This is a genomic window from Streptosporangium sp. NPDC049248, from assembly GCF_040678965.1.
Taxonomy (GTDB): domain Bacteria; phylum Actinomycetota; class Actinomycetes; order Streptosporangiales; family Streptosporangiaceae; genus Streptosporangium; species Streptosporangium fukuiense.
The window spans coordinates 55871-517243 of record NZ_JBFAQY010000004.1 but is presented as its reverse complement, the minus strand read 5'-3'; the positions used below and the strand labels follow the sequence as shown (position 1 = coordinate 517243).

The following is a 461373-nucleotide window of genomic DNA, read 5'->3' as shown; positions in this document are numbered from 1 at the left end:
CGTTCGCCGGTCGTCGCGATCAAGGCCGCGGTGATGAACCTGATCTCGCTCGGGGCCGCGTTCGGCGCGCTCTCGCTGGTCTTCTCCCTGGGCCTGGGCAGCGGACTGGTCGGCATGGACCCGCCGGTCAATGTGGACGCCTCCTATCTGAGCACGCTCTTCTTCACGGTGCCGATCGACAGCTACATCCCGCTGATGCTGTTCGCGATCCTGTTCGGCCTGTCGATGGACTACGAGGTCTTCCTGCTCACCGCCGTGCGGCAGGCGTACCTGAGGCACGGCGACAACCGCAGGGCGGTGGCCGAGGGGCTGGGGTCGACCGGCCGGGTGATCACTTCCGCCGCTCTGATCATGGTCTCGGTCTTCGTCGCGTTCGTCGCCTACCCCGACCCGATGGTAAAGATCTTCGGTGTCGGCCTGGCGGTGGCCATCGCGGTGGACGCCACGGTCATCAGGGGCCTGCTGGTCCCGGCGACCATGGTCCTGCTCGGCAGGTTCAACTGGTGGTGCCCCGCCTGGCTGGACCGTCTGCTGCCGAACCTCTCCATCGAGGGTCAGGAGGAGGACGAGGAGGACGAGGAGCCGAGCAGGGAACTCGTCGGCGCCGGTCGCGGCTGAGCCGCGGCGGCGGCCGGGGGGATCGTGCACGAGGGCGGCGCGGTCAGTCGAAGACGATGACGCTGCGGGCCACCGCCCCCTCGCGGACGTGCCGGATCGCCTCGTTGATCTCCTCCAGCGGGAGGCGCTCGCTGACCAGGCGGTCGAGGTCGAGACGGCCGCGCAGGTACTGCTCGGCGAGCATGGGCAGGTCCCTGATCGGGGCGGCGTCGCCGCCCTGGGTGCCCATCAGGCGTCTGGAGGCGAACAGCAGGCTCGGCTCGACGCTGAGCGGTTCGCCCTGCGGCGGGCTGCCGACCATCACCGTCGTGCCACCGGGCTGGGTGGAGGCGAGGGCGGCGCCGAGCACGCCGGCCACGCCGGTCACGTCGAAGGCGTAGTCCACGCCGCCCCTGACGATCTCGCCCACCTGCTTGGGCAGGTCGGTGACGAGGATCGTGTGGGTGGCGCCGAACTCCTCGGCCAGCTTCAGCTTCTGTTCGGCCACGTCCGCGGCGACGACGGTGGTGGCCCCGGCCAGCACGGCGCCCTGGACGACGTTCAGCCCGACCCCGCCGCAGCCGACCACCAGCACGCTGGAGCCGGGGGTGACCCGCGCGACGTTCAGCACCGCGCCGACGCCGGTGATCACCCCGCAGGCCAGCAGGCACATGGTGTCGAACGGCGCGTCCTCTGCGATCCTCACGCACATCGCCTCGTTGACCACGGCGTACTCGGCGAACGAGCCGATGCCGATCATCGTCCTGGCGCCGTCGCCGTCCACGGTGATCCGGGTGCCGCCGTCGCGCATCGTGCCCATGATGGCCGCCATCCTGGCGGGGCCGCCGCACAGGTGGAACCGGCCGGCGCCGCAGTTGCGGCAGCGCCCGCAGGCGCCGTTCATCGCGATGATCACATGGTCACCGGGTCTGACGCCGGTCACCCCGGCTCCGGTGCTCTCCACGATCCCGGCGCTCTCGTGGCCGAGTACGAAGGGGAGTCGTCGCACCACCGGGCTCTTGCCGTCCAGCGCCTTGATGTCGGACCCGCAGACGCCGGACGCCTTGATCCGTACCCGTACCTCGCCGGGTCCCGGATCGGCGATCTCGACATCACGTACCTCCAGCGCCGTGCCGAACCCGGTGAGTACGGCCGCACGCATCAACATGTCCGCTCCCGTCGAGCCGAGGGCCCCGTGCGCTCCGCGCGTTGGCCCGGAGCGGCATTATAAGCAAGCAATTGCTTGGTTATCTACCGTGCCGGGACGCCGCCGCCCGCCTCTTCCCGTCTTCCGGGGGGTGTGTGGCCCGTGTGGAGGGTGTGGTGATCTTCCATTGACACCCCCGGATGCCAAATCTACGCTGACGAAACCAAGCGAGCGCTAGGCCAAATTGTGTCGGGCGCGCGCCGCACGGCACGGCACGGCAGGGAGCGACCTATGAGACGGCAGGCAGTGCGACTCATCGGCCTGGTGGCCGCGGCGGCGCTCGCCGCAGGCGGCTGCGCGGCCGAGCAGAAGGCCGCGGGGGGCGGTGGCTCCGAGGGAGCGGCGGGAGTGACCGCCACGACGGTCAAGGTGGGCGGAGTGCTCACCAAGACCAGCGCGAGCGGCTACTCCACCAAGGACGCGGAGATCGGGGCCAGGGCCAGGTTCCAGCGCGCGAACGAGGCCGGTGGCGTGCACGGACGCACCATCGAGTTCATCGGGGCCGAGGACGACAACCAGGACGCGGCCAAGGGCGACGCGGCGGCCAAGAAGCTGGTTCAGAAGGACAGGGTGTTCGCACTGGTCCCCGTGCACGCGCCCAACTTCGGCGGCGCGACCTTCCTGGAGCAGCAGGGCGTGCCGTGGTTCGGCTGGGCCACCGGGCCGCAGTGGTGCGGCACGAAGACGGGCTTCGGCTACAACGGCTGCCTGGCGCCGCAGCCGGGCGCGGGCTCGCAGACCTGGTGGGGCAACCAGATGGCCGAGCTCATCGGCGGCTCGGCGGGCAAGAGCGTCTACGTCCAGACGAGTGACTCCAGCGGCAGCAAGTACGGGGGCAAGACCATCTCGCAGTCCTTCGAGGCCGCCGGCTTCGAGCTGGTCGGCCTCAACTCGGGTCTGCCCGCCGCGGCCCCGCCGCCCGACTGGCTCCCGTACGTCAACAAGATCATGACCTCCGACGACGGCGGGCCGCCGGACCTGGTGGTCTCGATCATCGCCGGCACCAAGTTCAACGTCGGCCTGTACGGCGCGCTGAAGAAGGCGGGCTACAAGGGGCTGATCTCCGACGCGACCAGCTACGACGCCGCGATCCTGGCGGACCCGGCGATCGCCCAGGCGCTCGAAGGCGTGATCGCGGCCCCCATGTTCGAGCCCTTCGAGTCGCAGGCCCCGGAGATCGCGCAGCTCAGGGCGGACGTGGAGAAGGCCGCACCGGGGACCCGGCTCACCCAGCATCTGGCCATCGGCTACTGGGCGGCCGACATCTTCCTCAAGATCCTGGAGCAGACCGGTAAGGAGCTGACCAGGGAGAGATTCCTGGCCGCGGCCAACGGCTCCTTCGACTACGAGAATCCCGGCTTCGGCCGGATCCGCTACCCCAAGGACCACACCGAGCCCAACGGCTGCGGCGCCCTGGTCAAGCTGGAGGGGGGCGCCTTCAAGGTGGCCAAGAACATGAAGTGCTTCGACAACGTCCCGCTGAGATAGCGGGCGCGGGCTTGCCGCTCACGCGTCTGGCGGGCCACGTGAGCGGCGAGCCGGGGGCACCCCCCGCCATCCGGCCGTCGTCCTCTTCGGGGAGCGGCCCCGGCCCGCGCGAAGGCCGGCCTCACCGGTCCCGCAGGCGAACGGGTCACACCCGTGAGCAGTCAGCAACCAGGCGCGAAATTCCGGGGTGAAGGCCCTTATGTCCGAGCTTGTTGGTTACATTCTCAGCGGCCTCGTCACCGGAGCCGTCTTCGCGGTCATGGCCTCGGGGCTGACCCTGTCCTACGCGGCGACGGGCGTGTTCAACTTCGCTCACGGGGCCATCGGGTTCCTGGCCGCGCTGCTGTACTTCGAACTCAACGTGGGTCTCGGGCTGCCCGCCTGGGCGGCCGGGACGGTCGCGGTGGCGCTCTTCGCGCCGCTGCTCGGCTACCTGCTGCACAGGGTCATGTTCCGGGGCCTCGCCCAGGCGGGGGAGACGGCGCAGATCGTCGGGACCATCGGCCTGACGATCGCGCTCCCGGCGCTCGGGCTGCTGGTCGTCGACCTGGTCGCCGAGCCGCTCGGGCTGCCACGTGCCGACGCGACCTCGCTGCCGCGCGGCCTGGGCCCCTACCCGGCGGTCACCTACGCCTTCGGCGGCGTCCATCTCGATTCCGACCAGCTCATCACCTTCGCCTTCGCGGTACTGGCCGCCGCGGGGCTGTGGGTCTTCATGCGGCACACGCCGTACGGCCTGAGGATGCGCGCCTCGGTGGACTGTCGCGGGCTGGCCACCCTGCGCGGGATAGACGTCGACGCCTCCTCGGCCATGGCCTGGACGCTCAGCTCGACACTCGCCGGGCTCGCCGGGGTGCTGGCGGTCTCGACCCTGGGCCTGGACTCCACCGCGTTCACCGTGATGCTGTTCGTCTCGGCGACGGCCGCGGTGTTCGGCCGGCTCAGGTCGATCCCGTGGACGTTCGCGGCCGGGCTCGGGCTCGGCGTGGTGCAGAACCTGGTCGCGGGGTACGCGGACTTCGCCGAGGACGTCACCGGACTGCGCACGGCGGTACCGGTGATCCTGCTGTTCGTCGGGCTGATCCTGCTCAACCGGTCCAGGGACCGCATCGCGGGGTCCGCCGCCGAGGACGCCCCGCCCCCCGACCACCTGGCCGACCTGCCGCCGTGGCGGCGGCGCCTGCCGTGGGCGCTCGGCCTGGTCGCGTTGCTGGCCTGGACCCTCACCCGCCCGGCCGACGACTTCTACGTGAGCGTGGTGGCCCAGGGGCTCGTCCTCGCGCTGATCTTCTGCTCGTTCGTGGTCGTCACCGGCATCGGCGGCATGGTCAACCTCGCGCAGGCGTCCTTCGCCTCGATGGCCGCGCTCACCTGCGGCTGGGCGTTCTCCTCCGGTCTGCCCCTGCCGGTGGCGATCCTGCTGGGGGTACTCGGTGCGACGGCGGTCGGCGTGCTCGTCGCGTTGCCCGCCCTCCGGCTGGGCGGCCGGATCCTCACCCTGGCCACGCTCGCCCTCGCCCTCCTCGCCGACCAGGTGCTCTTCCAGATCGACGAGTTCAGCAACGGCACGATCGGCTGGCCGCTGCCCGCCATCGGACTGGGGCTCGCCGACACCACCGACCCTCGGGTACGGGTCCTGCTGCTGCTGGCCCTGATCGGGCTGGTCGGGCTCCTGGTTCGGAACCTGGAGCGGTCGGCCTCGGGCCGGGCGGTCCTGGCCGTCCGCTCCGCGCCCGCCGCCGCGACCACCTCCGGCATCTCGGCGCCCCGCACCAAGATCATGCTCTTTGCCCTGGCCTCCGGGATCGCGGGGCTGGGCGGAGTGCTGTTCGCGATCTCCAAGGGGTCGGTGACGGCCACCGACCTGCCGGCCTTCTCGGGTTTCGTCTGGCTGGCCGTGGTGGTCCTGCAGGGCGTCCGCAGGATCGGCGGCGCGGTGCTCGGCGGGCTGATCGCCGCGATCTTCCCCGAGCTGCTGGCCGGGTGGCACGTCTCCGCGCACGTCGGGGCGATCCTCTTCGGGGCCGGCGGGATGATCCTGGCCAGGCATCCGGACGGGGTGCTCGCCCAGCTGGGCGAGGCCCGCCACCGCCGCCGCACCCGCGGCGACCGCGCCGCGGCCCTCCGGCGCGAGACACCCGCCCGCGAGGGGGGCGCTCCGGCGGTGAAGGCGACGAACGGGACCGGCCGCCTCACGGTCACCGCGCCGCCGCGGACACCGGCCGTCGAGGACGCGCTGTTCCGGCTGGAGGGCGTGGTCGCCGGGTACGGGGACGTCACGGTGCTGCGCGGGGTGGACCTCGCGGTACGGCCGGGAGAGGTGGTGGCGCTGCTCGGCGCGAACGGCGCGGGCAAGTCCACCACCTGCGCGGTCGCCGCGGGGGATCTCCGGGTGACGGCGGGGCGGGTGGTCCTGGACGGGACCGACGTGACCTCCTGGCCCGCCCACCGCCGCGCGCGGGAAGGCGTGCTGCTCGCACCCGAGGGGCGCGGTGTCTTCCCCGGGCTGACCGTGGACGAGAACCTGCGGACCTGGCTCGCCGATCCCGGTCCCGTCTACGAGCGGCTGCCGCAACTCGCCAGGCGCCGGGGGCTTGCCGCCGGGGCACTCTCCGGTGGCGAACAGCAACTGCTCACCCTGGCTCCCGCCCTGGTCAGGCCGCCTCGGGTACTGATCGCCGACGAACCCTCGCTCGGCCTGGCGCCGCTCGTCGTCGAGCAGCTCTTCGAGGTCTTCGCCGAGCTGCGCGAGCGCGGCGTCGCGCTGCTCCTGGTGGAGGAGAAGGCCACCTCGGTGCTCGAACTCGCCGACACCGTCGCGTTCATGCGCCTGGGCAGGGTCACCTGGACCGGCCCCCGGGCCGAGGTGGACGACGCCAGGCTCACCGCCGCCTATCTGGGGGTGTCGTGACATGGGAGACGGAGTGGTGATGAGCGCGGCGTTGCGGGTCGAGGCCGTATCGGTCTCCTTCGGGGGCGTCCACGCGCTCACCGACGTCTCCTTCGAGGTGCCGGCGGGCCAGGTCTGCGGGGTGATCGGGCCCAACGGGGCGGGTAAGACCACGCTGTTCGACGTGATCTCCGGACTGCGCCGGCCGACCTCGGGCTCCGTCTCGGTGACGGGCCGCGAGAGCACGGGGACTTCGGCGGTGCGGCGGGCGCGTGCCGGGCTGCGCCGCACCTTCCAGCGGACCCAGGTGTTCGGCCGGCTGACCGTGGCGGACAACGTGCTGGCCGCGATGGAGTGGAGAGGCGGGGGAGGCGGGCTCCCTGCCGACCTGGTCGGCTGGCGGGGGCGCCGGAGGCTGGAGCGGGCACGAGGGGAGCGGGTGGACGAGGTACTGGAGCTCTGCGGGCTGAACGGGCTGCGCGACGCCTACGCGGCGGCACTGCCCGCCGGGGCGCGACGCCTGGTCGAGCTGGCCCGCGCCCTCGCGGACGCGCCGTCCCTGCTGCTGCTCGACGAGCCCACGTCCGGTCTCGACGCCGACCAGACCGCTCGCATCGAGGAGGTCATCGGGGCGTTGGAGACGACGATCCTGCTGGTGGAACATGACATGGGATTCGTGATGGGCACCTGCGACCGTCTCGTCGTCCTCGATCTCGGCCACGTCATCGCCTCGGGCGCCCCCGCCGAGATCCGCGAGGATCCCGTGGTCCGTGCCGCCTACCTCGGCTGACAGTGAGGATGCGGATGAACGTCCGGCCGACCGCGGCGCCTTCGACGGGATCCGCCGGCCTCGGCCGGGAGGTGTTCGTCCGCACTCGTCGGGCGCGGCGCGGGTGGGATTCCGGGGTGATCGGGGGCCGCGCGCCGCATCCGGATTCGGCACTCGCCGTTGTGGGCATATACTCACCCATACCTTGATCGCTTACCGGCGCGGGGCCGTCCCGCCCTTTTGCGCGCCGGGAGGGTTCCAGCACGTCGTCGGACGCTCCCGGCGATCTACCAGTGGCTTCCAAGTACTCCCCAAGTGGTCCCCGTCATGCTCTCGCCTCGGGAAGCAAGTTTTGGGGAGAGTACGAAGATGTGGGGAAGAATCAGCGCCGTCGCGGGCCTGGTGCTGGCGAGCACACTGGCACTGCCGGGTACAGCGGTGGCCAAACCCAAAGAGGTCGACGTCCCCGTCGGGACGTGGCTGGCCGCCAGGACGCACCCGTCCGTCCAGCTGACCTCGGTGTCCTACACGGCGGACGTGGCCGTGCCGACGCCCGAGGCGAACCTGGAGGCGATCAGGACCCTGACCCAGCAGGGGATCAACGCCGTGCAGAGCGGCAAGATCTCCTCCGACGAGAACAGCATCTACCGCTGGGTCGTGCAGCAGATGGCCAAGGACCCGGGTCGCTACTTCTCGCCCGGCGGGCAGGAGCGGGTCGTCGAGGCGACGGCGGGCGGGCTGTGCACCGGCTGGTGGGTCACGCCGGACGGCTACATGGTGACCGCGGCGCACTGCGTCGGCCAGGAGGACACCGAGCTGGCCCAGACCTTCGCGGCCCAGGCGCTGACGAAGATCAATGAGAAGGACGCCGCGGACCTGGTCGCCAGCCTCGGCGACATCGCCTCCGACGAGGAGATCCTCCGGACCGCGACGAAGATCTTCCAGGTCTGGAACGCGGACAACATCAAGATCCGCAATGTCCAGAGCTCGCTTTCGCTGCTGCAGAGCCTGCCGGGCGGCGGTGTCGACAAGACCACCAAGACGGTGCCGATCGAGCTGGTCGCCAAGGGCACGGTCTACCCGGGCAAGGACGTCGCGATCCTCAAGGCCAACGGGCAGAACAACCTGCCGACCGTGCCGCTGGGCGAGGACTCGGACGTGCGCGTCGGCGACACCCTCTACATCAGCGGGTTCCCCGGCACCGTGACGCAGACCTCGATCTTCAACCTTGAGTCCAAGCTCGACCCGGCGTTCACCGAGGGCCCCTACAACGCCAGCCGCCAGACCCCCGAGGGGGTGCCGTACATCCAGACCCAGGCGCCCTCCTATCCGGGCAACTCCGGCGGTCCGGTGTTCAGCAAGGACGGCAAGGTCATCGGCATCCTGGTCGGCGGCCTGATCCAGCAGGACGGCGGTTCCACCGAGGGTGAGAGCTTCGTGCTGCCGGTCAGCATCGTCAAGGAGAAGCTGAACGAGAAGAACATCAAGCCGGCCGAGTCGACGACCACGAAGGCCTACAACGAGGCGCTCGACCTGTTCTTCCAGAACAGATATTCCGACGCGCTGCCCAAGTTCCGCGAGGTGCAGGCACTGCAGCCGAACCACCCGTACGTCGCCAAGTACATCAGCGACTCCCAGCAGGCCATCACCGCGGGCAAGGACGAGAGCGGCACCCCGATCCTGCCGTGGCTGCTCTGGGGCGGCGGCGGCCTGGTCGCCGCGTTCGTGATCGGCACGATCGTCGCGGTCGCCAGGGGCAAGCGCCGTAGCGGGGGACCGGCCGCCTTCCCGCCCGCTCCGTACGGGGGGCAGCCCGGCTACCCGGCGCAGTTGCAGGGCGGCCAGCCACCGTACGGCCAGCCGCAGTACGGCCAGCAGGGGCAGCCGTACGGTGCGCCGCAGCAGTACCAGCAGCGGCCGCCCTACCCGCTCCCGGCGGGGCAGGGGGAGACCCGGGCGGTCCGCCCGCAGTCGCCGTACGGCCAGCCGCAGCCCCAGCAGGGGGCTCAGGGACCCGGGGCGAACACCCGGATCGCAGGTCTGGAGGCGGAGCTGGAGCAGCTGCGCCGGAACATGGGGCAGCGCCCGCCCGAGCAGCGCTGAGTACGTCCGCCCGGGTGGAGCCGCATCCCTGGGGAGCGCCGGCGGCGCTCGCCCGGGCGGAATCGGGGTCACCTGCCCGAACGCGCCGGACGGTCGTCCGGCCAACGGCGTCCGGACAACGGCGTCCAGGCGGCGGCGTTCGGACGGGTGACGCCGGGCGATCACCCGAATGCCGCCCTTCGGGCGAGGGGCGGCGTTCGGGTGCCGAGGCCCGGAGCGGACCACCGCTCCGGGCCTTTCGCGGTACGGCCCGCTGTACGCCTACCCAAGCGTGCGCTAGGTTGGTGTAGTGGATCTGGACTTCACTCCCGCGGAGCGGGAATTCCGGGCCGAGGTGCGGGACTGGCTGGCCAGGCATGTCCCGGCCGCCCCGCTGCCCTCGATGGACACGAGGGAGGGCTTCGAGGCGCATCGCGAGTGGGAGCGCCTGCTCGCGGCCGACAGGCTGTCGGTGGTCTCCTGGCCCGTCGAGTACGGCGGGCGGGGGGCGAGCCTGGTCGAGTGGCTGATCTTCGAGGAGGAGTACTGGGCGGCGGGCGCCCCCGGCAGGGTCGGCCAGAACGGCATCTTCCTGCTGGCCCCCACGATCTTCTCGTACGGCACGGCGGAGCAGCGGGAGCGTTTCCTGCCCGCGATGGCCAGGGCCGACGAGGTCTGGGCGCAGGCCTGGTCCGAGCCCGAGGCGGGCAGTGACCTGGCCGCCCTGCGGTCCCGCGCGGAGCGGGTGGAGGGCGGCTGGCGGCTGTACGGGCAGAAGACCTGGAGCTCCCGGGCCTGCTACGCGGGCTGGGGCTTCGGCCTGTTCCGGACCGATCCCGCCTCGGCCAGGCACCGGGGCCTGACCTACTTCATGTTCCCGCTGGCCGATGTCACCGTACGGCCCATCGCCCAGCTCGACGGCGAGCACGGGTTCGCCGAACTGTTCTTCGACGGCGTCGAGGTCCCCGACGACCTGGTGCTCGGTGCCCCCGGCGAGGGCTGGCGGATCGCGATGGCGACCACCTCCTCGGAGCGGGGCCTCACCCTGCGCAGCCCCGGCCGGTTCACGGCCACGGCCGACCGGCTGGTCCGGCTGGCCCGCTCGGGTGGCGTCGATCCCGCCCTGGCCGATCAGGTCGCCCGCGCCTGGCTGGACGCCGAGGCCTACCGCCTGCACACCTTCGGCACCGCCCGCCGTCTGGCGGCCGGGGAGGAGATCGGCTCCGCCTCCAGCATGGGCAAGGTCTTCTGGTCCGAACTGGACGTGCGCATGCACACCCTCGCCCTGCGGCTACTCGGCGAGCGCGGCCTTCTGGACGGCGCTGCCCCCGAGGCCGAGGACGGCGGGCGCTGGCTGGACGGCTTCCTGTTCTCCCTGGCCGGACCGATCTACGCGGGCACCAACGAGATCCAGCGCAACATCATCGCCGAACGCGTCCTGGGGCTTCCACGATGAACTTCGCCTTCACCGATGACCAGCTCGCACTGGCCGCCACGGTCAGGGAGGTACTCGCCGCGCACTGCCCGGCTCGGGCCGCGCGGACGGAGCGGACCCCCGCCTGGTCACGACTCGCCGAGATCGGACTGTTCGGGCTGCTGGTCCCCGAGGAACACGACGGCCTCGGGCTGGGACTCCTCGACGCGGTGCTCGCCTTCGAGGAGACGGGCAGGGTCGCGCTCCCCGGCCCGGTGGCCGAGACGGCGGTGGCGGCCCCCGTGCTGCTGGCCGGCGACCCGGTGCTGGGCAAGCTCGCCGCGGGCTCGCTGCGGGTGAGCGTGCGCATCGGTGACCAGGTCTACTCTCCCGACGCGGACCTGGCGGACCTGCTGGTCGTCGAGCGCGACGGTGTCCCGTACGCGGTGACGCCGGGGCGGGCGCGGCTCACGCCCCAGCCGGGGGTCGATCGGAGCAGAAGGCTGTTCGCGGTGGACTTCGACGCGGAATCCGGTGTGGGGTCCGACGGTGTGACCCGGCTCACGGCCCCGGTGGCCCCCGCGGTCCGCGCGGTCACCGTGGCGGTCGCCGCCCAGCTGGTCGGGGCGGCCAGGCATCTGCTGGAGACGAGCGTCGGCCACGCGCTGACCCGCAGGCAGTTCGGTGTCCGGATCGGGTCCTTCCAGGCGGTCAAGCACCTGCTCGCCGACGTGGCGGTGGCCGTCGAGTTCGCCGCGCCGCTGGTCTACGCCGCGGCCTTCGCGGTGGACAGGGAGCTGCCGACCGCCGGCCGGGACGTCGCCGCGGCCAAGGCCGCCGCGGGAGAGGCCGCCGAGCTGGCCGCCAGGACCGCGCTTCAGGTGCACGGCGCGATCGGCTACACCGAGGAGCTCGACCTGCACCTGTGGCTCGCCCGGGTGTGGTCCCTCTCCGCCGCCTACGGCGGCATCGCTCTGCACCGCTCCCGGCTGAGAGCCGAGATCCTCGGTTCCGCCGGACCGGTGAGGTGGCCGTGAGCAGGGAAGTCCCGGCCGGTCACGGGCGGCGCCGGTCACCCGGGAGCGCGCCTCCCCCGCGGCCACCGAGGGAGGCGTCGTGAGGTTCGGGGTCCCGCTGGGGCTGATCCATCCGGACGCGTGGCGGGACGTCGCGGTCGCCGCCGACGAACTGGGGTTCGAGTCGGTCTGGCTGCCCGAGCACCTGGTGTTCACCACCGACCTGTCGCTGGCCGTCTATCCGGGAACCGACAGGCCTGGCATCTCCCCGGCCACCCCGCTCTTCGACGCCCCCGCCTACCTGTGCTGGCTGGCCGGGCTGACCTCGCGGATACGGCTCGGCACCGCCGTGCACCTCTACGCGCTGCGGCATCCCTTCGCCGCCGCCCGCGCCTTCGCCACCCTGGACAGGGTCTCGGGAGGGCGGGCGATCTGCGGGGTCGGCGCCGGTTGGTACGAGGGGGAGTGGCTGGCGGCCGGGGTGGACTTCGCGACCCGGGGCCCGCGCCTGGACGAGGCGATCGAGGTGACCCGGCGGCTCTGGTCCGAGCCGGTCGTCGCGCACTCGGGACGCTTCTACCACTTCCCCGAGGTCGCGTTCGAGCCCAAACCGGTCCAGGAGCGGCTGCCGATCCTCGCCGGGGGCGAGTCGGGCGCGGCCCTGCGGCGGGCCGCCCGGCTCTGCGACGGCTGGATCAGCATGCCGCACTCCCTGGAGACGATCCGCCCGCAGCTCGACAGGCTCGCCGCGCTCCGCGACGACCGCCCCTTCTCGGTCACCGCGCACGCCTACGAGCTCGGCGGTCCCGCCGAGATCCCGCGCTGGGAGAGGCTCGGCGTGGACCGCATGATCGTCCGCCCCTGGCGACGTAGCCGCGACGCCGTGGCCGCGCTGGCCGCCTTCGCCGCCGACCATCTCTAGACCCATCGGGTCCCTAGGCCGGCACCCCTGTCCTGCGGCGGCGTCCCCGGTAGCCGCTGTGCACCAGGACGTCGCCTGGTTCGGCGGGTGAGGTGAGGGGGCCGGCCAGGGTGGCGGTCCCGCCCTGGCCGCTCCGGGCGCTCCGGACCACGGGGAGAGAGGCGGAGACGGTGGCCGTTCTCGGGCCGGTGGCCAGGTGCGCGGGCATGGTGGAGCGGGCGGGACGGGCGGAGTGGGCCGGGGTGGCCGGGATGGTGGTGGTGATCACGGAGTCGGCCCGGCGGTGGCGGCGGCCCCGCAGCGGGGCGTCCTGCACGAAGGTGGACGACTCCACCACGGGACGCTCGTGCAACCGACGCCTGCCCCGGTAGGGCGCGCTGGAACGGCCGGCGGCGCCGGTCCGGGCGGGGGTAGCGGTCCGCCCTGGGGCGCGGCGGCGGCCCGGAGCCCTGCGGGACGGGGTGACCGGCGCGGTGCGCTCGGCGGCAGGCGCGAGCCGTACCCTCGACTGCTTGGCCCTGGCGTGCGCGATGATCGCCGCCGCGGCGAGCAGCACCGGCGCGAGCACGGCGGGGCTGCCGAGCTCCGGGGGATGCACGGTGAGGTCACGGACGGTGGCGGTCGGCGAGACGGCGAGCGCGCTGGTGTCGGCGGTGGCGGGCTTGGCGTGCTTGCCCGGCGAGGTACGGGGCCGGGCCTGACCGGGCGTTCCGGCGGCCGCCCGGTCACCGTCCGAGGTGTTCGCGGTGCCGCTCTGCCGCGACGCGGCGGCCCCGTCGCCGTTCCCCGATATGGTCCTGCCGTCGTTTCCCGAGGCGGTCTCGCCGCGGCTCCCCGAGGTGGACTCCCGGCCGTTTCCGGCGGTCGGCCCGGTGGCGTGCCCGGGGGTCTGCCCGGTCTTGCCGGGGCCCGCGGACGCCGGGGTCTTTCTCGCGGGGACGGGGACGGGGGCGGGGACCAGGTCGAGCAGGTCGGGCCCCGGATCGATCGCCACCAGGTTTCCCCCGCCGCCGCCCCCACCCCCGCCGCTCGCGGTGGCGGCGGCGGGATCGAGAACCGTCTGCTTCTCGGTGGCCTCCCGGTCCAGCCGGGCCTTGATCTTCTCCGGGTACCCGTAGCCGACGACCTTGCCGGTGTCGCGCTCCTTGCGCTTGGCGATCCCCCCGTCGATGTTGCCCTCGATCGTGTGGATCCTGTTCCCCTCGACCCGGGTGACGATCCCCACGTGGTCGATGCCGTCGATCCTCTTCGAACCGCTCCAGTCGAAGAAGACGATGGCTCCGGGCTTGGGAGTGGTGCCCCAGGCGTCCTGCTGGCGGAACCACCGGGCGTGGTAGACGGTGTAGGCGAACTGGCCGATCCACTCCTCGTAGCCCAGCTCGGCGGCCGCCCAGGAGAGGTACATGTCGCACCAGGGGGCGGCGGTGTAGTCGGCGTCGAACTCGACGGTCCTGCCGTACCAGTCGCCGAACTTGGTGTAGCCGCCGCTCTTCTCGGAGTATCCGAGCTGGCTCTCCAGCAGCTTGATGAACTTCTGCATCTCAGGGGTCATATGAGGTTTCAGGGGGACCCCCGGCGGCCATGCGGGCATGGTCGCTCCGCCTTGCGACCTGGCTGCCGGGAGACGGGGTCGAGCGACGGCGTGTTCACGCGAGCCTCCCGGGGGCGGGCGAGACGCGTGCGGCGGCACCACTGGCCGGTTGTCTTCCGTGACGAGGGAGGTTACCCGGCCTCAAGGATAGGTCACGACAGTCTAAAGCGCGCGCAAAGTCACTCGACGTCGTATACCTAGACAAAAGGCGACGTCAGGGGGCTTTCATGCGATCTTTCGCGGGTAAACCGTCTGGCGAAAAGATCTACGGGGCGTCCGCAACCGGCGCCGGGAGCGCCTGTCTCCGTGCGGATCGGCCCCGTTGACCATCCTCCCTGCCGAGGGCCGACCTCTTTACCATCGGCGAAATGGGTATGGATATGGGTATTTATCCCGATATGACGGGATCGGCGCTGAGGGATGCTCGTCACATCGAAGGCTCAACTGCAACCAATGAAGGATCAAAGGTACGAGCCATGTGTCAGCATCAACCGCGATGTCCTCTCGCAAGCGCCCCCGATCACGAAGCCGCGTCCCTCGTGGCCTTCCACCCCGAGCAGGGGTGGGGTCTGCTCTGCAACGGCGTCGTGGTCTTCGATGACACCGGGGCGCTCCTGCCGGACGGGCGGAGCACCCCCGTCCACGACATGCCCGCTCACCGCGTTCCGATGAGGCAGGCGGCATGAGTCCGGTCCGCGTTCCCACCGACCAGGGACCGGGGACGCCACTCCAGCAGGTCACCCAGCCGTGGCCGGTCGCCTTCGGTGACGACCACGTGTGCGGGCCGCACCCGGTCGAGGTGGCGCCCATGGCCCCCCTCCCCGAGGGGCCGGACGCGAAGGAGACGTCGTTCTCCTTCACGCCCGAGTCGTCGTCCGTGCCCCGGGCCCGCCGGATGACCCGCGCCTGCCTGGCGGACTGGGGCCTGCGGGAGGAGCACAGCACGGTCGCCGAGCTGCTCGTCAGCGAGCTGGTCACCAACGCGCTGCACCACTCGCGGGGGACCATCAGGCTCGCCCTCTCCTTCGAGGACGGCCTGCTGCGCTGCGAGGTCGAGGACGCGGACACGGACCCCTCCCCGATCCGGGTGTACCAGGCGCGCGAGGACGACGAGCGGGGCCGCGGGCTGTACCTGATCGACCTGCTCTCCTGCTGCTGGGGTAGCGACCGCACCTGTGACGGCAAGGCCGTCTGGTTCGAGCTCCCCGCGCACGCCGCCGCCGAGCGCTGACCGCGGGCCCGCCGTACGCGCCGGTCGCCCCCGCCGGGAGCCGAACCCACGTACCACCTCCGAAGAGCGGAGGCCGAGTCCCCCGACTCGCCCTCCGCCCTCCGCCGGAGCCGACGAGATCGCCGCACTCGTCGGCTCCGGCGTCCCCCTCCGCCCGTCAGGTGCCGGGAGGGTGGCTTCCGTCCGTGTCGCGGTTGCGCTCGCCGATCCAGACGGCGATCTGGGCCCGGGAGTGGAAGCCCAGTTTGGTCATGATGTGTTCGATGTGCCCCTCCGCGGTGCGCTGGGCGATCGTCAACGAGGCCGCGATCTCCTTGTTGCTCAGTCCCCGGGCGACGAGCTGGGCGATCTCGGTCTCCCTGCGGGTCAGCGGGGACGGCGACGGCGACGGCTCGGCCCTGCCGGGATGCCTGCCGGGGCGGGTGCCCTCGTCCAGGGCGAAGGCCAGCGCCTCGTCGCAGGGCAGCTTCGCGCCCCGCCTGACGGTCGTGTCGAAGGCCGCCTTCCCGAGGGCCTCACGCGTACGTGCCTCGCACTCGTCGTGGTAGTGCATGAGGTGTCCGAACCCGGACATCGGTGCCCCGACCGCCTGCCAGATCGGCTCCAGGATCCCCAGCAGTACGGCCGCCCGCCGGTGGTCTCCCTCCGCGGCGGCGATCCAGGCCAGCACCTCCAGGTTGACGCCGATGCCCAGCAGATCGTCGAGCGAGCGGTTGAACCTCAGGCTCTCCTTCTCCAGCTCGATCGCGCGCCGGGCGTCGCCCCGGGACCAGACCCCGATGCCGAGCGCCATCATCGCGTAGGCCCGGTGCCAGCCCTCCCCGTGGGCTTCGCAGAGCGCGAGGCACTCCTCGCCCGCGGAGACGGAACTCTCCCAGTCGCCCAGGAAGGAGTGGGCGAGGCAGAGCCGGATGAGCGTCAGGGCCAGGCCCGTCGGGTCGTCGTCGGCCCGGTGACGCGCCGCCGCCTCCCGGTAGAGCTCGATCGCGGCTCCGATGTCCCCCCGGAACATGGCGATCATCCCCGAGTAGAGCGCGACATAGCCCAGGATCGGCTCGTGTCCGGGCCGGTCTCCCAGCGCCCGGGCCTCCTCCAGCATCGCCGCGGCGGCGGTGACGTCGGCCTGGATGATGGCCAGCCAGCTGTCGGACCACAGCGCGCGGCCCCGGATCTCGTCGGGCCCGGTGACGGCCGGCAGGCTCCGGTCCAGCCAGTGGCGTCCCTCGCTGAGATAGTGGCTCGTGATCCAGTGGTAGAGCAGGTCGGTGGCCATGCCCAGGGCGGTGTGGATCCCCTCGGGGTCGGTGAAGCAGTACTCCAGCGCGGTGCGCAGGTTGGCGTGTTCGAGATTCAACCTGCCGAACCAGGCCACCTGGAACGGGCCGAACCGCTGCGCGTACGCCTCCGCGGACAGCCGCCGGTAGTGGTCGCGGTGCAGCCGCCGGAGCGCGGTCTCCTGTCCCAGGTCCACGAGCCGCTCCCGGCCGTACTGCCGGATCGTCTCCAGCAGCCGGTAGCGGGTCACCGAGGGGGTGGCGGGGGAATCCTCCTTGATCAGGACGGACTTGCCCACCAGCCCGATCACCAGGTCGATCACCTCCTCGCGATCGATGCCGTCCCCCGAGCAGACCGCCTCGGCCGCCTCGAGGTCCAGGCCGTCGGCGAACACCGAGACGCGCGCCCACAGCAGCTGCTCCTTCTCCGTGCAGAGGGCGTAGCTCCAGTCGATCAGCGCGCGCAGTGTCTGCTGGCGGGGCAGCGTGGTGGGCGAACCACCGGTGAGCAGCCGGAACCGGTCGTCCAGCCTGGCCAGCAACTCCTCGGGAGAGAGCGCGCGCAACCGCGCGGCCGCCAGCTCGATCGCCAGCGGGATGCCGTCCAGCCTGCGGCAGATCTGCTCCACGGCGGGCCGGTTGGCCTCGGTGACCGTGAAATCCGGTAGGACGGCGCAGGCCCGCTCGGTGAACAGCCGTACCGCCTCGGACTGCGTGGCGGGCTCGGCGGGCAGCCTCGGACGGTCGGAGTCGGGTGCCGGCGGCGGCAACGGCAGCGTCGGCACGGCCAGTGTCTGCTCGGCGGCGATGCCCAGCGCCTGCCGGCTGGTGGTGAGGATCCGCAGGGCGGGGGCCGAGCGCACCAGGATCTCCACCAGCACGGCGCAGTCCCGCAGGAGGTGCTCGCAGTTGTCGAGGATCAGCAGCGCGTGCTTCTTCCTGAGGTGCTCGACGACCACCTCCACCGGAGGGCGGGTCGAGGTGTCCCTGATCGCCAGGGCCTCGCCCACCGATGTGCCGAGCAGTTCGGGGTCCTTCAGCCCGGCGAGCTCGACCAGCCACACCCCGTCGGGAAAGGCCCGCTGGACGTCGGCCGCGACGCGCAGGGCCAGCCGGGTCTTGCCTACGCCGCCGGGGCCGGTGAGGGTCACCACGCGGGCTCTGGACAGCAGGCGCTTGACCTCGGCCACCTCATGCCGACGTCCTACGAAACTGGTCACCTCGGGTGGCAGCCCCGGTGTCCGCCACCGTTTCGGGGTGGCCGGTGCCACCTCATCCATCAGCGCCTCACGCCGGCCTCGGCAGGTGAACCGTCACAGGTTCGGGTCCGACCGGCACCATCCACACTATGCGCAGGGGGGTTCGCCCCCGTACGCGCCGTGACCGTGACCGGATGGGCGCCGGTGGATCAGTAGCCCGCGCCGGTCAGCAGGCCGCCGTCCACCGTGAACTCGCTGCCGGTGCAGTAGCTCGCCCGGTCGGAGGAGAGAAAGGCCACCACGTGGGACACCTCGACAGGCTTGGCGAAACGCTTGATGACCATGGACTTCATGAACGCCTCCGCGTCCACCTTGGCGATGATCTCCGGATCCAGCACCATGGAGGTGTTGATCGCGCCGGGGTGCACGGAGTTCACCCGGATCTTGAACTGGGCGAGTTCGCGGGCCGCGGCCTTGGTCACCCCGCGTACGCCGAACTTGGAGGCGGAGTAGGCGGACATGCCCTCGGCGCCGATGAAGCCCTCGACCGAGGAGATGTTCACGATCGAGCCCCGGCCGGCGGCCCTCATCGGCTCGATGACGGACTTGACGCCGAGCCAGGTGCCCTTGAGGTTGACGTCGAGGACGCGCTCGAACTCCTCCAGCGCCATATCCTCGATCCGACGAAATTTCAGGATTCCGGCGTTGTTGACCAGGACATCGAGCTTGCCGTAGGTGTCGACGGCGGCGCCGACCGCGCGCTCCCAGTCCTCGGGCCTGGTCACGTCCTGGTGGACGAAGAGCGCCCCGGTCTCCTCCGCGAGCGCCTTGCCCTCCTCGTCGAGCACGTCGCCGAAGACGACCCGCGCCCCCTCCTGCAGGAACAGCCGTACATGGGACTCGCCCATGCCCCTGGCGCCACCGGTGACCAGCGCGACCTTGCCGTCCAGAAGACCCATGTCAAGCTCCTCGGATGAAACGTGCGGCGGCGGCGACGGCCACGGCGGCCGCCTCCATCGAGCGGTAGACGGGGATTCCCGCACCGGCGGCGATCGCGCGGACCTCGTCCTCGACCCCGGGCGGCGCGCACTCGCCGTTCCTGGTGACCAGGGTGATCCTGGTTCCCGGCAGGTCCCGCTGCGCCCGGGCGAGGTTGTGCGCGTACGCGTAGAGCGGGTCGGCGGAGGTTCCGAAGGTGAAGAAGCTCTGCACGTTCACGTGCGCCACGACGTCGGGGTACGGCCGGCGCGCCACGATCGCCCCGATGACCTCCCTGACCAGTTCCGGCCGGCCTCGCGGACCCACCGGGACCTCCAGCGGATTGGCCGGAGAGGTACCGGCGGCCCCCGCGCCCAGGGCCTTCAGCACCTCCCGCGTCTCGTCGGGCAGCGCCGCCAGCGCCAGCCCCGCCGCGTCGAGGACGTCCGCCGCCAGCACGCTCGCTCCGCCGCTCGGGCCGATCACCAGTACGGCGGGAAGGCCGTCCCCGTCGCGGCCCGTCCGCGGCCCCCGCGCGGCCCCCGGAAGGGGGGGCCCCGCGACGGGGGGGATGATCCTGGAGGCGTGGGACTGGAAGAAGGACAGGGCGCCGATCAGGTCGTCCTGGCTGCCGACCAGGACGGCGCCGGTCTGGTCGGCCAGGGCCCGCCAGACGCGGCCGTCACCGACCATGCCGCCGGTGTGCGAGGCGGCCGCCCTGCGCCCCTGGCCGCTCCGGCCGCCCACCAGCAGGACGACCGGGAGCCGTCCGCGTACGGCCATCAGGGCCTCGAAGAGGGCGTGGCCGTCCCGGGGGTCCTCCAGGTACATGCCGACGACCGAGGTGTGCTCGTCACCGCCGAGCCAGCCGAGCAACTCGGCGGGGGTCACGTCGGCGGAGTTGCCGACCGTGGCCACGCGGCTGAACGCCAGCCCGCGCCGCTCGCCCACCCTGACCACCTCTCCGGCCAGGCCGCCGCTCTGCGAGATCAGCGCCACGTGACCCGGAGGCCCCGGCTCGCCGCCGATGAAGGTCTGCCCGCCGCGCGGGCTGTAGACGCCCATGCAGTTCGGCCCGAGCAGCCGGGCCCCCGCCTCCCGTGCCGCCCTGACCAGGTCGGTCTCCAGCCCGGCGGCTCCGGCCTCGCCGAACCCGCCGCTCATCACCTGGACGAACGAGACGCCCTTCGCCTGGCGTACGACCTCCGCGCAGCGGTCGGCCGGTACGGCGACCAGCGCGTAGTCGGCGTCCGCCTCCGCGAGGGACGGCACCGTGGGCACACCGTTGATCTCGTCCGCCTCCGGGTGCACCGCGACCAGCGGCACGCCGGTGGCCTTGTAGAACTCCAGGAACATGTTCCCGAAGTTCGGCCTGCTCGCGGACGCGCCCACCACGGCCACCGCCCTGGGCTCGAACAGCGCGGTGAAGTCCTGCCCGGACCCGTCCCGTCCCGGGGTTCCCGGCCCCGGCCCGGTGGGCTCCGCCGTGCCGGGAAGGTAGCGCGCGTCCACCGCGACCACGCCCTCCTCGGTGGCGATCACCGGGTTGAGTTCGAACTCGCCGAGATCCAGCCGTTCCCACAGCCCTTCGGACCCGCCGATCGCGAGCAGCAGCCCGACCAGGGCCTCCGAGTCCACGGCGGGCCGGCCGCGGTGGCCGTGCAGCAGCGGCGCGCCGCGCAGCGAGGCGAGCATCCGCCGGGCGTCGGCCTCGGAGGCGGGGCAGAGGCAGAGCGCGGTGTCGCGCATGACCTCGGTCCACACGCCACCGAGCCCGGCGAGCAGGACGGAGCCGAACCCCGGGTCGCGCACCACGCCGATGATCAGTTCGACCCCCGGCGGAGCCTGCTCCTCCACCAGGAACCCGTCGGGGGCGATGCCCTGGGAGAGGAGTCCGGCCAGCATCTCGGCGGCGGCGGACTCCGCCTCGGCCGGTCCGGACAGCCCCAGCCGTACCGCCCCCGCGTCCGACTTGTGCACCAGACCGGGGCCGTGGGCCTTGAGCACCAGGGGAGGGGTCAGCCCGCGGGCCGCCGCGGCGACCTCGGCGGGGGAGGTGGCCGTGGCGCCTCGGGGCACCGCCACCCCCCACTCCCGCAGCAGGGCCTTGACCTCGTGCTCCGCGAAGTGCGCGGGGGCGGGCTCCCGCGATGTCCCGGAGGGGCCGCCGACGGGTGCGGTCACGCCTCGTCCATCCGGCTCTGGTACCTCTCCCGGATCTCCCGCCTCAGCAGCTTGCCGGGTCCGCCGGAGGCGTCCTGGAAGTGCGGGAGTTCGGCGGCGACGACGACGTGGTCGGGGCGCTGGTGCGCGGGCAGTGTCTCGGCCAGGGCGAGGGCGATCTTGGCCGGGTCGGCCGGGTGGCCCGCCCTGGCCACCACGGCGAGCAGGACCCGCTGCTCGACCGCCTCCTGCCCCTCGGCCTGGGCGGGCACGCCGACCGCCCCGGCCTCCGCCACGCCGTCCAGCGCGACCGCGGCCTCCTCGATCACCGAGGGCTGGGACCAGACGCCGCCCTTGAACACGGACTCCTCGCGGCGGCCGAGCACCGTGAGGTTTCCGTCCTCCGACAGGACGCCCAGGTCGCCGCCGACGTACCACTCGCCGCGCAGCACCTCGGCGGTCTTCTCCGGCAGGCCGTCGTACCCGGTCATCCGGTGCGGCCCGGCGAGGTTGATCTCACCGACCTCGCCGGCCGGCCGGGCGCCCGAGGGGCCGGTGATCCGCACGGCGTTGCCGGTCCGCGCCCTGCCCGAGGAGCCGAGCGGCGTGCTGCCGTCGTCGACCCGGCCGAAGCAGGTGTAGGGGGCCTCCGTCTGACCGTAGTAGCAGTAGACGCCGGCGTCGGGCAGCCGCTCCTTCATCCTGGCCAGCAGCGCCGCGGGGAGCGGCTCGCCGCCCAGCATGATGACCCGCAGGGACGACAGATCGGCGCCCGCGTGGTCGTCGGAGCCCAGCAGCGCCGCGTAGAAGGAGGGGATCTGCGAGACGTGGGTGACCTTCTCCCGGGGGACCACCCTCAGGAAGTTCGCCGGTCCCCAGTCCTGTTCGAGCACCAGCCGCATGCCCGCGTAGAGCGCCGGGCCGACGAGGGCGGGGAAGCCGATGCCCCAGATGATCGCCCCGGTGCCGAGCACCGAGTCCTCGGTGCGCGGCACGTCGAGCCAGATCTGCGCGGTGGCCAGCGACGAGGCGTGCGTGTGGACCACCGCCTTGGGCAGGCCCGTCGTCCCGGAGGTGTAGTAGAGCGCCAGCGGATCGTCCCAGCGGCCGCCGAGGGCGGGCTCGTCCTCGGCGGCGTCCGAGGTGAGCGCGTCCAGGTCCACGGCGTTCTCGCCGGGGCCGCCGACCCTGATCCAGCGGGTGATCTCCGGCAGCCGGGGGCGGATCTCCGCGACGGCTGCCTCCACCGTGGAGTCGTACACGAACGCGGTGGCGCCGGAGTGCGCGACGACCGCGGCCAGGGTGTCGGCGGGCCAGTACGGGTTGAGCGCCGCGGTGACGGCGCCGAGCTTCGCCGCGGCCAGGTAGACCTCGGCCACGTGCAGGGTCTCGTTGAGCAGCGCGGCCACCCGCTGCCCGGGGGCGACTCCGGCCTCCGCCAGCGCGTGGGCGCGCCTGTTGACGAGCCGGTCGAGTTCCGCGTAGGTGAAGCTCTGCTCACCGCAGTAGGTCAGCGCGACCCGGTCGGGGGTGCGCATGGCGTTGGCGGTGAGAATGGCGTGGGCGTAGTTGCCGTACGGGGTGCCTGCCGGGGTCGGGCGCGCCATCTCTGGCCTCCGTTCGGAGCGGGGGATCAGTGTGAGGAGTAGAGGACGAAGACGTTTCCTGACGGGTCGCGCAGTACGGCTCTGATCTCGTGCGGCCCGGCCTCCGGCTCCCGTACGAGCTCGGCTCCGGCCCCCGTCAGCTCGCCGGCGGTCCGTGCGACGTCGTCCACCCGGTACGAGGGCGCGGTGACCTCGCCCGCCACCCGCTCCTCGGCCGCGACCAGCGCGACCGTGGCGCCCCCGCCGTCCAGGGCGGCGAACCGGTCGCCGTCGCGGAACCTGACCGCCAGCCCGAGCGTCCCCGAGTAGAAGGCGATCGCCGTCTCCAGGTCGTCCACGGGGATCAGGACGTTGCCGAGCTTGCTCACGCGGGCCTCCACTGGGGCAGGTCGTCGACGAAGGTCACGCGCACCGGCATGCCGATCCGCACCAGGTCCGGCGGGCACTCCACGACCTGCCCGAACGCCCGTACCCCTTCGGGAAGGTCGATCCAGGCCAGCACGTACGGCTCCCGCCCCCGGAACTCGGGCACGAACGAGCGGTGCACGACCGTGAAGGTGTGCACCGTGCCGTCGCCGGAGACGGGTTCGTAGGGAAGGTCGGTGCCGCCGCAGCCGGGGCACTCGGGGGCGGGCAGGTGCACCCGCCGGGCGCAGGCGGCGCAGCGTTGGACGACCAGCTCGCCGCGACGGCAGGCGTCCCAGTAGGCGAGCGTGTCGCCGGTCATCGATCCGGTCATCGATCGCCAAGCTAGCGCACGCTTGGTTACCTCACAAGATGCCGTCCACGCCGGTTCGCCCGGGGCCGGGCCCGTCCACGGTGGGCCGCTCGGAGTCCTGCGGTCTCTCCGGGGCAGGGTCCGGGGTCGCGCTGGAGGTGGGAGCGCAGGAGGGCAGATCGATCCGGACGGTCCGGGAGGGCATGTCGCCCGCGGGGACCGTACTGACCGTCACCAGCCGGGTGACGCGCTCCCCGCAGCGGGGCAGCTCGGCGAACTCCCCCCGCACCTCCCGCGTGTACTCGGTGGCGCCGGACAGCTCCAGCTCCCGGGTGCCGCCGGTCACCGCGCCGTCGAGCCGCTGGGCGAACCCGAGCCGCACGGTCACCGGCGCGGTGCCCGAGGTCCTGACCAGGAAGCCGACGGTGGTGCCGTCGAAGGCGGTGATGGAGACCGAGGGCGGCGGACACGGCTCGCCGTGGACCTCCTGGGTGCGGACGGCGGTCCCGCCCGAGGAGCGGGGCGAGGTTTCGGCCGTGACCCGGCGGTAGAGGGTCTGCCCGCAGGCCGGAACCGTGAAGGCGTGCGGGACGGTGTGCGAGTAGGCCGCGGACCCGGCGAGGACGGAGGTGCGCGGGGGCGCCTGGACGAGCCGGTCGCGCTCCGGCCCCTCGGCGAACGTGACGGTCACCGCGACGCCCGCCGCGGTGGAGGCGCGGAAGGCGACCGTGGTGCCGTTCGCGTCGATTCCCACGATCCGCAGCCCGCTGACCGTGTGCGCGGGCTCCGGCGGCGTCACCGTCACGGTCGGCGCGGGTGTCGGGGGGCGCGTGGCGGTGGGCGTCGGCGGCCTCGGCGTGGGGGTCGGTGTGGCTTTCGGCGTGGCCTTCGGTGTGGGCTTCGGGGTGGGCTTCGGCCGGGAGGTGGAGGACGCGGGGTCCACGGTCCGGCTCGGCATCGGCGAGGGGAACGTGACGGGGGCCGTGTTCTCCGCGGGGGGCACGGGCCGCCCGACGGCGGCGCTTCGCGAGGGGCTCGGCCCGACGGACGGCTCCGGCGGCTCCGGCGCCCTGCTCCGTCCCGCCGGGGTCTCCTCGGTGACCACCGAACCGGGCGGCGGGGTGAAGATCGTGTCGGCGGAGAGCCGGTCATGCGGCCGGTTGGCCGCGACCACACCGGCGGCCATCGCCACGGTGACCACCCCGAGCCCGGCCAGCGTCCTGGGGCCCAGCCGGGGACGGCGCACCCGCCCCATCCGGCCGAGCACGGTCTGGGCCACCGAGGAACTCGCCCCCGGCGCGGGCTTGGCCAGCGGGAACGCCAGTGCCAGCAGCGTGGCGAGCTCGGCCAGGTGCCGCCGCCCGCGCTGCTCCCACTCCGGCCCGTACGCCGACAGCGCCGCGGTCTCCAGCTCCTCCAGGAACGCCCGCGCACTCTGCGGCCGGTCGTCCGGGTTCTTGGCCATGCCCCGCATGACCAGGGCGCGGACCGAGCCGGGCACCTCCGTCACCGGGATCGGCGCGGTCAGGTGCCCGTGCATCAGCGCCGCGCGGTGATCCGCCAGGTACGGCCTGCGCCCGGTGAGGCACTCGAAGAAGACGCAGGTGGCCGCGTAGACGTCGGTCGCGGCACTCGCCGCGGCTCCCTCCCACTGCTCGGGAGCCATGTAGGCGGGGGTGCCGGCGGTGATGCCGGTCTCCCCGACATGGGCGGCGATGCCGAAGTCCGCCAGCTTGCTGCCGCCGTCGGCCTGGACCAGCACGTTCTCCGGCTTGTAGTCGCGGTGCACGACCCCGGCCGCGTGCGCGAAGGCCAGGCCGAGCAGCGAGCCCTTGAGCACGGTCAGCGCCGCCTCCGGGCTGGTGCTGCCGTGCTCGGCCAGGATCCGCCTGAGCGCGACCCCGTCGACCAGCTCCATCACGATCGCGGCTTCGAGCACGTCCTCGTAGTACTCGTACAGCTGGACCACGTTCGGGTCCTGCAGCTCCACCATGACGCGCGCCTCCGCACGGAAGCGCGCCAGGAAGCGGTGGTCGTCCTTGAGCGTCGCGTTGAGATATTTGATGGCCACGTAGGCACCGGTGGCGGCGTACGTGGCCAGCACCACGCGCCCGCCCCCGCCGACGCCGAGTTCCCGAATCTCGCGGTATCCCGGAACCATCCAGCTCCCTTCCGAGTGCCGTCGACTTGTTCGACGGTCTCACCCATGGGGTTGGTTGTCACGGTTGGTCAACTTTTGCGAAGGGTAACGATCGGGATCGTGCTCGGTGGTCGATCCGGTCGCGTGTTAGGCTCCGATCGTTAACCAAGCAAGCGCTCGGGTTAGTGGAGGTCGCATGGCCGTCGATCTGGGCGCGCTCGCCGCGCCGGACCGCAGCGCGGTGCTGGTGATGGAGATGCAGCGCGGCGTCGCCGGAGATCTCGCGAGGTTCCCGGACCTGGTGGAGGTGTGCGCCCGGCGCGACGTGGTGGCCAACGCCGCCGCGGTCCTGGCCGCGGCCCGTGCGGCCGGGGTGCCGGTGATCCACTGCACCGCGGCCTTCCGCGCCGACCGCGCCGGGTCGCACACCGCGAACAGCCCCTTCATCGCGGCCCTGCTCAAGGACCCCGCGCACATGCTGGAGGGCAGCGGGGCGGTCGAGGTGCTGCCCGGCCTGCGCGACCCCGGCGACCTGGAGTCGCGCCGCCACCACGGCTTCTCGCCCTTCACCGGGACGTCGCTGGACATGACCCTGCGCTCGCTCGGCGTCTCGACGGTCGTCGCCGTGGGGTTCTCCCTCAACCTCGGCATCCCCGGGCTCGCCCTGGAGGCGGTCAACCTCGGCTACCGGGTGGCGGTGGTGACCGACGCCGTGGCGGGAGTCCCCGACGACTACGCGCAGGCGGTGCTGAGGCACACCGTGAGCCTGCTCGCCGCGCGGGTGCGGGCCGCCGACATCGTGGAGGTCTGGAAGTGATCGACGGCCTGAGGCTGGACGGACGCACGGCGGTGGTGACCGGGGGAGCCGGGGCGATCGGCGCCGCGGTCTGCCGCGACCTCGCCGCGCTCGGGGCCGGGGTCGTGGTGGCCGACGTGGACGAGTCCGGCGCCGCGGCGGTCGCCGACGAGCTGAACAGCGAGTCGATCGGCCTGGGCCCCGGGGCCGGGGTGCCGAGGGGGCCGAGGGCCCCGGCCACGGCCCTGCGGGTCGACCTGGCGGACCCGGCGTCCATCGAGGACTTCTGCGGGCGGGCCGGGCCGGTGGACATCCTGGTCAACAACGCCGGGGTGTCGATCGTCGAGCCGTTCGTCACCGGCGACCCCGAAGGCTGGGAGCTGATGTGGCGGGTCAACCTGCGCGCCCCGATGCTGCTCACCCGCCTCCTGCTGCCCGGGATGATCGAGCGCGGCTGGGGCCGCCTGGTCTTCGTCTCCTCGGACGGGGCGCGGGCCGGCTCCGGCGGCGAGGGCGCGTACGCCGCGACCAAGGCGGGACTGTTCGGCCTGGCCAAGACCCTGGCGAGGGAGGCGGCCCGGGGGAACGTCACCTCCAACGTGGTCTGCCCGGGGCCCACCGACACCCCGATGCTCCGCCGGGTGGACGCGGAGAGGCCGGGACTGGTCGACAGGATCGCCAGGGGCATCCCGCTGCGCCGTCTGGGCGCCCCCGAGGACGTCGCCGGGATGGTCGCCTACCTCTGCACCGACAGGGCCGGCTACGTCACGGGCCAGACCCTGTCGGTCAGCGGCGGCGTCACGATGCATTGACACCCCGGACGAGGGGCCGACGGCGGCACCCGGGAACCGGTCCCGCCGACCGGCGGGAGCGTCGCGACACGGCCCTCCCGCCGGGGGCGCCGCCGGAGTCCTCCCCGGAGGCGTCCCCGCGGGGTTCAGCGCGTGGGGCGTCCCTGGGGGAGCGACTCGTAGACGGCCTCGGCCAGGCGGTAGGCGCGGAGGCTGCCGGAGACGGCGCCCGCCATCCTGTTCATCGTGTACGCCATGCCCAGGCCGTGCTCGGCGTCGCCGAGGCCCAGCGACCCGCCGAGACCGGTGTGGCCGAAGGCGGTCTCCGCGCCGCCGGCGGGGGTGAGGAAGGTCATCGCCGGACGCATGTAGCCCAGCCCGAAGGAACTGTCGATGAACATCACCCTGTCCGGGCCGTGCACCCTCCTGCGCGTCGCGTCGCGCAGGGTCTCCGGGCCCACGATCCGCCCGGCCACCAGGTCGCGGTAGAACCCGGCCAGTCCCCGGGCGCTGGTGACGGCGCCCATCGCGGGCCAGCCGGCCCGCAGGACGACCGGATTGTTGGCGCCGCCGGGCAGCCGGTGGATCGGCGGGTTGCCCAGCGCCCGGTTCATCAGGCTGTTCCTGTCGAGCGAGGCCCTGGCCATCTCGTAGACCGGGTCCCCGGGTCCGTGTCCCGGCAACTCCGCCGCCGTGGAGACCGTCGCGGGACCGCCTGCCGCGCCGTCACCGGCCCGCCCGTCCGCCGCGGCCCGCGCGGTGCCGGTGACCTGTCCGGCCTGATCCGCCGCGCCCGCCGGCGCGGATTCGGCGGATGCCGGGGCGGAGGGCCTCGCGCGCTCCCGGGCGGACAGCCGTGCCGCCCGCTCGACCGCGTCGTCACCGGCGCCAACCTGGAGCTCCAGATCGAGCGGCCCGGAGATCTCCGCGGCCACCAGCTCGCCCACGGAGCCGCCCGACACCCTGCGGACCACCTCGCCGACCAGGAACCCGTACGTCAGCGCGTGGTAGCCGTGCGCGGTGCCCGGCTCCCAGATCGGCGCCTGGCCGGCCAGCCGGTCGGCGATGGCGGCCTGGTCGCCGAACTCCTCCACCGGGACCTGCTCCTCGATCACGGGCAGCCCCGCCTGGTGGGTGAGCAGGTGCTCGACGGTGACGCGATCCTTGCCGTGCCGCGCGAACTCCGGCCAGACGTCCGCGACCGGGGCGGCGACGTCGAGCAGCCCGCGCTCGGCCAGCAGCAGCGCGACCGTCGCGGTCACCGCCTTGGTGCACGAGTACGCCAGCACGGGGGTGTCACGCTCCCAGGGCCGCCCGCTGTGGCGGTCGGCGATCCCGCCCCACAGGTCCACGACGGGTTCGCCGTCCAGGAAGACCGCGAACGCCGCGCCCAGTTCCTCGCCGCCGGCGAAGTGCGCGTCGAACACCTCCCGCACCCGGGAGAACCGGGGATCGCAGTGCCCGTACGTGTCCGCCCGACCCTCGATCACACCGTCCGCAGTCATCGTCCGTCCCCGCATCTTTAGAAAGTGAGCACTTGCTTGGTAGCCGAGCCTAACAACTGGGGCCGATTCGGCCCAGGAGACCAGCGTGGCACCCTCAACCTACTGACCCCCGGCACGGTCCTGGCCGCCCTCGCCTCCGCCGTCACCGGCCAGGTGATCAGCCTGGCCATGCCCATCAGGGGCGCCACCTCCTCGCCCGCCCCCACGACGGTCCCGCACCTGCGGGGCCGCCCGCTGCCGCAGCACTTCATGTCCGTGGACGGCGGCGACTACGCGGCCGGCACCCGCCCGATCGGGGCCGGGCTGCGGATGGCCGACGACGCCCTGATGGTCACCCAGCACGGCACCACGACCCATATGGACGCGCTCTGCCACATGTGGGCGGGGGAGGAGCTCTACAACGGGCACCCCGCCGCCAGGGTCAGGTCCTACGGGGCCACCCGCTGCGGCATCGAGACCGCGGGCGGGGTCGTCGCCCGGGGGGTGCTCTTCGACGTCCCCCGCCATCTCGGCCTCGACCACCTGCCGGTGGACTTCCGCGTCTCCGGCGACCTGCTGGCGGAGATCCACGACGATGTGCGCCCCGGCGACGTGGCGGTGGTCCGCACCGGATGGCCGCTGGTCTGGGAGGGCTCACCACAGGACTACTGGGCGGGCCAGCCGGGCCTGTCCGCGGACGGCGGCAGGTGGCTCGCCGCCCGCGACGTCGCCGTGGTCGCCTCGGACAACGCCGCCATCGGGGGCCTCAACGCCCGCCAGCTCGCCGACGAGGACCTGGCGGACGATCTGCACCTGATCCTGCTCTGGCGGCACGGCATCCACTTGGCCGAGATGCTCTCGCTGGAGGAACTGGGCGCGGCCTGCGCCGGCCGCGGCGGCGGGGAGTTCGTCTTCGTCGCGGCCCCGCTGAGGATCGAGGGGGGCACGGGAAGCCCGATCAACCCGCTGGCGATCCTCTGAGGGGGCCGTTTCCCGGGCACCGGGACATTTGTCGTCGAGCATTCCGTACCGATGGATCTGCCCGGTCCGGCCGGCCCTTGACAGCGTGGAGGGCATGACAGGAAAACTGACGGCCGCCCTGGTGGCGGCGGTCCTGCTCTCGGCGTGCGGGGGCGCACCGAGGGCGGGGACGCCGGAGAAGGACGGCGGGAACGGCGGGAACAACGGCGGGAACAACGGCGGGAACACGGTGCGGACCGATGCCGGAGCCGTGCGGGGTACGGTGACCGCCGAACACCGGATCTTCCAGGGCATCCCCTACGCGGCCCCGCCGGTCGGCGAACTGAGGTGGAGTTCTCCCCGGCCGGTCGCCCCCTGGCCGGGAACCAGGGACGCCACCCGGCCGGGCGGCAGGTGCCCCCAGGTCGGGAGCGACTACGCGAAGGTCGCCGGCTCCGACGAGGACTGCCTGTTCCTCAACGTGACGGCGCCGCGCACCCCGGCCCCCTCGGGCGAGGGCAGGCCGGTCATGGTGTGGATCCACGGGGACGGGGCCCTGGGCTCGGGAGACCTCACCGACGTGCGGGCCATGGTCACCAGGGGGGACGTGGTGGTCGTCACGATCAACTACCGGCTCGGGGTGTTCGGCGGGTTCGGCTACCCGGGGCTCGCGGGTTCCGGCACCTACGGGCTGCAGGACCAGCAGGCGGCCCTGCGCTGGGTACGCCGCAACGCCGCCGCGTTCGGCGGGGATCCGGGGAACGTGACGGTGTTCGGCGTCTCGTGGGGCGCGCTGAGCATCGGCGGGCACCTGACCTCGCCGGGGGCCGAAGGGCTGTTCGACCGGGCCGTCCTGCAGAGCGGCGAGGGGATGATGGACATGCTCGCCGGGAGCATGGGCGAGGGCGTGCCCGGCTACCCGGCCTTTGCCTGGCGCACCGCCGGAGAGGTCGAGGAGATGGGCGGGTACGTGGCCCCGATGCTCGGCTGCGAGGACCTCCGGTGTCTGCGCGCCCTGCCGGTGGAGCGGATCCTCAAGGTCCCGCAGATCATGAACATGTTCCAGAGCTACGCGTACGGGAACGAGACGCTGCCCCGGTTGCCGTCCGCGGAACTGCGGGCGGGTCGCGGGCACCCGGTCCCGGTGATCTCCGGGGCGACCCGCGATGAGCATCGGCTCTTCGTCGGCATGCGGTACGACCTGGCGGGCAGGCCGATCACCGCCAGGGGTTACGGCAGGTTGCTGCGCACCGCCTTCGGCGCGGACGCGGCGCGGGTGGCCGCGGAGTACCCGCCCGCCGGGTACGGCTCGCCGTCGCTGGCCTGGGCCGCCGTGATCACCGACAGGATGTGGGCTCGCGCGACCTTCGAGCAGAACAGGCTGCTCAGCCGGAAGGCCCCCCTCTACGCCTACCGGTTCGCCGACCGGCGGGCCCCGATGTTCCTGCCGCTGAGGACGGACTTCCCCTTCGGCGCCTTTCACGCGGCTGACCTGCCGTACCTGTTCGCCGAGCGGAACGTCACACTGACCCCGGCGCAGCGGAGGCTGTCCGACCAGATGATCGCCTACTGGACCAACTTCGCCCGCACCGGCGATCCCAACGGCGCGGGACTGCCCCGCTGGGAGCGTTTCGACGGCGCCGCGCGCGTCCCGTACACCCAGTCACTGGAGCCGGGCGCGGTGTGGCCCGTCGACTACGCCGCCGACCACAACCTCGCCTTCTGGCCGTCACCGTCCTGACCGTCACCGTCCTGACCGGATCAGGCCGGGAGGGCGGCGGGCGGAGCGGTGCCTTCGAGACGGTTCCACGGGTCTGTGCCGGACGTGGCGATTCCCCGTGCGACCTGGGAAACTCTCCTCGCGTCCGGCGCGGGTGCGGCGCGCCCCCGCCGGGCAGGAGTGTGCTCGGTGGGCATTGTCCGCGAGTGGCTAGAGTAGTAGTTGTACTAACATTTGAAATTACTTCCCCGGGGAGAAGCATGAGCCGTCCACAGCGGGGGACCCTCCGTGATGTGCGGAAGGGCAACCGGTCCGTGGTCCTGTGGACGTTGTATTTCGCCAACGAGCTGAGCAGGCACGACCTGGCCCAGGCCACCGGTCTCAGCGCCGCGACGGTCAGCAACGTGATCGGCGGCCTCATCGCGGACGGCATCGTGGTCGAGGCCGGTTCCGTCGACTCCGACGGCGGGCGGCCGCGGATCATGCTCAGGGTCGACCCCTCGTACGGGTACGTGGTCGGGGTGGGGGTCGGGGAGACCCGCGTCCGCGTCGAGCTGTACGACCTGGCGATGCGGGAGCGGGCGAGGAAGGAGTTCGCCCTCGACCCGAGCCACCACGAGCCCGCCGTGGTGGCCCGTCACATCCTCGACGGGCTGGAGGCGGTCCTGTCGGAGGCGGGGGCGGACGAGTCCGAGGTGCTCGGCATGGGGCTGGGCGTCCCGGGTGTCGCCGAGCAGGGGCCGGACCTGCTCATCCACGCCCGCGCGTTCGGCTGGGACGGCGTACCGCTGGGCGCGCTGCTGCGCGAGGGCACCTCGATCCCGGTCTTCGCCGACAACGGGGTCAAGACCACCGGCCAGGCCGAGCTCTGGTTCGGGGCGGGCAAGGGCGCCCAGCACCTGGTCATGACCTTCATCGGCACCGGCGCCGGGGCGAGCGTCATCAACGGCGGCGTCACCTACCGGGGAACGGCGAACGGCGCGGGGGAGTGGGGCCATACGAAGATCGTCCTCGATGGGCGCCCCTGCCGCTGCGGCAGCCAGGGCTGCCTGGAGGCGTACGTCGGCGCCGAGGCGATCCTCGCCGGCGCGGGCAGGGAACTGGGGGACGACGACGAGGAGAGCGTCTTCGCCGCGCTTCTCGCCGACCCGCTGGCCAGGCCCGCGTTCGAGGAGGCCGTCCGCTGTCTCGGGGCGGGGCTGGCCGACCTCATCAACCTGTTCAATCCCGAGCGCGTCATCCTCGGCGGCTGGGCCGGGTCCCTGCTCGGGCGGGAGTTCCTCACCGAGATCCGTGCCGCCGCCGCCAGGTACGCCCTGCCCCTGCCCTTCTCGCAGGCGTCGATCGAGCTGGGCCGGCTCGGCCCCGAGGCGGTCGCCCTGGGCGCGGCCACCCTGGTCGTCGAGGACTTCCTGCTGCGCAGCCACACGGTGCGCCCCGCGGGGCGGGACGAGACCCCGGCTCGGGCGGCCGGGCCCGCGCACGGCTGACCGGTCTCCGCGCCGGGTGCCGCGACCGTCGACCACGCCCGGTACTTTTCCGGCGGCGATCACCGGTCCGCGGACCTGCGGCACCCACCGAGTACGAGCCCACCCGGGGCCCGACGCGGTGTCCCCGGGTTCCCCGGGCCTCTCCCGGGGACGGAGACGCGGGGAACGTCGCCTCAGATCCCGTTCCTGCCGATGACACCGCTGTACCACAGGGCGCTGTCCTTGGGGATGCGGCGTTGGGTGTCGTAGTCGACGCGGACCAGCCCGAACCGCTTCTCGTAGCCGTACGCCCACTCGAAGTTGTCCATCAGCGACCAGGCCAGGTAACCGCGCAGATCGGCTCCCTCGCCGATCGCCCGGTGGGCGGCGAGCAGATGGGTGCGCAGGTAGTCGACGCGCTCGGCGTCGGCCACCCGGCCGTCCTCGGCGGAGTCGTGGTAGGCCGCCCCGTTCTCGGTGATCATCAGCGGGGTGGCGGGATAGTCCCGCGCCAGCCGCACGAGGAGCCTGCGCAGGCCGTCGGCCTCGACGGGCCAGCCCATGGCGGTCACCGGCAGGCCGGGGTCGAGGTGTTCGACGCCTTCGGTGCCGGGGAAGCGGTCCGAGGAGGGCGTGCCCACCTTCGCCGCGACGAGGGTCGGCGCGTAGTAGTTGACTCCCAGCAGGTCGATCGGGGCGCCGATCAGCTCCTCGTCGCCGTCGGCGATGTGCTCCAGAGTGGTGAAGCGGGCCATGTGCTCCAGCATGTCGGCGGGGTAGCGGCCGTTGAGGATCGGGTCGAGGAAGATCCGGTTGTGCAGGCCGTCGACGAGCCCGGCCGCCGCGACGTCGTGCCGGTCCTGCGGGTCGCGGGGGGACACCGGGGTGAGGTTGACCGTGATCGAGATCTCCCGGGCTCCCGCCGCGCGCAGGGCGCGGGCCGCCAGACCGTGGCCGAGCAGCAGGTGGTGCGCCGCACGGAAGGCCGCGTCCGGCTCGGTCCTGCCGGGCGCCTGATCGCCGGTGGCGTACCCGAGGAAGGCCGAGCACCACGGCTCGTTGAGCGTGGTCCAGGTCCTGACCCGGTCTCCGAGCCGGTCGTACACCGCTCCGGTGTACTCGGCGAAGTGGTGGGCGGTCTCCCGCACGGTCCAGCCACCCCGGTCCTCCAGGCACTGTGGCAGGTCCCAGTGGTACAGGGTGACCATGGGCGCGATGCCGGCGGCCAGCAGGGTGTCCGTCAGCCGGTCGTAGAAGTCCAGGCCGAGGGGATTGACCGGCCCCGTGCCGTCGGGCCTGATCCGGGGCCAGGAGACGGAGAAGCGGTAGGTGTCGATGCCGAGGTCCCGCATGAGGGCCACGTCGTCGGCGTAGCGGTGGTAGTGGTCGCAGGCGATGTCGCCGGTCTGCCCGAGGTGCACCCGGCCGGGGGTCCTGGCGAAGGTGTCCCAGATGGAGGGGGTGCGGCCGTCCTCCGCGGCGGCGCCCTCGATCTGGTAGGCCGCGGTGGCGACCCCCCAGCGGAAACCGGGGGGGAACAGGGCCAGGCCGGTGCCGGTCCGGTCGTCGATCTGGGTCATCCTTTGACTGCTCCTTGCGTGGTCACGCGGATGGGGCGCCTGTCGGGCGGCGTCGGGTCGACGATCGACGGCAGGGGTGCCGTTCCACCCTCCCGCGCTCTTCGGGCGCCCGAGGGGAGTGGTGGCCGCTCAACTTTGAATCTTAATTCATAATGAAATTTAAGTGGAAAAGCTCCGTCCGCGTCAAGACGGAGTCGCCGAGTCGTGCCGGAACGGCCGACGAGAGCCGGCTCCGGGGAGCCGGCTCTCGTCGCGGACCGCGCGGGACCGTCAGGTGCCGGGGTAGCCGCCCCCGCCGTGGGCGGCGTCGAGGGCGTCGTAGTCGGGGGTGAAGCCTTTCTTGGGAATGGCCGCCACGAAGTCCACCTGCCGTGGCTTCTTGTACGAGGCGAGGCCGCCCCGCACATGCTCGACGAGTTCCTCGGCGGAGGCGTCGGCCCCGTCCCGGAGGACCACGACGGCCTTCACCGCCTGCCGCCACCGCTCGTCGGGGACACCGATGACCGCGGCGTCGGCGACGGCGGGATGGGTTTTCAGCACCCGCTCGACCTCGGCCGGGTAGATGTTCTCGTTGCCGGACTTGATCATGCGGAGCCGGGGGCCGATGAAGGTGATCGTGCCGTCGGCCTCGCGGCGGCCGAGGTCGCCGGTGTGGTGCCAGCCCCCGCGGCTCTTCGCCTCATTGAGCTCAGGTCTGTTGAAATATCCGGAAAAAAGGGACTTGCCGCGGGCGCAGATCTCGCCCACCTCTCCCGCGGGCACCTCGTCGCCGTCAGGGGCGAGGATGCGCACCTGGACCAGCGGTGACGGCCGTCCGGCGAACCCCGAGGCACCCGGGGCGAGACCCAGGAAGGTCAGCATCCCTGCCACCTCCGTCTGCCCGTAGCCGCCCATCTTCGACCGGCACCAGGGGGAGTCGTCCACGCTCGTCATGGCGTCCCACTCGGCCGAGTGGGAGACGAAGCGGAGCGACGTCAGGTCGTACTTGCCGCCCTCGTTGGCCTTCACCACCGCGTCGATCATCTGCCCGAACAGGAACGCCTGGGTGACCTTCTCCGCGTCGACGAGGCGGCAGACCTCCTCGGCGTCGAAAGCCGGCGTGAACACGTTCGTCCCGCCGATCTGGAGTGTGGCCAGGCAGAACATCATCGTGCCCACGTGGAACAGCGGGCCGCTGTTCAGGAAGGTGAAGCCCGGCTCCATCTGCCGCACCACCAGCAGCGAGGTGCTGTGCGCGACCAGGGCGGCGCTGCTGAGCAGCGCCGCGTTGGGGCGGCCGTCGAAGGCGGCGGTGTAGAGCGCGAGCACCGGCGCAGTGTCGTCGGCGTCGTCGGCGTCGTCGGCGTCGTCGGCGTCGTCGGCGCCGTCGGCGAACCCGTCCGGCACGGCGTCCGGGGACCCGCCGGCCAGGAACGCCTCGTAGCCCGCCCCCGCGAGGATCCAGTCCTCGCCGCTCAGCGGGGCGGCGACCTCGGACTCCTCCCAGACGACGACCTTCGGAGCGAGGTCGGAAAGGACGAAGGAGAGCTCTTCGGCCGACTGCCGCCAGTTGGCCGGGCAGAGGATCGCGCCGAGCCTGGACGAGGCGAGCAGCAGTTCGAGCACCGCGTGGTCGTTCCTGCCCAGCCAGAGCACCCGCTCCCCGGCCGTCACGCCCCGCGCGGCCAGCGCGCCCGCCAGGCGGGTGACCCGCGCGTCCAGTTCGGGATAGGTGAGCCGCAGCTCGCCGTCCACCACCGCGGTCACCCCGGGGCGGCTGCGGGCGTGTTCGGCGAGGACGTCGGACAGGGTCAACTGGTGGATCATCGCGCCTCCTGGTGGGGGTGGCGTACGGCCCGCGCCCTCCCGCCTCGGCCGGTGCGAGCCGTACGGGGACGGATCATTTGAAGGCCGGCATGACCTCGGCGGCGAAGAACCGCATGACCTTCTTCATCTTCTCCAGTGGCATCGGCCTGGTGCTGCCGAAGTCACAGAGCAGGTTGGCGAATCCGGCGTCCCGCAGCAGCCGGATCTGGCCGATCACCCGCTCGGGGTCGCCGATGACCTCCAGCTGCTCCCAGCGGAAGTCGTTGGAGACCGAGCCGCCCTTGAGGTAGCGGTCCTGGTAGTACTCGAAGCCCTGTGCGGCCTTGCCGGTCCTGGGGTCGATCGGGGCGCTCTTCTCGTTGAAGATCCGGCTTCGGTCGAACCCCGCCTCGAACCTGGCCTGGTCCTCGCGGGCCGCCTCCGCCGTGGCGGCGACGTAGACGCTGCGCGCGACCACCAGCTCGTGCCTGGTCACGTCGTGCCCGGCCAGTTCCGCGGTCGTCCGCCAGGTCTCCGCCGCCTTGACCACCTTGCGGAACGGCGCCGCCGGGTCGGCCAGGATGGGCAGGCCGCGCTCGGCGTACATGGTCACGGTCTCCGGGGACACGGCGGCCACATGGATCGGCGGGGACGGGGTCTGGAGCGGCCGGGGGACGAGTTCGACCTCGGTGCCGGTCCGGTAGAACTTGCCCTCGTGCCGGAAGGCGGGGCTGCCCCAGAGGCCGAGGACGACCTCCAGCGCCTCGTTGAACCGGTCGCGGGCCTCGGCCAGGTCGATGCCGAAGCCCTCGAACTCGAAGCTCTGGTAGCCGCGCCCGATGCCCAGCTCCAGCCGCCCGCCGGAGAGCACGTCCACCATGGCCGCCTCCTCGGCGACGTGGATCGGGTTGTGCAGCGGCAGCACCACGATGCCGGTGCCCAGCCGGAGCCGCTCGGTGCGCGCGGCCATGTTGGCCAGCATGGTGAACAGGTTCGGGACCACTCCGTAGTCGCGGAAGTGGTGCTCGGCCAGCCGTACGCCGTGGAAGCCCAGCTCCTCGGCCAGCTCGACCAGTTCGAGATGGTAGTCGTAGACATCCTTGAAGCTCTGGCCGTCGAACCGGTGGAAGAGATGGAAGGTCGAGAACTTCATCGGCTTGTCCCCTGGCGGTCGTCTCCGGCTGTCCCGTTCCGCGGTCTCGGTCGCGGCAGGCCGCGCGAAACCAAGCGCTCGCTTGGGAAGCGTACCAGTTCTCCGCCTCCGGGGAAGTGCCGCGCCCGCCAGGAAACGACGGCCACGGGGTCGGGTAGTTTTCCGGGGTGACTGTCCTTCTGCCCGGTGTGGCGCTCACCGACCACGTGTTCACCGTTCCCCTCGACCACGCCGACCCCGGTGGCGAGACGATCGAGGTCTTCGCCCGGGAGGCGGTGGACCCGGCCAGGCGGCGGGATGACCTGCCGTGGCTGCTCTTCCTGCAGGGCGGTCCCGGCGGCAAGTCGCCGCGCCCGACCGCCGCGGAGGGGTGGCTGGGGCAGGCGCTGAAGACCCATCGCGTCCTCCTGCTCGACCAGCGGGGGACCGGCCGCAGCACCCCCGTCACCGCGAAGACGGTGCGCGGCACGGACGCCGAGCTCGCCGCCCGCCTCGGGCACTTCCGCGCCGACTCGATCGTGGCCGACGCCGAGCTGATCCGGCGAGAGCTCGCCGGTGACCGGCCGTGGGAGACCCTCGGCCAGAGCTACGGTGGCTTCATCACGCTGACCTACCTCTCGCTGGCCCCCGAGGGCCTGGCGACCTGCTACGTGACCGGCGGCCTGGCCGGGCTCGACGCCACCGCCGACGACGTCTACTCCCGCACCTACCCGCGGGTCCTGGACAAGGTGCGCCGCTACTTCGCCCGTTACCCGCAGGACTCGGGCCGCCTGGACGCGATAGCCGCCCACCTGCGCCTGCACGAGGTCTCGCTCCCCGACGGCGACGTGCTGACCGTACGCCGCCTGCAGACCCTCGGCATGTGCCTGGGGATGAGCGACGGCGCCGAATACCTGCACTGGTTGCTGGAGGAGGCCTGGACCGGCGGCAGGCTCTCCGACCTCTTCCGGTACGAGGTCATGATGGCCACCGGTTTCGTCGGCAACCCGCTCTACGCGGTCCTGCACGAGTCGATCTACGCCCAGGGCGCCGCCACGGACTGGGCCGCGCACCGGCTGCTGCCCGAGGAGTTCCACGAGGACGCGGGACCGACGCTCCCCACCGGGGAGATGATCTACCCCTGGATGTTCGACGAGATCGCCGCGCTCCGCCCCTTCAGGGGCGCCGCCGAGATCCTCGCCACCGTCTCCGGCTGGCCCGCCCTCTACGACCCGGCCCGGCTGGCCGCCAACCGGGTCCCGGTGGTCGCCGCCGTCTACTACGACGACATGTACGTCGATGAGGGGCTGTCCATGCGCACCGCGCGCGCGGTGGGCAACGTGCGGACCTGGGTGACCAACGAGTGGGAGCACGACGGCGTCCGGGTCTCCGGCGGCAAGGTCCTCGCCCGCCTGATGGACATCGCGGGCGGCGTCCACGGCTCCTGAGGCCCGGCGACCCCGGCGCCCGGCGGTGCCGGATCAGGCCGGGACGGACGTCTCGGTGACGGGGAGGCGCACCTGGAAGCGGGTGTCGCCGGGCTTCGACTCCACGCGCAGGTCGCCGCCGTGACGACCGGCGACGATGCGGAAGGAGATGTCCAGGCCGAGCCCGGTGCCCTCGCCCACCGACTTCGTGGTGAAGAACGGCTCGAAGATCCGCTCGCGCAGGGCCTCGGGGACGCCGGGGCCGGTGTCGCAGATCTCGATCAGCGCGATCGTGTCGTGTTCGAGGCGGGTGCGGACGGTCAGGACACCGCTGCCGGTCATCGCGTCCAGCGCGTTGTGGATCAGGTTGGTCCACACCTGGTTGAGTTCCCCCGCGTAGGCGGGGATGGGCGGCAGCCCGGGGTCGTAGTCGGTGGCGATGGTGATCCCCGGCGGGATCTTGCCGCGGAACATGGTGAGGGTGCTGTCGAGCAGCTCCCGCACGTCCACCGTCTGGTAGGGCGCCCGGTCCATCTGGGAGTACTGCTTGGCGGAGGCGATCAGCGAGGAGATCCGCTCGGTCGCGTCCGTCACCTCGTTCAGCATCTGGGAGATCTCGGTGGCCTCCGACAGCCAGTGCATCGCCGCGTCCAGGTGCCGGTCGCCGATCGCCTCACGGACGGCGTCGAGCCTGCCGACCTCGAACCCGGCCGCCACCAGCGCCGGCGCGATCTCCCAGGCGTCCGAGACCCCGGCCTCCTCCAGCGCCTCGGACAGCTCGTCCTCGGCGTCGGAGGTCTCCAGCGGCGAGCGGGGCGGCGCCTTCGAGGTGCTGTCGGCGCACGCCTCCTGCAGGTCGACCAACTCGCGCAGCCGCTCGGGCTCGATGCCCTCCTCCGCCAGTGCGGCCAGCCGCCTGCGCGAACTCCGTACCTTCACCCGCAGGTCGTCCACGGCCCGTACCGCCGCCGCGGCCGGGTTGTTGAGCTCGTGGGTGAGCCCGGCGGTGATCGTGCCGAGCGCGGTCAGCCGCTGCCGCCGGTCGATGAGCTCCCGCTGCGCCAGCCCGCCCAGGCGGGCCCCGTCCAGCAGATGCACCGCCATCGGGAACCACTCGGCCATGATCATGCCGTACTTCCTGGCCGGGAGCATGAACATGCGGGTCGGTTTGGTGGCGCGCAGCGAGTGGGCGTAGGTGGCCGGGGCGCGGTCGCCCAGGTAGGCCAGGACCGCGCCGGCGTAGACGCCGGGCTGCGAGGTCGGGGTCATCGTGACCGGTCCGGCGGGGGTCTCGGTGACCATCATCACCTCGCCGTCGATGAGCACGGCGAAGCAGTCGGCCGGATCACCCTGCCTGACGATCGGCTCGCCCGCTCCGTACTCCTCCTCGGTCCCGTGTTCGGCGAGCCAGCGGAGCTTGTCCTCGTCGAGCCTCTCGAAGAGGAACAGCCCGCGGAGCACATCCGTGTCGATCATGTGACCTCCTTGCCGATCAGGTCTTCTCCAGGTAGCGGTGGACGAGGGCCACGGCCATCGCGCCCTCGCCGACCGCGGAGGCGACCCGCTTGATCGAGTCGGCCCGGACGTCGCCGGCGGCGAACACCCCGGGAACGTTCGTCTCCAGGTGGTACGGCTCCCGCCGGAGCGGCCAGTTGCGCGGCCTGCTCTCGTCGGCGGTCAGGTCGGGGCCGGTCAGCACGAAGCCCCTGGCGTCGCGCTCGACGGTCTCGCCGAGCCAGTCGGTGAACGGCTCGGCGCCGATGAAGACGAACAGCCACTCGGCCCCGACCGTGCGCTCGCCGTCCGGGCCCTTCAGCGTGATCCGCTCCAGGTGCCCCTCGCCCTCGGCGCCGACCACCTCGGTCTCGGTGAGCACCTCGATGTTCGGGATCTGCGAGATCTGCTCGATCAGGTAGTGCGACATGGTCCGCTCCAGCCCGTCGCCCCTGACGACCAGGTGGACCTTGCTGGCGTACCCCGACAGGTAGACCGCGCCCTGCCCGGCGGAGTTGGCGGCGCCGACGATGTAGACCTCGCGGTCGGCGCACTCGGGTGCCTCGGTCACGGCCGCGCCGTAGTAGCAGCCGGAGCCGATGAAGTCGTCGAGGCCGGGGGCGTCGAGCCGCCGGTAGGAGACGCCGGTGGCCAGGATGACGGTGTGCGCCGCGATCGTGCCGCCGTCGGCGAAGCCGACCACCCGGGCCTGCCCCTTGACCTCAAGGCTGGTGACCGTGCGGGCGGTGAGCAGCTCGGCGCCGAATTTCAGGGCCTGGCGCCTGGCCCGGTCGGCGAGTTGCGCGCCGGAGACGCCGTCGGGAAAGCCCAGGTAGTTCTCGATCCTGGAGCTCTGGCCCGCCTGCCCGCCCGAGGCGTGCTGCTCGACCATCACCGTGCGCAGTCCCTCGGAGGCGCCGTAGACCGCGGCGCCCAGCCCGCCGGGGCCGCCCCCGATCACGATCAGGTCGTAGAAGTCGGTGGCCGGCGCGGTGGACAGCCCGACGGCCTGGGCCAGCTCGGACAGGCTCGGCGCGCTGAGTTTCGCGCCGTCGCCGGTGACGACCAGCGGCACCCTGGCCGGACCCGTGTCGGCCTTCTCCCCGGCCGCCGCGAGCAGCTCGGCGCCCTCGGGGGAGTCGTCCAGCATCCAGCGGTAGGGCACCTGGTTGCGCGACAGGAAGTCCCTGACCTCGTACGAGGGAGCCGACCAGCGCGCGCCCACCACCCGCAGCTCGTCGGACTCGCGCCGGTCGGTGCGCTGCCAGGCGTCGAGCTGGGCGTCCAGCACCGGGTAGAACTTCTCCTCCGGCGGATCCCACGGCTTGAGCAGGTAGTGGTCGAGGTCGACCACGTTGATCGCCTGGATCGCGGCCTCGGTGTCGGCGTAGGCGGTCAGCAGCACGCGGCGGGCGTACGGGTACAGGTCCATGGCCTGTTCCAGGAACTCCACGCCGTTCATCTGGGGCATCCGGTAGTCGGCGAGAATCGCCGCGACGTCGTCGCCGCGGAGCCGAAGTTCGCGGACGCTCTCGATGCCCTGGGCAGCGGTGTCGGCCCGGACGATCCGGTAGGAATGGCCATAGCGGCGCCGCAGGTCGCGCGCGACGGAGCGGGATACCCCCGGATCGTCGTCGACCGTCATGATGACCGGTTTATCCATCTGCTGTCTTCCCCCAAGATAGCGGCCCTCGATATGGGGATAATCCCTCCGAAGGATGTCATATTCGTGTTAAAGCAACCGTCCATCGGGCGTGGAATCGGGAGCGCCGGGCATCCCGGCGGCGTGTAGCAGCGCGGTGGCGCAGCCGTGTCCGGTGAGGAAGCGCCTGAGCTCGGGGTCGCCGGCACAGAGCTCGCGCATGTTCTCGTGACCGATCCGGTCGGCGATGATCTGCAGGGCGATGTCCTGCCTGACGTACTGGACGGCCATCGCGACGACGGCCGGGTCCTCGGTGTAGACGCCCCACACGGTGCCGCCGGAGAAGCCGCCGACCAGGGTCTCCCGCCGGTCGCCGGTGACGACCAGCAGCCGGTGGTCCTGGCCCGCCTGCCCCTCCTGCTCCTCGGCGGTCGCGCACGGGGAGGGGAAACGGTGCTCGTAGAAGCCGCCGACCGGCTTCCGCGCCGATCCGAAGTGCACCACCGCGGTCTCGACCCCGCGCTCGACGGCCCGCCCGACCAGCGGGGAGAGCCGCTCCATCTCCTCGGGCCAGATCGACAGGAACAGGTCGGTGCGCGCCTCGGCCACCACGTCCTCGGCCCGCGCGAGCAGTGCCTCCGAGCCCTTGAGGCTGTGGATCAGGTGGGCCCTGGGGGACGCCACGATCACGGGCAGCGAGACCTCCAGCGACTCGATCGAGTCGTCGAACTCCCGGCGCATGCGTTCCAGCAGGGAGCGCGGTGGCAGCGGCAGGTAGTCGACGGTGTCGTCGGCGCCACGCAACTCGTAGGCCGCGCTCTTGGCCACCAGCTTGCCCAGGGTCGCGTAGACCATGCTGCGTGGCACGCCTGAACGCTTGGCGACCTCGTAGCCGTTGAGAGGCTTGCCGGCACCGACCAGGGTGACGTACGCCTTGGCCTCGTAGCCCGACATCCCCAAACGCTGTAATTGCTCCACTACGTCCTGCATCGCAGTTATGGTACGGCGCAAGCTACCCCTTTAGCGCTGTCCTAAAGCAGCTGTTTCGTGGGATTTTCGTCACGCACCCGGGTTGGCGGCCATCGGGTTTACCCGGCCGGTGAATCGCCTCCCCGTTTGTGGTTCCCACGTTCGAGACGGTCGCGGGCTTGGCGCCCGCCTGTACCGGCAGGGCGGGGCGAGAGGCCGTTCCCGCCGGGGTGGTAGGGGCGCGGAACCGGACGACGGACCGACCCGAGGGGCGGTATGCCGACATTTTGCTTTTATTTGGGGTTTGATATTTCGGTCCACCGGCGCCGGCCACCGTGCGGTCGCCGCCGGGGAAAGCGGAAGGCCGCGGACGCCCCCGGCAGGACGTTCGCGGCCTTCGCGTTCTTCGGTCGGGATCAGACCTGCTCGGCCTTCTCCAGAGCGGAACAGCAGGTGTTCACGATGAGGCGGGTCACCAGGTAAGGGTCGACGTTGGCGTTCGGACGCCGGTCCTCGATGTAGCCCTTCTTCTCCACCTCGACCTGCCAGGGGATGCGGACCGAGGCGCCGCGGTCGGAGACGCCGTAGCTGAACTCGTTCCAGGGGGCGGTCTCGTGGAGGCCGGTGAGACGGTCCTCGATGCCGGCGCCGTAGTACTTGACGTGCTCCAGGGCGTTCGCCGCGAGGGCCTCGCAGGCGGTGATGATCGGGTCGTAGCCCTCGCGCATCGCCTTGGTGGAGAAGTTGGTGTGCGCGCCCGCGCCGTTCCAGTCACCCTTCACCGGCTTGGCGTCCAGGGTGGCGGCGATGTTGAAGTCCTCGGCGGTGCGGTAGAGCAGCCAGCGGGCGATCCACATGTGGTCGGAGACCTCCAGGGGACCGGCCGGGCCGATCTGGAACTCCCACTGTCCGGGCATGACCTCGGCGTTGATGCCGGAGATGGCCAGGCCCGCCTCGATGCAGTAGTCGAGGTGCTTCTCGACGATCTCGCGGCCGAAGACCTCGTCGGCGCCGACGCCGCAGTAGTAACCACCCTGCGGAGCGGGGAAACCGCCGAGCGGGAAGCCGAGCGGACGACCCTCCTTGAAGAAGGTGTACTCCTGCTCGATGCCGAACCACGACTCCTGGGCGGCGTACCTCTCCGCGACCTCGGCGAGGGCCGCGCGGGTGTTGCTGGCGTGCGGGGTCATATCGGGGTTGAGCACCTCGCACAGCACCAGCACGTTGCCGCCGCCGCGGATCGGGTCCGGGCAGGTGAACACCGGCTTGAGCACGCGGTCCGAGGAGGAACCGTCGGCCTGGTTGGTGCTGGATCCGTCGAAGCCCCAGATCGGGAGTTCGGCACCGTCCGCCATGACCTTGGTCTTTGAGCGGAGCTTGGCGGTCGGCTCGGTACCGTCGATCCAGATGTATTCGGCCTTGAAGGTCATCGGCGGAGTCCTTGAGGGTGGAGGTGTCTGCTGCCACCAAAGACTCGCAAGTCGCGATTTCGCAGCTGTTGCCCGTATGTGAACAGAGTGTTACCCGGCTTCATCCGGGCAGGCAGCGGCCGCCCCGAAAACCGCACATGCCGCTCTCTGCCCCTGTGAGCTGCCCTTTTGTCGGATGATCGGCGCGATGTGGCCGTCCACCGCGTGGGAGACGGCGTGCCGCGGAACGGCGGGCGGAGGTCGAGGGCGGCCGGCCCTTCGCCCCCGGGCCGGTCCGTCGTCCAGTTAACCGAGCAAGCGCTTGCCTAAGAGCGAGGGCCGCGTTACCGTGACGGGCGATGGCCGAGATCCGCCCGCGTCCACGACGTCCCGGCGGTCCACGGACGTCGTCCGCCGGGACGGATCGCGCCCCGTCTCGGCGGGCGACCCGATCTGTCAGGAGTCGGATGCGAGGTAGGGCGGCCGTCGCGGGCCTCGGGATGACGGCCCTGACGCGGGCCTCGGGCAGGACCGAGCTGGAACTCGCCGTCGAGGCGTCCCGCGCCGCGCTGGCCGACGCCGGCCTGGCGGCCGGGCAGGTCGACGCGGTCCTCAGCTACCACATGAACGACTCGGTCCCCGTGGTCGGTGTCGCGAGGGCACTGGGGATCGAAAGGCTGGGCTGGCACAACGACATCTCCGGCGGCGGCACCCAGGCGGCGTCCATCCTCGGCGACGCGGCGATGCTCATCGCCTGCGGCGTCGCGAGCAGCGTGCTGGTCTACCGGGCGCTGAACGGCCGCTCGGGCAGGCGCATGAACACCGTCTCCACCGGCCCGCAGGAGCGCTTCACGATCCCGTACGGCATGGCGGGACCGATCCCGATGTTCGCCCTGGCGGCGCAGCGCTACCTGCACGAGACCGGCCTGGGAGAGGAGCATCTGCACGCGGTGGTCGCCCAGTCGCGCGACAACGCCGCGGCCAACCCGCGTGCCCTGCGGCGCGATCCGCTCTCATTGGAGGAGTACCTGGCCAGGCCGTACGTCTGCGCACCGCTGCGGACCGTCGACTGCTGCCAGGAGACGGACGGCGCCTGTGCGCTGGTGATCCGTGACGCGCGGCTCGCCCCTGAGGCTCCCCGGATCCACGCCGTGGTCAGAGGAGGAGGGCCGGGCTGCTCGTCCATGGACCGTTCGCCCGACGTCACCGCGGTCTTCTCCGCCCATGTCGCGGCCCCCCTGTGGGAGACGTCGGGCATGCGGCCCCGGGACGTGGACGTCGCCCTGCTCTACGACGCCTACTCCTGGCTGGTGCCCCGGCAACTGGAGGACTTCGGCCTGGCCCGCCGGGCCGAGCTGGGCGAGTTCCTCCTCGCCCGCCGCCACGCCCGGGTCAATCCGCACGGCGGCCTGCTGTCGGAGGGGTACGTGCACGGGCTGAACAACGTGGCACAGGCGGTGAGGGAGCTCAGGGCGGGTCGCGAGACCGCGCTGGTGACCGGGTTCGGCGGCAGCTACGGCAGCGCGGCCCTGCTGGTCCGTCCCGGCTGAGGCCGCGACGCGCGCGGGGGGTGGGCGAGCGCCGGCCACGCCGGGGCGGCCACTCGGCGGGGCGCGGCGGGCGCGGGGCCGGACGGGCTCAGCTGGACTCGTCCCAGTCGTCCTCCCGAGACCTGGCGAGCTCGGCCTCCATCTCCTCCAGATCCCGCATGAACCCCTGGAACCCCCTCGGGCCCAGGCGGCGCCAGACGAGCAGCTGCAGGGAGCGCGTCTCCTCGTCCAGCGTCGGCTCCTCGTGGCGCGGCGCCCGCGTCTCCTGGGCCTGCCGGTCCGCGGCCTGGAGCTCCTCGACCGTGAAGCGGACTCCGTGCTCGCGTTCGAGCAGCCGGAGGTGCGGGTCGTTGCGCAGTCTCTGGTCCCGGGCGCGCCGGGCGCGCCGGGCGGCCAGCTCGTCGTGGACGTGCGCACCGGAAACCTGATGCGGCGTGTCGGCCGGACGTGGAGTCATCGTGGGGTTCGCCTCCGTCGGGCGGCTCCTTTTCTGGAACCTTTGCCATGAACGACGCTCGAAAGGCGGCGGAGGTTGTCGGAACTTCTCCACGGGCTCCGGAGCCACCGGTGTCACGCCCTCCACTATGCCCCCGATGGTCTTGACGTGGCCCCGAGTTGAGAATAATTTTCACCCAGATGATTCTTGATGAAAGGAATGCTTGTGGCCGCAGGTGCGCTCGGACGCATCCAGACCGAGACGCCCGCGCTGCCGGAGGCACTGCGCCGGGTGGGGGAGGCGATCCTGGCCGACCCCGCGGAGGCGGCACGATCCACGATCATCACGCTGGCCGAGCGGAGCGGCAGCTCGCCCGCCACGGTCACCCGTTTCTGCAGGGTGTTCGGTTTCGCGGGGTACGCCGGGCTACGGGTCGCGCTGGCCACCGAGACCGGCCGTGCGGCGCAGGCCAACTGGGACATGGGGGTGGGCCACGAGATCGGCCCCACCGACCCGCTCGACGCGGCGATCGGCGTGATGGCCGCCGCCGACTCGCGGCTCATCCAGGAGACCGCGGCCCAACTCGACGCGGGCACCGTCGCCAAGGTCGCCGAGGCCATCGTCGCGGCCCGCCGCGTCCTCATCTTCGGGGTCTCCACCAGCGGGGCGGTGGCCGGGATGATGGGCGGGCGGTTGCGCCGCATCCGGGTCCCCTGCTGGAGCCACGCCGACGCGCACGAGGCGCTCGCCGACGCGGCGCTGCTCGGCGAGGGCGACGTCGCCATCGGCATCTCCCACCAGGGCCGCACCCGCGAGGTGCTGGAGTCCCTCGGCGAGGCCGGGGACCGGGGCGCGCTGACCGTCGCGGTCACCTCCTTCGCCCGTTCCCCACTGGCGGAGTTGTCGGAGCTGGTGCTGACCACCGCCAGCCGCGAGACCACCTTCCGGCTGGGCGGCCTGGCCGCCGTCCACTCCCAGCTCTTCGTCCTCGACACCGTCTACGTCGCGGTCGCGCAGCGCACCTACGAGCAGACCAACGAGGCGTTCGAGCTGACGATCCGGGCTCTGGAGAGCCACCGCGTGGAGAGGAACTGAGTGTGGACATCAATATCGGGGCCGCCGAGTACGTCCATGAGGTGAAGGCCCTGGTGGACGAGGTCTCCCGGAGCCAGGAGAGCGCGGTACGGGACGCGGCCGCGTTGATGGTCACCTCCCTGCTCGACGGCGGAGTGATCCAGGCGTTCGGCTCCGGGCACTCCGAGGCGATCGCCATGGAGATCGCCGGGCGCGCGGGCGGCCTGGTGCCCAGCAACCGTCTGGCCCTGCGTGACGTCGTCCTGTACGGAGACGCCCCGGTCGGCACCCTCCTCGGCGCTCCCGGCGAGCTGGAGCGAGACCCGTCGGTCGCCCGGCGGATCTACGACCTGGCGCCCGTCCGGCCGCAGGACGTGTTCGTGCTGATCTCCAGCTCCGGGGTGAACGGCTCGGTGGTCGAGCTGGCCTCGATCGTCAAGGAGCGGGGGCACGGCCTGATCGCCCTGACCTCCGTACGGCACAGCACCGAGATGACCTCGCGCCACCCCTCGGGCCGCAAGCTGCTCGACCTCGCCGACGTGGTGCTCGACAACCGCGCCCCGTACGGCGACGCGGTACTCCCGCTCCCGGACGGCGGCACGTTCGGGGCGGTCTCCACGATCACCTCGGCGCTGCTGGCCCAGATGGTCGTGGCCGAGGTGGTGCGCACGCTCGTCGAGGCGGGCCACACTCCGCCGATCTACCGCTCCGCCAACGTGACCGGCGGAGACGAGCACAACCGTGTTCTCGAGAACCGCTACGCCGGAAGGATCCGGCGAGGTGCCTGACCACTGCCTGCCACTTCCAGGCCACCCCCAGGAGGAAGCATGACCCAGCTATCCAGGCGCGAGCTCCTGCGCAGCGCGGCCCTGGCCGGCCTCGCCCTGCCCGCCCTGTCCGCGTGCGCCACACCCGCGAGCAACGGCGGCGCCGCGTCCTCGGCACCCGCTCCCGGGGCCACCAGCGCGGCCAACCCGCTCGGCTTCGCCGAGGACAGGCCCCTGGAGATCTGGATCTTCGACGGCGGTTTCGGCGACGGCTACGCCAAGGACGTCCACGAGAAGCTGCTCCAGGCCAAGCACCCCAAACTGGAGATCAAGCACAACGCGACCAAGGAGATCGCCAAGACCCTCCAGCCGCGTTTCGCCGGCGGGAACCCGCCGGAGTTCATCAACAACTCCGGCGCCAACGCGATGGACTTCGGCGCCCTGGTCCAGGACGGTCAGCTCGCCGACCTCACGCCGCTGTACGACGCGCCCAGCTGGGACGACCCTGCGGTCAAGGTACGCGACACGATCGACCCGAACGCGATCGAGCTGGGCAAGTACGACGGCACGCCCTACGTCCTCAACTACGCCACCACCGTCTGGGGCATCTGGTACTCGCAGAAGCTCTTCGAGGCCGAGGGCTGGCAGGTCCCCAAGACCTGGGCCGACTTCCTGGCCCTGTGCGAGACCATCAAGAAGGCGGGCAAGATCGCGCCCTTCACCTACGCCGGCAAGCACCCCTTCTACATCTACGAGACCATCCTCACGCTCGCCGCGAAGATCGGCGGCAAGGACGTGCTGAAGAACATCGACAACCTCGAGGACGGCGCCTGGAAGGCCGAGCCGGTCAAGCAGGCCGCGACGGCCTTCGCCGAGCTCGGGTCGAAGTACCTGCTCCAGGGCACCGCGGGACTCGACCACGTGCAGACCCAGACGGCGCACAACAAGGGCCAGGTCGCCATGTTGCCCTGCGGCTCCTGGCTGGAGAACGAGCAGAAGGACTCCACCCCGGCCGACTTCGGCTACGCGATGTTCCCGCTGCCCGACTTCGGCTCCTCGGACGCCCTGCCGTACGGCACCCTGCACGCCCGGCCCGGCGAGGAGTACGTCGTCTCGGCGAAGTCGGCCAACCCCAACGCGGGCCTGGAGTACATGCGCGCCATGCTCTCCAAGGAGGGCGCGGGCAAGTTCATGGAGCTGGTCTCCACGCTCACCGTCGTCAAGGGCGCGGGGGAGGGCAACACGCTCAAGCCCGGTCTCAAGAGCGCCGCGGCCGCGCTGAACGCGGCCGGCGACAACGCCGTCTGGTTCCTGTTCCGCAAGTGGTACGTCGAGCTGCACGACGAGGTGGCCGCCGCGACCGGGCAGCTCATGGCCGGCAAGCTGACCGTCGACGCGTGGGCGGACCGGGCGCAGCAGAAGGCCGACGCGATCAAGAAGGACACCTCGGTGAAGAAGTTCAGCCGCTGACGTCCGCCCCCGTCCGACAGCGGGGGACGCCGGCACCGACCACCCCCTAGGCAGGAGATCGCGTTGAGGTCCACGGTTCACCGGCCCGCCCGGCGGCGCGCCGATCACCGAACGGCGAGTCGCTCATGAACCACGGCCGGACACGGTTCGTCGCGGGATTCCTGGTGATCCCGGTGGCCCTCTACGTGATCTACGTGATCGCGCCCTACGCGCAGGCCTTCTACATCGCGTTCACCGACTGGCGCGGGGTGAACGCGAGCCCGCGGCTGGTGGGCCTGGAGAACTTCCAGCGCCTCGGAGCCGACAACGTGTTCTGGAAGGCCGTCGGCCACAACCTCATCCTGCTGGTCCTGATGCCGATCCTGACCCTGGGGATCGCGCTCTTCTTCGCCTTCCTGCTCAACGCGGGCGGGCGGGGCGGCACCGGGGGCATCTGGGGGTCGAAGTTCTACCGGGTGGTGTTCTTCTTCCCCCAGGTGCTGGCCGTAGCCGTGGTCGCCGTACTGTTCCAGCAGGTCTTCAGGCCCGACCGCAGCGGGATGCTCAACGCGCCGCTCATCGCCCTGGGGTTCGAGCCGATCGGCTTCCTGTCGGACACCAGGGTCGCGTTCTGGTCGATCCTCGCCGTGCTGGTCTGGCAGGCCGTCGGCTTCTACGTCGTGCTCTTCTCCGCCGGCATCTCCTCCATCCCCCGCGACCTGTTCGAGGCGGCGGCGATCGACGGCGCGGGAGGGATACAGCTGTTCCTGCGGGTCACGCTGCCGCTGCTCTGGGACACCATCCAGGTCGGCTGGGTCTACCTCGGCATCGCCGCGCTGGACGTCTTCGCCATCGTGTGGGTGATGACGGCGGAGCACGGCGGTCCTGACCACTCCACGACCGTGATGGCGGCGGAGATCTACCGCACCGCCTTCCAGTACTTCAAGTTCGGCTACGCCTCCGCGATGGGCGTGGTGCTGTTCTTCTTCACCATCGGGTTCGCGACACTGGCCCTGCGCCTGTCGCGACGTGAGCGGATCGAGTTCTAGTGGCGGACGCCGTGATTCCCCGGAGCCGGGCCTGGGCCCGCGAGGAGCGCAGGAGGCGGCTCGGCCCCCTGTCGGCCCTGACGCACATCGCACTGCTGGTCTGGACGGTCCTGGTCGTCGTGCCGATCGTGTGGACCTTCCTCGCCTCGGTGAAGAGCGAGGACGAGATCTTCGGCGACGCCTGGTCGCTGCCTGCCTCCCTCCGCTTCGACAACTGGGCTCGTGCCTGGGAGCAGGCGCACATCGGCCAGTACATGATCAACAGCATCGTGGTGGTGGCCTTCGGCACCTTCGGCACCATGCTGTTCGGCTCGATGGCCGCGTACGTGCTGGCCCGCTACCGCTTTCGCGGCAACCGGGCGATCTATCTGCTGTTCGTCTCCGGCCTGGCCTTCCCGGTCTACCTGGCGCTGACCCCGCTGTTCTTCGTCGTGCAGAACATGGGGACGGTCCCGCTGATCGGCCGGTTCATCGGCCTGAACACGCACGGCGGGCTGGTGCTGGTGTACATCGCCTACTCGCTGCCCTTCACGGTCTTCTTCCTCGCCGCGTTCTTCAGGACGCTGCCGGGCGCGGTGGCCGAGGCGGCCTTCGTGGACGGGGCCTCGCACGCCCGGGTCTTCTTCCGGATCATGCTCCCGATGGCCAAGCCGGGCATCGTCAGCGTGACCATCTTCAACGTGCTCGGCCAGTGGAACCAGTACCAGCTGCCTCTGGTGCTGCTCACCTCGGACAGGGACAAATGGGTGCTCACCCAGGGCATCGCCGACATCTCCACGGCGGCCGGCTACGACGCCGACTGGTCGGCCCTGTTCGCCGCGCTGAGCATGGCCATCCTGCCGATGATGATCGTCTACACGCTCTTCCAGAGCCAGATCCAGAAGGGCCTCACCGCGGGCGCCCTCAAATAGCGCCCACCGGGGTCCCGGCGCCACTCCACCTCGACACTCTCGAATGACGAGAGTCGTCGTCAGCCATACGAGAACGCGGGCTCCCGAGTTCGTACCCGTATCCCATCCGAGAGATCGCGAACGGGCCGACGGTCACCGTGGGGGTTTGGAGGGAGATCGGCGGCGCGGTGGGACGCGAGTCAGCGCACCGGGAGGTTCTTCAGGGCCTCGCGGCGGCTCAGGCCGCTGATGCCGGTGTGGTCGACATAGCGGACGACCTCGTCGGGGTTGGTCTTGGCGTACTCGCGCAGGGCCCAGCCGATCGCCTTGCGGGCGAAGAAGTCGTTGTCCGACAGGCTCGGCTCGATGCAGGCGTACAGCAGGCCGGTGTCGGTGGCGGCCTTGAAGCGGTTCTGGGAGAGGATGGCCGTCCGGCGCTTCCACAGGTCGGTGCCGCGGGCCCAGCGGAGCACGAGGGGGCGCATGGTGTCGGGGAAGGCCGCGAGCAGGCCGCCGACGCGGTGGACGGCGAGATCGTCGACGTAGTCCCACCAGGCTCCGGTGACGATCATCTCCTCGTACATCGGCAGCGCGTCGAGCGTCTGGAAGCCCCGGTAGAGACGGAAGCCGGTCAGTTCGATCGCCGCGTAGCGCTCCTCGCGGTACTCGGCCCCGTGCCACAGGGCCAGCGTCGCCTCCCGCCAGGCGGGCGCCGTCTCCATGTAGTACTCGGTGAACACCCGCTTCAGCGCCGCGCGGCGAGGTGCGGCCTGCACCCCGAGGAAGGGCATCTCCGACTTCATGTAGGCCCGCATGACCGGGGCCTTGGCGGAGTCGGCCACCTCGGTGAGTGCCATGCGCACGGCCTTCTGCAGTATCTCCACGCTCGCCCACCACTTCCGTTCGCTTCGCGGACGGCTTGATTCTCACAGGCCGGGTCGCTCTCCGCGCGGGGTTCCGCTCACGCGTCAGGCCTTCTGGCTGCTCCGCTCGCCGGTCGCCAGGCCGTCGAACAGGACGGTGATGTAGTGCTCGGCGAGACCCGCGGTGTTGAGGCGTCCTCCCGGGCGGAACCAGCGCACCGCCACCCAGATGGTGTCGCGGATCATGCGATAGGTGAGCTTGGGATCGACGTCGGCGCGGAACAGGCCGGCGGCCTGGCCGAGCTTGATCTGCCCGACCCACATCCGCTCGACCTCGTCCTCGGCCTTGACCAGGTAGTCGAAGCGGTCACCGGGGAGCGACTGCAGGTAGTTCCAGTCGTTCTGCATGACGGTGATCGCCGCGCGGTGGGGCTCCAGAGTGCTGAACCCGATGCGCACCATCTCTGAGAGGATCGTGCGGGCGTCGCCGTCCTGCTCCAGGGCGGCGCGGTAGCGGCCGACGAGGTCGTCGAGGAAGGTGGTCAGCACCTCGTCGACGATCGTCTCCTTGGAGTCGAAGTGGTGGTAGAGGCTTCCGGAGAGGATGCCGGCCTCTTCGGCGATCTCCCGGACGGTGGTCGCCTGGAAGCCCTTGCGGGCGAAGAGTTCGGCGGCGAGTTTGACGAGATGGTCGCGGCGCTCTGACGCGGGGCCGGATGCGGCCGCGCGCTTGGTTCCGCCCTGGCGCTTGACCGGGGTCGTGGTCGCGCCGCCGGAGTTCTTTCGCGTGTTCACCCCACCATTATGAGCCCTTGCGCAATCGCTTGTTCACCGAAACGCGCCAGCTCATCCCGGCCCCTCTTTGTAACCAAGCGCTTGCTACCCTTGTCGTCAGGTGAAGACCGAAGGGATCAAGCAATGACCGAGGCATACATCGTCGGCGCGGTCCGTACCCCGGTGGGCCGCAGGAACGGCGGTCTCGCCGACGCGCACCCCGCCGACCTGGGCGCCCACGCCATCCGCGAACTCGTCGGGCGCACCGGCGTGGACCCCGAGGCCGTGGACGACGTCGTGTTCGGGTGCGTCGACACCGTCGGCCCGCAGGCCGGCGACATCGCCCGCACCTGCTGGCTGGCCGCCCATCTGCCCGAGGGGGTGCCCGGCGTCACCGTCGACCGCCAGTGCGGCTCCTCCCAGCAGGCACTCCACTTCGCCGCCCAGGCGGTGCTGTCGGGTACCGCCGACCTGATCGTCGCCGGCGGTGTGCAGAACATGAGCCGGGTCCCGATCGGCTATGCCATGACCGCCGGGCAGGCGCTTGGTTTCGACAGCCCGTTCGCGGGCTCCAAGGGCTGGCAGGCCCGGTACGGCGGACAGGAGGTGTCGCAGTTCCGAGGCGCCGAAATGATCGCCGAAAAATGGGATATATCGCGACTTGAGATGGAGGAGTTCGCGTACGAGTCCCACCGGCGGGCACTCGGCGCGATCGACGGGGGTCGCTTCGCCGCCGAGATCGTCCCTTACGAGGGCGTCTCCGTCGACGAGGGCCCGCGTCGTGACACCAGTCTGGAGCGGATGGCCGGGCTCAAGACCCTGGTCGAGGGGGGAAGGCTCACCGCCGCGCTCTCCTCGCAGATCTCCGACGGCGCGGCCGCGCTTCTCGTCGCCTCCGAGCGGGCGGTCAAGGCCCATGGGCTGACCCCGCGCGCCCGGATACACCACATCTCCGCCCGCGGCGACGACCCCGTCATGATGCTCTCCGCGCCGATCCCCGCCACCGCGTACGCCCTGCGCAGGGCGGGTATGACGATCGGCGACATCGACGCCGTCGAGATCAACGAGGCGTTCGCCCCCGTCGTGCTGGCCTGGCTGAAGGAGACCGGCGCCGACCCCGGCCGGGTCAATCCCAACGGCGGTGCCATCGCCCTCGGCCACCCGCTCGGCGCGACCGGCGCCCGGCTGATGACCTCGCTCCTGCACGAGCTGGAGCGGACCGGCGGCCGGTACGGGCTGCAGACGATGTGCGAGGGCGGCGGCCAGGCCAACGTCACGATCATCGAAAGGCTCTAGAGCCGGCGGTTCGTCAAGGCGGGGCGTAGCGGTCGAGGGGCCGCTGCGGTGCTGCGGAACAAGCGGTCACGCATGGAGTTCGCCGCTCGCCGGGGCAGTGGAGACGAGGGCGTGGAGCGCGGCCGAGTCGGCGGCGCCGAGCACGCGGTCGCCGATCGCGAGCACACCCTTCACCACCTCCGGCGGAGCCGTGGCGGCCATCCGCCGGACGAGCCCGGTCCGGGTCGGTCGGTCGAGGGACGGCAACATCAGTTCCAGGCTGATCATCTGGATCTCCGGCGTCATCTCGGCCATGAACGCCGCCCGTGCCGCCGCGATCTCCTCGTCGGTGCAGCGGGCCCAGATGCGTGGCATCACCACGGTCTCCTCCTCGTGCAGGTGCGGGAGGTAGGCCGCGGTGAACCTGGCCAGGTCGCGGTAGAAGGCGAGGCCGGCCACCGGATCGGGCTTGACGACGAGCGCGTCGAAGCTCTCGGCCAGGTAATGCTCCAGCTCCTCCAGGTCCGTGTGCTGCTCGGCGATCGCGTCGGTGGCCTGGTGCTCGTACGGGTCCAGGACGCGCAGGATGTGCCGGTCCTCGTGTTCGGTGTGCGAACGCAGCAGCGCCAGCAGGGGCTGCCAGCGCGCCGCCAACCGCTCGACGTCGTCGTCGTCGGCCCAGTCGGTGGCGCCCGCCAGCATCGTGACCTCGAACAGGCCCCGGCGCAGTGCCTTGTGAATGTGGGTGAACAGGTCGTCCCGTTCCATGTTCGGCTCCTTCAGATCGAATGCTGAAAAGGCTAGGAAGGGGCCGCCGGGCAGCGGTATCCCATAAACATGGGGGTGGTGAGGAGGCCATGTACGGGCGATCCTTTGAACATGGACCTGCACGAAGGGCTGCGCCGGATCGCGGTGCGGGGTGGTGACCTCACCGAGGTGCGCACGGAACTCGACCGGTTGTTGCGCCGGGTCGTCGGGTACGACATCGCGGCGATCTCGACGGTCGACCCGGCCACCCTGCTGTGGACGAGCTGCTTCGTCACCGGGATCGGGCACGAAGGCGGCGCGGACCGCGAGCGCATCATCTTCGATCTCGAGTTCCGCGACGCGGACCTCAACGGCTATACCCGGCTGGCCAACGCCGCCGTGCCCGTCGCGGGGTTGCACCAGGCCACCGGCGGCCGGCTCTCCGAGGCGGCGCGATATGAACCGCTGCTGCGTGAGCTCGGGATCTGCGACGAGGCCCGGGTGATGTTGCGGTCCCGCAACGGTTGCTGGGGGTCGCTGACGCTCTACCGGTGCACGCCGTCGCCGCCGTTCGGGGCGGCCGAGCTCGCGGCGTTGACCGGGGCGGTCTCCCCCATCGCGGACCTGTTCCGGCTGACCCTGCTCCGTGCCGCCCTGGACGTCGCCGAGGGCATCGAAGATCCTCCGGGGATGTTGCTCGTACGCTCCGGTGGCGAGGTCGAGACGCTCAGCACCCAGGCGCGCACGTGGCTGGAGGCCATCGACGATCGGGGTCGCATACCGAGTGTGGTCAGGTCCGTCGTGGCCGCCGCCCAGGCCGGGAACGGTCCGGCCACTGCCGCGCTGCCGGCCCGGGGCGGACGGTGGGTGGTGCTGCACGGCTCGCCGATCGAGGGGTCGGCGGACCGGGTGGCCCTCATCATCGAGGGTGCCCGTCCCGCCGTGCTCGGTCAGATCATCGCCAGGGCCTACGACCTGACCTCGCGCGAGCGTGAGGTGACGGCGTTGGCCGCGCAGGGGCGCAGCACCCGCCAGATGGCCGCCGCGCTCGGCATCTCGCCGTTCACGGTGCAGGACCATCTGAAGGCGGTCTTCGCCAAGACGGGAACCCACAGCCGGGGTGAGCTGGTGGCCTCACTGCATACCCGCCACTACGCTCCGCGCGTGGCGGCGGGGGCGGCTCCGAGCCCGTACGGCTGGTACCTCGATGACGAATGTTCCATCTAGTAGGACTTGGTTACTTACACCACGCGTCCGACGTCGCCGACGACCCCGGAGCCGTCGGCGAATCCGCGCTCCCCATGCGGGTTCTCGGCACACCGCCCCGGGTGAGTGGCCGGACCCTCGATTCGCTTTCCGTGCCACGCTCCTCACTCCTGGCTCCGGCCCGCGAGCCTTTACTCGAAGACCAATGGTCAGCCCACTAGCAATTAGGAAACTTTCCTATTAGATTTGCGCCAAGCCGCCGTGGGAGCGCTTTCCCCGGAGGTTCTGGACAACGTGGGGTCTGCGCGCCTTCGGCATGGGACGCCGGCCGGTCGTCAGGCGAGGAGTGGTGAATGAAGCGCGGCCCAGAGCTGCTCCGTCTGGCGGAGACCGTCGTCCTTCCCGGTTTCGAGGGCAAGACCCCGCCCGACTGGGTGCGGCGCCGACTCGGTGAAGGGCTGGCCGGGGTGGTGCTCTTCTCCAGGAACATCGCCACCCCCACCCAGGTCGCCGACCTCACCGCCGCGCTCCGCGAGGAGAACCCCCAGGTCCTCGTCGGCATCGACGAGGAGTCGGGCGAGGTCACCCGCCTGGAGGCGGCCGGCGGGAGCACCCGGCCGGGCAACTTCGCCCTCGGCGTGGTCGACGACACCGGCCTCACCGAGGAGATCGCCGCCGACCTCGGCCGTGACCTGGCCCTGGCGGGCGTCAACCTCAACTTCGCCCCCTCGGCGGATGTGAACTCCAACCCCGACAACCCGGTCATCGGCCTGCGCTCCTTCGGCGCGGACCCCGATCTCGTCGCCAGGCACACCGCGGCCTGGATCCGGGGCATGCAGTCGGCGGGCGTGGCGGCCTGCGCCAAGCACTTCCCCGGCCACGGCGACACCTCGGTCGACTCCCACCACGGCGTGCCGCTGGTCGCCGCCACCGCGGGGGAGCTGCGCGACGTGGCGCTGCGGCCCTTCCGCGCGGCCGTCGAGCAGGGGGTGCGCACGGTCATGACCGGCCACCTGCTCGTCTCCGCCCTGGACCCCGTGATGGCCGCCACGCTCAGCCGCCGGGTCCTGCACGACCTGCTCAGGGCCGAGCTGGGTTTCGAAGGCGTCATCGTCACCGACGGCATCGAGATGACCGCGGTCTCCGGCCCGTACGGCATCGGCGGCGCCTCCGCCCTCGCCGTCGCCGCGGGCGCCGACGCGATCTGCGTGGGCGGCGAGCACGCCGGAGAGGAGACCGCGATCGCGATCAGAAACGCGATCGCGGACGCCGTGATCGAGGGCAGGCTCCCCGAGGAACGGCTGGCCGACGCCGCCCGCCGCGTCCGCGAGCTCGCCCTCTGGACCGTGACCGCCCACCGGGACACGCCCGCGCGCGCCGCCTCCGGCGGCTCCGGCGACGCGTCGATCGGCCTGGCCGCGGCCCGGCGCGCGCTGCGGGTCACCCGCCGCTCCGCGACCGCGTCCTTCCCCCTGTCCGCCCCGCCGCACGTCGCCGAACTCGCCCCCGAGATGAACCTCGCCATCGAGAAGGACACCCCCTGGGGCGTCGGCGAGCCGCTCGGCAAGCTCCTCCCCGGCACCACGGTGACCCGGCTGGAGGCCTCCACCGCCACCGGGAGCGCCATCGAGGCCGTACTCGCCACCGCGGCCGGACGCCCCCTGGTCATCGTCGTCCGCGACGCGCACCGCCACCCCTGGCAGACCGACGCGCTCCGGCACCTGCTGGCCGCCCGCTCCGACGCCGTCGTGGTGGAGATGGGCCTGCCCGGACGCTCCGACCTCGGCGCCGTGCACGTCGCCACCCACGGATCCGCCCGCGTCTGCGGCCAGGCGGCCGCCGAACTCCTCGCCGGGGACGAGAGCGCGACCTGATCGGCGGCGCGTCCCGGCGTCGACGTACGGGGCGGGCGGCGCGGTGATTCTGTCGGGGCGGACTGCTTGAATCGCCGGATGGATGTGGCACGGTTGCTGGCGGACCAGCGGGAGATCAACGGGGTCGATCTGGCGAAGCTCTCGCTCGGCGATCACCTGGCCGACGAGGGGCCCTACGTCTTCAAGGAGTGCGACCTCACCGGCGCCGACTTCAGCGGGGCGTCGCTCGTGGGGGCCTCGTTCGAGGGATGCGCGCTGGAGCGGGCCGACTTCCGCCGTACGGATCTGGACGGGGCGCGTTTCTCCGGCGGCGGGGGAGCGGGGCTCAGGTTCGCGAACGCCGAGCTCGTCGACGCGGCCTTCACCGACGTCGACCTGTCCGGTGCGAACTTCGGGCGGGCACTGCTCACCGACGTCGTCTTCACCGGCTGCCGCATGATCGGCGCGGTGCTGACCGGCTGCCGGGGCATCGGCTACCGGTTCGACGGCTCCAACCTGATGCTGGCCGACCTGATCGGCTGCTCGTTCCGAGGCGCACACCTGCGGGGCACCCGCCTCGACGAGGCCAACCTGTCGAGCTGCGACTTCACCAACGCCGTGTTCGAGGACTGCCGCATGATCGGTGCCCGCACCGTCGACACGGTCTTCACCATGGCCGACCTGCGCGGCCTGGACCTCGGCGAGGTCGACGACACCCGGCTCCGCTCGCTGCGCGGAGCGATCATCAGCCCGTCCCAGGCCGCCCTGATCCTCGCCTCCCGAGGGCTGACCGTGAACTGACCCGATCCGGGCTCACTTCGGCGGGGGCACGCTCCTGCCCGACCGGTCCAGACGGTCCAAGCGGTCCAGTACGGCGTGCGCCTCCCACATGATCCGGCCGATCAGCTCCGCGCAGGACGGCAGGTCGTCGATCAGCCCGACGACCTGCCCGGAGGCCATGACGCCGAGGTCCGCGCGCCCGTCCACCATGGCGGCCCGCAGCAGCATCGGGGTGTTGGCCGCCTGGAGCACCTGGGCCCAGGTCAGGTCCCGGCCGTGCCGCATCCGGCGGCCCTCGCGGATCATCGCCGCCCACGACATGCCGGACAGCCGCTTGAACCTGGCCCCGTTGGCCACCGCGCGGAGCAGCCGCAGGCGCGAGCGTTCCAGCGAGTCGACGAACGGAGTGCGCAGCACGCGGTGCGGAACGCCGTCCACCCGCGTGGTGACCACCGTCTCGGCGGTGCCGAGGTAGACCTTCTTCACCTCGTCGCCGACCGTGGAGTCCGAGGTCAGCAGGAAACGGGTGCCCATCGCGACCCCGCAGGCGCCGTACGACAGGGCGGCGACCAGCCCGCGCCCGTCGCAGAACCCGCCCGCCGCGATCACCGGGATGTCCACCGCGTCCACGACCTGGGGGAGCAGCACGGTGGTGGGGACGGCCCCGGTGTGCCCGCCGCCCTCACCGCCCTGCACGATCACCGCGTCCACGCCCCAGGCGGCGACCTTCTCGGCGTGCCGGCGCGCGCCGACCGAGGGGATCGTCAGCACCCCGGCGTCCTTCAGCCGGGCGATCAGCTCGCGCTTGGGGGCCAGCGCGAACGACGCGACCCGTACGCCTTCGCGGATCATGACGTCGATCCGCTCGCGGGCGTCGTCGGCGTCGGAGCGGATGTTCACCCCGAAGGGCGCGTCGGTGCGCTCCTTGACCGACCGGATCGCGGCGGTCATCTGCTCGATGGGCATGGTGGCCGCCGCGATGACGCCCAGACCTCCGGCGGCGGAGGTGGCGGCGGCCAGCCGGGCCCCGGCCACGTAGCCCATGCCGGTCTGTACGACGGGATGGCGGCAGCCGACCATCTCGGTGAGCCGTGTCACCAGCCCCGGCGGCTCCTCCGCCGGTGCGGACGCGCCGGTCGCGGCTCCCGGCGGGCCCGGGACGGGGTGCGAGGTCATGAAGGTTCTCCTGGCGGGCGGCCGGAGCCGGGACGCGGGGGGCGAGGTCCCCGGTTCCGGCGGTGGGGAGGAGGTCAGGCGGGGATCTCGCGGTCGCGGAGTGAGCCGGGGTCGAGGACCTCGCGCAGGACGCGGAGTTCCTCGCCGGTCGGCTGCCGGGTCTCGGGGACGTCGCCGGTGACGACCAGCGGGAAGCCGGTCGCCGCCACGACCTCGTCCACGGTGACGCCCGGGTGGACCGAGGCCAGGCGCATCGAGTGGTCGGGGCTCTGGAAGTCCAGCACCGCCAGGTCGGTGACCACCCGGCGCAGGTCGTGGTGGCGGTGGGCGCTCGGCCCCGCCTCGGCCGCGCGGTCGTGGCCGACGCCGCTGACCATGTCCACCCGCGGTACGAACACCCGGGTCGAGTGGCGGGGGATCCAGTAGCTGGTCGGGCAGCACACGGTGTTGCCCGGCACCCCGCGCACACCCAGGAGCTGGGACCTGGGCCGGGACCAGTCGCCGATGCAGGAGATGTTGCTGTTGCCGTACCGGTCGATCTGACTGGCTCCCAGCATGACGTGCCGCCTGCCGTTGAGTACCAGCCACAGGTGGTCCCTGAACGGCAGCCATCCCTCGACGACCTGTGGGCTCTGTCCCAGCGGTGGTACGTCGCCGGTCAGCAGGCACACCCCGTCGTGCGTGACGAGGTCGGGTTCGAAGGTGAGCCGGGCCAGCCGGGCGGCCAGCACGGTGATCGCGCCGCCGATGCCCGCGGCCAGGATCTCCCCGTCCCCCCTGAACGCCTCGGCACAGGCGACGACGCACACCTCGGCCCGCGTGGCGACGGTCACCGTCATGACTCCTCCCGGAACCGGCGTACGGCTTCCTGGTAGGCGGCCTCGTCCCCGGACAGGTAGCGGCCGGTGAAGGCCCGCCACGTCTCGGGGCCGGTGGCGGCGCTCGCGTACGCCTTCTGGAACGCCTCGTCGCGGCCGTAGTCGGGCTCGCAGGTGGTGAAGTGGGCGCCGCCGGGGGTCTCCACCACACCGGTCACCATGGACCGGCTGATCAGCAGCGACTGGACCGGCCCCTCCTTGAGCAGGTCGGCGGTGTCCACCACGCGCTCGCAGGAGACGTAGCAGCGCTCGGCCGCCTTGGCGTAGAGGTCGTCGAAGTAGGGGTCGGGGCCGAGATACTGGGCGTTGCCGCGGGAGTCGGCCCGGTTGAGGTGGACGAGCGCGACGTCCAGGGTCAGCGCGGGGACGGCGACCAGCTCCTCGCCTCCGGCATAGGGCGACCGCACGGTCCGCAGTTCGGGGTTGACCCGCATCACATCCGAGCCGAGCCCGGCGCGGGTCGGCAGGAACGGCAGCCGGTGCGCCGCCGCGAGCAGGCCGAACATGAACATGCTCTCGTCGTACTCGGTGAACTCCACGGTCCCGGTCTGCCTGGCGGTCCGGAAGTGCGGTTCGAGGGGGATCGAGTCGAGCGACACGAACGGGGCGACCACCCGGGCGACCTTGCCGTACGCGCACAGCAGGCCGACGTCGGCCCCGCCGTACGAGACGACCGTCAGGTCCTCCAGGGAGGACCGGCAGATCGCCCGGACCAGTGCCATCGGCTTGCGACGCGACCCCCAGCCGCCGATCCCGATCGTCATGCCGCTGCGCAACGACCCGACGACCTCCTCGACCGACATCACTTTGCTCACCGGTCGCCCACCACCCCTTCGCTCGCTCCGCGGATCGTTCCGCCCCGCAACCGTCTGCCGCGCTCTCCGCTCACCGACCGCCCACCTCCTCCGAGCCGTTGTTCCTCGCGATGAACGCGTCGCGGTGCCGGTCGCCGGAGCCCATCAGGTTGAGCTCGAAGGTGAAGCCCTGCTCGAACCGGTAGCTGCGCCTGACATCGACCGGGTCGATGCCGTTCAGCGACTCCTTGGCCCGCCGGATGACGTAGGGGTCCTTTCCGGCGATCTGGGCGGCGACCTCGAAGGCGGTCTCGCGCAGCCGGTCGCGGGGCACGACCTCCAGCACCGAGCCGAAGGCGTGCAGTTCGGCGGCGGTGACGGTGCGGCACGTGTAGACCATGGCCCGCATCAGATGCTGGGGGACCAGCCTGGCCAGGTGGGTGGCCGCGCCGAGCGCGCCCCGGTCCACCTCGGGCAGGCCGAAGTAGGCGTCGTCGGAGGCCACCACGATGTCGGCGTTGCCCGCCAGCCCGACCCCGCCACCGAGGCAGAAGCCGTGCACGGCGGCGATCACCGGGACCTCGCACTCGTAGACCGCCGCGAACGCCGCGAAGCACCCCCGGTTGGCGCCGACCAGCGCGGCGTGCCCGGCGGTGGCCTGCATCTCCTTGACGTCCACCCCGGCGTTGAACCCTCGTCCCTCGGCGCGCAGCACCACGACGCGGGTCTCGGGCGCGTGCCCGGCCTCCTGGACGGCCTCGGCCAGCTCGAACCAGCCGGAGACGGGTAACGCGTTGACCGGCGGCACGTCCACTACGACCTCGGCGACCGCTCCGCCGCCGTGCAGGGTGATTCTCATCGCGCCTCACTGTTCGCACCTAACGCTTGCTTGGTACGGTAGCACGCGACGGCCGGACACAGGAGTGCGCCCGGCGGCTGCCGCCGGGCGTCCTTCCGAGGGCGGTCCACCTGTGACGGCGGCCGCTCACCCGGGTGACCGCTTCGAGAACGAGGGTGCGGAGGCGAGCGCCGTGAACGCTGAGGGCGATGTGGACGGCGCGACGGGTTCCCCTGGCGAGGTGGACGCCGAGGCTCGTGGAAGCGACGGAGCACCTGGCCGGGTCCGCTATGACCACACCGGATCGGTCGTGCTGGTGACCGGGGGCACCAGGGGGCTCGGCGCGGGCATCGCCGACGCGTTCCTGGCCGCCGGGGCGGAGGTGGTCGTGTGCGCCCGCAGGAAGCCGGAGACCCTGCCCGATGGACTCGCGTTCGTCGCGGCCGACGTGCGCGACGCGGCGGACGTGGACCGGCTGGTCACCGAGGTCGAGGAGCGGTACGGGAGGCTCGACACGGTGGTCAACAACGCCGGAGGCTCACCGCAGGCGCTCCTGGCCGGAACCTCCCCCCGGCTGCACGCCCGCGTCGTGGAACTCAACCTGATCGCCCCGCTGCTGGTCGCGCAGCGCGCCCACCCCCTGCTCGCCGCCTCCGGCGGCTCGGTCGTGATGATCGGCAGCTCCAGCGGTACCCGCCCCTCCCCGGGCACCTCCGCGTACGGCGCGGCCAAGGCGGGCCTGCACCACCTGGCCGCCTGCCTCGCCGCCGAGTGGGCGCCGCGGGTGCGGGTCAACACGGTGGTCGTCGGCCTCGCCGAGACGGAGGACTCGGCGGACCACTACGGCGGCCCCGACGGGGTCGCGCGGATGGGCGCCGCCGTTCCCGCGGGCCGGATGGCCCTTCCCTCGGACGTGGCCGGGGTGTGCCTGTGGCTGGCGGTCCCCGGCTACGTGACCGGCGCGGAGATCCTCGTGCACGGCGGCGGGGAGATCCCCGCCTGGCGCCGGATCGCGTCTGGACACGACGGGTGAACAGCCGGGAAACTCTGCATGATCACGATGAAAGGAGCCCTGGCATGGGCGGGATCTGTGACGGGCGCGTGGTGATCGTGACCGGTGCCGGGCGCGGCATCGGCAGGGAGCACGCCCTGGAGTTCGCCCGGCAGGGGGCCAGGGTCGTGGTCAACGACCTCGGCACCGGCCGCGAGGGCGGCGGGCGCTCCGGCGACCCGGCCCTGCGGGTAGTCGAGGAGATCCGCGCCCTGGGCGGCCGGGCCATCGCCAACAGCGACGACGTCACCGACTGGGACGGCGCGGACCGGCTGGTCAAGACGGCGCTGAGCGCCTTCGGGCGGCTGGACGTCCTGGTGAACAACGCCGGTTTCGTCCGCGACCGGATGCTGGTCTCGATGACCGAGCAGGAGTGGGACGACGTGATCCGGGTCCACCTCAAGGGCCACTTCCTGCCGCTCCGGCACGCGGGCGCGCACTGGCGGGAGCTGTCGAAGGCGGGCGAACCCGTGGACGCCCGAGTGATCAACACCTCCTCCGGCGCGGGACTGCTCGGCAGCGTCGCCCAGGGCAACTACTCCGCGGCCAAGGCCGGCATCGTCGCGCTCACCCAGGTCGCCGCCGCCGAACTCGGCCGCTACGGCGTCACGGTGAACGCGATCGCCCCGGCCGCCCGCACCCGGATGACCGAGGAGGTCTTCGCCACCATGATGGCCAGACCCGAGAACGGCTTCGACGCCATGCACCCGGCCAACATCGCCCCCCTGGTGACCTGGCTCGGCTCGGCCGCCTCCGGCCATGTCACCGGCCGCGTCTTCGAGGTGGAGGGCGGCGTCGTCTCCCTCGCCGACGGCTGGCGGCACGGCCCCCGCGTCGACCGGGGGGCCCGCTGGAACCCCGCCGACATCGGCGACGCGGTCGCCGAACTCCTCACCGAGGCCGCCGACCCCGAGCCGGTCTACGGGGTGTAGCCACCGGGCCACGGCCTTTGACGAGGGACGAGCACTCAACTCATGTCCTCCGGACCGAGCAGCCCGAGGCGGAGTGCCGCGCGCTCGTAGACGTCCATCTGGGCGCGTGGGCCGACGGCCAGCACCTGAATCACCGGAAGTACACCTGGACGGGGAGCGGGAAGTTCGCGATAGACGATGCGCCAGCGTGCGAGCCTGGGGATCTCGTCGAAGTAGAGGCGGCGACACCCGGTGAGGTCGGGTTCGGCCGTACCGATGAGTTCCGTGCCGCGTTCGTCGCCATAGACAAGGTTGTCAGCTTCTCGGTCGTTTACGGCCGAGAAGCTGACGAGCTCCCGACTTCGGAGGTCAGCTCATGTCGTCGAGCGGCGTCTCGCGGAACGTGTGGCGCTTCGCATCAGGTGAATGCGTAGACTCAAGATCGACTGAGTCGCACGAACGGGGAACCGCAGTGATCGATCGTCTGGCGCGTGCCGTGGTCGCTTTCCTGGTGTTACCGGCCCTCGGGGCGTGCTCCGCGCCAACCGTGAACCCGCTGCTGAAGAACCCGGCTCAGTGGCCACTGGTCAAGTTGAAGGGCCTGACCGACCACCCGAAATCACTGCCTGATGAGGCGGAGCGGGCACTGGCGCAGATCACGGTCGGCTCTTACGACCTGATCGCGTGGATCCACTCCTCCGGCCTGTGCGGGCTGTCCGGCTCCGACTGGAGCACGTACGTCGACTTGACCAAGTCTGAGGGGCACCCGGGGCGGGAAGAGGGGTTTTCCGGGCCGGTGGAGCCCGCGGTGGGTAGTTCCAGCGAGGGCAAGGTCAGTCTGTTCTGCACCCCCACCAGGATGTTGATCAGGGTCGAGGGGGAGACGTCGAAGCCCTTCGTCTCCGGCGACGCGGTCGCGCAGCTCGTCAACGGCGGGCTCGACGCCGTTGTCGGCTCGCGGGAGGCTCAGCAGGAGTCGCTGCCCGGCGCGACCGTGACTCGGGGGGGATAAAACCCGGAATGCGGGAGAAAAGACACCGCGGGCGGGAGATTCTCGCGGTCCGGTACCGCAAGAATGTGGCACCTGCTCCGACTCCATGGTGAACGGCGCCTTCGGGGGCCGCCCGACCACTGAAGGAGACGACACGTGAAGTTCTTGCTGATCATGCACAACAACCCGCGGATCTGGGACGCGCTGACCGAGGAGGAGCGCAACGAGGTGATGAGCGGCCACGGCCCGTTCATGGAGAGCATCAGGAAGTCCGGGGAGATGATCAGCACCACCGCGCTGGCCGACCCGTCGCAGAGCGCCGTGGTCAGGGTCCGAGGCGGCGTCCCGGCGGTGACCGACGGACCCTACCTTGAGGCCAAGGAGTACCTCGGCGGCTACTACCTGGTGGAGTGCGACAGCAGGGAGCGCGCCCTGGAGTTGGCCGCGCTCATCCCGGACGCAGGCATCGAGGGCCTGGGCGTCGAGGTGCGGCCGGTGCTCTTCTCGGGCACGGCCGACGACTGAGCACGCGGTGAAGTTCCTGCTGAGTCTCTACCTGAGCGCCGCGGCCCTGCCCGGGGAGGGGCTCGACCATGAGGAGTTCCTGACCGCGGCCGGGCAGGCAGGGGAACTGATCAGCGCCCACCTGTTCGCCGATCCGTCCCTCAGCGCCGTCGTACGGGCTCGGGAGGGTGTGCCGACCGTGACCGAGGGCCCGTACCTGCGGACCCCCGATCATGTCGCCGTCCAGTACGTGATCGACTGCGAGAGCCGGGAACGCGCCCTGGACCTGGCCGCCCTGATATCGGGCGGTCAGGCCGGCGGCGTGGAGGTACGGCCGCTGATGGACTCGGCCGGGATGGAGATGTGAGCACGACCGAACACCTCGGGGACCTGTTGCGCGAACTGGCGCCGCAGGTCCTCGGCGTGCTCCTGCGCCGCTACGGCGGGTTCGAGGAGTGCGAGGACGCGGTCCAGGAGGCGCTGCTCGCCGCGGCGACGCAGTGGCCCGGACAGTGGCCCGACGGCGGGGTTCCGGACAGCCCGCGTGCCTGGCTGGTCACCGTCGCCTCCCGCCGCCTGGTCGACCAGGTACGCAGCGAGCAGGCGCGCCGCCGCCGGGAGGTCACCGCGGCGGTGCGGGAGGCGCCGGACGCCGACCTCGCGCCGGCGCCCGGCGAGGAAGGCCCTGGTGGCCGGGACGACACGCTCGCGCTGCTGTTCCTGTGCTGTCATCCGGCGCTGACGCCCGCCTCTCAGGTGGCGCTCACGCTGCGCGCCGTCGGCGGGCTCACCACCGCCGAGGTGGCGCGGGCGTTCCTCGTGCCGGAGGCCACCATGGCGCCGCGGATCAGCCGCGCCAAGCAGCGGATCAAAGCCGTCGGCGCGTCGTTCGAGATGCCGGGCGCCCAGGAGCGGGCCGAACGGCTGGGCGCCCTGCTGCACGTGCTCTACCTGATCTTCAACGAGGGCTACACCGCCGGCTCCGGACCCGACCTGCACCGCGGCGACCTCACCACGGAGGCGATCCGGCTCACCCGGACGGTGCACCGGTCCTTGCCGGAGGACGGGGAGGTCGCCGGACTGCTGGCACTGATGCTGTTGACCGACGCCCGCCGTGCGGCCCGCACCGGCCCGGACGGCGCCCTCGTTCCGCTGGCCGAGCAGGACCGGAACCGGTGGGACGCCGCCCTGATCGAAGAGGGTTCGGCGCTGGTCACCGGCGCCATGTCCGTCTCCCCCCTCGGCCCCTACCAGCTTCAGGCGGCGATCGCCGCGCTGCACGTCCAGGCGCGGCGGGCCGAGGAGACCGACTGGGAACAGATCCGCCTCCTGTACGCGATCCTCGGCCGGATCGCGCCGAACCCGATGGTCACCCTCAATCACGCCGTCGCGGTCGCGATGACCCGCGGGCCACAGGCCGGACTCGAACTGCTGGAAAGCCTGGACGGCGATCCCCGGATCGCCCGCCACCACCGTCTCCACGCCGTGCGCGCCCACCTCCAGGAGCTGGCGGGCGAGTACGCCGCCGCACGGGAGAACTACCGGCTGGCGGCCCGGCGTACCACGAGCCTCCCCGAACAGCGCTACCTGCGAGACAGGGCGGAAAGGCTGGAGCGATAGCAACCGGCGAGAACGCGCCCGGTGTCCGCCCGTACCGATGTCAAGAAGCTCCCGACCGCTCCGACTGACCGGTGAGACATCGAGAGAACAGGGAGTTTCGGATATGCGAGTCAACCGGGCATGGCTGGGACTGGTCATCCTCATACTGCCGACATTGCTCGTCGCGATAGACACGACGGCGTTGCTCCTCGCGCTCCCACAGCTGGCTGCCGATCTGGGTGCCACCAACGTCCAGCAGCTGTGGATCAGTGACAGCTACGGATTCATGGTGGCCGGTTTCGTCATCACGATGGGTACGCTCGGCGACCGGATCGGCCGCCGACGGCTGCTGATGATCGGCGGGGCGGCGTTCGCGGTGCTGTCGGTCGTGGCCGCCTTCGCGACCAGCCCGCTGATGCTGATCGTCGCGCGTGCGCTGCTGGGTGTCGCCGGCGCGACCCTGGCGCCGTCCACACTCGCCTTGATCACCAACATGTTCCGCGACGAACGGCGGCGCGGGCAGGCCATCGCGATCTGGGCGACCTGCCAGTTCACCGGCGGCGCGCTCGGACCCGTACTCGCCGGATTCCTGCTCCAGCACTTCTGGTGGGGATCGGTGTTCCTGGTCGCCGTGCCGGCGATGGCGTTGCTGCTGCTCGCCGGGCCGGTCCTGCTGCCGGAGTTCCGCAGCGACCAGGCCGGCCGGCTGGACCTGGCCAGCGTCGGGCTGTCGCTCGTGGCGGTGTTTTTGATGGTCTACGGCTTCAAGCAGCTGACCGTCGAGAGCGTGCCGGTCGTGCCGGCGGTGGCCCTCGTCGCCGGCGCAGCCATCGGATTCCTGTTCGTACGCCGGCAACTGCGGCTGGAGACGCCGCTGCTGGACCTGCGGCTGCTCCGCAACCGCCCGCTCACGGCCGTACTCCTCGGGCTGACCTTCGCCGGCATCGCCATGGCCGGTACGGGTCTGCTGGTGACCCAGTACCTGCAGAGCGTGCTGGGCTTCTCGCCGTTCGCGTCGGCGGTGCTGTTCGCACCGATGGGCCTGGGCGTGGCGGTCGGCACCATGGTCGCGCCGGCACTGGCCCGGCGGATGAAGCAGACGACCGCGATCGCCGGGGGGCTGGTGGGGTCGGCGCTGGGCAGCCTGCTGCTGGTCGGCGTCGACGGTGCGTATGCCCTGCCGCTGGTGATGATCGGCATCACCGTGCTGGCCCTGGGCGCCGGCCCGCTGTTCGCGTTGGGCACCGGGCTGGTCGTCGGATCCGTACCACCGGAACGCGCCGGCTCGGCGGCGTCGATGTCGGAGACCGGCAACTACCTCGGCGGCTCGCTCGGCCTCGCGCTGCTCGGTGTGGTGGCCGCGGTGGTCTACCGCAGCCGGATGGACGGCACGTCCGACTCGCTGGCCGGCGCGGTCGCCGCCAGCCGGAACCTTCCCGCCGGCCAGGGGGCGGAACTGCTGCACACCGCGCGGGAGGCGTTCACCGCCGGCCTGCACGTGACCGGTGTCGTCGCCGCGGTCCTCTTCGCCGGGCTGGCCGTACTGATCCTGACCATGCGCCCGGCGACCCGCACCACCCCGGCCGCACTCCCCGACTACGAGGCGACTCGCCCGTAGCACCCCGCCGAGGCTGAGGGCCATCATGGACAAGCCCGACCTACCACGCGACCCCGGCTACCGCCTCGACGACTGACCGCGATGATATGGACAAGCGCCTCCCGGTGGAGTCCGGCCCGGCGGCTGACGGCGCCGAACGCTCCTCACCGAGGCCTGAATCACCGGGAGGAAAGGGGATCGTGTCCTGACGGGTGACCGATCGCGAGCCGGAACCATACGACCCCGCCCACCTCGTCGTCGTGATCGGCGCCCCAGGCGCGGGCCAGGCGGTCCACCCAGCTCAGGCCGCGCCCGCTGAGGCTGTCGTCGTCGGTCGTCCGGATCGCGGGCACGCTGGTCGCCGAGCCGTCGTCGATCACCTCGACCTGGATCAGGCCGCCGCCCAGCCCCACGCGGACCGTGATCAGCCCGTCCGGCCCGGCCGAGTCGCTGTGCAGGATGGCGTTGGTGACCACCTCGCTGACCAGCAGTTCGAGCGTTTCCAGCGTCTCGGTGGCGGTCGGGTGGCCGTCCAGGATTCCCAGCACCCACCTGCGGGCGGCCCCCGCCGACTGCGCGACGCCGGGAAAGTCCCGTTGCCCCACGATCCGAAGCCCGTCCCACCGCTTGATCGCCGCCTCCGTCGCGCCGGGGCCGCCCTGCTCCCGCGTGCTCACGCGGCCACCGCCGATGCGATCATGTCGGCCGCGTTGTCGGCCTCGGCCCAGATCCAGTCGCGCCGCCAGGTCACCGACCACCAGGGACGCCAGACGAAGACCCAGCCGCAGGCGCGACGGGTGACCTGGATCCGGACCCGAACCCCGGTGGGAGACATGATCTCCAGCACCGGTGCCCCGCCGACGGGAACGACCACCGAGGTGGCCACCCCAAGAACCCGCAGGTCCCAGCCGAGTCGTACCAGGTGGATGTACTGCACTTGTTGTGGATCACGCACGTCCATGGCTCGGCTCCCGAGTTCGCTGACATACGGCAGGTTCCACGGGTGTGATCGTCAGCGTGGTGGCGCTGCGAGATCGCAGGTGTAGCCGCCCTGGGGCTCTCACCTGGGGCGTGGCCCGATCCACGCTTGGTGCACCGCCATCATGTGGGCAGCTCGAAGGAACTGGCAATACGATTGGCAATATTGACAACATGAATGTCAGAAAGGATCTTCGGTCTTGCTTGCCCGCCACCCTCGGTGACGGCAGACTGAAGCGATCTCAACACAGGGGGAATCACTGTGAGCGCCGAGCAACCGGCCACCATACGAACCCGCAGACTCGCGGGTGAGTTGCGACGCCTACGCGAGGTGACAGGTCTCACCGGCGACCAGGCGGCCAGACAACTGGGCTGGGACCCCTCCAAGCTCAGCCGCTACGAAACCGCCCGCAGACGCGTCCAGCCCAAGGATCTGCAGGTACTTCTCGACCTCTACGCGGTCCCTGATGACAGACGACAGGCCCTCATCGATCTGGCACGCAACGCACGCCTCAAAGGATGGTGGGACGCCTACGGCGACACCCTGCCCACCGAACTCGCCTCCTACATCGCCCTCGAAGCCGAAGCCGCGTCAATTCGCGGCTTCTCCGCGCAGATCATCCCCGGGATGCTCCAAACAGATGAGTACGCGCGCTCCGTCATCCGCGCCGGACTCATGGACCTTCTGCCCCGAGGCGAAGTCGAACGCCGCGTGGAGGCACGCAAGACCCGCCAGCAACTCCTCAGCCGAGCAGCATCCCCTCTCAACTACTGGATCATCCTGAGCGAAGCCGCCCTGCGAAACAGGGTCGGCTCTCCCGAGGACATGCGAGCCCAGTGCCATCACCTGATGAAACTGAGCCGAACCGCGAACGTCACCGTTCAGGTCCTGCCCTTCACCTCCGGCACCCATCCCGCAACGGCGGGAACCTTCTCCATCCTCAGCTTCCCGGCCCGCTACGACGATGACGTCGTGTACGTCGAGACGCTCACCAGCAACCTCTGGGTAGAAGACGAAAGGGACGTTCACCGCTATACACTTGCATTTGATCACCTTCGCGCGACCGCATACGAGGTCGAGGAGTCTTTCTCCTTCATCGCCGCCGTGGCCGACGAACTGTGATCGTCGATTCAATGGAAGGAGTCACCGGATGCCCGAGCACCCTCACGCCGTATGGCGAACCAGCAGCCTGAGCGCCAACGGCGCCGACTGCGTCCAGGTCGCCGTCGTCAACGGCTCCGACAGCCACAAGAACCACGCGAGCCGACTCTTCCTTGTTCGCGACTCCAAAAACCCGGACGGTGGGGTCCTGACTTTCACTCCCGGAGAATGGCATGCTTTTCTCGATGGAGTGAGAGACGACAAATTCAGCGATCTGTCCTGACCTGCCAACCAGGGGCGACATCGATGTTTCACCGAAGGCCGTACCTGATCTCTTACATGGCGATGAACTATGAATAAGATCGATCTGCCGGATGTGGCCTGGTACAAGAGCAGTCAGAGTGACGGGCAAAACAACTGTGTCGAAGTAGCCATGTTGGCCCAGAGATACGTCGCTGTGCGTGATAGCAAGGACAAGAACGGCCCTGCCCTGATTTTTGCCGCAGGTCAGTGGGAAACCTTTATCGGTAGTGTTAAGGGTGGATTTTTCGGCCTGGATTGAAAATGGGCGCATCTCTGTCGTGGCCAACGGGCTGTGGTCGTCAACTCGATGGAAGGAGTCACGGGATGGCAACCCCTATGCACCCTCACATCGTGTGGCGAACCAGCAACCTGAGCGCCAATGGCGCCGACTGCGTCCAGGCCGCCGTCGTCAATGGCTCTGATAACCACGGCGTCGACGATGCCCACCCCGATCGTCAGCAGGCGGCGACGCGATAAGCGGAATGCGGAGTCAGGTGCCGACACCCCTTTGACCAGAGAAGTGATGGTTGAGAACCATCATTTCCGTCTTCGTGCTCGGACGGCCATGACCATAAAGACGACAGCCGCCGTCAGAGACGTCACTAACACTGGATTGACGTAGGCCGGCACCAGATCGCTCGTCGTTCCATCTTCCCAATGACAGAGATGCCGGAGTGGGAACCACGTCCAGGAAACAGATGGGGAGCCCAAAGGCTTGCTATTGCAGTGCTCACTGAGTGGGAAAAGTGTCACGAGTTCACCATTCCAGAGCCCATGCGCATAGACGGTGCCAGCCACAAGCAGAGACATACACGACATGGCGGCCCAGCGGCGATAACTCACAGATCATGCCCCGTTACCATGCTGCGGCGATTGAATGCGTGCACCCTCTTCGTTCGCCATCGTCATTCGAGAATCTCGGTGGCGTTGGCGTATCGCGTTTCCATCAAATTCTGTAGCCTTTGAAGCAAGTCTCGATTCTTTATGATGATCGCGTTTTGAGCATCGACATAAGCGGCCCGCCTGACACCGCTGTAGTTCACCTGCAGTCGGCACTGCTCATCGGCAACAGCAGTCTTGATCTCTAGCGTGCTCACGGTACGGCGGCCGCGACCGGAGTATCCCGCCTGCCAAAGCGGGTCACTTTGAGCCTCGAACGGCTCCTTGTAAGAGAATCCCTTGCTCTTCATGCAGTCACTCCACCGCACTGCGGCCTCGGCGATCCGCTTATCCTTAAAACCTGTTACAGCTGCGTCCTCCATCAGAGAATGCAGCCTTTTGAAGTCGTATTCCTTGACAAGCTTGGTTCCGTCCAGGCCGGTTGCTCCAGCGTTTAGCGCCCGCTCGGCTTCGCCCGCACAACCCATCTTGGGAATTTTAATCCCATTGACCCTAGAAGCACCGATCCCTGAATGGGCGGCATCCTGCTCGGCCGGGATCACGAACATGCGAAGCCCATCAAGAGCTGCAAACTCTTCAGCATCTTGATCTTTCGGCCCGAGGTAGCCGTAATGCGCGACGTCTTTCTCGCCCAGCCAACCCAGGTAGGCGGCATTCTTTGGATAACGTATAGGCGTTACATCATGCTTCGGCATCGTGAATCCAAACTTCTTTAGACAGGATCCCAGAACCTTGAAGCGAGCTTCCTGTACATACGCGCGCCGGACATTGTCCAAATCATAAACATCCATCGGCAACACAAAATCCTTCACCGAACCAAAAGGAGGGTAATTGCTTTGGGTCACCCCTTGCTTGTCGTTCCATATGTCGAGGTTGAGCGCAGAACAGCCACTCAGAAGAAAAACGGCCAATGTCGAGAAAGGTAGAAATCTCCTTGTTTTCAATGAATCTCTTATCATGAAGCCCCATTTTAAAAAACATGGCACTGGACACTCGTGTCCAGTGCCATGAATCGTCACCGGACGAGATGGCCACGTCGGCCATACGCGCTCTGGTCGCCTTACCTTGACTCCGTACGAGGTCAGGTTCTGCGGTGATTCGCGCATCCGCTTGGGTGAGCAGATCACCGATCGATGAACGACCGGTTGTCGGACAAGACCATCACGCTCTTGGGTGTCCTCATGGAGGCCACCGTAGTCTCACCAACTGCCTTCATTGGGAGAAAAGAGAATTATCGTGGGATTTCCTGCTCCGAGCGACCTGGACGTCATCTACCTGGAGAACATGTCCAGTGGTCTGTATCTGGAGGATGCCACTGACGTCCGGCGCTACGTCGCGGTGTTCGACTACCTCAGAGCAGCGGCACTCAGCCCGGCGGATACGGCGGTTATGCTGATGAACGCATCAAACAACCTGATGTGAGTGTCCAGCGGAAGGGCCACGTGATGTCCGACCCGGTAGACCTGACCGCCACCTGGCGGAAGAGTACGTTCAGCGGAGCCAACGGAGACTGCGTCGAAGTCGCGAACCTGGGCGATGCGGTAGCCGTCCGGGACTCCAAGGACCCCGAGGGGCCCAGGCTCGTCTTTGCCCGTAACACCTGGGCGGCATTCGTGGCAGGTCTGAAAAACGGCGCGTAGACCGCGGCACCGCCAGTCCTCCAGGGCCCCGCAGGAGGACAGGCTGAGGTTCGTGCGTCACACGGTCTGCGCGGGCGGGAGGCATCAGCCGGCGGTGACCCTGCTGTACTCGTAGAAGGTGCGGCCGTTCTCGTCCCCCTGGTGCTGGCGGCCGGTCATGACCAGAGGGGCGAACGCCTGCGAGGAGTGGTTGCTCTCCGTCATGGCCGCGGTCCACTTCCGGGAGGTGAGCCGCACCTGGCTTCCGCGCCAGTGCAGCGTGCCGGCGAGGTACCACGTCAGACCGTTCTCGTCACCGTTGTGCTTCCTGCCGATGAGGACCTGATCGGCAGGGGCGGCGAAGTACGAGTTGCTCTCCTTCATGCCGTAGCTCCAGTTTCCGGTCTGCACGGTGACCGCTTCACCGTCGATGCGGATCTGGCCGCACCGGTATCTGGTCCAGCCGTCCTCGTCCCCCCAGTGAGCACGGTCGATCAGCACCTCTCCGGCCGGGCAGACGAAGGTGCTGTCCGGCTCCCTGAGGGTGACGGCGGCTCCGAAGACGGTCTCGATCGTCGGAGCCGCAGCCGCGGGTGCCGGGACCAGAGTGACCAGGACGGCCGCCGCCATCGCGACGGTCAGGGCCTTCTTGTACATTTCCATGTCCTCCGGTTCGCGTTCCGCTTTGTCCGATATGCACTGAGAGCGCATGCGCCGACAGCTCACGCCATCGGGTCTGGGGACAAGATTGCGGGCGGCACTGGAGATCGTCTTGGGGCTGACTTGCGGGTTTCTGGGAGCGATCCGGCTTCCGATCCCTACGGCATCGACCCTGCGCTGTGTCGGAGAGACACGCGTCAGCTACGGTGATCAGCCCTGAGAGGTCGTCGCGAGAGCTTCAGCGCCGGAGAGATCACTGGGCGGTCGGAGAGTGAGCGACTACGGTCTGCACCCGGTACGGCGGGGCAGAAGGCGCGGAGGTGGGTGGGTGTTCCGGCCGGCGTATAAAAGCCCGCGACCATCGCGCCCGAGCAGGCCGGAGGCCTGAACCACCGGAGAGCGACTGAGACGGCCGGCCGGAGCACCCACCCGCCGGAGCGCGTACATCGGATCCGCGATCAAGGGGCTCTTCGATCTTGAGGGGAAGTGCCCGGGCGTGGCCTGACGGCGTGACCCCGCGACACCGGCCGTTGATCAAAGGACGGTCGCGGTGCTGCGTTCCTCAGTGGGTGTGCGAACGCTGGAGGGCTGCGGTCGTGCCGTCGATCAGGGCGCGGAGGCCGTGGTCGAAGGCTTCCTCGCCCACGGAGCTGCCGCCCTCGCGGAGCGCCCGGAGCAGGGTGGCGTCCATGCCGGCGTCCAGCAGGGCCGCCACAGCCGCGAGTCGCTGTGACGGGTCGTCGGAGCTCTCCTGGCGCTCGGCCTGCTCTCGGAGGACGAAACCGTTGATGTAGCTGGTGCAGCCACCGATGGTGTGCAGGGCGAGGGCGGGGGAGAACCCGCAGTCGACCAGGGCGGTGAGCTCCTCGTCGAACAGCCTGATCGTGGCCGGGCTGAGGCTCGCCGCGTTGGCGACCAGGCGGGCGCCGTCGCGGTGGGCGAGCAGCGAGGCGCGGTAGGCGTGAGCGCGGCGGGTGAGCCAGGACTGCCAGGTTTCGCCGGCGTGGGGCGGTCCCATTCCGGCGGCCAGGATGATCGCGTCGGCCATGCCGTCGAGAAGTTCCTGCTTGGTGCGGATGTGCCAGTAGAGCGCGGGGGACCGCACATCGAGCTCGGTGGCGAGGCGGCGCACGGTCAGCCCGTCCAGCCCGACCTGGTCGAGCAGGCGGAGTGCGGCTTCGATCAGAGTGTCCCTGCTGAGCGCCGGGCGCTTGGTCTCACTCACCATTGACACCTTAGCAGTGCTAAGCCAAGCTCTTCCTTAGCGCTGCTAAGGAGATAGGGAATGCGACTGACCAGGGCTTTACTGGCGTGCGGTGCCCTCGCCGGCCCGCTGTTCATCGTCCTGGTGCTGATCCAGGACTACACCCGTCCCGGCATCGACCCCCGGCGACAGCCGCTCAGCCTGCTGAGCCTGGGAGACCTGGGCTGGATCCAGATCGGCAACTTCGTGCTCACCGGCGTTCTCTATGTCGCGTTCGCCGTGGGGATGCGACGCGTGCTGGGTTCCGGCCGTGGCGGGACGTGGGGGCCACTGCTGATCGGCACCTTCGGACTCGGTCTGGTGACCGTGGGAATCTTCCGTACCAGCCCCGGGTGGGGCTATCCGCAAGGGGCGCCGGCCGGTCTGCCGACCGACATCGGTGTGAGCTACGTGGTGCACGGCGTCGGCTTCGCGGTGCTGTTCGCCTCGCTCATCGCGGCCTGCTCCGTCTTCGCCCGGCGCTTCGCCGCGCTTGGCGAGCGGCGATGGGCGGTCGTCTGTGCCGTGGTCGGGGTGGCGCTGCCAACGATCTACGTGCTGTCCGGGGTGCTGTCGGAGCGCGGTGAGAACTCGCAGCCGCTGAGTCTCCTGCTCCGTCTCATGGCGGTGGTGGGCTGGGGGTGGGCTTCCCTTCTCGCGGTACGACTACGCCGCGAAACGTGCCCCGCCCGCTGCTCGGCTGGTGAGAGCACGACCCGCGGAACCGGCCGGCGGTCGAAAACACGGCTATAGGTAAGGTGCCTTATGTCTAATTGATGCTGACATAAAGGGATGCCTCATGGGTGCTTCTGCGGCGTACGTGACCTTCGCGGATCCGGACAAGCTCGATGACGAGAAGGGACTCGCCGTCGCGGCCTGGGCCGAGGTGGGAATCACCGGCCACATCGTGCGCTGGGACGACCCCGAGGTCGACTGGGCCGCGTTCGACGCCGTCGTGGTCCGCACCACCTGGGACTATGTGACGAGGCGGGCGGAGTTCCTCGACTGGGCCCGGCAGGTGGAGTCCGTCACCCGGCTGCTCAACCCGGCCGCCGTGCTGGAACGCAACACCGACAAGGTCTACCTGCGTGACCTGAAGGCGCCGATCATCCCCACCTCGTGGGTCGCGCCGGGCGAGGCCGCGAACCTTCCGGTCCTCGACGAGTACGTGGTCAAGCCGTCGATCTCGGCCGGAGCCCGCGACACGATCAGGACCGCGGACCGCGAACAGGCCGAGGAGCACGCCGCCAAGCTGGCCGCCAACGGCCGGACCGCGATGATCCAGCCGTACCTGGACATGGTCGAGGGCGAGGGGGAGACCTCGATGCTCTACTTCGGCGGCAGGTTCAGCCACGCCGTCCGGCGCAGCCCGATGCTGACCGAGAGCGCCACCAAGCCGGGACAGGGCGACGGCCACGGGGAGTTCCGCACTCCCGACCCCGACCAGTTCGCGCTGGCCGAGCAGGTGCTTGGCGAGTTTCCCGAACTGCTCTGCGCCCGGGTGGACCTGGTCCGGCTGGCCGACGGCAGCCCGGCGCTCATCGAGATCGAGCTCACCGAGCCTTACCTGTTCCTGCACTACGCGCCCGACGCCGCCGCCAACCTGGCGAATGCCCTGGCCAAGGTGATCTGAAAGCCCGCGGAGAACAGGCCCGTGGAAGCACACCGGAAACGGCGCGCGCCCCGCGAAGGGACGCGCGCCGTGCCGGGTTACTGCGGCAGTACCACCGCGAGCGGCGAGACCCCCGCGTCGCGCAGCGCCCCGGGGAGCTTCCGCGCCCAGAGGTGCTCGTGCGTGTCGAGACCCTCGGGGTTGGCCACGACGAACCGGACCGCGCCGCCGGTGGCGGCCTGCTCGGTCCAGGTGGCCCCGAAGCCGTTCAGCGCCGCGGCGGCCTTGTCCCGGTCGGACGCGGGAACCGTGACGCGGATCGGCGACTCGTGCTCCGGGATGGCCGCGGCTGCCCGCGAGGCGTCCGGGGCCGGGGCGAGCGACCGCGCCCGCGCCGAGGCGGACGGCAGGTCGGCGGTGATCGCGTTGGCGACGATCTTCGCCGTGCCGTCGCTGAAGGCACGGAAGTTCGGCTCGGCGGCGAACAGCACCGCGTGGCCGCCTCCCACCGGCTCGTCGACCACCGCCGCCGTTCCGGCGAGTTCCTCGGCGCCCAGCGCGAAACCGGACAGGAACCAGTCGGGCGAGTCGGCGGCCGGGTAGGAGGTCACCACGTGCGAGGGGTTCGAGGCCCGCATGACCAGGTCGTACGCGTAGAACTGCATGACGCTCGACCCGACGTCCTTGCTCAGCGGACCCTGGGCCACGTTCGTCCGGAGGAGCGAGCCGGGGATGTCCGAGGTCGGCTCGGTCAGCGTCACGCTGGAGACACCGGCCAGGGCGGCCAGTCGGGCACCGCCCGCCCAGCCCACGTAGCGCCCGCCGCCGCCGACCCAGTCGCGCAGCGCCGCGCGCCCGGCCTCACCGAGGGCGTTGTTGGCCGAGCCGGCCGAACCGTCCGGCACGAGCAGCACGTCCAGCCCGCCCAGCTTGCCCGCGGCGACGTCGGCCGGCGTGAGCACCTGGTAGGTCAGCTTCCAGTCGCGGTCCAGGCGGTGGCGGAGCCAGCCTGAGGACTCGGCCGCGTTCTGCGCGGTGCCACCGGACAGCTGCAGGACTCCGATCTTGCGGGAGGTGGTGACCTTGACCGAGGGGGCGTCCACCGCCCGCACCGGCGTCGCGACGGGCAGCAGCACCTGGCCCGAGGAGCCGCCGGAGACGTTGCCGAGCAGCGGCAGGCTCCACGCGGTCACGTCGTAGAAGTAGGGGAACGGGGTGTAGGTGTCCTCGTTCAGCATGGCCTGGACCCAGTGCTTCTGCGCCTGGGCCAGCGGGATCCAGTAGGTGCCCTTGGGCAGCGTGGTCTTCGCCTCGGGCCTGCCGTACGCCTTGAAGTCCTTGACCGTCAGCGGCGTGGCCAGTTTGAACACCTGGACGTCCATCCGCTGGAGCCGCCGCACGACGAGGTCGGTCTCCGCCTTCTTGGCCGGGTCGTCGGCGCGCAGGAAGTAGTGGCGCACCTTCCGGTCGGGCACCTGGGTGATGACCTCGTGGCCCGGGTTGTAGACCTGGTTCGGCTCCAGGTGGCCTTCGAGCCCCTGCTTGAGGGCGTCGGCGTACATGCCGTGCCAGGTGGTGAGGATCTCGGTCTTCTTGGCCGCCGCCGCCGAGAGCGAGACCCACTGGGTGAGCCACTGCTCGAAGGTCCGGGCCGCGATCGGCGAGGCGTTCCCCTTCTCGAAGGTCATGCCCGCCGCGTTGAACCCGCCTGCCGGGACCGTGTCGCCGTAGCCCATGTAGAACAGGTCGTATACGCTGCGGTTGAAGAACGGGATCCCGCGCTTGGTGAACTCGCCGATCATCGCGGCGCCGTAGGTGTTGTTGACCCAGTCGACCGTCGGCTCGGCGATGTCGTGGTAGATCGGGTCGGCGTTCGGCGGGAAGAAGTACTCGGTGCCGCCCATCTCGTGGGCGTCGATGAAGAGCTGCGGCGGGTACTTCCGCATCAGCTCGATCTTGCCGTCGGTCTCCGGCTGGGTCCGCGCGAACCAGTCGCGGTTCATGTCGAAGGCGTAGGCGTTCCGCCTGGTGTCGGCCTCGCGGCCGTCGGGGTTCTGCGTCGGCAGGATCACCACGACGGCGTTGTCCAGGATTCGCCTGGCCGCGCAGTCGTCCCGCCCGGCCAGGTCGTAAAGGGTCTTCAGCGCCGCGTCGGTGCCGCTCTCCTCGCCGCCGTGCACGTTTCCGGCGACCCACAGGATCGCGGGCGTGTTCCTGGCGAGGACCTTCGCCGCGGGGGCGGGAGTGAGGGGGTTGCGCAGCAGCTTGATGGAGTTCTCGATCGCGCGCAGCTTCCGGATGTTCTGCGGGGTGCCGACGATCGCGTACTTCAGCGGACGTCCCTGGGCGGTGGTGGCCAGGGTGCCGGAGACGACCCGGTCGCTGGCCGCGTCGATCGCGGTCAGCAGCGTGTCGGACTCGGCCGAGGTGACCTCCCGCTCGCCAAGGTCGAAGCCGAGGACACTCTTCGGCGTCGGCACCTTGCCGTGGTAGACGGCGGGAGTCTGGGTGGCGTCACAGGTGGTCACGGGTGGTGCGGCCGGAGTGGGGTCCGCCTGGGCGGCACCGGCTGGGAGGGCGATGGCGACGGCCAGAACGGCCGGCGCCACCACCTTGAAGCGCTTCTGCATGAAGTAAAGCTGTCACCTGTGAGAAATGACAGCAAGAGGTAAAATTTTACACTTGCGTTACGAATGGTGCTTTTGGGGCAAAGTGTGATCGAAGGAGTGGATGATCCGGTCGTGGGTGAAGAGTCCGGGAGCTATGCGTGGCCGGAGATGCCGCCGTCCACCGGGATCACGGTCCCGGTGAGGTAGGCGCCGGCGCGTGAGGACAGGAAGATCGCGGTGCCCGCCATGTCGTCGGGGCGGCCGATCCTGCCCAGCGGGACGTGGGAGGCGACCGCCGCGCGCATCGTCTCGTCCTGGAGCGCGAAGGCCATCATCTTCGACTCGAACGGCCCGGGGGCGATCGCGTTGACCGTGATCGACTCCTTGGCGAGCCGCTGGGACAGGTGCCGGGTGAGCATGTGCACCGCCGCCTTGGCCGCGGAGTAGGCGTAGTTCTCCATCGAGGGCACCCGGATGCCGTCCACCGAGCCGATGTTGATCACTCTGGCCGGGTCCTCGGGGCTCGCGGCGGCACGGAGCAGCGGCAGGAAGCGCTGGGTCAGGTAGAACACGCCCTTGACGTTGATCCCCCAGAGCTTGTCGAACGCCTGCTCGGGGTACTCCTCCAGCGGCGCGCCCCAGGTCGCCCCGGCATTGTTGACCAGCACGTCCAGCCGGGACTCCCGCTCCGCGACCGCCTCGAACAGGGTGGACACCCCGTCCTCGGTGGACAGGTCGGCCGGTACGGCCGTGCATCCCAGCTCCGCGGCGGTCTTCTCGACCTCGGCCGCCTTTCTGGAGGAGATGTAGACCGTGGCTCCCGCGTCGACGAACCCGGCCGCGATCATCCGGCCGATTCCCCTGGAGCCGCCGGTGACGACGACGATCTTGCCTTTCACCGAGAACAGAGTCATGTTCTGTAGCATGCCGCACCCCCGACCGCCTCGTCCATACCGAGCGGTCGGTCCAACATTTCGCGAAATATCACCTTTTGCGCTCATAAGCACTTTTGTGTCGACCTGTAGCGGAGAGCCTGAAAAATAATGTCGACAAACAAAACGAGAATGAAACAATTTTCCACCACGCGTTGACACGCGCCGTTTATATGGTGTGCCTTCGTTGTCAATAGATCACCGATCCGAAGGTGGGGCACACCATGGTCAGAACGGGGACGCGCCTGGCGGCGCTGAGCCTGGCGCTGTCGATGGCGACACTTCTCGTGGCACACGCATCACCCTCTGCCGCGAAAGCGTCCCAGACCTCCCAGGGGACGGCCGTGCGGTCACCCCAGACCGAGAAGAGGATCGTCCGGCTGGGCGCGACGCAGAGCATGGACTCGATGAACCCGTTCCTGGCGGTCCGGGTGGTCTCCACGTCGATCCACCGCTGGATGTACGGCTTCCTCACGGTGCCCGACTCCAAGACCCTGAAGCCCAGCCCCGACCTCGCCGAGTCGTGGCAGACCTCACCGGACAAGCTGACCTGGACCTTCACCATGCGTGCCGGAGCCACCTGGTCGGACGGCAAGCCCGTCACCGCCCAGGACGCCGCGTGGACCTTCAACAAGATCATGACGGATGACGGAGCCAAGACGGCCAACGGCCCCGCCGTCGAGAACTTCGACACCGTGACCGCCTCCGACGACCGGACCCTGGTCATCAAGACCAAGAAGCCCCAGGCCTCGATGCTGGAGCTGCCGATCCCGATCATGCCCAAGCACGTCTGGGAGAGCGTCCCGGACATCGGCACCTACGAGAACGAGACCTACCCCGCCGTCGGCAGCGGCCCCTACATCGCCGTCGAGCACAAGAAGAACGGCTATGTGAAGCTCAAGGCCAATCCGTCGTACTGGCGCGGCGCCCCCGGCATCGACGAGCTGCACGTCATCTTCTACGAGAACCCCGAGGCGGCGATCGCCGGCCTGAAGAAGGGCGACATCGACTGGATCGGCCGTCTGCAGGGCCCGCAGTTCGAGGCCCTCGCGGGCGATGCGAACATCACGCAGTGGAACACCCAGGGCCGCCGGGCCGCCTACCTGCAGTTCAACCCGGGCGCCGCGACGGCCGGCGGCGAGCCGATCGGTGACGGGCACCCCGCGCTGAAGGACGTCAGGGTGCGCCAGGCCATCCATCACGCGATCGACAAGAAGACCCTCGTCGAGCAGGCGCAGAACGGTCTCGCCGTACCGGCGGACGGCTCGATCGTCCCGCCGATGTACCAGGAGTTCTTCTGGAAGGCCGAGGGCGACAAAGCCGTCACCTTCGACCTGGCGGAGGCCAACCGCATCCTCGACGAGGCCGGCTACGCCAAGGGCGCGGACGGCGTCCGCACCATGCCCGACGGCAAGCGCAGGCTGGAGATGCGCTTCAGCATCCACACCGACGAGCCCGTCGAGGACAAGATCGCCCAGTTCCTCACCGGCTGGCTGAAGGACATCGGCATCCAGCTCACCACCCGCAGGCTCGACTCCAACAAGTTCACCGAGGAGACGGGCAGTACGGCGCTCTACGACATCGCGATCAGCGGCTGGTCGGTGAACCCGGACCCGGAGGAGATCCTGGCCACCCACCTGTGCAGCCGCAGGCCCACCGCGAGCGGGCAGGGCGGCGGCACCGAGTCGTTCTTCTGCGACAAGGAGTTCGAGCGGCTCTACCAGGCGCAGCTGGCCGAACTCGACCGGCCGGCCCGGGTCGCGCTGATCAAGCAGATGCAGGAGCGGCTCTACACCGAGGCCCCCGTCGTCGCGATCTACTACCCCAACAACCTGGAGGGTTACCGCAAGGACCGGATCGCATCCATCACCCCGATCCCCGAGGACAAGGGCATCCTGTACGGCGGGAGCAGCTACTGGCCGGTCTACTCGCTGCGTGCGGTGGAGCGCGCCGCCGCCCCGGCCGGGAGCGGTTCGGGAAGCGGCACCGTGGTGGCCGTCGCGGTGGCCGTCGTGGTGGTCCTCGGCGCCGGAGGCTTCCTCCTGATGCGGCGCCGCCGCGCCTCCGCCGACGACCGCGAGTAGCGGCCGATGCTCACATCGCCGCAACAGGTGAGGGACGACACCGAGGAGGGCGGTGCCCGCCGGGCCGTGGCGCGCTACGCGCTGGTCAAGCTCGGCGGGGCACTGCTCAGCATCGGACTGGTGATCGTCGCCACGTTCTTCCTGTTCCGCCTGATCCCCGGCGACCCCACCATCGCCTACACCCGCGACGTGCCGGTGACCCCGGAACAGCTCGCCCTGCTCAGGCGGCAGATGGGCCTGGACCGGCCGCTGGGCGCGCAGTTCCTGGACTTCGTGGTCCGGACCCTGCGGCTGGACCTGGGCACCTCGTACGAGTACCGCAGACCGGTCGCCGAGCTCATCGGCGAGCGGGTGGGACCGACGTTGCTGCTGGTGGGCACCGGGCTGGCCGTCGCGGTCGGCCTGGGCATGTGGCAGGGCACCAGGGCCGCCTGGCACCACGGCGGCCGCTTCGACCGCCTCTCCACCGGGACCGCGCTGACCCTGTGGTCGGTGCCGACCTTCTGGCTGGGGCTGCTGCTGCTCATGGTCCTCGCCGCGGGGGTAGGCCCGATACCCGGCCTGTTCCCCACCCGGGGCATCCAGGACGTCGACGCCCCCGGCGGGCCGCTCTACCTGCTGCACGTCGCCCACCACCTGGTGCTGCCCTGCCTCACCCTGGTCGCCGTCGTCTACGCGCAGTACCTGCTGGTCATGCGCTCCTCGCTGCTGGAGGAGATCGGCCAGGACTACGTGACCACCGCCCGCGCCAAGGGCCTGCGCGACGACGACGTCCGGCGCCGCCACGCGGTGCCGAACGCGCTGCTGCCGACGGTGACCCTGGTCTTCATGCAGATCGGGTTCGTGGTCGGCGGCGCGGTCTCGGTGGAGTTCGTCTACTCCTGGCCCGGTCTCGGGCTGCTGTTCGTCGAGGCGATCAGGGGACCCGACTACGCCGTCATGCAGGGCACCTTCATGCTCGTCTGCGTCGCGGTGATCGTCATGAACACGCTGGCCGACGTGGTCTACCACATCCTGGACCCGAGGGTGAGGTCGGCTTGAGCACGACGGCCCGTACCCGCCGCCGCGCCGCTCTGACGCGGTTCCGCCGCCGGTACGCCAGGCAGCGGGCCGGGCTGTACGGGGCGGCGATCCTGCTGGTCGTCGTCCTGGCGGCCCTGCTCACACCGTTGCTCACCGACCCGTCGGGGATGGACGTGACGAAGGCGACGGGCGCCAGGATGGCACCGCCGAGCATGGACTTCCCGCTCGGCACCGACGAGTCCGGCCGCTCGGTTCTGCTCATGCTGCTGTGGGGCGCGCGGGTCTCGCTGCTCATCGGGTTCATGTCGGCACTGCTCAGCATGGTGATCGGCACGGTGTTCGGCATCGCGGCCGGGCACTTCCGGGGCTGGGTCGCCGCCGTGCTGATGCGCGTCACCGACTGGTTCCTGGTGCTGCCCGCGCTGGTCCTGGCCATGGTGCTCGCGGCCATCCTCGGCGGTGGCCCGTCCACGATCATCGTGGCGATCGGGGTGACCTCCTGGGCGTCCACGGCGAGGCTGATCCGGGCGCAGACGCTGGCGGTCGAGGCCAGGCCGTACATCGAGAGGTCCAGGGCACTGGGCGCGGGACACTGGCACGTCATGACCCGGCACGTGCTGCCGAACGTCGCCCCGCTGGTCCTGGCCAACACCACGCTCATGGTGGCCAGCGCCATCGTCACCGAGTCGACCCTCGCCTTCCTCGGCGCGGGTTCCGGCCAGGTCTCGTGGGGCACCATGCTGCGCGGCTCCTACGACTGGGGCGCGGCCACCTCGGGAGCCTGGTGGTACGTGCTGCCGCCCGGCCTGTGCATCATCGCGGTGGTCCTGGCGTTCACCCTCTGCGGGCGTGCCCTGGAGACCGTACTCAACCCGCGGCTGGGAGGAGCCTCGTGACCCTGCTCGAACTGCGCGACCTGGCGGTGACCTACCGGAGCACGGCCGGGGACGTGCCCGCCGTGCGGGGCGTCTCGCTCGGCCTGGAGGCCGGCGAGGCGCTCGGCGTGGCGGGGGAGTCGGGGTCGGGCAAGTCGACGCTGGCCATGTCGCTGCTGCGGCTGCTGCCCAGGGACGCGTCGGTGTCCGGGGAGATCCTGCTGGACGGCGAGGACGTCCTGACGATGAGCTGGGGGCGGTTGCGCGCGGTCCGGTGGGCCTCGGCCTCGCTGGTCTTCCAGGGAGCCCAGCACGCGCTGAACCCGGTGCGCCGGATCGGCGACCAGATCGCCGAGCCGCTGCGGGTGCACGGCATGGCCACCGGGGCCGAGGCCCGGCGCAGGGTGGCGGAACTGCTGGAACAGGTCGGCCTGCCGGCCTGGCGGGCGCGCGGCTACCCGCACGAGCTCTCCGGCGGCCAGCGCCAGCGCGTGATGATCGCCATGGCGCTCGCCTGCTCACCCCGCCTGATCGTCGCCGACGAGCCGACCACCGCGCTGGACGTGATGATCCAGGCACAGGTGCTCTCGCTGATCCGCTCGCTCATCGCCGAGCACGGGATCGGCCTCGTCATGATCTCCCACGACCTGTCGGTCCTGGCGTCGACGTGCGACCGGCTGGCGGTCATGTACGCGGGCCGGGTGGTCGAGTCCGGCCCCTCGCGCGAGGTCTTCGCGGGCGGGCGGCACCCCTACAGCAGGGCGTTGGCCGAGGCGTTCCCCACCGTCGGGGACCCCGCCTCCAGGATGGCGCCCAGGGGACTGGGCGGTGATCCGCCCGACCCCGCGCACCTGCCCGCCGGGTGCTCCTTCCACCCCCGCTGCCCGGTCTCGCTCGTCTCGTGCGCGTCGGAGCCGGTCGAGCTGCGGGCCGTGGGAGACGGTACCGAAGCACCGCACACCGCCGCGTGCGTGCACGTCAGCGAGGAGAGCCGATGACCCTGCTCGAAGCACGGGACGTGCGGGTGGAGTTCGCCTCGCGGGGGCGCCGCGCCCGCGCGGTGGACGGGGTGAACCTCGCCGTGGGCGAGGGGGAGATCGTCGCGCTGGTCGGCGAGTCCGGCTGCGGCAAGACGACGCTGGCCAGGACCCTGCTCGGCCTGGAGCGGCCCACCTCGGGATCGGTCCGCTACGGCGGCGTCCCGCTGGCCTACTCGTCGCGCGCCCTGCGGGCCCACCGCCGCGAGGTGCAGCTCGTGCTCCAGGACCCCACCGGATCGCTCAACCCCCGGCACACCGTCTACGAGGCGGTGGCCGAGGGGCCGCGCATCCACCGCCTGCCCGGCGAGGGCGCCCTGGTCGCCGAGGCCCTGTCGAGGGCCGGGCTGCGTCCTCCCGAACGGTTCTTCGACCGGCACCCGCACGAGCTGTCCGGTGGCCAGCGCCAGCGCGTCGTCATCGCCGGAGCCCTCGCGCTGGAGCCCAGGGTGCTGGTCGCCGACGAGCCGGTGGCCTCGCTGGACGCGTCGGTACGCGGCGAGATCCTCGCCCTGCTGCTCCGCCTCCGCGCCGAGCTGGGCCTGTCGGCCCTGGTCGTCACCCACGACCTCGGGCTGGCCTGGAACATCGCCGACCGGGTCGCGGTGATGTATCTCGGCAGGATCGTCGAGTCGGGGCCGGTGGAGCGGATCCTCACCTCGCCGTCGCACCCGTACACCCGGGCACTGCTGTCGGTCCTGCCGGAGTCGCCCTCGCCGGTGGTGCTGGGCGGAGAGCCGCCGGACCCCACCCGGATCCCGGCCGGCTGCCGCTTCCACCCGCGCTGCCAGGTGCTGGCCTCGGGCGCGGCGGCCGAGGCGGGGGTCGACGGGCTGTGCGCGTCCGGGGAACTGCCGGTCCTGCCCTCCTCGGCCGAGGCCCAGGTCGCCTGCCACCACGCCTCCGCCTCCGCCCGGCGCGAGGCGAGGACGGAGGCGGAGCGGCTGTGAGGCGGAGAGGGACCGCGCCCAGGCGCGGTCCCTCAACGGCGTGCCCGGAGAACGGTTCCGGAACCCGCCTCAGAGGCCGGGGAGGAGGCCGTTCCTGAACAGGTCGACGAAGAGCCCGTGATCGGCCCTGGCCCGCGCCCCGTAGGCGTGCGCGAAGTCGACCAGGGTGCGGGTGAAGCCCTCGACGTCGCCGCCGATCACGGCCACGATCGCGTCCTCGGTGGAGAAGTCGACCAGGTCGTGGCTGGACTCGTCGTCGGCCACCGAGTGCATCCTGGCCACCGCCCGGCCCAGGTCGCGAATCACCGAGGCGAGCTCGTCCGGCTCGTTGACGTCGCCCCAGTCCAGGTCGGCGGTGTAGGGGGAGACCTCGGCGACCATCTGGCCGACGCCGTTCAGCGTGGTGTAGCCGAGCCACGGGTCGGCGTACGCCTGCAGGGCCCGCTGCGACTCGGCGGTGCGGTGGCCCTGGTGCTTGAAGTAGCCGTGCACCTTCTCGTCCGTCACGTACCGCGCCACGGCCGGTACCTGGGCCTGCTTCATGTAGAGGATGACGTCGTTCTCCAGGGCCTGGGTGTGGCCCTCGAGCAGCATGTTGTACGAGGGCAGCCCGGCCGAGCCGATCCCGATGCCGGTGCGGAGCGCGAAGTCCTTGATCTTGTGCTCGACCGCCGAGACGGCGGGCAGGGTCGTCAGGTAGTCCTGGAAGGCCGCCTCCACCAGCCGCCGGGTCTCCTCGTCTACCGGGTAGCGGCCGTCCATGACGGCGAACCTGCGGTCGAAGTTCTCGACGGTGGTCTCCAACTCCAGCAGCGCCACCCGGGTGTTCAGCCGGGCGTGCTGCAGCACCCGGTGCAGCACGCCGGTGGTGGTCTCCAGGGTCAGCGAACCGATCGCGTCGTCCCCGCCCTCCGAGATGCCGGTTAGCTCGGCGTGGTAGGCGCCGGCGAACTCGGTCACCAGGGCGCCGATGACGTCGTCGGACAGCGCCTTGGCGTACCCGATGAGCGCGATGCTGGCGGAGAGGCGCCGCAGGTCCCAGATGTACGGTCCGACGTAGGCCTCGTCGAAGTCGTTGACGTTGAAGACCAGCACGCCGGAGGCGTTCATGTAGGTGCCGAAGTTCTCGGCGTGCAGGTCGCCGTGGATCCAGACCCGCCTGGTCTGGTCGTCCAGGAAGGCGTCGTCGGCGAACTCGCCGGTCATGTCCGCGTAGAACAGGCAGGCGCTGCCCCGGTAGAAGGCGAACGGCGAGGCGGCCATCTTCCGGAACTTGCGCCGGAAGGCGGCGGGGTCGCGCTTCATGGAGTCGCCGAACTCGGTGATCAGGACGTCGAGAATGTGCGCCGAGCGCCCATCGATGGTCATGGTCCGCACGCTAGGGCGTACGACCGAAACTCCGCCAGTTCCCCAAGATTACAGATCTGGAACGCACCAACGGCCGGGTGCGGCTCGCACGGCGTGGCGGGTGTCGACAACCGCACCGCACGATCATAGGTTCGACGATGAGATGAGGTCCGCGAGGGGAGTGGAGACCGGCATGGCGGTGCTGGCGGGCAAGGCGGCGGTGGTCACCGGAGGGTCGCGGGGCATCGGCCGGGCGATCGTGGAACGCCTCGCCCGCGACGGGGCGGACGTGCTCTTCGGCTACGCGAGCGACACCGGCGCCGCGGCCGAGGTCGAGCGGACGGTCAAGGAGGCGGGTGGGAGCGCCCGCGCCGTCCAGGCCGACCTGGCGGAGCCGGGCGCCGCCGAGCGGCTGATGGAGACCGCCGAGGAGCTTCTCGGCGGCCTCGACATCCTGGTCAACAACGCCGCGCTGAGCTTCACCCCGACCCCCATCGCGGAGACCACCGAGGAGTCGTACGACCGCGCCATGGCGGTCAACGCCAAGGCCGCCTTCCTGACCATCCGGTACGCCGCCAGGCACATGCGCGACGGCGGGCGCATCGTCAACATCTCCACTCTCAACACCGTCCGCCCGGCACCGGGCATCGCCCCCTACGCGGCGAGCAAGGGCGCGCTCGAACAGCTGACCGCCGTCACGGCCCGCGAGCTCGGCGGCCGGGGCATCACCGTCAACACGGTCTCGCCCGGTGCCACGGACACCGATCTGCTGCGCGGCACCAACCCCGCGGCGGCCCTGGCCCAGGTCGCGGGCATGACCTCGCTCGGCCGCCTCGGCGAGCCCTCGGACATCGCCGACGTCGTGGCCTTCCTGGCGGGCCCGGACGGCCGCTGGCTCACCGGCCAGAACCTCCGCGCCGACGGCGGCCTCGGCTGAGGACGTAGGCGAGCGCCTCCCACCCGGTCGAGACCACTGCCGGCGGCCGGACCTTCCCGTGCCGTGTCGTGCCTCGCGGCCGGCCGTCGCGCCGCCGGGTTGTTCCGCCTGATCGTCCGACCGCCCCTGCCCGCGGCCGGTGGCCTGACCTGACAGGCCTTCCGTTCCTGGGCGTCCGAGCGGGCGGCCGCACGGTCCGAGCCGGGCGAGAGGCGTTGTTTTAGGCCTTGTCGACCTGGGGCGCCGGAGTTACGATCCGCGTAATTATTAGGAAACTTTCCTAAATGGAAAGGTGTTCACGTGCGCCGATTAGCCTCCGCGCTGCTGGTTCTCGCTCTGGCAGCCACTTTCGCCGCCCTCTCGTCCCCCGCCTCGGCCGCCGCCCGGCTCACCGCGGCCTTCATCCTCACCGGCACCCAGGGCAAGTTCGTGGTGAGCAACCCCGGCACCACTCCGGTCACCGGCTGGTCGATCACCTTCGACCTGCCCGCGGGCATCACGGTCGGCGGCGCTCAGAACGCCACCACCACGCAGAACGGGACGCGGGTCAAGCTGACCCCCGCCTTCTACATCAACACGGTGCGGGCGAACGGCGACACCGAGCCGTACAGCCCCACCTTCACCCTCAGCGCGGCGGCCCAGCCGGTGAGCTGCACGATCAACGGCGCCAACTGCGACGGCAGCGGCGACCCACCCCCGCCGGACGCGCCGGTCACCGCCACCTACTCCGGTAGCGGGACGCAGGGCAGGTTCGTGGTCGCCAACAACACGGACGCCGCGCTCAACGGCTGGTCGATCACCTTCGACCTGCCCGCCGGAGTCACCGCGAGCGGCGCCCAGAACGGATCACTGAGTCAGAGCGGGCGCCAGGTCACGCTGAGCCCGGCCCACTACAACACGACGGTGGCGGCACGCGGTACCACCGAGCCGTACAGCCCCGCGTTCACGCTCAGCAGCGCGTCCGCCGAGCCGGAGAACTGCAGGATCAACGACATCAGGTGCGACGGCGCCGCCGACACGCCGCCCGGCGCGCCCGGGAACCTGCGTTCGCCGGTCAAGACCACCAGAACCGTCTCGCTGGCCTGGGACGCCGCGACCCCCGGAAGCCTCCCGATCTCCGGCTACCAGGTCTACCGGGGCGCCGACCTCGCCGCGACGGTCACCGGGACGAGCACCACCGTCACCGGCCTGACCTCGAACACCGAGTACACGTTCACCGTGAAGACCAGGGACCGGAAGGGAACCCTCTCCCCGGCGAGCGCCGCGCTGAAGGTGACCACCAACAACGCCGGTGACGACACCCAGCCGCCGACCGTGCCCGCGAACCTGCGCGTCACCGGCAAGAGCTCCTCCGGCGTCTCGCTCGCGTGGGACGCCTCGACCGACAACAGGGGCATCGCCGGGTACGAGGTCTACACCGGCGCGACCCTGGCCACGACGGTGACCGGCACCTCGGCCACGGTCGCCGGGCTCTCGCCGTCCACCGAGTACACCTTCACCGTCAAGGCCCGCGACGTGTACGACAACACGTCGGCGGCGAGCGACGCGGTGAAGGCGAGCACCGACGACATCATCGGCAGCGGATACGCCAGGATCGGCTACTTCGTCCAATGGGGCATCTACGGCCGCCAGTACTTCGTGCGCAACCTCGACACGACCGGCGCCGCCGCGAAGCTGACCCACCTCAACTACGCCTTCGGCAACATCGACCCGGTGAACCTGACCTGCCTGCAGGGCGTCACCAAGGGCACCACCGGCAACCCGCAGGACCCGAGCCAGGGCGACGGCGCCGGTGACGCGGACGCCGACTACGGAAGGCCGATGAGCGCGGCGCAGTCGGTGGACGGCGTCGCCGACACCGGCTGGGAGAAGCTGCGCGGCAACTACAACCAGCTCCGCAAGCTCAAGGCGAAGTATCCGAACCTCAAGGTGCTGATCTCACTCGGCGGCTGGACCTACTCCAAGTACTTCTCCGACGTGGCGGCCACCGACGCGGCCAGGAAGAAGTTCGTGAGCTCCTGCATCGACACCTACATCAAGGGAAACCTGCCGCTCTACAACGCCGCGGGCGGCCCCGGCAGCGCCGCCGGGATCTTCGACGGCATCGACCTCGACTGGGAGTGGCCGGGCTCGGAGGGCCACGCGGGCAACCACATCGGCCCGAACGACAAGGCGAACAACACGCTGCTGATCGCCGAGTTCCGCAAGCAGCTCGACGCCCTGACCCAGGAGACCGGCAAGCGCTACCAGCTCACCGCGTTCACCCCTGCCGACCCGGCGAAGGTCGCCGCGGGCTGGGACCTGCCGGAGATCGCCAAGTCCCTGGACATCTTCAACATCCAGGGCTACGACTTCCACGGGGCGGGCAGCGACAACTCCTGGGAGCCCAACCGGGCCGGCCACCAGGGCAACCTGTACACCGACACCGAGGACCCGTACCCGTTCAAGTTCAGCGTGGAGAACGCGGTCGACGTCTACCTGCGGGCCGGGGTGAACCCGCGCAAGCTCACCATCGGACTCGCCTACTACGGCCGGGGCTGGCAGGGCGTCGCCGACGGAGGCCGGTCCGGGGAGTGGCAGTCGGCCACCGGCGCGGCACCGGGCCAGTTCCAGGACGAGGCGGGCACCCGAGGGTACGCCAACCTGCTGGCCGGCGTGCCGGGATGCGCTGTCAAGCACGACGAGCAGTCGGTCTCGACCTACTGTTTCACCGGCAACGGTGGCCAGTGGTGGACTTTCGACGACGCCTGGTCCATCGGTAAGAAGACCGCGTGGCTGCGGAGCAAGAACCTGCTCGGCGCGATGATCTGGGAGATGTCCGGAGACCCCGGCACCCTGACCACCGCCCTGGACGCGGGCCTGCGGTAACCGTTTCGGCGGCGTTCCCAGGGGGACCATTCCGGAGGATCGTCTTCGCGGCGTCCGATGTCGCGAAGGCGGTCCTCCCCGGTGCCCCGAACCCGTGTCGCGGTGCACCCCGGACTGACTCTCGGCCGGAAGCCTGAGCTGCCAGAGCGGCCCCGACGAATTCGACATGACGGATAGGGGGCGATCCAGAACGGGGAGTGGCCGTTAAAATCTGAAGCCGAACAGTCCGCCGTCCGGCTGGTCGGTCAGATGAGGCTCGATGATGTGAGGAATCGCGTCGAACCCCACTGAAACCGCCTTGTTCAAATCGTCGGAGTTCATGGCGACGATGTATTGCATCCGCTCGGTCTCGGTAACCTCGGCCGCCAGTTGAAGGGCTCGTGCCGCCTGACGTTCGTCCACACCGTCGTACAGATGGCTGTCGTGAACGAGGAAGTCCGGACCCCGGCCGGCACGGTGGGCGATGACGGCGGCGGTCAGGTCAAAGCAGAAGATCACCATGTTGTGGATCCCCCTGCTTCCGTCATCCTCGATCCTGGGCTCGATCTGCATTCGCTGCCTACCCGGGCTAAAGGCCAGGTAGGGATTTTTTCCGTCGCCGTACAGGCGCCGAGCGTATGTGTTGAAGAGGCTGTTTGCCTCGCGGGTGGCGAAATTCCGATCTTCGAGGTCGGTCACCATCTCCTGTTCGAGCTCAAGGCGTTTCACCTCGATTTCTCGCCGACTGGCTTCGAGTGCCTGCGCGGCTTGGAAACGGTGCCGGAGAGACTCAAGGTGAGCCTGCTCGCGAGCCAGGGCGTATTGTAGGGCATTAAGCGCGTCAAGTGCGCCCCCTGAGTTCAGCGTGCGCAGCAGGGCAGCCTGTCGTTCGCCGAGTCGCGCGCGCGTCCGAGCGCGCTCCTCCAGGAGTTGGCGGAGCCGGGATATCTCCTCGTGTAGTTGCTTCTCGCGGTTCCGGACCACCGTCTCGTGGAAGGCGCGCACATCGTCGAATCGACGGCGGACCTCCTGGCCGAGAATCAGGTTCAACTGCTTGTAGGCCGCCTCCAGATATCGGTCCTCTGGTTCGGCCACCTCGTCCACGGACTGTTCCATGTCCTGGAGGTTGCGCCGGTCGACCGCGTCGGATGCCCGGAGTGACCGGATACGCCGATCGAGCTCGTCGGCCTCCTGGCGAATTTTTTCGTATTCCGGAACAACCTGAAAATCTGCGATCTGGCGGCCGAGCTCATTTACCCGCTGTTCTATGGCGCCGATTTCCCCCCGGATCTCGGCGGAACGGCCCACGATTTTCCCCCAAACGGGGTCTTTTGCGGCCTCGACGAGTTTCTTTCTCATCGTCTCCTGGTTGGACAGGAGGCGATACCGTGCGGCCAGGGCAACGTCCAGGCCGAAGAGATGGCACAGGTTGACCATCGCGTCATGGGGTGACTGCTGCGCGAACGTCCTGGTGGGTTCGAGGAACCCCCCGGCGTCGACCCGGCGAATCGCGAATGACAACAGTGTTCGACCGCTGGCCTCTGCTCCGTCGGCGGTAAGACCGTAAAGATCCCGCTCTATCGCCCACTGCCAGTCTTTTGTCGACACCTCGGTAGCATGTTCGAATAAGCCGTCGAAGGTCTTTCGGGTTATGTCCGGATCGAGCACCACTCTGTTCGGTCGCGTCGTTGAGCGCGTCACCGTCAGTGGCTTCGATCGACCTGGCCAGTCCAGTTTCAGGGTGAATGTATGCTCACGAAGCTTCTCGTTCGCCCAGACGGCATCGGCATCATTGCGGGCACCCAGCAGAAAATGCAGCAACTCGACCATGCTCGACTTACCGGCGCCGTTGCGGCTGTCGGTGTCAGTGGAGGCGTCGGTGCGTTCGGCGACCACGAGGTTCAGGCCGGGGCCAAAGCGAATCGTTCGGAACCTGCGGTCGTCGCAGATCAGGTCATGCAGCATTGTCACGAGCCTGGAAGATCAGTATGTCCTGTTCGAGCTCGACCAGGCCCAAGGCGTAGAGCAGGTCGAGCGCGAGGGCGAACCACCAGAACGTCACGGGTGCACGGTGGTTGTTGTCCTCGCGCCAGGTCAACAGGCGCTGCCATGCCTGGGTGACGGTCACCGGCTGACGATCGGTGGCCATGACGATCTGAGCCCCTACCGCCAGCAGAGCGCGTTGAGGAGCGACTCCCTTGGTCGGCACGATCACGTGGCGACTCCCATCTCGGTCTCCGGGATCCAACCCGGGGGCGGCACCTTGAAGATCTCACACTCACCGAAGAAGTACATCAGGACAACGAGCGCGTTCAATTCCAGGGGGGATTGTTGAGATGCGTTGCCGAGGACGTGTCGCTCAAGCTGCCAGAGGATGTCGTCGGAGTCTTCGCACGTCTGGGCGATCATCTCGTAGTGCTCGCGAAAGCCCGCCGCGACCTCGTCCCGTTCGTTGGGATCTAGCCTGCTCCGGTAGTAGTCCTCCACGTGGTTGACGTAGGACAGAGCAAGCTTCATGCGGTGTCGAATATCCCAGGAGAACCCGTTGTATTCCATTTTCGTGAGCGGAGGCCTGGGGATGGCAGGCAGGTCTTCGAGGGGGCGCCGGTAGATGGTGAGGTGGTCCAGGAGCGGAATCAGCTCTTCGAGCACGATGCCGACAATCACCGGCTCTGCGGGGAAGGGGCCAAGGAAGTCCTCGACCTGCCACTTTTCCATCTTGCAGAACTCGGTATAGAAGTGACGCCGAGAGAAGTTCTCGAAAGAGAGTTCGGGGTGATCATCGTGTGCGGTCATCAGTAGCGAGGTCAGCTTGGGGTGGATGCCTCTGCGGTCGTTGTGTACGAAAACGAAGGTGTCGAACTCGCCCTTGCGCTTCGTGATGGCCTTGTCGAGGTCGCTCCGGAACTTGCGGGCGACCGCCGAGGGAACAACGGTCTGGGGCGCGTAACATGCGTACAGCTTCTTTCCGACAAGGAGAAGGCCGTCCGCCCCCTGGTCTCCATGACATCCGGCGGTTCGGACATCAAGGAATCCAGGGTTTGAAATAGACATGACGCCATGGAAGAAATCCTCGAACCCTTCGCCGTGAAGTTCGTCGAGCTTCACATTGAGCATGAAGCGAATCGATGAACGCTCCCATATCTCCAAGTGCTCCTCCGCGTACCTCGTCCGGACGGGCCCGTCGGGTTCGAACTCGATGAGCCTGAAGGAGAATAGTCCGAGTAGGTCGGGAACGTGAAGGGAATGCAATCTTTGGGGTGTGGAGATCCAAGGTGCGAAAATCTCGTTCTACCGATTTGATGGCATGTGTCGTGGTATCTGCGAATTTGGGCCACCCGGTGGTTTCCGCTTCGCGCCTCGCTGGTCGCCGGGGCGCACACCGGTAAGCAGGGCAGTGCCCCTAGCCTCGTTTTCCGCACGCGCCGCGTCGTTGCCGGTCAGCAGCTATATCCGATCCAGTTCCGTGGGTAATCATCCCAGGTCGACCAGGGTCACGTGCGGAATGCAGGCCTAGCTCTTCGCTAAGGGTGCCGGTTGGAGACCGAGACGACCTCGCCGGTCATGTAGGTGGAGTACTCGCTGGCCAGGAAGACGATCACGTTGGCCACCTCCCACGGTTCCGCCGAGCGGCCGAAGGCCTCGCGGGAGGTCAGTTCGGTGAGCAGCTCGTCGGTGGTGACCTTGGCCAGGAAGGGGTGCATGACCAGCGAGGGGGCCACCGCGTTGACCCGGATGCCGTGCGGGGCGGCCTCCAGGGCGGCGCACCTGGTCAGGGCCATCACCCCGGCCTTGGCGGCCGCGTAGTGCGACTGCCCCTCCTGGGCGCGCCAGCCGATCACCGAGGAGTTGTTGACGATCACCCCGGAGCCCCGGGGGACCATCCGCCGCAGGGCGGCCCTGGTACAGCGCATCGTGCCGGTGAGGGTCACCCCCAGGACGGCGTCCCACTGCTCGTCGGTCATCTCCACCAGCCGCGCCGTACCGCCCAGGCCCGCGTTGTTGACCACCACGTCCACCCGCCCGTGCGCCTCGGTCACCGCGTCGAACATGGCGCCCACCTCGGCCTCGGAGGTGACGTCGCAGGGCACCGCGAGCGGCTTGACCCCGCTCAGCTCGGCCAGTGCCTCGGCGGCCTCGCCGAGGCGCCGCTCGTGCCGGTCGGAGACGACCACGGTCGCGCCCTCCTCGGCGCAGCGCCTGGCGGTGGCGTACCCGATGCCCGTCCCGGCCGCCGCCGTGACCAGGACGACCTTTCCGTCGAGCAGGCCGTGGGCGCGGGGGTAGGGGGGAGGTGTCGCCATACGGGCTCCGTTCCGGTGGTCGTGTCTCAGCCCTTGGGCAGACCCAGGGTGCGCTCGGCGATGATGTTGCGCTGGATCTCGCTGGATCCGGCGTAGATGGTGTCGGCGCGGCTGAACAGGTAGAGCCGCTGCAGCGCGTTGAGGTCGTACGGCGGGGCGTCGGCGACCAGGCCCGCGCGCCCCTGGACGGCCTGGGCCAGCTCGCCCAGCCGCCGGTGCCACTCCGACCAGTACAGCTTGCCGATCGACACCTCGGGTCCCGGCTCGCCCGCCGACAGCGAGGTCATGGTGCGCAACGCGTTGAGCCGCATGACGTCCAGCTCCAGCCAGGAGCGCACCAGCCGGTCTCGGAGCACCGGGTCCTCGGCGGCTCCGGTGCGCCTGGCGGTGGCCACCACCTCCGCGAACTCCCGCTGGAAGCCGATCTGCTGGCCCAGGGTGGAGGCGCCGCGCTCGTAGCCGAGGGTGGCCATCGCGATCCGCCAGCCCTCGCCGGGGGCGCCCAGGATGTTGCCCGCAGCGGTGCGGGCGCCGTCGAGGAAGACCTCGTTGAACTCGCTGGTGCCGGTCATCTGGAGGATGGGCCGCACCTCGATCCCCGGCTGGTCCATCGGGACCAGCAGGTAGGACAGGCCGCGGTGGCGTGCCGAACCGGGCTCGGTCCTGGCGAGCACGAAGCACCAGTCGGCCACGTGGGCCAGCGAGGTCCACACCTTCTGGCCGGTGATGACCCACTCGCCGTCGTCCAGGCGCGCCCGCGTCTGGACGCCCGCCAGGTCGGAGCCCGCCTCAGGCTCCGAGTAGCCCTGGCACCACAGCTCCTCGCCACGCTGGATGGGCGGCAGGAAGCGCCGCCGCTGCTCCTCGGTGCCGTGCTCCAGGATGGTCGGCCCGATCAGTCCCTCGCCGATGTGCCCGACCCGCGCCGGGGCGGCGGCGCGGGCGTACTCCTCGTGGAAGGCGACCTGGTCCTCCAGGGTGGCGTCCCGGCCTCCGTACTCTCCGGGCCAGCCCAGGCAGGTCCACCCGGCCTCGCCCAGCCGCCGCTCCCAGGCGAGCCGGACCTCGTGCCCCTCGTGCTCGCGGCCGGGCCCGCCCAGTCCACGGGCGTGCGCGAACTCGCCCGTGAGGTTCTCCTCCAGCCAGGAGCGTGCCTCCTCGCGCAGGGTCATGGGGTGCCTCCAGGCATCAGGCGTGGAAACGGCCGTAGCCGCCCCTGAAGAAGAGCAGCGGGCCGCCGTCGCCGTGGACACCGAGCCGGTGGACCCTGGCGACGACGATGACGTGGTCGCCGGCGGGGTGCTCCGCCTCGATCGAGCAGTCGATCCAGGCCAGGCTCTCCTCGATCACCGGGTTGCCGCCCGGGGAGACCGTCCAGTCGAGCCCGGCGAACTTGTCGCCGCCCCGGCCGGCGAGCGCGGCGCAGACCGGTTGCTGGTGCTCGGCGAGCACGTTGATCGTCTGGGTTCCGGCGGCGCGCAGGCGCGGCCAGCTCGTGCTGCTGTGGGCCACGCAGAAGGCCACCAGCGGCGGGTCCAGCGACACCGAGGTGAAGGAGTTGGCAGCCAGGCCGCACGGCTCGCCGGTGTCGGGGTCGATGGAGGTGATGGCCACCACGCCGGTGGCGAAGTGGCCGAGAACGGAGCGGAACCACCGGCCGTCCACGGCCCCGTTGCTCTCGGCTCCGCTGGACGGGCCCTGCGAAAGGCCACTCTGCATGGCGACTCCGTTGGCGGTGGTGCCGCACCCGGCCAAGGTGGCGCGGGGGTGGCCGGCGGTCTCCAGCAGCCGGGCCGCGTGAGTGGTCATGGTGCTACTCGCCTCCTCAATCGCGCCCGATCGGCCTCCGAGGGGGGTTCGGCGGCGGACGACGTCCTCCGCCGTCTGGCGCCATCTTACCAAGCGCTTGCTTGGATTGTAGGGGAGTGCCGGAAAAAGTCCCCGGCGGCCGTCCGGCCCGGGTCCGTCGTTGACATCCGTGATCGGCCCGGCCTAGCCTCTGGCCAAGCGCTTGCTTGTGATCGGAGGGTGGTACGTGGGTGGTTTCCGGGACCGCACGGCCGTCGCGGGCGTCGGGTACACCCGGTTCTCCAAGGACTCCGGGGTCAGCACCCTCACCCTGGCCTGCGAGGCCGTTCTGGCGGCCCTGGACGACGCGGGCCTGACCGCCGACGACGTCGACGGCATCGCCACCCACCGGGTCGGCGACTCCGCCGCGCCCTGCCTGGTCGGTCCCGCGCTCGGCATCCACGAGCCCTCCTGGTACCTCGACCAGTTCGGCGGCGGCAGCGTCTCCCACTCGGTGGTCGGCCAGGCGGCGCTCGCGGTCGCGGCGGGCGTCGCCGAGACCGTCGTCTGCTACCGGGCGATCAACGCGCGCTCGGAGTTCCGGATGGGCGGCACCGGCCGGGGGCTGCCGGTCAGTCCCGAGGTCCAGTACCAGGCGCCGTACGGCTACTTCGCGCCGCCACAGCAGTACGCGATGTTCGCCCGCGCCCACATGTCGAGGTACGGCACCCGTCCCGAGCACTTCGGCGCGCTGGCGGTCGTCCAGCGCGCCAACGCGGCCAAGAACCCCCGGGCGCTCATGCGCACCCCGATCACCCTGGACGACTACCTGGCGAGCCGGTGGATCGCCGAGCCGTTCCGGCTGCTCGACTGCTGCCTGGAGACCGACGGCGCCTGCGCGCTCGTCGTCACGAGCGCCGAGCGGGCCGCCGACCTGCGCAGGCCGCCGGTGCTCATCTCCGCCGCCGCGTGGGGAGGCGGCGACTCCTTCCTGTCCGGCGGCCGGGCGGACACCACGGTGACCAGCGCGGCCGAACTGGCCCCGCGCCTGTACCGCCAGGCGGGCATCGGGCCCGCCGACGTCGACGTGGCCGAGATCTACGACTGCTTCACCTACTCGGTGATCGTGCAACTGGAGGACTACGGCTTCTGCGCCAAGGGCGAGGGCGGCCCGTACGTCGCCTCGGGTGCCGTCGCGCCGGGTGGTGAGCTGCCGGTGAACACCCACGGCGGGTTCCTGTCGGAAGGGTACGTGCACGGCGTCAACCACATCGCCGAGGCCGTCTCACAGCTGAGGGGGGACGCGGGGGACAGGCAGGTGGCAGGGGCCGAGGTGGCGCTCTCCACGGCCCAGCCCGGCTACATCCTGCCCGCCACCTCGGCGCTGATCCTGCGGAAGGGGTGAGGGGTGCGTCCGGTTGCCGATCGCGACTCGGCGGAGTGGTGGAGGCGGACCGCCGGCGGGGAGTTCGTGCTCCAGCGGTGCGACTCCTGCGCCACGCCGCGCTTCCCCGCCCGCGCCTACTGTCACCGCTGCAGGACCCGCGAGTGGCACTGGGAGCCCGTCGCCCCGGCCGGCCGCGTCGAGAGCTGGATCGTCAGCCACCAGCCCTTCCTGGCCGGGGTGAGCGAGCCGTACACGGTGGTGATGGTGCGGCTGGACGAGGCGCCCGAATGCGTCATGTACGGCAACTGGTGCGGTGCGGAGCCGCCGGTCGCCGGCCTGCCCGTCCGGGCGTGCTTCAGAAAGGTGGACGAGGAGCTGTCGCTGATCGACTGGCGCCCGCTCGGCTGAGGCGCGTTCGCGGTGGGTCCCCTCATCAGGGCCGCGGCACGGGCGCGCCCCGGCGGGCCCCGTTCCCGCCGGTCGCGCTCCGGAGATGGGGAGCGCGCCCTGGCGGGCGTGGGGGACCCGCCAGGACGCGTTCCGCTCCGGCGCGACGGCGGAGGACCCCGGCGAGGGGTGGGGTCCTTCGCCGGCTAGTCGCGCTCGGAGTCTGTGTCGGCGAAGGCGCGGACCTGGTGGTCCGCCTCCTCCTCCGCGAGGTCGTCGTCAGGCGTGGGCCGCCGGTAGTGCTGCGAGATGAGGCGGGCCGCCCCAGCCGGGTCGTCGGCCGGATGCGAGGACTCAACGCCGTCCTCGTTCCAGATGAAGAACCCGTTCTTGCACCAAACGGTTAGATCGGTCAGCACCGAGAGCACGGACATCCCGCTTCCGTTGCTCTGGTAGGTGTGGGTGAACCCCTGGCGGTGCAACGCGTAGCGCAGCAGACGCGTCGCCTCGCGGGGGTCGCGCCAGGGCGGGTACGGCGCGTCCACACGGACCGACAGCACAGGCCTCCACCCCTTCGCTGGCCTTTCGATGGATTTGTACCAACGATTGGATGATGCGGGTCTTGGGAGGTTGGGTCAAGGGGCTGTTCCCCGCTAGAACCAGATCGTCTAGTTTTGTTGGCACAAAGGGGACTTAATGGCGCGGTCAACGCTGTATCAACTGGTGGCCTCCGATCTGAGGAGGACCATCTACTCCGGTGCGCTCGGACCGGGGGATCAGCTGCCGACCGAGGCGGAGCTCATGCTCGTGCACCAGGTGAGCCGGAACACCGTGCGGCTGGCTCTCGGCGAGCTCGTGAACGAGGGCCTGGTCACCCGCACCCCCCGCAGGGGCACCGTCGTGCGGGAGCGCCGTCCGCTGCTCATGTACCCCCAGCGCGAGCTGCAGCCGCGGGGCGAGGAGACCCTGGAGGCCTTCGCCTGGGCCGTCTCGCAGGAGGGGCGCGCGCCGAGCCAGGAGATCGAGGTCTCGATCGTGCAACCGGCCGAGGAGATCGCCAGCAGGCTGGAGCTCTCGGACGACGAGCTCGCCGTGGTCCGCCGCAGGCTGCGCTTCGTGGACGGCCAGCCGTACAACACCAACGACTCCTACTTCCCGCTGGCCCTGGTCGCCGACTCCGAGATCACCCGTCCCGGCGACATCAGGCGCGGGGCCAACAAGGTCCTTGAGGAGCTCGGCCACCGCCAGGTGCGGATGGTGGACGACATCTGGGCGCGGATGCCCAACAGCGCGGAGACCGAGCGGCTCCAGCTCCAGCTCGGCACGCCGGTCGTCGTCTACGTCCGGGTCGGTTACGACGCGGAGGACGTCCCCGTGCGCGTGGCGGTGTCGGTGCTGCCCGCGGACAAGCACCTGATCAGGTACGAGCTGGAAAGCCGTTGACATCTCGGTAACCGCCCTGACGGGCCGGCCTCCACTCCGTCCGCGCCGCGGACGCCCGGCGGGCCGCGCCTTCGGGGCGGCCGTTCCTCTGCCGCCCGGCGGTTTTCCGGCCGGGTGTTCTCTCACCCCGGCCGTCTCGCCCGAGGCCCTCCGGCTCGCGGCCCTCCCGCCCGCGCCGCTCACCCCGACCGGCGTCTCCCCGCCGCTCGCCCCCAGCCCCTAGGCGCCCGCCTAGCCCGACATGGGTGCCGTGCGCCACCAGGCGAACACGCTCCGTGTCAACTCGCGTACCGAACGCAACGAAGGGATGAACCATGCACTCGAACACCGCCAGTCCCACCACCGTGCGCCCGTTCACGCTGCGCAGGGCCACGGACGGTGATCTCGACGGGGTGCTCGCGCTCCTCGCCGAAACCGCCGGATGGCTGAACCGCCGCGGTGTGCGGCAGTGGCCCGCCGCCGGCTTCCCCGCCGGGCGCATCACCCCGCTGATCGACGAGGGCGTCATGTACCTGCTGGACGGGGAGGACGGGCCTGCCGCGACCCTCGCCCTGGACGCCCACGCCGACCCCGAGTTCTGGGCTCCGGGAGACGACCCGGGCTCGGCGCTCTACGTCCACAAGCTGGCCGTGGCGCGTGCCCACGCCGGCCGGGGGCTGGGAGAGGCGCTGCTCGACTGGGCGGGCCTGCGGGTCCTGGCCCTGGGGAGAAGATGGCTCAGGCTTGACTGCTCCAAGGACAACTCGCGGCTCCAGGACTACTATCGGGGACAGCGTTTCGCGCACCTCCGCACGGTCGACCTGTCGCATCGCGCCTCCGGCGCCCTGTTCCAGCGGCCGGGGGGCCTGCGCGTCCACGCGTCCGGTCTCGCGCTGTCCGTCCCCGAGCATGTCTGAACCACGGCGATCCCAGGGCAAACCCATCCGATAGCCTCCATTCATGACCGGATCCTTGCTTGAGGTGATCACGCTTGACGTGCGTGATGCCGTCGCGGCCGAAGCCGGTGGCGCCGATCGCCTGGAGGTCGTCGCCGACATGGCCGTAGGCGGGCTCACCCCGGCCGCGGAGACGGTCGCGGCGATCTCCAAGGAGTGCGCGCTGCCGCAGATGGTGATGCTGCGTGGCGAGGCCTCGTTCCTGGCCAGGCCCGAGTCGCTGAAGGCCCTGAGCCGCGAGGCCAGGGCACTCGCCGACGCGGGCGCGGCCGGTTTCGTGTTCGGGTTCCTCGACCGGGCGGGGGCGGTCGACCTGGCCGCCACCGAGGCGCTCATCCACGCGGTCGCACCGCTGCCCTGGACCTTTCACCGGGCGGTGGACCACGCGGCCGACACCCAGGCGAGCTGGCGTGCCGTCCGCCTGCTGCCCAATCTCGCCACCGTGCTCACCTCGGGTGCGCCCGGTGGCGTGGCGGACGGGCTGCCGCTGCTCAAGACCCGGTGCGAGGCGGGCGACGGTCCGCTGATCATGGCCGGGGGCGGGCTGAGGCCCGGCCACGTCGGGGCGCTGATGGAGTACGGCGTGCGGGCCTTCCACGTCGGCAGCGCCGTGCGGGCGTCCTGGTCGGAACCGGTCGACGAGCGCCGGGTCCGCCAGTGGCGGGCCCTGATCGACTGAGGCGCACCAGGTCTCGCGGTGATCGGCCGGGAGTGCCGGGAGCCGGCGACCGAGGTCAGGCCGGTGGAGCCGGGTCGGCGCCCAGGGCCAGGTCGGCGCGGCGCAGGGCGGCGGTCATGGTCTTGATCGTGGCGGGCTCGTCCATCACGCCCTCGCCCGCCTCGCGCCGCTCCTGCCAGGCGCGCACCCGGTGGGTGTACTCCCGGTAACGGGACAGGTGGAAGGCGTAGACCGTCGCGTACCGGCTGACCAGGTGTGACGGGTGCATGTCCCAGCCCTGGTAGAAGCCGTGGCCCAGGGAGTGCCCGACCAGCTCCGCGTGGCGCCGCCACAGCTCCTGCACGGCACGCCGGTCATCCGAGGCAGGGGAGGCCGCCAGCGAACCGTCCGACAGTTCCACGCCGGTCCCGGCGAAGACCGTCCGCATGACGTTCCTGGCGTGATCGCAGACGGGATGGTCCAGCCGCTGCTCGTGCGGGGGCAGGGCGCAGCTCGCCGTGTAGTCGAAGACGCCGAAGTGCGCCGCGGCCAGCCTGCCCCGCAGGGAGGCGACCAGACCGGAGTCGAGGAACAGCACCGTCTGCGGCGCCTCGACCTGGATCTCGAACCGGAGCGCGCCCTCGTCGAGGCCCAGCCCGTCCTCCAGTGCCCGCAGGCAGTCGGCGAACTGGTGAAGGTAGGCCCTCATCAGCACCTTCGGGAAGGTGACCACGAATCCCCCGGGCAGTCGCCCGACCCGCTCGACCACACCGGTGAGAAAGCCGTCCAGCGTCCTGAGGGAGCGGACCGGGTCGCCGTCGGCGAACGACTTCACCCGTAGACCCCAGCGGCGGGGGAGCGTTCCGGCCGCGTGCATGGCCGCGATCGCCTCGGCGGCGGCGGAGGTGTGACCGTCCTCCTCCGCGGGGCGCTGCCCGTACCCGTCCTCGAAGTCGACGCGCAGGTCCTCGACGGGCTCCGCACCGAGCTTGGCGGCCACCCGGCCGTGGACGGCGTCGGCGAGGTCCCCGCCCACGCCGAGGATCGCGGCCAGCTCGCGTTGCGGCAGGTGTCGCCGCATCAGCTCCAGCGCGGCGTCACCCCAGGCCCGCACCGTCCCGGCGTCGAACCGGTCCGCGGGGACGTAGACCGTGTGCACCGGCTGCCAACCGACCGGCCCGTACGGGTACAGCGCCGACTGCTCGAGGTGGACCCGCTCGAAGCCCGGGATCAGGGCGGACGGGTCGGCGAGCGTGACGCGCATGCTGGTGCTCCTCTGCGGACGTGTCGCTGTGGACGTGCCGTTTCGAACGCACCTTAGCCGCAGCCGTTCGCCGCCGGTCACCCCCGTCACCGTCGCCCCGAACCGATCAGTGGTCTCAGCCGGTCCCAACCGGATCACAAGTCACCATGGTTAAACTTTGCCGTCGAAGTTCGATCACTCGGCGATGGGATGACATGAACAGACTCAAGGGACTCTCCGCGCTGGCCGGGTCCCTGCTGGCCGTACTGCTGATGACGCAGGCGGCTCCGGCCGCCGCGGCGGCCGCGCCCGCGAAGCCCAAGGTGGCCGTGGCGGTGAAGGCGGGTCCGGCCAAGCACACCGGTAAGTGCCCGGTGACCGTCGGCTTCACGGCGAAGATCAAGGTGAGCGCGCCCACCGTGGTGGCCTACCGCTGGCTCAGGGGCGACGGCTCCTCCAGTGCCGTGAAGACCGTCAAGGTGAGCGGGACGAAGACCCTGAAGGATCGCGCCACCTTCCGCGGCGACCTGAAGGGCTGGCAGGCGCTCCAGGTGCTGAGCCCGCGCAAGGTCGTCTCCAAGAAGGCGAACTTCGTGATCTCCTGCGCGCCGCAGAACGGCGGCGGCGACGGCGGTGACGGTGACGGTGGCGACGGCGGCGTCGACCCGCAGGGCCCGGCGGAGGGGCAGGGCCCCGACGCCTCGGGTGGCGAGCAGAGCGGCGAATAGCGTTCTGGCCGCGGCCGCGCCCCGGTCCTCCGGGCGCGGCCGCGGCCGCGTCATTGACGGCCGCAGGCGGTGAGCATGGCGGCGAGACCGAGGAGTTTCACCCGCTCGCCCCGGTCGAGGGACCTGGCCAGTGTCGCCTCGGCGGCCTCGATTTCCAGCCAGTGCTCGTAGGTGATCGGCGAGATGCCCCGGGAGGCGAGAAGCTCGTCCGGGTCCGTACGGTGTACCGGATCGCGGTCGGCGAGATCGGCGAGGAGGGTGCGGACCGTCTCGGCGGCGTCGGACTTGTTGGTGCCGATCACACCACTGGGACCACGCTTGAGCCAGCCCGCCACGTACTCGCGGTCGCGGACCCGGCCGGCCTCGTTCGGCACGGTCATGGTGGCCTCGGAGAAGGGAACGCCGGGCAGCGGCACGCTCTGGTAGCCGACCGAGCGCAGCACCATGCCGACCGGGAGGGTCTCGAACTCGCCGGTACCGACCACCCGGCCGTCCAGCAGCCGGGTTCGCTCCAGCTTGAGCGCCTCCACCCGTCCCTCGCCGAGGATCTCCACCGGACGCATCCAGAACCGCACGTCCAGCCGCCGGGGACGGCCCGTCAGGCCGCGGGCCGCCCAGCTCTGCAGGACCTCGACGTTGCCCCTGATCTGCCGGGACGCCGTCGAGACGTCCGCTGCGCTCTCCTCGGGCCGCACCCGCACGTCCGCGTTGGCCAGCTCGCCCAGCTCCCTGAGCTCCTTCAGGGTGAACTTGGCGTGCTCGGGCCCCCTGCGGCCGATCATGTGGATGGCCTTCACCTCGCTGGCGGCCAGCCGGTCGAGCACCTCCTGCGGCACGTCGGTGGCGCGCAGCTCGTCGGCGGTCTTGGCCAGGACGCGCACCACGTCGACCGCCACGTTCCCCACGCCGACCACCGCGACCTCGGGGCTGTCGAGGACGAAGCGGTCACCGGGCATGTCGGGATGGCCGCAGTACCAGTTGACGAAGTCGGTGGCGGCCACGCTGCCCGGCAGGTCCTCGCCGGGGATGCCCATCCGCCGGTCCACCATCGCGCCGGTGCAGTAGACCACGGCGTCGTAGCAGTCGAGCAGATCGGTGACGCCGATGTCCTTGCCGAACTCGACACCGCCGAGGAACCGCACGTCCGGAAGCTCCAGCACACCGCGCAGGTAGCCCGCTATCGACTTGATCGAGGTGTGGTCGGGGGCGACCCCGTAGCGCACCAGCCCGTACGGGGTCGGCAGCCGCTCCAGCACGTCCACCCGCAGGGGCACGGTGGCCTGTTTCCGCAGGGCCTCGGCCGTGTAGATCCCGGCGGGCCCCGACCCCACGATCGCGACTCTCAGCGACACATCGCCTCCCAGGGTGCTGGCGCTCATGACGCGATTCTCCATTACCGGTGCCCGCCGGGCCAGTCTCGGCGGTCCGTTGTGATCGAACCGGTCATCCGGCACGGGGCACCCGGCGGATACGTTTCCAATATCTCCGAACATTCCCTGCGCACACGGTGTTCCCGGTGTTCCCGGCGGGCCCGGTCTCCCGCGGGAGCACGTGCCCCGGAGGTTCTCCGCATTCCCCGGGAAACTCCCCGCGAGGACGTGCCGCCGAGACGCCCGCTCCCGTGCGCCGGACCCGTCCCCGGGGCCTGCTCGCACGCTGTCTACGGGGTCGTCCGCGCGCGCAGGGCGCGTTTGTCTATCTTCCCGTTGCCGGTGACGGGAAGGGCGTCGACCACGATCACCCGCCTGGGCACCTTGTAGTTGGACATGTTGTCGCGGGCCCAGGAGATGACCTTCTCCGGCTCGACGGCCGCCCCCTGCCTCGGGACCACGAACGCCCAGCCGACCTCGCCCATCCGCTCGTCGGGCACCGCGACCACCGCGGCCTGGTCCAGGGAACCCTCCCGCAGCAGGAGTCCCTCCACCTCGGCGGGGGAGACGTTGAACCCCCCGGCGATGAACAGTTCCTTCTTGCGGTCCACGATCGCGAGGTCGCCGCGGGCGTCGAGGGCGCCGATGTCGCCGGTGTGCAGCCAGCCGTCCCTGATCACCTCGGCCGTTCTCTCCGGCTCGCCCCAGTAGCCGCGCATGACCCCGTACCCGCGGACGAGGACCTCGCCGCGCTCGCCGCGCGGTACCTCCCGGCCGTCGTCGTCGACGATCCGCACCTCCATGCCCGGCACCGGGCGGCCCGTGCTGCCCGCGATGACCTCGACGGGGTCGTCGGCCCTGGTCATGGAGACGACCGTGCCCTCCATCAACCCGTACGCGTTGATCATGCGTTCCAGGCCGATCCGCTCCAGCAGCCTGCGTATCAGCTCGGCGGGGACGGAGGCCGCACCGCAGATCGCCACGCGCACCGAGTGCTCGCCGATCTCGGTCTCCTCCAGCAGTCGGTGGAACAGCGTCGGAGGCCCGGCCAGGATCGTGACCCCGCCGTCGCGGATCAGGGCGGCCAGCCGGTCGGGGCCGAACGTGGCGATCGGCATCATCGTGGCCCTGCGCATGACCGAGGCCAGCAGCCCGGCGTTGAGCCCGAAGCCGTGCGCGAACGGGGCGATCACCGGGTAGCGGTCGCCGGGGCCGAGCGTCACGATCTCCGCCCAGTCCCAGTAGCCGCGCAGCATCCGGCCGTGTTCGAGCATCACGCCCTTGGGCGTGCCCGTGGTGCCCGAGGTGGAGATGATCTCGCACAGGTCGTCAGGTCGTACGGCCAGCGCGCGCTCCTCGGCCTCGGCGCGCCCGATGAGGGAGCCGGCGACGAGCACCTGCGAGGGCTGCGCCGAGCCGGGCCGCTCCAGTCCCTCGGGCACGATCGAGTGCCGCAGGTCCGGCAGGCCGGCGAAGGGCAGGCCGCCGCCCGTCTCACCGGCGGCCTCGGCCAGCAGGTCGGCCGGCACGGCGCCGTCGTGACCGTGCCCGGTGATCAGCACGCTCGCCCCGGTCGAGCGGAGCGTCGCGGCGGCCTCGATGCCCTTGTAGCGCGACGACAGCGGCACGAGCACCGCGCCGGCGTCCCAGACGCCGAACGCGGCGATCACCCAGTGCGCGTCGTTCGGGCCCCAGACGGCGACCCGGTCGCCCGGCAGCACGTCCAGTGCGATCAGGCCCCTGGCGACCTCGCCCGCCCGGTCGCGCAGCTCGGCGAGGGTCAGCCGGACCGTCCCGTCGTCCACGACGACGTCCGAGGGATGATCGTCGGCCAGGGCGCGGAGCATGCGGGGAATCGTCCGCCAGTCGGGTACTTCCATAGCGGTCGCGCCTTTCGTGGATCAGCGGGCGATGGCTGTGCGATCCCTGCCCAGGTGGTGGCCTCGCGTGTCGTTCACCACGCCGGGGGAGACCGTCTCCGAGATCCGGTCGGAGATCTCGACGGCGATCGTGACCGGGGTGAGCGCCTTGAGCGACTGCTGCAGGCGCGACCTCCACATGGGATTCCCGACCAGGCTCTCCCGCTTGAAGGTCACGGTCAGGACCGCGGCGTCGAGCGTGCCCTGCCGCGAGACGCCCAGCTCCCAGCCGGAGACTCCGTCGATCTTGTTGAGCGCCCGCTGGATCCGGTTCAGCGACACCCACACCCCGCGTACCAGCACGTGGTCGCCGACCGTGTGCTCGGGGGCGGGGATCGCCTCACCGCCGGAGACCCGGACCACCTGGCCGGTGCGCACCGCCTCCCCGGCCCGCGCGCCGGCGACGACCAGCTCGGCCGGCCCCGAGGCGTACGGCGGTGCCTGCAGCTCGTCCTTCTCCAACGGGGCCAGGCCCACCGAGCCGGGCACGAGCAGGGTCAGCGGCGCCGACTCCGAGGACCGCCAGCCCAGCGGCACCGCGGTGAACGGCGAGCAGTAGACCTCCGTCACCCGGGCCCCGAACTCCGTCGCCAGATGCGCCATCGTGCGGCGCGAGGCGATCTCCCCGGTCAGCACGACGTGCCGCAGGCCCAGGTCCAGCGGGTCCAGCAGGAACTCCAGGTGCAGCCGGGCCAGCAGGTCCATCGCGCCGGTCGGTGTGATCACCAGGGTGGTCGCGCCCAGCGACTCCAGCGCGTGGTGCAGCCTGAGCCTGCCCCGGGGGCCGACGGAGGCGCCCGCCGCCGCGACCTCGGCGGCGGCGCGCGCCCACTGCGGGCCCGCCAGCTCGCCGTCGCCCGACAGCGCCGCCACCACCCGGTCCCGCCCGTCCACGCCCGCCGCCCGCAGTGCGGCGGCGTAGGCGGCGGTCAGCTCGCCCACCTCGCCCGCGGGGGTCACGCTGCCGGCGTCGGCGGAGACCAGCAGCAGCCCGGACGCGCTACGGCCACCGGCGGCGAGGTCGTCCCTGGTCAGCCATACGGAGGGCGCGCCGAGCGGGACGGTTCCCACGGGCGCCGCGTTCGAGGCGGGCGCGGCACCGTCGTCGCGGGCCGCCGGGTTCGTCGTCAATTGATCACCTCGGTCATGAAAAGCCGCATCGACTCGCAGACGTGCTCGTGGGAGAGGCCGCCCACCTGTGCCTGCAGGATCAGGTCGGTGGCTCCGGCCTCGGCGATGCGGGCCGTGGCCTTCCGGGAGCCCTCCACGTCGTCCACCACGACCATGTGGTGCTCGCGGAGCGTGGCCATGGCCTCATCGGGGGGCATGCCGGCCGCGAGCTGACCCAGGACCTTGTGGGTGGCGTGCCGGGCGTCGTAGTAGTCGGGAGGGGTGACCAGGTTGACCTGGCGCCGGATGTACCACAGGACCGGGTCGGAGGCGATCTCGAACGCCCGTTCCTTGGTGCCGCCGACGAACCACGGGATCATCAGCGCGACCCGCCGGCTGTCGGGGTCGAAGCCGTTGTCGGCCAGGCACTGCCGGTAGCTCGCGATGTCCTCGGCGACGTCGTCGAGGCCCTTGAGCATCGTCATGCCCAGCAGGTTGTAACCGTGCCTGGCCGCGGCCAGGTAGCCCTCCAGGGAGGTGGACGCCACCCACACGGGAGGGTGCGGCACCTGGGCAGGCCGGGGGTAGACGGAGACGTCGGGGATCTCGAAGAACTCGTTGGACCGGCTGATCGGCTCGCCGTCGGCGTTCCAGATGGCGAGGGTGGCCTCCAGCGAGTCCTCCCAGATCTGCCGCGACTTCTCGAAGGGCTTCTGGAACGCCTGGTACTCCAGCGGAGACGCGCCCCGTCCGGTGCCGAACTCCACCCGGCCGCCGGAGATGACGTCGAGGGTCGCGACGCGCTCGGCGGTCCTGATGGGCGACTGGAAGGGCAGCAGCACCACGCCCAGGCCGAGGTGGATCCGCTCGGTGCGCTGGGAGACGGCGGCCAGCACGAGGTCGGGGGCCGACGAGTGGGAGAAGCCCCGGGTGAAGTGGTGCTCGACGAACCACGCGGTGTCGAACCCCAGCCGGTCTCCGAGGACCACCTGGTCGATCACGTTGCGGAACGCCTGCTGTTCGACCTCCCGGGAGCGTCCGCGGACCTCCAGCTCGTAGCCCAGGCTGATCCTTAGGGACGTCATCCACGCCTCCGTTGTGTGTCCATCCGACCCCCGGCCGAGGCCCCTCACTTAACCAAGCGCTCGCTTGGCGAGATTACCAGCATGCCGGGACCTCAACAAGCCGACGCGTGAGGCGCCCTCCCTACAGGCCCGCGGCGGCGGCCAGGCGGGCGCGGTGCGCCTGCGGGGTGCCGAGGAGCTGGGCGTCCGAGGTGGCCCGCTTGAAGTAGCGATGGGCCGGATGCTCCCAGGTGACGCCGGTGCCGCCGTGCACCTGGATGTTCTCGCCCGCGGCGGCCAGGTAGGCCTCCGTGCAGTAGGAGCCCGCGACGGCGGCCCGGACGGGAAGTTCCTCCAGCGGGGCGCGCGCGGCGGCCAGGGCGGCCGAGCGGGCCGACTCGACCAGCAGGAGCACGTCGGCGAGCTTGTGCTTGACCGCCTGGAAGGAGCCGATCGGGCGGCCGAACTGGTGGCGCCGTCTCGCGTGGGCCACCGCGGTCTCCAGGCAGCGGTCCGCCCCGCCCACCTGCTCGGCGGCCAGTGCGGCGACCGCCAGGTCGCGGACCCGCTCGTGCGCCGCGCCGGAGCCGATCCGGACGGCGGGGACGGCGTCGAAGGCGAACGCGGTGAGCGGGCGGGTCTGGTCCAGGGTGGGCAACGGCGTGCGAGAGGAGGGGGCGGCCTCGAAGAGCGCGCCGCCCGCGTAGGCCAGCACCAGCTCGCCGTCCAGGGCGTACCGGGCGACCCCGGTCAGCCGGTCGCCGTCCAGCGCCAGCTCGGCGTCGCCGGGGAGCAGCACGGTCGCGGTGACGGTGCCTTCGGCGATCCCGGGGAGCAACCTGGCCATGGCCGCCCGGTCGCCGGCGGCCTTGATCGCCTCCACGGCCAGCACCGCGGTCTGCAGGTAGGGGTGGGGCGACAGGGCGCGGCCGATCTCCTCGCACACGACGGCCGCCTCGGCCATGCCGCAGCCCGCGCCGCCGTACTCCTCGGGGACCGCCAGGCCGGCCACGCCCAGCTCGGCGGCGAACCGGACCCAGGGGGCGTCCGGGTGCCGGGCGAGGAAGGAGCGGACCGCGTCGCGGAGCTCCAGCCGCTCTTCGGAAAGGGGTGGGGAAACGCTCGCGAAAAGACTCACGGCAACAGCATAACCAAGCGCTCGCTTGCCTCGCGAAGTTTGCCTCCCCCTGGGTGTTAGCGCAGGTCAGATATACTGCCGGTGGCCACGAGTACATGTGATCGGGGGATCGGTGGCTTTGGTAGAACGCAACTACACGCTTGACTTCGTTGCGGGGGACCGACGGGATCGCGCCATTCTCCGGCACATGGTCCTCTCGCTCTTCGTGGGGATGCTGCTGGGTGGCGTCGGAGCGCTGTCGGCCTACGGGCCCGGCCTGCCCAACGCGATCTACAACCCGTACGCGTACGTCCTCCTCGCCGTCGTCGTGGGCCGGACCGCGGCCGGTTTCGGCTGGGCGGTGCTCTCCAGCGTGCTCGCCGCGTTCGGAGTGCTGCTCTCGACGCTGAGCGCCACTCTCTTCGAACCGGGGGACTGGCTCACCGGCCTTGGCGACGACGGCGCCACGATGAATCTCACGGTCGTCAATCTCGTGACGATCGGGGTTCTCTCCTACCTCACCAAGCGCCCCGACCGCTGGGGAGGTCTCGCGGCCGGAGGGGCGGTCGGGCTGGCCCTGTTCGAAGGCATCGACAAGTTGATGCCCGGCCCCGAGTTCGTGCCGGGCTTCTGGCCATGGGGAGCGGCGGTCATGCTCGTGCTCGCGGTGGGAATGCTGATCTCACTGGCCCGCAGGCGTGACCGGATCTGCGCCGCGCTGATCGCGCTGGCCCTCGGGGCCTTCCACTTCGTCTTCTTCACCACCGGAATCTAAAGCGGTCGATGGCAGACAATCGGCTTGCCGGACTCGATAGCCTGTAGAGCATCGATCCCCACTAGCTAGGAGTAGCCGTGCTGCTGCGCATGTCGTCGCTGTTTCTTCGAACGCTGAGGGACGACCCGGCAGACGCGGAAGTCCCGAGCCACAAGCTGCTCGTCCGCGCCGGTTACGTCCGCCGCGTCGCCCCCGGCGTCTACTCCTGGCTCCCCCTCGGCAAGACGGTCCTGGAGAACGTCACGCGCGTGGTGCGTGAGGAGATGAACCGCATGGGCGGCCAGGAGGTGCTCTTCCCCGCGCTCCTGCCCCGTGAGTACTACGACGCGACCGGCCGCTGGACCGAGTACGGGGACACGCTCTTCCGCCTCAAGGACCGCAAGGGTGCCGACTACCTGCTCGGTCCCACCCACGAGGAGATGTTCACCGACATGGTCAAGGGGGAGTACTCCTCCTACAAGGACTATCCGGTGACCCTCTACCAGATCCAGACGAAATATCGGGACGAGGCCAGGCCCCGGGCCGGCATCCTGCGCGGGCGCGAGTTCGTCATGAAGGACTCCTACTCCTTCGACCTCGACGACGAGGGTCTCAAGCACTCCTACGAGCGCCACCGCGAGACCTACATCAAGACCTTCGACAGGCTCGGCATCGCCTACAAGATCTGTTTCGCCACGTCAGGCGCGATGGGCGGGTCGGCCTCCGAGGAGTTCCTGGCCCCCGCGGCCACCGGCGAGGACACCTTCGTGGCCTGCCACGACTGCGGCTACGCGGCCAACGCGGAGGCCGTCGTCACCCCCGCCCCGGCCACCGAGGGCGCCGGCGAGCGCCCCGCCATGCGGGTGCTCGACACCCCCGACACCCCGACCATCGAGTCGCTGGTCAACCACGTCAACGAGCACCACGGCCTGGGCATCACCGCCGCCCAGACGCTCAAGAACATCGTGGTCAAGGTGACCGTCCCGGGCTCCGGCAAGACCGAGACCCTGGTCGTCGGCGTGCCCGGCGACCGCGAGGTCGACTTCAAGCGGCTGGAGGCGTCCCTGGCCCCCGGCGAGCCCGCCATCTTCGAGGCCGAGGACTTCGCCAGGCACCCCGGCCTGGTCCGCGGCTACATCGGCCCGCAGGTCCTGCGGGATCTCGGCATCCGCTATCTCGTCGACCCCCGCGTGGTCGACGGCACCGCCTGGGTGACCGGTGCCAACGAGCCGGGCAAACACGCCGCGGACGTCGTCGCGGGCCGCGACTTCGTCGCCGACGGCACGATCGAGGCCGCCGAGGTCCGCGCGGGCGACGCCTGCCCGGTCTGCGGCTCCGGCCTCTCCATCGACCGCGGCATCGAGATCGGCCACATCTTCCAGCTCGGCCGCAAGTACGCCGACGCCGCGAAGCTCGACGCCCTCGGCCCCGACGGCAAGCCGATCCGCATCACCATGGGCTCCTACGGCGTCGGCGTCTCCCGCGCCGTGGCCGTGCTGGCCGAGCAGCGGCACGACGAACTCGGCCTGCGGTGGCCCCGCGAGATCGCCCCGGCCGACGTCCACATCGTGGGCACCGGCAAGGACGGCCAGATCGAGGCCGCTGTGGAGATCGCCGAGGAACTGGAGGGGCGCGGCCTGCGCGTCCTGGTGGACGACCGCCCCGGTGTCTCGCCGGGCGTGAAGTTCAAGGACGCCGAGCTGCTCGGCATGCCGACGATCCTGATCGTCGGCCGGGGTCTCGCCCAGGGCGTCGTGGAGCTGCGTGACCGCGCCACCGGCACCAAGGAGGAGATCCCGCTCGCCGAGGCGGTCGACCGCGTCGTCGCTGCCTGCCGGGAGTGACCCCGCGGGCCCGTCCCGCGTCACCGCGCATGTGAAGGAGCGGCCCACCCGCGCGGGTGGGCCGCTCCTTCGTGTCCGTGGTCCCGTCTCAGCGGTGACGGTAACGGGAACTCCGGCCGATCGTCCTGCCCACGTGGAATCCGCCGGGCAGGTTGACGGTCACGTGTTTGCGGCCGTCGGGAGTTCTCGCGATATGGAATCTGCGATTACCGAAGCCGTGGCCGACCCCTCGTGGAGACAGGTCGATCCGGAAGGGACCGATTTTGATCGACTTTCTGTATCCCCAGCCCATTGTTCTCTCCCCGAACCTCGTGCCGTGTCAGGAGAACGACCGGCGTTCGCGTACGGTTCCCGGGAAACACCCGTCAGCGACGCGCACCGCCGCCGATCGTCTTGCGCCAGTGGAATCCGCCGGGCAGGTTGACGCTCAGCGTGCGGCGCCCATCTGCCGTCTTGGTGACTCTGAAGGCGCGGTTTCCCCAGCTGTGACCCACTCCACTCCGCGAAAGGTTAAGACGGAACGGACCGAACTTCATGGATTTCCGGTATCCCCAGCCCATTGCTCCTCCTCAGGCGTGTTTCACGGAGATTCAGCTACCCGGCAGGCACCGTACAAACATGCTCGAAAGCGGGTTTGAATCTCATTTCACGAACGCCGGGGCCGTAATCAGGCGTCGATACCGCGCTGACCAGCTCGTCACTCCGGGAAACGGGAAAGCGGCCATCGGTGAAAGTCAATCGGTGGCGGTCGCCGGAGGGGAGACGGTGGGTGAGGAGCCCGGGGAGGCGGCGGGCGCGGGCGGCATGCCGGGGAAGGTGTCGATCTCCGGGCGCAGGCTGTAGGAGCGGGTGACGCACTCCTGCATGGCCAGCGCGGCCATCTTGCGCAGCGCAGTGTCGGCGGAGGCCGTCAGCTCCAGGTAGGTGCCGGTCACCCTCCGCTCGACCAGCACGGCCAGCTCCACCGCCTGCGCCGCCGTGGACGGCGTGACCGGGAGCTCGTAGACCGCCGCCGGCTCGGCCGGGGTGCCGCCCATCTTGATGATCATGGCGCGGAGCTGGTCACGGCGGGCGCGGTGGGCGTTGTAGGCCGCCGTCATCTCGGTGCGCAGCCTCCCCGTGCTCCTGGCTCCGATGACTCCGTACGCGTACACGGCGGCGTGCTCGGCCGCCAGCGCCGCTTCGAGTCCCCGGTCGGCCCTCACAGTGATCTCGACAGGGCCAGGGCGTGCGCGGCCTCGCAGGCGCCGATGGACGCGATCAGCTGGGCCAGCGGGGGCGAGGCCCCCTCGACCTGCCGGGCACGGAGCGCGGCCGCCCTGCGCTCCAGATCGTGAAGGGCCCGCACCGACACCTTGCCGCCCGCGGACGCGCCGCCGGAGAGCGAAGGCGAAGGGGTGGGTGTCGCGGAGGCGGAGGCGGAGGCGGCGGGCGGGAGGCGGCGGCGGAGCTCGGCCAGATGGGCCTCGTGCCGCCGCCTGAAGGGCACGAGCCTGGCCGAGGAGGCCGAGGCGTACAGGGCCACTGTCCGCTCCTTGCCCGCGATCAGCTCCCGCAGGAGCACGGTCTCGGGATCGGGACGCTCGGCCACCGGAGGCACCCGTTCCTCGGCGGCGCAGCCCGCGGCGGCCACGGCCGCCGCCCCGAGAGCGCCGCCCCGCAACAGGGCGCGCCGGGAGACGGAACGCACGGACGACCTCCGGTTCTGTGTCGGCAGCTGACGCACCTAGCATCGTACGGGCTTGGAATAATGGCACCCACCTCGCTTCTCGGACGGCTCCGCCACACCGAGTGGCGCTGTTTCCACGCCCTGGTGTGGATAGGCTGGTTAATCGCATGGGCGAGGTCCGCCCGGCTGAGATCGTGACAATGGGAGGTCGGCATGGGCAACGCCACATCCCGCGACCGCCTGATGAAGCTTCTGGAACCTGTCGTCGGAGCCGAGGGGCTCGACTTGGAGGACGTCACGGTCACCCCCGCGGGCAAGAGGCGGCTGCTGCGTGTCGTCGTCGACCGTGACGGCGGCGTGAGCCTCGACGACGTCGCGGAGGTCAGCCACGCGGTCTCCGCGACGCTGGACGCCGACGACGCGATGGGAGGCGCCCCGTACGTGCTGGAGGTCTCCTCCCCGGGGGTGGACCGCCCGCTCACCGAGCCGCGCCACTGGCGCCGCGCGGTACGGAGGCTGGTCAAGGCCGACCTGAGGGACGGCACCGCCGTGGAGGGCCGGATCGTCGCCACCGACGAGACCGGCGTGGAGCTGGACGTCGACGGCGCGCCGCGCCGCATCGACTATGAGGACCTGACCCGAGGACGGGTTCAGGTGGAATTCCGCCGGCTCGACGACGCCGAAGACGACGGCGAAGACGGCGACGAGGGCTAAGGGGGAGCCTCGTGGACATCGACATGAGCGTCCTGCGCAGCCTGGAGCGGGAGAAGGACATCTCCTTCGACCTGGTCGTCAAGGCGATCGAGGACGCGCTGCTGATCGCATATTTCCGGAGCGAGGGCGCGGCGGCCAAGGCGCGCGCCGAGCTCGACCGCAAGTCCGGGCACGTGACCATCTTCGCCGCCGAACTCGACTCCGAGAGCGGGGAGGTGCTCAGGGAGTTCGACGACACCCCGGGCAACTTCAGCCGCATCGCCGCGACCACCGCCAAGCAGGTCATCCTGCAGCAGCTCCGTGACGCCGAGGACGAGATCAACTTCGGGGAGTTCGCCAGCCGCGAGGGCGAGCTGGTGGCCGGCGTCATCCAGCAGGGCAAGGACCCGAGGGTGGTCCTGGTCGACCTCGGCAAGATCGAGGCGGTGCTGCCGCACAGCGAGCAGGTCCCGGGTGAGGAGTACGTCCACGGCGAGCGGATCCGCTGTTACGTGGTCCAGGTCAAGAAGGGGCACAAGGGCCCCTCGGTGACCCTGTCGCGCACCCACCCCGGGCTGGTGAAGAAGCTCTTCGCGCTGGAGGTGCCGGAGATCGCCGACGGTACGGTGGAGATCGCCGCCATCGCCCGCGAGGCCGGTCACCGCACCAAGCTCGCGGTCAGGTCGCGGCGGCCGGGGGTGAACGCCAAGGGCGCCTGCATCGGTCCGATGGGCTCGCGTGTGCGCAACGTGATGACCGAGTTGCACGGTGAGAAGATCGACATCATCGACTGGTCGGAGGACCCCGCGGAGTTCGTGGGGAATGCCCTGTCACCGGCGCGTGTTTCCCATGTAGAGGTGATCGATTCCGACGGCCGTGCCGCGCGGGTGACCGTGCCGGACTACCAGCTCTCCCTCGCCATCGGCAAGGAGGGGCAGAACGCCCGGCTGGCCAATCGCCTCACCGGCTGGCGCATCGACATCCGCCCCGACACCCAACCGGGGGACGCGGCAGGTTCCGCAGATGCGTCCACACGGTAAGCTGGAATATGGTGGCCAGGCTGCCCCACTGAGAACGTGTGTGGGGTGCCGGGTTCGCACGGTTTCCTCCGAGCTGCTCCGCCTGGTGGTGGTCGAGGGCGTCATAGTCCCCGACCTGCGAAGACGGCTCCAGGGGCGTGGTGCTTCACTGCATCCAACCCTGAGCTGTCTCGAACTCGCAGAGCGTCGCCGAGCGTTTCCGCGTGCGTTTCGCGTTGCGGTTCCGCTCGACCTGTCGCGGCTGCGTGGCCACCTGGAAGAGCAACAGGCTGAAAGGATCGGGTGAAATGGTTACCGACTGTCATGTAGGACGCCGATTTGATGGGCTGGTCAGATAGCTATGAGCGCCTGATGAGCATGCGGCGATGAGTACGTCAACGTAACGACGGTCCGGCGGCACCGCCTCCCGGGCCGAGACAAGGGAGTGCAGTGGCGAAGGTCCGGGTATACGAGCTCGCCAAGGAGTTCGGTGTGGAGAGCAAGGTCGTCATGGCCAAGCTCCAGGAGATGGGCGAGTTCGTGCGTTCGGCGTCCTCGACTATCGAAGCACCGGTAGTCCGCAGGCTCACGGAAGCGCTGGGCGGCCCCAGTAAGGGTTCGTCCGACAGGGGCAGAGGCCCCAGGCCGCCTCAGGCGGCACCTCGGCCGGGTGACGGCCAGCCGAACGGCGTCTCCTCGGCGCCGACATCCATCCCCAAGCCGGGACCGGCCCCTCGGCCGGGACCGCGACCGGGTCCCGTACCGGCTCGCCCCGCGGCGCCCGCGCCGCAGGCCCCGCCGGTCGTTTCCCGGCCGGAGCCCCAGCAGGCGCAGCCTCCGCAGCCGCCGCGGCAGCAGCCGCCGCAGGTGCAGCCGCCGCGCTTCGAGGCGCCCCGCAGCGACAGCGGCCGCCCGGCGGCCTCCGGTCCCAAGCCGGGCCCGCGGCCCGCTCCGCGCCCCGGTCCGGCGGCGCGCCCCGAGGCACGTCCGGAGGGTCGTCCCTCGGGCGGCCCCGGCGGAGCGCCCTCGGGTCCCAGGCCCGGTGCCGGCGCGGGTGCGCCCAAGCCGGGTCCGCGTCCGGGCCCGCGTGGTCCGCGCCCCGGTAACAACCCGTTCTCGTCGAACGCCAGCGGCATGGGCCAGGCCCGTCCGCCGCGTCCCGGCGGTCCCGGCGGTCCCGGCGGTCCCGGTGGCCCCGGCCGCGACGGCGGCCCCGGCGACAGGGGGCCGCGCCCAGGTCCGCGTGAGGATCGCGGTCCCCGCGAGGGTCGCGACAACGCCGGTCCCCGTCCGCCCGGCGCCCGTTCCGGTCCGCCCGGTGCGGCCGGCCCGCGTCCGGGTCCCGGCGCGGGTGGCCCGCGTCCCGGTGGCGGTGCGGGTGGCCCCGGCGGTCCGCGTCCCGGTGGTCCGCGACCCAGCCCGATGATGATGCCGCAGGGCCGGCCCGCCGGTCCCGGTGGCGGCGCGGGCCGTCCCGGTGGCGGCGCCGGTGCCGGTCGTCCCGGTGGCGGTGCCGGTCGTCCCGGTGGCGGCGGCGGTCGTCCCGGTGGCGGCGGCGGTTTCGCCGGCCGTCCGGGTGGCGGTGGCGGCGCTGGTCGTCCCGGCACCGGAACCGGTGGTCCCGGTGGCGGTGGCGGCGGTTTCGCCGGCCGTCCCGGTGGCGGTGGCCGTGGCCGCGGTGGAGGCACCGCGGGCGCGTTCGGCCGTCCCGGCGGACGTCCGACCCGCGGTCGCAAGTCCAAGCGCCAGCGGCGTCAAGAGTTCGACAACATGCAGGCCCCGGCGATCGGCGGCGTGCAGGCTCCTCGCGGCAACGGGCAGACGATCCGCCTGTCGCGTGGCGCCTCCCTGTCGGACTTCGCCGACAAGATCGGCGCGATCCCGGCGTCCCTGGTGCAGATCATGCTGCACCTGGGCGAGATGGTGACCGCCACGCAGTCGGTCAACGAGGAGACGCTCCAGCTTCTGGCCGCCGAGCTCGACTACAACCTGCTTGTGGTCAGCCCGGAGGAGGAGGACCGCGAGCTCCTGGAGACCTTCGACATCGAGTTCGGCGAGGACGAGGGCGACGAGTCCGACCTGGTCGCGCGCCCGCCGGTGGTGACCGTCATGGGTCACGTCGACCACGGTAAGACCAAGCTGCTCGACGCCATCCGCAACACCAACGAGGTGGCGCAGGAGGCGGGTGGCATCACCCAGCACATCGGTGCCTACCAGATCGCCGCCGAGCACGAGGGCGAGGACCGGAAGATCACCTTCATCGACACCCCGGGTCACGAGGCGTTCACCGCCATGCGTGCCCGAGGTGCCAAGGTGACCGACATCGCCGTCCTGGTCGTCGCGGCCGACGACGGTGTGAAGCCGCAGACCATCGAGGCGCTCAACCACGCCCAGGCGGCCGACGTGCCGATCGTCGTCGCGGTGAACAAGGTCGACAAGGAGGGGGCGGACCCGAGCAAGGTGCGCGCCCAGCTCACCGAGTACGGCCTGGTCGCCGAGGAGTACGGCGGCACCACGATGTTCGTCGACATCTCCGCCAAGAACGGGACCGGCATCGAGAACCTGCTCGAGGCCATCCTGCTCACCGCGGACGCCGAGCTCGACCTGCGGGCCAACGACACGATGGACGCGCAGGGCGTCGCCATCGAGGCACACCTCGACAAGGGCCGTGGTCCGGTCGCGACCGTGCTGGTCCAGCGCGGCACGCTCCGGGTCGGCGACTCGATCGTCTGTGGCGAGGCCTTCGGCCGCGTCCGGGCGATGCTCGACGACAAGGGCGAGGCGATCCAGGAGGCCGACCCGTCCCGTCCGGTGGCGGTCCTCGGTCTGACCGCGGTGCCGGGTGCCGGTGACAACTTCATCGTCGTCACCGACGACCGGATGGCACGCCAGATCGCCCAGCAGCGCGCGGCGCGCAAGCGCATCGCGGACATGGCCAAGTCCGGCCGTCGCCGTACCCTCGAAGAGCTCTTCAGCGAGATGGAGAAGGGCCAGGTCGACGAGCTCAAGCTCATCATCAAGGGTGACGTCTCCGGTTCCGTCGAGGCTCTGGAAGATGCGCTGCTCAAGATCGACGTCGGTGACGAGGTGCGCCTGCGGGTGCTCCACCGGGCCGTCGGTGCGATCACCGAGTACGACGTCAACCTGGCGGTCGCCGACGACAACGCGGTCATCATCGGCTTCAACGTGCGTCCCGAGGTCAGGGCGCGCGACCTGGCCGAGCGCGAGGGCGTCGACATCCGCTACTACTCGGTCATCTACCAGGCGATCGAGGAGATCGAGGCGGCCCTCAAGGGCATGCTCAAGCCGGAGTTCGAAGAGGTCCAGATGGGCACCGCGGAAGTCCGCGAGGTCTTCAAGGTGCCGAAGATCGGCAACATCGCCGGTGCTCTGGTCCGCTCGGGCACGATCGTCCGCAACAGCAAGGCCCGTCTCATCCGCGGCGGGGTCGTCATCTCCGACAACCTCACCGTCTCCTCGCTGCGTCGCTTCAAGGACGACGCGACCGAGGTGCGCGAAGGGTTCGAGTGCGGTATCGGTGTCGGCTACAGCGACATCAAGATCGATGACGTCATCGAGACCTTCGAGATGCGGGAGAAGCCGCGCGCCTGATGCCAGGACAAGGCGACAGGGCCGTCCCGCCGGCCGCCCCCTCCGGGGCGGCCGGCGGGCGGTCGGCCTCTGAGGTGGCACAGTGACGATCGTGGCGGGTGATCCACTATGTATGTAGGTGCCCTGACATTGGACATCCTGCTCGGCGAGGTCCACTCGCTGAAGCAGAAGCGCTCGGTGGTGCGTCCCATCGTCGCCGAGGTGCAGCGACGGTTCCCGGGCGTGGCCGTGGCGGAGACCGGTCATCTCGACCTGCACCGCCGTACCGAGATCGGGATCGCGGTCGTCTCCGCCACCGCGGCCAACTGCGGTGCGGTGCTGGACGACTGCGAGCGGCTGATCGCCTTCCGCCCGGAGATCGAGTTGCTGTCCGCCAGACACCGGCTCTACAACGAGGACGAAGACTAGGTGTGGAGACGGCCGGCGGCGGAGGCACCCCTCCCGCTCCGGCCGTTCCCACAAGAAGGGGGGAGCTATGGACGCCGCACGAGCACGCAAGATCGCCGACCGGATCCAGCAGGTCGTGGCGGAGATGCTGGAGCGCCGGATCAAGGACCCCAGGCTGGGGTTCGTGACCGTGACGGACACGCGGATCACCAACGACCTGAGCGACGCCACGGTGTTCTACACCGTTTTCGGCTCCGAGGCGGAGCGGGCCGACTCCGCCCTGGCGCTGGAGAGCGCCAAGGGGCTCATCCGTTCGGAGGTGGGCCGCCAGACGGGTCTGCGGCACACGCCGACGCTGACGTTCACCCACGACCCGCTCCCGGACACCGCCCGTCACCTGGAGGACCTGCTCGCCGAGGCGAAGGCCAGGGACGTGGAGATCGCCAAGCGGGCCGAGGGGGCCCTGCACGCGGGGGACGCCGACCCCTACCGCAAGCCCGAGGACAGGGACCACGATTTCGAGGACGAAGAGGACGAATCCTCGGAGCGTGCGGGACGCTCCGCGACGTGACGCCCGATCCGCGTGACGACGGCCCGGTCTCCGGTCAGGACTGGGACCGGGCCGTCGAGCTCATCTCGGCCGCGGACGAGGTCGCGCTGGCCTGTCATGTCTCGCCTGACGGTGACGCGCTCGGTTCCACGCTGGCCGTCGGGCTCGCGCTGCGCGCGGCGGGCAAGCGGGTCACCGCGTCCTTCGGTGACCGGAGTTTCCAGGTGCCCAGGCTGCTCCGCTTCCTGCCGGGGCAGGACCTGCTGACCGACCCCGCGCACTATCCCGCGGTGCCCGCGGTGATGGTCACCTTCGACGTCCCCACCGTCGAGCGCCTTGGCACGCTGGCCGGAAACGCGGTCAGGGCACGAGAGCTGATCGTGCTGGACCACCACCCGTCCAACACCGGGTTCGGCACGCTCAACCTGATCGATCCCGCCGCCGCCGCCACCGCCGTGCTCGCCGAGGAGTTGATCCGCAGGCTCGGCCTGCCGATCGACGCGGCCATCGCGACCTGCCTGTACGTCGGGCTCGTCACCGACACCGGCTCGTTCCGGCACTCCTCCACCACCCCGCGGGCGCACGCCATGGCCGCCCGGCTGGTGGCATGCGGGCCTGACCCCGAGCAGATCGCCCGCGAGCTGTGGGACCGCTCCCCGTTCGGCTACCTGAAGGTGCTCGGTGCCGCGCTGGAGCGGGTTCGGCTGGAGCCCGAGGTGGGCGGTGGCCTGGTCTGGACGTTCGTCACCCGGGCCGACCGGGCCGCGCACGGGCTGCCGTACGACGAGGTGGAGGGGATCATCGACGTGGTCCGGCGCACCAACGAGGCGGACGTCGCCGCGATCCTCAAGGAGGACGACGAGGGTGCCTGGCAGGTCTCGACGCGCTCCAAGGGCGGGGTGGACGTCTCGCGCGTCTGTGCCGAACTGGGCGGCGGCGGGCACGCCAAGGCGGCGGGTTTCACCTCCCACCTGCCCGTCGAGGAGACGATCGCCAGTCTCCGGGCACTGCTGTAGAACTCCCCTGACACGTCTGTCAAAGGAATCCCATTGAGCACGGCTCGCGCCAAGCGCACCCCGCCGCCGAGCGGGCTGATCATCGTCGACAAGCCCGCCGAGTGGACCTCGCACGATGTCGTGGCCAAGCTCCGCGGCATCGCGGGCACCCGCAAGGTCGGCCACGCGGGCACCCTCGACCCGATGGCCACCGGGGTGCTGGTGGTCGGCGTCGAGAAGGCCACCCGGCTGCTCGGCCACCTCGCGCTCACCGAGAAGGGCTACGACGCCACGATCCGCCTCGGCCAGACCACCAACACCGACGACGCCGAGGGGGAGATCATCGCTACGGCGTCGGCGGCGGGTGTCGCCGAGGAGGACGTCCGCAAGGGGGTCGCCGCACTGACCGGTCCGATCATGCAGATCCCGCCGCAGGTCAGCGCCATCAAGGTGAACGGCGAACGAGCCTACAAGCGAGCCAGGGCGGGGGAGGAGGTCGCGCTCAAGCCGCGCCCGGTGACCGTGTCGGGTTTCGAGATCACCGCGGTGCGACGGCACGGTGACCTCGTCGACGTCGATGCCTCGGTCTCCTGCTCCAGCGGCACCTACATCCGCGCGCTCGCCCGCGACCTGGGCGCCGGCCTGGGCGTCGGAGGCCACCTGACCGCCCTGCGCCGTACCCGGGTGGGCCCCTACGACCTGTCGGCGGCCCACACCCTGGAGGGGCTCGCCGCCGAGTGCGTGATCCTGCCGATGGCCGACGCCGTCGCGGCGGCCTTTCCCCGCCGGGATGTGACCGCGGCGGAGGCGGGCTCCGTCGCGCACGGTGGCCGGCTTCCCGCGCTGGGCATGGGGGAGGGGCCCATCGGGGTGTTCGGCCCCGACGGCACGCTGGTGGCGCTGGTGGAGGAGCACGGCAAGATCGCCAAGTCCCTGGCGGTGTTCGTCCCCTGACGGCCGTACCGTGGTGGGTGCGCCTTCGACCGACGTCAGGGGGCGCGCCGACGCCAAGGGGCTCCCCGATTGGGGAGAAGGTCCAAGAGCATGGCAGGCTTTAGGGGTCGATCCGCTACAAGGGGAAGAGGCTGCGGTGCGAGGCTGGCACGGATTGGACGACGTGCCCGAGGACTGGGGCAGGTCCGTCGTCACGATCGGCGTCTTCGACGGCGTTCACCGCGGGCATCAGCAGATGGTGGCTAGAGCCGTCGCGATGGCCGCAGATCTTGGTGTGCCCTCGGTGGTGGTGACCTTCGACCCGCATCCGGAGGAGGTGGTGCGGCCCGGCACGCACCCTCCGAGGCTGACGACGGCCAGGCACCGCACCGAGCTTCTGGCCGGGCTGGGGGTCGACGCGGTGTGCGTCCTGCCGTTCACCCTGGAGTTCTCCCGGATGAGCCCCGACGAGTTCGTGCAGACCGTGCTCGTCGACCGGCTGCACGCCGCCGGGGTCGTGGTGGGGGAGAACTTCCGCTTCGGCCACAAGGCCTCCGGTGACGTGGAGACGCTGCGCACCCTCGGCGAGAAGTACGACTTCGTGGCCGAGGCGGTCCCGCTGGTCAGCGACGGTGAGACGATCTCCTCCACGCTGATCCGCGAGCAGATCGCCTCCGGTGACATGGAGGCGGTCAGGCTGACGCTCGGCCGCCCGCACCGGGTCGAGGGCGTGGTGGTCCGCGGCTACCAACGCGGCCGGCAGCTCGGTTTCCCGACGGCCAACCTGGAGTCGCCGGAGTTCACCGCGATCCCCGCCGACGGTGTCTACGCCGGCTGGCTGCAGGGCGTCGAGACCGGCAACCTGCCCGCCGTGTACGGGGGCGAGCGCTGGCCCGCGGCGATCTCCGTGGGTACCAATCCGACCTTCGAGGGCGTGCCCCGCACCGTCGAGGCGTACGCGCTCGACCGTGACGACCTCGACCTCTACGGCGCGCATGTGGCCGTCGACTTCGGGCCGAGGCTCCGCGGCAACACCAGGTTCGACTCGATCGAGGCGCTCATCGAGCAGATCCACGCGGACGTGGACGAGGTGCGGCGCCTGACAGGCTGATCTCCTCCCGCGCCGGTCCCCGTCCCACAAGGCCGTCACCGTCCCTGCGGGGCCCCTTCGAGGGGCGGTTCCCGGGAACCGGGACCATGCTGCTCCCGCATGATGTGCGGGGGCTGCGAGGCCGATGGTAGCCTGGCATGTCAGCTCTGTAATCGGTGTTCTCGTGATCCCGATGCTGATCTCGCCACGGCGACTGTAGGCACGCACGGTCGTTCGGGGAGCCGGAATTGCGCGTGCCCGTAGAGGTTCAAGGAGAGAAGTGTCGCTCGACACCGCCGCAAAGAAGCAGATCATCGGTGACTACGCCAAGGGTGAGACCGACACCGGTTCCCCCGAGGTGCAGATCGCGCTGCTGAGCAAGCGCATCAGCGAGCTCACCGAGCACCTGAAGGTGCACAAGCACGACCACCACAGCCGTCGCGGTCTGCTGCTGCTCGTCGGCCGCCGCCGCCGGCTGCTGAAGTACCTGCAGAGCAAGGACATCGCGCGCTACCGTTCGCTCATCGAGCGGCTCGGCCTGCGCCGATAGAGTCATGAGGGAGCGGCCCGCGTGCCGCTCCCTCATCTCATATGGCTCGGTGTCGGCGCGTCGCGCCATGAAGACACCGTTCCAGTGAGCAAACTGAATAGCCGAGACAGTGCCCCGCGTCCGCAAGCAAGCGCGCCCCACGGCGTCGGAGGGCCGGTCCTCGGTAGTGGCCCCCGGTCATCTTGGCACAAGCCATACGGAACCGGGCGCTTCGATCGAAGACCGGCGCTGCACCTACGGGGAGCCGGCAACACGACGAACCAGGCGCGCACGTGCGTCTGGCCGGACGCGGGCGACCGACCCACAAGGAGGTCCCCCGTGGAGGGTGTCCACAGCAGCGAAGCCGTTATAGACAACGGTTCATTCGGCACGCGTACCATCCGGTTCGAGACCGGGCGGCTCGCACGCCAGGCGGCGGGTTCCGCCGTCGTCTACCTCGATGACGATACGATGGTCCTCTCCGCGACCACCGCGTCCAAGAATCCCAAGGAGAACCTCGACTTCTTCCCTCTCACGGTGGACGTCGAGGAGCGGATGTACGCCGCGGGCCGCATTCCCGGCTCGTTCTTCCGGCGTGAGGGCCGTCCCTCCGAGGACGCCATCCTCACCTGCCGCCTGATCGACCGGCCGCTGCGCCCCTCGTTCGTCAAGGGCCTGCGCAACGAGATCCAGGTGGTCGCCACCATCATGGCGCTCCACCCCGAACACCTGTACGACGTCATCGCGATCAACGCCGCGTCCCTCTCCACCCAGCTGGCGGGGCTGCCCTTCTCCGGCCCGATCGGCGGCGTCCGCGTCGCGCTGATCGAGGGCCAGTGGGTCGCCTTCCCGACCAACTCCGAGCTGGCGAACGCCACCTTCGACATGGTGGTCGCGGGCCGCGTGCTCGACGACGGCGACGTCGCGATCATGATGGTCGAGGCCGAGTCCACCCGCGACACGCTCAAGCTCGTCGCCGAGGGGGCCACGGCGCCGACCGAGGAGACCGTGGCGCAGGGCCTGGAGGCCTCCAAGCCGTTCATCAAGGTGCTCTGCGAGGCGCAGGCCAAGGTCGCGAAGGTCGCCGCCAAGGAGACCGCCGAGTACCCGCTCTTCCTCGACTACCAGGACGACGTCCTGGAGGCCGTGACCGGCGCGATCAAGAGCGAGCTCGCCGCCGCGCTGACCATCGCGGGCAAGCAGGAGCGCGAGACCGAGCTCGACCGGGTCAAGGCCCTGGCGATGGAGAAGGTCGGACCCGACTTCGAGGGCCGCGAGAAGGAGATCAGCGCCGCCTTCAGGTCGCTGACCAAGAAGCTCATGCGCGAGCGCGTCATCGCCGAGGGCGTCCGTATCGACGGCCGTGGCGTCAAGGACATCAGGCAGCTCAGCGCCGAGGTCCACGTCGTGCCCCGGGTGCACGGTTCGGCCCTGTTCGAGCGCGGTGAGACCCAGATCCTGGGCATCACCACCCTCAACATGCTGCGCATGGAGCAGATGATCGACACGCTCAACCCCGAGCGCACCAAGCGCTACATGCACAACTACAACTTCCCGCCCTACTCCACCGGCGAGACCGGCCGGGTGGGTTCTCCCAAGCGGCGCGAGATCGGCCACGGCGCGCTCGCCGAGCGGGCGCTGCTGCCCGTCCTGCCGCTGCGCGAGGAGTTCCCCTACGCGATCCGTCAGGTCTCCGAGGCGCTGGGTTCCAACGGCTCGACCTCCATGGGCTCGGTCTGCGCCTCGACGATGGCGCTGCTCGACGCGGGTGTCCCGCTCAAGGGCATCGTCGCGGGCATCGCGATGGGGCTCATCAACGAGGGCGACCAGTACGTCACGCTGACCGACATCCTCGGGGCCGAGGACGCCATGGGCGACATGGACTTCAAGGTCGCCGGCACCAAGGACGTCATCACCGCGCTCCAGCTCGACACCAAGCTGGACGGCATCCCGGCCTCCGTGCTGGCGGCCGCGCTGAAGCAGGCCAAGGGCGCCCGCCTGGCCATCATCGACGTGATGCAGGAGGCCATCGACTCCCCGGCGGAGATGAACGTCACGGCCCCGCGCATCATCACGATCAAGATTCCGGTGGACAAGATCGGAGAGGTCATCGGCCCGAAGGGCAAGATGATCAACCAGATCCAGGACGACACCGGCGCCGAGATCACCCTCGAGGACGACGGAACCATCTACATCGGCGCCACCGACGGCCCGTCCGCCGAGGCGGCCAGGTCGGCGATCAACGCCATCGCGAACCCGCACATGCCGGAGGTCGGAGAGCGCTACCTGGGCACGGTCGTCAAGATCGCCGCCTTCGGCGCCTTCGTCTCCCTCATGCCGGGCAAGGACGGCCTCCTGCACGTCTCCCAGATCCGCAAGCTGCACGGTGGCAAGCGCATCGAGAACGTCGAGGACGTCATGAACGTCGGTGAGAAGATCCAGGTGGAGATCGCCGAGATCGACTCGCGCGGCAAGCTCTCCCTGGTGCCCGTCGAGGTCATCGAGAAGGAGGCCGCGGCCAAGGCCGAGGCCGGCGACTCCGACACCTCCGCGGCCCCGCAGGCCGAGGCGCCCGCCGACGACCGGCCGCGCGAGGAGCGGCCCCGCCGCACCCGTACCCGCAGCAGCGGCAGCCGTGGCGGAGGGGAAGACCGCAACTCGTGATCACCACCACTCTGCACCCCGGTAAGGACGGCGCCGGGGTGGTGAAGCGCACCGTCCTCCCCGGTGGGCTCCGGGTGGTGACCGAGTCCATGCCGACCGTGCGTTCCGTCGCGGTCGGCATGTGGGTCGGCATCGGATCGAGAGACGAGTCCCCCCGGCACATGGGCTCCTCCCACTTCCTTGAGCACCTGCTGTTCAAGGGGACTCCCACGCGGGACGCGCTGGAGATCTCCGCGGCCATCGAGGGCATCGGCGGCGAGATCAACGCCTTCACCGCCAAGGAGTACACCTGCTACTACGCGCGGGTCCTCGATGAGGACCTGCGGGTGGCGATCGACGTGCTCGCCGATGTGGTGACCTCCTCGCTCATCACCCCCGAGGACGTCGAGGCCGAGCGGGGCGTGATCCTGGAGGAGATCGCCATGCACGACGACGACCCCTCCGACGTGGTGCACGAGCAGTTCTCCGCCGAGCTGTACGGCGACACGCCCGTCGGCAGGCCGATCCTCGGCACCGTCGAGTCGATCACCGCGGTCACCCGCGACCGGATCGCCGAGTACTACCGGCGCTACTACCTGCCCACCCACACCGTGGTGTCGGTGGCGGGCAACATCGACCACGAGCGGGTCGTGGCCCTGGTCGCCGCGGCCTACGAGCGGGCGGGGGCCCTGGGCGGGGACGCCTCGCCGGTTCTCCCGCGCCTGTCGGGGCCCGGTGTCGAGGCCCGCTCGGGTATCCGGGTGGTGCACCGGCCGACCGAGCAGGCCAACCTGGTCCTCGGTACGACCGCGCTGACCCGCACCGACGATCGCCGCTTCGCGCTCGGCGTGCTCAACGCGGCGCTCGGCGGCGGCATGTCGTCGCGGCTGTTCCAGGAGATCAGGGAGAAGAGGGGGCTCGCCTACTCGGCCTACTCCTACACCTCCGCCCTCGCCGACACCGGCCAGTTCGGCATCTACGTCGGCTGCCTGCCGTCGAAGATCGACGACGTGCTGAAGATCTGCCGCGAGGAGGTGCTCCGCGTGATCGCCGACGGCATCACCGAGGAGGAGATCGTCCGGGGCAAGGGGCAGATGCGCGGTGGTCTCGTGCTCGGCCTGGAGGACACCGGCTCCCGGATGTCCAGGATCGGCAAGGGCGAGCTGGTCTTCGACGAGCTGCTCTCGGTCGACGACCTGCTCGGCAGGATCGACGCGGTGACCCCTGAGGAGATCACCGCGGTCGCCGCGGACGTCCTCAACCGCCCGATGTCCCTCGCGGTCATCGGCCCCTACGACGAGGACAGGGACTTCAGCGAGGTTCTGGCCGGCTGACGACCCCGTCTGCGAGCGGCCCCGGCGTTTCCCACGCCGGGGCCGCCCGCGTCTCCGAGACCGCTCCCCGGCCCCCGTACGGCCCGTCCGGCGCGGGGGGCGGACGGTGGTCCGCGACGGCCCGGCGGGCCCGCACGGTATAGCCTTGGGGCCGTGATCAGGGTTGGAGTTCTCGGCGCCCGAGGGCGCGTCGGTGTCGAAGTGTGCAGGGCCGTCGAGGCGGCGGACGATCTGGAGCTGGTCGCGGCGGTCGACCAGGGCGACCCGATCGAGGAACTGGAGCGCGCCGAGGTGGTGGTCGACTTCACCCACCCCGACGTCGTCATGGACAACCTCAAGTGGTGCATCTCTCACGGCGTCCACCCGGTGGTCGGCACCACGGGCTTCGACGCCGGGCGGCTGGCGACGGTCAGGGGCTGGCTGGACGCCAACCCGGGCGTCAACGCGCTGATCGCCCCCAACTTCGGCATCGCGGCGGTGCTCATGATGCACTTCGCCCAGCGGGCCGCCCGCTACTTCGAGTCCGCCGAGATCGTCGAGCTGCACCACCCCAACAAGGCGGACGCACCCTCGGGCACCGCCCGCCACACCGCCGAGCTGATCGCCGAGGCCCGGCGTAAGGCCGGTTCCGCGCCGATGCCCGACGCCACCAGCACGGAGCTGGACGGGGCCCGCGGCGCCGACGTCGACGGGGTGCGGGTGCACGCGGTACGGCTGGCCGGGCTCATCGCCCACCAGGAGGTCATCCTGGGCGGCGCCGGCGAGATCCTGACCATCCGTCACGACACGATGAACCGCTCGTCGTTCACCCCCGGCGTGCTCCTGGGCGTGCGCCGGGTCCGCGAGCTCCCCGGCCTGACCGTCGGGCTGGAGCCCCTGCTCGACCTCTGACGGCTGCGAGACGGTCCGTCGTTCCGGTGAGGTCCCTCCGGGACCTCACCGGAACCCCTGCGCGGGAGCCGTTCGTTGCGTGACCATGACGGAATCCAAGCTTTCCTGCCCGCTCTGCCATGGCACCGAGTTCCAGAAGGAGAAGGGCAGGCTCGACAGCCGCTGGGGCGTCACCTCCCACCGGGTAACGCTTATGATCTGCGCACGGTGCCGCTATATCCTCCAGTTCTATGACAAGCATTCGATCTTCGACTTCGACTGAGGTCCGCTGGGCGCGGTCGGAGGAGTTGTCCGGGCTGGCGGCGGTGGAACTCGCGGCCGACGGGCTGTTCGCCGAGGTCGGGATCACCTTCCCGCCGGGGACCACGATGATCGAGGAGACCGAGGACCCCGGCCGGGTGCTCGTCGCGGGTGACCCGCCGATCGGGTTCGCCATGGTCGGCCTGGTCGACGGGCAGCTCCACCTCGACCAGCTCGCCGTCCATCCCGGCCACGGGCGCAGGGGAGTCGGCGGGCGCCTGCTGGAGGCCGTCTGTGACCACGCGGTCTCGGCCGGTCTGGCCGCCGTGACGCTGACGACCTACCGCGACGTGTCCTGGAACGCTCCCTGGTACGCCCGGCACGGCTTCGCCGTGCTCGACCCCGCCGAGTGGGGTCCGGAGCTGGTGGAGCTGGTGCGCCACGAGCGGGAGTCGGGCATCGAGATCGCTCCCCGCGTCGTGATGCGCCGCGTCCTCTGAGCCGCCCGCCGCCCCTCCGGCAGAAGCGGGGAGGCGTCCCAGGGTGGGTCAGAGCGCCAGGCCGATGGTCAGCAGCAGCCCGTACCCGAGCTGGAAGCGGCCCGTCTGTTGGAGCGTCGCGATGAGCGCCGGGCCCGTGGCGCCCGCCCGGACCGCCTTCACCGGGGCGACGGCGAGCGGGGCGGCGAGCAGCGCCAGCGCCGCGAACGGCTGCCAGGGCGCCAGCGCGGGGGCGATCAGCAGGGGCAGGACCAGGCAGAGGGTGTAGAGGACGCGGGTGCGGCGATCGCCGAGCACCACGGCCATGGTGCGCTTGCCCGCCGGGCCGTCGGTCACGATGTCGCGCAGGTTGTTGACCACGAGCATCGCGCAGGCCAGCAGGCCCGCCGGGACGGCCGCCGCCACCGCGAGCGGGGGCAGGTACTCGAGCTGGACGTACGTGGTGCCCGCCACGGCCACCAGACCGAAGAAGACGAACACCGAGATCTCGCCGAGCGCGCGGTAGCCGTACGGTTTGGAGCCGCCGGTGTAGAACCAGGCGGCGGCGATCGCCGCGGCGCCGACCAGCAGCAGCCACCACGCCCCGGTGGCCACGACGAGCACCAGTCCCACCAGCGCGGCGGCGAGGAAGCAGGCGAGGGCCGCGGCGAGGACCTGGCGGGGCGGCGCGGCACCCGAGCCGACCAGGCGCATCGGGCCGACCCGGCCCTCGTCGGTGCCGCGCACCCCGTCGCTGTAGTCGTTGGCGTAGTTGACGCCCACCTGGAGGGCGAGAGCCACGAACAGGGCCAGCAGGGCCCGCCACCACACCCCTCCGCCGTATCCGATCGCGACTCCGGTGCCGATGGCGACGGGGACGACGGCGGCGGGAAGGGTGCGTGGACGTGCTCCGGCGATCCACTGGCTCGGGGTGGCCATGGGGGTGCGGTGTTCCTCTCCGGCTCTAGCTGATGTCGGTCGCCAGGCGGATCATCCGCACCGTACGGCCCATGTCGATGACCCGTTCGGCTCCGTCGGCACCCCAACCGGCGGACTCCAGGAAGCCGAGTACCGCGTAGTTGTCGGCGAACACCCAGGTCACGATGGTGTGGTAGCCGTCGTCGCGGAGGTAGTCGACGGTGGCGTTGAGCAGCCGGCTACCGTGACCGCGCCGGACGTGGTCGGGGTCGATGAGGAAGGTGAGCATCTCGCCGGCGATGGTCGGGTCGAGGTCGGGGTCCTCTGCCGGGGCGTGCGAGGCCAGGCCCGCGACCTTCTCGGCGCCCTGCATCGCCGCCATGGCCTCGATGCCGCCGGGGCCGAGCGCGGGGAAGGCGTCGGTGTCGAGGACCACCTGCTCCACGGCCACCAGCACGCGGTGCCGGGAGCTGGGTGGCGAGGTGATCGCGTCGTCCCACTGCTGCCGCCACATGTTCTCGGCCGCTGGACCGGTCATCTGCTCCAGCGGTCCTTCGGGAAGGAAATCCCGGTAGCCGTACTTCCAGGCGCGGATCTGGGTGCTCGTCACCGCGGCGACATCCTCGTGCCGAGCCGCCCGCACGCCTACGTCTGCCATCTCGGCCCGCTCCTTCTCTGCCGTCTGCCGTCGCCTCGGAACGCGCTGTCTCGCGGATCTCATGCCACGCGAGCGGGCATCAGGCGGGTGGATCCGTGAGTCAGGCTCTTACACCGTATCGGGGAATCCGACTCAGAGATGACGTGAACCCGGCTCCGTCTGCCGACGGGCCCGATATGCCCTTGTCTTTGTGCGGTTGCCGCAGACCCTCATGGAGCACCACGAGCGTGAACGGTTCTTGGAGGAGTCGACGAATGCCCACTGGCAGGTGCTCTCGGCGCAGACCTTCAGGCGCGGCCACATCCCGCACGCGTGGGTGCTCATCACGGCGGCGGCGATCTCGGCCAGCCCGCCGAGCGCTCCCGTCACGACCGGTTCGAGCACCGGACCGTCGGCGGTCAGGGCGACCCGGAGCGGGAGGGCGGGGAACGCCCGCGGCAGCCCGGCCCCGGGCTCGTGGTCGTTCTCACCGCCGGGACGGTCACGGTCGTGCCGGAGCGCCGCGCGGAGACCCTCGCGAAGGCCTGCGGCCGTCGCCAGGTCCGTCTCGTCGGCCACCTCTCCCGGCCGGATCAGGCCCCGCCCGCCGAGCCAGGCGGCCAGCGCCGCGGGGGTGGGAATCGAGTCGGCGTCGCTCTCGACGTCGTAGGTGTTGACGAAGTCGATCACCAGGTCGGCGGGATTGCCCATGTCTTCACTCCTCTCCGCAACCACTGTACGCCGTTAGGGGGTTGTGATTCCCGGGTGGTGTCTCGAAAAGCGGTACCGCGTGTTCGGGGAGGGCCGCAGGCGCGAGTCGCACCGTGGGAGCAATCATGATCATGGGAGTGTGGAGAGGCCGGAGACGGCCGCTTCCCGGTCGAGGGTGAGTTCACGGCCACCCGTCGTCCTGGTGTCTCCCGCGGGGCGAAAGGTCAGGAGGCGTCCAGGGCGGTGGCCAGTCTGCGAACGCCCTCGACCAGCTCGGCCGTGTGGGCGGCCGCCGAGTGGGTCACCCTGATGCGGGGGCCGGGAGGCTCGGCCGGGTAGTAGATGCGCCCTGGGCTCACCAGGGCGCCCGCCCTCTTGGCCGCCTCCACCACGGCGTCCTCGTCCGCCTCGTCGGGCAGCCGCACCCACATGTGCAGGCCGCCGCGGGGGACGAGGTGGATCTCGGCGGTGGGCATGTGGGCGGTCAGCGCGGCGGCGAGGGTGTTCCTGCGGAGCGTCAGCTCGGTGTTCAGCGCGGTCAGGTGGCGTCGCCAGGAGGGCGAGCTGACGAACTCCAGGGCGGTCTCCTGGAGCGGCCTGGCCACGAAGAACGACTCCACGAGCTGGTTCGCCCTCAGGCGCCGGGCGGCGGGGCCGCGGGCGACGACCCCGGCGAGGCGCATGCTGGGAGACAGGACCTTGGTCAGGGAGTTGATGTGCACGACCGTGCCGTGGGCGTCCAGCGCGACCATCGGCGGCGGTACGGGGACCGTGGTGAAGTAACGGGCGTAGTCATCCTCGATCACGAACGCTCCGGCGGCGCGGGCGATCGCCAGCACCTGCTCGCGCCGTTCGAGGGTCAGGGTCGCGCCGGTGGGGTTGTGCAGGGTCGGCTGGCAGAGGAAGACCCGCGCGCCGGTCATGGCGAACGCCTCCGCGAGGAGTTCGGGCCGGACCCCGCCACGGTCCATGGGAACGGCCGTCGCGCGAAGACCGGCCGCCCGCGCCGCGGCCAGCGCGCCCGGATAGGTGGGGGTCTCGACGAGGACGGGGGTCTGGGGGGCGGCGAGGGAGCGGAGGGCGTGGGTGAGCGCCGCCTGCCCGCCGCTGACGACGAGGACGTCCGAAGGGGTGACGTCGCCGCCCAGCTCCTGGGCGAACCACCTGCGCAGCTCCGCGGAGCCGGTCAGCGGTGGCATCTCCCAGACGTCGAGGCGGCGGAGCGCGCGGGAGGCGGCGGCCGACAGGGCCCTGGAGGGGCGCAGAGCCGGGTTGAGGTAGCCGCCGGTGAGCGGGATGACCCCGTCCGGCGGAGGGGTCAGCAGGCCGTTGACCTCGCTGTCGTCCACCACCCGGTCGCCGAGCGCCACCGTCTGCCAGGACATGTCGGCGCTGTCGGCGCCGTGGGCGACCACCGGGGCGACGTAGGCGCCGCTACCGGGCTTCGTGATCACCCGTCCCTCGGCGGAGAGCCTGCCGATCGCGCGCGACACGGTCACCGGGCTCACGTTGTGTAACCGGACCAGCTCACGGCTCGACGGTAGCCTGTCGCCCGGACGGAGCCGGTCGATCTCCTCGCGGAGCGTGGCGGCCAATCGGGCAATACTGCTATCGTCATTCATGAGGGATAATAGTAGCGCTATCGTCTCGGATCGAGTAGCGGTCGACGGCATCGGCGGAGCGGCCGGAGCGGCCGGAGCCCTGGAAACGGTGCCGCCCGAATCGCGGGGCACGGCGTGGCGGGGGACCCTGCTGGCGGGGCTGGGGGTGCTGGCGTTCTCCGGGTCGTTTCCCGCGACGGTCTTCGCGATGGAGGGCTTCGACCCCTACCTGGTGGCGGTCGGGCGGGCCGCCGTCGCGGCGGTCGCGGCGGCCGCGTTCCTGTTCGCCGCCGGGGTGCCGCTGCTGCCCCCCAGGTCCCGAATCCGGTCCTACCTCGTCATCGTGGCGGGTGTGGTGTTCGGCTTCCCCGTCTTCAGTGGCCTGGCGCTCGACGCCGGGGCCTCCACCTCGCACGCCGCCGTGGTGATCGGGTTGCTGCCGGCGGCCACCGCCGCCTGCGCCGTGTTGAGGGCGGGGGAGCGGCCCAGGGCGCTGTTCTGGATCTCCTGTGGTCTCGGTGCCGTGGCGATCACGGCCTTCACCCTCAGCATGGGGGGCGGTCACATCGCCGGCGCCGACGTGCTGCTCGTCGGCGCGCTGCTGTCGGCCGCCGTCGGCTACACCGAGGGCGGGCGGCTGGCCCGGGAGACCCCCGGCTGGCGGGTCATCTCCCACACCCTCGTCCTCGCCGCCCCGCTGACCGTGCCGATCACGGTGACGCTGGCGCTGACCACCGACGTGCGGCCCGGCGCCGCGTCGCTGGCCGGGTTCGCGTACGTCGGCCTGATCTCGATGTTCCTCGGCTTCATCCCCTGGTACGCGGGCCTGGCCATGGGCGGGATCGCCCGCGCCGGGCAGACCCAGCTCGCCCAGCCGCTGCTGACGCTGCTCTGGGCCTGGTCGCTGCTCGACGAGTCGTTCGGCCCGGTCACGATCGCGGCGGCACTGGTGGTCCTCGCCTGCGTGGCCCTGACGCAGCGATCCCGCTCCTGAGAACCGGGGCGGGCGGGGCCCTGTTGTGCCGTCGGTGATTCACCGGAGAATGGGGGCGGCACAGCGGCTTCCGCTCTGGCCGGGTACGAGGATCCCGGCGGTGCGAGCGGAGGTCCTCCGACGGCGTAGGGAGACGACCCGTGGGCATGAACCTCGCGGTGGGAGACATGGTCGAGGACTTCGAGCTTCTCGACGAGACGGGCACGCCAAGGCGGCTCGGTGAGTTTCTGGCCAAGGGGCCGGTGGTGCTCTTCTTCTACCCGGCGGCCATGACGTCGGGATGCACGGCCGAGAGCTGCCACTTCCGCGACCTGGCGGCGGACTTCGCCGCCGTGGGGGCGACCAGGATCGGAATCAGCCGTGACGGGGTCGACCGGCAGGCGAGGTTCGCCCAGGCCAACCAGCTGGGCTTTCCGCTGCTGTCCGACCCGGACGGCGCGGTCGCCCGGCGCCTCGGCGCCCGCCGCACCGTCGGGGTGGGGCCCTTCCTCACCCGCCGGATGACCTTCGTCATCGGCGAGGACCACCGCCTGCTGGAAGCGATCCACAGTGAGACCCATATGGAGGCCCATGCGGACCGCGCCCTGGAGGTGCTGCGTTCCCGTCCCCGCCCCTGACCTCTCGGCCATCCGGGCGAAAGGCGCGGGCAGGGCGGTGGCCGAGGTCTCTCAGGGGTGCAGGGGGTGGGAGTAGACCAGGCGGAAGCGATCGCCGGGGATGATGATGTCACTGGTCTCCACCGGGCGGTCTCCGGCCCAGTGGGTGCGCTCGACGTGCAGGACGTTGACGCCCGCGGGCAGGGCGAGGGCGTCGCTCTCCGCGGGCTGCGGCACGCGGGTGTGGACCTGCTCGACGACCTCAGTGATCTTGACGCCGAAGGCGGACAGGCGGGCGATCAGGCTGCGCGGGTTCTCCTCGGTGACAGGCTCGCCGAACTCGGCGGGCTCGTAGGAGGTGGTCAGCTGGATCGGCTTGCCGTCGCCGCGGAAGACGTAGCGGGTGCGGGTCAGCGGGGCGGATTCGTCCAGCCGGAGGCGGTGGGCGATGTCGGGGGTGGCGTCGGCGGGCTCGGCCCGCCAGTCCCAGGTGGCCCGGGTGCCCTGCGACTGGATGTCGGCCGCGAAGGGGGCGTGGTGGTCGTGGAAGCGCCAGCGGTGCAGCGGGAGCAGCGCCGGCTGTTCCCGCACGTAGTGACCCGAGCCGACGCGGCCGACGATCAGGCCTTCGGCGGTGAGCACCCGCAGCGCATGCCTGGCGGCGGTCTCGCCCACGCCGTACTTCCTGGTCAGCTGGGCGCGAGAGGGGATCGGGGCGCCGGGGGGAAGGGAGCCGTCGACGATCTGGCGCCGGATGTCGGCGACGACGCGCAGGTAGACAGGATCGGAGCTTGCCACGTGTCCATCCCTGGGTTCTGGGGCGTTGTCCCATCCTGTCGTATTCGATGCGCAACGCAGGGTGATGGTGGAGATTTGGAACTCCAACTTTGCGTGCCGCTCCCAGAAGTGCCCAAAAATATCTCAGAGACCGTGTAACGCCCGCGTAAGGAGCGCCGATTCAACGGTAGAGGTCGTCGATGTGTGTACCCCCGAGCACATATCGGCGGCCTCTTTTCCTTCAAGGAATTCCCCGTCGCCGCCGAAGCGGACAAAAGTATCGTTAACCATGTAACCGGATGTGAAGTCCTGGATGTCGTCGTCGGCCCCTGATCACCCCAGGTCATCCCCGGGTCGATGTGCACGGTTCCGGCCGCGTGGCGGGCCCGGAGCCCCGTGACGAGTGCGGATCGGAGTCCCCCGCCGCGGCGTCGTATATCCGCGTGTACGGTGTGCAGCGGGCACCTTGGGGAGATGCTCACTCTTGGGCCCATCGGTGGACGGAGGTTAGGCGGGGTGGCGGGGTCCACCGTTTCAGCGGATCCAGGTAGCGTTCGGTCTATGGCAGCGCCAACTGGAACCTACGACGCCCCCTTCGGCCGCATGCTGACCGCCATGGTCACGCCGTTCACGAGTGACGGAGCGGTCGACTACGAGACAGCGCGTCGTCTGGCCACCTATCTGGTGGACGAGCAGCGCAACGACGGCCTTGTCGTGAGCGGCACGACGGGAGAGTCCCCGACGACCACGGACGAGGAGAAGGAGCGCCTGCTGCGCGCCGTCGTCGAGGCGGTCGGCGACCGGGCCACGGTCGTCGCCGGAGCCGGCACCAACGACACGCACCACAGTGTCGAACTGGCCCGAGCCGCCGAGCGCGCCGGGGCCCACGGTCTCCTGCTGGTGACGCCGTACTACAGCAAGCCCCCCCAGGAGGGGATCTACCGTCACTTCTGTACAGTGGCAGACGCCACGGCCCTGCCGGCCATGCTCTACGACATCCCAGGTCGCAGTGGTGTGCCGATCCAGCGGGAGACGCTGACGCGGCTCGCCGGGCACGAGCGGATCGTCGCGGTGAAGGACGCCAAGGCCGACCTGTTCGAGGGCTCGCAGGTCATCGCGTCCACCGGCCTCGCCTACTACTCGGGTGACGACACGCTCAACCTGCCGTGGCTGTCGGTGGGGGCCGTGGGATGTGTCAGCGTGATCGGCCACGTCGCGGGCGCGGAGATCGCCGCGATGATCGAGACGTACCGCTCCGGGGACGTGGCGGGTGCGCTCGCCGTCCACCGCCGGCTGCTCCCCGTGGTCTCCGGGATCATGATGCAGGCCGGTGGCGCGATCATGGCGAAGGCGGCGTTGAGCCTGGTGGGGCAGCCCGCGGGACCGACGCGGCCGCCTCTGGTGGAGGCGACCGATGAGCAGCTCGCCAGGCTGCGCGAAGACTTGATCACGGGCGGTGTGAAGCTGTCCGACGAAGTTGTGACATGAGAGTGACGACCGCGGCCCTCACCGGCCGCATACGGGAGGAACGAGAGTTTGCGAGAAAGAAGACACACTGGTCCGCTTGGGGGCGGGGTGCTCGGCGAGAGAGTGGTCCTGCTGTCCACGGGGGCCTTTGTCGCATGTGAGACCGCTGAGAGAGGTGTGGCCCGATGAGTCACCCCCACCCTGAACTCGGGCCGCCGCCCATGCTGCCCGAAGGCGCCCTGCGCATCGTCGCTCTGGGCGGCCTCGGTGAGATCGGCCGCAACATGGCCGTGTTCGAGTACGAGGGCCGTCTGCTGATCGTCGACTGCGGGGTGCTGTTCCCCGAGCCCGACCAGCCCGGCATCGACCTGATCCTGCCCGACTTCGAGTACATCCGGGGCCGCCTGGACGACGTCGAGGCCGTGATCCTGACCCATGCGCACGAGGACCACATCGGTGCCGTGCCGTACCTGCTGCGCGAGCGCCGCGACATCCCGGTCGTGGGATCGAAGCTGACGCTGGCGCTGATCGAGGCCAAGCTCACCGAGCACCGCATCCAGCCGGTCAAGCGCGAGGTCGTGGAGGGCGAGCGGCACAGGTTCGGGCCGTTCGAGTGCGAGTTCCTCGCCGTCAACCACTCCATCCCGGACGCGCTGGCCGTCGCGATCAGGACACCCGCGGGCATCGTCCTGCACACCGGTGACTTCAGGATGGACCAGTTGCCCAGCGACGGGCGGCTGACCGACCTGGGCGGGTTCGCCAGGCTCGGCGCGGAGGGCGTCGACCTGCTGATGTCCGACTCGACCAACGCCGAGGTACCGGGCTTCGTCACCAGTGAGCGGGAGATCGCGCCGGTCATCGACGAGGTCGTCCGTACGGCGGGCAAGCGCGTGATCGTGGCGAGCTTCGCCTCCCACATCCACCGTGTCCAGCAGGTCATCGACGCGGCTGAGAAGCACGGTCGCAAGGTCGCGCTGGTCGGTCGCTCGATGGTGCGCAACATGGGCGTCGCCCGTGACCTGGGCTACCTGAGGGTCTCGCCGGGGCTGATCGTCGACTCCAAGGAGATCGAGGGCTGGCCGCCGGAGGACGTGGTGCTGATCTGCACCGGATCCCAGGGCGAGCCGATGGCGGCGCTGTCGCGGATGGCCAACCGCGATCACCCGATCCGGATCGCCGAGGGCGACACGGTTCTCCTGGCGTCCTCGCTGGTGCCGGGTAACGAGACCGCGGTCAACAACGTGATCAACGGCCTGTCCCGCTGGGGCGCCCGCGTGGTGCACAAGGGCAACGCGAAGGTGCACGTCTCCGGGCATGCCGCCGCGGGCGAGCTGCTGTACGTGCTCAACCTGACGCGGCCGTCCAACTTCATGCCGGTGCACGGCGAGTGGCGCCACCTGCGGGCGCACGCCAAGCTCGCCGCGCTGACCGGGGTGCCGGACGACCACATCGTGATCGCCGAGGACGGCGTCGTGGTGGACCTGGTCGACGGCCGGGCCAAGATCGTGGGCGCGGTTCCCGCCGGTTACGTCTACGTGGACGGCACCTCGGTGGGCGACGTCACCGACTTCGCGTTGAAGGACCGCCGCATCCTGGGCGAGGAGGGCTTCATCTCCATCGTCATCGTGGTGGACACCGCCACCGGCAAGCTCGCCGGGGGCCCGGAGATCCACGCCAGGGGGTCCGGCATCGACCCGGCCATGTTCGACGACATCCTGCCGCAGGTGGAGCGGGCGCTGCAGGAGAACGCGGCCGACGGGGTGGTGGACATCCAGCAGGTCCGCCGCGTGGTCCGCAGGACCGTGGGGCGCTGGGTGAGCGACACCTACCGCCGCCGCCCGATGATCGTTCCGGTCGTCATCGAGGTCTGATCCTCACCTCCGTACGGCGGCCGCACCGGTCGTCGTACGGACGCGGGTGCCATCCCTTCCGCCGGTCGAGGCGGGCCGGCGGACGCCGCGCGGGAAGCAGGCCCCGCCCGCCGTCCTCCCGGCGTTCCTCGGCGGCTCGGTGAAGTCGCGGTCACGCACCCTCCGGCGGTCGCCGGACCGGAGACGGACGGCCGCGAGGGGGTGCCCGCCGTCAGGCGGATCGCCGTCCGTGTCACGCCGGTCATGTTTCGCCTCTCGTCCGTTCAGCGGTGGTCCGATACACGTGGGATCCGGGCCGGGTGGGGAAGGTTCCGGCTCCGGAGGGGACCGTTTTCCGGGCGCCGGTGGTGGGCGCGGAGAGGGGCGCCGTTGTATGCTCACATTGTTCTATGTAGCAGCTTGTAATTCCGTGTAATAGAACAATGGAGGGTCGATGGAGGTACGGCACGCCACGGCACCCGACCAGATCACCGGGATGACGACCGACTGGCTGCGCCGCCGGTTCCTGGTGGAGCGGCTCTTCGTACCCGGGGAGGTCCGCCTGCTCTACTCCCATGAGGACCGGATCGTGGTCGGCGGAGCCCTGCCCGGAGACGAGCCGCTGAGGTTGCACTGCCCCGATCCGCTCAGGTCCGCGTACTTCCTGGAGCGCCGCGAACTCGGCGTGGTCAACGTGGGCGAGCCCGGCACGGTGACCGTGGACGGCACCGCGTACCCGCTGGCCCACGGGGAGTGCCTCTACGCCGGCCGGGGGGCCCGCGAGGTGGGCTTCGAGGGGGGCGCGTTCTACCTGGTCTCCACCCCCGCGCACGCGACCTTCCCGACGGCCGCCGCGACCACGCGGGACGCCGAGCCGGTGCGGCTGGGCGGCCGGGACGGTTCCAACGACCGGACGATCTACAAGTACATCCACGCCAAGGGCATCCAGAGCTGCCAGCTCGTGCTCGGCGTGACGGTGCTCGAACCCGGCAGCATGTGGAACACCATGCCCTGCCACACCCACGAGCGCAGGACCGAGGTCTACCTCTACTTCGATCTGCCGCAGGGCGAACGGGTGATCCACCTGATGGGGCGCCCGGAGGAGACGCGCAACCTGGTGGTCGCGGACCGGCAGGCGGTCATCTCCCCGTCCTGGTCGGTGCACTGTGGCTTCGGCACGAGGAGCTACTCCTTCGTCTGGGCCATGGGCGGGGAGAACCAGGCCTTCGAGGACATGGAGCAGGTCGAGATCGGCGAGCTGCGCTGATGTTCTCGCTGGAGGGCAGGACCGCGCTCGTCACCGGCGCGCGGACCGGGATCGGGCGGGCCCTCGCGGTGGGCCTGGCGGCGGCGGGGGCCGACATCGTGCTGCACGGCCGAGACGACGACCTGGACGAGGTGGAGGCCGAGGTCCGCAAGACCGGCAGGCGGGCCTCCCGGTGGATCCTCGACCTGTCGGACCCCGGAGCCGTAGGCGCGGCGGCCGGGCGCCTGGGGCCGGTCGACGTGCTGGTCAACAACGCGGGGATCATCCGCAGGGCCCCGGCCGCCGAGCATCCCTACGGGTCCTTTCGCGAGGTGCTCGACGTCAACCTGGACGCGGTCTTCCTGCTCAGCCAGGTCGTCGGGAAGCGGATGCTCGCCAGGGGCTCCGGGAAGATCATCATGATCGCCTCCATGCTGTCCTTCCAGGGAGGCGTCAACGTCGTGGGCTACACCGCGGCGAAGCACGGTGTCGCCGGGCTCACCAGGGCGCTGGCCTGCGAGTGGGCGGGCTCGGGGGTGCAGGTCAACGCGATAGCCCCCGGCTACATCAGGACCGGCAACACCGAGCGGCTCTGGGACGATCCCGTGCGGGAGGCGGAGATCAGGACGCGCATCCCCGCCGGGCGCTGGGGCGCCCCCGAGGATCTCGTGGGTGCCGCGGTCTTCCTGGCGTCCGGCGCCTCCGACTACGTCAACGGGCACCTGCTGGCGGTCGACGGAGGCTGGTTGGCGCGCTGACCAGTAGGCTCATGATCGTGGTCAGGGAAGGCAGTTCCATCGACAAGGCGCTGGCGGTGCTGGAGGCGATCGCCGAGCACCACCGCGTGACCGACATAGCCGCCGCTACGGGCGTGTCCAAGTCAACGGTCCATCGCATCCTCCAGTCGCTCGTCGAGTGGGGGTTCGCGCGGGCCGACGGCCGCGGGGGCTACGAGCCGGGTCCCCGGATCCTCACGCTGGCCGGCCGGGTCATGAACCGCTTCGACCCGGCCCGTCAGGCCTCCGGCGCGCTCAACGCCCTGCACGAGCGGATCGGCTACACCACGCACTTCGCCATCCGCAGCGGGGACGAGGCGGTCTACGTCGACAAGCTGGAGGGGCGCAGGCCCTACCAGATGCCCTCCCGGATCGGCATGAGCCTGCGCCTGCACTGCACCGCGATCGGCAAGGCGGTCCTGGCCCAGCTCGGCGCCGACGAGGTCCGCGCGATCTGCGCCCGTACCGGCATGCCCACCCCGACCGCCAACACGCTGGCGACGCCGGAGGAACTGCTGGCCGACCTGGCGTTGGTACGGTCCCGCGGGTACGCGATCGACGACGAGGAGAACCTGCCCGGCGTCCTCTGCGTGGGGGCCCCGGTCTTCGACCACACCGGTCAGGTGCTCGGCGGCATCTCCATCTCCGCCCTGGCGATGGACATGAGCCGCGAGGACGTCGAGCAGTTCGCGCCCGAGGTCGTCTCCGCCGCCCGCGAGGTCTCCGCGGCCCTCGGTGCCCCCGGCGCGCCGGTGCCCAACGGCTGACCGCGCCGCGCCCGCGTCACCCCTCCGTCCCGCCTGCCCGATACGGCCATGCCCACTTCTTGTTCTATGTAGTGAAATCTGATCTCATGTTATGCAACATCATGAGCCCGGAGGTCAGCATGCCGAACATCACCGTCGAACTCCTGTCCGGCAGGACCCTCGACCAGCGCCGCGAGTTCGTGGCCGCGCTGACCGAGGCGGCCGTGGACATCCTGAAGGCGCGCCGCGAGGCGGTGCGTGTCGTCTTCACCGAGATCGAGAAGTCCGACGTGGCCAACGGCGGCGTTCTGGAGTCCGACAAGTAGTCCGGACCCTCGAAAGCACCGCCGGCTCCCCCGTGCCCTCTCGGGGGCGGGGGAGCCGGCCGGTGGGCGGGCGGGGTCGGAGGAGCCGCCGCGCCCGGGGGTGGTCGCGGGGCCGTCAGCGGGCCGAGTCGGCCCGCTCCGGCTCGGGATCGGTGGACAGCGAGTCGACGAGCGCGTCGCGGTCCCCGCGGTTCTCCGGCTTCAGCAGCCCGATGGCCACGTACAGGATCAGCGAGGTGACCAGCGGCAGGCCGACGACCACGGCCGTGTCCTTGGACTCGACGATCCACTTGACGTACGCCCAGACGCCCAGGCCGGCGGCCCAGGAGGCGATGGCCGCGGTCGGGCCGCTCCGCCGGAACCACGGCAGCATGCCCAGCATCAGCGGGATCGAGATCGGCCCCATCGTCGCCGCGACCAGGTCAACGACGATCTTCAACACGACGCCCTGGCCCTCGGTCAGGATCGCGATCGCCATGCTGACCAGCACGAAGGTGAAGGTGGTGACCCGGGCGAAGGTCAGCTCGGCCCGCTCCGACAGCTCGCGCACCCTGCGGACGATCACCGGGGCGATGTCCCTGGTGATGACGGAGGAGATCACGTTGGCGTCGGAGGCGACCATGGCCATGGTGTGCGAGAAGAAGCCCGCGAGCACCAGGCCGATCACACCCTGCGGCAGCAGGGTCTGCGCCAGCCGCACGTAGGCCTCCTCGGCGTTGGCCAGGCCGGGCACGATGAGCGGCGCGGCGAACATCGGGATGAACAGGACCAGCGGCCAGACGAGCCAGAGCACGCTCGACAGCAGTGCCGAACGCCTGGCCGCCGAACCGGAGGGGGAGGCCATGTAGCGCTGGGCCAGGTTCCACATGCCGCCGTTGTACTCGAAGGTCTTGATGAAGAGCAGCGCGAGGAAGAACGTCATGGTGTACGGCCCGGCGAACGGGTCGCCGTGGCCGGGCGGCAGCTTCTCCCACATGGTCCACAGCGTGGCGACGCCGTCCAGGTGGGCCATGATCGCGACGAACATGGCGATCCCCGCGACCCCCTGGATGACGAACTGCCCGAAGTCGGTCAGCACGTCCGCCCAGAGCCCTCCCGCGGTGATGTAGACCATCGTGACGGCCCCGGTGACCAGGATGCCCCACTGGATCGGGATGCCCGCGAAGCCCCTGAGCAGAATGGCGATCGCCACCCATTTGGCGGCGATGTCCACGACCTTCAGCAGCGCGCCGCTGTAGGCCAGCACCTGCTGGGTGGGCAGGTTGTAACGCCGGGCGAGGTACTCCAGCGGGGAGACCACGCCGTGCTTGGAACGGAGCCGGTTCCAGCGGGCCGCCCAGACGAAGGCGCCGATGCCGACGCCGATTCCGATCGTCAGCGCCCACCAGACGTACATCGCGAGCCCGTAGTCGTAGGCGACGGCCGCGAACGCCACGAACATGATCGCGCTGTATCCCGACATGTGGTGGGAGATGCCTGACAGCCACCAGGGGATGCGGCCTCCCGCGGTGAAGAAGTCGATCACGTTTCTGATGCGGCTCTTCGACCACACGCCGATGCCGACCATGACAAGGAAGTACGCGCCCAGAACGGACCAGTCGAGTGCGGACATGTGTCTCCTCCCAACGCCCTGTTGGTGAGGAGGTTCTACTACATGAAACACAATGTCAATACATAGAATGGAATGCGCTTTCCTAGGGATTAATGGGATCTTTAGTGCTCTTCATCACTGTTCACGAGATATCAGCCGATTTTGTGAAAGATTGGGGAGAGGGTGCCCTTCCGGCGAGTCGGCGAGCAATCCACCACCCGTCTCGTTAACCTCCCTAGCATGGCCACCCGTACGTCTAAAGGCTCCTCAGGAAAGCCCCCCGGCAAGGGCTCCCCCGGTCGTTCGGGCGCCTCCCAGGCCCGTACGGCCCCCGCTCGGCGGACGTCCGCCAACCGGGGGAGGGGAGCGGGTGCGGCCCGCAGGCCGGCCTCGCCGCAGCACGACCCGATCAGCTGGGTGCTCACCATGATCGGCAAGCTGTTCATGGGCATCTGGATGCTCCTCGCGGGAGGCATCGGCAGCGCCGCGCGGGCCCTGGGGCAGAACGCGCGCGAACTCGACCCCGTCCACCGCCGCGACGGGCTGGGCCTGGCGGTGTTCGCCGGGGCGATCGTGCTGGCGGCCATGACCTGGCGGGAGAACACCGGCACGGTCTCCACGGTGGTCGACGAGGTCATGCGCGCCGTCTTCGGATCGCTGACCTGGCTGGTCCCGATCCTGCTCGTGCTGCTGGCCTGGCGGCTGCTGCGGCACCCCGACCAGAACGCCGACACCGGCCGGATGATCATCGGGTGGTCCGCCCTCACCATCGGTGTGCTCGGCGTCGTGCACGTCGTTCACGACACGCCGTACCCCTCGGGGGGCGGCTCGGACGGCATGGACAAGGTGGCGGCCGCCGGAGGCATGATCGGCTTCATCGTCTCGGCGCCCCCGGCGAGCATCCTGCCCCCCTTCATCACCATCCCGCTGCTGCTGATCCTGTCGGGCTTCGGCATTCTGGTGATCACCGCCACCCCTGTGCACCGGGTTCCCGAGCGGCTGGCCGAGATCAGGCACATGCTCTTCAACCGGGACCTGCCCACCGCGCCGCGGGCGTCCAAAAAGCGGTCTCCCGCCCGCAAGAAGCCGGACCCCGGCGGGACCGAGCCGGGCGACCACGTCAAGCCCTACGACACGCCCGTGGTCGCCGAGTCGCCGGGAGGGCTCGGAGACCACTCCCCGGAGATCGTGCCCGGCCTGGTGGACGAGGCCGAACCCGCGCAGGTCAGGGCCGACACGTCCGAGCCTCCCGCTCCGACCCCGGCACCGCGCAAGGTCGAGCAGCTCGTCCTGTCCCCGCAGGCGGGCCCCTACACCCTGCCCGAGTCGCAGCTCCTGCGCCCCGGCACCGCCCCCAAGCCGCAGACGAAGGCCAACACGGTGGTCGTCAACGCGCTGACCAGCGTGCTGGAGCAGTTCGCCATCGACGCCCAGGTGATCGGCTTCACCCGGGGGCCGACGGTGACGCGCTACGAGATCGAACTCGGCCCGGCGGTGAAGGTCGAGAAGGTCACCGCGCTCACCAAGAACATCGCCTACGCGGTCAAGTCGGCCGACGTCCGGATCCTGTCTCCGATCCCCGGCAAGTCGGCGATCGGCGTCGAGATCCCCAACACCGACAAGGACCTCGTCTCCCTGGGCGACATCCTGCGCTCCCCGGTGGCCCAGGCGGACCACCACCCGATGATCGTCGGGCTGGGCAAGGACGTCGAGGGGCGCACGATAGTGGCCAACCTCGCCAAGATGCCGCACCTGCTCATCGCGGGTGCCACCGGTGCCGGAAAGTCGGTCTGCGTCAACGGCCTGATCACCTCGATCCTGATGCGGGCCACCCCCGACGAGGTCCGCATGGTCCTGGTCGATCCCAAGCGGGTCGAGCTCAGCGTCTACGAGGGCATCCCGCACCTCATCACGCCGATCATCACCAACCCCAAGAAGGCCGCCGAGGCCCTGGAATGGGTGGTCGGGGAGATGGACCGCCGCTACGACGACCTGGCCGCCAGCGGCTTCCGGCACGTCGACGACTTCAACAAGGCGGTGCGCACGGGCAAGCTGGTGCCGCCACCGGGCAGCGAGCGGGTCTACCAGCCCTACCCCTACCTGCTGGTGATCGTCGACGAGCTCGCCGACCTGATGATGGTCGCCCCGCGCGACGTCGAGGACTCCATCGTCCGCATCACCCAGCTCGCCCGCGCGGCCGGCATCCACCTGGTCATCGCGACCCAGCGCCCCTCGGTGGACGTGGTCACCGGGCTGATCAAGGCCAATGTCCCCTCCCGGCTGGCCTTCGCCACCTCCTCGCTGGCCGACTCCCGGGTCATCCTGGACCAGCCGGGCGCGGAGAAGCTCGTCGGTCAGGGCGACTCGCTCTTCCTGCCGATGGGCGCCAGCAAGCCCATGCGACTGCAGAACGCGTTCGTCTCCGAGAAGGAGATCGGCGAGATCGTCGGGCACTGCAAGGCCCAGATGACCGTCGAGTACCGCGAAGACGTGGCCGCCGCGACGACCTCCAAGAAGGAGATCGACGAGGACATCGGCGACGACCTCGACCTGCTGATCCAGGCGGCCGAGCTCATCGTGACCACCCAGTTCGGCTCGACCTCGATGCTCCAGCGCAAGCTCAGGGTGGGCTTCGCCAAGGCGGGCCGGCTGATGGACCTGCTGGAGAGCAGGAACGTCGTCGGGCCCAGCGAGGGGTCGAAGGCCCGGGAGGTCATGGTCAAGCCCGACGAGCTTCCCGGTCTGCTGGCCGACCTGCGTGGAGGATGACACACCGGGAGGGAACGGACCCCCCGCCGCACACCTTCCGTCCGGTTACTGATTGAATGGGAACCGCTACGCAACGTCGGGGGCTGGGGGGCGTGCGCCATGGGCATTGGAAGCGATCTGGCGGATTCCAGGCGGTCTATGGGGATGACCGTTGGGCAGTTGAGCGCGCGGACACGCATCCGCGAGGTGCTCATCCAGGCGATCGAGAGGAACGACTTCTCCCAGTGCGGAGGTGACTTCTACGCGCGGGGACATATAAGGAACATCGCCAAGGTCGTCGGGCTCGATCCGGAGACGCTGGTGCACCGCTACGACGAGCAACACGGGGGTGTCCCGCTGCCGGTGCGGGCGTCCAGCGTCTTCCAGGCCGACATGCCGTTGAAGATCCGTGAGCGTCGCTCGCCCAACTGGACGACGGCCATGGCGGTGGCGCTGGGCATCGTGGTCATCTTCGGAGTGGTACGGACCATGGGCGGGGGCGACACGCCCATAGCGGACGTCCACCCCGCGCCGGTGCCGGCCGCGCTGCCGCCGCCGGTCGGCGGCGTTCCCGGCTCACCGGGCCGGGCGGCGTCCCTGGCCGAGAAGAAGCGCAAGGACATGGTCGTCCTCCAGGTCAGGGCGGAGCGCACCTCCTGGCTGGACGTGGAGGACGCGGGCGGCAAGAGGCTCTTCTCCGGAACCCTCAAGGAGGGCAAGACCTCGACCTGGAAGGCGAAGGACAGGATGAGGGTCACCTTCGGCGACGGAGGGGCGTTCACCCTGAAGGTGAACGGCAAGAGCCTGGGCGCCCCGGGGAGTCCGGGGCAGATCGTCAACCGCTCCTACGAGGCCCCCGCCGCCAAGGAGCGCTGAGGTGGCGACCGGGAGTTCCGCCGGGGCCGCGGTGACGGCTCCGGCCGGGCCCGGGGGTCACCCGGCCGGGTGAACGTCCCTGGTCGGCGCGGTGCTCCTCGCCTTCCGGACCCCCGTCCTCACGGCGGGACACCCGGGGCGGACGGGGATGCGGCGGTGCTGGAGTGGGGGAGGTGCATCGGGTAGTGGCCAACTCCCGATACCGTAGTGTTCACCATGTCATCCCGCCGAACCGCATCGCTGATCACACTTGGTTGCGCACGCAACGAGGTCGACTCCGAAGAGCTCGCCGCTCGTCTTGAGGCTGCCGGTTGGCAGCTGGGCGACGACGATCCCGACGTCGTCGTCGTCAACACGTGCGGCTTCATCGACTCAGCGAAAAAGGACTCCATCGACACGCTGCTCGCCGCGGCCGACTCCGGGGCCAAGGTGGTCGCCGCGGGTTGCATGGCGGAGCGGTACGGTGACCAGCTCGCCGAGGCGCTGCCCGAGGCCGCGGCGGTCATCTCCTTCGACGACTACACCGAGATCGGCACCCGCCTCGACGACGTGCTGGCGGGCAGGCCGCTCGTCCCGCACAGCCCCCGTGACCGCAGGACCCTGCTGCCCATCTCCCCGGTGGAGCGTGCCGCCGCCCCCAAGACCGCCATTCCCGGCCACGGCGAGCTGCCCGAGGGCCTGGCACCCGCCAGCGGTCCCCGGCCGCTCCGCAAGCGCCTGGGCGAAGGGCCGGTGGCCTCGCTGAAGCTGGCCTCCGGCTGTGACCGGCGCTGCACCTTCTGCGCCATCCCCGCCTTCCGCGGGGCGTACGTCTCGCGCCGCTCCGAGGAACTCCTCGGCGAGGCCGCCTGGCTGGCCGAGCAGGGCGTCAAGGAGCTGGTGCTGGTCAGCGAGAACTCCACCTCCTACGGCAAGGACCTGGGCGACCTGCGGGCGCTGGAGAAGCTGCTGCCCTCGCTCGCCGCGACCGAGGGCATCAAACGGGTGCGCGTCAGCTACCTGCAGCCCGCCGAGCTCCGCCCGGGGCTGCTGGAGATCATCTCCTCGACGGAGGGGGTGGCCCCCTACTTCGACCTGTCCTTCCAGCACGCCAGCGGTCCCGTGCTCCGCCGGATGCGCCGCTTCGGTGACCCCGCGCGCTTCCTCGACCTCCTGGAGTCGATCCGCGCGCACGCTCCCGAGGCGGGCGTGCGCTCCAACTTCATCGTGGGCTTCCCCGGCGAGACCGAGGAGGAGTTCGGCGAGCTGGTGGGCTTCCTGGAGAAGGCCAGGCTCGACGTGATCGGCATCTTCGGTTACTCCGACGAGGAGGGCACCGAGGCGGCCTCGCTCCCGGGCAAGCTCGACCAGGAGATCGTCGACGCCAGGGTGTCCGCGCTCACCGAGCTGGCCGAGGAGCTCATGGCCCAGCGGGCCGAGGAGCGGATCGGCACCGAGGTCGACGTCCTGATCGAGGAGGACCTGGGCGACGGCGGATACGAGGGCCGCGCCGCCCACCAGGGGCCCGAGGTCGACGGCTCGGTGACGGTCCAGGGCATCGGACTGGTCCCCGGCCAGATCGTCCGGGCCGTCGTGGTCGACTCGGAGGGGGTCGACCTGATCGCCCGTATCAAGGCGGCCCCATGAACGCGCCACCGGGCCGGGAGAGCGTATGACCAACACGCCAGAGACCGGCACCGACTCGACAGCGGCACCCGCGCGCCCCAAGGTGAGCGCCTGGAACATCGCCAATGTCGTGACGGTGATACGACTGGCGATGGTTCCGTTCTTCGCGGCCTGCCTCTTCCTGCCGGGATCCGGCTGGAGGGTCGCCGCGCTGGTGGTCTTCATGGTGGCCTCGCTCACCGACCTGCTCGACGGCGAGCTGGCTCGCCGCTACGGCCTGATCACCGATTTCGGGAAGATCGCCGATCCGATCGCCGACAAGGCCCTCATCGGTGCCGCACTGATCAGCCTGTCGGTGCTGGGGGAGCTGCCCTGGTGGGTCACCGTCGTGATCCTGGGCAGGGAGCTGGGCGTCACCGCGCTGAGGTTCGCGGTCATCCGGCACGGCGTCATCCCGGCCAGTTACGGTGGGAAGGTGAAGACCGTCCTGCAGATCACTGCGATCGTCTCCTACATCTGGCCGGGCGTGCCCGACCCGGTCCGCTGGGTCGTCATGGGAGCGGCGGCCGTCGTCACCGTCGGCACCGGCCTTGACTACGTGATCCGGGCGATCAAGCTCAGGCAGGTCGCGAAGCGGGCGCGGGCCGTATGAACCACCGCCTGCTCGCGACCACCACGGTCCTCTCCCTCCTCATCCGCAGGGGCGAGACGGTGGCGGTGGCCGAGTCACTGACCGCCGGGTTGATCGGTGCGGCCCTCACGGAGCCGCCGGGAGCCTCCGCGGCCTTCCTGGGAGGGGTCATCTCCTACTCCACCGAGCTCAAGCGGCGGCTGCTGAACGTTCCCGCGGACCTGCTCGACCGTGAGGGCGCCGTGCACCCGCGGGTCGCCGCCGCCATGGCGACCGGGGTGCGCCTGCTGGCCGGCTCCACCTACGGTCTGGCCGTCACCGGTGTGGCCGGTCCCGAACCACAGGATGGTAAAACGGTCGGTACGGTTCATCTGGCCGTTAGCGGTCCGGACGGACGGGTATGGCACCGGGACCCGCAACTCGCGGGAACTCGTGAGCAGATCCGGGAATCGACGGTGAATGAGGCCGTAGACCTTCTTCGAGGTGTGCTGGAGGCGAACGTGGGGGAACATTCCGGGTGATTACCGCGTTACGTCCCCAGCGAACATGCTCACCATGGTCTGCCGCGGCGTCGGTGGATACAGGTACGGTGGAACTGTGAGTGAGGTAAAGGTCAAGCGATGATGACGGCGAGGAGTATGTACCAAGGGTCGCGTTCGAAGAACGGGCGGCACGAACCGATAGCGCGGAGTGTCGCGAAGGCATCCGCGCCGGGGAGGGAGCGACAGATGGTCCTGCTGCGTCAGCTGCTCGGTGACGTGCTGCGGCGGCTGAGGGTGCGGCAGAGTCGCACCCTGCGTGAGGTGTCCACACTGGCTCGGGTTTCTCTTGGCTACTTGTCCGAGGTGGAGCGTGGCCAGAAGGAGGCCTCTTCAGAGCTGCTCGCGTCGATTTGCGGTGCCCTGGGCGTGCCGCTTTCACAGGTTCTCCGTGAGGTCTCCGACCAGTTCGCGTTGGCCGAACTCCAGCACGCCCCGGTGCTGGCGGGCGATGTCCCCGAGCGGGAGCGTCTGCCGATTCCCGAGACCGTGCCCGACTCCGTCTTTCCCGAGGTCAACGACATGGTCGCCGCCTAGCCGGTCGGTTCTTCCGGCTGGCAGTGACGGCACCAGACGATCAGCCGTTCCTGCGGCTGTGCGCCCATCTCCCCGCGACTGATCCGATGCCCGCAGCGCAGGCAAGGCCGCCCGGCCCTGCCGTAGACCCAGGTGCCCCGTCCCGGACGGGGGTCGCCCGTCGTGGTCCTGTTCGGGCGCTCCTTGTTCGCGTCCATCAACCGTCGCGCTAGCGAAACGATCGCCTCCAGATCCTTTACCGCACCCACCGGTCGCCACGGCCACACCCCGGTGAGAAAAAGCGTCTCGGCGCGATAGATGGTGCCGATTCCCGCCAGGTTGCGCTGATCGAGCAGCGCGACCCCGATGCTCGTCTCAGGCCGCCGGGCCAGCCGCCGTACGGCTTCGGCCTCGTCCCAGTCACCTCCGAGCAGGTCGGGTCCGAGATGCCCGACGAGTCGTTCCTCCTCCTCGGCGCGTACCAGGTCGACCATGCCCAGCCGGACCCCCACCGCCTGCCACTCCGCGTTGGCCAGCACCAGGCGGACGACGTCGCCCCGGGGCAGTCCTCCCCGCCCCGAGGGCGAGATCTGCCAGCTCCCGTCCATCCTCAGATGGGTGTGGACGGTCAGGCCGCCTTCGACGCGGGTGAGCAGGTGCTTGCCGCGTGAGACGGTCTCCAGCACCGCACGCCCGGTGAGATCGGCCGTGGAGTGGCGCGGCACCCGGAAGTCCGAGCGGATCAGCGTCCGCCCGTCGAGTGCCCGGCCGAGGCGCAGTGCGGCCTGGTGGACGACATCACCCTCGGGCACGGCACCCGCCGGGAGACACGTGCCGGCCGCGGGCGGGCGGTACCGGCACGATCACGGGGGATGTCGCGGGCGGCACGGTCAGTCCCAGGCCGCGGGGTCGGCTGACAGGCTGCGAACCCGCTCGGGCAGGGCCCCGGTGGCCACGTTCTCAAGCGTGACCTCCTCCAGGATCGCCCGCTCACTGGCGCGCAGTGCGATCCAGACCTGCTGCAGCGACTCGGCGGGACCCCGGTAGCCGACGTGCTCGGGCCGTTCCCCCCTGACGTTGGCGAGCGGGCCGTCAACGGCACGGATCACATCGGCCAGGCTGATCTCGGCGGGCGGGCGGGCCAGCACGTAGCCCCCCTCGGGACCGCGCTGGCCGCGGACCAGCCCGGCGCGGCGCATTTGGAGCAGGATGTTCTCAAGATACTTGGGAGGCATGTCCTGCTCTTTGGCCAGCTCCCCTACCGTGGTGGGGCCGTCACCTGCGGCGGCGAGTTCGGCGGCGGCACGGAGGGCATAGTCGACACGAGCGGATAGGCGCATGTAACCGATTATCCCGCCTGCTATTGGTTACTTACGCGCGAGGGGCACCGAGACGTCGAAGGACGTCCGTCGCCCTCGGTGAGGACGGGGCCGTAAGGCGACGCGCCGGTGGGTGCCGGGGCGTGCACGACGTAGCGGTGGGGGGCCATCGCGGCGGTGCGGCCCGGCAGCAGGGCGAGGCAGGCCGCGTGGATCTCCTCGGCGGTTCCCGAGGTGACGTGGCAGGTCAGGAGCCCGTCCGGGGTGTGTGTCACGAGATGAGGTCCTCCCTGGACCGCCTCACCGACGAGCCGCTCCACCGCGCGGAGGCTCACCCAGCAGGAGTCGGTGTAGATCCAGTCCGCATCACGCTCGATAGGCGAAATTCCCGATATATTCGTAATGTCGCAAGCTTGGACGTCCCCGTCTCCGGCCGCGATCAGGAGCCGGGCGAGCCCGGTCCCGAAGCCCTCCGCCTGCTCCCGGTTCATCACTCGCGGATCGATCCAGAGCGTCAGGTCCACCACCTCCGTCAGCTGGTTGGCCCAGAGTGCGAGGTGTGCGGGAAGCGAGGCCTCCGGTAGCCAGTCGCACTCGACCTCGGCGGCGGGCGCCGGTTCCGGCGCGGAGCCGATGACACCGCTCATGTCGTTGAAGACGCAGTCACGGGCGAAGTTCACACCCCGCTCGGCGTTGACCGCCTCGATCACCTCCCAGAGCGCCGTGGAGTCGAAACGGCTGTGCTGGTATCCGGAGAGGGAGGCGCCGCGGAAGCGGCGGACGGCCTCGTCGAAGGTGCGGACGTCCAGCTCCGCGGTGATCAGCGCGTCCTGGGCCAGCGGCCCGACGTAGTCACGCAGCTCGGGCCGTACCCGGTTGCTCGCCAGCGACGCGATCACGCAGGTCCGCTGTGTGTTCCACAGGCCGATCAGGACGCCCAGCGCGGCGAGTGTGATCGCCGAGCGGCTGGCCCCCGTGCGGCTCGCGACGGCTTCCAGCGCCTTGGCCGCCGGCGCCGAGCGGACCCGCAACCGGGGCCGGATCGCGTCGGCGTCGGCGGTCTCGTCGACCGTGAACATCGACTGCGGTGCCCGCCGCAGGCCGTCCTCCCAGTGCCGCAGCGCCGCCTCGGTCCGGCGCAGGGCCACCGGGGTGCCCTCGGCGGTCGCGAGGTCCAGCGGCTGCATCGGGTACGGCGCCGGTACGGCGACTCCCCGGATCAGGCGCTCCCACTCCCGCATGAGGATGGCCAGGCCGATGGCGTCGACCGAGGTGTGGGGCAGGACGAACACCACCAGGCGAGGCTCCCCGTCCTCGGTGATCACGGCGACCCTGATCGGAAGCTCGCCCTCCAGATCGAATCGGGTGCCCTGCATCCGCAGGCCCACATCCTCGGCGACCTCGTCCGCGAGGCCGGTCCCGGCGCCGTGCACCTCGACGGGCAGCGAGCCGGAACCGGCCACGACCTGGACGCCGGAGTGGATGGTGGCCCGCAGTCCCTCGTGCCGGGAGAGCAGCCGTCCGATCGCCTCGGCGACGGCGGGCAGGGACCTCCTCCCGGGGACGCGCTTGGTGACGCGGAAGTTCATGTGCAGCGGTGGGTCGCGGAGCACGCAACGCGCCATGTTGGCCTGGCCCATGGTCACGGGCCCCCGCCGGGCCTGTGGCCCCGTGTAGTCGGCCGTGATCCTCGGGACGGTATCCATGTCGAGACCTGCCTCGTCACCGGTCGGCAAGGGGCTTACTGAAAAGAATCTTTACCATTTCTGGGAGTGTTCCACGCACCGTGTCGACGTCGCAAGCCCTTGATTTTCTGGATTCGCGGTGGTTCGCCACGCCTGGGCGGCGGTGCGCGGGCGGCGTGCGAAAACCGGAGAGGCCCGTCCTGGAGGACGTGACCGCGAACGGGGGTGCGGCGCGGCGGGGGCCCTCGCGGCACCTCCGCCGGGCCTCCGCCGGGCTAAACTATCGGGAAGTCTTATTAATGAATAGAACCGTTATTCTTGCTTGAATGTAATTGCGACAGGGAAACGGCGAACAAGAGAGCATGCGTATGGAGCGACGTCCTGGCGTGCCCAGGCTATTGAGGGAGATCAACGACAGGGCCGCCCTGGAGTTGTTGCTCGCCTCCGGGCCGCTGACACGGGGGCAGATCGGGGAGCTCACGGGTCTTTCCAAGGTGACGGCCTCCCAGACGCTCGCCCGCCTGGAAGGCCGTGGCCTGGTGGAGGTGGCGGGGGAGCAGGCGGGGGGACGCGGGCCTAATGCCGCGCTTTATGGGATTATTTCCTCCTCGGCCTATGTGGCGGGCCTGGATGTCGGCCCGGAATTCGTCACGACCGCCATCGCGGATATCCATGGGGAGATCATCGCCGAAGTGCGGGTGGCGCCGAACGGGCATGAGGATCCGGTCGCCCTCGTGCACAGCGGGGTGGTCAAGGCCTGCCGGTCCGCCAAGGTCGCGCTCTCCAAGCTGCGCGCGGTCGTCATCGGCACTCCGGGCGTGGTCGACCCCCGCACCGGCGACGTGCGGTTCTCCTTCGACCTGCCGGGCTGGCACGAGGGCATCCACGAGGCGCTCGCCCGTGACCTGCGCCGCGACGTCAGGATAGAGAACGACGTGAACCTCGTCGCCATCGCCGAGCGCACCCTGGGCGCCGCCCGGGAGGTCGACGACTTCGTGCTCCTGTGGGTGGGCCGCGGCATCGGCCTCGGTGTCGTGCTCGGCGGGCGGCTGCACCGCGGCCGGTCCGGCAGCGCGGGCGAGATCGGCTATCTGCCGGTGCCCGGCGTGCCGCTGGCCGAGGACGTGCGGGCCGTGCCGGGCAGGCTGCCGTCGCTCGCCGGTGGCCTGCAGTCCCTGGTCAGCGCCGAGGCGGTCGCCGAACTCGCCGCGACGTACGGTTTCGAGGGGGAGAGCGCCGCCGAGTGCGTCGCGGCGGCGGTCGCGGCGGGGGAGCGGGGAGAGCCTCTGATCGACGACATCGCCGGGCGGCTGGCGCTGGGCGTGGCGTCGGTGTGCGTCGTGCTCGACCCCGGGCTCGTGGTGCTCGCCGGCGAGGTCAGCAGGGCCGGAGGTGACGCGCTCACCTTCAGGATCGAGGAGGCGGTGGCCAGGAGCTGCCCGGTCCGGCCGCAGGTGGTGGCCAGCGAGGTGACCGGCAACCCGGTGCTGCGCGGGGCCGTCATCGCGGCTCTGGAACAGGCCCGGGAAGAGATCTTCGCCTCCTGAGACGGGTTTTGTGGATCTTCACCCGCGCTGCGGACCGGCCGGACGGACGTCCCGCGAGGCGGAGGAGGAGCTCATGACGGAGTCGCGGGCGACGACAACGCCGCAGAACGCGCTCTAGTCCCGCGGCCGGTGGTGGCCCGCCAGGATTTCGGCGGCGGCCCGGCCCGAGGCGGCGGTCGCACCGTGGGTGGTGATGTGCGTGGCACCGGGGGTGGCCGGACCCGGCAGGCCCATCTCCACCACGATCGCGTCGGGGCGGCGTGACAGCAGGGCGCCCAGGCGGTCCGCGACCCAGGCGTGCCGGTGGGCGTCGCGGACCACGACCACCAGCGGGCGCCCGGCGGCGGGAGGCGGGAGCGCGTCTTCGGCGCCGAGCCGGAGAGCCGTCGTGCCCGGCAGCAGTGCGGCCAGCGGCGAGGCGACACCCCACGGGGTGGCACGGTCGACGGCGATGTTCGTCTCGGAGACGAGTTCGATCACCTGCGGCGCCGAGGGCAGCGGGAGCCCGTCGCCGCGGACCCGCAGGGCCCGCCTGGCCGCGGCGAGGCCGGCGGGTCCGCCGTCCGGGGCCGCCGCCCCGGCCGTCCGGCGCCGCGCGGCGGACCAGGCGGCCAGGCTGCGAACCCGGGAGGCGGCCTCGGCCAGGCGTTCCTCGGGAAGGGTGCCGTCGGCCACCGCGGTCATGATGGCGTTGCGGATGAAGCCGACCACTCCGGGCCCCTTGCGCTCACCGCCCACACAGATCGCGTCGGCTCCGGCGGCGAGGGCGCGGACCGCCGCCCCGGTCACGCCGTACCGCCCGGCGACCGAGGGCATCTCCACGCCGTCCGTCACGATCAGCCCGTCGAAGCCGAGTTCCTCCCTGAGCAGCCCGACCAGGATGCGGCCGCTCATGGTGGCGGGAGAGTCGGGGTCGTAGGCGGGGACGAGCAGGTGGCCGGTCATCACGGCCCGTACCCCGGCCTCGATGACGGCCCGGTAGGGCGGGAGCGTGGTGGCCGCGAGTTCCTCGGCCGAATAGGCGACGGTCGGCAGGTCGTGGTGCGAGTCGACGGCGGTGGCGCCGTGACCGGGGAAGTGCTTGGCGCAGCCGGCCACCCCGGCGGACTGGAGGCCGGTGACCCAGGCGCGGGCGTGCCGGGCGACCAGCCAGGGGTCGGTGCCGAACGCGCGGGTGCCGACGACGGGGTTGTCCAGGTCGGAGTTGACGTCGACCACGGGGGCGTAGTTGAGGTCGATGCCCGCGGCGGCCATGTCCAGCCCGACCTCCCGGGCGATGAGCTCGGTCAGCTCGGGGTCGTCCACCGCGCCGAGTGCGAGGTTGCCGGGGCGCGAGCTGCCGGTGAGCGCCTCCAGCCGGGTGACGTCGCCCGCCTCCTCGTCGGTGGCGATCACCACGTCGGGGTTCTCCGCGCGCAGCGCGGCGGTCAGTGTTCTGACCTGCTCGCCGTCCACGAGGTTCCGGGAGTAGAGCGCGACCCCGCCGAGCCCTTCGGCGAGCCGCCTCCGCAGCCAGTCGGGCGCCTCCACGCCCACGAATCCGGGTTGCAGCACGGTGTCGGCAAGCCGGGCCAGTTCGGGGCTCGCACCATTGGGCCCGCCCGTCCGGCCGCCACGAACGATCATCAACGCCTCCGGCTCGGTTCGTCACACGTCGCTTGTCTCAGGCGTACCACATGTGTAGCATTCAGGATGCATAAATAAACAAGAAACTTTCCTAATAATTTTCTACCGGGCGTGACCCGCGCCCCGGTGCCCACCCGAGGAGAGATCACCTGCGAGGGAGCAGGACAGGATGGCGCACACCCCCTTCGACCTGCGGGGAATCCCGTTGGCGCTGCACCTGAACGGCCCCGTCGACACCCCGGCGCTGCTGGGCGCGTGCGCCGCCGTGGCCGGCAGGCACCCGGTGCTCGGCCGGGTCAGGGTCACCCGTACGGAGTCGACCCCCGAGGGCTACCCCGGGGTCGCGACGGCCGAGGCCACCCGCCCGTTCGACCTGGAGCGCGGTCCGCTCGCCCGGTTCACGCTCGTCAGGGTGGGGCACGAGCGCGTCCGGCTGCTCTTCACCGCGCACGCGCGGGTGTTCGACGCCGGTTCGAAGGACCTCCTGGTCCGCGACCTGGCCGACGCCTACTTCTCGCGTGCGCCCCTTCCACCGCCGGACGGTACGCCGTCCGCGACATGGGACCCGGCGCCGCCCGACGGTGCCGAGGAGTTCTGGAGGAGGCGCGAGCGCGAGCCCGTCGAACCGGTCCTGCCCGGCCTGCGCACCGTCCCGCACGGCACCGGTCCCGGTGAGATCGTCGAGATGGTGCTCGGCGCCGCGGAGTCCGGCGCCCTCACCGAGGCCGCCGCGACTCTCGGCGCGACCAGGTTCGAGCTGCTCCTGGCGGCGGTGGGCGTGCTGCTGCGGGGCTACGGCACCGTCGTCTCGCCGCTCGCCCTCGACCTCGGGACCCGCACCTGCCGGACGCGCGAGCGCATCGGGCCGTTCGTCGCGCGGGTGCCGTTCGCCCCGCATCCCGGCCCCGACGAGGAGTTCCCCGCCTACCTGCGTACGGTCCGGGCCGAGCTCCACGCCATGTACCGGTTCCGGCACGCGCCGCCGGAGCCGCCCGCCGCACCGGTGCTGTTCAGCTACCGCAGGAGGGCGGCCGTCCCGGAGTTCCCCGGTATCGGGGCGGGGGTGGAGTGGACCGTCTTCAACGGGGTGGCCCACGGCGCGCTGCACGTCCAGGCCGTGGACGCGGCGCGGAGTCTCACCCTCGGCCTCCGTTTCAACCCCGCCGTGATCGGTCACGACGATGTGTCCCGGATCGCGGGTCACCTGCGCGCGCTGCTGCGCGCCCTCGCCGTGGAACCCGGCGCGAGGGTCTCGGAACTGCTGGAGCCTTCCCGCCCCGGGCCATCCTAGGGCCCGGGACGGGCGCTCAGACGCCGAGGAGCTCGGCGGCGGCCTGCGCGTTGGCGCGGGCGGCGCCGTAGGTGGCCACGTAGGTCACGCCCTCGGGGCGCCAGATCGGCAGGCCCATCTCGACCACCGTGGTGTCGGGGCGGGCGGCCAGCAGCGCGGAGATCACCGACTTGCTGGCCTCGTAGCGATGGGCGTCCTTGACGACGACGATCAGGGAGCGGCCCGAGGCGCGTTCCAGGATGCCCGGCACGTCGGCGGCCTCCGGTTTGACCCGCAGCACCTCCGCCCGCGGCAGCAGCGGCGTGAAACCCCACGGCACGTCGCCGACCGCGATGGTCGGCGGGGTGTCCACCTCCACCACCAGCGGGTCGACCGGGGGAGGCGCCGAGCCGGTGAGGCTGACCGCGCGGCGGGCGGCGGTGAGGCCGATCACGTCCCGCTCGGCCTCACCCGTGCGGGGCGTGCCGAACCAGGCGCGCAGGGCGGAGGTCCGCTCGGCGGCCTCCTCCAGGCGGGACGTGGGCAGCCGCCCGTCCAGTACGGCGGCGACGATCTCGTCCAGGATCCGGCGGACGTCGTCCTCGGTGGGGATCGGGCCGAGGCAGAGCAGATCGGCTCCGGCGGCGAGGGAGAGCACCGAGCCGCCTGCCAGGCCGTAGGTGTCGGTGACGGCCCGCATGTCGAGGGCATCGGTGACGATCACACCGTCGTAGCCCAGCTCGCCGCGGAGCAGACCGGTCAGGGTGGCGGGGGAGAGCGTCGCGGGAAGCCCGCCGGTGACGGCGGGGACCCGCACGTGCGCGGTCATGATGGACCTGGTTCCGGCCTCGATCGCGGCGCGGAAGGGCACGAGTTCGCGCTCGCGCAGCAGTTCGGCGGAGGCGTCGACGAGCGGGACCTCCAGATGGGAGTCCTGCCGGGTCGCGCCGTGGCCCGGGAAGTGCTTGACACAGGCGGCCACACCGGCCGACTGCAGGCCGTGTACGGCGGCGACGGTGTGCCGGGCGACGAGCGCGGCCTGGGCCCCGAACGAGCGGGTGCCGATCACCGGGTTGTCCTCGGCGGTGTTGACGTCCGCGGACGGGGCCATGTCCAGGTTGACGCCGCACCGGGCCAGGTCGTCGCCGATGGACCGGTAGACCCGCCGGGTGAGCTCGACGTCGTCCACGGCGCCGAGGGCGGCGTTGCCGGGATACGGGCTGCCGACGTGGTAGGCGAGCCTGGTGACGTCGCCCCCCTCCTCGTCCAGCGAGATGACCGGGTCGCTTGTCTCACGCAGCCGGGAGGTGAGGGCGGACAGTTGCGCGGCGTCGGCGACGTTGAAGCCGAAGAGCGTGACGCCGCCGAGACCGTTCGCCAGCTCCCGCAGGACCCACTCGGGTGCCTCGGTGCCCTGGAACGCGGCGAGCAGAGTGCCGGCCGCGAGACGACGCAGCCCCTGATCGCCGCGATCCGCGATGAGCTCAGACATGGCGGTAGGTGTTCCTTACCTGAGATGTAGGGGGAGCGGACATGGAACAGGCAGGGCTGGTACGGCTCGCGCCTTGTGGGTGCGAGCCGTACCAGCACCGATGGGGGATCAGCCCTTGACGGCGCCAGCGACGAGTCCGGAGACCATCCGCCGCTGCACCAGGAGAAAGAAGACGATGACCGGGATGGTCATCAGGGTGGAGGCGGCCATGATGCCGCCCCAGTCCACCGACCGCTGGCTGACGAAGTAGCGCAGCGCCACCGGCATGGTGTAGCTGCCCTGGTCGCCGATGAGCGTCAGCGCGAACACGAACTCGTTCCACGCGGTGATGAACGAGAAGATGCTCGTCGCGACGAGGCCGGGGGCCACCAGCGGGAACAGCACCCGCCAGAAGGTGCTGAACCGGCTCGCGCCGTCGATCCAGGCGGCCTCCTCCAGCTCCTTGGGAACCGCCGCGACGAAGGTGCGCAGCATCCAGATGGCGAACGGCAGCGTCATCGCGACGTTCACCACGATGAGGCCGAGGAGCTGGTCGTACAGCCCGGCCCGCCTGACCATCATGAACAGCGGGATGAGCAGTGCCTCGCCGGGGACCATCTGCACGATGAGCAGCAGGATCAGGAACGAGGTGCGCCCGCGGAAGCGGAAGCGGGCCACCGCGGTCGCCGCCAGCAGCGAGAAGACCGCGCCGATGAGCACGGTGCCGAGGGCCACGATGGAGCTGTTGAGCAGGTAACGCCAGATGGAGTGGCCGGCGACGCCCTCGGTGAAGACCCGCCGCACGTGTTCGAGGGTGGGATCGGTGGGGAAGGGGATGAAGTCCGTCGTGAAGATCTGCTCGCTGCTCTTGAAGGCGGTGCTCACCATCCAGTAGACGGGGAAGACCGCGAACAGGAACACCAGGACGGCCGCGGTGTTCAGGCCGATGGTGCCGAGTCGCTTACGCCGCCGGAGAGCTCCCTGCGGCCCGCGCCTGCCGTACGTCGTCATCGCACGTCCTCCGTCTTCACGATCTGGCGGACGTAGAAGAAGGTGATGAAGAGCAGGATCAGCGTCAGCACCACCGCGATGGCCGCGCCCATGCCCATCTTGGGCGGTGCGCTGAAGGCCTGGGTGAAGGCGAACAGCGACAGGTTGAACGCCTCCCGGTTGGAGGTGCCGCCCGCCAGCACGAACAGCTGGGTGAAGACCTTGAAGTCCCAGATCACCGAGAGCACGGTGAGCACCGCGAAGACCGGCTTCAGCAGCGGGAAGGTGATCTTCCAGAAGATCCGCCATGCGGAGGCGCCGTCCACCCTGGCCGCCTCGTACAGCTCCTTGGAGATGCTCTTCAGCCCGGCCAGCACCGAGACCGCGATGAACGGGAACGACGCCCAGACCACCGCGATGATCAGCACCAGGTAGATGGTGAACGCGTCGTTCAGCCACGGCTCGCCGGTCCAGTCGGAGCGGCCGAACAGCAGGGAGGAGAGCCAGTCGGGCAGCGCGTTGAGCGCCCAGTTGATGACGCCCGACTCCGCGTCGAACAGCCAGCGCCAGATGATCGCGGTGGCGATCTGCGGGGTGGCCCAGGCGGCCATGATGCCGATGATCAGGAAGGTCGACATCTTCTTGCCCAGCTTGTGCAGGAGCAGGCCGACCAGCGTGCCCAGCAGCAGGGTGAGCGCCACCGTGACGACGGCGAAGACCACCGTGTTGCGCAGCGAGGTCCAGAACAACTCGGACTCGATGAGCTTCTGGTAGTTCTCCAGGCCGACGGACTCGGCCGGTACTCCCCGGATCTGCCGCAGTCCCACGTTCTGGAAGGACATGACGACCATCTGGAAGAGCGGGTAGAGCAGCAGGCCCGCGATGACGATCAGGCCGGGGACGAGCAGCGCGTAGGGGACCACCCGGACGGGCAGCCCGCTGGACCTGCGCGGGGGCTTGGCGCCTCGGTGCCCCCGCGCCGGGACGGAGGGGGAGCCCCCGTCCCGGGCGATGGTTGAGGTGTTCGCCATGACTACTGGTTCAGGATCTCTTCGAGTTCCTTGTTGGCGTCGGCCAGCGCGGTGTCGACGTCCTTCTTACCCTCGATGACCGAGCGGGCCGCGCTCTGCAGGACCGCCTTGGTGTCGTTGGCCTCGGCCCAGTTGGTGTCGTTCGGGAAGCCCTTGGCGACCTTGAAGGTCTCGGCGAACGGCGCCTGCACCGGGTCGGACGCGTACTCGGTCAGGGCCTCCGGGTAGAGCGGCAGCAGGCCGCCCTCCTTGGCGTAGCGGGTGCCGAACTCCTTGCCGGCGGCCAGCTTGACGTACTCGGCGGACAGTTCGAGGTTCTTGGTGTCCTTCCAGATGGCGATGTCGTTGCCGCCCTGGAAGGCCGGGGCCGGGCCGCTGCCGTCCTTGGCCGGGAGCGAGAAGAAGGCCATCTTCGAGTCGTCGACCTTGCCGCCGCTCTGCTCCTTGATCGTGGTGATGTCCCAGCCGCCGGTCACGTACATGCCGACCTTGCTGTTGGCGAAGCGGGTCGCGATGTCCACCGAGTTCTGGGTCAGCGCGGACTTGCGCGAGACGCCGTGCTTGGTGACCAGGTCGGTGTAGTACTGGAAGCCCTCCTTGAACCCGGGCTCGGTCAGCTTGCCGACCCACTTGCCGCCCTCGAACGCGGCGAAGTCGCCGCCGGCCGACCAGACGAACGGGGAGAGCGACATGTTGGCGTCGGAGCCGCCGTTGAAGGCGAAGCCGTCGACGTCCTTGCCCTTCTCGGCGACGATCTTCTTGCCCGCCGCGACGAGTTCCTCCCAGGTCTTGGGCACCTCGATCTTCAGGTCCTCGAACCAGTCCTTGCGGTAGAGGACGGCGCGGGTGCCGCCACCCCACGGGGCGGCGTAGATCTTGCCGTCCACCGTCTCGTAGCCCCACAGGTTCTGCGGGATCTGCTGGAAGTCGGGGTTCGCCTTGACGATCTCGGTGATGTCGGTCAGCGCGTCCTGCGCCACCCAGGCGGCGACCTGGTCGTTGCCGAACTCGGTGACGTCGGGGCCCTCGCCGCCGGCGAGCGCGGCGGTCCACTTGGCCTGCGCGTCGGGCCACGGCACCCACTGGAGCTTGACCTCGGCGCCGGTGGTCTCCTTGAACTTGGCGTTCAGGTCGCCCATGAGCTTGTCCTGCTTCTCGTCCGGAGCGCCGAGGCGCCAGACGGTCAGGGTCTGACCTGCGAACTTGGGGCCGGACGCGGCGGGTGCCGACGCGTCGGAGCCGGCGGCCGGGGTGGCGGGCTCGTTGCTGCCACACGCGGCGAGACCCAGGGCGAGGGCGGCCGTGGTGGCCGTCGTGGTGGCGATTCTCGCGAACTTCACTGGAGTTCTCCCTTTCAGGCTTTCGCCGGAGTTTGCACTCATCTGTTATGGCCGGGGCCCCCGCGACCCGTTGCACTCACTGGGAGCTGTCGGAACTGTCGCAACCCGCGGTTCCGATCACTTGCCTGCGGGCTGGCTAGGGTTAAACTAACAAGAAACTTTCTTAAAAGAAACGATCGTTAGCGGATCGTGACGGGGAGGACGGCCTTGTCCACACGCCCGGGAACACCCCGGCTGCTGCGCCAGCTCAACGACCGCGCGGCGCTGGAGCTCCTGCTGTCCAGCGGCCCGCTGACCCGGGCTGAGCTGGGAGAACACACCGGGCTCTCCAAGGTGACCGCGGGTCAGCTGCTCGCCAGGCTCCAGGAGCGAGACCTTGTCGCGGTGGTCGGCGAGCAGGCCGGCGGGCGCGGCCCCAACGCCGCGCTCTACGGGGTGGTGCCCTCCTGCGCGTACGTGGCCGGGCTTGACGTGCTCCCCGACCGGATCAGTGCCGGGATCGCCGACATCACCGGCACACTCGTCGCCGAGGTCTCGGCCGACCCCAGCGGGCACGACGACCCGGTACGGCTGGTGCGCGGTGCGGTCGGCCAGGCGTGCGGGGCCGCGGGCATCGCCGCGGACCGGCTCCGCGCCTTCGTGATCGGCACCCGGGGCGTCGTCGACCCCGGCACCGGCGACGTGCGCTTCTCCTTCGACCTGCCCTCCTGGCACAACGGCGTGCTCGCCGAGCTCCGTCGCGACCTCGGCGTCCCGGTGACGATCGAGAACGACGTGAACCTGGCCGCGCTGGCCGAGCGCGCGCACGGCGCGGCGCTGGGCGTCGACGACTTCGTGCTCGTCTGGGCCGGGGTCGGCCAGGGGCTCGGCGTCATGCTGGGCGGGCGGCTGCACCGCGGTTTCACCGGCGGCGCGGGTGAGATCGGCTGGCTTCCCGTCCCGGGCGAGCCGCTCCCCACCGACGTGAGCGAACCCCAGTCGGGCTCGTTCCAGCGCCTGGTCGGCGGCGACGCCGTGGCCGGGCTCGCGAGCGCCTACGGCATCGGTTCCGTCACCGAGGCGACTCCGGTGGGGGAACGTGTCCGCACGGCCGTCGCGGCGGGCGCCGAGGCGTTCCTGGACGAATTGGCCGGACGGCTGGCGGTCGGCGTCGCCGCGGTCGCCGTGGTCCTGGACCCTGGGTTGATCGTGCTCAGCGGCGACGTCGGCAGGGCGGGAGGGGACGCGCTCGCCGCCAGGGTGCAGGATGCCGTGGCCCGGGTCTGCCCGAGCCAGCCCAGGGTCGTGGTCTCGCGGGTCAGGGGCAACCCCGTACTGCGCGGCGCGCTGGTGTCGGCGTTGCAGCAGGCTCGGGAGCAGGTGTTCTCCGACACCGTCTGATGTCACCGTCTGACGTCCTTCCACCCGGAGGACGCCGGCGGCCGACTGAGCTCCGCTCTGCCGGGAAGGCCGAAGTTGACGATCCGCCGACCAGGCCGTGCCCTCCTTCTGGAGAACCGGGTCTCCAGCCGACGGGTGTTTGGTGAAGAATTGCCGTCATGCGTGACATCGTGCTGATCTCCGACGCCAGAGTCGCCTCGATCCCCGTCGAGGAGTCCGGTGAACCCTTGATCGACGTGCGGGGGCGGTTGGAGACGGACCGGCGCCTCGCCGACGCCGAGGGGGCCTTCGCCCACCTGCGGCTCGGGCTGCTGGACCGGCTGGAGAAGGCGCAGGCGCAGCTTCCTGGGGGATACCGGCTGCTGGTCGTGGAGGGCTACCGGCCACCGGCGACCCAGAAAAAGATCTTCGATGACTACTCGGCGGAGTTGCGGGCGACATTTCCGGAAATGTCGCCCGCGGAGCTCCGGAGCGCGGCGAGCCGCTACGTCTCGCCCGTCGAGATCGCCCCGCACACCGCGGGAGCGGCGGTCGATCTGACCCTGTCCGCCGAGGACGGGACCGAGCTCGACATGGGCACCCCGCTCAACGCCACCCCCGAGCAGAGCGGCGGCGCCTGCTACACCGAGGCCCCGGGCCTGTCCGCCGAGGCCCGTCACCACCGCAGGATCCTCGGTACGGCCCTGGAGACGGCCGGCCTGGTCAACTACCCCACCGAGTGGTGGCACTGGTCCTACGGCGACCGCTACTGGGCCATGACCACCGGCGCCCCCTGCGCCGTCTACGGCCCGGTCTCCGTCTGACGGTCGAAAGGTCCCGCGCGCCGGTGAGGCGCGCCCTACGCGCCCCTTCCGCGGCGGAAGAGGCTACCGGTCCGGCAGGGGCGACCGCCAGCGCAGGTGCCCGCCAGGGGCGGTGCCGATCAGGCGGCCGGCGTGGGCGGTGAGCGTGGTGCTCCCGTCGGCGGGGCAGAGGTCGGCCCACTCGCCGGGGCCCGGCAGCGGCAGCCGGGTGCGGACCCGACCGGCGAGGTCGACGGCGTAGAAGCGGCCGTTCATGGCGGTCATGGCCACCGCGCCCGGGAGTTCGCCCATGTTCTCGTCGGCCGGGATCCACTCCGCGGCGTCCGGGGGCAGGTGCCACAGCCCACCGGCGGTGGTGACGGCCCACAGGTCGCCGTCCACCAGGGCCAGCCCCACCCCGCCCGGCGGGGCGTCGCCGAGGGTGACCCATGGGGCCCTCGTGCCCGGGTCGCGGTAGACGAGACGCCCGTCGCCGGTCAGCCCGTACAGGCCGACGGGCCTGGTGCCGGACGCCTCGCGCGGGGTGGCCATGGCCACGACGCCGCCGCCCGAGTCGATGCGGCGCCAGCGCAGGTTCTGGCCGCCGACGTCCCTGCGGTACAGCGCGTCGTCGGTGCCCACCCCGTACAGCCGCGAGTCGCACGCGGTCAGCGCGCGGATCGAGCCACCGGAGCCGATCACCTCCCAGCCGGAGACGCGGCGGGAGAGCCGGTCGAGCACGTTGCGGGTGATCCGCTCCACCGCCGGGTCGTGCAGGGTGTTTCCCCAGTTCACGGTGGAGGCGGTGAACACGGTCCCGGCGCCGAGGCCGAAGACGCCCATGGTGGCCATGCCGCCCTGGCCGTACCGGTGCCAGTGCCGCAGGTCGGCGGTGGCCAGGATGACGAAGGAGGGCGGGGTGCCGTCCCGCCCGGTGGCCACCGGCACGCCGTCCACCTCGGTGAAGTCGCAGGCATCGGTCTCGTAGCCGATGGCGCCCCTGCCGAAGGTGTCGCCCTCGCCCAGCTTGGTGCCCTCGAACACCCAGTGTTCGGGGAAGCGGACCGTGTAGGACTCCTCGTGCATGAGCCGCATGTACGGACCCCAGGTCCCCGCGCCGTGCCGGAAGCTGACCCCGGTCAGGCCGTTCTCGGGACGGTTCACCGGCGCGCTGGACCACTCGACGGTGGTGAGGGCGGGATTCACCGTGGCCATCGGATCGGCGACCGCGTCGCGGTAGCAGACCATGGTGCGCCCGTCGTCCTCCAGCCGGAACTGCCACCAGCAGGTGTTGCCGGAGAAGACGGCCAGGTTTCCGCCCCGGCCGACGAACTCCTCGACGCTGTCGCGCATCCCCGCCGACCAGTACTCGTCGTGCCCGCTGACCATCAGCAGCCGGTAGCCGGCCAGCAGTTCGCACCCGGAGTGCAGGTCCAGGGCGGAGCAGTAGTCGACGTCGTATCCGGCGGGGCCCAGCCAGCGGATCATGCCCTCCTCCCAGCGCTCGGGCGGCGGCCCGCCGCCCGGCCGGTCGAAGGAGACGCGCGAGGCCCGGGTGGCCTGCTCGGTCCAGTAGATGGACTCGCCGGGAATGCCCGCCCGGTTGTAGGCCTGCCAGGTCGGGAACGGGATCGACAGCAGGATCGGCGAGCCGGCCCTGGCGGCCCGTACCACGAAGTAGACCTCGCAGACACCCTCGTCGGCGGTGAAGATCGCGCGGTAGAGCGAGCTGGGCCAGCCGGCGGAGACGTCGAGCGTCCAGGACGGGCCGGTGAACCCCCCTTCGAGCACCGCCAGGCCCGTGGCCACGTCCTCGATCAGCACCGAGCCGCACAGCGGGGCCCGGGAGGCGCGGGCGAGGTGGAAGCGGAGTGAGCCGCCCTGGACGCAGGACGTCGACTCGGCGTAGGCGTGGACCGTCATCGGGCTCCGGTTCCGGGCAGGAGGCCGGGCGGTGGGCGCCGGCCGGGGTGGGCGTGGACCGTCGTCGGGCACCTCCGGCGGGGAGCGTCCGGGTTCCGGTCCGGGAGAGGAGTCAACCGACGGGCTCCAGCACCTCGCGGAACGCGGCCTCGACCAGCAGGGACTCCAGATCGAGGAGATAGCGTTCCATCGCGGGGCGGGACAGGTGGCGGGTGTCGGCGGTGAGCGAGACGCCCAGCCCGCCGGGCTCGCCGGTCACGTGCAGGCAGAACCGGCAGTTGAGTTTCTCCTGGCTGAGCGGCCAGCCGAGGGTCGTCTCCGCCAGCGCGTCCCGCACGGTCCGCTCGTCGGGGGAGGCGTCCACCTGGTCGGCGAAGCGCATGTCGTTGAAACAGCAGTACGGGTGGATCGGCGTGCCCCGCTCCCGGCTGACCCGCTCGGTGATCCCGTCCCGCTCGGCGGGGTCGTGGTAGGCGGATCGGTAGGCACGCAGCGCGGCGGGCCTGGCCGCGCGCAGCAGCCCGGTGAAGTCGCCCCGGCGCAGGTCCAGCACGAACAGGCCCTCCTGGGAGAGCGTGGTGACGGCGCCGGCCGTGTCGCCGCGGAAGCGGTTGCCCACGATCGGCAGCATCGCGCACACGTCGTGGCCGCTCACCTTCCCGGCGAGTACGGACGCGGCGGCCAGCAGGACCGTCGAGGTGCTCGTGCCGCGCACGGCGGCGATCCGCCGCACCGCCAGGTCCATCGCCCGCGAGACGAGTCGCGCCCGCCAGATCGGCGGATCCGCGGGTGCCTGCTCGCGCCGGTCGAACATGGTCGGCGGGATGCGCCGGTACTCGCTCTCCCAGTGCTCGGCGGCGATCCTCGCGACCTTCAGACCTCGCTCGGAGCCCTGCCAGCGGGCCAGATCCAGCGGTGAGGGCGGGGGCGGGCCCGGCAGGGAGCCGCGCAGCAGGAGCAGCCGCAGATCCGTGACCGCCACCTCGGCCCCGAGGCCGTCGGCGGCCAGATGGCAGAAGACGAGCACGATGTGGGTGACCTCGCCGCGCTCGACGACGAGCCCGATCCGCAGCGGCCACTCGTTCCGGTAGTCGAAGGCGGTCTGTGCCAGCGCGTCCCGCAGCCGCTCGGGGTCGCCCTCGGAGACGGTGACCGGGACGGCCCCGCCGGTCTCCAGCACCTGCCACGGCTCCGGGCCGCCGCTGTCTCCGTACCCGCGAGCGTCCGGGGTACCGTACGGGGGCTCGCCCAGCCTGGTGCGCAGCGACTCGTGCCGTTCCACCAGCGCGCGCAGCACCTCGGCGGCCCGCGCCACGGTGAGCGGTCCGGCCCGCCGGGGCACGGCGAGCACCCGGCCGAAGTTGAAGTAGTGGTCGTCCGGCGCCGTCCTTTGGATCGTGTCCCAGATGGCGCGCTGCCCCCAGGTCAGCGGTGCCGTCCCCGACCGGCTCCCCGAGAACCGGATGTCCATGTGCTCCCCCTGCTGTTAGGAGTCGGAGGTCAGGAGTGCGAGCGCCGTACCTCGTCGATGTGGCGTTCCAGCGCGCCCAGGTCGTCCAGCAGGTCGAGCCCGTCGTCCGACAGGTCGATCTCCACTCCGAACTCGGCCTCCACCGCGTCGATCAGCCGCATCTGCGCCAGGGAGGTGACCCCCAGCGCGGACAGCGGGACCGTGGCGCTCAGTGCCTCCCCGGCCGTGACCGCACCGTCGGACGCCGAGGCCACCATCGCCGCCAGCCGTTCCCTGACCATGACGGTCTCCTCTCGTACGCTCCCCGGCACCACTCGGTCGGACATCTTCAGGACCTCCGCGCGCTGAGCGGGCGCAGGTCGGTCCAGACCCGGTCGATGTGGGCGAGGCAGTCCTCCCTGGTACCCCGGGCGCCCTCGTGCCGCCAGCCGTCCGGCAGGTCCCGGCCGTCCGGCCAGATCGAGTACTGCTCCTCGTGGTTGACCACGACGTGGTAGTCCATCTCAGCTCCCGGTCTCCATGAGGCGCGCGGCCTCCTCGTCGGACAGTTCGGCCAGTTCGGCGACGAGCAGTTCCTCCACCGCCGCCGCGAGGTCGGCCACGGTGCTCCGCGCGAACAGGGTGCGGATCGGCACGTCCACCTCGACGGCGGCACGGAGCCTGGCGACGGCGCGGGTGGCCAGCAGCGAGTGGCCGCCCAGCGCGAAGAAGTCGTCGAAGGCGCCGACCTCCTTGATGCCCAGCACCTCGCCGAAGATCTCGGCCACCAGTTCCTCGGCGTCGCCGCGCGGGGCGGTTCTCGTCCGTGGGCCGGCCTCGGGCGCGGGCAGCGCGGCCCGGTCGAGCTTGCCGTTCCCGGTCAGCGGCAGGGTCGTGAGGTTCACCCAGAGCGTGGGGACCATGTGGGCGGGCAGCGCCCCGGCCAGGTATCCGGCCAGTTCCTCGCCGCCGGCCGTGCCGACGACGTAGCCGACCAGGGTCTCCCGGCGCACCGCCACCGCGGCCTGGCCGACACCGGGGTGGGTCAGCAGCCACGCCTCGATCTCGCCGGGCTCGATCCGGAAGCCGCGGACCTTGACCTGGTCGTCGAGGCGGCCGAGGAACTCCAGCCGCCCGTCGGACCGCCAGCGCGCCAGGTCGCCGGTCCGGTAGATCCGTTCTCCGCGCAGGACGGGGAAGCGCTCGGTGGTGAGGCCCGGCCTGGCGAGGTAGCCGGTGGCCACCCCGGCCCCGCCGACGCAGAGCTCACCGGGGGCTCCCGGCGGGACCTCCTGGCCGGCGGCGTCCAGGAGCAGGACCGAGGTGTCGGCGATCGGGACGCCGATGGGCGGCCGTCCCGGGGAGCCGTCCAGCTCGGCGGCGGTGGCGATGATCGTCGCCTCGGTCGGGCCATAGGTGTTGACCAGCCGTGTCCGGTCGCCGAAGCGCCGGCGCCAGCGGGCCACGGCCGCCTCGTGCACCTGCTCGCCGCCGAGGATCACCAGGCGCAGGGTCGGCGGCCAGGCGATCTCGTCGATGTCGTCGACCAGCGCGTGCCAGTAGGCCGTGGGCAGGTCGAGCACGGTGACCTGGTCGAGGTGGTCGGGCAGGGTGACGCCGCCCTCGGGCAGCAGCTCCAGCCGGGCCCCGGCGGCCAGCGCCGGGTAGATCTCCTCGGCGTGGGTGTCGAAGCTCAGCGAGGCGAACTGGACCATCCGGTCGCCCGGACCCAGCCCGTACGCCTCGCGCATCCATGCGACGCGGGCGGCCAGGTTGCGGTGCGAGACCACGACCCCCTTCGGCGTTCCGGTGGACCCGGAGGTGTAGATCACGTAGGCGGCCCCGCCGTCCGGTGCCGCCGGATCGGCGGGCCGGCCGGCCTCCGGAGCGGGGGGCCGGTCGTCCAGCTGGACGACCGGGGTGGTGGGGGGCAGCCGGTCGCGCAGGGCCGCCGAGGTGAGGACGAGGCGGGTGGCGCTGTCGTCCAGCATGAAGGCGAGCCGTTCGGCGGGGTGGTCCGGGTCCAGCGGCAGATAGGCCGCCCCGGCCCGCCAGACCGCGAGCAGGGCCGCGACGGCGTCGGGCGATCTGTCCAGGCAGACGCCGACCACATCGCCACCGGTGACGCCGTGCCCCCGCAGCAGCGCGGCCAGCTCGTCGGCGCGGGCGTCCAGCCCGGCGTAGCCGAGCGTGGCACCTCCGCAGCCGATCGCGACCGCGTCCGGCGTGTCGCGTACGGTCGCCGCGAACAGGTCGGGCACCGAGGCGGCGGTGGGCCGCACCGGGCCGCGGGAGAGGCGCAGGAGCAGGGCGTCGTCGTCCTCGGTGCGCAGCGGCAGCTCCGAGACGCGGTCGCCGGACGCGCCGGGCAGCGCGGTGAGCAGCAGGTGGAACCGTGCGGCCATGGCCTCGACCGTGGCCCGGTCGAAGAGCTCGGCGTCGTAGGCGAAGCTGAGCATGAGCTCGTGCTCGTCCTGCCATGCCTCCAGCATCAGCTCCAGCTTGGCCTGCCGCATGCCGTGCTCGAACACCGTGGCGGTCAGCCCGCCGAAGGCGTCGCGGGCCTGCCCGGAGTCCTGCGTGTGCAGGATGAGCATGGTCTGGAACAGCGGTGTGCGGGTGAGGTCGCGCTCGCCCCCCAGGGCCCGCACCAGCTCCTCGAACGGCACGCCGCGGTGCGAGAAGGCGTCCAGGACACCGGTCCTGGTCTCCCGGAGCAGGTCCGAGAAGACGGGGTCGGCCGACAGGTCGCCGCGCATGACCAGGGTGTCGCTGAGATAGCCGACGACCGGTTCGAGCTCGACCCGGTCCCGGCCGGCGGTGGCCGTACCGACGAGGATGTCGCTCCGGCCGCTGTGCCGGGACAGCAGAACCTGGTAGGCGGCGAGCAGGACCATGAACATGGTGGCGCCGTGCTCCCTGCCCAGCCAGGCCAGGGCGGCGGCCTCGGCCTCGTCCAGCCGGACGGTGACCACCTCGCCGCGCCTGGCGGCCCCGGCGGTGCGCGGCCGGTCGACCGGCAGGTCCAGCGGGGTGGGGCCGGCGAGCCTGTCCCGCCAGTAGCCGAGCAGGCCGCCGAGGTCGCGCTCGCGCTGCCAGCGGGCGACGTCGCCGAACTGGAGCGGGACCGGGGGCAGGGCGGTGTCGCCGGAGTACAGGCGTGACACCTCGTCGAAGACGAGGTTGAGCGACCAGCCGTCGCCGAGGATGTGGTGGAGCACGACGCACAGGACGTGGTCGTCCTCGGCGATCCGGATCAGCGCGACGCGCAGGGGCGGCCTGGCGGCCAGCTCGAAGGGCGCGTTGGTCAGCGCCGAGACCAGTTCCTGTGCCTCGGCCTCGTCCGCGGCGTTCGTCTCGTCGAGGGCCACGGGACCCGGTGGATCGATGACCACGACCGGCACGCCGTCCACCTCGGGGAAACGGGTGCGCAGGCTCTCGTGGCGGGCGACCGCGCCCGCCAGGGCGCGGGCCAGGGCGTCCCGGTCCAGCGGCCCGCGCAGCCGCCTGACCAGGCACATGTTGTACGACGCGTCGTCTCGGTCGAGCCGGTTGAGGAACCAGAGCCGTTCCTGGCCGAAGGAGAGCGGCGGAGCGGTTCCCTCGGGCCTCGGGCGCGGCCCGTCGCTCTCGCGGGCCGCGACGCCGAGGCCGGACCCCGCTTTCGCGACCGGGACGCCGGGGTCGGGCAGCAGTTCCGCCAGCCCGGCGACCGTCGGCCGGGTGAACACCTCGCGGACGGGAATCTCCGTTCCGGACAGCGCCGCCAGCCGTGAGGTGACCATGGTGGCCAGCAGCGAGTGCCCGCCCAGGGTGAAGAAGTCGTCGTGCGCCCCGACCTTCGCCGTCCCGAGCACCTCGGCGAAGACCTGGGCGACCATCCGCTCGGCGGGGGTGCGGGGGGCGGTCGTGTCCCGTGCGGGCGTCCCGTCCACCTCGGGAAGCGCGTTGCGGTCGACCTTCCCGTTGGGGGTCAGCGGCAACGCCTCCACCTCGACGAACACGCTGGGCACCAGGTAGCCGGGCAGCTCGCGCGCGGCGTGCTCCCCGAGACCGTGGAGCGCTCCGCGGCCGTCCGCTCCTGGCCGCGCGGGCGATGGCGCGGCGGGCACGGTGAAGGCCACCAGCCGGTCCCCGCGCACCGCGACGACCGTCTGCCGCACGCCGGGGTGGGTGTCGAGCACCGCCTCGATCTCGCCGAGTTCGACGCGGTGACCCCGCAGCTTGACCTGGTCGTCGGTACGGCCGAGGAACTCCAGGGTGCCGTCGTTGCGGAGACGGACGCGGTCTCCCGTCCGGTAGTGCCGCGAGCCGCCGGGGGCGGGGACGAAGCGCTCCGCGGTCAGGGCCGGGCGGCCCAGATAGCCGGTGGCCACCCCCGTGCCGCCGATGAGCAGCTCTCCGGCCACCCCGATCGGGCACGGTTCGCCGGCGGGGTCGGTGACCTGGACGACGGTGTTGGCGATCGGGCGGCCGATGACGATCTCGCCGGGATGTTCTGGAACGTCCCAGGCGGTGGACCAGACGGTGGTCTCGGTCGGGCCGTAGACGTTGACGAGCCGGTCGAGGCGCGGGCGGAGCTCGCGGGCGAGCCGGGGCGCGAGCGGCTCACCGCCGGTCAGGCCCACCACGCGCGGCAGGTCCCCGGTGAGCAGGACCCGCCAGCCCGATGGGGTGGCCTGGACGTGGGTCACGCCCTCGTCCCTGATCAGGCGCGCGAGCCGCGAGCCGTCACGGGCCGTCTCCGCGTCGGCGACGACCACCCGGCCACCGGTCACCAGCGGCAGGTAGAGCTCCAGGGCGGAGATGTCGAACGACAGCGAGGTCAGCGCCAGCCACACGTCCCGGGGCTCGGAGCGCAGCAGCGCGCGCATCGCCAGCAGGAGGTTGGTCAGCGCCCGGTGGGGCACCGTCACCCCCTTCGGCCGCCCGGTGGACCCGGAGGTGTAGAGCACGTACGCGGTGTCGCCGGGGCGTGGTCGCGTGATCACAGCAGGGGGCACAGCGGGGGTCACAGCGGGGGTCACAGCAGGGGGCGTGGTGGGGGCCGCGGTCGCCGGGGGAAGGTCGTCGAGGCCGGTCAGGACCAGCGCGGCCGCGGAGTCCTCGATCACGTACGTGACGCGGGCCTCGGGGTAGTCGGGGTCGACGGGCAGGTAGGCCGCGCCGCTCATCGCCACGCCCAGCAGGGCGACGAGCATGTCGACGCCGCGTTCCATCCGGACCGCGACCAGCGAGCCAGGCCCGATCCCGGCCGCGCCCAGCCGCCCGGCGAACTCCGCCGCCCGCCCGGCCAGTTCCGCGTACGTGAGTTCCTCCGCTCCGGATCCGCCCGCCGGCGCGGTGCCGGCGGGCACGGCCCGTACCGCGATCGCGCCCGGGGTCGCCGCGGCCTGTTCGAGCAGCAGGTCGACCAGCGTGATCTCGGGCGTTTCGGTCCCGGTGTCGTTCCACTCCGCCAGCAGGGCGAGCTCGGCGTCCGGCAGCATCCGCAGCGAGCTCACCGGCGAGCCGGGGGCGGCCACCACGGCCGCGAGCAGTTCCTGGAAGCGGGCGACCAGCCGTGCCACGCTCTCGCGGTCGAACAGCTCGGTGCTGTAGATGACGGTGCCGTACAGGTGGCCGTCGTCGCCGGGGGAGAGGTCCATGGACAGATCGAGCCGGGCACGGGACCAGCCGTTGGGGAAGGGCGTGGCGTCGAGGCCGGGCAGGGGCTCGGCCCACTCGCCGTGGGTGTGGAAGGCGAACATGGTCTGGAACAGCGGCGTGCGGCTGAGATCACGTTCCAGGTCGAGGTCCGCCACCAGGCGCTCGAAGGGGATCTCCTGCCGCGAGAGCCCGTCCAGCACCATCCTGCGGGTGCGTCTGAGCAGGTCGTCGAAGGTGGGGTCGCCGGACAGGTCGCAGCGGAGGGCCAGCGTGGTCGCGAGGAAACCGATCATGGTCTCCAGTTCGGTGCTGCCGCGACCGGCCGAGGGGGTGCCCACGCAGAAGTCGCGCTGGCCGGTGTGCCGGTGGAGCAGGACCTGGTAGGCCGCCAGCAGCACCATGAACGGCGTGCACCGGGCACGCCGGGCGAGGGCGCCGATCGAGGCGGCCACATCGGCCTCGATCCGGAAGTCGACCTCGGCGCCCTCGCCGGTCCGCCGGGCGGGGCGCGGCCGGTCGGTCGGCAGTTCCAGGGCGGGCACCCCGGCGAGCCGCTCGGTCCACCAGCGGAGTTCGGAGTCCGCGGGGCGCAGGTCGCGCGCGTACTCGCCGTACTGCAGGGGAAGCTCGGGCAGCGGCGCGCCGCCCCGGCTGCCGTAGTGGACGGCGACCTCGGAGCGGAGCACGTTCAGCGACCAGCCGTCGCCGTTGATGTGGTGCAGGACGACGCAGAGCACGTGCTCCTCGGGGCCGAGCTCGATCAGCGAGACCCGGAACGGCGGCGCGGCGGTCAAGTCGAAGGCCGTGTTGGTGAGGGCGGAGACCAGCGCGGCGGCCTCCCGCGCGTCCCGGGCCGCCAGCCGCTCGACGGCTACCGGCGAGGGCGGGTCGACGATCGCCAGGGGCTTCCCGTCCACCTCGCGGAACCTGGTCCGCAGGCTCTCGTGCCGGGTGGCCACGGCGGTGAACGCGGCCTCCAGGGCGGCCCTGTCAAGGCGACCTTTCAACCTGTAAACATAGGATGTGTTGTAGGTCGAGTCGCCTGGGTCGAGCCGGTGCAGAAACCAGAGCCGCTGCTGGCCGGGTGACAGGGGGTACTCCGTCACCGGCCGGCCGGTTGGAACGGTCTCTGATTGGAACACGCAGGGCTCCTTTTTTGGCCGCGGGCCCGGTCGCTCACGCAATCGCGCTGGAAATTGGTACGCAAAAGGCCCACTCCGCGCATATTTACCCAGTTGGGCGGGCCTCGGGAAAGGTCACTTTCTGGAAAGAAACCTTTCAGTTAGTTCTGGGTGGTCAGTGTTACATCTCCACTCCGAGGGCGCAAGGCCCACTCTCGCGAGGGTTTCGTCCCTCCGGTGAACCTCCGCCAAAGGTCTTGCAAGGCTGTGGCGATCATGTAAGACTGGCGCTCGATTTTGAATAGTAAAGATTCTTTCCTGTATTGCTCTCAATGGCCACTCGCCCTGATTGCATATACATCCGATCTTTAGTGGGAGGTTCACCCGGTGAACCTGACCGTCCCCCAACTGCTCAGAGACCGGGCGCTCGCCGACCCCGACGGGATCGCGCTGATCGTGCACGACTCGGCCCGGCTCACCTATCACCAGTGGCACGAGCGGTCCCTCGCGCTCGCGAACGGCCTGCTCGCGCGCGGTGTCACCTCGGGTGACCGGGTGGGCCTGGTGTTCGGGGCCGCCGACTGGACGGACTACGCCGTGGCGTTCTGCGGGGTCCTGGCGGCCGGGGCGGTGGCCGTACCGCTCTCCGACCGCCTCGCCCCCGATGACCTGCGTCTCATGCTGGCCGGCTGCCGTGCGACCGGGATCGTCCACGCGACCGGCCACACCGCCGGCCTCGCCGTGCCCGAGGCCGGCTGGAGCGCGACCGTCGACCGCCTGAGCGCCGAAACGTCCTATGAGAAAGCCGACCTCGCGGCACCGGAGCCGGGAGATCTCGCCCAGATCCTCTACACCTCCGGCACCACGGGCCGCCCCAAAGGAGTCTCGGCCACCCATGCCAACCTGACCTACGGCTGCGGTTCCGGACGCCGCCCGTTCGCGCACTCCCGGCATCTCGTGCACGCCTTCCCGATCGGCACCAACGCCGGGCAGACGATGCTGATCAACGCGCTCGACGCCCGGCCGGCCGTCGTGACGCTGCCGCGCTTCACTCCCGGCCGCTTCGCGTCGCTGATCGAGTCCTACCGGGCGGGGACGGTCTTCCTGGTCCCCGCGATGGCCATCGAGCTGATCAACGCGAGAGTGGCCGAACGGCACGACCTGTCCAGTGTGCTGCTGCTCGGCTCGGCCGCCGCGCCACTGCCCTCGGCCGTCGCCCAAGCGCTGACCACGGCCTTCCCCAGTGCGACGATCGCCAACTACTACACCTCGACCGAGGCGGCCCCGGCTCAGACGATCATGATGTTCGACCCGGAGCGGCCGGGAAGCGTCGGCCGTGCCATCGCCGGAGGACGGGTCAGGATCGCCACCGCGACGGGCGAGCCGCTGGCGCGGGGGGAGACCGGAGAGGTCTGGATGCGATCCCCCGCGGTACCGCGCGCCTACTACGGCGACCCCGGCAGCGAGACCTTCCGCGACGGCTGGGTGCGGATGGGCGACCTCGGCTACCTCGACGCCGACGGCTATCTCTACCTCGTCGACCGGGAGGGCGACGTGGTGAAGTCCGGGGCCTTCAAGGTCTCCACGATCCACGTCGAGGAGGTCGTCCACCGGCACCCGGCGGTGATCGAGGCGGCCGCGTTCGGGGTTCCGCACCCGGTGCTCGGAAGCGTCGTCACCGTCGCCCTCGCCACCTCGGAGCCCCTCGCGCCGGAGGAACTGCGGATCTTCCTCAAGGACCGGCTGGCCCCGCACGAGTTGCCCGCGCACGTCGTCACCGTCGGCGCCCTGCCGCGCAACGCCGGCGGCAAGGTCGACAAGAAGGCGCTGCGCCGGACGATGGGGAGCGTGTGATGTCCGGGTCCGAGGTCACGTTCACCCAGCAGGGGATGTGGGTGACCGAGCAGGCCGCGGGCGGCGGCACCGCCTACCACATGCCGTTGATCGTTCATCTCCGCGGCGCCCTGGACACCGGCGCGCTGCTGGCGGCCTGCGCCGCGGTGGTCGACCGGCACCCGGCGCTGGGCGGCGTGGTGGCGGAGGTGGACGACGAACTGCGGCTCGTGCCCGGCGCCGAGGTTCCGGTACGCCGGGCGGCGGCCTTCCCCGCTGATCCCCCGAACGACGTCCCGGGAGGTTCCCCGGGGAGCCCGGACCATGGGCCGGGCGTGCGCGCGTCGGTGCGGGAGGAGATCATGCGCGCCTTCGACCTGGAGAAGGGCCCGCTGGCCCGCTTCACCCTGTTCGAGACCGGCCCTGAGCGGCACCTGCTGCTCTTCGTCGCCCATCACCTGATCTTCGACGGGCAGTCCAAGGACATCCTGGTGCGTGACCTGGCCGCCTTCCACAACGGCGAGCCGCCGCCCCCGCTGCCCGGGATCGACCACGGCAGGGCCGAGCGCGACCGGGTGGCCGCCATGCTTCCCGCCGCGCGCGAGTTCTGGAAGCCCCGCTGGCGAGATCCGGGCGAGACCGTCGTGCTCGGCCGGGCGCTGAGGTCCCGGCGGGCGGGCGAGGGACGGGTGCTCCGGTTCACCCTCGGCCCACAGGTCCCCTCGGTGCCCGGCCTGACCCGGTTCGAGGCGCTGCTGGCCGCGCTGCACGCGCGGCTCCTCGGCTACGGCAACGCCTCGGTGACCACCGCCGTCGACCTGTCCACCCGGCCCGAACAGGCCGTCGGCCACATCGGCCTGTTCGTCAACGAGCTCCCGGTCGCCTCCACCCCGTCCGGGCGGCAGACCTTCCGCGAGTTCGCGACCGCGCTCCGCGCCGAACTGCGCGAGGTCTACCGGTTCCGCCAGGTGCCGCTCTCCCGGGCGCTGCCCCGCATCCGGCCGCACGCCGCGCTGGTGCCCGTCTCCGTCAGCTACCGTGTCCGCCGCGACGCCGACCCGGTCTTCACCGGCCTCGACACGTCCGTGGAGTGGACGGTCTTCAACCACGGGGTACGCGGCGCGCTGCACCTGCAGTGCGTGGACGGCCCCGGCGGGCTGGAGATCAGCCTGCGCCACGACCCCGAGACGGTGCCCGACGCCGCCAGGGTGGCCGAGGACCTGCGCCTCCTGCTGGAACGCGCCACCGATGACCCCGACCTGCCACTGCACGAACTTCTGGAGAACGAATGGGTTCCGTCACCACGCTGACCGACCAGGTGCGCGAGATCTGGGAGGAGGTCCTGGGCATCTCGCCGATCGAGGACGACGACGACATCTTCGACCTGGGCGGTCATTCGCTGACCATCACTCAGATCATCGCCCGGATGCGCAAGCGCCTGGACATCGAGGTCTCCCTGGACGACTTCTTCGACAATCCGACGATCGCCGGGATCACCGGGATCGCGAGCTCCCTCGGCGATGACTGAGACCCTCGACGGGCTCCGTCTCTCCCGCCTGGCCGACGACGACCTGGAGCTCCTGCTGCTGGTCAGGCATTTCGAGCTCAAGCTCCTGGAGCTGTACGGCAGGGGTGAGCTGGGCGGCACCACCCACACCTGCCTCGGCCAGGAGTACGTCCCGGTCGCGCTCCGCCCCCTGCTCGGCCCGGCCGACCATGTCTTCAGCAACCACCGGGGCCACGGCCACTACCTGGCCAGGTTCCGCGACCCGCACGGCCTGCTCGCCGAGATCATGGGCAGGCGGGGCGCGGTCTGCGGAGGCGTCGGCGGCAGCCAGCACATCCACCGCGACCGCTACCTGTCCACCGGGGTGCAGGGCGAGAGCATGCCGGTCGCCGCCGGTGTCGCGCTCCATCTCAAGCGCGCCGAGCCGGGGGCCCTGGCCTGCGTCCACATCGGCGACGGCACCTGGGGCGAGGGAGCGGTCTACGAGGCGCTGAACCTCGCCGCGCTCTGGCGGCTCCCGCTGCTCGTCGTGGTGGAGAACAACGGCATCGCCCAGTCCACCCCGACCGCGTCGCAGATGGCGGGCACGGTGGCCGGGCGGGCGGCGGCCTTCGGCATCCCGCACCTGCAGGTCGTCTCCACGGACGTCAACGAGATCCGCCTCACGCTGGAGGAGGAGGTGGCGCGGGTGCGCGAGGCGGGGCCGCTGGTGGTCGAGTTCGTCACCCACCGCCTCGGGCCGCACAGCAAGGGCGACGACGTGCGCCCGGCCGACGCCGTACGGGCCGCCAGGGACAGCGACTGGTACGGCCGCTACGCCCACCACCATCCCGAGCAGTTCCACCGGATCGACGGCGCGGTCAGGGCCGAGGTCCAGGCCGTCGCCGACGAGGTCGCGGCGCGCCCGCTCTCCCGCTGGGAGGCACCGTGCGCGTAGCGGAGAACCTCAACGCGGCACTGCACGGGCTGCTGGACGACGACCCCACCGCCTACGTCCTCGGCGAGGACATCCTCGATCCGTACGGAGGCGCCTTCAAGGTCACCAAGGGCCTGTCCAGCCGCTTTCCCGGACGCGTGATCGGCACTCCGATCAGCGAGGGCGCGCTGACCGGCGTCGCGGCGGGTCTGGCGCTGACCGGCAACACGGCCGTGGCCGAGATCATGTTCGGCGACTTCGTGACGCTCGCCTTCGACCAGCTCTGCAACTTCGCCGCCAAGTCGGTGTCGATGTACGGCGGGCGGCTGCCGCTGCGGATGGTGGTGCGCTGCCCGACCGGCGGCGGCCGGGGCTACGGCCCGACGCACAGCCAGAGCCTGCAGAAGCACTTCGTCGGCATGCCAGGGCTGTCGCTGTACGAGATGTCACCCTTCCATGACAACCGCGCGGTGCTCGCGGCGATGCTGGAACGGTGCGAGCCGTGCGTGTTCTTCGAGGACAAGATCCTCTACACCCGGCCGATGGGCCGGGTGGATCCGCCGTTCCTCCTCCGCCGCGACGGAGACCTGGCCGTGGTGGACATCCGCGACTCCACAGAGCGCCCCGACTGCGTGGTCATCGCCCCCGGCGGGATGGCCCACCGGGTACTGGCCGCGATGCGCTCCCTGCTGGTGGAACAGGAGATCTGCACCCGGCTGCTGGTGCCCTCCCGCCTCTATCCGCTGGACGCCGACGCGCTCCTGCCGCACCTCGCGGACGTCGTCGTGGTCGCGGAGGAGAGCACCGCCGGGGGTACCTGGGGCAGTGAGGTGGCCCACCTGCTGCACGCCCGCGTCTGGGAGCGCCTGCGCGGTCCCGTCCGCCTCGTCCACTCGCGGGCCGCCGTGATCCCCACCGCCGCGCACCTGGAGAACGAGGTCCTGGTCGGGGAGTCCACGATCCACCGTGCCGTACGGGAGGCCCTGCGTGGCTGACATCCGCGTCCCCAAGCTCAACAACAACGACACCGAGTACCTGATCGTCGAGTGGCTCGTCGAGGACGGCGGGCCCGTCGTCGCGGGGGAGGCGGTCGCCGTGCTGGAGACCTCCAAGGCCGCCGACGAGCTGGAGGCGGAGGAGTCCGGCCACCTCTACCACGCCGCCGCTCTCAACACCTGGATCGCTCCCGGCGCGCTCCTCGCCCGCGTCACCGCCGAGGCCGTCCCCCCGGAGGGTCCCGCTCCCGTTCCGTCCGGTGCCGAGCCGGCGCTCCGGCCGCTCGTCACCGATCCCGCCCGCGCCGCCATGGAGGAGCTCGGGGTCTCCGACTCCGACGTCGCGTCCCTGGGCCTGGCCGTCGTCCGCCGGGCCGACGTGGTGGCCCTGGCCGCCCGCAGTACCGGGGCGGCGACCGGCACCGTGCGGGCGGACGCGCCGGGACCCGGTAAGGACCCGGACAAGGCCAACGGGCGACAGGCGGGCACCCACCGCCTGTCGCGGGTGCAGCGCGCCGTCGCGCGCGCCGTCACCGTCTCGCACGCCGCGATCCCCGCCGCGTACACGGTCGTGAGGTTCGAGGTGGGCCCGCTGCTGGCGCGGACCGGGGAGCTGAGCAGACAGGTCCGCAGGCCGGTCGGCCTGGCGGAGCTGTTCGTACAGGCCGTGGCGGCGCTGCACCCCGCCTTCCCGCTCTTCTTCGCCTCGATCGACGGGGACGAGGCACGGCTGGCCGACGCGCCGCGCGTCGGCGTCACGTTCGATCTGGGCGAGGGCCTGTACGTGCCGGTCGTCCGCGACACCGGGTCGCTGCGGGAGATCGCCGAGGCGCTCATGCGCTACCGGCTCGCCGCGGCCGAGGGGGACTTCCGCGAGAAGGACCTCACCGGCGCCAACATCGCCGTCACCCTGCACACCGACGCCGACGTCGTCCTCGCGATCCCGCTCGTCTTCCCCGGCACCGTCTGCGCCCTCGCGATCACCTCGCCGCAGTCCGAGCCGGTACTCGCCGAGGACGGCACGGTGACCGTGCGAACCGTCGCCAACATCGGCCTCGCCTACGACCATCGACTGATCAACGGCCGGGACGCCGCGCTCTTCCTTGCGGCCCTCAGAACGGAGCTGCGGGCTTGAGCGAGACAACGCTGTCGGACGCGAAGAAGGCACTGCTCGCGAGAAGGCTCCGGAACCGGGGGGAGTCGCGGACCGTCGTCGCCCGCGCTCAGGGAACCGTCCCGCCCCTGTCCCACGCGCAGGAGCGCCTGTGGTTCCTGGAGCAGTACCGCCCCGGCACCACCACCTACACGGTCCCCGTCGCGGTGCGCCTGCGCGGGAAGCTGGACGCCGACGCGCTGCGCCGGGCGCTGGACGAGATCGTCGCGCGCCACGAGGCCCTGCGGATGCGGTTCCTCACCACCGAGGACGGCACCCCCGAGCTCGTCGTCGACGAGCCGGGCCCCGCCGAGCTGCGTGTCACCGAGGCGGCCGACGCGGACGCCGCGATCGAGCTGCTCGACGCCGAGCTCGCCGTCCCGTTCGACCTGGAGCGCGGCCCGCTCTTCCGAGCGGTGCTGGTCCTCCTGGCGCCCGACGACCACGTGCTCCTGCTCGCCGCCCACCACACGGTCATCGACGGCTGGTCGAGCGACCTGCTCATCCGCGAGCTGCTCGCCCTGCACGACGGTGAGACCCCGCCGCCCGCGCCGGTCGGCTACGGCGACTACGCCCGCTGGCAGCGGGGCCGGGACCACCGCCGCGAGCTCGGTCACTGGCGCGACCGGCTCGCCGGGTTGCCCGCACTCGAACTGCCCACCGACCGGCCGCGTCCCGCCGAGCAGTGCCACGAGGGAGCCGCGCTCGACGTCCGGGTGGACGCCGACCTCACCCGGCGGCTGGCCGAGCTGGGCGCCGCGTCCGGCGCCACGCCGTACATGACGTTGCTGGCCGCCTTCCAGGTGCTGCTGGCCCGCTACTCGGGGCAGGCGGACTTCGCCGTCGGCTCCCCGGTCGCCGGACGCGGGCTGCCCGAGCTGGACGGTGTCGTCGGCATGTTCGTCAACACCCTGGTCCTCCGCGCCGACCTGGCGGACGACCCGCCGTTCACCACCTTCCTGGCCCGTACCCGGGAGAGCGCGCTGGACGCCTTCGCACATCAGGAGCTCCCGTTCGACCAGCTGGTCAGCGAGCTGAACGTGGTCCGCGACGTCAGCCGCTCGCCGCTCGCGCAGGTCATGTTCGCGCTGCAGAACTTCAAGGCGGGCCAGGAGGACGGGCGTCTCTCCTACCTCACCCTCCCGGCCAGGACGACCCGGTTCGACCTCGGCCTCTACCTGTTCGAGAGCCCGGACGGGCTGGTCGGTCACCTCTCCTACAGCACCGCGCTGTTCGACCCCGAGACCGTGGAGCTGCTGGCGGCGCGGTTCGAGACGCTACTGCGCTCGATCGTGGCGGATCCCGGTGCGCGGGTGGGCGAGCTCTCGCTGCTCGGCGAGGACGAGCGGGACCTGGTCCTGGGCTTCGGGGCCGGTCCCGCGCTCCGGCCGTCCGGCCACGACCTGCTCCACGACCTCCTCACCGCGCAGGCCGCGCTGACCCCCGGCGCGACGGCGGTGGTCCACGACGGCTCGCCGGCCTCGGGTACGGCGTCCGTGACGTCCGGGGGCCGCGGCGGCTCGCTGACCTACGCCGAGCTCGACGAGCGCTCCACCCGGATCGCCGCCCTGCTGAGGAACCGCCACGGCGTGGGCCCGGACAGCAGGGTCGGTGTCCTCCTGGAGCAGTCCACGGATCTCGCGGCGGCGGTCATCGGCGTGCTGAAGGCCGGTGGCGCGTACCTGCCCCTCGACCCCAAGCAGCCCCGCGACCGCCTGGCGTACATGCTCGCCGACGCCGGGGTCGTCGCCGTCCTCACCGCCTCCGCCCTGTGCGACCTGGTCCCCGATCTCCCCGGGGCGCCGGTGATCCGCCTGGACTCCGAGGCGCTGGACGAGACCGGGTTCGAGCCTCCCGGAGTCTCGCCGGACCACCTGGCGTACGTGATCTACACCTCGGGGACCACCGGGCGGCCGAAGGGCGTCGGGGTGCAGCACCGGCAGGTGCTCAACTACCTCACCGGGGTCAGGGAACGTTTCGAGGTCGAACCCGCCTCGGTCCACACGCTGCTGCAGTCGCTCTCGTTCGACTTCGGGGTGACGATCCTCTACCTGTCGATCATGACCGGCGGTGAGCTGCACCTGGCCGACCCGCAGGCCCCGGCCGAGGAGCTCGCCGGGCAGCTGAGCCGCACCGACTATTTGAAGATGACCCCCTCCCACCTCGCCTCGCTGCTCGCCGCGGTGGACGACCCCGCAGAGCTGCTCCCGCGCAGGCTCCTCGTCCTCGGCGGCGAGGCCTCGGGGTGGAGCTGGGCCCGCGGGCTGGCCGCGCACACCACGGTGGTCAACCACTACGGCCCCACCGAGGCCACGGTCGGCGTCTCCACCCACGCCGTCACCGGCGAAAAGGAGCGGGCGCAGAACCTGCCGATCGGCAGACCGCTGCCCGGCGCCCGGGTCTACGTGCTGGACGAGCACCTGCGGCCGGTCCCGCCGGGCATGACCGGCGAGATCTACCTCGGCGGTGACCGGCTCGCCCGCGGATACCTCGGCCGCCCCGGGCTGACGGCCGACAGGTTCCTGCCCGACCCGTACGGCGAATCCGGCGCCCGGATGTACCGGACGGGCGATCTGGGCCGCTGGCTGCCCTCGGGTGACCTGTGCTTCCTCGGCCGCCGAGACCTGCAGGTCAAGGTCAGGGGCTACCGGGTGGAGCTGCCGGAGATCGAGTCGGTACTCGCCGACCAGCCGGGGATCGCCCACGCCGTCGTCGAGCTGCGCGCGGACCGGCTGGTCGGGTACGTCGTCGCGGCGACCGCCGGCGACCGGAGCAGCGTCAGCGAGCTGCGGGCGAGGCTCGGCGAGCGGCTCCCCGAGTACATGATCCCCGGCCGGTTCGTCTGGTTGGACGAGCTGCCGCTGAAGTCGCACGGCAAGGTCGACCGGGCAAGGCTGCCGGAACCCGACGAGGCGCGACCCGACCAGGAGGCCGGGTTCGTCCCGCCGGGAACGCCGCTCGAAGAGGCGATCGCAGCGGTATGGGCGAAGGTGCTGGGACTCGTCCAGGTCGGCGTGCTGGACGACTTCTTCGACCTGGGCGGGCACTCGCTGCTCGCCGCGCAGGTGGTCGCCCGCCTCAGAAAGACCCTCCCGGAAGGCGGGCGCCAGGTCACCATCCTGGACCTGTTCAAGAACCGGACGGTCCGCGAGCTCGCCCGGCTCGTCGAGACGGCCGACGACGGCCCGCGCATGCTCCTGCACCGGCTCACCCCGGCCCGCGCGGCCACCTCGACCCTGGTCTGCGTGCCGTACGGCGGTGGCAGCGCGGCCATCTACCAGCCGCTGGCCGACGCGCTGCCGGCGAACTGGGCACTGCACGCGGTCGCCGTCCCCGGCCAGGAGATGGGGCTGATCGAGGAGACCCGGCCGGTGGAGGAGGTCGCGCTGGGTTGTGTGGCGGAGATTCTCCGGGACGTCCGGGGGCCGCTCGCGCTGTACGGGCACTGCGGGCTCGGCGTCATGCTGACCGTGGAGATCGCCCGTCACCTGGAGGCGGCGGGCCGCCAGGTCGAGGCGATCTACCTCGGTGGCATCTTCCCCTTCGCACGTCCCGACTCGCTGCTGGCCCGGCTGTCGAACCTGACCGACCGCCTCCGCAGCGACCAGGTCTGGGCCAACGCCCTGCAGGCCGCCGGTCTCGACGTGGAGGACCTGGAACGCGACCAGCTCAAACTGATGATCGACAACCGCCGCAAGGGCACCAGGGAGGCGGAGCGCTACTTCACCCGCCTCTTCACCGACGGCGTCGAACCGCTCAGGGCGCCGATCATCTCCGTGGCGGGCGACCGCGATCCGGCCACCGAGTTCTACCAGGAACGCTACCGCGAGTGGCACCTGCTGACCGGCTCCACGGCCGTGGTCGTTCTCGACGAGGCTGGGCACTTTTTCCTGAAATATCGGGCGGCGGAGCTCGCGGCCATCGTCACCGGCACCCACGGGGCCATCGCCTCCGGCGACACGGCGAAGCTGGGCCGCACCGACAGGTCCACCTGGTGGCTCGACGGTGTCTCCGTCCAGGACGCCCGCGCTCGTGACACATCGGCCGGGGCCGCCCACGCCGACCCGGCCCTCGTCCGAGCCGTCACCGTCCCGGCCGGTCCGGTGAAGGACGCGGAGAGCGGAACCGGTCAGGACCCCGGCGAGCGGTCCGTACCCGCCGGAGCCGTCGTCCGGGCCGGGCGGACCCCGGCCGTGCCCGCTCTCGCCGGTCCCGGCACGGGTGGCGTGCCACCGGCGGCCGGGCCCCCCGGAACGGCGGTCTCCCCGGTGAGGCCCGGCCCCCAGCCGAGCATGAGGCGGTTCGCCACCGTGGCCGCGGGCCAGCTCGTCTCGATCGTCGGGTCTTCGCTGACCGAGTTCGCCGTACCGCTGTGGATCTACATCACCACCGGCTCGCTCGCCAGGTTCGCCCTGTTCTCAGTCCTCGCACTGGTCCCGGGCATGCTGGTCTCCCCGCTGGCCGGTGCCCTCGTCGACCGTTACGACCGGCGCCGGGTCATGCTCGCCGGAGACATCGGCGCCTTCGGCACCCAGCTGGCACTCGGCGTCCTGCTGTGGACCGGCAACCTCCAGGTCTGGCACATCTACCCGCTTCTGGTGCTGCTGTCCGTGGCGCTGACCTTCCAGCGCCTCGCGTACAACTCGGCGGTACCGCAACTGGTCCCCAAGCGTTTCCTCGGCCACGCCAACGGGGTGGTCCAGATGGTCACCGGCACCGCACAGCTGGTCGTCCCGCTGCTCGCGGTCGGCCTGATGGCGGTGATCGGCCTGGAGGGCATCCTCGTCCTGGACGTCGTCTCCTACGTCTTCGCGATCGGGGTGCTGCTCTTCGTGCGCTTCCCGAAGGCCATGGCGTGGAAGCGCAGGGAGTCGCTGGTCGCCGAGATGGTCGAGGGCTGGCGGTTCTCCTGGGGCAACCGGGGCTTCCGCGGCATGCTGTTCTTCTTCGCGGTGCTGAACATCTTCCTGTCCCCGCTCTTCCTGCTCATCTCACCGCTGGTCCTGGGCTTCGCCACGCTGGAGGACGTCGGCAGGATCTCCTTCTTCGGAGGCCTCGGTGTCTTCCTCGGTGGCCTGACCATGACCGTCTGGGGAGGCCCAAGGCGGCGGCGGCTGCGCGGCGTCATGCTCTCCACCCTCGTACTGGGCGCCTTCTGCCTGGTCACCGGCCTGCAGCAGAACCTGATCCTGATAGGGATCGGTGCCTTCGGGATGTCGTTCTGGCTGACCATGCTCAACGGCGTCTACGCCACGATCATCCAGGTCAAGGTGCCGCAACGGTTCCACGGCCGCGTCATCGCGCTCAACACGCTCATCGCCTGGTCCACGCTGCCGATCGGGTTCGGTCTGGTCGCGCCGTACGGCAGTGCCCTGTTCGAGCCGCTGCTCGCGCCAGGCGGGCCGCTGGCCGGAACCGTCGGCCTCGTGCTCGGCACCGGCGAGGGCCGGGGCGTCGGACTGATGTACGTGCTGTTCGCGGTCGCCATCGCGGTCACGGCGCTGGTCGCGATGCGGACCCGCACGCTGTCCAGGTTCGACACCGACGTCCCCGACGCGCTCCCGGACGATCTGGTCGGCTTCCAGACCATCCGGAGGCGTCAGGAGCGCGAGCGCGACGAGCCGACCACCGAGGTGATCTCAACCCGGAGTTGACATCCTCTCCACGCCTGAAGGCGGGGGTCCCCACGCCGAAAGGAACACGATGACCCCGTCCTGACCGGCGGAACCCCGGAACACCGGCCCCCTCCGGGAGGAGGCCGGGAGAACAGGTGAAGAGAGCACGGACGGGGCGCGCTCGACGGCCGCGCCCCGTCCTCTCACGTCTGTCCGGCTACACGCGGCGTCAGGGACGGTACGCCCAGCCACCGGGGGCGAAGTCCTCCCAGTGGTAGAAGTCCCAGTAGTAACCACCGTTGACCTGCGCGAGCTGGCTCTCGTCCAATTCGGTGCCGATCTCGGACAGCGCGGACAGCTCAGGCTTGGCCTTGGCCATCGTTGTTTCCCCTTTCAATCTGACAACGTGGCCAATGTCCCAACCTCCGGTTGCGAACCAGTGGTGGGCGACTGCAATCGCCTCGCCGAGTACGCGCGTCAACACGGGCGGGACCGGATGACAGGTCATGGGCACGCGCGTCGAGGCGGAGCCGGACCGGACGACAGGTCACGGCGCGCTACGCCCGCAGGCGCAGCCCTCTCGGGGTCGGGTGGAACCCGGCGGACTCCAGGGCGGCGGCCAGGGGGGAGTCGTTGACGGCGGTGCCGTCCGCGCGCTCGACGGTCAGCTTGCCGAGGGCGCCGTCGCGTACGGCGAGCGCGAGGGCGTCGACGGCGGGCCGGAGGCGGTCGTCTCCGGAGAAGGAGAGCAGGCTCTTGCCGCCGCGCTCGACATAGAGGATCAGGTGCCCGTCGACGAGCACGACCAGGGATCCGGCCTTCCTGCCCGGTTTGTGGGTCACCTCGCCAGGGTGGGCGGGCCACGGCAGGGCCGCCCCGTACGGGTTGGCCGGGTCGGTCGCCGCCAGCACCACCGCTCGGCGGCCGCTCTCCCCCGTGCCCTCGGGCTTCCGGGAGCTCCACGGGTCGGGCACCGGTGCCGCGCTCGGCGGTGCGGCGAGTGAGACGGACATGGCGCGCATCCGGTCGACGGCACCGGGAAGGGCGAACTGGGCGCCGCCCAGCCCCTCCACGAAGTAGCCCCTGCGGCACCGGCCGCCCTCCTCGAAGGCGCGAAGCACCTGGTAGACGGCGGCGAACCCGCCCGGCAGCCGTTCGGCGGTCACCGCGCCCCTGGTCACCACGCCGTACCGCTCCAGCAGCACCTCGGCCTGGGCGTGGGCGCGCTGGGTGGCGTCCTCGGCGGGGGCGGGCAGCGTCCACCAGCGCCCGCCCACCGTGGGCGGGCCGCTCCGGCTCGGCAGCACCGCCCGCCGACGCCGGGTCGGCGCCGGGCGATGCGCGGGGCGTCCCGTCCCGAGCGTGGCCCGCAGCGGCGCCAGCGTGTCACCGGTGATCCGGCCCGACCACACCAGGTCCCACACGGCGGCGGACAGGGCACGGTCGTCCGGGACCGAACCGGCCAGAAGAACGCCGGCCCGGCTCGCCAGCTCGCGGAAGAAGAGCGCGCCCCCGCCGCCCAGCACCTCCAGCACCGCCCCGTGCACCGGGGTCAGCGTGATGTCGGCGGGATCGGGCATCAGCAGCGGCGCGGTGTCGGCGAAGTAGAGCGACACCCAGCCGTCGCCACCCGGCAGGGACCCCTGTCCCGCCCAGATCACCTCGCCGGAGGCCGTCAGCTCGTCCAGCAGCGACGGGTCGTATCCGGGCACCCGCGAGGGCAGGATCAGCGTCTCCAGTGCCGAAGCGGGCACCGCCGAGCCCTGCAGCTGCTCGATCGCGCTCACCAGTGCGTCGATCGGCGGCCTGCCCCGCCGCGGGGAGTCGGTGATGCCGTGCCAGGCGGGGGCGAAGACGGCCAGAGTCTCCGCGGAGACCGGCTCCACCTCCTTGCGGAGCCTGGCCAGGGATCTGCGGCGCAGCATCCGCAGCACTCCGGCGTCGCACCACTCCTCGCCCCGGCCACCCGGCCTGAACTCCCCGCTCACCACCCGCCCGGAGGCCGCCAGGCGGCGCAACGCGTCGGTGACGACCGCGGTGCCGAGGCCGAACCTGGCCGCGGCCGTGCTCGCGGGGAAGGGGGCGCGGGTGTGGGCGTGCCTGGCGAGCAGGTCGCCCAGCGGATCGTCCACCGGTTCCAGGAACACATGCGGCACCCCCACCGGCAGCGGCACGCCGAGCGCGTCGCGCAGCCGGGCGGCGTCCTCGATCGCCGCCCACCGCTCCTGCCCGGCCACCCGAACCCTGATCGCCCGCCGGGAGCCCTCCAGCATGGCCAGCCACGCCGGGTCACCCTCGCGCACGCTCACGTCCTCGGCCACCAGGGGGCCGTGGGAGCGGAGCAGGTCGGCCAGATCCTCGGCGTCGCGCAGCGGCCGGTCCAGCCGGGCCAGCTCCCGCTCGGTGTCGGCGATCACATCGGGGTCGAGCAGCTCGCGCAGGTCGGCCTGGCCCAGCAGCTCGGCCAGCAGACTCGTGTCGAGCGCGAGAGCCTGGGCGCGGCGCTCGGCCAGCGGAGCGTCCCCCTCGTACATGAACGCGCCGATGTAGTTGAACAGCAGCGACGCCGCGAACGGTGACGCCTTCCCGGTCTCCACCTCCACCAGCCGGACCCGCCGCGCCTCGATGTCGCGCATCAGCCGGACCAGTCCCGGAACGTCGAACACGTCCTGAAGACACTCGCGCATCGTCTCCAGCACCACGGGGAACGACGCGTAGCGGCCGGCCACGTTCAGCAGGTGCGACGCGCGCTGCCGCTGCTGCCAGAGCGGCGACCGCCTGCCCGGCACGCGGCGGGGCAGCAGCAGGGACCGCCCCGCGCACTCGCGGAACCGCGCCGCGAACAGCGCCGAGCCGCCGAGTTCCTCGGTGACGATCCGCTCGATCTCGTCCGGGTCGAAGGCGGCGACGTCGGACGGAGGTTCCGCGAGCGTGTCGGGGATGCGCAGCACGATCCCGTCGTCGGAGTGCACGGCCTGCACCTCGACGCCGTGGCGCTCCCGCAGCCGCCGCCCGATCGCCAGCGCCCACGGCGCGTGCACCCGTGCTCCGTACGGAGAGTGCAGCACCACCCGCCAGTCGCCCAGCTCGTCATGGAACCGCTCGACCAGCAACGTCCGGTCGTCCGGCACATAACCGGTCGCCTGCCGCTGCTCGGCCAGGTAGGCGAGCAGGTTGGCCGCGGCGAACCCGTCCAGCCCCGCGGCCCTGATCCTCTCCAGCGCCCCGTCCCGTGCCGCGTTTCCGGCCTCGGCGTCTTCCGTCCCGGAGCTCCCCGCTCCTGCCTTCGCCTTTCCCGCCTCCGGGCCTCCCGTCCCTGAGCCCGGTGTCTCCGGGCGCGCTGTCCCCGTGCTTCCCGTCCGTGCGTTCCCCGCCGTCGAGCTCGGCGTCGTTCGGGCTCCCGCCCCCGCGTCCCTTGGCCGCGCGCTCTCCGCGGCACCGTCTCCCGCCTCGGCGTCCGCGCCCGCCGCGGACATCTGGCGGAGGAACGCGCCGATGGCCCTCCCCAGCTCCGCCGGGCGCCCCGCGGTGTCGCCGTGCCAGAACGGGAGCTTTCCCGGCTGTCCTGGCGCCGGAGTGACCAGCACCCGGTCAGCAGTGATCTCCTCGATCCGCCAGGAGGTCGCACCCAGCACGAACACGTCACCGGCCCGCGACTCGTAGACCATCTCCTCGTCCAGCTCGCCCACCCGGGAGGACTTCTCCCCGACCAGGAACACACCGAACAACCCCCGGTCGGGGATCGTGCCACCGTTGGTGACCGCCAGCCGCTGGGCTCCGGGACGGCCCCGCAGGGTGCCGGCCACCCGATCCCAGACGATGCGCGGTCGCAGCTCGGCGAACTCCTCGCTCGGGTAACGCCCGGCGAGCATGTCGAGGGTCGCCTCCAGCGCGCTTCTGGGCAGCGTCCGGTAGGGGGCGGCTCGCCGTACGACCTCCTCCAGCTCGTCCACTGTCCACTCGTCCAGCGCGGTCATCGCCACGATCTGCTGGGCGAGGACGTCGAGAGGATTGCGCGGATAGCGCAGTTCCTCGATCTCCCCGCTTCTCATCCGTTCGGCCACCACGGCCGTCTGGACCAGGTCACCCCGGTACTTGGGAAAGATCACACCACGTGAGACGGCTCCCACCTGGTGACCGGCCCTGCCGATCCGCTGCAGGCCGCTGGCCACGCTCGGCGGTGCCCCCACGCAGGCCACCAGGTCCACCGCACCCATGTCGATGCCGAGTTCCAGGCTGGAGGTCGCGACCACGGCGGGCAGTCGCCCGGACTTGAGCGCCTCCTCGATCTGGGAACGCTCCTCCTTCGACACCGACCCGTGGTGGGCCCGTACGATCTCCGGGACGACCCCCTTGGCCGAACCGGCCTGCGCCATCATGGCCGCCGGGGTGGAGAGGGAGGCGGGAGGCTCGGGGAGGCTCTCGGCCCGGTGCGCGGGATCCGCCTCCGTGCCCGCCCCGGACCGCTCCGTCTCGACGGCCCGCCGCTCCCAGGCCAGCTCGTTGAGGCGGGTGCAGAGCCGTTCGGCCAGCCGTCGTGAGTTGGCGAACACGATCGTGGAGCTGTGCCCCCCGATCAGGTCGAACAGCCGCTCCTCCACATGCGGCCAGATCGACCGCTTGGCCGGGGACTCGGTCGGCCACCGGTCGTCGTCGAGGGCGGGGGAGACGGGCGGCGTGTCGAGCTCCGTCATGTCCTCGATCGGGACGACCACCTCGACCTCGATCTCCTTACCCGCGGGCGGCTGGACCACGGTCGCCGGACGGGACCCGCCCAGGAAGGCGGCGACCTCGCTCACCGGCCGTACGGTCGCCGACAGGCCGACGCGCTGCGCGGGCCGGGCCAGGAGGGCGTCGAGCCGCTCCAGACTGAGTGCCAGGTGCGCGCCGCGCTTGGTGGCGGCCACCGCGTGCACCTCGTCGACGATGACCGTCTCCACGCCGCGCAGTGCCTCGCGGGCCTGACTGGTGAGCAGCAGGAACAGCGACTCGGGGGTGGTGATCAGAATGTCGGACGGCCTGGCCGCGAACCGGCGCCGCTCCTCGGGCGAGGTGTCGCCCGAGCGGATCGCCACCGAGATCTCCGGCACCGGCAGGCCGAGCCTTCTCGCGGTCTGCCTCAGCCCGGCCAGCGGCGCCCGGAGGTTGCGCTCGATGTCGACGGCCAGAGCCTTGAGCGGCGACACGTAAAGGACCCGGCACGGCCTCGGCGGCTCCTCGTCCCGTCGGGAACGGCTCCGCCTCCCCCCGGCGCCCGTGCCGCCCGTCACGTCCGGGCCGGTGGCGCCCGCCGGGACGTCCGTGATCGTGGTGGTGTTCCGGGCGCTTCCGGGGAACCCGGCGTCCCCCGAAGGGGTGGCGTTTCCGGGAGGCCCGACGGCCGAGCGCCCGGCCGCCAGCCGGTCGAGCGACCACAGAAAGGCGGCCAGCGTCTTGCCGGAGCCGGTGGGGGCGACCACCAGGGTGTTGTCACCCCGGGCGATCGCCGCCCACGCCCCCTCCTGTGCCGCGGTCGGCGCGGCGAAGGCCCCGGTGAACCAGTCCCTGGTCATCCGGGTGAAGTGCCCCAGCGCCCCGTCCGCGCCCGCCGTCTCGCTCATCGCGCACCCCCTCCTCCCGGCTCGGCCGACCAACCGGGCCACCGCCCATACTGCACGGCGCCACCGACAGAACCCGTCACCGCCTGCCGGCTCATCACCTGCGGATACGTGATCCACCGGTGCCACGGCCAGATCACCGGGCCTGTACGCCGGACACGTTCGAGGGGGCGTCGCCGGCACGGCCCGCCCCAGGAGTAGGTTGGCTCCTGTCGCCACTGGCATGCTTTGGCGAACACGGGACGCATTGAGTGGTGAGCTGACGATGAGCATCGACTACCAGGCCATCGAGGCGAAACGCGAGCGGATCAAGGCGGAGCACCTCAGGGAGAACCGTCCGCCGAGCAGCGCGAGGGGACTGCACCACTTCGCGCTGATCTCCTCGGACGTCGAGGCGACGATCAGGTTCTACCAGGACCTCCTGGAGTTCCCCCTCACGGAGATCTTCGAGAACCGCGACTACCAGGGGTCGAACCACTTCTTCTTCGACATCGGCAACGGCAACCTCCTCGCCTTCTTCGACTTCCCGGGGCTGGACCTCGGTCCCTACCGGGAGGTCCTCGGCGGGCTCCACCACGTCGCCGTCTCCGTGGACCCCTCCACCTGGGAGCGCCTGCGCGGCAAGCTGGCGGCGGCGGGCGTGCCGCACCAGGTGGAGAGCGGTACCTCCATCTACTTCACCGACCCGGACGGGGCGCGGGTGGAACTGCTCGCCGACCCCCTCGGCGAGATGTACGGCTCCCGCGTGCTCTGACGGGCCGCCGCCTCTCAGCCGGTCGCTCCCGGCGGGGTTCCCGCGGGCGTGCGAACCCCGCCCCCGCGTCTCCCTCTCACCCGGACCGGGCGACCGGCACGCCGCCGGCCCGCGGCGTGCCGGTCGCGGGCCGCGGCACGCCGGGGTGGTCTCATACTTGGGGCATGCGCCTGTCGGATTTCTGGAAACGGATGAAGCTGCACTTCGGCGACCAGTACGCCGAGTCGTGGGCCCATGACTACGTCATCGCCGACCTCGGCGGCCGGACCGTGATCCAGGCGCTGGCCGAGGGGGTCGGGGCGAAGGAGGTCTGGCATGCCGTGTGCGGGGTGACCGACGTCTCTCCCCGGCTCCGCTGAGGGGCGGGCCGGGGGTCAGGAGGGTTCCGCGGGCGGAGCGAGAAGTCTCTCCACCGAGCCGGCCGCGAGCGCGGGGTCGTCGGCACTCTCCTCGCCGTCCGGCGACCACAGAAACAGCCAGCCGTCCTTGACGGGGGTGGCGAAGACGATGGTCTGCCGGCCGCTGTCCGGATGCCATACCCACAGCACCGGAGCGGCGCCTCCGAGGGTGCGGCTCACCAGCCCTCGTTGTCGCAGTTCGGCGGCCAGGGAGTCGAGATGGGCTAGGCGTTGCTGCGTGAACGTGTTGGGCACGTCGGGCACCTCGGGTCGTTTCCCCTCAGGATCACCCCAGGTCAGCCTGGTTACAACAGGCTCAGGACAATTCTCGGAAATGTCGCCTCCCGGATGGGTCCGCGCTCCTCGCCACCATGGCCCCGCGTCTGTGGCCGACCCCGTACGGGAGAGTCCCGCGGTGGATCACGGTTCCTGGAAACGTGATGCCAACGGGCCGCGATCGAACAGTCGTTCGGCTATATTGAACGGGCCGTCACTCCTGGCGTGCCCTCCCGAAATTGTCGGCGGCACCCCGTAGCTTTCTGGCAACCGATCCAACCCGCGACCCTCCAGGGGGGCTCCCATGGCAGCTAACGACCGCGAGAAGGCGCTCGAGACCGCCCTCGCTCAGATCGAGCGGCAGTTCGGCAAGGGCTCCATCATGCGCCTGGGCGACGAGACCCGGGCGCCCATCGAGGTGGTCCCCACCGGCTCCATCGCGCTCGACGTGGCGCTCGGCATCGGGGGCTTCCCGCGCGGCCGCATCATCGAGGTCTACGGTCCCGAGTCCTCGGGAAAGACCACGATCGCCCTGCACGCGGTGGCCAACGCCCAGCGTGGCGGCGGCATCGCCGCGTTCATCGACGCCGAGCACGCGCTCGACCCCGAGTACGCCCAGAAGCTGGGCGTCGACACCGACGCGCTGCTCGTCTCCCAGCCGGACACCGGTGAGCAGGCGCTGGAGATCGCCGACATGCTGATCCGGTCCGGCGCCGTCGACCTGCTGGTCATCGACTCGGTCGCGGCCCTGGTGCCCAAGGCCGAGATCGAGGGCGAGATGGGCGACAGCCACGTCGGCCTCCAGGCACGCCTGATGTCCCAGGCGCTGCGCAAGGTCGCGGGCGCGCTCAACAACACCGGCACCACCGCGATCTTCATCAACCAGCTCCGCGAGAAGATCGGCGTCATGTTCGGCTCGCCCGAGACCACGACCGGTGGAAAGGCGCTGAAGTTCTACGCCTCGGTCCGTCTCGACATCCGCCGTATCGAGACGCTGAAGGACGGCACCGAGGCGGTCGGCAACCGCACCCGGGTGAAGGTCGTCAAGAACAAGATGGCCCCGCCCTTCCGGGTGGCCGACTTCGACATCCTCTACGGTGTCGGCATCTCCCGCGAGGGCGGCCTGATCGACATGGGCGTGGAGCACGGCTTCGTCCGCAAGTCCGGAGCCTGGTACACCTACGAGGGCGACCAGCTCGGCCAGGGCAAGGAGAACGCGCGAAACTTCCTCAAGAACCACCCGGACATGGCGAACGAGATCGAGAAGAAGATCAAGGAGAAGCTCGGCGTCGGCCCGCGCGTCGACAGCCCGGCCACCCCGCCGCCTGCCGCTCCGGCGACCGCCGCGCCCGGCCGTGGTTCCGGTCCGGCGACCGCCGCGTCCGGTCGCGGTTCCAAGGCGGCCACTCCCAAGCCGGGTGACGCCTGATTCGGGCTGATCGATGATGACGGGAGCCGACCTTGGTCCGCCCGGTGAGGGCGGGCCGAGAGACTGGGGTGCCTGGCCCGACGAGCCCCGGGGCGGCTCGCCGGGCAGAAGCGGGCGAGGGCGCGGGCGCGGCGATGCTCTCCCCGCCTCCGAGGGAGAGGGCGCAGGTCCCACCGCCGACGAGCCGCGAAGCCGGCGGGGACGTGGCTCCCGGCGTGGTGGGCGACGCTCCGGGGTCGGTTCTTCGGGCACCCATCCCGATGGCCTCCTTCCTGGCGGGCCGGCCGAGGGAGCTCCCGCGAGCCGGGGGGCCGGGACCGATCCGCAAGCGGTGGCGCGGGCGATCTGCCTGCGGCTGCTGACGATGGCGCCGCGCACCCGAGCTCAGCTCGCGGAGGCGTTGCACAAGCGTGAGGTGCCCCAGGAGGCGGCGGACGCCGTGCTGGAGCGCTTCTCCGAGGTCGGGCTCATCGACGATGAGGCGTTCGCCGCGGCATGGGTGAGCTCTCGCCATGCCGGGCGGGGGCTTGCCAGAAAGGCCCTTGCCTCCGAGCTCCGGCACCGGGGGGTGGACGAGGAGACCGTGAAGGACGCGGTGGAGCAGCTCGACCCCGAGCAGGAGGCGGAGACCGCCCGTCGCCTTGTGCGGCGCAAGCTCTCCTCGACCCGCGGTCTGGACCCTGCGGTCAGGACCCGCAGGTTGGCCGGCATGCTCGCTCGAAAGGGATACGGTCCTGGCCTGGCGTTTCGCGTTATCCGCGAAGTGCTGGAGGATGATGAGGCAGAAACAGCGCCATTCATGGAAGATTCGGGCTATCCCCTCGACTAGCTCAAAGCAGCCTGACGCCAGGTCTTTGCTTGCTCGTTACCTCTCTGACGCTTAATCTCAACGGCAGTGAGGAGTTACTCCGCGCAGTGCGGATTGTCATAGCGGTGTATACGGACAAACAGGCTTGGCGGATGAGGGCGGGAGAGCGGGCCGGCGGGAAAAGCCGGTGAGTGATCCCTCTGGGTTCACTTCTGTCCCGGCAGCGCCGTCTCTTGGGCTTTCCGTGCCGTGCGTGTGACCCCTCGCGTGCTTGATATTTGCGACGCGAGGAAGGTGAGGCGCGCATGGATCCGGTCGTGGTCGTCATATTGGCAGTGGCGGTTGTGGCTCTTGCCGTGATGACGGCCGTGCTGGTCGTGTTGCTGCGTCACATCGGAGGAGCCGGGCCGAAGGGCCTCACCCCGGAGCAGGAGGCCGAGGTTTCGGCCCAGCTGGAGGAGGCCAGGCGTGAGGCCGCCGGTATCCGGGCGAAGGCCCAGGACGACGCCGGAGAGCTCCTGCGCAAATCGGAGGCGGCGGTCGAGGCGGCGGCCGAGATGCGCAAGGAGGTCGAGGCCGAGGGCAAGGTGCTGAAATACGAGCTCAAGGAACTCCGGGCGGACCTCGAACGCAGGGAGAACCGGCTGGCCGAGCGGGAGCAGCGCCTCGACGATGAGGCCAGGCGCCAGGCTGACCGGGCCCGCAAGCTCGCCGAGACGGAGACCGAGCTGGCCGATCGCCGCGAGGATCTCGAACGGGTGGCCGAGGAGCGCAAGGCCATCCTGGAGCGGGTGTCCGGGCTCACCGGCGACCAGGCCAGAGCCGAGCTGGTCCGGGAGATCGAGAACCAGGCCAAACGCGAGGCAGCCCTGATCGTCAGGGAGATCGAGAGCGAGGCGCGCAAGGAGGGCGAGAAGCGCGCCACCAAGATCGTTACATTGGCGGTCCAGCGGGTGGCCACCGAGCAGACCGCCGAGTCCGTCGTGAGCGTCCTGCACCTGCCGGGTGACGAGATGAAGGGGCGCATCATCGGCCGCGAGGGCCGTAACATCCGTGCCTTCGAGTCGACCACCGGAGTCAACCTGATCATCGATGACACGCCGGAAGCCGTGTTGCTGTCATGCTTCGACCCGGTCCGCCGCGAGACCGCCCGGCTGACCCTGGAGAAACTCGTCCTCGACGGCCGTATCCATCCGCAGCGCATCGAGGAGGCCCACGAGCGCAGCAAGGCCGAGGTTCAGGAGCTGTGCGTGCGGGCGGGGGAGGACGCCCTGGTGGAGCTCGGCATCACCGACATGCACCCTGAGCTGGTCACCCTCCTCGGCCAGCTCCGCTACCGCACCTCCTACGGTCAGAACGTGCTCGGCCACCTCATCGAGTCCGCCCACATCGCCGGCATCATGGCGGCCGAGCTGCGGCTCGACACGACGCTGCTCAAGCGCTGCACGCTCCTGCACGACATCGGCAAGGCCCTCACCCACGAGGTCGAGGGCAGCCACGCGCTCATCGGCGCCGAGATCGCCAGGCGGTACGGCGAGCACGAGGACGTGGTCCACGCCATCGAGGCCCACCACAACGAGGTAGAGGTCAAGACCGTCGAGGCCGTCCTCACCCAGGCCGCCGACGCGATCAGCGGCGGCCGTCCGGGCGCGCGCCGAGAGTCGCTGGAGGCCTACGTCAAGCGACTGGAGCGCCTGGAGGAGATCGCCACCTCCTACGAGGGGGTCGAGAAGGTCTTCGCCATGCAGGCGGGCCGTGAGATCAGGGTCATGGTCAAGCCGGGCTCGGTCGACGACATCCAGGCTCAGGTGATCGCCCGCGACGTCGCCAAGCAGATCGAGGAGGAGCTCACCTACCCCGGCCAGATCCGCATCACGGTCGTCCGTGAGTCCCGGGCCACCGAGTTCGCCCGCTGACGCCCGGCACTCGAAAGGTCGCCCGCCGGCCGGACGCTCGCGCCGGGGGCGGGAAGCCGCGGGTGAGCGTTCAGACGTGGAAGATCTGCTGATAGAAGGCGAGTTCGGTGGCCAGTGCCGCGCTGCGGGTCTCGGCGCGGCGGAAGCCGTGGGCCTCGCCCTCGAACGTGAGATAGGTGCAGGGAATGCCACGCTCGGCGAGAGCGTCGACGAAGGCCTGTGACTGCTCGGGGGGGACCACGGGGTCGGAGAGGCCCTGCAGGAGCAGCATCGGGCAGCTCACCCCCGCCACCTGGCCGAGAGGCTCGCGCGAGGCGTACAGAACGGGATCTTCCGGTCCGATCAGCCATTCGATGTAGCGCGACTCGAAGTCGTGGGTGGTCGCGCTGAACGTGGCGAGCGAGCTCACACCGTAGTAGGAGACGCCTCCGGCGAACACGTCGGACGTACAACAGGACGCCATGACCGTCCAGCCGCCCGCGCTGCCGCCCCGGATCGCGATCCGTGCCGGGTCGGCCAGCCCTTCCGCGGCCAGCCATTCGGCCGTGGCGATCGAGTCCTCGACGTCGACCACACCCCACTGGCCGCGCAGCCGCTCGCGGTAGGCGCGGCCGTAGCCGGTGGAACCGCCGTAGTTGACGTCGATCACCCCGATGCCCCTGCTGGTGAAGAACGCCTTCTCCAGGTCGAGTGCTCCGGCGCTGTGCCCGGTCGGCCCGCCGTGCACGAACACGACGTACGGCGGAGGGCCCTCGCCGCGTGCCAGGGGGTTGGACGGCGGATAGAGGAACGCGTGCACCTCGCGTCCGAACCGGCTCTCGAACTCCACGGTTCTGGGGAGCGGCAGGTAGGCGGTGTCGGGCAGCTCGTTGATGTCCCTGCGCAGCTCCTGCGCGCTGCCGGTCAACGTGTCGACCCGGACGATCGAGCGGGGCAGCGCCGGGCCGTACCCGATGCCGACCAGGGCGTGCCCGTCGGTGGCCAGCACCGGATCCCAGCCGTCGTAGGGCACGTCCAGGTCGCTCAGCAGGCCGCTGTCCGGGTCGAAGACGCCCAGCCGCAGGCCGCCCAGCCCGTGCAGGACCGCGAGGCTGCCGTCGGCCATCGGCGCGTACGGTGTCGCGCCGAGCTGCCACAGCGGGCCCGCGAACTCCTCCTCCATCGGGTAGAGGGCCCGGGTCGCGGTGCCGTATATCCCGACCAGGTAGAGATTCCACCAGCCCGACCAGTCGGAGATCGCGTAAAGGTGTCGCTCGTCACGCCACCGCGGGGCGAGCACCGACTCGGAGATGCCCCCCTTGACCTTCCAGGAGGTGCCGTCGGCCAGCCGGCAGACCCGCAGCTCGGTGCCGTTCCACGGCATCTGGGGATGGTTCCAGCAGATGAAGGCCAGGTGCTCGCCGTCGGGGGAGACGGTGGGGGAGGCGTAGAAATCATGCCCGCTGATCCGCTCACGGGGCTCGGCCCCGCCGGAGGGGGGGCCGGAGAGAGGGATCGACACGATCGACCGGCTCACCTCGCCGTCGGCGTGCCGCTCCCTGACGCACCAGATCTGACCGTCGTGGACGAGGAGGTCCGCGTAGCGCAGGGCGGTGGGGTGCTCGGGCTCGGGGGTGAGCGGCCGGGGCTCGCCGCCGGTGGGCAGCAGGTAGAGCCGCTGGTCTGTGAAGTTCGTGAACACCAGGCCCTCGCCGGGCACCACCGCGTACGACCGCCCGCCGTACTCGTGGACCCTGGTCCTGGCGCTCCACGGCGCGCTCAGCAGATCGTGCTGCGTGCCGTCCGCGCTCTGGTGCACGATGGTGGTCCGCCCGCCCTCGGCGGGACGGTCCTCGGTCCACCAGACCTCCCCGCCGAGCACTGTCGGGAACCCGAGGCGCAGCCCGGAGCGGGCGACGTCGGAAGTGGAGATCGGCGAGGGCCAGGTGGCGTACGGCAGGATGGCCTGCTCGGGGGACATGGCGCAATCCTGCCCGATAACCCGCTCCGTGTCGCCGGTATCACGCTCGCGTCACCAGAGATATGCCGCCGACGGTCGGCACGAGCCGCAGGATCGGGGGGAATGAGGGGGTAGAGGTGGTTGATCCGACCTCTTCCACAGGCCGGGTTTCACCGGCTACGGGAGCCTCGCCTGCCTCGGAGCGCCCGGCCAACCGGTCCGGGGCCCGGCATGGGAGGAGGGCGGCCACCGGACCCGGTGACCGCCCTCGACCGCTGTGCTTCCTACGGTGCCGGATTTCCCAGGCCGCCCTCGACCGCGGTCGGTGAGTCGGGTCGGGCGATCGGCTGGGCCGCCGTCTTCCTGCTGCGACGGCTCCGCATCTCCAGCCAGGTGGCGATGGTGCCCACCATCACGTTGATGATGATGTAGATGATCGCGATGACGATCACCGCGGGAATGATGTTGTTGAAGTTGGAGGGCAGCACGCGCGCCCCCGCGTTGAGCAGGTCCTCGAACGACACGATGAAGCCCAGGGCGGTGTCCTTCAGCAGCACCACCAACTGCGCGACGATCGCCGGCATCATCACGGTGACCGCCTGCGGCAGCAGGATCATCCGCATCACCTGACCGGGACGCAGGCCGACCGCCAGCGCGGCCTCGCTCTGCCCTCGGGGGATCGACAGGATGCCCGCCCGTACGATCTCCGCCAGCACCGAGCCGTTGTACAGGACCAGGCCGACGACCACCGCGGCGAACGGCGTCACGGTGAGCCCGAAGACCGCGCTCCCGCCGAACATCACCGCGAAGATCATGATCAGCAACGGGATCGCCCTGAAGAACTCGACCACCGCGCCCGCCGCGAGGCGGATCCAGGCCCGTTCCGAGAGCCGGCCGATGCCGAAGACGAAGCCGAACGGCACCGCGATCACGGCGGCGACCGCGGCCGCGCTGAGCGTGTTCAGCAGGCCGGGCAGGATCAGGTTGAGCCACACGTCGCCGCGCAGGAACGGCGTCCACATCTCGGCGCTGAGCTGGTTCTTCTCGTCGAGCTTGGTCACCATCACGTACACCGCGAACAGCGTGGCGGCGATGACCAGCACGGTGAGCACGTTGTTGCGGATCCTGGCCTTGGGGCCGGGAATGTCGTACAGGACGCTGACGCGCTCGGAGCTGTCGGCGCGCCCGCGCGCCGGGCGCCGGGTGCGCTCCGTGGTCACCGCGGTCATCGGACCACCGCCAGACGCTTGGCCAGCCAGCCGAACAGCAGTCCGGTGGGCAGGGTCAGGATCAGGAAGCCCAGCGCGAACCCGGCGAAGATCTGCACGACCGCGTCGCCGTGCGCCTCGAAGAGCGTCTTCATCGTCAGGGAAGCCTCTCCGACCCCGATGGCGGCGGCGATCGTGGTGTTCTTGGTCAGCGCGATCAGGATGCTGCCCAGCGGGGCGATCACCGCGCGGAACGCCTGGGGCAGCACGATCAGTCTCAGGTTCTGACCGAAGGTGAGCCCGATGGCGCGGGCCGCCTCGGCCTGGCCGACCGGCACCGTGTTGATCCCGGCCCGGATCGCCTCACAGACGAACGCCGCGGTGTAGGCGGACAGGCCGATGATGGAGAGCCACATGTAGTTGGTGGACAGGCTCGGGGAGAACGAGACGTCCAGGACCAGTCCGAGGCCCAGCCCGCAGAACACGATCACCAGGGTCAGCGGGGTGTTCCGCAGGACGTTCACGTACGTCGTGCCGATTCCGCGCAGCACAGGCAGCGGGCTGACCCGCATCCCCGCGAGGATCGTCCCGAGCACCAGCGCCACCAGCCCGCTGGCGAGGGTGAGCCGGATCGTCAACCAGAAAGCTTCCAGAATGACCCGGAATTCTTCGGAGAGTGCCTGCACTCGTTCCTCCAGTGGTCACCGGCCGAGGCGTCCGCGCGCCCCGGCCGAGGTGTGACCGGTCAGTAGCGATCGACAGCCGGCGGGGTGGTGAAGAACTTCCCGAACTCACCGAAGTTGGCGTCGACGGCCTTCTTCCAGCTGCCGTCCTTGAACATCTTCTCCACCGCCGCGTTGACCTTCTCGCGGGTCTCCTTGTCCTCCAGCTTCAGGCCGATGCCGTACTTCTCCTCGGAGAAGGGCTGGCCGACGAGGCGGAACTTGCCGGGGGACTGGGCGGCGAAGCCGGCCAGGATCGTCGCGTCCGTGGAGATCGCGTCGACCTGCTTGTTCTCCAGCAGCGGCAGGCAGGCGCCGTAGCCCTGCTGCTCGGTGAGGAAGCCGCTCTTCCACTCGTCGCCGAACTTCTCGACCAGGCGCGCGGGAGAGGACGAGCCCTGGGCGCCGCAGACCTTCTTGGTCTTGAGGTCCTCGACACTGTTGATCGTGGTGTCGTCCGCCCGGGTCAGGATGTCCTGGCCGGTGACCAGGTACGGACCGGCGAAGGAGACCTTCTTCTTGCGGTCGTCGGTGATCGAGTAGGTCGCGATCACCGCGTTGACCTGGCCCTGCTGGATGAAGGACTCACGGTTGGCCGAGATGGCCTCCTTGAACTCAATCTTGTCGTCGGCGTAGCCGAGCTCCTTGGCGACATACCTGGCCACGTCGACGTCGAACCCCTTGAAGGAGCCGTCGGGCTGCTTCTGCCCGAGCCCGGGCTGGTCGACCTTGATACCCACAACGAACTTGTCGCTTCCACTGCCGCCGTCACCGCACGCGGTCAGGCCGGCCATCGCCGCGGCGGCTGCGATCACCACGGCTCCAATACGACGTACACGCATTCTTGCTACCTCGTCTTTCGTCAGGGATGAGCAGAGCCGTCAGTGAGTGAGGATCTTGGAAAGGAAGTCCCTGGCCCGGTCGGTCCGGGCGTTGGTGAAGAACTCCTCTGGGGTGTTCTCCTCCACGACCTGGCCCTCGGCCATGAAGACCACGCGGTCGGCCGCGCGGCGGGCGAAGCCCATCTCGTGGGTGACGACCATCATCGTCATGCCCTCCTGGGCAAGGCTGATCATGACGTCGAGCACCTCCTGGACCATCTCGGGATCCAGCGCCGAGGTCGGCTCGTCGAACAGGATCATCTTCGGGTCCATGGCCAGGGCGCGGGCGATGGCCACGCGCTGCTGCTGGCCTCCGGAGAGCTGCGCGGGGTATTTCGACGCCTGCGCGCCGATGCCCACCCGCTCCAGCAGCTCCATGCCCCGCCGCTCGGCGTCGGCCTTGGCGATGCCGCGGACCTTGATCGGCCCGAGCGTGACGTTCTCCAGGATCGTCTTGTGGGCGAACAGGTTGAAGGACTGGAACACCATCCCGACCTCGGACCTGAGCTTGGCCAGAGCCTTGCCCTCGACGGCGAGCGGCTGGGAGTCGAAGGTGATCGTCCCCTGGTCGATCGCCTCCAGCCGGTTGATCGTCCGGCAGAGGGTCGACTTGCCGCCGCCCGAGGGGCCGATGACGACGAGGACCTCGCCACGGGAGATCGTCAGATTGATGTCCCGAAGGACGTGCAGGCTGCCGAAGTGCTTGTTGACGCCTTCGAGCACCACCAAAGGAGTCTTGTCCCCGTTCTCCGTCATGGAGGACAACGTAATTCTGTAAAGGGCACCCCGCGCTAACCCTGCGGTACCGATCAGATCACGGCCCACTTACCTCTTGGTCATCAACGCGGAGTGACCCGCCCGTCACGCCGGGGTCGACGGCTTCCGGGCCGTACTCGAAGGTCCGGCGAGCGCCTACCCTTGTCTTGAGATGACTGCCACCGTGGAGAGCGCCCGCACGTACGAGGTCCGTACCTATGGGTGCCAGATGAACGTGCACGACTCCGAGCGCCTGTCTGGTCTGCTGGAAGACGCCGGATACGTTCCGGCCGCCCAGGGGGAGACGGCCGACGTGGTCGTGTTCAACACCTGTGCCGTACGGGAGAACGCCGACAACAAGCTCTACGGCAATCTCGGGCACCTGCGTCCTTCGAAGATCGGCAATCCCGGCATGCAGATCGCCGTGGGCGGCTGCCTGGCGCAGAAGGACCAGGGAGAGATCGTCCGCAGGGCACCCTGGGTGGACGTGGTGTTCGGCACCCACAACATCGGCTCGCTGCCGGTGCTGCTCGAGCGCGCGCGCGTCCAGCAGGAGGCCCAGGTCGAGATCAAGGAATCCCTGGAGACCTTCCCGAGCACGTTGCCGACCAAGCGCGAGTCCGCCTACGCCGCCTGGGTATCGGTCTCCGTGGGCTGCAACAACACCTGCACGTTCTGTATCGTGCCCGCCCTGCGCGGCAAGGAGAAGGACCGCCGCCCCGGCGACATCCTCAACGAGGTCCGCACCCTGGTCGACCAGGGCGTGCTGGAGATCACCCTCCTCGGCCAGAACGTCAACACCTACGGTGTGGAGTTCGGAGACAGGCTTGCCTTCGGCAAGCTGCTGCGGGCCTGCGGCGAGGTCGAGGGGCTGGAGCGGGTCCGCTTCACCAGCCCGCACCCGGCGGCGTTCACCGACGACGTCATCGTGGCCATGGCCGAGACGCCCAATGTGATGCACCAGCTCCACATGCCGCTGCAGTCGGGCTCCGACCGGATCCTCAAGGCGATGCGCCGCTCCTACCGGGCCGAGCGCTACCTCGGCATCATCGAGCGGGTCCGCGCCGCCATGCCCGACGCGGCCATCTCCACGGACATCATCGTGGGCTTCCCCGGCGAGACCGAGGAGGACTTCCAGGGCACCCTCGACGTGGTGCGCGAGTCGCGGTTCGCCAACGCCTTCACCTTCCAGTACTCCATCAGGCCGGGCACCCCTGCCGCCACCATGGACCACCAGATCCCCAAGGAGGTCGTGCAGGAGCGCTACGAGCGACTCGTCGCCCTGCAGACCGAGATCTCCTGGGCGGAGAACAAGAAGCAGGTCGGCCGGACCCTCGACGTGCTGGTGGCCGAGGGCGAGGGCCGCAAGGACGAGGCGACCAGGCGCATGTCGGGGCGGGCCCCCGACAACCGCCTGGTGCACTTCACCCCGGGGGCAGAGGTCCCGCGCCCCGGCGACGTGGTGAGCGCCGAGGTCACCTACGCGGCGCCGCACCACCTGGTGGCCGACGGCCCCGCGCTGAGGCTCCGCCGTACCCGCGCGGGCGATGCCTGGGAGGCCCGCCAGGGCGCTCCGGCGGGCTCCGGCTCCGGCTCCGGTGTCATGCTCGGCATGCCCTCGATCGGCCGCCCGGCCCCGCTTCCGGACACCTCGGGCTGCTCCGTCTCCTGAGGTCCCGCGGGAGGCTTCGGGTACGCCTCCGCTGAGATTTTTTCGGCTCGTTCCTCCCCGGGACGCCCCATTCGGAGGTGGCCGTCCCGGGGGCGTGCGCTCATGATCGAATAGTTGGAATCCCCTGCGGGAGCGGGGATTCCGGTGCCGCCACCTTCTCTGCCAGGGCATATGCCCACGATGACACTACGCGTCCTCTAAGAGACGATATTTCGTGATTCATTTGTGATTGGTGTGCGAGCATTTCCCCATTGTGGCTACTGTGGTTCGGCACCCTTCGGAAACCGAGGAGGTTTCCCCCCGAGAACCGCAGGGAGTTTTCCCCATGCATGTCCCTTCTTCTCCGGGCAGTACCGGAGAAACAGAGATCCTCACCGGTCCCGCCGGTGAGCCCGGCAAGCCACGCAGGTCCCGCAGGTCACAGCGGAGAAGCGGCCCGGCCATAGCCGTCTTCTCCGTCCTCGCCGCCGCCCTCCTGGGCGGGGGCGCCGTCTTCGCCTTCGTGAACGGCGACCAGGACGACCCTGGAGCACCGCCGCCGAAGGCGCCGGAGAGCGCCCAGGAGGCCGCTCAGAATCCCGAGCCCGACCAGAACGCGCCGCAGGAGGAGAAGCAGAAACCGGAGAAGAAGACGGACACCGCCTCCGGCGGCGGTGACACCTCCACCGGAGGTACGGGTAGCGACGCGGGCACGGGCGCCGACCGGACGAGCCGGAGCGAGCCGGGAGCCGATTCGGCCGCGGGGAAACCCTCGGCGAACAAGCCGTCGCCACAGCAGAGCGGTCCCCAGAAGCCGCAGGAGGTTCCGGACGACCCCCGCGCCGACGGTGCCACCGGCTACGTGCACCCCCAAGGCCCGAGCGGCGGTTGACAGCCGTACCTCCTTTTCGGTGATGAGCGGGACGCCGGGGCGCGCCGAGAGGATCACCGTGCCCCGGCGCTCTTCTCCGGGGCGGTTCCCGGGAGGACTCGGTTAGTCTGGCCGGGTGCTTGTCGCCGCGGCCGTGTGCCCGCATCCCCCGCTGCTGCTCCCCGAACTGGCCGGGGCGGCGGCTGTGGAACTCGACGACCTCAGGGCGGCCTGCGCGGCCGCGCTCGGCGCGTTGCGCGATGCCGGCGCCGACACGATCGTGGTGGTCGGCGGCGCGGACCGGACCGCCACGTACGGCGCGGACGCCGCGGGAGGTCTCGCTCCCTGGGGCGTCGACGTGCGAAGCGGCGAGGGGGAGCCCGTCCTGCCGCTGTCGCTGTCGGTCGGCCGCTGGCTCCTCGACCGGGAGCACCTGACCGCCTCGGCGTTCCACGCGATCTCCTTCGACGCGCCCCCGGCGGAGTGCGCGGCCCTGGGCGAGCGGCTGGCGGCCACGGCCGGTCGCGTGGCGATGCTCGTCATGGCCGACGGCTCGGCCTGCCTCACCGAGAAGTCCCCCGGTTATCTGGACTCGCGCGCCGAGCCGTACAACAGGGCGATCGCCCTGGCGCTGGCCCGCGCCGAGATCCCGCCGCTCGACCCCGGAGAGGCCGCCGAACTGTGGGTCGCCGGCCGTGCGGCCCTGCAGGTCCTGGGCGGCTGCGGCGGCACCCTGCGCGGAGAGCTCCTCTATGACGACGCGCCCTACGGTGTCGGCTACTTCGCCGCCCGCTGGACGGAACGGACGGCCTCGCCGACGGACTGACGCGCGAGATGGCAGTGAACAGGTGGACCGCAGTGGTCACGGCGACGGATGGGTGCCGGGCCCGAGGTGACGGGGATACGAGGTCGATGGTGGGAACCGTGGCGTTCGGGAGTGTCGCGACGCAGTTGGGGGACATGGTCGTCGCGGTGACCGAGGAGGGCGTGGCGAACGTGGGCTGGGGTGATCCGGTGGCGTTCAGGACCCGCGCGCTTGAGCGGCTGAGGCTGGACGAGGTGAACGATCCCGCCAGGACGGCCGGGGTGGTCGCCGAGCTGGGCGACTACTACGCGGGCAGACTGAAGGTCTTCGGCGTGCCGGTGGACTGGCGGCTGACCTCGCCGGTGCAGCGCAGGGTGCTCGGCACACTGTACGAAACGGTGCCGTATGGCAAGGCGGTGACCTACGGAGAGCTGGCGGCCCGGAGCGGGACGGGCGTCCCGGCACGGGCCATCGGGTCGATCATGGGAGCCAACCCGATCCCCGTCATCGTGCCGTGCCACCGGGTGGTCGCCGGAAACGGCCTCGGCGGGTTCAGCGGGGGCGAGGGCGTGGAGTCGAAGCGGTGGCTGCTGACCCTGGAGGGCTATCTGCAGCCGACGCTCGACTGGGACTGACCGGGATCGGGATCCGCTCCATCTCGCGGCCGGTGCCTACGGGCCGTAGCGCGGAGGTGTGTCGGGCCGGCCGCTCTGACCGGGATCGGGCACGGCACCGCCCTGGTCGGTGCCGGGCGTCGTGCCCGGCTGGTTGTCGATCTTGTCGGCCATCTCCCTGGCCTTCTGCGCGGCGGTGCTGATCTGCTGGTCGTGCTTCCCTCCGGTCTTCTCCCTGGCGATCTGCTCGGCCTTGTCGATGCCCTTCTTGACGAGCTCCTCGGTCTTGGCATCGCCGCCCAGCATGTTCTTGACCTTGTCGAAGATGGACATGATGTGTCCCCCAATCCCGATGCACGGGATGCATCGCCTCTCCCCCATACCCAGCGAGTTGGCAGAATTACCCCGTGCCTCAGCTACCCGTCATAGCCGTCGTCGGCCCGACCGCCGGCGGAAAGTCCGATCTGGCCGTGGATCTCGCCCTCGAACTGGGGGGCGAGGTGATAAACACCGACTCGATGCAGCTTTACCAAGGCATGGACATCGGGACGGCGAAACTCTCCATGGGGGAGCGGCGGGGGGTTCCCCACCACCTGCTGGACGTCTGGGACGTGACCAGAACCGCCAGCGTGGCCGAGTACCAGTCGCTGGTCCGGCCGCTGATCGACAACCTGCGGGCCAAGGAGGTGGTGCCGATCCTGGTGGGCGGGTCCGGGCTGTACGTGCGGGCCGCCCTGGACGACCTGGAGTTCCCCGGTACCGACCCGCGGGTCCGTGCCCTGCTGGAGGCCGAGCTCGACCTGCACGGCCCCGCCCCGCTGTACGAGCGGCTCCGCGAGCGCGACCCCAAGGCGGCCGAGACGATCCTGCCGAGCAACGGCCGCAGGATCGTCCGCGCACTGGAGGTCATCGAGATCTCCGGGCGGCCGTTCTCGGCCACGATGCCGTCGTACGACGCCGTCTACGACAGCGTTCAGCTGGGGGTGGAGGTGCCGAGGGCGGTGCTGGACGCCCGGGTCGAGGCGCGGGTCGAGCGCATGTGGCGGGCCGGGCTGGTGGACGAGGTCAGGGAACTCGCCGCGCATGGGCTCGCCGAAGGCCGTACGGCCAGTCGTGCCCTCGGGTACGCGCAGGTGCTGCGCTTCCTCGGCGGCGAGTGCACCGAGGAGGAGGCGAAGGAGGAGACGGTACGGGCGACGCGCAGGTTCGTCCGCCGTCAGGAGTCGTGGTTCCGCCGCGACCCCCGGGTGATCTGGCTCCCCCAGCAGGAACCCGACCTGCTGGGACGGGCGCTCGCTGCGATTCGCGGCTGACCGCTCTGACCTCCCCGGCCGGGCGGGACCGGGAACCGCACCGAACCGGCCCGATTTGCTCTGACGCGCCGGTCGGCGATCCGGCGGTTCCCAGGCCGACGTGCCGGAGGACGGGGCCGTTCCCCGGGGCGCCGGGGCGGACACGGGCCTGGATAGAGTTGGGGCATGCGATTCGCGAAGGGGCACGGCACCGAGAACGACTTCGTCATCCTTCCCGACCCGGACGGTGAGCTGGAGTTGTCCGCGACACTCGTGGCGGCGGTGTGCGACCGGCGCGCCGGGATCGGTGCGGACGGCGTGCTGCGGGTGACGCGGACGAAGCTCAGCCCGGAGGTGTCCGGCCAGGCCGGCGAGGCCGAATGGTTCATGGACTACCGCAATGCCGACGGCGGCATCGCCGAGATGTGCGGCAACGGGGTGCGGGTCTTCGCCCGTTACCTGGTCGAGGAGGGGCTCGCCGCGCCCGGGGAGTTCGGCATCGCGACACGCGGGGGGATCAGGCGCGTACGGCTGGCGGAGACGGGTGACGTGACCGTCGACATGGGGCCGCCCCGGGTGCTGGGGTCGAGCCGCGCGATCGTCGCGGGCCACGAGTACGAAGGCGTCCACGTCGACATGGGAAACCCCCACCTGGCCTGCGTCATCGGCGACCCGGTGGCCCAGCTCGACCTGAGCCACCAGCCCGCGTTCGACCCCGAGGTGTTCCCCTCCGGGGTCAACATCGAGCTGCTCAATCCGGTGGGTCCGCGCCGGGTCGTCATGCGGGTCTTCGAGCGCGGGTCCGGTGAGACGCGCTCCTGCGGCACCGGCGCGGTCGCCTCGGCCGTGGCCGCCGCGCGGCTGGCCGGTGAGACCGGTGGCACCTGGGCGGTCGAGGTGCTCGGCGGCACCGTCACCGTCACCCTGGACGAGCGGACCAGCTACCTGGCGGGGCCCGCCGTCCTGGTCGCGTCCGGTGAGATCACGCTCTGACCCGCGCGGCACCGTCGCGGGCGTGCCGGGTCCGGTGAGACCAGGCCCCGGACGGGACGAGCGGGTCCTTCGCGATCCGTGCGGCACCGTCGCGGGTGTGCCGGGTCCGGTGCGGTCACGTTCCGAGCCGTGCGGGGGGGAGCCGTAACGCCGCCCCTCTGGACCGTGCGGGATCGCCAAGTCGTTTGGGGCATGCTTCCCGACCTGGCAGACTGACGTCTCATGGACGTGGACATCTGGGCCTGGGTGGGCGACACCCAGCGGCAACTGCACGAAGCAGGTAACACCGGTCTGGCTATGGTGATCGGAGATGTGCCCGCGCAGGCGCTGGAAGGCCGATACGCGCAGCTCGACGTGCTCGCGCCCGCGATCGCGCAGCAGGCGGAGAACCTGCAGATGCCCTGGCTGGAGTTCTACGCCCGCTACTGGCATCTGATCGGCCGTATCGGCGACCGCGCGCAGGGGGCGGTCGCGATCGCCGACGCCGAGGCACTGGTCGAGTTCACCAGGCGCGAGGACGTTCGCGAATGCCCGGCCGCGCCCGGTGCCGTCGTGGCGCTGGCCCTAGCCCAGGCGAACGCCGACGGCCCCGGTTACGCCGCCGAGCGGCTGGCCGCGCTCTCGGCACTGGAGGTCGAGCCCGGCTCGCTGGCCTTCGCCTCCGTCGCCGAGCACTATGTCGCGGCGCTTCTCGACGCGGGGCGTGTCGAGGAGGCCGTCTCCCACGCGGAGACCGCCGTGGCGGCGCTGGGCGGTGCGGGCCGTGAGGCGAGCTGGGAACTGGGGGCGGCCTCGGCCCGCGCGCTGCTCGTCGCGGGCCGCGCCGAGGACGCGCTCACCGCGCTCGACGCCGCGGCCGGTTTCAAGCCGGACGACCCGGTGGCCAAGGGGTATCGCGAGGGAGTGCTCCGTGCGCTCGTGCTCGCGACCCTCGATCGCGTGCAGGAGTCCGTCGACGCCCTGCCCGATCTCGACGTGGTCGGCGAGCACCCCCGCGCCTGGGTGGAGTGGTCGTACGCCGTTCGCGCGCTCGCCGGGTCGGCGCAGATCACCAACACCTGGCAGCTGGGCCGGGTGCTCAAGCAGTGGATCGACTACTTCGCGATGATGGGCGGCTACCGCGCCCGGGTGGAACTGGCGCTCGTCGCAGGGCAACTGGCGGTCGCCCGTCAGGGAATCTGGCAGGCGCGTCTGCTGGCCGACCTGGCGGAGTCGGCGGCGGGAGAGCTCAGGAACTCAGGTGACGTCGCCGAGCGGATCGCCGCGCTGCGCACCGCCGCCGACGAGGCCAGCGCGCTTCCCGCTCCGGGGCCCGAGGCCGAGCTGGTCGGCTACTTCGACGCCGCCGACGGCTTCAACGCCGACCCGGAGCGCTGGGTGGGCTGGCTGACCCCGCTGTCCGGCCACGATGTGGAGGCCACCCGGCGCCACACCACCACGCTGGGCTTCCTCGGCTATCCGGCGAGGGGCGCCGACATCTACTGGACCATGCTGGTCGAGTCCGGCGACATCGAGAGCGCCGACCCGCAGGACTCCTTGTACCTCAGCAGCCTGCTGATCGAGGCACGTCAGGACGAGCGCCTGGAGCAGCTGGCCGAGCGGCTGCCCACCGCGCAGCGCCACATGGCCCTGGGGCGCCTGCACACCGCGCGGGAGCGCTGGGAGCAGGCGGCGGCCGAGGGGGAGGCGGCGGTCGCCGCCGGCGGCGGTATCGACGCGGCCAGGCTGTGGTCGGCCGCGGTGCAGCAGCTCGGCGACAACGCCAAGGGCGCGGGCATCCTGCGCGATCTCCTCGACTCCGAGGAGATCGAGCAGCAGGACCTGTGGAGGATGGTCGTCATGGCGACGGCCGCCGAAGACTGGGAGACCGTCCGGCTGGGTGCCGCCAGGATCGGGATTCCACTGCAGTCGAGCGAGGGACCGATCGAGGAGGAGATGGGCCTGGTGCGCATCATCCTCCCCGCCCCCGACGGCAGCCAGCGTCAGGTGTTGAGCGTGCGCACGGGCCCCGCGACGGCGCGCCTGGCCATTCCCCAGCCTCCCGGCATGGAGTACAACGCCGGTGACCTGGTCGTCTTCGAGCCGCAGTTGCTGGAGCCGATTCCGGAGAACGCCGAGGAGCAGGAGAAGTTCGTCCCGCCGTTCGCCGCGGTGAGCATGCTCCGCCCCGGTGGTTACACCAGCTGGTTCTTCGACGGTGCCGCGCCCAGCCAGGCCGACTGGACGGAGTTCAACGAGGTCATGGCCGAGCGCGGCTGGCCGATGTGGGTCTACAGCGACGACAACTACACCGTGACCCACCCGACCACGGGTGAGCCGCTGCCCGGCGTGTTCGGCTGGATCGCGGTCCCGCCGGACATCAGCCCGGTCGAGATCGACGCGCTCCTGGACGACGCCACCGAACGCTGGGTGCACCCGCTGGCCTGGCTCGACCTGGCCAAGGCCGTCGATGTCGAGGTGGAGCGGCACGAGCGGATCACCAAGGAGTACGGACTGTAGGACGGATCGCCGCGGGTCGCTCTCGAAGCCCGCGGCGCCGCTCGGAGCCTTGAGCCAGGAAAACCGCACCGCCCGTGAGGAGGCCCCTCACGGGCGGTTCTTTTCCTGGTCATTAGAATCTGATTCGGCATATGGGGTGGACTGGGGAGGATCAAATGCTGGACCGATTCCGGCTGGACGGCAAGGTCGCGATTGTCACCGGCGCGTCCTCGGGGCTCGGCGTCGCGTTCGCCAGGGGTCTGGCCGAGGCGGGTGCGGACATCGTGATCGGCGCTCGTAGGAAGGACCGCCTTGAGGAGACCCGCGCCCTGGTCGAGGAGACCGGCAGGCGGTGCGTGGCCCTCGCCACCGACGTGGCCAAGCCAGAGGACTGCCAGGCCCTGGCCGAAGCCGCGGTCGCCGAACTGGGTGCGGTGGACATTCTGATCAACAACGCGGGTGTGGGCACCGCGGTCCCGGCGCTGAGGGAGACGCCCGAGCAGTTCCGGCAGGTGGTGGAGATCAACCTGTACGGCACCTACTGGATGGCGCAGGCCTGCGCCAGGGTCATGAAGCCCGGCTCCTCGATCGTCAATGTCGGTAGCATCCTGGGCGAGACGACCGCCGGGCTGCCGCAGGCCGCCTACAGCGCGTCCAAGGCGGGGGTCGTCGGCCTCACCCGTGACCTCGCCCAGCAGTGGACGAGACGTCGCGGCATCCGGGTCAACTGCGTCGAGCCGGGTTTCTTCGCCTCGGAGATGACCGATCAGTACGCGGAGGGCTACATGGCCTGGCAGCTTGAGCACCGGGTGCTGATGAACCGTCCCGGAGATCCGGCCGAACTCGTCGCGGCGGCGATCTTCCTCGCCTCGGACGCCGCCTCGTACGTCACCGGTGCGGTGATCCCGGTCGACGGCGGGATCCTGATCACCTGACCGGGACGGTCGCGGAGACCTTCTCCCCGGAGCCCGGACGGGCGGGCGCGCGGGGAGAAGAAAGGGGGGCGGGGGGGTCAGTAGCGCCAGTCGACGGCGTCGACGCTGTCATTGGTCTCGGGGGGCTCTTCGAAGGAGTAGCCCGGATACAGCGTGCGCTCCTCCCCCTCGTAGTCGATCAGCAGGACGTAGTAGCCGGTGTTGTTGATCCACGACGAGACGTTGTTCGCGGCGGTGGAGGAGCCGCCCACGCCGCCCGGCATCGGCACGTTGTTCAGATCGGTCGGGTAGCCCGCGGGGATGCTGTATCCCGGCCCGTTGAAGCCGTGGTCACGGTAGAGGCAGAGGCTGTTGAAGGGGCAGCTCGCGTTCTCCGCGAGCTGGACCACCCTCGGCGGCTGGTTGGAGGCCTGCTGCGCGGCCGCCGCGGTGGAGCCGGTGGAGGCCAGGAGCAGGGCGGCCGCGGTGCTGAACAGTCCTGTCGCGGTCCGTGCGAGGTGGGGATGACGCGATGAGATCTCACCCATGCGAATCCTCTTCGTGGTTTTTCGCTCACCCATTGTGAGCACTCTTGGCCATTAGAGCACCGTTACTTTAGGTAGTCGATAGTCGCGTTGAGTAAAAATTTCGAGGCGTGCTTCCGGTAGGGCGGTGTTCGCAATGTATTTGTGCAGGTCAGATGTAAGACGTGGTTAAGGTGCGGATTGACGCACCGAAAAGCCTTCCGGTCTCCCAGAGACCGCTTGAGGCTTTTAGGATTGAAGGAGGTATCTGGAATAATTTGCCGCTTCAGAGGTAGTGAACGCGCGGGAGAGGTGGCATAGTGCGGGCTGCGCTGGCACGAGGGATGGTCATCGCGACGATCGCGTTCACGGTGGTGGGCTGCGGCCCGATTCCGGACGGTCTGGACGACGGTACGAAGTCCTCCGGCGGCGGGCAGTCCGCGTCCGAGGCGCTCCAGGACCTGAAGAAGCTAGAGGTCAAGGGCCGCGCCTCGATGACCGGTTTCGACCGTGACGAGTTCGGGTCCGCGTGGTCGGACGTCGACAAGAACGGCTGTGACACCCGCAACGACATTCTCATCCGCGACCTGAAGGATGTGACCTTCAAGGAGGGCGGCAAGAAGTGCATCGTCCAGTCCGGCGTTCTCGACGATCCCTACAGTGGCAAGACCATCAAGTTCGAGCGTGGGACACGGACCAGTTCGGCGGTGCAGATCGACCATGTGATCGCGCTCGCCGACGCCTGGCAGAAGGGCGCCCAGGCGTGGACCGAGACCAAACGCAAGGAACTGGCCAACGACCCGCTGAACCTGCTGGCCGTCGACGGGCCGCTGAACAGCCAGAAGGGCGCCGGTGACGCGGCGACCTGGCTCCCGCCGCGTCACGCTTACCGATGCCCCTACGTCGAGCGCCAGATCAAGGTGAAGGTCAAGTACGGCCTGTGGGTGACCTCCGCGGAGAAGGACGCCATGCAGGCCGTACTCAAGGCCTGCTGATCAGTCGTCGTACTCGCGCTTCAACTTGATGATCTTTCCTGTCCTCGCCGACACGTAGACGTCGTACTCCCAGGCGCCCTTGCGCAGCTCGATCTTCCAGGCGCGCTGGCCGTGCTCCCACTCGCGCTCGACCTTGGTCACCCGCGCGCCGGGGACGCGCTTCTTGGCGATCTGTACGGCCTTGCGAGCGGAGATGTCCGCCGCGGTCGTGTCGGCGGCGGCGGTGGTGGTGATCGCCGTGCTGCCCGTCTGGTGCGCGGCGAGGGCGACGCCGCTCCCAGCGGTCAGCAGGGCGGCGGTTGCGAGGGTTCCGACGGTGATTCTGGTGATTCGCTTCATGGGTCAAGATTTGCGGAGATTTTGATAGGGGCATGCTAAGAGATCGTTAAGCGAGGGAAACCGGTTCTCGGATCTCACCCCTGGGCGGGCCGGATCGGGCTTCCCGGCTGTCCGGGATGTTCCCTGAGCCGTTCCCCGAACGCGGCCGGACGCCCGTGGAGGACCCGGTGCTCGTGCACGACGAGCCCCGCCGGAAAGGCGGGAACGTCTCCGCGGCGACCCGCTGAGTCTCTCAGGCGGAGGCCGAGGATCCTCAGGGCGTGGCGGCGGGCAGGAACAGGATCACGCCCGCCCCGCCCGCGGCAGAGGTCCGCAGGGACAGCGAGCCACCCGCCGACTCGGCGGTGCGGCGGGCGATGTCGAGGCCGAGGCCGGTCGACCCGGCCCCGCTCTCACCGCGCTGCAGCGGGTCGGAGGTGGCGAAGCCGGGGCCTGCGTCGGCGACGGTCAGCAGCACGCCGCCCTCGGCCGGCTCCAACCGTACGGAGAACGAGACCCCCTCGGGCGTGTGCGCGAACACGTTGCCGAGCAGCGCGTCCACGCAGGCGGCCAGCTCGTCCGCAGGGACGGAGACCGGCAACGGGCCGGGGGCCAGGTCGAGGGTGAAGTGCCGCGCCTGATCCTCGGCGAGCACCGACCAGAACGCGACCCGGGCCGCGGTCACCGCCGCCGCGTCGCACTCGGCCCGGTCCCGCACCCGCCGTCTGGCCTCGTTGATCACCGAGGTGACGGCGCGTTCCAGGGCGTCCACCCGGGCCTCGATCCTGGCCGACTCCTCAGGGTCGGTCAGGGACTCGGCCTCCAGCCTCAGCCCGGTCAGCGGGGTGCGCAGCCGGTGTGACAGGTCGGCGGCGCTCTCCCGCTCCTCCGCCAGCAGGCCGGTGATGCGCTCGGCCAGATGGTTGAGGGCGATGCCGACCGCGTGCACCTCGACGGGGCCGTCGGGCACGGTTCTGGCGGACAGGTCGCCCGCGGCGAGCCGGTGTGAGACCCCCGCCAGCGCGGTGATCGGCCTGATCACCGCGCGGGCCAGCCGGTCGCCGACCAGCACGCCCAGCCCGACCAAAGCCAGGCCGAGCGCCGCCAGTCCGGCCCAGACCTGGGGCACCCCCCTGGTCAGCCGGTCGTCGTCCAGGAACACCCGGACCACCGCGGTGCCCCCGGGCGCCCCCTGGACCGAGACCAGGATCTCCCTGCCGCCGGGGGCGGCGGCGGTGACACTGCGACCGAGGAAGGCCAGCTCCACAGCGGTGGAGCGCGGGGCCGGGGCACCGATCAGCCGGCCGTCGGAGAGGAAGACGGTGACCGGGTGCGAGGTCTGTTCCGTGGTGAGCCGCAGGGTCTCGGCGTCCACGGCGCCGACCGCGACGGCCACCGACTCGGCCTCGCTCTCGGCCTCGCTGACCGCCCCGCTCACCGCCACCGTGCGGACCAGGAGCGCCAGCGGGACCATCAGCGCGATCAGTACCAGGGAGGTGGTCGCCGCGACCAGCAGGGTCAGCCAGCGCCTCATGCCGGGGCGGCCAGTCGCACGCCGACGCCCCGGACGGTCTGCAGGTAGCGGGGCTCCTGGGAGGTCTCGCCCAGCTTGCGGCGGAGCCACGACAGGTGGACGTCCACGGTCTTGTCGGCTCCGCCGTAGGGGATCTGCCAGACGTGGGTGAGCAGTTCCCGCTTGGTGACCACCTCGCCGGGGCGGGCGGCCAGGTAGTGGAGCAGGTCGAACTCCCGGGGACTCAGATCCAGCGGCGCCCCGTCCAGGGTCGCCTCCCGGGTACGCGGGTCGATCCGCAGGCCCCCGACGGTGACCGAGCTGTCGGCGCGGTTCTCGCCGGCCACCCGCCGGAGCACCGCCCGGATCCGGGCGTCGAGCTGGGTCGCGCTGAACGGCTTGACCACGTAGTCGTCGGCGCCCGCGTCCAGCAATCTGACCATCTCCGCGTCCCCGTCCCGCGCGGTCGCCACGATCACCGGGACCCGGCTCACCGCCCGGAGCATCCGAAGGAGGTCCAGCCCGTCCATGTCGGGCAGGCCGAGATCGAGTACCACCAGGTCGGGGCGTTCCTCAACGGCCAGCCGGAGGCCGTCGAGAGCGGCGGGAGCGGACGACACGGCGTGACCGCGGTCGCGCAGGCCCCGGGTGAGGGAGGTGCGGATCGCGGCGTCGTCCTCGATGAGCAGTACGTTCGACATTTGCCGCCACGTTAGCCTCCTTCCACACCACGTCAAAAGCGGGTTATCGGCCCCTTAACCTTGCCTTATCGTTTCAGGTGGCACAGTGAACGCATGCGCAAGCGTCTTCCCCTGGTCGTGGCCGGATGGCTGGTCACCGGACTCCTCGCGACCGGAGCGGGGGTGGCGGTGATCGACCATATCAGCGAGCCGCTGACGACCGCCGGGCTCCGGCCCCTCTCCGCGGCCGAGGTCGACGAGGCTCTCGTCCTCGCCTCGTCGCTCCCCGGCGCTCCCTCCACCGCTCCGACGGTGGTCGGCGGGGCCGGGAGCACCCCGAGCCCCGCTCCGACGGCTTCCGCCACACCCGCCGCGGACACCGGCAAGAGCCGGGTGATCGCCACGATGGGCGGGAGGGTCATCGCCCGATGCGAGAACGGCCTGGTCACGCTCCGCTCGTGGAGCCCGGCCCAGGGTTTCCAGGTCGACGACGTCGAGCGCGGACCCGACGCCCGGGCCCGTGTCGAGTTCGAGTCGGAGGAGACCGAGGTCAAGGTCGAGGTGCACTGCTCGGCCGACGGACTGCCCGTCCACCGCGTCCACACCTGATCGGCCGAGTCGGGGAGCCCCCGCCCCGAGTGGAGCGACATGCCGCCCCGGTGTGCCGAGTCGCCGGTGGCTTCACCAGCCATGATCCGGAAGCGGTCGCCTCCCGTCACGCCCGCTCGTGGGGACGAGCGGCTCACACCGTGCCGTCCGCCTGGGCGGACGTGGCCGGACCCAGTTCGGCGCCGAAGTCGCGCGCGATTCTGCGCATCCCCTCGGTGAGGTCCCGCCGGTCGAGCGCGGAGATCCGCTCGGCGGGCCCGGAGACCGACAACGCGGCGACGGTCCGCGCCCCGTCGTGTACGCCCACCGCCAGGCAGTGCACGCCGATCTCCTCCTCGCCCAGGTCCATCGCGTACCCGTGCTCGCGCACCCGCTCAAGCTCGGCGAGCATCCCCTGCAGGTCGGTGATCGTGTTGGCGGTCCGCCGGGGCATGCCGGTGCGCTTGACCAGCGACGCCACCTCGGTGTCCGGCCGGTCGGCCATCAGTACCTTTCCCACCGCCGTGCTGTGCGGCAGCACCCGCCTGCCGACCTCGGCGAACATCCGCAGCCGCCGCGGCGAGAGCGCCTGGGCGACGTAGACCACGAAGTCCCCCTCCAGCACCGCCAGGTTGGCCGTCTCGCCCCACAGTTCGACCATCTTCGTCAGGTGGGGCTGCGCCCACACGCCGACCATGCGATCGGCCACCCCGCCGAGCCGTACCAGCGCGCCGCCCAGGGCGTAGCGGCGGTCGGACTCCTGGCGCACGTAGCCCCGCGCGAGCAGGGTGCGCAACAGCCGGTGGATCGTCCCGTAGGGCAGGCCGGTCCTGGCCGCGATCTCGGAGAGCCCCGCCTCCCCGCCCTGCTCGGCCAGCGCCTCCAGCACGTCCAGTGCCCGGTCGACCGACTGCACAGCGCTCATGTGACCTCCTCGCCGGGCGACCCCGGATCCTTGCCTGTCCCGTGGCCGCCGGACGGCTCGTTCACGGCACCTCCGTGAGCCCGCGCAGCGAGGCGTCGAGGACCTGGGCGGTGTGCGCCACGGGGATGGGCGCGTCTCCCCGGCGGCGGATCGCCGAGGCGATCTGCATGGTGCAGCCGGGGTTGGCCGAGACCAGCAGGTCGGCGCCGGTGGCCAGCACCCGCTCCGCCTTGCGGTCACCGAGATCCCTGGCGGCCTGGGGCTGGAACAGGTTATAGGTTCCCGCGGAGCCGCAGCAGATCGCCGACTCGGCGATCTCCTTCAGCACCAGGCCGGGCACGCCTTCCAGGAGCCTGCGAGGCTCGGACCTTATCCCCTGCGCGTGGGCCAGGTGGCAGGCGTCGTGGTAGGCCACGGTGAGCGGCAACGGGTGCCGTTCGGCCACCGGCCCGAGCGCGGCGAGATACTCGGCCAGGTCGGCGACTCTGATCGCCCGTGCCCTGTCGGCCCACTCGCCTCCCTCGGCTTCGAGGATCTCCGCGTAGTCCTTCATCGTCGATCCGCAGCCGGCGGCGTTGACCACGATCGTGTCGACGCCCGCCCGCTCGAAGGTGGAGATCGTCCGCTTCGCGAATCGCAGGGCCTGCCTCTCCTGGCCCGAGTGCAGTGACAACGCCCCGCAGCAGCCCTGCGACGGCGGGATCACCACGTCGCAGCCCTCCATCGAGAGCACCCGGGCCGTGGCCGCGTTCACCTGAGGGAAGAACTCGCCCTGCACGCAACCGGTGAGCATCCCGACCGTCGCCCTGCGCGGCCCCCGCGCCGGGAGCACGCGCGGCAACTCCTCCCTGGCGGCGGCCGGAGGAGCGAGGTCGGCCATCGCGGCCAGGGACGGGTTGATCCGCTCCAGCCTCGGGGCGATCGCGCGGCGCAGTCCGGCACTGAGCCGCAGCGGCAGTCGCATCGCCCGTAGTCGCCGGGGGTAGGGGAACAGCTGGAAGACCAGCGCCCGCAGCGCCCGGTCATCGGGCTTCCGCACGTGTACCTGCTCCACCTCGGCGCGGGTCTGCTCGATCAGCCGGTCGTACCTCACCCCGGACGGGCAGGCGGACACGCACGACATGCACCCCAGGCACGCGTCGAAGTGCCCGGCCATCTCAGGTGTCAGCGGTGTGCCCTCGACGTGCTGCTTCATCAGATGGATCCGGCCGCGGGGGGAGTCCATCTCCTCGCCCCACAGGACGTATGTCGGGCATGAGGGCAGGCAGAAGCCGCAGTGCACACAGTCATTGATCAGCTTCGGGTCCATGTCAGATCCCTCCCGCGAACCGGCCGGGGGACATCCTCCGGTCGGGGTCGAACCGTTCCTTGATCCGCCGCATCAGCGGCAGCGCGCCCGACGGGCCCCAGCGATCCACCCGGCGGGCGATCTCGGGAGGCGCGGTGAGCACGGTCAGTCCGCCGCCGAGCCTGCGGAGGTCGTCGCGCAGGCCCGCCACGAACTCGGCGAAGGCCGCCTCGTCGACGTCCGCGGGCAGGGCGACCCGCAGGACCGCCGAGGCCACCGAGCCGCGTACCCGCGCGGGCAGCCCGCGCGCGGCGACCGCCCGCAGTGCCAGGTGCGCGGCGGCGGGCGGGACCCGCAACTCCAGCAGTACGTCCGCACCGGGCGGTACCGCCCACCAGGCGGGCGCCTCCGCGGTGATCAGCGCGCTCCCGTACCCGTCCATGAGCCGGCGCACGGTCTCCGCCCGGGCACCTGCGGCCACCCCTTCGACGAGTGCGGACACGGTGGGCGGGCCCAGCAGGTCCGGCCAGTCCAGCTCGATCGCGCTCGGCTCGGCCAGGGCGGCCGCGAGCTCGGTGACCAGCTCGGTCGTTCCGTGGCCGGCGCCGGCCAGGGAAGCCGGCTCCACGGTGATCCAGCGGCGGTCGGCCGGGATCGGGTGGAGACGGAAGGTGGCCTCCGTGATGACACCGAGCGTGCCGTACGAACCGGTGAAGAGCTTGCCCAGGTCGTAGCCCGCGACGTTCTTGACGACGCTGCCGCCCGAGGAGGCGATCGTGCCGTCGGCCAGCACGACCGTGATGCCGATCAGCAGGTCGCGGGCGGTGCCGTAGCGGAACCTGCGGGGGCCGGCGACCGCGGTGGCGAGCATGCCGCCGACCGTGCCGGCGCGCGGGGCGCCGTCCAGGGCCAGTTCCTGCCCGAACCGCGAGAGCGTGGAGTCGAGGACGTCGAGGGAAAGCCCGGCGCTGACCCGCGCCACGAGGTCGCCGGCGGAGTGCTCGACCGCCGATCCGTCGCCGAGGAGCAGGCGGCGGGTGTCGATCAGCAGGTCACACCGCTCGGGGGGATTTCCCCAGCCCAGCTTCGTGCCGCCTCCTGCCGGGACCACGGCCAGGTCGTGCGCGGCCGAGACACGCATCAGCGCGGCGACCTCATCGGTGTTCTCGGGCAGGGCCACCCAGCGGGGGAGGATCCCACCCGCTGTCCTGTCGGGTGTCGCCGGGCGGACCGTCACACCCGTCTCGTGCAGTGCCTCCATCAGAAGTGCTCCGCCTGTCCGGACGCGACCAGCGGGTGCACGCCCTTGCGGACCCCGGGGACCTCGCCGCACAGCCGCGGGGTCGGGAAGATCTTGCCCGGGTTCGACAGGCCGCGGGGGTCGAAGGCGCAGCGCACCAACTGCATGGTGTTGAGGTCGTCGTCGGAGAACATTTTTGGCATATATCGGGATTTGTCCACTCCGACGCCGTGCTCACCGGTGATGGAACCGCCGTGCTCGATGCACAGGTCGAGGATCCTTCCCGAGACGATCTCCGCCCGCTCGCCCGCGCCCGGCTCCGCGTCGTCGAACAGCACCAGCGGGTGCAGGTTGCCGTCACCGGCGTGGAAGACGTTCGCGACCCTGATCCCGTACTCGCGGGAGAGCCCGTCGATCCTCGCCAGCACCTCGGGCAGCGCGGTCCGCGGCACGACGCCGTCCTGGACGATGTAGGCGGGGCTGATCCGGCCCACCGCGGCGAACGCCGACTTGCGGCCACGCCAGATGGCCGCCCGCTCCACCGGGTCGTCGGCGACCCGTATCTCGAACGCGTCGTTCTCCCGGCAGATCCGCGTCACCTCGCCGAACTGGTGCGCGACCTCCTCCGCCGGGCCGTCCAGCTCCACGATGAGCACCGCGCCGGCCCCCTCGGGGTAGGCGCACGCCACGGCCGCCTCGGCCGCCTCGACGGCCAGGGCGTCCATCATCTCGATCGCGGCCGGCACGATGCCGCCGCCGATGATCGCCGAGACCGCCCGCCCGCCCCGCTCGATGTCCTCGAACGCCGCCAGCAGCGTCGTCACGGCCTCAGGAAGCCGGCTCAGCCGTACGACGACCTTGGTCGCGATGCCGAGCGTGCCCTCCGAGCCGACGAACGCGCCCAGCAGGTCGTAGCCGGAATCGACGTCGGTGAGTTCGACGATGTCGCCGTCCGGGGTGACGATCTCCAGGCCGACCACGTGGTTGACCGTGAAGCCGTACTTCAGGCAGTGCGCGCCGCCCGAGTTCTCCGCCACGTTGCCGCCGATCGTGCAGACCTGCTGGCTGGAGGGGTCGGGGGCGTAGTAGTAGCCCAGGTCGCGGACGGCCTCGGTGATCGCCAGATTGGTGACCCCCGGCTCCACGGTCGCCCGCCGGTTCGGCACGTCGACGGAGAGGATTCGCCGCATCTTCGAGGTCACCACCAGCACCCCGTCGCTCCTGGGCAGAGCCCCGCCGGACAGACCCGTCCCGGCGCCCCTGGCCACGAACGGCAGACCGTGCTCGTTGCAGATCCGCACCACGGCCGCGATCTGCTCGGCGCTCTCCGGAAGCACCACGACGCCGGGAGTGGCTCGGTGGTGGGTCAGCCCGTCACATTCGTAGGTGCGCAGCCGTACGGGGTCGGTGATCACCGACCCGGGGCCGAGGAGTTCCTCGAACCTGCGGGCCGACTCGTCCAGTGTCTTTGTCGGCATCGTTCCTCCTGCGATGTGACCGAGGGCCCGGCGACGACAGGGACGCCGTTGCTGTCGCCCACCGGCCTACATCAGCCGATTAACGACATAACCCTCATCTTGCATTCTCGCTCAGTGCGGGGGCGCCGGCGTTTCTACCGTGCCTGGGGCCCTCGTCCAGCAGGCCGGCGAACTCCCGCTGGACGGACCGGCAGTCGGGGGCCGGCGAGGTACGGGCCGGGCCGGGCGGGGAGTGGCGGATGCGGAGGTGGAGCCGGCCTTTGATCATCGTGATCAGGACGCCCCTGGCCCACCCCTCGTCCGCGGTCTTTCGCGCGTAGAACTCCCTCGTCGCCCGGTTGTCCAGCATGTCCAGCAGGACGATGTGGTGGCCCCACGGGATCGGCCGCCCGGTCTGCGGGACGGAGTCCGGCCAGGCCGCCGCGAACGCCCTCATGTAGAGGAGGTTGGTCCGCGAGTAGCCCATGGCCTCGGGGAAGGCGCCGCGCAGGTCGATCGAGAGCCGGGGCACCGCCTTCCTGCCCCAGTCGTCGTCCGTCTGCCGTTCGAGGATGTGGCGGCCGATCCGCCAGTACTGCCGGATCAGCTCGGCATCGGTGGTGAGCAGGGCCACCCGTCCCCGGCTGCCGGTGATCTCGCGCTTGACGGCGTCGAGCAGCGACCCGTAGTCGCCCCGACCGGCTTCCTCGCCGTTCCTGTCATCACTCATGCACGCAAAGTATCCACTCGGCCCGGCCTCCGCATCCGCCGCCGGTGACCGCCTGGAGTGAGGAATCCTCGTCAGGGGATGAGGATTCCTCACCGTCGGGCCGGTCATGTCATGGCATACGCGCATAGGCAGGGAGAGTAAGGAACTCCGCGAAGTCGTCGTCCAGGGCGACCTCCTTGAACAGCGCGGTCGCCTGGTCGTAGAGGGCCTCGTCGTATCCGGGCTCTTCCTTGATCTTGGCGAGTTCCTCGTCGATGATCTGCTCGACCAGTTCCCTGGTCACCGGGGCGCCGGTGTCGGCGAGCTTGATGTCGTTGTGGATCCACTGCCAGATCTGGGAGCGGGAGATCTCGGCGGTCGCCGCGTCCTCCATCAGGTTGTGGATCGCGACCGCGCCCAGCCCGCCCATCCAGGCGGCCAGGTAGCGCAGTGCCACGTCCACGTTGTTGCGCAGCCCCGCCTCGGTGATGTCACCGGGAGTCTTGGCGACCGCGAGCAGGTCGGCGGCGGAGACGGAGACGTCCTCGCGCAGGCGGTCGAGCTGGTTCGGCCGCGATCCGAGGACGGCGTCGAAGACCTCGCGGCAGATCGGTACCAGGTCGGGGTGGGCGACCCACGAACCGTCGAAGCCGTCGCCGGACTCGCGGGTCTTGTCGGCGGTGACCTTCTCCAGGGCGATCTTGTTGACCTCGGGGTCGCGGCGGGAGGGGATGAACGCGGCCATCCCGCCGATGGCGTGGGCCCCGCGCCGGTGGCAGGTGCTGACCAGGAGCTCGGTGTAGGCGCGCATGAACGGGGCGGTCATCGTCACCGCGTTCCGCTCGGGCAACAGGAACTCGCGGCCGCGGGTGCGGAACTTCTTGATCACGCTGAAGAGGTAGTCCCAGCGGCCCGCGTTGAGGCCGGCGGAGTGGTCGCGGAGCTCGTAGAGGATCTCCTCCATCTCGAACGCGGCCGGGTAGGTCTCGATGAGCACCGTCGCCCGGATCGTGCCCTGGGCGATGTCGAGCAGTTCCTGGGCCCGGACGAAGACGTCGTTCCAGAGGCGGGCCTCCAGGTGCGACTCCATCTTCGGCAGGTAGAAGTACGGGCCCTTGCCCTTGGCGATCTGCCGCTGAGCCGAGTGGAAGAAGTAGAGCCCGAAGTCGACGAGGGAGGCGGAGAACGGCGTCCCGTCGAGGGTGAGGTGCTTCTCCTCCAGGTGCCATCCGCGGGGGCGGACCACGATGGTGGCCAGCTCGGAGTCGGGCTTGAGGGTGTAGCTCTTCTCCCCGACGGAGAAGTCGATGGTCCGGTCAAGCGCGTCGCGGAGATTGAGCTGGCCGTTGACGGTGTTTTCCCAGGTGGGGGCGTTGGCGTCTTCGAAGTCGGCCAGCCAGACCTTGGCGCCGGAGTTCAGTGCGTTGATCGTCATCTTCCGGTCGACCGGGCCGGTGATCTCCACGCGGCGGTCTTCCAGGCCGGGCGCGGGCGGGGCGACGTGCCACTCGGACTCGCGCACGTGCCTGGTCTCGGGCAGGAAGTCGAGGGTGCCGCCCGCCGACAGCTCCGCCTGACGGTCCTGGCGGGCCTGGAGCAGTTCCAGGCGCCGGTCGTTGAACTCGCGCTGGAGGGTGGCCACGAAGGCCAGTGCCTCCGGGGTGAGGATCTCGTCAAAGCGGTCCTGGCCGGGGCCACTGATCTCAACGCCGTCCATGAGCCCTCTTTCCGTATCGTGGAAAATTGTTTCTGAACTGTGGAATAGACGCTACTTGACGGCCGGTTCCCGGTCAAAGGCAGGGTCCCCCTCAGGGCTCGCTCGGGGAATTCCCCGATGATCTGGGGGATGTAGTGGGAGACAGTTGGATCAGCGCCTCCCGGTAGAGGGAGAGGACGGACAAGTCATGAATGGGAAGTGGAGACTTCCCGGAAAGTCGAGGATCGGGCGCATGAAGAGGAACACGATCGTCGCCGGTGGGCTGTTGGGGGCGGTTTTCATGCTCTCGGGATGCGAGTTCGCCCTGGACTTCCGCGACCGGCAGCAGGACGTCGTCTCCTACGACGTCACCGGCAGGGTGACGGCCCTGGACGTCGCCACGGGCTCGGGCGACATCGTGGTCACCGAGTCGGACCGGCAGGCCGTCCACGTGACCGAGACCATCCACTGGCGCGGCGGCGACAGGCCCACCACCCAGCACCCGGTGGACGGTGGCACGCTCACCCTGCGGCACCGCTGCGACGGGCCGAGCTGCTCGGTCGACTACAAGGTCGAGATCCCGCCGGGTCTGACGGCCAAGCTCGACACCGGTTCCGGCACCATCACGCTGCGCGGGCTGACCGGGGGAGTACACGCCGAGAGCGGCTCCGGCGACGTCGAGGCGGGAAACCTGGGGTCCAAGCAGTTCACCGCCGACACCGGCTCCGGCGAGGTCGAGGCGAAATTCACGGTCATGCCCGACAGGGTGGAGATCGAGACCGGTTCCGGCGACGTGGCCGCCTACCTTCCCAAGGGCAGCTACGACGTGACCACCGAGACCGGTTCCGGCGACGAGACCGTGGAGGTGGTCAGGGACCCCTCGGCGCCGCACAAGATCACGCTGAGGACCGGTTCCGGCGACGCCCGGGTCCTGCTCTCCTGAACCGGCGGGCACCGACACCGGCCCCGCGCCGCCCGGCGGACGGAGCGGTGATAACCAGGTGATGACGGAGCGGTTCCCGTGGCACCATCGGGGGGAAGAGACCCGGGGTGTTCGGGCGTTCACTCATATGAGAAGAACGCATACGGACCCACCATCTGAATGGAGCGACGACATAGACACTCGTGAGCCGCTGGACATCGATCGATTCGACGACCTGCTCGACACCGGCGAGATGGATCTGGCCGAGCGCCAGGCGCTGCGCCGGGTGGCGGGCCTCTCCACGGAGCTGGAAGACGTCACCGAGGTCGAATACCGCCAGCTGCGACTTGAGCGGGTCGTCCTGGTCGGCGTCTGGACCTCCGGTACGGCGATCGACGCCGAAAACTCCCTCCTGGAGCTCAAGCTCCTCGCCGAGACCGCGGGTTCACAGGTGCTGGAGGGATTGATCCAGCGCCGCCAGAAGCCCGACACGGCGACCTACATCGGTTCGGGCAAGGCGCAGGAGCTCGCCGACATCGTCTCCGCCACCGGTGCCGACACCGTGGTGTGCGACGGTGAGCTGAGCCCCGGCCAGCTTCGCCAGCTCGAGGAGACGGTAAAGGTCAAGGTCATCGACCGGACCATGCTGATCCTCGACATCTTCGCCCAGCACGCCAAGAGCCGCGAGGGTAAGGCCCAGGTCGAGCTCGCGCAGCTCAACTACCTCCTGCCGCGCCTGCGAGGCTGGGGTGGCAACCTGTCCCGCCAGGTCGGTGGGCGCGCCGCGGGCGGTGTCGGCATGGGCGGTCGCGGTCCCGGTGAGACCAAGATCGAACTGGACCGCCGCCGAATCCGTGAGCGGATGGCCAAGCTACGCCGCCAGATCGGCGGGATGACCACCGCCCGCGAGACCAAGCGGGCCCGACGCCTGCAGCGCGAGGTCCCCGCCGTGGCCATCGCCGGATACACCAACGCGGGCAAGTCCTCGCTGCTGAACCGGCTGACCGGCGCCGGAGTGCTGGTCGAGGACGCCCTGTTCGCCACGCTCGACCCGACGGTCCGCAGGGCGCACACGCCCGACGGCCGCCTGTTCACGCTGGCCGACACGGTCGGGTTCGTCCGGCACCTGCCGCACCAGCTCGTCGAGGCGTTCCGCTCCACGCTTGAGGAGGTCGGCGATGCCGACCTGATCCTGCACGTGGTCGACGGCTCGCACCCCGACCCCGAGTCGCAGCTCGCCGCGGTACGTGAGGTGTTCGCCGACATCGAGGGCGTCCGCGACATCCCGGAGATCGTGGTCATCAACAAGGCCGACGCCGCCGACCCGGTGGTGCTGGCCCAGCTGACCGCGCGGGAGAAGCACACGGTCGTGGTCTCGGCCCGCACGGGCGCCGGGATCGACGAGCTGAGGGCCGTGATCGAGCGGGAACTGCCCCGGTTCGACCAGGAGGTCAGGCTTCTGGTGCCGTACGAGCGCGGCGACCTGATCTCCAGGGCGCACGGGGAGGGCGAGGTCCTCGGCATCGAGCACACCGAGGACGGCACGGTGCTGCACGCCAGGGTTCTGCCCGGCCTCTTCGCCGAGCTGGAGAAGACCGCCAAGCCGGTCGAGACCGTCTGATCGGTTCCTTCCGCCGTACCGCCTCCCGAGGCGGTACGGCGGCGTCCTTACTTACCTCTCGCGGCGGAACATGACCAGCGCCACGTCGTCCTCCCTGGCGCCGAACCTCTCGATCAGCCGGTCGCAGAAGGCCTCCAGATCCTCCTCCACCTCCTCGGCCAGGTGCTGTACGATCTCCAGGCTCTCGTCGAGCAGCTTGTCGCGGTCCTCGATGAGTCCGTCGGTGAACATCAGCACCGAGCCTCCCTCCGGTACGTTCACCCGGTCGACCCGGTAGCTCTCCTCGGCCACGCCCAGCAGGAGATTGCCCATGCGGTGGTAGTGGGCCCGGCCGTCGGCGATGAGAAGAGGCGGGATGTGCCCCGCGTTGGCGACCTCCATCTCCCCGGTCACCGGGTCGAGCAGGAGCAGGCAGACGGTGGCCGTCATACCCGGGTGGTAGCGCCGCAGCACGTCGTTGAGCAGGGCCATCGACGTGCCGAGATCCGAGGTGCCGATGATGGAGGCGCGCAGCGCGTGGCGCAGTTCCGCCATGACGGTGGCGGCCAGCAGCGAGTGTCCCTGGACGTCGCCGATGGCGATGAGCACCCGCTCGCCCAGCCGCAGGACCTCGTAGAAGTCTCCACCGACCTCGACGTTGTCGACCGCCGGCTGGTAACGCCAGCTGATCGTGAGCCCGGGGACCTCGGGAATCCGCGCCGGCAGCAGGCTGCGCTGCAGGGTGATGGCGATCGCGTGCTCCTCGGCGTACGCCCGGAGCGCGTCCACGGCGAGGGCGAGGGCCTGGCCGAGCTGGCGCAGCACGTTGGACTCGTCGGCGTCGAGCGGCGGGACCCCGTCCACCCCGAGGTAGACGGGAGGCCTGCCCAGCTTGGTGCGGCAGACCACGACCGAGGCGTCGCCGCTGATCTTCGTGTCGGGCAGCATCCCCGTCCACTTGGCGGTGGGGACCGTGAAAACTTGGGTTCCCGCGGCATCGCCCAGGGACATCGCGCCCAGCCTGGTCAGCGTCTCCGGCGTCGCGATCTTGGCGACGGCGGCGTTCTCCAGAGGTACGACGGTGAACCTGCGGATCCGGCCATCGGGAAGCAGCGCGAGCGTGCTCCCCCGCCGCTCCAGGATTCGGGAGGCCCCCTCGACGGCCGTGCTGAGGAGCTCGTCGAAGGTCTCGGCGGAGTTCATCGAGAGCGTGACCTCGGTGAGAGCGGCGAGCCGCCGGGCCATCAGTTCGGCGCGCTGCCGGGCGCGGTAGTAGCGCAGCGTGGCCTCGACCGTCGCGGCGAACTCGTCAGGCTCGACCGGCTCGGCCAGGTAGGCGTCGGCTCCACGTTCGAGCCCCTGGGCGCGGTCGGCCGGGGTGATCGCCGCTCCGGAGATCTGGATGACCGGTATCGACGACGTCGCCGCATCGGCCTTGATCTGCTCGCAGACCTCGTAGCCGCTGATGTCGGGCAGTCGTACGTCGAGGACGACCAGGTCCGGCTGGAGCTCTCTGACCTTGGTGAGCGCCTCCAGGCCGCCGGTGGCCTGCACGACCTGGTGACCCGAGCGGCGCAGCCAGCTCGACAGGATGTACAGCTTGGTCGGGGTGTCGTCCACGACCAGCACCGTCGCTCCGCCGCTACCCATGGGCGTGTCCCAGAGCGCTTCCGATCGCCTCCAGCAGGGTGTCACGGCGGAGCCCCTGCTTGGAGATCACCATGTGTGCTCCTTCCGGGGCCTGCCGCGACGTGGCGACGGTCACGATGATCACCGGTATCCCGCGCAGCCGCTCGTCGTCGGCCATCCGCGACATCAGTGCGGTGCCGTCGAGACGGGGCATCAGCAGGTCCACCAACGCGAGGTCGGGCGGGTTCGCGGACATCGCCTCCAGCGCGCTCAGCCCGTCGGAGGCCTCGTCGATGTGTGTGGCGAAGCCGGTGAGCATCCGTCGTACCGTGGCGCGGAACTCCGTGTCGTCGTCCACGATCAGCAGCCGGTCGATCACCGGAGCCTCGTCGTTCCGGTAGGGCAGTCTCAAGGTGGCCGTGGTTCCGGATCCCACCGTGCTGGTCAGCTGCAGTCCGCCGCCCAGGGCCTCGGCCAGCCTGCGGGCGTACGGCAGGCCGAGGCCGGTCCCCTTGGTCCGCGCCTGGATCTTCCCCGGCACCTGGAAGAACTCCTCGAAGACGCGTTCCAGGTGCTCCTCGGGCACGCCTATCCCCGTGTCGGTCACGGTGAAGACCAGGTCGTGGGTGGCGGCGTCGATGCTCACCGCCAGCTTGACCTCGCCCCGCTCGGTGAACTTCAGCCCGTTGGAGAGCAGGTTCCGCAGGATCCGGGTGAGCATCACCTCGTCCACCATCATCTCCAGCGGTGTCTGCGGGATCTCCACCGTGAGCGTCACCTCGTCGTTGCCGCTGGTGGGGCGGAGCGTCAGGCGCAGTCGTTCCGCCAGCGCCACCAGGTCGACCATGGAGAGCTGCGGATCGAGCCGCCCGGCTTCGGCCTTCGCCATGTCGAGCAGCTCGCTCACCAGCGCCAGAAGCGTCTGCGCAGAGGAGCCGATGAGGTTCACCTGGTGGAGCTGCTCGACGGCCAGGGGCTCCCCGCCGGGGCCCACCAGGAGGCGGACCAGGCCGATGATCGAGTTGAGCGGGGTGCGCAGCTCGTGGCTGACCGTGGCCCAGAACCTGTTCTTCGCGTCGCTCGCCGCCCGGAGCTGCGCGGACTTCTCATCCAGCTCGGCGTAGAGCGCCACGACGCCGCGGTTGGTCTCCTCCAGTTCCTCCGAGAGCTGGTTGTAGAGTGCCAGCACTCCCTGGTTGGTCTCCTGCAACTCGGTGTTGAGCTGCAGGACCTCCTCCAGGGTCTCGGCGAGCTCGCGGTTCTGCAGGCGCAGCTCGTCGAGGGCGGTGGTGGGCGTCGCGGTGGCGAGTACGGCGCGTATCTCCTCTGCCGAGCGCCTCGGCTCGCGGCCCTGCGGGAGCCGTTTGACCATGCTTATTCTTCCCTCGGCGGGATCGAGCTCGATGAGGTCGACGAGACGCCCCGCCAGCATCACGCCGCCCGACGGGCTGAAACCGGTCTTCGCCGAGAAGTCAAAGGTGACGAGCAGGGCATCCCGCTCCAGCCGGAAGGCGACAGAGGCTTCGATCTCGGCGTCGAGAAGTTCTCTGCCGATCTCGCTCAGCGCGGTGGCCACCCGGATCTGGTCCTGGGCCTCCAACCCGACGCTCTCCGCCACCTCGCGGCCGAGCCTGCGCATGGCGAAGACGTCCTGGTCGCCCTGGACGTCGACCCTGATCAGCTCGTCCCCGGTCATGCGCCCGGCCTGACGGCGACCACGCAGGCGTCGTCCCTGCGGGTGCCGGCGTCGCGCAGCAGCGTGCCGGCGACGACGGAGGGGAGGCGCGTGACGAGCCCGGGGTAGGAGGTGATGTCCCAGCGCTCGGACAGTCCGTCGGAGTGGAGCAGGACGACGCTGTGCCGTGGCACGGTGTACTCGTACTGGCGAAGGGTCCTGGCCTTGTGGCCGGCGATGCCCGGCACCGAGATCATCCCCTGACGGCCGTCGCCGTGGGCGATCCACGCGGAGATGTTACCGAGGCCGGCGAAGCTCACCGTGCCCGCGGCACCGTCGATCCGGGCCACGGCGACGGCGCCGCCCCTGGTGTGGCTCAGGCCGGTGTGGATGCGCTCCAGGACGGTGACCGGTGCGAGGTCCGCGTGCCGCAGGAACAGGCGCACCGCCTCTCGGGAGGCGTGGGCGGCGGCGGGGCCGTGCCCGAGCCCGTCGCAGAGCATCACGGTCATCGCGGCGCCGGTCTCGGTGACCACGAAGGCGTCGCCGCAGACGGGTTCCTCACCGATCGGGCGGGTCAGGCCGCTCACCTGGGACCGAGGCAGCGGAGCGCCCTGCGCGACGAAGTACATGCCGAGCACGGTTCCCCGGCCGGGCACGGAGTGAACCTCGTATCCGCTGGCCATCCGGGCGATGCCCCCCAGCCCGATGCCGAGCGTGCCCGCCGTGGAGTAGCCGTCGCGCAGGGCGCGGGAGACATCGTGCATCCCCGGCCCCCGGTCGATCGCGAGGACCTCGACCGCCGAGTCCAGTTCGGGATGCGGCCGGATCAGCATGACCCCCTCGACCGCGTGCTTCACCAGGTTCGACGCGGCCTCGCTCACCGCCACGGCGACCCGCCCGGTGTCCTCCTCGCCGAATCCCCGGATCTCGGCGAGTGCCACGGCGGTACGGCGGAGCGCGCCGATCGCACTGGCGTCCTCGGCGCGCACCCAGACGTCGGGCTGCGAGCGGATCAGCGTGCCCATTTCGTCACCGTGATCAGCGTGCCCTCGCCAGGGGTCGATTCCAGGGCGAATTCGTCGACCAGACGGCGGGAGCCGCTGAGGCCGAGACCGAGGCCGTTACCCGTGGTCCACCCGTCGGTCAGCGCCTGCTCGATGTCCGGGATGCCGGGCCCGTTGTCGCTGAAGGTCATCCGCAGGCCCCGCCGTACACCCTTGTGCACGACCTCGACCCGCACCTGTCCTCCTCCGGCGTAGACCAGGGCGTTGCGGGCCAGCTCGCTGGCCGCGGTCACCACCTTGGTCTGGTCGACCAGGGACAGGCCCACGTTCACGGCGACGGTCCTGACGCGCTGGCGGACCAGCACGACGTCGCCGTTGACGTTGATGGGCAACTCCTCTGCGCTTGTCACCAGGCGGCCGCAGAGGTCTGGGAGCTTTCGGTCTGGTTCAGCAGCGCGACGCCCTTCTCCAGATTGAGCGCCGTGCGCACGCCACCGAGGGAGAGGCCGAGCTCGACGAGGGTGATCGCCACCGCCGGGCGCATGCCGACGACGATCGTCTCGGCGTCGAGCATGCGGGAGATCGCCGCGATGGTGGCCAGCATCCGGCCGATGAAGGAGTCGACGATCTCCACGGCGGTGATGTCGATGATCACTCCTCGCGCGCCGGTCGCGACCACCTTCTCAGAGAGGTCCTCCTGGAGCGCGAGCACGCTCATGTCCTGCAGGTCGATCTGGATGGAGACGATCAGGATGTCGCCGAGTTTGAGGATGGGCACGCGTTCCATCAGGCCTCCACCGTCCGTACGGCGATACGGGACTGCCCGCCGTTGACGACCTTGACGCCGCTCGCCCGCAACGTGTGGGCCAGCGCGTCGGCGAGCGTGGCCTTGGTCACGATGTCGCCGAACTCGATGCCGAGGGTGACGATGGTGTGGGCGATCTGCGGGCGGATGCCGGAGATCACGCACTCGGCGCCCATCAGCCGGGCCGCCACCACGGTCTTGAGCAGGTGCTGCGCGACCTCGGTGTCCACGGCCGGCACCCCGGTGATGTCGATGACCGCGTGCTCGGAGCCGGTGTCGACGAGTGTCTGCAGCAGCTTCTCCATGACGACCTGTGTCCTGGCCGAGTCGAGCGTGCCGACCAGCGGCACCGCGACGATGCCTTCCCAGAGCTTGACCACCGGGGTGGACAGCTCCAGTAGCTGCTCCGCCTGGTCAATGATGATCTTCTCCCTGGCCGCCGCGTAGCTCTCCACGGTGAAGAGCCCGAGGTCGTCGATTACCCGGGAGAACCAGATGAAACCTCGCAGGGCATCGGGGGAGCCGTCCTCCTCGGCCATCTCGTAGAGCGCCTCCTTCAGGCCGAACACCACGATCGCGGTCTCAGTCGGGGTGAACCCTTGGCGGGCGCGGTCGCGGGACAGTTCGGCGAGGAGGCCGCGCAGGTCGCTGAGGTCGCCGGAGCCTTCGAACGACTGACGCAGCGCCTGGTAGAGATCACGTAGCTGGTCGGCCAACCCTCCGCGATCCACCTGGCTGCCGGTGGCGGAGAGGGCGATCTCAAGCCAGCGCTTGAGGACGCGGTCCTCGTGCTCCTGGAGAAGTGCTTCGATGCGACGCCGGCCGGCGTCCGCGGGGACAGACAAGGCAACTCCTATGCGTGTGACCTGGGGACAACTCGCAAGAAAGGCTACCCGGAGTGTCCTGCCCATGGCCTTTTCCGGGATTTGACGGGTGGATTACGGCCGGGAGCCGGGATGTCGAGCCGTCGCCCCCAGGCGCTCTCACGGTGACGCGACGGCCCGTCGCCGAGGTGGAGGCGGTCAAGGATCACGGTCCGAGCCTCCCGATTATCAGCCTAGGTTGATCGCGAATCGCGTTTCAACGACGGGGCTTGCGCTGGACGGCTCCCTGAGATGCACTGTGATTGCGAAAGCGTACAAAAGCCGCGAAAGCCGCAGTGGTCGGCCGGGGTTTAGATTGCTACCATAAGGCAAATCTAGCGAGATGTTATGACGCAAGTTGCTCTGGTGACTACTGTTACGGACGATGAAGAAGTAGTCTGAGCTGTGGAAAGGTGCTCAACGTCACGCGTGACCGCCGAGCCGGCGGGCGAGGTGCGGTCGCGGTGAGGCGGCGTTCTTCCCAATTAGCCTGTACAGCGGGCTGACTTGTGAAATAACGTAACTGAACTGAAATCGCCCGATCATGATCTCGGCGATACTGTCGCCGCACAACAGATACGCGGATGAGAGCAGGAGACCCCCGATGCCGTCCGGAGTCACAGCGGGCTTGAAGGGCACGGTGCCCGGCAGTGTCAGGGGCGACTCGTCCCGTCCGGGTGTGGTCCTCCTCCAAGCGTCTTCCCCTGAACACAAGGCGGTGATGCGATGACGGTCCGCCTTCTGACCAATATCGGCCGGCTCTGGACCGGAAACGATGTGTTCAGCAACGCGGCGATCCTCGTTCACAACGACAGGATCGCCTGGGTCGGCCGAGCCGCGGACCTGCCGCAGAGCGTGCCCGGCGTCGTCGACGACATCGTCGACGTCGACCACGTCGAGAACCTGGGCGGCGCGCTGGTCACCCCCGGCCTGATCGACGCGCACACCCACCCGGTCTACGCGGGCAACCGCTACGCCGAGATGGCGATGCGCTCCGGCGGTTCCACCCCCTCCGCGATCACCGCGGCGGGCGGCGGCATCGGTTCCACCGTGACGGTCACCCGGGGCACCGATCCCTGGACGCTCTGCAACGGTGTCCGTGAGCGGCTCCGGGACTGGCTGCTCAGCGGCACCACCACCATCGAGGCCAAGACCGGCTACCACCTCACCCGCGACGGCGAACTCGCCGACGTGCGGCTCCTGCGCGAGCTGGAGAAGGAGCCGATGATGCCGCGGGTGCACGTGACCTTCATGGCCGCGCACGTCGTCCCGCCCGAATACTTCGGCCGCCAGCGTGACTACGTCGAGGCCGTGGGCTCCTGGTGCGCCGACGCCGCGGCGGCGGGGGCCGACAGCGTCGACGTCTACTGCGACGAGGGGCACTTCACCGCGGAGGAGGCCCGCTGGGTCCTGGCCTCCGGGCGCAACGTCGGCCTGCAGCCCCGCGTGCACGCCGGCGCGTACACCCGCAGGGGCGCCGTCCAGCTCGCCGCCGAACTCGGCTGCGCCTCCGCCGACCTGCTTCACCACACCACCGACGAGGACATCGCGATCCTGGCCCGCTACGGAGTCCCCGCCGTGGTCTGCCCCGGAACCGCCCTCCAGCGTGGCAGCCTGCCTCCCGTCCGCCGGATGCTCGCCCAGGGGGTCACCGTGGCCCTCGGCAGTGATCACAACCCGGGCCACTGCGGCATCACCTCGATGTCACTGGTCATCAGCCTCGCGGTGGCGGCCTTCGGCATGAGCGTCGGCGACGCTCTTCGCGCCGCCACCCTCGGCGGTGCCACGGTCCTGGGGGCTTCCGACCGCGGTGTTCTCGCCCCGGGTCGCCTCGCCGACATCGTCCAGTGGGACGCCGACCACGAGGGTGCCTTCGCCTGGGCCTTCGGCCTCAAGCCCCGCCGGGTCTGGCGTGGAGGCACTCCGGTCCAGTAGGTCCGATGTCCGTGACTCCGGCCTTCTTCGTCTGATCTTCTCCGAGTAACCTCTGGACATGTCGCCATCGGTCGCCGTCGTCACCGACTCCACCGCCTACCTTCCGGGAGAGCGGGTCTCCCGCCTGGGCATCATCGTGGTACCGCTCCAGGTGGTCGTGGGAGGCAGGTCGCTCGACGACAGGGCGCTGGACGACGTGCCCGGGGAGCGGGCTCCGGTGACGACCTCCAGGCCCACCCCGCGGCGTTTCGCGGATGCCTACGACCAGGCGGCGGCCCGGGGCGCGACCGGCATCGTCTCCGTCCACCTGTCGGCGGAGATGTCCGGCACGGTCGAGGCCGCCCGCGTGGGAGCCGAGGGTTCACCGGTTCCGGTCGACGTCATCGACAGCAGGTCCATCGGCATGGGCCTGGGATTCCCGGTCCTCGCCGCCGCGGGTGCCGCCGCCGCGGGCGCGACCCGGACGGAGGTGGCGGATGCCGCCCGCCGCCGCGCGGAGTCGATCCGCAGCTTCTTCTATGTCGACACCCTGGAGTACCTGCGCAGGGGAGGCCGGATCGGTGCGGCTGCGACCCTCCTCGGCTCGGCATTGATGATCAAACCGATCCTGCACATTCGTGACGGCGCGATCGTTCCTCTGGAGAAGGTCCGTACGGCGAGCCGGGCCATCGCCCGTCTCGAGGATCTCGCGGTCGAGGCCGCGGGCACCGCCCCGGTGGAGGTCGCCGTCCAGCATCTCGGAGCCACGGCCCGTGCCGAGGCGCTGGCGGCGCGCCTGCCCCGGCGCATCCCCGCACTCGTCGAGGTCACAGTCGTCGAGGTCGGTTCGGTCATCGGCGCCCACGTCGGCCCCGGGATGCTCGGTATCACCGTCTCCTTCCCGCCCTCCTGACACCCGTGGCCGGGTCGCCGTCCACAACCTGACCGCGCGGTCGGCCGGATATCCACAGAACGGTGTTCGGCGAGGATGTTCCCGGTGCCGCCCCGTAGCGTCCTGCGGGTGCGGACCACAGGCCAGAACATCGAGCGGTTCCGGGCCGAGTCGCGGCTGCGGATCCTGACAGGGCGTGGATCACCTGCCGCCGTGCCCCTCCCGCGCGGGTCGGCCGACCTGCTCGCCCTGCCGCGGCCCAACGATCGGCTCTCACCGTTCCGGCCGGCAAGCCCTGCCGATCCGGGAGATCCGCTCCCTCACGGGGAGGACGAGGCCGCTCCGCCCTGTTCGGCGGGGGATGCGTGGGCCGGTGGGCGGGACCGGCCGCGGGATGTCGCCTCCCTCGACGGTCCCGCCGCGCGTGTGCGTTCCATGCCGTCTCCCCCGGCCTTCGAGGCGCTGCGCAAGGTCGTGGCCGCACAGGGACAGGATCTCGGTCCGGGCAGGCCGGGGTTGCGCCTCCTGCTGCTCGTCGCCCTGACGGCCGCCGTCGCCGGCGGCGTGTACGCCTGGAGATCCCAGCCGGAGCCCGAGCCGCTGGCCCCGCCGGCGCCGATCTCCGGGACTCCGCTGCCGGAGCCTGGCAATGCCGCACGGCCCCGGCCCGTGCCGGCCACCGAGCTGACGGTTCACGTGACCGGAAAGGTCCGCCGCCCCGGGGTGATCACGTTGCCCGGAGGTTCCCGGGTCGCCGACGCGGTCCGGGCCGCCGGGGGCGTTCGGGGGGCGGCCGCCACGGGGTCTCTCAACCTGGCGCGCAGGCTCGTCGACGGCGAGCAGATCGTCGTCGGCTCGGCCGGCCCCGCCGTCGCGGTGGCACCCGCCCCGGTGGATCCGGCGGACCCCGCCACCGCCGTCGTCGACCTCAACACGGCCACGATCGAGCAGCTCGAAGGGCTGCCGGGCGTGGGTGAGGTGCTCGCCCGGCGCATCACCGAGTACCGCGCCGCCCATGGCGGCTTCCGCGCCGTTGAGCAACTCCGCGACGTGAGCGGCATAGGCGACCGTAAGTACGCCGAGATGCGCGACAGGGTCCGGGTGTGATCCGCAGGTCGGGGAGGGCGGTCGGGATGCGAGCCGGCTCGGTCGTCGAGGCCGGGCGCGCCGGGGCCACCGAGAGCCCTGATGGTTCCGGTGCTCCCGGGAAGGCCGGTGGTGTCAGGGATTCCGGAAAGGGGCGGGGCGCGCATGCCGCGCATCTGCTCCTGCCCGCGGCGGCATCGTGGGTGATCGCCCTGGTCCTGCTGGGCTGTCCGGCGGCGACGGGTGCCGTGGTGGCCGGTCTCACGGCCGTGGGTGCCCTGGCCGTGGCTGTTCTGGTCCGGGCGGGGAGGACGGCGGGCCGGCGTAACGCGGTGATCGCGGTCCTGGGGTGCGCGGCCGCGGTGGCCGGGTCGGTGGCCTTCCGGGTGCACGCGGCCGGTACGGGACCGGTCGCCGAGCTGGCCGGAAGGCATGCCTCGGCGGTTGCGGAGGCGGTGGTGACCGACGACCCCCGGGAGGTGGCCCGGCGTGGCGGGCCGTTCCGGCGGGAGAGCTTCGTGGTGCCCGCCCGGGTCGAATCGGTCGGGACGGGAGCGGACAGGGTGAGGCTGCGGGCTCCGGTGCTGCTTTTCGTCTCCGGCGCGGAGTGGCGTTCGCTGCTGCCCAGCCAGCGGGTCGAGGTCAGCGGGCGCTTCGGCCCGGCGGACCCCGGTGAGCTGCTCGCGGCGGTGGTGCTGGTCAGAGGGGCGCCGCGCGTCCTGAGCGGACCCTCCTGGGAGCAACGCGCGGCCGGAGCGCTCAGATCGGGGCTGAGGAAGGCGGCCGAGGTGTTGCCACCGGCGCAGCGCGGGCTGCTGCCCGGCCTGGTGGTCGGTGACGTGTCCCGGATGGACGACCAGGTCAGAGCCGATTTCAAGGCGGCCGGCCTCAGCCACCTGCTCGCCGTCTCCGGGGCCAACCTCGCCGTCGTGGCCGGTGCGGCGGTCGCGATGGCCAGGACGGCCGGTCTGCCACTCGCGGCGCGGGCGGTGCTGGCGATCTCGGCCATGGTCGCCTTCTCGATCGTCGCCCGTCCCTCGCCCAGTGTGCTCAGGGCTCTCCTGATGGGCGGGGTCGCCGCCGTGGCACTCGGTACGGGCCGCTCGCGCGACGGCGTCGCGGCTCTGTCTGCGACGGTTCTGGGACTGATCTTCTTTGTCCCCGACCTCGCCCGCTCCTACGGCTTCGCCCTGTCGGTCTTCGCCACCGCGGGCATTCTGGTCCTCGCACCGCGCTGGCGCGACCGGCTCTCGGCCCGAATGCCCCGATGGGCCGCGGAGGCGATCGCCGTGGCCGCCGCCGCCCAGGCCGCCGTCACCCCCGTCCTGGTCCTCATGTCCGGGCAGCTCGCACCGGTGGCGATCCCGGCCAACCTGCTCGCGGGCCCGGCCGTGGCCCCGGCCACCCTGCTCGGCTTCGTGGTGGCGCTGGTCGCCCCCCTGCACCTGGGGCTCGCTCAGCTGCTGGTCCGGCCGGCGGGTCTGGCCACCGGATGGATCATCGAGGTGGCCGGGCACACCGCCGGGCTCCCGTTGGGCGTGCTCCCGTGGCCGGGCGGCGTCACCGGGCTGCTCCTGCTGGCCGCTGCCGTCCCGCTCGCCGTGCTGGTGCTGCGGCACCGGAGGATACGCCTGATCGCCCTGGCGGCCGTCGCCGGCCTGGTTCTCGCCGTGACGGTGGCCGCGCCGATCGTGGCTCGCTGGCCGCCTCGCGGATGGTTGCTGGTGGCCTGCGATGTCGGCCAGGGAGACGCGCTGCTGGTCGCGGCAGGGCCCGGGCGAGCCGTGGTGGTGGACGCGGGGCCCGATCCTGTCCGGGTGGACCGCTGTCTGCGTTCCATGGGAGTCGGGGAGGTGCCGCTGGTCATCCTCACCCATCCGCACCTCGACCATGTGGGAGGGCTCGACGGTGTCTTCCGTGGGCGGGCGGTGGGAGCGGTGCTGGTGACCCCGCGCGGCACCGGAGACGACGCCGGGGAGCATGAGGGGGTGAGGCTGAGCGAGGATCTCGCCCGCCGCCGTGTGGTCGAGTGGGTGGCGAGTCCGGGGGCGAGCTGGCGGTTCGGGCCCTCCGAGCTGACGGTCATCGGCCCGGTGACCGAGGTGTCCCCGACCGGCGCGGGGAAGGGGGCGGCCGTCAACAACGCCAGCGTCGTGGTGCATGTTCGCTGGGCCGCGGGGTCGGCTCTGCTCAGCGGCGACATCGAGACCGAGGCCCAGGCGGAGCTGCTCCGCAGGGGCCTGCCGCGCGCCGAGATCCTCAAGGTTCCGCATCACGGATCCGGCAGGTACGACCCGGCCTTCTTCGCCGCGATGGGTGCTCGTGCCGCCCTCATCAGTGTGGGGGCGGACAACGACTACGGCCATCCCGCGGCGTCGACCCTGGCCACGCTGTACCGGCTCGGTGTGCGCGTCCACCGGACGGACCTGTCGGGAGACCTCGCCGTGGTGGACAGCGGGGGAGCCCTGTCCGTCATTCCCCGAAGGAGCGCCCCGGCCGGAGGGGCTCCGGTACGGGACTAGGACGTGACCTTGGCCGGGCGGCGGAACTCGGTGTCCACGTCGGCGGCGTAGACCGACCGGCTGCAGCGCGCGCAACGGTACATGATCGGGCCCTCGTCGAGGGACGTTCCGCAGCGCGGGCAGGCGTGGCGGCGAATGGTGGAGTTCGTCATGGTTTTCACCTCCTGTGAGGTTCCCAGGGTGCCTCATGGCACCTGCATTCCGATTGCGAACGACTTGCCGATGCTCCTCTCGTCACCGGGACGTGGCATGCTGCTCGGCATGGCGGCAACCGATCCGGCACCTGTGATCCTGATACTCGGCGACGAGGAACTGCTGGCCGACCGCGCGGTGAGTGAGGTGACCTCGGCGGCCAGGGCGGCCGACCCGACCGCCGAGGTGCACGATCTCCCCGGCGCGAAGATGGAGCCCGGGGAGCTCACCCGTATGACGTCGCCCTCGCTGTTCGGCGACAGGTCCGTGGTGGTCGTCCGCTCGGCCCAGGACCTCGGCAAGGACGTCATCGCCGAAGTCGTCTCCTATGCGGCTCATCCGGCCGAGGAGACCGTGCTGATCCTCGTCCATCCGGGGGGCGTCAAGGGGAAGGCGCTGGTCGACGGGGTCAAGAAAGCCGGGGCGCAGGTGGTCTCGGTCACCAAAATGACCAAACCGGCTGAGCGGCTGGCGTTCGTCAAGGCAGAGCTGAAACGGGCCGGGCGCACCATCGGGGCGGACGCCGCCGCCGCGCTCCTCGACGCCGTGGGCAACGACCTGCGCGAGCTCGCCGCCGCCTGCAGCCAGCTCGCCTTCGACACCCCCGGCAAGGCGATCGACGAGGCCGCAGTGGCGCGCTACCACCGGGGCAGGGCCGAGGTCAGCGGGTTCACCGTGGCCGACTCGGCAGTCGAGGGGCGCCTGGGCGAAGCCCTGGAACAACTGCGCTGGGCCCTGGCGACCGGTACGGCACCGGTCCTGCTGGTGAGCGCGCTCGCCGGGGGCCTGCGCTCGCTGGCGAAGGTGGGCGGTGCGCCCCGCAACCTGAGGGGCGGTCAACTCGCCGGCCGGCTCGGCATGCCGCCCTGGAAGATCGAACGGGTTCAGCGGCAGCTGAACGGCTGGGGGCCCGACGGCCTCGCCCGCGCGATCCAGGCCGTCGCCACCGCCGACGCTCAGGTGAAGGGCGGCGGCGCCGACCCCGCGTACGCGCTGGAGCACATGGTCCAGACCGTGGTCGCCAGCCGCACCGGACGCTAGCTCGGCATCACGGTTGTCCCCAGCGGCACGGGCGGTTGAAACGCAAGAACGCCGCACCCCGTGCGGGGGCGGCGTCCGCGAAACCTGGAACTACTTGGCGACCGTCGACAGGGCGGCGGCGCGCTGGGCGATCGCCGACTTGCGGTTGGCGGCCTGGTTCTTGTGGATGACGCCCTTGCTGGCAGCCTTGTCCAGCTGACGGGCGGCGGCGCGCTGGAGCACAGCGGCCTGCTCGACGTCACCCTGGTCGGCGGCCTCGCGGAACTTGCGGATGGCCGTCTTCAGGGAAGACTTGACAGCCTTGTTACGCAGCCGGGCCTTCTCGTTCTGCCGGTTGCGCTTGATCTGGGACTTGATGTTCGCCACGAAGAAGCCTCGGTGAATGTCGTTGGATGGGGCGCGCGGGCAGAGAGGGCGCGCCACACGCAGTTGACTAGGCTACCAACTGCCGAGGTCGTCACTCAAATCGACAGGCCGGGCAGAGGGATGCCCGATCAGTTTAGCGGGTGATTTTGATCGCTCGGACCGTAATCCTCATGGCTTGAACCAGAACTTGTCGTACTCGGCCCAGTCCTCCTTGGTGGCGGCGAAGTCGACGTAGATCGCCAGCCCGAACCGCTCACGGCGCTTGCCGTACGAGGTCAGCGCCAGCCGGGCACCCCTGGCCGCGTTCTCGACGCTCTCGGCCTCGTCGGCCCAGGGGGCGGCGTGGTCGTGATAGGCCGGGGCGCCGATCAGCACCGTCTTCTCCTCGGGGACGAGTTCCAGCGCCAGCGTGCTCTGCCGCACGACGTGGCCGCCGTAGACGGCGGGGAAGGGGAGGTAGGAGTCGTAGGTCATGATCGCTACCTGGTCGGTAAGGTTCGCCACCTGGCGGAAGTAGTCGGACGACCAGTATTTGTCGTGACCGAGGGCGGCGCGTGCGGCCGGGCGGACGAGCGGGAACGGCTCGATCTGCGGGGTCGACGTGGAGAGCAGGCCGTCGCCCACGATCACGCGGGTCCGGGTCAGCAGGTCGAGGAACTCGGTGTCGCCGTCGCCGATCGGCTCGAAGTTGTAGTGCACGCCGTCGAAGCCGAGCGCCATGATCGCGCGTGCGCCGTCCAGCACACGCTGCCTGGAGGCCGCGTCGTCGAGGTCGAGGGTGCCGTCGACCTTCTGGCCGAGCCAGGCCGAGATCCTGACCTTCGGCAACTCCTCGCGCCACCACTTCAGAAGATCGACAGCCCGGGGATATCTCTCGATGGGCAACGTCCCGTCGCGGTCGAACGGTCCCGAGTGGAGGTAGACGTCCTTGATGCCGGTCTTGCGGAGCCTGGCGGCGAGCGTCCGCACGTCGTCGTGGGTCTTCCTGCCGTCCACCCACGCGTGGCCGAGCCACAGGGCGTCGTGGCCGGTCGTCTTCGCCCACGGGGCGGGTGTCCCGGTAAACTGCAGGGTGAGGGTGGCCACGGCCAACCCTGGAAGCGCAAGGAGCAGGGCCGCCACCGCAGCGAGAAAACGCAGGCCGAGTCGTGTTCTGGTCCGGGCAATCACCCGGACATGTCACCATGGAAGGCGGCTGGCATGCCAGCCGTGTGATCGTCATCAATCTGTTGAAACGGACCCCGGTGCGCATTCAGCCTGGCCAGACCGACCCCGCGGTGCTCCGCAACTTCTGCATCATCGCGCATATCGACCATGGCAAGTCGACGTTGGCCGACCGCATGCTGCAGATCACCGGAGTGGTCGACGACCGTTCCATGCGCGCTCAGTATCTCGATCGGATGGACATCGAGCGCGAGCGCGGCATCACGATCAAGTCGCAGGCGGTCAGACTGCCGTGGCGGGTCGGCGAGACCGACTACGTCCTCAACATGATCGACACTCCCGGGCACGTCGACTTCACCTATGAGGTCTCCCGGTCGCTCCAGGCGTGTGAGGGCGCGATCCTGCTGGTCGACGCCGCGCAGGGGATCGAGGCGCAGACCCTGGCCAACCTCTACCTGGCCATGAACAACGACATGACGATCATCCCGGTGCTCAACAAGATCGACCTGCCCGCCGCCCAGCCGGAGAAGTACGCCGCGGAGATCGCCCACCTCATCGGCTGTGACCCGGAGGACGTGCTGAGGGTCTCCGGCAAGACCGGTGTGGGCGTTCGCGAGCTCCTGGACCACGTGGTCGAGAACATCCCGGCCCCGGTCGGCGACGCCGACGCGCCCGCCCGCGCGCTGATCTTCGACTCGGTCTACGACACCTACCGAGGTGTGATCACCTACGTCCGGGTCATGGACGGGCACCTGGGCAAGCGTGAGCGCATCCTGATGATGTCCACCGGCGCGGCCCACGAGACGCTGGAGATCGGCGTCATCTCGCCCGAGCCGAAGATCGCCGACCAGGGGCTGGGCGTCGGCGAGGTGGGCTATCTGATCACCGGTGTGAAGGACGTCCGCCAGTCGCGGGTCGGTGACACGGTGACCTCCGTGTCGAGGCCGGCCGCCGAGGCGCTCAGCGGATACCAGCACCCCAAGCCCATGGTCTTCTCGGGCCTGTACCCCATCGACGGTGACGACTACCCCGAGCTCCGCGAGGCGTTGGACAAGCTCCAGCTCAACGACGCGGCCCTGGTCTACGAGCCGGAGACCTCCGCCGCCCTGGGCTTCGGCTTCCGCTGCGGCTTCCTCGGCCTGCTCCACATGGAGATCGTCCGCGAGCGGCTGGAGCGCGAGTTCAACCTCTCGCTCATCTCCACCGCGCCCAACGTGGTCTATCGAGTGATCATGGAGGACGGCAAGGAGGTCGTCGTCACCAACCCCTCGGAGTTCCCCACCGGTAAGGTGGACAAGGTCTTCGAACCGATGGTGAAGTCGACGGTGCTCGTTCCGTCGGAGTTCATCGGCGCCATCATGGAGCTCTGCCAGAACCGCCGGGGCAACCTGCAGGGCATGGACTACCTGTCCGAGGACCGCGTCGAGATCCGCTACACGATGCCGCTCGGCGAGATCATCTTCGACTTCTTCGACCAGCTCAAGTCCCGTACGCGCGGCTACGCCTCGCTGGACTACGAGCCCTCGGGCGAGCAGGAGTCCGACCTGGTCAAGGTCGACATCCTGCTCCAGGGCGAGGCCGTGGACGCCTTCAGCGCCATCGTTCACCGGGAGAAGTCCTACGCCTACGGCGTCGAGATGGCCAAGAAACTGCGCGAGCTGATCCCCAGGCAGCAGTTCGAGGTGCCGATCCAGGCGGCCATCGGCGCCCGGGTCATCGCCCGTGAGAACATCCGTGCCATCCGCAAGGACGTCCTCGCCAAGTGCTACGGCGGCGACATCTCCCGCAAGCGCAAGCTGCTGGAGAAGCAGAAGGAGGGCAAGAAGCGGATGAAGATGGTCGGCCGCGTCGAGGTGCCCCAGGAGGCGTTCGTCGCCGCGCTGTCCACCGAGTCCTCCGCGGACAAGTCCAAGAAGTAGAGGACGTCGAGGGCCCGGCCAGGCTTGGCACCGGGTAGGAAGAATCGGTGGATATCGGTTCGCCTTCCGGTTGAGGGCTCCGATACCGTCCGGTCATGCAGATTGCCTCGGTGAACGTGGGCCGTGCCGTCGACGCGGAGTGGGCCGGTCGTCTCAAGCGCACCGCGATAGACAAGACCCCCGCGGACGGCCGGGTCAGGGCCTCGGAGAGCGGTCTGGCCGGGGACGAGAGGGCAGATCTGGAGCACCACGGCTCTTCCGATCAGGCGCTCTACGCCTATGCGCGGGAGGACTACGACTGGTGGCGGGCCGAGCTGGGCCGGGAGCTGCGCGACGGCATGTTCGGGGAGAACCTCACGACGGTGGGGCTCGACGTCAACGGGGCCAAGATCGGGGAGCGCTGGCGGATGGGCACGGTGCTGGCCGAGGTGACCGGCCCGAGGGTGCCGTGCTCGGTGTTCCGCGGTTGGATCGGGGAGCCGGGCTGGCTCAAGACCTTCACCCGGGCCGGGCGGGTCGGCGCCTACCTGCGGGTGGTCGAGCCGGGCGAGCTGGGCCGGGGCGACGCCGTCGAGATCGTCTCGCGTCCCGAAGGCAGCGTCACGGTCACCGAGTCCTTCCGTGCCTACCACGGTGACAGAGACCTGCTGCGCCGCCTGCTCGCCCATCCGGGGCACCCCGAGGAGTGGGACAGGGTCGCTGAGCGGGTGCTGGGCCGCGTGCGCGGTTAGGCGTCCGGGGACGAACGCGCGGGCGGGGCCGCAGATGACCCAGATCCTGCGGCCCCGACCGGTATGAGAGGGTCGCTCAGCGCAGGATCCTGTAGAGCGCCGAGGTGAGCGACGCCGAGGTGTCGTCCTGGTCGATGGACCACATCATCGAGCCGCCGAGGCCCTTCAGGCGGATGTAGGCCGCCTTCTGGGCCAGCGTGGCCGGGTCGTCGTAGGACCAGAACTCGTTGCCGTCGTAGAGCCACACGGTTCCGGTCAGCAGGTCGCGGTAGCGCTTGCCCGGCTTGTTCACCAGGATCTTGTAGTCCTCGCTTCCGGCGGCGAAGGTGCCCGGCGCGGGACCGGTGGCGGTGCCGTACAGGCCGTTCCTGCCCCCGGTGACGCCGGTCCAGCCCTGACCGTACGCGGGCACGCCCACCACGATCTTCTTGGCCGGGGCGCCGCGCGTCAGGTAGTCGCGGACCGTCTGGTCCACGCTGTACTTCACCGGGTTGGGGTCGCGCCGGTCGTTGAACAGGTTGCCGTTGTGGCCGGTGACGTTCTCCCACGAGCCGTGCAGGTCATAGCCCTGGATCGTGGCGAAGGTGAGCTGCTTGAAGACGTCGCGGACCTCGAAGCCCGCGTCGATCTTCGCGGCGGCGGCGGGCAGGAAGGCGGTCAGCTCGGTGCGCCGGTCGAACTCGTTCATCTGGCGGCGCAGTTCGGCGACGAACAGGGTGAAGTTCCGCTTGTCCTCGGGACGGATGATGTTGCCCTCGTTGCCGGAGGAGCCCGGCCACTCCCAGTCGAGGTCGATGCCGTCGAACACGCCCGCTCCGGTGCCGGGGGCGGTGCCGGGCAGGTTGCCCCTGAGCCACAGGTCGATGCAGGAGGAGGCCAGTCTGGCGCGCCCGGAGGGGGTCAGCACCGCGTCGGAGAAGTATTTCGAGCCGGTCCAGCCGCCCAGGGAGATCAACGTCTTGAGGCCGGGGTGCTTGGCCTTGAGCTTCTTCAGCTGGTTCAGGTTGCCGTTCAGCGCCTGGCCCTCGGCGTCGCCGACGCCGTCCACGCTCTGCTCGGCGGCCACCGGGCGCTGCCAGTCGGCCCACGGGTCGGCGGAGTAGCAGTCGCCCTCGGCGTTGACGAAGCCGAAGGCGTAGTTGATGTGGGTCAGCTTGGCGGCGGCGCCGCTGCTCTCCATGTCCTTGACGTGGTAGTCGCGGCCGTAGACGCCCCACTGGATGAAGTAGGCGACCCGCTTGAAGCGGTCACCGTTCCCTGAGGGGGCCTGGGCCTGGGCCGGGGCCGGTAAGGCCACCGCCGCGAGACCCGCGGCGAGGGCTGCCGCGATCATGTTCCGGAGGAGTCTCTGCACGGGCTTCTCCACTGCTCGGAATAGTAACTTATAGGAAACTTTCCTTTAAGTTTTCCCGGATCGTAGACCTGTGCGATCTGTCCGTCAACGGTACGCGGCGGTTTGACCGGTGAGCGGCCGGCCTTCCACAGCCGGGGCGACGTCCCGGGCATCGCATGGGGAGCGGCAGACTTGGGGCGTGCCATCCACACTTCCCGACGGGGATCCCGTACCCGCCTCGGGCGAACTCCCCGAGAGCGCGCTCGCCGGACTCGGCGAGCGGCCCTTCGGCTTCTACGTCCACGTGCCCTTCTGCGTGACCCGGTGCGGTTACTGCGATTTCAACACCTACACGGCCTCGGAACTCGGTCCCGGCGCCGCGCAGCGGGACTACGCGGACACCGCCGTCGACGAGGTGCGGCGGGCGCGGGCCAACCTCGGCGCCGCGCGCCTCCCGGTCGAGACCGTGTTCTTCGGCGGGGGCACCCCGACCCTGCTACCGGCCGGAGACCTGGTACGGATCCTGGGGGCGATCGAGGAGGAGTTCGGGCTCGCTCCCGGCGCCGAGGTGACCACCGAGGCCAACCCCGAGTCGGTGGACCCCACCTACCTGGCGGAGCTTCGCGAGGGCGGGTTCAACCGGATGAGCTTCGGGATGCAGAGTGCCCGCGAGCACGTGCTCGCGGTGCTGGACCGTCGCCACACTCCCGGACGCCCGGCGCGGGCCGTACGGGAGGCGAGGCAGGCGGGGTTCGAGCACGTCAACCTTGACCTGATCTACAGCACGCCAGGGGAGAGCGACGACGACTGGCGTGCTTCGCTGGCCGCGGCGATCGAGGCGGGACCCGACCATGTCTCCGCGTACTCGCTGATCGTCGAGGACGGGACGAAGCTGGCCGCCAGGATCAGGCGGGGCGAGCTCCCGATGCCCGACGACGACGTGGCCGCCGACCGTTACCTGATCGCCGACACCATGCTGGCCGAGGCGGGGTTCGAGTGGTACGAGGTGTCCAACTGGGCGACCTCCGAGGCCGGGCGATGCCGGCACAACCTGCTCTACTGGACCGGCGGAGACTGGTGGGGCGTCGGTCCGGGGGCGCACAGCCACGTCGGCGGTACCCGCTGGTGGAACGTCAAGCACCCCGCCGCCTACGCCCGGCGACTGGCCGCGGGCACCTCGCCCGCCCAGGCGCGAGAGGTGCTGGGGTCCGGGGACAGGGCGGTGGAGCGGCTGATGCTGGAGCTGCGACTCGCCCAGGGGTTCCCGCTCGGGGAGCTCGACCGCCCCCGGGTGGTCGCCCGCGCGCTGGCCGACGGACTGCTGGAGACGGAACCGTTCAAGGCGGGCCGGGCTGTGCTCACCCTGCGCGGCCGCCTGCTGGCCGACGCACTGGTCCGCGACCTCACCTGAGTTCCGGCCCGGGTCAGCTGACGAAGCGGATGCTCATCGGATAGCGGTGGTTCTCCCCCCGGTTGGCCGCCACCGCGGCGATGACCATCATGATGATCGACCCGATCCAGAGGAGGAGCATCAGCACGAAGCCGATGAGCACCAACGCCAGGATCATGCAGACGAAGTAGGCGATCAACACCGTGAGCTGGAAGTTGAGGGCCTCGGCGGCCTGGTCCCGCACGTAGGGTGACTCGTCCTTCTTGGCGAGGTAGAGCACCAGCGGGCCGACGAAGCTGGTCAGCAGACCCAGCAGGTGGGCGAGCATCGCCATGGTGGTGTCGTCGCTGCCGGGCCGCGGGCCGTAGGTCCCCGGCGGCGCCTGGTAGCCGTACCCCACCGGGCCGTACCCGCCGTACCGGGCGTAACCATCCTGGTAGCCGCTCTGGTAGCGGTAACCGCTCGGGTCGTACGGGGGAGTGGGATGGCCCTGGCCCGACTGCCGGTAGCCCTGGCCGGGCGGCGGGGCGCTCTGGCCGGGCATGGTGTGGCCGGGCGTCGTGTAGCCGGGCGTCGTGTAGCCGGGCGTCGTGTGGCCGGGCGGAGGATCGCCGATGCGCTCCGTCCGGTCCTCGCCCGGTGAATCCCCAAGGTTCTCGCTCATGGCCCCTCCTGATGGGTTGACGGCCTAGCCATCCTCGCCGGGAACCGTGACGAAGTCGATCAGCTCTTCGACCGGACCGAGCAGCTCGGGCTCCAGGTCGGCATATGTCGTGACCGATCCGAGGATGCGGCGCCACGCGTCGCCGGGTTCCGTCTTCCAGCCCAGCGCGGCGATGACGCCCTCCTTCCAGGGCACGCCGCGCGGCACCGACGGCCAGGAGGAGATCTTGAGCGTGTGCGGCTTGACCGCCTGCCAGACGTCCACGAACGGGTGCCCGACGATCAGCACGTGCGGAGAGGAGATCCGCGCGGCGATCCGGCTCTCCTTGGAACCGGGGACCAGGTGGTCGACGAGCACACCCAGGCGGCGGCCGGGGCCCGGGCCGAACTCCTCGACGATGGCGGGCAGGTGATCGACCCCCTCCAGGTACTCCACCACCACACCCTCGACCCTCAGGTCGTGGCCCCAGACCTTCTCCACGAGCGCGGCGTCGTGCACACCCTCGACGTATATCCGGCTCTCCCTGGCCACCTGGGCCCGCAGGCCCTCCACCGCGATGGAGCCCGACGCGCTCCGCCTGGGGCCACGTGGCGCGGCGGCCGGGCGCACGAGCGTCACCGTCCTGCCCTCCAGGAGGAACGCGGCGGGCTCCAGCGGGAATACCCGCCGACGGCCGAAGCGGTCCTCCAGGGTGACGGCCTCCTTGTCGCAGGCCACCACGGCACCGCAGAAGCCGCCGTCGGCGTCCTCGACGACCAGGTCGAGCTCGGCGGGAATCCGGGGGATCTCCCCTCTGCGGGGGCGCCGCCAGTCTCCCGCCAGAACGTCACGCTCGTACATCACCGACCGCCCACCGTCTCTCGCAAGGGATCACGTGGGACGCTAGCAAACGCCGCGGTCACCTGCCGTAGGGCCCCGGTGCTCCCCACTGCCCCGCCGAGGCGGCGGCCCGGCGCTTGCGGGCGTTGCTCCGCTTCACCAGTACGACGATCGTCACGACGATGGCCAGCAGGATCCCGATGCCGGGCACCGCGAACAGGGCGATCACCCCGCCGACCAGTGATCCGGCGGCGAGTTCCCGGCCCACGCCGAACGTGGTGCCCTCCGCCGGGTCGGCGGTGCAGTTGACCTGGTAGTCGCCCGCCTGCTCCACGCCGATCTGCAGGCCCATCTCCCAGACGACGCCGTCGGAACCCGACACGGTCTGCTGGACGAGCGGCTTCTGCAGGCTGGGCGTGCCGGTGCCGCCGGTCAGCGTGCACTCGAAATTGGTGGGTCCACTGGTGGAGACATAGATGGCGGGCTTGTCGGCCGGGTCGAGCGTGACCGTCGTGTTTTCGCCGGGGGCGAACGTCTTCGTCGGCGCCGCGCTGGTGACCGCGCCCAGCACGCCACCTGCGAAACCGCCGATGCCGACGATGATGCTGACCAGGGCGAGCAGCCACACCCCGACGATCCATCCGATACCGGGCTTGATCTTCCCGCTGGGGGGCGGGCTCTGCGGGGCGCCGTAGCCGGGAGGTGCGTAACCGTAGGAGGGACCGTTCTGGTGGGGCTGCTGACCATACGGCTGCTGGGGGGAGCCGTAACCGGGGCCGCGGGAGGCGTCGCCCGGAAAAGAACCAAAATCATTGGACATGTACGAATTGTGGCGGTAACCGGTTGAAACGCGATAGCAGTTGACTTGCCAATGGCTTGGCGTCATCATCCGCACCTCTTGCTTATCGCGCCTTCCGTACGGGGGCCGTACACTTGGCACTCGGGAACACAGAGTGCCAGACCTCGTGTTTCCCATCTGAACGCAGGCAGGGAGGTGACCACGTTGGTCGACGACCGGAAGCTCGCCGTGCTTCGCGCCATCGTCGAGGACTACGTGTCCACCAACGAGCCGGTGGGTTCGAAGGCTCTCGCGGATCGGCACAGTCTGGGAGTGTCCCCGGCGACGATCCGTAACGACATGGCGGTGCTGGAGGAGCAGGGCTACATCGCCCAGCCTCACACCAGCGCCGGTCGGGTGCCCACGGACAAGGGCTACCGGCTCTTCGTTGATCGGCTCTCGCAGGTGAAACCCCTGTCGAGCGCGGAGCGCAAGGCCATCGAGAGCTTTCTCGCGGGTGCGGTGGACATCGACGACGTCGTCATGCGGACGGTGCGGCTGCTTGCCCAGCTCACCCGGCAGGTCGCCGTGGTGCAGTATCCGACACTGACCAACTCGACGGTCCGGCACGTCGAGCTGGTGCCGCTGAGCGAGCGCCGGCTGATGTTCGTGCTCATCACCAACACCGGCCGGGTGGAGCAGCGTGTGGTCGAGCTGCCCGACGTCGTGGACGAGCAGCGGGTGGCCCATCTGCGAGCGATGCTCAACACCTCCCTTGACGGGTGCGGGCTCACCAGCGTTCCCGACAAGGTCGCCGACCTGCCGGAGCGGCTGCCCGCCGAGGATCGGCCGCTCGCGGCCACGATCCTGTCCGTGCTGCTGGAGTCCCTGGTGGACAGGCACGATGAGAAGATCGTTTTTGCCGGGGCCGCCAACCTCGCGGGAGCCGACTTCACGGTCGGGCTCCGCGATGTGCTGGAGGCACTGGAAGAGCAGGTCGTGCTCATGCGACTGCTCGGTGAGACCTCCGACCTGTCGGCGCTGACCGTGCGGATCGGCTCGGAGAACCCCTACACCGGACTCCAGGGCACGTCGATCGTCGCCGCCGGATACGGTTCTGGGGACAAGCAACTGGCCCGGCTAGGTGTGCTGGGCCCGACGCGGATGGACTACCCGGTCACGATGGGCGCGGTGCGCGCGGTGGCACGCTACGTCAGCCAGATCCTGGCTGCATCATAAGAGGTCAACGAAAAGTGGCTAAGAGCGACTACTACGGCACCCTCGGGGTGCGCCGTGACGCCAGTGCGGAAGAGATCAAGAAGGCGTACCGACGTCTGGCGCGCGAACTGCATCCTGACGTCAACCCCGACCCCGAGACTCAGGAGCGCTTCAAGGAGATCACACAGGCCTACGAGGTCCTGTCCGACTCCAGCAAGCGGCAGATGTACGACATGGGGGCCGACCCGTTCGCCTCGGGCGGCGCGGGGGCCGGTGGCTTCGGTGCCGGCTTCCCGTTCAGCGACATCATGGACGCCTTCTTCGGCGCGGCCGGTGGCGGCGGCGGGCGTGGACCCCGCTCGCGTGCCCGTCGCGGACGCAACGCCACCATCCGGGTCGAGCTCGACCTGCGCGAGTCGGGCTTCGGCACGACCCGCGAGCTGGTCGTCGACACCGCGGTGGTCTGCGAGGTCTGCACGGGGTCGGGCGCCGCCGCAGGCACCCACCCCGACACCTGTGACATGTGTCATGGCCGGGGTGAGGTATCCCAGGTCACCCGCTCCTTCCTCGGTCAGGTCATGACCTCACGGCCCTGCCCGCAGTGTGGCGGCTTCGGGTCGATCATCCGCAACCCCTGCCAGGAGTGCTCCGGTGACGGCAGGGTCCGTACCCGGCGGACCATCAAGGTCCGCATCCCCGCCGGGGTGGAGGACGGTACTCACATCCAGCTCGCCGGAGAGGGCGAGATCGGTCCAGGCGGCGGCCCGCCCGGCGACCTGTTCCTGGAGATCGTCGAGCGCCCCCACGAGATCTTCGAGCGGCGCGGCGACGACCTGCACTGCACGGTGCAGATCCCGATGACCGCGGCCGCGCTCGGCACCATCCTGACCATGGAGACGCTCGACGGAGCCGAGGAGCTGGACATCCGTCCCGGTACGCAGTCGGGGCAGACGATCCCGCTCTACGGCCGCGGTGTGCAGCGTCTGAACGAGACCGGCCGTGGCGATCTGCTGATCCACGTGAACGTGGAGACCCCCTCCCGTCTCGACGCGACACAGGAGGAGCTGCTGAGGGAGCTCGCCAAGCTCCGCGGCGAGGAGCGCCCGCCCGGCAAGTTCGCCCCCGGGCAGCAGAGTTTCTTCTCCCGGCTGCGGGACGCCTTCAATGGCCGCTGACCCGGACCGTCCCCGCGCACGTCGCGGCGGCAGGGGCCGTTCCGGGGCGGCCCGCTCCGACGGCTCATGACCGTTCCGGTCTTCCTGGCCGAACCCGCCGACCTGGCCAGGCCGGAGTTCGTCTTCGGCGGCCCCGAAGGGCGCCACGCGGCGGCCGTACGGCGGCTGCGGGCCGGGGAGCGGCTCGACCTGACGGACGGGGCGGGCTCCGTCGCCGAGTGCGTGGTGATCGAGGCGGGCAGGGATTCGCTCCGGGTCCAGGTACTGCGCCGTCACGAGGTGCCCGTGCCGTCTCCGCGTCTGGTCGTGGTCCAGGGGCTGCCCAAGGGCGACCGGGGCGAGCTGGCCGTGGAGATGATGACCGAGGCGGGGGTGGACGTGATCGTTCCCTGGGCCGCGGCCAGGTGTGTCACCCAGTGGAAGGGCGAGCGGGCGGCCAAGGCGCTGGCCCGCTGGCGCTCCACGGCGCGTGAGGCGGGCAAGCAGTCACGTCGCTTCCGCCTGCCCGAGGTGACCGGGCTCGCGTCCACCGCCGGGGTCGCCGCCCTGCTGTCGGCGGCGGCGCTCGGCGTCGTGCTGCACGAGGAGGCCGCCTCCCCGTTGTCCGGTCTGCCGCTCCCGGCGGGCGGCGACATCGTCGTGGTGGTCGGCCCGGAGGGCGGGGTGTCGCAGGAGGAGATCGCCGTTTTCCGCGAGGCCAAGGCGGTACCGGCGCTGCTCGGGCCGACGGTGCTGCGCACCTCGACGGCCGGGGTCGTCGCGGCGGCGGTGCTCCAGACACGCAGCGGCCGCTGGTGACCCCTGGCCGGCGGCCCTGAGCCCTGTGCCCTCCGTCTGCCGGGCCGGCGCCGGCACGTCGCGGCTCCTCCTCTTCGGGAGGGGCCGTCCGGCCGATCCTCGGCACGCCGGGGTCGGCCGGACAGGAGGGTCTAGCCGCTGACCGGGGTCGGCGCGGGGATGCTCGCCTCCGTCGGCATCGGGGGCGACGCGTCATCCGACGGCCCGCACTCGTCGGCCGAGCACGGGCTCTCCGAGGGAGCCGACGGTCTCGTCTTCGTCGGCGTGGGGGTCGCCTCGGCCTCCTCGCACTGCTTGGAGATCCCGCTGGGGTCGACCGGCGGGTCGTCGAGGGGGGTGGGGCAGGTGGGCGTCGGCGTCGGCCTGTGAGTCGACGGTGCCGGGGTCGCCCTGGAGGTCGGCCTCGTGCTGGGCGTGGTGCTCCTGGACGGCGTGGGCGTCGGCGGGAGCGTGGGGCTGCCCGCCTCCGACCTGCCGACGGCGGGGAGCTGGGCGGGGCCGGACGACGGCTGGGGCGGAGCCGGGGGCCTTGAGGTGGCTGATCCGTCCGGAGGGGGAGTGGACTCGGTGAAGTTGACCGTGCCGGTGCTCACCTGGGGGATCACCTGTTCGCGGAACTGGGGGACCACCATGACGATGGTCGCCGCGACCAGGAGCGCACCGGCGACGGAGGCCCCGGTCCGCCACCACGTCAGCCAGCGGAACCCGCGTCGCTCGATGCGGGCACGAATTATCTCCAGCCCGTCGGGGGAGGGAACGACCGAGTTCGCCTCCGCGCTGAGCGCACGGCGGAGCAGCTCGCCGTACTCATCCGGGGAGTCGGTCATGACAGTTGCTCCAGTGAGGTTCGTAGGGCGGCCATGCCGCGAGCGGTGTGGCTCTTGACCGCGCCTTTGCTGATGCCCATCGCGTGGGCGATCTGCGCCTCGGACAGGTCTCCGTAGTAGCGCAGGACCAGGGCCTCCCGCTGGCGCGCGGGCAGCCCGCGGAGCGCCTCGATGACGGCGGACCGCTCGAACTCGCCGATCGCCCCGTTCTCGGCGCTCGGCGCGTCGGGCATGCCCTTGGGCGCGTACTTCTCGACGACCGCCCGGTGCCGAAGCACCGAACGTGATCGGTTCACGACCGACTGCCGCAGGTAGGCCAGTGCCTTGTCGGTGTCGCGCAGGCGGCGCCAGGCGCCGTGGATGGCGACGAACGCGTCCTGCACGACCTCCTCCGCGGTCGCCATGTCGCGAACGAGCAGTACGGCGAGACGGACAAGAGACCGATAGTGCGCGCTGTAGAGCGCGGTAACGGCCATGTCGGCATCCCATCCGACGGGCGCCGCCCCGAGCGATCTGTCTGCCACGAGGGTCTCGGTGGTCACATCAGTGGGACGCTCGGCCTTCCCAGAGGGTTTACGCTCTTCCGGTTCATTAAGGGGCATGACCCAGTCGTGTCCTCGCCAGGCGGCCGTATGGTGCTGTGCGCAAAGGCTGTCTTGGTTGAAGTTTTGCACAACCACCATATCCGGGCGGATCTTTGTTTGCTGGCGGGAACCATCACCGATTCGCAACGTCCTCGGCGGTAAGGTGCCTGCATGGTGAGCGAAGCCGACTGCCTGTTCTGCAAGATCGTGGCCGGGGAGATCCCCGCGGAGATCGTCTATGAGACCGATCGCACGCTGGCCTTCCGCGACGTCAACCCCCAGGCGCCGACCCATGTGCTGGTGGTCCCCAGGGAGCACCATCGGGACGCCGCGGCGCTGGCGGCCGCCGACCAGGGGCTGGCCGACGAGGTGCTCAAGACCGCGCACGCGGTCGCCAGTCAGGAGGGAGTCGCGGAATCGGGTTACCGGCTGGTGTTCAACACCGGACCCGAGGCCGGTCAGACCGTCTTCCACGTGCACGGACACGTGATCGGGGGGCGGGGCCTGAAGTGGCCGCCCGGCTGAAAACCGGCAAGCGCGATCCTGGCGATCACGGATACGATGGCGTTGAAGTTCCACGCCTATATCTGGAGGCGAACAGGCCGTAAGGCCAGCTCATGTCCGAGACAAACGATTCCAGCAGAACGTCGCCGAGATCCAGGGGTTCCAGCCGGACTCAGGCGAAGGTGGTGATTCCGGACGATCAGTCGATGGTCAGCCTGCTGGGCTCGCGCGATGAGCTGTTGCGCGTCATCGAGGGCGCCTTCCGCGCCGACATCCACGTCCGGGGCAACGAGATCACCGTCACCGGCAGCCCGGAGGAGAGCAGCACCGTGGTGCGGCTCTTCGAGGAGATGTCCGAACTCGTCCGCGGAGGCGCGCAGCTCACGGTCGACGCGGTCGAGCGCAGCATCGCCATGTTGCGGATGACCTCCGAACGTCCCGCCGAGGTGCTCTCGCTGGACATCATCTCCTCGCGGGGCCGGACCATCCGCCCGAAGACCGTGAACCAGAAGCGGTACGTCGACGCGATCGACAAGTTCACCGTCGTCTTCGGCATCGGCCCGGCCGGCACGGGCAAGACCTACCTCGCGATGGCGAAGGCCGTGAAGGCCCTCCAGGAGAAGAAGGTCAACCGGATCATCCTCACCCGCCCCGCGGTCGAGGCGGGCGAGCGGCTGGGCTTCCTGCCGGGCACGCTCTACGAGAAGATCGATCCTTACCTGCGCCCGCTCTACGACGCGCTGCACGACATGCTCGATCCCGAGTCGATCCCCCGGCTGATGGCCGCGGGCACGATCGAGGTGGCCCCTCTCGCCTACATGCGGGGCCGCACCCTCAACGACGCCTACATCATCCTGGACGAGGCGCAGAACACCTCGCCGGAGCAGATGAAGATGTTCCTGACGCGGCTGGGGTTCAACTCGAAGATCGTCGTCACCGGTGACGTCACCCAGGTCGACCTGCCGAACGGCACGCAGAGCGGTCTGCGGGTCGTCCAGGACATCCTCGAAGGCATCTCTGACATCCACTTCAGCCGTCTGACCAGCGCCGACGTGGTGCGCCACAAGCTGGTGGGCGACATCGTGGACGCGTACGGGCGCTATGACGAGACGCAGCGCCAGAGCGCGCCGCAGCAGATCAAGGGCATGGTCAAGCAGCGTCCCCGGGAGAGGACATGAGCGCGGGACGACTCCGGCGCGGGGCGCGGGCCGGGTCGCTCGGCACGTGGGAGACAGGGGGGGAGCTGTGAGCGTCGAGGTCAACAACGAGTCCGGTGTCGAGATCGACGAGGGACTCATCGTCTCGCTGGCCGGGCATGTGCTGGAGCGGATGGGCATCAACCCGCTCGCCGAGCTGTCGATCCTGGTCGTCGACGAGGAGACCATGTCGGTTCTGCACGAACGGTGGATGGGGGAGCCGGGTCCCACGGACGTGCTCGCCTTCCCGATGGACGAGCTGCGGCCGGGTCCGGGCGCGGGGGCGCGGCAGGAGGGTGACTCACCCACCGACCCGGCGCTCCTCGGTGACGTGGTGCTCTGCCCGCAGGTGGCCGCCAAGCAGGGGGCCGAGGCCGGGCACGGCACCGAGGCCGAGCTGGAGTTGCTGTGCACGCACGGCATCCTCCACCTGCTCGGCTACGACCACGCGGAGCCTGAGGAGCACAAGGAGATGTTCGGCCTTCAGGGCGAGCTTCTGGAGTCGTGGCAGGAGGTGCGCCCCCAGCGGTGAACCTCGCCAACGGGTGGTTGTTCTCCGCCGTCGTCCTCGTCGTGGTCGGCGGGTTGATCGCCAGCGCGGAGACGGCTCTGACCCGCATCTCAAGGGTTCGCGCGGAGGAGTTCGTCCGTGACGGCCGCCGGGGCGCGGTGCGTCTGCAGGCCATCGTCGCCGACCCGCCGCGCTACCTGAACCTCCTGCTCCTGCTCCGGCTGAGCTGCGAGCTGATCGCCACGGTGATCGGTACGCTGCTCTTCATCGACTGGCTCGGTGACCAGGGCTGGGCCTACGCCGCGGCGGCGGCGGTCATGATCGTCATCAGCTACGTGATCGTCGGAGTCTCCCCGCGCACGCTGGGCCGCCAGCACGCCGAGCCCATCGCGCTCGCCAGCGCCCCCGTGGTGTACGGCCTGACCCGGATCTTCGGCCCCCTGCCCAAGCTGCTCATCCTGCTCGGCAACGCGGTGACGCCGGGCAAGGGCTTTCGCGAGGGCCCCTTCACCTCCGAGGCCGAGCTGCGGGACCTGGTCGATCTGGCCGAGGAGCGCCGGGTCATCGAGCCCGACGAGCGGGAGATGATCCATTCGGTCTTCGAGCTCGGCGACACCCTGGTCCGCGAGGTCATGGTGCCCCGCACCGACATGGTGTTCATCGAGCGCGGCAAGACGCTGAGCCAGGCCATGTCCCTCGCGCTGCGCAGCGGTTTCTCCAGGATTCCGGTGGTCGGCGAGAACGAGGACGACGTCATCGGCATCGCCTACCTCAAGGACATCGCGCGCCGGGTGCAGGACACCGGTGACGACGGGCGCGCCGAGCCGGTGGAGTCCATCATGCGCCCGGCCACCTACGTGCCGGAGAGCAAGCCGATCGACCAGCTGCTGCGTGAGATGCAGGCCCGCCAGATCCACCAGGCCATCGTCATCGACGAGTACGGTGGCACGGCCGGTCTGGTCACCATCGAGGACATCCTGGAGGAGATCGTCGGTGAGATCACCGACGAGTACGACCAGGAGGTCCCCAGGGTGGAGCCGCTTGAGGGCGGCGCGGTGCGGGTGACCGCCAGGCTCCCGGTGGACGATCTGGAAGACCTGTTCGGCATCGAGCTGGAGGTCGACGACGTCGAGACCGTCGGAGGGCTGCTGGCGCACGCGCTGGGCCGGGTGCCGATCGCCGGTTCCCAGGCGGTGGTGGAGGGTCTCAGCCTGACGGCCGAGAGCCTCGCCGGGCGTCGCAACCGGATCGGCACGGTCCTCGTCACCAGGATCGCCCCCGTGGAGCCCGACTCGGTTTCGGCCTTCCCCGACCAGTGACGGGCCGGGGCGGTGGATTCGCCCCAAGTCGTCCGCAAGTGCTCTGCAAGCGGTACGGGCGATGCTTCTCGTACGGCACCTGGTCGCGCGGGAGCCGGTGGGAGATCTCCGCGTCCGGAGGGGTTCGCGGCGCGAGGGTCGGCCCACGGGGGAGAAGAGTTCACGCGGGCTTCGTGGCTGTCCTGCGTCACTCGCTTAGGGGTGTTCTCGACCGTGAAATACGGTTGAGGGCACCCTTAGGCGTTTCTTAATGATTGCCGCTTTTGCCGACGGGGAAGAAAGCGAGTCGGCGGGGACGAGACGCCTCGCACATGACATCGGGGGGATGCTCATGACGCGGGGGATGAATATTGTCGTTTTTGCGGTGTTATGTGGATTTATCGCGGGCGGCGCAGCCGGATGCGGTGGCGGAGCGGGGCCCGGCGACGCGATGGACGGCGCCGCGGAGCTGAACCGGCTGCGGGGAGTGCTCGACGAGGCGCGAGCGCTGCCCGACGGGTTCTCGGCCCGTCCGCGTGACGGCTGGCGCGCCCCGTTCCAGCCGGTGAACGAGGACTGCCGGCTCGTTCTCGACACCGCGGGAGGCAGGCCGCCGCAGCGGGCACTGGGGGCGCGGGCGGCCGTGACCTACCAGGGTGACGGGGTCGGGGAGCTGGCCGGGTTCGGTCTGGCCTCCTACCACGGTGACGACGCCGAACTTCACTTCAACGAGCTCACGCAGGCACTGAGCGGCTGTCCGGTCGCACGCGCCCAGGTGGCGGGCCGCGGCACCGCTCTTCGGGTATCCCCCCTGAACCTGACAGGGGTCGGTGACGAGGTGCAGGCCAGGCGGCTGAACGGCAGGCTGAACGGGTATCCGTACGAGATGCACCTGGTGTTCGCCCTCAGCGGCCACACCCTGATCTCACTGGTGCACGCCGGTGTCAGGGACGTCGACGTCGAGCGCACCCGTGAGCTCGCCCGCCTGCTGGTCGACGAGGTCGCAGCCTGAGCGGGGCCGCACCTGTGTTTTTTTGGTGCCGGGGCCGCACCGGTGTCGTCCTTGGCACCGGGAGCTGAATACCCTTGTGCTGTGAGTGACGCGACCCTCGATCCCGAGGACAAGAAGATCATCGTGCTGGCCCGGTCCACCCGTGCACGCAACGGAGCCGCCGAGGGCGCGGCCGTACGGGACGAGACGGGCCGGACCTACTCGGCGACCAATGTGGCGCTGCCGTCGCTGACCCTGTCGGCGATCCAGGTCGCCGTGGCGATGGCGGTGTCCGGTGGAGCGGAGTCGCTGGAGGCGGCCGCGCTGGTCACCGCGGGTGCGGGGCCCTCCGACGACGACCGGCGGGCGGTCCGCGACCTGGGTGCCGAGACCCTGCTGGTGGCCGGTCCTGACGGGACACCGCGTCAGAGCTGAGTCCGGTATCGGCGACAATGGTTGACGTGAGTTCCTCAGCTGCTGATTTCCATGCCGGTTTCGCCTGCTTCGTCGGCCGGCCCAACGTCGGCAAGTCCACGCTGATGAACGCGTTGGTCGGCACGAAGGTGGCGATCACCTCCTCCAAGCCACAGACGACCCGCCGGGCCATCCGTGGCATCGTGCACCGCCCCGACTCCCAGCTCGTCATCGTCGACACGCCGGGCCTGCACCGGCCCCGCACGCTCCTGGGTGAGCGGCTGGACAGCCTGGTGCTCTCCACCCTCACCGAGGTCGACGTGATCGGCTTCTGCGTGCCCGCCAACGAGCCCATCGGCAAGGGTGACCGGTTCATCGCCGAGAAGCTCGCGGGCGTCAAGAAGACCCCGGTGGTCGCCGTGGTGACCAAGTGCGACCTGGCGGCCCGCGAGCAGATCGCCGCGCAGCTGCTCGCGGTCTCCCAGCTCGCCGAGTTCGATGACATCGTGCCGGTCTCCGCGCAGTCGGGTGAGCAGCTCGACGTGCTGGCCGACGTGCTGGTCCAGCGCCTGCCGCAGAGCCCGCCGCTGTACGAGGGAGGACAGCTCACCGACGAGCCCGAGCAGGTGCTGGTCGGCGAGCTGATCCGGGAGGCGGCCCTGGAGGGGGTGCGTGACGAGTTGCCGCACTCGATCGCGGTGGTCGTCGACGAGATGCTGCCCAGACAGGGGCGTGACGACCTTCTCGACATCTACGCTCACATGTTCGTCGAGCGTCCGTCCCAGAAGGCCATCGTGATCGGGCACAGGGGCTCCCGGCTGAAGGACGTCGGCAGCCGCGCCCGCCGGCAGATCGAGGCGCTCCTCGGCACCCGCGTCTACCTCGACCTGCGCATCAGCGTCGCCAAGGACTGGCAGCGAGATCCCAAGCAGCTCCGCCGCCTGGGTTTCTACGACTGACGGGTCCCGGCGGGGGCGTGCGGCCGGGCTCCGGCAACCGCGGCCGTGCTTCTCAGCGGCGGCCGGTGACGGCTTCCTCCCCGTGCCCGAGCCGTCGTCGCAGCTCGACGGCGTCCCGGCCGAGCGCGGAGACCAGGGTGGCCGGCCCGGCCAGGGGCAGGACGGCCCAGCCCTGGCCGACCACCGTCTCCGGTGCCCGGCCGGTGACCAGGACGCTGCCCACGCAACGGGCGTCGCCGTAGACCGCGGGACTGTCGTCGATCTCCGCGTCGCCCACCACGAACTCCTGCCGGAGCAGCGGGCCCCCTCCGAGAACGGCGTCGAAGCGCGAGTGGCAGCGTCCGGGGCGCTCGCCGTACCGGCCGAAGACGATCTCCTCGCGCCAGCGCACCCGTGCGTCCTCGGCCAGGTCGAGCCGGACGACCATGCGATGCAGGCAGCCCGCCGCGAGCACCGTCGGCTCCGGCGCGAACCTGAGCGAGGCGCCCGCGCCGACCCGGGCCGTGATCGTCATCAGTGACTCGGCCCCGGCGGGGCCGGGCAGCACCAGGGTGCTCGCGACCGACCGCACCTCCAGTTCGGTTCCCGGCGCCACCTCGATGTCGAGGGCCAGGTCGTCACCGCCCAGCGGAGCCGCCGCGGTGGACACCAGGTGCACCCGGCCGGGCGCGGTCGCCCGCAGCGTGAGCGGTGGGCCGGAACGCATCGTGGCGAGGACGGTCCGGCCGGCCGCGTCCCGCCGGGTGGCGATCGCCGCCCGCGCCCTCATCGCCCGCCGACCTGCCCGCTCCGGCCGTGGTACGGACTCCGCCGGCGCCGGAGCGGGCAGGACGGGCGCGGGGACCGGGTTGGTGAGGGACATGACTCAGGCGTGGGAGTGCTCGTGGGTCCAGGACTCGACGAGCCCGGTGACCCATTCGGAGACCGCGTACGCTCGTGGATCCTCCCTGATCGAGGTGAAAAGCACGGGTTTGCCGTCCCGGACGGCCGCCGCGTCGCGTGACATGACCGTGAGGTCCGCGCCGACCATCGTGGCCAGATCGGTCTTGTTGATCACGAGCAGGTCGGCCGTCGTCACGCCGGGGCCGCCCTTGCGCGGGACCTTGTCGCCGCCGGACACGTCCAGCACGAAGATCTGCCGATCGGCCAGGCCCCTGCTGAAGGTGGCGGTGAGGTTGTCCCCGCCGCTCTCCACGATCACCAGGTCGAGCGGGCCGAACCGCTCCTCCAGGGTCTCCACCGCGTCGAGGTTGGCCGCGATGTCGTCCCGGATAGCGGTGTGCGGGCAGCACCCGGTCTGCACGGCGACGATCCGCTCCGGGTCGAGCACGCCCGCTCTGCGCAGGAAGTCGGCGTCCTCGGTGGTGTAGATGTCGTTGGTGACCACGCCCAGGTGCATGAACGGGCCGAGCGTCCGGCACAGCGCCGCGGTCAGCGCGGTCTTGCCGCTGCCGACGGGGCCTCCGATGCCCAGGCGTAACGCCCGGCCGCCAGGGTCGGCCGCGTGGTGGTGGTCGTCGTGGTTGGCGCCCATGTGGGTCACCGTCCTTCCAGGTGGTCGTCAGGAGACGAAAAGCCGCATATCTGCACGAATATGGTGTTCGGCGAGCAGGTCGAGCGCGGGGGAGGCGTGCGCGGGCAGTGCCTCCCAGCAGGCCTCCCAGCGGGCCTCCCCGCCGGTGGGGACGGTGGCCGCGGCCCTTTCCACGGCCGGGGCGAGATCGGCGAGCAGTCGGTGGACGGCGACGGGGTCGAGGCCGAGCAGCCGTACCGCCGCCGTGGCGGGTCCGGTGACGGAGGTGTAGGCCGCCGCCAGGGCGGCCTCGGCGGGGGAGCATCCCGCCACGGCCGCCACCGCGCCGAGCGCGAGGGGGTGGTGGGCGCCCTGGGGCAGGGCCCCGGCCAGCGTGTCGAGCACCGGGGAGGGCCAGATCCTCCGCGAGGTCCGTAGCAGCAGCCTGCCCTGGGTGCGGCTCGCCTCCCGCTGGGCGGGCGAGGAGATCCTGGCGTCCGCCTCCGCGTCCAGCCGCGTCCACTCCGAGCGGCCGGTCGCCGCGGCGGGAGACGCGCCGAGATCGCAGGCCGCGGCGGCGAGGGCGGCCGTCACCAGGCCCGCGGTGGCCAGTCGGCCCCGCAGAAAGGCGGCGAGGCCGGCAAGGTCGCGGATCGCGCCGATCCTGACCGCCTCCTCGGCGCCACCGGAGTGGCCGTGCCCCCCCGCGGGCAGCCGGGAGTCGGCCAGTAGCAGCAGCGCGGCGTTCAACTGGGGCTCCCTTCGGCCGGGCGGGGGTCAGAACAGGAAGTAGCGCTGGGTCATGGGCAGGGTCTCGGCGGGGGCGGGTTCGATCAGGTCGCCGTCGACGCTGACCGCGAAGGTGTCGGGGTCGACGTCGATCCTGGGCATGGCGTCGTTCAGCGGCATGCTCTCCTTGCCCCTGCGGCGGACGTCGGCCACCGGCAGCAGGCGCCTGCGGACGGCCAGCCGGTCGGCGAGGCCGTCCTCGATCGCCTGCGGGGCGACGAAGTGGACGGACGTGGCTGCGGCGGTGACCGGGGCGGCACCGAACATCGGGCGCGGCATGACCGGCTGCGGGGTCGGGATGGAGGCGTTCGCGTCGCCCATCTGGGCGTAGGCGATGACACCGCCCTTGACCACCAGGTTCGGTTTGATACCGAAGAAGGCCGGGTCCCACAGGACCAGGTCGGCCAGCTTGCCGGTCTCCACCGAGCCGACCTCGCCGTCCAAACCGTGGGCCACGGCCGGGCAGATCGTGTACTTGGCGACGTAGCGTCGGGCCCGGTGGTTGTCGGCGGGGCCGTCACCCGGCAGAGCCCCCCGGCGGCGCTTCATCACGTGCGCGGTCTGCCAGGTCCGGATGATCGTCTCGCCCACCCGGCCCATCGCCTGAGAGTCCGAGCCGATCATCGAGATCGCGCCCATGTCGTGCAGGATGTCCTCGGCCGCCATCGTGGACGGCCGGATCCGGGACTCGGCGAACGCCAGGTCCTCGGGGATGGACGGGTTGAGGTGGTGGCAGACCATCAGCATGTCGAGGTGCTCGTCGAGCGTGTTGACGGTGTGCGGGCGGGTCGGGTTGGTCGAGGACGGCAGGATGTTGCCGTAGGAGGCGACCCGGATGATGTCGGGTGCGTGCCCGCCGCCGGCTCCCTCGGTGTGGTAGGCGTGGATCATCCGGTCGCCGATCGCCGCCAGCGTCGACTCCACGAACCCGGCCTCGTTGAGGGTGTCGGTGTGGATCGTGACCTGGGTGCCAGTGGCATCGGCCACCGACAGGCAGGCGTCGATGGCGGCCGGGGTGGTGCCCCAGTCCTCGTGCAGCTTGAAACCTGAGGCCCCGGCGCGGAGTTGTTCCAGCAGCCCCTCGCGGCTGACCGTGTTGCCCTTGCCGAGCAGCGCGACGTTGATCGGGTAGGAGTCGAGAGACTCCAGCATCCGGGCGAGGTACCAGGTGCCGGTGACGGTGGTGGCCTTGGTGCCCTCGGCGGGTCCGGTGCCGCCGCCCACGATGGTCGTCACCCCGGCGGCGAGGGCCTCGTCGAGGATCTGCGGGCAGATCAGATGGACATGGGAGTCGATCGCCCCGGCGGTCAGGATCTTCCCGTTGCCCGCCAGGATCTCGGTCGAGGGGCCGATCACCAGGTCCGGATGGACTCCGTCCATGGTGTCGGGGTTTCCGGCCTTGCCGATCGCCACGATGCGGCCGTCCCTGACGCCGATGTCCGCCTTGACCACGCCCCAGTGGTCGAGGATCACCGCACCGGTGATCACCAGGTCGGGCGCACCCTCGGCCCTGGTGGTCCTGGCCTGGCCCATCGACTCCCTGATGACCTTGCCACCGCCGAAGACCGCCTCGTCGCCCGCTCCAGCGGGGCCCGTCGACAGGTCCTCGGTGACCTCGATGAGCAGGTCGGTGTCCGCCAGCCTGATCCGATCCCCGACGGTGGGGCCGTAGAGCGCGGCGTAGCGGGATCGTTCAATGAACACCGGGACTCCCGTCGAGAGGTCCGGCCCATTCGGGACGGAGACCGGGGACGATCCGCAGCCCGCCGATCGGCACGAGGGTCACGTCGCGCTCCACACCGGGTTCGAACCGCACCGCCGTACCCGCGGGGACGTCGAGCCGGGTGCCCCAGGCCGCCTGGCGGTCGAACTCCAGGCCGGGGTTGCACGCGGAGAAGTGGTAGTGCGAGCCGACCTGGATCGGCCGGTCCGCGGTGTTGACGACGCGGACGGTGACGCGCTCGCGGCCCGGGTTGAGCGGGATGGGCGTGTCGCCGTACAGGATCTCGCCGGGTGTCATCGGCGCTCACCGCTCCTTGTGGTCACGGGATCGGCTGGTGGACGGTGACGAGCTTGGTGCCGTCGGGGAAGGTGGCCTCGATCTGCACGGACGACAGCATCTCGGGCACCCCCTCCATGACGTCGTCGCGGGAGAGTACCTTGCGCCCCGCCTCCATCAGCTCGGCGACGGTCCGCCCGTCCCTGGCCCCCTCCATGAGGAAGGACGCGATGATCGCGGTGGCCTCGGGGTGGTTGAGCCGGAGGCCACGTGACCTGCGGTCGCGGGCGAGACCGGCGGCGACGTGGATGAGCAGGCGTTCCTGCTCGTGTGGTGTGAGCCGCATGCCCGGACCATAGGAACCGGCGGTTTCGGTGACGTTGCGCGTTGATGTCATGCCTGTTTCCAGAGGACGTGAGCTGCGCGAAAGAGGAGGAACCGTCCATCGGCGCTCCTTCCTTGCGGGCCCGCCGAGGCGTTCTGAAGTTAATATCACGAAATTTGTTGATTTATCAGGACAAATATTCGGGGGTTATTCGCGGCGCCGCGTCCTGTCACGGCGGTGATATCCCGGTAAGGCGCAATTAACAACCGCGAACTAGGCGGGAAACCTCACTCAGTCACCTTGGCGGCAGATAGATCGGTGCGGGGGCCGTACCGGCAAGGAGGAAAGTCATTGAGGAAGACAGCATGGTGCTCCGCGGTGGCCGTCGCGGCACTGGTCGCGACGCTGACCGCCTGCGGCGGTGAAGCCCCTGCGAACAAGGACGCGGCCGCCGCGAGCGGCGGTGAGGGGGACATCAAGGTCGGCATCCTGCACTCGCTGAGCGGCACCATGGCCATCAGCGAGGTGACCGTCAGGGACGCGGAACTGCTCGCCATCGAGGAGATCAACGCCGCCGGGGGAGTGCTCGGCAAGAAGCTGGTCCCGGTAGTGGAGGACGGCGCGTCCGACTGGCCCACCTTCGCGGAGAAGGCCACCAAGCTCATCCGCCAGGACAAGGTCGCCACCACCTTCGGTGGGTGGACCTCCGCCAGCCGCAAGGCGATGCTGCCGGTCTTCGAGCGGAGCAAGGCCCTGCTGTGGTACCCGGTGCAGTACGAGGGCCTGGAGAGCTCGCCGTACATCTTCTACACCGGCGCCACCACCAACCAGCAGATCATCCCCGGCCTCGACTATCTCAAGGAACAGGGCAAGAAGAAGATCTTCCTGGTCGGCAGCGACTACGTCTTCCCCCGGACCGCCAACAAGATCATCAAGGCGTACGCGGCGGCGAACGACATGGAGATCCTCGGCGAGGAGTACACCCCGCTCGGCCACACCGAGTACAGCACGCTGACCAACAAGGTCCTCCAGGCCAAGCCGGACGCCGTCTTCAACACCCTCAACGGTGACAGCAACGTCGCCTTCTTCAAGCAGCTCAGCAGCGCCGGGGTCACCGCGGAGAAGATGCCCGTGCTGTCGGTGAGCGTCGCCGAGGAGGAGGTCAAGGGCATCGGCGTCGACAACATCGCCGGCCACCCCGTCGCCTGGAACTACTACCAGACCACCGACAATGCGGCCAACGAGAAGTTCGTCGCCGCGTTCAAGGCCAAGTACGGCGCGGACAAGGTGACCTCCGACCCGATGGAGGCCGGGTACAACGCCGTCTACCTCTGGGCCGAGGCGGTCAAGAAGGCCGGCAGCGTCGAGGTCGAGGCGGTCAGGAAGGCGGCGGGCGGCATCGCGCTGGACCGTCCCGAGGGCCTCGTCACCATCGACGGTGAGAACCAGCACATGTACAAGACGGCCAGGATCGGGGTGATCCAGCCCGACGGTCTCATCAAGGAGGTCTGGAACTCCGGTGAGCCGATCAAGCCCGACCCCTACCTCAAGGGCTACCCCTGGGCGAGTGGCCTGGCCACCGGCTGACCCCCCAAGACCGGCTCCGGACCGGGCCGTGACCAGATCACGGAAAGTACCGTGGCGCGCCCACGACGCGGCGTGGCCCGGCTCCGGAGCCACACACTCGTAGGAAGGGGACCTTCGGTGGAGGCCTTTCTCAACCAGCTCCCGATCGGCCTGTCCATCGGGGCCGTGCTGCTTCTCATCGCCCTCGGGCTGACGTTCACGTTCGGCCAGATGGGCGTGATCAACATGGCCCACGGCGAGTTCATCATGGCCGGGGCGTACACCGCCTACCTGCTCCAGGACCTCACCGGCCGGATGGCGGTGATCGTGGCCCTGCCCGTCGCCTTCCTGGTCGCCGGGCTGATGGGGCTCATCCTGGAACGGGCCGCGATCCGGCACTTCTACGGCCGCCCGCTCGACACCCTGCTGCTCACCTGGGGCGTCAGCCTCGTGCTCCAGCAACTCGCCCGCGACCTGTTCGGGGCGCCCAACGTGCAGGTCCAGGCACCCACCTGGCTACAGGGCGGCATCGCGTCCCTGCCGTACAACCGGCTGTTCATCTTCGGCCTGGCCGTCGCCACGGTCATCGGCATCTGGGCCTACATGAACCGCACCGGCGCCGGCCGCCGGATGCAGGCCGTGATGCAGAACCGGCAGCTGGCCGCGGTCAGCGGCATCAACACCGCCCGCGTGGACCAGCGCACCTTCTTCATCGGCTCAGGGCTGGCCGGGGTCGCCGGGGTGGCCCTCACCCTCATCGGCCCCGTCGGACCCGCACTCGGCACCTACTACATCGTCGACGCCTTCCTGGTGGTCGTCGCCGGAGGCCTCGGCCAGCTGCGCGGCGCCGTCATCGCCGCCGCGGGCCTCGGCCTGCTCAACTCCTACGCCGAGTTCTGGAGCGACGCCAGCCTGGCGAAGGTCATCGTGTTCGCCGCGATCATCGCCTTCCTTCAGTTCCGCCCGCAGGGCCTGTTCGTACTCCGATCGAGGGCGCTAACGTGAATCTCACCCGCCTCAAGGGGCCGGGGCTCTTCGCGGCGGTGGCCGTGCTCGCCCTGGTCGTCGCACCGCTGGTGCTGGAACCCTTCCGCCTCGGCCTGCTGGCCAAGTACCTCTGCTTCGCGATCATCGCCCTGGGCATCGGCCTGGCCTGGGGGCAGGGCGGCATGCTCGTCCTCGGCCAGGGCGTGTTCTTCGGGCTCGGCGGCTACGCGATGGGCATGCACCTGAAGCTGGTGGACGCCCAGGGAGACCTGCCCGACTTCATGATCTGGAGTGGGGTCGAGCAGTTGCCCGCGCTCTGGAAACCGTTCGCCAACCCGGTGTTCGCGCTGGCCATGGTGGTACTCGGGCCGATGCTGATCGCCACCGTACTGGGCCTGCTGGTGTTCCGCCAGCGGGTGCGCGGCGCGTACTTCGCGATCCTCACCCAGGCGCTCGCCGCCGCGTTCGTCATCCTGCTCGTCGGCCGGCAGGGCCTGACCGGCGGCACCAACGGGCTGACCAACTTCTTCGACCTGTTCGGCCAGGACCTGGCCGCGGACTCCACCCAGCGCGGGCTCTACTTCGTGGTCGCGGTCGTCACCGGGCTGCTCTACCTCGGTGCCCGCCAGCTGGTGGGCAGCCGCTTCGGGCGGCTGCTCGTCGCGATCAGGGACGGCGAGGACCGCGTCAGGTTCCTCGGCTACGACCCGGCCAGGGTGAAGACCGTCGTCTTCGCGATCTCAGCGGGCATGGCCGGGCTGGCGGGTGCCCTGTTCGTGCCGGTGGTCGGCATCATCTCGCCCGCGCTGCTGGGGGTGGTCCCCTCGCTCGAACTGGTCGTCGCGGTCGCGGTGGGCGGCAGGTTCGCCCTCGCCGGGGCCGTCCTCGGCGCGGTCGTCATGGGGTACGCCAAGACCTCCTTCAGCGAGCAGTTCGCCGACGGCTGGCTCTACCTGCAGGGCGCGCTGTTCATCCTCGTGATGACCCTGGCCCCCAAGGGGATCCTCGGCCTGGCGGCGTCGGCCCGCGACGCCCTGGCCCGGCGGTCGAAGCGCCCCACGACCCCGGAATCCCCGCCCACGGACGACGCCCCCGGCAGGAGAGTCATGGAGGAGGTCGGATGAGCCCGATCATCGAGGTACGCGGGCTGTCGGTGGTCTTCGACGGCTTCCGCGCCATCGACGGCATCGACCTGACCGTCGAGGAGGGGGAACTGCGCTTCCTGATCGGCCCCAACGGGGCGGGGAAGACCACGCTCATCGACGTCATCACCGGCCTCACCCGCCCCACCGCCGGCGAGATCGTCTTCGCCGGCCGCAGCCTGGCCGGCCTGCGCGAGCACAGCATCGTCAGGCTCGGTGTCGGGCGCACCTTCCAGACCTCGGTGGTCTTCGAGGAGCTCACGGTCCTGGAGAACCTCGACCTGGCGGCCTCCTTCCGGCGCCCGCTCTGGTCGCTGGCCCGGCGCAGGCGCGGGATCTCCGAGGCCGTCGCCGACGCACTGGAGACCACGGGGCTGCGGGAGCTGGCCGACCGGCCCGCGGGGGTGCTCTCCCATGGGCAGCGGCAGTGGCTGGAGATCGGCATGCTGCTCACCCAGAGCCCCAAGCTGCTCCTGCTGGACGAGCCGGTGGCCGGGATGTCGAAGGACGAGCGGGAACGGACCGGTGAGCTGCTGACGTCCGTGGCCGACGACCACACGGTGATCGTGATCGAACATGACATGGAGTTCCTGCGCAGGTACGCCTCGCAGGTCACCGTCCTGCACGAGGGCAAGGTGCTGATCGAGGGCTCGGTGGACCAGGTCCGCGACGACCCGCGCGTGCAGGAGGTCTATCTCGGAAGGAAGCGCGGCGATGCTGTCAGTACAGGATCTTGACGCCGGGTACGGCAGGGCCCGGGTGCTGTTCGGGGTCTCCCTGCGGGTGGAGCCAGGGCAGCTGGTGTGCGTGATGGGCCGCAACGGGGTGGGTAAGACCACCCTGCTCAACACCGTGATGGGCGTGCTGCCCGCCACCGCGGGCTCGGTCACCTTCGAGGGCCGGGACGTGACGCGCCTGCCGCCGCACGAGCGGGTACGGCTCGGCATGGCGTACGTCCCCCAGGGGCACGAGACCTTCCCTCAGCTCAGCGTGCTCGGCAACCTTCAGGTCACGCTGGAGGCCTCCGGCGGCCCGCAGGAGGCGCTGGAGGAGGCGCTGGAGACCTTCCCCCGCCTGAAGCCGCTGCTCAAGCGGCGTGCCGGATTCCTGTCCGGCGGACAGCAGCAGCAGCTCGCGATCGCCCGCGCGCTCGTCACCCGACCCAGGCTGCTCATCCTGGACGAGCCCACCGAGGGCATCCAGCCCTCGATCATCATCGAGATCGAGGAGGCGATCGAGCGGCTGCACGCCTCCGGCCTGTCGCTCCTGCTGGTCGAACAGTATCTGGACCTGGCGCTCCGTCTCGCCGACCGTTTTCTCATCCTCGACGCCGGGCACGTCGCCCATTCGGGAGCGGTGGAGGAATTACACGGAGAGGAAATTCACCGCCTTCTTGCCGTGTGAGCCGCACTATTCCATATCAAGAAGGTGGTATTTGATCTCTTCTTGATGAAGAACCTCCCGCTGCGGGCGATGGCGACATAACCTACCCAGCAAAAAGGGAGTCCGGGGGTGTCATGACGGAGGAACCTGCGGACGGGGGGACGCGAGCGGAGGGGGCGCCGGGCCCTTCCGGGAATCACGGTCGCTCCGACCGGCGACCCGGCCGCGAGGCCGGCAGGCCGGTCGACGACGAGCGCGAGGGACGATCCGGCGGCGAGACCGGCGGATCGCCCGGTGACGAGCGTGACCGGTGGTCCGACGATCGACATGACCGTGAGCGGCGCCTCGACGGCCGACAGGAGCGGTACGGTCATGAGCGCCGGTTCGACGAGCGGTACGAGCATGACCGGTGGGACGACGACAGGTACGGCCGTGACCCGCGGCCCGAGGATGCGCGGCCTTTCGAGGACGCCTACCCCGGGGCGCGGATCGATCCGCCGGGGACGCCCGCCAGGCGTGGGTTCCGCCGGTTCCGGCTGACGGCCTGGATCGCGCTGGTCGTCGCCGCGGTCGTGGTCGGGGTGTCCGTCGCGTGGGTGAACGGGCCGCCCACCGAGGCCGAGCTACGGGAGAAGGCGGGACTCCTCAGCAAGGACAGGCTCCGGATCGGCGTGAAGGACGACACCCCGGGCATCGCCCTGAGGTCGAAGGACGGGAGCGGCTTCGAGGGCTTCGACATCGACATCGCCTACATGATCGCGGCGGATCTGGGCTTCCGGCGCGACCAGGTCGAGTTCATGTCCATCGAGACCGAGGACAGGGCGCGCATGCAGGCCCGGAACGGGAACGGGGAATTCGTCAGGGTCGACCTCGTGGTGGCGACCTTCAGCGTGACGCCCGACCGCAGGGCGGACCCCTCCGTCGGCTTCTCCACGCCCTACCTCTTCACCGAGCAGTCGGTGGTGACCAGATCCGACTACGAGGACGAACACGTCGCCTCCCTGGGGCAGCTTGAGGGCAAGAAGGTCTGCTCACTCGGGACCTCGACCTCCCTGGTCGAGTTGAGCAAGGCGATAAAGGGCAACCCCATCGCCGAGGGCCTGATCAGCAAATGCGTGGAGCGTCTCCGGAGGGGCGACATCGACGCGGTGACCACCGACGCGGCACTCCTGGCCGGGTTCGTCACGCAGGACAGGAACCTGCGCCACCACGACATCGCGCTGGAGAAGACGGAGATGTGGGCTGTCAACGCGGGGCGCAACGCCGCGCTGCGCACCCTGGTCGACCTCGCGCTCTACCGTTCCTACGCCGATCCGCAGAACCAGCGCTGGGAGGAGGCGTACAAGACCCACATCGAGCCGCTGCTGAGGACCAACCCGGGAGTGAACGTGGCCCAGGCGGAGCAGCCGTGCGCGCTTCCCCCGCCGGTGCGCCGCTGGCCGTGGGAGCGGACCCTCCCCCTCCAGGATTGTCCCTCCGCGCCTTGAAGACCGACAGGCGGGTCAGGGACGCGCCGAGGAACCAGGAGTGGTTCCTCACACTGCTGCCGGTGTTCCCGATCGTCCTGCTGGTGATGCGGCTGTGGTACGCCAGCAGGCAGGACACCCAGACGCTGCTCCTGCTCGTGCAGACCATCAGCCCGCTGGGCATGCTGAGCGCGATCCTGCTGACCACGGTGTGGGTGCTGCCCGTCGTCGTCGTCGGCGGCCGGCTCCTCGGCACCCTCTACTGGATCAGCACGGGCCGTTCCTCATGGCTGGTGCGGGCGGCCCGGCGGCTGCCCGGCTGGGTCGCGGGCCTGGCCGTCGTGGTGGGCGTGGGCACCTGGCAGCTGCGCTTCCTGCCCACGCTGATGATGCTGTCGCTCGCGCTGGCGGGCCTGACCGTGCGCGAGCGGTACCCGGCCCACGAGGAGTTGCGGACCACGTTCTGCTACGCGCTGCCGCTGATCGCCGCGGTGCTGTCGTACGTGCTGCTGTGGCCTGCCGTCGTCACCGCGTTCGCCGAGCGGGATGTGGCGACCGCGATCCTGCTGACGCTCCCCCCGGTGTGCGTGCCGCTGCTGACCGGCCCGGTGCCCGCGGCGTCGGCCAGGGTGCTGACCCACGGCATCGCGATCGCGATGGCGGTGTTCACCCCGTTCCTGGTCGGCGCGGTCGTGATGAGGGCGCCGATCCTCCCGCTGATCGCCCTGGAGATCACCGAGGAGGACTCCTCCGAGGTGCTCGTGGGCTACATGGTCGCCAGTGACGACCTGATGACCACGGTCCTGCACCGCGACGGTGCGGTGAGCTTCATCTCCAACGAGCGGCTGCGGTCGAAGGTGCTCTGCCCCGACCCCGGCGAGGTGCCCAGGACATGGGCGAACCTGCACGGCTGGTACGTCGAACAGAGTGTGATCTCCTGGCTCGCCCCGGTCTCGCGGCGGACCCCGGCCGATTCACGCTGCGAGGGCCGCCCGGCCGCGGAGCCCGCTCCCGTCTCCCCGTCCCCGTCCCCGTCCCCGACTCCGACAGGGGCCTTGGGAGCGGGCGGTCACTGACGGTAGTCCTCGACCTCGTCGATCGGGCGGGGCGCGGCGGAGTCGGGGTCCTCACCGAACTCGCGGCGTGCCCGGCGCTGCCTGAGCAGGTCCCATGCCTGGTCGAGAGCCTCCTCCAGCTGCTGGATCCGGTTGTTCTCCTCATGCGAGGAGATCGAGTGCGAAGTCAGTCTCTTTCGGAGCTCGCGCTCCTCGGCGATGAGCTCGTTGATGTGGGCGAGGATGTCGATGTCCTTCATGGCGGTTCCCCCCGTCAGAGTTCTCCTCTGGTGACCGTACCGTCGGAAGCCGAGCCGGTGGCGCCGGTGTGGTTCGCGTCGCGCGCCTTCCTCGGACGGCGTCCCGGAGATCTTCGAGTTCCGCCATGTGAGACCTGGGCTCGGGCATTCGAAGCCGTCTGGTAGCGTGCAATGCATGCTGCGCGGGCTGCTTCTTAGCTGCCGCGACGAGGGCCTGTAAAGGCCGGCTCCCTCGTCGCGGAGCGAGCCATGCGTGTCGGCCACGATTGTTTTTCCAGTCGAGGAGCCCTTGCATGTATCCGCAGCAGCAGCCCAGCCCCATGCCGTTCAAGCGCTACGAGTCCTTCGAGCCGATTCGGCTGACCGACCGGACCTGGCCGGACAAGGTCATCGAGCGGGCACCCCGGTGGTGTGCCGTCGACCTGCGTGACGGCAACCAGGCGCTGATCGACCCCATGGACCCCCACCGCAAGCTCAAGATGTTCGAGCTGCTGGTGAAGATGGGCTACAAGGAGATCGAGGTGGGCTTCCCCGCCGCCTCCCAGACCGACTTCGACTTCGTACGGCAGATCATCGAAGAGGGGCTGATCCCCGACGACGTGGTCATCCAGGTCCTGACCCAGGCCAGGCCCGAGCTGATCGAGCGGACCTTCGAGTCGGTGCGCGGGGCCAAGCAGGCGATCATCCACCTGTACAACTCCACCTCCACCCTCCAGCGCAGGGTCGTCTTCGGTCAGGACCGCGAGGGCATCACCGCGATCGCGGTCGAGGGCGCCAAGCTCTGCAAGAAGCTGGCCGCCGAGATGGACGACACGGAGATCTACTTCCAGTACTCCCCGGAGTCCTTCACCGGCACCGAGCTGGAGTACGCGGTGGAGGTCTGCGACGCCGTCAACGACGTGTGGCAGCCCACCCCCGACCGCAAGGTCATCGTCAACCTGCCCGCCACCGTCGAGATGTCCACGCCCAACATCTACGCCGACCAGATCGAGTGGATGCACCGCAACCTGGCCTATCGCGACTCGATCGTGCTCTCCCTGCACCCCCACAATGACCGGGGCACCGCCGTCGCCGCCGCCGAACTGGGCTACCTGGCCGGGGCGGACCGGATCGAAGGCTGCCTGTTCGGCAACGGCGAGCGCACCGGCAACGTCTGCCTGGTCACGCTGGGCATGAACCTGTTCTCGCAGGGCATCGACCCGGAGGTCGACATCTCCGACATCGATGAGATCCGCCGGATCACCGAGTACTGCACCCAGCTGCCCGTCCACCCGCGCCACCCGTGGGGCGGCGAGCTGGTCTACACCGCCTTCTCCGGATCTCACCAGGACGCCATCAAGAAGGGCTTCGAGCACCTGGAGCGCGACGCGGCCGCCGCGGGCGTCCCGGTCGGGGAGTTCACCTGGGCGGTCCCCTACCTGCCGATCGACCCCAAGGACATCGGCCGCACGTACGAGGCGGTCATCAGGGTCAACAGCCAGTCGGGCAAGGGCGGGGTCGCCTACATCATGAAGGCCGACCACCAGCTGGACCTGCCGCGCCGCCTGCAGATCGAGTTCTCCCGCGTCGTCCAGAGCCGTGCCGACGCCCTCGGCGGCGAGGTGAGCCCGGCCCAGATGTTCGAGATCTTCACCGACGAGTACCTGCCGAACGAGGCCGGCCGGTGGGGACGGCTGGGCCTGCTGGCCCACCGCACCGTCTCCCAGGGCGACGAGAAGGACGCGATCAGCGCCGACCTGCGGATCGACGGGGAGATCCGGGAGATCGAGGGTGTCGGCAACGGCCCCATCTCCGCCTTCTGCGAGGCCCTGGCCAGGGTCGGCGTCGAGGTTCGCGTCCTGGACTACGCCGAGCACGCCATGAGCGCCGGCACCGACGCCAAGGCCGCCTCCTACATCGAGTGCGAGATCGCCGGTCAGGCCCTGTGGGGTGTCGGCATCGACGCCAACACCACCGCCGCCGCGCTCAAGGCCGTCATCTCCGCGGTCAACCGCGCCAACCGCTAGCCCCCGGCACGACCCGCCGGGGCGACGCGCCCGACAACGACCCACAAGGTCACCTGTCGTCCACTCGACCGCGCCTCCCGCGTGACCCGCGGACGCGCGGTCGAGTCGTCTCGGCGGGTGGCCGAGGCCGTGGGGAGACCGGTCGTCCTGGCACTATATGCTTTACAAGTAAAACACTTGCTAACCACATGAACGGGGATCATGAAGGAACGGCCGGGGCGGCGACTGCCGCTGAGGGGGGTGTTCCGGCTCGGCCGGTTCGGCGACATCTGGCACAAGCACGCGCTCAGCGCGGTCATCGCGCTGGCGATCCCCGACCTGATCCTTCTCGCCGTGGGCCGGCTGGATCTGGCGGTCTACACCTCCGCCGGAGCGATGTGCGCCCTGTACGGGCACGGCCTGCCGTACGCGGCGCGGGCGCGCGGCCTGATCTGGGTGGCGCTGGGCATGATCGGCGGAGTGGGGGTGGCGCTCGTCGCGTCCGGCCTCACCCGGTCCACCACGATCCTGATCATCGTGTCCGCGATGCTGGCCGCCCTGCACAAGGTGGTCTGCGACGCCACCCGGATCGGCCCGCCCGGGAATCTGATCTTCACCTTCATGGCTGCGACCTGCGCCTTCATCCCCCAGCGGCTCACTGAGGTGCCCTTCCACCTGGCGCTCGCCGCACTGGGCGCCATCCTTGCCGCTCTGGTCTGCATGGCCCCGGCGCTCGTCCGGCCCGAGGGGCCCCAGCGGATCGTCGTCGCCCGCGCGCTGGAGGCGGTCGCGCGACTCCCGCACGCGGCCTCCACCGGCGGCACCCCGACCCCCCGGGTCCGCCACGACGCCGCCGCGGCGGTGAACGCCGCCTGGCGCACTCTCCTGCCGGTGCCCGCGAGCCCGAACCGCGGCGCGCTGGAGCGCCTGCTGGTACACGCCGAGGAGACCCTCGCGACAGGTTTCACCACCGAGGCCGCCCGGCTGACGGGCTGGGCCACCGACCTGCGCCGGAACCGGCCGCTGCCCCGCACGAGCCGCACCGAGGACGAGGCCGCCGAGCTGACCGGCATCGCGATGGAACGGGCCGTCCGGAGCCGCGAGCCGAGCGTGCTGCGGGCGTTCCATCCGGCCTCCGCGCTGTTCCCGATCGGGGTCAGGGTCGCCGTCGGCTCCGCGCTGGCCGGGTTGACCTCGATGGCACTGGGGGTCGGTCACCCCTACTGGGCGGTCGTGATGGCCGCCTCTGTCTTCCAGGCCAACGCCATGCTGTCCTGGCAACGGGCGCTGCAGCGCGCCCTCGGCAGCGTGTTCGGACTTCTCGTCTTCGCCCTGCTGCTGCCGATCAGCCGCACCGGGCAGCTCGCGCTGGTGTTGCTGGTGCTGTTCCTCCAGTTCTGCACCGAGGCGTTGATCACCCGTAACTACTGGCTCGGCACGGTGTGCGTGACCCCGATGGCCCTCCTGCTGACCGAGTTCTCCGGATACCAGCCCGCCGGGCAGCTGATCGCCGACCGCTGGCTGGACACCTGCGTGGGCGTCGCGGCGGGACTGCTCGGCTGCCTGCTGGTGACCAACCGCCGTACCGCCGGCCGGATCGACGCCGCCCTGCACCGGGTGGCCGTCACCCGGGCCGGGGCGGGACATCTGCTGGCGAGCGGCTCGGCGGGGCCCGGCGACATCTCCCGGGCCCGAGGTCTGCTCGCCGCCGCCCTGGTGGAACTCCGGGAGGCCGCCGAGGTCGCGGCCGGCGAGTGGTGGCAACGTGTGCTGCCGGCGGAACGGATCGCCCACGCCGAGCAGGAGGGCCACCGTACGCTCACGCGCCTGAGGGGACCCGTCCGGGATAGAGTCGCCTCAAAGTCGATCAACGGGTGAGGGAAGCGGGGGCGTGGAGGACATCGTCGCGCAGGTGATGCGCCAGTGGCGCGGTGTCCACCCGGGACTGGACACCGCGCCGATGGCCGTGATCGGCCGCCTCAACCGCTGTTCCCTGTTGATCCAGCAGGCCGCCGATGCGCCGCTGCGCGAGCACGGCCTGACCCGGTCGGAGTTCGACATCCTCGGCGCGCTGCGGCGGCTGGATCGGGAGCTCACCCCCAGCCAGATCGCCAGGGAGACCTTCGCCTCCGGCGCCGCCGTCACCAAGCGGTTGCGGTTCCTGGAGGAGCGCGGACTGGTGGCCCGCCGCCCCGACGACCGGGACGGGCGGGTGTCCCACCTCTCACTCACCGGGCAGGGCCGTACGCTCATCGACCAGATGCTCCCCGAGCAGGTCGACTACGACGCGTCGCTGCTGGCCGGCCTGGCCGTGGAGCGGCAGCGGGAGCTGGCGGAACTCCTCGGCGAGCTGCTCCTCCTGCTGGAGGGGCGGCTGGGCGTCCGTTCGCTCTGACCGTGTGCTCCTCCGCCCGCGGCGGCGACCGGCGGTACGAACCGGATGTGCCCGGCAGCCGAGCACTTTCCAAACTGGTGAATTCATAGCATTCCACGGCGAGTCGCTCCGAGGTGCCCCATCGTTAGCGACATAGCATTTTTGCAGCTCAGGGTGTAATTCGCTCCCCCCGAACAAACCGAAAGCGACATTTTCGGCTATGTACGAAATTCGTATTTATCGGGGGAATTCATGCGATGTATCTTCGGCCTGGCCACCGCCGGGCTCGTCCTTCTCAGCGGCACGACGGCCGCCGCGGACGTGCTGCCGCAACCGCCGGGCCGCGGGCCCGATCCGGCCGTGGGCCGGCCGATCGCCGATCCGCCTCCGTGGCCGCCGCGACCGATGCCTCCGGGACCCGGATCGATCACGCTGCCCCCGCGACCGCCGATGCCTCCGGGACCGATGCCTCCGGGGCCTGGGCCGCTGCCTCCGGGGCCCGGGTCGATGATTCCACCCCCGAGACCTCCGCTCCCGCCGGGGCCTTCGCTCCCGTGGCCGCCCGGCACGTGGGGTCAGCCGATTCCGCCGCGCCCGACCCCGCCTCCGCCGTGGCCGACTCCGTGGCCGCCGCGCCCGTTCCCGCCAAGGCCGACCGGATGGCCGCTTCCGCCGTGGCCGACTCCGTGGCCGCCGCGCCCGATTCCACCGCGCCCGATTCCGCCGTGGCCCGTGACGGTGGGCGTACCACTGGGCAGGGATCTCTCACTGACCGTCGCGGGCAGGGCGGGCACCCGTAGCGTCCAGCTCAGCTGCTCGCCGGTCTTCGGGACGCACCCGCGCGCGGCGGACGCGTGCGCGGCGCTCTACCCGGCGCAGGGCGACCCGGCCCGGGTCAGCCCGACATGGATGGGGTGCGCGCGGGTGTACGACCCCACGACGGCGAGTGCGACCGGCACCTGGGACGGCCAGTACATCCAGTACCGGCGGACCTTCAGTAACGCGTGCGACATGCACGCCGCGACAGGTGCGGTCTTCGATTTCTAGGGCCTGACCCTCGCGAGGCCGGGGGCGGTGAGCATCCCCCGTCGGCGCCCGTCATGAAACGGCGGCCTGATCGCCGGTGAGGGTGCTCACCGCCCCCCGGCACATCGGCTCCTGCGGTGGCGGGGCATTCCGCCACCGCAGGAGTCTGAAATACCCTTGGGGCGGCGATGCCGTCGTCGCGTCCTCGCGGGGCCGCCGGCCGTGGGCCGTGCCCCCGCCCGGCCACCCGTGCGCGGCGCGCATCCGCCGCGTACGGCCTGGCGCGAGGCGTAGAGAGGGCACGACTTGACCGGACGGCTGCTGAACTGGGCGGGCAACATCACCTACGGCGCCGCGCGGTTCCACCGCCCCGGCAGCATGGAGCAGCTCCAGGAACTGGTCGCCGGTAGCGACGCCGTCCGGGCACTCGGCACCCGGCACTCCTTCAACGAGATCGCCGACCGCCCCGGCGGTGATCTCGTCTCGCTGGAGGATCTGCCGGGCGGGCCCGAACTCGACCCGGCACGCGGCACGGTCACGGTCGGCGCCGGGGTGCGTTACGGCGAGCTGAGCCGTCATCTGCACGGTGCGGGCTACGCGCTGCACAATCTCGGCTCGCTGCCGCACATCTCGGTCGCCGGTGCCTGCGCCACGGCCACGCACGGCTCGGGCGACGCCAACGGCAACCTGGCGACCGCGGTCTCCGGCCTCGAACTGGTCACCGCCGACGGTGAGGTCACCTTCCTCAGCCGGGATCGGGACGGCGACCGCTTCGCGGGGGCGGTCGTCGCGCTCGGCGCGCTGGGTGTCGTCACCAGGGTCGTCCTCGACGTCGTCCCGGCCTTCGAGATGCGGCAGCACGTCTACGAGAACCTGCCCTGGGCGCGCCTTGAGGAGCACTTCGAGGAGATCACCTCGGCCGGGTACAGCGTGAGCATGTTCACCGGATGGAACGGCCCGGTGATCGACCAGGTGTGGGTGAAGCGGCGCGACGGCGAGCCCGGCCCGTGGGAGCCGGCGGCGCGCTGGCTGGACGCCACGGCCGCCCCGGCCGACCGGCACCCGCTGCCGGGGCTGTCCGCCGTCAACTGCACCGCGCAGCTGGGGGTGCCCGGCCCCTGGTACGACCGGCTGCCGCACTTTCGCCTGGACTTCACCCCGAGCAGCGGGGAGGAGCTCCAGTCGGAGTATCTGTTCCCGCGCCGCCACGCCCTGGCCGTGCTCCGCGCGCTGGACGGGGTCAGGGACGTCGTGTCCCCCGTCCTGCAGGTGTCGGAGATCCGCACCGTCGCGGCGGACGAGTTGTGGCTGAGTCCCTCCTACCGCCAGGACGTCGTCGCGGTCCACTTCACCTGGAAGAAGGACTGGCCCGCGGTACGCCGGGTGCTCACCGTGATCGAGGACCTGCTGGAGCCCTTCGAGGCCCGCCCTCACTGGGGCAAACTCTTCCTGATGGGCCCTGAGCGCCTGGCGTCCCGGTACGATCGGCTACCGGACTTCCGGCGGCTGGCCGCCGACCTCGACCCCACGGGCAAGTTCCGCAACCCGTTCGTCAACGATCGTCTCTTCGCGGACGGTGCCACCTCATCGGTGTCGAGGTGACGGTCTGTCCGCCGGCCGGTCGCCTCGCCGAACGGGGCACGCCGGCGCTGCCCCTGCTCTGCGGCGCTGCCGGGTAGCGCCGACGTCGGACTGCGCCTCGCCCCCTGACCGGTTCGTCACTTCCTGGAGACGAGGCCGCGGGTGATGGCCTCCTCGCGGAGGCGTTTCAGCGGGATCGCTGTGCCGTTGCGGTCGATGCGCCAGACGTCCCAGCCGGCGCACGCCTTGCTCCCCGCGGCCGCCGCCCCGGCGGCGGACAGGGAGTGGTATGCCTGGTCCGTCGCCGCCAGCCTGATCCTGCCGTCCTCCTCGATCGTGGCGTGGTGGACCTCGCCTCTGACCGTACGGAAGATCTTGGTGTTCGCCGCTATCAGTCCGTGATCGATCAGGTCGATGACCTCGACGCCGTAGTGGCGGCGGCCGGAGAGCGGCTCGGGGGGAGGCGGGAGGGGGATCACCGGGAGACGGAAACCGAGTCTGGCCGGGTTCCAGATCTCCTCGCAGAGCAGCCGGTAGAGGTGCTGGCGCTCCTCGATCTCCCGCACACCGAATTCGGGGCAGGGCCGGAACGCCTTGTCGAGCCCCGAGTCCTTGAGGTAGTGGGTGAACGGGGTGTTGCGCACGCGGCTCTTGGGATGCAGGGAGGCGGCGAGTCGGTTCTCCGCGTAGTAGTGCTCGATCTTCTTGGCGTAGGGGTCGTCACGGAAGCTCGCGTTGACCGACTTGGGCAGGAGCAACAGGGCGCCGAGGCGGTTGCGCCGGATGTAGAACTCCGCGGTGGTCTTGACGGCGTCCCGGTACCGTTCGAAGCGGTTGGCCCAGATGTGCTCGATCTCGTAGTCGCGCCGTCCCCGCAGGAAGTCGTACTCGTGCTGTCCGCCCTCGCAGGCGCGCTGGACGTGGGCGGTCATCCGGGAGAGCAGGTAGCGGACCACGCGGCGGTTGTTGGCCCGCAGCCCGAAGGAGGCCAGTTCGCGGAAGTCGTGGTCGAGCAGGGAGGTCTCCCGGCCGAGGACCGTGGCGACGTCATCGACGGTCCGGCAGATCCGCAGGACGGGAATCAACCGGTGGATGATCTCGTCGAGGTCGCGGCGCTGCACGGGAAGGTTGTTGACGCACCTGCGCACGTAGAGGAGGTCGAGGAAGGACGCGACCATCGAGGTCTTCCGGGTGAACGTCTCGTCGGAGTCGTCGGGGGAGACGACGGAGAGCAGGAGGGTGAACTGGCTGTCGATGCCGTTGTAGCCGTTGAAGTAGACGGCGGCCAGGGCGGGGCTGAACTCCCGGCAGGCGCGGAGCAGTTCGCAGTAGCGTTTCGACACGTCCGTGAGCCTCCGCACGAACTTTTCGGCCTCTGCCGGGCGGCCGAGGCCCAGCTGGACGTCGTTGCGCAGGATCCACTCGTGGACGGCCCGCCCGATCTCGACGGCGTCCTCGGAGTCCTTGTCGAGGTGCGCGTACTGCGCCAGCAGGAACGAGCGGACGTACGCGCTGGGTGTGTTGGCCTCGGGGGAATCGGTCTCGGCGGTGGTGAGCCGGGCCAGCATGTCGGCCCACTCCCTGCCCAGGCCCTCGCGTGCCTGCTCGCCGATCCGCCGGAAGAGGTGGCCCTTGAGCAGGTCCACGTGGCTCAGCCGGAGCCCCCGGTCGTTCATCGACACGAAGATCTCGCGGCCGTTCTCCTGGTCGAGGGCCCGGATGCCGACCAGGCAGACCCGGTCCAGCAGCCACCGGACGAAGGGCACCAGGGCCTCGCCGCGCAACTTCTCGGGGAACTCCCCGTCGATCTCCCTGCTCCGGTCGTGCAGGTTGCGCACCGAGACGTGCGCGTCGTCGGGCAGGGTGAACCCCTTGAGACCGTTCCAATCGGTGACCAGGGAGTTGAGCAACTGTGCGCGGGACAGTTCCTCGGAGCTGCCGACCTTGAAGCTCCGCCTGCCGTGCCGCGCCGTGTAGGTGAGCCCTTCCAGCTCGTCGACGTTGATCAACATCTCCTGGTCGAGCAGCAGTTGCCGGAGATAGATCAGTACGAGGTGGAGGGTGGTGACGCGCTGCTGGCCGTCGACGAGGAAGGTGCGGCCGTCGCTCTCGTGGTAGACGTAGGGGCCCAGGAAGTACGGGGCGTAGCGGCCGGCCTCCTCCTGGTCGTGCAGGGGGTTCCACTGGCTGAGGAAGCGCTGACTGAGGTCGTCGATCAGCGTGCTGACCTCGTGCCGGGTCCAGGTGTACTCCCGCTGGTAGTAGTCCAGTGCGAAGGAGTTCCGCTCGAAGAGGGCACGAACCGTCACGCCCTCGCCGTGAATGGGACTTTCCACCATGAAGTCGGCAGCGCCTCTCGCTGGGGGCGACTCACTCAAGAGCCGATTATTCTCATTTATCACTTTGAACCGGCGAGCGTTACCGACCGCCGCGAAGTCGTGACCTGGATCTCCGAAAGGGGCGGGCCCGAAGGGGCCTCGCGCTGTGACGGCCGCCCCTTCGGAGGCCGAGTGTCAGGCGGGTAGGCCGAGCATGGCCGCGTGGCAGCGCATGGTGTGGTCGAAGGCCGGGGTGCGGTCCATGATCGTGTTGTTGAACTGGCCGAACAACTCGAAGCTGATCCAGCCGAACAGGCCGGTCCAGGCGATCAGGCCGCGGACGATCACGTCGTCGGGAACGTCGGGCATCAGCTCGCGCACGCGTGCGGCGTCCTCGCGGAAGGACGGCGGGACGGGCGGGTGGTCGCCGGGCGGCTTCAGGGCTCCGGCCCGGTGGGCGTCGGAGACGATCCGGCCGTAGACGACGGTGTCGCGGATCGCGGCGGGGACGGTGTCCTGCGGGGCCTGGTAGCCGGGGACGGGGGAGCCGTACAGCAGGGCGTACTCGTGCGGGTGGACCAGCGCCCAGTCCCGTACGGCGTGGCAGACCGCCATCCACCTGCCCGCGTGGTCGGTGTGCGGGACGGCCGCCTCGGCGTTCTCCACGGCCTCGCCGAGGGCGTTGTAGCCGTCGATGATCAGGGCCGTGAGCAGGTCGTCCTTGGAGGGGAAGTAGCGGTAGATCGCGGAGGAGGCCATGCCCAGCTCGCGGGCGACCGCGCGCAGGGACAGGCCGCTCGCGCCGTCGACGGCCAGCTGCCGGCGGGCGACGTCGGTGATCTCGCGGGTCAGCTCGGCCCTGACCCTCTCGCGTGCGGTGCGGCTCGAACTCATGCCGCGACCATATCAGAGCACTGAAAAGAAACGAGAGCACTGCTCTTGACGAGCGGCGCTCTTTAGCGAGAGCATTGCTCTCAGAACGGAACGGCAATCTCTGAGGAGCCTCCATGATCCCCCTGGCCAGGAACGCCAACCTGCTCGTCACGTTCCTGCTGGAGCTGGGCGTGCTGGCCTCGGTCGGCTACTGGGGTTTCGTCACCGGCTCGAACTGGCCGGTGAGGCTGCTCCTCGGCCTCGGTGGCCCGGCGCTGTTCATCGTGGCCTGGGCGATCTTCGGCGCGCCCAACGGCGCGATGATCCCGCTCACCGGTCTCGCCCGCGCCGTCCTGGAGGTGCTCTGGTTCGGCGGCGGCGCCGCGGCGCTGGTCATGGCCGGCCGCGTCGTACCCGGGATCGCCTTCGCCGCCGTCTTCGTCGTCAACGCCGCGCTGCGGCTCATCTGGAACCAGTGAAGGAAGAACCATCATGGCCAAGCACGTCATCGCGGGAGCCGGTCAGGTCGGCTCCGAGGTCGCCCGGTTGCTGGCCGGGCAGGGACACGAGGTGGTCCTGGTCAGCCGTTCGGGTTCGGGGCCCGAACTGCCGGGCATCCGCAGGGTCGCCGCCGACGCGGGCGACCGCGCGGGACTGACCGCCCTGACCGAGGGCGCCGCCGTCCTCTACAACTGCGTCAATCCGCCCTACCACCGGTGGGCGCGCGACTGGCCGCCGCTCGCCGCGTCGCTGCTGGGCGCCGCCGAGGACACCGGCGCCGGATACGTCATCCTCGGCAACCTCTACGTCTACGCCGCGCCCACCAGGCCGATGCGGGAGAGTGACCCGCTGACCCCGCCCAGCGCCAAGGGCGAGGTGCGGGTCCGGATGTGGCAGGAGGCCCTGGCCGCGCACCGGGCGGGCCGGGTCAGGGTGACCGAGGTGCGCGGGTCCGACTACTTCGGCCCCGGCTGCCTGGACCAGTCGCACCTGGGGGAGAGGCTCGTCCCCAGACTGCTGGCGGGCCGGACCGTCCGCGTCATCGGTGACCCCGCGCAGCCGCACAGCTGGACGTATGTGCCCGATGTCGCGCGGGCCCTGATCGCGGCGGGCGAGGGCGACCGGGCCTGGGGCCGCGCCTGGCACGTCCCGACGAACGAGCCGATGGCGGTGCGCGAGGTCGCCACGCGGCTGTGCGCGCTCGCCGGGATCCCCGACCCGGGGGTCAAGGCCATGCCCCACTGGCTGGTACGCGCCGCCGGGACCTTCTCCCCGATGCTCGGCGAGCTGGAGGAACTGCGCTACCAGTTCGTCCGGCCCTTCGTCCTGGACTCGGATGACTTCCAGGCGGCCTTCGGCATCGCACCGACCCCGATGGACGAGGCACTGACCGCGACGATCGCATGGTGGCGCGACCGCCTGGCCGCGGCGGCGTAGCGACACGGGTCGCATGCCGTACGGCGCGGGGCGCGACGTACGCGCCGGAAAGCACGCGCCGTAGGCTCTCGGCATGAAGATCGCTGTCATCGGCCTCGGGGACATCGCGCAGAAGGCGTACCTGCCCGTCCTCGGCGCGACCCCCGGCCTCGACCTGCACCTGTGCACTCGCGACCGGGCCACACTCGACCGGCTGGGCGACGCCTACCGGGTCGAACGCCGGCTCTCCTCGGTGGACGAGGTGCTCGGCGCGGGGGTCGAGGCGGCCTTCGTGCATGTCGCGACGGAGGCGCACAGAGGGGTCGTCGAGCCGCTGCTGCGAGCCGGCGTCCACGTCTACCTGGACAAGCCGATCGCCTACACCCTCGCCGAGGCCGAGCGCCTGGTGCGGCTCGCGCGGGAGAGCGAGCGGTCGCTGCTCGTCGGTTTCAACCGCCGCAGGGCGCCGTCCTACGCCGCTCTGCGCGATCTTCCCCGCGACCTGGTGGTGATGCAGAAGCACCGTGCGCGCCTTCCGGACAACCCGCGGACCGTCGTCTACGACGATTTCATTCACGTCGTGGACACGCTCAGGTTCCTGGTGCCGGGCGAGGTCGAGCACACCGTCGTCCGCACCCGGGTCAGGGAGGGGCTGCTGGAGCACGTGACGCTGGAGCTCTCCGGGGACGGCTTCACCGCCTTCGGGATCATGAACAGGGTGGGCGGCCTGGCGGAGGAGAGCGTGGAGGTCATGGGCGGCGGGGCCAAGCGCCGGGTGGTCAACATGGCCGACGTGACCGACCACACCGGCGCCGAGACCCTGACCAGGCGGGGCGACTGGACCCCGGTCTCCCGGCAGCGGGGCATCGAGCAGGTCTGCCTGGAGTTCCTCGACGCGGTCCGCTCCGGCGGCGTCCTCGACGCCGGCGACGCCCTGGCCACCCATGCGATCTGCGAGGACATCGTCACCGCCGCGGCCCGGTAGCGTGCGACGGGACGCGACCTCGGGATCAGAGCCCGCGCGAGCGGTGCGCCTCGGCGACCCGGCCGACGCCGATCACATGGGCGGCCTGGCGCAGGGTGATCCCGCACTCGGCCGAGACCGCCGCGACCGTGTCGAACGCGTTCTCCACGAGGCCGCGGAGCCTGGCGTCCACCTCGCGAGCGCTCCAGGAGCGAGCCTGTGCCTCCTGCAGCCACTCCAGGTAGGAGACGATCACACCGCCCGCGTTGGCCAGGATGTCGGGGACCACCGTGACGCCCGCGTCGGCGAGGATCCGGTCCGCCTCGGGCGTGGTGGGGCAGCTGGCGCCCTCCACGATCAGGCCGGCTCTGATCCGGGGGGCGTTCTCCTCGGTGATCGCTCCCTCCAGAGCCGCGGGAACGAGCACGTCCACGTCGAGTTCCAGCAGGTCGTCGTGGGACAGCGGGTCCGCCTCGGGGTATCCGCGCACCCCACCGGTCTCCTTCGACCACGCCCGCAGACCGTCGACGTCCAGGCCCGAACGGTTGACCACGGCCCCGGTGCTGTCGGAGACCGCGACCACGAGAGCGCCCGCGTCGGCGAGGTGGCGCGCGGCGGGGGCGCCGACCTTGCCGAAGCCCTGGACCGCGACGGTACGGCCCCCGGGGGAGCCGCGCATCGCCCTGAGCGCGGCGAACCGCACGCCGCGTGAGGTGGCCTCCGCCCGCTCCGGCGCGCCGCCGCAGGCCGCCGATCCGCCGGTCATCACGCCGGGCACCGGGTAGCCCGCGTTCACCGAGTAGGTGTCCATGATCCAGGCCATGGTCCGCCTGTCGGTGCCGACCTCGGGGGCCGGGACGTCCCGCTCGGGGCCGACGATCGGCAGCACCTCGTTGACGTAGCGGCGGGTGACCCGCTCCAGCTCCCGGGCGCTCAGCGAGGCGGGGTCCACCGAGACGCCGCCCTGGGCGCCTCCGTACGGGATGCCGGCCAGCGCGCACTTCCACGTCATCCCCATGGCCAGCGCGGTGACCTCGTGTACGTCGGTGCGAGGGTGGAAACGGATGCCGCCCTTCGCCGGGCCACGGGTGATGTTGTGCTGCACCCGGAAACCCTGTACGACGTCCATCCGGCCGTCCTCACGGCGGACCGGGACCGACACGGTGAGCGAGCGGCGGGGAGTGGCGAGCACGGCGCGCAGGCTGTCGTCCAGGTTCAGCCGGTCGGCCGCCTGGTCGAGCTGGAAGAGCGCGGAGTCGAGGGCCTGCCGGCCTGGGCTGACGGGAGCGGTGGTGGCCGGCGTCGTCGACGGCACCGTGAGCGTCCTCAAGGGAAACCTCCGTACGGAGCACATGGTCACGATCAGAGTAGGTGTGGTTTTTTGCCTGCGGGGACGGGCAGTGTTTCGTTCTCGTGACCGCTCCGAGGCCCGGTCGCGTCACCGCGACCGGATGGTGCGTTGTTATCTGCCCGCGTCTCTGGGCAATCTGGGGGGAAGGTAAGGATCTGGTGGGCTTCCAGTAAGGATTCCTGCCGTCGTGCGGTGACTGAGGGGATGAAGGTGCCGGAACTTGTAGTCGGACCGATGCTGCGTTACGTCGACGAGACGAGCGCGTCGGTATGGCTGGAGACGAGCGAGCCGTGCGAGGTGACGGTCGAGGTCGATGGCGTGAGCTCGCAGGCCAGGACGTTCACGGTGCACGGTCACCACTACGCGATCGTTGACGTGGCGGGTGGCGGGACCTACCGGGTACGCCTGGGTGCCGAGACCGTGTGGCCGTTGCCCGGCCAGCCGCCCAGCCGCATCCGCCTGCTCGGCCCCGACGGGCCGGACCGGGTGATGTTCGGCTCCTGCCGGACCAGCGTGCCGCACGACACCCTGCACACGATCTCCCACGGGGTGGACATGCTGCGCGCGTACGGCTGCACCCTGATGGAGACGCCCGAGGATCGCTGGCCCGACCTGCTGCTGCTCCTCGGCGACCAGGTCTACGCCGACGAGCCCTCCGCCGAGATGCTGGAGTTCATCGGAAACCGCAGGGACAGCGAGCCGAAGAAGGAGATCGCCGACTTCGAGGAGTACGCCGAGCTGTACCGCCTGGCGTGGACCGACCCGGAGATCCGCTGGATCCTCTCCACGGTGCCCACCGCGATGATCTTTGACGACCACGACCTGCGCGACGATTTCAACACCTCCAGCACCTGGCGCGAGCAGATGGAGCACGTCCCGTGGTGGCGGCACCGGGTGATCTCCGGAATCGGCGCCTACTGGGTCTACCAGCACCTGGGCAACATGTCGCCGGCGGAGCGCGCCGCCGACGAGCTGCTCAGCAAGGTCTGCGCGGCCGAGGCCGACGGCGCGGAGGTCCTCGACGCCTTCGCCGACCACGCCTACGACGTACCCGCCGACAGCCGGTGGAGCTACGCCCGCGACCTCGGCGACACCCGTCTGATCATGCTCGACTCCCGCTGTTCCCGCCAGCTCACCCCCGGCGACCGGCGCATGATCGACCCGGTGGAGTGGGAGTGGCTCACCGAGCAGCTCCGCAGGGACGGCGCGAAGCGCTACGTGATCGGCTCCTCGGTGCCGTTCCTGCTCCCCGCGGGCATCCATCACATCCAGAACTGGAACGAGGCGCTGGCGCAGGGGGCCTGGGGCGCCAGGGTGGCCCGCTGGTCGGAGGCGTTGCGCCAGGGGCTGGACCTGGAGCACTGGGCGGCCTTCCGGCGCTCCTTCGAGGACCTGTCCAGGCTGCTGGCCGGGCTGGGCAGGCCGGTGATCGTACTCTCCGGAGACGTGCACTACTCCTACGTCTCGAAGGCGCGCGGACTCCCCATCTACCAGCTGGTCTGCTCGCCGATCCGCAACCCGCTGAGTCGCACACTCCGCCTGGCCAACATCGTCGCCCAGTTCGGCGTCGCCAGCCTGATCGGACGCTCCCTGTCCCGCCTGGCCAAGATCCCCAAGGCGCCCTTCAAGTGGCGGATCACCAACGGCCCGTGGTTCTCCAACGCGGTGGCGGTGCTCTCCCTGGACACCGCCCCGACGTCCGTCCGCTGGGAGACCGCCACCGGAACCGACATCTCGGAGATCGCCACGGTGGAGCTGGAGGGGATCTAAAAAGGCCGGCGGCTCACTCCGCCAGCTCGGCGAGGACGGCGCCGAGCTGGTCGATCGCCCAGACGAGGTCCTCCTCGGAGATGACGATCGGCGGGGCGAGACGGACCGTCGAGCCGTGAGTGTCCTTAGCCAGGACGCCATGGGCCATCAGCGCCTTGGAGACCTCACGCCCGCTGGCCAGGGACGGGTCGATGTCGACGCCCGCCCACAGGCCGCGGCCGCGGACGGTGACCACGCCCTGGCCGATCAGGCCGCGCAGCCTCTCGTGCATGACCTCGCCGAGCTCCCTGGCCCGCGCCTGGTACTCGCCGGTGCCGAGCATCTCGATGACCGCGTTCGCGACCGCGCAGGCGAGGGGGTTGCCGCCGAAGGTGGAGCCGTGCTGCCCCGGCCTGATCACACCGAGCACATCCTCGTTCGCGGTGATCGCCGAGACCGGTACGACGCCGCCGCCCAGGGCCTTGCCCAGCACGTAGATGTCGGGGACGACGCCCTCGTGGTCGCAGGCGAAGGTGTCGCCGGTGCGGCCCAGACCCGACTGGATCTCGTCGGCGATCATCAGGATGTTCTCCGCGGTGCACAGCTCGCGGACCTCGGTGAGGTACCCGTCCGGCGGGACCAGCACGCCGGCCTCGCCCTGGATGGGCTCCAGCAGCACCGCGACGGTGTTGGCGTCGATGACCTCGTGGATCGCCTCGACGGAGCCGTACTTCACGACCTTGAAGCCGGGGGTGTACGGGCCGAAGCCGTCGTGGGCGTCGGGGTCGGTGGAGAAGCTGACGATCGTGGTGGTGCGGCCGTGGAAGTTGTCCTCCATCACGATGATGTTGGCCTGCTCGGCGGCCACCCCCTTGACCTCGTAGCCCCACTTGCGGGCCACCTTGATCGCGGTCTCCACGGCCTCGGCGCCGGTGTTCATCGGCAGGACCATGTCCTTGCCGGTGAGGTCGCCCAGCCCGGCGGCGAAGGTGGCGAACTGGTCGTGGAAGAAGGCCCGGCTGGTCAGGGTGAGCCTGGACAGCTGCTCCTGGGCCGCTGCGATGATCTTCGGATTGCCGTGCCCGAAGTTCAGCGAGGAGTAGCCGGACAGGCAGTCCAGGAAGCGCCTGCCCTCCACGTCGACCACCCAGGCACCCTGCGCCTCGGATATCACGACGGGCAGGGGATGGTAGTTGTGAGCGCTGCGGCGCTCGCTCAGCTCGATGAAGTCGTCCGTGCTGGTCATTCGGTATCCGCCCCTCCTAGGTCCGTGGCCGTTTCGCCCGGCACTATCCCCTGATCTCCAGCGTGCAGCACTTCGGACCGCCCCCGGCCTTGCGGAGCTCCGACAGGTCCACGGGGATGACCTCGAAGCCCCGGCGCTTGAGCTCCAGTTGGAGGTCGGCGGCCTCGATGTTGATCACCACGTTGGTGCCGTCGCTGACCGCGTTGAGGCCCAGCACGGAGGCGTCGCCCTCACTCGCGATGATGGCGTCGGGGAAGAGGGCGCGGAGCACCTCCTGGCTTCCAGGAGAGAAAGCCCCTGGGAAGTATGCCACGTTATGTCCGTTCAGCGGGAAGAGGGCGGTGTCCAGGTGGTAGAACCGCGGATCCACCAGCTGCAGGGTGACCACCGGCCGGCCGAGGAACTCCTGGGCCTCCTTGTGGGCGAAGATGTCGGTGCGGAAGCCGGTGCCGGCCAGCACCAGGTGGTCGAGGGTGAGGAAGTCCCCCTCGCCCTCGTTGGTGAAGGTCGCCTCCTGGGCCCGCTCGTAGCCGTTGTCGACGAACCAATCCAGGTAGGCGGGTCCCTCGGCCGCCCGCTGCGGGTGGGTGAACCGCGCGCCGTACACGCGGCCGCCGACCACCAGCGCCCCGTTGGCGGCGAAGACCATGTCCGGCAGGCCCTCCACCGGGTCGATGAGGCTGACGCGGTGGCCGAGCTCCTGGTAGGCGCTCCTGAGCGTCTCCCACTGGCTGATCGCCACCTCGCGGTCGGCACCGGCCTCGGGGTGCATCCACGGGTTGATCGCGTACTCAACCGCGAAGTGGTCAGGCCGACACATGAGGTAGTGCCTCGTCATGAATAACCCCGTATCGAAGGTCGTGGTGAAATGCCGGCCCAGTGGCGGCGACATCAGCCTAGGAAACGGTGTTCTCGCAGGCCAAGAGCTTGCCCTTGCGTTCTGGCGCAGGTTTCTTGCGCGCTTCAGGCGATGAACGGTGATTCGTTGTGCGGGGCGATGAACGGTTCGCCGCGCGAGGTCATCAGCGGCGCCTCGATCAGCCGGGAGAGCACGATGGAGCTCTTGGTCCGCACCACGAACGGCTCCGAGGCGATGCGCTCGATCACCCTCTCCACGTGCCGCACATCGGTGGCCCTGATGTGCAGCAGCGCGTCGGCCTCGCCGGTGATGGTGCACGCCGAGACCACCTCGGGATGGCGGCCGATGGCCACTCCGATCTCCGACGGTGAGGTCTTTCCCGCGCAGAACAGCTCCACGTAGGCCTCGGTGGTCCAGCCGAGCGCCGCGGGCTCCACCCTGGCGGTGAACCCGGTGATGGCGCCGGTCTCGCGCAGCCGGTCCACCCGGCGTTTCACCGCCGACGCCGACAGGCCCACCCGCTGTCCTATCTCCGCGTAGGTGGCTCGGGCGTCCTCGACGAGCGCCCCGATGATGTCGCGATCCAGCCTGTCCAGTTCCACGCTGACCTGTATATCGCTTCGGGTCCGTCCGGGTTCACGGCGAGCGGTCCGTCCGCGCTCGCGGTCGGCGGTCCGCCCGCGCTCGCGGCGGCCGGGGGCGCCCCCGACGTCCCCCCGGCGCCCCAGGTGCCCTCGTGTCGGCACGTGGCGGCACAATGGGCGCCCCGTGGTGAATCCGTGTCGTCGTGCGCCCGGTCGTCTGTCCGGTCATGTCAACGAAATGCCGCCGGACAGACGAGCTGTCCGGCGGCATCCGCGATGGGGGAGATCTCGGGTCAGGTCTGCTCGGCCTCGCCGGTGGCCTGCTCCTGGGCCTCCTCGGGAGAGGCCTCCAGGTCGTCGCCCGCCTGGGCGAGCGCCGTCTGCTTGTCCAGGCCGACCCAGCTCGTCACGCTCTCGACGGCGAACAGCACACCGAGGTAGAGGGTGAGCGCGGCCAGCACCCAGGTCAGCACGCCCAGCGCGGCGCCGGCGCCGATCAGCAGCAGCCTGAGCTCCCAGCCCAGGCCGGCGCGGAAGACCCAGGGGGCCGGCCAGATGCTCTGCCGCGTCCGGTACACCGTGTCGTAGGTGTGGTAGCCGATCACGTAGATCAGCACGTACAGCAGCCACTTGGGCGCGTCGGCCGCCAGGCCGATCAGGATGATCGTGAGGAACTCGGTACCGCGGATCAGCGGCGGCGCCAGCCAGTCGAGCTTGCCGAGATGGTCACGAGCCGCGGTGGGCAGCACCAGGACGATCATGATCAGCACCGGGACGAGCAGGATCGGCCCGTCCACCAGCATCCCGGTCACCGCCATCGCGATGATCGCCAGCAGTGCGGCGAGCGTGGCGGGCACCGGGGGCAGCCCGGGGCCGACCTTGTCACGCAGCAGCGTCACCAGCGGGCCGTCGTCGCGGTAGGCGAGCAGCCGCGCGGTCTGGACGCGCAGCCGCTCCTCGTACGGGTCCGGAGCGGGGATGGTCTGTGGCTGGGTGATCATGCGAAAGACCTCATCAGGCGTCCGGTGAGCGAGTAGGCGGCGCCGACGCCACCCCAGATGATCAGTGTCAGGAAGGTGATCCTGGCGTCGAACAGGGCGCCGACGATCGCGATGACGGCGAAGCGCTCACCGATGGGGAACACGATCATCTTGCGGGCCCAGTGCACGGCCCGGAACCTACCGGCCCTGCCCCACATCTTCAGCAGGTTGCGGATCCCACCGGTCTTGGCCGCCCTGCGCTCCTCCAGCGCCTGGCGAAGACCGGTGTCCGCGCTGACCGACAGCGGCACCGAGGGCAGCGGCGACGGGGGCTTGCGCCGGTTCGCCGCGCCGTAGGAGAAGTCGAGCAGGTGCCTGATGGACTGCACACCGAGCGCGATCAGCGCCAGCGTCCACACGTCGCCGACACCCGAGACCGCCGCGCCGACCGCCAGACCGGCGAAGACCACGTACTCCTTGAACCGGTCGAAGGTCGCGTCCAGCCATGCCCCGAGCACGCCGAACTTGCGGGCGTACCGCGCCACCTGGCCGTCCACGCAGTCGAACACGAACGCGAAGTAGATCAGCACACCGCCCGCGACCATCCCGGCCCGCTCGCCGGTGGCGAAGCACAGCGCCGCGGCCACGCCCAGCGCGATCGAGATCAGCGTGACCTGGTTGGGGGTCAGCCCCCGCCTGGCCGCCCAGCGGGCGATGAACCGGGAGTAGGTGCTGACGAAGTAGGTGGTGAAGAAACCGTCGGCGCCCTTCACCGCGTTGTTCAGCCTGGCCCGGTCCTCGTTGAAGGTGGCCATCTCGGCCAGCGCCTCGGTGGCCTGCCCGGCGGTGGACACCCGGCGGTAGAACAGGTCCCGGCGGCCGCGGACGCCGACCGAGACGCCCTTGCGGACCAGTCCCAGGACCAGCAACTGGACCAGGTCGTCGTCGGGACCCAGCAGGTGGGCCAGGTCGGCCAGTTCGCGGGCGGCCTCGGCGAGGACGGGCGCGTGCTTGTGGTGCAGGTGCAGCGGGCCGAGCAGGACCGCGTTGGGCCTGGTCACCCCGTGGAAGGCCGAGCCCACCGAGATCACGCGGGACTTGCGGGCACGTACCCGGACGGGCAGGCCCTCCAGCGTCCGGTCGCCGATCTCCGGCAGCGCCTCCTCGATCGGGACGTCGGGGACGATAGCGTCGCCGTTCTCGTCCTCCTCCCGGGGCTCCCTGACGATCAGCGCGAGCGCTCCGCGCTTCGACTTGGTGATCTGGTAGATCAGCTCGTCGTGGATCAGCGAGTTGGCGGGCAGGATGAGCAGGTTCTCGGTGGCGTCCTCGACCGCGTCGGCCAGGGCGCGCAGATCGCCGGCCAGGTCGGAGGTCTCGACGAGCCTGCCGGGGAAACCGCGGTAGGCGGCGGCCTCGCTCGATCGGGCGATCGTCACCGGCTCGGAGTCGAGCGAGGCGAGCTGGCCGTGCAGCTTACCGATCACCGTGGGGCAGCCGGCGAGCGCGGGCAGGGTCAACGCGGCGGGCGGCGTCGCCTGGCCGGTAGCGGCATCGGGGCCGGGCGATGAGCCCAGCAGGACCACGCGGGGCATGGCACCCTTTCGTGCGGAGACGGGTGTGAGGCGGTGTAGCGGAGGATACGTTGCGTCGGAGGCCAAAGTTTAGTGAGTTTTGGGTGAACAACACGCACCAGTGATCTATCCGTGTCGTTTGATCATGGTTGCACCTCTGCCAAGTGAACCGTCCCACGCCCCCACCACACTGTCACTACACTGTGCGGGTGAGTCTGTACCGTGATGACGGCATCGTGCTGCGCACCCACAAGCTGGGCGAGGCCGATCGCATCGTCACGGTCCTGACCCGGCGGATGGGCAAGATCCGGGGGGTCGCCAAGGGCGTCCGGCGCACCACATCACGATTTGGCAGCCGGCTCGAACCGTTCACCCATGTCGATCTCCAGCTGCACACCGGCCGCACCCTCGACGTGATCACCCAGGCCGAGACCATCCAGCCGTACGGCCGGCCGCTCGTCGCGGACTATCCGCGCTACACGGCGGGAACCGCGATGCTGGAGACCGCCGACCGTCTGATCATGGGAGAGAAGGAACCGGCCCTCCGCCAGTTCCTGCTGCTGGTCGGCGGCCTGCGCACGCTCGGTTCCGGCGCCCACGAGGCCAGGCTCGTGCTGGACGCCTACTTCCTGCGCTCTCTGGCGGTCGCCGGTTACGCCCCCGCCCTGGAGGCCTGCGCCCGCTGCAAGGCGGTCTCGGTGCGGGCCTTCGCCATCGTGGCCGGCGGCGTGGTGTGCGGAGCCTGCCGTCCCGCGGGCGCGGCGGTCCCCGAGGGGGAGACCCTGGCCCTGATGGTCGCGCTGCTCAAGGGGGACTGGCCCACCGCCGACGCCTCGGGGGCCAGGCACCGGGCCGAGTGCAGCGGCCTGGTCGCCGCGTACCTCCAGTGGCACCTCGAACACGGCATACGCTCTCTTCGACACGTAGAAAGGGAGCTCGCCACGTGAACGTCCGCCCGCCCGTCCCGCACCCCTCCGGCGCAACCCCGCCCGCGATCCCGCGCGACCTCGTGCCGCGGCACGTGGCGATCGTGATGGACGGCAACGGCCGGTGGGCCAAGCAGCGTGGCCTGCCCCGTACCGAGGGGCACAAGGCGGGCGAGGCGTCGCTCTTCGACGTGATCGAGGGCGCGATCGAGCTCGGCATCCCCTACCTGTCCGCCTACGCCTTCTCCACGGAGAACTGGAAGCGATCCCCCGACGAGGTCCGCTTCCTGATGGGTTTCAACCGCGACGTGATCCGCCGCCGCAGGGATCAGCTCCACGCGATGGGCGTGCGGGTCCGCTGGGCGGGCCGCCCCGGACGGCTGTGGCGGAGCGTCATCCAGGAGTTGCGCGACGCCGAGCGGATGACCGAGGGCAACTCCACGCTGACCCTGCAGTTCTGCGTCAACTACGGCGGTCGTGCCGAGATCGTGGACGCCGCGCTGCGCCTGGCGCAGGACATCGCCGAGGGGAAGGTCAAGCCGGGCCGGGTGAAGGAGGAGACCTTCGCCCGCTACCTGGACGAGCCGCAGATCCCCGACGTCGACCTGTTCGTGCGCTCCTCCGGCGAGCAGCGCATCTCCAACTTCCTGATCTGGCAGACGGCGTACGCCGAGATGGTCTTCCTCAACCGCCTCTGGCCCGACTTCGATCGCCGTGATCTGTGGGAGGCCTGCGAGACGTACGCCAAGCGCGACAGGAGGTACGGCGGAGCCGTGCCGAACGTGGTCGCGGAATAACGCGTGCCCCGGGCGCCCTCGACGTGCCGGGAGGCGCGCCCGGCCGGACGCGGAGAGTGACGTCAGGCCCGGCGACGCGCGCGGTAGGCGGCCACGTGCATCCGGTTCCCGCAGGTGCGGCTGTCACAGTAGACCCGCGAGCGGTTGCGGGACTCGTCCACGAAGACATGGTCGCAGTCCGGCGCCGAGCAGGTGCGCAGGCGCTCCCACTCGTCCTCGACGAGCAGGTGGGCCAGGGCGACCCCGATGTCGGCCGCCAGGTGCTCGTGGAGTGAGGCGTCCGGCGCGAAGTAGTGGACGTGCAGGGGGTGGCCGTCGTGCTCCGCCAGGCGCGGGGTGATGCGGGTCCCGCTCAGCAGGGTGTTCAGCCGGATGACCGCGGTGGGCTGGTCCGGGGCGGTGAAGACCTTGTGGAAGGCCTCGCGCAGGGCGCGCACCTGGGCCAGGTCGGCGGCGTCCAGTTCGCCGATCCCGCTGACCTCCCAGCGTGCCACGAAGTCGCCGAGTTCCCGCAGGTCGGTGAGAGTGTCCTCGCCTCCGGTGGAGGGGGAGGTGTTGACCAGGTCGACCGCGGTGGCGAGTGAGTGCACCATGTCATGTCCGAATGGCATGTTGACTCCTGTAGAAAGCGGTTACCGCGTGGGCTCGCGGTGGCTTGCCGTGTCGGAAGCGTATCTCTCCGGTGGGCCTTCGTGTCTTCTCTCTCGCACTCACATCGCGATGGCACGCCATGTGAGCGCCCGGCGGGCGTGCTCTTCGGTGGCGGTGCGTCCGCCGGGCGCCTCGCCGCGTTCGCCGTGCCGTCCGGTGCGGGGCCCCGCGCGCGGATCGGCCGTCCGGGACCCGGCCCGCCGGGGATCCCGGCGGGCTCAGGCGCGACTCGGCGTACGGGCCGGTTTGGCGGCTGTGGAGCAGGCGGCGCAGGTTCCGAAGATCTCCAGGGTGTGGGTGATCTCGGTGAACCCGTGCTCGGAGCCGATGGCCTCGGCCCAGCGCTCCACCGCGGGTCCGGCCACCTCCACCGTACGGCCGCAGGTGCGGCAGACCAGGTGGTGATGGTGGTCGCCGCTGGCGCACGCCCGGTAGACCGACTCGCCGTCGTCGGTTCTCAGCACGTCGACGTGACCGGTGTCGGCGAGCGCCTGGAGCGCCCGGTAGACGGTGGTCAGTCCGATCTTGGCGCCTTCCGCGCGCATCTCCGCGTAGACGTCCTGCGCGCTGCGGAAACCCTCGCTCTGACGGAGGACCGCGTGGACGGCATCACGCCTGTTGCTCATGGGGTGGACTCCTGAGGTCGACTTCGGCGTATGAATCTACCGAGCCCGAGGGCGAGGACGAACCCCGTGAGAGCAACGATCACGATGACCGCGCCCGGCGGGACCTCGACGTAGAAGGATGAGGTCAGGCCGCCGACCGTGGAGATCATCCCGAAAAGCATGGAAAGCAGCATCGTGCTCGTGAAACCCCGGGTGAGCTGCTGGCTGGTCGCCACCGGCACCACCATCAGCGCGCTGACCAGAAGCAGTCCCACCACGCGCATGGCGATGACCACGGTCAGCGCGGCGGTCACGGCGATCAGCAGGCTGAGGAAGCGGACCGGCAGGCCGCTGGCCCTGGCGACCTCCTCGTCCTGGCAGAGCACGTAGAGCTCCCGCCCGAAGACGACCAGCACGCCGAGGACCGCCGTCGCCAGCAGACCGATCACCCACACGTCCTCGACGGGGACGCTGCTGATCGAGCCGAACAGGTAGGACGTCAAGGTGGCGTTGCTGCCGCCCGGGGCCAGCGAGATGAGCAGCACGCCCCCGGCGATGCCGCCGTAGAACAGCAGCGCGAGCGCCACGTCACCGCTGGTCCTGCCGCGCGCGCGGACCAGTTCGATGGCCACGGCGCCGAGCACGGAGACCAGCACGGCGGTCAGCACCGGGGCGGTCCCGGTCAGGAAGCCCAGGGCCACGCCGGTCAGCGCGACGTGCCCGATGCCGTCACCCAGCAGGGCCAGGCGGCGCTGGACCATGAACGTGCCGATGGCGGGCGCGACCAGGCCGACCAGGAGGGCGGCGATCAGCGCCCGCCGCATGAAGTCGAACTGCAGAAGCTCGATCACGACGTGGGTCTCCAGTCGAGCGGGCTCACCGGCTCCTCCTCGGCGTGCGGGTGCACATGGTCGTGGCCGGGCAGCGCGTGGGTGCCGACGGCGTGGGGCGGCGGGCCGTCGTGGCAGACGTATCCGTCCCGCAGGACCACCGCCCGGGTGATCAGAGGTTCCAGCGGGCCGAGCTCGTGCGCGACCAGCAGGACCGTCTTGCCCTGCTCCACGAGCACGGACAGGGTCTCGGCGAGGAGCCGCTGGCTCCCGGAGTCGACGCCGGCGGTGGGTTCGTCCATGACGAAGGTGTCGGGTTCCCCGGCGAGGGCGCGGGCGATCAGCACCCGCTGCTGCTGGCCGCCGGACAGGGCCTGCACCGGGTCGAGGGCGCGGTGGGCCAGGCCGACGGCGGCCAGCGCCCGGCCTGTCGCCTCCCGGTCGGCCGCGCTGGTCGGCCGCAGGCGCCGCTGCCTGGCGATCCGCCCCGAGGCGACGACCTCGCGGATCGTGGTCGGCACCCCGCCGCCCACCGAGAGCCGCTGGGGTACGTAGCCGATCCGCCACCACTCGCGGAACCGGGCGGGGGGCCTGCCGTACAGCAGGGTCTCGCCGCCGGACAGGGGGATGAGGCCGAGCAGGGCGCGAATGAGGGTGGACTTCCCCGACCCGTTCGCGCCGAGCACGGCCACCGCCTCACCGGGCTCGACGGACAGGTCGATCCCGCGGAGCACCGGGCGGTGGTCCAGGTTGACCCGGCCGCCGCTCATGGTGAAAACCGTTTTGCTGGATGTCACGTGTGGGCCTTACGAGCAGCTGAGCGCAGATTGGAGGACCTCAAGGTTCCGGCGCATGGCAGACGGGTAGTCGCCGTTCGCCGGCTGGCTTTCGACCGGGTCGAGGACCGCGGTCTTCGCACCGACCTCCTGGGCGAGAACCTCGGCGACCTTGGGGCTGACGAGGGTCTCGGTGAAAATCGTAGTCACTTTCTCCTGCTTGGCCACTTTTGCCACTTCAGCGAGGCGGGCAGGGGAGGGCTCGGCCTCGGGATCGATTCCGCTGATGCCGATCTGGTGGAGCCCGTAGCGGTTGGCGAGATAGCCGAACGCGGCGTGGCTGGTGACGATCGCGCGTGAGGAGCAGGTGGCCAGGCCCTTGGCCAGCTCGCCGTCCAGGGCGGTGAGGCCGGCCGCGGCTTCGGCGGCCCGCTCCCGGTAGCCCTGCGCGTGCGCGGGGTCGGCGGTGGCGAGCCTCTCGCCGAGCCGGGTGGCGACCGTCGCGAAGCGGGCCGGGTCGAGCCAGAGGTGGGGGTCGTAGTCGATCTCCTCGTGGCCGTGCTCCTCCTCGCCTTCGTGGCCCTCCTCCCCGGCCGCGGGCAGGGTCGGGACCGAGGAGGCCACCTCGAAGCCCCGGTCGGCGGCGTGCTGTTCGACCGCCTCGTCCACGGCGGGCTGGATGCCCTTGATGTAGACGACGAGCTTCGTCTCCTGCAGCCCGGCCACCTGGAGCGGGGACAGCTCCAGGTCGTGTGGCTCGACGCCGGGCTTGGTCAGGCCGGTGACCGTCACGTCGGGGCCGCCGACCTGCTCGGCGAGCCACTGCAGGGGATACATGGCCGCGGTGACGACGGGCTTCCCCGCCGCGGAGACGCCTGACGCCCCCCCGGGCGATTCGCCGGCCGAGCTGGTTTCGGCGCCGCAGGCGGCGGTGGCGGCCGTGGCGAGAAGGGCGGCGGCCGCGACCAGGCTCGCGTTACGTATACGGATACGTCGGGAGGACTCGGACATCATGTCATCCAGTATGCGCGCAAATGAAAATGGTTGTCAAAGTCGCCTGCGGGCTCGATGATCGCCGGCCCGGCGGACGGGGGCTTCGCGTCGGCCCGGCCATCCCCGGCATGGCGGCTTCACACGCCGGGTGCCCGCGACGTACGGGCACCGCGAAGCCGGGGAGCGCGGTGCGTGTGGCGAGGGCCGGGCGGCGTCAGAAGGCGCCGAAGCGGTCGGCGGCGAGCAGGACCAGGAAGGTGAGCAGCGCGACGCGCAGCAGGCGGCCCCCGGTCCCCAGGGACGGCCACGACATGTAGGCGAGCCAGCCGACGAACCCGATCACCGGAAGCACGGCGACGCCACCCCAGAAGGAGGACACCGCGAAGCCGGTCATCAGGAGGATCACCAGCACCACCGGGGCGATCCAGCGGGGGAGCTGGAACAGGAAGACGAGCGGGGCCGCGCTGCGCCGCTCGGCCTTGCGTCGCAGCCCGGTCGCCCCCGGCGTGAAGAACTGCTCGCCCGCGGGCAGCGGACGCCCGCCTCGCGGGCGCCGGGGCTGTGCCAGCGGATGTGCGGGGCGTTTCCCGTGCTTGTCGGCCACAGGCCGAGCCTAACGCCACAGCCCCCGCCGCGACACGCCCCGATGCCCGGTACGGACACCGCGGCTCGCGCCCCGGCCGGTACGGGGCCGGAGGCGGGCTCTGGCATGCTGGGCGGATGCTCGCTCTCATCCGTTATTCGGTGCCGCCCGGCCAGACCGAGGAGTTCCTGGCCCGGGCCCACGAGATCGTCGACACGCTGGCCGGGCAGCCCGGTTACCTGCGCGGCAGGGTGTCGAGATCGGTGGACGAGCCGGAGCTGTGGGCGCTGGTCAGCGAGTGGGAGGGCGCCGGGTTCTACCGCAGGGCGCTGGGCGCGGCGCGGATGGCGATGTATCCGCTGATGACGCTCATGATCAACGAGCCGAGCGCGTTCGAGGACGTCGACCGTCCCTGAGATTCCGCGGAAGCTTTGCCGGTGTGAGGCGGGCGTCATGGTTTATCCGCACGTCCCGCAGGTCCGTCTCCCCTAAGCTGGATGTTCAATCAATTCCTCGCCGACCTCCAGCCGGATGGAGATTTTCCCTTATGGCACGCCGTACGGACATCATGGACACCATCGTCAGCCTCGCCAAGCGGCGCGGTCTTGTGTATCCCTCCAGCGAGATCTACGGCGGCCTGCGCGCGTCGTGGGACTACGGTCCACTGGGCGTGGAGCTCAAGAACAACGTGAAGCGGCAGTGGTGGAAGACCGTGGTGCAGGGCCGTGACGACGTGGTCGGTCTCGACTCCTGTGTGATTCTGGCCCGCGAGGTGTGGCAGGCCAGCGGCCACGTGGACACCTTCACCGACCCGCTGACCGAGTGCCAGGCGTGTCACAAGCGCTACCGCGCCGACCACCTCGAAGAGGCGTACACCGAAAAACACGGGAAGGAGCCCGTCAACGGCCTGGCCGACATCACCTGCCCCAACTGCGGCAACAAGGGCTCCTTCACCCAGCCCAAGCAGTTCAGCGGCCTGCTGAAGACCTACCTCGGCGCGGTCGAGGACGAGTCGGGCCTGGCCTACCTGCGGCCGGAGACCGCCCAGGGCATCTTCATCAACTACCTCAACGTGCAGCAGTCGGCGCGCAGGAAGATCCCGTTCGGTATCGGCCAGATCGGCAAGTCGTTCCGCAACGAGATCACCCCGGGCAACTTCATCTTCCGTACCCGTGAGTTCGAGCAGATGGAGATGGAGTTCTTCGTCAAGCCGGGCAGCGACGAGGAGTGGCACCAGTACTGGATCGACGAGCGTTTCCGCTGGTACACCGACCTGGGCATCAACCCGGAGAACCTGCGCGTCTACGAGCACCCGCAGGAGAAGCTGTCGCACTACTCCAAGCGGACCGTCGACATCGAGTACCGCTTCAACTTCACCGGCAGTGAGTGGGGCGAGCTGGAGGGCATCGCCAACCGTACGGACTTCGACCTGACCGCGCACGGCAAGGCCTCCGGCACCGACCTCAGCTTCTTCGAGCAGGACACCGGCGAGCGCTACGTCCCGTACGTGATCGAGCCGGCCGCCGGTGTCGACCGCGCCACGCTCACCTTCCTGATCGACGCCTACACCGAGGACGAGGCGCCCAACGCCAAGGGCGTCATGGAGAAGCGCACGGTCATGCGGCTCGACCACCGGCTCGCGCCGGTCAAGGTCGCGGTGCTCCCGCTGTCGCGCAACGCCGACCTGTCGCCCAAGGCCAAGGACCTGGCCGCCCAGCTCCGCCGCCGGTGGAACGTCGAGTTCGACGACGCGGGCGCGATCGGCCGCCGCTACCGCCGCCAGGACGAGATCGGCACGCCGTTCTGCATCACCGTCGACTTCGACACTCTCGACGACCAGGCGGTGACCATCCGCGAGCGTGACTCGATGGCCCAGAAGCGGGTGGCCCTCGACCAGGTCGAGTCCTACCTCCGCCAGCACCTCAACGACTGAGGAAAGGCCCGCCCCGCGACGACACGGGAGCGCCGGGGGGCGGGGACGGCGGTGGCAGCCGGGTTTCGGGCCGTGCACGATCTAGGTTCGTACCATGCGACTGCTCGTTGTCGAGGATGAGAGAGACCTGGTCGAAGCCCTGCGGGTGGGGTTCGTCCGGGCTGGTTACGCGGTCTGCGTCGCCCGGGACACGACGCAGGCCGCCGAGAGGCTGCAGGCCGACCCGTACGACGTGGTCCTGCTCGACCTCGACCTGTCCGGCCGTGACGGCTTCGAGCTGTGCCGAGCGTTGCGGAGGACCGCCCACGGCCGGACCGCGCGGATCATCATGGTGACCGCGCGGGACCGGCTGGACGACCGGCTTCTCGGGCTGGCCGAGGGGCCCGACGACTATCTGGTCAAACCGTTCGCCTTCCCCGAACTGCTGGCCAGGGTGCGCGCGCTGCCGCACCGGGAGCAGGGCGACGACACCGCGATCCTGCAGGTGGGGGACCTGCGGCTGGACATCTCCAGGGCCGAGGCCCGGGCGCGGGGACGGGAGCTGGGGCTCACCCCGAAGGAGTTCGGCGTGCTGCGCCACCTGATGGCCCGCTGCGGGCAGGTGGTCTCGGCGGAGGAACTGCTCGAGCACGTCTGGGGTGAGCACGCCGACCCCTTCACCAACACCGTGCGGGTGACGGTGGGCAATCTGCGGCGCAAGCTCGGCGCCGAGGGTGTGATCGAGACCGTGATCAGTAGGGGGTACCGGCTGCGGGAGGGCTCCTGAGGCCGTTCCCCGCGGCCGGCGAAAAGCCCGAGCCGTATCCTGCCGTGCGATGTCCGGCCGGTCGTCGAGCCCGCCGTGAACGGCGTTGAATACCAGGAAGATTGGTTACCTGAATTGGTATAAACCAATTCCCAAAGTGATCAATAACCTTGCGTATTTGGCCCAGATTTGAATTGGATTAGACCGGTTCACCCGCCTTGAGCTGGGAAAATGCAGTGTTGCCTGATGGGTGCCGTTTCATCGCCTTGTTCGTCGGTAGAGTCCGCAGGGAGGCGGAACCAGACGCCGGTTTTGAAGTCGAAGAAGGAGCAACCGTGCCCAAGTACGTTTACGACTTCACCGAGGGCAACAAAGATCTCAAAGGTCTGCTCGGAGGTAAGGGGGCAAACCTCGCCGAGATGACCAATCTCGGACTGCCGGTTCCCCCCGGCTTCACCATCACCACCGAGGCCTGCCAGAACTTCCTGCGGGACGGGGTCGTTCCCGAGGGAATGCGGGAGGAGGTCTCCGCGCACCTGGCCGCGCTGGAGGCCAGGATGGGGCGCCGGCTGGGCCAGGCCGATGACCCGCTCCTGGTGAGCGTGCGCTCGGGGGCCGCGTTCTCCATGCCCGGCATGATGGAGACCGTTCTCAACATCGGTCTGAACGACGAATCGGTCCACGGGCTGGCCAAGCAGGCGAGTGGCAACGAGCGTTTCGCCTGGGACTCCTACCGGCGCCTCATCCAGATGTTCGGCAAGACCGTCCAGGGCATCGACGGCGAGCTTTTCGACGAGGCTCTGGAGGAGCTCAAGGACGGCCGCCACGACCTGGAACTGGAGGCGGCCGACTTCCGGCGCCTGGTCGCGACCTACAAGGACATCGTCCGTGCCCAGACCGGCGAGGACTTCCCCGCGGACCCCCACCGGCAGATGAGCATGGCGGTGGAGGCCGTGTTCAAGTCGTGGAACGCCCCGCGAGCCGTCCTCTACCGCCGTCAGGAACGTATCCCCGCCGACCTGGGCACGGCGGTCAGCGTCTGTTCGATGGTCTTCGGCAACTGCGGCATGGACTCCGGGACCGGGGTGGCCTTCACCCGCGACCCCGGCTCGGGGCAGCAGGGCGTCTACGGCGACTACCTGCAGAACGCCCAGGGCGAGGACGTGGTCGCGGGCATCCGCAACACCATGCCGCTGCAGGAGTTGGAGAGCCTCGACAAGGCCGTCTACGACGAGCTCATGCGGATCATGGAGACGCTGGAAAACCACTACCGGGACCTGTGCGACATCGAGTTCACCGTCGAGCGCGGCAAGCTCTGGATGCTCCAGACCCGGGTGGGCAAGCGGACCGCGGGCGCGGCCTTCCGCATCGCCGTGCAGCTCGCCGACCAGGGGTTGATCAGCCTCGACGAGGCCGTGACCAGGGTGACCGGTGACCAGCTCGCCCAGCTCATGTTCCCCCGCTTCGCCGACTCCGGCGGCGAGGTGATCGCCAAGGGGATGAACGCCTCGCCGGGCGCGGCCGTCGGCAAGGCCGTCTTCTCCACCGAGCGGGCCGTCGAGCTCGCCGCGCGGGGAGAGGCGGTCATCCTGGTCCGCAGGGAGACCAACCCCGACGACCTGGCCGGGATGATCGCCGCCCAGGGCGTCCTGACAAGCCGCGGCGGCAAGACCTCGCACGCCGCCGTGGTCGCCAGGGGCATGGGCAAGACCTGTGTCTGCGGGGCCGAGGAACTGGATGTCTCGGTCAAGGAGCGCAGGTTCACCACGCCTTCCGGCGTCGTGGTCTCCGAGGGTGACGTCATCTCCATCGACGGCACCAGCGGGACCGTCTACCTCGGTGAGGTGCCCGTGGTCCCCTCCCCGGTCGTGGAGTACTTCGAGGGTACGGGCGAGGCGGACGACGAGCTCGTCGGCGCCGTGCACCGGATCATGTCCCACGCCGACGAGGTACGCCGGATGGCCGTGCGCGCCAACGCCGACAACGCCGAGGACTCCGCCAGGGCGCGCAGGTTCGGTGCCCAGGGCATCGGGCTCTGCCGTACCGAGCACATGTTCCTCGGCGAGCGCCGCTGCCTGGTCGAGGACCTGGTGCTGGCCACCTCCGACGAGGAGCGTGAGCGGGCGCTGGCCGCGCTGGAGCCGCTGCAGAGGGCGGACTTCACGGGGATCTTCCAGGCGATGGAGGGGCTGCCCGTCACGATCCGCCTGATCGACCCGCCGCTCCACGAGTTCCTGCCCGACTTCACCGAGCTTTCGGTGAAGGTCGCCCTCGCGGGCGACGGGGCGGAGAAGAAGGACCGCGAGCTGCTGGCCGCGCTCAAGCGGCTCCACGAGCAGAACCCGATGCTGGGCCTGCGCGGTGTCCGGCTCGGCCTGGTCATCCCCGGCGTGTTCGCCATGCAGGTCCGGGCGATCGCGGCGGCGGCCAAGGCCGTGCCCGGCAGCCGCGCGGAGATCATGATTCCGCTCGTGGCCGCGGTCCAGGAGTTGGAGCACGTCAGGGACGAGGCACGGCAGATCCTTGCCGAGGCCGGGGTCGAGGCACTGATCGGCACGATGATCGAGGTGCCGCGCGCGGCGCTGACCGCCGGCCAGATCGCCGAGGCCGCCCAGTTCTTCTCCTTCGGTACCAACGACCTGACCCAGATGACCTGGGGTTTCTCCCGTGACGACGTCGAGGCCGCGTTCTTCTCCAAGTACCTCGAACTTGGCATCTTCGGTGTCTCCCCGTTCGAGACCCTGGACCGTGACGGCGTCGGCAGGCTCGTCACCATCGCCGCGGAGCAGGGCCGCAAGGCCAGGCCCGACCTGAAGCTGGGGATCTGCGGCGAGCACGGCGGAGACCCTGACTCGATCCACTTCTGCCACCAGGTGGGTCTGGACTACGTGTCCTGCTCGCCGTTCCGTGTCCCGGTCGCCCGGCTGGAGGCCGCTCGCGCCACCCTGGCGGGCGCCGGATCCGACACCCGCTGACCTTCGGTTCTCATCCGGACTTCGCGGGTGTGCCGCCTCCGGTACCGCGGGAGGCGACACCCGCGGAACCGGGCTCCGTGGCCGTCCCACCTCACCGGGGCGGCCGCGGGGGCCGGTAGGAGCCGGGGCGAAGGTCACGGACCCCGGTAACCAGGTGTTTTCTCGCCGTTCCGCATAGTGCGCTCCTTTCGCGGATAAAATCACTGCACTTATGCATGGCTATGACGAACACGACCAGGTCAGGTGGGTGCCGGAACCGCCCGGCAACCCCGGTAGGAACCCGTTCGGGCGTGATCGGGCGCGCGTGCTGCACAGCGCCGGGCTGCGGCGGCTCGCCGCCAAGACCCAGGTCGTCGGCCCGGGAGAGACCTTCGGCAGCGGCCAGCACATCCCCCGCACCCGCCTGACCCACTCCCTGGAGTGCGCGCAGATCGGCCGGGAGATGGGCGAGGCGCTGGGCCGGAACCCCGACCTGGTGGAGACCGCCTGCCTGGCCCATGACCTCGGCCACCCGCCGTTCGGCCACAACGGGGAGACGGCGCTCAACGAACTCGCCGCCGGGTGCGGCGGCTTCGAGGGCAACGCGCAGAGCCTGCGCCTGCTGACCAGGCTGGAGGCCAAGGTGGTCACCGAGGACGGTCGTAGCGCGGGCCTCAACCTCACCCGCGCCGCTCTGGACGCGGCGATCAAATACCCCTGGACCAGGGAGAGGGGTGCCAAGTACTGCGTCTACGACGATGACCTGCCGGTCTTCGAGTGGATCAGGGAGGGCGCACCCGAGGGACAGGTCAGCTTCGAAGCCCAGATCATGGACTGGGCCGACGACGTCGCCTACTCCGTGCACGACCTGGAGGACGCCCTCCACTCGGGCAACGTGGTGCCGGCGGCGATGCGCGACCCGGCGGAGCGCCGTGAGGTCTGCGCGACCACCCGCGAGTGGTACGCCCCCGACGCGGAGACCGGCGAACTGGAGGACCTCTTCGGGCGCCTGATCGCCCAGCCGCTCTGGCCCCGCCACTTCGACCGCTCGCTCACCGACCTCGCCGCGATCAAGGGGCTCACCAGCTCGCTCATCGGCCACTTCTGCAGGTCCGCCGAGGTGGCCACCCGCGAGGCGTACGGCCCGGCCGCCGGGCGCTACAGCGCCGACCTGATCGTGCCCAGGGCCACCCGGCTGGAGTGCGCATTGCTGAAGGGGGTCACCGCCCACTATGTGATGGCCAGCGACGCGCACAACGCCAACCAGGCCAGGCAGCGCGAGCTGATCCACGACCTGGCCCACCAGATCATGCTGGGTGCCCCCGGCACCCTGGAACCGGCTTTCAGGCCCGCCTTCACCAGGGCGGCGGGGAACGCCGATCGGCTCCGCGTGGTCATCGACCAGATCGCCTCGCTCACCGACACCTCAGCGGTCGCCTGGCACCGCCACCTGGCGGGCCGCTGACCCGCTGTCGCGCTCAGCCGCCGCCCAGCGTGATCTGCTCCTGCTCCTCGGGCTTTTCCGGCTTCTTGGTGGGCTTCTTCGTCGGCACCGGCTTCGACGCGCAGAGGGTGACGCACCTGGGAGCCGCCCCGGTCCGGTTCATCACGGCCCGCATCTCGTCGGCCGGAGAGAGCGTGGGGTTGCCCTTCAGCCAGGCGTTCAGATAGTCCCACGGCTCGACCATGCCCCGGCGGACCCACCACAGCGAGGGATCGGTCTTCCAGGAGATCGCGAAATAGAGGTTGCTGGCCGTGGAGCGGGCATTGCCCGAGTTGCCGATCTGGCCCAGGACCTGGCCGGCGCTGACGCGCAGCCCCGGCCTGACCTCCAGGGCGACCTTGTCCAGGTGGCCGCCCAGGTAGCGCACGCCGTCGTCGCCGATGACCGTGACGAAGCGCCCCTCCCGGTCGGCGCCGCGATCGGTGGACGGCTTCCAGCGGTTCTTGACGTTGACCTCGTCGACCACGCCGTTCACCGGCGAGACGAAGGAGCAGCCCTTGGCCGCCCAGATGGTGGTCTTGGGCAGCACCAGAAGCCTGCTCTGGTAGTTGGTCGAGCAGCCCTTCACCGGGAAGACATAGGTGTGTTTGGAAACCTTCGGCGGCGGAACCCGCACCGGGGGGTCGGCCTTGGGACGGTCGACCGCCGTCTGCGGGGCGGGGGTCGGCGTGGCCTCGGGCATGGTCGCGGTGGCCGAGGCCGGTGCCCCGGCGACGGCCTCGGACTCGAAACTCGGAGCCGCCGTGCCGATGCCCGCCACCCCACCCGGCGACGCGCAGGCTCCGGTGACGAGCACCGCACCTGCCACAGCGGCCAATCGTGCTATATGCCCCGATCGCATGATCTCCACCCGCGTACATTATCGAGAATCCGCCTTTACCTTTGTAACCGACGTCATGGTTGGTCACGACCGCTTCGGGAAAGTCATCGTTCCTCCTGTCCCTCCCGCCCCGGCGGCACCGCCGCCACCTGTCCGGAGGCGGACCGGACCGACCGCTCCGACCTGTCGGGGGGCCGGACTAGACTCGCGGCGTGGCAGGCCGGATCAGTGACGAGGACATCGCGCTCGTACGGGAGCGCTCACCGATCGCCGACATCGTGGGCGAGCACATCCAGCTCCGCAACGCGGGCGGCGGCAACCTGAAAGGGCTCTGCCCCTTTCACGAGGAGAAGAGCCCGTCGTTCAACGTGACCCCCACCCGGGGTTACTGGTACTGCTTCGGCTGCGCCGAGGGCGGTGACGTCATCACCTTCGTCCGGCGCCTGGAGCACCTGTCGTTCGGCGAGGCGGTCGAGCGGCTGGCCGGCCGGGCGGGCATCCAGCTCCGCTACGAGCAGGGCGGATACGTCCCGGGACGCGAGCAGGGCGAGCGCACCCGCCTGATCGAGGCCCATCGGGCGGCGGCCGAGTTCTACGCCTCGAAGCTGGCCGCACCCGACGCCGCGATCGGGCGCAGGTTCCTGTCGGAGCGCGGGTTCGAGCGGGTCGACGCCGAGCGTTTCGGTGTCGGGTACGCCCCGGCCGAGTGGGAGGCGCTCTCTCGGCACCTGATGGCCAGAGGGTTCACCAGCGCGGAGCTGATCAAGGGAGGGCTGGCCAAGGAGGGGCGGCGCGGCCCGATCGACCGCTTCCGGGGACGGCTGGTCTGGCCCATCCGCGACATAACCGGGGACGTCATTGGTTTCGGCGCGCGGAAGCTGAACGACGCCGAAGACGGGCCGAAGTATTTGAACACCCCAGAAAGCCCTCTCTACAAGAAGAGTGAGGTTCTCTACGGTGTCGACCTGGCCAAGCGCGAGATCTCCAAGCGCTCCCAGGCCGTGATCGTCGAGGGCTACACCGACGTGATGGCCTGCCACCTGTCGGGCGTGCCGACGGCGGTGGCCACCTGCGGCACCGCGTTCGGCGAGGAGCACATCAAGGTGCTCCGGCGGCTGCTGCTCGACCACACGGGCTCCCAGGGCGAGGTGGTCTTCACCTTCGACGGCGACTCCGCCGGGCAGAAGGCGGCGCTGCGCGCCTTCGCCGACGAGCAGAAGTTCGCCACCCAGACCTTCGTGGCGGTGCAGTCGGACGGGCTCGACCCGTGTGACCTGCGCATCAGGCACGGCGAGGCGGCCGTGCGCGACCTGATCGCCAGCAGGGAGCCGCTGTTCGCCTTCGCCATTCGCAGCGCGATCTCCCGCTACGACGCGAGCACCAACGAGGGGCGGCTCGCCGGGCTCGACGCCGCGGCGCCCATCGTGGCCCGGATCAAGGACCAGGGGCTGCGCAAGCTGTACGCGGTGAGTCTGGACCGCTGGCTCGGTTTCAACGACGAGAGCTTCGTGCTGGACCGGATCATGGAGGTGTCCCTGCGGGCACAGCCGGGCCCCCGTCAGAAGGCCAGGCCGAGGAAGGTCGCGGACCTGACCGATCCCACGGTCAGGACCGAGGCCGAGATTCTCAAACTGGCGGTGCAGCGTCCCGCGCTGCTCGGCCCGGAGTTCGACGTGATGGGCGGAGAGGCGTTCACCCTTCCCGAGCATCTCGCCCTCTACAGGCTCATCGCCGACGCGGGCGGCACGGCGGCGGCCGGAGCCGGCGGGCGAGAGTGGGTGGACCGGTTGCTGAACGGCGTGAGCGACTCGCTGAGAGGGCTCCTGACCCGTTTCGCGGTCGAGGAGATCCGCGCCGACCTGACGAGCGAGGAGCGGTACGCGGTGGGGCTGCTGGTGGCACTCGAACTGACCACCGTCACCCGCGTGCTCGATCAGCTCAAATCACGCATGGAGCGGACCAATCCCGTCGAGGAGCCGGAGGAGTACAAGCGGCTCTACGCGGAACTGGTCGCGCTCGAACAGCAGCGACGCGTGCTGAGGGAACGCGCCGCCGCGAGCTGATCGCGTAATTGGCTTTAATATCCGCGAGGCGATTCCACCAAACCCGAATAAGGTCTCAATTCGATAATGATCGCGGCCTTACCTTCGGTGACAAAAATAGGTCTGCCATTTAGGGGACCCAATACAGCAGACTGTCTCCCGTGGGTGCATCGGTGCTGCCAAGTGGGCCGCCATCGGTAGACCAGGTGGCCGACCTCGTCACGAAGGGAAGGGAGCGCGGAAGCGTCACGGTCGATGACGTGGCCGCCGCTCTCGACAAGTCCGAGCTGCCGTCCGACGCGCTTGAACGCGTCGTCCGCATGCTCGCCGAGCACGGAGTGGAGGTCCTCGAGCCTCAGAGCGACGAGGAACCCGCCCGGTCCGATGAGGAGGATATCGGGAAAAGGGCTCCTACCAGCGATCTCGTCCGGATCTACCTGCGGGAGATCGGCCGGGTGCCCCTGCTCACGGCCGAGGAGGAGGTGGAGCTCGCCAAGTCCATCGAGGCGGGCCTGTTCGCCGAGGACAAGCTGACCAGCGTCGTCTCACGTCTGGTCTTCCCGGAGTTCAAGGAGCTCGCCTGGCAGGGCACACGGGCCAAGCAGCGGCTGATCGAGGCCAATCTGCGGCTGGTCGTGTCAATCGCCAAAAGATATGTGGGGCGCGGCATGCTGTTCCTGGATCTCATCCAGGAGGGCAACCTCGGGCTCATCCGGGCGGTCGAGAAATTCGACTACACCAAGGGTTACAAGTTCTCCACATATGCCACCTGGTGGATTCGACAGGCGATCACCAGGGCCATCGCGGACCAGGCGCGCACCATTCGGATTCCGGTGCACATGGTCGAGACGATCAACAAGCTGGTGCGTGTCCAGCGTCAGCTCCACCAGGACCTCGGCCGCGAGCCCGCGCCCGAGGAGATCGCCCTGGAGATGGACCTGCCGATCGACAGGGTGATCGAGATCCAGCGGATCGCCCAGGAGCCGGTCTCGCTCCAGTCGCCGATCGGTGAGGAGGACTCCGACCTCGGTGACTTCATCGAGGACGCGGACGCGGTGGTCCCGATGGAGGCGGCGGCCTTCATCATGTTGCAGGACCAGCTCGACGACATCCTCGCGACGCTCTCGGACCGTGAACAGCGCATCATCCAGCTGCGCTTCGGGCTCGCGGACGGCCACCCCCGGACGCTGGAGGAGGTCGGCAGGGAGTTCGGCGTGACGCGCGAGCGCATCCGTCAGATCGAGTCGAAGACCCTCGCCAAGCTACGCCACCCGACGAGGGCGCAGATGCTCCGCGACTACCTCGACTGAGGAGCCGTACGGCGCGGGCCCCGGGAAGCTGGCTTCCCGGGGCCCGCGCCGTTTCACGGCCCTTTTTCCCGCGTCCGGAAAGGCGGGCTGTTCTCCCGGCCGATACAGGCGCAGACTGGGCGGATGGAGTCGCGAGCGGCGGTCGACGATGCCGCGCTCGGGCGCGAGGCGTGGTCCGTGCTCGACGCGAACTCGACGGGTGCCGCGACCGTGCCCGCGCCGGGCCTCTATCCGCACCAGTGGAACTGGGACTCCACCTTCGTCGCGATCGGCCTGGCCCGCTGGGACACCCGCAGGGCCGGAACCGAACTGCTCAGCCTGCTGGCGGGGCAGTGGCACACCGGGATGGTGCCGCACATCGTCTTCCAGCCCGCCCACGAGGAGGTCTACTTCCCCGGCCCGGCCATCTGGCGCTCGACGGAGCACCGGGCCGCTCCCCACGGCGTGTGCACCTCCGGGCTGACCCAGCCGCCGCTGCAGGCGCTGGCCCTGTGGTGGGTGTGGCGGCACGCGGCCGACCGCGACACGGCCGCGGCCCTCGTACGGCGGATCTACCCGATGCTGGTCGCCCAGCACGGCTACCTCACCACGTCCAGGGACCTGGGCGGGGGAGGGCTGGCTGCGATCGTGCATCCATGGGAGTCGGGGATGGACGACAGCCCCGTCTGGGACGCCCCGCTGGAGGCGCTGCCCCCGGTCCGCCGCGCCTACCGGCGCGAGGAGCCCTCCCAGTGGCAACCCGACAGCCACCACGACCGCTACATGGCGCTGGTCCTGGGCTACCGGGACTCCGGCTACGACCCGGCCTACCTGAGAGACGAGCACCCGTTCGCGGTCGAGGACCCGATGTTCAACGGGATCTGGCTCGCCTCCTGCCAGGCGCTCGCCGAGCTGGCGCCGGTGGCCGGCGCGGACGCGGGTCCGCACCGGGAGGCGGCGGAGCGGATCCGCGCCGCGCTGCTGGACCGGCTCTGGGCCGACGGCGCCTTCCGCGTCCGTGACCTGCGCGCGGGGCGGCTCAGTTCCATTCGTACGGTCGGCTCCTTCGGGCCGATGCTCGACGCGGGGCTGCCGGCCGACAGGGTCGCGGAGCTGGTGGTGACGTTGGAGTCGGCGAGCTTCATGGGAGCCGCGGGATACCCGGTGCCGAGTTGTGAGATCCGCGCTCCGCAGTTCGACCGGTCCTGCTACTGGCGCGGGCCGTCCTGGGTGAACACCAACTGGCTGCTGCGGCGGGCGGCGGCGGTGCACGGCCTGGCGGGGTTGGTGCGGGTGCTGGGCTCGCAGACCCTGCGCCTCGTACGGCAGGCGGGTTTCCGCGAGTGCTTCGACCCCTTCGACGGCAGCGGACGAGGCAGCCGGGACTTCTCCTGGTCGGCCGCGCTCACCCTCGACCTGCTCGCGGATACCGTGGAGTGTTGAGGTACGGCCATCGCCGGACACGACACCGAACCATGCGGGGCCGCGCCGCGCCTGTCCACGCCGTGAGGATTCACATGAAGCTCTTCCGCCGCCTGCCCGCCGAGGTCCGCGAGGCCATCGATCCCGGTGACCGGGTGCTCACCTATGCCGAGGGCCCGGACGGTTACGTGATCGCCGCGGACAGGGCACTTTACCTGGGCGGCGAGCGCCTGCCCTGGTTCTGTGTGGACCGCGGCGCCTGGGACGAGGAGGGTCTGACCGTCGTCACCACCGGCGGGCGGTCGTACCGGGCGCTGCTGCCCGAGCCCGGCCGGATCCCCGAGGCCGTGCGGGAGCGGGTGACCGCCTCGATCGTGGTCAACCACTATGTCCCGCTGGACGCGCGAGGGGGAGTGCGGCTGGTGGCGAGGAAGGCCGACGCAGACCGGCTGGTCTGGGAGTTCGTCTTCGACGCGGGTCTTGACCCGGACGACGCCGGGCTGCGCGCCCTCGCGGAGCAGGCGCTTGAGGAGACCCGCAGGAGTTTCGGCGTCTGAGCCGCGGCCCGAGGGGGCCGGACACGCGAAAGGCCCCTGAAGGGGCCTCTCGCGGGATTCTCGGGTGCCGACAGGGCGGCACCCGCGAGATCAGTAGGGCGTGTCGGTCCGCTGTTTCTCCGGCCAGCCGGTGCCCGTGTCGTCGTGCTCGTCGTGCCAGCCGTTCGCCGACTGCAGGAAGGGCAGCCGGTTTCTGGCCGCGTCGCTCACCTTGGTCCTCGCCACGCCGGTGGCCTTGGAGACCTTTGCGCCCATCAGGCCGGCCGTCTCCTGCACGGTGGGGTTGTCGATGACCCGCTGGGCCATCCTCTTGATCTGCTCGTAACGCTCCCGACCGGCGCGGCTCCCCAGGATGTAGCCGGCCGCGAAGCCGATCCCGAACATCAACCGATAACGCATGTCCACCTCCACAAGCATGTTCCGCAGGTCCCTGTCCTGTGATCACCTGCGGATAGCCATTCGTCTCGCACCTACCCCGGACTATCGATGCGACACACACCCATGGAGTGCGCTAATCTATTCCTGCGCCGCAAGGAACGGGGACACCCGATCCGACCAGCGCAAAGCGCAATCCCGTGTAGCTCAATCGGCAGAGCAGCCGGCTGTTAACCGGCAGGTTATAGGTTCGAGTCCTATCGCGGGAGCCGAAACCGGAGCCCCGGAAGCCCAGCTTCCGGGGCTTTTGGCATCTCATACCCCGGTTTGGTGGCCTGTTCATGCCCCGATTCAGCGGACAAACCACGGTGAATCACAGAAAATGAGTGAGGCCCTGCCCGGTGTCGCCGCGATCGCGGTGATGAGCCGGCGCGCGGTCGCCGCGGACCAACAGTGATCGCAGCGGGGAAGGGCCGCCGCGTTCAGGGCACCACGCCGCCCGGAACGGCAGTCGTGCCCGTGAGCCACAATGGGTGGTTTTTCTGTGCTGACCTGGCGAAGGTCCCGGCGTGCGCCGGATCCGTTCCACGAGGCCCCCAAGGTCCCCGAGGTGCCTCCAGCCGACGTGATGGCGGCGGCCGAGGACTACCTGAGGCTGTTTCACGCGGAGAATCCCGGCGCGGGGGTCCTGCGGGAGCGCCTGCGCGAGATCCGGCAGGAGATCGCCGACACGGGAACGTACACGCACACCAGCGGTGAGCTGGTCTTCGGCGCCAGGGTGGCCTGGCGCAACAGCGGCAGATGCATCGGGCGGCTGTACTGGCGCTCGCTGCGGGTGCGCGACCGGCGGCATGTCACCACGGCCGAGGGCGTCGCCGTCGAGTGTGTGAACCACCTGCGGGACGCGGCGCCCGGCCGCCGGATCCGCCCGACGATCACCGTCTTCCCCCAGGACCGGCCGGGGGCGCCGGGACCGCGGATCTGGAACGAGCAGCTCATCCGGTACGCCGGGTACGCGACGGCGGACGGTTCGGTCGTCGGGGATCCCCGCTACGTCGGCTTCACCGCGATGCTGCGCGAGCTGGGCTGGTCCGGCGGTCCCGGAAGCCCCTTCGACGTCCTCCCACTGGCGGTCTCGGTCGGGAGCGGGCCGCCGCTGCTGTCCACGATTCCCGGCGACGCCGTGCTGGAGGTCGCGCTTTCGCACCCCCGTCACCCGTGGTTCGAGCAGCTGGGGCTGCGCTGGCACGCGGTACCGGTCATCTCGAACATGTGCCTGGAGATCGGCGGCGTCTGCTATCGGGCGGCGCCGTTCAACGGCTGGTACATGGGCACCGAGATCGGCGCCCGCAACCTGGCCGACGCCGACCGCTACGACCTGATGCCGTTGATCGCCCGGCGTCTGGGCCTGAACACCGGCACCGACCGCTCGCTCTGGCGGGACCGGGCGCTGGTGGAGTTGAACGTGGCGGTCCTGCACTCCTTCGAGCGGGCGGGGGTGACGATGACGGACCACCACACCGAGGCCAGGCACTTCCTGATCCACCTGGAGCGCGAGGAGCGGGCAGGACGGGTCTGCCCCGCGGACTGGACCTGGATCGTGCCGCCCATGTCGGCCTCGGCCACGCCGGTCTTCCACCGCTACTACGAGGACAGGCGGCTGTCGCCGAACTTCGTCCACCACGCCGACTCCCTGGAGCGTGCGCTCGGCCACCGGACCGCGACGGGAGGTTGACTCGGGGAAGACGTACCGGCGCCGCACCCGCGGTGACCCGCCGCGTGGTGGGGCGCGGCCCGGCCCGCTCCCGCGGGCCTCCCTCTCCCCGGTCCGCTCGCACCTGCTGACACCGGGAAGGGAAAAGGTGTAGAACGATATTCTGTAGCTCTCCGGGTGGGGAGCTCCTGTGCGGGAGCGCCCCGGGGGCTTCCGGGAGGGAGATGCGATGGTCGACCTGGTGCTGCCGTCGATCGAGCGGGGCGTGCTGACGCTGACGTTCAACCGGCCGGACCGGCTCAACGCCTGGACCGACGAGATGGGCCGCCGCTACTTCGACCAGCTGGCCGAGGCGGAGAAGAACCCCGAGGTCCGGGTGATCGTGGTCACCGGTGCGGGAAAGGGCTTCTGCGCCGGGGCGGACTTCCGGACGCTCACCGCCATCCAGGACGGCTCGTACGCGGGGGAGCCCGACCGGCGCCCCAACACCTTCCCGACCACGATCCGTAAGCCGATCATCGCCGCGGTCAACGGCGCCTGCGCCGGGCTCGGCATGGTCCACGCCCTGGTCTGCGACCTGGTCTTCACCGCCGCCGAGGCCAAGTGGACCACCGCCTTCGCCCGGCGCGGCCTGGTCGCGGAGTACGGCCTGTCGTGGATCCTGCCCCGCCTGGCCGGGCAGGCCAGGGCCATGGACCTGCTGCTCTCCGGGCGCACCTTCACCGGAGCCGAGGCCTGCGAGCTGGGCCTGGCCAACCGGGCGGTGCCGGGAGAGCGGCTGATCGAGGAGACCCTGGCCTACGCCCGCGAGCTGGCGACGTACAGCTCTCCGGCCTCGATGGCCGTGATCAAGCGTCAGATCTGGGGCGACTGGCAGCAGACCCTGGAGGCGTCGGAGTCGGCCGCGGCACGCCTGATGGTCGACTCCTTCACCCGGCCGGACTTCGCCGAGGGGGTCGCCAGCTTCGTCGAGCGCCGCGCCCCCGGCTTCCCGCCGCTGTAGTCACGCCGTAGTCGCTCCGGCGCTCTCAGCTGACCAGGGCGAGCCAGCGCGGAGCGGTGTCGAAGGGGGCCGTGCGGGCGGTGACGGCCTCCATCAGCCAGGCGGCCGAGGCGCGGGCGCTCCGGACGACCTCGGGCGGGTAGGCGTACCTGACCCGGTGCTCCTCGAACTCGTCCTCGTCGTCCAGGAAGACCCGGCAGGCGCGGCCCTTAGCCGGGTTGCGGCGCGTCCGGATCACGTCGAGGTCCAGGTCGACCATGGTGACCTCGCCGTCGCTCCACCGTGGCACGGTGGAGATGTCGCAGTAGATCTCGTGTTTGTGCGGGGCGGAGTTGAAGGCGGCGGTCCACCAGGCGTCGCGGGGGAAGAGCATCACGAAGGCATGCGGGGAGGCCACCTCGGGTCCGTGGCCCTTGCGGCCGACGGAGTTGGCCGCGCAGCCGGTCCACACCCCGTGCTCGTCCTCGCCGAGCAGGAGACCGCTGTGGTGCCAGTGCAGTGACCCGTCGTATTTGCGGTAGACCACCTTCACCGTCTCATAGGACATTCCCCAACATTAAGCCTTGACAGAGATCTATGTATTTCCTACCTTCTAAATAGGTTAAGAGTGTCAGTGCGAAGCCCCGGCTGGCTGACCGGCAACCCTCGCACCGCGGCGGGGTGCCCCCGGGGGAGACCTGGCGGCACGGTCGGCGTGCCGCAAGCGCGGACCCCCTCACCGGGGTCACCGAGACATGTCCGGGAGTGCCACATGTCGAAGACCAGCACACTGAACTGCGCGAGCCCCGTCGACCCCGACACCCACGGCCACTACCGGCCGCACCGCAGAGCCGCCGCATGAGCGCCTCGATCGCCGTCGTCGGTGCCGGCCCGACGGGCACCTGCCTGGTGGAACGCATCTGCGCCAACGCCGCCGACCTGCTCGGCTGGCCCTCGCTCGACGTTCACGTGATCGACCCCCACCCGCCGGGCGGCGGCCGCGTCTGGCGCCGTGACCAGCCCGAGCTGCTCTGGATGAACTCCGCGGCCGCCGACGTGACGCTCTTCACCGACGAGTCGGTGCGCTGTGAGGGGCCGATCCGTCCAGGCCCCACGCTGGCCGAGTGGCTCGGCGGGGACCCGGGCACCTTCGCCTCCCGCCCGGCGCAGAACGGCTACCTCTCCCACGTCTTCAGGCACGCGGTGGAGACCGCCCCGCGCGGGGTCAGGGTGCACGTGCATCCGGCCCGCGCCGTCGACCTCGCCGACATCCCCGACGGCCAGGCGGTACGGCTGGAGGACGGCCGGACGATCGAGGTCGACGCGGTGATCCTGGCCCAGGGGCACGGCGACGTGACCCCGAACGGGGAGGAACGGGCGCTGGCCGACCTGGCCGTGCGCGGCGGGCTGCGCTACCTGCCCACCGGATACGCGGCCGACCTCGACCTGGACGGCATCCCCGCCGGAGAGCCGGTGATCGTGCGGGGGATGGGGCTGGCCTTCGTCGACCTGATGGTGCTGCTCACCTCGGGCCGGGGCGGCCGGTTCGTCCGCGAGTACGACGGGGAACTGGTCTACCTGCCCGGCGGGCGGGAGCCCCTGCTGCACGTGGGATCACGGCGCGGCGTGCCGTACCACTCCAAGACCGGCTACCCCTTCGGGGGCGCACGCCCGCCGGTGCCGCGCTTCCTCACCCGCGAGGCGCTGGGCGAGGGCCCGTGGAACTTCCGCCGGGACGTGTGGCCGCTGGTCGCCAAGGAGCTCGCCTTCGCGTACTACCACGAGCTCCTCACCGCCCACCCCGAGCGCGCCAGGCTGGACTGGGCGGCGTTCGCGGAGGCGTTCGCCGACGAGGAGTGGCGCAGCCCGGGCATCCGCAAGCTGATCCGTACGGCCGTGCCCCGGCACCTGGACCGGCTCGACCTCGACCGGCTCGACCGGCCGCTGGCGGGCATCAGGTTCGGCGACCGGGCGGGGCTGCAGAAGTGGATGCACGGCTACCTCGCGGCCGACCTGGAGCGGCGCGCCGACCCGGCGCACAGCGCCGACCACGCCCTGATCCTCGGGCTGATCTCCGTCTACGGCGTCCTGGCCGAGCTGGGCGTCTCCGACCCGTGGTTCCACGGGTTCTTCAGCTACATCGCCAGCGGCCCGCCCGGCCCCCGTCTTGAGGAGTTGCGCGCCCTGGCCAGGGCGGGGGTGGTCACCTTCCTCGGCGCCGACCTCAAGGTCGACCACCACGACGGGCGCTGGCGGGCGCAGAGCCCCACCGTGCCCGGCGGCGTGACGGCCACGACCCTCGTCGAGGCCAGGCTGCCCGCGCCCAGCGTGAGCCGGGCCACCGACCCGCTCATCGGCGCGCTCCGCGACCGGGGCGAGCTCGACGAGAAGTCGGGGCTGGTGAACGTGCGGGCCGCGGACCGCCGCCTGGTCGACAGGTCCGGCACCCCGCACTCGCGCAGGTTCGCCTTCGGTCCCTGGGTCGTCGGCGGCCAGGCCACCGGCGGCTTCGCCAGACCCCGCCTCAACGCCCCGCTCTTCCGCCACGCCGACGCCCTCGCCCGGATCGTCCTGTCCGAGGCGGTCGGCACCCAGATAAGAAGGCACGTCGCATGAACCGCCAGGTCTCGAAGGAGAAGAGAGTGAAGTTGCGATGGGGCGCCCTGACCCTCGCCGGGGTGCTGGCGCTGGCGGCGTGCGGAGCCGAGAGCGGGGCCCCGGCCGTGGCGGCCGGCGGCGACGGAGGGTCGCTCGTCTGGGCCGTCGAGACGCAGCCGATCACCTTCAACCCGCACCAGTGGGGCCAGAACAAGGCGCGCCTGCTGGTCCACAACCAGTTCGACGCGTTGATCGCCCGAGGCGCGAACGGCGATTTCCTGCCGTGGCTGGCCACCTCCTGGCAGGTCTCCAAGGACGGCCTGACCTACACCTTCGAGCTCCGCGACGACGTGACCTTTCACGACGGTGAGAGGTTCGACGCCGCCTCGGTGAAGGCCAACCTCGACCAGCTCGTCTCGCCCGGCTACAACGCGGCGGTCAGCGCCATCCAGCTGCGCAACTTCGACCACGCCGAGGTGAGCGCCCCGTACACCCTGAAGGTCACGCTGAAGGCCCCGGACGGACTGTTCCTGGACTTCCTCTCCTCCCCGCTCGCCGGCCAGGTCTCCCCGAAGTCGCTGAAGAACGCCAAGGACCTCAAGGCGGGCGGGGTCGACGTGGTCGGCACCGGGCCGTTCATCCTCGACCGGTTCACTCCCGGCCAGGAGGTCCACTACCGGCGCAACCCGAACTACGACTGGCCGCCCGCCGGCGCCGCCCACCAGGGGCCGGCACACCTGGCCGAGGTCACCTACCGCTTCCTGCCCGAGGCGGCGGTGCGGGTCGGCGCGCTCACCTCCGGGCAGGTACAGGTGATCGAGGGCGTGCCCGCCACCGAGATCGGCCTCATCAAGGGCGACCCGGAGCTGACGCTGGAGACCAGCCTCAACTCCGGCAGCGCGTTCTCCTACTACTTCAACGTCTCCCGCCCCCCGTTCGACGACAAGCGGGTCCGTGAGGCGTTCCGCGACGCCGTCGACGTGGACGCCGTGCTCGACTCCGTCTACCGGGGCACCGCCAAGCGAGCCTGGAGCGTCATCGGCCAGGGCAGCCCGCGGTTCTACGACCCCTCGCTGGAGAACACCTTCGGCAACGACCCGGCGCGGGCCAACAGGCTGCTCGACGAGGCCGGCTGGAACGGACGTGACGCCGAGGGCTACCGGGTCAAGGACGGCAGGCGGCTGACGGTCCGCACGGTCAGCGCCGCGCCGTTCGTCCGCGACCGCCGTGACGTCCTCGCCCAGGCCGTCCAGGCGGCGGTCAAGCGACACGCGGGTATCGACTTCCAGATCAAGCTCGTGGACCAGGGCACCGCGCAGCAGGCCGCCGACGAGAACGAGTACGAGATCTTCGAGAACTCGCGCGGCGACACCGACGTCGGGGCGGCGCTCAACCTGATCCTGCCGAAGGGCGCGGCGATCAACCGTACGAGGTACGAGAGCGCGGAGCTGGACAGGCTGCTCACCGACGCGTCGGCGACCTCCGACCTCGCCGAGCGCAAGGAGCTCTACGCCAAGGTGCAGAAGATCGTGGTCACGGACGAGGCACTGCTGCTCCCGCTGTACGTGCCCGCCGACCAGATCGCCTACGGCGCGGGTGTCACCGGCATCACCTTCGAGCCGGTCTCCGGCACCCCCAACAGTGCCTACGACGTCCGGATCGGGACATGAGCACCCTCACACTCACCCGGCGGCGGGGGCTGGCCGCCGCCGGGTGGCTCGGCCCGGTGGCCAGGCGGCTCGGAGCGGGCGTCGCCGTGCTCTGGGCCGCCGCCACCGCGGCCTACCTCGCGCTGATGCTCGCCCCCGGAGACACGATCGACGTGCTGATCGGCGACGGCCTCGACACCCCCGAGCGGCGGGCGCAGATCATCGCCGAGTGGGGACTGGACCGCTCACCGCTCCAGCAGTACGGCGACTACCTGCTCCGCCTCCTCCAGGGCGACCTGGGCCACTCCTACGTCCTGCAGCGCGGTGTGGGGGAGATCCTGGCCTCCCAGATCTGGCCGACGGTCCAGCTGGCGCTCACCGCCGCGGCCTTCGGGGTGCTGCTCGCCCTGGTGCTCGCCCTGGCCACCGCCGGGCGCCGGTCCTGGCTCGGCGGTCTGGTCGGGCTCTCCGAACTGGCCGTCGTCTCGGTGCCGCCGTTCCTCGTCGGCATCCTGCTGCTCGCCGTCTTCTCCTTCACCCTCGGCTGGTTCCCCGTCTCCGGGGACCGGGGGTTCGTCTCGCTCGTACTGCCGGGACTGGCGCTCGGCCTGCAGATCGCGGGGGTGCTCGGGCAGGTGCTCCGCGAGGGCCTGGAACGCGCGCTGGAGGAGCCGTTCGCGGTGACCGCGCGCTCGCGCGGCATCACCGAGTGGCGGCTCGTCGCCGGGCACGCTCTGCGGCACGCGCTGCTCCCCGCCGTCACCCTCACCGGCTGGTTCACCGGCGCCCTGCTCGGCGGCGCGATCATCGTGGAGGCCGTGTTCGGCCGCCCCGGGCTCGGCCAGGTCACCGTCGGCGCGGTGAACAGCAAGGACCTGCCCCTGGTGATGGCGGTCGTGCTGATCTCCGCCCTCGTCTACGTGACGGCCAGCACGATCGTCGACCTCGCCTACCTCGCGATCGACCCCCGCCTGAGGAGGAGCAGATGAAGATGCCGATGCTGCCCCGGCCGCCGTACCGTCCGGGGAGGAGCCGATGACGACGGTCGCCGAGATTCCCGGTGTCGTGACCGCGGCCCCCGTTCCGGTGCGGCGCAGGTACGCCTTCAGGGTGCCGTCGGCGGTGCCGCTGCTGTTCCTGGCGGTGGCCGCGGTCGCCGCCGTCGCGCCCGGCCTGTTGACCGGCGTCGACCCGCTGGCCGCCGACCCGCTGCACGCGCTCGCCGGGCCGAGCGCCGAGCACTGGTTCGGCACCGACCACCTCGGCCGTGACGTGCTGTCGCGCGTCGTCCACGGCGCCGGGCACTCGTTGAGCATCGGCGCCGCGGCCATCGGCCTCGCAGCCGGGGCGGGTGCCCTGCTGGGTGTCCTGGCCGGACTGTCCCCCCGCTACCTCGACGAGCTGCTCGGCCGCCTGTTCGACGTGGTGGCCACCTTTCCGGAACTGCTGCTCGCCCTGCTGGTCATCGCCGTCACCGGTCCGGGAACCGGCAACGTGATCCTCGCGATCGGCATCGCGCAGATCCCCAACTACGCCCGGGTGATCCGTGCCCAGACGTTCGTGGTGCGCCGCTCCGGCTACGTGGAGCAGGCGGTCACCTTCGGCCTGGCCAGGCCGGTGCTGGTCGCGCGCCATGTGCTGCCCAACGTGCTGGGTCCGCTGCCGGTGCTCGCCACGATCGGCATGGGCACCGCCATCATCGCCACCTCCGGTCTCAGTTTCCTCGGCATGGGGCCGCAGCCGCCCAGCCCCGAGTGGGGCTCGATGCTGTCGGAGGCCCGTGACTACCTGCGCGTCGCCTGGTGGACCGTGCTCTTCCCCGGGCTCTCCGTCACCCTGACCGTCATCAGCCTGACGCTCGTCGGGCGCCGCCTGCAGCGCCGTTTCGAAGGGAGAGACCGATGAGCCTCATCGACATCGAGGACCTGCGGGTCGGCTTCCCCGGGGCCGGGGTGGAGGCCGTACGGGGGGTGAGCCTGTCGATCGAGGCCGGCGAGTGCGTGGCGATCGTCGGGGAGTCGGGTTCGGGCAAGAGCGTCACGGCCAGGACACTGGTCGGGCTGACCGGCCCCGGCGCCTCGGTCACCGCCTCCCGGTTCACGGTCGACGGCCGGGACGCGCTCGGGTTCGGCGCCCGGGACTGGCGGCGGCTGCGCGGCCGGTTCGCCGGGTTGGTGCTCCAGGACGCGCTGACCTCGCTGGACCCGCTCCGCACCGTCGGCGACGAGATCGCCGAGGTGCTCGCCACCCACGATGTCGTACCTCGCGCGGCCAGGAGGGAAAGGGTGATCGAGCTGCTGGACGCGGTCGGGGTGCCGGAACCGGAGGTGCGCGCCCGGCAGTACGCCCACCAGCTGTCCGGGGGGCTGCGCCAGCGGGCCCTGATCGCCTCCGCCATCGCCGCCGACCCACCACTGATCATCGCCGACGAGCCGACGACGGCGCTCGACGTCACCGTACAGGCCCAGATCCTGCGCCTGCTCGCCGCCCGCAAGGCCACCGGGACCGCACTGCTCATGATCAGTCACGACCTCGCCGTGGTCTCCGCCATCGCCGACCGGGTACTGGTCATGAAGGACGGGGTGATCGTCGAGGAGGGGGAGACGGGGCGGGTGCTGGCGCTGCCCCGGCACGACTACACCAGGCTGCTGCTCGCGGCCGTACCCTCCGCGATCTCGCGTGGCACCCGGCTGTCCGCCATCGCCGCCGGGGGCGTCGCGCTGCGCACCCCGCTGCCGGAGCGGACCGTGGACCACGCCGCGCCGATTCTGGAGGCCTCGGGGCTCTCCGCCGCGTACGGCTCGCGCACCGTGGTCGACGACGTGTCCTTCGAGGTCTTTCCCGGCGAGACGCTCGGCATCGTGGGGGAGTCCGGTTCCGGCAAGACCACGGTGGCCCGGCTCGTCCTCGGCCTGCTCGAACCCACCTCGGGAGAGGTGCTGCTGGGAGGTGAGCCCTGGTCGGGCATCCCCGAGCGCGGACGACGCACCCGCAGGTCCCGGATCCAGGTGATCTCCCAGAACCCGCTCGGGTCGTTCGACCCCCGCTACACGGTGGGCCGCCTGGTCGCCGAACCGCTCCGCGGCGCCTCCTCCGGGAGCGGATCCCACCGCGGGGCCTCTTTCGGGAGCGGTTCCCGTCGCGGGGCCCCGGCCTCGTGGCGGAAGGACCGGGTGGCCGAGTTGCTCGACCGGGTCGGGCTACCGGCCGATGTCGCGGGACACCATCCCCGGCGCCTGTCGGGCGGCCAGCGCCAGCGGGTGGCCATCGCCAGGGCGCTGGCCACCCGCCCCGACGTGCTCGTCTGCGACGAACCGGTCTCCGCGCTGGACGTGTCGATCCAGGCACAGGTCCTCGATCTGCTCGCGGAGATCCAGGCGGCGGACGGGACCGCGATGATCTTCATCTCGCACGACCTGGGGGTGGTCCACCACGTCGCGGACCGGGTGCTGGTCATGCGCGCCGGGTGGGTCGTGGAGGAGGGGTACGTGGACGAGGTGTTCTTCCTGCCCCAGCACGACTACACCCGCGAGTTGCTCGGCGCGGTGCCCAAGCTGGTCTCCGCCGGACCCTGACCAAGGCCGCGGACGTCGGGCAGGAGCAGCACGCCCAGGCAGGAGACGGCCAGCAGCGCCGCCGCCCCGTAGAGGGTGGTCGCCGCGCCCGTCACGCCGGCCAACGGTCCGGCCAGGGCCATGCCGAGGGGCGTCAGCCCGAGGGAGAGCAGCCAGTCGTACGCGGACACCCGGGAGATCGCCTCGGTGGGGATGTGTTCCTGCACGGCCGTCTCCCAGAGCGGGGACATGAACGCCAGGCCACCGGTCGCCAGCCCGTAGGCCACCGCGACGGCGAGCGCGGGCGCGCCGGCGGCGAGCAGGACCAGAGGGAGTGCGCCGAGCGCGAGCGCGATGTTGGCCACCACCAGGGGGCGCCGGGGCCTCGCCCGGAGTGCCAGCAGTGCGCCGCAGAGGGCGCCGACCGTGCCGCCCTGCACGATCGTGCCCCAGGCGAGTTCGCCGCCGAGGCCCGTGACGGCGATCACCGGCCCGATCGTGATCAGGGCGCAGCGGGCCAGGTTCCACAGTGAGTGGCCGATGAGGTTCGTCCAGTACCACCGGTGGCCGCGCAGCAGCGCCCAGCCCTCGGCGAGCTGCCTGGCGAACCGCTCGTGCGGCACCGGCGGGATCGGCCCGAGCCGGAGGCGGCCGAGCAGCACCGCGCTGGCGGCGAAGGTCGCGGCGTCCAGCAGCAACGCCCAGCCGGGTCCGGCGGTCAGCGCGAGGGCGGTGGCGATTCCGGGGCCGAGCAGTATGGACCCGCGCTGGGCGATCGCCATGAGCGCGTTGGCCCCTGGGAGGTGCTCGGCCGCCACGGTGGCGGGCACCAGACCGGTCGTGGCGGGCCGGAAGAACGCGGAACCGGCACCGGAGATCGCGGCCAGCACCGCCAGGTGGACGATGTCGACGGTGCCGGTGACCAGCTCGACGCCCATGGCGGCGTGGGCGAGGCCGCAGACCACGTCCGCGCCGATCATCACGCGACGGCGTGGCAGCCGGTCGGCCCAGACGCCGCCGGGCAGCATCAGCGTCACCATGGCGATCGACTGGGCGGCCAGCACCACCCCGAGGTCGGTGACCGAGCCGGTCGCGGTGACGATCGCCAGCGCGAGGGCCACCGAGGTGACGGAGTCGCCGAGGCTCGACAGGGTCTGGCCGGCCCACAGCAGGCGGAAGCGGGGGTCCCGTAAGGGGGCCCAGGAGTCTCGCAGGGGGGTCATGGGAGCGAAATTACTACGAAACCAAAATATATGCATCCGTATAAATGAAGGATCGGCGGAGCGCCGCGTGATGCCGGGGAGGCATCGGTGCACCGGCCCGCCAGGGCCGCCGGGGCCGAGCCCGGTCGCCGCGGCGAGGACCGCGTTACCCTGTGGGCATGTCAGAGCCTGACTCCGTCGATCGGCACATCACGCACTGGTCCAGGGAGCTGTCCGACCTCGACCCGCAGATCGAGGGGATCTTCACCCGGATGCAGATGATCGTGCGGCTGCTCAGGCGCAACAAGGACAGGTGGCTGGCCGCCGGAGGACTCAAGCACTGGGAGTTCCAGGTCCTGCACCACCTGGTCGCGGCCGGGCCGCCCTACCGGGCGACTCCGTCGCTGCTGGCCGAGTGGCTCGACACCCACCCGGCCACGATGACCAACCGGCTCGACCGGCTGGAGCAGGCCGGATACGTCGACCGCGTGCACGACCCCGGCGACCGCCGCCGCCTGCTCGTCGCGCTGACCCCGGCCGGGCGCGCGATCTGGCAGGAGCGGATGGACGACGGCGGCCTGGAGGAGCAGGCCCTGCTCGCCCCGCTCGACCCCGGCGACCGTGAGCTCCTCGACGACCTGCTGCGCCGGATGGTCCGCGCGGCGGAGGCGGACGGACCGCCGCTCATGCCCGACTGGCCGTCAGGCCCGGACGCGGAAAACCGCATGTCGAAACGGGGAACGGGTGGTTAGCATGAGAGCATGACCTTCCTGGTGATGCTCTTCCCCGCAGCCGGGGTCACCTGACGTCTTCTTGAGGCCCTGAAACGGGGCCTCGATCTGTTTTCGGGCTCCAGCGGAGGTTCCGATGTCCCGAATCCTGCTCACCACGACCATCCCGTACGTCAACGCCCGTCCCCACCTGGGCTTCGCCCTGGAGCTCGTTCAGGTGGACGTGCTCGCCAGGCACCACCGCCTGCTCGGCGACGAGGTCAGGTTCCAGACGGGCACCGACGACAACTCGCTCAAGAACGTGCGGGCCGCCGAGGCCGAGGGGATCGCCGTACGGGATCTCGTCGACCGCAACGCCGCCGAGTTCGCCCGGCTGGCGGGACCGCTCTCGCTCTCCTACGACGACTTCATCCGGACCAGCGCCGACCCCCGGCACCGGCCCGGCGTCGAGCGGTTCTGGCGGGCCTGCTCCGCCGACCTGTACCGCAGGCACTACGAGGGCCTCTACTGCGTCGGCTGCGAGCAGTTCTACCCGTCCGACGAGCAGTGCCCCGAGCACGACGCCCCGCTCCAGCGGGTGTCCGAGGAGAACTGGTTCTTCCGCCTGTCCCGCTACCGCGACGAGCTATACGGCCTGATCGACAGCGGCCGCATTCGCGTCGAGCCCGCCGAGCGCCGCAACGAGATCCTGGCCTTCATCGCCGCGGGGTTGTCCGACTTCAGCGTCTCCCGTTCCCAGGCGCGGGCGCGCGGCTGGGGCATCCCGGTGCCGGGCGATCCCGGACAGGTGATCTACGTGTGGTGGGACGCGCTCGGCAACTACCTGACCGCGCTGGACTACGCGAAAGGAGAGCACGACGACTGGTGGTCCGGCGCCGACCGGCGGATCCATGTGCTCGGCAAGGGCGTCCTGCGCTTCCACGCGGTCTACTGGCCGGCGATGCTGCTCTCGGCGGGGGAGGTGCCGCCGACGGACATCCTGGTCCACGACTACCTGACCGTGGACGGCCGGAAGATCAGCAAATCGGCCCTCTCCGGCGGTCCCGGCCACTCCGGTGACGGCCCTACGGGAACAGAGCTCTCGGCCGTCGACCCGATCGGGCTCGTCGAGGCCTACGGCGTGGACGCGGTCAGGTGGTGGCTGCTGCGCGAGGTGCCCAGGGTCGGCGACGTCGACTTCACCGCGAGGCGGCTCATCGCCCGCCACGACGGCGAGCTGGCCGACGGGCTGGGCAACCTCGTCAACCGGGTGGTCAGCATGGTCCACCGCTACCGGGGCGGGATCGTGCCCGAGGAGCGTGAGACGGCTCTGGACGAGGTCAGAGGCAAGGCCCGAGGCGCGGTGCACGAGGCCCTGGAGGCGTTCGACTTCCGCGCGGCCACCGCCGCCGTCTACGCGGTCGCCGAGGAGGCCAACCGGTACGTCAACCGCACCGAGCCGTGGCGCCTCGCCCGCGAGGGCTCGCCCCGGCTCGACGCGGTCCTCGGCACCCTGGTCGCCACCTGCCGGGAACTGGCGGACCTGCTGGCCCCCTTCCTCCCGGACGCCTCGGCGCGGATCGCCGGCCAGTGCCGGGGAGAGCGGCTCGCCGACCCGGTCCCGCTCTTCCCGCACCACCGCCCCCGGGGCCCCGCCCCGGCCCGCGTGGAACAGCGGCTGATGTCATCCGTACCCTCGCCGCACTCGGACACCGTTCCCGCGAGGAGGTCCGGCGGGTGAGGCGGGTCGCTCAGATCAGTCGCCGGGCTCCCGCCGCCGGGGGCGCCGGATAGATCTCCGGTGCGGCCCAGCCGTGTTCGGCGTAGGCACGGGTGACGGCCTCCCGCACGGACTCCACCCGCTCGTCGGTGACCAGTGCGATCGCCGAGCCGCCGAACCCGCCGCCGGTCATCCGGGCCCCCCGGGCACCGCCCCTGACCGCCGACTCCACGGCCACGTCCAGCTCGGCGCAGGACACCTCGAACTGATCGCGCAGCGACAGGTGGGAGGCGTTCAGCAGGGCGCCGATCTCCCGTACCGCCCCGGCCCGCAGCAGCCCGATCACCGCCTCGACCCGGTGGTTCTCCGTCACCACGTGCTGGGTGCGCCTGCGCTCGTCGCCGCTCAGCCTGGCGAGGGCGCCACCCAGGTCGGTGATGTCGCGCAGCGCGTCCAGGCCCAGGTGCTTCGCGGCGTTCTCGCAGTCACGGCGGCGGCGGGCGTACTGCCCGTCGGGGAGCTCGTGGCGCACCCCGGTGTTGATGATGAGCAACTGGAGGCCGTGGCTCGCCAGGTCGAACGGGATGTTCCTGGTGCTGAGGCTCCGGCAGTCCATGAACAGGGCCTTTCCCTCCTCCGCGAGGGCCGAGGCCGCCTGGTCCATGATCCCGCACGGCATGCCCACGAAGTCGTTCTCGGCCTTCTGCGCGGCCAGTGCGACCTCCATCTTGGTGAGGCCGAGCTCGTACAGCTCGTTCAGCGCGATACCGACGACCACCTCAAGTGCCGCGCTCGACGACAGCCCCGCCCCCTGGGGCACGTCCCCGTCGATCACCACATCCGCGCCTCCGACCTGGTGCCCGGCCCCGCGGAGCACCCAGAACATCCCGGCCACGTAGCGGGTCCAGCCCTCGGCCTGGTCGGGCGTCGCGAGCGTGACCGGCTCGTCCACCTGCAACGACCGCAGCCGGATCACCCCGTCCTCGCGCGGCGAGACCGCCGCGGTCACCCCCCACGGCACCGCGAACGGCAGCACGAATCCGTCGTTGTAGTCGGTATGCTCCCCGATCAGGTTGACCCGCCCCGGCGCGTGCCACACCCCGGCGGGCTCCGTTCCGTACGACTCCCGGAAAGCTTCAACAACGCGCATGATCCAACACTCCTCAACAGGGTTCACCGTCAGGGTAGCGAGTCCCCCGGAGCCGGGTTCCGCCAAAGGTCACATCTTGAACCCGTCCCGCCCGGCAAGTGTGCGAACAGCGCCCACGTTTGGTTGAATGCCGCAGTACGGTGTGCACGAGGGGCGGTAGCTCAGCCGGTTAGAGCAGGGGACTCATAATCCCTGGGTCGCGGGTTCGAGTCCCGCCCGCCCTACCCCTGGTGATCACCCGAAAAGCGCCCCTGACCTGCGTGTTCGCGGTCGAGGGCGCTTTTGTCATGTCCGGCTGTCCATGGCTGTCACCGATCGTTCGCGGCTGGCCGCGCCGAATACGTGCCGACCGCGCGGCCCCGGTGTACGCGGTGGAAACCGTGGACGATCACGGCCTGCCTGCTCGCGGCGACGGCCGGGCCGAAACCGGTGTGGGCCGGCCGGATGACCGGCCGGCCCACACGTTCTGTGGTTAACGGGTCAGCCGCTGATACGGATGACGCCGTTCACCGGTGATGGCTTGCCGCTGTTGTCGTAGATCAGTTCACCCTTCTTCTTCCATACCTTGATCGTCAACTGGTCGGTGCGGTCGGCCGGTTTGCCGGAGTCGACCGCGGTGATCTCATAGGTCACCTCGATGGTGCCGTTGACCTTCCCGTTTCCGCGCAGGACAGCGGTACTGCCGTCGGCGACCAGCGCTGTGGCCGAGGTGCCGCGCATCTTGAATCCGGGGGCGTTGAAGGTCAGGCCGGTGGTGGGCTTGGTGGCCTTGCCCGGATAGCGGGCCGAGAGGGTGAAGGTGGCGCTGCCCTCCTTGCCGCAGACACCCTCCAGCCGACAGGAACCGGCGGGCACCTCGATGCTGCCGTCACCGGCCACGGCCGTGGCCGGGTCGTAGACCTCGATGTAGACCTGCTCCCCGTCGACCGTGTCGGCAGTGGCACGGCCACCGTGGTTGTCGGTCACGGTCAGCGAGATCGGGTAACGGCCGGGCTTGGTGAACACGTGCGACCCGGTGACCATGCCCGTGCTCTTACTTGCCTTCTTGCCCGCGTTCTTGCCCGTGCTCTTGGCGGGGCCGGCCAGGGCCGCGGGCACCGGCGTGCCGCCGACGCTCCAGACAGCGGTGTGGACATCGGCGCCACCCGGATCGGTGAAGGTGGCGTTCAGCTTGACCTCGGCCCCCACTGCCACGGCCGTGACCGGCTGCTCGAAGGTCACCTCGGGGACGGCGTTGGTGACGTTCACGGTGACCTGGGCGCTGCCCGCGGCGCCCTTGTCGTCGGTGACCGTCAGCACGACCGTGTACTCCCCGGCCGACTGATACACGTGCTGGAGCTTGATCTGCCCCGCGGTCAGAGTCAGCGGCTGCGGCCCCGCCCCGTCCCCGTAGTCCACCATGTAGGTCCAGGCGGTGGAGTCGGGATCGGTGAACGAGCCCGGCGTGCTCCAGACGCTGCCCGCCTCGACGGGGTACGTCGTCTCATCCACCGTGACCCGGGGAGCCTGGTTTGGCGTCGACTCGGTGACCACGGTGGCGGTGAACGTCGCCGTGGACGAAAGGCCGCCGTCGTCACGGACCGTCACCGTGACCGGGTAGGTCCCGGTGGCGCCCCAGGTGTGCTCCAGCGCGATCTCCTGACCGGTGACGGTCACCGGCGTGACGCCCGAACCGTCGCCGTAGTCGACGGTCGCCGTCCACGAGGTGGAACCGGGGTCGGAGAACGATACGACGCGCTGGAACTTCTTCCCGGTCGCGATCTCGACGTCCGGCCCGGCCGTCACCACCGGCGCCGTGTTCGGCGCCTCCTCCTCGATGACATACGGCACGCCGGCCGCCCCGAGGGCGCCACCGCTGTCGTAGACCATCACCATCGCGGTGCCGGTGCGCGGGGCGGTGAACGTGCGGGTCACTTCGACGGTGCCGCCACCGGGCCGCTGGGTCACCACGGCCTCCACCGGGGGCCCGTCTCCCCACGCCACCTTCGCGGTGTGGGTGTCCTCGGCGTCGGCGTCGGTGAAGGGGATCTTCAGGGTGAACGGCTTGCCCACCGTGGCCTTCAACGGCTCCGCGGGGACCTCGACGACCGGTTCGGCGTTGGTCTTGAGGACGCCGCGACCGGCCAATGTCATCGTGTAGACGACCTCGGTGCCCTCCTCCTCGGGGGCCTCCTCGGTTCCCGAGGTTTCCCCGGTGCCCGAGGCGCCTGCGCCGGGCAGGGGGAAGGGGTCTTCGGGATATCCGGTGTCGGGACGGTCGGAGTCACCGGGCATGGTGACGGTGGTGAAGGTCAGCTTCCCAGCCGCGTCCCCTTCCTTGTCCGGGGTGAAGGTCACATCAACAGAGCACTTGGCGCCCACCGCCAGCTCGACCGGGCAGTGCTCGCCCCGCCCGAACGGGCCCTCGGCCGTGATCGTCTTGATCTGCATCGGCTCGCTGCCCCGGTTGGTCAGCGTCGCCTTGATCGGCTGGCTGGTCGATCCGACCTGTACCGGATCCGTCCAGAGGATCCCGGCCTTGTCCAGCCAGGGCCGGACCGTCGCCGTCGCCGTCGCGCTGTTGTCGTCCGGCTTGGGGTCGGTCACCTCCAGGCTGTAGCCGTGGGCACCGGCCTGGAGTTCGGTCCCGTCGGCGGCATCCGCCGGCACCGTGGCACTCACCTTCACCGTGGCCGACCAGCCAGGCTCCAACACCTTGACCGTGTTACGGTGCCCACCCTTGATCGGCGTGCACAGACCCCGGTAGGTCTCACACGTGCTAGCACCGGCAGTGTTGGGGACGGCCACATCCAGCCGCACATCGGTCGCGGCATCCGGCCCCTTGTTGGTCACGGTGGCCGTCCAGGTCACCGTCGACCCCGGCCCCGGCTCGGCCGGCGACACGCTGTGCGTGACCTCCAGATCCGCCCGGGCGGGACTGGGAGTCAGCAGCAACGACCGCTCCTGCTGGACGAACCCGTCCCCGTCCGGCGAGCGGTCACGCACAAACCCCTGTACCAGGATCTGCCCCGAGGAATTGACATTCCGTACGTTCCACATGCCCGCACACGGCGAGGTCGTCTTCAAGGCGTCCTCCGGGCACCACGGCCGAGACAGCTTGTCCGTCAGCGGATACCGCGTGCCGTCCACCCACATCACCAGCGACCGGTTCGAGTCGAGGAACTTGCCCGGCTCGAAACCGACGATCACCCCGTTGTCATTGACCGCGTTCGCCTCACCCGAACCCAGATCGACCGGCTTGCCGTCCTTCCACACCATGGCGCGCTTGATCGTCTTGTTCTCGGAGCTGCCGCACCGCAACGTGCCGACCACCAGACCGGTGTTGTTCAGATCGCTCGCCTTGCCACCGGTCACGGCGCATCCCTCGACCGTGCCCGGGAGCCTGGTCAGCACACCGTCGGCGTAGACCGCCGGCGCCGTGTCCCTGGGAAGACCGTTGGTATCCCGGCTGAGCGTGTACGCACCCGCGATCGCACCAGCGGCGTTGATATGCGGGGTAGAGTCCTGCATGGTCTCGGGTATGTAGCCGACGCCTGTATCGAACTCGGCAGGCAGCGCGACCGCGGCCCCCCCGTACCACGTCACGTAATCGAGCAGACCGGCATTGCCGAACACCTCGCCGTTGTCGTTCAACGCGATGGCGACGGCGTTCGATCTCGACGAGCTGTAGCCCGGTTGCAGATCGGTGATGGAACCGTCGTCGGACCAGACCACGGCGTGCCGGGTGTTGCGGCCGTTCACCGAGGCCACGGCCGAGCCGGACACATCCCCGGCCTCGTTGATGCCCAAGGCGCCGGTCTCGCACCTGACCGCGTCGTCGCTACAGGCCAGGCCGCTCAGCTCGGTGGCCTTGCCGTCCTGCCAGCGCACCGCGCGCCACTTGCCATCCTTGCCGTACACCCTGCCCGCGACCTGGCCGCGGTCGTTGAGCCCCCACGCCTCGGTCCTGGAGGGATCCTGGCCGGGCAGCGTGCCGAGCTCGGTCACCTTGAAGGTGCCGAACCGCGCCGTCACGGTGTGCGCCCGGTCCATCGTCAGTGTCAGCGCACCCGGACCCCGCACCTCACCATCGACCTCCCAACCGATCGGGACACGCCCGGCCTCGGGAGTCGCGGTCACCTTCACCTTGCTCCCGGCCCGGTAGGTCGCCTGGTCCGGCGACGCCGACACCGAACCACCGGGCTCGGCCGACAGCGACAGCTCGAACTCGCGCAGGTCCGGCTTCTTCACCTCGACCAGCGACTGCGCGGTGCGCGGCCCCTTGGCGGTGTCGGCCTTCACCACGATGGAGTACACATCATCGGGAAGCGCATCGGACCTGGCGCCGTACACACCGTCACCGGCCGCACCGTCATCGCTGTCGCCGTCGTCCTTCAACGCCAGCTCGTGACGCGCACCGTCCTTACCGATCGCGACGGCCCGCACCGGCACACCGGTGACCGGGTGACTCTCGTCGGTCACCTCGGCGACCACCCGCACCCGGCCGTCATCAGAGGCGTCGGCCTTGACCACCGACACCTGGACCGGGTTCTCGGCGACCCAGGCACCCAGATCGGCCGTCACCGGCTCAGCCGCCGTGTTCGTGACCTCCAGCTTCCACGCGCCCGCCTGCGGGGCGCCCACACGCAACCCCTGGATCGGCTGCTTGGCCTCATCACTGCCCGCCGCGTACTGCGCCACCGCCTTGCCGGACGGATCCCGCAGCAGCAACCCGGTCGTCGACGGCAGGACAGCCGTGACACCGAACGCCGAACCCTGCGGCACCTCCAGCGGCACGGCCACCGTCTTCCCCGGCTCCACCGAGGTCGACGGCGTGGCGAACAGCGAAACCGGGTCCGTGCCGCCATCGGCGGAGGCCCCGGCCTTCAGGGTCGTCTTGGCGTCCGATTCGGTAGCCGCCTCCTTCTGCAGCTCAAGGAGATCCTCGTCCTCGGGCGAACCCGGCTCCGTTGCCAGCCGCGGCTTGACATAGGAATCGAAGTCCGACTGGGACCCGGTCATCAACGTGTGAATCGTGCCGGTTGTCGGCATGTCGTTGTAGTACCGCGCGCTCCACTGCGGCACGATCATGTCACCGTCGGGGAACGTCGTGGAGCCTGTGACGCTGGGCAGGGTGCAGGGCACGGGCCGGCCCACACCCACCAGGTTCGAGGGCGCCACGTCCTTGAGATTGACATACATCTCGTTCAAGACGTCTTGCACGTATGGTGTGGTGTTCTCTCGCGTGGCCGGCCAGTAAGGAACCCCCAGGGGGCTCCACGCGTACAGCGAAACGATCACGTCCGCGCACGGGGTCCCCCTGTTCGGGGTGCCCATCTGCATCATCCGGTTGATCACCGGTCTCTTGTCCGGCGTTTTCGGCATGCCGTCCTGGATGTATCCCCGGGTGATCAGCCCGCCCATCGAATGCGCGATGACATCGACGCGAAACGCGCCGGTTTCCGTGCGCACGTTTTCGACGTACTTTGCCAGTTCGGCGACGTTCTCGGAGAAATCCTTGGTGCGCTTGTACGGCTCCGGCAGATTACCGGTGCTAAGAGTGCCGCCGTCGCTGCCGAATGCGCCGTCACCGACCGCGTACACCTTCAGCTTGGTGTGCATCCCGGTCAGAATCGACTTGGTGGAGTCCCATGAACTCTTCGCGTCGGACTTCCAGCCATGCACCAGGACAACGGGCTTCGGCAGGACATTGAAGCTTTTCTCCTGAAAACTCTGGGTAGATCTGTCGACCTTCAGGGACGCCTTCAGATAGCGTTCTATTTTTGGTGCCTTTTTTTCCCAGGCAATCCCCGAGGTCGACCAGTGGTAGGAGACGGTGGCCGTTTCCTTCGGGGCGAGCTTAATCTCGATCGCCTTACCGATCGGCGTGGTGGCGCTCTCGCCGCTCTCAACCCCATGGCCGAAGCTGAGCTTCGCATCCAAGGAGAAAGAGCTGGGGTTGCTCACCTTTGCCGTGATGCGCACCTGATTGCCGTCGGTCACGCTATCGGCCGGGACCCACTCATTGGACGGGTACTTCTGCGTCTCAAGAGTGAGCGATTCGATGGCGGGGTTCCCGCCCAGATCGAGCAGGTAGAGGTGGTAGTTAACCCCCGGATCCTCTGACCCGGCATAGCCGACCAGGACGACCTGGTTATGGTCGTTGATGGCGACGGCATACTTGAAGTGTGTCTCCTCCGACAGGAAGCTCAGGTCGATGGACGCACCGTTGTAAAAGAGAGCCGCCTGACTCTGGTCGTTTTCGTTGAACAGCACCCCGACGCCGACGCCGCTGTTGTTGATCGCGAACATCCTGCCCCCGGCGGAGGCGTACTGCACATGGGGTTTGCCTTGCGCGTCCCAGATGACGGGGAGAGCGCTACGGGGAATGCCGTCCTCTATCTTTGTCGCCCAGCCGGCTACCTCGCCTCTGTCGTTGACATCGTAGGCCGTGGTAGGCCAATCCTGGTAATACAGCATGTCCCGCTCGAGATTTACGGGTTCACCAGGCTTGGTCCGGAAGGCGTTCGCCGACCATATGTCAGCTTTTTTGTTGAGGTAACCGACGACCGAACCCTTGTTGTTCATCCCCTCTGCCTGGAATATCGGCAGGTCAGGTGGTTCCAGTCTGAGCTTCGAGCCATCGGAGTCTACTATCGATTCCGCATGCAGAATCTGCTCCTTATTGTTTACCGCCACCACGCCATAAAGGCGTTTGTCTCCTTTCTTGACCGTACCGTCTTTGTAAGAGAATTCGAGGTTGGGAGAGTCTCCCCGCCTCTCCTTCTTGTACCAGCCGAGCACCTTGCCGTCGCTGTTCACGGCCTCGGCGTAGCTGGGGAGATCCTTGTTGCCGAGGAGCGTGCTGACGTCGGTTCTCGTCCCGTCAGGTGAGATGACGATGGCCTTCTGACTGATGCCAAGCCCGGAAGGCGAACCAAGGTTCGCGACGACCCGGCCAGAGTTGTCGATTCCTGCGACACTCCAGCGCCAGCTGCCCCAGTGGGCGTCGAGGCTGCCCAGATCGGTGATCTTGAATGACTCATCCGCAATCGCCGTCTTCGGGTCCGGAGTCGGCGCCGAGGCCAGCGCGGGCAAGGGCATGGCGAGAGCGCCGCCGACCAGTGCGGCGATCACAGGGAGCGCTATCCGCCGAACGGAAGCGGGATTGAATAACTTGAGCAAAGATAGCTCCGAAACTATGGCCGTACCCGACAGGTATGGCCAGGGGGGTGTTGAGTACACGACGCGTAGCGAATCGAATACTCGATAACGACATGATCGCGGCCGGTGCCGGAGCACTCAGCCGTCTTGACAGGAAAAACGGTTTCCCTAACCGCGTACAGGTTCAACCGGACTCGGCCCGCCGGCTTGTGTCGCTCTGCTTTGCGCACCCGAGACGACAAAGACCAGACGGACGGTTCCAGCTCTACGTGCGCCCTCGGCGCGAACACGGTTCGGAACTTCGTGACAGGTGTTCTCCTGATATAGGGACAGGTTGATTCAACGCTGATCATGAGCGGCCGGACTTGTGAGTGACATGTGAAACCTTGTGGCCCGTGGACACCGCCGCACATCGCACATGACCAGGCCCGGGGCGGGCCGGGCCCGGTCCGAGGACCTACCCGGTGGTTGTCCGAGCTTTCGGCGATTCCAGGCCGGGTGTTCGCGGGCCTCGTCGTCGTTTTCGAGGCTCGTGGGGGTCCAGCTCAGCCGTTGACGTAGAGGACGCCGGTCATCGGCGCGGGTTCACCGCTGTTGTCGTAGATCCGCACCTTGACCATCGGGTGGTCGATGCGGTCGGCTGCTCTGCCCGCGTCCACCGCGATGATCTCGTACGTGTCCTGGACGGTGCCGTTGACCTTCCCGTGCCCGCGCAGGCCCGCGTGTGCCCGCCTTCCGCAGGTGCTGTCCGGTAGGTCCAGGAAAGTGAGTCGGGGGAATCGAGGTGGGTGAAGTCGGGGTGCTGGGTGAAGGGGCTCACACCGACGACCGCGCTTCACGGGTCCGTGGTTCCGCACATCCGAAGCGGATGATGTCCGGGATCCACCTACGGCGAAAGATACGCCGACGACTTGTGAACAACTTGCGATGACTTGCCGGAGCATCACCAGCCCCCGGAGGGGCAATGGGAACCGCGCCCGGCCGGAGATCCGGGCGGTACGAAACCCCTCGACCGTATTGCTGGATCCTCCCCGCCGGAGCAGGCCACGGGGAGGTCCGTGCTGTCCCGCGAAGGTGGTCGCGGGGGCTCCGGCCTGGGAGATCGGCTCTGTGATCAACTCTTGGTAAAGAAGTCGAGGGGAGTGTGAGCAGGCCAACACCCCTCTTGACCAAAACTATAAGGATTCTGTAGAAAACTCGGTAAACCTGGTTGGGGAGGAGCTCGAACATGCGACATCGACGGATCGGCGCCCTGGCCGCGGCGGTTCTGGTGCCGGTGATCATCGCGATCCCGGGGACCGCGACCGCCGAGGCGGTCGGGGCCTCCGCGTGCGAGGCGACGTACCGGGAGGTCAACTCCTGGTCCTACCGGGAGGACGGGGCCTGGGTGACCGACAACATGGTCGAGATATCGATCAAGAACACCGGCGCCTCGACCATCGACGAGTGGCGACTGAACTGGACGTGGCCGGGCAACCAGAAGGTCACCGTCTATCTGGCCGGCCGGATAGACCAGTCAGGGGCCGATGTCACCGTGCACAGCAACGGGTCATGGAATCCCGTGAAGCCGAACGCCGAGGTCCGGCAGACCTTCATCCAACGGGGAGCTTCCGCCGTCCCTGCCCCGGTCGTGACCTGCACCCCCGTCCAGTAGCACCTCGGGTACGGACGGACCTCGATGGGAAGAGAGCCGTCCGCCACCTCACCTTCCCCCGTGGAGACGGACGGCATCGTCCCCCAAGACGGGCCGGCGGGGTCAGGCGACCTTCGCGGCGGGAGCCTTCCAAGATCTTCAGCGCACTTCTATCCGCCTGCCGCGGGCAACGCGTACACGTTGCCGTTCGCGCTGCCGACGTACACGAGGCCACCTGTCACCACAGGTCTGGTTTCGATGGTGCCGCCGGTTTGGAAGCCCCATCGCACCGTGCCGGTGATGGCGTCGAGCGCGTGAAGCGTTCCCCCGTTGTGCCCGACGTGAACGGTCCCGCCTGCCGCCACGGGGCCGGAGGTGAGACCCCTGCCCAACGGGAAGCTCCATCGCGCCGCGCCGGTGGTGGCGTCGAGCGCGTACAGCCTGCTGTCGGCGCCGCCGGTGTACACGAGTCCCCGGGCCACCGCGACGGCCCACGTGAAGCCGGGCTTGTCGCCCTCGGCCTGGAAACTCCACCGCCGAGTGCCGGAGCCGGCGTCCAATGCGTAGGTTGTGCCGTTCTTGTCGCCGAGGTACACGGCCCCGCCGGCCACCACCGGACGGAAATGGACCGGACCGTCGACCCTTGAACTCCATCGGACTTTCCCGGAGGAGCCTTCCAGCGCGTGCACCTCGCCATCGGTGCTCGCGGCATAGACGACCGCGCCGGCTCGCACCAGATGAGTGTGGTCTTGTCCTCCGCCGGCCCGGAAACGCCACTTCTCTGCTCCCGAGGTGGCGTCCAGTGCGTACACCGTGCCATGGTCGCTGCCGACCTGGACGACTTCGCCGACCAGCACGGGATCGGGGTTGAGGACGTCGCCCACCGGCTGGAAGCTCCACAGCCTCCTGCCGGAGGCACCGTTCAGCGCGAGGACCTCGGCGTTCATCGAAAAGGGGGACTTCCTGGTCCAGACGTAGAGGCGGCCGCCCGCGACCACGAGGTCGCCGATCACATCGATCCTGCGGCTCCACCTCATGCGGCCGGTGGCGGCGTCCAGCGCGACCAGCCTGCCGGAGGTGTTCGCCGCGAACACGGTGCCATCCGCCACCACATGATCGAACAGCAGGGAACCGCCCGTCTGGAAGCGCCACCGCATCGCGCCGGTGGCGGCCTCCAGCGCGTACACCGTGCCATCGCCGCTGGTGGCGTAGACGACACCGTCGACCACCACCGGCTCGGCATGGACGACCGCGTCGGTCGGATAATTCCAGCCGCTCTCACGCGCGGGGCCGGGAGGGCGGACGCCTGGCCGATAACGTGCGAGCAGGTTGCCGTGCAGCGATGGGGAGATGAGCCGCACCGCCTGTCGGGAGAGCGAGCTCAGCCGGACGATGACGGGGCCCACGTTGATGATCGTCGCGCCGTAGAACCCGTTCGTCTCGGCCACGGTATAGGAGAGGAAGCCTGGGCTCTCCGTGGTGGGATCGAAGGCGTTGGCCTCTTTGATGGCGCCGACCTCGGCGGTGAAGAGCTTTCGCGCGCCGGCGTTCGACGAGGACACCCAATCGACGGAGAGCGAGACGACGGTGCCGTCGTCAGTGGGCGGTATCCAGTCGCATCTCCCCGGCTTCGGCGGTGCCGTTCCCGCAGGATCGTCCGCTCTGGGAACCGCGCGGTAGCCGTCAGCGAGGACGGACAGATCATGGCCGGTAAGCAAGGCGCAGGCATCCGGCCAGGCGCTCGCCGGGACACCGCCGAAGCGGGTGGGCTCGCGGGAAAGCCCGTAGCTCAGCTTGTACGCGGTGATCCGGCCGTCATCGGGGACATCGCTGTGCACGAAGGCCATGCCCCGGATCGACCCGACAAGGGACACACGATGGTAAGGCAGGTCGAGCGGCAATCCGCCGAGCCGTCCGGTGCCGGGGTCGACGGAGAACAGGTAGGCGGGCAACGGCCATCCGTTATCCGGGAGGGCCCCGCGGTGGCCGGCCGCCGCGGAGTACGAGCCGGCGAGCAAGGGCGGGCTCCAGCGGCTCGGGTTCGTGACCCCGGTAGCTTCCGGGCCGGTGGACAGCAGGCGGCCGTCCGCCCCATAGAAGAAATCATCGTTCCCCACCGAGGCGCGAACGTACCCCTGCGCATTGGCCGTAGCGCGAATCGGGGTGTTTTCGCCCGGCGGTGAGGAGAACGGTGACAGCAGGCGCGTCCAATCGTGCCGCAGTGTGCGCGGATCCATCGAGGTGAGCCGCAGCGTGTTTCCCGCGCAGGAGCTGAGCAGCGCCACCGATCGGGCGGTTGCCGCACCCCACAGGCGGCAGCCTCGCGGATACGTCACCCGCGCCGTGGTCGCCCCGGTCCGGAGATCAAGGGCCCGGATGTCGAGAGGTTCGGCCGACCGCTCCAACACCACGATGCCGCGCTCGGTCACCATGATTCGCGGGCCCCGGTACGCGCCGACGCCTTCCGTCCGGGGCTGATGAGCGGAGACGGCGATCGTGCGCCGCCACAGCGCGGCGCCGGTGGTCAGGTCATGGCCGTCCAAGGCGTGGTCGATGATGTCCGGTGTCCCTCTCGACACGACCAGCGTGTCCGCCGCGATCCACACGCCGGTGATGGGCGCGGTGAGAGCCGGGTCGGCGGGGACGGTACGCCGGAGCTCACCGGTGCGCGGATCGTGGATCCGCACGGTGCCCTGGCGCGTCGCCACGGCGACCGCGTGGTCGGACACGGCGTAGCGCGGAGTCTCGAAGGACGACTCGCCGGTGTCGGTGTCCGTAGGCACCGACCACGCCGCACGCCACTCGACAGGCACGAGCGGGAGGCGCGGAGCGGACGCAGCCGGGCAGGCCACCAGGACCACCGCGAGCAGGACCACTGCCGTGCGGCGACGCCCGCGCACGGTCAGCATCCCTTGGTCTTTTGGATCTTCCGCTCGATCACGCATGCCTGGCCACGAGGGATCGGCTGCCAGACACGGAGCGGGGAGAGGGTGTAGTAGGCGCGGTAGGCGTCGGCAGTGCCGGTCACCCGGAACGGGTTCTTGTCCGGCCCCTCGATCGTGATCTGCTCGGTTCGGTCCTCCGCGAGCACGGTGACCAGGAGATCGAACTCGTAGTACGCCGCCGTGCCCTTGATCGACATGGAGAGCGTGACCCGCTCGTCCCGTTTCAGGTCTATCTGCTTCTTCCTGAAGTACGAGGTGTCCGGGTCCTTGGCGGTGGCAAAGCGGGGAGCCGGCTCATCGAGATCGGCGGAGAGTTCGATGGTGTCGACCTCTCCGCCGGAGGTGTAGAGCAGCACCGCGCCGTCCGAGACCGGCTTGCGGTCGAGGACGCGCGGCTTGATGTCGACGATGCGCAGGCTGCTGCGGTTCCCGATGAGGACGACGGTGACGTCCGCCTTTTCGAGGGGGGCCCGGTGATGGCGCGCCATGACGGCGTCATGGCGCGAGCCGGACGCGCTGCTCAGCAGAACCGCTCGCTCTCCGGGATCGGTCACCGGCTCCCTCAGGGCGGTGTCCTGCGTGGAGTAGTCGACGGCCACGTGGCCGACCTTGATCGGAGGCTCCCCGCTGATCCGGTCGACCGCGTCGGGTCCGCGTGCGTTGAACCAGGCGGTGAACACGACACCGATCACCGCGATGATCACAGCGCTGAGGATTCCCGCCAGCCACGTCCGCGTGGCTTTCCATCGCCCGGACCCGGCCGGCTCAGCCTCCTCGGCCCGAGGGGCGGGAGCCGCATTGGCTCGGCCGGATTTGGCACGCCTGTTCTGGCGCGCTTTGACCATGGGACGTCCCCTATCAACAGCGAACGGCAGCTGGCTCCCCCTCGCTATAGCTATACACTCATGCGGCTGCGCGATGTTGAGCTATTTGGGAATCTCTCCTGCGAGAGGCATGGTTCTGGAGGGCCTCGCGACGGCTCAGGCTCGCAACGCCATTTGCCTTTATGTGCCGGACGACCTCGCCGGGATTGGTCTTGGCGTATTCATGCAAAGCCCGCCCGATCGCCTCGTGGGCGAAAAGGTCTTTGTTCGACAGGCGTCGGCTCGATGTACGCCTTCAGGCCAGAGAGACGAGTTCACTCTCAGCGCTCTTGAGTTCCTGCCGGGCAGGGTAGAGCAGGTTGGGATCGGCCGGGGAAACCGCCTTCTCGAAACAGGGCACGAACGGCTCCGAATATCCGCGGCCTTGTTGACGGAGTCAAGGACGACCTGTTCCCGCCGGACGGGCTCTCTTCCGATCGGCTGGTAACGGAGAAGGACGCGGTTCTGCCCTGGGTCTCGGCCCGGACCGGCCTCCCGGTCTGGAAGGAGGATTCCTCCGGGCCGAGATCGGGTCAGTGGTCGAAGTCTCCGGTCTTGATGCCGTGGATGAAGGTGGCCCATCCGGTGGGGGTGAGGAGTAGTTTGGGGCCGTCTGGGTCTTTGCTGTCGCGGATGGCGATGGCTTCGGGCAGGTTGGCGGCCACCTCGACACACTGGCCGCCGTTGTCCGAGGAACGTGATGATTTCCGCCAGATGGCAGCGCTCAGGTCCATTCGTGTTTCACTTCCTGGGTCTTCTTGAGGGGTGCGTGCTGACGTTCCCTGGCCGAGACCGGTTCAGTGGTCGAAGTCTCCGGTCTTGATGCCGTGGATGAAGGTGGCCCATCCGGTGGGGGTGAGGAGTAGTTTGGGGCCGTCCGGGTCCTTGCTGTCGCGGACCGCGATGACTTCGGGCAGGTTGGCGGCCACCTCGACACACTGGCCGCCGTTGTCCGAGGAACGTGATGATTTCCGCCAGATGGCAGCGCTCAGGTCCATTCCCGTTTCACTTCCTCGATTTTTTTGAGGGATATGTGCTCAGGATAAGCCCATAGCCGTATCGCCTCATAGCGCTTCCAAATGGAAGCCACAAGATCTTGGTTGTTCGTGATGTGTCCCTGAGCAGGTGAGTCTGAATGGACAACGTCCGGTTCCCCGTTCGGAAGCTCGGCGATCATGAAGGCTCCCGCCAGGCCCGCCACGCACTCCGAATCGACGACCTGGATGGAGATGGCGGACCGATGCGCGGCCTCCAGTAGATGACCAAATTGCTCTTGCATCAACTCGGGGTTACCGATCCGACGATGCAGCACACCCTCATCGATAAGAGCGAGGAGCGTGGGTGCATCTTCCTGATCAAGGATCCGTTGCCGCTGCATGCGGGCTTCGACACGCTGCTCCAGTTCTTCGGACGTGATTTGGGGCCCTCGGCTGAAGAGATACCTGGCGTATGCCTCCGTCTGGAGCAGGCCGGGCACCAGGAGGGGATCCCAGGAGCGGATGACGAGAGCTCTGGGTTCGATCTCTTCGGCCCAGTTCCAGAACCAGGCTGGTCCTCCGGGCTGGGCGATGATGTGCTCGCGTATCCCCGTGAAGGAGATGCCGTTGGCCTTCCCATAGAGCTGGTCCAGTCTCTCGGCGTCGGACTTGGACGGCGTCCGGCTGGCGCTCTCCAGGCGGCTGATCTGGGTCTGGGTGCAGCCGAGGCGTCTGGCCACGGCGGTCTGTGAAAGCTGAGCGGCCTCCCGTAGGCGACGCATCTCGGCACCGAACCGTACTCGGGGGGATCCAGGGTCGAGAGACGGCGCGTTTTCCATCACATTTCCTCTCGAATTAGGAAAAACGGACTTAATGTCCAGTCGGTGATATCGAACCCGGTCCGGGTAGACCAACGGCTGTCATCATCAGCTCTAGCCTGGACTGCCGATCCGCTAGCAGGCCAACTGCCGGTAAGACAGTCTAGGCACAGAAATTCTCTTCACGAAAGCACAAGAAAGAAAGTGGTTGATCACCTTCTTGGCCAGAGGAAGGTCGGACCGCACATGAATAAGACAGCACTCTCTCGCGCTCCGGTCGAGAACATCGGAAATCACTCGAAAAGGAGGTCCGTGACGGCAGACGGCCTTTTGGTTGGCCAAATCGCGGCTCTGGTCGGCGAGAACGTCCCTCCGCCGGGGCCACCGGCGGCCGGAACGTGCGGATCGTCTCGAAGTCGCCCTTTGCTGCGGATGGGCATGTGAAGGGTGTGGCGAAGGCGGGCCGGGTGAGTGAAGATTGATACGTCCCGGCGTCAACCCCTCCGGAGGTACTGAATGCGCGTCGCCCGGTTGCTGGCCGCTAGCTTGGCGCTGGCGATGCTGACCTCGGGATGCACTTCCGAGCCCTCCCTGGGAGAAGCGGCAGCGGAGCTACAAAAGGACACCCAACGCCTGGAAACCGACGACGTCTTCAAGAATCCACTCAAAAAGCTGCGCTTTCTTCAGCGTCCGGACAAGGATATTCCCTGTGCCAAGGACGGTTTTAGGCGTGTGCTGCGAGTAACGGCCGATTACCAACGTGGCAAGGAAGAATCGTTGGACTCCCATCTGGACGGAGCTCAGAGGCTTATGGAGAACACTCTTTCCCAGATCTTGGGCTACAGGATGGAATATGACATCAGCCAGGTGGATGCTCCGGAAGGACGGTTCATCTATGGCAGTAAGGAGATAGGGATCACCGTGAACGTGTATGTGGCACCAGAAGCGCCTACCTGGCGACTGCATGCGCAAACCGCTTGCCTGGCGCGCTGAGAGAGTCGGCCGCGTCAGTCCCGAGCTTGGACCTTCAGTAGGTTCTCGGCCAGGTCGCTGGTCTGGACTCGCGAGGAGCTTTCAATCTTTTCGTCGAGCTTATCGTTGCCGTCCATCCAGTCCTCATAAGCAGCCAGCTTCTGCTGGAGCACCTGCTCCCATCTCTTGTTGCCGATGGCTTCACGCTTGGCCTCGGCCACGAACTCGTCGTACGTCTTGAGGGTACTGGTGGTCGCATTAATAAGCTCTTTAGGAGGCTCGCTTGCTGGGTAGCCGCCGCTGTGGAGAAGGGATGCCATGTCGTACTTCAGTCGCTTGGCGAGATCGGACCGCTCCTTTTTGGCTGCGTCGACCTGTGTCTCGAAGCTGTCGGCCCATGCGTCCGACGCGGAGCTGACGATGTACGCCTGAGTGATCCCCCATCCGAGTTCGGCGACCGGACCCGCGATGGGAATCTCACCTAGAAGAAAGCCGGCGGTGTTCTTGGTGAAATCACGGGCCAAGTCGGCGACGGCGTCTTCTTCACCGAGCACGTCTACCGTCGTCCTGAATGCGATGCTGCCGAAGTCGCCAAACATCATCGAGATATCACGGAAGTGATTGTTATCACTCTGTGCGTCCAGACGGGCGGCGGCCAGCAAGGTGTCATGGCGAAACCGTGCCACCGTCGACTTGAACGCGTCGGCGACCTTGTCCTCGCCGACGAAGGTCTTCATGAATTGAGAGGTATCGACGGGATTGAGATAGAACGCGGGGGTCACCCCGGGGAAGGCTTCCCAATGCTTGGGGATCTGCATGCTGGAGGCGCGGTCGGCAGCCTTGTCGAAACGTCCGCCCGAGACCAGCTCGTGGACATACGAATTCGCGATCACGCCCATAGAGTCCTTGGCGACCGCTGGTAGGGCAGTGCCGAAGGAGCCTGCAACCTTTATTACGTCCAGGGCGAAGGCGGCGGCCTCCGGACTGTGCTGCCCGGGTTTCTCGGTCGTGGCCTCGCTGCCCGCCTCCGCGACCCGGCCGAAGGCGTCGGCCACCTGATCCCCGGTGCCCACCTCCTTGGCGTAGTCGAGGAACAGCTTCATCTTGTCGGTTCGGTTCAGCGTGACCTCGGCCCCGCCCATCCTGGCGAACACGTCCCGTACCGCCGTGCCGTCCCCGGCGAGCACCTCCAATCCCATGGCGACCAGGTCGGAAGGCAGGCCGTACGCCTTCGTCTCGGCAGGCCCGCCGGCACGCCAGTCCTGCCGGGGCTTCTTCGCGAAGTCGTCCAGGACCAGCGCACGGGTCGCCGCGCTACGTACGGACGAGGGGGCATTGGCGCCTTTGAGCAGCGCGAGCCGGTTCCACGCGGCGGCCCTGTTATCGGCTGGTTTCACCAGGTCGGCTCTGACCTGGGCGAAGGCCGGGACGAGGGCGGGGGCGTTCAGGGCCGCGCCGAGAACCTTGCTGAAGGTGGCCAGGTCTTGTTTGGCGGTCTTACTGCCGGTGTTCGCGATGAGATTGGGCAGGCTGTCCCGGACCTTTGGGGACAGCAGGGCGAAGAAGGCGGCGGCGGCCTGGGGGTTGGCGGCGAGTTCGGCGACCTCGTCGATGTGCTCGTGGATGAGCCTGGCCTGCGACTCGCCGTGGAAGTTCACCAGGATGTTCTCGCCGTACATCCTGGCCAGGCCCTGGGCGATGTCAAAGTCCTTCAGCTCGTCGGGGAGCCGGATGAGCCCCGGTCCGCCCGCCGCGATCGAGGCCGCGCCGCCAGTGCCCCCCGCCCCGCCCAGCTCCGGGGCGCCGTTGCCCAAAGTTTTGATCAGGTCGATCCGGCCGTGCAGCATGGAGACCTGCCTCCCGCCCCAGTCGGCGATGTCGACGATCTCCCGGAGTGCGGGGGTGCCGATCCCGTACCGGCCGAGCTTCTCCTCGAACTCCCTGCTGAACGCGGTCAGCCGGTCGGCGGCGCCGCGCAGGGAGGTGGCCAGCGCACCCATCTGTTCGGGGTCGATTCCGCAGAACTCGGCGGTCGGTGCCATGGAACGTTCCCCCTCATGGTCATGACGGTCACGTGCGTCCGGCCAGCTCCCGGCGCATGGCGTCCGCCTCCGCCTCGGTCACCAGCGGGGGAGAGCGGCGCAGCTCTTCCTCGACCGCGTCCACCACGTTCTGGGCGATCCGTCCGAGCCGTTGATGCCGGTCTTCCAGCTCGGTGGTCCAGGCGGTGGCCGTCGGCCCTGTCCATACCCGCCCCGACCGCATCGCCGAGGAGGCGTGCTGGTATGCCTGCCGCACCTCGTGAGCCCGGTATTCGGCTTCGACCAGCAATTGCCTCAGCCGTTCGCGCCGGGGATTGGGCACCATTCGCTCGGCCACGCCACCCCCGTCCTTTTCATGACCCCGTGATGAAGGAAAAAGTCGCATACCAGAGTAGGTATTGATCGTCTGAATCGGCAAGTCCGGTACCCGGCCGGTATCGCGCTTCCGCTGGTGGAGCCATGACCACCCGCGCGGGCGAAACCGATATTTCGGTCATTCCCTCTCACGCTGGAGCGACTACTCCCCCCAACACCGTCGGAGTAACGGATGACGCTGTTCGAAAAGCACATCGACGCGATAGAAATCGCCGTCAAGACCGCGTACTGGATGTGTTTCGCCGCCGGTTTCACGCTGCTCTTCGCCGGTCACGTGACCGTGCTCATGGCCATCGCGATCGGCACCATGTGGCTGTCCCGTGCCACCCTGCGTCATATCAAGAAGACGCGGACACGCTGGGACGACGCGACCGCCGAAGAACTGGAACTACGGCGTGAGCAGCAGCACGCGCATCGTGAACGAGAGCTGCGCCTCCAGATCCGGCGACTACAGCGGCCGGAGGGGCGTGGCGACGGCCCGTGAGTCCCGTCTCCCGCCTTTCGGGGAGCGCCTGTGGAATGTCCCCGGCATGTGAGATGACGAGGCCCGGATCCGACGCGAGCCTGAGGAGCCGAGTAAGGCGGCCGGGTTCCACCGAACCACCGGTGACAGCGCCGCGAGTGTCAGGCCCTGTTTCACGACATGCTCTCCAAGGCGTCGCGGGTGTCCATGAGGGCGAAGCCGAGCAGGTTCAGGCCCCGCCAGGTGGTGGCGGAGGCGGCGCGTTCGTCGTCGGCGGTCAGGCCGATGCCCCAGATCCGGTCGACGGGGCTGGCCTCGACCAGCACGCGGGCCCGGGTGCCGAGTAGGAAGTCCCTCAGCTCGGGGTGTTCGCCGAACTTGGCGATGTTGCCGCGTACCACGATCTCGTAGCGGTGCTCGTCCCACACGGCGCCGTCGAAATCGCGGACCTCGCGGCCGAGTCTCTTCGCCTCGCCGGGGTGTTCGGCGGCGAGGACCCGCGCCGCGGTCTCGTCGTCGCCGAACAGCCACGCCTTGTGCGCCATCATGTAGTGCTCGGCGGACCGGAAGAGGTGCCCCTCCGTGGTGAAGGCGACCTCCCACCACTGGCTGAGGCATCCGGCGCCGACCCCGCCGTCACGTGGCGGCCGGTGGCCCCAGAAGAACAGGTAACGCAGCCGCTCGCCGTCCTGCTCGGCGGTGACGGCTTCGGCGACCGAGCGGGGAAGTCTGCTGAGATCGGACACCGGTACACCGTGTCATGGTCGGCCACCGTCCTGCCAGCGGATAATCGTTCTGGCCGGACGGCGAGATGACACTGATTACTTCTCAGAAAAAAGACGTCTCAGGAGGCGGGTGGTGGTGCGCTTCCGTTGTGGAACGGGTTCTCGGGCAGACGCTCTGGCGTGACGAGCAACCGGATCACGCCGGCCTTCACCTGCCACGCGTGCCAGACGATCCAGCCGCGTCCGACCCGGTCCGCGGGTAGCGGTTCGAAGGACAGGCCGCCCGTCTCCTCATCCGTCCGGATGAGGCTGAACACCGCGGTCAGCTCGCGCTTGCGCGCCTCGGCCAGCATGTCGTGCACGGAGCGGCCGTCTCTCAGCCGGACCCCGGCGAACATCTCACCCGGGGCCAGGGCCGCGTCGAAATTCGCGTACTCCTCTCCCGGCCTCGCCTGGCGTCCCAGCCTGACATTCACCCCGCTGGCGAAACCGGCGGGGATCCGCATCACCATGACGCAGTGGCTGCTCCGTCCCGGATGGCATCCCCTGGGCGCCGTCTCCACCGAGAGGGCGACACCCCCGAATCGGGGGCCGGAGGGGTCTGGTGTGCCCCGCGGGTCGGGGTCGGGAGAGTCCTTGCCGGTGATGACCATCCCCAGGGTCTTTCCCACCGCGTCCGGCGAGACGGGCACCGGGCGCAGATCGACGTTCAGGCCGACCGCGTGGAACGCCTCGGTGTACCTGTCGTAGTCGGCGAACGGATCCTTGATGCGGGCGACGTACTGGTCACCTTCCCGGTGGATCTCCACCGCGGAGTTGGCGTAGGAGGTGGCCGCGCCACCCCCGTCCTCCAGCAGGCTCGGACCCACGACGATGCCCGCCGCGAGCACGACCGCGGCGGCCAGGACCGGCACGAGACGACGGGGCCGGCGCCGGAGGAGACCGGGTCGACCGGCACGTCCCGGCTCCCGGACCGTGATCGAGGCCAGCAGCGCCCGTGCCCCCGCACCGGACGCGTGGCCGTCCGGCTGTCCGGGTTCGATCCGGGACAGCGGCCTCAGCAGCTCACTGATCTCATCGGCGTTCCTCACAGCGACCTCCCCGCCGGAACCATCCGGCTTTCCGTGGTGGACCGGACACCGGCTTCGTCGAGCGCGCGGGAGAAACGCCTGCGGGCACGGTGCAGCCTGACGCGTACGGCGTTGCGTGACAGACCCAGCATCGTGGCGATCTCCTCGCGTCCCAGTCCCTCCCAGGCGACCAGCGAGAGGAGCTCACGGTCGTCGTCGGACAGGCTCCCGAACACCTGGGCGATCACGCTCAGCTCGACGCCGTTGTCGGGTGAACTCCCGTAGAGGTCGGCCATCTCGGTGTCGAGCTCGACGCTGCGCCGCCGACGCCGGTCCGCGCTCCGGCGGTGGCCGGCCAGCACCTTGCGCGCCACGCCGTACAGCCAGAGCCTGGCCTCCTGCCCCGGTGGCAGCTCGCTCACCCGGCGCCAGGCGATGGTGAAGGTCTCCGCCACGACGTCCGCCGCGTCCTGCGGCGAGTCACAGCGGCGCACGGCGTAGGCCGTGATCTGGTGGTATGTCTCCCGGTAGACGGCCTCGAATCTGGCCAGCCAGTCGTCATCCATGGGCGCTTCCCAAGGCAGGTCTCCTTCGTGGGTACGAAAAGTGGACACTCCCTACATGGCGCGGACGGTCCCATCATTTCGCGCGGATTCCAGAAATCTGATGAACGCGCTCGTCGGCGAGAACCGGCTGACGGTGGAGCAGTTCATTCCAGTCGTGCGGTGAGGTTTCGGAACCCACTGTTCAGATCGGTCACAGCTCGTGATCCTCCCGTCGTGGAGTACCGTCCGGTTGTGACCGATGATCCGCTGGAGTCGCTGCGCCGGCTCTGTCTCGCGCTCCCCGAGAGCATCGAACGAATCAGCCACGGCGGGCCGGCCTGGTTCGTCCGAGGCAAGAAGATGTTCGTGACGTACACCGACCGTAACCACGACGACCGGACCACCTGCTGGTGCGCCGCTCCGCCCGGTGTCCAGGAGGCGCTGCTGGCCGAGGACCCCCAGCGTTTCTTCCGGCCGCCGTACGTCGGTCATCGTGGCTGGCTGGGGGTCTATCTCGACGTTCCCCAGGACTGGACCGAGCTCGCCGAGATCGTCACCGACGCCTACCGAACCGTCGCGCCCAAGCACCTGGTCGCCCGCCTGGAGTGAGCGCGGCCTGGGCGATCACGCACGGGCGCTTCCCACGGCAGGTCTCCTTCGTGGGTACGAGAAGTGGGCACTCCCTACGTGGCGCGGGCGGTTCCGTCGTTTCGCGCGTCTGGCGGACGCACGGGCGCGGACGTCGACAGCGGACGTCGACAATGGGGCATGCCTTTCACGTTGAGCCATACCGCCGCGATCCTGCCGCTGCGGCGACGGTTGCCCCCCTCGGCGTTGGCGGTCGGTGCGATGGTGCCCGATCTGCCGTACTACCTGCCGTTGCCCTTCTCCTCGAACACCACCCACGGCTGGCCGGGTGGGTTGCTGGTGGCCCTGCCGGTCGGAGTCGCGGTGCTCGTGGTGTTCCAGTTGCTGCTCCGCGCGCCGTTGACGGCGCTGGCCCCGGAAGGGGTACGTGACCGGCTGCCCGATCGGGCGCCCCTCGGGAACGGGGTCGCGGTGTCGGCCGCGCTGCTGATCGGGATCGCCACGCACCTGGTGTGGGACGGGTTCACCCAGGTGGGCGGTTTCGCCGTGGTGCACTGGCCGGCGATGCGCGTCTCGGTCGTCGGGGCGCACCGGGTGTTCAACGTGGTGATGTACGTCAGCTCGCTGGGCGGGCTGGTGGTCCTGGCCGGTTGGTTCGCGCTGTGGTACCGGCGTGCCGCCGTCACGCCGGGGCGCCTGCCCGGGGTGCCGGGACGGGTGCGCGGGTGGGTGCTGGCCGCCGGGGTGGGCGCCGCGGTCCTCGGCGCGGCCGTGCTGGGGAGCGGCGACCGTGCCGCGGTGAGCCTGTACGACCTGGTGCGCTGTGTGATTCTGGGCGGGGTCGGTGGGTTCGGCGTGGTACTGGTCGGCTACACGGCCGGGTGGCACGCGTGGTCGGTGCTGCGCTCCCATCGGGGCATGCCGACATGAAGCGGGGTCAGATCCGAGGGACCAGGCGCGTCCATGAAGCGAGGTCAGGCCTGAGGGTCCAGGCGCGTCCTGACCGCTTCGAGCACCTGGCTCTTCGACGGGTTCACCATCGCCTTCCCGGCCACGGTCACGGTCGGTACCGTCTCGTTCCCGTCCGCGACCGAGCGGACGAACGCCGCCGCCTCGGGATCTCCCCAGATGTTGACCTCGCTGTAGCGCAGCCGGGTGAAACGCAGGCGGGTGCGCAGCCGCATGCAGTACCTGCAACCGGGCCGCCAGTAGACGACCACGCCCTGGTGGTCGGCGTCCTGGTACGACGTGGCCCGGCCTCGGTGAGGCAGGTTCGTGACGACCAGCACCACGAACACGATGATGAGGACGAAGGTTGTGGGGGACATGGGAGCAGTATCTCAAGTCCCCCCGATCTCACCTCCGGCAGACGGGTGGTGGTCAGCCGATGAGGAGGGGAGCCAGCAGCCGCAGCTGTTCCAGTTGCCGATCGAGTGTCCGGGCAAGGGGTTGCACGGCGACGTGGTCGGCGCCGGCCGGGTAGTGGGCGCGGACACGTTCGGCGACGGTCTCCGCGTCCCCCGTGGGCACGATCGCGTCGACGAGCGCGTCACTGCCGCCCTCCTCGAAGTCCGCGTCGGAGAAACCCAGGTCACGCAGGTTGTTCAGGTAGTTGGGCAGGGCCAGGTACAGGGCCATGTAGTGGCGCGCGGTGGCCCGGGCACGCTCGGAGTCGGTGTCGACCACCACTGCCTGCTCTGGAGCGAGGACGGGGTCGGGGCCGAGGATCCTTCGGGCCTTGGCGGTGTGTTCGGGGGTGACGAAGTAGGGATGAGCTCCCTGGGCACGGGTCGCGGCCAGCTCCAGCATCTTCGGGCGCAGCGCGGCCAGCAACCTCGGCGCCTCCTCCGTCAGTGGGAAGCCGAAGACGGTGGCGTCCATGGTGTCCAGGTAGGCGCGCATGGCGGACACCGGTCTGCTGTAGTCGTGCCCGCGACTCGTGACCAGCGGAGCATGGCTCACGCCCAGGCCCAGTACGAAGCGCTCCGGCCACGCGTCGATGAGGGTTCTGGCCCCGTTGGCGGCGGCGGTCGCGTCTCGTCCGTAGATGTTGGCGATGCCGGTGGCCAGGATCAGGCGCTCGGTGGCGCACAGCAGCACCGCGGCGTTGGCCAGGGCCTCCTTGCTGTTCGGGGTCTCGCCGAACCACAGCGTGGAGTAGCCGAGCCGTTCGATCGCGGTGGCCGCGCGCCGCGCCTCGGCCGCGGGTGCCGTCGAGATCGACCCCAGCCACACACCGGTGCCGCCGAGGCGCCGCTTGAGCGCGGGCAGATCCACAGGGGGCGGTGCCGTGCGTTCGGACATCTTCAAGTTCCTTCCCGGACTCCTGCCGAGATCGACAGAGGATCCTCAGGTTGACCGAACGCCACGGAGCCGAGGGCTCCGGGCTGCCGGGTTCGGTGGCCCGGTCTCCGTCACCAGGGTCCAGGGGGCTCTGTACCCGGTGGCGGATCAGGGAATCGGCCGCCGACCTGCGATGGTGGATGCTCGCGGGCGGCCGGGCCGGGTTACCTTGGGGGAGATGGAAGAGAACCGGGCCCGGCGGGTGGTCGACGCGTTGCGTGACCGTGGCATCAACGCTCAACTGGCAAGAGGCGGCTATCAGATGGGGGTCCGGGTCCTGTTGCCCGACGGCCGCGAGGCCGACTGGGACACCGACGGTACGGCGGGGCTCGAAGCGCTGGTGATGCGGAACGGGATGCTGGTCGGTTTCGTGCCGGTGATCGAGGGGTCCGAGGACTTCGACGAGCAGCAGGTGGTCGACGCCATCGCGCGGACCGACTACGACCAGCCCATCGCCAGGCAGCGCGCGGTGGCCCCGCCCCCGGCCGAGCCGCTGCCCCGGGTGGGCGGCGTCTTCCGCCGTTTCCTGGACGGCTTCCGCTACCGGTGACGGGGGCATGGTTTCCGGCTGTCCCCCGGCGAGCGGCACGACCCGCCCTGTCATCGCGACCGCGGACACGTCGGCGGGCGTCCGGAGCTCGTGGGTCCCCGGTGGCCCACGCCCATGATCGGAGCGAACCGATCGCGACGACTTTCGTTCAAGTATGAACATCTCTGATTTTTCGTGAATAGTCCGATTGTGCTTTTTCTTACTGCTGCCAGAATTTCTCGTTCTTTGGTTTTTTTGTTGCTTCGCGACGGGTATTTCGGCCACGGAAGTAGGTCGTCCTATGAATGGAGCAAATAATGGCCATAGACGCTATTGCCCGCAAATCGGACCACTGGTTCAAGCTGGTCGACGTCAACGGAGACGGCAGGATCCAGCACAGTGACCTGCAGGCTCTGGCGGACAGGACCCTCAAGCACTTCGGCTACGAGAAGGGATCCGCCAAGGGACGCCGCCTCACGGAGGCGTACGACCGGGCCTGGGTGTCCATGGCCGAGGCCATGGACGCCGACAGGGACGAGGAGATCTCCAAGGAGGAGTTCCGCTCCTACATGGAGAACAACGCCAAGAAGGAGAACGCCGAGAAGCTCCTTCGCCCGGTGACCGATGCCGAGTTCGCGGCGGCCGACGTCGACGACGACGGACTTCTGTCCCCATCCGAGTACGCGAAGTTGCTGCAGGCCTGGGGGCTGTCCAGCAGCGAGGCGGAGAAGGGGGCGGGCAATATCGACACCAACCGCGACGGCCAGATCAGCAGCGAGGAATACTTCAGGGCCTGCCGCGACTTCTTCGTCGGCGAGCTCACCTCCCGTACCGGCCAGGTCTTCGGTCAGGTGAAATAGCCGGGGTGACGAGGGTGGCGGTCGCGCGGTCGGCGACCGCCACCTTTTTCGCGCGGTCCTTTTCCGGCGACTGCCGGGTGCGGCGTCACCGGGTGACGGGCAGTGTCTCCACGCGGCGGATCAGCAGATCCGAGCGCCACGGCAGCTCGTCGTCCGAGACGGCGAGGCGCATCGGCGGGCCCTCCGACAGCGAGGAGATCGCGACCCCTATCAGCATGCGCACCAGGGGCGCCCCCATGCAGTGGTGCGTTCCGTACCCGAAGGACAGGTGCGGGTTGGCGCCGCGGTGGAAGTCGAGCTCGCCCGGGTCGGCGAACACCGACGGATCGCGGTTGCCCGAGGGAAGGGCGGGGAGCACCTGCTCTCCGGCGCGCACCAGCGTGCCGCCCACCTCCACGTCCTCGGTGGCGTAGCGGGCGAAGGTGACGTGCGAGGGGAACGGCGCGTAGCGGATGAGTTCGTCGACGGCCGCCGGGATGAGACCGGGATCCGCGCGCAGCTCCTCCAGCTTCCCGGGTGAGGTGAGCAGGAGATAGAAGGCGTTCGTCAGCTGTGTCGAGACGTTGTCGACCGCCAGCAGGATGTCGTTGACCAGTTCCTTGATCTCCGCTTCGGCGAGCCCCCCGTCCTCGGCGGGAGCGCCGTCGGGACCCTCCTCGTCCAGGGCGTGGGCGAGGACGCTGACGAGGTCGTCTCTTGGCTCCGCGCGCCGGGCGGCGATGAGCCGGTCGGTGTAGCGGGAGATCTCCTCGACCCTGGCCTCCACGACGTCGGCCGCCAGCGCGGTGCTCGCGAACCCCTCGAACCAGTTCAGGAAGATCGCGAGATCCTGCTTGGGAATCCCGATCAGCGGGCACAGCACCTCCACGACCAGCGGCTTGATGTAGTCGCCGACCAGGTCGTACGGGGGAGGCGTGCCCGCGAACCCGGCCATGAGCGTAACGGAACGCCGCTCGGCGATCGATCGGAGCAGGTGGATCCGCTCGGTGTTGAACCTGAGCCCGCCCGCCAGCACCCGCCGTAGCCGGGTCTGCTGCGGCGGGTCGGTGTTGAGGATGCTGTCCTGGAGCGGGAGGGCGGTGAGGCGCGCCTCGTCGCCGCCGGTGGGGGGCGTCCGGACGAAACGGCGGTCGCGCAGCACCGAACGCATGTCGTGGTAGCGGGTCACCAGCCAGGCGTCGTCACCGTAGGGCGGGCGGACCCTGGTCAGCCCCGGCCGCTCGCGGCACCGCGTGTATTCGGAGTCGACGTCGAGACGGATGGGCTTGCCGAAAGGGTAGTCGACGGGCTCGGGAATGATGTCCACGGTCTCTCCGGTGAATGACTCGGTTCGCTGGCTTGGGTTCAAGTCCGGAATCGGCCACCGCGCCGGACCTCGGCGTCGCCGTTGACACCCGTCAGCCTGAGTCGGTTATCCGTTTTGTGGGCAATGGTGCCGTCGGTTGGTTCACCATCCGCGGAGGCGGCCCGGCTTCCGTAGCGGGGTTACCCGTGGGGCGGGAAAGGCAAAACCAAGAAAGACGGATCCCCCCTTTGTCGATAAATGGTTTTATGGCGAAAGGGGGGCGTGCCGGTACCGCCGTTCGTGTAAGTGTTGACCCGAGTGGGTGGGAAACCGATATTCGAGGTCGTCGACTGTGCCGACCCCCACTGCTACTGTTTCGCTCGGCCGGGGAATTGATTCGATCGGCAATTTAAGCTTATTGGTGCCGGTTCGGGAGGTTTCTCATTTCTGGTCTGAATGGTGAGGACTCCGAACTCCGGGTGGACGCGGGAAACGTCAGAACGGCTCCCTCGGAGATCGAGTCGACCTACAACGAGATCGCCGCACTGGTGGGCGAGACGGCGGGGCCCGACCGGCACTACGGCTTCTGGGCGGGGCCCGACGACGACACCACGATCTCCGAGGCCACGGAGCGGATGACCGACTTCGTGCTGGCCCGGCTGGACGTGGGGCCCGGCTCACAGGTGCTGGACGTGGGCTGCGGCAACGGCCGTCCGGCGGTGCGCCTGGCCCGGACATTCGGGGCACGGGTCGTCGCGATCGACATCGACCGGCAGGCGCTGCGCAACGGGGCCGAGCACGCCGCGGCGCACGGGATGGCGGAGATGGTGGACTTCCGGCGCGTCGACGCGCTGGACCTGCCGTTCGCCACCGCCTCGTTCGACGCGGTGCTGGCCTTCGAGGTCACCCCGCACTTCGACATCGCCGATCTCTACCGGGGCATCGCCAGGGTGCTGCGTCCGCGGGGGCGCCTGGTGGTCGAGACGCCCTACCCGCGGGTTCCGATGACGGAGGAGATCCGCGGGCGCATCGGCCCCTATCTGGCCATGCTGAACGCCGTGTCGCTCGACACGCCCGAGGACCACCTGTCGGCGGCGCGGGAGGCGGGGATGGCGATCACCGAACTCGTCGACATCACGGAGAACGTGCGCGGTTCCTTCCCCCGGCTCGTACGGGCGCTCCGGAGGCGGCTTGAGACCGGGGCCGGCGCCGAGCGACTGCTCGACACCTTCGCAGCCTGGGCGGACGCCACCGAGGTCGGTGGAGTGGTCATGACCTTCAACAGGATGGAGCACTGACATGGCGGACATGACAGTCATCGGAACCGGCGTGATCGGTTCCGCGGTGGTGCGGGCCTGCGCCGACTCCGGCCTTGAGGTCTCGGTCTGGAACCGCACGCCCGAGCGGTCGGAGAGGCTCGCGGGAAGGAACGTCCACGTCCACGAGAAGGCGGCCGCCGCGATCGAGGCATCCCCGATCGTGCTGTTCTGCCTGCTCAACTACGAGGTCACCCACCGGGTCCTGGACGAGGCCGCGGCCGATCTCTCCGGCAGGCTCGTCGTGCAGAACGCCAGCGGCGTCCCCGACGACGTCACCCCGCTGCGAGCGCGGGTCGAGGCCGCGGGAGGCAGATACCTGGAGGCGGCGATCCTCAACTATCCGGACGCCATCGGCACCGAGGACTGCTTCACCGTCTACGGCGGGGCGGCCGAGGACTTCAAGGAACTGGCGAATGTGACCGAGGCGCTCTCCGGCAAGCAGGTGCGTCTGGGCTCCGACCCCGGTTACGCGAAGGCCTACCACGTCGTGTCCAGCGCCTTCTACTACGCGTTCGTCAACGGCTTCCTGGAGTGCTCGGCCATCGCGGAGAGCCTGGGCGTCCCCCTCAACGACTTCGCCGAATCCGTGCCGCTCTACGACCCCGGTTTCCAGAACACGATCGGCGTCGGCCTCGGTCTCATCGCGCGCCGCGACTACACCTTCGAGCAGGCTCCGCTGACCTCGCACCTGGACGTCCTCAACAACCTGACCGGCATCGCGGAGCGGGCCGGGATCGACCAGTCCTACCTGGGCGTGATGCGCGAGCGCGTGCTGAAGGCGATGGAGCAGGGCTACCGGCGCGAGCACGTGGCGGTGCTCACCGAACAGTTCCGCAGCCGCCGAGCGGCCGTCCATAACCGCTGAGGGGAAACATGCACGGGTTTGAACCGGTCGGCGGCGCGGCCGGTGCCGACCGTCTCTTCGAGAGATGGGCCGAGGTCGCGCCCGAGCGTGACGCCCTCGTCCACCCGGGCGGGCGGATGACGTACGCGGAGCTGCGCGAGCACGCCACGGTCCTGGCCGGTGAGCTCATGGCGGCGGGGGTGCGGGCGGGCGACACGGTGGGGGTGCTGATGGAGCGCTCCTTCCTGCTGCCCGCCGTGGTCCTGGCCATCTGGAAGGCCGGTGGCGCCTACGTGCCCCTGCCGCCGTCGCACCCGGTGGGACGGAACGCGCTGGTGCTGTCCGACACCGGCACCCGGATCGTCGTCGCCGACCGGGACCCGGAGGAACTGCTGCCGGGATGTGGCCTGCGCTCCGTACGGCCGGGCCTCGAAAGGCCGGAGCCCGCCACGGGATCGGCGAGGGGAGGCGCCGCACCGGTGACCCGGGCCGACAGCCTCGCCTACGTGCTCTACACCTCCGGATCGACCGGTACGCCCAAGGGTGTGCTGGTGGACCACGGCGGCGTGACCAACCTGGCGGAGGGGCTGCGGCTGCTCTTCGGCGACCTCGAAGGGGCCCGCGTCCTGCAGTTCGCGCCGTTCACGTTCGACGCCTGGGTCTGGGAGTTCGCGATGAGCCTGCTCAACGGCGCGACCCTGTGCGTCCCCGAGGCCGGGGTGTCGCTGTACGGCCGCGAGCTGAGCCGCGTCCTGTGCGAGCTGGACATCACCCACCTGTCCGGCGCTCCGTCGCTGCTGGCCACCCTGCCCGAGGACGTCCCGGTGCCGGTGACCACCCTCACCTCGGGCGGCGAGGCGCTGCCGGAGTTCCTGGTGGAGCGGTGGGCGCCCAGGGTGCGCCTGTTCAACGCCTACGGTCCGACGGAGGCCACCGTGTCCGCGACGGCGGGGCGCTGCCGGCCGGGGGCGGGCAGGCCGTCCGTCGGACGCCCGCTGGCCGGGGTCGAGGTCCACATCCTCGACGCGGCGGGTGACCCGGTCGCGGAGGGGGAGACCGGCGAACTGTACGTCGGAGGACGCGGTGTGGCGCGGGGATACCTGAAGCGGCCCGACCTGACGCGCGAGAGGTTCGTCCCCGACAGGTTCGCGGGGCGCCCGGGCGCGCGCCTTTACCGTACCGGCGATCTCGCCCGGCGGCTGGGAGGGGGAGAGATCGACTTCGTGGGGCGGATCGACGAACAGCTCAACGTCCGGGGATACCGGATCGAACCCGGCGAGGTCGAGGCGGCCCTGATGCGCCACCCGCGCGTCACCGGAGCGGTGGTGACCACCACCGGTGAGGAGACCGGAACCGCCAGGCTCACCGCGTACACGCAGCTCTCGCGGGGACCGGAGGTTCCCGCCGGTGAACTGCGCGAGCTGCTCGCCGGCCGGCTCCCCCCGTACATGATCCCGTCGCTCTTCGTGACACTGGACCGGCTCCCGCTGACCCCCCACGGCAAGGTCGACCGCGCGGCGCTGCCGAGCCCGGCGGGCGGCCGGCCGCGGCACGGCCACGCGGTGTCCTCGCGCCCGGGAGAGCGGGAGGTGGCCGAGATGGTGGGGCTGCTGCTGGGACTCGACGAGGTCGGCGCGGAGGAGAACTTCTTCGAGCTGGGCGGGACCTCGGTCGACCTCGTCACCCTCCAGGCCGACATCCACGAACGCCGGGGGGTCCTGCTCCCCGTCGCCGACCTCATCGCGGCCCCCGACGTGCGGTCGCTCGCGGCACTTCTCGACACGCGCGCCGGGGATCGTGACCGGTCCGGGCGAGACCTCGCGACGGCCGCCGCGAACAGGAGGAACCTGCTCGCCGGAAGCCGGTCACTGGAGGAACGCCGCTGGAAAGGACGACAGAGTTGAAACCGACGAACGCGGACGGCGCCGACATCGCGGGTGTCGGCGTCTCGGGTGCCGACATCGCGGTCGTCGGCATCGCCTGCCGCTTTCCCGGCGCGCGCGACGCCGCCGAATACTGGCGCCTCATCGCCGAGGGCCGCCGGGGCATCTCCGAGCTCACCCCGGACGAGCTGCGGGAGGGCGGGGCGAGCGAGGCGCGCCTCGCCGATCCCGAACTCGTTCCCGCCGGTGGCATCCTCTGGGACGCCGACCGGTTCGACGCCGCCTTCTTCGGCTACTCGGCGCGCGAGGCGGCCCTCATGGACCCGCAGCAACGCATGTTCCTCGAAGCCGCCTGGCACGCCCTGGACGATGCCGGCCACGCGCCTGACCGCTTCCCCGGCAGCATCGGCGTCTACGCGGGGCAGACCCTCGGCACGCACCGGGACAGGGACCGCGGAGCCTTCCTCGGCACCTCCGCGGACCTCCTGGCGGCCGCCGACGACAAGGACTTCCTCTCCACCCGGGCCTCCTACAAGCTCGGCCTGACCGGGCCGAGCATCACCGTGCAGGCAGCCTGCTCCACCTCGCTCGTCGCGATCCACCTCGCCTGCCGGGCGCTCATCACCCACGACTGTGACATGGCCCTGGCCGGCGGGGTCTCCTGGACGCCGCTGCGCAGGCAGGGCTACCTGCACCAGGAGGGCGGCGTCTGGTCCGCCGACGGCCATGTCCGGTCCTTCGACCGGGACGCGTCGGGGTTCGTCCCCGCGGACGGCCTCGGGATCGTGGTGCTGCGCAGGCTCGGGGACGCTCTGGCCGACGGCGACCGCGTCTACGCGGTGGTCACCGGAAGCGCGGTCACCAACGACGGTTCGGACAAGCTCAGCTACGCGGCACCCGGTGTCCGCGGCCAGCAGGCCGCGGTGGAGGCCGCGCTCGCGGTCTCCGGCGTCGACCCGGACACCGTCGGCTACGTCGAGGCCCACGGAACGGCCACGGCGCTCGGAGACGCGGTGGAGGTCACCGCGCTGACCCGGGCCTACCGGGCGGCGGGGGCGACCGGGCGTGGATACTGCCGGCTGGGCTCGGTGAAATCGAACATCGGGCACACCGACGCGGCAGCCGGAGTGGCCGGTTTCATCAAGGCCGCGCTGATGGTCCGGCACGGCCGGATCCCGCCCAGCCCCGTCGTCTCGCCGCACCCCAACCCTGAGATCGACTTCGAGACGAGCCCGTTCCGCCTCGCGGCGGAGCAGGAGGACTGGCCGCTCACGGATGTTCCCCGCCGGGCGGCCGTCAGCTCCTTCGGCATCGGCGGCACCAACGCCCACGTGATCCTTGAGGAGCCGCCGCCGTGCCCGCCCACCGCCCCGGCCCCTCCGTGGCAGCTCGTCGCGCTGTCCGCGCGTGACGAGACGGCCCTCGCCGAGATGGCCGGAGCCTGCGCGGACGCCCTCTGCGACGTCTCCGATCCCGAGTTCGCCGACCTCGCCCGTACCCTCGCGGCCGGCCGCCGTCATCTCCCCTTCCGGTACGCCGGAGTCTTCCGCGACCGCTCCCACGCCGTGGCGGAGCTGCGCGGGCGCGCGACCTGCGAAACCGCCTCCGCCGTCCGCGCGGGCAACGCCGACGTGGTGTTCATGTTCCCCGGCGGAGGCACGCGGTATCCCGGGATGGGGCGCGAGCTCTACCACGAGGAGCCGGTCTTCCGCGCGGCCGTGGACGAGTGCCTGGAGCTGCTGCCGGACCGCTCCGCCGCCGGGCGGTTGGGCGCCCTGTGGACGGACGAGCCCGGCGCGACGCCGGTCCCCGTCCCGGACGGGGAGAGCGATCCCGCCCTGGCGCTGCCCGCCGTGTTCGTCATGGAGATCGCGCTCGCCCGGCTCCTCATGTCACGGGGGGTGATCCCCGCCCTGCTGATGGGGCACAGCCTCGGTGAGTACGCGGCGGCCTGCGTCGCGGGTGTCATGTCGCTGCGCGACGCCCTCGCCGTCGTGTCCAAACGCGGCGAGCTGCTGGCCTCGCTGCGCGACGGGGCGATGCTGGCGGTTCCGGCCTCCGAACGGGAGGTCGAGCCCTTCCTCGGAGAGGGGGTGTGCCTGTCGGTGGTCAACGGCCCGGCGTCCTGCGTGCTCGCCGGCCCCGCCGCCTACATCGCAGAGGTCAGGGAGCTGCTGGACCGGCGCGGGATCACCGGCCGCCTCCTGCCGCTCGGCACCGCCGCGCATTCGGCCCTGGTCGACCCCGTACTCGGGGAGTTCCGCGGCTTCATGGCCGGAATCGAGCTGCGTGCCCCCTCGACGCGCCTGGTCTCAGGCGTGACGGGGACCGGCGACGCCGACTTCGCCGACCCCGAGTACTGGGTCAACCATCTGAGGGCGACGGTCAGGTTCGACGCCGCGCTCGGCCACGTCCTGGCCGACGGGCCGAAGATCCTCGTCGAGGTGGGTCCCGGTACGACGCTGAGCACGCCGGCCCGGGCGAGGGCGGGCACGGACTCCGTGGTCGTCAACGTCACCCGCCATCCGCTGGAGGAGCGGGCCGACCGGGAGGTCCTGCTCCGCGCGCTGGGCCGGTTGTGGGAGGCGGGCGTCGAGGTCGACCTGCCCTCGCTCTGGCCGGAACGGCGGCTCCGGCTGCCCTCGGTGCCCTACCCCTTCGCGCCCACCGTCATCCGCCCGCCGGACCCGGCGCGCGGCGCGGAGCCCGCCGCCTTCTCCGGTGCGGAACGCTCACCCGGCGGCCTGTACGGGGTCACCTGGAAACGCGCCGTGGAGGTGCCGGCGGATCCGGGGCCGGAGGTGCGGGAGCACCGCTGGATCGTGCTCTCCGACTCGTCGTCCCTCGCCGAGGCGATCGTCGCGAAGCTGGCGGAGTACGGGGCCACCACGGTGGTCGTCACCCCGGGGCGGGCGTTCCAGCGCGCGGCCCCGGACCGGATCACGATCGACCCCGGGTGCGGGGAGGACTACGAAAGGCTCCTGAAGACGGTGGAGGCCGACGCGGCCGGACCGGCGCGGATCGTCTGCCTCTGGGGAGCGTCACCGCTCTCGCGGACCTGCCCGCCGCTGGGCCACGTCGTCGGCCTGGCCCGTGCCCTGAGCGGCCGGCCGCGGGCCGATCTCTCCCTGGTCACCAGGGGGGCCCTGGAGATCACCGGGAGCGAGCGGCTCGACCCGCGCGAGGCCCTCACGATCGGAGCCGCGGGGCCGCTCCGCCACGAGCTGGCCGACGTGCGCATCCGGCTCGTGGACCTGGATCCCGGTGACGGAAAGGAGCACGGAACCCGAGCCGCGGAACTCCTCGCCGAGCTCTGCCGCCCCTCACCCGAAAACCCGGGCGAGGACCCGATCGGCCTGCGGGCAGGACACCGCTGGCTGCGCCACTTCGAGCCGCTGCGGGTGACACCGGGAACGGGCCCCCGGATACGCCGGGGCGGGACCTACGTGATCACCGGGGGGACGAGCGGGATCGGGCTCCGGCTGGCCGGGCACCTGGCGGACACGTACTCGGCCCGGCTCGTCCTGATCGGGCGCGGAGCGTCCGGGGAGTCCCCGCCGCGCGGTGGCGAGGCGACGACCCTCCTTGCGGGCCGAGGAGACGAGGTCCTGGTACGCGGCGCGGACGTCGCCGACGCCCGGCGCCTCAGGGAGGTTCTCGACGAGACGCGGTCGCGGTTCGGCGAGATCCACGGAGTGATCCACGCCGCCGGTGTGCCGGGGGGCGGCATGGCGGAGTTCCTGACCGAGGACGACGTCGCCGCCGCGCTGCGGGCCAAGACCGAGGGGACCTCCACCCTGGTCTCCGCCCTCCGGGAGGTCGGCGCGCTTCCCGACTTCGTCGCGCTGTTCTCCTCGCTGGCCTCGTTCTCCGGGGTTCCCGGGCTCACCTGCTACGGGGCGGCCAACGCCTTCCTCGACACGTTCGCCCTCTGCGCGCGGCGGGACGGCCTGCCGGTGCTGTCGATCAACTGGGACCGCTGGAACGGGGTGGGAATGGCCCGTGACATGGAACGGCGCCACCGCGAGCTCACCGGTGAGGGGCTGAGCGGCGGGTTGAGCCCCGAGGAGGGAGTCGCGGCCTTCGAGAGGTGCCTGGCGGCCCTTCCCCTGGGACAGGTGGTCGTCTCCTCCCGGCCGCCGGAGGGCGCGGGGCAGGCCGCGCGGCGCCCCGCCGTGCCCGCCGCCCGGTCACGGCCTCCTCGCCCGCGCCACCCCGCCGCGCCACCCGCCGGCGGCACCGACGAGTGGAGCCCCCGCGAGCTGGAGCTGCTGGCCGTCTGGCAGGACGTGCTCGGCGTCGAGGTGATCGGGAGGCGCGACGACTTCTTCCTCCTGGGCGGTCACTCACTGAGCGCGCTGCAGGTGGTCCAGCGCTGCAAGGAGCGATTCGGGGTCCAGCTTCCGGTCAAGGCGCTGTTCGTCGCTCCGACGATCGAGGGCCTGGCGAAGGCACTCGCCGTGGCCCGGGCGGACGGCGAGGGAGAGGCCGGGGCGGGTGGTCCGCGCCCGGTTCTCGAAAGGAGCGATCTATCATGACCGAGACGATCCCCGCCGATCAGTGCATGTGGCTGCGCCGGCGGCAGGTGCTCGCCGAGCCTCGGCTGCGCCTGGTCTGCTTTCCCCACGCCGGGGGGTCGCCGAGTTTCTACCGGGGATGGCAGGACCATCTGCCCGAGGACGTCGAGCTGTCCGCCGTGTGCTACCCGGGCAGGCAGAACCGCATCAACGAGCGGCCGATCGACCGGATGGAGCCTCTCGTCGACCAGGTCTGCCGGGTGCTCCTCTCCCTGCTCGACCGCCCGTTCGCCCTGTTCGGGCACAGCATGGGCGCCGTGGTCGCCTACGAGGTCGCGGTCAGGCTCGCCGTGGAGCACGGGATCTCCCCGGTGTCGCTGCTGGTGTCCGCGCACGCGCCGCCGCACCTGTGCGCGAGCGACGCGCGGCGGATTCCCATCGGCGACGACCAACTCGCCGAGCAGGCCGCGGCCGCGGATCCGGCGCTGCTGCGCTTCCCCGAGCTGATGGACCTGGCGATGATCGCGCTGCGGGCGGACCACGACCTGCTGCACGCCTACCGGCCCGCCTCGACCCCGAGGATCGCCGCTCCGATCACCGCCTACCTGGGGACGGACGACCGGCGGGTGAGCCACGACGAGATGCGCGCCTGGAACCGCGTCGCGGCCGCGGGGTTCGAGCTGCTGACCTTCCCGGGGGACCACTTCTACCCGGTGGGCGCGGAGGCGGCCCTCGTCACCGACATCGTGACCCGCCTCGGCGACACCGGTGTGCGGCGACTCTCCTCCTCCCCGCACGCGTGACAACCGTGATCGACGACAGCCCGCCGGTGCCGCTCTTCGTCCGCCGCTCCAGCGTCTGCCCCCTCGACCCGGCCGAGGAGTTCGCCCGGTTGCGGGCCGAGGAGCCGGTGGTCCGGGTCACCCTCTCGACCGGGGCGAGCGCGTGGCTGGTCACCCGCTACGCCGACGCCCGCCGCGTGGTCGCGGACCAGTGGCGATTCAGCTCCAGGGCGGCGGTCGACGGCCCGATCCCGCCGCCGGAGCCGCCGGGAGGGTTCCCGCCGCCGCGTCCCGGCTTCTTCTCGACGTACGCCCCCCGCGAGCACGCGCGCCTCCGGCGGATGCTCAACGCGGAGTTCGGTGCCCGCCGGCTGCGGGCGCTGCGCCCGCGTGTCGAGGCCGTGGCCGACGAGCGGATGGCGGCGATGCGCCGTTCCGGGCGCGGCGCCGACCTGATCGCGGACTTCGCGCTCCCGGTCCCGGCGCGGATCTTCCTCGAACTCCTCGGGATCCCCGAGCCAGACCGGGAGGGGTTGCGGCGCAACGCCGACGTCCTCCTCGACTTCGCCCCGAGGCCGATGGAGCAGGCGGTCGCCTTCGCCGAGCTGGACACCTACCTGAGCGCGTTCGTCTCCCGGTGCCGCCGTGATCCCGGCGACGGCCTTGTCGGCAGGCTGATCTCGTCGTACGGCGCGGAGCTCTCCGACGTCGAGCTGGCCGGGATCGCCGCCCAGTTGCTGCTCGCGGGGTACGCGACGACGGCCGGCACGATCGGGCTGGGAGCCCTGCTCCTGCTGCGCCACCCGGACCAGGCCGCGGCGTTGCGCGACGGTTCGGCGGATGTGGACCGCGCGGTCGAGGAGATGCTCCGCCACCTGTCGGTGGTCTCCTTCGGCAAGGTCTTCACCGCCGAGGAGGACGTCACGGTCGGCGGCCAGGAGATCCGGGCGGGGGAGTACGTCCTGTGCTCCCTGCCGTCGGCCAATCGCGACGCCGTCCTGGGGCCCGACGCCGACCGCTTCGACATCACCCGCGAGCCGCTGCCCCATCTCGCCTTCGGGCACGGCGCCCGTTACTGCCTGGGCGCCGAGCTGGCCAGGCTGGAACTACGGGTCTGCGTTCCCCGCCTGCTGAACCGCTTCCCCGGCCTGCGGCTGGAGGTCCCGTTCGAGGAGCTCCGGTTCACCCCGATGAACGCGGCCTACAGCCTCGAATCACTGCCGGTGTCCTGGTGACCGGCGAGCCAGATCGGTGTACGGAGGAAAGATGCCCAGCACGCCCTGTCCCACCACGGGTTCCTACGACTACCTGGCCTCGCTGACGGAGAAGGTCGGCGGGCTCGACCTGCACTACGGCTACTGGTCGGGGCCCGACGACGACACGCCGATCGAGGAGGCCACCGACCGGCTGACCGGGGTCGTGGTCGACCGCCTGGACGCGCGGGCCGGTGAGCTGGTGCTGGACGTGGGCTGTGGGAACGGGCGTCCCGCGGTGACGGTGGCGGAACGCACCGGGGCGCGGGTGACGGCGATCGACGTCGACGAGCGGGCGCTGGAACGAGGGAGGGCGTGGGCGCGCGAACGGGGCGTGGAACCGCTGGTCTCCTTCGAACGGTGCGACGCGCTGGCCATGCCCTACCCCGACGGCGCGTTCGACGCGGTGCTGGTCTTCGAGTCGACGCCGCACTTCGCGCCGGAGCCGCTCTTCGCCGAGCTCGTCCGGGTGCTGCGGCCCGGTGGCCGGTTGGTGGTGGAGGCCCCGTGCCTGCAGGTTCCCGTCACCGGCGAGCTGCGGCCTCGGCTGGCGGCGTACTTCGAGATGTTCCAGGTCCACTCCATCGAGCAGGCCGGGACGTATGTGGAGATCCTGCGCGCCGCCGGTCTCGGCGTCGACGCCGTCGAGGACCTCACCGAGTACACCGAACCGTTCTACCGGCGGATCCTGGAGCGGCTCGACACCCATCGCGCGGAGCTGGCGGCCGAGTACGGCGCGGGGACCGTGGCCTGGATCCGCGACGGCATCGCCGACTGGGCCACGATCCCCTCGGGCAGCGTTCTGATCACCGCCCGAGGGCCGGACCGTCCCGCCTCAGCGGACGGGGTCGAAGTCCCGTAGGGCCGCGGGCTGCTTTCCGGTGGTGATCTGCTCGGCCAGCATGCGACCGGTGACCGGCCCGTGGGTGAACCCCCACATGCCGTGGCCGCCGGCGACGTACCTGCCGGGGGCGCGGGTGGCGCCGATCAGCGGCCTGCCGTCGGGGGTGACGGGGCGCGGGCCGACCCAGGTGTCGGTGCGCTCCTCCCAGGAGACGCCGCTGAGCAGCGGCCGGGCGGACGCGATGATCGCGTCGACGCGCCTCTGGTACAGCGGGGCGTCGGCGTCCCGGAACTCCATCGTGCCGGCGACGCGCAGCTTGCCCTGGTAGGGCGTGCAGGCCACCCGCACGGCGGGCAGGTAGATCGGCCCGGGTACGGGCTCGTCCGTCGGCACGGTGAACGAGTAGCCGCGTCCGGCGCGTACCGGCACCCGGACGCCCCAGGAGGCGCCGAGCTGGTTCAGCCACGCGCCGGTGGCCAGCACGACGGCGTCGGCGCTGACGGAGTCCCCGTCAGCCGACCGGACGGCGATCCCGCCGGAGTGGGAGTAGACGTCGATCACCCGGAAGCCGGACCGGATGGTGGCGCCCCGGGCGACGACGGAGCGGGCGAGCGACCGGGTGAACTCCCCGGGGTCGACGTAGCGCTGCCCGTCCAGCCGGATCCCGGCCCGCGCGCGCGAGGAGAGCTGCGGCGCCTGCCTGCCGAGGTCGTCACCCTCGAACGCGCTGTACTTGATCTCCAGGCCGGACTCGTTGATGCGCCGAAGCTCGTGCAGGAGCGCCACCGCCTGCCGCGGGGTCTCGAAGGCGGCCATGATCGGGGCCTCGACCGTGGGGGCCTCGACGCCGTTCGCGGTGAGCACGTCGAACGCCTCCAGGCACTCCTCGTTGAACGGGAGGTTGGCCCGTACGGCACGGCCCCAGGACTTCCAGCTGCAGTTCGCGGCGAACCGGGTGAGGAACGACAGCAGCGCCGGGTCGGGGGTGGCCGGGATGTGCAGCGGGGCGCTCGGGTCGAGCAGGGAGCGCAGGCCGTAGCGGAGGACGCCGGGCTCGTTCAGCGGGATGGCCAGCCCGGGGGAGAGCCAGCCCGCGTTGCCCCACGACGCGCCCGCGGCCACGTCGTCCCGGTCCACGACCGTGACCTCCACGCCGCGCTCCTGCAGGAACCACGCGGTGGACAACCCCACCACGCCGGCGCCGATCACCACTGCCGTACGCGGCCCACCGTCGATGCCCATGACCATTTTCTCCACTCTGATATTCATTGCCTCTTTCGAGGATCGCTGGCCTGGCCGGAGAGTGGTGTGTGCATTTCGGACAAGCGCAATGGTGTGTTTTGTCGTGCGAGAACAAGCGCCGGGGGCTGGGCCCCGGATCCGGCGCCCACCGCGGTTCCCTCCTCCGCTCCGCGGGGCACCGGCCGGACGGTGCCCCGCCGCGGGTCTAGGTCCGGCCGACCGCCAGCGCGATGATCATCGCCAGCCGCTTCTCCGGCAGTTCGAGCTGGAGGTTCGTGATCTCGGCCATCTTCCGCAGCCGGTAGCGGACCGTGTTCGGGTGGACACTGAGGCGGCCGGCGGCGACGGCCAGGTCGCCCTGCGCCTCCAGCCACGCGCGCAACGTCGCGATGTACTGGGTGCCGTGCTCGGAGTCATGCCGGGTCAGCTCGGCGACCGGCCCGCGGGCGGGGGTACGCCCCGCCGAGGCGGCGGCCCGGAGGCGTTGCAGCAGGATCTCGTCCCACGCCTCGTCGTAGACGACCGCCGGGGCACCGGCGGGCCGCATCGCCCGGAGGGCGAGGCTCTCGTCGGCCTCCTGCCTGCTCGCGGCCAGCTGGGCGGGTCCCGCCGGGCCGCCGACACCGGCGAGCACGGTGACCCGCCGCGGCAGGACGTTCGCGATCGCGGCGAGCCAGTCCAGGGCGGGCGTGGCATCGTTGTCACAGGGCAGCACCGTGTACAGGGTGTTGCCGAACAGTGCGCTCCGTCCTGCTCGCGACCAGCCGAAACCGGTGGTCGCGCGTTCGAAGGCCAGCAGGATCGCGGCATGCCGCTCCTCGGCGATGTGCGCCTGGAGCGCGATCACCCGGAACCGCTCCCGGGGCAGGCCGAGCCTGCTGATCACCGCGGCCGTGTCGGCGGTCCCCTCCAGCAGCTGGATGACGAGATCGGACTCCACCTGACGCTCCAGGTCCGCACTGACCCGGGAGCGCAGCAGGTGCAGCGCGACCGCCCGCGCCCCGTCCTCCAGGATGGTCCGGCGCGTGTCGGACAGCGGGCTCTCGCACTCGACCCAGATCGATCCCAGCAACTCGCGCCCCGCCCGCACCGCGACCACCATGCGGCCTCTGAGACCGTGTGCCGGTGAGGGGTCGACGAACAGCGGCTCGTCGGAGGTCGCCAGATGGGCGAAGACGCCCTCCCGCTCGAACAGCCGGCGCATGGCGTCCGGCACCCGCCTGCCCAGGATCGTCTCCAGCCGGGCCGGATCGGCGGTCTGCTGCGAGCCGGAGTAGGCCAGGACCCGCGACATCTGGTCCTCGATCGTCACCGCGTAGCCGAGTTCGGCCGCGAGCGTGTCCGCGAAGGCCAGCAGATCGTTCGGCCCCCGCCCGGTCTGGCTGCCTTCGAGCACCAGGCCGTACACCACGCCGAGGAGCTGGCTCCAGGACACCGCCGGTTCGACGAGCAGCACGGCGATCCCGTCGGCGAGGGCCTGTTCCAGCGTGCCCTCGTCGAGGGGAGGGTTCCCGTGCACCAGCACCGTGACGGCCCGCGCCGCCCGTGCCAGGCGTACGGCGTCGGACGCCGACTCCACGCCCACCGCCAGGAACACGTCACCGGTCGCGGGGCGGGTGTCGGTCGGATCATGTACCACCACGCTGCGCAGCTCGACGTCCCGCGACGCCGGAGCGCAGCAGAGCCGAGCCCCGTAGCCGCCGAGAACGTTCACCAACCGGTCCAGCTTCAACATCTACGCGACCTCTGCATGCTCTCTGCCGTGCCCGCCTGCCGGCGGGCTTGTGGCATGAACACCGTTCTAGCAGTTCGACGGTACGGCGATCCGGTGGGAACCGCCGAGGGCGGGGTCCGTCGGTGCCTGGTCCGGCGGTGAAATTTTCACCGGGCGGCTGGCGGGCCGGGGTGAGTCCGTCCAGGTGGCCCGGTGAGTGCCGGGCCGGCAGGCCGGTGGGGAGGTGGAGGTCCCTTGGCCCGCGGGGGGCCGCATTCTATGGTGCGAGGTGTGGGAGCGCTCCCACGATGGCCGGCGCAAGCCGTCCGACCCGCTTTTCCGGAAGACCTCCCCGAAGGGGCCCGATGTGCGCACCTCCCTCCTGACCGATCGGCTCGGCCGGCCGGGCCGCCGTCTCCGCGCCGGGCTCGCCGCGCTGCTGCTGGCGGCCGGGATGTCCGTCCCGGCGACGGCGACGGCGGCCGTGAATCCCTACCAGGATCCCGGCCTGCCGGTGGCGACCAGGGTCGCCGACCTCCTCTCGCGGATGACGCTGGACGAGAAGATCGGCCAGATGACCCAGGCGGAACGCGGCTCGGTCGGCAACTCCGACGTCACCACCTACCGGCTCGGCTCGGTGCTGTCCGGCGGCGGTTCGGCGCCCTCGCCCAACAACGCCACCTCCTGGGCGAACATGTACGACGGCTACCAGAACGCCGCCCTCGCGACGCCGCTGGGCATCCCCATGATCTACGGCGTGGACGCGGTGCACGGCCACAACAACGTGGTCGGTGCGACGATCTTCCCGCACAACATCGGGCTCGGTGCCACCCGGGATCCCGCCCTGGTGCAGCAGATCGGCCGGGCGGTCGCCGAGGAGGTCACCGGGACGGGTGTCGACTGGAACTTCGCCCCCTGCGTCTGCGTCGCGCGCAACGACCGGTGGGGCCGCACCTACGAGTCCTTCGGGGAACTGCCGGAGATCCCTTCGTCGATGACGAGCTTCATCACGGGCACGCAGGGCGCGACGCTGAACGGGCCGGCCTCGGTACTGGCCACCGCCAAGCACTATGTCGGCGACGGAGGCACCGTGAACGGCGTCGACCAGGGCGACGCGCAGCTGACCGAGACCGAGCTGCGGGCGGTCCACCTGCCGCCGTTCAGGGCCGCGGTGGAGCGCGGGGTGGGGTCGGTGATGGTCTCGTTCAGCAGCTGGAACGGCAGCAGACTGCACGGGAACCGGTATCTGGTCACCTCGGTGCTCAAGGACGAACTGGGCTTCACCGGCTTCGTCGTCTCCGACTGGAACGGCGTCGACCAGATCGACGGCGCCCTCGGGCTCTCCGCCGTCGACGTGCGAACCGCGATCAACGCCGGCATCGACATGGTGATGGAGCCCGAGGCCTGGCGGCAGTTCATCGACCTGCTCCGCGCCGAGGTGCAGGCGGGGCGGGTGCCGCTGTCCCGCGTCGACGACGCCACGAGGCGCATCCTGACCAAGAAGTTCGAGCTGGGACTCTTCGAGCGGCCACTGGCCGACCGGACCTACACCTCGACCGTGGGCAGCGGCGCGCATCGCGCCCTGGCCCGCCAGGCGGTGGCGAGGTCACAGGTGGTGCTGAAGAACGGCGGGAACATCCTGCCGCTGGCCACCGGCGGCGGCAAGATCTTCGTCGCGGGCAGGAGCGCCGACAACATCGGCCACCAGAGCGGCGGCTGGACGATCTCCTGGCAGGGCTCGTCGGGGAACATCACCCCCGGCACCACCATCCTGCAGGGGATCCGCGACACCGTCGGTTCCGCCACGACGGTGACCTACAACCAGAACGGCAGCGGCATCGACTCCTCCTACCGGGCGGCGATCGCGGTGGTGGGCGAGACTCCGTACGCGGAAGGTCAGGGAGACCGCACCGGGGCCATGGGGCTGGACGGCGCGGACCTGAACACCATCAACACGCTGCGCGCCTCCGGGGTGCCGGTGATCGTGGTCCTGGTCTCCGGCCGCCCGCTGGACATATCCTCCCAGCTCTCCGGGTGGAACGCGCTGGTGGCCTCCTGGCTGCCGGGCACCGAGGGGCAGGGCGTCGCCGACGTGCTCTTCGGCCTCACCCAGCCCACCGGCAGGCTCCCGGTGACCTGGATGAACAGCGCCGGCCAGCAGCCGATCAACGACGGGGACGGCAAGACCCCGCTCTTCCCCTACGGATACGGGCTGACCTACGAGTCCGCCGCGGACACCAGCCCGCCGACGGCGCCGGGCACCCCGACGGTGTCGAACGTGACCTCGTCGTCGGTGAACCTGACGTGGACGGCGTCCAGCGACAACGTCGGCGTGACGGGTTACGACGTGGTGCGGGTGCAGGGCACGACCGAGACCACGGTGGCGACACCGACGACCAACTCGGCATCCGTCACCGGGCTGGCGGCGAGTACCGCCCACACGTTCGCGGTGTACGCGCGTGACGCGGCGGGCAACCGCTCGGCCCGCTCGGCCGCGGTGACCGCGACCACGGGTGGCGGTGGCGGCGAAAACGGCACCTGCAAGGTCACCTACACGGTCAACGACTGGGGAGGTGGCTTCAGCGCCAACCTGACCATCGCCAACACCGGCACCTCGGCCGTCAACGGCTGGACGCTGCGGTTCGCCTTCCCCGGCGACCAGAAGGTCACCCTGCCCGCCTGGTCGGCGACCTGGTCGCAGTCGGGCACCGCCGTCGCCGCGACGAACCTGTCATGGAACGCGAACATCGCGCCCAACGCCTCGACCGGCATCGGGTTCAACGGCACCTACACCGGTGCCAACCCCAGGCCGACCGAGTTCACCCTGAACGGCGCACCCTGCACGGTGGGCTGACCCGCACCTCCCCGCGGCCGACCGGCGGACCCACGCGGCCGAACGCGTGGGTCCGCCGGCCCCGGTCACTTCCCGGTGGTCGCCTCGATCCTCACCGCCACCCCGCCCTGGAGCATCACCTTGGCGTTCAGGGGCTTTCGCGCGTTGAGCGCCCTCTCCAGCTGTGCCGCGGTGCACCTGTGCGGGACCTTGCCCGTGTCGCAGATCGTCCCCCGCGCGTCGAGCACCACCGCGTCCGGGCTGAGCATGACCGACTGCACATCGCCGTCACCGGTCTGCACGGTGATCCAGCCCGGCTGTCCCAGACTCGTGCCGAGTGGTCCGAGCAGGTAGACGGCCGGTCCGGTGTCCCCGGCGCCGTCGCCCTGCTCGTCCCTCCCGGGCTCGGCGGGGGGGTCGGTCGAGTCTGCCGGAGGCGAGGGCTCCGCGGTGACGGTGACGGTGACGGCAGGGGCGGGGGTGCTCTCGGATCCGGTGGGAGAGGCGGAGACGGCCGGAGCGGTGGAGGAGGCGGACGAGCCGTCCTCCGCCGAACAGGCGGAAAGGCCGGCGGCGAACGCGGCCACCAGCAGGATGTGTGTCATCTTCAACGACCTACTCATAAGCCGCAACACTCCCACGGAGTCCGGCACAACAACGAACCAGCCGAGATGTTCCCGATCAAGGTGATCAGCCGGTGCCTGCCGCTCGGTGTGTACCGCCGAAGGCGCGGCCGGTACGCCGAGGGTGAGCGGTGGGCGCGGCGGTGCGGCCGGCCCTGGGGTGCTGCGCAAGGAACTCGGCCGCTACGGCGAGGCCGAGACCCACTACCGCGGAGCGCCGGCCTGCCTGGAGCGGCACGAGGTGGAGCGCCTGGCGAGGTCCGGGCGGTGAACCCGTGCCCCGCCGGGGCGCGCTCACGGCCGGGGACGGTGCACCGGAAGGTCGAACCAGACACCGGTTCCGATCTGCCCGGTGCCGCACAGCCGGGTCCAGCGCGCCCCGCAGCGCCCGGAGGTGTACTCCTCGACGATCCGCAGGCCCCGTCCGCCGAGTGACAGCTCGTCCACGTGGCCGGGGAGCGTGAACGGGCGGCGCAGCAGGCGCTCGATCAGCGGGACCCCGCCGCCGGCGTCGGCGACCTCGGCCCTGATCGGCAGCTCGCGGTCGTGCAGGACACGCAGCTCGTAGGGGCCGGGGGCGTAACTGCCGGCGTTCGTGGCGAGCTCGGTCACCACGACCTCCAGGTCGGCGACGTCGTCGGGGGCGAAGGGCGGCCGGGACAGCAGGTCGTGCAGCAGCTTGCGGGCCCGGCGGGCGGCGTTGCCCGGGGGGAGACACCAGGCGGTCACTCGAAAGCGTCCGCGGTGCCTGCCGCGCACGCCGACCTCCAGAGCTGGAGCGTGCTCGGTGAGCATCGTTGCTCCTATCGAGTAGGACACCAGGGCCGCGGGATCGCGCTCGCTGGTCTGAATCCCCCATCCTGAGGGACAAGGCCGATATACGGAGAGTCGCAGGACCAATACTGTCCGCAGATCGGTCGGGTGATAGGTCGAGCCGATCACCTTGGGTGATCGGTCGCACCGATACGGCTCCGGCGACGTCGTATCGCCGGTTACCTTGGCGGCAAGGGAACTCGGCCGTGGGAAGAGCGGATGAACGTCAGCAACGTGAACGCGCGGGAAGTCGACCCCGCACTCTGGGAACGCCCACAGATGCGACAGGCTCTGGCCGCCCGCGACATGGCCACCGTGTACCGGTTACTGCAGCGGATCGGCGTCTCGCAACGTCACATCGCCGCCCTCACCGCGCAGTCCCAGTCGGAGATATCCGAGATCCTCAAGGGCCGCCAGGTGATGGCGTACGACGTGCTGGGCCGGATCGCCGACGGTCTGGGCATTCCCCGTGGCTACATGGGTTTGGCCTACGACGCCTCCTGCACCACACCGGTCCCGGCGGCGGCCGATCAGCGCGACGACTCCAACGAGGACGAGCAGGTGCGCCGCCTGCTCGCGCACGCCGCGCAGGTGACCATCGGCGCGGCGTCCGGGAACGCGGAGGAGTGGATCGAGCCGGTCACGCCCACGGAGACCCCCGTCCCGCACCGTATCGGCATGGCCGACGTCGAGCAGATCGAGACGGTGACCCGCACGCTGCGCGCCCTGGACTACCGGCACGGGGGCGGGGTCTGCCGCGACGCGGTGGTGGCACAGCTGGCCTGGTCGCAGCGGCTGCTCCGGGCCTCGTGCCCGGAGTCGGTCACCCTCCGCCTGCACCAGGCACTGGCCGACCAGCACAACCTCGCGGGCTGGACCTCCTTCGACGTCGGCCTGTACGGCTCGGCCAGAAGCCACCTGGCCCGCGCGCTCGAACAGGCCAAACACGCGAGGAACTCCTCGCTGGCGGCCAACGTCCTGTACCGGATGGGCCGCGTCCACCTGCACTGCGACCGCATCCTTGACGCGCTGCGGTTCTTCCAGCTCGGACAGATCTGCGCGCAGGACGCCAGCTGCGAGCGGACCGTGGCGATGCTCTTCGCCAACGAGGCGTGGGCCTACGCCCTGCTGGGCGACAGCGATCTCGCGCTCAAATCGATCAACCGGGCGGCCGACGAGCTGGCTCGCGCCCGTGACCGCGAGTCCCCGGCCTGGGTGAGCTTCTTCGGCGCCGCCGACCTCGACGCCACGAGCGGCATGGTGCACGCCGACCTCGCCGAGACCCACCTCGACACCCACCTCGGCATCGCCGAACGCTTCCTCACCGACGCGCTCGGGCAGCGCGACCCGAGCATGGCCAGGAGCAGGGCCTTCGAGCTGACCGCTCTGGCGACGGTGCAGCTCAGAGCCGGTGACATGACCGCCGGGATCGCCAACGGCAACGAGGCGGTCACCCTGGCGACCGAGATCCGCTCGATGCGGATCACCGACCGTCTCGCGCCGCTGCAGGCGGTCGCCATGATGCGGGCGCACGCCGGTGACGCCCAGGACCTCGCCCGGCGCATCTCGGTGGTGCGTGCGGCATGACGATGACCACCGACCACGCCGCAGAGCACGCCGCCGGTCAGGCAGGCGGTCTCACCCGCGATCGGCTCCACTCGCTGCTGGCAGCCGTCTGTGACCGGGCCGGGCTCGCGTCCGGTGACGCCGAGCTGATCAAGTTCACCAACAACGCGGTCTTCCGCCTGCGCCGGGCGCCCGTCGTGGTGCGCATCGCCGGATCCTCGGCCGCCCGCTCGCGGGTGCCGACCGTGGTGCGGGTCGCCCGCTGGCTGGCCGACCACGACTTCCCCGCGGTACGGCTCCTGCCGGGCTGCGAGCAGCCGCTCCAGGTGGAGGGCCACCTGGTCACGCTGTGGAAGCACGTCCCCGAGGTGGGCCCGCGCCCCGGCGGCGGCGAGCTGGCCATCCTGCTCAGACGCCTGCACAGGTTGCCGGACCCGCCGGTGGACCTGCCGGAGTGGGCCCCGATGGCCGAGGTCCGTCAGCGGCTCGCCGAACCGGAGGACCTGTCCGCGGGCGACCACGCCTTCCTGCTGGACGAGTGCGACGAGGTCGAGGAGCGGCTCGCCGCGCTCGACTACGCGCTCCCCGCCGGGGTCATCCACGGTGACGTGTTCATGGGCAACGTCATCGCCGGGCCCAGGGGGCCGGTGCTGTGCGACTTCGACAGCACCGGGACAGGCCCGCGCGAGTGGGACCTCGCCCCGGTGGCGGTCGGCCGCCTGCGGATGGACTACCCGGCCGACGAGCACACGTCGCTCGCCGAGGGCTACGGCTTCGACGTCACCCGCTGGCGCGGTTTCCCGGTGCTGCGCCGCCTCCGCGAGCTGAAGCTGGTCACCAGCGTCCTGCCCGTGCTGCGCAGCAACCCGGGTATCCGGTCGCAGTGGGAACACCGCATGCGCAGTTTCAAGGCCCGCGACCAGACGGTCAGGTGGCAGCCGTACCGGTGATCGAGCCGGGCGGATCACCGGCGGCTGGTGTCGTACGGCGGCTGCACGGGTACCCAGCCTAGGGGGAAAGCCCAGGTGAGGGCAGTGGTCGGCGGGGGAGGGGTGGGGCGATGCCGCTGAGGCGGCCCGGTCACACCGGGCGGGGAAGCCGCGATCTGGAGGTCAACCCGATCTTCAGCCGGGAGCCGCTCCGGGTTCCGCGCTACGCCATGCCCGACGGGGAGATGGAGCCGGAGACGGCCTACCAGCTGGTGCACGACGAGCTGATGCTGGACGGCAACGCGCGGCTGAACCTGGCGACGTTCGTCACCACCTGGGCGGAGCCGCAGGCGCGGCGGCTGATGGCCGAGTGCGCCGAGAAGAACATGATCGACAAGGATGAGTATCCGCAGACCGCGGAGCTGGAGATCCGGTGCGTGGACATGCTCGCCCGGCTCTGGCACGCCGAGGACCCCCACCGCGCGGTGGGCTGTTCGACGGCCGGGTCGAGCGAGGCGGCGATGCTGGGCGGTCTGGCGCTCAAGCGGCGCTGGCGGCACCGGCGCCAGGCGGAGGGGCGCCCGGCCGGGAGGCCCAACCTGGTGATGGGCGTCAACGTGCAGATCTGCTGGGAGAAGTTCGCCGACTACTTCGACGTCGAGCCCCGGTACGTGCCGATGGAGGGCGACCGGTACCACCTGAGCCCGGAGACCGCCGTCGAGCTGTGCGACGAGAACACCATCGGGGTGGTGGCCATCCTGGGCTCCACCTACGACGGCAGCTACGAGCCCATCGCCGACATCGCCGCGGCCCTGGACGACCTGCGGGCCCGTACCGGACTCGACGTGCCGATCCACGTGGACGGCGCCTCCGGCGCGATGATCGCGCCCTTCCTCGACCCCGACCTGCACTGGGATTTCCGGGTGCCGAGGGTGGCGTCGATCAACACCTCCGGGCACAAGTTCGGGCTGGTGATGCCGGGGGTGGGCTGGGTGCTGTGGCGTGACTCCGAGGCGCTCCCCGACGACCTGGTCTTTCACGTCAACTACCTCGGCGGGGACATGCCGACCTTCGCGCTGAACTTCTCCCGCCCCGGTGCCCAGGTGGTCGCGCAGTACTACAACTTCCTGAGGCTGGGTTTCGACGGCTACCGCCGGGTCCAGCAGACCTGCCGGGACGTGGCGACCCGGCTGTCCGGGGAGATCGCCAGGCTGGGCCGGTTCGAGCTGGTCACCGACGGCGGCCAGGCTCCGGTGTTCGCCTTCCGGGTACGGGAGGGAATCGACAACTTCACGGTCTTCGACGTCTCCGCCGCGCTGCGCGAGCGCGGCTGGCTGGTGCCCGCCTACACCTTTCCGAAGAACCGCACGGACCTGGCGGTGCTGCGCGTCGTCGTCCGTAACGGTTTCAGCAACGACCTGGCCGACCTGTTGCTGCAGGACCTGCGCCGGGTCCTGCCCCGCCTTTCCGACCAGGACCGGCCGCGTCACACCGCCGAGGACGCCGGTGGTTTCGCGCACGGCGCCGGGGCCGTGCGGTCCCGGCACCACGGCTGACGGCGCCGGGCCGGGTACGGGCCGGAGCGGAGACGACGGAGAAGGAGAACCTTGGGATGTGCCGTCTGTTCGGCCTGAGCAGCACCCCTGAACGTACGCGTGCCACCTTCTGGCTGCTGGACGCCCCGGACAGCCTGAGTCGCCAGAGCCACCGCGACCCCGACGGGACCGGGCTGGGCTACTTCGACGCCGACGGCACCCCGCACATGCACAAGGCCCCCATCGCCGCCTACGAGGACCGGTGCTTCGCCGAGGAGGCCAAGGAGGTGGAGTCCAGCACCTTTCTGGCGCACATCCGCTTCGCCTCCACCGGCGACCTGGAGGTGCGCAACACGCACCCCTTCCTGCAGGACGGGCGGCTCTTCGCGCACAACGGGGTGATCGAGGGCCTGGACGACCTCGACGCGGAACTGGGGAAGGACCGGGAACTGGTCCGGGGGGACACCGACTCGGAGCGCTTCTTCGCGCTGATCACCCGTGAGACCAGGGCGCACGGCGGCGACGTCGCCGCCGGCATCGAGAGCGCCGCGCGCTGGGTCGCCAGGAACCTGCCCGTCTACGCCCTCAACCTGGTCCTCACCACGCCGCGGGACCTGTGGGCGCTGCGCTATCCCGACACCCACCGGCTTTACGTGCTCCGGCGTGCCGCCGGCGGGCAGCATGGCGTCCGGCACCTCGACCACAGCGGCAGCAACGACCGGATGCGCGTCCGCTCCCGCGACCTGGCGGGCGTCTCCGCGTCCGTGGTCGCCAGCGAACGCATGGACGACCATCCCCAGTGGCACCTGATGGAGCCCGGCGAGCTGTTCCACATCGGACCGGACCTCAGCCCCACCCGCCGGGTCGTGCTGCCGGAGGAGCCGGCCCACCGGCTGGGCCTCGCCGACCTGCGCCCGGAGGCCGCGGCCTCACAGCAGGCGACCTGAGAACGGGTTCCCAGGTCGCGACATCGAGCCGCACCCGGAGGCGAGGCCGACTTCCGCGCGGTCCACAAGGCGTACCCGGCCTCCTGGTCCGTGCCATCGCCCGGTGGGTCCGGCGGCTGAGCGAGGCAGGATGCCGCCGGCCGGGTGAGCCGGGGCATCAAGCCTGCAGTCAGCCCGGAGCCGACGGTCTCAGGGGGCCGATCGCTGGTCGACCGTCATGTCCCGGCCGGCCGTGTAGGCGTCCCTGCCCGCGTGGATGTTCTGCACGAGGGGCGCCGGAACCGGATGGTCGCGCGCCCATCCCTCCAGTTCGGCGGCGAACTCCTCGTCTCGCCGCGCGTACCAGGACAGTGCCTCGGCCAGCGACCTGACCCGGCCCTCGTCGCCGGGCTCTTCGATCGCCTGGTCCAGTGTCTCCGTGGAGCGCTCGTCGGAGCCGAAGATCGAGCGGATCCTCGCGCGGATCCGCTCGATCACCTCCAGGGCCATCTGTTCGCCCACAGTCGTGACCGCGCCGCCAGCGGCCATGAGGGCAACGGCGGACGACACCGCGGCTATGTCCATTAGAAACCGTCCCTATGCCGACGACTGTGGGATCAGACTAGGGCGAAGACGGCCGGAACAGAATCCCTGAAATCCGCATCTGTCTCGGCTATCCCAGCCTGGCGACGACCCCGGCGAACGCCTCATAGGCATCGGCCGTAATTACAAAATAGGAAATACCATATATTTCGCGATATTCCTGGAGGGAGTCCACCAGCCGCTCGGTGTCGCCCAGCAACAGGTGGGGTGAGCGCAGCGCTTCGGCGACCGGCAACCCGGTGAGCGGGCCGAGTCCCTCGGCCGCCGCTTCCGCGTCCGAGGTCACCGCCGTGTAGTAGACCCGGACGCTGAGTTCCAGCGCGTCGAACCGGGATCCGGCCGCAGCCCGGATCCACTCCACCTTGGCGGCGGTGGCCGCCCCGGTCATGGTCGCCGCGCTGGAGGCGTCCGAACGGCTCGACGCCAGGTTGGCGTTCAGGCCGACGATGTCGGCCTCGCGCGCGGCCAGCGACAGGATCGCCCGCCCGCCGCCGCCCACCATCAGCGGCGGCCGCGGCCGCTGCGCCGGCCGCGGTAGTCCGGCCACCTCGTCGAGGGTGTAGTGGCGGCCGGAGAAGCTGAACGACTCGTGCTCCAACAGACCTTTGACGACGGCGATCGCCTCGGCCAGCCGGTCCACCCGGGTGGGCGGGGCGGGCAGCTCGACCCCGATCCGGTCGTGCTCGGCGCGGTTCCACCCCGCCCCGAGGCCGAGCTCCAGCCGCCCCTCCGACAGCAGGTCGACGGTGGCCGCCTCCTTCGCCAGCAACGCCGGATGGCGGAACTCGTTGGCGAGCATGTGCGAGCCGACCCTCAGCGTCGTCGTGGCGTCGGCCGCCGCCAGCATCGCCGGAACCGGTGCGAGCTGGTCGCTGAGATGGTCGATGACGAGCAGCGTCCGGTAGCCGAGGTCCTCGACCGCGCGGGCGGTGTCCCGCCAGCGGGCCGCGTTCCGGGCACCCTCCGTCTCCACCCCAAAACGGAATGGCCGAATTTCCGCCACGGCATCTCCGTAAATGTCATCCGGTGGTAGAACCGGATTTTTCCTTGTCATTCTCCGACTTTCTCCTCTAATAAGAGCAGAGCCTTCAGATATTCGCCATGACGGTGCAGCCCCACTCACGCGAGGCAGACATGCCGGTCCCCCCTGTCAGATGCGCCGTTGTCGGCTGCGGGAACGTCTCCGCCAAATATCTGAGGACCCTGACCCGGGCGCCGATCATCGACATCGTCGCCTGCTGCGATTCGATCCCCGAGCGGGCCCGGCGGCTGGCCGCGTCCTGTGCGCGGGCCGTGCCGGCCTCCCTGCCTGAGACGCTGCGGGACGCCTCGATCGAGCTGGTGATCAACCTGACCCCGCCGCGGTGGCACGCCGGGATCACCCGTCAGGCGCTGGAGGCGGGCAAGTCCGTCTACACGGAGAAACCACTCGCCGCCTCGGCCACGGAGCTGGACGAACTGCTGGCCACGGCCCCGGTGGACGGCGCGCTGCTGGGCGGCGCGCCCGACACCGCACTCGGGGCCGCCGCCCAGGCCGCCCGCCGCGCGATCGACGGGGGCCTGATCGGACACCCGCTGGGCGCGGCGGCGGCACTCCTGACCCCTGGACACGAACGGAGCTGTCCCACCCCCGAGGTCTTCTACCGGCCCGGCGCGGGACCGCTGCTGGACATGGGCGTCTACTACCTGAGCATGCTGGTCGGGCTGCTCGGCCCGGTGCGCGACGTCGTCGGCACACATCGCCGGCCCTCACCGTTGCGGTCGATCGACACCGGGCCGCGCGCCGGGGAGACCTTCCTCGCGGACGTGCCGACCCACCTGGCAGCCCTCCTGGAGTTCGAGACCGGGGCCGTCGCCACCCTGACGGCGAGTTTCGAGGTGTGGGGAACCCGGATCCCGCACTTGGAGATCTTCGGAACGGAGGGGACCCTCGCGATCCCCGACCCGAACTTCTACACCGGCAAGGTCCGGCTGAGAACGGCCCGATCACCGAGATGGACGACCGTGTCCTATCCGGCGGACGCGCCGCAAGGACGTGGGATCGGGGTCATCGACATGGCGCACGCCCTGCGGGGCCTGACCGAACAGCGGCTTACCGGCGAACTCGTCGGACACGTGATGGAGACCATGCTGGCCATCGAGACCCCTGAGACCTCCCCGGTGCGGCTGAGGGCCCGGTGCGACCGTCCCGCGCCGCTGGGCGCCGCCCCGTACGCCACCGGTTGCTGGTGGTGCGATCGGTGCGGTGATCCGTGAACGCGGCGCTGTGGTCGCTCGGTCTCTCCCTTGCGCTGCTCGGGCTGAGCCTGATCAACTGGCCGGTGCGGGCCGTCTGCCCCGATGGCCGGCGCTACCTGAGGGCGGGATCCGGGCGGCCGGTCGCGTTGCCGTTCATGCTGCGCTGGCTGTTGCCCGCGCTGTGCGGGGACTCCCCACGCCGATGGCGCTGGTGCACGACCACGCACCTGGTGGCGCTGCCGCCGCTGGTCACCGTGTGGATGGAGCCCTGGATCCCCGACGCGCGCCTGCGGGTGATCGGTGGCCTGCTGGTATGCGGCATGCCGGGAATCTGGCGGATCCAGCTCCGCTGGCCGGTGCTCGTCGATGGCACGGCCCTCGCCTGGGCACTCGGCTCGGCGATTCTCCTCCAGCGCGGGCTCTGGTTCCCGGCCCTGCTGGCGGCCCTCGTCGCCGGGTGCGTCAAGGAGTCGGCTCCGCTGTTCGCCGCCTGTTTCGCCTGGCACTGGCTGCCGTTGGCCGGTCTTGCCGCCCCGTTGATCCGCCGGCTGACCGGCACCGTCGGCGAGGACCACTTCGGGCAGTCCGAGCTGATGCGAAACCCCTGGCGGGCGGGCAGCCTCTACCACGCCGGAAGGTGGTTCGACCCGCTGGCGATGCTGACCCCCTGGGGGGCCGGGCTGCTCGCGCTGCTCGTCACCGACGTGCGCGTCGTGCCCATGCTCGTCGTCACCGTGATCTTCGCCTACGCCCAGCTGCTCGTCGCCACGGACACGGCGCGGCTGTACCAGTGGGCGGCCCCGCCGGTGGCGCTGGGCGCCGCCTCGGTGATGCCCGACCGCTGGGCGATCGCGATCCTCCTCGTCCACCTGTGCAACCCGTGGGCCGGCAGTGCCGAGACCTAACGCGAGACCTAACGAAGGAGAAGGTATGACGGGTGTCGTGGGGTTCGGCGGCTCCATTCACGACTTCGCCACCTGGCTGATCACCGAGGACGGCGGCAGCATCGCGATCGAGGACGAGCGGCTCAGCCGGGTCCGCTACGCGCTGCTGGACCCCGACCCCTGCCGGGCCTCCCTCGCCTACTGCCTGGACGCGGCAGGCCTGAGGGCCGAGGACATCCGGGCCTTCGCCGCGAACGACATGCTCACCCAGCTGCGCGGCTGGGAGCCCGAGATCTCGATCCGCTGGGTCAACCACCACCGGTCGCACGCCGCGAGCACCTTCTTCACCAGTCCTTTCGAGGAGGCCGTGGTGCTGGTCGTGGACGGAGCGGGAAGCGTCGTCGGACCGGGCGCCGGGGACCGGCACGAGCGGGAGACGACCACCTGGATGCTGGGCCGGGGCAACGAGCTCACCCAGCTCGGCCAGGTGGTGGGGGCCAAGCGGGGCGCCGCGTCGTCCAACGACCTGGCGGCGCTGATGTCCAACTCGCTCGGTGATCTCTACCGAGCGGTCACCGAGGGGATCGGCTTCGCCTTCATGCAGGCCGGCAAGGCGATGGCCCTCGCACCCTACGGTGACGACCGGTTCACCGGCGAGCTCATGGAAACCGTCGAGCTGTTGCCGGACGGACGCTTCACCATCACGCTGGAGGGACCGTACGGTGTGGTCGAGCGGATCCGCCGGATCCGCGCGGACCGGGTGTCCGGCGGGTTCGAGATCGACGCGAGCATCGCCTTCGCCGGTCAGTGGGTCCTGGAGCAGGTCCTGCTGCACGTGCTGGCCCACGCCTGGCGGGTGACCGGCTGCCCCAACCTGTGCCTGGCCGGGGGAGTCGCGCTGAACTGCGCGTTCAACGGAAAGATCATAAAGAACACCCCGTTCGAACGGGTTCATGTGGTCTACGCCCCCGGCGACGACGGAACGGCGCTCGGCGCGGCGATCCTCGCCGCACTCGAACTCGACCCGCCGACATCGACCGCGCGCTTCCCGGTCGGTCCGTACCGGGGGCGGACCTACGGCACGGAGGAGATCGACGACCAGGTCCTGCGTCGCACGGCCGAGCTGCTCGACTGGGGCGGGGTGGTCGGCTGGTTCGAAGGGCGCGCGGAGTTCGGACCGCGCGCGCTCGGCCACCGCAGCATCCTCGCCGACCCCCGGCGCGCCGACGTGGCACGGCGGATCAACAGCCGCGTCAAACAGCGCGAGTGGTTCCGGCCGCTCGCCCCGGTGGTCCTCGCGGAGGCGGCCGGGGACTACTTCGAGGCCGACTGCGCCTCCCCCTGGATGCAGTTCGCCTGGCCCATCCGGCCGGAGCACAGAAAGACGCTCGCCGGCGTGTGCCATGTGGACGGCACGGCCCGGGTCCAGACGCTGGACCCGGAGGACAACCCGTCGCTCGGCCGGCTGCTGGCGGAGTTCGCCGGCCTCGGCGCGCCCCCGGTGCTTCTGAACACCTCGCTCAACATTCGCGGTGAGCCGATCGTCGAGACCCCGGCCGAGGCGATGGCGGTGTTCCGGGAGGCCGATCTCGACGCCATGGTGGTGAACGGAACCCTGTTCGAACGCCGGCCGCACTGACGGCGGGCCGTGCCGAGGTCAGGGGACGGCGCGGTCGTCCGCCGGCTCGATGAGCCGGCCGGTCACCGGATCCATCGCGGGCAGTCTGCCGAAGAGCGTCAGCCGCCGCCGTACGCTCCCGGCGGTCCGTTCCAGGCGGGTGGCCACCGTGTCGAGGTCATGGAAGACGTCAAAAGCGCGTACCAGCGCCGCGTCCTCGGCGTCGTTCCAGGGCCGCTCCAGCACGCCGCCGGTATCGGTCCCGGGTGGGTCCGCCGCGAGTGCCGCGGCCACGGCCCCGAGCGGCTCCGCGAGTTCGGCGGCCGTCACCGGCCCGGTGTCCGGACGCAGGTGAACGGTGATCCGCCAGTCGCCGTAGCGCGCTTCGAGGACATGTACTCCGTCGCGGCGGGAAACGTTGGTGACAATCGCCTTCATCATCGGGCTCCCCTCGGGGATAATCCTCGTGTCACTCTGGACTCCTTCCCGATGCGGCAGGTGCGATGCCCGAGATGCACGCCGGACGCGACCTCTACGTCGCCGGACGAGACCTGATCATCCATCAGCATCTGGACCAGCCGTTCACCATCACCGCGGGGCTCTACCAGCTCCCTGCCGACCTCGCGGACTTCACCGGGCGTGAGGAGGCATTGGAGACCCTGCGCTCCTGGCTCGCCGGAGCCGAGGACACGGTGGTGCTGAGTGCGATCTCGGGCATGGGCGGGGTCGGCAAGACCACCCTCGCGATACGGCTGGCGCACCGGCTCCGGGACCTCTTCCCCGACGGCCAGTTGTACGTGAACCTCCGGGGCGCGGAAGCCGAGTCCCTTGACCCCTCGGACGTCCTCGCCGGATTCCTGCGCGCGTTCGGCGTGCAGGGCCCGGCGATCCCGCCGGGGACGGCCGAACGCGCCGCCTTCTACCGGGGGCTGCTGGACGGCAGGCGGGTGCTCGTCGTTCTCGACAACGCCGCGTCCGCCGCCCAGCTCCGGCCGCTGCTGCCCGGCATGCCCGGTTGCGCGGCACTGATCACGAGCCGCCAGCGCCTTCCCACGCTGGAGGGTGCCCGGGGCTTCGACCTGGACGTGCTGACGCACGAGGCGGCGCTCGAACTGCTGAGGAAGATCGTTGGTCCGGTTCGGGTCGATGCCGAGGCGGAGGCCGCCGAGCGGCTGGTGCGGCTCTGCGGCCACCTCCCGCTCGCGGTCCGGATCACCGGGGCCAGACTGGCGGTCCGGCCGCACTGGCGGCTGGCCCGGATGCTCATCCGGCTCGAAAACGAGCACCACCGCCTCGAAGAGCTGAAAGTCGGTGACCTCAGCGTGCGCGCCTCGTTCTCCCTGAGCTATGCGGCCCTGACCGAGGAGGAGCAGTCGGCCTTCCGGCTGCTCGGGCTGGTCAGGGCACCCGACTTCGCCCCCTGGGTACTGGCGGCGGCGCTCGACTCCGACCTGGCGGTCGCGGAGGAGCTCATCGAGCGGCTGGCCGACGTCCAGCTCCTGGAGGCGGTCGGCGAGGACGCGGTGGGGCAGCTCCGCTTCCGCTTCCACGACCTGCTGCGTTCGTTCGCCCAGGAGCGGCTGCGTGACCACGGCTCCGCGGACGAGGCCATGGAACGCGTACTCGGCGGGTATCTGGCGCTGTCCAAACGCGCCCTCCACCTGATGTCGCCGAACAGCAAACGAGACGCCCTGGCGCCCCGGGCGAGGCTCTGGCTGCCCCGCGACCTCGACGCCGACCTCCTGGTCGGTCCCCGGCCGATGGACTGGTTCGTCACCGAGGAGGCGGGCATCGTCGCCGCCGTCGGGCAGGCCTACGAACACCGGCTGTGGGACCTGACCTGGGAACTCGCCGATCCGCTGCACTACCATTTCCGGGTGCTCGCCCGCTGGGCCGAATGGGTGGCGACCCACGAACTGGCGCTGGAGGCGGCGAGGCTGGCGGGCAACCGGCGGGGCGAGGCGTGCATCCTGCGCAACCTCGGGAACGTCTACCGGGACCAGGGCCGCCCGGCCCGGGCCATCGCCTGCTACGAGGCGGGCCTGGCAATCGCGACGGATCTGGACAGCACGCTGCTGAGCGCCTTCATGCTCAACGGGATGGGGGAGGTCTGCCTGGATCGCGGCCGGATGGTCGAGGCGGCCGCCTACTTCGAACGGGCACTGCCGGCCTGGGCCGGGATCGACGACCTGACCGGAGTGGCGTACACCCACACCCATCTCGCGATGAGCTACCTCCAGCTGGGGCGGCTCGACGAGGCCCTGGCCCAGGCGGAGCGGTCGCTGGTCATGCAACGTGAGTTCCACGACCGCAGTGGGGAGAGCTACGCGCTGACCGCGATCGGGGACGTCCAGCGGGTGCGCGGACGCGCTGAGGCGGCCGCCGGGCTATACGGGCAGGTGCTGGAGATCGCGCGCGAGCAGGGCGCGAAGCTGTCCGAGTCCGACGCGCTGATCAGGCTCGGCTGGGCGCACCGTGACCGGGGCGAGGTCGGCGAGGCCGAGGCGGCGTTCGCGCGGGCGCTGCCGCCGTACATCGAGTACGGGCATCGGCGCGGCGAGGCCGAGGCCACCGCGGGGCTGGGCGCCGTCGCGGCCGACGCGGGCCGCTTCGCCGAGGCGGTCACCCGGCTCGACCAGGCGTTGCGGATCGCGGCCGAAGCCGACGACGCGCTGGCGCAGGCCCGGATCCTCACCCTGCTGGGGGACACCTGGGCGGAGGCGGGCGACACCGGGGTCGCCGCCGAGCACCGGCGGCTGGCCGCCGACCGGTTCCACGAGGTGGGTTCGCCCCGCGAGGCGGAGCTCAGGAAGCCGATCTCAGGGAACTGATCTCAGGGAGTCGGTCTCAGCTCTCCAGCAGAACGCTCGCCTGCATGTAGTTCGCGTTGTAGCCGAGATAGCGGAAGCCCAGGTCCCGCTCGGCGAGGAACTCACGGAACGCCCTGAGCTCTCCCTCCTCGGCCTCAAGGTAGTTCCAGTACTCGTCGAACTGGATGACCGTCCCGGGCCCGAGACGGTCTCCGAGGAGGTCGAACGCGGTGCGCGTCGAGGAGTACAGATCGCAGTCGACATGGACGAAGCCGACCCGGCAGGCCAGCTCCTGCAGGGCCCTCGGGATCGACTCGTGGAACCAGCCCTCGTGCACCCGGATGTCCGGCAGGTCCAGGTGGGGCCTGGCGAACCGGTAGTCGTGCTTCCTCGCCTCACCTCCCCAGTCCTCGGGCAACCCTTCGAACGAATCGAACCCGTGCAGCGTCACGGCGAGTCCGGCTCGTGCGGCGACGGCCCTGATCTGCAGGGCGCTCTCCGCGCTGCCGAATCCGAGCTCCACCCAGCACCCCAGCGCCGGGTCCACGGCACGGATGCTGGCCTCCAGCAGGCTGGGCTGGTCGTAGAAGACCGGCACCCCGGAGAATTCCCGAGCCTCGAACTCGGCCGCCCTGATCGCGTTGGCGACCTGCCGCCGGAAGGCGGCCGAGTGCGGTACCTCCTGACCGCTGTTGCGCGGCCTGCCGTCGGTCATCCGAGCCGGTCCTCCCCCACCAGGGCCAGGGCCCTGACCAGACCTGCCGACCGGGACGCGGCAGCGATCAGCGCGGGCCAGCGCTCCAGCAGGAAACAGTAGTCGGCGAATCCGTCCGCGACCTCCGTGACATGACGGTGGACCTCGTCGAGCGCGGCCGTACCGATCGCGTTCAGCCGTGCCGCGACATCGCCATCGGTCTCCGCCGCTGCGGCCAGGTGCGCCGCGCCGAACTCCGCGGCGATGCCGGGGAGCGATGGAGCCTGCCGGGCGACCGCCTGCTGTGCCGCCGTACCGAACCGTTTCGCGTCGACCTCTCCCGGCGGGCGCCAGAAGTCCTCGGGACGCGCGGCCACCCGCGCGGCAAGCTCGCTCCAGATCCGCCAGAACAGCAGGTAACGCAGGTCCCGCACCGCATAGCGGACCGCGGCCGAGAAGTCGGAGCGCCCGCGCCGGGTCTCACCGTAGCGGTGGTGGACCTTCCGAGAGTGGAACAACACCGGGTACCCGACGGCCAGCAGCAGATTCCGCTGGATGAAGTCCGATCCCAGCATCTCGGTGAGCGGCATCTCCGGCACCGTACGGAAGATCTCCTTGACACAGGAGACGCCCATCTCCACGCTTCCGGGCCGGTCGGCGGTGACGAAATCGGAGTCGTAGGCGCGGGCCGGTTCGTCGACCAGGTACTCGCGGAGCAGCTCGTCGATCTCCCGATCGCTCAGGCCGGGTTTGATCTCACGCTCGATACGGCGCACGAACTCCGGTCCCGCCGACAGCAGGTCGCGCCGGTCCAGTGGCGGATCTCCCACGTAGGTGCTGGCGACGAAATACACCCCCGGTCCGGTCAGCGCGCGCAGTTCCAGTTCTCCAGGGAACGCGAGGACCTCCCCGCGCGGCGTCGGGTGCGTGTCGGAGTCCCGGCGCAGCAGCACCTGGGCGTCGAGTGCCACCGCGACCAACGCCGCGATGTTCGGCCCCGCGCCGTACGAGACCCCCTGGGGGATCAGGAGCCTTTCCAGCAGATCCCGATCCGCCGGTTCATCGGCCGCGGCTTCCACCAGCGCCCGTACGTAGGTTCGCCGCCCCTCCGGGGTCAGATGAAAGGCCCGTACGGACCGTTCGGCGCTGAGCCGCCCGAGCAACTCGGCATGTTCGGAGATCCAGTCGGCCGGAAACGACTCGACGAGCAGGAAGGGGATCTCCTCCCCGTACTCGCGGGAGAGGAACAGGCTCTCGTCCATATACGAGACGATGGCCTCGGGACAGCGACGGTGCGTGGGAACGTAGAGCAACCGTTTCGGCATGCCACAGCCTCACTGGGAAACTCGCGATCAGCACACTCCCGAACTGTAAGATGCCTCGACATTCCTGTCCATGCTCCGTACGTCCGAGAGATCTCCTGTGTTCGGGAGAGCCCGTACGTCTGGGGATCAGGAGAGGCCGCCGGCGACGGCCGCGGTTCCGGGTCCCTCAGCGAGGGGCGGACGGCTTCGCGCAGGACGAGCGCAGGACGAGTTGGGCGCCCACCCGGTAGGCTCGGCCTGCCCGCCCGGTCCGTACCGGAGCCGTTGACCGGTCGGCCCGTTCGATCTGCTGGAGCAGCAGGTTCATGGCGAGATCTCCGAGTTCGCCGGCCCCGTTGTCGACGACGGTGATGGGCGGCTGCCACCAGCGCAGCCAGGGGATGTCCTCGTAGCAGATCAGCGAGAGCTGCTCGGGAATGACGATGCCGGCACCGACGAGGGTGGGCAGCATGCCGAACACGGCCTCGTGGTTCGCGGCGAACAGCGCCGTCATCTCCGGGTTGCGGCGCAGCAGCCGCTCCGTCGCCTCGGCGCCGAAGGCGGAGTCGAACGGTCCGCGTTCGACGAGTGACTCGTCGACCTGATGGCCGCGTTCCCTCAGTGCCTGCTCGTAGCCGGCGAACCGCTCCAGGCCGGAGTTGGCGCTCAGCAGGCCGCCGATGAAGCCGATCCGCTCGTGACCCAGGTCGAGCAGGTGTGAGGTGGCCGCGTGGGCGCCCTCGCGGTCGGAGGCGAGCACCGACGGCGCGGCGCTCTCGGCGGCGGCGCGGATGACGTTGACGACCCCGATGCCCTCGGCGAGCAGCGCGTTGGCCATGGCCGTGTTCCTGCCCGTGCCTATCATGATCAGCCCGTCCACCCCGTGCGCGGCGAGGGTCCGGAGGAAGGACTCCTCCCGCCGCGGGTCCGCGTCGGTGATGCAGAGCATCACCTGGTAGCCCTCGGCCGCGGCGCGACGCTGCACGACCTCGGCGATGGTGTGGAAGGACGCGTTGATGAGGTTGTTCAGCACCAGTCCCACGACGTGAGACTGCTTGGAACGCAGTGCGCTGGCCGCGCGGTTGGGGCGGTAGCCCATCCGGTCCGCGACCTCCTTCACCGCCACCCGGGTCTCCGGGGCGATCAGCGGTGAGCCGCTCAGTGCGCGGGAAGCCGTGCTGCGTGACACCCCGGCCGCGGCGGCGACGTCCTTCAGCGTGATCGCCATCGTCCTTCTTTCTGGGATCGATCCCATCCGGGGGAAAATTTTGCCACAAGATCGTGAACTCTTGGTGAGGTGTCGGGAAATTTACCCAGGTTAAAAACATATTTCAGCCTTGACCTGAATCTCCCGAGTGCTGCAACCTAATGCAAGCGATCCCAAAAAATGACTACAACATTGATCTCCGGGGGTTCCATGGACCGCGACGACGTCACCTGGCACGGCTACTGGCCGGCTGCGCCCACCCCTTTCACCAGCGAAGGCGAGCTGGACGAGGACGCGTGGCGTGCGCTGCTCCGGCTCTACGCCGCCCAGGGCGTGCACGGGGTCCTGGTCAACGGGAGCACCGGCGAGTGGTTCAGCCAGAGCGTGGCCGAACGCCGCCGGGTCGCCGAGATCGCGGTGTCCGAGCTCTCCGGCAGGGTCCCGGTGATCGTCGGCGTCACGGCCTACACCGCCGCGGAGGCGATCGGGTTCGCGCGACACGCCGCCGAGGCGGGCGCGGACGGCGTGCTCGCCACGCCCCCGCCGTACGTGCACCCGGGGCCTGAGGACATCCTCGCCTTCTACCGGCAGGTCAGCTCCGCGACGGAGCTGCCGTTCATGGTCTACAACTGGCCGCGCGGGGTGGCCGTCGACATCTCCGCCCATCCCGGGCTGATGTCCGGACTGGCCGACCTGGACAACGTGGTGGCCATCAAGGACAGCACCGGTGACTGGCTGCGGATGCTCGGCACCGTGGAGGAGGTCGGCGACCGGGTTCGGGTGTTCGGCAGCTTCCTGCACCGGCGGGGCCTCGCCGTGCTGCTGGAACTGGGCGGGGACGGGAACATCGACGGCGGCGGCATGGGCGCCCCGTTCGCCGTCCCCTACTACGAGGCGGTCGCGGCGGGGGACCGCGAGGCGGCGCGCGGCTGGGTCGACCGGTACGCGGGGCTCTCCTCCCGGCTGATCAACCCCGACTACAGCGGCGTGTACGGCGCGCCCATCGCCCAGCTCAAGGCCGCCATGGCGATGCTCGGCCAGCCGGGCGGGCACGTCCGCCCGCCGCTCCTGCCGATCACGGACCCGGAGAGGCTCGACGCGATCGGCGCCGTGCTGAAGGAGTCCGGCCTGGTCGAAGCCCTTTCCGGGGACAACGCGGACACCGTCTCGGGGCGGGCCGGGCGATGACGACGGCGCAGGGCCGCACCGGCCGGCATGCCGGGCCGAGCCGGGCCCCGCAAACGGAGATCGTCGTCGACGGCGACCCGGTGCGGGCCGTCGACGGCATCAGCCTCGCCGCGGTCCTCGTCGGCGAGCGGCGGTGGAGCCTGCGGCGCAATCCGGCGGGCGGCGACCCGCGCGGCCCGTTCTGCGGGATGGGCGTGTGTTTCGAGTGCGAGGTGACCGTGGACGGCCGTCCGGGGGTCCGCGCCTGCATCACCAGGATCTATGCCGGCATGCGGGTCGAGACGGCCGCAGAGGGAGAGGCTCCGCATGACCGCTGAGCGCAGCGCGGCCACGTACGGCGAGGTCGTCGAACGGGATGTCGTGATCGTCGGCGGCGGTCCCGCGGGGCTCAGCGCCGCGGCCCGGCTCGCCTCCGCCGGCCTGGCCGTGACGATCCTCGACGAGCAGCCGGAACTGGGCGGGCAGTACTACCGGCGGCCCGCGCCCGCGGTGGCGAGGCACTGGGGCGACCACCGGCCCGAGGGCGGTCGGCTGATCGCCCAGGTGCGCGCGGCCGGCGTCGAGTGCCGTACCGGCCATCTGGTCTGGGGCGTGGACGACGACGGGCGCACGCTGCTCGCCTCCGACGACGCCGAGCATCCGGTGCGGTTGCGCGCCCGCCATCTCGTGCTGGCGACCGGCGCCTTCGAGCGGGTGTTCCCCTTCCCCGGCTGGCAGCTTCCCGGAGTGACCACCCCGGGCTTCGCCCAGCACCTGGCCGCGAGCGACCACACCACCATCGGGGACCGGGTGATCCTGGCCGGTTCGGGGCCGTTCCTGCTGCCGGTCGCCTGCTCGCTGATCGAACTCGGCGTGCGCGTGGCGGGCATCGCCGAGGCGGGCAGGCCGTACCGGCCGAGCCTGCGGGCGCTGGGCACGCTCGGCCACACCGCGCGACTGCGCGAGCTGGCCTCCTACGCCGCGCGGCTGGCCCGCGCCCGGGTGCCGATCTGGCAGGAGACCGTCGTGCTCCGCGCAGACGGCCGCGACCGGGTCTCCTCGGTGACCCTCGCCGCCGCGGCCAGGCCCACGCGTCCGGTCCGCACCGTCGAGGTGGACGCGCTCTGCGTCGGGTACGGCTTCCGTCCCCAGACCGACCTGGCCCGCATGCTGGGCTGCGAGGTGCGGATCGACGTGGCCAGCGGGGACGCGGTGCCGGTGACCGACGCGGCGGGACGCGCCTCCCGGGCCGATGTGTACGTGGTGGGCGAGGCGGCGGGAATCGGCGGGGTGCACGCGGCGAAGGCCAGAGGGCTCGCCGCCGCGCACGACATCCTGGCCCGCGAGGCCCGCGTGGCCGTACCGGTGTCCGAGGCCCGGCGGGTGGCGTCGGCCAGGCGCCGCCTGGAACGTTTCACCGCGCTGACCGACTCCCTCTACCCCGGCCCGGCGGCGCTGCTCGCCACGCTGGCGCCCGCACTGCCCGCCGACACCATGGTCTGCCGGTGCGAGGCGGTCCGCGCGGAGGAGATCCGCACCACCGCCGCGGGAAGCGCCGACGGCGACCTCAACGCCACCAAAGCCTGGACCCGCGCGGGAATGGGCCCCTGCCAGGGCCGGGAGTGCGGATTCGCGGTCGCCGGACTGGTCCGGTCCGTCATGCCCCGCCGGGGCGCGGGCGACGGTGAGTCCCGGGTGGAGGTCTTCCCCTCCCGGTTGCCGGTGCGCCCCGTCCCTCTCGCCACGCTGCTGGAGCTGGCCGGACCGGAATCGCAGAAAGGCGACGCATGAGCACGCGGACCGCGGACGCGGTGATCGTGGGAGCCGGGGTGCTCGGCGCCTCGGTGGCCAGCCACCTGGCCCGCAGCGGCCATCGGGTGCTCGTACTCGAACGCGGCGCCCCCGGCAGGGAGGGCTCGGGAACCACCGCCGGCAACCTGCACATGCAGGCAGTGCACACCAAGCGCCCCGGTCAGGCGGTACCGCTGGACAGCGCGCGGTTCCTGCCGCTGCAGCGCGCCGCGAGCGACCGGTGGGAGACGCTGGAGGAGGAGCTGGAAACCTCGGTGGAGGTCCGCCGCACCGGTGGTTTCACCATCGCCGAGACCGAGGAGCAGTACCAGGAACTGCGCGACAAGCACGGCTGGGAGGCCGCCGCCGGGATCCACACCGAGATCCTCGACGGAGACGCCGCGCGGGCCGCGCTGCCCCTGCTCGGACCGACGGTGGCCGCCGCCACCTGGTGTGACCTGGACGGCTACGCCAACCCGCTGAAGGTCACCCCCGCCTACCTGGACTCGGCGGCCAGGCACGGCGGCCGGACCGTGGCGTTCGCGCCGGTCCGGCGGATCACCCGCAACGGCGACGGCTGGCGGGTGGTCGCCGGGCGCGGCGCCGCCGAGCGGGTGGTGGACACCCCCGTGGTGGTCGACGTCGCGGGGCCCTGGCTGGGGGAGATCGCCGCCCTGGCCGGGATCACGCTGCGGATGACACCGGTGGCGATCCAGATGCACGCCACCGTGCGCTCCTCGGCCACCATGTCCCACCTGGTCCAGCACATCGGCGAGGGACTGTCGGTGAAGCAGGTCGCCGCGGGCAACCTGCTGATCGGCGGCGGCTGGCCGGCCCTGAGCATGGACCTGGCCGGCCGGAGCGACACCAGCCTGGACAGCCTGGTGGGCAACGTCGCGCTGGCGGTCCGGGTGTTGCCGTTCATCCGGGACCTGCGGCTGCTGCGGATGTGGGCCGGGCCGCTCGCGGCCACGCCCGACGAGATGCCGGTGATCGGCGAGGTACCCGGCGCCCCCGGGTTCTACGTGGCCGGAGGCACCTACGCCTTCACCTTCGCCCCGCTGTGGGGGGAGACGCTGCGCTGCCTGATCGAGGGGAAGCCGCCGCCGGTCGACGTCTCCGACCTCGGTCCCGGCCGGCTGATGGAGCGGTGGGGTCAGCAAGACAACGGCCCAGAGCAGGAAAACCACCAGGACAGAAGGAGTAAGCGGTGCTGACATCACCTCGGCTGCGGCCCACGTCGGAGCCCGAGACCCTCTGGTTGACCGGTGGGCACGTCGTGGACGTCCGATCAGGACGGATCCGCAGGAACGCCAACGTGCTCGTCGCGGCCGGCCGGATCGAGAAGATCACGGCGGACGCCCCGCCCCCGGGAGCACGGACCGTCGAGCTGGGCGGCAGGTACCTGATGCCCGGCCTGATCTCGGTGCACACCCACCTGTCGGTGCTCTACCCCTTCTCCGCCACCGACGAGACGGAGAACCCGGGGCTGACCGCGCTGCGCGCGCTGTCCCGGGCACAGGACGCCCTCGTCGCGGGGGTCACCACGATCCGCTGCGTGCACGAGCAGAACCGCGCCGACCTGCTGGTGCGCACCGCCGCGGACCAGGGCTGGGTGGCCGCGCCGCGGATCGTCGGAGCGGGCCGGGCCATCTCCACCACCGGTGGCCACGGCAAGGGCGCCGACTGCTCCTACGCCGACGGGCACGACGGCTTCCTGCGCGCGGCCAGGCAGGAACTGGACGCGGGCGCCGACCTGCTCAAGATCTTCATCACCGGTGGCATCGCCCACCAGGGCGAGTCGTTCACCGGCGCGCAGATGACCGCCGAGGAGATGCGGGCCGTGGTCCGCGCCGCCGAGGAGCACGGCAGTTACGTGACCGCGCACGCCGGCGCCGGCTCGGCGATCCGCGAGGCGCTCGCCGCCGGAGTCCGCGGCTACGAGCACGCCTACGACCTGGACGACGACACGGCCAAGCTGATGGCGGACCGGCGGGTGTTCCTCACCCCGACCCTGTGCGTCACCCGCTGCCCCGACTGGATGGCCGAGCACAGCTTCACGCCCTGGCAGATCGAGCGGGCGGTGGAGGTCGGCCCCGGCCACCTGGCCAGCATCCGGCGGGCGGTCGCGGCCGGCATCGCCGACCCGGACGACCCCGGCGCGCCGGGCATCACCATGCTCGCCGGCACCGACTACCCGCCGGGCGAGCCCATCGAGGACACCGTCGTGGCGGTCCGCGAGATGGAGTTCCTCACCGACGCGGGCCTCAGCCCCCTCCAGGCGGTACGGGCCGGCACCTCCGAGGCCGCGCGCCTGGTCGGGCTGGCCGGCCAGGCCGGTGCCGTCGAGGAGGGTTACCTCGCCGACCTGGTCGTCACCGAGCGCGATCCGCTGAGCGACGTCTCCGCGCTGCGCCGGATCCCCTTCGTCATGCAGGCCGGCCGGATCGTCCGTGACGATCTGCCGGCCGTCCCCGCCCCGCAGCAGGTCCCTGGAGGTGCCCTGTGAATTCCCCCGACACTCCGGCCGGCCGTACCCGCTTCGCCGTGGACATCGGTGGCACGTTCGTCGACGCGATCGCCTACGACGAGGAGACCGGGCAGATCCGGCTGCACAAGGCCTCGACCACTCCCGGTGCCCCCGAGCAGGGCGTCCTGGACGCGGTGGGCGGCCTCGCCACCCGGCTGGACGGGGTGGAGGCGTTCGTGCACGGCACCACGCTCGGCCTGAACGCGATCCTGCAGCGCCGCGGCGCGGACCTCGGCATCATCACCAACGAGGGCTTCAGGGACCTGCTGGAGATCGCCCGCGCCAACGTCCCCGGCCAGCACATGTACGACTTCTCCTACGCCCCGCCGCCGCCACTGGTGCCGCGCCGCCGGCGGGTCGGCGTGCCCGGCCGGATCGACGCGCAGGGCGACGTGGTGCAGGACCTGGACGAGGACGCCGTGCGCGAGGCCGGCCGGATCCTGGTCGAGGAGCAGGGACTGGCCTCACTGGCCATCTGCTTCCTGCACTCCTACGCCAACCCCGAGCACGAGCGGCGGGCCGCGCGCATCCTGCGCGAGCTCTACCCGGACGTGTCGATCTCGGTCTCCACCGACATCACCCGCGAGTACCGCGAGTACGAGCGGACCAGCACCGTCACCCTGGACGCCTACATCCGGCCGGTGCTGAGCGACTACATCGGCACCCTGGAGGCCAGGCTGACCGAGGCGGGGCTCACCCACCCGCTGCACATCATGCGCTCGGGCGGCGGTGCGATGACCGCGGAACTGGCCCGCCGCGCCCCGCTGATGACCGTGCTGTCCGGCCCCGCCGGGGGAGTGGTGGGCGCCTCCTTCCTGGCTCGCGAGCAGAACCTGCCCAAGGTGATCTCCTTCGACGTCGGCGGCACCAGCGTGGACTGCTGCGTCATCGAGGACGGCGAGCCGGGCGAGGTGCACGAGGCGGGCATCGACGGCTTCCCGCTGCTCATCCCGATCTTCGACATCCGTACCGTGGGCGCGGGCGGCGGCTCGATCGCCTGGATCGACGAGGGGCTGCTCAAGGTCGGCCCGCACAGCGCCGGCGCCGTGCCGGGGCCGGTGGCCTACGGCGCGGGCGGCACCGAGCCGACCGTCACCGACGCCTCGCTGGCACTCGGCTACCTGGACCCCGCCGCGTTCCTCGGCGGCGACATGACCATCGACGCGGACGCGGCCCGCGCCGCGATCGACGTCAAGCTGGCCGGCCCGCTCGGGGTGACCGTGCCGCAGGCCGCCGCCAGCGTGCTGCGGGTGCTGCTGGCCCGGATGGTCGGCGCGCTGCGCGAGATCACCGTGGAGCGGGCGCTGGACCCGCGCGAGTTCGCGCTGCTGGCCATCGGCGGCGCCGGACCGCTGCTCGGCCCGATGCTCGCCAGGGAGATGGGCATCGCCACCACGATCGTCCCGCAGGTGCCCGCCGCGTTCTCCGCCTTCGGCATGCTGATGTCCGACCTGGAGTACGAGTTCGCCGCCACCGTGCTGCGCTCCCTCAGCGACGACAGCCTGGCCGTCCTGGAGAGCGAGTTCGCCGACCTGGAGGCACAGGGCGACGAGGTGCTGTCCGCGCAGGGCATCAAGCCGGAGGACCGCACCCTGATCCGCAGGCTGGACATCCGCTACCACGGCCAGGAGCACAGCCTCGGCATCGACCTGCAACCCGGCGACACCGCCGCGAGCGTGCTGGCCCGGTTCAACGCCCAGCACGAGGCGCGCTACGGCCACGCGATGGCCGACACCGGGCAGATCCTCACCCTGCGGGTGCGGGCGGTGGGACGGCTGGCCAAGCCGGCGCTGCGCGAGCTGGCGCCCGCCGGACCCGGCGGGCCCGAGGCGGTCGGCGAGCGGCCCGCCTTCGACGTCGCCACCGGCGAGACCGCCGTGTTCCCGGTCTACGACCGGACCACCCTGGCGCCCGGCCACGAGGTGAGCGGCCCGGCGATCGTCGAGGAGGGCACCTCGACGACGGTGATCTTCGGTGATCAGCGGCTCACCGTCGACACCTATGGACAGCTGCTGGTGACCGGTACCGGAGGAACCCTGTGAACAGCCCTGAGCGCCTGGACGGCGCGACCGTCGAGGTGATCCGCAACTACCTGGTCTCGGTGGGCGAGCAGATGCGCCGCACCCTGGTGCGGGCGGCCTTCAACCCGGTGATCTACGAGGTGCTCGACTTCGGCATCTCGATCTACAACGCCGACCTGGACCTGACCGCCGAGGCCGCCGGGATCACCTCGTTCCTCGGGGCCAACGACCACGCCATCGTCAAGGGCGTGGAGTACGTCGGCCGGGAGAACTTCGCGCCCGGCGACGTCTACCTGCTGAACTACCCGTACTGGAGCGGCGCGCACTCCTACGACGCGATGCTCTTCGCGCCGGTCTTCCGCGACGGGCACGAGGGCCCCGCGGCCTACCTCGCGGTGCGCGCGCACTGGATGGACCTCGGTGCCAAGTCCCCGGGCTACGTCCTGGACTCCACCGACATGCACCAGGAAGGCCTCATCTTCCCCGGCACCAAGATCGTGAGTCGCGGCGAGGTGGTCCGCGACATCGTCGAGCTCATCCGGTTCAACTCCCGGCTGCCCGACCTGACCATCGGCGACTTCCACGCCCAGCTCGCCGCCCTGCGCACCGGCGAGAACCGGCTGGCGCAGGTCTGGGAGAAGTTCGGCGGCGAGACCGTCGACCAGGCCATCAGGCAGGTCATCGAGCACGGTGAGCGGGTCGCCCGCAAGGCCCTGGCCGCGCTGCCCAACGGCACCTGGACGGCCTTCGACTACTGCGACGACGACGGCATCACCGAGGACCTGATCCGGATGGAGGTCAAGGTCACCATCGACGGCGACCGGATGGAGGTCGACTTCAACGGCTCCGACGGCGCGGTGGCCGGCCCGGTCAACCTGCCGATCGGCTCCACCGAGAGCCTGGGCAAGGCCATCTTCAAGGAGCTGACCACGCCCAGGGAGCCCTCCAACGCCGGGCACTACCGGGCATTGGAGATCAAAGCCGATCCCGGCAACTTCTTCCACGCCGTCTACCCGGCCGCGACCTTCACCCAGTGGAGCGCCATCGTCGCGTTCGAACTGATCCACAAGGCGCTGGCCCAGGTGATGGACTCGATCCCGGCCTCCTCCGGTGGCGACGAGCCGGGCTTCATGGCGCTCGGCCACGACCCGCGCACCGGCGCGGACTTCGTGATCAGCAACAACGAGGGCATCGGCTGGGGCGCGCGCAAGGACCGCGACGGCGCGAACGCCCAGCAGCACCCCTCCCAGAGCGTCGTCAGGAACACCCCCGTCGAGGTGCTGGAGCACAAGTCCACCGTGTTCCACGAGCGGCTGGAGCTGATTCCCGACTCCGGCGGCGCCGGCCGGTTCCGCGGCGGCGTCGGCGTGCTCAGGCAGGTCCGCTACCTCGCCGACGGCGAGGTGCTGTCGATGAAGAAGAAGAGCAAGACCCGGCCCTGGGCGCTGGACGGCGGCCAGGAGCCCGAGCCCAGCGAGATGGTGCTGTGGCCGGACACCGACCGGGCCAAGCGGGTCGGCATGTACCGGGCCGCCATGAAGACCGGCGACCGGTTCGTGAACCGGACCGCCGGAGGCGGCGGCTACGGCGACCCTCTCGACCGCGACCCGGCCGCGGTGGTGGCCGACGTGCTCAACGGCTACGTCAGCGCCGAGGCCGCGGAGCAGTCCTATGGCGTGATCGTGGACGGCGACGGCTGGCGGCCCACGCCGGCCAGGGCCGCCCGACTCAAGAGCGAAGGGTAGACGACAGTGCACCGACCCCCCGCCACCCCGGTGGCACGTGGCCGCAAGGGCACGCTGGGCCTGACCTCAGTCCTGCTCGTCGGCGCGCTGGCCCTCGCGGCCTGCGGCCAGAGCACCTCGGGCGCCTCCGGCGGCTCCGACGTCCGCAAGCAGACACTGATCATCGCGGAGAACGAGCCGCCGGCCACCTTCGACCCGGTCCAGGCCGACAACTCGACCGTCGACGAGGTGTCCATCCCCGCCTACGACACCCTGGTCAAGTACGGTAAGGGCGGCGTGCTCGCCCCCGCCGTGGCCACCGAGTGGACGTTCTCCAAGGACGGCAAGACCCTCGACCTGACGCTCCGCGACGACGTGACCTTCCACGACGGCACCAAGCTGACCGCCGCCGACGTGAAGTACACGATGGACCGGATCAGCAAACTGCAGATGGGCGTCGCGTCGCTGCTGACCGCCTACGACTCCGCCGAGGTCGTCGACGACACCCATCTGACGATCAGGCTGAAGCAGTCCTACGCGCCGTTCCTGGGTGCGCTGTCGCGGGTCTACCTGCTCAACTCCAAGCTCGTCCAGGCCAACGCGGGCTCCGACGACGGCCGCCAGTGGCTGGCGGCCAACGGCGCGGGATCCGGGCCGTACAAGCTGGCCGGGTACACCCCCAACCAGGAGGCCAAGTTCACCCGGCACGACGGCTACTGGGGCGGCTTCACCAACCAGGCCAAGGACGTGGTGATCCGCTACCTGCCGCAGGCGACGACCCAGAAGACCGCGCTGAGCAACGGTGACGTGGACATCGCGATGGACATCGACCCCAACGACTGGGCCGGTCTCGAAAGCGCCGGCCACGTGGTGGACAAGGCCGACACCAACGTGCAGCTCTACACCTTCTTCAAGATGAAGGACTCGCCGACGGCCGACAAGGCGCTGCGCGAGGCCATCACCTACGCCTACGACTACGACCAGCACCAGTCGGCCATCCTCAAGGGCGCGGGCAAGAAGGCCGCCGGCGTGCTGGCGGGCACCATGGCCTGCGCCGACCCCACGGTCGCGCAGGCGGGCTACGACCTGGAGAAGGCCAAGAGCGTCCTGGACGCCGCCGGTCTGAAGAACGTCACGCTGACCATGAGCTACCTCAAGGCCACCGCCGAGATGGAGCAGGCGGCCACGCTGCTCCAGTCCAACCTCGCCAAGATCGGCGTGAAGGTCGAACTGTCGGCGGTCACCTACCCGCAGTACGTCGAGATGCTCAAGAGCAACGCGACCACGCCCGACCTCGGCATGATCTACGGCTTCCCGCCCTACCCGGACCCGGACTCGGTGCTGTACCTGCAGTTCGACTCGAAGTTCATCAACAACGGGCAGAACAGCGGCGGCTACCACAACCCGAAGGTCGACAAGCTGGTCGAGGACGCTCAGAAGCTGACGGACATCGAGGCCCGCTGCGCCCTCTACAAGGAGGCCCAGCAGACCATCGCGGCCGACCACCCCTCGATCAACATGTCCAACCCGCAGTACGTGACGGTTCACCGCAAGGGGCTCACCGGCTACGCCTATGACCCCGCGCACCACCAGACCGTGGACGTCTACCAGGTGCAGGTCGGCTGACCCGCCGGGCTCGGCGCGGACCGCCGCGCCGAGCCCGCCCATCATCGGAGATCACCACTGAGGGGAGGTACCCCATGGCTCGTTTTCTGCTACGGCGGCTCGTGACCAGCGTCGTCGTTCTGGCAGGCCTGGCCGTCGTCACCTTTCTGATGACCCAGGTACTGCCCGGCGACCCGGCCAGGACCGCCGCGGGGCGTAACGCGACCGCCGAACAGGTGGCACAGGTACGGATCCAGCTCGGCCTCGACCAGCCTCTGTGGCAGCAGTTCACGGGGTATCTGGACCGGCTGCTCCACGGCGACCTGGGCATCTCGGTGTTCACCCAGCGGCCGGTGCTCGACGACATCGCGGCCATGCTGCCCTCCTCGGTGGAACTCGTGCTCGCCGCGATGGCGATCAACATCGTGGTGGCGGTACCGCTGGGCGTGTACGCCGCCTACCGCCGAGGCCGGTCGGCCGACATCGCGGCCCGGCTCATCGCCCTGCTGGGCGCGGCGGTCCCGGTCTTCTGGCTGGGCCTCATGCTTCAGCTCGTCTTCGCCGCGGAACTCAGGCTGCTGCCGCTGACCGGCCAGCTCGCCTTCGGCCAGGACGTGCCGAGGATCACCGGGATGACCTCGCTGGACGCGCTGCTCGGCGGGAACCTGGCCGCCTTCGGCGACGCCCTGCAACACCTGATACTTCCCGCCCTGACGCTGGCCGCCTCGTTCGTCGCGGTGGTGGCCCGCACGGTGCGCTCCTCAATGATCACCACGCTGGACTCCGACTACATCACGCTGGCCCGGGCGACCGGCGCCTCGGAGTTCCGTGTGGTGGTACGACACGGCCTGCGCAACGCCATGGTCCCGGCCAGCACGATTCTCGGCATGCAACTCGGCTGGATGCTCGGCTCCACGGTCCTGGTGGAATCCATCTTCGGCAGGACGGGCATCGGCGCCCACGCGGTCGCCGCCGTCCTGCAGAGCGACCTCTACACCGTGATCGGCACGGTTCTCGTGATCGGAGTGGTCTTCGTGGTGGCGAACATCGCCGTGGACCTGGTCCAGCTCTGGCTCAACCCACGGCTGCGCAGGACGAAGCGCCGCACGGGCGAGCCGGCCGCACCCGCCCTCGCGGAGGTGAACGCGTGAGCGCCGGCGCCACGGCGCACGCCGGCACGCGCCGCCGCGTCCTGCCCCGCGTCCCGATCGTCGAGCGCGCCGCGGTGACGGTGGCCGTGGCGATGGTGCTCCTCGCCGTCGTCGGGCCGTTGATCGCGCCACACGACCCCTACGCGGTCGACCTGTCCAAGGCCCTGCTGTCCCCCTCGGGTGACCACTGGTTCGGCACCGACGCCAGCGGCCGTGACGTGCTCAGCCGGGTGCTGTCCGGCGCGCGGGTCACCCTGCCCGCCACGATGATCGTGATCGTCGCCGCGGCGCTGATCGGGACCGTGGTCGGCACGGTCGCCGCCCTCGGCGGGAAGGTCGTCGACGAGGTGCTGATGCGGATCACCGACATCGGCCTCTCGCTCCCGTCGATCATCCTGGCCCTCGGCCTGGCCGCCGCGCTCGGCTCCGGCCTGCAGTCCGCGGTGATCGCCCTCTCCCTCACCTGGTGGCCCGGCTACGCGCGGCTGGTGCGCACGCTGGTCCGCGACGTCAAGGACGCCGAGTACGTCGACGCGGCCAGGATGCTCGGCGTCTCCAGGACCCGTCTCGTCTTCCGGCACATCCTGCCCAACGCGCTGAACACCCTGTACGTGCAGACCACGCTGGACGTCGCCGCGGTGATGCTGGTCATCTCCGGCCTGTCCTTCGTCGGCGTCGGCGCGCAGGTGCCGTCCGCCGAATGGGGGGCGATGATCGCCGCGGCGGCCAACAACCTCACCAACGGCTGGTGGGCGGTGGCCTTCCCCGGCCTGGCCATCATGCTGACCGCGATCTCCTTCAACCTGCTGGGCGACTGGTTGCGGGTGCGCAACGACCCGACGATCCGCGAGGGGGCCGGCCGATGACGGACACACCACTGCTCGCCGTACGAGATCTGCGGGCGAGTTTTCCCGGGCCCGAGGGGCCGATCGAGGTCGTGCACGGCGTCGACCTGGAGCTGGCCCGCGGCGAGAAGGTCGCGCTGGTCGGCGAGTCCGGCTCCGGCAAGTCGGTCACCGCGCGAGCCGTGCTGCGGCTGGACGCCGGCGCCACGCTGACCGGGCGGATCGAGCTGGACGGCACCGACCTGCTGACGCTGCCGCCGCGCCGGATGCGCGAGATCCGCGGTTCGGGGGTCGGCCTGGTCTTCCAGGACCCGCTGGCCTCGCTCAACCCGGTGATGACGATCGGCTGGCAGATCACGCAGCCGCTGGTCATCCGAGGGGTGTCCAAGAAGGTCGCCAGGCGGCGCGGCGTCGAGTTGCTCTCCCGGCTGGGCGTGCGCGACGCCGAGCGGCGTTTCGACGACTACCCTCACCAGTTCTCCGGCGGGATGCGGCAGCGGGTGGTGATCGCCATCGCGATCATCGCGGAACCCGCGCTGCTCATCGCCGACGAGCCGACCACCGCACTCGACGTGCGGGTCCAGGCGCAGGTGCTGCGGCTGCTGCACGAGCTGGCCGACGAGCGGGACATGGCGGTCCTGCTGATCACCCACGACCTGGGCATCGTGGCCGGGTTCGCCGAACGGGTGGTGGTGATGCGCCACGGCCTGGCGGTGGAGAGCGGCCCGGTCGAGGAGATCTACGCCCGGCCCCGCCACCCCTACACCAGGGCGCTGCTCGCGGCCGTGCCCCGGATCGGGGGCGACCTGTCCAGGCCGCTGGCCACCATCGGCTCCGCGGTGGAGACGGCCGAGGAAGGGACGGTGAGCCCGTCATGAGCGAGCCCCTGCTGCGGGTGCGGAACCTGGTCAAGTCGTTCGAGGGCAGGCGTGTGCTGGACGACGTCTCCTTCGACATGATGCCGGGCGAGGTGCTCGGCCTGGTCGGGGAGTCGGGCTCCGGCAAGTCCACCACCGCGCGGTGCGTGGCGCGGCTGACCGAACCCGACTCAGGCCGGGTGGAACTCGGCGGGCGCGACGTGCTGGCGGCCGGCCGCGGGGAGCTGCGCTCCCTCCGCCGCGAGATGCAGATGGTGTTCCAGGACCCGTACTCGTCGCTGAACCCCCGGATGACCGTGGCCCAGTTGCTCGAGGAGCCGCTCGCCGTGCACGGTCTCGAACCGGACCGGCGCCGGCGCAGGGAGCGCGCGGCGGCCCTGCTGGAGACGGTGAGCATGTCCGCCGAGCACCTGGACCGCTACCCCAGGTCGTTCTCCGGCGGGCAGCGCCAGCGCATCGCCATCGCCCGGGCCCTGGCGGTCGAGCCCCGGCTGCTCATCTGCGACGAGCCGATCTCCTCCCTGGACGTCTCGGTCCAGGCCCAGGTGCTCAACCTGCTCCGGGACCTGCGGCTGCGGCTGAACCTGTCGATCCTGTTCATCGCGCACGATCTGGCGGTCGTCTACTACCTCTGCGACCGGATCGCGGTCATGGAGCAGGGACGGCTCGCTGAGATCGGCACCCGGGAGCAGGTGTACGGGGCGCCGGAGCACCCCTACACCCGGTCGCTGCTGGCGGCCGTCCCGATCCCCGACCCCGCCGCCGAGCGTGCCCGTCGCGCGGCCGAACCCCAGTACTGAAGGAGGGCCCGTGGAGAATCTGCGGATGTTCGTCAACGGCCAGGCGATGTCGGGCGGCAGCCTGAACACCGCGCTGAGCGGCGCGGTGTTCGTCGGCCCCGTCGAGACCGCCCCCCGCTACCGGTTCTACTCGGTGCGCGACGAGTTCCCCGGTCTGTACCCGGTGACCTCCGACGGGCACGCCGTGCCCGGCGAACTGTACGAGGTGAGCTACCGGATCCTGCGCGAGCACCTGTTGCCGAACGAGCCCGAGGAACTGGAGCTGAGCGTGATCGAGCTCTCCGACGGCAGCGGATCGCTGTCCATGCGGATGCGCGACGGGTCGCTGACCCTGCCGGGGGTCACCGACATCAGCACGGCCGGTGGCTGGCGCGCCTATCTCGCGTCCGGCCGGACGCAGGGCGCGATCGGATGAGGGACGCCGAGCTGGTGGTGCGGGGCGGCACGGTGGTCGAGGCGGGCTGGTCCGCCCCCGCCGACGTGTTCGTGGCCGGCGGCGTCGTCGTCGCCCTGGCCGAGCCGGGCACACCCGCGCCGGGCGGCGCGACCGAGGTCGACGCGACCGGGCGGCTGGTCATGCCGGGCGGGGTGGACCCGCACTGCCACGTCGGCTTCACCTCCGGCGACTTCACCTCGCTCGACGACTACACCAGGTGCACGACGGCCGCGGTGTTCGGCGGCACCACCACGATCGTGGACTTCGCCATCCCACGGCCCGGCCAGGCACCTGCCGACGCGGCGTACGCCCAGCGGGCCAAGGCCGATCGGGGACTGTGCGACAGTGCCCTGCACGCCTGCGTCGTGGAGTGGGACGAGACCGTGCCCGACCAGCTCGGCGCGCTGGTCGCGGACGGCATGCCCACGGTGAAGATGTTCACCACCTACCGCGGCGAGACCATGGCGGGCGAGGACACCATCCTGCGGACCATGAGGACGCTGCGCGACCTGGGCGGCATGGTGGTGATCCACTGCGAGGCCAACCACATCATCGAGGACACCCAGGAGCGGTGCGCGGCGAGCGGCAGGATCGGCGCCGAGCACATGGCCGCGACCCGTCCCGAACTGGCCGAGACCGCCTCGGTGGCCGAGGTGCTGGCCATCGCCGAGTCGCTGACGGCACCGGTCTACTTCGTGCACCAGTCCACCGCCGAGGCGGTCGAGCTGGTGGCGGCGGCCAGGCGGCGCGGCGTGCCGGCGTTCACCGAATCGGTCGCCCACCACCTGGTGCTGGACGACGGCAACTACGACGGCCCCGCCCCGGAGCGGTTCGTCTGCTGCCCGCCGCTCCGCTCCCGCCAGGCCGTCGACGCGCTGGGACGCCACCTGTTCACCGGGGAGATCACCACGATCGGCAGCGACCACTGCTGCTACGACGTGGCGCAGAAGGAGTCGCGGCGCACCGACGTGCGGGCCATGCCCAACGGCCTGCCCGGGGTGGAGACCCGGCTACCGGTGATCTTCTCCGAGTACGTCGCCGGGGCCGGGCTGCCCGCCACCCGGTTCGTCGAGCTGACCGCCGCCAATCCGGCCAGGACCAACGGCCTGTACCCGCGCAAGGGCACGCTGATGCCGGGCTCGGACGCCGACATCGCGATCTGGGATCCGGCCGCCCGGTGGCGGGTGAGCGCCGGCGACCTGCACATGGCGACGGACTACACGCCGTACGAGGGCATGACCCTGACCGGCAGGCCGCGGACCGTCCTGGTCGGCGGCCGGGTGGTGGTCCACGACGGCGTCCTGGTCGACCCCGTCCCCCGCGGCCGGCACCTGTCCGCCGGGCCGATCTCGCTCACCCCGGCACTGGGGCGCACGGCCCCGTGACGACATCGCCCCGGCCGGCGGCCGGGGCGATCTCACCCTCCCCGCTACTCGGGCTTGGCGCCCACCAGGGCGACGGAGTTGCCGAAGACCTGCTCACCGCGGCCCATCTCGGCGTGCACGCGGGGGAGGTCGGTGAACTCCACGACGCGCCCCAGGCACGGGTCGATCTTTCCGGCGATGACCAGGTCGTTGTAGGCGACGGCCTGCGCGTCGTTGGTGCCGTGGCTGCCCTGGAAACGCTTCTGCCGGGTCCAGTGGTAACGCAGGTCCACCATGGCGTCGAAGCCCGTGGTGCCGGCGCAGATGACCACCATGCCGCCGGGCTCGCAGACCATGATGCTGGTCGGCACGGTGGCGGCGCCCGGGTGCTCGAAGACGATCGCCGGGTCCTTCCGCTCGCCGACGATCTCCCAGATCTTCTTGCCGAAGGCGCGCGCCTGGCCCAGCCACTCCTTCTGGCCCGCCTTGTCGTCGACCAGCGGCGGGATTCCCCAGTGGCTGTAGTCGCCGCGCTTGATGTAGCCGATCGCGCCCTTGGCCAGGGCGTACTCGCCGCGCTCGTCGTCGGAGACCACCGCGACCGGCTTGGCGCCGGCCAGGTTGACGAGCTGGATGGCCTGCGTGCCGAGACCGCCGGAGCCGCCCCAGACCAGGACCACGTCGCCCTCCTGCACGGTGTTCCCCTCGAAACCGTGCAGCATCCGGTAGGCGGTCGTGCCGACCAGGGTGGGCGCCGCGGCCTCGGCCCAGGAGAGGTGGCCGGCCTTGGGCAGCACCTGGTGGGCCTGCGCCCGGGCGAACTGCGCGAAGGACCCGAAGTTCGTGTCGTAGCCCCAGATCCGGGCGGACGGGGCCACCATCTGGTCCTTGCCCCGGAGGATCCAGGGGTCGTTCTCGTCCCAGTAACCGGGGTGCACGATGACCTCGTCGCCGACGGCCACATTGGAGACCTCGGAGCCCACGGCGTAGACGATGCCGGACGCGTCGGAGCCGCCGATGTGGAAGTCGTAGGGCTCACCGGCGCGCTGGCGCAGCCCGATGACGTCGACGGGGTAACCGCGGGCCGCCCACACGTTGTTGTAGTTGACCCCGGCCGCCATGACGGCGACGAGGACCTCGCTGGGGCCGAGCGGCGGGACCTCGATGTCCGTCTCGACCTGGAATGCCTTCTCCGGGTCGCCGAACCGGTCCTGCCGTACGACCAGCGCGGTCATCGTCTTCGGAACCTCGCCGATCGGCGGCAGTTCTCCCAGCGGGACCGCCCTGTCGGTCGTGCTGACCGATTCGCGCTTCATCTCGGACATGCGTATTCCTTCGTACGTTGAAATCGAGAACTACGGGCCGGGTGACCCGTCAGGCCTGCTCCGCCGCCTCGTCGGCGAGGGTCAGCACCTTGTCGAGGACGTCCACCGCGAAGTCGATCTCCTCGCCGGTGATCACGAGGGGCGGGGTCAGCCGGAGCACGTTGTTGTTCGCCGACAGGTACAGCCCCTGCTTCTTCGCCGCGGCCACCACGGCCGTCATCGGTGCGGCGGCCGCCCCGGTGGCGTTGAACGGGACCAGCGGCTCGCGCGTCCCACGGTCGGAGACCAGTTCGAGTCCGTAGAAAAGGCCGCGGCCCCGGATGTCGCCGATGCTCACGTGCCTGTCGGCCAGCCGGTCCAGGCCGAGGCCGAGGCGCTCGCCCATCTCACGGGTGTTGGCCAGGATGTTCTCGTCCTGCATGGCCTTGATCGACGCCACGCCGGAGGCGCAGGCCAGCGGATGGCCCGCGTAGGTCAGCCCGCCCCAGAACTTGTTGACCATCAGCCAGTCGGAGATCCGCTGGTTCACGACCATCGCGCCGAGCGGGACGTAACCGGAGTTGAGGCCCTTGGCCGTGATCAGGATGTCGGGGGTGACGTCCCAGTGGTTGCAGGCGAACCATTCCCCGGTGCGGCCGAAGCCCGCCATCACCTCATCGAAGATGAGGATGATTCCGTACTTGTCACACACCTCGCGGATGGACCGTAGATAGCCCTCGGGCGGGTAGATGAGCCCGTTCGTCCCGGTGACGGTCTCCAGGACGACCGCGGCGACGGTGTCCGGGTTCTCGTACTGCAGGATCTCCTCAAGGTGCGGACCGCCGGAGCAGACGGGGCACGGGTCGGGGTGGCCCACCGGGCAGCGGTAGGTGTAGGGGTCGAACATGCGCACCACGCCGAAGGAACTGGGCTCGGCGGCCCAGCGCCGCGGGTCGCCGGTGAGCGCCATGGCGCCCGCCGTGGCCCCGTGGTACGAACGGTAACGGGCGACGATCTTGTGTCGCCCGGTGACGTGCCTGGCCAGCCGGACGGCGTTCTCGTTGGCCGCCGCGCCGCCGGTGGTGAAGAAGGTCATCTTCAGGTCGCCGGGGGTCAGTCCGGCGATCAGCTCGGCGAGCTCGGCGCGTGACCGCTCGGCGTAGTTGGGACCGATGTAGCACATCCGGTCCGCCTGCTCCTTGATCGCCTCGACGATCCTGGGGTGCTGGTGTCCCAGGTTCATGTTGACGAGCTGCGACTGGAAGTCCAGGTACCTGTTGCCGTCGTAGTCCCAGAACCAGGAGCCCTCACCGCCGGCGATGGGGGCGGCGTTGACGCTCCCCTGCGTCGACCAGGAGTGGATGACGTACTCCCGGTCGGCGGCCCTGATGCGGTCGGCGGTCCACTCGTTCGTGTCCACGACCCTGTCCGTGATGGTCATTCTCGCCTACTGTCCTGCGGTTTCCGCACCGAAGACCGCCAGCCGCGCGAGCGGGCGACCGGCGCTCGCCGCGACGCAGCCCACCAGGATCTCGCCGGGCAGCGGTGCGCCGGGGACCTGCAAGGTGACCGTCTGGTGGTGTGAACGGGTCTTCGAGTCGGTCTTGTGCTTGAGGGGCACGTCGATGGGGGCTCCGGGCAGGCCGACCTTCTCGGCGGCGGGCAGGAGTTCCGTCCCGCCCGCGGCGTTGCGGAAGACGTTGCCGAAACGCAGGTTGTGGATGAGCGCGGAGCCGTGCTCCACCTCGCCCGCGACGCCGACCAGCGCCACCTTTCCGAAGGCCTCGACCTCGGTACCGAGGAGCTCGACACAGGCCGGTCCCACCAGCTCGCCGATCTGCTCGCCGACCTCGTCCGCCAGCGTGACCAGGTCTTCGACGTACCCGCTGCCGTAGGGGTTCTCGATGACAATGCCGACGAAGGCCACCCGGTGCACGGGGTCGACCTCACGGCCGTTCTCAAGGTGGGTCTCTTCCAGGTGCCGGATGGTCTTTCTGACCTTGATGCTCATGTTCTCCCCTTTAATGGTTCATCTATTGAACCAGCGGTTCAGATGGTACGCAAGTGGTGCCGTGGCCTGTCAAGGGTTGACCGCCGGTCCCCTCGCGCGCCGCCGCGAACCCGCGGCGGCGCGCGAGGGGTGTGCGAACGTCAGCCCAGCTTGATGACCGTGCTCTTGTTCTCGGTGTAGTGCTGCATGACGTCGTAGCCCATCTCGCGGCCCCAGCCGGACTCCTTGAAGCCGCCGAAGGGCAACGCCGGGTCGAAGACGCCGTAGCAGTTGACCCAGACCACTCCCGCGCGCAGCGCGCGGCTCATCGAGTGCGCCCGGGAGATGTTCTGGGTCCAGACACCGGCCGCGAGACCGTACGGCGAGTCGTTGGCGACATCCACCAGGTCGTCGACCTCGCGGAACGGCGTGGCCACCACGACGGGGCCGAAGATCTCCTCGCGGACGATCCGCATGTCCGGGGTCACGTCGGTGAAGACGGTGGGCTGGAGGTAGAAGCCCCGGTCGCCGACCGTTTCGCCGCCGCTCAGCACGGTCGCGCCCTGCTCGACACCGGAACGCAGGTAGCCGGTGACGCGCTCCAGGTGCTCCTTGCTGACCAGCGGCCCGACCTGCGTCTCCGGATCGAACCCGTCGCCGATCCGCATCGACGCGCCGATCGCCGCCACCCGCGCGACCACCTCGTCGAAGACGGACTCCTCGACGTACAGCCGCGAGCCGGCCACGCACTGCTCGCCCATGTTGGAGAAGATCGCCGCCGCGGCTCCCGCCGAGGCGGCCTCGAGGTCGGCGTCGGCGAAGACGATGTTGGGGCTCTTGCCGCCGAGTTCGAGCGTCACCCGCTTGAAGTTGCCGAGCGACGCGGTGGCGATCGCCCGTCCGGTCTGGGTGGAACCGGTGAACGACACCTTGTCCACCAGCGGGTGCTCCGCGAGGGCGGCTCCCGCCGAGGGACCGTAGCCGGGCACGACGTTGAGCACCCCTTCGGGAAGCCCGGCCTCGATCGCGAGCCGGGCCAGCCGCAGTGCGCTCAGCGGTGTCGCCTCGGCGGGCTTCAGCACGCAGGTGTTACCGGCCGCCAGGGCCGGGCCCACCTTCCACGCCGCGTTCGACAGCGGGTAGTTCCAGGGGACGATGAGGGCGCAGACGCCGAGAGCCTCCCGCTGGGTGAAGGCGTGGTAGTCCCCGGGTGTGGAGAGCGGGATCGTCGCGCCGGTGACCTTGGTGGCCCACCCGGAGAAGTAGTGGAACGCCTTGACGGAGCCCCGCACGTCGATCATCTGGGACTGGGCGTAGGGCTTGCCGTTCTCCAGTGTGGTGAGCCGGGCGAGTTCCTCCCCGTCCCGCTGGATGAGGTCGCCGAGCCGCCAGAGGATCTGCGCCCGCTCGCCTGGCTTCATCCTCGGCCACGGCCCGGAGTCGAACGCCTTCCTGGCCGCCAGGACGGCACGGTCCACGTCGCTCTCGCGCGCCTCCTGCACCGAGACGAACACCTCGCCCGTCGCCGGGTTCACGACGGGGATCCGGCCGCCCGCCTCGGACTCCTCCCACTTCCCGTCGATGAACAGAAGCGTGTGCTCGATGGGCTTCTGCTGGGCTTCGGTGTCGGGGGTCGCGGCCATCACTGTCCTTTTCGTGCGGATCGTACGGTGGTTGGGAAGACTGTCAGTGCTCGTGCAGGATGACGCCGCGGATGTTCACTCCGGCGTGCAGGTCGTCGTAGGCCTCGTTGATCTGCTCAAGGCGGTACGTGCGGGTCACCAGCTCGTCGAGCTTGAGCCGGCCGGCGGAGTGCATCCCCAGCAGCCGCGGGATGTCGGCGACCGGGTTGCAGTTGCCGAACAGGGAGCCGGTCAGCGTCTTGGTCCGGTTGGAGAAGTCGCGGGGGTTCACCGCGATGTGCTTGTCGGTGGAGCCGAGGGAGGCGACGACGCAGGTGCCGGCCTTGCCGGTCAGGTCGAAGGCCTGGCCGATGATGTCGCCGTTGACCCGTCCCACCGTGATGACGGAGACGTCGACGCCCCGCCCGCCGGTGATCTCCTCGATCCGCGGCCGGGCGTCGTCGAGGGAGGCGAAGGTGTCGGTCGCGCCGAAGGTGGGAGCCTGGCTCCGCGCGAACTCCGAGGGGTCGACAACGATGACGTGGTCGGCGCCGGCGTGCCTGGCACCCTGGACCACGTTCATGCCGACCCCGCCGGCGCCGAGGACGAGGACCGCGTCACCCGGCCGGACGTCTCCGGCGTTGACCGCCGCGCCCCAGCCCGTGAGCACGCCGCAGGAGACCAGGCACGCGGCGGTGAAGTCCGTCGAGTCGGGCACGGCGACCGTCTGGCTCTCGTGGCAGACCAGGTAGTTCGCGAAGGTCCCCAGACTGCTGGTGGCGGTGACCCCGTGGCCGTCCGCGAGCTGGAAGCGCAGGGTGCCGTCCATCGCGTATCCCGGCCGCACGCCGGCCGTGCTCTCGCAGAGGTAGGACCTGCCCGCGGCGCAGTAGCGGCACGAACCGCAGACGGGCACGAACAGCGTCGCCACCCGGTCGCCGACCTTCACCCGGGTGACACCGACGCCGACCTTCTCCACGATGCCGGCCCCCTCGTGCCCGCCGACCTGAGGCAACTCGGCGCGGATGTCCCCGCGCACGACGTGGTCGTCGGAGTGGCAGATCCCGGTGGCCATGACCTTGACGAGTACCTCGCCGGGGCCGGGGTCGCCCACCTGGAGATCCTCCACGCTCCACTTCTCCCCGACACCGTGGATTACCGCTCCCCGCGCCTTGACCATCGTTTCGCCCACCTCGCCAGCTACGAATATTCGGTTCACTCAGCAAACCATTGTTTCAAAATCGTCCTCTGTTGCATAATGCCATGTCAAGGGCCTCGGGAGAATGTGAGCGGGAACGCAGTGCCCCGCCGAGCGGGGTGGTGAAGGCGCCCGGACGGTGTCTGGAGGCGGGAGCCATCGGTCGCGGCCCCCGGTGGATGGGGGTGCGCCGGAGTCGGCGGGAGATCCGGGCGGTGGAGGCGCCGATCGTCGCTCGGAGGTCCGGCGGGGGCGGCCTCGTCACGGCGGGAAGCCGGCGGGCCGGGCGCGTGTTCCCGCGGATCACCGGCACGTTCTGCCGGCGCGGGGCCGACGGGCCCCGGCGCGACGGAGCCTACCCGGTGCCGGTCGATGCCCTCGCGGTGTCACAGGGTGTCATGAAATGTCGCGGAGTGTTGTGCGATGTCCGCACAATGTGGATCGGCCGTCGCCGGACCGGTCGGTCCGGCGACGGCCGATCGACTCAGTAGAGCGGCAGTCCGCTGGCCATCTGCAGGTCGGTGACGCTGAGCAGGTCGCTGAGGCGCTTCGACGTCTGGAGCAGGTACGGCGCCGTCGTGTCCACCCACTCCTTGGTGAGGCGGAAGGTGGGGCCGCCGATCCACACGGCGTACGGGTACTTGTCGCGGACCCGGACCGGCGCCGCTATCGATGCGGCGCCCTGCTCCAGCTCGTCGACGGTGTAGGCGTAACCGTGCTCCCGGATGACATCGAGGCTCTTGAGGAACTCGTCGAAGTCGCCGAGGTGGTCCGGCGCGTGCTCCTCGAACTCCTGCGCGTAGTCGTCGACGACCGTCTGGCGGTCCAGCGCCGCGAGCAGCACCTTGCCGGTGGAGGTCGCCCACACGGGCTGGGTCCGCGGGACGGGCTTGGGGGTCTGGCCGATGAGCCGCGGGCCCGGCATCTGGGCCACCACCATCACGTTGGGTGGGAGGAGCACGTCGAAGCCGCAGGTCTCCTGCGTCTGCGCGGCCAGCTCGGTCAGGACCTGCCGCATGTTGCGGTAGGCGCCGTCGTTGTCCAGCAGCCCGCCGACGAGCGACAGGAGCCCCAGGGAGACCCGGTATCGGCGGTTGTCGGGGTCGAGCGTCAACCAGCTCTCGCGCTCCAGCACGTTGAGGACGCGATAGCAGGTGGCCTTCGGAATCCCTGACTCCCGGGCCACCTCGCTGAGCCCGACTCCCTCGGGGTGCGCGGCGACGGCACGGAGCACCGAGATGGTGCGGCGTACCAGGCCTGACTCACTCGCCGCCATTCTTCCTCCGGAGAGATTTGCTTGTTCGGCCGAACCCTAGCGGGAAATCCCGAGCAATGCTCAACATCTTTCTGCTCGCCAGAAACAGTGGCATTTGTCTGATTTGTTCCGAATGTTCAAGTTTCGGGGTATGGCCCTCTTCGTGCAAGCGTGACGAGATTATCGTTGAGGATGCGGATGCTGCCAAGCGCGCACCGGGCCTCCGCGGATCTCTCCATCGTCGCACCGGTGCGGGGGCCGCCGAAATGCAGACGTCCTGAACCGAGGACGGGCACCTGAACGCCGGCATCGGTGAGTGAGGGCGGAGCCTTTGACGATCTTTCCGTGAACCGGAACGCGCACGCGTTCCGGCACGGGCGTCAGCGCAGAGTCGGGTCGAAGGTGTCACGGAAACCGTCACCGACCAGGTTGAGCGCCAATACCGTCAGCAGGATGGCCATGCCGGGAAAGATGCTGATGTGCGGGGCGGAGGCGACGTACTGCCGGCCGTCGGCGAGCATGGCGCCCCACTCCGGGCTGGGCGGCTGCGCCCCGAGACCCAGGAAGCTGAGCGAGGACACGCTCACGATGGCGAGCGCGAGACCCACCGTGGTGATGACGATGATGGGCGCGCTGATGTTGGGCAGCACGTGCTTGAACGCGATGCGGAAACCGCGGACCCCCGAGGCGTGGGCGGCCTCCACGTACTCCTTGCCCACCACCTCCATCGTGGCGCCGCGCACCACGCGGGCGTACTGCGGGATGTAGGTGATGCCGACGGCGATCGCCGCGTTGCGCAGGCTCGGGCCGGCCACCGCCACGATCAGGATCGCGAGCAGGAAGTAGGGAAAGGAGAGCACCAGGTCCACGCTGCGCATCAGCAGGCTGTCGGCGACGCCGCCCCGGTAGCCGGCGACGATGCCGATGGCGGTGCCGACCACCCCGCTGAGAACGATCACTCCGATGGCGGCGAGCAGGGTCGCGCGCGCGCCGAGCATGATGCGGCTCAGGATGTCGCGCCCGAACGCGTCCCGGCCCAGCCACGCTCCGGCGTTGGGCCCCTCCCTGCGCAGGCTGAGGTTCTGCGCGGTGGGATCGTGTGGAGCGATCCAGGGGGCGAGTACGGCGATGAGGATGATCACAGCGAGGATGACCAGGCCGATGAGCGCCGCACGGTTGCGGGCGAACATCGTCCAGGTCTCCTTCCAGGCGCTGCGCTCCTGGACGGCCCCTTGGGCGCTCTGCGCCGTGGCTACTGCCGCACTCATACTCAGACTCCTCGCTGCCGGGGGTCGGCCCACTTGTAGAGCATGTCGACCAGCAGGTTGATCAGGACGAAGACGACGGTTCCGAGGAGGACCGCACCGCGCACCACCGGATAGTCACGTCCTTCGATGGCCGTGACGATCAGGCGGCCGATTCCGGGGATGCCGAAGACCGTCTCGGTGAGCACGGCGCCGCCGATCAGTCCGCCGAACTGAAGGCCGATCACCGTCATCACCGGCACCAGGGCGTTCTTCAGGGCGTACTTCATGACCACGGTGCGTTCGGGCAGCCCGGCGGCCCGCGCGGTGCGGACGTAGTCGCTGCTCATCACCTCGAGCATGCTGGACCGGGTCAGCCGCGCGATGACGGCGAGCGGGTAGGTGCTGAGCGCGATGGCCGGCAGCACCAGGTGGCCGTAGGTCCCCCAGCCGAAGGCGGGGAAGATCGGCCACTTCACCGCGAAGCCGATGATCATCAGGATGGCCAGCCAGAACACCGGGAGCGACACCATGGCCAGCACCCCGACGCGGGTGACGGTGTCGATGAACGTGTACTGCTTGACGGCGGCGACGATGCCCACCGTCACACCGACGAGCACGGCCAGGATCATGGCCGTCAGCGCGAGCGTGGCGCTCACTCCGGTGGTGCGCGCGAGCTCGAAGGCGACCTCGCGCCCGCTCCGGTAGGAGACGCCGAGGTCTCCCTGTACGGCCTCCGTGATGAAGGAGAAGTACTGCAGGAACAACGGCCGATCGAGTCCGAGTTCGGCACGGAGTTCGGCGACCGCCTGTGGCGAGGCGTTTTGGCCGAGCAGCAGGGTGACCGGGTCACCGGGGGCCATCTCCAGGGCCACGAAGATGACGAACGAGATGACAAGTAGCAGCGGCACCAGCTGCAACAGCCGTCTGCCTACATAAGACAACATTTCCTCGCATCTCCTCATTTAGGCCGCGGAGAAGCTCCCCCGGTGACCTTCGAGCGGGGGGTTACTTCTTGACGGTGACGCCCGACAGGTCCCAAAGACTGGCCATCGTGGTGTGGAACCCCTGGACCTCGGCACGCGTCGCGTAGAAGTTGGTCGAGTAGTGGATGGGAACCACCACGACGTCCTCCTCCACGATCTTGCGCTGGATCTCGTTCATCAGGGCCTCGCGCTCCGGCGTCCTGATGGGCAGGAGGGCGAGCTCGTCGATCTCCTTGTCGGCGCCCGAGTAGCCCGCCATGTTGTTCACCGCACCGGAGCGGAAGACGCGGGTCAGCATGTCGGCGGGGTCGCCGGCGGCCACACCCCAGCCCAGCCAGTACATCTGGGTCTTGTGCTCAAGCAGCGAGGTGAACCACGTCCCGGACTCCTGGACCTTCAGGTTGGCGGTGACCCCGATCTCCTTGAGCTGGGACTTGATGACCTCGGCCACCTCCTTGTCCTTGAGGTAGTAGCTGGCCGGCAGGACCAGGTCGAGCGTCAGGTCGCCTGCTCCGGCCTCGGCCATGAGCTTCTTGGCGCCCTCGAGGTCGTGGTCGATGTTGATCGGGTCGGCGGCGGCCGTGACAAGCGCCGGCGGGAGCAGCCCGTTGGTCGCCGGGGTACCCACGCCTTCGAGGACGTTCTTGACGATGCCTTCCTTGTCGATCGCCATCGCGATCGCCCGGCGGACCTTGACGTCGGGAACCTGCTTGAGCTCGAAACCGAGGAAGATCGGCTGCGCCTTGGGCTCGATGAGCTCGTTGATGTCCGGGGACTCCTTGATGAGGGAGAGCTCGGAGGGAGGCGGGTTCTCGATGACGTCGACGTCGCCGGACTGGAGCGCGGCCAGACGGGTGCTCGCCTCGGGGATCGGGACGATCTCCACGGTCTTGACCTGTGACTTCTCGCCCCAGTAGCCCTCGTTGCGCTCCAGGACCATGCGCTCGTCAGGGTTCCAGCTCTTGAGGGTGTACGGCCCGGTGCCGACAGGGTTGGCCGACAGGTTCTTCTCGTTCTCCTTGATCGCCTTCGCACTGATGATGCCCGCGACGGGGACGGAGAGGTTGTTGAGCAGGCTGGAGAAGGGCTTGCTGAGGATCAGCTTGACCTGCTTGTCGCCGACGAGCTCCACCGACTTGATCACGCCGAGGTAGCCCTTGCCCTGCGGGGCCTTCATCGCGCGTTCCAGGTTGGTCTTGACGACCTCGGGGGTGAGGTCCGTGCCGTCGGTGAACGTGATCCCGTCGCGGATGGTGAAGGTCCACTCGGTGTCGGAGTTCTGCTCCCACGAGGTGGCCAGCCCAGGGATGGGCTTGCCGTTCGGGTCGAGCTTGACCAGGCGCTCGTAAATCAGGTCGAGGCGGATGAAGTCCGCGGTGAGGGAGAAGTTCGGCGGATCGAGGCTCTGGGCGTCGGAGGCCATGCCGACTCGCAGCGTCGCGTCCTCGGCCGCCACGGGGGCGCTCTCCTCGGCGCCTCCCGAGCTCAGGCCGCAACCCGCCAGGGTGAGGGAGGTGAGCATGGCCAACGCCGCGGCACTGCGGCGCGGCCATGTTTTCCCGGGGTGTTTCATGAAGTTACGTCCCTCTCTCTTTCGCTGTCCTCGGACGTAGTGTTCGGCCCCCGAAACCGATGCCGGCGCCTGACGCCGGCGGTGTCCTGCCAGGCAGGTGTGTGGGTGTCACGCCTCGCGGTAGGGCGCGTCGCGCGCCTCAAGGAACGCCTTGAGACCGTGTTCGGCGCGGATCGCGCGCAGGTTGTCCCGCTCGGGAACGCCGGTGGAGTCCAGGACCAGGGTGTCGGCGAAGCGGTGCCCCATCTGCAGCCCCCGGAAGCCCTGCATGTCCTGCATCATCCGGACCGAGCGCTTGACGGTCTGGAGCGTCAGCAGCGGGGCGTTGACGATGCGCTGGGCGAGCCGGAGCGCCGCCGCGTCGACCTCGTCGTCCGGCACGACGGTGTTGACCAGGCCGAGGCGGTGGGCCTCCTGCGCGTCCACGCTGTCGCCGGTGAGGTACATGTGGTTCATCAGCTTGAAGTGCGTGAGCCACGGGAGCAGCAGCAGCGGGGACAGGGTGCCGTGGCGGATCTCGGGCTCGCCGAACGAGGCGTTCTCCCCGCACACGGTCAGATCACCGATGAGCGCCAGGTTGCAGCCGGCGGCGAGCGCGACTCCCTTGACCGCGGTGATCACCACCCGGTCCATGTACCAGAGCTTCTCCAGCATCTTCGCGTTACGCTGGGCGATGTAGTCCGTCTCCACGGTGTTCGCCGGGGACGGGTCGTTGACAAGGTCGATACCTGAGGAGAAGGCCCGGTTGCCTTCCGCGCCGAGGACGACGGCCTTGATGGTGCGGTCCGCCTCGATCTCGTCGATCGCCGCACTCAGCTCGTTGACGGTCTGGGCGCGGAGGGCGTTCAGGGCCTTCGGCCTTGCCAGTGTCAGTATCGCGACCTGACCGTCACGTTCCAGACGCACGTCTTCGTAGGACACTCGCTCTCCAACCCCTGAGGTATCGGTCCGCTGTGTGGACCATCGATTTGAGTAGTGGACCCGAGGTGGCCTTGAGGTGTCAAGAGAAAACGGGCAAGTTCATATGGGTGAAACGGACAGGCAACAATAGGAGGGAAGCCTCCGGAGGGTCTTGGGGTGCGTGAACCCCCGATGGCTCCGGCGGCGCGCGGCCCGATTTTCCGGCCGATCCGGCGCCGGAGCCGGGGTCTCCCGGCTGGATCGGCCGCCGATCCGCGGATCGGCGGTCACGTCGATCGAGTGACCCATGTCATAGCCGTCGAGGTCATTCGAGTCCCCGGCGGCGGGTTTCCTGGCCGTGGGTGTCGGACCCGGGCATTGACAGAGACTGTACCCTCGTCAAAAATGAACTGGCAGTTCGCTCAGTGAACCAGTTGACGGGTGTGGCCGAGGGCCGGGATCGCTGTCACCGCATGTCCGACCATGAAGAGAGGTTTCGTGCACTTCGATGTTGCTGTCACGGGTGGACTGCTTGTCGACCCGGACTGGGGAACGCTGGCGGGCAGTCTGGGGATCAAGGACGGGCGGATCGCCGCCGTCCTGGCCCCCGGTGAGCGACTCTCCGCGGACGAGGAGATCGACGCCACCGGGCTGGTCGTCATGCCGGGTGTCATCGACCCGCACACGCACCTCGGCTACGCGCAGTCCTTCGAGGCCGACCTGGAGACCGAGACCCGATCGGCGGCCCTCGGCGGCGTCACCACGGTGATGAGCTTCTACCGTCAGTACAAGGGCGCGGAGCCGGCGCCGTACGACGAGCTTCCCGAGCTGATCGCCTCGGTCGACGAGAAGTCCACCGTCGACGTGGCGCTGCACTTCGGCATGCTCGCCGAGTCCCAGGTGCGGCAGATACCGAAGTACGCGGACGCCGGCGTCAGGTCGCACAAGTTCTACATGGCCTACCGGGGCGCGGACGGAGCCACCGTCGGGATGGTGAACGAGTGCGACGACGGGCTGCTGCTGGAGGGCCTGCGCCTGCTCGGCGAGTCCGGCGGCGTGGCCTGCGTGCACGCGGAGAACACCGACATCGTCAACCGGACCATGCGGCAGGTGCGCGAGTCCGGGGCCACCGGGCTGCGAGCCTGGTCCGACGCCCGGCCGGCGTTCGCCGAGGCGGAGAACATCCAGCGGGTGGCCTTCTTCGCCGAACGGGTGGACGCCACCGTCTACCTGGTGCACATCGGATCGAGCGAGAGCCTTGAGGCGGCCAAGCGGGTCAGGGGCACCGGCGGCAAGGTCTGGGTGGAGACCTGCCCGCACTACCTCACCCACACCTACGACAGCGAGGTGGGATCGCTTGCCAAGATCAACCCGCCGGTGCGCACGGCGGAGGACGTCGAGGCGATGTGGCGCGGACTGATCGACGGTGACGTCGACACCGTCGGCACGGACCACTGCGCCGTGCCGCTTGAGCGCAAGCAGGGCGACATCTGGTCCGCCGCGGCGGGATTCCCGGGCATGGCGACGACGCTTCCGGTACTCCTCTCCGAGGGGCACCACAGGCGGGGGATGAGCCTGCAGCGCATCGCGCAGGTCCTGTCCGGCAACGCCGCCTCGATCTTCGGCATGCCGGCCAAGGGCAACCTGCGGGTGGGGGCCGACGCCGACCTCGTGCTGTGCGACCTCGACGCGGAGCGCGTCGTCGACCACGAGACCCTGGGCGGCTCGTCGGCGTACAGCATCCTCGACGGGCGGACGCTGCGCGGGTGGCCGGTGCGCACGCTGCTGCGCGGCAGGACCGTGGCCGTCGACGGGGAGGTCGTCGGCGAGCCGGGTGGCCGGTTCCTGGCGCGGTAGAGACCGGAAAACAGCGACAACCACTGAAGTCAACCCGTATCACCGGGTCTGACCTGCGGATTATCGGTAATGAGTGAGAAGGGCTGAACCCCAATGAAGGCAAAAGTGCTGCTGGTCCAGAACGGACCGGCGACCGTTGACACCGAGAAGAACGTCGAGGAGAACCTCGCCCTGGTCGCCGAGGCCACGAAGGACTACTCGCCGGACTTCGTGGTGTTCAGCGAGCTGTCCAACACGCAGTACTTCTGCGGCTACAACACCCCCGAGCACTTCAAGCTCGCCGAGCCGATCGACGGGCCGTCGGTCAGGCGTTTCCAGGAGCTGGCCAAGCGGCTCGGCAGCTATGTGCTCTTCCCCTTCTACGAGAAGGGCGAGGTCAAGGGCGAGTTCTACAACAGCGTGGCGGTCATCGGCCGCGACGGCGAACTGATCCCCGGCGACCTGCCCGACGGCCGCCAGGTGAAGGTCTACCGCAAGAACCACATCCCCGACCAGTGGAGCTACAGCCCCGGCCTCAACGAGCGCTACTACTTCAAGGAGGGGCCGGGCCTGGCGACCTTCAGGACCGAGTTCGGCAAGATCTCCATCCTGATCTGCTACGAGCGCTCCTTCCCCGAGGCGTGGCGGGTGCTCGCACTGCAGGGCTCGAAGATCATGTTCGTCCCGGTGGCGGCGTGGGGCCCGAACCGCGCCGACTCCTGGGGCGGAGAGCTGCGCACCGCGGCCATCCAGAACGGCCTGTTCGTCGTCGCCTCCAACAAGGGCGGCGTGGAGAACACCGAGGGCCCGCGTCACTTCTTCGGCGCCAGCCGGATCATCAGCCCGCTGGGCGAGGAACTGACCGCCGCGCCGGCCGGTGAGGGCCCGCACATCCTCAAGGCCGAGCTCGACCTGGACGAGATCGACCAGCACGGGGTCCGCTACACGTTCTTCCGCGACCGCCGTCCCGAGCTCTACGGCTCGCTCAGCGACGACATCGCGCGCGGTGTCCTGTAAGTCGGTGGCCGCCCACTCGGAGATAGGAAAAACACCATGGACGTAGGCGTCTTCCTCGGGTCGCAGTACGCGCCCCAGCAGGACATCTACTCGGCCTTCCAGGGCCTGGTCGAGCAGACGCGGTTGATCAGGGACACCGGCTACGACGCCGTCTGGCTGGGCCAGCACTTCCTGAGCGCCCCCGACCAGTACCTCCAGACGACGCCGATGCTCGCGCGTCTGGCGGCGGAGGCGGGTGACATGAGGCTGGGCACGAACCTGCTGCTGCTGCCCCTGCTGAACCCCGTCGACATCGCCGAGCAGTACGCGACGATGGACGTGATCACCGGCGGCAGGCTCATCCTGGGCGTCGGCCTGGGGTACCGCGACGAGGAGTTCAACGCCTTCCAGATCAACAAGAAGCACCGGGTGGGCCGCCTGGTGGAAGGCGTGGAGATCCTCAAGCGGCTGTGGACCGAGGAGAACGTGTCGTTCGAGGGCAAGCACTTCACCCTCGACAACGTGACGATCAGTCCGCGCCCGATCCAGAAGCCCCGCCCGCAGATCTGGTTCGGCGCCACCGCCGACCCCGCGATCAAGCGCGCCGCCCTGCAGGGTGACGCGTGGATCGCGACGTCGATGACGGAGTGGGGGGAGATGAAGCAGCAGGTCGACCTCTTCCACCAGACCAGGAAGGAGGCGGGCCTGCCGGAGAAGGTGGAGTTCGCCAAGTGTGTGGAACTCTTCGTCGGCGACGACAAGGAGTCCGCGCTCAGGGAGGCCGAGCCGTTCATCGGCGCGAAGTACAAGGCGTACTACAGCTGGGGCATGGGCGACAACGTTCCCGGCAACAGCGGCGCGAACAGCAGTGACTTCGCCGACCTGGCCAGGAACCGGTTCATCATCGGCGGCGTCGACGACGTGATCCAGGACTGCCTGCACCACCGCGACACGCTGGGCGTGACGCACCTGATCGTCCGGCTGAACTTCCCCGGGATGCCGATGGAGCTGGTCCGGCGCAACATCGAGCGGTTCGGCAGGGAGGTCATTCCGGCCATCCGCTGACCTGGGCCCTCCGGTCGCTCTGTCACGGCGCTTTCCTGCGGTCGTCGCAACACGCTGATCTGTTGCCGGCGGCAGCCGGCCTGGCGAGGGCATGGGTTTCCGTGTCACCTCATGGTGTGGGAACGCGGAAACCCATGGCCCTGAACCGGGGGACCGGCCGGCGTGGGCGCGTTCGGATCCCCAGCCTAGAAACGGTCCGCGTGCTCGTCCGCCCACTGTGTGAACGTACGTGCCGGACGGCCGGTCACCCGGGTGACCGTGTCGTCCACGGTCTTGGAGGAGTCACCGGACGCGGCGTACCAGCCGACGACATACTCGGCGTCCGCCCGGGACACTCCGGTGGCCAGCAGCCTGTCGACCGCCTGTTCGTGCGTTATCGGCTCGAAGGCGATGTCGCGGCGGAGCGTCCGGGACAGGATCGCGATCCGCTCACTCGGGGTCAGCGCTTCGGGTCCGGTGAGGTTGTAGGACTGTCCCGCGTGGCCGTCATCGAGCAGCGCGACGGCTGCCACGGCCCCGATGTCGGCCTCGTGCACCAGCGCGCTGGGAAAGTCGTACGGTTCGCGGACCACTCCTTCGGCTCGGATCGATTCGGCCCAGCCCAACGTGTTGGACATGAACTCCTGTGCTTCCAGACGTGTCCATTCCACGCCTGAGTCCGCCACCGCCTGCTCGACCGGGCCCACCCAGCCGCCCCACAGCACGGTGAGGCGCTGAACGCCCGCGGCGACCGCCCGCTGGACCAGCTCGGGCCCGACCTCGGCAAGTCCGTTCGTCACCGTGATATGCAGCCGGTCGACGCCGTGGAGTGCGGTGTCCAACTTCTCTGGTGTGTTGTGCGTGCCGGCCACCAGCTCCACCTCGGCCGGAAACCTTCCCACGTTCGCCGCCGGGTCTCGCGTCAGGGCCCGAACCCGCTCTCCTCGGCGGACCAGTTCTGCCACAACGTGCCGGCCGGTGTTCCCGGTGGCACCTGTCACCAAGGTCGTCATAGTCGAGTTCCTTAGGTCGTCTTGCTCGGATGGGTCGCCGACGAGCCTAGAAACTCAACCGCAGTTGAGGTCAAAAGTCCGGCACGATAACGCGATCACCGGTGTTTCCCCAGGTCGCGGTGGTCGATGTCCATCCTCATGCCGGCCTCGGACGCCGCGCTCCGCTCGTTTGGGGATGGTGGCACGAGTCTTGCCGACACCCCGATTCCCGCACTCGGCCTCCTCGAAGGCCGACAGGCCAACAGCCTCGCGCATCAACGGAGATCTCGCCGCGCGGACCTCCGGTGGTCCTAGGTCCAAGGTCCCGGGTCATGCCGACCGGGCGTCCGATGCCGCGGACCGCGGCGAGCGGCATAGTCGTGCCGAGGACAGCGCGGAACACGCAGGGAGGGGAGGGGCGATGACCGGACCTGACGGACCGAGCCCGGGCGCCGCCCACCCCAGTGCCCTCAAGGGGTGTGCCAACAAATGTCCGCCGGTTCCGGTGCAGCCATGACAGGCCACCGAACCACATACGGACGAAAGGCACACCCATGTCCACAGCTCAGTCCCCGGCCCGCGGCCGACGGCCGGGATGGAGCCTCGCGCTGCTCGCGCTCGGGCACCTGATCATCAGCCTCGACTTCACCATCATCTATGTTGCCCTGCCCGACATCGCGACCGATGTCGGCTTCACGCCGCACACCCTGCAGTGGGTGGTCACCGCGTACGTCGTCCTCTATGGAGGCTTCCTGCTGTTCGGCGGCCGGCTGTCCGACCTGGTGGGACGCCGGCGGATGTTCGTGCTCGGCATGGCGCTGTACGGCGTGGCCTCCGTGCTGGGCGGCCTGGCCACGGCGCCGGCGGTGCTGCTCACCGCGCGTGCCTTGCAGGGCCTCGCCGGCGCGGTGCTGTTCCCCGCGGTGCTCGCCCTGGTCAACACCGCCTTCGCCGAGGGCAGGGAGCGCAACCGTGCGCTGACGGTCTGGGCCATGGCCGGCGCCGGCGGGCTCACGGCGGGCGCGCTGGCCGGCGGGGTGCTCACCCAGGCCCTGGGCTGGCAGGCCGTGTTCTACGTCAACGTCCCGCTGGCCGCCGCGGGTGCCGCCGCCGCCTTCGCCCTGTTGCCCCCCGACGGCCGCGTCAGCAGAGGAAGCGTCGACGTGCTCGGAACCCTGACCGGTACCGCGGGCGTCACCCTGTTGATCTTCGCGGTCGCGCACGGCTCCGAGGTCGGCTGGGCACGGGCCGAGGTGATCGCCGCGACCGTTCTCGCGGTGGTTCTGCTGGCCACGTTCCTACGCGTCCAGGCCCGGGGCCGGACGCCGCTGATGCCGCTGCGGCTGTTCCGCAACCGCGCGCTCAGCGGAGCGGTCGTGGTCATCCTCGTCTTCGGGCTGACGATGCAGGCCGTGCCGTACTTCCTGACCCTGTACTTCCAGGACGTCCTCGGCTTCAGCGCCCTGGAGACCGGGCTGGCGTTCCTTGGCCCGACCCTGTCGATCACGGCGGGAAACCTCCTCAGCGAGCGACTGGTCCACCGCTTCGGCACCCGGAGCACACTGATCACCGGCATCGTCGTCAACGCCGTGGGCGCCGCGTTCCTGGCCCCCGGCATGCACACGGACGGATCCTTCCTCACCGTCCTGGCCGGGATCGTCGTCATCGGCCTGGGCATGGGCATCACCTACGAGGCCATGTGGATCGCCGCGGGCACCGGCGTCTCGGCGGGCGAACAGGGTCTGGCCTCCGGGGTGGCCTCCACCGCGCTGCAGGTGGGAACCGCCGCGGGTCTGGCGGTTCTGGTGGCCGTCGCCAACCACGACATCGAAGGGCTGTCCGGACAGGCCCTGCGCGCCGCCTCCGCCGAGGGAATGCGCGCCGCCGTCTACGTCCTGGGCGCCGTCATGCTGACGGCCGTCCTGGCCGCCCTCAGGCTTCCCGGCCCGCGTGCCCGGGTCGCCGCCGCCTCCCAGCCCGTCCCCGACCCGGACGCCGCCGACCTGCGTCCCGCCGGCTGACAGCGTCCGCGGCTCCGGTCGCGGCGAATCTCCCGGCCGATGGCCGAGGGCGCGCGGCCCGGCCCGCGCGCGATCTCCCGCACCCGGTCGGCGATGTGGATCCGCTCGTCCTCCCGCAGACGGCGGGAGATGTCAGAAGGGGGCTCCGCCGGTCGTCCGACCGGCGGAGCCCCCTTCTGCCTCGCCCTGTTCGGCACCGAGCCGTTCCGCCGTCGCTTCCCGGCCCGGTGGTCGATCCCGGCGATCCGACACGCTCCGATGCGGCCGGAGTGTCGGTCAGCTCGCCTGGTCGTTGATGAGCAGGCAGTCGACCGCGGCGACTCCCTCTCCCTCGGGCAGCACCAGCAGCGGGTTCACCTCGGCGGCGGCCAGACCGGGCAGCGAGGCCGCCATCTCGGAGAAGCTCACCGCCGCCTGGACCAGCGCGGCACGGTCGTAGGCCGGGCCGCCCCGGTAGCCCGCGAGCAGCCTGCCGAGCACGCTCGCGTCGAGGAGTTCCTCGACGTCCCGCGCGGTGACGGGCACCGGGCGGGACGCCGCCTGGCCCATGAGCTCGGCGAGGATCCCGCCGGGGGCGATGGAGAGCACGAGCCCGACCTGCGGGTCGTCGACGACCCCCATCAGGCACTCCAGCTTCTGGCCGCCCACCATCCGCTGCACGAGGATCCCGGTGATCCGTGCCCCGGGCAGGTGGCTCTCGACAGAGGCGAGCATCGCCTCGGCGGCGGCCTTGGCCTCTTCGGGGGTGGTGACGCCGAGGACGACGCCTCCCGCCTCCGTCTTGTGCGCGATGTCGGGGGACTCGACCTTGAGCACCACGGGTGTGCCGACGCGCTCGACCAGGGCCGCGACCTCGTCGACGCCCGCCGCGACGCCGAAGGGCGCGACCGGGACGCCGGCGGACACCAGCGCCTCCATCGCGTCGGCGCCGGAGGCGACGGCGTGCGGCGAGGGCCAGCCGCCGAGCCTCTCGACCTCGGGCCGCGCGGCGAGGGTGAACCTCGGCCAGTCGAGCCACGAGGTGAGCGCGTGCACGCCGGGGCGCAGCCCCATCACGACCGGCACACCGGCCGCCGACAGCGTGGCGTGGATGACCGGGTCGAGCGGCCCCGCGGTCATGGTCAGCAGCACCACCGGGGTCTCGACGTCGCGGGCGACCTCGGCCAGGATCTCCGCCTGCCTGCGGTAGAGCGCCTCCTGGCCGGGGCCGGAGAGACCGACGTTCATCGCGAACACGACCGCGCCGATCTGCGGCTGGTCGGCGACCAGCCGCAGGGAACGGAGCAGGAGCGTCGGGTCCTCGACGGCGGAGCCGGTGACGTCGAGCGGGTTGTTGACCGCGGCGAAGCCGGGCAGCAGTTCGGTCAGCAGGTCGACGGCGGCGGGTTCGAACGCGGGCAGTGAGAGGCCGGAGGCCTCCGCGGCGTCGGCCATCAAACCGCTCGCGCCTCCGGAGATCGACAGCACGCCGACGCCGGTGGCCGCCGAACTTCCGCGACGCAGGTGCGAGAAGAGCAGCACCGTCTCGCGGAACTCGTCGAGGTCGGAGACGCGGATGGCCCCGACCGAGGCGAGCAGGCCGTCGAGCGCCGCGGCGCCGCCGGAGATGGCGCCGGTGTGGGCCATGGCGGCCTGGCGGCCGAGGTCGGACCGGCCGCTGGAGACGACGACGACCGCCTTACCCCTCTCGCGGGCCAGGCGGCAGGCCGCGGCGAACTTCGGAGCGTCCCGGAGCCCTTCGAGGAAGACGCCGATCACCTCGGTCGACTCGTCCTCGGCGTACCAGGCCACGTAGTCCGAGACCGTCGCCGACACCTCGTTGCCGGTGGTGATGAGCGCGGAGGCGGCGAGCCCCCGGCCCATCGCGGAGTCGGTGACGGCGTGCGAGAGCGCGCCGGACTGCAGGATCAGTGCGACGTTGCCCAGGGGCAGCGGATCGACGATCCGCCCGGAGTACGCCGCCGCGCCGCTCGCCAGGTCCGCGGTTCCGTAGCAGTTGGGGCCGCAGGCCACCATGTCGTACTTGTCAAGCAGGCGGCGCAGTTCCGCGGCGCGCTCGGAGCCGACACTTCCCTCGCCGAAACCGCTGCCGATCAGCACCGCCGCGCGGATGCCGCGCTCGCCGGCGTCCCTGACGGCCGCCAGCGCGGAGTCGGCGCCCACCGCGACGACGATGAGGTCGACGCCGTCGGGAAGCTCGCGCACGGAGGGTACGCACGGAACGCCGAGCACGTCGGCGTACTTCGGGTTGACGACGTGCAGGGCGCCCTCGAAACCGAACCTGCGCAGGTTCTCGAGGACCCGGGTGCCCCGGTTGAGTCGTGGTGAGGCGCCCACCACCGCGATGGAACGCGGGCGCAGGAGCGGTTGAAGGTTGCGGAAGCCCGAATCAGGCACGGTTTGTCACCATCCGGTCACGGAGACGGACGTTGGCTTGCGAGAGAACATCCCTGGAGGGCGGATCGGGAGATTCGAGTGATTCTCACCACAAGCCGACGACTCTGCCCCTGGTATCAGTAACATAAGGGGACGAATTTGATCCAGTGGTTTACCTACTGAACCACTTGCTTAGTGTAGCAAGGGCCAAACCGCCTCAGGAGACGCCATGACAGTCAACGATGGCCAAGGCGACATCGTTCTTGATATCCGGAACCTGCGTACCCGGATCGAAACCTTGAGAGGCGTCGTCCATCCCGTCAACGACGTCTCCTTGCAGTGCTTCCGTGGTCGCACTCTCGCGGTGGTCGGCGAGTCTGGATCCGGAAAAAGCATGACATTTCTATCCGTACTTGGGCTACTGCCCCCCGGCGGGTCGATCGAGTCCGGGACGGTGAGCTACCTCGGCCAGGAGTACACCCTTGAGGGTAAGAGCCGGTTGAGCCAGTTGCGCGGCAAGTCGATCGGGATGATCTTCCAGGACGCCCTGGCCGGTCTCAATCCCTCCTTCACCATCGGGCAGCAGATCGGCGACGTGGTGCGCCACCACGAGAAGACCTCCCGGGCCGAGGCCAGGCGGCGGGCGATCGAGACCCTCGGGCTGGTCGGCATCCCGAACCCCCGCGAGCGCGTCGACTACTATCCGCACCAGCTCTCCGGGGGAATGCGCCAGCGAGTGATGATCGCGATGGGGGTCGCGCTCCGGCCCCAGGTGCTCGTCGCCGACGAGCCGACCACGGCGCTCGACGTCACGGTCCAGGCCCAGATCATGGAGTTGCTGGACGGGCTCCGCCGGGAGCTCGGCATGTCGCTCGTGATCATCACACACGACCTCGGCGTCGTCGCGCGCTATGCCGAGGAGGTCGCGGTGATGTACGGGGGCCGCGTCGTCGAGCACGGCAGTGTCCGTCAGGTGCTCAAGAACACGGTCCATCCGTACACCGAGGCGCTGCTCCGGTCCAGCCCCCGGCCCGACGCCCACGTCGCGGAGCTCGACCCGATCCCCGGCCAGCCCCCGAACCTGCTGGCCGTCCCCACCGGCTGCAGCTTCCATCCGCGCTGTCACCGCCGCGACGACCGCGAGCTCTGCGCCACCGACATCCCGCGCCTGCGCGCGCTGACCCCGACCAGCCAGTTGACCGCCTGCCATCGCGCCGAGGAGATGGCACTGCAGGATGTGAGTGTGTGATGGCCGCTGAGATCGCGGAGCCCGCGGACAGCCCGGGTCCCTTCGTCGCCGGACCCGACGCCGTTCTCCGGGTGGAGAGGCTCTCCAAGCACTTCGGGAAGAAGAAGCGGTTCGGCGGCTCGTCCAACATGGTCAGGGCGGTGGACGAGGTCTCCTTCGACCTCGCCCGCGGCGAGACGCTCGGCCTCGTCGGCGAGTCCGGGTGTGGCAAGACGACGCTGAGCCGGATGATCCTGCGGCTGATCGAGCCCACCGGCGGCCGGGTGCTCCTGGACGGCGAGGACGTCACCAAGCTGGCGGGGCGCAGACTCCGCGAGTTCCACCAGCGGGTCCAGGTGGTCTTCCAGGATCCGTACGCGTCGTTGGACCCGCGCCAGCGGGTGGCGGCCAGCGTCGCCGAACCGCTCACCAACTCCGGCATGTCCAAGCAGGAGAAGCTCGACACGGTGCACGGGATGCTGGAGCGGATGGGTCTCCAGCGTGCCCAGGCCAAGCTGTTCCCGCACCAGTTCTCCGGCGGTCAGCGCCAGCGCATCGGCATCGCCCGCGCGCTCTCGGTCACCCCCCAGGTGCTGCTCCTCGACGAACCGGTGTCGGCGCTGGACGTCTCGATCCAGGCGCAGGTCCTCAAACTCCTGCAGGACCTGCGTCAGGAGTACGGCCTCAGCTACATCCTCATCTCGCACGACCTCTCCGTCGTACGGCACGTGAGCGACCGGGTCATGGTGATGTACCTGGGGCGGATCGTGGAGATCGCCGCCAAGGACGACATCTACACCTCGCCGCACCACCCGTACACCGCCTCACTGCTGTCGGCGGCGCCGGTGCCCGACCCCGATGTGGAGCGTTCCCGCGAGCGCATCCAGCTGCCCGGTGACCCGCCGAACCCGGCGAACCCTCCCTCGGGATGCACCTTCCACCAGCGCTGCTTCCACGCCGAACTGCTCGCCCAGAAGCTCCCCGCCGGCGAGGTCCACGAGCTGGACGGCGGGCGCAAGGTCCCTCGCGCCTGCGTCCGGCAGGCGCCGGCCCTGACCCTCAAGGCCGACGACGAGCACTGGTCGGCCTGCCACTTCCCGCTGGAGCGGGAGCAGGCCGCGACGATCATCGCCTGAGTCTCCGTTCCCGAACACGTCCGCGCTTCCGATCGGTGAGCCTCTCCCGGTCGGGGTGTCGGCGTGCCCCGGGGCCGCCGCCGGCGGCCCTCCCCGGATACAAGAAGTTAACCGCCGCCCCGTTGACAGTGCCGCTGTCGACCCGTTGAATGAACCGCAGATTCACTCAGTGAACCGCCACCACCATGGGAAGTCATGAACGCACAACAGCCAGCACGCAGCAGGGTCGTCATCATCGGTGGCGGCATCGTCGGGACAAGTGTCGCCTTTCACCTGGCCAAACTGGGTCTGACCGATGTCGTCCTGCTTGAGCAGGGCAGCCTGTCGTGTGGCACCACGTGGCACGCCGCCGGACTGGTGGGCCAGCTGCGCGCGACGAACGAGATGACCAAGCTGATCAAGTACTCCACCGAGCTCTACGCGACGCTGGAGGAGGAGACCGGGCTCGGCACCGGCTGGAAGCAGTCGGGCAGCCTCTCGGTCGCCCGCTCGCCCGAACGGATGACCTCGCTGAAGCGGACCGCGGCGACCGCGCAGGCGTTCGGCGTCGAGGCGCACGTGATCAGCCCCGCCGAGGCCGGCGAGAAGTGGCCCATGATGCGGACCGACGACCTGGTCGGTGCGGTCTGGCTGCCCGGGGACGGCAAGGCCAACCCCACCGACATGACGCAGGCCCTCGCCCGCGGCGCCCGCAACCGGGGCGCGAAGGTGCTGGAGAACACCAAGGTCATCGGGATCGACGTGGTCGACGGCCGGGTCACCGGGGTGCGCACCGAGGCCGGCACGATCGAGTGCGAGATCCTCGTCAACTGCGCCGGCCAGTGGGCGGCGCAGGTCGGGGCGATGGCCGGGACGACCGTCCCGCTGCACTCGGTCGAGCACTTCTACGTGGTCACCGAATGGATGGAGGGCATCACCAGCGATCTGCCGGTGATGCGCGACCAGGACGGCTACATCTACTTCAAGGAAGAGGTCGGCGGCCTGGTGATGGGCGGGTTCGAACCCGACGCCAAGCCGTGGGTCGGCCCGCACGACATCCCCGACCCGTTCGTCTTCCAGTTGCTCGACGAGGACTGGGAACAGTTCGCCGTCCTGATGGAGAACGCGATCATCCGCGTCCCCGCGCTGGAGACCACCGGGATCAAGAAGTTCTACAACGGGCCGGAGAGCTTCACCCCCGACAACAACTTCATCATGGGGCAGACCCCCGAGATCCCCAACATGTACGTGCTGGCCGGGTTCAACTCCACCGGAATCGCCTCGGCGGGCGGCGCGGGCCTGGCCCTGGCCGAGTGGATCATCGAAGGCGAGTGCACCCGCGACCTCTGGCCGGTCGACGTACGGCGCTTCGCGAAGTTCAACGGCAACGAGACCTGGCTGCGGGAGCGGACCAAGGAGACGCTGGGCCTGCACTACGCGATCCCCTGGCCCAACCGCGAACTGGAGACCGGCCGGCCGCTGCGCCGTTCCCCCGTCCACCACCTGCTGGAGGCCGCGGGCGCGGTCATGGGCAGCAGGATGGGCTGGGAGCGGCCGAACTGGTTCGCCCCCGAGGGGGTGTCCAAGGAGGTGGAGTACTCCTTCGGTCACCAGAACTGGCGCCCGCAGGTCAACGCGGAGGTCGAGGGGACCCGCAACGGGGTGGCCCTGCTCGACCAGACGGCGTTCTCGAAGTTCCTCATCAAGGGGCCCGACGCCGAGGAGACGCTCCAGTACCTGTGCACCGCCAACATGGCGGTCAAGCCGGGCACCACCGTCTACACCGGCATCCTCAACGACCGCGGCGGCTACGAGTCCGACGTGACGATCACCAGGCTCGCCCGTGACGAGTACCTGCTGGTGACCGGCTCGGCGCAGACCACCCGTGACCACCACTTCATCACCGTGAACCTGCCCGCGGGCTGCCGGACCCAGGTCGTCGACGTGACCTCGTCGTACGCGGTGCTCGGAATCATGGGACCGAAGTCTCGCGAACTGCTCAACCGGCTCACCAAGGCGGACCTGTCGAGCGAGCGGTTCCCCTTCTACACCAGCCAGGAGATCGAGCTGGGGCCGGTGCCCTGCCGCGCCACCCGGGTCAGCTACGTCGGTGAGCTGGGCTGGGAGCTCTACATCCCCACCGAGTACACGGTGACCGCCTACGAACACCTCACCGACGCCGGTGCGGACCTGGGCCTCCTGCCGATCGGCCACTACGCGATCGACGCGATGCGCATCGAGAAGGGCTACCGGGCCTGGGGCCGTGAGCTCACGCCCGACCGGACGCCGGTCGAGGCCGGCATGTCGTTCGCGTGCAAGCTCAACACCGACATCGCGTTCCGCGGACGTGAGGCCGTCGAGAAGCAGAAGCAGCACGGCGTCACCAGCCGCATGGTGTCGGTGACCGTCGACGACGCCGGAACGGCGCTGTGGGGAGGCGAGCTCATCCTCCGCAACGGCGAGCCGGCCGGGTTCGTCAGCTCGGCGGCCTTCGGGCCGACGCTGGGCAAGGGTGTCGGGCTGGCGTACATCGAGCGCGAGCACGACCTCGTCGACGCCGAGTACATCAACGCGGGGACCTACCAGCTGGACGTGGCCGGGGACATCCTCGAGGCGAGCGTGAGCCTGCGCGCCCCGTTCGACCCGACCGGTTCGAGGCTGAAGGCATGAGCCAGGAAGAGACGCACATGGAAAGCGGCAAGAAGTCCATCGTCATCACGCTGTCGTGCACCGACCGGCCCGGCATCGTGCACGCCGTCATCGACTTCTTCTTCCGGCGCGACTGCGACATCGCGGAGAGCCAGCAGTTCGGCGACCCGGACTCGGGACTGTTCTTCATGCGGGTCCACCTGCGGACCGGTCCGGCCACGCCGTCGGTCGCGGAGCTGGAGAACGAGTTCGGCCCGGTGGCCGAACGGTTCCAGATGCACTACAGAATCCACGACCTCGGCGTCAAGCCGCGGCTGCTGCTCATGGTCTCCAAGTTCGACCACTGCCTCAACGACCTGCTGTACCGCTGGCGGTCCGGGCAGTTGCCGGTCGAGATTCCGGCCATCGTGTCGAACCACCCCGACCTCGCGCCGCTCGCCGAATGGCACGGGATCCCGTTCCACCACGTGCCGGTCACCAAGGAGACCAAGCCCGCCGCCGAGCAGCGGCTGCTCGAACTGGTCGAGGAGAACCAGGTCGACCTGGTGGTGCTGGCCCGGTACATGCAGATCCTCTCCGAGGACCTGTGCAAGGAACTGGACGGGAGGGCGATCAACATCCACCACTCGTTCCTGCCGAGTTTCAAGGGGGCCAACCCCTACGGCCAGGCGCACGAGCGCGGTGTCAAGCTGGTCGGCGCGACCGCGCACTACGTGACCTCGGACCTCGACGAGGGCCCGATCATCGAGCAGGACGTCGCCCGGGTCGACCACTCGGCGTCGGTGGAGGACCTGGTCGCGCTGGGCAGGGAGACCGAGTGCCGCACCCTGGCCAGGGCCGTCCAGTGGCATGTGCAGCAGCGGGTGCTGCTCAACGGTCACCGTACGGTCGTCTTCACCTGACCGTCGCCGGAGTGCGCCGGGGCCCGGTCGGCGAAACCCAGGTCGGGGTCCCAGCGTAGGGAGACGTGGCCGCCGGGAGTGCGGACGCTCAGCCGTCCGCCGGACCGGGTGACCTCGGGGTCGGCGGTGCCGGGCACGATCAGGGTGAGTACCGACTCGGCGGGCGGGGACAGGACCGTCGTCGCCTCGGCCTGCCTGAGGTGGCCGAGGGCGATCGTCTCGGTCCGCACGGTCTGCCCGCCGAGCGGCCGGCCCGAGGGCGTCGCGAGTTGGAGCAGCGTCACCCACCACTCCCCGTCGGCCAGGACCACCTGGCCGTCACGGTTGGCGACCACCGTGAGCGAGGGGGCGAAGTGCCACAGGTTGCGCAGCGCCGACCCCGCCGGGACCGAGTCCAGCACGGCCATCAGGTCGGCGCCGTGGCCGACCAGGACCGACCGCGTACGGCCGACGCCGTACGCGGTGTCGGTGAACCGGTAGCACTGCCGCGCCTGGGTGACGGACGAGCCCACCAGGCGCGTCGCCGTCCCCTCGCGGAGGTCCGCGCCCACCACGACGGGCACGTTGTGCGCCTCGGGGGAGATCGTCCACCTCCGGTAGGCGGTCCGCTCGTAGGAGTGGAAACCCGCCTCCACCAGGATGTCCCGGCCGTGGGCGTGGTAGGTGACGCCCAGATGGTCCTCATGGCCGTGCAGCCGGCGGCCGGCACCGAACCTGATCGAATAAAAGGCCGACCTCGGGTCGTCCCATGCCGTCCTGCCGAAGACGTAACCGTCGTCGAACACCCGCACGGTGTCCTCCCCGTGCCGGAAACCGCTCGGGCGCGTGTCGGCCGGGCTGTCGCCGATCGGCACCAGGCGGCCGTCGGGCTGGGTGGCGTGGCTGACGTAGGTCTCCAGCGAGTCGCGCCGCGCGACGAGCCCCGCGGGGACCTCGGCCCCGGACGCCCTGATCGCCTCGATCGCGACGCCCAGCCGCCGGTGGACGTATATCCCGTACCGCGGAGCCTGCTCGTGCAGCACGCCCTGCGCGTCGATGGCGAGTTCCGCCGAGTCGGTCATCCGCCGGACGGCCAGGTCCTTCCACCGCTCCTGGCCGAGACGGCAGCCGACCGTCAGCAGCGCGATGTCCTGGTCCAGGCCGTGGTTGTGACCCCGCCGGTAGAGCGCGGGATCGGACAGGATCTCGGCGTGCTCGACCAGGCTCTCCGACAGCCAGTCGTCGCGCACGTGCGCGCTGAGGCAGACCAGGACCGGGGCGCGTAGCGCGACCGGGTGCTCGGCCCAGGCCCAGGGACTGATGCCGGTCGCGCCGCGGGGATTGGCGCGCGCCCAGTCCTCGGCGATCCGGGTGGCGCGGTCGAGGTACTCCGCCTCGCCGGAGCGCTCGTACTCGGCGATCAGCCCGCCCACCCACCGCAGCGCGTGCAGGTTCAGCGTCCAGGAGCGGTTCCGGTGCGGGTCGGTCCGCCAGTCGATGTCGGTGCCCAGGTCGACGGGGGGCAGGCCGACGAGCCTGACCAGGCCCGCCATGACCTCGGACACCTTGATCGCGGGAAACAGGTCGGCGGGGCAGATGACCGGTCCTTCGCTCGTCGCGAGCGAGGGCGCCTCGGGACGATTCCTGATCAGGTCGAGCGCCTTACGGGCATGCCAAAACAAGCGATTGCTCCAAACAGTGTCTCGGGCGGCCCACCCGCGCACCCGCGAAGGGGCGGCGAGGGCGAACGGGCCGTCAGCGTGCGGGGGCAGGTCCCCCGGGTGGGCTAGGGAAGTTCGGGAACGGCGGGCCGGTCATCGGTCCAGCCCGCCTCCAGGACCAGCTCGACCTCATCGCCCCTGACCCCCGGCCGGCCGGTGACCGTGGAGGAGAGCACCCGGGAGCTGTCCGGATCGATGATCAGTGTCCGCCGCACGGCCGCGCCGCTCCGCGCCCCGGGAGGCTGAACGGTGAAGGAGAACCCGGCCCCCACCCGGCCCCGCTCGTCCGTGGCGCTGCCCAGATACCGGATGTTCGGCAGCTCGGCCAGCGCACGGTAGGCGGCCGCGCGCACGTCCGGCGGCGACGGCTTGCTCCACAGCAGGCCGCTGAGCGCGTCCGCGACGACACCGTCGACGGTGCCGGCCGGAACGTCGCTCACCGCCTCGGTGACCCACTCCTTCAGCGCGGCGGGGGCGACCGGGAGCCTCTGGAGCTGCTCGAAGGTCATCTCATGACCGGCCATGCTGAAGGGCACCTTGCCGGTGATGGCCCGCAGCTCGCCCTTCTCCGGCGAGGTGGAGAGCACCTCTCCCTGGCTCGACCACTCGGTGGGGGAGCCGTCGCGACGCCAGGCCTCCTCGTCGGCCGCGCTTCCCGGGCGCGCCCCCAGCGCCCGGGAGGCGGACCAGACCCGGCCGTCCCTGGCGACCCACTGTTCGGTGAGCCGTGACTCCACCACCCAGTAACGGTTCGCCCCCCTGCCCAGCCGCTCCGGGTACGTCCGCCGGTGCAGTTTCCTGACGCGCCAGTAGGCGTTCGCCGCCGCGGGGTCCGACTCGGCGGTGGTCGCCGCCGCGAGCAGGACCGACCGCCCGGAGATCGTCGCGACCCGGTTCGGCGCCCCCGCCTCCCCGGTCATGCCGGGAACCGCGACCGCCACGGTCACCGCCGCTGTCACGGCGGCGGCCGCGAGGCCGGCCACGGCCGCGGTCCATGACAGCCGCCACCGTCGCCTCCTGGGCTCGTCGGTCAGCAACCCGCGCACCCTGGCCTTGAGGAGCGGATCGAGCCGCGGCTCGCCGTACAGCTCGCGGACCGTCTTCAGCTCATCCACGATCGGCCTCCTCGGACTCCAGCATCGGGTTGGTCTCGCCCAGCGTGGCGCGCAGCTTCCTCCTGGCCCGGTTCAGCCGTGACCCGACAGTCCCGTACGGGATGCCCAGGGCGGTGGCGACCTCCTCGTGGCTCAGCCCGGCCAGGGCGACGAGGAGCAGGACGTCGCGATCTCGCTGGTGTAGTCCGGCCAGGGCCGCCGCGAGACTCGGCCGCAGGCTTTCCGCGCTGACCCGCACGGCGACGTGCTCCTCGTGCCCCGGGGTGTCCGGGTCGGGGCCGTGGCGCCCGAGCGCGCGCAACGTTCGCACCTCGACGCGGCGGTGCCTGCCGATGAGATTGGTGGCGATGCCGTACAGCCAGGCCCGCACGCCGGCCCGCGACGGGTCGTACTGCGCCCGCTTGCGGAACGCGGTGAGGAACGTCTCCGCGACGATGTCCTCCGCGGCGTCGGCGCCGAGCCGCTGGGCGACGTAGCGATGGATCTCGCCGAAGTAGGTGTCGAAGATCGCGCTGAACCGCTCGGACTCGGCGAGGGAGAGCCGGACGACGTGGGCGTCCTCCGCCGGATGGGCGGCCCAGGACATCGCGGTCACGATGGTCTTCCCGTCATGTGCAATCCTTCGAACGCGAACGGCGGTCCCTCTCTATCGCCCGATCCGCCGATTCGCTTTCACGGTCGCGAAGCCCACCTAGCGCGCCGCCGGAACGCGGTGCCGGTGAACGTCCCCGGCCGGTCCGCTCCCGGCGCCCGCCGTGGGCCTCCTTTCCGGACTTCTCTCCGGTGTCCACGTGTCGCGCCCGGCGCGGTGAACCCCGCGGGCCGGACGCCGGATCCGCGTCGCGGTGCGCGGGGCAGGAGGTCCGCCGGACAGTGGAGCGACGATAGGCCATGAGGAGGACGACGCGCGCCGCGTCGTCGCCTAGCGTTCCCGGCCTCGCCCCGCCGGTCCAGACGCGGGCCGGAACGCAAGGGAAGATCTCATGCCGTCGCTCTCCAATCCACTCGGCTTCCGCAGATGGGCCGCGGGGGTGTGCCTCATCGTCGCGCCGCTCCTCTACATCGCGGGCGCCGTCGTCGACCCGGCCCTGCGGCAGGGCGGTGACACCACCGGCGTGTACGGCAGGTATCCGGAGCAGGTCTCGGTCAGCGCCTCGCTGCTGCACTGGAGCTGGGTGCTGATGATCCCGGGAATCATCGGGATGATCCACCTCATCCGGCACCGGGGAGTCGTCTTCGGCCATCTCGCCGGTGGTCTCGCGCTGCTCGGCGTGGTGAACTTCTCCGGGCTGATGCTCGGGGACTTCTTCTACTCCCGGCTCGAACGCGCCCTGCCGCCCGCCCAGGGCGAGATGCTCGCCGAGCAGGCGTTCGCCGACCCCGGTGCCACCTTCGGGTTCCAGATCCCGGGCTTCCTCGGGCTGCTCGGCCTGTTCCTGCTCGGACTGGCCCTGGCCTACGCCGGCCACGGGCCGTGGTGGGCGCCCTTCGCGATCATCGCGGGCGTCTTCGGAACCCTGGTCTTCCCGATCGGCACGGCCGTGGGCGGCCTGCTCTACCTGGCCGGTTCCGGGGTGATCGGGCTGCGGATGCTGCGGATGACCGACGCGGAGTGGGCCGGGCGGGAAGCGGATCAGCCGGTCGCCGCCGGGGTGCCCAGCGGGAACCGGGCGACCACCCGGTAACCGCCGCCGGGGACGGGACCGGCGGACAGCTCGCCGCCGTGCAACGCGGCCCGCTCGCGCATCCCGATCAGACCGTGCCCGCCAGGGCGCCGCCCGTCCGAGCGGCGCCCGCCTCCTGTGCCGTCGTCGGTGATCTCCACATCCAGCCCGGTCGGGCCGTGCGCGATGACGACGTCGGCACTGGCGGCGGGGGAGTGCTTCAGCACGTTGGTCAGAGCCTCCTGGATCACCCGGTAGACGGAGAGCGCGAGTCCCGGCGGCAGGGCACGCGGCTCGCCGGTGATCCGGAGGCGGACGTCCAACCCGGCCTCCCTGACCTGCGCGACCAGCTCGTCCAGCCGCTCCAGGCCCGGCTGGGAGGCGCCGGGGTCCGGATCGCCGGTCCTGCGGAGCACCCCCAGCATGAGCTGGAGCTCCTCGACCGCCTCGCGGCCGGCCTTCTCGACCCCGAGCAGCATGTCGCGCTCCCGCCTGTGCTCCTCGCCGAGCCGCATCCGCACCCCGCCGGTGTGCAGGGTCATCACGCTCACGTTGTGCGAGACGATGTCGTGGAGCTCCCTGGCGATCCGGGCCCGTTCCTCCGCCACCGCCTGCCGGGCCCGCTCCTCGCGCTCCACCTCAAGGCGGATGGCGCGTTCCGCCAGCCGCAACGTCCGGTCGATCTGGCGACGCAGCAGGATGCCGCTCCCGTACGCCACCCCCATGAAGACGGCGCTGATCATGAATTCGGCGAGGTCGTTGCGCTGGAACGTCTGCAGGCCGGCGTACGCCACCAGTACGCACGCCAGCCCCGCGAGCCCGCGGCGGCTCCGCAGCTCCGCGGCGCTGGCCACGGTGTGGACCAGGATGAGCGTCGAGTAGAAGTGCCAGGCGGCGTAGTAGCCGTCGCCCGCCACCGCCCGTACGGCCAGGCCGATCGAGATCAGTGCGAGGAGCAGGGCGGTGGGGAACCTGCGCCGGAGCAGCAGCAGCGTCCCGGCGACGACCGCCCCCACCGCCAGCGGCACCGGATCGCTGATCTGGCCGGGCTGGGAGCCCTGGCGGCCGAAGGACTCGACGAGGCCGGTGATCACCACGGCGAGGGAGAGAAGGAGATCCAGCCAGGTCGGCCGCCAGTCGCCGAGCGCTCTCCTCAGCACGACCGGTCCCGCTGTCCGGGCCGCACGACCCCGGCCTCGTAGGCGAACACGACGGCCTGGATCCGGTCGCGCAGGCCGAGCTTGTGCAGCACCCGGGCGACGTGGGTCCTGATGGTCGCGTCGCCCACCTGGAGCCTCCTGGCGATTTCGGGGTTGGACAGCCCCCGGGCGAGCAGACGCAACACCTCCAGCTCACGCGAGGTGAGCGTGGCCAGCTCGGGCGGTGCGACCGGCCTGTGGTGCGCGGTGAACGAGGCGATCACCCGCATGGCGGCCGCCGGGTCGATGAGCGCGTCGCCGGCCGCCGCCACCCGTACCGCCTCGATGAGCTGCTCGGGGGGCGAGGTCTTGAGCAGGAAGCCGTTCACTCCGGCGCGGAGTGAGGCGTGCAGGTTCTCGTCGGTGTCGAAGGTGGTCAGCATGACGATCCTGGGCGGATGCGGGTCCGAGAGCAGTCGCCGGGCGGCGCCCAGGCCGTCCAGCCGGGGCATCGCGATGTCCATCAGCAGCACGTCCGGTCGCAGTCGCCGGGTCACCGAGAGGGCTTCCAGCCCGTCGACGGCCTCCCCGACGACCTCGATGTCCGCGGCGCTCTCCGCGACGAATCGCAGCCCGGTGCGGATCATGGCCTGGTCGTCCGCGATGACCAGCCTGATCCTCGCGAGACCGTCCGTCCTACCAGGCATGCGTAGCAGGTTACCGAGATCGACCGCCTGCGGACCACCCCGGCCGGGGCGCCGTGGCCGACCGGGCATCCGCCGGGTGGCGGAGCGGGGGTCCGTCACACGGCGGACGGCCGGGTTCGACCTGATACCGGAGCCGAGACCGCGGCGGGCCGACGGCGCGCGGCGGCCACTCGCGGACCGCGCCGAAAGCCGGGTGGAACGGCACCGGCCCTGGTTTTCGGGACACCCGGTCGCCGCCCTGAGATTCATCTCAGATTCGATTGTTGTTCATTTAGGTGTTATGCCACGGTCCTTCTTATGATCAACCGCTATGAAGACTGACGCTGGGAACAATCTCCGCAACCGGCTGCTGGGCTCGACCGTGTCGCTGGGCCTGGGTGCCGGAGTCGTTGCCTGGCTCTCGCCGGAGGGAACGGGCGGGGCCGGTCCGGCGAAGGTCGTGGAAGGCGCCTCGGCCTCCGGGTACCGATCGGTGACCGAGGCGGTGGCGAACGCGCCCTGGTGGGCGAGCACGGCGATGGAGATCGCCACCGACGGCACCCTCGTGCTCCTCGGGCTGATCCTCGTCGGAGTGTGGTGGACCGCCCTGCGCCGGGGGGACGTACGTGGTGTCGCCGGAACCGTCATGATCGGCGTGGGCACCGTCGCCGCCTATGCGATCAGCGAGACGGTGAAGCTGATGGTGACCGAGGAACGCCCCTGCCGGGTGGTGCCGGGAGCCGCGGCGGCGATCGCGGAGTGCCCGGAGGTGGGGGACTGGTCGTTTCCCAGCAACCACGCCACCCTGGCCGCCGGGCTCGCGGTCGGGCTGGCCCTGCTCCGTCCCCGCCTCGCCGCGCTGACCCTGCCGCTGGCCGCGGTGGCGGCGCTGCTCCGGGTGATGGTGGGAGTCCACTACCCGCACGACGTGCTCGCCGGTGTGATTCTCGCCGCAGGCGTGGTGGTGGCGGTGCTGCTCGCGCTCACGCCGCCGGCGGTGCGGCTGGTGTCGCCGCTGGTCGAGCGCCTGGGCCGGAACGACTCCGACCCCGAGGGCCGGTACGGTCGCCGTCCGGTCGCCGCCGCGGGCCGGCACCGGGCCGGCCCCTCCCTCCAGCACGGGCGGCCGATGGGGGACCTGCCCGCCGAGCCGCATCACTTCGATCCTTTCCGGGCCGACCTGTCGCAGGCGTCGGACAACGGCCGGCACAGCGGACGCTTTTGATCCGAGGCCGAAGGAGCCGTTGCGCGACGTTGAACATCCGTTTCCGGGGGGCGCGAAAGGCCGGCACTACGCTGGGAACGGTGGTCGCGCGGGGATTCGCCGACCCCTCCCGCGCGCTCCCGCGCGGCGGGCGGACTCGAACCGAGTTCCGCGGGCGACCACACGGACCGACGGGGAAGGCTCCGATGGACGAGGCCGGGCTGCAGCGGCTCGTGGACCAGGTCGTGCTCGACATGGGGGCCGCGTTCGGAGCGGCGACGGTCGTGCTCGGAGACCGGCTGGGCCTGTGGAAGGCGATGGTGGGTGCGGGCCCGCTCAGCCCCGGTGACCTGGCCTGGCGCACCGGCACCAACGAGCGGCTCGTCGCCGAATGGCTCGCGGCCCAGGCATGTGCCGGATACGTCCGCTACCGGGACGGCACCTACACGCTGACCGACGAGCAGGCGAGGGTGTTCGCCGACGAGACCAGCCCGGTGTTCATGACCGGGCTCGCCGAACTGATCTCCTCCGTCTACCGCGACGAGGCCGGGATCGCGGCGGCCTACCGAGGTGCCGGGGAGCTGGCCTGGCCCGACCACGACCGGGCGCTGTTCAACGGCACCGAGCGGTTCTTCCGCCCCGGATACGCCGCCCACCTGCGAGACAGCTGGATTCCCGCACTCTCGGACGCCGAGGGGAAACTGACCGCCGGGACCCTGGTGGCGGATGTCGGCTGCGGGCACGGCGCCTCGACCATCGTGCTGGCGGAGGCGTACCCGAACTCGCGCTTCACCGGCTTCGACGCGCACCTGCCCTCGATCGTGCGGGCCCGCGAGCTGGCACTGCAGGCCGGGGTCACGGACCGGGTGAGCTTCGAGACGGCCTACGCCGACGACTACCCGGGGGCCGGCTACGGCCTGGTCTGCCTGTTCGACTGCCTGCACGACATGGGCGATCCCGTTGCCGCGCTGCGACACGTGCACTCCACCCTGACGCCCGACGGCACCGTGTTGCTGGTCGAGCCGTTCGCGCACGGGCGACTGCCGGACGACCTCAACCCGGTGGGCCGGCTCTTCTTCAACGCCTCGGCCACCATCTGCGTACCCAACGCGCTCGCCCAGGGCGGCACCGAGGCCCTGGGCGCGCAGGCCGGGCGGGAACGGCTCTTCGAGGTGGCCCGGCAGGCGGGTTTCACCCGGACCCGCCAGGCGACCGCCACCCCGTTCAACCTGGTACTGGAGCTGAAACCGTAGCGGGGTGCGTCATCGGCCGGACAAGTCGATGACCACGCCGCTCCGCTGTCCGCGACGGCATGGGAATCCGGGCCACCCCTTTCAGGGCGATCATGCGGTGGAGCCGGTCCCGCCCTGGCTGAAGTACCAGAGCCAGATGATGCACAGGTTGCTGACCGCGATGCGGCTTTGTTCCCTGCCGGCGAGGTCGCCCTGACGCAGGCTGTCCAGCAGGGCGCGGCCCAGCGCGTCGAGGCCGCGGCTGTCGGAGCCGGTGGCGGCGAGCGAGATGTCGAGCAGGTACCGGTTGTAGGCGGAGCCCAGGCCCATGTTCGCGCCCCTACGGTAGATCCACTCGCAGGACTGGCGCAGAGGCGTACGGTGGGTTGGAGCCGAGGCGGTGACCTCCGTGAACACCGGTGTGCCTTTGATCTGCGAGGGGGCCGTCACCCCGTTCACCTGAAGCCAGGTGTGCCCGCCCGCCAGGACGAGTACCAGGGTGACGGCCAGCACGCCCGCGGCCCCGAGCGCGGTCGCGCCCGATCGGCGAGCCGGCCGGAAGTCCTGGACGTCGGTTGCCCCACCCGCCGGGGCCCGCACGGGTTTCCGCCGGGTGGTGCGTAGCAGCGCACCGATGCCCGAGCCCGCCAGCGTGCCCACCGTCCCCGCGGTCAGAGCCATCGCGCCGTGCAGAAGGGCCAGCGCGCCCAGGTAACCGGCGAGCGAGTTCGGTGTGCACAGCGGAGCCGATCGGCCACAGAGGATGATCGTCGCTCTGACCGTGAACACCAGGGGCAGGGTCATCCCTACCAGGTAGGAGGTCAGCAGACCGTACACCGGGCCGAGTCCTGATCGGTTGGAGCGGCTGACCACCAGCGCGGTCGCGAATCCGGCGACCAGTGCCGAGGTTCCCGTCGCGATCACGGCCGACCACCCCTCGGCATGCGCCTCGCCCGCGAACGCGGGGGCGAGCGGCAGTAGGAGGCGAGTGAGCCAGGCATTCAGTCCCTCTGGCAGGAGGAGAGCGCCACCTGTCGTCAGTATCACCACGCAGCCGACAGGGACCACTACCGCGCCACGCGGAACCACGGAAAGGGGGTGCTTCTCCAGGGGCCGGCGGAGCCGTGCGGAAAGTGGCAGCAACAACGCCAGGACGAGCGCCATCAGCGTGCTGAGGTCCGCCAGGCCGCTGACCGTCTGGTAGACCAGCTGAAGGAACGGCAGGCTGATCTCGGCGGGCAGGCCACCGGCCGCCGCGTACCAGTTCGCGAACAGCGTGCCGAACAGCAGGCCGCCCACCGGGACGGCTGCGGCCAGTGGTAGCCGGGGCCGTGCGGAGACGCCGAGCCAGGCGGTCGCGGTGACGGCGTTCCATCGGCAGAACGCGATACAGATCACCATCAGCAGGAGCGCCGCCACCACTCCCAGGCGGATGTCTCTGACCAGCAGTTGGGCGAGGTTGCCGTCGATGGTGAACAGCAGGCTCAGCAGCCCGATGTACAGCCCGGCCGCCAGAGCCATGCCCGAACCGATCCCGCCGGGCACCGGGAGTCCCGACTCCCGAGCTCGCAGGACGCCCCGCCAGAGGGAGGTTCCCGCCACCGCCGCGACCAGCGGCCCCTGGATCGTTCCAGCCAGCAGATACGCGTTGCGCCCCTCGTCACCGAGCAGATCCGTCGCGAAGACGGTCAGGTAGGGAAAGGTCAGCGCCGAGGTGACCCCGGTCAGAAACATGTCCAGGAGGTTGGGGCGCAGCAACCAGGCCGGATCGTCGACCACGCGTTTCCTGGACTGGACGGTGGGGTGCCACAGGAGCGTCCGTCGCCACGATCGGACCCACCGGGAATCCGCTCTCGCCAGGTCGACGGCATTGGGTGGGAAGGCGGGATCTTCGGCTGCCAGGTTGGCCTCGGCCGCTCGAACATCGGCATAGTGCTCGCGCACCCTGGCGATGGCGACCGTGGTCAGGAAGGCGATGGTCAGGGTCAGCAGCAGTGGGATCGCGCGTCCCGGTAGCTCACGGAGCGGCCCGGTCATGACGAACACCAACATCACGGTCACCGCGAGTGCGAATGTCCACCAACTGGCCAGGGTCAGGCCGGTGATGTTCAGGTCGCGGTTGCGGACATGGGCGAGCTCGTGGCGCATCACCGCGTTGAGTTCCGGCTCCGACTCCGGATACCTGCGGATGAGCCCGAAGCTGAGCCGTACCCGGCGCGAGCCGAACCGGCCGAAGGCGCGCCCGCTGTCCCCGTCGTCATGAGGGTTGACGAGTATCGTGACGCGGCCCTGGAGCCCGGCCTCGGCGATCAGCCGCTCGACCCTTGCCGAGGCTTCCGGATAGGCGGCGACGGGCAGTGGCAACAGGTGCTGCCTGCGGGAGGTGATCGCGGGCGCGGCATTGTGCAGCAGAACCACGACCAGCAGGAAGAGCGCGATGACCACCACGTCGAACAGCGCGTTCCAGAGATGAGCGTCCCTGTCACACGTCAGGTAGGTGGAGACCACCTGGGCGGCCCGGCCGGTCACGGCCTGCCGATCCGCCGCGACGGCGCACTCCAACTGCATCGGGCCTATTCGGCTGACGGGACTGGCGAGGTAGATGGCGGTTAACGCCGAAAGTCCGATCAGCAGGACGAAACGGGTGGTGGTAGCCGTGGGCAGCGTGAAAGGAGTCGCTGTCACTTCGGGTGTTTCCAGCCCTTGACGATGGTTTCGGCGAGTCGGACGGCATTCTCGGGGGTTACCCCATGTTCGGCCGCCGCCTGGATGGCCAGCTCGCGCAGGCGCTCCTCGTCGTCGGCGGCGGGAAGCTCGGTGTCCGTCCCTTCCTTGGCGAACCGGCCTTTCAGGGCCGACCATGCCGACTGCCCGGCCGCCTTGGTCAGGTCCTTGCCCACATCCGTGATCACGGCCATGGCCAGGGTGGTGAGAAACGGAACGGCGACCGACCATCCCGAGGCGTTGGGCTCGTTGGACGGTTTCCCCGCACGCCGGGCGGCCTTTGGATTGTCCAGGTACGCCTGGGACAGGAAATCAAAGTCCTTGAGCTCGCCGGGAGCGAGTTCGGCGACGACGTCACGGGCCAGCTCAACGACGGTCTGTGGCACGATGCCTCCACACTGAAAGTGATCTGGGCCCCGATGTCACGAATTCTAGCCAGCCATGGATCGTTTTTCAGGCGGCAATACATGCCACAAATGAATTGACGCTGAAATATCCTATTTTGGGATTCAATGCACTTTATGTGTACTGATGGCGTTCCTGTCGTAGCGATGCTGGAACCGGCGGCCCGCCCTCGTCGTGGAGATCGAGTGCTCCCGAGGCTCGGCCAGGCCGCCCGATGGACTGGTGACAGCCTCCGGCCGGCCAGACATCTCGTGTCTCTTCCGCCGGTCCCGCGGATCAGGACACCCGGGACGGGCTGGCGGTCCAGGTGTCGCAGGCGGCGGGGGAGAGCGCGCGGTAGCCGCGTTCGAACCAGCGGACCCGGTTGGCGCCGCTGCCGTGGGTGCGGCGCTCGCCCTCGTCACCGCTGGCGCGGAGCTTCTCGGACAGTGCCTTCCAGTCCTGATCGGTACGGGGCAGCGAGTCCCGTACGCTGCCCAGGAACACCCCCGACAGGCAGTCGGCCTGGAGTTCGTAGCGGCGGCCGAGTTCGGCCTGGCGGGTGTGGTCGGAGCGGACGCGCCTCTCGTAGTGGTCCCTGACGCCGGTGAGGCTCTGCAGGTGGTGGCCGTACTCGTGGGCCGCCACCTTGAAGGGGTACAGATCGGTGCGGTCCTCGATCCAGGAATCGGTGAGCGGGAACACCAGCGTGGCCCGTTTCGTGCAGTAGAAGGCGTCCGCGCCTTGGGGCCAGGGTATGCCGCAGACGCGCCGCGCGGGTTCGGGGTAGAGGCGGACCGTGGGCGCGCGGAACCGCAGCCCGGACCGAGCGAAATGGGCGGACCACGAGGTGTTCAGACACTTCATGACCGCGGTGAGGTACTCGCCCGGCTGTGGGATGCCTCTGTCGATGAGCGGCGGCTCCGGGCACGAGGTGGCCGCCAGCCTGCCGGACTTCAGCAACGAGGGCTTGGGCGCGGCGGCCTGCGCGACTCCGGCGGGCAGGACGGCAAGACACGCGGCGACCAGCGGGACCCAACGCCGGAGAGGTCGCCGGGAACCGGCGCGGAACGGGAGGAGGCGCATGACCGGACAGCTTAGAACTCCCGGCGCCTCTGCCACGCACCCGGCTCGCGCCGGCCCGGGTGGCGATCGGCGGATCAGCGTGTCGGGGCGCCGTCCCACCCTCGCGCCGCCGGGCCCGCGTCATCCGCGGCCTGGCGGGCGTTCCCCGGCGGCACGCCGAAGGTCCGTTTGAACGCCCGGCAGAACGCCGCCTCGGACTGGTAGCCGAAGCGGCGGGCGACCGCCGAGAGCGGCTCCGGTGTCCGTCGAAGGTGCATGCGGGCCAGCTGCATGCGCCAGTGGGTGAGATAGCGCATGGCGGATTCACCGACCAGGTCGGTGAAGCGCGCCGAGAAGGCCGAGCGGGACATGCCGACCTCCTGCGCGAGCGCGGCGACGCTCCACTGCCGTTCGGGCGCGCGGTGGATCAACGTGAGCGCCCGCCCCACCTGCTCGTCGCGCAGGGCGGCCAGCCAGCCCTGATTCGCCTCGGGCGCCGAGTCGAGCCAGGAACGGATCGCCTGGATGACGAGGATGTCGGCGAGCCGGGTGATGACGGTCTCGCCGCCTGGTCGCAGGGCGAGAGCCTCGCGGGAGATGAGCCGGAGCGTGCTGTTGAGCCAGTTGGCGGCGTCGTCGTCCCAGGCGTCGATGTGCAGCACCTCGGGAAGTTGCGCGACGAGACGCTGGGCCGCCACATGGTCGAAGCGCACGACACCGTAGGTGGCGTGCGTGAGGTCCCCGCCGCCACCGTGACGCATGATCTCGTAACACTCGCTGACCTGCTCGACCGGTATGTCGAAGAGCGGTTCGGTATCGGCGTCGGGACCGCTCCGCAACCGGTGCGGGGTGCCGTGCGGGATCAGGGTGAGACTGCCCTGCCGGAGCAGGAGCGGTCCGGCTCCGTCGATCTCCAGCAGGCAGCGGCCCGCGGTGACGACCAGCAACGTCATCGACCCGTCGAGCGCCGGTACGTCGACCCCCCACGGCGCGGTGAGTTCGGCACGGCAGTAGAGGGTGCCGGTCAGCCGGAGCAGGTGCAGGGTCTCGCCCAGCAGGTCGGCGGGCGCGGGGAACGGGCGAGGGGCACTCGGCATGGCCGTCATGGTGTCACCGCTCTCGGCCAACCGTCCACGAAGATAGACGAGCTGCAAAGAAAAGCGGACTTTTTTCCATTGTTAGTCCAGAGATGCCGCACAAGACTGGACTCATCGGCAACCAAAGGAGCATCAGGAGCATGCGGCGACCCCACACCCTCGTCATCGGCTCGACCGGCAAGACCGGCCGGCGAATCGTGCAACGGCTCGCCGAGCGCGGCCACCCGGTCAGGGGCGGCTCGCGCCACCTCGACCCGCCCTTCGACTGGGAGCGGCCCGACACCTGGCCCCAGGCGCTGCGCGGCGCCGAATCCGTCTACGTCTCCTACTTCCCCGACCTCGCCGCGCCCGGCGCACCGGCCGCGATCGAGGAGCTGACCGCGTGCGCGGCCGACGCGGGCGCCCAGCGGCTGGTGCTGCTCTCCGGCAGGGGCGAGCCCAACGCGCAGCGCTGCGAGCGGATCGTCGGCGAGTCCGGCCTGAACCACACGCTCATCCGGACGAGCTGGTTCTCGCAGAACTTCAGTGAGGGCCACCTGCGGGATTCGGTGCTCGGCGGCGTGATCGCGCTGCCGGCCGGCGAGGTCGCGGAACCGTTCGTCGACGTCGACGACATCGCCGACGTCGCGGTCGCCGCCCTCACCGACGACCGCCACTCTGGACGGCTCTACGAGCTCACCGGGCCGCGCCTGCTGACCTTCCACGAGGCCGCGGCCGAGATCGCGAAGGCCGCGGACCGGCAGGTCGAGTACGTCGCCATCTCATCGGAGGTGTTTCACGCCACCCTGGAGCGGAGCGTCGGTCTCGGCTACGCCGACCTGCTCACGGACCTGTGCGAAGAGGTGTTCGACGGACGCAACGCCTCGACGGCCCACGGCGTGCGAGAGGCACTCGGCCGCGAGCCCCGCGACTTCGCCGACTTCTGCCGTACGGCCGCGGCTTCCGGGGCGTGGAGATGACGAGCCCGCCGTACCCGCCGGAGGGAGCGGTGAAGACGCGGAACGCGAGACCGGTGAGACTCATCCTGCTGGTGTCCGGTGTGGTGGCGGTCGGGATCGGCGCGGCGACGCTGTTCGCGCCCGCGGCCTTCCACGGCGCCAACGGCATCGAACTCGGGAGCGACGCCGGCCTGCTCAGCGAGACCCGGGCCGCGGGCGGCGCGCTGCTGGCGGCCGGTGCGCTGATCCTGCTCGGCGCGTTCGTCGCGCGGCTGGCCTTCACCGCCACGGTCGTCGGTGCCGCGACCTACCTCGCCTACGGCCTGTCCCGCCTGCTGAGCATCGCACTGGACGGGATACCGGCGAGCGGGCTGGTGCTCGCGGCCGCGCTGGAGCTGATCATCGGGCTGGCCTGCGCCTTCGCCCTGGTGCGGGATCGCCGCCAGGGCGGGCGAGAGACCCCGGCTTGAGCGGTCAGTGGCGGGACAGGGCGCGGGTGATGCCGGTGGCGATGGTGGTGACCAGCACCCAGCCCGCGATCACCAGCCCGTAGGCGACCCACTGGCCGCCGCCGGCGGGCTGGTACGCCTTCTCCTGCCCGAAGTCGATGATCGGAAGCAGCAGATCCAGCGCGTAGAACAGCGCGTTGAAAGCGGGACCCTTGCCGGGTTCGGCACGGGGCGGGTTGTGCACGGCGAACACGACGGCACCGGTGACGAGCAGGGCCAGAAACCACAGGGCGGCGCGGACGGGGCGGTAACCGTACCCGACCGTGACGTCCTGCAGCCACCCCCAGGCCCGCGCGTACAACGGGAGCGCGGCGCGCTGCCGCCGCTGCTTGACCAGCAGCACGGTACGGGCGTCGACGTCCTGCCCCAGCCGCCGGTAGGTGGCGGCGAGCTGCTCGTACGGCTGCGGCACGTACCCGTCGGGATCGTCCCGCAGCCAGGCCAGGCGCCGGGCGGCGGGCAGCCTCGGATCCAGGGCCTCGTAGCCGAGGCCGTCCTGGCGGCGCGGCGACCAGGTGGCGGGGTCGTCGCGGATGACCCCGATCTGGGCGTGCCGCAGGTCGACGACGCCCTCGGGCGCCAGCTTGGGGCGCAGGTACAGCTCGCGGGCCTGCAACTGCCAGGCGGCCAGGGCGCGGCCGCCCGGCGCGGACAGGGTCGCGTCGTTGAGATACAGGTGCCTGCCGACGTGGGTTCCGATCAGGGTGAGCTCGCCTTCGGCGACGAAGCCGCGCCCGCACTCCAGGCCGCCGCCGATGCTCGCCCCGGCGAGGTCGAGCGCCCGGCCACCCGGGTTGCTCAGCCGGGCGCCGCTGAAGTCGGCGGACGTCCCGACGCGCGCGTCGGCGAGACGGACCGCACCGTCGGCCCGGAACCCCTTGGTGCACGACAGCCCGCCGCCGACGTTCACCCCGTCGGCGTCGAGCACGACCTCGCCGGGCGCGGACAGGTTCGTGCCGGTCAGGTTCAGCGACCCCGAGATGCGCGCCTGGGAGAGATCCACCCGCCCCTCGGTGCTGAGCTCCTCCGCGTCGAAGCTCCCCTCGACCTGTAGCTCCGCGGCCTGGAGCGCGTCACCGCCGGGACGGATCAGGCGGGCGCCGCTCAGGTTGAGCTCCCGGTCGACCCGCGAGTTGGCCAGCCGTACGGTGCCCGTCGCGGTGAACTCGGCGCCCAGGTACAGGCCGCCTTCGGCGGTGACCCGGGAACCGCGGAAGGCCATCTGACCGGGATGGTCGATCGTGGTTCCGGTGAAGCCGAACGGCCCGCTCACCCGGGCGTTGCGCAGGCTGACCATCCCGGTGACCGTCATCCACCGGCAGAGGACGTTGCCGTCGGCGATCAGTCCGTCCAGGTTCAGTGCGCTCCGGCCGGAGGCCGCCAGACGGGCATGATCCAGAATCACGGTGCCGCTCACCTTGACGTTGGAGAACCCGACCTGGTCCGTGGCGTCGAGCCCGATCGCGGCGATGCCCCGCCCTGCCTGGAGCCGGTCGCAGTCGATGGCCGTGCTCCGCGCGTGGCTCAGCATGAGGCTTCCGGCGAGCTGGGCTCCGCGCAGTTCCACCGGGCCGGTGAACACGCATCCCTCCAGCAGCAGATGCCCGTCGATCTGCGCGTTGGAACCGTACAGGCCCGGAAGGTGGGAGCCGTTGAAGCTCAGCTGCGGGCAGCGAGTCCAGTGCAGGCTGGGTTTCTCCACGAAGAAACAGGACAGGAACCGGGCGGAGTGGCGGAGGGTGGAGTAGGCCAGGTTCACCCACTCGGTGATCCGGGCCCCCTTGATCCGGAGCGCCGGGATCCGGTGCGACCGGGGCGGCTCCTCGCTCATCAGCAGGACGGCGATCACCCTGGCCCGGATCGTCCGCCCCTCGTCCCAGGCCGCCCCCGCCGCCGGGTCGTCCTCCTCCGGTCTCCCGGTACTGAAGTCGACCTCCTCCCCAAGCGGAAACGCCTCCCACACCCGGCGCTCAGCATCGGACAAGTCCTCGACCCGCACATCGCCCCCTTTACGCAAACACTGCCATCTTTTGATCGTTTGCGTCCAGAGAGTCGAGGCAGGACGCGCGCCGGCTCGTGCGGCCGGGAGAACATCGGCCAGTGGCCGGTGTTCATCTCGACCAGCCGCCAGTGCTCGCCGTTCAGCAGCCTGGCCACTCGGGCGGCCCACCTGGTAACGGGTGTTCGCGGTCACGTTGGACGCGGCAGGGGTGCCCGGGATGCCCGGCACGGTGGTGTCGGCGGAGGCGCCGACGGGCGGGGTCTGCTTGATATGAAATATCCAGATGGTGGCGGTTTTGCTGTCGGAGGAAACGGGGCCGCCCGAGGCGGGGGAGGCGGATGATCCTCTATCCAGGGCCTTCGCTCACGGGCAGTCGAACTCTTCGTTGGCCGTGAACCAGATCTTCTGGTTCTTCCCGTTCGGGAGCAGGCCACACGCCAGCCTCTGCTGCTGCGTGCCGTCCGGCAGCGGTTCGAGAACGTAGATGGGCCTGTTCGGCGGGTACTTGTTGCCGCTGTCGAGGTTGAGGGTTCCGGTCGCGCCCAGATGTCCTTCGATGCCGGGGTCGTTGAGCCTGGCCTGCACCTCATGGGACTCGACCGTCTTCGGGCTCCCCAGATAAACCGCGTCGACGGCCTCGGACATGACGTTGAGCGCGTCATAACCACCGGCGGCATCACTGTCCGGGGTAATTTTCAACTTATTGAACACATTGCCGAAATTTTCTATGAATTTTTGGGAGGAGAAGGGCAGTGGTGTCGTTTCCAAGTCCAGGAAACCCGTGTAGAAAAGCCTGACGAAGGGGTAGTTCTTTTTCAGGATGTGAGGTTCCTCGATGAAGTCCTTCGGCATGGTCTCCGACAGAATGTTGAGCGGCGGGACGATTCCCCCGGTCTCGCACTCGCTGGACCTCTGCAGGGCGGCGAACAGATTCGGTATCAACGCGGACCGGCCCGTGTAGACGACCAGCCCCTGCGGCTTCTCCGCCGCCCGGCAGATTCTCGCGGCCACATCGCCCGGCTGCTGTTTGGGGTCGTTCTCGTCGTAGGCGACGTGTTCGACCGCGCCCGGACCGTACTGTTCCGTGAATTTCTCCATGAGGTCGACACTGAAGGATTCGTCCGCGGGGTCGTAGACGACAACGGCCTTCCGATAGCCGTCGGCGTTCTGCGAGGTGTGGGAGGGAACCCGGATCTGGTCGGAGTGCCGGGAGAACTCGACCATGATCTGCGCGATCCGGCTGTTCGGCGGAGAGACCTGAAAGTAGTTGCGTGACTTGTGGTCTTCGACCATGTTGCTTCCGGTGACGGAACTGGCTATCACCGGGATGTCCTCGGCGCCCAGTTCCCTGACCGCGGCGAGGGACTCCTCGCGGCTCTGAGTGATGCCGACGACGCCCACGATCCGGTCTTCGGCCGCACGACCGATGATCTTTGCGGCGACGTTCGGATCATCGGGACTGTCCGGTCTCAGTGCCCCGTACGCGAAACGTTCGCCGGGGTTGGCGATGAGCAACTTGAGTTGCATCCGGCTCTGCAGGCCCGCCTGCTTCTTCTGCGTGTTCAACCAGTTCTGTGCGGCGATCACCCCGCGCAGGGTCTGCAGGCCGTTGGGGGGAAGGTTGCCCGCTCTGGCGCTGAGCGGGGCGAAGAAGACCACGGAGCGGTAGGGGAGGTCGGGGTCCAGGCGCCTGTTCTGCTCATCGACGATCTTCTCCAGCGCGCGTAGTTCCTCATCCCGGCCCGGAGCGGCGAGACTGCACTCCTGGCCGTCGGTGACCCCCACGATCTCGCCGGTCTCCACCCGCTCGCACGAGTTCTGCTGCCAAGGCCGGAGGTAGTACAGGGTCGTTCCCGCGACGAGCACCAGCACCAGCGGCAGCAGGGCCGGACGTACGTAGTCCGCGAAGCTGTTCGGCCGCACCATGACCCGGGACGGAGGCGCCAGAGCGTTCGCGGCCGCACCGTCGTCGTCCTCCGGCGAGAGCGTCACCACGTAGACGCCCTCGGTCACCGGGCCCTGCGGCTCGGACCGGTAGAGATCGCCGACCAGGTCCGCGACGGCGGACGGGTGCTGCGGGTCGGAGCCGACCGGAACGGCGTAGGACGGCACCGGGCCGGTCAGGGCGCCCAGGATCATCAGGGGCGCGGAGTCCTGGGCCCTGACCACGTGGGCATAGGTGTCGAGGAATTGGCGGCCGGGGGTGCCCGGGGCGCCGACCTCGCGGAGCAGGACCACGAACGACCACTGCCGCCGCAGGCGATAGATCCACAGCCGCGAGGGCCGGGAGGCCCTCTCAAGATCACGGAGCAGGGCCATCACCAGGATCCGCTGGGTCAGCACCGGGTCCTGCCGGTACCGGCCCTCGGCGGAGAGATCCAGGGCCGCCGTCAGGAAGTCCCCGCCGGCGCCGGGTATCTGAGGCCCCACCCAGCGCAGGCCACGACTGCCCCGGAGCCAGAGGCCGTAGATCCACGCGGGTAAGCCGAACACGAAGAAGCTGAAGACGGTGCGGACCAGGCCGACCAGGCCCTCCTGGCCCAGGGTCCCGGCCAGTTGTGCCAGGGTCGCCAGCCATTTCCTCCGGCGGATGAGCTCCAGATAGAGGCCGTCGCGGAGCTGACCGCGCTTCGCGCCGATCGTGCCGTCCCCCGCCGACGTCCGCAGTACCGCCCGGCAGGTGTGGAACCGTGGCAGCTTGAGCTCACCGCCGTTTCCCCGGGGAAGATTGCGCGCCAACTGGTGGACGAGGTCGTCGAGTAGGTCGATATGCGGCTCGGCGTCCCGCAGGCGGGTGTCGTCGATGAGGGCGTACGGGACGAGGGCTCGCCTCGCGCCGTCGCGGGTCTCGCAGAGCCGCTCCTGGTAGTCGACGATCGCCCGCACGGCCGCGTCGTCCGCGGGGTCGGCCTCGATCTCACGCCTGAGCAGGATCACCGGCAGCCTCCGATTATCGGGCCGGTGGCCCGCGAAGGTGTCGAATTTGCCGATCAGGTAGTGGATCCCCAGCGGGAGCGCCACATCCGTCTCCTTTGATGAAACCTGTCCCTTGGGATATATCAATGGATCGAGTCAAACCGTACTTGAGTCCCCCGGGTAATGGTGTCAATTTTCAATTGAACTAACAACATGTAGTTTCTCCGCAGATTTACGGCTTCGTATGATGCTAGTAGTTGGGGTATTTTTCCTAGAAAGTGGTATCTCATACCACGACGTCCTGTCGTACCGAATCCGAAGGCCCAACGTGACCCGTGATCACGCTTCTGGCCTGCGGCGACAGACGCCCCTGGGCAATGGAGAGCTGACAGGGGGCGGTCCCTTTCGCGGTCACTGCCGGGCCAGGGCGCGGGAGATGGCGATGGTGGCGAACAGCACCCAGCCCGCGATCAATCGCCGGACGAACCCCCGCCTGTCCTGCTGCGCTGGGGGGATCAGCTCGACGTGCGGCCGGTCTACCTCTCCACCGACCTGGACGGCGTGAGTGATCAGCGGGTGGCGTCGTACGTTGCCAAGTACGCGACCAAGAGGGCCGAATCCGCGGGAACGGTGGACCGTCGCATCCGTGACGCCGGAGAGGTCGCCCGGCTGGCCGTGACCGAACACGCCCGGCGCATGATCTTCACCTGCTTCGCCCTGAACCGCCTGCCTCAATACCGGCTGCTCCCGCTGCGGCAGTGGGCTCACATGCTGGGCTGCCCGTGGCCACTTTTCCACGAAGTCGCGCTACTACTCCACGACTCTCGGCGACCGACGCCGGACCCGTGCCGACTACCGCGCCGCGCAAGCCCGGATGCTCCTCGGCCTGCCCGACCCCGTCGAAGGGAACACGCTCACCCTGTCGGAGTGGCGTTACGCCGGAAGCAGCCACCGGAACGGCGAACCCTTCTGGGCTGAACTGGCTCGGCAACGCATCGCCACTGCCCGCATGACCGCTCGTGAACGGGCGGAATCATCTGCTTCGACTTTCAACGTGATCCCGTCACGCGGAGGGCGGCGCTTCGGGAGAAAGCATGGATTGCAGGTGTTCGCGCGCCTGCCGTATCTCCGGGGTGGCGTTCCATTTGAGGGATGCTCGGAGTATTTCGTGGACCCGTTTGTTGACTCTGGCCGAAGCGATGAACGGGAGTGATCGAGCCAGCTCGTTCATTCGGTCGGCTGCGAAAGACGGGTCGGAGGCTCTTAGAGCCGTTTGGATCTGCCGTCCCAGATATTGAGCCCTAAAGAGCGGCGACCACTGCCCGATCGTGCTGGCCGCTTCGTTGAGCAGCGTTCCGGCTTCCTGGTATTCACGAAGGTGGCTCAGTCCTATACCGACATCGCCCGACAAGGCGGCTTCTCCGAAGGGGGAAAGCCCACCGACGTTGAGCGCGCGATTAAGCGCGTCTCGGGACGCTGCTCCCTGCTCGGGTATGAGCGCCAGAGAACGCCCAAGCCTCATGTTCAAGGAGGCTTGCTGACTGCTGGTGATGTCCGGGACCTGTAGTCCTCGCTGAGCGTAGGTGACTCCTCGGGCGTGATCGCCTCGGTAGAGACTGACCCGGCTCAGGCTGTCGTACGCGCGGGCCTGGCTCTTGAAGTCCTGGGCTCGCAGTGCGAGGTCAAGCGCGATTCCGCCGGTCCGGTCGGCTTGGGCCAGCTTCCCGGCGTCATACAGAACGAGGGTGACCTGGTACATAAGCTCGGAAACCGCTTTTTGCAGGGACCGCTCGTTGACGTTTTTCAATACCCGATCGACGTGCTGCATGTGGCTTGACGCACGCGACATAAGCGGAATTCCGCCAAGCTCATACCGGCTGCGAGCAAGTGACGTGGCCAACGCATTCACATAGTTGGCGTCCTGGTAGGAATTCGCGCCGGTAGAGGGAACGAAGATAACGGATGCGGCAGCTGCCAGAAATTCCCTGCGTTCCACAGACTCCTCCACTTTGGGTGATATGCGTATTTCCCGGCCTACGCGTGCCAGTAGGCTGACGGCCTTGGCCATGCCGGTGTCCTTCTGACCTCGGGACACCTCGGAGACCCATGCCTGGGAAACGCCCAGTTCACGGGCGAGATCGGTCTGGGTCCATCCTCTTTGCTCCATGATCGCTTTAAGGGCTTCTGGGAAATTCCGCACATCCACCGAATGAGCGTATCGTTGTGAGCGATCTTTCCCTAGTGCTCCTATCGCTGTAAGCGATGCCCCCGCTGGTGCTCTCAAAAACAGGTCTGAACCATGAGGCTCCCAAAGAGCGCACGCCTGTGAGAGGAAAGCCGGGTGTTATGAGAGTGACGAAAGCCGAAACAGAGGGGCAGAACGAAAACCAGCGTGGCGATGAGTACGGCGAGACGATCACCGACGCCACAGCGGAAAGCCAGGACGAGGCTTTGGCCGTCGTGCAACGGCTTCTCACCGAGCGGGGCATCCGTTCCCACCGCCACAACACGATCAGCCTCGGGCTCTACGGCAGCCACCTGGACCTCCCCACCTGGCCTAACCGGCCTGACTCCCGGACATGGATGAAGCGGCATCCGCCCGAACTGGCGGTGATCGGTCCTCAGGGCTGGCGCGATGCCACGGTGACCGTGGGCTCTCGCTCGGGCTGCTACCTGGTGTCCATCCGCAACGGTCCTGATCTTCAGGCTGTCGGGCAGGAACAGCCGGAAAAGGTGGTTGACCTGATCCTGGCCGCTCGTGGGACGTGATCGTGTACGGCTGGGTCATCCTGGGCGATGCGGCCACGAAGCGAGTCAACGGCCAAGAGATCATCATCACTGCTGGGAAGTCGGGTGACCTCGGGGCGGCCATCAGGGCTTGGGAGGACGGCGAACGTCACCGGATGGTTTACGAACTGGGAAACCTCGGCCGCCTGGTCGATGATGCGATGACCCGCCTACAGCTCCGACAGTCACAAAAGCGCACAGTGAAAACCGCTGACGTCAACTCCTGCGAACCATGCGCGGGAGCGGAGACGGCCGGCGCCAATGCGAAGCACCCCAAAGGGGCCGCGTAGCGGTTGGGGCCGGTGGTCGCAGCGGGCGCAACTTCCAAGCTGACCTGGGATGAATCCTGATCAGCCTGGGCAGCTGCATATCCGGGACCGTTGAACGTGGGCGGCCGATGGGGTGAGGCAAGACGGGGAATTAGTAGTTGCTGTTCACGTCGCCATGGTCACCCGGTGGCAAGCCCCGACGAAGGAGGGGCGCGGCAGTCGATCGCCCCGACTCTCGTCGATGGGATCCGGAGTCGGCGATCGTCAGGGCTCAACCCATTCGATCGTCTTTGGATAGGAGCCGGACGAATGATCTTTTAAGCGTGTAAATCCTGCGATGCTATAAATTACACATGCATAGATCGCTGGCAGGCGTGGTGGTGCTCACAGGAATGTTGCTCGCCCTCGTAGGCGCAACCATGGCGGTGCTGTTTGGAGTCGGCGCGTCATCGAGGGTTGTGGATCCCCTGTCCTCGCCACCGACTTCGGTCGCGAATACGGGTGCGGTGACAGAGATCCTGGACGATAACGCGGATGAAGATGAGGAAGAACCTGAGAAGCGCCTGGCCGCCGGGAGGGCGTGGCCGCTCAAGATAAGCCAAGCCACCCGCGACAAGTTGGCCACCGCGAGCCGCACCGCCGCTGGCCCCTCCGCAAAGTCTGCCAGGGTGGCCACCGGGGGAGTTGTCTACTACGGCGTGGTCTACGGCGAAAGCGAGGAGACCGACACCTACTACGTGGTCGCGTCGCTGAGCGAACTGCACTTCTGGGCACGTGAGGGCCGCGGCGAGTGGCGCTTCCGAGGTGACTACAACGCGCGGGTCTGCGCGCCGCCCGTACCCACCTCGTTGTATGCCGCGTGGGGATTGAATTTTTCGACACGGGCCCCGGGTGAATATGAACTTTGCCGCGAATGATGCAGACAGCGCAAGCCCTGTCCTTCTAGCCGCTAGAGGCTGGTCAGAGCGCCCTGTGAGCTTTTAGGGCTAGCTATGTCGGTAAGTTCAAGCGCTGGATGTTCGTGATCGCCAGAGCTGGCGCAATGTGAAGCGTTCCGTGGGAGCCGCGTAGCGGTTGGTCCGGTCAGTCGCAGCTCGATCCGTGGGCGGCGGTGCGATCCCACTGCGGCGGTCGATGGTCGAGTGTGGCGACCCGGCGGTGCGGTGGGCGGCGGGGTCCGGCCGTTCGCGCCGGGCGGGCGCGGGTTGATCATCTCCAGTGCCGGGACGTCCTGGACGTCGTGGGCCATCGCGAAGTACCGGTCCAGGCCGGTCAGGTGCCGGTAACGGTCGGGCACCGCGTCGACCAGGACACCGGTGTCGAGCACCTGGTCGTACTCGCCGGGATCTGCCAGGGCTGGCCCACCCCCGCCGACCTGTCGGGCAACCCTGTTCACGGCGCCCTCAGCGGCCCCTGCCCTGCGTCCTCTACCCCCGGTTCCAGCTGTCGCTCTTCATCCTGACCACAGCCTCCCGGCGACCCACATCTCAAGATCCTGCGGCGGCGAGGGCCTTTTCGAAGGAGGTGTAGGCGTCCGGGGTGAACAGGACGAACCGCAGGTCGGTGACCTGAGCCGGAATGGTGCGTACGGTGCCGAGCGCGATGCGGGCGGCGTCGTCGATCGGCCAGCCGTAGACGCCGGTGGATATCGCGGGAAAGGCGACGCTGGTCGCGCCCAGCTCGTCGGCGACCCGGAGGGACTCGCGGTAGCAGGAGACCAGCAGGTGCGAGCGGTCCTCGGCGGCGGAGAAGACGGGGCCGACGGTGTGGATGACCCAGCGGGCCGGCAGGTCGCCCGCGACGGTGGCCACCGCCTGGCCGGTCGGCAGCCCCTTGCCGTAGTGCGAGGCC

Annotated in this window: 400 protein-coding genes, 2 tRNA genes, 2 pseudogenes and 1 riboswitch (2 of these 405 only partly in view); of the genes and pseudogenes, 224 read left to right on the top strand and 180 right to left on the bottom strand. The window is 70.4% G+C overall.

The features are described from left to right. Positions 1-618, top strand: partial view of an MMPL family transporter gene (locus tag AB0K21_RS11555; protein ID WP_343966494.1) — the 3' end only. It extends 1617 nt beyond the left edge of the window; the window shows 618 of its 2235 coding nt (coding positions 1618-2235); the start codon falls outside the window, past its left edge; it ends in the stop codon at positions 616-618. A 43-nt stretch (positions 619-661) separates the two neighbouring features. On the opposite strand, the gene AB0K21_RS11550 is transcribed toward AB0K21_RS11555, so the two are convergent. After that, positions 662-1765, bottom strand: a complete 1104-nt coding sequence (locus tag AB0K21_RS11550) for an alcohol dehydrogenase catalytic domain-containing protein (protein WP_343966492.1) — start codon at positions 1763-1765, stop codon at positions 662-664. 270 nt (positions 1766-2035) lie between these two features. Between AB0K21_RS11550 and AB0K21_RS11545 the strand changes: the two genes are divergently transcribed. From AB0K21_RS11545 to AB0K21_RS11515, 7 genes are all read left to right on the top strand, one after another. After that, positions 2036-3292 (top strand): ABC transporter substrate-binding protein, encoded by a 1257-nt coding sequence (locus AB0K21_RS11545; protein ID WP_343966489.1) that lies wholly within the window; start codon positions 2036-2038, stop codon positions 3290-3292. Positions 3293-3491: 199 nt separating this feature from the next. Then, positions 3492-6203, top strand: coding sequence for an ATP-binding cassette domain-containing protein (locus tag AB0K21_RS11540; protein ID WP_364149376.1), 2712 nt, complete (start codon positions 3492-3494; stop codon positions 6201-6203). A 1-nt stretch (position 6204) separates the two neighbouring features. Further along, positions 6205-6972: an ABC transporter ATP-binding protein gene (locus tag AB0K21_RS11535; RefSeq protein WP_343966484.1), complete on the top strand. Its 768-nt coding sequence runs from the start codon at positions 6205-6207 to the stop codon at positions 6970-6972. A gap of 348 nt (positions 6973-7320) precedes the next feature. Further along, positions 7321-9054, top strand: a complete 1734-nt coding sequence (locus tag AB0K21_RS11530) for a serine protease (RefSeq protein ID WP_364149374.1) — start codon at positions 7321-7323, stop codon at positions 9052-9054. Positions 9055-9343: 289 nt separating this feature from the next. Beyond that, positions 9344-10489: an acyl-CoA dehydrogenase family protein gene (locus AB0K21_RS11525; RefSeq protein ID WP_343966477.1), complete on the top strand. Its 1146-nt coding sequence runs from the start codon at positions 9344-9346 to the stop codon at positions 10487-10489. Further along, positions 10486-11484 carry an acyl-CoA dehydrogenase family protein gene (locus tag AB0K21_RS11520; protein WP_343966474.1) on the top strand — a complete coding sequence of 333 codons (999 nt, stop codon included), beginning with the start codon at positions 10486-10488 and terminating at the stop codon, positions 11482-11484. Before AB0K21_RS11525 ends, AB0K21_RS11520 begins: the two co-directional genes overlap by 4 nt. 79 nt (positions 11485-11563) lie before the next feature. Next, positions 11564-12385 (top strand): TIGR03619 family F420-dependent LLM class oxidoreductase, encoded by an 822-nt coding sequence (locus AB0K21_RS11515; RefSeq protein WP_343966470.1) that lies wholly within the window; start codon positions 11564-11566, stop codon positions 12383-12385. A 13-nt stretch (positions 12386-12398) separates the two neighbouring features. Here the strand turns inward: AB0K21_RS11515 and AB0K21_RS11510 are convergent, their stop codons facing one another. After that, positions 12399-13925 (bottom strand): CHAP domain-containing protein, encoded by a 1527-nt coding sequence (locus AB0K21_RS11510; RefSeq protein WP_364149372.1) that lies wholly within the window; start codon positions 13923-13925, stop codon positions 12399-12401. A gap of 527 nt (positions 13926-14452) precedes the next feature. On the opposite strand from AB0K21_RS11510, the gene AB0K21_RS11505 reads away from it, so the two are divergent. Further along, complete coding sequence (locus AB0K21_RS11505; protein ID WP_343966462.1) at positions 14453-14662, top strand: DUF5999 family protein; 210 nt, start codon at positions 14453-14455, stop codon at positions 14660-14662. Then, complete coding sequence (locus tag AB0K21_RS11500) at positions 14659-15207, top strand: ATP-binding protein (RefSeq protein ID WP_343966460.1); 549 nt, start codon at positions 14659-14661, stop codon at positions 15205-15207. Before AB0K21_RS11505 ends, AB0K21_RS11500 begins: the two co-directional genes overlap by 4 nt. Positions 15208-15364: 157 nt before the next feature. Here the strand turns inward: AB0K21_RS11500 and AB0K21_RS11495 are convergent, their stop codons facing one another. The 7 genes from AB0K21_RS11495 to AB0K21_RS11465 all read right to left on the bottom strand — a co-directional run bounded on the left by AB0K21_RS11495 (position 15365) and on the right by AB0K21_RS11465 (position 25307). After that, positions 15365-17761 (bottom strand): LuxR C-terminal-related transcriptional regulator, encoded by a 2397-nt coding sequence (locus AB0K21_RS11495; protein WP_364149369.1) that lies wholly within the window; start codon positions 17759-17761, stop codon positions 15365-15367. Positions 17762-17889: 128 nt separating this feature from the next. After that, on the bottom strand, positions 17890-18639 hold the full coding sequence (locus AB0K21_RS11490) for a glucose 1-dehydrogenase (RefSeq protein WP_343966456.1): 750 nt from the start codon (positions 18637-18639) through the stop codon (positions 17890-17892). Position 18640: 1 nt separating this feature from the next. Beyond that, positions 18641-20842: an acetate--CoA ligase family protein gene (locus tag AB0K21_RS11485; protein ID WP_364149367.1), complete on the bottom strand. Its 2202-nt coding sequence runs from the start codon at positions 20840-20842 to the stop codon at positions 18641-18643. Then, the gene (locus tag AB0K21_RS11480) at positions 20839-22428 is read right to left on the bottom strand and encodes a class I adenylate-forming enzyme family protein (protein WP_364149365.1); all 1590 of its coding nucleotides are present in this window, start codon (positions 22426-22428) and stop codon (positions 20839-20841) included. The genes AB0K21_RS11485 and AB0K21_RS11480 overlap by 4 nt, the downstream gene beginning before the upstream one ends. A gap of 26 nt (positions 22429-22454) precedes the next feature. Further along, positions 22455-22796, bottom strand: coding sequence for a VOC family protein (locus AB0K21_RS11475; protein WP_343966449.1), 342 nt, complete (start codon positions 22794-22796; stop codon positions 22455-22457). After that, complete coding sequence (locus tag AB0K21_RS11470; protein WP_030904339.1) at positions 22793-23167, bottom strand: Zn-ribbon domain-containing OB-fold protein; 375 nt, start codon at positions 23165-23167, stop codon at positions 22793-22795. The genes AB0K21_RS11475 and AB0K21_RS11470 overlap by 4 nt, the downstream gene beginning before the upstream one ends. Before the next feature lie 31 nt (positions 23168-23198). Further along, positions 23199-25307: a serine/threonine-protein kinase gene (locus AB0K21_RS11465; protein WP_364149362.1), complete on the bottom strand. Its 2109-nt coding sequence runs from the start codon at positions 25305-25307 to the stop codon at positions 23199-23201. A gap of 175 nt (positions 25308-25482) precedes the next feature. On the opposite strand from AB0K21_RS11465, the gene AB0K21_RS11460 reads away from it, so the two are divergent. Together AB0K21_RS11460 and AB0K21_RS11455 are read left to right on the top strand one after the other, a co-directional pair. Beyond that, positions 25483-26103: an isochorismatase family protein gene (locus tag AB0K21_RS11460; protein ID WP_343966442.1), complete on the top strand. Its 621-nt coding sequence runs from the start codon at positions 25483-25485 to the stop codon at positions 26101-26103. Beyond that, positions 26103-26894: an SDR family NAD(P)-dependent oxidoreductase gene (locus AB0K21_RS11455; RefSeq protein WP_364149422.1), complete on the top strand. Its 792-nt coding sequence runs from the start codon at positions 26103-26105 to the stop codon at positions 26892-26894. The genes AB0K21_RS11460 and AB0K21_RS11455 overlap by 1 nt, the downstream gene beginning before the upstream one ends. Positions 26895-27019: 125 nt before the next feature. On the opposite strand, the gene AB0K21_RS11450 is transcribed toward AB0K21_RS11455, so the two are convergent. Continuing rightward, positions 27020-28378, bottom strand: a complete 1359-nt coding sequence (locus tag AB0K21_RS11450; protein WP_364149360.1) for a serine hydrolase domain-containing protein — start codon at positions 28376-28378, stop codon at positions 27020-27022. 36 nt (positions 28379-28414) lie between these two features. Here AB0K21_RS11450 and AB0K21_RS11445 point away from each other — a divergent pair, with 36 nt between their 5' ends. The 3 genes from AB0K21_RS11445 (at position 28415) to AB0K21_RS11435 (ending at position 32527) form a co-directional block, all read left to right on the top strand. After that, the gene (locus AB0K21_RS11445; protein WP_343980426.1) at positions 28415-29338 is read left to right on the top strand and encodes a cyclase family protein; all 924 of its coding nucleotides are present in this window, start codon (positions 28415-28417) and stop codon (positions 29336-29338) included. 94 nt (positions 29339-29432) lie between these two features. Then, positions 29433-31058 (top strand): carboxylesterase family protein, encoded by a 1626-nt coding sequence (locus AB0K21_RS11440; protein ID WP_364149358.1) that lies wholly within the window; start codon positions 29433-29435, stop codon positions 31056-31058. Between the two features lie 239 nt (positions 31059-31297). Beyond that, the gene (locus AB0K21_RS11435; RefSeq protein ID WP_364149356.1) at positions 31298-32527 is read left to right on the top strand and encodes an ROK family transcriptional regulator; all 1230 of its coding nucleotides are present in this window, start codon (positions 31298-31300) and stop codon (positions 32525-32527) included. 173 nt (positions 32528-32700) lie between these two features. Here the strand turns inward: AB0K21_RS11435 and AB0K21_RS11430 are convergent, their stop codons facing one another. The 3 genes from AB0K21_RS11430 to AB0K21_RS11420 all read right to left on the bottom strand — a co-directional run bounded on the left by AB0K21_RS11430 (position 32701) and on the right by AB0K21_RS11420 (position 37024). Continuing rightward, complete coding sequence (locus tag AB0K21_RS11430) at positions 32701-34086, bottom strand: GH1 family beta-glucosidase (RefSeq protein WP_364149354.1); 1386 nt, start codon at positions 34084-34086, stop codon at positions 32701-32703. Positions 34087-34356: 270 nt separating this feature from the next. After that, positions 34357-35892 (bottom strand): AMP-binding protein, encoded by a 1536-nt coding sequence (locus tag AB0K21_RS11425; protein WP_364149352.1) that lies wholly within the window; start codon positions 35890-35892, stop codon positions 34357-34359. Between the two features lie 73 nt (positions 35893-35965). Further along, complete coding sequence (locus AB0K21_RS11420; RefSeq protein WP_364149350.1) at positions 35966-37024, bottom strand: LLM class flavin-dependent oxidoreductase; 1059 nt, start codon at positions 37022-37024, stop codon at positions 35966-35968. A gap of 167 nt (positions 37025-37191) precedes the next feature. Between AB0K21_RS11420 and AB0K21_RS11415 the strand changes: the two genes are divergently transcribed. Then, a complete protein-coding gene (locus AB0K21_RS11415) occupies positions 37192-38451 on the top strand; it encodes an alpha/beta fold hydrolase (RefSeq protein WP_343980446.1) in 1260 nt (419 codons plus the stop codon). Between the two features lie 33 nt (positions 38452-38484). Here the strand turns inward: AB0K21_RS11415 and AB0K21_RS11410 are convergent, their stop codons facing one another. From AB0K21_RS11410 to glnII, 4 genes are all read right to left on the bottom strand, one after another. Next, complete coding sequence (locus tag AB0K21_RS11410; protein ID WP_343980449.1) at positions 38485-39906, bottom strand: ATP-binding protein; 1422 nt, start codon at positions 39904-39906, stop codon at positions 38485-38487. 16 nt (positions 39907-39922) lie between these two features. Beyond that, a complete protein-coding gene (locus tag AB0K21_RS11405; RefSeq protein ID WP_364149347.1) occupies positions 39923-41587 on the bottom strand; it encodes an FAD-dependent oxidoreductase in 1665 nt (554 codons plus the stop codon). A 69-nt stretch (positions 41588-41656) separates the two neighbouring features. After that, on the bottom strand, positions 41657-42556 hold the full coding sequence (locus AB0K21_RS11400) for a helix-turn-helix domain-containing protein (RefSeq protein WP_364149345.1): 900 nt from the start codon (positions 42554-42556) through the stop codon (positions 41657-41659). Between the two features lie 395 nt (positions 42557-42951). Continuing rightward, positions 42952-43965: a glutamine synthetase gene (glnII, locus tag AB0K21_RS11395; protein WP_343980458.1), complete on the bottom strand. Its 1014-nt coding sequence runs from the start codon at positions 43963-43965 to the stop codon at positions 42952-42954. Positions 43966-44411: 446 nt separating this feature from the next. Here glnII and AB0K21_RS11390 point away from each other — a divergent pair, with 446 nt between their 5' ends. Next, complete coding sequence (locus AB0K21_RS11390) at positions 44412-45494, top strand: acetyl-CoA acetyltransferase (protein WP_364149342.1); 1083 nt, start codon at positions 44412-44414, stop codon at positions 45492-45494. 88 nt (positions 45495-45582) lie between these two features. On the opposite strand, the gene AB0K21_RS11385 is transcribed toward AB0K21_RS11390, so the two are convergent. After that, entirely contained in the window at positions 45583-45951 is a 369-nt protein-coding gene (locus AB0K21_RS11385) for a hypothetical protein (RefSeq protein WP_343980463.1), read from the bottom strand. Positions 45952-46140: 189 nt separating this feature from the next. Between AB0K21_RS11385 and AB0K21_RS11380 the strand changes: the two genes are divergently transcribed. The 5 genes from AB0K21_RS11380 (at position 46141) to AB0K21_RS11360 (ending at position 51180) form a co-directional block, all read left to right on the top strand. Then, positions 46141-47025: a MurR/RpiR family transcriptional regulator gene (locus AB0K21_RS11380; protein ID WP_343980466.1), complete on the top strand. Its 885-nt coding sequence runs from the start codon at positions 46141-46143 to the stop codon at positions 47023-47025. Positions 47026-47027: 2 nt separating this feature from the next. Beyond that, positions 47028-47792: an SIS domain-containing protein gene (locus AB0K21_RS11375; protein ID WP_343980469.1), complete on the top strand. Its 765-nt coding sequence runs from the start codon at positions 47028-47030 to the stop codon at positions 47790-47792. A 39-nt stretch (positions 47793-47831) separates the two neighbouring features. Continuing rightward, positions 47832-49241 carry an N-acetylglucosamine/diacetylchitobiose ABC transporter substrate-binding protein gene (gene ngcE, locus AB0K21_RS11370; protein ID WP_364149339.1) on the top strand — a complete coding sequence of 470 codons (1410 nt, stop codon included), beginning with the start codon at positions 47832-47834 and terminating at the stop codon, positions 49239-49241. Between the two features lie 125 nt (positions 49242-49366). Further along, positions 49367-50269, top strand: coding sequence for a sugar ABC transporter permease (locus tag AB0K21_RS11365; RefSeq protein ID WP_343980474.1), 903 nt, complete (start codon positions 49367-49369; stop codon positions 50267-50269). Between the two features lie 11 nt (positions 50270-50280). Beyond that, positions 50281-51180, top strand: a complete 900-nt coding sequence (locus AB0K21_RS11360; protein WP_343980477.1) for a carbohydrate ABC transporter permease — start codon at positions 50281-50283, stop codon at positions 51178-51180. A gap of 179 nt (positions 51181-51359) precedes the next feature. Here the strand turns inward: AB0K21_RS11360 and AB0K21_RS11355 are convergent, their stop codons facing one another. Beyond that, positions 51360-52043, bottom strand: coding sequence for a DNA alkylation repair protein (locus AB0K21_RS11355; RefSeq protein ID WP_343980481.1), 684 nt, complete (start codon positions 52041-52043; stop codon positions 51360-51362). Positions 52044-52127: 84 nt separating this feature from the next. After that, positions 52128-52817: a TetR/AcrR family transcriptional regulator gene (locus AB0K21_RS11350; RefSeq protein WP_343980484.1), complete on the bottom strand. Its 690-nt coding sequence runs from the start codon at positions 52815-52817 to the stop codon at positions 52128-52130. Positions 52818-52940: 123 nt separating this feature from the next. Between AB0K21_RS11350 and AB0K21_RS11345 the strand changes: the two genes are divergently transcribed. Then, positions 52941-54092: an acetyl-CoA C-acetyltransferase gene (locus AB0K21_RS11345; RefSeq protein WP_364149336.1), complete on the top strand. Its 1152-nt coding sequence runs from the start codon at positions 52941-52943 to the stop codon at positions 54090-54092. Between the two features lie 66 nt (positions 54093-54158). Here the strand turns inward: AB0K21_RS11345 and AB0K21_RS11340 are convergent, their stop codons facing one another. Then, complete coding sequence (locus tag AB0K21_RS11340) at positions 54159-54839, bottom strand: hemerythrin domain-containing protein (RefSeq protein ID WP_364149334.1); 681 nt, start codon at positions 54837-54839, stop codon at positions 54159-54161. A gap of 111 nt (positions 54840-54950) precedes the next feature. On the opposite strand from AB0K21_RS11340, the gene AB0K21_RS11335 reads away from it, so the two are divergent. The 3 genes from AB0K21_RS11335 to AB0K21_RS11325 all read left to right on the top strand — a co-directional run bounded on the left by AB0K21_RS11335 (position 54951) and on the right by AB0K21_RS11325 (position 58678). Further along, positions 54951-56045 (top strand): helix-turn-helix transcriptional regulator, encoded by a 1095-nt coding sequence (locus AB0K21_RS11335; protein WP_364149332.1) that lies wholly within the window; start codon positions 54951-54953, stop codon positions 56043-56045. Positions 56046-56377: 332 nt separating this feature from the next. Next, a complete protein-coding gene (locus AB0K21_RS11330; RefSeq protein ID WP_364149330.1) occupies positions 56378-57898 on the top strand; it encodes a glycoside hydrolase family 3 N-terminal domain-containing protein in 1521 nt (506 codons plus the stop codon). 78 nt (positions 57899-57976) lie between these two features. Beyond that, positions 57977-58678: a pentapeptide repeat-containing protein gene (locus AB0K21_RS11325; RefSeq protein WP_343972237.1), complete on the top strand. Its 702-nt coding sequence runs from the start codon at positions 57977-57979 to the stop codon at positions 58676-58678. 12 nt (positions 58679-58690) lie between these two features. Here the strand turns inward: AB0K21_RS11325 and AB0K21_RS11320 are convergent, their stop codons facing one another. From AB0K21_RS11320 to AB0K21_RS11305, 4 genes are all read right to left on the bottom strand, one after another. Further along, positions 58691-59833, bottom strand: a complete 1143-nt coding sequence (locus AB0K21_RS11320; RefSeq protein ID WP_343972234.1) for a nitronate monooxygenase — start codon at positions 59831-59833, stop codon at positions 58691-58693. Between the two features lie 74 nt (positions 59834-59907). Further along, a complete protein-coding gene (locus AB0K21_RS11315) occupies positions 59908-60672 on the bottom strand; it encodes a CoA-transferase (protein WP_343972231.1) in 765 nt (254 codons plus the stop codon). Next, on the bottom strand, positions 60669-61514 hold the full coding sequence (locus AB0K21_RS11310) for a CoA-transferase (RefSeq protein WP_364149420.1): 846 nt from the start codon (positions 61512-61514) through the stop codon (positions 60669-60671). Before AB0K21_RS11310 ends, AB0K21_RS11315 begins: the two co-directional genes overlap by 4 nt. An 82-nt stretch (positions 61515-61596) precedes the next feature. Beyond that, positions 61597-62364 (bottom strand): enoyl-CoA hydratase family protein, encoded by a 768-nt coding sequence (locus AB0K21_RS11305; RefSeq protein WP_343972228.1) that lies wholly within the window; start codon positions 62362-62364, stop codon positions 61597-61599. A 172-nt stretch (positions 62365-62536) separates the two neighbouring features. On the opposite strand from AB0K21_RS11305, the gene AB0K21_RS11300 reads away from it, so the two are divergent. The 7 genes from AB0K21_RS11300 to AB0K21_RS11270 all read left to right on the top strand — a co-directional run bounded on the left by AB0K21_RS11300 (position 62537) and on the right by AB0K21_RS11270 (position 69017). Further along, positions 62537-63376 carry an SDR family oxidoreductase gene (locus tag AB0K21_RS11300; protein WP_364149326.1) on the top strand — a complete coding sequence of 280 codons (840 nt, stop codon included), beginning with the start codon at positions 62537-62539 and terminating at the stop codon, positions 63374-63376. Positions 63377-63420: 44 nt separating this feature from the next. Beyond that, positions 63421-64326, top strand: coding sequence for an SDR family oxidoreductase (locus tag AB0K21_RS11295; protein ID WP_364149324.1), 906 nt, complete (start codon positions 63421-63423; stop codon positions 64324-64326). Between the two features lie 451 nt (positions 64327-64777). Beyond that, complete coding sequence (locus AB0K21_RS11290; RefSeq protein WP_343972223.1) at positions 64778-65317, top strand: hypothetical protein; 540 nt, start codon at positions 64778-64780, stop codon at positions 65315-65317. Positions 65318-65452: 135 nt separating this feature from the next. Then, positions 65453-65821: a YciI family protein gene (locus tag AB0K21_RS11285; protein ID WP_364149322.1), complete on the top strand. Its 369-nt coding sequence runs from the start codon at positions 65453-65455 to the stop codon at positions 65819-65821. A 7-nt stretch (positions 65822-65828) separates the two neighbouring features. Beyond that, complete coding sequence (locus AB0K21_RS11280) at positions 65829-66167, top strand: YciI family protein (RefSeq protein WP_343972219.1); 339 nt, start codon at positions 65829-65831, stop codon at positions 66165-66167. Continuing rightward, a complete protein-coding gene (locus AB0K21_RS11275; RefSeq protein WP_364149319.1) occupies positions 66164-67420 on the top strand; it encodes a sigma-70 family RNA polymerase sigma factor in 1257 nt (418 codons plus the stop codon). The genes AB0K21_RS11280 and AB0K21_RS11275 overlap by 4 nt, the downstream gene beginning before the upstream one ends. Positions 67421-67523: 103 nt before the next feature. After that, a complete protein-coding gene (locus AB0K21_RS11270; RefSeq protein ID WP_364149317.1) occupies positions 67524-69017 on the top strand; it encodes an MFS transporter in 1494 nt (497 codons plus the stop codon). Positions 69018-69175: 158 nt separating this feature from the next. Here AB0K21_RS11270 and AB0K21_RS11265 read toward each other — a convergent pair whose 3' ends face one another. Beyond that, a complete protein-coding gene (locus AB0K21_RS11265) occupies positions 69176-69673 on the bottom strand; it encodes an ATP-binding protein (protein ID WP_343972212.1) in 498 nt (165 codons plus the stop codon). Next, positions 69670-69957, bottom strand: coding sequence for a hypothetical protein (locus AB0K21_RS11260; RefSeq protein WP_364149315.1), 288 nt, complete (start codon positions 69955-69957; stop codon positions 69670-69672). The genes AB0K21_RS11265 and AB0K21_RS11260 overlap by 4 nt, the downstream gene beginning before the upstream one ends. 279 nt (positions 69958-70236) lie before the next feature. On the opposite strand from AB0K21_RS11260, the gene AB0K21_RS11255 reads away from it, so the two are divergent. From AB0K21_RS11255 to AB0K21_RS11245, 3 genes are all read left to right on the top strand, one after another. Beyond that, positions 70237-71097, top strand: a complete 861-nt coding sequence (locus tag AB0K21_RS11255; protein ID WP_364149313.1) for a helix-turn-helix transcriptional regulator — start codon at positions 70237-70239, stop codon at positions 71095-71097. A gap of 28 nt (positions 71098-71125) precedes the next feature. Then, positions 71126-71359 (top strand): DUF397 domain-containing protein, encoded by a 234-nt coding sequence (locus AB0K21_RS11250; protein WP_364149311.1) that lies wholly within the window; start codon positions 71126-71128, stop codon positions 71357-71359. Between the two features lie 69 nt (positions 71360-71428). Beyond that, the gene (locus AB0K21_RS11245) at positions 71429-71638 is read left to right on the top strand and encodes a DUF397 domain-containing protein (RefSeq protein WP_364149309.1); all 210 of its coding nucleotides are present in this window, start codon (positions 71429-71431) and stop codon (positions 71636-71638) included. 646 nt (positions 71639-72284) lie between these two features. Here the strand turns inward: AB0K21_RS11245 and AB0K21_RS11240 are convergent. After that, positions 72285-73190: a hypothetical protein gene (locus AB0K21_RS11240; RefSeq protein ID WP_364149307.1), complete on the bottom strand. Its 906-nt coding sequence runs from the start codon at positions 73188-73190 to the stop codon at positions 72285-72287. A 325-nt stretch (positions 73191-73515) separates the two neighbouring features. Here AB0K21_RS11240 and AB0K21_RS11235 point away from each other — a divergent pair, with 325 nt between their 5' ends. Both AB0K21_RS11235 and AB0K21_RS11230 read left to right on the top strand, forming a co-directional pair. Continuing rightward, positions 73516-73701 (top strand): Scr1 family TA system antitoxin-like transcriptional regulator, encoded by a 186-nt coding sequence (locus AB0K21_RS11235; protein WP_364149305.1) that lies wholly within the window; start codon positions 73516-73518, stop codon positions 73699-73701. Between the two features lie 23 nt (positions 73702-73724). Then, positions 73725-73919, top strand: coding sequence for a DUF397 domain-containing protein (locus tag AB0K21_RS11230; RefSeq protein WP_364149418.1), 195 nt, complete (start codon positions 73725-73727; stop codon positions 73917-73919). Positions 73920-74003: 84 nt separating this feature from the next. Here AB0K21_RS11230 and AB0K21_RS11225 read toward each other — a convergent pair whose 3' ends face one another. Together AB0K21_RS11225 and AB0K21_RS11220 are read right to left on the bottom strand one after the other, a co-directional pair. Continuing rightward, the gene (locus tag AB0K21_RS11225) at positions 74004-74555 is read right to left on the bottom strand and encodes a hypothetical protein (RefSeq protein ID WP_364149303.1); all 552 of its coding nucleotides are present in this window, start codon (positions 74553-74555) and stop codon (positions 74004-74006) included. 565 nt (positions 74556-75120) lie between these two features. Continuing rightward, positions 75121-75783 carry a TetR/AcrR family transcriptional regulator C-terminal domain-containing protein gene (locus AB0K21_RS11220; RefSeq protein WP_364149301.1) on the bottom strand — a complete coding sequence of 221 codons (663 nt, stop codon included), beginning with the start codon at positions 75781-75783 and terminating at the stop codon, positions 75121-75123. A gap of 60 nt (positions 75784-75843) precedes the next feature. Between AB0K21_RS11220 and AB0K21_RS11215 the strand changes: the two genes are divergently transcribed. Continuing rightward, on the top strand, positions 75844-76554 hold the full coding sequence (locus tag AB0K21_RS11215; protein ID WP_364149299.1) for a DUF998 domain-containing protein: 711 nt from the start codon (positions 75844-75846) through the stop codon (positions 76552-76554). A 46-nt stretch (positions 76555-76600) separates the two neighbouring features. After that, positions 76601-77434, top strand: coding sequence for a hypothetical protein (locus AB0K21_RS11210; protein ID WP_364149298.1), 834 nt, complete (start codon positions 76601-76603; stop codon positions 77432-77434). A gap of 77 nt (positions 77435-77511) precedes the next feature. On the opposite strand, the gene AB0K21_RS11205 is transcribed toward AB0K21_RS11210, so the two are convergent. Next, on the bottom strand, positions 77512-80043 hold the full coding sequence (locus AB0K21_RS11205) for a M14 family zinc carboxypeptidase (RefSeq protein WP_364149296.1): 2532 nt from the start codon (positions 80041-80043) through the stop codon (positions 77512-77514). 131 nt (positions 80044-80174) lie between these two features. Continuing rightward, positions 80175-80936 (bottom strand): SDR family oxidoreductase, encoded by a 762-nt coding sequence (locus AB0K21_RS11200; RefSeq protein WP_343972168.1) that lies wholly within the window; start codon positions 80934-80936, stop codon positions 80175-80177. 242 nt (positions 80937-81178) lie between these two features. Between AB0K21_RS11200 and AB0K21_RS11195 the strand changes: the two genes are divergently transcribed. The 5 genes from AB0K21_RS11195 to AB0K21_RS11175 are packed head-to-tail and all read left to right on the top strand — an operon-like array spanning position 81179 to position 86923. Then, positions 81179-83038: an ABC transporter substrate-binding protein gene (locus tag AB0K21_RS11195; protein WP_343972165.1), complete on the top strand. Its 1860-nt coding sequence runs from the start codon at positions 81179-81181 to the stop codon at positions 83036-83038. A gap of 27 nt (positions 83039-83065) precedes the next feature. Then, positions 83066-84079 carry an ABC transporter permease gene (locus tag AB0K21_RS11190; protein ID WP_364149293.1) on the top strand — a complete coding sequence of 338 codons (1014 nt, stop codon included), beginning with the start codon at positions 83066-83068 and terminating at the stop codon, positions 84077-84079. Further along, positions 84076-84957, top strand: coding sequence for an ABC transporter permease (locus tag AB0K21_RS11185; RefSeq protein WP_364149291.1), 882 nt, complete (start codon positions 84076-84078; stop codon positions 84955-84957). Before AB0K21_RS11190 ends, AB0K21_RS11185 begins: the two co-directional genes overlap by 4 nt. After that, entirely contained in the window at positions 84954-85934 is a 981-nt protein-coding gene (locus tag AB0K21_RS11180; RefSeq protein WP_364149289.1) for an ABC transporter ATP-binding protein, read from the top strand. The genes AB0K21_RS11185 and AB0K21_RS11180 overlap by 4 nt, the downstream gene beginning before the upstream one ends. After that, positions 85931-86923 carry an ABC transporter ATP-binding protein gene (locus tag AB0K21_RS11175; protein WP_364149287.1) on the top strand — a complete coding sequence of 331 codons (993 nt, stop codon included), beginning with the start codon at positions 85931-85933 and terminating at the stop codon, positions 86921-86923. Before AB0K21_RS11180 ends, AB0K21_RS11175 begins: the two co-directional genes overlap by 4 nt. 69 nt (positions 86924-86992) lie before the next feature. Here the strand turns inward: AB0K21_RS11175 and AB0K21_RS11170 are convergent, their stop codons facing one another. After that, positions 86993-88291 (bottom strand): DUF2252 domain-containing protein, encoded by a 1299-nt coding sequence (locus AB0K21_RS11170; protein WP_364149285.1) that lies wholly within the window; start codon positions 88289-88291, stop codon positions 86993-86995. A gap of 142 nt (positions 88292-88433) precedes the next feature. On the opposite strand from AB0K21_RS11170, the gene AB0K21_RS11165 reads away from it, so the two are divergent. Next, positions 88434-89207 (top strand): glucose 1-dehydrogenase, encoded by a 774-nt coding sequence (locus AB0K21_RS11165; RefSeq protein ID WP_364149283.1) that lies wholly within the window; start codon positions 88434-88436, stop codon positions 89205-89207. Positions 89208-89507: 300 nt separating this feature from the next. Beyond that, a complete protein-coding gene (locus AB0K21_RS11160) occupies positions 89508-92075 on the top strand; it encodes a glycosyl hydrolase family 18 protein (protein WP_364149281.1) in 2568 nt (855 codons plus the stop codon). 204 nt (positions 92076-92279) lie between these two features. Here the strand turns inward: AB0K21_RS11160 and AB0K21_RS11155 are convergent, their stop codons facing one another. The 6 genes from AB0K21_RS11155 to AB0K21_RS11130 all read right to left on the bottom strand — a co-directional run bounded on the left by AB0K21_RS11155 (position 92280) and on the right by AB0K21_RS11130 (position 98167). Beyond that, positions 92280-94019 carry an ABC-three component system protein gene (locus AB0K21_RS11155; protein WP_343972145.1) on the bottom strand — a complete coding sequence of 580 codons (1740 nt, stop codon included), beginning with the start codon at positions 94017-94019 and terminating at the stop codon, positions 92280-92282. Continuing rightward, positions 94009-94269 carry an ABC-three component system middle component 6 gene (locus AB0K21_RS11150; protein WP_343972142.1) on the bottom strand — a complete coding sequence of 87 codons (261 nt, stop codon included), beginning with the start codon at positions 94267-94269 and terminating at the stop codon, positions 94009-94011. Before AB0K21_RS11150 ends, AB0K21_RS11155 begins: the two co-directional genes overlap by 11 nt. Further along, the gene (locus AB0K21_RS11145) at positions 94266-95306 is read right to left on the bottom strand and encodes an ABC-three component system protein (protein WP_343972139.1); all 1041 of its coding nucleotides are present in this window, start codon (positions 95304-95306) and stop codon (positions 94266-94268) included. Before AB0K21_RS11145 ends, AB0K21_RS11150 begins: the two co-directional genes overlap by 4 nt. A 272-nt stretch (positions 95307-95578) precedes the next feature. Then, a complete protein-coding gene (locus AB0K21_RS11140) occupies positions 95579-96358 on the bottom strand; it encodes an SDR family oxidoreductase (RefSeq protein WP_343972136.1) in 780 nt (259 codons plus the stop codon). A 26-nt stretch (positions 96359-96384) separates the two neighbouring features. After that, a complete protein-coding gene (locus AB0K21_RS11135; protein ID WP_343972133.1) occupies positions 96385-97530 on the bottom strand; it encodes an acyl-CoA dehydrogenase family protein in 1146 nt (381 codons plus the stop codon). A gap of 16 nt (positions 97531-97546) precedes the next feature. Next, complete coding sequence (locus AB0K21_RS11130; RefSeq protein ID WP_343972130.1) at positions 97547-98167, bottom strand: flavin reductase family protein; 621 nt, start codon at positions 98165-98167, stop codon at positions 97547-97549. Between the two features lie 226 nt (positions 98168-98393). On the opposite strand from AB0K21_RS11130, the gene AB0K21_RS11125 reads away from it, so the two are divergent. Together AB0K21_RS11125 and AB0K21_RS11120 are read left to right on the top strand one after the other, a co-directional pair. Continuing rightward, positions 98394-99551, top strand: coding sequence for an acetyl-CoA acetyltransferase (locus AB0K21_RS11125; RefSeq protein WP_343972127.1), 1158 nt, complete (start codon positions 98394-98396; stop codon positions 99549-99551). A 3-nt stretch (positions 99552-99554) separates the two neighbouring features. Then, positions 99555-99941, top strand: a complete 387-nt coding sequence (locus tag AB0K21_RS11120; protein ID WP_364149276.1) for an OB-fold domain-containing protein — start codon at positions 99555-99557, stop codon at positions 99939-99941. 185 nt (positions 99942-100126) lie between these two features. Here the strand turns inward: AB0K21_RS11120 and AB0K21_RS11115 are convergent, their stop codons facing one another. Continuing rightward, positions 100127-100480, bottom strand: coding sequence for a hypothetical protein (locus AB0K21_RS11115; protein ID WP_343972121.1), 354 nt, complete (start codon positions 100478-100480; stop codon positions 100127-100129). A gap of 136 nt (positions 100481-100616) precedes the next feature. Here AB0K21_RS11115 and AB0K21_RS11110 point away from each other — a divergent pair, with 136 nt between their 5' ends. From AB0K21_RS11110 to AB0K21_RS11100, 3 genes are all read left to right on the top strand, one after another. Further along, positions 100617-101363, top strand: a complete 747-nt coding sequence (locus AB0K21_RS11110; protein ID WP_343972118.1) for a GntR family transcriptional regulator — start codon at positions 100617-100619, stop codon at positions 101361-101363. 314 nt (positions 101364-101677) lie between these two features. Further along, positions 101678-102259 carry a GNAT family N-acetyltransferase gene (locus AB0K21_RS11105; RefSeq protein WP_364149273.1) on the top strand — a complete coding sequence of 194 codons (582 nt, stop codon included), beginning with the start codon at positions 101678-101680 and terminating at the stop codon, positions 102257-102259. A 43-nt stretch (positions 102260-102302) separates the two neighbouring features. Next, positions 102303-102977: a copper homeostasis protein CutC gene (locus tag AB0K21_RS11100; RefSeq protein WP_364149271.1), complete on the top strand. Its 675-nt coding sequence runs from the start codon at positions 102303-102305 to the stop codon at positions 102975-102977. A gap of 55 nt (positions 102978-103032) precedes the next feature. Here the strand turns inward: AB0K21_RS11100 and AB0K21_RS11095 are convergent, their stop codons facing one another. Then, the gene (locus AB0K21_RS11095) at positions 103033-104220 is read right to left on the bottom strand and encodes an aldolase (RefSeq protein ID WP_364149269.1); all 1188 of its coding nucleotides are present in this window, start codon (positions 104218-104220) and stop codon (positions 103033-103035) included. A gap of 194 nt (positions 104221-104414) precedes the next feature. Between AB0K21_RS11095 and AB0K21_RS11090 the strand changes: the two genes are divergently transcribed. Further along, positions 104415-104927 (top strand): hypothetical protein, encoded by a 513-nt coding sequence (locus tag AB0K21_RS11090; protein WP_364149264.1) that lies wholly within the window; start codon positions 104415-104417, stop codon positions 104925-104927. A gap of 50 nt (positions 104928-104977) precedes the next feature. Here the strand turns inward: AB0K21_RS11090 and AB0K21_RS11085 are convergent, their stop codons facing one another. From AB0K21_RS11085 to AB0K21_RS11065, 5 genes are all read right to left on the bottom strand, one after another. Next, entirely contained in the window at positions 104978-106306 is a 1329-nt protein-coding gene (locus AB0K21_RS11085) for an FAD-dependent oxidoreductase (protein WP_364149262.1), read from the bottom strand. A gap of 281 nt (positions 106307-106587) precedes the next feature. Further along, positions 106588-108177, bottom strand: coding sequence for an AMP-binding protein (locus AB0K21_RS11080; RefSeq protein WP_343972099.1), 1590 nt, complete (start codon positions 108175-108177; stop codon positions 106588-106590). A 21-nt stretch (positions 108178-108198) separates the two neighbouring features. Beyond that, positions 108199-109347: a hypothetical protein gene (locus tag AB0K21_RS11075; RefSeq protein ID WP_364149260.1), complete on the bottom strand. Its 1149-nt coding sequence runs from the start codon at positions 109345-109347 to the stop codon at positions 108199-108201. Next, positions 109344-110411, bottom strand: coding sequence for an LLM class flavin-dependent oxidoreductase (locus tag AB0K21_RS11070; protein WP_343968942.1), 1068 nt, complete (start codon positions 110409-110411; stop codon positions 109344-109346). The genes AB0K21_RS11075 and AB0K21_RS11070 overlap by 4 nt, the downstream gene beginning before the upstream one ends. Positions 110412-110532: 121 nt before the next feature. Continuing rightward, the gene (locus AB0K21_RS11065; protein WP_364149258.1) at positions 110533-111528 is read right to left on the bottom strand and encodes an acyl-CoA dehydrogenase family protein; all 996 of its coding nucleotides are present in this window, start codon (positions 111526-111528) and stop codon (positions 110533-110535) included. Between the two features lie 187 nt (positions 111529-111715). Between AB0K21_RS11065 and AB0K21_RS11060 the strand changes: the two genes are divergently transcribed. Continuing rightward, on the top strand, positions 111716-112282 hold the full coding sequence (locus AB0K21_RS11060; RefSeq protein ID WP_343968946.1) for a hypothetical protein: 567 nt from the start codon (positions 111716-111718) through the stop codon (positions 112280-112282). Between the two features lie 77 nt (positions 112283-112359). Then, a complete protein-coding gene (locus AB0K21_RS11055) occupies positions 112360-114105 on the top strand; it encodes a proline--tRNA ligase (protein WP_343968948.1) in 1746 nt (581 codons plus the stop codon). Between the two features lie 88 nt (positions 114106-114193). Here the strand turns inward: AB0K21_RS11055 and AB0K21_RS11050 are convergent, their stop codons facing one another. The 4 genes from AB0K21_RS11050 to AB0K21_RS11035 all read right to left on the bottom strand — a co-directional run bounded on the left by AB0K21_RS11050 (position 114194) and on the right by AB0K21_RS11035 (position 115795). Then, complete coding sequence (locus AB0K21_RS11050; protein ID WP_343968950.1) at positions 114194-114397, bottom strand: DUF4236 domain-containing protein; 204 nt, start codon at positions 114395-114397, stop codon at positions 114194-114196. 73 nt (positions 114398-114470) lie between these two features. Continuing rightward, positions 114471-114665: a DUF4236 domain-containing protein gene (locus AB0K21_RS11045; RefSeq protein WP_343968952.1), complete on the bottom strand. Its 195-nt coding sequence runs from the start codon at positions 114663-114665 to the stop codon at positions 114471-114473. 174 nt (positions 114666-114839) lie between these two features. Further along, complete coding sequence (locus AB0K21_RS11040) at positions 114840-115310, bottom strand: ferritin-like domain-containing protein (protein WP_343968954.1); 471 nt, start codon at positions 115308-115310, stop codon at positions 114840-114842. Continuing rightward, a complete protein-coding gene (locus AB0K21_RS11035; protein WP_364149254.1) occupies positions 115307-115795 on the bottom strand; it encodes a hypothetical protein in 489 nt (162 codons plus the stop codon). The genes AB0K21_RS11040 and AB0K21_RS11035 overlap by 4 nt, the downstream gene beginning before the upstream one ends. Before the next feature lie 192 nt (positions 115796-115987). Here AB0K21_RS11035 and rimP point away from each other — a divergent pair, with 192 nt between their 5' ends. The 15 genes from rimP to AB0K21_RS10960 all read left to right on the top strand — a co-directional run bounded on the left by rimP (position 115988) and on the right by AB0K21_RS10960 (position 131190). After that, complete coding sequence (gene rimP / locus AB0K21_RS11030; RefSeq protein WP_343968958.1) at positions 115988-116488, top strand: ribosome maturation factor RimP; 501 nt, start codon at positions 115988-115990, stop codon at positions 116486-116488. An 11-nt stretch (positions 116489-116499) separates the two neighbouring features. Beyond that, positions 116500-117507, top strand: a complete 1008-nt coding sequence (gene nusA / locus AB0K21_RS11025; protein WP_343968960.1) for a transcription termination factor NusA — start codon at positions 116500-116502, stop codon at positions 117505-117507. Further along, the gene (locus AB0K21_RS11020) at positions 117491-117793 is read left to right on the top strand and encodes a YlxR family protein (RefSeq protein WP_343968962.1); all 303 of its coding nucleotides are present in this window, start codon (positions 117491-117493) and stop codon (positions 117791-117793) included. The genes nusA and AB0K21_RS11020 overlap by 17 nt, the downstream gene beginning before the upstream one ends. 143 nt (positions 117794-117936) lie before the next feature. Beyond that, the gene (gene infB / locus AB0K21_RS11015) at positions 117937-121098 is read left to right on the top strand and encodes a translation initiation factor IF-2 (RefSeq protein ID WP_364149252.1); all 3162 of its coding nucleotides are present in this window, start codon (positions 117937-117939) and stop codon (positions 121096-121098) included. Between the two features lie 108 nt (positions 121099-121206). Continuing rightward, a complete protein-coding gene (locus AB0K21_RS11010; protein WP_030904200.1) occupies positions 121207-121506 on the top strand; it encodes a DUF503 domain-containing protein in 300 nt (99 codons plus the stop codon). 67 nt (positions 121507-121573) lie between these two features. After that, positions 121574-122056, top strand: coding sequence for a 30S ribosome-binding factor RbfA (gene rbfA, locus AB0K21_RS11005; RefSeq protein ID WP_030904199.1), 483 nt, complete (start codon positions 121574-121576; stop codon positions 122054-122056). Beyond that, positions 122053-123051 carry a DHH family phosphoesterase gene (locus tag AB0K21_RS11000; protein WP_364149249.1) on the top strand — a complete coding sequence of 333 codons (999 nt, stop codon included), beginning with the start codon at positions 122053-122055 and terminating at the stop codon, positions 123049-123051. Before rbfA ends, AB0K21_RS11000 begins: the two co-directional genes overlap by 4 nt. A 33-nt stretch (positions 123052-123084) precedes the next feature. Then, a complete protein-coding gene (gene truB, locus AB0K21_RS10995; RefSeq protein WP_343973850.1) occupies positions 123085-123984 on the top strand; it encodes a tRNA pseudouridine(55) synthase TruB in 900 nt (299 codons plus the stop codon). 136 nt (positions 123985-124120) lie between these two features. Then, positions 124121-125074, top strand: a complete 954-nt coding sequence (locus AB0K21_RS10990) for a bifunctional riboflavin kinase/FAD synthetase (RefSeq protein ID WP_343973847.1) — start codon at positions 124121-124123, stop codon at positions 125072-125074. A 259-nt stretch (positions 125075-125333) separates the two neighbouring features. Then, a complete protein-coding gene (gene rpsO / locus AB0K21_RS10985; protein ID WP_030904195.1) occupies positions 125334-125603 on the top strand; it encodes a 30S ribosomal protein S15 in 270 nt (89 codons plus the stop codon). 318 nt (positions 125604-125921) lie between these two features. Beyond that, positions 125922-128246 (top strand): polyribonucleotide nucleotidyltransferase, encoded by a 2325-nt coding sequence (locus tag AB0K21_RS10980; RefSeq protein ID WP_343973843.1) that lies wholly within the window; start codon positions 125922-125924, stop codon positions 128244-128246. Then, on the top strand, positions 128246-129559 hold the full coding sequence (locus tag AB0K21_RS10975; protein WP_364149416.1) for a pitrilysin family protein: 1314 nt from the start codon (positions 128246-128248) through the stop codon (positions 129557-129559). Before AB0K21_RS10980 ends, AB0K21_RS10975 begins: the two co-directional genes overlap by 1 nt. Before the next feature lie 153 nt (positions 129560-129712). Beyond that, the gene (gene dapB, locus AB0K21_RS10970; protein ID WP_343973840.1) at positions 129713-130450 is read left to right on the top strand and encodes a 4-hydroxy-tetrahydrodipicolinate reductase; all 738 of its coding nucleotides are present in this window, start codon (positions 129713-129715) and stop codon (positions 130448-130450) included. Positions 130451-130529: 79 nt separating this feature from the next. Continuing rightward, positions 130530-130712 (top strand): hypothetical protein, encoded by a 183-nt coding sequence (locus AB0K21_RS10965; RefSeq protein WP_343973837.1) that lies wholly within the window; start codon positions 130530-130532, stop codon positions 130710-130712. Between the two features lie 25 nt (positions 130713-130737). Next, a complete protein-coding gene (locus tag AB0K21_RS10960; protein ID WP_343973834.1) occupies positions 130738-131190 on the top strand; it encodes a GNAT family N-acetyltransferase in 453 nt (150 codons plus the stop codon). A 48-nt stretch (positions 131191-131238) separates the two neighbouring features. Here the strand turns inward: AB0K21_RS10960 and AB0K21_RS10955 are convergent, their stop codons facing one another. From AB0K21_RS10955 to AB0K21_RS10940, 4 genes are all read right to left on the bottom strand, one after another. Next, positions 131239-132108 carry a 1,4-dihydroxy-2-naphthoate polyprenyltransferase gene (locus AB0K21_RS10955; protein WP_364149245.1) on the bottom strand — a complete coding sequence of 290 codons (870 nt, stop codon included), beginning with the start codon at positions 132106-132108 and terminating at the stop codon, positions 131239-131241. A 25-nt stretch (positions 132109-132133) separates the two neighbouring features. Next, the gene (locus AB0K21_RS10950) at positions 132134-132745 is read right to left on the bottom strand and encodes a GNAT family N-acetyltransferase (RefSeq protein WP_030904184.1); all 612 of its coding nucleotides are present in this window, start codon (positions 132743-132745) and stop codon (positions 132134-132136) included. Between the two features lie 132 nt (positions 132746-132877). Continuing rightward, the gene (locus tag AB0K21_RS10945) at positions 132878-133435 is read right to left on the bottom strand and encodes a CGNR zinc finger domain-containing protein (RefSeq protein WP_364149243.1); all 558 of its coding nucleotides are present in this window, start codon (positions 133433-133435) and stop codon (positions 132878-132880) included. 224 nt (positions 133436-133659) lie between these two features. After that, complete coding sequence (locus AB0K21_RS10940) at positions 133660-135057, bottom strand: PLP-dependent aminotransferase family protein (protein ID WP_364149241.1); 1398 nt, start codon at positions 135055-135057, stop codon at positions 133660-133662. Here AB0K21_RS10940 and AB0K21_RS10935 point away from each other — a divergent pair. Next, positions 135056-136030, top strand: a complete 975-nt coding sequence (locus AB0K21_RS10935; RefSeq protein ID WP_364149239.1) for a DMT family transporter — start codon at positions 135056-135058, stop codon at positions 136028-136030. The two genes, AB0K21_RS10940 and AB0K21_RS10935, sit on opposite strands and share 2 nt — an antisense overlap. Positions 136031-136176: 146 nt before the next feature. Further along, complete coding sequence (locus AB0K21_RS10930; protein ID WP_343973863.1) at positions 136177-136647, top strand: peroxiredoxin; 471 nt, start codon at positions 136177-136179, stop codon at positions 136645-136647. Positions 136648-136698: 51 nt separating this feature from the next. Here AB0K21_RS10930 and AB0K21_RS10925 read toward each other — a convergent pair whose 3' ends face one another. Continuing rightward, a complete protein-coding gene (locus AB0K21_RS10925) occupies positions 136699-137424 on the bottom strand; it encodes a GntR family transcriptional regulator (RefSeq protein WP_343973818.1) in 726 nt (241 codons plus the stop codon). A 540-nt stretch (positions 137425-137964) separates the two neighbouring features. Between AB0K21_RS10925 and dapA the strand changes: the two genes are divergently transcribed. The 6 genes from dapA to AB0K21_RS10895 all read left to right on the top strand — a co-directional run bounded on the left by dapA (position 137965) and on the right by AB0K21_RS10895 (position 143814). Continuing rightward, entirely contained in the window at positions 137965-138891 is a 927-nt protein-coding gene (gene dapA, locus AB0K21_RS10920; RefSeq protein WP_364149237.1) for a 4-hydroxy-tetrahydrodipicolinate synthase, read from the top strand. 164 nt (positions 138892-139055) lie between these two features. Then, positions 139056-140741 (top strand): ribonuclease J, encoded by a 1686-nt coding sequence (locus AB0K21_RS10915; protein WP_343973813.1) that lies wholly within the window; start codon positions 139056-139058, stop codon positions 140739-140741. A gap of 433 nt (positions 140742-141174) precedes the next feature. Continuing rightward, entirely contained in the window at positions 141175-141987 is an 813-nt protein-coding gene (gene kduI, locus AB0K21_RS10910; RefSeq protein WP_364149235.1) for a 5-dehydro-4-deoxy-D-glucuronate isomerase, read from the top strand. Then, positions 141987-142724, top strand: coding sequence for an SDR family oxidoreductase (locus tag AB0K21_RS10905; protein ID WP_343973807.1), 738 nt, complete (start codon positions 141987-141989; stop codon positions 142722-142724). Before kduI ends, AB0K21_RS10905 begins: the two co-directional genes overlap by 1 nt. Positions 142725-142741: 17 nt before the next feature. Further along, on the top strand, positions 142742-143509 hold the full coding sequence (locus tag AB0K21_RS10900) for an IclR family transcriptional regulator (protein ID WP_343973804.1): 768 nt from the start codon (positions 142742-142744) through the stop codon (positions 143507-143509). Between the two features lie 119 nt (positions 143510-143628). Then, entirely contained in the window at positions 143629-143814 is a 186-nt protein-coding gene (locus tag AB0K21_RS10895) for a tautomerase family protein (protein ID WP_364149232.1), read from the top strand. Positions 143815-143929: 115 nt separating this feature from the next. Here AB0K21_RS10895 and AB0K21_RS10890 read toward each other — a convergent pair whose 3' ends face one another. Continuing rightward, complete coding sequence (locus AB0K21_RS10890; RefSeq protein ID WP_343973798.1) at positions 143930-145426, bottom strand: sodium:solute symporter family protein; 1497 nt, start codon at positions 145424-145426, stop codon at positions 143930-143932. 219 nt (positions 145427-145645) lie between these two features. Here AB0K21_RS10890 and AB0K21_RS10885 point away from each other — a divergent pair, with 219 nt between their 5' ends. The 6 genes from AB0K21_RS10885 to AB0K21_RS10860 all read left to right on the top strand — a co-directional run bounded on the left by AB0K21_RS10885 (position 145646) and on the right by AB0K21_RS10860 (position 152341). Beyond that, on the top strand, positions 145646-148174 hold the full coding sequence (locus AB0K21_RS10885) for a DNA translocase FtsK (protein ID WP_343973795.1): 2529 nt from the start codon (positions 145646-145648) through the stop codon (positions 148172-148174). A 99-nt stretch (positions 148175-148273) separates the two neighbouring features. Continuing rightward, the gene (locus tag AB0K21_RS10880) at positions 148274-149029 is read left to right on the top strand and encodes a RodZ domain-containing protein (protein ID WP_364149230.1); all 756 of its coding nucleotides are present in this window, start codon (positions 148274-148276) and stop codon (positions 149027-149029) included. A 216-nt stretch (positions 149030-149245) separates the two neighbouring features. After that, a complete protein-coding gene (gene rimO / locus AB0K21_RS10875; protein ID WP_364149228.1) occupies positions 149246-150655 on the top strand; it encodes a 30S ribosomal protein S12 methylthiotransferase RimO in 1410 nt (469 codons plus the stop codon). A gap of 25 nt (positions 150656-150680) precedes the next feature. Beyond that, on the top strand, positions 150681-151286 hold the full coding sequence (pgsA, locus tag AB0K21_RS10870; protein ID WP_343973786.1) for a CDP-diacylglycerol--glycerol-3-phosphate 3-phosphatidyltransferase: 606 nt from the start codon (positions 150681-150683) through the stop codon (positions 151284-151286). Then, entirely contained in the window at positions 151283-151786 is a 504-nt protein-coding gene (locus AB0K21_RS10865; RefSeq protein WP_343973783.1) for a nicotinamide-nucleotide amidohydrolase family protein, read from the top strand. Before pgsA ends, AB0K21_RS10865 begins: the two co-directional genes overlap by 4 nt. Before the next feature lie 207 nt (positions 151787-151993). Then, positions 151994-152341: a helix-turn-helix transcriptional regulator gene (locus tag AB0K21_RS10860; RefSeq protein WP_030904158.1), complete on the top strand. Its 348-nt coding sequence runs from the start codon at positions 151994-151996 to the stop codon at positions 152339-152341. Here AB0K21_RS10860 and AB0K21_RS10855 read toward each other — a convergent pair. From AB0K21_RS10855 to AB0K21_RS10845, 3 genes are all read right to left on the bottom strand, one after another. Beyond that, positions 152338-153132, bottom strand: a complete 795-nt coding sequence (locus AB0K21_RS10855) for a DNA-formamidopyrimidine glycosylase family protein (RefSeq protein ID WP_343973777.1) — start codon at positions 153130-153132, stop codon at positions 152338-152340. The genes AB0K21_RS10860 and AB0K21_RS10855 overlap by 4 nt on opposite strands. 78 nt (positions 153133-153210) lie before the next feature. Beyond that, positions 153211-153660 carry an Rrf2 family transcriptional regulator gene (locus AB0K21_RS10850; protein WP_326637143.1) on the bottom strand — a complete coding sequence of 150 codons (450 nt, stop codon included), beginning with the start codon at positions 153658-153660 and terminating at the stop codon, positions 153211-153213. Positions 153661-153680: 20 nt separating this feature from the next. Continuing rightward, positions 153681-155345 carry a condensation domain-containing protein gene (locus tag AB0K21_RS10845; protein WP_364149225.1) on the bottom strand — a complete coding sequence of 555 codons (1665 nt, stop codon included), beginning with the start codon at positions 155343-155345 and terminating at the stop codon, positions 153681-153683. 347 nt (positions 155346-155692) lie between these two features. Here AB0K21_RS10845 and AB0K21_RS10840 point away from each other — a divergent pair, with 347 nt between their 5' ends. Continuing rightward, positions 155693-156871 carry an ROK family protein gene (locus AB0K21_RS10840; protein WP_343973764.1) on the top strand — a complete coding sequence of 393 codons (1179 nt, stop codon included), beginning with the start codon at positions 155693-155695 and terminating at the stop codon, positions 156869-156871. Positions 156872-156985: 114 nt separating this feature from the next. On the opposite strand, the gene AB0K21_RS10835 is transcribed toward AB0K21_RS10840, so the two are convergent. Next, positions 156986-158497: a glycoside hydrolase family 3 N-terminal domain-containing protein gene (locus AB0K21_RS10835; RefSeq protein ID WP_364149222.1), complete on the bottom strand. Its 1512-nt coding sequence runs from the start codon at positions 158495-158497 to the stop codon at positions 156986-156988. Positions 158498-158666: 169 nt separating this feature from the next. On the opposite strand from AB0K21_RS10835, the gene AB0K21_RS10830 reads away from it, so the two are divergent. After that, positions 158667-159788 (top strand): condensation domain-containing protein, encoded by a 1122-nt coding sequence (locus AB0K21_RS10830; RefSeq protein ID WP_343982549.1) that lies wholly within the window; start codon positions 158667-158669, stop codon positions 159786-159788. Between the two features lie 16 nt (positions 159789-159804). On the opposite strand, the gene AB0K21_RS10825 is transcribed toward AB0K21_RS10830, so the two are convergent. The 4 genes from AB0K21_RS10825 to AB0K21_RS10810 all read right to left on the bottom strand — a co-directional run bounded on the left by AB0K21_RS10825 (position 159805) and on the right by AB0K21_RS10810 (position 164599). Beyond that, positions 159805-161259: a glycoside hydrolase family 3 N-terminal domain-containing protein gene (locus tag AB0K21_RS10825; RefSeq protein WP_343982546.1), complete on the bottom strand. Its 1455-nt coding sequence runs from the start codon at positions 161257-161259 to the stop codon at positions 159805-159807. Positions 161260-161367: 108 nt separating this feature from the next. Then, entirely contained in the window at positions 161368-162249 is an 882-nt protein-coding gene (locus tag AB0K21_RS10820; protein WP_343982544.1) for a carbohydrate ABC transporter permease, read from the bottom strand. Next, a complete protein-coding gene (locus tag AB0K21_RS10815) occupies positions 162246-163259 on the bottom strand; it encodes a sugar ABC transporter permease (RefSeq protein WP_343982541.1) in 1014 nt (337 codons plus the stop codon). Before AB0K21_RS10815 ends, AB0K21_RS10820 begins: the two co-directional genes overlap by 4 nt. A gap of 2 nt (positions 163260-163261) precedes the next feature. Continuing rightward, positions 163262-164599 (bottom strand): extracellular solute-binding protein, encoded by a 1338-nt coding sequence (locus AB0K21_RS10810; protein WP_343982538.1) that lies wholly within the window; start codon positions 164597-164599, stop codon positions 163262-163264. Positions 164600-164806: 207 nt separating this feature from the next. Between AB0K21_RS10810 and AB0K21_RS10805 the strand changes: the two genes are divergently transcribed. After that, positions 164807-165979, top strand: coding sequence for an ROK family transcriptional regulator (locus AB0K21_RS10805; protein WP_343982535.1), 1173 nt, complete (start codon positions 164807-164809; stop codon positions 165977-165979). A gap of 158 nt (positions 165980-166137) precedes the next feature. Beyond that, the gene (locus tag AB0K21_RS10800; RefSeq protein WP_364149219.1) at positions 166138-166782 is read left to right on the top strand and encodes a M15 family metallopeptidase; all 645 of its coding nucleotides are present in this window, start codon (positions 166138-166140) and stop codon (positions 166780-166782) included. A 63-nt stretch (positions 166783-166845) separates the two neighbouring features. Here AB0K21_RS10800 and AB0K21_RS10795 read toward each other — a convergent pair whose 3' ends face one another. The 5 genes from AB0K21_RS10795 to AB0K21_RS10775 form a co-directional block, all read right to left on the bottom strand. Continuing rightward, positions 166846-168684, bottom strand: coding sequence for a N,N-dimethylformamidase beta subunit family domain-containing protein (locus tag AB0K21_RS10795; protein ID WP_343982529.1), 1839 nt, complete (start codon positions 168682-168684; stop codon positions 166846-166848). A gap of 112 nt (positions 168685-168796) precedes the next feature. After that, positions 168797-170155 carry a condensation domain-containing protein gene (locus tag AB0K21_RS10790; RefSeq protein ID WP_364149216.1) on the bottom strand — a complete coding sequence of 453 codons (1359 nt, stop codon included), beginning with the start codon at positions 170153-170155 and terminating at the stop codon, positions 168797-168799. Between the two features lie 29 nt (positions 170156-170184). Continuing rightward, positions 170185-170481, bottom strand: coding sequence for an acyl carrier protein (locus tag AB0K21_RS10785; protein WP_364149214.1), 297 nt, complete (start codon positions 170479-170481; stop codon positions 170185-170187). 2 nt (positions 170482-170483) lie between these two features. After that, positions 170484-170657, bottom strand: coding sequence for an MbtH family protein (locus tag AB0K21_RS10780; RefSeq protein WP_350913117.1), 174 nt, complete (start codon positions 170655-170657; stop codon positions 170484-170486). A 1-nt stretch (position 170658) separates the two neighbouring features. Beyond that, positions 170659-176925: an amino acid adenylation domain-containing protein gene (locus AB0K21_RS10775; RefSeq protein ID WP_364149212.1), complete on the bottom strand. Its 6267-nt coding sequence runs from the start codon at positions 176923-176925 to the stop codon at positions 170659-170661. A gap of 366 nt (positions 176926-177291) precedes the next feature. Between AB0K21_RS10775 and AB0K21_RS10770 the strand changes: the two genes are divergently transcribed. Genes AB0K21_RS10770 through AB0K21_RS10740 form a run of 7 tightly spaced genes read left to right on the top strand, consistent with a single transcriptional unit; the run spans position 177292 to position 188962 of the window. Then, the gene (locus AB0K21_RS10770) at positions 177292-178758 is read left to right on the top strand and encodes a class I adenylate-forming enzyme family protein (RefSeq protein WP_364149210.1); all 1467 of its coding nucleotides are present in this window, start codon (positions 177292-177294) and stop codon (positions 178756-178758) included. After that, the gene (locus AB0K21_RS10765) at positions 178758-180047 is read left to right on the top strand and encodes a condensation domain-containing protein (RefSeq protein ID WP_343982510.1); all 1290 of its coding nucleotides are present in this window, start codon (positions 178758-178760) and stop codon (positions 180045-180047) included. The genes AB0K21_RS10770 and AB0K21_RS10765 overlap by 1 nt, the downstream gene beginning before the upstream one ends. Beyond that, complete coding sequence (locus AB0K21_RS10760) at positions 180026-180265, top strand: phosphopantetheine-binding protein (RefSeq protein ID WP_343982507.1); 240 nt, start codon at positions 180026-180028, stop codon at positions 180263-180265. The genes AB0K21_RS10765 and AB0K21_RS10760 overlap by 22 nt, the downstream gene beginning before the upstream one ends. Continuing rightward, positions 180258-181181, top strand: coding sequence for a thiamine pyrophosphate-dependent dehydrogenase E1 component subunit alpha (locus tag AB0K21_RS10755; protein ID WP_343982504.1), 924 nt, complete (start codon positions 180258-180260; stop codon positions 181179-181181). Before AB0K21_RS10760 ends, AB0K21_RS10755 begins: the two co-directional genes overlap by 8 nt. After that, positions 181172-182155 (top strand): transketolase C-terminal domain-containing protein, encoded by a 984-nt coding sequence (locus AB0K21_RS10750; RefSeq protein ID WP_343982501.1) that lies wholly within the window; start codon positions 181172-181174, stop codon positions 182153-182155. Before AB0K21_RS10755 ends, AB0K21_RS10750 begins: the two co-directional genes overlap by 10 nt. Continuing rightward, positions 182148-183290: a 2-oxo acid dehydrogenase subunit E2 gene (locus AB0K21_RS10745; RefSeq protein WP_343982498.1), complete on the top strand. Its 1143-nt coding sequence runs from the start codon at positions 182148-182150 to the stop codon at positions 183288-183290. The genes AB0K21_RS10750 and AB0K21_RS10745 overlap by 8 nt, the downstream gene beginning before the upstream one ends. Then, positions 183287-188962 (top strand): amino acid adenylation domain-containing protein, encoded by a 5676-nt coding sequence (locus AB0K21_RS10740; RefSeq protein WP_343982494.1) that lies wholly within the window; start codon positions 183287-183289, stop codon positions 188960-188962. The genes AB0K21_RS10745 and AB0K21_RS10740 overlap by 4 nt, the downstream gene beginning before the upstream one ends. Positions 188963-189152: 190 nt before the next feature. Here AB0K21_RS10740 and AB0K21_RS10735 read toward each other — a convergent pair whose 3' ends face one another. Both AB0K21_RS10735 and AB0K21_RS10730 read right to left on the bottom strand, forming a co-directional pair. Beyond that, complete coding sequence (locus AB0K21_RS10735; RefSeq protein ID WP_343982491.1) at positions 189153-189302, bottom strand: hypothetical protein; 150 nt, start codon at positions 189300-189302, stop codon at positions 189153-189155. A 178-nt stretch (positions 189303-189480) separates the two neighbouring features. After that, positions 189481-194523: an ATP-dependent helicase gene (locus tag AB0K21_RS10730; RefSeq protein ID WP_364149206.1), complete on the bottom strand. Its 5043-nt coding sequence runs from the start codon at positions 194521-194523 to the stop codon at positions 189481-189483. Positions 194524-194785: 262 nt separating this feature from the next. Here AB0K21_RS10730 and AB0K21_RS10725 point away from each other — a divergent pair, with 262 nt between their 5' ends. Continuing rightward, positions 194786-195274, top strand: a complete 489-nt coding sequence (locus AB0K21_RS10725; RefSeq protein ID WP_343980012.1) for a VOC family protein — start codon at positions 194786-194788, stop codon at positions 195272-195274. A 164-nt stretch (positions 195275-195438) separates the two neighbouring features. Further along, a complete protein-coding gene (locus AB0K21_RS10720) occupies positions 195439-195633 on the top strand; it encodes a DUF3046 domain-containing protein (RefSeq protein WP_030904097.1) in 195 nt (64 codons plus the stop codon). A 15-nt stretch (positions 195634-195648) separates the two neighbouring features. On the opposite strand, the gene AB0K21_RS10715 is transcribed toward AB0K21_RS10720, so the two are convergent. Next, positions 195649-195927, bottom strand: coding sequence for a hypothetical protein (locus AB0K21_RS10715; protein ID WP_343980007.1), 279 nt, complete (start codon positions 195925-195927; stop codon positions 195649-195651). Between the two features lie 325 nt (positions 195928-196252). Here AB0K21_RS10715 and recA point away from each other — a divergent pair, with 325 nt between their 5' ends. From recA to rny, 3 genes are all read left to right on the top strand, one after another. Beyond that, the gene (gene recA, locus AB0K21_RS10710) at positions 196253-197377 is read left to right on the top strand and encodes a recombinase RecA (protein ID WP_343980004.1); all 1125 of its coding nucleotides are present in this window, start codon (positions 196253-196255) and stop codon (positions 197375-197377) included. Positions 197378-197390: 13 nt separating this feature from the next. Next, complete coding sequence (recX, locus tag AB0K21_RS10705) at positions 197391-198206, top strand: recombination regulator RecX (protein ID WP_364149203.1); 816 nt, start codon at positions 197391-197393, stop codon at positions 198204-198206. Between the two features lie 284 nt (positions 198207-198490). Then, positions 198491-200101: a ribonuclease Y gene (gene rny / locus AB0K21_RS10700; RefSeq protein WP_343979998.1), complete on the top strand. Its 1611-nt coding sequence runs from the start codon at positions 198491-198493 to the stop codon at positions 200099-200101. Positions 200102-200171: 70 nt separating this feature from the next. Here the strand turns inward: rny and AB0K21_RS10695 are convergent, their stop codons facing one another. The 5 genes from AB0K21_RS10695 to AB0K21_RS10675 all read right to left on the bottom strand — a co-directional run bounded on the left by AB0K21_RS10695 (position 200172) and on the right by AB0K21_RS10675 (position 205607). Next, positions 200172-202061, bottom strand: a complete 1890-nt coding sequence (locus tag AB0K21_RS10695; RefSeq protein WP_364149201.1) for a prolyl oligopeptidase family serine peptidase — start codon at positions 202059-202061, stop codon at positions 200172-200174. A 263-nt stretch (positions 202062-202324) separates the two neighbouring features. Further along, a complete protein-coding gene (locus AB0K21_RS10690) occupies positions 202325-203269 on the bottom strand; it encodes an amino acid ABC transporter permease (RefSeq protein WP_343979991.1) in 945 nt (314 codons plus the stop codon). Continuing rightward, the gene (locus AB0K21_RS10685; protein WP_343979988.1) at positions 203266-203934 is read right to left on the bottom strand and encodes an amino acid ABC transporter permease; all 669 of its coding nucleotides are present in this window, start codon (positions 203932-203934) and stop codon (positions 203266-203268) included. The genes AB0K21_RS10690 and AB0K21_RS10685 overlap by 4 nt, the downstream gene beginning before the upstream one ends. A gap of 59 nt (positions 203935-203993) precedes the next feature. Further along, on the bottom strand, positions 203994-204788 hold the full coding sequence (locus tag AB0K21_RS10680; RefSeq protein WP_364149198.1) for a glutamate ABC transporter substrate-binding protein: 795 nt from the start codon (positions 204786-204788) through the stop codon (positions 203994-203996). Between the two features lie 63 nt (positions 204789-204851). Next, on the bottom strand, positions 204852-205607 hold the full coding sequence (locus AB0K21_RS10675; RefSeq protein ID WP_343979982.1) for an amino acid ABC transporter ATP-binding protein: 756 nt from the start codon (positions 205605-205607) through the stop codon (positions 204852-204854). A 172-nt stretch (positions 205608-205779) separates the two neighbouring features. On the opposite strand from AB0K21_RS10675, the gene miaB reads away from it, so the two are divergent. The 4 genes from miaB to AB0K21_RS10655 all read left to right on the top strand — a co-directional run bounded on the left by miaB (position 205780) and on the right by AB0K21_RS10655 (position 209569). Further along, on the top strand, positions 205780-207279 hold the full coding sequence (gene miaB / locus AB0K21_RS10670) for a tRNA (N6-isopentenyl adenosine(37)-C2)-methylthiotransferase MiaB (RefSeq protein WP_364149196.1): 1500 nt from the start codon (positions 205780-205782) through the stop codon (positions 207277-207279). A gap of 325 nt (positions 207280-207604) precedes the next feature. Then, entirely contained in the window at positions 207605-208150 is a 546-nt protein-coding gene (locus AB0K21_RS10665; RefSeq protein ID WP_364149194.1) for a hypothetical protein, read from the top strand. Between the two features lie 115 nt (positions 208151-208265). After that, positions 208266-208955, top strand: a complete 690-nt coding sequence (locus AB0K21_RS10660) for a hypothetical protein (RefSeq protein WP_343979972.1) — start codon at positions 208266-208268, stop codon at positions 208953-208955. Between the two features lie 98 nt (positions 208956-209053). Then, positions 209054-209569 (top strand): methylated-DNA--[protein]-cysteine S-methyltransferase, encoded by a 516-nt coding sequence (locus AB0K21_RS10655; protein WP_343979969.1) that lies wholly within the window; start codon positions 209054-209056, stop codon positions 209567-209569. A 36-nt stretch (positions 209570-209605) separates the two neighbouring features. On the opposite strand, the gene AB0K21_RS10650 is transcribed toward AB0K21_RS10655, so the two are convergent. Next, positions 209606-209881 (bottom strand): antitoxin, encoded by a 276-nt coding sequence (locus AB0K21_RS10650; protein ID WP_343979966.1) that lies wholly within the window; start codon positions 209879-209881, stop codon positions 209606-209608. A gap of 74 nt (positions 209882-209955) precedes the next feature. Between AB0K21_RS10650 and miaA the strand changes: the two genes are divergently transcribed. The 4 genes from miaA (at position 209956) to AB0K21_RS10630 (ending at position 215246) form a co-directional block, all read left to right on the top strand. Then, complete coding sequence (gene miaA / locus AB0K21_RS10645; protein WP_343979963.1) at positions 209956-210861, top strand: tRNA (adenosine(37)-N6)-dimethylallyltransferase MiaA; 906 nt, start codon at positions 209956-209958, stop codon at positions 210859-210861. A gap of 165 nt (positions 210862-211026) precedes the next feature. Next, a complete protein-coding gene (gene dapF, locus AB0K21_RS10640; RefSeq protein WP_343979960.1) occupies positions 211027-211833 on the top strand; it encodes a diaminopimelate epimerase in 807 nt (268 codons plus the stop codon). Positions 211834-212055: 222 nt separating this feature from the next. Continuing rightward, entirely contained in the window at positions 212056-214332 is a 2277-nt protein-coding gene (locus tag AB0K21_RS10635) for a tetratricopeptide repeat protein (protein WP_364149191.1), read from the top strand. 155 nt (positions 214333-214487) lie between these two features. Beyond that, positions 214488-215246: an SDR family oxidoreductase gene (locus AB0K21_RS10630; protein WP_343979957.1), complete on the top strand. Its 759-nt coding sequence runs from the start codon at positions 214488-214490 to the stop codon at positions 215244-215246. Between the two features lie 77 nt (positions 215247-215323). Here the strand turns inward: AB0K21_RS10630 and AB0K21_RS10625 are convergent, their stop codons facing one another. Continuing rightward, complete coding sequence (locus AB0K21_RS10625) at positions 215324-215773, bottom strand: peptidase inhibitor family I36 protein (protein ID WP_343979954.1); 450 nt, start codon at positions 215771-215773, stop codon at positions 215324-215326. A 296-nt stretch (positions 215774-216069) separates the two neighbouring features. On the opposite strand from AB0K21_RS10625, the gene AB0K21_RS10620 reads away from it, so the two are divergent. Further along, entirely contained in the window at positions 216070-216744 is a 675-nt protein-coding gene (locus AB0K21_RS10620) for an HNH endonuclease family protein (RefSeq protein WP_343979951.1), read from the top strand. On the opposite strand, the gene AB0K21_RS10615 is transcribed toward AB0K21_RS10620, so the two are convergent. The 3 genes from AB0K21_RS10615 to AB0K21_RS10605 all read right to left on the bottom strand — a co-directional run bounded on the left by AB0K21_RS10615 (position 216745) and on the right by AB0K21_RS10605 (position 219276). Further along, positions 216745-217083, bottom strand: coding sequence for a PepSY domain-containing protein (locus tag AB0K21_RS10615; RefSeq protein WP_343979947.1), 339 nt, complete (start codon positions 217081-217083; stop codon positions 216745-216747). It abuts the gene before it with no gap. 253 nt (positions 217084-217336) lie between these two features. Continuing rightward, complete coding sequence (locus AB0K21_RS10610; protein ID WP_343979943.1) at positions 217337-218596, bottom strand: HAMP domain-containing sensor histidine kinase; 1260 nt, start codon at positions 218594-218596, stop codon at positions 217337-217339. Beyond that, complete coding sequence (locus AB0K21_RS10605) at positions 218593-219276, bottom strand: response regulator transcription factor (protein WP_343979941.1); 684 nt, start codon at positions 219274-219276, stop codon at positions 218593-218595. The genes AB0K21_RS10610 and AB0K21_RS10605 overlap by 4 nt, the downstream gene beginning before the upstream one ends. A gap of 93 nt (positions 219277-219369) precedes the next feature. Between AB0K21_RS10605 and AB0K21_RS10600 the strand changes: the two genes are divergently transcribed. After that, positions 219370-219864 carry a hypothetical protein gene (locus tag AB0K21_RS10600; RefSeq protein WP_343979938.1) on the top strand — a complete coding sequence of 165 codons (495 nt, stop codon included), beginning with the start codon at positions 219370-219372 and terminating at the stop codon, positions 219862-219864. Between the two features lie 133 nt (positions 219865-219997). Here the strand turns inward: AB0K21_RS10600 and AB0K21_RS10595 are convergent, their stop codons facing one another. The 6 genes from AB0K21_RS10595 to aceB form a co-directional block, all read right to left on the bottom strand. Further along, positions 219998-220768 (bottom strand): IclR family transcriptional regulator, encoded by a 771-nt coding sequence (locus AB0K21_RS10595; RefSeq protein WP_343979935.1) that lies wholly within the window; start codon positions 220766-220768, stop codon positions 219998-220000. Between the two features lie 61 nt (positions 220769-220829). Then, positions 220830-222077: a heterodisulfide reductase-related iron-sulfur binding cluster gene (locus AB0K21_RS10590; RefSeq protein ID WP_343979931.1), complete on the bottom strand. Its 1248-nt coding sequence runs from the start codon at positions 222075-222077 to the stop codon at positions 220830-220832. A gap of 1 nt (position 222078) precedes the next feature. Beyond that, positions 222079-223317, bottom strand: coding sequence for an FAD-binding oxidoreductase (locus tag AB0K21_RS10585; RefSeq protein WP_364149187.1), 1239 nt, complete (start codon positions 223315-223317; stop codon positions 222079-222081). Continuing rightward, positions 223317-224774, bottom strand: coding sequence for an FAD-linked oxidase C-terminal domain-containing protein (locus AB0K21_RS10580; protein WP_364149185.1), 1458 nt, complete (start codon positions 224772-224774; stop codon positions 223317-223319). The genes AB0K21_RS10585 and AB0K21_RS10580 overlap by 1 nt, the downstream gene beginning before the upstream one ends. A gap of 94 nt (positions 224775-224868) precedes the next feature. After that, a complete protein-coding gene (locus AB0K21_RS10575; protein WP_343979922.1) occupies positions 224869-225483 on the bottom strand; it encodes a DUF1016 N-terminal domain-containing protein in 615 nt (204 codons plus the stop codon). A gap of 109 nt (positions 225484-225592) precedes the next feature. Then, a complete protein-coding gene (gene aceB / locus AB0K21_RS10570) occupies positions 225593-227179 on the bottom strand; it encodes a malate synthase A (RefSeq protein WP_343979918.1) in 1587 nt (528 codons plus the stop codon). Between the two features lie 232 nt (positions 227180-227411). Between aceB and AB0K21_RS10565 the strand changes: the two genes are divergently transcribed. Both AB0K21_RS10565 and hflX read left to right on the top strand, forming a co-directional pair. Further along, on the top strand, positions 227412-228101 hold the full coding sequence (locus tag AB0K21_RS10565) for a DUF4097 family beta strand repeat-containing protein (protein WP_343979915.1): 690 nt from the start codon (positions 227412-227414) through the stop codon (positions 228099-228101). 232 nt (positions 228102-228333) lie between these two features. Further along, on the top strand, positions 228334-229701 hold the full coding sequence (gene hflX, locus AB0K21_RS10560; protein ID WP_364149413.1) for a GTPase HflX: 1368 nt from the start codon (positions 228334-228336) through the stop codon (positions 229699-229701). 51 nt (positions 229702-229752) lie between these two features. On the opposite strand, the gene AB0K21_RS10555 is transcribed toward hflX, so the two are convergent. The 6 genes from AB0K21_RS10555 to AB0K21_RS10530 are packed head-to-tail and all read right to left on the bottom strand — an operon-like array spanning position 229753 to position 235641. Further along, positions 229753-231330, bottom strand: a complete 1578-nt coding sequence (locus AB0K21_RS10555; RefSeq protein ID WP_343979912.1) for a fused response regulator/phosphatase — start codon at positions 231328-231330, stop codon at positions 229753-229755. After that, complete coding sequence (locus AB0K21_RS10550; RefSeq protein WP_364149182.1) at positions 231323-233005, bottom strand: ATP-binding protein; 1683 nt, start codon at positions 233003-233005, stop codon at positions 231323-231325. The genes AB0K21_RS10555 and AB0K21_RS10550 overlap by 8 nt, the downstream gene beginning before the upstream one ends. Then, positions 233002-234012 carry a SpoIIE family protein phosphatase gene (locus AB0K21_RS10545; protein WP_343979906.1) on the bottom strand — a complete coding sequence of 337 codons (1011 nt, stop codon included), beginning with the start codon at positions 234010-234012 and terminating at the stop codon, positions 233002-233004. The genes AB0K21_RS10550 and AB0K21_RS10545 overlap by 4 nt, the downstream gene beginning before the upstream one ends. Continuing rightward, a complete protein-coding gene (locus AB0K21_RS10540) occupies positions 234000-234401 on the bottom strand; it encodes an anti-sigma regulatory factor (RefSeq protein ID WP_343979903.1) in 402 nt (133 codons plus the stop codon). The genes AB0K21_RS10545 and AB0K21_RS10540 overlap by 13 nt, the downstream gene beginning before the upstream one ends. Next, a complete protein-coding gene (locus AB0K21_RS10535; protein ID WP_364149180.1) occupies positions 234398-234778 on the bottom strand; it encodes an STAS domain-containing protein in 381 nt (126 codons plus the stop codon). Before AB0K21_RS10535 ends, AB0K21_RS10540 begins: the two co-directional genes overlap by 4 nt. Further along, positions 234778-235641 carry an STAS domain-containing protein gene (locus AB0K21_RS10530; RefSeq protein WP_364149178.1) on the bottom strand — a complete coding sequence of 288 codons (864 nt, stop codon included), beginning with the start codon at positions 235639-235641 and terminating at the stop codon, positions 234778-234780. Before AB0K21_RS10530 ends, AB0K21_RS10535 begins: the two co-directional genes overlap by 1 nt. 744 nt (positions 235642-236385) lie before the next feature. Here AB0K21_RS10530 and hutI point away from each other — a divergent pair. The 4 genes from hutI (at position 236386) to AB0K21_RS10510 (ending at position 242073) form a co-directional block, all read left to right on the top strand. Continuing rightward, on the top strand, positions 236386-237594 hold the full coding sequence (hutI, locus tag AB0K21_RS10525) for an imidazolonepropionase (protein WP_343979893.1): 1209 nt from the start codon (positions 236386-236388) through the stop codon (positions 237592-237594). A 58-nt stretch (positions 237595-237652) separates the two neighbouring features. Continuing rightward, positions 237653-238486, top strand: coding sequence for a DegV family protein (locus AB0K21_RS10520; protein WP_364149176.1), 834 nt, complete (start codon positions 237653-237655; stop codon positions 238484-238486). A gap of 414 nt (positions 238487-238900) precedes the next feature. Continuing rightward, a complete protein-coding gene (locus tag AB0K21_RS10515; protein WP_343979886.1) occupies positions 238901-239572 on the top strand; it encodes a ComEA family DNA-binding protein in 672 nt (223 codons plus the stop codon). A 26-nt stretch (positions 239573-239598) separates the two neighbouring features. After that, entirely contained in the window at positions 239599-242073 is a 2475-nt protein-coding gene (locus AB0K21_RS10510; RefSeq protein ID WP_364149174.1) for a ComEC/Rec2 family competence protein, read from the top strand. Here AB0K21_RS10510 and AB0K21_RS10505 read toward each other — a convergent pair. Next, positions 242070-242225 (bottom strand): hypothetical protein, encoded by a 156-nt coding sequence (locus AB0K21_RS10505; protein WP_343979879.1) that lies wholly within the window; start codon positions 242223-242225, stop codon positions 242070-242072. The genes AB0K21_RS10510 and AB0K21_RS10505 overlap by 4 nt on opposite strands. 109 nt (positions 242226-242334) lie before the next feature. Here AB0K21_RS10505 and holA point away from each other — a divergent pair, with 109 nt between their 5' ends. After that, entirely contained in the window at positions 242335-243306 is a 972-nt protein-coding gene (gene holA, locus AB0K21_RS10500; protein WP_343979875.1) for a DNA polymerase III subunit delta, read from the top strand. 90 nt (positions 243307-243396) lie between these two features. Here the strand turns inward: holA and rpsT are convergent, their stop codons facing one another. Further along, positions 243397-243672: a 30S ribosomal protein S20 gene (gene rpsT, locus AB0K21_RS10495; protein WP_343979872.1), complete on the bottom strand. Its 276-nt coding sequence runs from the start codon at positions 243670-243672 to the stop codon at positions 243397-243399. A 168-nt stretch (positions 243673-243840) separates the two neighbouring features. Then, entirely contained in the window at positions 243841-244758 is a 918-nt protein-coding gene (locus tag AB0K21_RS10490) for a hypothetical protein (protein WP_364149171.1), read from the bottom strand. 158 nt (positions 244759-244916) lie between these two features. On the opposite strand from AB0K21_RS10490, the gene lepA reads away from it, so the two are divergent. Continuing rightward, a complete protein-coding gene (gene lepA / locus AB0K21_RS10485) occupies positions 244917-246755 on the top strand; it encodes a translation elongation factor 4 (protein WP_343980027.1) in 1839 nt (612 codons plus the stop codon). A 95-nt stretch (positions 246756-246850) separates the two neighbouring features. Further along, positions 246851-247486, top strand: a complete 636-nt coding sequence (locus AB0K21_RS10480) for an MOSC domain-containing protein (protein ID WP_343979866.1) — start codon at positions 246851-246853, stop codon at positions 247484-247486. Positions 247487-247562: 76 nt separating this feature from the next. Here AB0K21_RS10480 and AB0K21_RS10475 read toward each other — a convergent pair whose 3' ends face one another. Next, positions 247563-248840, bottom strand: coding sequence for a glycoside hydrolase family 18 protein (locus AB0K21_RS10475; RefSeq protein WP_343979863.1), 1278 nt, complete (start codon positions 248838-248840; stop codon positions 247563-247565). A gap of 178 nt (positions 248841-249018) precedes the next feature. Here AB0K21_RS10475 and hemW point away from each other — a divergent pair, with 178 nt between their 5' ends. Next, on the top strand, positions 249019-250230 hold the full coding sequence (hemW, locus tag AB0K21_RS10470; RefSeq protein ID WP_364149169.1) for a radical SAM family heme chaperone HemW: 1212 nt from the start codon (positions 249019-249021) through the stop codon (positions 250228-250230). Positions 250231-250243: 13 nt separating this feature from the next. On the opposite strand, the gene AB0K21_RS10465 is transcribed toward hemW, so the two are convergent. Genes AB0K21_RS10465 through AB0K21_RS10455 form a run of 3 tightly spaced genes read right to left on the bottom strand, consistent with a single transcriptional unit; the run spans position 250244 to position 252512 of the window. Further along, the gene (locus AB0K21_RS10465; protein WP_364149167.1) at positions 250244-250873 is read right to left on the bottom strand and encodes a DUF4870 domain-containing protein; all 630 of its coding nucleotides are present in this window, start codon (positions 250871-250873) and stop codon (positions 250244-250246) included. A 24-nt stretch (positions 250874-250897) separates the two neighbouring features. Beyond that, positions 250898-251713 carry a DUF3097 domain-containing protein gene (locus AB0K21_RS10460; RefSeq protein ID WP_343979855.1) on the bottom strand — a complete coding sequence of 272 codons (816 nt, stop codon included), beginning with the start codon at positions 251711-251713 and terminating at the stop codon, positions 250898-250900. 58 nt (positions 251714-251771) lie between these two features. Next, positions 251772-252512 carry a hypothetical protein gene (locus tag AB0K21_RS10455; RefSeq protein WP_343979851.1) on the bottom strand — a complete coding sequence of 247 codons (741 nt, stop codon included), beginning with the start codon at positions 252510-252512 and terminating at the stop codon, positions 251772-251774. A 183-nt stretch (positions 252513-252695) separates the two neighbouring features. Here AB0K21_RS10455 and hrcA point away from each other — a divergent pair, with 183 nt between their 5' ends. The 3 genes from hrcA to AB0K21_RS10440 all read left to right on the top strand — a co-directional run bounded on the left by hrcA (position 252696) and on the right by AB0K21_RS10440 (position 255661). Beyond that, on the top strand, positions 252696-253709 hold the full coding sequence (hrcA, locus tag AB0K21_RS10450; RefSeq protein WP_030903995.1) for a heat-inducible transcriptional repressor HrcA: 1014 nt from the start codon (positions 252696-252698) through the stop codon (positions 253707-253709). A 14-nt stretch (positions 253710-253723) separates the two neighbouring features. Beyond that, entirely contained in the window at positions 253724-254863 is a 1140-nt protein-coding gene (gene dnaJ, locus AB0K21_RS10445; RefSeq protein ID WP_343979848.1) for a molecular chaperone DnaJ, read from the top strand. 66 nt (positions 254864-254929) lie between these two features. Further along, entirely contained in the window at positions 254930-255661 is a 732-nt protein-coding gene (locus AB0K21_RS10440; protein WP_343979845.1) for a 16S rRNA (uracil(1498)-N(3))-methyltransferase, read from the top strand. 131 nt (positions 255662-255792) lie between these two features. Here the strand turns inward: AB0K21_RS10440 and AB0K21_RS10435 are convergent, their stop codons facing one another. Continuing rightward, on the bottom strand, positions 255793-256488 hold the full coding sequence (locus tag AB0K21_RS10435; RefSeq protein WP_343979842.1) for a hypothetical protein: 696 nt from the start codon (positions 256486-256488) through the stop codon (positions 255793-255795). Continuing rightward, positions 256485-256964 carry a SigE family RNA polymerase sigma factor gene (locus AB0K21_RS10430; RefSeq protein ID WP_043655278.1) on the bottom strand — a complete coding sequence of 160 codons (480 nt, stop codon included), beginning with the start codon at positions 256962-256964 and terminating at the stop codon, positions 256485-256487. The genes AB0K21_RS10435 and AB0K21_RS10430 overlap by 4 nt, the downstream gene beginning before the upstream one ends. A 282-nt stretch (positions 256965-257246) precedes the next feature. Here AB0K21_RS10430 and AB0K21_RS10425 point away from each other — a divergent pair, with 282 nt between their 5' ends. The 7 genes from AB0K21_RS10425 to era all read left to right on the top strand — a co-directional run bounded on the left by AB0K21_RS10425 (position 257247) and on the right by era (position 262945). Beyond that, positions 257247-257597, top strand: coding sequence for a histidine triad nucleotide-binding protein (locus AB0K21_RS10425; protein WP_364149410.1), 351 nt, complete (start codon positions 257247-257249; stop codon positions 257595-257597). A 92-nt stretch (positions 257598-257689) separates the two neighbouring features. Then, the gene (locus AB0K21_RS10420; RefSeq protein ID WP_364149164.1) at positions 257690-258754 is read left to right on the top strand and encodes a PhoH family protein; all 1065 of its coding nucleotides are present in this window, start codon (positions 257690-257692) and stop codon (positions 258752-258754) included. 67 nt (positions 258755-258821) lie between these two features. Further along, positions 258822-259304 carry an rRNA maturation RNase YbeY gene (ybeY, locus tag AB0K21_RS10415; protein ID WP_343979833.1) on the top strand — a complete coding sequence of 161 codons (483 nt, stop codon included), beginning with the start codon at positions 258822-258824 and terminating at the stop codon, positions 259302-259304. Continuing rightward, complete coding sequence (locus tag AB0K21_RS10410; protein ID WP_364149162.1) at positions 259301-260602, top strand: hemolysin family protein; 1302 nt, start codon at positions 259301-259303, stop codon at positions 260600-260602. Before ybeY ends, AB0K21_RS10410 begins: the two co-directional genes overlap by 4 nt. Positions 260603-260966: 364 nt before the next feature. After that, complete coding sequence (locus AB0K21_RS10405) at positions 260967-261593, top strand: hypothetical protein (RefSeq protein ID WP_364149160.1); 627 nt, start codon at positions 260967-260969, stop codon at positions 261591-261593. A gap of 81 nt (positions 261594-261674) precedes the next feature. Next, a complete protein-coding gene (locus tag AB0K21_RS10400) occupies positions 261675-262007 on the top strand; it encodes a cytidine deaminase (RefSeq protein WP_343979824.1) in 333 nt (110 codons plus the stop codon). A gap of 17 nt (positions 262008-262024) precedes the next feature. After that, positions 262025-262945 (top strand): GTPase Era, encoded by a 921-nt coding sequence (gene era, locus AB0K21_RS10395; RefSeq protein ID WP_343979821.1) that lies wholly within the window; start codon positions 262025-262027, stop codon positions 262943-262945. 52 nt (positions 262946-262997) lie between these two features. Here the strand turns inward: era and AB0K21_RS10390 are convergent, their stop codons facing one another. The 6 genes from AB0K21_RS10390 to AB0K21_RS10365 are packed head-to-tail and all read right to left on the bottom strand — an operon-like array spanning position 262998 to position 267592. Next, positions 262998-263807: an urease accessory protein UreD gene (locus AB0K21_RS10390; RefSeq protein WP_343979817.1), complete on the bottom strand. Its 810-nt coding sequence runs from the start codon at positions 263805-263807 to the stop codon at positions 262998-263000. Between the two features lie 3 nt (positions 263808-263810). Continuing rightward, positions 263811-264479 (bottom strand): urease accessory protein UreG, encoded by a 669-nt coding sequence (gene ureG / locus AB0K21_RS10385; protein WP_343980018.1) that lies wholly within the window; start codon positions 264477-264479, stop codon positions 263811-263813. A 27-nt stretch (positions 264480-264506) separates the two neighbouring features. After that, entirely contained in the window at positions 264507-265208 is a 702-nt protein-coding gene (locus AB0K21_RS10380; protein WP_364149158.1) for an urease accessory UreF family protein, read from the bottom strand. Positions 265209-265235: 27 nt separating this feature from the next. After that, a complete protein-coding gene (locus AB0K21_RS10375; RefSeq protein WP_343978555.1) occupies positions 265236-266951 on the bottom strand; it encodes an urease subunit alpha in 1716 nt (571 codons plus the stop codon). After that, positions 266941-267267 carry an urease subunit beta gene (locus AB0K21_RS10370; protein WP_030903960.1) on the bottom strand — a complete coding sequence of 109 codons (327 nt, stop codon included), beginning with the start codon at positions 267265-267267 and terminating at the stop codon, positions 266941-266943. Before AB0K21_RS10370 ends, AB0K21_RS10375 begins: the two co-directional genes overlap by 11 nt. Positions 267268-267289: 22 nt before the next feature. Continuing rightward, positions 267290-267592: an urease subunit gamma gene (locus AB0K21_RS10365; RefSeq protein ID WP_343978549.1), complete on the bottom strand. Its 303-nt coding sequence runs from the start codon at positions 267590-267592 to the stop codon at positions 267290-267292. A 330-nt stretch (positions 267593-267922) separates the two neighbouring features. On the opposite strand from AB0K21_RS10365, the gene urtA reads away from it, so the two are divergent. The 7 genes from urtA to AB0K21_RS10330 all read left to right on the top strand — a co-directional run bounded on the left by urtA (position 267923) and on the right by AB0K21_RS10330 (position 275191). Beyond that, positions 267923-269158, top strand: a complete 1236-nt coding sequence (gene urtA / locus AB0K21_RS10360; protein ID WP_364149155.1) for an urea ABC transporter substrate-binding protein — start codon at positions 267923-267925, stop codon at positions 269156-269158. A gap of 117 nt (positions 269159-269275) precedes the next feature. Then, positions 269276-270142: an urea ABC transporter permease subunit UrtB gene (gene urtB / locus AB0K21_RS10355; protein WP_030903954.1), complete on the top strand. Its 867-nt coding sequence runs from the start codon at positions 269276-269278 to the stop codon at positions 270140-270142. Further along, positions 270139-271248: an urea ABC transporter permease subunit UrtC gene (urtC, locus tag AB0K21_RS10350; protein WP_343978540.1), complete on the top strand. Its 1110-nt coding sequence runs from the start codon at positions 270139-270141 to the stop codon at positions 271246-271248. The genes urtB and urtC overlap by 4 nt, the downstream gene beginning before the upstream one ends. Continuing rightward, positions 271245-272003, top strand: a complete 759-nt coding sequence (gene urtD, locus AB0K21_RS10345; RefSeq protein ID WP_343978537.1) for an urea ABC transporter ATP-binding protein UrtD — start codon at positions 271245-271247, stop codon at positions 272001-272003. Before urtC ends, urtD begins: the two co-directional genes overlap by 4 nt. After that, the gene (urtE, locus tag AB0K21_RS10340) at positions 271981-272670 is read left to right on the top strand and encodes an urea ABC transporter ATP-binding subunit UrtE (RefSeq protein WP_343978534.1); all 690 of its coding nucleotides are present in this window, start codon (positions 271981-271983) and stop codon (positions 272668-272670) included. Before urtD ends, urtE begins: the two co-directional genes overlap by 23 nt. 113 nt (positions 272671-272783) lie before the next feature. After that, complete coding sequence (locus AB0K21_RS10335) at positions 272784-274136, top strand: transporter substrate-binding domain-containing protein (RefSeq protein ID WP_364149152.1); 1353 nt, start codon at positions 272784-272786, stop codon at positions 274134-274136. Further along, positions 274133-275191, top strand: coding sequence for a hypothetical protein (locus AB0K21_RS10330; protein ID WP_364149150.1), 1059 nt, complete (start codon positions 274133-274135; stop codon positions 275189-275191). The genes AB0K21_RS10335 and AB0K21_RS10330 overlap by 4 nt, the downstream gene beginning before the upstream one ends. Here AB0K21_RS10330 and AB0K21_RS10325 read toward each other — a convergent pair. Beyond that, positions 275185-275430 (bottom strand): DUF2630 family protein, encoded by a 246-nt coding sequence (locus tag AB0K21_RS10325; RefSeq protein WP_343978524.1) that lies wholly within the window; start codon positions 275428-275430, stop codon positions 275185-275187. The two genes, AB0K21_RS10330 and AB0K21_RS10325, sit on opposite strands and share 7 nt — an antisense overlap. 293 nt (positions 275431-275723) lie before the next feature. On the opposite strand from AB0K21_RS10325, the gene leuA reads away from it, so the two are divergent. The 5 genes from leuA to AB0K21_RS10300 all read left to right on the top strand — a co-directional run bounded on the left by leuA (position 275724) and on the right by AB0K21_RS10300 (position 282417). Then, a complete protein-coding gene (leuA, locus tag AB0K21_RS10320; RefSeq protein WP_364149148.1) occupies positions 275724-277436 on the top strand; it encodes a 2-isopropylmalate synthase in 1713 nt (570 codons plus the stop codon). A 201-nt stretch (positions 277437-277637) separates the two neighbouring features. Then, positions 277638-279293, top strand: a complete 1656-nt coding sequence (locus AB0K21_RS10315) for an FUSC family protein (protein WP_364149146.1) — start codon at positions 277638-277640, stop codon at positions 279291-279293. 13 nt (positions 279294-279306) lie between these two features. Then, the gene (locus tag AB0K21_RS10310; RefSeq protein ID WP_364149144.1) at positions 279307-279810 is read left to right on the top strand and encodes a MarR family transcriptional regulator; all 504 of its coding nucleotides are present in this window, start codon (positions 279307-279309) and stop codon (positions 279808-279810) included. Between the two features lie 717 nt (positions 279811-280527). Beyond that, positions 280528-280836: an SSI family serine proteinase inhibitor gene (locus AB0K21_RS10305; RefSeq protein ID WP_343978512.1), complete on the top strand. Its 309-nt coding sequence runs from the start codon at positions 280528-280530 to the stop codon at positions 280834-280836. 285 nt (positions 280837-281121) lie between these two features. Continuing rightward, positions 281122-282417: an FAD-binding protein gene (locus AB0K21_RS10300; protein ID WP_343978509.1), complete on the top strand. Its 1296-nt coding sequence runs from the start codon at positions 281122-281124 to the stop codon at positions 282415-282417. A gap of 116 nt (positions 282418-282533) precedes the next feature. Here the strand turns inward: AB0K21_RS10300 and AB0K21_RS10295 are convergent, their stop codons facing one another. Both AB0K21_RS10295 and AB0K21_RS10290 read right to left on the bottom strand, forming a co-directional pair. Then, the gene (locus AB0K21_RS10295; protein WP_364149142.1) at positions 282534-284705 is read right to left on the bottom strand and encodes a DUF262 domain-containing protein; all 2172 of its coding nucleotides are present in this window, start codon (positions 284703-284705) and stop codon (positions 282534-282536) included. Between the two features lie 204 nt (positions 284706-284909). Further along, positions 284910-285608, bottom strand: coding sequence for a TetR/AcrR family transcriptional regulator (locus tag AB0K21_RS10290; protein WP_343978503.1), 699 nt, complete (start codon positions 285606-285608; stop codon positions 284910-284912). Positions 285609-285721: 113 nt separating this feature from the next. Between AB0K21_RS10290 and AB0K21_RS10285 the strand changes: the two genes are divergently transcribed. From AB0K21_RS10285 to AB0K21_RS10275, 3 genes are all read left to right on the top strand, one after another. Beyond that, the gene (locus AB0K21_RS10285; RefSeq protein WP_343978500.1) at positions 285722-286066 is read left to right on the top strand and encodes a YrdB family protein; all 345 of its coding nucleotides are present in this window, start codon (positions 285722-285724) and stop codon (positions 286064-286066) included. 13 nt (positions 286067-286079) lie between these two features. Next, on the top strand, positions 286080-287024 hold the full coding sequence (locus tag AB0K21_RS10280) for an NAD-dependent epimerase/dehydratase family protein (protein ID WP_343978497.1): 945 nt from the start codon (positions 286080-286082) through the stop codon (positions 287022-287024). Between the two features lie 73 nt (positions 287025-287097). Beyond that, the gene (locus AB0K21_RS10275) at positions 287098-287988 is read left to right on the top strand and encodes a Gfo/Idh/MocA family oxidoreductase (RefSeq protein WP_343978494.1); all 891 of its coding nucleotides are present in this window, start codon (positions 287098-287100) and stop codon (positions 287986-287988) included. Positions 287989-288013: 25 nt separating this feature from the next. Here the strand turns inward: AB0K21_RS10275 and AB0K21_RS10270 are convergent, their stop codons facing one another. Beyond that, a complete protein-coding gene (locus AB0K21_RS10270) occupies positions 288014-289297 on the bottom strand; it encodes a Glu/Leu/Phe/Val dehydrogenase (RefSeq protein WP_343978491.1) in 1284 nt (427 codons plus the stop codon). Between the two features lie 255 nt (positions 289298-289552). Here AB0K21_RS10270 and AB0K21_RS10265 point away from each other — a divergent pair, with 255 nt between their 5' ends. Beyond that, positions 289553-291088, top strand: a complete 1536-nt coding sequence (locus AB0K21_RS10265; protein WP_343978488.1) for an alkaline phosphatase D family protein — start codon at positions 289553-289555, stop codon at positions 291086-291088. 13 nt (positions 291089-291101) lie between these two features. Here the strand turns inward: AB0K21_RS10265 and rocD are convergent, their stop codons facing one another. From rocD to AB0K21_RS10240, 5 genes are all read right to left on the bottom strand, one after another. After that, on the bottom strand, positions 291102-292313 hold the full coding sequence (rocD, locus tag AB0K21_RS10260) for an ornithine--oxo-acid transaminase (protein ID WP_364149138.1): 1212 nt from the start codon (positions 292311-292313) through the stop codon (positions 291102-291104). Positions 292314-292356: 43 nt separating this feature from the next. Further along, a complete protein-coding gene (ddaH, locus tag AB0K21_RS10255) occupies positions 292357-293151 on the bottom strand; it encodes a dimethylargininase (protein WP_343978482.1) in 795 nt (264 codons plus the stop codon). 125 nt (positions 293152-293276) lie between these two features. After that, positions 293277-293774: an Lrp/AsnC family transcriptional regulator gene (locus AB0K21_RS10250; protein ID WP_030903905.1), complete on the bottom strand. Its 498-nt coding sequence runs from the start codon at positions 293772-293774 to the stop codon at positions 293277-293279. Between the two features lie 275 nt (positions 293775-294049). Beyond that, entirely contained in the window at positions 294050-294757 is a 708-nt protein-coding gene (locus AB0K21_RS10245) for a DUF5941 domain-containing protein (RefSeq protein WP_364149136.1), read from the bottom strand. Continuing rightward, the gene (locus AB0K21_RS10240) at positions 294754-296331 is read right to left on the bottom strand and encodes a CDP-alcohol phosphatidyltransferase family protein (RefSeq protein ID WP_364149134.1); all 1578 of its coding nucleotides are present in this window, start codon (positions 296329-296331) and stop codon (positions 294754-294756) included. Before AB0K21_RS10240 ends, AB0K21_RS10245 begins: the two co-directional genes overlap by 4 nt. Before the next feature lie 188 nt (positions 296332-296519). Between AB0K21_RS10240 and recO the strand changes: the two genes are divergently transcribed. Then, on the top strand, positions 296520-297257 hold the full coding sequence (recO, locus tag AB0K21_RS10235) for a DNA repair protein RecO (protein ID WP_343978471.1): 738 nt from the start codon (positions 296520-296522) through the stop codon (positions 297255-297257). Next, on the top strand, positions 297254-298033 hold the full coding sequence (locus tag AB0K21_RS10230; RefSeq protein WP_364149132.1) for an isoprenyl transferase: 780 nt from the start codon (positions 297254-297256) through the stop codon (positions 298031-298033). The genes recO and AB0K21_RS10230 overlap by 4 nt, the downstream gene beginning before the upstream one ends. A 62-nt stretch (positions 298034-298095) precedes the next feature. On the opposite strand, the gene AB0K21_RS10225 is transcribed toward AB0K21_RS10230, so the two are convergent. The 6 genes from AB0K21_RS10225 to AB0K21_RS10200 all read right to left on the bottom strand — a co-directional run bounded on the left by AB0K21_RS10225 (position 298096) and on the right by AB0K21_RS10200 (position 302492). Continuing rightward, on the bottom strand, positions 298096-298644 hold the full coding sequence (locus AB0K21_RS10225; protein WP_343978465.1) for a CGNR zinc finger domain-containing protein: 549 nt from the start codon (positions 298642-298644) through the stop codon (positions 298096-298098). 258 nt (positions 298645-298902) lie between these two features. Then, positions 298903-299310 (bottom strand): transcriptional repressor, encoded by a 408-nt coding sequence (locus AB0K21_RS10220; RefSeq protein ID WP_364149130.1) that lies wholly within the window; start codon positions 299308-299310, stop codon positions 298903-298905. Continuing rightward, entirely contained in the window at positions 299307-300140 is an 834-nt protein-coding gene (locus tag AB0K21_RS10215; RefSeq protein WP_343976488.1) for a metal ABC transporter permease, read from the bottom strand. Before AB0K21_RS10215 ends, AB0K21_RS10220 begins: the two co-directional genes overlap by 4 nt. Next, positions 300137-300889 (bottom strand): metal ABC transporter ATP-binding protein, encoded by a 753-nt coding sequence (locus tag AB0K21_RS10210; RefSeq protein WP_364149408.1) that lies wholly within the window; start codon positions 300887-300889, stop codon positions 300137-300139. The genes AB0K21_RS10215 and AB0K21_RS10210 overlap by 4 nt, the downstream gene beginning before the upstream one ends. 36 nt (positions 300890-300925) lie before the next feature. Beyond that, positions 300926-301909, bottom strand: a complete 984-nt coding sequence (locus AB0K21_RS10205) for a metal ABC transporter substrate-binding protein (RefSeq protein ID WP_364149128.1) — start codon at positions 301907-301909, stop codon at positions 300926-300928. A 193-nt stretch (positions 301910-302102) separates the two neighbouring features. After that, the gene (locus tag AB0K21_RS10200) at positions 302103-302492 is read right to left on the bottom strand and encodes a DUF6703 family protein (protein ID WP_364149126.1); all 390 of its coding nucleotides are present in this window, start codon (positions 302490-302492) and stop codon (positions 302103-302105) included. 116 nt (positions 302493-302608) lie between these two features. Here AB0K21_RS10200 and AB0K21_RS10195 point away from each other — a divergent pair, with 116 nt between their 5' ends. The 5 genes from AB0K21_RS10195 (at position 302609) to AB0K21_RS10175 (ending at position 309568) form a co-directional block, all read left to right on the top strand. Further along, positions 302609-302887: an antibiotic biosynthesis monooxygenase family protein gene (locus AB0K21_RS10195; RefSeq protein WP_030903876.1), complete on the top strand. Its 279-nt coding sequence runs from the start codon at positions 302609-302611 to the stop codon at positions 302885-302887. 131 nt (positions 302888-303018) lie between these two features. Further along, positions 303019-304404 carry a glycine--tRNA ligase gene (locus AB0K21_RS10190; protein ID WP_343976475.1) on the top strand — a complete coding sequence of 462 codons (1386 nt, stop codon included), beginning with the start codon at positions 303019-303021 and terminating at the stop codon, positions 304402-304404. A gap of 94 nt (positions 304405-304498) precedes the next feature. Beyond that, positions 304499-305170, top strand: a complete 672-nt coding sequence (locus AB0K21_RS10185) for a response regulator transcription factor (RefSeq protein ID WP_343976472.1) — start codon at positions 304499-304501, stop codon at positions 305168-305170. A gap of 314 nt (positions 305171-305484) precedes the next feature. Further along, on the top strand, positions 305485-308124 hold the full coding sequence (ppdK, locus tag AB0K21_RS10180; protein ID WP_343976469.1) for a pyruvate, phosphate dikinase: 2640 nt from the start codon (positions 305485-305487) through the stop codon (positions 308122-308124). Between the two features lie 211 nt (positions 308125-308335). After that, entirely contained in the window at positions 308336-309568 is a 1233-nt protein-coding gene (locus AB0K21_RS10175; RefSeq protein ID WP_343976466.1) for a deoxyguanosinetriphosphate triphosphohydrolase, read from the top strand. A 13-nt stretch (positions 309569-309581) separates the two neighbouring features. Here AB0K21_RS10175 and AB0K21_RS10170 read toward each other — a convergent pair whose 3' ends face one another. Then, on the bottom strand, positions 309582-310415 hold the full coding sequence (locus AB0K21_RS10170) for a M23 family metallopeptidase (RefSeq protein ID WP_343976463.1): 834 nt from the start codon (positions 310413-310415) through the stop codon (positions 309582-309584). Between the two features lie 224 nt (positions 310416-310639). Between AB0K21_RS10170 and dnaG the strand changes: the two genes are divergently transcribed. From dnaG to AB0K21_RS10150, 4 genes are all read left to right on the top strand, one after another. Next, a complete protein-coding gene (gene dnaG / locus AB0K21_RS10165; protein ID WP_364149123.1) occupies positions 310640-312490 on the top strand; it encodes a DNA primase in 1851 nt (616 codons plus the stop codon). Positions 312491-312642: 152 nt separating this feature from the next. After that, a complete protein-coding gene (gene rpoD / locus AB0K21_RS10160) occupies positions 312643-313779 on the top strand; it encodes an RNA polymerase sigma factor RpoD (RefSeq protein ID WP_343976494.1) in 1137 nt (378 codons plus the stop codon). Between the two features lie 123 nt (positions 313780-313902). Continuing rightward, the gene (locus AB0K21_RS10155) at positions 313903-315201 is read left to right on the top strand and encodes a hypothetical protein (protein WP_364149121.1); all 1299 of its coding nucleotides are present in this window, start codon (positions 313903-313905) and stop codon (positions 315199-315201) included. Between the two features lie 74 nt (positions 315202-315275). Further along, the gene (locus AB0K21_RS10150; protein ID WP_343976454.1) at positions 315276-315737 is read left to right on the top strand and encodes a hypothetical protein; all 462 of its coding nucleotides are present in this window, start codon (positions 315276-315278) and stop codon (positions 315735-315737) included. Between the two features lie 90 nt (positions 315738-315827). Here AB0K21_RS10150 and AB0K21_RS10145 read toward each other — a convergent pair whose 3' ends face one another. Then, positions 315828-316136 carry a YtxH domain-containing protein gene (locus tag AB0K21_RS10145; RefSeq protein ID WP_343976451.1) on the bottom strand — a complete coding sequence of 103 codons (309 nt, stop codon included), beginning with the start codon at positions 316134-316136 and terminating at the stop codon, positions 315828-315830. Between the two features lie 172 nt (positions 316137-316308). Between AB0K21_RS10145 and AB0K21_RS10140 the strand changes: the two genes are divergently transcribed. From AB0K21_RS10140 to AB0K21_RS10130, 3 genes are all read left to right on the top strand, one after another. Then, positions 316309-316381 (top strand) — tRNA-Asn (locus AB0K21_RS10140). A gap of 260 nt (positions 316382-316641) precedes the next feature. Continuing rightward, positions 316642-317847 (top strand): nitric oxide synthase oxygenase, encoded by a 1206-nt coding sequence (locus AB0K21_RS10135; RefSeq protein ID WP_343976449.1) that lies wholly within the window; start codon positions 316642-316644, stop codon positions 317845-317847. Positions 317848-318055: 208 nt separating this feature from the next. Continuing rightward, positions 318056-318829, top strand: a complete 774-nt coding sequence (locus tag AB0K21_RS10130; protein WP_343976446.1) for an enoyl-CoA hydratase-related protein — start codon at positions 318056-318058, stop codon at positions 318827-318829. A 25-nt stretch (positions 318830-318854) separates the two neighbouring features. On the opposite strand, the gene AB0K21_RS10125 is transcribed toward AB0K21_RS10130, so the two are convergent. Then, entirely contained in the window at positions 318855-319376 is a 522-nt protein-coding gene (locus tag AB0K21_RS10125) for a DUF402 domain-containing protein (RefSeq protein WP_343976444.1), read from the bottom strand. A gap of 52 nt (positions 319377-319428) precedes the next feature. Next, positions 319429-319541: riboswitch (SAM riboswitch) on the top strand. Positions 319542-319666: 125 nt separating this feature from the next. On the opposite strand from AB0K21_RS10125, the gene AB0K21_RS10120 reads away from it, so the two are divergent. From AB0K21_RS10120 to AB0K21_RS10100, 5 genes are read left to right on the top strand one after another with little or no spacing between them, the layout of a single operon-like run. Further along, entirely contained in the window at positions 319667-321424 is a 1758-nt protein-coding gene (locus AB0K21_RS10120; RefSeq protein ID WP_343976441.1) for an FAD/NAD(P)-binding protein, read from the top strand. Between the two features lie 26 nt (positions 321425-321450). Beyond that, positions 321451-323076 (top strand): ABC transporter substrate-binding protein, encoded by a 1626-nt coding sequence (locus tag AB0K21_RS10115; RefSeq protein ID WP_343976438.1) that lies wholly within the window; start codon positions 321451-321453, stop codon positions 323074-323076. Beyond that, positions 323073-324044 (top strand): ABC transporter permease, encoded by a 972-nt coding sequence (locus AB0K21_RS10110; protein ID WP_364149117.1) that lies wholly within the window; start codon positions 323073-323075, stop codon positions 324042-324044. The genes AB0K21_RS10115 and AB0K21_RS10110 overlap by 4 nt, the downstream gene beginning before the upstream one ends. A gap of 46 nt (positions 324045-324090) precedes the next feature. After that, positions 324091-324960, top strand: a complete 870-nt coding sequence (locus tag AB0K21_RS10105; RefSeq protein WP_343976433.1) for an ABC transporter permease — start codon at positions 324091-324093, stop codon at positions 324958-324960. Next, positions 324957-326630, top strand: coding sequence for an ABC transporter ATP-binding protein (locus tag AB0K21_RS10100; RefSeq protein ID WP_343976430.1), 1674 nt, complete (start codon positions 324957-324959; stop codon positions 326628-326630). The genes AB0K21_RS10105 and AB0K21_RS10100 overlap by 4 nt, the downstream gene beginning before the upstream one ends. Here AB0K21_RS10100 and AB0K21_RS10095 read toward each other — a convergent pair. Then, a complete protein-coding gene (locus AB0K21_RS10095) occupies positions 326576-327832 on the bottom strand; it encodes an MFS transporter (protein WP_343976426.1) in 1257 nt (418 codons plus the stop codon). The two genes, AB0K21_RS10100 and AB0K21_RS10095, sit on opposite strands and share 55 nt — an antisense overlap. Positions 327833-327990: 158 nt before the next feature. Between AB0K21_RS10095 and AB0K21_RS10090 the strand changes: the two genes are divergently transcribed. Together AB0K21_RS10090 and AB0K21_RS10085 are read left to right on the top strand one after the other, a co-directional pair. Further along, positions 327991-328563, top strand: coding sequence for a MarR family winged helix-turn-helix transcriptional regulator (locus AB0K21_RS10090; RefSeq protein ID WP_343976423.1), 573 nt, complete (start codon positions 327991-327993; stop codon positions 328561-328563). Positions 328564-328678: 115 nt separating this feature from the next. After that, positions 328679-330262 carry a methionine--tRNA ligase gene (locus AB0K21_RS10085; RefSeq protein ID WP_364149114.1) on the top strand — a complete coding sequence of 528 codons (1584 nt, stop codon included), beginning with the start codon at positions 328679-328681 and terminating at the stop codon, positions 330260-330262. A 10-nt stretch (positions 330263-330272) separates the two neighbouring features. Here the strand turns inward: AB0K21_RS10085 and galK are convergent, their stop codons facing one another. Continuing rightward, positions 330273-331391: a galactokinase gene (gene galK, locus AB0K21_RS10080; RefSeq protein ID WP_343976417.1), complete on the bottom strand. Its 1119-nt coding sequence runs from the start codon at positions 331389-331391 to the stop codon at positions 330273-330275. A gap of 150 nt (positions 331392-331541) precedes the next feature. Here galK and AB0K21_RS10075 point away from each other — a divergent pair. Then, positions 331542-331615, top strand: a tRNA-Ile gene (locus tag AB0K21_RS10075). 256 nt (positions 331616-331871) lie between these two features. Here the strand turns inward: AB0K21_RS10075 and AB0K21_RS10070 are convergent. Further along, a complete protein-coding gene (locus AB0K21_RS10070; RefSeq protein WP_364149112.1) occupies positions 331872-338615 on the bottom strand; it encodes a PKD domain-containing protein in 6744 nt (2247 codons plus the stop codon). A 1147-nt stretch (positions 338616-339762) separates the two neighbouring features. On the opposite strand from AB0K21_RS10070, the gene AB0K21_RS10065 reads away from it, so the two are divergent. Further along, complete coding sequence (locus AB0K21_RS10065; protein WP_343976411.1) at positions 339763-340188, top strand: cellulose binding domain-containing protein; 426 nt, start codon at positions 339763-339765, stop codon at positions 340186-340188. A gap of 149 nt (positions 340189-340337) precedes the next feature. Here AB0K21_RS10065 and AB0K21_RS10060 read toward each other — a convergent pair whose 3' ends face one another. The 6 genes from AB0K21_RS10060 to AB0K21_RS10035 all read right to left on the bottom strand — a co-directional run bounded on the left by AB0K21_RS10060 (position 340338) and on the right by AB0K21_RS10035 (position 345791). Then, positions 340338-343076 carry a PQQ-binding-like beta-propeller repeat protein gene (locus AB0K21_RS10060; RefSeq protein ID WP_343976408.1) on the bottom strand — a complete coding sequence of 913 codons (2739 nt, stop codon included), beginning with the start codon at positions 343074-343076 and terminating at the stop codon, positions 340338-340340. Further along, the gene (locus tag AB0K21_RS10055) at positions 343070-343816 is read right to left on the bottom strand and encodes a hypothetical protein (RefSeq protein ID WP_343976405.1); all 747 of its coding nucleotides are present in this window, start codon (positions 343814-343816) and stop codon (positions 343070-343072) included. The genes AB0K21_RS10060 and AB0K21_RS10055 overlap by 7 nt, the downstream gene beginning before the upstream one ends. Before the next feature lie 199 nt (positions 343817-344015). Beyond that, a complete protein-coding gene (locus tag AB0K21_RS10050; protein ID WP_343976402.1) occupies positions 344016-344165 on the bottom strand; it encodes a hypothetical protein in 150 nt (49 codons plus the stop codon). 343 nt (positions 344166-344508) lie between these two features. Then, the gene (locus AB0K21_RS10045) at positions 344509-344709 is read right to left on the bottom strand and encodes a DUF397 domain-containing protein (RefSeq protein WP_364149109.1); all 201 of its coding nucleotides are present in this window, start codon (positions 344707-344709) and stop codon (positions 344509-344511) included. A gap of 63 nt (positions 344710-344772) precedes the next feature. After that, entirely contained in the window at positions 344773-344973 is a 201-nt protein-coding gene (locus AB0K21_RS10040; protein ID WP_343976396.1) for a DUF397 domain-containing protein, read from the bottom strand. Beyond that, positions 344964-345791 (bottom strand): helix-turn-helix transcriptional regulator, encoded by an 828-nt coding sequence (locus AB0K21_RS10035; protein WP_343976393.1) that lies wholly within the window; start codon positions 345789-345791, stop codon positions 344964-344966. Before AB0K21_RS10035 ends, AB0K21_RS10040 begins: the two co-directional genes overlap by 10 nt. Before the next feature lie 495 nt (positions 345792-346286). Here AB0K21_RS10035 and AB0K21_RS10030 point away from each other — a divergent pair, with 495 nt between their 5' ends. Next, entirely contained in the window at positions 346287-346763 is a 477-nt protein-coding gene (locus tag AB0K21_RS10030) for a hypothetical protein (protein ID WP_343976390.1), read from the top strand. A gap of 14 nt (positions 346764-346777) precedes the next feature. Here AB0K21_RS10030 and AB0K21_RS10025 read toward each other — a convergent pair whose 3' ends face one another. Together AB0K21_RS10025 and AB0K21_RS10020 are read right to left on the bottom strand one after the other, a co-directional pair. Next, a complete protein-coding gene (locus AB0K21_RS10025) occupies positions 346778-348784 on the bottom strand; it encodes a hypothetical protein (RefSeq protein WP_364149106.1) in 2007 nt (668 codons plus the stop codon). A gap of 28 nt (positions 348785-348812) precedes the next feature. Beyond that, the gene (locus AB0K21_RS10020; RefSeq protein ID WP_343976384.1) at positions 348813-349121 is read right to left on the bottom strand and encodes a hypothetical protein; all 309 of its coding nucleotides are present in this window, start codon (positions 349119-349121) and stop codon (positions 348813-348815) included. A gap of 210 nt (positions 349122-349331) precedes the next feature. Between AB0K21_RS10020 and AB0K21_RS10015 the strand changes: the two genes are divergently transcribed. Next, positions 349332-349643 carry a hypothetical protein gene (locus AB0K21_RS10015; RefSeq protein ID WP_343976381.1) on the top strand — a complete coding sequence of 104 codons (312 nt, stop codon included), beginning with the start codon at positions 349332-349334 and terminating at the stop codon, positions 349641-349643. Positions 349644-349795: 152 nt separating this feature from the next. On the opposite strand, the gene AB0K21_RS10010 is transcribed toward AB0K21_RS10015, so the two are convergent. The 3 genes from AB0K21_RS10010 to AB0K21_RS10000 all read right to left on the bottom strand — a co-directional run bounded on the left by AB0K21_RS10010 (position 349796) and on the right by AB0K21_RS10000 (position 351983). After that, the gene (locus tag AB0K21_RS10010; RefSeq protein WP_343976378.1) at positions 349796-350368 is read right to left on the bottom strand and encodes an NADAR family protein; all 573 of its coding nucleotides are present in this window, start codon (positions 350366-350368) and stop codon (positions 349796-349798) included. A 98-nt stretch (positions 350369-350466) separates the two neighbouring features. Beyond that, positions 350467-351438, bottom strand: coding sequence for a hypothetical protein (locus AB0K21_RS10005; RefSeq protein WP_364149104.1), 972 nt, complete (start codon positions 351436-351438; stop codon positions 350467-350469). Continuing rightward, positions 351435-351983, bottom strand: a complete 549-nt coding sequence (locus tag AB0K21_RS10000; RefSeq protein ID WP_343976372.1) for an RNA polymerase sigma factor — start codon at positions 351981-351983, stop codon at positions 351435-351437. Before AB0K21_RS10000 ends, AB0K21_RS10005 begins: the two co-directional genes overlap by 4 nt. 231 nt (positions 351984-352214) lie before the next feature. On the opposite strand from AB0K21_RS10000, the gene AB0K21_RS09995 reads away from it, so the two are divergent. Further along, positions 352215-352571, top strand: a complete 357-nt coding sequence (locus tag AB0K21_RS09995; RefSeq protein ID WP_343976369.1) for an MmcQ/YjbR family DNA-binding protein — start codon at positions 352215-352217, stop codon at positions 352569-352571. A 159-nt stretch (positions 352572-352730) separates the two neighbouring features. Beyond that, complete coding sequence (locus tag AB0K21_RS09990) at positions 352731-353480, top strand: DUF4184 family protein (protein ID WP_343976366.1); 750 nt, start codon at positions 352731-352733, stop codon at positions 353478-353480. 44 nt (positions 353481-353524) lie between these two features. Here the strand turns inward: AB0K21_RS09990 and AB0K21_RS09985 are convergent, their stop codons facing one another. Both AB0K21_RS09985 and AB0K21_RS09980 read right to left on the bottom strand, forming a co-directional pair. Next, positions 353525-353878, bottom strand: coding sequence for a glutaredoxin domain-containing protein (locus AB0K21_RS09985; protein ID WP_343976363.1), 354 nt, complete (start codon positions 353876-353878; stop codon positions 353525-353527). Positions 353879-353930: 52 nt separating this feature from the next. Beyond that, entirely contained in the window at positions 353931-354854 is a 924-nt protein-coding gene (locus AB0K21_RS09980; RefSeq protein ID WP_343976360.1) for a TIGR03620 family F420-dependent LLM class oxidoreductase, read from the bottom strand. A gap of 217 nt (positions 354855-355071) precedes the next feature. Between AB0K21_RS09980 and AB0K21_RS09975 the strand changes: the two genes are divergently transcribed. Further along, on the top strand, positions 355072-355443 hold the full coding sequence (locus tag AB0K21_RS09975; RefSeq protein WP_343976357.1) for a hypothetical protein: 372 nt from the start codon (positions 355072-355074) through the stop codon (positions 355441-355443). A gap of 296 nt (positions 355444-355739) precedes the next feature. Continuing rightward, positions 355740-356282 (top strand): hypothetical protein, encoded by a 543-nt coding sequence (locus AB0K21_RS09970; RefSeq protein WP_343976354.1) that lies wholly within the window; start codon positions 355740-355742, stop codon positions 356280-356282. Between the two features lie 85 nt (positions 356283-356367). Here AB0K21_RS09970 and AB0K21_RS09965 read toward each other — a convergent pair whose 3' ends face one another. Further along, the gene (locus AB0K21_RS09965) at positions 356368-357588 is read right to left on the bottom strand and encodes a cytochrome P450 (RefSeq protein ID WP_364149099.1); all 1221 of its coding nucleotides are present in this window, start codon (positions 357586-357588) and stop codon (positions 356368-356370) included. 458 nt (positions 357589-358046) lie between these two features. On the opposite strand from AB0K21_RS09965, the gene AB0K21_RS09960 reads away from it, so the two are divergent. From AB0K21_RS09960 to AB0K21_RS09930, 7 genes are read left to right on the top strand one after another with little or no spacing between them, the layout of a single operon-like run. Further along, a complete protein-coding gene (locus AB0K21_RS09960) occupies positions 358047-358865 on the top strand; it encodes a class I SAM-dependent methyltransferase (RefSeq protein WP_343976348.1) in 819 nt (272 codons plus the stop codon). Position 358866: 1 nt separating this feature from the next. Then, entirely contained in the window at positions 358867-359751 is an 885-nt protein-coding gene (locus tag AB0K21_RS09955; protein ID WP_364149097.1) for an NAD(P)-binding domain-containing protein, read from the top strand. An 8-nt stretch (positions 359752-359759) separates the two neighbouring features. Further along, positions 359760-361634: a non-ribosomal peptide synthetase gene (locus AB0K21_RS09950; protein ID WP_364149095.1), complete on the top strand. Its 1875-nt coding sequence runs from the start codon at positions 359760-359762 to the stop codon at positions 361632-361634. Next, positions 361631-366151 (top strand): SDR family NAD(P)-dependent oxidoreductase, encoded by a 4521-nt coding sequence (locus AB0K21_RS09945; RefSeq protein ID WP_364149093.1) that lies wholly within the window; start codon positions 361631-361633, stop codon positions 366149-366151. Before AB0K21_RS09950 ends, AB0K21_RS09945 begins: the two co-directional genes overlap by 4 nt. Then, positions 366148-366933, top strand: a complete 786-nt coding sequence (locus AB0K21_RS09940; RefSeq protein WP_343964270.1) for an alpha/beta fold hydrolase — start codon at positions 366148-366150, stop codon at positions 366931-366933. The genes AB0K21_RS09945 and AB0K21_RS09940 overlap by 4 nt, the downstream gene beginning before the upstream one ends. Then, positions 366930-368147: a cytochrome P450 gene (locus AB0K21_RS09935; RefSeq protein ID WP_343964272.1), complete on the top strand. Its 1218-nt coding sequence runs from the start codon at positions 366930-366932 to the stop codon at positions 368145-368147. The genes AB0K21_RS09940 and AB0K21_RS09935 overlap by 4 nt, the downstream gene beginning before the upstream one ends. Positions 368148-368178: 31 nt before the next feature. Continuing rightward, the gene (locus tag AB0K21_RS09930) at positions 368179-369027 is read left to right on the top strand and encodes a methyltransferase domain-containing protein (RefSeq protein WP_364149091.1); all 849 of its coding nucleotides are present in this window, start codon (positions 368179-368181) and stop codon (positions 369025-369027) included. Here the strand turns inward: AB0K21_RS09930 and AB0K21_RS09925 are convergent. Beyond that, positions 369001-370251, bottom strand: coding sequence for an FAD-dependent oxidoreductase (locus tag AB0K21_RS09925; RefSeq protein ID WP_343964276.1), 1251 nt, complete (start codon positions 370249-370251; stop codon positions 369001-369003). The two genes, AB0K21_RS09930 and AB0K21_RS09925, sit on opposite strands and share 27 nt — an antisense overlap. A 205-nt stretch (positions 370252-370456) precedes the next feature. Next, a complete protein-coding gene (locus AB0K21_RS09920; protein ID WP_343964278.1) occupies positions 370457-371986 on the bottom strand; it encodes a helix-turn-helix domain-containing protein in 1530 nt (509 codons plus the stop codon). Between the two features lie 346 nt (positions 371987-372332). Between AB0K21_RS09920 and AB0K21_RS09915 the strand changes: the two genes are divergently transcribed. Continuing rightward, on the top strand, positions 372333-374819 hold the full coding sequence (locus tag AB0K21_RS09915; RefSeq protein ID WP_343964280.1) for a glycoside hydrolase family 3 N-terminal domain-containing protein: 2487 nt from the start codon (positions 372333-372335) through the stop codon (positions 374817-374819). Between the two features lie 65 nt (positions 374820-374884). Here the strand turns inward: AB0K21_RS09915 and AB0K21_RS09910 are convergent, their stop codons facing one another. Continuing rightward, the gene (locus AB0K21_RS09910; RefSeq protein WP_343964282.1) at positions 374885-375409 is read right to left on the bottom strand and encodes a hypothetical protein; all 525 of its coding nucleotides are present in this window, start codon (positions 375407-375409) and stop codon (positions 374885-374887) included. 100 nt (positions 375410-375509) lie between these two features. On the opposite strand from AB0K21_RS09910, the gene AB0K21_RS09905 reads away from it, so the two are divergent. After that, positions 375510-375692: a hypothetical protein gene (locus AB0K21_RS09905; protein WP_364149088.1), complete on the top strand. Its 183-nt coding sequence runs from the start codon at positions 375510-375512 to the stop codon at positions 375690-375692. A 23-nt stretch (positions 375693-375715) separates the two neighbouring features. Here AB0K21_RS09905 and AB0K21_RS09900 read toward each other — a convergent pair whose 3' ends face one another. Continuing rightward, entirely contained in the window at positions 375716-376216 is a 501-nt protein-coding gene (locus tag AB0K21_RS09900; RefSeq protein ID WP_343964286.1) for an ATP-binding protein, read from the bottom strand. 237 nt (positions 376217-376453) lie between these two features. Here AB0K21_RS09900 and AB0K21_RS09895 point away from each other — a divergent pair, with 237 nt between their 5' ends. From AB0K21_RS09895 to AB0K21_RS09880, 4 genes are all read left to right on the top strand, one after another. Beyond that, entirely contained in the window at positions 376454-377821 is a 1368-nt protein-coding gene (locus AB0K21_RS09895) for a helix-turn-helix transcriptional regulator (RefSeq protein WP_343964288.1), read from the top strand. After that, entirely contained in the window at positions 377818-378750 is a 933-nt protein-coding gene (locus AB0K21_RS09890; RefSeq protein WP_343964290.1) for an aminoglycoside phosphotransferase family protein, read from the top strand. The genes AB0K21_RS09895 and AB0K21_RS09890 overlap by 4 nt, the downstream gene beginning before the upstream one ends. Before the next feature lie 110 nt (positions 378751-378860). Then, entirely contained in the window at positions 378861-380285 is a 1425-nt protein-coding gene (locus AB0K21_RS09885; protein ID WP_343964292.1) for a glutamate decarboxylase, read from the top strand. 56 nt (positions 380286-380341) lie between these two features. Beyond that, positions 380342-381211: a class II glutamine amidotransferase gene (locus AB0K21_RS09880; protein WP_343964294.1), complete on the top strand. Its 870-nt coding sequence runs from the start codon at positions 380342-380344 to the stop codon at positions 381209-381211. Positions 381212-381400: 189 nt separating this feature from the next. Here the strand turns inward: AB0K21_RS09880 and AB0K21_RS09875 are convergent, their stop codons facing one another. Both AB0K21_RS09875 and AB0K21_RS09870 read right to left on the bottom strand, forming a co-directional pair. Beyond that, positions 381401-381712: a hypothetical protein gene (locus AB0K21_RS09875; RefSeq protein ID WP_343964296.1), complete on the bottom strand. Its 312-nt coding sequence runs from the start codon at positions 381710-381712 to the stop codon at positions 381401-381403. 151 nt (positions 381713-381863) lie between these two features. Then, complete coding sequence (locus tag AB0K21_RS09870) at positions 381864-382766, bottom strand: TIGR03621 family F420-dependent LLM class oxidoreductase (protein ID WP_364149085.1); 903 nt, start codon at positions 382764-382766, stop codon at positions 381864-381866. A gap of 128 nt (positions 382767-382894) precedes the next feature. Here AB0K21_RS09870 and AB0K21_RS09865 point away from each other — a divergent pair, with 128 nt between their 5' ends. Genes AB0K21_RS09865 through AB0K21_RS09855 form a run of 3 tightly spaced genes read left to right on the top strand, consistent with a single transcriptional unit; the run spans position 382895 to position 386554 of the window. Then, positions 382895-384049 carry a Gfo/Idh/MocA family oxidoreductase gene (locus AB0K21_RS09865; protein ID WP_364149083.1) on the top strand — a complete coding sequence of 385 codons (1155 nt, stop codon included), beginning with the start codon at positions 382895-382897 and terminating at the stop codon, positions 384047-384049. Then, positions 384046-384936: a hypothetical protein gene (locus AB0K21_RS09860; RefSeq protein WP_343964300.1), complete on the top strand. Its 891-nt coding sequence runs from the start codon at positions 384046-384048 to the stop codon at positions 384934-384936. The genes AB0K21_RS09865 and AB0K21_RS09860 overlap by 4 nt, the downstream gene beginning before the upstream one ends. 25 nt (positions 384937-384961) lie before the next feature. Further along, positions 384962-386554 (top strand): carbamoyltransferase C-terminal domain-containing protein, encoded by a 1593-nt coding sequence (locus tag AB0K21_RS09855; protein ID WP_364149080.1) that lies wholly within the window; start codon positions 384962-384964, stop codon positions 386552-386554. Between the two features lie 18 nt (positions 386555-386572). Here the strand turns inward: AB0K21_RS09855 and AB0K21_RS09850 are convergent, their stop codons facing one another. Further along, positions 386573-386974, bottom strand: a complete 402-nt coding sequence (locus AB0K21_RS09850; protein WP_343964303.1) for a hypothetical protein — start codon at positions 386972-386974, stop codon at positions 386573-386575. 62 nt (positions 386975-387036) lie between these two features. Here AB0K21_RS09850 and AB0K21_RS09845 point away from each other — a divergent pair, with 62 nt between their 5' ends. Then, complete coding sequence (locus AB0K21_RS09845; RefSeq protein ID WP_364149078.1) at positions 387037-389364, top strand: tetratricopeptide repeat protein; 2328 nt, start codon at positions 387037-387039, stop codon at positions 389362-389364. A gap of 16 nt (positions 389365-389380) precedes the next feature. On the opposite strand, the gene AB0K21_RS09840 is transcribed toward AB0K21_RS09845, so the two are convergent. From AB0K21_RS09840 to AB0K21_RS09830, 3 genes are all read right to left on the bottom strand, one after another. After that, a complete protein-coding gene (locus AB0K21_RS09840) occupies positions 389381-390058 on the bottom strand; it encodes a class I SAM-dependent methyltransferase (protein WP_364149076.1) in 678 nt (225 codons plus the stop codon). Further along, positions 390055-391362 carry a DUF6271 family protein gene (locus tag AB0K21_RS09835; protein ID WP_364149074.1) on the bottom strand — a complete coding sequence of 436 codons (1308 nt, stop codon included), beginning with the start codon at positions 391360-391362 and terminating at the stop codon, positions 390055-390057. The genes AB0K21_RS09840 and AB0K21_RS09835 overlap by 4 nt, the downstream gene beginning before the upstream one ends. A gap of 166 nt (positions 391363-391528) precedes the next feature. Next, positions 391529-392569, bottom strand: coding sequence for a LacI family DNA-binding transcriptional regulator (locus AB0K21_RS09830; protein WP_343964311.1), 1041 nt, complete (start codon positions 392567-392569; stop codon positions 391529-391531). Between the two features lie 159 nt (positions 392570-392728). Here AB0K21_RS09830 and AB0K21_RS09825 point away from each other — a divergent pair, with 159 nt between their 5' ends. From AB0K21_RS09825 to hydA, 14 genes are all read left to right on the top strand, one after another. Further along, positions 392729-393736, top strand: a complete 1008-nt coding sequence (locus AB0K21_RS09825) for a dihydrodipicolinate synthase family protein (RefSeq protein ID WP_364149071.1) — start codon at positions 392729-392731, stop codon at positions 393734-393736. Next, entirely contained in the window at positions 393733-394053 is a 321-nt protein-coding gene (locus tag AB0K21_RS09820; RefSeq protein ID WP_364149069.1) for a (2Fe-2S)-binding protein, read from the top strand. The genes AB0K21_RS09825 and AB0K21_RS09820 overlap by 4 nt, the downstream gene beginning before the upstream one ends. After that, positions 394043-395506, top strand: coding sequence for an NAD(P)/FAD-dependent oxidoreductase (locus tag AB0K21_RS09815; protein WP_364149067.1), 1464 nt, complete (start codon positions 394043-394045; stop codon positions 395504-395506). The genes AB0K21_RS09820 and AB0K21_RS09815 overlap by 11 nt, the downstream gene beginning before the upstream one ends. Beyond that, a complete protein-coding gene (locus AB0K21_RS09810) occupies positions 395503-396723 on the top strand; it encodes an FAD-binding oxidoreductase (protein ID WP_364149065.1) in 1221 nt (406 codons plus the stop codon). The genes AB0K21_RS09815 and AB0K21_RS09810 overlap by 4 nt, the downstream gene beginning before the upstream one ends. Then, the gene (locus AB0K21_RS09805) at positions 396717-398015 is read left to right on the top strand and encodes an amidohydrolase family protein (protein WP_343964323.1); all 1299 of its coding nucleotides are present in this window, start codon (positions 396717-396719) and stop codon (positions 398013-398015) included. Before AB0K21_RS09810 ends, AB0K21_RS09805 begins: the two co-directional genes overlap by 7 nt. After that, positions 398012-400078, top strand: coding sequence for a hydantoinase/oxoprolinase family protein (locus AB0K21_RS09800; protein WP_343964325.1), 2067 nt, complete (start codon positions 398012-398014; stop codon positions 400076-400078). The genes AB0K21_RS09805 and AB0K21_RS09800 overlap by 4 nt, the downstream gene beginning before the upstream one ends. Further along, positions 400075-401802, top strand: coding sequence for a hydantoinase B/oxoprolinase family protein (locus tag AB0K21_RS09795; RefSeq protein ID WP_364149063.1), 1728 nt, complete (start codon positions 400075-400077; stop codon positions 401800-401802). Before AB0K21_RS09800 ends, AB0K21_RS09795 begins: the two co-directional genes overlap by 4 nt. 6 nt (positions 401803-401808) lie before the next feature. After that, entirely contained in the window at positions 401809-403407 is a 1599-nt protein-coding gene (locus AB0K21_RS09790) for an ABC transporter substrate-binding protein (RefSeq protein WP_364149061.1), read from the top strand. 74 nt (positions 403408-403481) lie between these two features. Continuing rightward, entirely contained in the window at positions 403482-404537 is a 1056-nt protein-coding gene (locus AB0K21_RS09785) for an ABC transporter permease (protein ID WP_343964331.1), read from the top strand. Continuing rightward, a complete protein-coding gene (locus tag AB0K21_RS09780; RefSeq protein WP_343964333.1) occupies positions 404534-405403 on the top strand; it encodes an ABC transporter permease in 870 nt (289 codons plus the stop codon). Before AB0K21_RS09785 ends, AB0K21_RS09780 begins: the two co-directional genes overlap by 4 nt. Further along, positions 405400-406260, top strand: coding sequence for an ABC transporter ATP-binding protein (locus AB0K21_RS09775; protein WP_343964335.1), 861 nt, complete (start codon positions 405400-405402; stop codon positions 406258-406260). The genes AB0K21_RS09780 and AB0K21_RS09775 overlap by 4 nt, the downstream gene beginning before the upstream one ends. Further along, positions 406257-407060, top strand: a complete 804-nt coding sequence (locus AB0K21_RS09770) for an ATP-binding cassette domain-containing protein (protein ID WP_343964337.1) — start codon at positions 406257-406259, stop codon at positions 407058-407060. Before AB0K21_RS09775 ends, AB0K21_RS09770 begins: the two co-directional genes overlap by 4 nt. Before the next feature lie 10 nt (positions 407061-407070). Then, complete coding sequence (locus tag AB0K21_RS09765; RefSeq protein WP_343964339.1) at positions 407071-407475, top strand: gamma-glutamylcyclotransferase; 405 nt, start codon at positions 407071-407073, stop codon at positions 407473-407475. Next, positions 407472-408881 (top strand): dihydropyrimidinase, encoded by a 1410-nt coding sequence (hydA, locus tag AB0K21_RS09760; protein ID WP_343964341.1) that lies wholly within the window; start codon positions 407472-407474, stop codon positions 408879-408881. The genes AB0K21_RS09765 and hydA overlap by 4 nt, the downstream gene beginning before the upstream one ends. A gap of 44 nt (positions 408882-408925) precedes the next feature. On the opposite strand, the gene ccrA is transcribed toward hydA, so the two are convergent. The 10 genes from ccrA to AB0K21_RS09710 all read right to left on the bottom strand — a co-directional run bounded on the left by ccrA (position 408926) and on the right by AB0K21_RS09710 (position 420953). After that, the gene (gene ccrA / locus AB0K21_RS09755; protein ID WP_343964343.1) at positions 408926-410185 is read right to left on the bottom strand and encodes a crotonyl-CoA carboxylase/reductase; all 1260 of its coding nucleotides are present in this window, start codon (positions 410183-410185) and stop codon (positions 408926-408928) included. A 49-nt stretch (positions 410186-410234) separates the two neighbouring features. Continuing rightward, on the bottom strand, positions 410235-411605 hold the full coding sequence (locus tag AB0K21_RS09750; protein ID WP_343964345.1) for an aminotransferase class III-fold pyridoxal phosphate-dependent enzyme: 1371 nt from the start codon (positions 411603-411605) through the stop codon (positions 410235-410237). A gap of 6 nt (positions 411606-411611) precedes the next feature. Beyond that, entirely contained in the window at positions 411612-412175 is a 564-nt protein-coding gene (locus AB0K21_RS09745; protein ID WP_343964347.1) for an amino acid synthesis family protein, read from the bottom strand. Positions 412176-412315: 140 nt separating this feature from the next. Next, positions 412316-413797 (bottom strand): aldehyde dehydrogenase family protein, encoded by a 1482-nt coding sequence (locus tag AB0K21_RS09740; RefSeq protein ID WP_364149056.1) that lies wholly within the window; start codon positions 413795-413797, stop codon positions 412316-412318. A gap of 43 nt (positions 413798-413840) precedes the next feature. Continuing rightward, positions 413841-414956 carry a Zn-dependent alcohol dehydrogenase gene (locus AB0K21_RS09735; protein WP_364149054.1) on the bottom strand — a complete coding sequence of 372 codons (1116 nt, stop codon included), beginning with the start codon at positions 414954-414956 and terminating at the stop codon, positions 413841-413843. A 502-nt stretch (positions 414957-415458) separates the two neighbouring features. Beyond that, entirely contained in the window at positions 415459-416250 is a 792-nt protein-coding gene (locus AB0K21_RS09730; protein ID WP_343964353.1) for an IclR family transcriptional regulator, read from the bottom strand. A gap of 359 nt (positions 416251-416609) precedes the next feature. After that, positions 416610-417497 (bottom strand): ABC transporter permease, encoded by an 888-nt coding sequence (locus AB0K21_RS09725; protein ID WP_343964355.1) that lies wholly within the window; start codon positions 417495-417497, stop codon positions 416610-416612. 2 nt (positions 417498-417499) lie between these two features. Beyond that, a complete protein-coding gene (locus AB0K21_RS09720) occupies positions 417500-418420 on the bottom strand; it encodes an ABC transporter permease (protein WP_343964357.1) in 921 nt (306 codons plus the stop codon). 61 nt (positions 418421-418481) lie between these two features. Beyond that, the gene (locus AB0K21_RS09715) at positions 418482-420032 is read right to left on the bottom strand and encodes an ABC transporter substrate-binding protein (RefSeq protein WP_343964359.1); all 1551 of its coding nucleotides are present in this window, start codon (positions 420030-420032) and stop codon (positions 418482-418484) included. A gap of 108 nt (positions 420033-420140) precedes the next feature. Continuing rightward, the gene (locus tag AB0K21_RS09710) at positions 420141-420953 is read right to left on the bottom strand and encodes an enoyl-CoA hydratase/isomerase family protein (protein WP_343964361.1); all 813 of its coding nucleotides are present in this window, start codon (positions 420951-420953) and stop codon (positions 420141-420143) included. Positions 420954-421430: 477 nt separating this feature from the next. Between AB0K21_RS09710 and AB0K21_RS09705 the strand changes: the two genes are divergently transcribed. The 3 genes from AB0K21_RS09705 to AB0K21_RS09695 all read left to right on the top strand — a co-directional run bounded on the left by AB0K21_RS09705 (position 421431) and on the right by AB0K21_RS09695 (position 424829). After that, the gene (locus tag AB0K21_RS09705; RefSeq protein ID WP_343964363.1) at positions 421431-422789 is read left to right on the top strand and encodes a dihydroorotase family protein; all 1359 of its coding nucleotides are present in this window, start codon (positions 421431-421433) and stop codon (positions 422787-422789) included. Positions 422790-422882: 93 nt separating this feature from the next. Further along, a complete protein-coding gene (locus tag AB0K21_RS09700) occupies positions 422883-423785 on the top strand; it encodes a carbon-nitrogen hydrolase family protein (RefSeq protein WP_343964365.1) in 903 nt (300 codons plus the stop codon). Between the two features lie 36 nt (positions 423786-423821). Further along, positions 423822-424829, top strand: coding sequence for an LLM class flavin-dependent oxidoreductase (locus AB0K21_RS09695; RefSeq protein ID WP_343964367.1), 1008 nt, complete (start codon positions 423822-423824; stop codon positions 424827-424829). A gap of 185 nt (positions 424830-425014) precedes the next feature. Here AB0K21_RS09695 and AB0K21_RS09690 read toward each other — a convergent pair whose 3' ends face one another. Continuing rightward, positions 425015-425821: an NmrA family NAD(P)-binding protein gene (locus AB0K21_RS09690; protein ID WP_343964369.1), complete on the bottom strand. Its 807-nt coding sequence runs from the start codon at positions 425819-425821 to the stop codon at positions 425015-425017. Positions 425822-426354: 533 nt separating this feature from the next. On the opposite strand from AB0K21_RS09690, the gene AB0K21_RS09685 reads away from it, so the two are divergent. After that, on the top strand, positions 426355-427821 hold the full coding sequence (locus AB0K21_RS09685; protein ID WP_343964371.1) for an MFS transporter: 1467 nt from the start codon (positions 426355-426357) through the stop codon (positions 427819-427821). A 276-nt stretch (positions 427822-428097) separates the two neighbouring features. Here the strand turns inward: AB0K21_RS09685 and AB0K21_RS09680 are convergent, their stop codons facing one another. Then, a complete protein-coding gene (locus tag AB0K21_RS09680; RefSeq protein ID WP_343964373.1) occupies positions 428098-430218 on the bottom strand; it encodes an acetate--CoA ligase family protein in 2121 nt (706 codons plus the stop codon). A 208-nt stretch (positions 430219-430426) separates the two neighbouring features. On the opposite strand from AB0K21_RS09680, the gene AB0K21_RS09675 reads away from it, so the two are divergent. The 4 genes from AB0K21_RS09675 (at position 430427) to purU (ending at position 436091) form a co-directional block, all read left to right on the top strand. Next, positions 430427-431446, top strand: coding sequence for an ABC transporter ATP-binding protein (locus tag AB0K21_RS09675; RefSeq protein WP_343964375.1), 1020 nt, complete (start codon positions 430427-430429; stop codon positions 431444-431446). Beyond that, a complete protein-coding gene (locus tag AB0K21_RS09670) occupies positions 431446-432561 on the top strand; it encodes an oligopeptide/dipeptide ABC transporter ATP-binding protein (protein WP_343964377.1) in 1116 nt (371 codons plus the stop codon). The genes AB0K21_RS09675 and AB0K21_RS09670 overlap by 1 nt, the downstream gene beginning before the upstream one ends. Positions 432562-432756: 195 nt before the next feature. Continuing rightward, positions 432757-435210, top strand: coding sequence for an FAD-dependent oxidoreductase (locus tag AB0K21_RS09665; protein ID WP_343964379.1), 2454 nt, complete (start codon positions 432757-432759; stop codon positions 435208-435210). After that, positions 435207-436091, top strand: coding sequence for a formyltetrahydrofolate deformylase (purU, locus tag AB0K21_RS09660; RefSeq protein ID WP_343964381.1), 885 nt, complete (start codon positions 435207-435209; stop codon positions 436089-436091). Before AB0K21_RS09665 ends, purU begins: the two co-directional genes overlap by 4 nt. Here the strand turns inward: purU and AB0K21_RS09655 are convergent. The 3 genes from AB0K21_RS09655 to AB0K21_RS09645 all read right to left on the bottom strand — a co-directional run bounded on the left by AB0K21_RS09655 (position 436067) and on the right by AB0K21_RS09645 (position 439492). After that, positions 436067-437752: a heparinase II/III family protein gene (locus AB0K21_RS09655; protein WP_364149047.1), complete on the bottom strand. Its 1686-nt coding sequence runs from the start codon at positions 437750-437752 to the stop codon at positions 436067-436069. The genes purU and AB0K21_RS09655 overlap by 25 nt on opposite strands. 104 nt (positions 437753-437856) lie before the next feature. Beyond that, positions 437857-438906, bottom strand: coding sequence for a CU044_5270 family protein (locus AB0K21_RS09650; protein ID WP_364149045.1), 1050 nt, complete (start codon positions 438904-438906; stop codon positions 437857-437859). Continuing rightward, complete coding sequence (locus AB0K21_RS09645) at positions 438899-439492, bottom strand: RNA polymerase sigma factor (RefSeq protein ID WP_343964670.1); 594 nt, start codon at positions 439490-439492, stop codon at positions 438899-438901. Before AB0K21_RS09645 ends, AB0K21_RS09650 begins: the two co-directional genes overlap by 8 nt. A gap of 397 nt (positions 439493-439889) precedes the next feature. Here AB0K21_RS09645 and AB0K21_RS09640 point away from each other — a divergent pair, with 397 nt between their 5' ends. Further along, the gene (locus tag AB0K21_RS09640) at positions 439890-440591 is read left to right on the top strand and encodes a hypothetical protein (RefSeq protein ID WP_343964387.1); all 702 of its coding nucleotides are present in this window, start codon (positions 439890-439892) and stop codon (positions 440589-440591) included. On the opposite strand, the gene AB0K21_RS09635 is transcribed toward AB0K21_RS09640, so the two are convergent. After that, on the bottom strand, positions 440540-441730 hold the full coding sequence (locus AB0K21_RS09635; RefSeq protein ID WP_343964389.1) for a histidine kinase: 1191 nt from the start codon (positions 441728-441730) through the stop codon (positions 440540-440542). The genes AB0K21_RS09640 and AB0K21_RS09635 overlap by 52 nt on opposite strands. After that, positions 441724-442416, bottom strand: coding sequence for a response regulator transcription factor (locus AB0K21_RS09630; protein ID WP_343964391.1), 693 nt, complete (start codon positions 442414-442416; stop codon positions 441724-441726). Before AB0K21_RS09630 ends, AB0K21_RS09635 begins: the two co-directional genes overlap by 7 nt. A 310-nt stretch (positions 442417-442726) precedes the next feature. Here AB0K21_RS09630 and AB0K21_RS09625 point away from each other — a divergent pair, with 310 nt between their 5' ends. Beyond that, positions 442727-443620 (top strand): phosphatase PAP2 family protein, encoded by an 894-nt coding sequence (locus AB0K21_RS09625; RefSeq protein ID WP_343964393.1) that lies wholly within the window; start codon positions 442727-442729, stop codon positions 443618-443620. Positions 443621-443805: 185 nt separating this feature from the next. Further along, positions 443806-444852 carry a class I SAM-dependent methyltransferase gene (locus AB0K21_RS09620; RefSeq protein ID WP_343964395.1) on the top strand — a complete coding sequence of 349 codons (1047 nt, stop codon included), beginning with the start codon at positions 443806-443808 and terminating at the stop codon, positions 444850-444852. Positions 444853-444942: 90 nt separating this feature from the next. Here AB0K21_RS09620 and AB0K21_RS09615 read toward each other — a convergent pair whose 3' ends face one another. The 4 genes from AB0K21_RS09615 to AB0K21_RS09600 all read right to left on the bottom strand — a co-directional run bounded on the left by AB0K21_RS09615 (position 444943) and on the right by AB0K21_RS09600 (position 450101). After that, positions 444943-447516: a M48 family metalloprotease gene (locus AB0K21_RS09615; protein ID WP_364149041.1), complete on the bottom strand. Its 2574-nt coding sequence runs from the start codon at positions 447514-447516 to the stop codon at positions 444943-444945. Beyond that, a complete protein-coding gene (locus AB0K21_RS09610; RefSeq protein ID WP_343964399.1) occupies positions 447513-447941 on the bottom strand; it encodes a hypothetical protein in 429 nt (142 codons plus the stop codon). The genes AB0K21_RS09615 and AB0K21_RS09610 overlap by 4 nt, the downstream gene beginning before the upstream one ends. Before the next feature lie 295 nt (positions 447942-448236). Further along, positions 448237-449025 carry a neutral zinc metallopeptidase gene (locus tag AB0K21_RS09605; RefSeq protein WP_364149039.1) on the bottom strand — a complete coding sequence of 263 codons (789 nt, stop codon included), beginning with the start codon at positions 449023-449025 and terminating at the stop codon, positions 448237-448239. Positions 449026-449099: 74 nt separating this feature from the next. Continuing rightward, positions 449100-450101, bottom strand: a complete 1002-nt coding sequence (locus tag AB0K21_RS09600; RefSeq protein ID WP_343964403.1) for an AraC family transcriptional regulator — start codon at positions 450099-450101, stop codon at positions 449100-449102. Positions 450102-450241: 140 nt separating this feature from the next. Here AB0K21_RS09600 and AB0K21_RS09595 point away from each other — a divergent pair, with 140 nt between their 5' ends. After that, positions 450242-451060: an NAD(P)H-binding protein gene (locus tag AB0K21_RS09595; protein ID WP_343964405.1), complete on the top strand. Its 819-nt coding sequence runs from the start codon at positions 450242-450244 to the stop codon at positions 451058-451060. Positions 451061-451113: 53 nt separating this feature from the next. Then, positions 451114-451509 carry a DUF4345 domain-containing protein gene (locus AB0K21_RS09590; protein WP_343964407.1) on the top strand — a complete coding sequence of 132 codons (396 nt, stop codon included), beginning with the start codon at positions 451114-451116 and terminating at the stop codon, positions 451507-451509. Positions 451510-451513: 4 nt separating this feature from the next. On the opposite strand, the gene AB0K21_RS09585 is transcribed toward AB0K21_RS09590, so the two are convergent. Together AB0K21_RS09585 and AB0K21_RS09580 are read right to left on the bottom strand one after the other, a co-directional pair. Continuing rightward, positions 451514-453547 carry a hypothetical protein gene (locus tag AB0K21_RS09585; RefSeq protein WP_364149036.1) on the bottom strand — a complete coding sequence of 678 codons (2034 nt, stop codon included), beginning with the start codon at positions 453545-453547 and terminating at the stop codon, positions 451514-451516. A gap of 366 nt (positions 453548-453913) precedes the next feature. After that, complete coding sequence (locus tag AB0K21_RS09580; protein ID WP_364149034.1) at positions 453914-456571, bottom strand: ABC transporter substrate-binding protein; 2658 nt, start codon at positions 456569-456571, stop codon at positions 453914-453916. Positions 456572-456991: 420 nt separating this feature from the next. Between AB0K21_RS09580 and AB0K21_RS09575 the strand changes: the two are divergent. After that, positions 456992-457186 (top strand): annotated as a pseudogene (locus AB0K21_RS09575) (replication initiator); the annotation flags it as partial. Positions 457187-457259: 73 nt separating this feature from the next. Continuing rightward, positions 457260-457436, top strand: a pseudogene (locus tag AB0K21_RS09570) (replication initiator); the annotation flags it as partial. A 93-nt stretch (positions 457437-457529) separates the two neighbouring features. On the opposite strand, the gene AB0K21_RS09565 reads toward AB0K21_RS09570, so the two are convergent. Beyond that, the gene (locus tag AB0K21_RS09565; protein ID WP_343964415.1) at positions 457530-458672 is read right to left on the bottom strand and encodes a helix-turn-helix transcriptional regulator; all 1143 of its coding nucleotides are present in this window, start codon (positions 458670-458672) and stop codon (positions 457530-457532) included. 146 nt (positions 458673-458818) lie between these two features. Here AB0K21_RS09565 and AB0K21_RS09560 point away from each other — a divergent pair, with 146 nt between their 5' ends. The 3 genes from AB0K21_RS09560 (at position 458819) to AB0K21_RS09550 (ending at position 460439) form a co-directional block, all read left to right on the top strand. Continuing rightward, positions 458819-459235: a hypothetical protein gene (locus AB0K21_RS09560; protein WP_343964417.1), complete on the top strand. Its 417-nt coding sequence runs from the start codon at positions 458819-458821 to the stop codon at positions 459233-459235. Between the two features lie 2 nt (positions 459236-459237). Next, complete coding sequence (locus tag AB0K21_RS09555; protein ID WP_364149032.1) at positions 459238-459543, top strand: hypothetical protein; 306 nt, start codon at positions 459238-459240, stop codon at positions 459541-459543. Positions 459544-459875: 332 nt separating this feature from the next. Further along, the gene (locus AB0K21_RS09550) at positions 459876-460439 is read left to right on the top strand and encodes a hypothetical protein (RefSeq protein WP_343964421.1); all 564 of its coding nucleotides are present in this window, start codon (positions 459876-459878) and stop codon (positions 460437-460439) included. Between the two features lie 32 nt (positions 460440-460471). On the opposite strand, the gene AB0K21_RS09545 is transcribed toward AB0K21_RS09550, so the two are convergent. Further along, positions 460472-460918, bottom strand: a complete 447-nt coding sequence (locus AB0K21_RS09545; RefSeq protein ID WP_364149029.1) for a hypothetical protein — start codon at positions 460916-460918, stop codon at positions 460472-460474. 91 nt (positions 460919-461009) lie between these two features. Next, positions 461010-461373 carry the 3' portion of an O-acetyl-ADP-ribose deacetylase gene (locus AB0K21_RS09540; RefSeq protein WP_343964425.1) on the bottom strand. 155 nt of this gene lie beyond the right edge of the window, so 364 of the gene's 519 nt are visible here — the last part of the coding sequence; the start codon falls outside the window, past its right edge — the gene reads right to left on this strand; the stop codon is at positions 461010-461012.

Excerpts from the sequence above, each read along its gene's own strand:
- AB0K21_RS10520 (WP_364149176.1), top strand. The coding sequence starts at position 237,653 with ATGTCGCCATCGGTCGCCGTCGTCACCGACTCCACCGCCTACCTTCCG.
- AB0K21_RS10000 (WP_343976372.1), bottom strand. The coding sequence starts at position 351,983 with ATGGATGACGACTGGCTGGCCAGATTCGAGGCCGTCTACCGGGAGACA.
- AB0K21_RS11390 (WP_364149342.1), top strand. The coding sequence starts at position 44,412 with ATGCGAGGTAGGGCGGCCGTCGCGGGCCTCGGGATGACGGCCCTGACG.
- AB0K21_RS10030 (WP_343976390.1), top strand. The coding sequence starts at position 346,287 with ATGCGCGTCGCCCGGTTGCTGGCCGCTAGCTTGGCGCTGGCGATGCTG.
- AB0K21_RS11480 (WP_364149365.1), bottom strand. The coding sequence starts at position 22,428 with ATGGCGCGCCCGACCCCGGCAGGCACCCCGTACGGCAACTACGCCCAC.
- AB0K21_RS11450 (WP_364149360.1), bottom strand. The coding sequence starts at position 28,378 with ATGACTGCGGACGGTGTGATCGAGGGTCGGGCGGACACGTACGGGCAC.
- AB0K21_RS10555 (WP_343979912.1), bottom strand. The coding sequence starts at position 231,330 with ATGGGTAGCGGCGGAGCGACGGTGCTGGTCGTGGACGACACCCCGACC.
- urtE (WP_343978534.1), top strand. The coding sequence starts at position 271,981 with ATGCTGTCAGTACAGGATCTTGACGCCGGGTACGGCAGGGCCCGGGTG.
- AB0K21_RS11550 (WP_343966492.1), bottom strand. The coding sequence starts at position 1,765 with ATGTTGATGCGTGCGGCCGTACTCACCGGGTTCGGCACGGCGCTGGAG.
- AB0K21_RS10210 (WP_364149408.1), bottom strand. The coding sequence starts at position 300,889 with ATGAGCGGCGGCCGGGTCAACCTGGACCACCGCCCGGTGCTCCGCGGG.
- AB0K21_RS11010 (WP_030904200.1), top strand. The coding sequence starts at position 121,207 with ATGTATGTAGGTGCCCTGACATTGGACATCCTGCTCGGCGAGGTCCAC.
- AB0K21_RS10435 (WP_343979842.1), bottom strand. The coding sequence starts at position 256,488 with ATGACCGACTCCCCGGATGAGTACGGCGAGCTGCTCCGCCGTGCGCTC.
- AB0K21_RS10095 (WP_343976426.1), bottom strand. The coding sequence starts at position 327,832 with ATGACCCCCCTGCGAGACTCCTGGGCCCCCTTACGGGACCCCCGCTTC.
- AB0K21_RS11460 (WP_343966442.1), top strand. The coding sequence starts at position 25,483 with ATGGCCGTCGATCTGGGCGCGCTCGCCGCGCCGGACCGCAGCGCGGTG.
- AB0K21_RS11470 (WP_030904339.1), bottom strand. The coding sequence starts at position 23,167 with ATGACCGGATCGATGACCGGCGACACGCTCGCCTACTGGGACGCCTGC.
- AB0K21_RS09815 (WP_364149067.1), top strand. The coding sequence starts at position 394,043 with ATGACCGCTGAGCGCAGCGCGGCCACGTACGGCGAGGTCGTCGAACGG.
- AB0K21_RS11365 (WP_343980474.1), top strand. The coding sequence starts at position 49,367 with ATGAACCACGGCCGGACACGGTTCGTCGCGGGATTCCTGGTGATCCCG.
- dapF (WP_343979960.1), top strand. The coding sequence starts at position 211,027 with ATGCGATTCGCGAAGGGGCACGGCACCGAGAACGACTTCGTCATCCTT.
- AB0K21_RS09730 (WP_343964353.1), bottom strand. The coding sequence starts at position 416,250 with ATGGCGGCGAGTGAGTCAGGCCTGGTACGCCGCACCATCTCGGTGCTC.
- AB0K21_RS09770 (WP_343964337.1), top strand. The coding sequence starts at position 406,257 with ATGAGCGAGCCCCTGCTGCGGGTGCGGAACCTGGTCAAGTCGTTCGAG.
- AB0K21_RS10015 (WP_343976381.1), top strand. The coding sequence starts at position 349,332 with ATGACGCTGTTCGAAAAGCACATCGACGCGATAGAAATCGCCGTCAAG.
- AB0K21_RS09980 (WP_343976360.1), bottom strand. The coding sequence starts at position 354,854 with ATGTCCGAACGCACGGCACCGCCCCCTGTGGATCTGCCCGCGCTCAAG.
- AB0K21_RS10290 (WP_343978503.1), bottom strand. The coding sequence starts at position 285,608 with ATGAGTTCGAGCCGCACCGCACGCGAGAGGGTCAGGGCCGAGCTGACC.
- AB0K21_RS11400 (WP_364149345.1), bottom strand. The coding sequence starts at position 42,556 with ATGCAGGACGTAGTGGAGCAATTACAGCGTTTGGGGATGTCGGGCTAC.
- AB0K21_RS10605 (WP_343979941.1), bottom strand. The coding sequence starts at position 219,276 with ATGTCGAACGTACTGCTCATCGAGGACGACGCCGCGATCCGCACCTCC.
- rimP (WP_343968958.1), top strand. The coding sequence starts at position 115,988 with ATGGGCAACGCCACATCCCGCGACCGCCTGATGAAGCTTCTGGAACCT.
- AB0K21_RS09715 (WP_343964359.1), bottom strand. The coding sequence starts at position 420,032 with ATGAAACACCCCGGGAAAACATGGCCGCGCCGCAGTGCCGCGGCGTTG.
- AB0K21_RS10430 (WP_043655278.1), bottom strand. The coding sequence starts at position 256,964 with ATGGCCGTTACCGCGCTCTACAGCGCGCACTATCGGTCTCTTGTCCGT.
- ureG (WP_343980018.1), bottom strand. The coding sequence starts at position 264,479 with ATGGGCGCCAACCACGACGACCACCACCACGCGGCCGACCCTGGCGGC.
- AB0K21_RS09880 (WP_343964294.1), top strand. The coding sequence starts at position 380,342 with ATGTGCCGTCTGTTCGGCCTGAGCAGCACCCCTGAACGTACGCGTGCC.
- AB0K21_RS10225 (WP_343978465.1), bottom strand. The coding sequence starts at position 298,644 with ATGCCATTCGGACATGACATGGTGCACTCACTCGCCACCGCGGTCGAC.
- AB0K21_RS11135 (WP_343972133.1), bottom strand. The coding sequence starts at position 97,530 with ATGACCCTGCGCGAGGAGGCACGCTCCTGGCTGGAGGAGAACCTCACG.
- AB0K21_RS10815 (WP_343982541.1), bottom strand. The coding sequence starts at position 163,259 with ATGGCGAACACCTCAACCATCGCCCGGGACGGGGGCTCCCCCTCCGTC.
- AB0K21_RS11020 (WP_343968962.1), top strand. The coding sequence starts at position 117,491 with ATGCGTCCACACGGTAAGCTGGAATATGGTGGCCAGGCTGCCCCACTG.
- AB0K21_RS09895 (WP_343964288.1), top strand. The coding sequence starts at position 376,454 with ATGAACGTCAGCAACGTGAACGCGCGGGAAGTCGACCCCGCACTCTGG.
- urtD (WP_343978537.1), top strand. The coding sequence starts at position 271,245 with ATGAGCCCGATCATCGAGGTACGCGGGCTGTCGGTGGTCTTCGACGGC.
- AB0K21_RS10125 (WP_343976444.1), bottom strand. The coding sequence starts at position 319,376 with ATGTCCTATGAGACGGTGAAGGTGGTCTACCGCAAATACGACGGGTCA.
- AB0K21_RS09645 (WP_343964670.1), bottom strand. The coding sequence starts at position 439,492 with ATGTCCTGGGCCGCCCATCCGGCGGAGGACGCCCACGTCGTCCGGCTC.
- kduI (WP_364149235.1), top strand. The coding sequence starts at position 141,175 with ATGGAGGTACGGCACGCCACGGCACCCGACCAGATCACCGGGATGACG.
- AB0K21_RS10325 (WP_343978524.1), bottom strand. The coding sequence starts at position 275,430 with ATGAAGGACATCGACATCCTCGCCCACATCAACGAGCTCATCGCCGAG.
- AB0K21_RS11380 (WP_343980466.1), top strand. The coding sequence starts at position 46,141 with ATGAAAGGAATGCTTGTGGCCGCAGGTGCGCTCGGACGCATCCAGACC.
- dapA (WP_364149237.1), top strand. The coding sequence starts at position 137,965 with ATGGCAGCGCCAACTGGAACCTACGACGCCCCCTTCGGCCGCATGCTG.
- AB0K21_RS10800 (WP_364149219.1), top strand. The coding sequence starts at position 166,138 with ATGCGTGACATCGTGCTGATCTCCGACGCCAGAGTCGCCTCGATCCCC.
- AB0K21_RS10615 (WP_343979947.1), bottom strand. The coding sequence starts at position 217,083 with ATGAAGCGAATCACCAGAATCACCGTCGGAACCCTCGCAACCGCCGCC.
- AB0K21_RS10630 (WP_343979957.1), top strand. The coding sequence starts at position 214,488 with ATGCTGGACCGATTCCGGCTGGACGGCAAGGTCGCGATTGTCACCGGC.
- AB0K21_RS09700 (WP_343964365.1), top strand. The coding sequence starts at position 422,883 with ATGAAGGCAAAAGTGCTGCTGGTCCAGAACGGACCGGCGACCGTTGAC.
- AB0K21_RS10130 (WP_343976446.1), top strand. The coding sequence starts at position 318,056 with ATGGTCGACCTGGTGCTGCCGTCGATCGAGCGGGGCGTGCTGACGCTG.
- AB0K21_RS10785 (WP_364149214.1), bottom strand. The coding sequence starts at position 170,481 with ATGTCCGACCGAGTGGTGCCGGGGAGCGTACGAGAGGAGACCGTCATG.
- AB0K21_RS09720 (WP_343964357.1), bottom strand. The coding sequence starts at position 418,420 with ATGTTGTCTTATGTAGGCAGACGGCTGTTGCAGCTGGTGCCGCTGCTA.
- AB0K21_RS09825 (WP_364149071.1), top strand. The coding sequence starts at position 392,729 with ATGACTACAACATTGATCTCCGGGGGTTCCATGGACCGCGACGACGTC.
- AB0K21_RS09605 (WP_364149039.1), bottom strand. The coding sequence starts at position 449,025 with ATGCGCCTCCTCCCGTTCCGCGCCGGTTCCCGGCGACCTCTCCGGCGT.
- AB0K21_RS10820 (WP_343982544.1), bottom strand. The coding sequence starts at position 162,249 with ATGACGACGTACGGCAGGCGCGGGCCGCAGGGAGCTCTCCGGCGGCGT.
- AB0K21_RS09990 (WP_343976366.1), top strand. The coding sequence starts at position 352,731 with ATGCCTTTCACGTTGAGCCATACCGCCGCGATCCTGCCGCTGCGGCGA.
- AB0K21_RS10575 (WP_343979922.1), bottom strand. The coding sequence starts at position 225,483 with ATGAGTGATGACAGGAACGGCGAGGAAGCCGGTCGGGGCGACTACGGG.
- AB0K21_RS11200 (WP_343972168.1), bottom strand. The coding sequence starts at position 80,936 with ATGACTCTGTTCTCGGTGAAAGGCAAGATCGTCGTCGTCACCGGCGGC.
- AB0K21_RS10895 (WP_364149232.1), top strand. The coding sequence starts at position 143,629 with ATGCCGAACATCACCGTCGAACTCCTGTCCGGCAGGACCCTCGACCAG.
- AB0K21_RS11225 (WP_364149303.1), bottom strand. The coding sequence starts at position 74,555 with ATGTACAAGAAGGCCCTGACCGTCGCGATGGCGGCGGCCGTCCTGGTC.
- AB0K21_RS11085 (WP_364149262.1), bottom strand. The coding sequence starts at position 106,306 with ATGAGCGCCAGCACCCTGGGAGGCGATGTGTCGCTGAGAGTCGCGATC.
- leuA (WP_364149148.1), top strand. The coding sequence starts at position 275,724 with ATGTATCCGCAGCAGCAGCCCAGCCCCATGCCGTTCAAGCGCTACGAG.
- AB0K21_RS10245 (WP_364149136.1), bottom strand. The coding sequence starts at position 294,757 with ATGATCACCCAGCCACAGACCATCCCCGCTCCGGACCCGTACGAGGAG.
- AB0K21_RS09920 (WP_343964278.1), bottom strand. The coding sequence starts at position 371,986 with ATGTTGAAGCTGGACCGGTTGGTGAACGTTCTCGGCGGCTACGGGGCT.
- AB0K21_RS10090 (WP_343976423.1), top strand. The coding sequence starts at position 327,991 with ATGTCAGAGCCTGACTCCGTCGATCGGCACATCACGCACTGGTCCAGG.
- AB0K21_RS10825 (WP_343982546.1), bottom strand. The coding sequence starts at position 161,259 with ATGTCTGAGCTCATCGCGGATCGCGGCGATCAGGGGCTGCGTCGTCTC.
- AB0K21_RS10440 (WP_343979845.1), top strand. The coding sequence starts at position 254,930 with ATGACCGTTCCGGTCTTCCTGGCCGAACCCGCCGACCTGGCCAGGCCG.
- AB0K21_RS10755 (WP_343982504.1), top strand. The coding sequence starts at position 180,258 with ATGACTGAGACCCTCGACGGGCTCCGTCTCTCCCGCCTGGCCGACGAC.
- AB0K21_RS11195 (WP_343972165.1), top strand. The coding sequence starts at position 81,179 with ATGGTCAGAACGGGGACGCGCCTGGCGGCGCTGAGCCTGGCGCTGTCG.
- AB0K21_RS11425 (WP_364149352.1), bottom strand. The coding sequence starts at position 35,892 with ATGATCCACCAGTTGACCCTGTCCGACGTCCTCGCCGAACACGCCCGC.
- AB0K21_RS09685 (WP_343964371.1), top strand. The coding sequence starts at position 426,355 with ATGTCCACAGCTCAGTCCCCGGCCCGCGGCCGACGGCCGGGATGGAGC.
- AB0K21_RS11340 (WP_364149334.1), bottom strand. The coding sequence starts at position 54,839 with ATGGAACGGGACGACCTGTTCACCCACATTCACAAGGCACTGCGCCGG.
- AB0K21_RS10220 (WP_364149130.1), bottom strand. The coding sequence starts at position 299,310 with ATGAGCAACAGGCGTGATGCCGTCCACGCGGTCCTCCGTCAGAGCGAG.
- AB0K21_RS10950 (WP_030904184.1), bottom strand. The coding sequence starts at position 132,745 with ATGGCAGACGTAGGCGTGCGGGCGGCTCGGCACGAGGATGTCGCCGCG.
- AB0K21_RS11080 (WP_343972099.1), bottom strand. The coding sequence starts at position 108,177 with ATGGAAGTACCCGACTGGCGGACGATTCCCCGCATGCTCCGCGCCCTG.
- AB0K21_RS11510 (WP_364149372.1), bottom strand. The coding sequence starts at position 13,925 with ATGCAGAAGTTCATCAAGCTGCTGGAGAGCCAGCTCGGATACTCCGAG.
- AB0K21_RS11335 (WP_364149332.1), top strand. The coding sequence starts at position 54,951 with ATGGACCTGCACGAAGGGCTGCGCCGGATCGCGGTGCGGGGTGGTGAC.
- AB0K21_RS10515 (WP_343979886.1), top strand. The coding sequence starts at position 238,901 with ATGCCGTCTCCCCCGGCCTTCGAGGCGCTGCGCAAGGTCGTGGCCGCA.
- AB0K21_RS10665 (WP_364149194.1), top strand. The coding sequence starts at position 207,605 with ATGCATGTCCCTTCTTCTCCGGGCAGTACCGGAGAAACAGAGATCCTC.
- rocD (WP_364149138.1), bottom strand. The coding sequence starts at position 292,313 with ATGACCAGCACGGACGACTTCATCGAGCTGAGCGAGCGCCGCAGCGCT.
- AB0K21_RS10650 (WP_343979966.1), bottom strand. The coding sequence starts at position 209,881 with ATGTCCATCTTCGACAAGGTCAAGAACATGCTGGGCGGCGATGCCAAG.
- AB0K21_RS09840 (WP_364149076.1), bottom strand. The coding sequence starts at position 390,058 with ATGACCGACGGCAGGCCGCGCAACAGCGGTCAGGAGGTACCGCACTCG.
- AB0K21_RS10725 (WP_343980012.1), top strand. The coding sequence starts at position 194,786 with ATGAGCATCGACTACCAGGCCATCGAGGCGAAACGCGAGCGGATCAAG.
- AB0K21_RS10185 (WP_343976472.1), top strand. The coding sequence starts at position 304,499 with ATGCGACTGCTCGTTGTCGAGGATGAGAGAGACCTGGTCGAAGCCCTG.
- AB0K21_RS10135 (WP_343976449.1), top strand. The coding sequence starts at position 316,642 with ATGGGTGGTTTTTCTGTGCTGACCTGGCGAAGGTCCCGGCGTGCGCCG.
- AB0K21_RS11140 (WP_343972136.1), bottom strand. The coding sequence starts at position 96,358 with ATGGCGACACCTCCCCCCTACCCCCGCGCCCACGGCCTGCTCGACGGA.
- AB0K21_RS09900 (WP_343964286.1), bottom strand. The coding sequence starts at position 376,216 with ATGCTCACCGAGCACGCTCCAGCTCTGGAGGTCGGCGTGCGCGGCAGG.
- AB0K21_RS11095 (WP_364149269.1), bottom strand. The coding sequence starts at position 104,220 with ATGCGCGTCACGCTCGCCGACCCGTCCGCCCTGATCCCGGGCTTCGAG.
- AB0K21_RS10060 (WP_343976408.1), bottom strand. The coding sequence starts at position 343,076 with ATGCTGACCGTGCGCGGGCGTCGCCGCACGGCAGTGGTCCTGCTCGCG.
- AB0K21_RS10595 (WP_343979935.1), bottom strand. The coding sequence starts at position 220,768 with ATGAGCGCTGTGCAGTCGGTCGACCGGGCACTGGACGTGCTGGAGGCG.
- AB0K21_RS10505 (WP_343979879.1), bottom strand. The coding sequence starts at position 242,225 with ATGACGAACTCCACCATTCGCCGCCACGCCTGCCCGCGCTGCGGAACG.
- AB0K21_RS11050 (WP_343968950.1), bottom strand. The coding sequence starts at position 114,397 with ATGGGCTGGGGATACAGAAAGTCGATCAAAATCGGTCCCTTCCGGATC.
- AB0K21_RS11165 (WP_364149283.1), top strand. The coding sequence starts at position 88,434 with ATGAGGTCCGCGAGGGGAGTGGAGACCGGCATGGCGGTGCTGGCGGGC.
- AB0K21_RS10885 (WP_343973795.1), top strand. The coding sequence starts at position 145,646 with ATGGCCACCCGTACGTCTAAAGGCTCCTCAGGAAAGCCCCCCGGCAAG.
- holA (WP_343979875.1), top strand. The coding sequence starts at position 242,335 with ATGGCGGCAACCGATCCGGCACCTGTGATCCTGATACTCGGCGACGAG.
- AB0K21_RS09855 (WP_364149080.1), top strand. The coding sequence starts at position 384,962 with ATGACGGGTGTCGTGGGGTTCGGCGGCTCCATTCACGACTTCGCCACC.
- AB0K21_RS10190 (WP_343976475.1), top strand. The coding sequence starts at position 303,019 with ATGGCACGCCGTACGGACATCATGGACACCATCGTCAGCCTCGCCAAG.
- AB0K21_RS10585 (WP_364149187.1), bottom strand. The coding sequence starts at position 223,317 with ATGGAGGCACTGCACGAGACGGGTGTGACGGTCCGCCCGGCGACACCC.
- AB0K21_RS11170 (WP_364149285.1), bottom strand. The coding sequence starts at position 88,291 with ATGACCATCGATGGGCGCTCGGCGCACATTCTCGACGTCCTGATCACC.
- AB0K21_RS11530 (WP_364149374.1), top strand. The coding sequence starts at position 7,321 with ATGTGGGGAAGAATCAGCGCCGTCGCGGGCCTGGTGCTGGCGAGCACA.
- AB0K21_RS10510 (WP_364149174.1), top strand. The coding sequence starts at position 239,599 with ATGCGAGCCGGCTCGGTCGTCGAGGCCGGGCGCGCCGGGGCCACCGAG.
- AB0K21_RS10460 (WP_343979855.1), bottom strand. The coding sequence starts at position 251,713 with ATGTACGAGCGTGACGTTCTGGCGGGAGACTGGCGGCGCCCCCGCAGA.
- AB0K21_RS09550 (WP_343964421.1), top strand. The coding sequence starts at position 459,876 with ATGCATAGATCGCTGGCAGGCGTGGTGGTGCTCACAGGAATGTTGCTC.
- AB0K21_RS09745 (WP_343964347.1), bottom strand. The coding sequence starts at position 412,175 with ATGAGCATCAAGGTCAGAAAGACCATCCGGCACCTGGAAGAGACCCAC.
- AB0K21_RS10240 (WP_364149134.1), bottom strand. The coding sequence starts at position 296,331 with ATGCCCCGCGTGGTCCTGCTGGGCTCATCGCCCGGCCCCGATGCCGCT.
- AB0K21_RS10155 (WP_364149121.1), top strand. The coding sequence starts at position 313,903 with ATGGAGTCGCGAGCGGCGGTCGACGATGCCGCGCTCGGGCGCGAGGCG.
- AB0K21_RS10025 (WP_364149106.1), bottom strand. The coding sequence starts at position 348,784 with ATGGCACCGACCGCCGAGTTCTGCGGAATCGACCCCGAACAGATGGGT.
- AB0K21_RS10105 (WP_343976433.1), top strand. The coding sequence starts at position 324,091 with ATGACGACGGTCGCCGAGATTCCCGGTGTCGTGACCGCGGCCCCCGTT.
- AB0K21_RS10610 (WP_343979943.1), bottom strand. The coding sequence starts at position 218,596 with ATGAGGCGCTGGCTGACCCTGCTGGTCGCGGCGACCACCTCCCTGGTA.
- AB0K21_RS09885 (WP_343964292.1), top strand. The coding sequence starts at position 378,861 with ATGCCGCTGAGGCGGCCCGGTCACACCGGGCGGGGAAGCCGCGATCTG.
- AB0K21_RS11295 (WP_364149324.1), top strand. The coding sequence starts at position 63,421 with ATGGGCGGGATCTGTGACGGGCGCGTGGTGATCGTGACCGGTGCCGGG.
- AB0K21_RS10830 (WP_343982549.1), top strand. The coding sequence starts at position 158,667 with ATGGCGCACACCCCCTTCGACCTGCGGGGAATCCCGTTGGCGCTGCAC.
- AB0K21_RS11070 (WP_343968942.1), bottom strand. The coding sequence starts at position 110,411 with ATGACGTCCCTAAGGATCAGCCTGGGCTACGAGCTGGAGGTCCGCGGA.
- AB0K21_RS09845 (WP_364149078.1), top strand. The coding sequence starts at position 387,037 with ATGCCCGAGATGCACGCCGGACGCGACCTCTACGTCGCCGGACGAGAC.
- AB0K21_RS11535 (WP_343966484.1), top strand. The coding sequence starts at position 6,205 with ATGGGAGACGGAGTGGTGATGAGCGCGGCGTTGCGGGTCGAGGCCGTA.
- rimO (WP_364149228.1), top strand. The coding sequence starts at position 149,246 with ATGTCATCCCGCCGAACCGCATCGCTGATCACACTTGGTTGCGCACGC.
- AB0K21_RS09740 (WP_364149056.1), bottom strand. The coding sequence starts at position 413,797 with ATGGCCGCGACCCCCGACACCGAAGCCCAGCAGAAGCCCATCGAGCAC.
- AB0K21_RS10315 (WP_364149146.1), top strand. The coding sequence starts at position 277,638 with ATGAAGGAACGGCCGGGGCGGCGACTGCCGCTGAGGGGGGTGTTCCGG.
- AB0K21_RS10780 (WP_350913117.1), bottom strand. The coding sequence starts at position 170,657 with ATGGACTACCACGTCGTGGTCAACCACGAGGAGCAGTACTCGATCTGG.
- AB0K21_RS10065 (WP_343976411.1), top strand. The coding sequence starts at position 339,763 with ATGCGACATCGACGGATCGGCGCCCTGGCCGCGGCGGTTCTGGTGCCG.
- AB0K21_RS11045 (WP_343968952.1), bottom strand. The coding sequence starts at position 114,665 with ATGGGCTGGGGATACCGGAAATCCATGAAGTTCGGTCCGTTCCGTCTT.
- AB0K21_RS09925 (WP_343964276.1), bottom strand. The coding sequence starts at position 370,251 with ATGGGCATCGACGGTGGGCCGCGTACGGCAGTGGTGATCGGCGCCGGC.
- AB0K21_RS10880 (WP_364149230.1), top strand. The coding sequence starts at position 148,274 with ATGGGCATTGGAAGCGATCTGGCGGATTCCAGGCGGTCTATGGGGATG.
- AB0K21_RS09595 (WP_343964405.1), top strand. The coding sequence starts at position 450,242 with ATGCGGCGACCCCACACCCTCGTCATCGGCTCGACCGGCAAGACCGGC.
- AB0K21_RS10790 (WP_364149216.1), bottom strand. The coding sequence starts at position 170,155 with ATGGACATCCGGTTCTCGGGGAGCCGGTCGGGGACGGCACCGCTGACC.
- galK (WP_343976417.1), bottom strand. The coding sequence starts at position 331,391 with ATGCGCGTTGTTGAAGCTTTCCGGGAGTCGTACGGAACGGAGCCCGCC.
- AB0K21_RS09670 (WP_343964377.1), top strand. The coding sequence starts at position 431,446 with ATGGCCGCTGAGATCGCGGAGCCCGCGGACAGCCCGGGTCCCTTCGTC.
- AB0K21_RS11430 (WP_364149354.1), bottom strand. The coding sequence starts at position 34,086 with ATGACCCAGATCGACGACCGGACCGGCACCGGCCTGGCCCTGTTCCCC.
- hutI (WP_343979893.1), top strand. The coding sequence starts at position 236,386 with ATGACGGTCCGCCTTCTGACCAATATCGGCCGGCTCTGGACCGGAAAC.
- AB0K21_RS10195 (WP_030903876.1), top strand. The coding sequence starts at position 302,609 with ATGCTCGCTCTCATCCGTTATTCGGTGCCGCCCGGCCAGACCGAGGAG.
- AB0K21_RS10100 (WP_343976430.1), top strand. The coding sequence starts at position 324,957 with ATGAGCCTCATCGACATCGAGGACCTGCGGGTCGGCTTCCCCGGGGCC.
- AB0K21_RS11310 (WP_364149420.1), bottom strand. The coding sequence starts at position 61,514 with ATGTCGGTCGAGGAGGTCGTCGGGTCGTTGCGCAGCGGCATGACGATC.
- AB0K21_RS11305 (WP_343972228.1), bottom strand. The coding sequence starts at position 62,364 with ATGAGAATCACCCTGCACGGCGGCGGAGCGGTCGCCGAGGTCGTAGTG.
- AB0K21_RS11250 (WP_364149311.1), top strand. The coding sequence starts at position 71,126 with ATGCCCGAGCACCCTCACGCCGTATGGCGAACCAGCAGCCTGAGCGCC.
- AB0K21_RS10580 (WP_364149185.1), bottom strand. The coding sequence starts at position 224,774 with ATGCCGACAAAGACACTGGACGAGTCGGCCCGCAGGTTCGAGGAACTC.
- AB0K21_RS10600 (WP_343979938.1), top strand. The coding sequence starts at position 219,370 with ATGCGCAAGCGTCTTCCCCTGGTCGTGGCCGGATGGCTGGTCACCGGA.
- AB0K21_RS09630 (WP_343964391.1), bottom strand. The coding sequence starts at position 442,416 with ATGCCTGGTAGGACGGACGGTCTCGCGAGGATCAGGCTGGTCATCGCG.
- AB0K21_RS11330 (WP_364149330.1), top strand. The coding sequence starts at position 56,378 with ATGAAGCGCGGCCCAGAGCTGCTCCGTCTGGCGGAGACCGTCGTCCTT.
- AB0K21_RS11100 (WP_364149271.1), top strand. The coding sequence starts at position 102,303 with ATGACCGGATCCTTGCTTGAGGTGATCACGCTTGACGTGCGTGATGCC.
- AB0K21_RS10760 (WP_343982507.1), top strand. The coding sequence starts at position 180,026 with ATGGGTTCCGTCACCACGCTGACCGACCAGGTGCGCGAGATCTGGGAG.
- hflX (WP_364149413.1), top strand. The coding sequence starts at position 228,334 with ATGGATCTGGCCGAGCGCCAGGCGCTGCGCCGGGTGGCGGGCCTCTCC.
- AB0K21_RS09930 (WP_364149091.1), top strand. The coding sequence starts at position 368,179 with ATGCCCAGCACGCCCTGTCCCACCACGGGTTCCTACGACTACCTGGCC.
- AB0K21_RS10850 (WP_326637143.1), bottom strand. The coding sequence starts at position 153,660 with ATGCGCCTATCCGCTCGTGTCGACTATGCCCTCCGTGCCGCCGCCGAA.
- AB0K21_RS10370 (WP_030903960.1), bottom strand. The coding sequence starts at position 267,267 with ATGACACCCGGCGAGATCCTGTACGGCGACACGCCCATCCCGCTCAAC.
- AB0K21_RS09750 (WP_343964345.1), bottom strand. The coding sequence starts at position 411,605 with ATGACCATCACGGACAGGGTCGTGGACACGAACGAGTGGACCGCCGAC.
- AB0K21_RS10205 (WP_364149128.1), bottom strand. The coding sequence starts at position 301,909 with ATGATGTCCGAGTCCTCCCGACGTATCCGTATACGTAACGCGAGCCTG.
- AB0K21_RS10735 (WP_343982491.1), bottom strand. The coding sequence starts at position 189,302 with ATGGCCAAGGCCAAGCCTGAGCTGTCCGCGCTGTCCGAGATCGGCACC.
- AB0K21_RS10865 (WP_343973783.1), top strand. The coding sequence starts at position 151,283 with ATGAACCACCGCCTGCTCGCGACCACCACGGTCCTCTCCCTCCTCATC.
- AB0K21_RS10455 (WP_343979851.1), bottom strand. The coding sequence starts at position 252,512 with ATGTCCAATGATTTTGGTTCTTTTCCGGGCGACGCCTCCCGCGGCCCC.
- era (WP_343979821.1), top strand. The coding sequence starts at position 262,025 with ATGGTTGACGTGAGTTCCTCAGCTGCTGATTTCCATGCCGGTTTCGCC.
- AB0K21_RS10365 (WP_343978549.1), bottom strand. The coding sequence starts at position 267,592 with ATGCGGCTCACACCACACGAGCAGGAACGCCTGCTCATCCACGTCGCC.
- AB0K21_RS09890 (WP_343964290.1), top strand. The coding sequence starts at position 377,818 with ATGACGATGACCACCGACCACGCCGCAGAGCACGCCGCCGGTCAGGCA.
- AB0K21_RS10390 (WP_343979817.1), bottom strand. The coding sequence starts at position 263,807 with ATGTCCCTCACCAACCCGGTCCCCGCGCCCGTCCTGCCCGCTCCGGCG.
- AB0K21_RS10175 (WP_343976466.1), top strand. The coding sequence starts at position 308,336 with ATGCATGGCTATGACGAACACGACCAGGTCAGGTGGGTGCCGGAACCG.
- AB0K21_RS10695 (WP_364149201.1), bottom strand. The coding sequence starts at position 202,061 with ATGTCCCCCGAGCAGGCCATCCTGCCGTACGCCACCTGGCCCTCGCCG.
- AB0K21_RS11540 (WP_364149376.1), top strand. The coding sequence starts at position 3,492 with ATGTCCGAGCTTGTTGGTTACATTCTCAGCGGCCTCGTCACCGGAGCC.
- AB0K21_RS11490 (WP_343966456.1), bottom strand. The coding sequence starts at position 18,639 with ATGGGTCTTCTGGACGGCAAGGTCGCGCTGGTCACCGGTGGCGCCAGG.
- AB0K21_RS09725 (WP_343964355.1), bottom strand. The coding sequence starts at position 417,497 with ATGAGTGCGGCAGTAGCCACGGCGCAGAGCGCCCAAGGGGCCGTCCAG.
- AB0K21_RS11175 (WP_364149287.1), top strand. The coding sequence starts at position 85,931 with ATGACCCTGCTCGAAGCACGGGACGTGCGGGTGGAGTTCGCCTCGCGG.
- AB0K21_RS11495 (WP_364149369.1), bottom strand. The coding sequence starts at position 17,761 with ATGGATGAGGTGGCACCGGCCACCCCGAAACGGTGGCGGACACCGGGG.
- AB0K21_RS09975 (WP_343976357.1), top strand. The coding sequence starts at position 355,072 with ATGGAAGAGAACCGGGCCCGGCGGGTGGTCGACGCGTTGCGTGACCGT.
- AB0K21_RS11090 (WP_364149264.1), top strand. The coding sequence starts at position 104,415 with ATGAACAGACTCAAGGGACTCTCCGCGCTGGCCGGGTCCCTGCTGGCC.
- AB0K21_RS11245 (WP_364149309.1), top strand. The coding sequence starts at position 71,429 with ATGAATAAGATCGATCTGCCGGATGTGGCCTGGTACAAGAGCAGTCAG.
- AB0K21_RS11320 (WP_343972234.1), bottom strand. The coding sequence starts at position 59,833 with ATGACCTCGCACCCCGTCCCGGGCCCGCCGGGAGCCGCGACCGGCGCG.
- AB0K21_RS09830 (WP_343964311.1), bottom strand. The coding sequence starts at position 392,569 with ATGGCGATCACGCTGAAGGACGTCGCCGCCGCGGCCGGGGTGTCACGC.
- AB0K21_RS09955 (WP_364149097.1), top strand. The coding sequence starts at position 358,867 with ATGGCGGACATGACAGTCATCGGAACCGGCGTGATCGGTTCCGCGGTG.
- AB0K21_RS11405 (WP_364149347.1), bottom strand. The coding sequence starts at position 41,587 with ATGGATAAACCGGTCATCATGACGGTCGACGACGATCCGGGGGTATCC.
- ngcE (WP_364149339.1), top strand. The coding sequence starts at position 47,832 with ATGACCCAGCTATCCAGGCGCGAGCTCCTGCGCAGCGCGGCCCTGGCC.
- AB0K21_RS11215 (WP_364149299.1), top strand. The coding sequence starts at position 75,844 with ATGCGACTGACCAGGGCTTTACTGGCGTGCGGTGCCCTCGCCGGCCCG.
- AB0K21_RS11155 (WP_343972145.1), bottom strand. The coding sequence starts at position 94,019 with ATGCTGCATGACCTGATCTGCGACGACCGCAGGTTCCGAACGATTCGC.
- AB0K21_RS11270 (WP_364149317.1), top strand. The coding sequence starts at position 67,524 with ATGCGAGTCAACCGGGCATGGCTGGGACTGGTCATCCTCATACTGCCG.
- AB0K21_RS11440 (WP_364149358.1), top strand. The coding sequence starts at position 29,433 with ATGACAGGAAAACTGACGGCCGCCCTGGTGGCGGCGGTCCTGCTCTCG.
- AB0K21_RS09940 (WP_343964270.1), top strand. The coding sequence starts at position 366,148 with ATGACCGAGACGATCCCCGCCGATCAGTGCATGTGGCTGCGCCGGCGG.
- AB0K21_RS09690 (WP_343964369.1), bottom strand. The coding sequence starts at position 425,821 with ATGACGACCTTGGTGACAGGTGCCACCGGGAACACCGGCCGGCACGTT.
- AB0K21_RS11420 (WP_364149350.1), bottom strand. The coding sequence starts at position 37,024 with ATGAAGTTCTCGACCTTCCATCTCTTCCACCGGTTCGACGGCCAGAGC.
- AB0K21_RS10265 (WP_343978488.1), top strand. The coding sequence starts at position 289,553 with ATGCTGCGTTACGTCGACGAGACGAGCGCGTCGGTATGGCTGGAGACG.
- aceB (WP_343979918.1), bottom strand. The coding sequence starts at position 227,179 with ATGGACGGCGTTGAGATCAGTGGCCCCGGCCAGGACCGCTTTGACGAG.
- AB0K21_RS10690 (WP_343979991.1), bottom strand. The coding sequence starts at position 203,269 with ATGACCGCGGTGACCACGGAGCGCACCCGGCGCCCGGCGCGCGGGCGC.
- AB0K21_RS10040 (WP_343976396.1), bottom strand. The coding sequence starts at position 344,973 with ATGGACCTGAGCGCTGCCATCTGGCGGAAATCATCACGTTCCTCGGAC.
- AB0K21_RS09865 (WP_364149083.1), top strand. The coding sequence starts at position 382,895 with ATGACGGTGCAGCCCCACTCACGCGAGGCAGACATGCCGGTCCCCCCT.
- AB0K21_RS10145 (WP_343976451.1), bottom strand. The coding sequence starts at position 316,136 with ATGCGTTATCGGTTGATGTTCGGGATCGGCTTCGCGGCCGGCTACATC.
- AB0K21_RS10765 (WP_343982510.1), top strand. The coding sequence starts at position 178,758 with ATGTCCGGGTCCGAGGTCACGTTCACCCAGCAGGGGATGTGGGTGACC.
- AB0K21_RS10635 (WP_364149191.1), top strand. The coding sequence starts at position 212,056 with ATGGACGTGGACATCTGGGCCTGGGTGGGCGACACCCAGCGGCAACTG.
- AB0K21_RS10545 (WP_343979906.1), bottom strand. The coding sequence starts at position 234,012 with ATGGGCACGCTGATCCGCTCGCAGCCCGACGTCTGGGTGCGCGCCGAG.
- purU (WP_343964381.1), top strand. The coding sequence starts at position 435,207 with ATGAGCCAGGAAGAGACGCACATGGAAAGCGGCAAGAAGTCCATCGTC.
- AB0K21_RS09850 (WP_343964303.1), bottom strand. The coding sequence starts at position 386,974 with ATGATGAAGGCGATTGTCACCAACGTTTCCCGCCGCGACGGAGTACAT.
- rny (WP_343979998.1), top strand. The coding sequence starts at position 198,491 with ATGGATCCGGTCGTGGTCGTCATATTGGCAGTGGCGGTTGTGGCTCTT.
- AB0K21_RS10085 (WP_364149114.1), top strand. The coding sequence starts at position 328,679 with ATGTCCCGAATCCTGCTCACCACGACCATCCCGTACGTCAACGCCCGT.
- AB0K21_RS11260 (WP_364149315.1), bottom strand. The coding sequence starts at position 69,957 with ATGGACGTGCGTGATCCACAACAAGTGCAGTACATCCACCTGGTACGA.
- AB0K21_RS10280 (WP_343978497.1), top strand. The coding sequence starts at position 286,080 with ATGGCCAAGCACGTCATCGCGGGAGCCGGTCAGGTCGGCTCCGAGGTC.
- AB0K21_RS11210 (WP_364149298.1), top strand. The coding sequence starts at position 76,601 with ATGGGTGCTTCTGCGGCGTACGTGACCTTCGCGGATCCGGACAAGCTC.
- AB0K21_RS11505 (WP_343966462.1), top strand. The coding sequence starts at position 14,453 with ATGTGTCAGCATCAACCGCGATGTCCTCTCGCAAGCGCCCCCGATCAC.
- AB0K21_RS09600 (WP_343964403.1), bottom strand. The coding sequence starts at position 450,101 with ATGCCGAGTGCCCCTCGCCCGTTCCCCGCGCCCGCCGACCTGCTGGGC.
- AB0K21_RS10465 (WP_364149167.1), bottom strand. The coding sequence starts at position 250,873 with ATGAGCGAGAACCTTGGGGATTCACCGGGCGAGGACCGGACGGAGCGC.
- AB0K21_RS10890 (WP_343973798.1), bottom strand. The coding sequence starts at position 145,426 with ATGTCCGCACTCGACTGGTCCGTTCTGGGCGCGTACTTCCTTGTCATG.
- AB0K21_RS10285 (WP_343978500.1), top strand. The coding sequence starts at position 285,722 with ATGATCCCCCTGGCCAGGAACGCCAACCTGCTCGTCACGTTCCTGCTG.
- pgsA (WP_343973786.1), top strand. The coding sequence starts at position 150,681 with ATGACCAACACGCCAGAGACCGGCACCGACTCGACAGCGGCACCCGCG.
- recX (WP_364149203.1), top strand. The coding sequence starts at position 197,391 with ATGATGACGGGAGCCGACCTTGGTCCGCCCGGTGAGGGCGGGCCGAGA.
- AB0K21_RS09625 (WP_343964393.1), top strand. The coding sequence starts at position 442,727 with ATGAAGACTGACGCTGGGAACAATCTCCGCAACCGGCTGCTGGGCTCG.
- AB0K21_RS10935 (WP_364149239.1), top strand. The coding sequence starts at position 135,056 with ATGAGGGATAATAGTAGCGCTATCGTCTCGGATCGAGTAGCGGTCGAC.
- AB0K21_RS11520 (WP_343966474.1), top strand. The coding sequence starts at position 10,486 with ATGAACTTCGCCTTCACCGATGACCAGCTCGCACTGGCCGCCACGGTC.
- AB0K21_RS10625 (WP_343979954.1), bottom strand. The coding sequence starts at position 215,773 with ATGGGTGAGATCTCATCGCGTCATCCCCACCTCGCACGGACCGCGACA.
- AB0K21_RS10550 (WP_364149182.1), bottom strand. The coding sequence starts at position 233,005 with ATGACCGGGGACGAGCTGATCAGGGTCGACGTCCAGGGCGACCAGGAC.
- AB0K21_RS10845 (WP_364149225.1), bottom strand. The coding sequence starts at position 155,345 with ATGGATACCGTCCCGAGGATCACGGCCGACTACACGGGGCCACAGGCC.
- AB0K21_RS11105 (WP_364149273.1), top strand. The coding sequence starts at position 101,678 with ATGCACTCGAACACCGCCAGTCCCACCACCGTGCGCCCGTTCACGCTG.
- AB0K21_RS10940 (WP_364149241.1), bottom strand. The coding sequence starts at position 135,057 with ATGAATGACGATAGCAGTATTGCCCGATTGGCCGCCACGCTCCGCGAG.
- AB0K21_RS10730 (WP_364149206.1), bottom strand. The coding sequence starts at position 194,523 with ATGAGCGAGACGGCGGGCGCGGACGGGGCGCTGGGGCACTTCACCCGG.
- AB0K21_RS09665 (WP_343964379.1), top strand. The coding sequence starts at position 432,757 with ATGAACGCACAACAGCCAGCACGCAGCAGGGTCGTCATCATCGGTGGC.
- AB0K21_RS09675 (WP_343964375.1), top strand. The coding sequence starts at position 430,427 with ATGACAGTCAACGATGGCCAAGGCGACATCGTTCTTGATATCCGGAAC.
- AB0K21_RS09620 (WP_343964395.1), top strand. The coding sequence starts at position 443,806 with ATGGACGAGGCCGGGCTGCAGCGGCTCGTGGACCAGGTCGTGCTCGAC.
- AB0K21_RS10035 (WP_343976393.1), bottom strand. The coding sequence starts at position 345,791 with ATGGAAAACGCGCCGTCTCTCGACCCTGGATCCCCCCGAGTACGGTTC.
- AB0K21_RS10795 (WP_343982529.1), bottom strand. The coding sequence starts at position 168,684 with ATGACGGTCCACGCCTACGCCGAGTCGACGTCCTGCGTCCAGGGCGGC.
- AB0K21_RS11545 (WP_343966489.1), top strand. The coding sequence starts at position 2,036 with ATGAGACGGCAGGCAGTGCGACTCATCGGCCTGGTGGCCGCGGCGGCG.
- AB0K21_RS10905 (WP_343973807.1), top strand. The coding sequence starts at position 141,987 with ATGTTCTCGCTGGAGGGCAGGACCGCGCTCGTCACCGGCGCGCGGACC.
- miaB (WP_364149196.1), top strand. The coding sequence starts at position 205,780 with ATGACTGCCACCGTGGAGAGCGCCCGCACGTACGAGGTCCGTACCTAT.
- AB0K21_RS10955 (WP_364149245.1), bottom strand. The coding sequence starts at position 132,108 with ATGGCCACCCCGAGCCAGTGGATCGCCGGAGCACGTCCACGCACCCTT.
- AB0K21_RS11130 (WP_343972130.1), bottom strand. The coding sequence starts at position 98,167 with ATGACCACTCACGCGGCCCGGCTGCTGGAGACCGCCGGCCACCCCCGC.
- AB0K21_RS11345 (WP_364149336.1), top strand. The coding sequence starts at position 52,941 with ATGACCGAGGCATACATCGTCGGCGCGGTCCGTACCCCGGTGGGCCGC.
- ccrA (WP_343964343.1), bottom strand. The coding sequence starts at position 410,185 with ATGTCCGAGATGAAGCGCGAATCGGTCAGCACGACCGACAGGGCGGTC.
- AB0K21_RS09695 (WP_343964367.1), top strand. The coding sequence starts at position 423,822 with ATGGACGTAGGCGTCTTCCTCGGGTCGCAGTACGCGCCCCAGCAGGAC.
- AB0K21_RS10150 (WP_343976454.1), top strand. The coding sequence starts at position 315,276 with ATGAAGCTCTTCCGCCGCCTGCCCGCCGAGGTCCGCGAGGCCATCGAT.
- AB0K21_RS10110 (WP_364149117.1), top strand. The coding sequence starts at position 323,073 with ATGAGCACCCTCACACTCACCCGGCGGCGGGGGCTGGCCGCCGCCGGG.
- ddaH (WP_343978482.1), bottom strand. The coding sequence starts at position 293,151 with ATGACGAGGCACTACCTCATGTGTCGGCCTGACCACTTCGCGGTTGAG.
- AB0K21_RS10675 (WP_343979982.1), bottom strand. The coding sequence starts at position 205,607 with ATGACGGAGAACGGGGACAAGACTCCTTTGGTGGTGCTCGAAGGCGTC.
- AB0K21_RS11435 (WP_364149356.1), top strand. The coding sequence starts at position 31,298 with ATGAGCCGTCCACAGCGGGGGACCCTCCGTGATGTGCGGAAGGGCAAC.
- AB0K21_RS10860 (WP_030904158.1), top strand. The coding sequence starts at position 151,994 with ATGGTCCTGCTGCGTCAGCTGCTCGGTGACGTGCTGCGGCGGCTGAGG.
- AB0K21_RS10720 (WP_030904097.1), top strand. The coding sequence starts at position 195,439 with ATGCGCCTGTCGGATTTCTGGAAACGGATGAAGCTGCACTTCGGCGAC.
- AB0K21_RS10480 (WP_343979866.1), top strand. The coding sequence starts at position 246,851 with ATGCAGATTGCCTCGGTGAACGTGGGCCGTGCCGTCGACGCGGAGTGG.
- AB0K21_RS09820 (WP_364149069.1), top strand. The coding sequence starts at position 393,733 with ATGACGACGGCGCAGGGCCGCACCGGCCGGCATGCCGGGCCGAGCCGG.
- AB0K21_RS09970 (WP_343976354.1), top strand. The coding sequence starts at position 355,740 with ATGGCCATAGACGCTATTGCCCGCAAATCGGACCACTGGTTCAAGCTG.
- glnII (WP_343980458.1), bottom strand. The coding sequence starts at position 43,965 with ATGACCTTCAAGGCCGAATACATCTGGATCGACGGTACCGAGCCGACC.
- AB0K21_RS09810 (WP_364149065.1), top strand. The coding sequence starts at position 395,503 with ATGAGCACGCGGACCGCGGACGCGGTGATCGTGGGAGCCGGGGTGCTC.
- hydA (WP_343964341.1), top strand. The coding sequence starts at position 407,472 with ATGAGGGACGCCGAGCTGGTGGTGCGGGGCGGCACGGTGGTCGAGGCG.
- AB0K21_RS11465 (WP_364149362.1), bottom strand. The coding sequence starts at position 25,307 with ATGGTTCCGGGATACCGCGAGATTCGGGAACTCGGCGTCGGCGGGGGC.
- rbfA (WP_030904199.1), top strand. The coding sequence starts at position 121,574 with ATGGACGCCGCACGAGCACGCAAGATCGCCGACCGGATCCAGCAGGTC.
- AB0K21_RS11205 (WP_364149296.1), bottom strand. The coding sequence starts at position 80,043 with ATGCAGAAGCGCTTCAAGGTGGTGGCGCCGGCCGTTCTGGCCGTCGCC.
- AB0K21_RS11500 (WP_343966460.1), top strand. The coding sequence starts at position 14,659 with ATGAGTCCGGTCCGCGTTCCCACCGACCAGGGACCGGGGACGCCACTC.
- AB0K21_RS10420 (WP_364149164.1), top strand. The coding sequence starts at position 257,690 with ATGTCCGAGACAAACGATTCCAGCAGAACGTCGCCGAGATCCAGGGGT.
- AB0K21_RS09835 (WP_364149074.1), bottom strand. The coding sequence starts at position 391,362 with ATGCCGAAACGGTTGCTCTACGTTCCCACGCACCGTCGCTGTCCCGAG.
- AB0K21_RS11410 (WP_343980449.1), bottom strand. The coding sequence starts at position 39,906 with ATGATCGACACGGATGTGCTCCGCGGGCTGTTCCTCTTCGAGAGGCTC.
- AB0K21_RS11325 (WP_343972237.1), top strand. The coding sequence starts at position 57,977 with ATGGATGTGGCACGGTTGCTGGCGGACCAGCGGGAGATCAACGGGGTC.
- AB0K21_RS11385 (WP_343980463.1), bottom strand. The coding sequence starts at position 45,951 with ATGACTCCACGTCCGGCCGACACGCCGCATCAGGTTTCCGGTGCGCAC.
- AB0K21_RS10835 (WP_364149222.1), bottom strand. The coding sequence starts at position 158,497 with ATGATCGTTCGTGGCGGCCGGACGGGCGGGCCCAATGGTGCGAGCCCC.
- AB0K21_RS10945 (WP_364149243.1), bottom strand. The coding sequence starts at position 133,435 with ATGGGCAATCCCGCCGACCTGGTGATCGACTTCGTCAACACCTACGAC.
- AB0K21_RS10930 (WP_343973863.1), top strand. The coding sequence starts at position 136,177 with ATGAACCTCGCGGTGGGAGACATGGTCGAGGACTTCGAGCTTCTCGAC.
- AB0K21_RS09950 (WP_364149095.1), top strand. The coding sequence starts at position 359,760 with ATGCACGGGTTTGAACCGGTCGGCGGCGCGGCCGGTGCCGACCGTCTC.
- AB0K21_RS10120 (WP_343976441.1), top strand. The coding sequence starts at position 319,667 with ATGAGCGCCTCGATCGCCGTCGTCGGTGCCGGCCCGACGGGCACCTGC.
- recA (WP_343980004.1), top strand. The coding sequence starts at position 196,253 with ATGGCAGCTAACGACCGCGAGAAGGCGCTCGAGACCGCCCTCGCTCAG.
- AB0K21_RS11230 (WP_364149418.1), top strand. The coding sequence starts at position 73,725 with ATGTCCGACCCGGTAGACCTGACCGCCACCTGGCGGAAGAGTACGTTC.
- AB0K21_RS10045 (WP_364149109.1), bottom strand. The coding sequence starts at position 344,709 with ATGGACCTGAGCGCTGCCATCTGGCGGAAATCATCACGTTCCTCGGAC.
- AB0K21_RS09735 (WP_364149054.1), bottom strand. The coding sequence starts at position 414,956 with ATGGTCAAGGCGCGGGGAGCGGTAATCCACGGTGTCGGGGAGAAGTGG.
- AB0K21_RS10915 (WP_343973813.1), top strand. The coding sequence starts at position 139,056 with ATGAGTCACCCCCACCCTGAACTCGGGCCGCCGCCCATGCTGCCCGAA.
- AB0K21_RS10590 (WP_343979931.1), bottom strand. The coding sequence starts at position 222,077 with ATGGACCCGAAGCTGATCAATGACTGTGTGCACTGCGGCTTCTGCCTG.
- AB0K21_RS11060 (WP_343968946.1), top strand. The coding sequence starts at position 111,716 with ATGGTCCTCTCGCTCTTCGTGGGGATGCTGCTGGGTGGCGTCGGAGCG.
- AB0K21_RS10565 (WP_343979915.1), top strand. The coding sequence starts at position 227,412 with ATGAAGAGGAACACGATCGTCGCCGGTGGGCTGTTGGGGGCGGTTTTC.
- AB0K21_RS09640 (WP_343964387.1), top strand. The coding sequence starts at position 439,890 with ATGCCGTCGCTCTCCAATCCACTCGGCTTCCGCAGATGGGCCGCGGGG.
- AB0K21_RS10535 (WP_364149180.1), bottom strand. The coding sequence starts at position 234,778 with ATGGAACGCGTGCCCATCCTCAAACTCGGCGACATCCTGATCGTCTCC.
- AB0K21_RS11110 (WP_343972118.1), top strand. The coding sequence starts at position 100,617 with ATGGCGCGGTCAACGCTGTATCAACTGGTGGCCTCCGATCTGAGGAGG.
- AB0K21_RS09985 (WP_343976363.1), bottom strand. The coding sequence starts at position 353,878 with ATGTCCCCCACAACCTTCGTCCTCATCATCGTGTTCGTGGTGCTGGTC.
- AB0K21_RS10275 (WP_343978494.1), top strand. The coding sequence starts at position 287,098 with ATGAAGATCGCTGTCATCGGCCTCGGGGACATCGCGCAGAAGGCGTAC.
- AB0K21_RS11315 (WP_343972231.1), bottom strand. The coding sequence starts at position 60,672 with ATGACGGTGACCGTCGCCACGCGGGCCGAGGTGTGCGTCGTCGCCTGT.
- AB0K21_RS09785 (WP_343964331.1), top strand. The coding sequence starts at position 403,482 with ATGGCTCGTTTTCTGCTACGGCGGCTCGTGACCAGCGTCGTCGTTCTG.
- AB0K21_RS10840 (WP_343973764.1), top strand. The coding sequence starts at position 155,693 with ATGGAGCGACGTCCTGGCGTGCCCAGGCTATTGAGGGAGATCAACGAC.
- AB0K21_RS10335 (WP_364149152.1), top strand. The coding sequence starts at position 272,784 with ATGACGGAGGAACCTGCGGACGGGGGGACGCGAGCGGAGGGGGCGCCG.
- AB0K21_RS09775 (WP_343964335.1), top strand. The coding sequence starts at position 405,400 with ATGACGGACACACCACTGCTCGCCGTACGAGATCTGCGGGCGAGTTTT.